General features: G+C 69.1%; 349 protein-coding genes and 1 riboswitch (2 of these 350 cut by a window edge). Of the genes, 194 read left to right on the forward strand and 155 right to left on the reverse strand.

Annotation, left to right across the window (positions count from 1 at the left end):
* Positions 1-191, reverse strand: the 5' end (the start) of a protein-coding gene (gene ppk1 / locus CMC5_RS09170; protein ID WP_245678371.1) for a polyphosphate kinase 1. Its footprint begins 2,005 nt before the window's first position; only the first 191 of its 2,196 coding nucleotides appear in the window; its start codon is at positions 189-191; its stop codon lies off the left edge, out of view.
* A 165-nt stretch (positions 192-356) separates the two neighbouring features.
* On the opposite strand from ppk1, the gene panC reads away from it, so the two are divergent.
* Genes panC through CMC5_RS09190 form a run of 4 tightly spaced genes read left to right on the forward strand, consistent with a single transcriptional unit; the run spans position 357 to position 4,233 of the window.
* Positions 357-1,256 carry a pantoate--beta-alanine ligase gene (gene panC / locus CMC5_RS09175; protein WP_050430042.1) on the forward strand — a complete coding sequence of 300 codons (900 nt, stop codon included), beginning with the start codon at positions 357-359 and terminating at the stop codon, positions 1,254-1,256.
* 10 nt (positions 1,257-1,266) lie between these two features.
* Positions 1,267-1,977, forward strand: coding sequence for a dTMP kinase (tmk, locus tag CMC5_RS09180; protein ID WP_063796247.1), 711 nt, complete (start codon positions 1,267-1,269; stop codon positions 1,975-1,977).
* 24 nt (positions 1,978-2,001) lie between these two features.
* A complete protein-coding gene (locus CMC5_RS09185; protein WP_050435807.1) occupies positions 2,002-3,543 on the forward strand; it encodes a cation:proton antiporter in 1,542 nt (513 codons plus the stop codon).
* 12 nt (positions 3,544-3,555) lie between these two features.
* Complete coding sequence (locus tag CMC5_RS09190) at positions 3,556-4,233, forward strand: potassium channel family protein (RefSeq protein WP_050430043.1); 678 nt, start codon at positions 3,556-3,558, stop codon at positions 4,231-4,233.
* Positions 4,234-4,284: 51 nt separating this feature from the next.
* Here CMC5_RS09190 and CMC5_RS09195 read toward each other — a convergent pair whose 3' ends face one another.
* Positions 4,285-4,716: a response regulator gene (locus CMC5_RS09195; RefSeq protein ID WP_050430044.1), complete on the reverse strand. Its 432-nt coding sequence runs from the start codon at positions 4,714-4,716 to the stop codon at positions 4,285-4,287.
* Between the two features lie 106 nt (positions 4,717-4,822).
* On the opposite strand from CMC5_RS09195, the gene CMC5_RS09200 reads away from it, so the two are divergent.
* The gene (locus CMC5_RS09200) at positions 4,823-5,257 is read left to right on the forward strand and encodes a hypothetical protein (RefSeq protein ID WP_156338383.1); all 435 of its coding nucleotides are present in this window, start codon (positions 4,823-4,825) and stop codon (positions 5,255-5,257) included.
* Here the strand turns inward: CMC5_RS09200 and CMC5_RS09205 are convergent.
* On the reverse strand, positions 5,240-7,483 hold the full coding sequence (locus CMC5_RS09205) for an ATP-binding protein (protein WP_050430046.1): 2,244 nt from the start codon (positions 7,481-7,483) through the stop codon (positions 5,240-5,242). The genes CMC5_RS09200 and CMC5_RS09205 overlap by 18 nt on opposite strands.
* Before the next feature lie 414 nt (positions 7,484-7,897).
* Positions 7,898-8,239: a hypothetical protein gene (locus CMC5_RS09210; protein ID WP_156338384.1), complete on the reverse strand. Its 342-nt coding sequence runs from the start codon at positions 8,237-8,239 to the stop codon at positions 7,898-7,900.
* Positions 8,240-9,287: 1,048 nt separating this feature from the next.
* Here CMC5_RS09210 and rpsL point away from each other — a divergent pair.
* From rpsL to rpsS, 9 genes are all read left to right on the forward strand, one after another.
* Positions 9,288-9,686 carry a 30S ribosomal protein S12 gene (rpsL, locus tag CMC5_RS09220; protein WP_050430049.1) on the forward strand — a complete coding sequence of 133 codons (399 nt, stop codon included), beginning with the start codon at positions 9,288-9,290 and terminating at the stop codon, positions 9,684-9,686.
* Between the two features lie 24 nt (positions 9,687-9,710).
* Entirely contained in the window at positions 9,711-10,181 is a 471-nt protein-coding gene (gene rpsG, locus CMC5_RS09225; protein ID WP_050430050.1) for a 30S ribosomal protein S7, read from the forward strand.
* A 319-nt stretch (positions 10,182-10,500) separates the two neighbouring features.
* Complete coding sequence (fusA, locus tag CMC5_RS09230) at positions 10,501-12,615, forward strand: elongation factor G (RefSeq protein WP_050430051.1); 2,115 nt, start codon at positions 10,501-10,503, stop codon at positions 12,613-12,615.
* Between the two features lie 9 nt (positions 12,616-12,624).
* Positions 12,625-13,815 (forward strand): elongation factor Tu, encoded by a 1,191-nt coding sequence (tuf, locus tag CMC5_RS09235; protein WP_050430052.1) that lies wholly within the window; start codon positions 12,625-12,627, stop codon positions 13,813-13,815.
* Between the two features lie 13 nt (positions 13,816-13,828).
* The gene (rpsJ, locus tag CMC5_RS09240) at positions 13,829-14,140 is read left to right on the forward strand and encodes a 30S ribosomal protein S10 (RefSeq protein ID WP_044250896.1); all 312 of its coding nucleotides are present in this window, start codon (positions 13,829-13,831) and stop codon (positions 14,138-14,140) included.
* A 40-nt stretch (positions 14,141-14,180) separates the two neighbouring features.
* Complete coding sequence (rplD, locus tag CMC5_RS09245) at positions 14,181-14,804, forward strand: 50S ribosomal protein L4 (protein ID WP_050430053.1); 624 nt, start codon at positions 14,181-14,183, stop codon at positions 14,802-14,804.
* 27 nt (positions 14,805-14,831) lie between these two features.
* Entirely contained in the window at positions 14,832-15,137 is a 306-nt protein-coding gene (locus CMC5_RS09250; protein ID WP_050430054.1) for a 50S ribosomal protein L23, read from the forward strand.
* A gap of 2 nt (positions 15,138-15,139) precedes the next feature.
* Positions 15,140-15,970 carry a 50S ribosomal protein L2 gene (gene rplB / locus CMC5_RS09255; protein ID WP_050430055.1) on the forward strand — a complete coding sequence of 277 codons (831 nt, stop codon included), beginning with the start codon at positions 15,140-15,142 and terminating at the stop codon, positions 15,968-15,970.
* A gap of 3 nt (positions 15,971-15,973) precedes the next feature.
* Positions 15,974-16,267 (forward strand): 30S ribosomal protein S19, encoded by a 294-nt coding sequence (rpsS, locus tag CMC5_RS09260; protein WP_050430056.1) that lies wholly within the window; start codon positions 15,974-15,976, stop codon positions 16,265-16,267.
* Between the two features lie 235 nt (positions 16,268-16,502).
* On the opposite strand, the gene CMC5_RS09265 is transcribed toward rpsS, so the two are convergent.
* Both CMC5_RS09265 and CMC5_RS09270 read right to left on the reverse strand, forming a co-directional pair.
* Complete coding sequence (locus tag CMC5_RS09265) at positions 16,503-17,480, reverse strand: tetratricopeptide repeat protein (protein WP_245678372.1); 978 nt, start codon at positions 17,478-17,480, stop codon at positions 16,503-16,505.
* A 42-nt stretch (positions 17,481-17,522) separates the two neighbouring features.
* A complete protein-coding gene (locus CMC5_RS09270) occupies positions 17,523-21,608 on the reverse strand; it encodes a protein kinase domain-containing protein (RefSeq protein WP_050430057.1) in 4,086 nt (1,361 codons plus the stop codon).
* A 374-nt stretch (positions 21,609-21,982) separates the two neighbouring features.
* On the opposite strand from CMC5_RS09270, the gene CMC5_RS09275 reads away from it, so the two are divergent.
* Complete coding sequence (locus CMC5_RS09275) at positions 21,983-23,077, forward strand: hypothetical protein (protein WP_156338385.1); 1,095 nt, start codon at positions 21,983-21,985, stop codon at positions 23,075-23,077.
* Between the two features lie 10 nt (positions 23,078-23,087).
* Entirely contained in the window at positions 23,088-24,605 is a 1,518-nt protein-coding gene (locus CMC5_RS09280; protein ID WP_050430059.1) for a YkgJ family cysteine cluster protein, read from the forward strand.
* 57 nt (positions 24,606-24,662) lie between these two features.
* Here the strand turns inward: CMC5_RS09280 and CMC5_RS09285 are convergent, their stop codons facing one another.
* The 5 genes from CMC5_RS09285 to CMC5_RS09305 all read right to left on the reverse strand — a co-directional run bounded on the left by CMC5_RS09285 (position 24,663) and on the right by CMC5_RS09305 (position 30,863).
* A complete protein-coding gene (locus CMC5_RS09285; protein ID WP_050430060.1) occupies positions 24,663-25,415 on the reverse strand; it encodes a hypothetical protein in 753 nt (250 codons plus the stop codon).
* A gap of 5 nt (positions 25,416-25,420) precedes the next feature.
* Positions 25,421-26,830 (reverse strand): serine/threonine-protein kinase, encoded by a 1,410-nt coding sequence (locus CMC5_RS09290; protein ID WP_050430061.1) that lies wholly within the window; start codon positions 26,828-26,830, stop codon positions 25,421-25,423.
* Between the two features lie 174 nt (positions 26,831-27,004).
* Positions 27,005-28,432 (reverse strand): GDSL-type esterase/lipase family protein, encoded by a 1,428-nt coding sequence (locus tag CMC5_RS09295; protein WP_245678373.1) that lies wholly within the window; start codon positions 28,430-28,432, stop codon positions 27,005-27,007.
* 471 nt (positions 28,433-28,903) lie between these two features.
* Positions 28,904-30,034, reverse strand: coding sequence for an SDR family oxidoreductase (locus CMC5_RS09300; RefSeq protein ID WP_050430062.1), 1,131 nt, complete (start codon positions 30,032-30,034; stop codon positions 28,904-28,906).
* Positions 30,035-30,458: 424 nt separating this feature from the next.
* Positions 30,459-30,863: a hypothetical protein gene (locus CMC5_RS09305; protein ID WP_218920245.1), complete on the reverse strand. Its 405-nt coding sequence runs from the start codon at positions 30,861-30,863 to the stop codon at positions 30,459-30,461.
* Positions 30,864-31,331: 468 nt separating this feature from the next.
* On the opposite strand from CMC5_RS09305, the gene CMC5_RS09310 reads away from it, so the two are divergent.
* The 6 genes from CMC5_RS09310 to CMC5_RS09345 are packed head-to-tail and all read left to right on the forward strand — an operon-like array spanning position 31,332 to position 38,112.
* Positions 31,332-31,703: a hypothetical protein gene (locus CMC5_RS09310; protein ID WP_050430064.1), complete on the forward strand. Its 372-nt coding sequence runs from the start codon at positions 31,332-31,334 to the stop codon at positions 31,701-31,703.
* Positions 31,700-32,146 carry a hypothetical protein gene (locus CMC5_RS09315; RefSeq protein ID WP_050430065.1) on the forward strand — a complete coding sequence of 149 codons (447 nt, stop codon included), beginning with the start codon at positions 31,700-31,702 and terminating at the stop codon, positions 32,144-32,146. Before CMC5_RS09310 ends, CMC5_RS09315 begins: the two co-directional genes overlap by 4 nt.
* A 10-nt stretch (positions 32,147-32,156) precedes the next feature.
* Complete coding sequence (locus CMC5_RS09320) at positions 32,157-33,197, forward strand: ParA family protein (protein WP_050430066.1); 1,041 nt, start codon at positions 32,157-32,159, stop codon at positions 33,195-33,197.
* Positions 33,194-35,215 (forward strand): hypothetical protein, encoded by a 2,022-nt coding sequence (locus CMC5_RS44155; RefSeq protein ID WP_156338387.1) that lies wholly within the window; start codon positions 33,194-33,196, stop codon positions 35,213-35,215. The genes CMC5_RS09320 and CMC5_RS44155 overlap by 4 nt, the downstream gene beginning before the upstream one ends.
* A complete protein-coding gene (locus tag CMC5_RS44160; RefSeq protein ID WP_156338388.1) occupies positions 35,212-37,161 on the forward strand; it encodes a hypothetical protein in 1,950 nt (649 codons plus the stop codon). Before CMC5_RS44155 ends, CMC5_RS44160 begins: the two co-directional genes overlap by 4 nt.
* Positions 37,162-37,218: 57 nt before the next feature.
* Positions 37,219-38,112, forward strand: coding sequence for an Fpg/Nei family DNA glycosylase (locus CMC5_RS09345; RefSeq protein ID WP_050430071.1), 894 nt, complete (start codon positions 37,219-37,221; stop codon positions 38,110-38,112).
* 3 nt (positions 38,113-38,115) lie between these two features.
* Here the strand turns inward: CMC5_RS09345 and CMC5_RS09350 are convergent, their stop codons facing one another.
* Both CMC5_RS09350 and CMC5_RS42240 read right to left on the reverse strand, forming a co-directional pair.
* A complete protein-coding gene (locus CMC5_RS09350; protein WP_050430072.1) occupies positions 38,116-38,958 on the reverse strand; it encodes a hypothetical protein in 843 nt (280 codons plus the stop codon).
* A complete protein-coding gene (locus CMC5_RS42240; RefSeq protein WP_050430073.1) occupies positions 38,948-40,135 on the reverse strand; it encodes an AAA family ATPase in 1,188 nt (395 codons plus the stop codon). Before CMC5_RS42240 ends, CMC5_RS09350 begins: the two co-directional genes overlap by 11 nt.
* A 149-nt stretch (positions 40,136-40,284) precedes the next feature.
* Between CMC5_RS42240 and CMC5_RS09360 the strand changes: the two genes are divergently transcribed.
* On the forward strand, positions 40,285-45,474 hold the full coding sequence (locus tag CMC5_RS09360) for an Lhr family helicase (RefSeq protein ID WP_082362343.1): 5,190 nt from the start codon (positions 40,285-40,287) through the stop codon (positions 45,472-45,474).
* Between the two features lie 51 nt (positions 45,475-45,525).
* On the opposite strand, the gene CMC5_RS09365 is transcribed toward CMC5_RS09360, so the two are convergent.
* The gene (locus CMC5_RS09365; protein WP_050430074.1) at positions 45,526-46,206 is read right to left on the reverse strand and encodes a TetR/AcrR family transcriptional regulator; all 681 of its coding nucleotides are present in this window, start codon (positions 46,204-46,206) and stop codon (positions 45,526-45,528) included.
* Positions 46,207-46,346: 140 nt separating this feature from the next.
* Between CMC5_RS09365 and CMC5_RS09370 the strand changes: the two genes are divergently transcribed.
* Entirely contained in the window at positions 46,347-47,096 is a 750-nt protein-coding gene (locus tag CMC5_RS09370; protein WP_050435810.1) for an SDR family oxidoreductase, read from the forward strand.
* Between the two features lie 24 nt (positions 47,097-47,120).
* On the opposite strand, the gene CMC5_RS09375 is transcribed toward CMC5_RS09370, so the two are convergent.
* Complete coding sequence (locus tag CMC5_RS09375) at positions 47,121-48,680, reverse strand: endonuclease NucS domain-containing protein (protein WP_050430075.1); 1,560 nt, start codon at positions 48,678-48,680, stop codon at positions 47,121-47,123.
* A 56-nt stretch (positions 48,681-48,736) separates the two neighbouring features.
* Positions 48,737-50,260, reverse strand: coding sequence for an alpha/beta hydrolase (locus tag CMC5_RS09380; RefSeq protein ID WP_050435811.1), 1,524 nt, complete (start codon positions 50,258-50,260; stop codon positions 48,737-48,739).
* 65 nt (positions 50,261-50,325) lie between these two features.
* On the opposite strand from CMC5_RS09380, the gene CMC5_RS09385 reads away from it, so the two are divergent.
* The 7 genes from CMC5_RS09385 (at position 50,326) to CMC5_RS48400 (ending at position 64,754) form a co-directional block, all read left to right on the forward strand.
* Positions 50,326-51,066 carry a dienelactone hydrolase family protein gene (locus CMC5_RS09385; RefSeq protein WP_063796523.1) on the forward strand — a complete coding sequence of 247 codons (741 nt, stop codon included), beginning with the start codon at positions 50,326-50,328 and terminating at the stop codon, positions 51,064-51,066.
* A gap of 303 nt (positions 51,067-51,369) precedes the next feature.
* The gene (locus tag CMC5_RS48920; RefSeq protein WP_425394827.1) at positions 51,370-52,002 is read left to right on the forward strand and encodes a hypothetical protein; all 633 of its coding nucleotides are present in this window, start codon (positions 51,370-51,372) and stop codon (positions 52,000-52,002) included.
* A gap of 52 nt (positions 52,003-52,054) precedes the next feature.
* Positions 52,055-54,880 carry a fused MFS/spermidine synthase gene (locus CMC5_RS09390; protein WP_050430077.1) on the forward strand — a complete coding sequence of 942 codons (2,826 nt, stop codon included), beginning with the start codon at positions 52,055-52,057 and terminating at the stop codon, positions 54,878-54,880.
* Positions 54,877-56,703, forward strand: coding sequence for a hypothetical protein (locus CMC5_RS09395; protein ID WP_156338389.1), 1,827 nt, complete (start codon positions 54,877-54,879; stop codon positions 56,701-56,703). Before CMC5_RS09390 ends, CMC5_RS09395 begins: the two co-directional genes overlap by 4 nt.
* 44 nt (positions 56,704-56,747) lie before the next feature.
* Positions 56,748-57,650 (forward strand): 3D domain-containing protein, encoded by a 903-nt coding sequence (locus CMC5_RS09400; protein ID WP_156338390.1) that lies wholly within the window; start codon positions 56,748-56,750, stop codon positions 57,648-57,650.
* A 280-nt stretch (positions 57,651-57,930) separates the two neighbouring features.
* The gene (locus CMC5_RS09405; protein WP_050430080.1) at positions 57,931-60,744 is read left to right on the forward strand and encodes a serine/threonine-protein kinase; all 2,814 of its coding nucleotides are present in this window, start codon (positions 57,931-57,933) and stop codon (positions 60,742-60,744) included.
* Positions 60,744-64,754: a DnaJ domain-containing protein gene (locus CMC5_RS48400; protein WP_050430081.1), complete on the forward strand. Its 4,011-nt coding sequence runs from the start codon at positions 60,744-60,746 to the stop codon at positions 64,752-64,754. The genes CMC5_RS09405 and CMC5_RS48400 overlap by 1 nt, the downstream gene beginning before the upstream one ends.
* 57 nt (positions 64,755-64,811) lie before the next feature.
* Here CMC5_RS48400 and CMC5_RS09415 read toward each other — a convergent pair whose 3' ends face one another.
* Positions 64,812-66,695 (reverse strand): S41 family peptidase, encoded by a 1,884-nt coding sequence (locus CMC5_RS09415; protein WP_245678375.1) that lies wholly within the window; start codon positions 66,693-66,695, stop codon positions 64,812-64,814.
* A gap of 414 nt (positions 66,696-67,109) precedes the next feature.
* On the opposite strand from CMC5_RS09415, the gene CMC5_RS09420 reads away from it, so the two are divergent.
* Complete coding sequence (locus CMC5_RS09420; RefSeq protein ID WP_050430082.1) at positions 67,110-67,937, forward strand: sigma-70 family RNA polymerase sigma factor; 828 nt, start codon at positions 67,110-67,112, stop codon at positions 67,935-67,937.
* Positions 67,938-67,974: 37 nt separating this feature from the next.
* Here the strand turns inward: CMC5_RS09420 and CMC5_RS09425 are convergent, their stop codons facing one another.
* A complete protein-coding gene (locus tag CMC5_RS09425; RefSeq protein ID WP_050430083.1) occupies positions 67,975-68,808 on the reverse strand; it encodes an MBL fold metallo-hydrolase in 834 nt (277 codons plus the stop codon).
* Between the two features lie 325 nt (positions 68,809-69,133).
* Between CMC5_RS09425 and CMC5_RS09430 the strand changes: the two genes are divergently transcribed.
* Together CMC5_RS09430 and CMC5_RS42250 are read left to right on the forward strand one after the other, a co-directional pair.
* Positions 69,134-69,679: a YdcF family protein gene (locus tag CMC5_RS09430; protein ID WP_050430084.1), complete on the forward strand. Its 546-nt coding sequence runs from the start codon at positions 69,134-69,136 to the stop codon at positions 69,677-69,679.
* Positions 69,679-71,991, forward strand: a complete 2,313-nt coding sequence (locus CMC5_RS42250; protein ID WP_050430085.1) for a peptidylprolyl isomerase — start codon at positions 69,679-69,681, stop codon at positions 71,989-71,991. Before CMC5_RS09430 ends, CMC5_RS42250 begins: the two co-directional genes overlap by 1 nt.
* A gap of 44 nt (positions 71,992-72,035) precedes the next feature.
* Here the strand turns inward: CMC5_RS42250 and CMC5_RS09440 are convergent, their stop codons facing one another.
* The 3 genes from CMC5_RS09440 to CMC5_RS09450 form a co-directional block, all read right to left on the reverse strand.
* Complete coding sequence (locus CMC5_RS09440) at positions 72,036-72,815, reverse strand: YdcF family protein (protein ID WP_050430086.1); 780 nt, start codon at positions 72,813-72,815, stop codon at positions 72,036-72,038.
* Between the two features lie 104 nt (positions 72,816-72,919).
* Positions 72,920-74,734 carry an MYXO-CTERM sorting domain-containing protein gene (locus tag CMC5_RS09445; RefSeq protein WP_245678376.1) on the reverse strand — a complete coding sequence of 605 codons (1,815 nt, stop codon included), beginning with the start codon at positions 74,732-74,734 and terminating at the stop codon, positions 72,920-72,922.
* A 106-nt stretch (positions 74,735-74,840) separates the two neighbouring features.
* Positions 74,841-76,196 (reverse strand): PQQ-dependent sugar dehydrogenase, encoded by a 1,356-nt coding sequence (locus CMC5_RS09450; RefSeq protein WP_245678377.1) that lies wholly within the window; start codon positions 76,194-76,196, stop codon positions 74,841-74,843.
* 135 nt (positions 76,197-76,331) lie between these two features.
* Here CMC5_RS09450 and CMC5_RS09455 point away from each other — a divergent pair, with 135 nt between their 5' ends.
* The 6 genes from CMC5_RS09455 (at position 76,332) to CMC5_RS09480 (ending at position 83,415) form a co-directional block, all read left to right on the forward strand.
* Positions 76,332-77,054 carry an EboA domain-containing protein gene (locus CMC5_RS09455; protein ID WP_169796489.1) on the forward strand — a complete coding sequence of 241 codons (723 nt, stop codon included), beginning with the start codon at positions 76,332-76,334 and terminating at the stop codon, positions 77,052-77,054.
* 45 nt (positions 77,055-77,099) lie between these two features.
* The gene (locus CMC5_RS09460; RefSeq protein WP_245678378.1) at positions 77,100-77,951 is read left to right on the forward strand and encodes a TatD family hydrolase; all 852 of its coding nucleotides are present in this window, start codon (positions 77,100-77,102) and stop codon (positions 77,949-77,951) included.
* 153 nt (positions 77,952-78,104) lie between these two features.
* The gene (locus CMC5_RS09465; protein ID WP_050430088.1) at positions 78,105-78,728 is read left to right on the forward strand and encodes a polysaccharide biosynthesis/export family protein; all 624 of its coding nucleotides are present in this window, start codon (positions 78,105-78,107) and stop codon (positions 78,726-78,728) included.
* A 2-nt stretch (positions 78,729-78,730) separates the two neighbouring features.
* Positions 78,731-80,212: an oligosaccharide flippase family protein gene (locus CMC5_RS09470; RefSeq protein WP_245678379.1), complete on the forward strand. Its 1,482-nt coding sequence runs from the start codon at positions 78,731-78,733 to the stop codon at positions 80,210-80,212.
* Positions 80,213-80,286: 74 nt separating this feature from the next.
* Positions 80,287-81,618, forward strand: a complete 1,332-nt coding sequence (locus tag CMC5_RS09475) for a nucleotide sugar dehydrogenase (RefSeq protein WP_082362349.1) — start codon at positions 80,287-80,289, stop codon at positions 81,616-81,618.
* Positions 81,619-81,714: 96 nt separating this feature from the next.
* Positions 81,715-83,415 carry a SpoIIE family protein phosphatase gene (locus CMC5_RS09480; protein ID WP_050430091.1) on the forward strand — a complete coding sequence of 567 codons (1,701 nt, stop codon included), beginning with the start codon at positions 81,715-81,717 and terminating at the stop codon, positions 83,413-83,415.
* Here CMC5_RS09480 and CMC5_RS09485 read toward each other — a convergent pair.
* From CMC5_RS09485 to CMC5_RS09510, 6 genes are all read right to left on the reverse strand, one after another.
* Positions 83,385-85,457 (reverse strand): glycoside hydrolase domain-containing protein, encoded by a 2,073-nt coding sequence (locus tag CMC5_RS09485; RefSeq protein WP_156338392.1) that lies wholly within the window; start codon positions 85,455-85,457, stop codon positions 83,385-83,387. The two genes, CMC5_RS09480 and CMC5_RS09485, sit on opposite strands and share 31 nt — an antisense overlap.
* A gap of 59 nt (positions 85,458-85,516) precedes the next feature.
* Positions 85,517-86,932: a hypothetical protein gene (locus CMC5_RS09490; protein WP_156338393.1), complete on the reverse strand. Its 1,416-nt coding sequence runs from the start codon at positions 86,930-86,932 to the stop codon at positions 85,517-85,519.
* A 34-nt stretch (positions 86,933-86,966) separates the two neighbouring features.
* Complete coding sequence (locus CMC5_RS09495) at positions 86,967-88,550, reverse strand: CpsD/CapB family tyrosine-protein kinase (RefSeq protein WP_063796525.1); 1,584 nt, start codon at positions 88,548-88,550, stop codon at positions 86,967-86,969.
* On the reverse strand, positions 88,543-90,126 hold the full coding sequence (locus CMC5_RS09500) for a GumC family protein (protein WP_050430095.1): 1,584 nt from the start codon (positions 90,124-90,126) through the stop codon (positions 88,543-88,545). Before CMC5_RS09500 ends, CMC5_RS09495 begins: the two co-directional genes overlap by 8 nt.
* A gap of 131 nt (positions 90,127-90,257) precedes the next feature.
* Positions 90,258-90,557: an STAS domain-containing protein gene (locus CMC5_RS09505; RefSeq protein ID WP_050430096.1), complete on the reverse strand. Its 300-nt coding sequence runs from the start codon at positions 90,555-90,557 to the stop codon at positions 90,258-90,260.
* A 63-nt stretch (positions 90,558-90,620) separates the two neighbouring features.
* Positions 90,621-91,289: an ATP-binding protein gene (locus tag CMC5_RS09510; protein ID WP_050430097.1), complete on the reverse strand. Its 669-nt coding sequence runs from the start codon at positions 91,287-91,289 to the stop codon at positions 90,621-90,623.
* A gap of 66 nt (positions 91,290-91,355) precedes the next feature.
* Between CMC5_RS09510 and CMC5_RS09515 the strand changes: the two genes are divergently transcribed.
* Positions 91,356-92,087: a sugar transferase gene (locus CMC5_RS09515; protein WP_050430098.1), complete on the forward strand. Its 732-nt coding sequence runs from the start codon at positions 91,356-91,358 to the stop codon at positions 92,085-92,087.
* 15 nt (positions 92,088-92,102) lie between these two features.
* Here CMC5_RS09515 and CMC5_RS09520 read toward each other — a convergent pair whose 3' ends face one another.
* Both CMC5_RS09520 and CMC5_RS09525 read right to left on the reverse strand, forming a co-directional pair.
* Positions 92,103-93,491, reverse strand: coding sequence for an O-antigen ligase family protein (locus CMC5_RS09520; protein ID WP_050435816.1), 1,389 nt, complete (start codon positions 93,489-93,491; stop codon positions 92,103-92,105).
* An 81-nt stretch (positions 93,492-93,572) separates the two neighbouring features.
* Positions 93,573-94,565 (reverse strand): SGNH/GDSL hydrolase family protein, encoded by a 993-nt coding sequence (locus CMC5_RS09525; protein ID WP_245678380.1) that lies wholly within the window; start codon positions 94,563-94,565, stop codon positions 93,573-93,575.
* A gap of 72 nt (positions 94,566-94,637) precedes the next feature.
* Here CMC5_RS09525 and galE point away from each other — a divergent pair, with 72 nt between their 5' ends.
* Together galE and CMC5_RS09535 are read left to right on the forward strand one after the other, a co-directional pair.
* The gene (gene galE / locus CMC5_RS09530) at positions 94,638-95,609 is read left to right on the forward strand and encodes a UDP-glucose 4-epimerase GalE (RefSeq protein ID WP_050430099.1); all 972 of its coding nucleotides are present in this window, start codon (positions 94,638-94,640) and stop codon (positions 95,607-95,609) included.
* 797 nt (positions 95,610-96,406) lie between these two features.
* Positions 96,407-97,621, forward strand: a complete 1,215-nt coding sequence (locus CMC5_RS09535; protein WP_169796491.1) for a vWA domain-containing protein — start codon at positions 96,407-96,409, stop codon at positions 97,619-97,621.
* 375 nt (positions 97,622-97,996) lie between these two features.
* Here CMC5_RS09535 and CMC5_RS42255 read toward each other — a convergent pair whose 3' ends face one another.
* Complete coding sequence (locus tag CMC5_RS42255; protein WP_156338394.1) at positions 97,997-98,575, reverse strand: chymotrypsin family serine protease; 579 nt, start codon at positions 98,573-98,575, stop codon at positions 97,997-97,999.
* Between the two features lie 568 nt (positions 98,576-99,143).
* Positions 99,144-101,639: a hypothetical protein gene (locus CMC5_RS09545; RefSeq protein WP_050430102.1), complete on the reverse strand. Its 2,496-nt coding sequence runs from the start codon at positions 101,637-101,639 to the stop codon at positions 99,144-99,146.
* A 161-nt stretch (positions 101,640-101,800) separates the two neighbouring features.
* On the opposite strand from CMC5_RS09545, the gene CMC5_RS09550 reads away from it, so the two are divergent.
* Positions 101,801-103,009: a glycosyltransferase gene (locus tag CMC5_RS09550; protein ID WP_063796248.1), complete on the forward strand. Its 1,209-nt coding sequence runs from the start codon at positions 101,801-101,803 to the stop codon at positions 103,007-103,009.
* 27 nt (positions 103,010-103,036) lie between these two features.
* Positions 103,037-103,411 (forward strand): hypothetical protein, encoded by a 375-nt coding sequence (locus CMC5_RS09555; protein WP_050430103.1) that lies wholly within the window; start codon positions 103,037-103,039, stop codon positions 103,409-103,411.
* 60 nt (positions 103,412-103,471) lie between these two features.
* On the opposite strand, the gene CMC5_RS44170 is transcribed toward CMC5_RS09555, so the two are convergent.
* From CMC5_RS44170 to CMC5_RS09570, 4 genes are all read right to left on the reverse strand, one after another.
* Positions 103,472-104,062: a hypothetical protein gene (locus CMC5_RS44170; protein WP_156338395.1), complete on the reverse strand. Its 591-nt coding sequence runs from the start codon at positions 104,060-104,062 to the stop codon at positions 103,472-103,474.
* A gap of 204 nt (positions 104,063-104,266) precedes the next feature.
* On the reverse strand, positions 104,267-104,857 hold the full coding sequence (locus CMC5_RS09560; RefSeq protein ID WP_050430104.1) for a hypothetical protein: 591 nt from the start codon (positions 104,855-104,857) through the stop codon (positions 104,267-104,269).
* A gap of 24 nt (positions 104,858-104,881) precedes the next feature.
* Positions 104,882-105,472, reverse strand: coding sequence for a hypothetical protein (locus CMC5_RS09565; RefSeq protein ID WP_050430105.1), 591 nt, complete (start codon positions 105,470-105,472; stop codon positions 104,882-104,884).
* Positions 105,473-105,545: 73 nt separating this feature from the next.
* On the reverse strand, positions 105,546-106,721 hold the full coding sequence (locus CMC5_RS09570; RefSeq protein WP_050430106.1) for a hypothetical protein: 1,176 nt from the start codon (positions 106,719-106,721) through the stop codon (positions 105,546-105,548).
* 302 nt (positions 106,722-107,023) lie between these two features.
* Here CMC5_RS09570 and CMC5_RS09575 point away from each other — a divergent pair, with 302 nt between their 5' ends.
* Both CMC5_RS09575 and CMC5_RS09580 read left to right on the forward strand, forming a co-directional pair.
* Positions 107,024-107,311 carry a hypothetical protein gene (locus tag CMC5_RS09575; protein WP_156338396.1) on the forward strand — a complete coding sequence of 96 codons (288 nt, stop codon included), beginning with the start codon at positions 107,024-107,026 and terminating at the stop codon, positions 107,309-107,311.
* A gap of 80 nt (positions 107,312-107,391) precedes the next feature.
* Complete coding sequence (locus CMC5_RS09580; protein WP_050430108.1) at positions 107,392-108,693, forward strand: Kelch repeat-containing protein; 1,302 nt, start codon at positions 107,392-107,394, stop codon at positions 108,691-108,693.
* Positions 108,694-108,791: 98 nt separating this feature from the next.
* Here the strand turns inward: CMC5_RS09580 and CMC5_RS42260 are convergent, their stop codons facing one another.
* Complete coding sequence (locus CMC5_RS42260) at positions 108,792-110,765, reverse strand: sigma-54-dependent Fis family transcriptional regulator (protein WP_082362351.1); 1,974 nt, start codon at positions 110,763-110,765, stop codon at positions 108,792-108,794.
* Between the two features lie 12 nt (positions 110,766-110,777).
* Positions 110,778-111,188, reverse strand: a complete 411-nt coding sequence (locus tag CMC5_RS09600; RefSeq protein ID WP_050430112.1) for a hypothetical protein — start codon at positions 111,186-111,188, stop codon at positions 110,778-110,780.
* A gap of 1,316 nt (positions 111,189-112,504) precedes the next feature.
* Between CMC5_RS09600 and CMC5_RS09605 the strand changes: the two genes are divergently transcribed.
* Together CMC5_RS09605 and CMC5_RS09610 are read left to right on the forward strand one after the other, a co-directional pair.
* Entirely contained in the window at positions 112,505-115,288 is a 2,784-nt protein-coding gene (locus CMC5_RS09605) for a hypothetical protein (protein ID WP_050430113.1), read from the forward strand.
* A gap of 12 nt (positions 115,289-115,300) precedes the next feature.
* Positions 115,301-116,146, forward strand: coding sequence for a mechanosensitive ion channel family protein (locus CMC5_RS09610; protein WP_050430114.1), 846 nt, complete (start codon positions 115,301-115,303; stop codon positions 116,144-116,146).
* A 42-nt stretch (positions 116,147-116,188) separates the two neighbouring features.
* On the opposite strand, the gene CMC5_RS09615 is transcribed toward CMC5_RS09610, so the two are convergent.
* Positions 116,189-120,394 (reverse strand): metallophosphoesterase, encoded by a 4,206-nt coding sequence (locus tag CMC5_RS09615; protein WP_169796492.1) that lies wholly within the window; start codon positions 120,392-120,394, stop codon positions 116,189-116,191.
* A gap of 245 nt (positions 120,395-120,639) precedes the next feature.
* Positions 120,640-120,851: riboswitch (cobalamin riboswitch) on the forward strand.
* Between the two features lie 476 nt (positions 120,852-121,327).
* Here CMC5_RS09615 and CMC5_RS09620 point away from each other — a divergent pair.
* The 11 genes from CMC5_RS09620 (at position 121,328) to CMC5_RS09670 (ending at position 134,031) form a co-directional block, all read left to right on the forward strand.
* Positions 121,328-122,674 (forward strand): aminotransferase family protein, encoded by a 1,347-nt coding sequence (locus CMC5_RS09620; protein ID WP_245678381.1) that lies wholly within the window; start codon positions 121,328-121,330, stop codon positions 122,672-122,674.
* A 61-nt stretch (positions 122,675-122,735) separates the two neighbouring features.
* On the forward strand, positions 122,736-124,295 hold the full coding sequence (locus CMC5_RS09625; protein WP_050435819.1) for an aldehyde dehydrogenase family protein: 1,560 nt from the start codon (positions 122,736-122,738) through the stop codon (positions 124,293-124,295).
* 12 nt (positions 124,296-124,307) lie between these two features.
* Complete coding sequence (locus CMC5_RS09630) at positions 124,308-125,648, forward strand: acetyl ornithine aminotransferase family protein (protein WP_050430117.1); 1,341 nt, start codon at positions 124,308-124,310, stop codon at positions 125,646-125,648.
* 7 nt (positions 125,649-125,655) lie between these two features.
* Entirely contained in the window at positions 125,656-126,564 is a 909-nt protein-coding gene (locus CMC5_RS09635) for a CoA transferase subunit A (RefSeq protein ID WP_050430118.1), read from the forward strand.
* Positions 126,554-127,327, forward strand: a complete 774-nt coding sequence (locus CMC5_RS09640; RefSeq protein WP_245678382.1) for a CoA-transferase subunit beta — start codon at positions 126,554-126,556, stop codon at positions 127,325-127,327. The genes CMC5_RS09635 and CMC5_RS09640 overlap by 11 nt, the downstream gene beginning before the upstream one ends.
* A gap of 66 nt (positions 127,328-127,393) precedes the next feature.
* Positions 127,394-127,708: a hypothetical protein gene (locus CMC5_RS09645; protein WP_050430120.1), complete on the forward strand. Its 315-nt coding sequence runs from the start codon at positions 127,394-127,396 to the stop codon at positions 127,706-127,708.
* A gap of 107 nt (positions 127,709-127,815) precedes the next feature.
* Complete coding sequence (locus tag CMC5_RS09650; RefSeq protein WP_050430121.1) at positions 127,816-129,732, forward strand: cytochrome c3 family protein; 1,917 nt, start codon at positions 127,816-127,818, stop codon at positions 129,730-129,732.
* A 100-nt stretch (positions 129,733-129,832) separates the two neighbouring features.
* The gene (locus CMC5_RS09655) at positions 129,833-130,609 is read left to right on the forward strand and encodes a crotonase/enoyl-CoA hydratase family protein (RefSeq protein WP_050430122.1); all 777 of its coding nucleotides are present in this window, start codon (positions 129,833-129,835) and stop codon (positions 130,607-130,609) included.
* Between the two features lie 408 nt (positions 130,610-131,017).
* Complete coding sequence (locus tag CMC5_RS09660; RefSeq protein ID WP_050435820.1) at positions 131,018-131,344, forward strand: 2Fe-2S iron-sulfur cluster-binding protein; 327 nt, start codon at positions 131,018-131,020, stop codon at positions 131,342-131,344.
* Positions 131,345-131,448: 104 nt separating this feature from the next.
* Positions 131,449-132,678: a cytochrome P450 gene (locus CMC5_RS09665; protein WP_050430123.1), complete on the forward strand. Its 1,230-nt coding sequence runs from the start codon at positions 131,449-131,451 to the stop codon at positions 132,676-132,678.
* Between the two features lie 105 nt (positions 132,679-132,783).
* A complete protein-coding gene (locus CMC5_RS09670) occupies positions 132,784-134,031 on the forward strand; it encodes an NAD(P)/FAD-dependent oxidoreductase (RefSeq protein ID WP_050430124.1) in 1,248 nt (415 codons plus the stop codon).
* Between the two features lie 274 nt (positions 134,032-134,305).
* Here CMC5_RS09670 and CMC5_RS09675 read toward each other — a convergent pair whose 3' ends face one another.
* Complete coding sequence (locus tag CMC5_RS09675) at positions 134,306-135,343, reverse strand: ROK family protein (RefSeq protein WP_050430125.1); 1,038 nt, start codon at positions 135,341-135,343, stop codon at positions 134,306-134,308.
* A 2-nt stretch (positions 135,344-135,345) separates the two neighbouring features.
* Entirely contained in the window at positions 135,346-137,820 is a 2,475-nt protein-coding gene (locus CMC5_RS09680; protein WP_050430126.1) for an ATP-dependent helicase, read from the reverse strand.
* 81 nt (positions 137,821-137,901) lie between these two features.
* Between CMC5_RS09680 and CMC5_RS09685 the strand changes: the two genes are divergently transcribed.
* The 5 genes from CMC5_RS09685 to CMC5_RS09705 all read left to right on the forward strand — a co-directional run bounded on the left by CMC5_RS09685 (position 137,902) and on the right by CMC5_RS09705 (position 143,954).
* Positions 137,902-140,211 carry a D-alanine--D-alanine ligase family protein gene (locus tag CMC5_RS09685; protein ID WP_050430127.1) on the forward strand — a complete coding sequence of 770 codons (2,310 nt, stop codon included), beginning with the start codon at positions 137,902-137,904 and terminating at the stop codon, positions 140,209-140,211.
* Entirely contained in the window at positions 140,208-141,365 is a 1,158-nt protein-coding gene (locus tag CMC5_RS09690; RefSeq protein ID WP_050430128.1) for a DmpA family aminopeptidase, read from the forward strand. Before CMC5_RS09685 ends, CMC5_RS09690 begins: the two co-directional genes overlap by 4 nt.
* A gap of 598 nt (positions 141,366-141,963) precedes the next feature.
* A complete protein-coding gene (locus CMC5_RS09695) occupies positions 141,964-142,869 on the forward strand; it encodes an NmrA/HSCARG family protein (protein WP_050430129.1) in 906 nt (301 codons plus the stop codon).
* 45 nt (positions 142,870-142,914) lie between these two features.
* On the forward strand, positions 142,915-143,502 hold the full coding sequence (locus tag CMC5_RS09700; protein ID WP_169796493.1) for a nuclear transport factor 2 family protein: 588 nt from the start codon (positions 142,915-142,917) through the stop codon (positions 143,500-143,502).
* Between the two features lie 74 nt (positions 143,503-143,576).
* Entirely contained in the window at positions 143,577-143,954 is a 378-nt protein-coding gene (locus CMC5_RS09705) for a hypothetical protein (protein WP_156338397.1), read from the forward strand.
* 54 nt (positions 143,955-144,008) lie between these two features.
* Here the strand turns inward: CMC5_RS09705 and CMC5_RS09710 are convergent, their stop codons facing one another.
* The 4 genes from CMC5_RS09710 to lon form a co-directional block, all read right to left on the reverse strand.
* Positions 144,009-144,599 carry a DUF2270 domain-containing protein gene (locus tag CMC5_RS09710; protein ID WP_169796494.1) on the reverse strand — a complete coding sequence of 197 codons (591 nt, stop codon included), beginning with the start codon at positions 144,597-144,599 and terminating at the stop codon, positions 144,009-144,011.
* Between the two features lie 24 nt (positions 144,600-144,623).
* The gene (locus CMC5_RS09715; protein WP_050430133.1) at positions 144,624-146,024 is read right to left on the reverse strand and encodes an FAD-dependent oxidoreductase; all 1,401 of its coding nucleotides are present in this window, start codon (positions 146,022-146,024) and stop codon (positions 144,624-144,626) included.
* A 156-nt stretch (positions 146,025-146,180) separates the two neighbouring features.
* Complete coding sequence (locus tag CMC5_RS09720) at positions 146,181-147,380, reverse strand: serine/threonine protein kinase (RefSeq protein ID WP_169796495.1); 1,200 nt, start codon at positions 147,378-147,380, stop codon at positions 146,181-146,183.
* 215 nt (positions 147,381-147,595) lie between these two features.
* A complete protein-coding gene (gene lon / locus CMC5_RS09725; RefSeq protein WP_050430135.1) occupies positions 147,596-150,019 on the reverse strand; it encodes an endopeptidase La in 2,424 nt (807 codons plus the stop codon).
* A gap of 185 nt (positions 150,020-150,204) precedes the next feature.
* Between lon and CMC5_RS09730 the strand changes: the two genes are divergently transcribed.
* On the forward strand, positions 150,205-151,107 hold the full coding sequence (locus CMC5_RS09730; protein WP_245678383.1) for an alpha/beta fold hydrolase: 903 nt from the start codon (positions 150,205-150,207) through the stop codon (positions 151,105-151,107).
* A 148-nt stretch (positions 151,108-151,255) separates the two neighbouring features.
* On the opposite strand, the gene typA is transcribed toward CMC5_RS09730, so the two are convergent.
* Positions 151,256-153,094, reverse strand: coding sequence for a translational GTPase TypA (gene typA, locus CMC5_RS09735; protein WP_050430137.1), 1,839 nt, complete (start codon positions 153,092-153,094; stop codon positions 151,256-151,258).
* A 97-nt stretch (positions 153,095-153,191) separates the two neighbouring features.
* Between typA and CMC5_RS09740 the strand changes: the two genes are divergently transcribed.
* Complete coding sequence (locus CMC5_RS09740; RefSeq protein WP_063796528.1) at positions 153,192-153,620, forward strand: hotdog fold thioesterase; 429 nt, start codon at positions 153,192-153,194, stop codon at positions 153,618-153,620.
* Positions 153,621-153,715: 95 nt separating this feature from the next.
* On the opposite strand, the gene CMC5_RS09745 is transcribed toward CMC5_RS09740, so the two are convergent.
* The 3 genes from CMC5_RS09745 to CMC5_RS09755 all read right to left on the reverse strand — a co-directional run bounded on the left by CMC5_RS09745 (position 153,716) and on the right by CMC5_RS09755 (position 156,962).
* Entirely contained in the window at positions 153,716-154,297 is a 582-nt protein-coding gene (locus CMC5_RS09745) for a type 1 glutamine amidotransferase domain-containing protein (RefSeq protein WP_050430139.1), read from the reverse strand.
* A gap of 105 nt (positions 154,298-154,402) precedes the next feature.
* Positions 154,403-155,194: a hypothetical protein gene (locus tag CMC5_RS09750; RefSeq protein WP_050430140.1), complete on the reverse strand. Its 792-nt coding sequence runs from the start codon at positions 155,192-155,194 to the stop codon at positions 154,403-154,405.
* 58 nt (positions 155,195-155,252) lie between these two features.
* Positions 155,253-156,962 (reverse strand): L,D-transpeptidase, encoded by a 1,710-nt coding sequence (locus CMC5_RS09755; protein ID WP_050430141.1) that lies wholly within the window; start codon positions 156,960-156,962, stop codon positions 155,253-155,255.
* Positions 156,963-157,080: 118 nt separating this feature from the next.
* On the opposite strand from CMC5_RS09755, the gene CMC5_RS09760 reads away from it, so the two are divergent.
* Complete coding sequence (locus CMC5_RS09760; protein ID WP_050430142.1) at positions 157,081-157,374, forward strand: hypothetical protein; 294 nt, start codon at positions 157,081-157,083, stop codon at positions 157,372-157,374.
* Positions 157,375-157,424: 50 nt separating this feature from the next.
* Positions 157,425-158,858: a S41 family peptidase gene (locus CMC5_RS09765; protein ID WP_050430143.1), complete on the forward strand. Its 1,434-nt coding sequence runs from the start codon at positions 157,425-157,427 to the stop codon at positions 158,856-158,858.
* Between the two features lie 23 nt (positions 158,859-158,881).
* Here the strand turns inward: CMC5_RS09765 and CMC5_RS46860 are convergent, their stop codons facing one another.
* A complete protein-coding gene (locus tag CMC5_RS46860) occupies positions 158,882-159,184 on the reverse strand; it encodes a hypothetical protein (RefSeq protein ID WP_156338399.1) in 303 nt (100 codons plus the stop codon).
* 668 nt (positions 159,185-159,852) lie between these two features.
* Between CMC5_RS46860 and CMC5_RS09775 the strand changes: the two genes are divergently transcribed.
* The 5 genes from CMC5_RS09775 (at position 159,853) to CMC5_RS09795 (ending at position 165,956) form a co-directional block, all read left to right on the forward strand.
* Positions 159,853-160,857, forward strand: coding sequence for a chorismate transformation FkbO/Hyg5 family protein (locus CMC5_RS09775; protein ID WP_050430145.1), 1,005 nt, complete (start codon positions 159,853-159,855; stop codon positions 160,855-160,857).
* A 122-nt stretch (positions 160,858-160,979) separates the two neighbouring features.
* Entirely contained in the window at positions 160,980-162,056 is a 1,077-nt protein-coding gene (locus CMC5_RS09780) for an oxygenase MpaB family protein (protein ID WP_050430146.1), read from the forward strand.
* A 347-nt stretch (positions 162,057-162,403) separates the two neighbouring features.
* Positions 162,404-163,483, forward strand: a complete 1,080-nt coding sequence (locus CMC5_RS09785; protein ID WP_050430147.1) for a polyprenyl synthetase family protein — start codon at positions 162,404-162,406, stop codon at positions 163,481-163,483.
* A 319-nt stretch (positions 163,484-163,802) separates the two neighbouring features.
* Positions 163,803-164,879 carry a polyprenyl synthetase family protein gene (locus CMC5_RS09790; protein ID WP_050430148.1) on the forward strand — a complete coding sequence of 359 codons (1,077 nt, stop codon included), beginning with the start codon at positions 163,803-163,805 and terminating at the stop codon, positions 164,877-164,879.
* A gap of 315 nt (positions 164,880-165,194) precedes the next feature.
* Positions 165,195-165,956 (forward strand): hypothetical protein, encoded by a 762-nt coding sequence (locus CMC5_RS09795; RefSeq protein ID WP_050430149.1) that lies wholly within the window; start codon positions 165,195-165,197, stop codon positions 165,954-165,956.
* On the opposite strand, the gene tnpC (CMC5_RS09800) is transcribed toward CMC5_RS09795, so the two are convergent.
* The 3 genes from tnpC (CMC5_RS09800) to CMC5_RS09810 are packed head-to-tail and all read right to left on the reverse strand — an operon-like array spanning position 165,851 to position 168,166.
* Positions 165,851-167,563, reverse strand: coding sequence for an IS66 family transposase (gene tnpC, locus CMC5_RS09800; RefSeq protein WP_050430150.1), 1,713 nt, complete (start codon positions 167,561-167,563; stop codon positions 165,851-165,853). The genes CMC5_RS09795 and tnpC (CMC5_RS09800) overlap by 106 nt on opposite strands.
* A gap of 46 nt (positions 167,564-167,609) precedes the next feature.
* Positions 167,610-167,933, reverse strand: coding sequence for an IS66 family insertion sequence element accessory protein TnpB (gene tnpB, locus CMC5_RS09805; protein WP_050430151.1), 324 nt, complete (start codon positions 167,931-167,933; stop codon positions 167,610-167,612).
* Positions 167,930-168,166 carry a hypothetical protein gene (locus CMC5_RS09810; RefSeq protein ID WP_050430152.1) on the reverse strand — a complete coding sequence of 79 codons (237 nt, stop codon included), beginning with the start codon at positions 168,164-168,166 and terminating at the stop codon, positions 167,930-167,932. The genes tnpB (CMC5_RS09805) and CMC5_RS09810 overlap by 4 nt, the downstream gene beginning before the upstream one ends.
* On the opposite strand from CMC5_RS09810, the gene CMC5_RS09815 reads away from it, so the two are divergent.
* Both CMC5_RS09815 and CMC5_RS09820 read left to right on the forward strand, forming a co-directional pair.
* Positions 168,165-169,244, forward strand: a complete 1,080-nt coding sequence (locus CMC5_RS09815; protein ID WP_156338400.1) for an IS1380 family transposase — start codon at positions 168,165-168,167, stop codon at positions 169,242-169,244. The two genes, CMC5_RS09810 and CMC5_RS09815, sit on opposite strands and share 2 nt — an antisense overlap.
* Positions 169,245-169,822: 578 nt before the next feature.
* Positions 169,823-171,034 carry a tetratricopeptide repeat protein gene (locus CMC5_RS09820; protein WP_050430153.1) on the forward strand — a complete coding sequence of 404 codons (1,212 nt, stop codon included), beginning with the start codon at positions 169,823-169,825 and terminating at the stop codon, positions 171,032-171,034.
* Between the two features lie 111 nt (positions 171,035-171,145).
* On the opposite strand, the gene CMC5_RS42265 is transcribed toward CMC5_RS09820, so the two are convergent.
* The 3 genes from CMC5_RS42265 to CMC5_RS09830 form a co-directional block, all read right to left on the reverse strand.
* Positions 171,146-172,438, reverse strand: coding sequence for an IS701 family transposase (locus tag CMC5_RS42265; RefSeq protein WP_156338401.1), 1,293 nt, complete (start codon positions 172,436-172,438; stop codon positions 171,146-171,148).
* An 84-nt stretch (positions 172,439-172,522) separates the two neighbouring features.
* The gene (locus CMC5_RS44180) at positions 172,523-173,554 is read right to left on the reverse strand and encodes a hypothetical protein (RefSeq protein WP_156338402.1); all 1,032 of its coding nucleotides are present in this window, start codon (positions 173,552-173,554) and stop codon (positions 172,523-172,525) included.
* Positions 173,551-174,120 (reverse strand): RNA polymerase sigma factor, encoded by a 570-nt coding sequence (locus CMC5_RS09830; RefSeq protein WP_050430155.1) that lies wholly within the window; start codon positions 174,118-174,120, stop codon positions 173,551-173,553. The genes CMC5_RS44180 and CMC5_RS09830 overlap by 4 nt, the downstream gene beginning before the upstream one ends.
* A 297-nt stretch (positions 174,121-174,417) precedes the next feature.
* Here CMC5_RS09830 and CMC5_RS09835 point away from each other — a divergent pair, with 297 nt between their 5' ends.
* Positions 174,418-175,287, forward strand: coding sequence for a vWA domain-containing protein (locus CMC5_RS09835; protein ID WP_156338403.1), 870 nt, complete (start codon positions 174,418-174,420; stop codon positions 175,285-175,287).
* Positions 175,288-176,354: 1,067 nt separating this feature from the next.
* Here CMC5_RS09835 and CMC5_RS09840 read toward each other — a convergent pair.
* Positions 176,355-176,864 carry a hypothetical protein gene (locus CMC5_RS09840; protein WP_050430157.1) on the reverse strand — a complete coding sequence of 170 codons (510 nt, stop codon included), beginning with the start codon at positions 176,862-176,864 and terminating at the stop codon, positions 176,355-176,357.
* Between the two features lie 314 nt (positions 176,865-177,178).
* Between CMC5_RS09840 and CMC5_RS44185 the strand changes: the two genes are divergently transcribed.
* The 3 genes from CMC5_RS44185 to CMC5_RS09855 all read left to right on the forward strand — a co-directional run bounded on the left by CMC5_RS44185 (position 177,179) and on the right by CMC5_RS09855 (position 179,560).
* On the forward strand, positions 177,179-177,595 hold the full coding sequence (locus CMC5_RS44185; protein WP_156338404.1) for a hypothetical protein: 417 nt from the start codon (positions 177,179-177,181) through the stop codon (positions 177,593-177,595).
* A 77-nt stretch (positions 177,596-177,672) separates the two neighbouring features.
* Positions 177,673-178,239 carry a hypothetical protein gene (locus CMC5_RS09850; protein WP_050430159.1) on the forward strand — a complete coding sequence of 189 codons (567 nt, stop codon included), beginning with the start codon at positions 177,673-177,675 and terminating at the stop codon, positions 178,237-178,239.
* 463 nt (positions 178,240-178,702) lie between these two features.
* The gene (locus CMC5_RS09855) at positions 178,703-179,560 is read left to right on the forward strand and encodes an alpha/beta fold hydrolase (RefSeq protein ID WP_050430160.1); all 858 of its coding nucleotides are present in this window, start codon (positions 178,703-178,705) and stop codon (positions 179,558-179,560) included.
* Here the strand turns inward: CMC5_RS09855 and CMC5_RS09860 are convergent.
* Complete coding sequence (locus tag CMC5_RS09860) at positions 179,499-180,206, reverse strand: Uma2 family endonuclease (protein WP_063796249.1); 708 nt, start codon at positions 180,204-180,206, stop codon at positions 179,499-179,501. The two genes, CMC5_RS09855 and CMC5_RS09860, sit on opposite strands and share 62 nt — an antisense overlap.
* A 93-nt stretch (positions 180,207-180,299) precedes the next feature.
* The gene (locus tag CMC5_RS09865; RefSeq protein WP_050430161.1) at positions 180,300-180,650 is read right to left on the reverse strand and encodes a hypothetical protein; all 351 of its coding nucleotides are present in this window, start codon (positions 180,648-180,650) and stop codon (positions 180,300-180,302) included.
* 148 nt (positions 180,651-180,798) lie between these two features.
* Here CMC5_RS09865 and CMC5_RS09870 point away from each other — a divergent pair, with 148 nt between their 5' ends.
* Positions 180,799-181,215 carry a hypothetical protein gene (locus tag CMC5_RS09870; RefSeq protein WP_050430162.1) on the forward strand — a complete coding sequence of 139 codons (417 nt, stop codon included), beginning with the start codon at positions 180,799-180,801 and terminating at the stop codon, positions 181,213-181,215.
* Positions 181,216-181,251: 36 nt separating this feature from the next.
* On the opposite strand, the gene CMC5_RS09875 is transcribed toward CMC5_RS09870, so the two are convergent.
* A complete protein-coding gene (locus CMC5_RS09875; RefSeq protein ID WP_050430163.1) occupies positions 181,252-182,808 on the reverse strand; it encodes a sensor histidine kinase in 1,557 nt (518 codons plus the stop codon).
* Positions 182,809-183,054: 246 nt separating this feature from the next.
* On the reverse strand, positions 183,055-184,848 hold the full coding sequence (locus tag CMC5_RS09880; RefSeq protein ID WP_050430164.1) for an ATP-binding protein: 1,794 nt from the start codon (positions 184,846-184,848) through the stop codon (positions 183,055-183,057).
* Between the two features lie 244 nt (positions 184,849-185,092).
* Between CMC5_RS09880 and CMC5_RS45725 the strand changes: the two genes are divergently transcribed.
* The 5 genes from CMC5_RS45725 to CMC5_RS09905 all read left to right on the forward strand — a co-directional run bounded on the left by CMC5_RS45725 (position 185,093) and on the right by CMC5_RS09905 (position 190,876).
* Positions 185,093-185,341 carry a hypothetical protein gene (locus tag CMC5_RS45725; RefSeq protein ID WP_050430165.1) on the forward strand — a complete coding sequence of 83 codons (249 nt, stop codon included), beginning with the start codon at positions 185,093-185,095 and terminating at the stop codon, positions 185,339-185,341.
* Positions 185,338-185,523, forward strand: coding sequence for a hypothetical protein (locus CMC5_RS09890; RefSeq protein ID WP_050430166.1), 186 nt, complete (start codon positions 185,338-185,340; stop codon positions 185,521-185,523). Before CMC5_RS45725 ends, CMC5_RS09890 begins: the two co-directional genes overlap by 4 nt.
* A 9-nt stretch (positions 185,524-185,532) precedes the next feature.
* Complete coding sequence (locus CMC5_RS09895) at positions 185,533-187,065, forward strand: hypothetical protein (RefSeq protein WP_156338405.1); 1,533 nt, start codon at positions 185,533-185,535, stop codon at positions 187,063-187,065.
* 83 nt (positions 187,066-187,148) lie between these two features.
* The gene (locus CMC5_RS09900; protein WP_156338406.1) at positions 187,149-189,044 is read left to right on the forward strand and encodes a hypothetical protein; all 1,896 of its coding nucleotides are present in this window, start codon (positions 187,149-187,151) and stop codon (positions 189,042-189,044) included.
* Between the two features lie 71 nt (positions 189,045-189,115).
* Entirely contained in the window at positions 189,116-190,876 is a 1,761-nt protein-coding gene (locus CMC5_RS09905) for an MFS transporter (protein ID WP_156338407.1), read from the forward strand.
* On the opposite strand, the gene CMC5_RS09910 is transcribed toward CMC5_RS09905, so the two are convergent.
* From CMC5_RS09910 to CMC5_RS09925, 4 genes are all read right to left on the reverse strand, one after another.
* Positions 190,830-191,675: an SDR family NAD(P)-dependent oxidoreductase gene (locus tag CMC5_RS09910; RefSeq protein WP_050430170.1), complete on the reverse strand. Its 846-nt coding sequence runs from the start codon at positions 191,673-191,675 to the stop codon at positions 190,830-190,832. The genes CMC5_RS09905 and CMC5_RS09910 overlap by 47 nt on opposite strands.
* 26 nt (positions 191,676-191,701) lie before the next feature.
* On the reverse strand, positions 191,702-193,333 hold the full coding sequence (locus tag CMC5_RS09915) for a DUF4832 domain-containing protein (RefSeq protein WP_156338408.1): 1,632 nt from the start codon (positions 193,331-193,333) through the stop codon (positions 191,702-191,704).
* A gap of 278 nt (positions 193,334-193,611) precedes the next feature.
* Positions 193,612-194,844 (reverse strand): DUF533 domain-containing protein, encoded by a 1,233-nt coding sequence (locus tag CMC5_RS48405; protein WP_050430172.1) that lies wholly within the window; start codon positions 194,842-194,844, stop codon positions 193,612-193,614.
* 74 nt (positions 194,845-194,918) lie between these two features.
* Positions 194,919-196,040 (reverse strand): Type 1 glutamine amidotransferase-like domain-containing protein, encoded by a 1,122-nt coding sequence (locus tag CMC5_RS09925; RefSeq protein WP_050430173.1) that lies wholly within the window; start codon positions 196,038-196,040, stop codon positions 194,919-194,921.
* A 244-nt stretch (positions 196,041-196,284) separates the two neighbouring features.
* Here CMC5_RS09925 and CMC5_RS09930 point away from each other — a divergent pair, with 244 nt between their 5' ends.
* The 5 genes from CMC5_RS09930 (at position 196,285) to CMC5_RS09950 (ending at position 204,444) form a co-directional block, all read left to right on the forward strand.
* Positions 196,285-196,932: a hypothetical protein gene (locus CMC5_RS09930; protein ID WP_050430174.1), complete on the forward strand. Its 648-nt coding sequence runs from the start codon at positions 196,285-196,287 to the stop codon at positions 196,930-196,932.
* Entirely contained in the window at positions 196,929-199,181 is a 2,253-nt protein-coding gene (locus CMC5_RS09935) for a sensor histidine kinase (protein ID WP_050430175.1), read from the forward strand. The genes CMC5_RS09930 and CMC5_RS09935 overlap by 4 nt, the downstream gene beginning before the upstream one ends.
* Before the next feature lie 199 nt (positions 199,182-199,380).
* A complete protein-coding gene (locus tag CMC5_RS09940) occupies positions 199,381-201,063 on the forward strand; it encodes a serine/threonine protein kinase (RefSeq protein WP_218920246.1) in 1,683 nt (560 codons plus the stop codon).
* Between the two features lie 577 nt (positions 201,064-201,640).
* Positions 201,641-204,097: a sodium-translocating pyrophosphatase gene (locus CMC5_RS09945; protein ID WP_082362360.1), complete on the forward strand. Its 2,457-nt coding sequence runs from the start codon at positions 201,641-201,643 to the stop codon at positions 204,095-204,097.
* A gap of 143 nt (positions 204,098-204,240) precedes the next feature.
* Entirely contained in the window at positions 204,241-204,444 is a 204-nt protein-coding gene (locus tag CMC5_RS09950) for a hypothetical protein (RefSeq protein ID WP_050430177.1), read from the forward strand.
* Between the two features lie 177 nt (positions 204,445-204,621).
* On the opposite strand, the gene CMC5_RS09955 is transcribed toward CMC5_RS09950, so the two are convergent.
* Complete coding sequence (locus CMC5_RS09955; RefSeq protein ID WP_050430178.1) at positions 204,622-206,391, reverse strand: CBS domain-containing protein; 1,770 nt, start codon at positions 206,389-206,391, stop codon at positions 204,622-204,624.
* A gap of 455 nt (positions 206,392-206,846) precedes the next feature.
* Here CMC5_RS09955 and CMC5_RS09960 point away from each other — a divergent pair, with 455 nt between their 5' ends.
* The 6 genes from CMC5_RS09960 (at position 206,847) to CMC5_RS09985 (ending at position 215,655) form a co-directional block, all read left to right on the forward strand.
* Positions 206,847-209,648 (forward strand): hypothetical protein, encoded by a 2,802-nt coding sequence (locus tag CMC5_RS09960; protein WP_050430179.1) that lies wholly within the window; start codon positions 206,847-206,849, stop codon positions 209,646-209,648.
* A 148-nt stretch (positions 209,649-209,796) separates the two neighbouring features.
* A complete protein-coding gene (locus CMC5_RS09965; RefSeq protein WP_050430180.1) occupies positions 209,797-210,108 on the forward strand; it encodes a hypothetical protein in 312 nt (103 codons plus the stop codon).
* Positions 210,096-210,479 carry a hypothetical protein gene (locus CMC5_RS09970; RefSeq protein WP_050430181.1) on the forward strand — a complete coding sequence of 128 codons (384 nt, stop codon included), beginning with the start codon at positions 210,096-210,098 and terminating at the stop codon, positions 210,477-210,479. The genes CMC5_RS09965 and CMC5_RS09970 overlap by 13 nt, the downstream gene beginning before the upstream one ends.
* Before the next feature lie 64 nt (positions 210,480-210,543).
* Positions 210,544-210,828 carry a hypothetical protein gene (locus tag CMC5_RS09975; RefSeq protein ID WP_050430182.1) on the forward strand — a complete coding sequence of 95 codons (285 nt, stop codon included), beginning with the start codon at positions 210,544-210,546 and terminating at the stop codon, positions 210,826-210,828.
* A gap of 135 nt (positions 210,829-210,963) precedes the next feature.
* Complete coding sequence (locus CMC5_RS09980) at positions 210,964-213,609, forward strand: dynamin family protein (RefSeq protein ID WP_050430183.1); 2,646 nt, start codon at positions 210,964-210,966, stop codon at positions 213,607-213,609.
* A gap of 3 nt (positions 213,610-213,612) precedes the next feature.
* Positions 213,613-215,655 carry a coiled-coil domain-containing protein gene (locus CMC5_RS09985; RefSeq protein WP_050430184.1) on the forward strand — a complete coding sequence of 681 codons (2,043 nt, stop codon included), beginning with the start codon at positions 213,613-213,615 and terminating at the stop codon, positions 215,653-215,655.
* 541 nt (positions 215,656-216,196) lie between these two features.
* Here CMC5_RS09985 and CMC5_RS09990 read toward each other — a convergent pair.
* From CMC5_RS09990 to CMC5_RS10010, 5 genes are all read right to left on the reverse strand, one after another.
* Positions 216,197-217,201 carry a metallophosphoesterase gene (locus tag CMC5_RS09990; protein WP_050430185.1) on the reverse strand — a complete coding sequence of 335 codons (1,005 nt, stop codon included), beginning with the start codon at positions 217,199-217,201 and terminating at the stop codon, positions 216,197-216,199.
* Positions 217,198-217,743, reverse strand: a complete 546-nt coding sequence (locus CMC5_RS09995) for a YkvA family protein (protein WP_050430186.1) — start codon at positions 217,741-217,743, stop codon at positions 217,198-217,200. Before CMC5_RS09995 ends, CMC5_RS09990 begins: the two co-directional genes overlap by 4 nt.
* A gap of 147 nt (positions 217,744-217,890) precedes the next feature.
* The gene (locus tag CMC5_RS10000; protein ID WP_082362362.1) at positions 217,891-218,967 is read right to left on the reverse strand and encodes a dipeptidase; all 1,077 of its coding nucleotides are present in this window, start codon (positions 218,965-218,967) and stop codon (positions 217,891-217,893) included.
* A complete protein-coding gene (locus CMC5_RS10005) occupies positions 218,964-220,241 on the reverse strand; it encodes a serine/threonine-protein kinase (RefSeq protein WP_050430187.1) in 1,278 nt (425 codons plus the stop codon). Before CMC5_RS10005 ends, CMC5_RS10000 begins: the two co-directional genes overlap by 4 nt.
* Positions 220,242-220,415: 174 nt before the next feature.
* A complete protein-coding gene (locus tag CMC5_RS10010; protein ID WP_050435824.1) occupies positions 220,416-222,926 on the reverse strand; it encodes a transglycosylase SLT domain-containing protein in 2,511 nt (836 codons plus the stop codon).
* A gap of 146 nt (positions 222,927-223,072) precedes the next feature.
* Here CMC5_RS10010 and CMC5_RS10015 point away from each other — a divergent pair, with 146 nt between their 5' ends.
* From CMC5_RS10015 to CMC5_RS10060, 9 genes are all read left to right on the forward strand, one after another.
* Positions 223,073-225,205, forward strand: coding sequence for a serine/threonine-protein kinase (locus CMC5_RS10015; RefSeq protein WP_050430188.1), 2,133 nt, complete (start codon positions 223,073-223,075; stop codon positions 225,203-225,205).
* A gap of 64 nt (positions 225,206-225,269) precedes the next feature.
* A complete protein-coding gene (locus CMC5_RS10020; protein WP_050430189.1) occupies positions 225,270-225,605 on the forward strand; it encodes a hypothetical protein in 336 nt (111 codons plus the stop codon).
* Entirely contained in the window at positions 225,602-226,495 is an 894-nt protein-coding gene (locus CMC5_RS10025) for a sigma-70 family RNA polymerase sigma factor (RefSeq protein ID WP_050430190.1), read from the forward strand. The genes CMC5_RS10020 and CMC5_RS10025 overlap by 4 nt, the downstream gene beginning before the upstream one ends.
* Before the next feature lie 1,147 nt (positions 226,496-227,642).
* Positions 227,643-228,830, forward strand: coding sequence for a hypothetical protein (locus CMC5_RS10035; protein ID WP_156338410.1), 1,188 nt, complete (start codon positions 227,643-227,645; stop codon positions 228,828-228,830).
* Between the two features lie 315 nt (positions 228,831-229,145).
* Positions 229,146-232,013: a type VI secretion system tip protein VgrG gene (gene vgrG, locus CMC5_RS10040; RefSeq protein ID WP_050430193.1), complete on the forward strand. Its 2,868-nt coding sequence runs from the start codon at positions 229,146-229,148 to the stop codon at positions 232,011-232,013.
* Between the two features lie 60 nt (positions 232,014-232,073).
* Complete coding sequence (locus CMC5_RS10045; protein ID WP_050430194.1) at positions 232,074-233,072, forward strand: type VI immunity family protein; 999 nt, start codon at positions 232,074-232,076, stop codon at positions 233,070-233,072.
* Positions 233,073-233,419: 347 nt separating this feature from the next.
* Positions 233,420-234,718, forward strand: coding sequence for a PGRS family protein (locus tag CMC5_RS46865; RefSeq protein ID WP_218920247.1), 1,299 nt, complete (start codon positions 233,420-233,422; stop codon positions 234,716-234,718).
* A 391-nt stretch (positions 234,719-235,109) separates the two neighbouring features.
* Positions 235,110-238,070: a type VI secretion system tip protein VgrG gene (vgrG, locus tag CMC5_RS10055; RefSeq protein WP_156338412.1), complete on the forward strand. Its 2,961-nt coding sequence runs from the start codon at positions 235,110-235,112 to the stop codon at positions 238,068-238,070.
* 58 nt (positions 238,071-238,128) lie between these two features.
* Complete coding sequence (locus CMC5_RS10060; protein ID WP_050430197.1) at positions 238,129-239,127, forward strand: type VI immunity family protein; 999 nt, start codon at positions 238,129-238,131, stop codon at positions 239,125-239,127.
* A 354-nt stretch (positions 239,128-239,481) separates the two neighbouring features.
* On the opposite strand, the gene CMC5_RS46870 is transcribed toward CMC5_RS10060, so the two are convergent.
* Positions 239,482-239,679 (reverse strand): hypothetical protein, encoded by a 198-nt coding sequence (locus CMC5_RS46870; protein ID WP_218920248.1) that lies wholly within the window; start codon positions 239,677-239,679, stop codon positions 239,482-239,484.
* A 212-nt stretch (positions 239,680-239,891) separates the two neighbouring features.
* Here CMC5_RS46870 and CMC5_RS46440 point away from each other — a divergent pair, with 212 nt between their 5' ends.
* The gene (locus CMC5_RS46440; protein WP_050430198.1) at positions 239,892-240,125 is read left to right on the forward strand and encodes a hypothetical protein; all 234 of its coding nucleotides are present in this window, start codon (positions 239,892-239,894) and stop codon (positions 240,123-240,125) included.
* A gap of 889 nt (positions 240,126-241,014) precedes the next feature.
* On the forward strand, positions 241,015-241,287 hold the full coding sequence (locus CMC5_RS10070; protein ID WP_156338413.1) for a hypothetical protein: 273 nt from the start codon (positions 241,015-241,017) through the stop codon (positions 241,285-241,287).
* A gap of 112 nt (positions 241,288-241,399) precedes the next feature.
* On the opposite strand, the gene CMC5_RS10075 is transcribed toward CMC5_RS10070, so the two are convergent.
* Both CMC5_RS10075 and CMC5_RS10080 read right to left on the reverse strand, forming a co-directional pair.
* The gene (locus CMC5_RS10075; RefSeq protein ID WP_050430200.1) at positions 241,400-243,118 is read right to left on the reverse strand and encodes a hypothetical protein; all 1,719 of its coding nucleotides are present in this window, start codon (positions 243,116-243,118) and stop codon (positions 241,400-241,402) included.
* A complete protein-coding gene (locus CMC5_RS10080; protein ID WP_156338414.1) occupies positions 243,111-243,452 on the reverse strand; it encodes a hypothetical protein in 342 nt (113 codons plus the stop codon). The genes CMC5_RS10075 and CMC5_RS10080 overlap by 8 nt, the downstream gene beginning before the upstream one ends.
* A gap of 225 nt (positions 243,453-243,677) precedes the next feature.
* Here CMC5_RS10080 and CMC5_RS10085 point away from each other — a divergent pair, with 225 nt between their 5' ends.
* The 5 genes from CMC5_RS10085 (at position 243,678) to CMC5_RS10105 (ending at position 248,228) form a co-directional block, all read left to right on the forward strand.
* Entirely contained in the window at positions 243,678-244,964 is a 1,287-nt protein-coding gene (locus CMC5_RS10085) for an ATP-binding protein (protein WP_050430202.1), read from the forward strand.
* Positions 244,961-245,632, forward strand: a complete 672-nt coding sequence (locus CMC5_RS10090; protein WP_245678384.1) for a response regulator transcription factor — start codon at positions 244,961-244,963, stop codon at positions 245,630-245,632. The genes CMC5_RS10085 and CMC5_RS10090 overlap by 4 nt, the downstream gene beginning before the upstream one ends.
* A 57-nt stretch (positions 245,633-245,689) precedes the next feature.
* Complete coding sequence (locus CMC5_RS10095) at positions 245,690-246,181, forward strand: c-type cytochrome (protein ID WP_050430203.1); 492 nt, start codon at positions 245,690-245,692, stop codon at positions 246,179-246,181.
* Positions 246,166-247,014, forward strand: coding sequence for a hypothetical protein (locus CMC5_RS10100; protein WP_050430204.1), 849 nt, complete (start codon positions 246,166-246,168; stop codon positions 247,012-247,014). Before CMC5_RS10095 ends, CMC5_RS10100 begins: the two co-directional genes overlap by 16 nt.
* Before the next feature lie 269 nt (positions 247,015-247,283).
* The gene (locus CMC5_RS10105; RefSeq protein WP_245678385.1) at positions 247,284-248,228 is read left to right on the forward strand and encodes an MbnP family copper-binding protein; all 945 of its coding nucleotides are present in this window, start codon (positions 247,284-247,286) and stop codon (positions 248,226-248,228) included.
* A gap of 69 nt (positions 248,229-248,297) precedes the next feature.
* Here the strand turns inward: CMC5_RS10105 and CMC5_RS10110 are convergent, their stop codons facing one another.
* Entirely contained in the window at positions 248,298-249,128 is an 831-nt protein-coding gene (locus CMC5_RS10110) for a glycerophosphodiester phosphodiesterase family protein (RefSeq protein ID WP_050430206.1), read from the reverse strand.
* Positions 249,129-249,244: 116 nt separating this feature from the next.
* Here CMC5_RS10110 and CMC5_RS10115 point away from each other — a divergent pair, with 116 nt between their 5' ends.
* The gene (locus CMC5_RS10115; RefSeq protein WP_050430207.1) at positions 249,245-250,000 is read left to right on the forward strand and encodes a metallophosphoesterase family protein; all 756 of its coding nucleotides are present in this window, start codon (positions 249,245-249,247) and stop codon (positions 249,998-250,000) included.
* Positions 250,001-250,075: 75 nt separating this feature from the next.
* Here the strand turns inward: CMC5_RS10115 and CMC5_RS44200 are convergent, their stop codons facing one another.
* Positions 250,076-251,128: a hypothetical protein gene (locus tag CMC5_RS44200; RefSeq protein WP_156338415.1), complete on the reverse strand. Its 1,053-nt coding sequence runs from the start codon at positions 251,126-251,128 to the stop codon at positions 250,076-250,078.
* A 107-nt stretch (positions 251,129-251,235) separates the two neighbouring features.
* Between CMC5_RS44200 and CMC5_RS10125 the strand changes: the two genes are divergently transcribed.
* Positions 251,236-251,874: a hypothetical protein gene (locus CMC5_RS10125; RefSeq protein WP_050430209.1), complete on the forward strand. Its 639-nt coding sequence runs from the start codon at positions 251,236-251,238 to the stop codon at positions 251,872-251,874.
* Between the two features lie 34 nt (positions 251,875-251,908).
* Here the strand turns inward: CMC5_RS10125 and CMC5_RS10130 are convergent, their stop codons facing one another.
* Genes CMC5_RS10130 through CMC5_RS10140 form a run of 3 tightly spaced genes read right to left on the reverse strand, consistent with a single transcriptional unit; the run spans position 251,909 to position 257,182 of the window.
* Complete coding sequence (locus CMC5_RS10130; RefSeq protein WP_156338416.1) at positions 251,909-253,105, reverse strand: formimidoylglutamate deiminase; 1,197 nt, start codon at positions 253,103-253,105, stop codon at positions 251,909-251,911.
* Between the two features lie 7 nt (positions 253,106-253,112).
* Complete coding sequence (locus CMC5_RS10135; RefSeq protein ID WP_245678386.1) at positions 253,113-255,128, reverse strand: sulfatase-like hydrolase/transferase; 2,016 nt, start codon at positions 255,126-255,128, stop codon at positions 253,113-253,115.
* Positions 255,125-257,182 (reverse strand): sulfatase-like hydrolase/transferase, encoded by a 2,058-nt coding sequence (locus CMC5_RS10140; RefSeq protein ID WP_082362363.1) that lies wholly within the window; start codon positions 257,180-257,182, stop codon positions 255,125-255,127. The genes CMC5_RS10135 and CMC5_RS10140 overlap by 4 nt, the downstream gene beginning before the upstream one ends.
* A gap of 550 nt (positions 257,183-257,732) precedes the next feature.
* On the opposite strand from CMC5_RS10140, the gene CMC5_RS10145 reads away from it, so the two are divergent.
* Both CMC5_RS10145 and CMC5_RS10150 read left to right on the forward strand, forming a co-directional pair.
* Positions 257,733-258,923 carry a DUF2786 domain-containing protein gene (locus tag CMC5_RS10145; protein ID WP_082363434.1) on the forward strand — a complete coding sequence of 397 codons (1,191 nt, stop codon included), beginning with the start codon at positions 257,733-257,735 and terminating at the stop codon, positions 258,921-258,923.
* A gap of 44 nt (positions 258,924-258,967) precedes the next feature.
* The gene (locus CMC5_RS10150) at positions 258,968-259,396 is read left to right on the forward strand and encodes a CBS domain-containing protein (protein ID WP_050430210.1); all 429 of its coding nucleotides are present in this window, start codon (positions 258,968-258,970) and stop codon (positions 259,394-259,396) included.
* Positions 259,397-259,432: 36 nt separating this feature from the next.
* Here CMC5_RS10150 and CMC5_RS10155 read toward each other — a convergent pair whose 3' ends face one another.
* Positions 259,433-260,467: a hypothetical protein gene (locus tag CMC5_RS10155; RefSeq protein ID WP_050430211.1), complete on the reverse strand. Its 1,035-nt coding sequence runs from the start codon at positions 260,465-260,467 to the stop codon at positions 259,433-259,435.
* 56 nt (positions 260,468-260,523) lie between these two features.
* Here CMC5_RS10155 and CMC5_RS44205 point away from each other — a divergent pair, with 56 nt between their 5' ends.
* The 3 genes from CMC5_RS44205 (at position 260,524) to CMC5_RS48410 (ending at position 263,673) form a co-directional block, all read left to right on the forward strand.
* Positions 260,524-261,732, forward strand: coding sequence for a hypothetical protein (locus tag CMC5_RS44205; protein ID WP_156338417.1), 1,209 nt, complete (start codon positions 260,524-260,526; stop codon positions 261,730-261,732).
* Positions 261,733-261,793: 61 nt separating this feature from the next.
* The gene (locus CMC5_RS10165) at positions 261,794-262,450 is read left to right on the forward strand and encodes an RNA polymerase sigma factor (protein ID WP_169796503.1); all 657 of its coding nucleotides are present in this window, start codon (positions 261,794-261,796) and stop codon (positions 262,448-262,450) included.
* Entirely contained in the window at positions 262,447-263,673 is a 1,227-nt protein-coding gene (locus CMC5_RS48410) for a hypothetical protein (RefSeq protein ID WP_050430214.1), read from the forward strand. The genes CMC5_RS10165 and CMC5_RS48410 overlap by 4 nt, the downstream gene beginning before the upstream one ends.
* 21 nt (positions 263,674-263,694) lie before the next feature.
* Here the strand turns inward: CMC5_RS48410 and CMC5_RS10175 are convergent, their stop codons facing one another.
* From CMC5_RS10175 to CMC5_RS10190, 4 genes are all read right to left on the reverse strand, one after another.
* On the reverse strand, positions 263,695-264,444 hold the full coding sequence (locus tag CMC5_RS10175; protein WP_050430215.1) for a hypothetical protein: 750 nt from the start codon (positions 264,442-264,444) through the stop codon (positions 263,695-263,697).
* A gap of 102 nt (positions 264,445-264,546) precedes the next feature.
* Positions 264,547-264,873, reverse strand: a complete 327-nt coding sequence (locus CMC5_RS10180) for a hypothetical protein (protein WP_156338418.1) — start codon at positions 264,871-264,873, stop codon at positions 264,547-264,549.
* Between the two features lie 217 nt (positions 264,874-265,090).
* The gene (locus CMC5_RS10185) at positions 265,091-265,543 is read right to left on the reverse strand and encodes a glycine zipper domain-containing protein (protein WP_218920249.1); all 453 of its coding nucleotides are present in this window, start codon (positions 265,541-265,543) and stop codon (positions 265,091-265,093) included.
* Between the two features lie 108 nt (positions 265,544-265,651).
* Complete coding sequence (locus tag CMC5_RS10190; RefSeq protein ID WP_050430218.1) at positions 265,652-267,019, reverse strand: metallophosphoesterase; 1,368 nt, start codon at positions 267,017-267,019, stop codon at positions 265,652-265,654.
* 295 nt (positions 267,020-267,314) lie between these two features.
* Between CMC5_RS10190 and CMC5_RS46445 the strand changes: the two genes are divergently transcribed.
* From CMC5_RS46445 to CMC5_RS10205, 3 genes are all read left to right on the forward strand, one after another.
* Positions 267,315-268,829, forward strand: coding sequence for a serine/threonine-protein kinase (locus tag CMC5_RS46445; protein WP_050430219.1), 1,515 nt, complete (start codon positions 267,315-267,317; stop codon positions 268,827-268,829).
* A 104-nt stretch (positions 268,830-268,933) separates the two neighbouring features.
* The gene (locus CMC5_RS10200) at positions 268,934-269,926 is read left to right on the forward strand and encodes a tetratricopeptide repeat protein (protein WP_050430220.1); all 993 of its coding nucleotides are present in this window, start codon (positions 268,934-268,936) and stop codon (positions 269,924-269,926) included.
* Positions 269,926-271,440, forward strand: a complete 1,515-nt coding sequence (locus CMC5_RS10205; RefSeq protein WP_050430221.1) for a hypothetical protein — start codon at positions 269,926-269,928, stop codon at positions 271,438-271,440. The genes CMC5_RS10200 and CMC5_RS10205 overlap by 1 nt, the downstream gene beginning before the upstream one ends.
* Before the next feature lie 83 nt (positions 271,441-271,523).
* On the opposite strand, the gene CMC5_RS10210 is transcribed toward CMC5_RS10205, so the two are convergent.
* From CMC5_RS10210 to CMC5_RS10235, 6 genes are all read right to left on the reverse strand, one after another.
* Positions 271,524-273,002: a DUF5924 family protein gene (locus CMC5_RS10210; RefSeq protein WP_082362368.1), complete on the reverse strand. Its 1,479-nt coding sequence runs from the start codon at positions 273,000-273,002 to the stop codon at positions 271,524-271,526.
* A 139-nt stretch (positions 273,003-273,141) separates the two neighbouring features.
* Entirely contained in the window at positions 273,142-274,041 is a 900-nt protein-coding gene (locus CMC5_RS10215; protein ID WP_050430222.1) for a hypothetical protein, read from the reverse strand.
* Positions 274,014-274,973, reverse strand: a complete 960-nt coding sequence (locus CMC5_RS10220) for a ferritin-like domain-containing protein (RefSeq protein ID WP_082362369.1) — start codon at positions 274,971-274,973, stop codon at positions 274,014-274,016. The genes CMC5_RS10215 and CMC5_RS10220 overlap by 28 nt, the downstream gene beginning before the upstream one ends.
* The gene (locus CMC5_RS10225) at positions 274,970-275,197 is read right to left on the reverse strand and encodes a hypothetical protein (protein WP_050430223.1); all 228 of its coding nucleotides are present in this window, start codon (positions 275,195-275,197) and stop codon (positions 274,970-274,972) included. The genes CMC5_RS10220 and CMC5_RS10225 overlap by 4 nt, the downstream gene beginning before the upstream one ends.
* The gene (locus CMC5_RS10230) at positions 275,197-275,601 is read right to left on the reverse strand and encodes a hypothetical protein (protein ID WP_050430224.1); all 405 of its coding nucleotides are present in this window, start codon (positions 275,599-275,601) and stop codon (positions 275,197-275,199) included. The genes CMC5_RS10225 and CMC5_RS10230 overlap by 1 nt, the downstream gene beginning before the upstream one ends.
* Positions 275,598-276,353 (reverse strand): hypothetical protein, encoded by a 756-nt coding sequence (locus tag CMC5_RS10235; protein ID WP_169796504.1) that lies wholly within the window; start codon positions 276,351-276,353, stop codon positions 275,598-275,600. The genes CMC5_RS10230 and CMC5_RS10235 overlap by 4 nt, the downstream gene beginning before the upstream one ends.
* A gap of 192 nt (positions 276,354-276,545) precedes the next feature.
* On the opposite strand from CMC5_RS10235, the gene CMC5_RS10240 reads away from it, so the two are divergent.
* The gene (locus tag CMC5_RS10240; RefSeq protein ID WP_245678387.1) at positions 276,546-277,850 is read left to right on the forward strand and encodes a glycosyltransferase; all 1,305 of its coding nucleotides are present in this window, start codon (positions 276,546-276,548) and stop codon (positions 277,848-277,850) included.
* A gap of 9 nt (positions 277,851-277,859) precedes the next feature.
* Positions 277,860-278,675 carry an alpha/beta fold hydrolase gene (locus CMC5_RS10245; RefSeq protein ID WP_063796250.1) on the forward strand — a complete coding sequence of 272 codons (816 nt, stop codon included), beginning with the start codon at positions 277,860-277,862 and terminating at the stop codon, positions 278,673-278,675.
* 2 nt (positions 278,676-278,677) lie between these two features.
* On the opposite strand, the gene CMC5_RS10250 is transcribed toward CMC5_RS10245, so the two are convergent.
* Together CMC5_RS10250 and CMC5_RS10255 are read right to left on the reverse strand one after the other, a co-directional pair.
* Positions 278,678-281,221: a tetratricopeptide repeat protein gene (locus CMC5_RS10250; RefSeq protein WP_245678388.1), complete on the reverse strand. Its 2,544-nt coding sequence runs from the start codon at positions 281,219-281,221 to the stop codon at positions 278,678-278,680.
* A 4-nt stretch (positions 281,222-281,225) separates the two neighbouring features.
* Positions 281,226-282,053, reverse strand: coding sequence for an SDR family oxidoreductase (locus CMC5_RS10255; protein WP_050430226.1), 828 nt, complete (start codon positions 282,051-282,053; stop codon positions 281,226-281,228).
* A gap of 340 nt (positions 282,054-282,393) precedes the next feature.
* On the opposite strand from CMC5_RS10255, the gene CMC5_RS10260 reads away from it, so the two are divergent.
* Both CMC5_RS10260 and CMC5_RS10265 read left to right on the forward strand, forming a co-directional pair.
* Positions 282,394-283,845 (forward strand): GuaB1 family IMP dehydrogenase-related protein, encoded by a 1,452-nt coding sequence (locus CMC5_RS10260; RefSeq protein ID WP_050435833.1) that lies wholly within the window; start codon positions 282,394-282,396, stop codon positions 283,843-283,845.
* A 252-nt stretch (positions 283,846-284,097) separates the two neighbouring features.
* Entirely contained in the window at positions 284,098-285,123 is a 1,026-nt protein-coding gene (locus CMC5_RS10265) for a hypothetical protein (RefSeq protein WP_050430227.1), read from the forward strand.
* 169 nt (positions 285,124-285,292) lie between these two features.
* Here CMC5_RS10265 and CMC5_RS10270 read toward each other — a convergent pair whose 3' ends face one another.
* Positions 285,293-287,080 carry a hypothetical protein gene (locus tag CMC5_RS10270; protein WP_050430228.1) on the reverse strand — a complete coding sequence of 596 codons (1,788 nt, stop codon included), beginning with the start codon at positions 287,078-287,080 and terminating at the stop codon, positions 285,293-285,295.
* 238 nt (positions 287,081-287,318) lie between these two features.
* The gene (locus CMC5_RS10275; RefSeq protein ID WP_050430229.1) at positions 287,319-288,308 is read right to left on the reverse strand and encodes a hypothetical protein; all 990 of its coding nucleotides are present in this window, start codon (positions 288,306-288,308) and stop codon (positions 287,319-287,321) included.
* 111 nt (positions 288,309-288,419) lie between these two features.
* Here CMC5_RS10275 and CMC5_RS44215 point away from each other — a divergent pair, with 111 nt between their 5' ends.
* Positions 288,420-288,644 carry a hypothetical protein gene (locus CMC5_RS44215; RefSeq protein WP_156338422.1) on the forward strand — a complete coding sequence of 75 codons (225 nt, stop codon included), beginning with the start codon at positions 288,420-288,422 and terminating at the stop codon, positions 288,642-288,644.
* A gap of 1,069 nt (positions 288,645-289,713) precedes the next feature.
* Here CMC5_RS44215 and CMC5_RS45735 read toward each other — a convergent pair.
* Complete coding sequence (locus tag CMC5_RS45735; protein ID WP_050430230.1) at positions 289,714-290,844, reverse strand: alpha/beta hydrolase family protein; 1,131 nt, start codon at positions 290,842-290,844, stop codon at positions 289,714-289,716.
* A 206-nt stretch (positions 290,845-291,050) separates the two neighbouring features.
* Here CMC5_RS45735 and CMC5_RS10285 point away from each other — a divergent pair, with 206 nt between their 5' ends.
* A complete protein-coding gene (locus tag CMC5_RS10285) occupies positions 291,051-292,637 on the forward strand; it encodes a serine hydrolase (RefSeq protein ID WP_050430231.1) in 1,587 nt (528 codons plus the stop codon).
* 416 nt (positions 292,638-293,053) lie between these two features.
* Here CMC5_RS10285 and CMC5_RS10290 read toward each other — a convergent pair whose 3' ends face one another.
* The 3 genes from CMC5_RS10290 to CMC5_RS44225 all read right to left on the reverse strand — a co-directional run bounded on the left by CMC5_RS10290 (position 293,054) and on the right by CMC5_RS44225 (position 298,660).
* Positions 293,054-294,676, reverse strand: coding sequence for a hypothetical protein (locus tag CMC5_RS10290; protein WP_050430232.1), 1,623 nt, complete (start codon positions 294,674-294,676; stop codon positions 293,054-293,056).
* 15 nt (positions 294,677-294,691) lie between these two features.
* Positions 294,692-298,186, reverse strand: a complete 3,495-nt coding sequence (locus tag CMC5_RS10295; RefSeq protein WP_156338423.1) for a hypothetical protein — start codon at positions 298,184-298,186, stop codon at positions 294,692-294,694.
* Between the two features lie 321 nt (positions 298,187-298,507).
* Entirely contained in the window at positions 298,508-298,660 is a 153-nt protein-coding gene (locus CMC5_RS44225) for a hypothetical protein (RefSeq protein ID WP_156338424.1), read from the reverse strand.
* A gap of 420 nt (positions 298,661-299,080) precedes the next feature.
* On the opposite strand from CMC5_RS44225, the gene CMC5_RS10305 reads away from it, so the two are divergent.
* Positions 299,081-299,722 carry a hypothetical protein gene (locus tag CMC5_RS10305; protein WP_156338425.1) on the forward strand — a complete coding sequence of 214 codons (642 nt, stop codon included), beginning with the start codon at positions 299,081-299,083 and terminating at the stop codon, positions 299,720-299,722.
* Between the two features lie 152 nt (positions 299,723-299,874).
* Positions 299,875-300,677, forward strand: a protein-coding gene (locus CMC5_RS42290) for an IS5 family transposase (RefSeq protein WP_156338426.1) whose coding sequence is annotated in 2 segments (ribosomal slippage) — positions 299,875-300,199 and positions 300,199-300,677 — 804 coding nt in all. Because the reading frame shifts where the segments join, the coding sequence is not laid out codon by codon here.
* A gap of 143 nt (positions 300,678-300,820) precedes the next feature.
* Here CMC5_RS42290 and CMC5_RS10310 read toward each other — a convergent pair.
* The 3 genes from CMC5_RS10310 to CMC5_RS10320 form a co-directional block, all read right to left on the reverse strand.
* Entirely contained in the window at positions 300,821-302,647 is a 1,827-nt protein-coding gene (locus CMC5_RS10310; protein WP_050430236.1) for a nitroreductase family protein, read from the reverse strand.
* A gap of 249 nt (positions 302,648-302,896) precedes the next feature.
* Positions 302,897-303,382, reverse strand: coding sequence for a hypothetical protein (locus CMC5_RS10315; RefSeq protein ID WP_050430237.1), 486 nt, complete (start codon positions 303,380-303,382; stop codon positions 302,897-302,899).
* A 40-nt stretch (positions 303,383-303,422) separates the two neighbouring features.
* On the reverse strand, positions 303,423-305,957 hold the full coding sequence (locus CMC5_RS10320; protein ID WP_156338427.1) for an FG-GAP repeat domain-containing protein: 2,535 nt from the start codon (positions 305,955-305,957) through the stop codon (positions 303,423-303,425).
* A gap of 196 nt (positions 305,958-306,153) precedes the next feature.
* Here CMC5_RS10320 and CMC5_RS10325 point away from each other — a divergent pair, with 196 nt between their 5' ends.
* The 4 genes from CMC5_RS10325 (at position 306,154) to CMC5_RS48415 (ending at position 310,133) form a co-directional block, all read left to right on the forward strand.
* The gene (locus CMC5_RS10325) at positions 306,154-306,873 is read left to right on the forward strand and encodes a ribonuclease HI (protein WP_245678390.1); all 720 of its coding nucleotides are present in this window, start codon (positions 306,154-306,156) and stop codon (positions 306,871-306,873) included.
* A gap of 107 nt (positions 306,874-306,980) precedes the next feature.
* Positions 306,981-308,612 (forward strand): 2,3-bisphosphoglycerate-independent phosphoglycerate mutase, encoded by a 1,632-nt coding sequence (gene gpmI, locus CMC5_RS10330; protein ID WP_050430239.1) that lies wholly within the window; start codon positions 306,981-306,983, stop codon positions 308,610-308,612.
* A gap of 7 nt (positions 308,613-308,619) precedes the next feature.
* On the forward strand, positions 308,620-310,005 hold the full coding sequence (locus CMC5_RS10335; RefSeq protein ID WP_050430240.1) for a serine/threonine protein kinase: 1,386 nt from the start codon (positions 308,620-308,622) through the stop codon (positions 310,003-310,005).
* A gap of 5 nt (positions 310,006-310,010) precedes the next feature.
* On the forward strand, positions 310,011-310,133 hold the full coding sequence (locus tag CMC5_RS48415; RefSeq protein WP_281180845.1) for a hypothetical protein: 123 nt from the start codon (positions 310,011-310,013) through the stop codon (positions 310,131-310,133).
* Here the strand turns inward: CMC5_RS48415 and CMC5_RS10340 are convergent.
* From CMC5_RS10340 to CMC5_RS10355, 4 genes are all read right to left on the reverse strand, one after another.
* Complete coding sequence (locus CMC5_RS10340) at positions 310,123-311,550, reverse strand: 1-acyl-sn-glycerol-3-phosphate acyltransferase (protein ID WP_050430241.1); 1,428 nt, start codon at positions 311,548-311,550, stop codon at positions 310,123-310,125. The two genes, CMC5_RS48415 and CMC5_RS10340, sit on opposite strands and share 11 nt — an antisense overlap.
* 14 nt (positions 311,551-311,564) lie before the next feature.
* Positions 311,565-313,430 (reverse strand): FAD-binding oxidoreductase, encoded by a 1,866-nt coding sequence (locus CMC5_RS10345; RefSeq protein WP_050430242.1) that lies wholly within the window; start codon positions 313,428-313,430, stop codon positions 311,565-311,567.
* Between the two features lie 295 nt (positions 313,431-313,725).
* Positions 313,726-314,085: a YkgJ family cysteine cluster protein gene (locus CMC5_RS10350; RefSeq protein ID WP_050430243.1), complete on the reverse strand. Its 360-nt coding sequence runs from the start codon at positions 314,083-314,085 to the stop codon at positions 313,726-313,728.
* An 11-nt stretch (positions 314,086-314,096) separates the two neighbouring features.
* The gene (locus CMC5_RS10355) at positions 314,097-315,113 is read right to left on the reverse strand and encodes a peptidylprolyl isomerase (protein ID WP_050430244.1); all 1,017 of its coding nucleotides are present in this window, start codon (positions 315,111-315,113) and stop codon (positions 314,097-314,099) included.
* A gap of 142 nt (positions 315,114-315,255) precedes the next feature.
* Between CMC5_RS10355 and icd the strand changes: the two genes are divergently transcribed.
* On the forward strand, positions 315,256-316,653 hold the full coding sequence (icd, locus tag CMC5_RS10360; RefSeq protein ID WP_050430245.1) for an NADP-dependent isocitrate dehydrogenase: 1,398 nt from the start codon (positions 315,256-315,258) through the stop codon (positions 316,651-316,653).
* Between the two features lie 71 nt (positions 316,654-316,724).
* Here the strand turns inward: icd and CMC5_RS10365 are convergent, their stop codons facing one another.
* Positions 316,725-317,765, reverse strand: coding sequence for a DUF4349 domain-containing protein (locus tag CMC5_RS10365; protein WP_050430246.1), 1,041 nt, complete (start codon positions 317,763-317,765; stop codon positions 316,725-316,727).
* A 119-nt stretch (positions 317,766-317,884) separates the two neighbouring features.
* On the opposite strand from CMC5_RS10365, the gene CMC5_RS10370 reads away from it, so the two are divergent.
* The 8 genes from CMC5_RS10370 to CMC5_RS10405 all read left to right on the forward strand — a co-directional run bounded on the left by CMC5_RS10370 (position 317,885) and on the right by CMC5_RS10405 (position 329,544).
* The gene (locus CMC5_RS10370; protein WP_050430247.1) at positions 317,885-318,316 is read left to right on the forward strand and encodes a VOC family protein; all 432 of its coding nucleotides are present in this window, start codon (positions 317,885-317,887) and stop codon (positions 318,314-318,316) included.
* Positions 318,317-318,340: 24 nt separating this feature from the next.
* Positions 318,341-318,901 (forward strand): Uma2 family endonuclease, encoded by a 561-nt coding sequence (locus CMC5_RS10375; protein WP_050430248.1) that lies wholly within the window; start codon positions 318,341-318,343, stop codon positions 318,899-318,901.
* Positions 318,902-319,480: 579 nt separating this feature from the next.
* Positions 319,481-320,473, forward strand: coding sequence for a hypothetical protein (locus CMC5_RS10380; RefSeq protein WP_156338428.1), 993 nt, complete (start codon positions 319,481-319,483; stop codon positions 320,471-320,473).
* 154 nt (positions 320,474-320,627) lie between these two features.
* On the forward strand, positions 320,628-325,601 hold the full coding sequence (locus CMC5_RS10385) for an RHS repeat-associated core domain-containing protein (RefSeq protein ID WP_050430250.1): 4,974 nt from the start codon (positions 320,628-320,630) through the stop codon (positions 325,599-325,601).
* Positions 325,602-325,781: 180 nt separating this feature from the next.
* Positions 325,782-326,216, forward strand: coding sequence for a SpoIIAA family protein (locus CMC5_RS10390; protein WP_156338429.1), 435 nt, complete (start codon positions 325,782-325,784; stop codon positions 326,214-326,216).
* Between the two features lie 132 nt (positions 326,217-326,348).
* A complete protein-coding gene (locus CMC5_RS10395; protein WP_050430252.1) occupies positions 326,349-326,780 on the forward strand; it encodes an STAS/SEC14 domain-containing protein in 432 nt (143 codons plus the stop codon).
* Positions 326,781-326,881: 101 nt separating this feature from the next.
* Positions 326,882-328,297 carry an ATP-binding protein gene (locus CMC5_RS10400; RefSeq protein WP_050430253.1) on the forward strand — a complete coding sequence of 472 codons (1,416 nt, stop codon included), beginning with the start codon at positions 326,882-326,884 and terminating at the stop codon, positions 328,295-328,297.
* A 155-nt stretch (positions 328,298-328,452) separates the two neighbouring features.
* Complete coding sequence (locus CMC5_RS10405; protein ID WP_425394831.1) at positions 328,453-329,544, forward strand: STAS domain-containing protein; 1,092 nt, start codon at positions 328,453-328,455, stop codon at positions 329,542-329,544.
* A gap of 22 nt (positions 329,545-329,566) precedes the next feature.
* Here the strand turns inward: CMC5_RS10405 and CMC5_RS47395 are convergent, their stop codons facing one another.
* Positions 329,567-329,881, reverse strand: coding sequence for a hypothetical protein (locus tag CMC5_RS47395; protein WP_063796532.1), 315 nt, complete (start codon positions 329,879-329,881; stop codon positions 329,567-329,569).
* Between the two features lie 709 nt (positions 329,882-330,590).
* Between CMC5_RS47395 and CMC5_RS10415 the strand changes: the two genes are divergently transcribed.
* The 11 genes from CMC5_RS10415 (at position 330,591) to CMC5_RS10465 (ending at position 341,422) form a co-directional block, all read left to right on the forward strand.
* Entirely contained in the window at positions 330,591-332,828 is a 2,238-nt protein-coding gene (locus CMC5_RS10415; RefSeq protein WP_050430256.1) for a serine/threonine protein kinase, read from the forward strand.
* Between the two features lie 16 nt (positions 332,829-332,844).
* The gene (locus CMC5_RS10420; protein ID WP_050430257.1) at positions 332,845-334,305 is read left to right on the forward strand and encodes a sensor histidine kinase; all 1,461 of its coding nucleotides are present in this window, start codon (positions 332,845-332,847) and stop codon (positions 334,303-334,305) included.
* A gap of 2 nt (positions 334,306-334,307) precedes the next feature.
* Positions 334,308-335,675: a sigma-54-dependent transcriptional regulator gene (locus tag CMC5_RS10425; RefSeq protein ID WP_050430258.1), complete on the forward strand. Its 1,368-nt coding sequence runs from the start codon at positions 334,308-334,310 to the stop codon at positions 335,673-335,675.
* A gap of 134 nt (positions 335,676-335,809) precedes the next feature.
* Complete coding sequence (locus tag CMC5_RS10430; RefSeq protein WP_050430259.1) at positions 335,810-336,316, forward strand: response regulator; 507 nt, start codon at positions 335,810-335,812, stop codon at positions 336,314-336,316.
* Positions 336,317-336,339: 23 nt separating this feature from the next.
* The gene (locus tag CMC5_RS10435) at positions 336,340-336,861 is read left to right on the forward strand and encodes an OmpA family protein (RefSeq protein ID WP_050430260.1); all 522 of its coding nucleotides are present in this window, start codon (positions 336,340-336,342) and stop codon (positions 336,859-336,861) included.
* Positions 336,862-337,160: 299 nt separating this feature from the next.
* Positions 337,161-337,754: a cytochrome P450 family protein gene (locus tag CMC5_RS10440; protein WP_050430261.1), complete on the forward strand. Its 594-nt coding sequence runs from the start codon at positions 337,161-337,163 to the stop codon at positions 337,752-337,754.
* A 55-nt stretch (positions 337,755-337,809) separates the two neighbouring features.
* Positions 337,810-338,169, forward strand: coding sequence for an IS66 family insertion sequence element accessory protein TnpA (tnpA, locus tag CMC5_RS49100; protein ID WP_050430262.1), 360 nt, complete (start codon positions 337,810-337,812; stop codon positions 338,167-338,169).
* Complete coding sequence (gene tnpB, locus CMC5_RS10450; RefSeq protein ID WP_050430263.1) at positions 338,163-338,537, forward strand: IS66 family insertion sequence element accessory protein TnpB; 375 nt, start codon at positions 338,163-338,165, stop codon at positions 338,535-338,537. The genes tnpA and tnpB (CMC5_RS10450) overlap by 7 nt, the downstream gene beginning before the upstream one ends.
* A gap of 5 nt (positions 338,538-338,542) precedes the next feature.
* Positions 338,543-340,249 (forward strand): IS66 family transposase, encoded by a 1,707-nt coding sequence (gene tnpC, locus CMC5_RS10455; protein WP_425394821.1) that lies wholly within the window; start codon positions 338,543-338,545, stop codon positions 340,247-340,249.
* A 143-nt stretch (positions 340,250-340,392) separates the two neighbouring features.
* Complete coding sequence (locus tag CMC5_RS10460; protein WP_050430265.1) at positions 340,393-341,136, forward strand: cytochrome P450; 744 nt, start codon at positions 340,393-340,395, stop codon at positions 341,134-341,136.
* Positions 341,137-341,218: 82 nt separating this feature from the next.
* On the forward strand, positions 341,219-341,422 hold the full coding sequence (locus CMC5_RS10465) for a hypothetical protein (protein WP_050430266.1): 204 nt from the start codon (positions 341,219-341,221) through the stop codon (positions 341,420-341,422).
* 9 nt (positions 341,423-341,431) lie between these two features.
* Here the strand turns inward: CMC5_RS10465 and CMC5_RS10470 are convergent, their stop codons facing one another.
* The gene (locus CMC5_RS10470; RefSeq protein WP_050430267.1) at positions 341,432-342,184 is read right to left on the reverse strand and encodes an SDR family oxidoreductase; all 753 of its coding nucleotides are present in this window, start codon (positions 342,182-342,184) and stop codon (positions 341,432-341,434) included.
* Between the two features lie 8 nt (positions 342,185-342,192).
* Positions 342,193-343,134 (reverse strand): malate dehydrogenase, encoded by a 942-nt coding sequence (mdh, locus tag CMC5_RS10475; protein WP_050430268.1) that lies wholly within the window; start codon positions 343,132-343,134, stop codon positions 342,193-342,195.
* Positions 343,135-343,217: 83 nt separating this feature from the next.
* Between mdh and CMC5_RS10480 the strand changes: the two genes are divergently transcribed.
* A complete protein-coding gene (locus CMC5_RS10480) occupies positions 343,218-344,207 on the forward strand; it encodes a phosphoribosylaminoimidazolesuccinocarboxamide synthase (protein WP_050430269.1) in 990 nt (329 codons plus the stop codon).
* The gene (gene purS / locus CMC5_RS10485; RefSeq protein WP_050430270.1) at positions 344,204-344,452 is read left to right on the forward strand and encodes a phosphoribosylformylglycinamidine synthase subunit PurS; all 249 of its coding nucleotides are present in this window, start codon (positions 344,204-344,206) and stop codon (positions 344,450-344,452) included. The genes CMC5_RS10480 and purS overlap by 4 nt, the downstream gene beginning before the upstream one ends.
* Positions 344,453-344,500: 48 nt before the next feature.
* Here purS and CMC5_RS10490 read toward each other — a convergent pair whose 3' ends face one another.
* The 3 genes from CMC5_RS10490 to CMC5_RS10500 all read right to left on the reverse strand — a co-directional run bounded on the left by CMC5_RS10490 (position 344,501) and on the right by CMC5_RS10500 (position 351,208).
* Positions 344,501-345,835 (reverse strand): dicarboxylate/amino acid:cation symporter, encoded by a 1,335-nt coding sequence (locus tag CMC5_RS10490; RefSeq protein WP_050430271.1) that lies wholly within the window; start codon positions 345,833-345,835, stop codon positions 344,501-344,503.
* Positions 345,836-345,933: 98 nt separating this feature from the next.
* Complete coding sequence (locus tag CMC5_RS10495) at positions 345,934-349,767, reverse strand: PAS domain S-box protein (protein ID WP_050430272.1); 3,834 nt, start codon at positions 349,765-349,767, stop codon at positions 345,934-345,936.
* Between the two features lie 13 nt (positions 349,768-349,780).
* Positions 349,781-351,208: a hypothetical protein gene (locus CMC5_RS10500; RefSeq protein ID WP_050435835.1), complete on the reverse strand. Its 1,428-nt coding sequence runs from the start codon at positions 351,206-351,208 to the stop codon at positions 349,781-349,783.
* 367 nt (positions 351,209-351,575) lie between these two features.
* Between CMC5_RS10500 and CMC5_RS45740 the strand changes: the two genes are divergently transcribed.
* Complete coding sequence (locus CMC5_RS45740; protein ID WP_218920250.1) at positions 351,576-351,863, forward strand: hypothetical protein; 288 nt, start codon at positions 351,576-351,578, stop codon at positions 351,861-351,863.
* Between the two features lie 256 nt (positions 351,864-352,119).
* Entirely contained in the window at positions 352,120-352,965 is an 846-nt protein-coding gene (locus CMC5_RS10515) for a hypothetical protein (RefSeq protein WP_050430275.1), read from the forward strand.
* 70 nt (positions 352,966-353,035) lie between these two features.
* On the opposite strand, the gene CMC5_RS10520 is transcribed toward CMC5_RS10515, so the two are convergent.
* The 3 genes from CMC5_RS10520 to CMC5_RS10530 form a co-directional block, all read right to left on the reverse strand.
* A complete protein-coding gene (locus CMC5_RS10520) occupies positions 353,036-353,515 on the reverse strand; it encodes a DUF3037 domain-containing protein (RefSeq protein ID WP_082362371.1) in 480 nt (159 codons plus the stop codon).
* Between the two features lie 4 nt (positions 353,516-353,519).
* On the reverse strand, positions 353,520-354,305 hold the full coding sequence (locus tag CMC5_RS10525; RefSeq protein ID WP_050435837.1) for a HipA family kinase: 786 nt from the start codon (positions 354,303-354,305) through the stop codon (positions 353,520-353,522).
* Positions 354,306-355,230: 925 nt separating this feature from the next.
* Entirely contained in the window at positions 355,231-356,145 is a 915-nt protein-coding gene (locus tag CMC5_RS10530) for a hypothetical protein (protein WP_050430276.1), read from the reverse strand.
* 148 nt (positions 356,146-356,293) lie between these two features.
* On the opposite strand from CMC5_RS10530, the gene CMC5_RS10535 reads away from it, so the two are divergent.
* From CMC5_RS10535 to CMC5_RS10545, 3 genes are all read left to right on the forward strand, one after another.
* On the forward strand, positions 356,294-357,382 hold the full coding sequence (locus tag CMC5_RS10535; protein ID WP_156338432.1) for a hypothetical protein: 1,089 nt from the start codon (positions 356,294-356,296) through the stop codon (positions 357,380-357,382).
* A 13-nt stretch (positions 357,383-357,395) separates the two neighbouring features.
* A complete protein-coding gene (locus tag CMC5_RS48420; protein ID WP_050430277.1) occupies positions 357,396-358,280 on the forward strand; it encodes a helix-turn-helix domain-containing protein in 885 nt (294 codons plus the stop codon).
* Between the two features lie 221 nt (positions 358,281-358,501).
* Positions 358,502-358,906: a VOC family protein gene (locus CMC5_RS10545; protein WP_050430278.1), complete on the forward strand. Its 405-nt coding sequence runs from the start codon at positions 358,502-358,504 to the stop codon at positions 358,904-358,906.
* 28 nt (positions 358,907-358,934) lie between these two features.
* On the opposite strand, the gene CMC5_RS10550 is transcribed toward CMC5_RS10545, so the two are convergent.
* The 4 genes from CMC5_RS10550 to CMC5_RS10565 all read right to left on the reverse strand — a co-directional run bounded on the left by CMC5_RS10550 (position 358,935) and on the right by CMC5_RS10565 (position 366,220).
* A complete protein-coding gene (locus CMC5_RS10550) occupies positions 358,935-360,155 on the reverse strand; it encodes an SMI1/KNR4 family protein (protein WP_156338433.1) in 1,221 nt (406 codons plus the stop codon).
* 14 nt (positions 360,156-360,169) lie between these two features.
* Positions 360,170-362,014 carry a hypothetical protein gene (locus CMC5_RS10555; RefSeq protein WP_050430280.1) on the reverse strand — a complete coding sequence of 615 codons (1,845 nt, stop codon included), beginning with the start codon at positions 362,012-362,014 and terminating at the stop codon, positions 360,170-360,172.
* 73 nt (positions 362,015-362,087) lie between these two features.
* Positions 362,088-364,094 (reverse strand): hypothetical protein, encoded by a 2,007-nt coding sequence (locus CMC5_RS10560; RefSeq protein WP_050430281.1) that lies wholly within the window; start codon positions 364,092-364,094, stop codon positions 362,088-362,090.
* 122 nt (positions 364,095-364,216) lie between these two features.
* A complete protein-coding gene (locus tag CMC5_RS10565) occupies positions 364,217-366,220 on the reverse strand; it encodes a hypothetical protein (protein WP_050430282.1) in 2,004 nt (667 codons plus the stop codon).
* A gap of 172 nt (positions 366,221-366,392) precedes the next feature.
* On the opposite strand from CMC5_RS10565, the gene CMC5_RS10570 reads away from it, so the two are divergent.
* Positions 366,393-369,077 carry a HEAT repeat domain-containing protein gene (locus CMC5_RS10570; RefSeq protein ID WP_050430283.1) on the forward strand — a complete coding sequence of 895 codons (2,685 nt, stop codon included), beginning with the start codon at positions 366,393-366,395 and terminating at the stop codon, positions 369,075-369,077.
* A gap of 13 nt (positions 369,078-369,090) precedes the next feature.
* On the opposite strand, the gene CMC5_RS10575 is transcribed toward CMC5_RS10570, so the two are convergent.
* Both CMC5_RS10575 and CMC5_RS10580 read right to left on the reverse strand, forming a co-directional pair.
* A complete protein-coding gene (locus CMC5_RS10575) occupies positions 369,091-369,924 on the reverse strand; it encodes a DUF4142 domain-containing protein (protein WP_082362372.1) in 834 nt (277 codons plus the stop codon).
* An 82-nt stretch (positions 369,925-370,006) separates the two neighbouring features.
* A complete protein-coding gene (locus CMC5_RS10580) occupies positions 370,007-370,717 on the reverse strand; it encodes an aspartate/glutamate racemase family protein (protein ID WP_050430285.1) in 711 nt (236 codons plus the stop codon).
* A gap of 153 nt (positions 370,718-370,870) precedes the next feature.
* Between CMC5_RS10580 and CMC5_RS10585 the strand changes: the two genes are divergently transcribed.
* The gene (locus CMC5_RS10585) at positions 370,871-371,305 is read left to right on the forward strand and encodes a hypothetical protein (protein WP_050430286.1); all 435 of its coding nucleotides are present in this window, start codon (positions 370,871-370,873) and stop codon (positions 371,303-371,305) included.
* Positions 371,306-371,308: 3 nt separating this feature from the next.
* Here CMC5_RS10585 and CMC5_RS10590 read toward each other — a convergent pair whose 3' ends face one another.
* The 8 genes from CMC5_RS10590 to CMC5_RS10625 all read right to left on the reverse strand — a co-directional run bounded on the left by CMC5_RS10590 (position 371,309) and on the right by CMC5_RS10625 (position 382,840).
* Complete coding sequence (locus CMC5_RS10590; protein ID WP_082362373.1) at positions 371,309-372,472, reverse strand: DUF2169 family type VI secretion system accessory protein; 1,164 nt, start codon at positions 372,470-372,472, stop codon at positions 371,309-371,311.
* A 23-nt stretch (positions 372,473-372,495) separates the two neighbouring features.
* The gene (locus tag CMC5_RS10595) at positions 372,496-373,419 is read right to left on the reverse strand and encodes a hypothetical protein (protein ID WP_050430288.1); all 924 of its coding nucleotides are present in this window, start codon (positions 373,417-373,419) and stop codon (positions 372,496-372,498) included.
* Positions 373,420-373,439: 20 nt separating this feature from the next.
* Entirely contained in the window at positions 373,440-374,408 is a 969-nt protein-coding gene (locus CMC5_RS10600) for a DUF2169 family type VI secretion system accessory protein (protein ID WP_082362374.1), read from the reverse strand.
* A 445-nt stretch (positions 374,409-374,853) separates the two neighbouring features.
* Entirely contained in the window at positions 374,854-376,293 is a 1,440-nt protein-coding gene (locus CMC5_RS10605; RefSeq protein ID WP_050430290.1) for a glycosyltransferase family 2 protein, read from the reverse strand.
* A gap of 649 nt (positions 376,294-376,942) precedes the next feature.
* Positions 376,943-378,106, reverse strand: a complete 1,164-nt coding sequence (locus CMC5_RS10610) for a hypothetical protein (protein ID WP_050430291.1) — start codon at positions 378,104-378,106, stop codon at positions 376,943-376,945.
* On the reverse strand, positions 378,103-379,878 hold the full coding sequence (locus CMC5_RS10615; RefSeq protein WP_082362375.1) for a 4Fe-4S binding protein: 1,776 nt from the start codon (positions 379,876-379,878) through the stop codon (positions 378,103-378,105). Before CMC5_RS10615 ends, CMC5_RS10610 begins: the two co-directional genes overlap by 4 nt.
* 3 nt (positions 379,879-379,881) lie before the next feature.
* Entirely contained in the window at positions 379,882-380,886 is a 1,005-nt protein-coding gene (locus CMC5_RS10620) for a DUF362 domain-containing protein (protein WP_050430292.1), read from the reverse strand.
* Positions 380,887-380,974: 88 nt separating this feature from the next.
* Positions 380,975-382,840, reverse strand: a complete 1,866-nt coding sequence (locus tag CMC5_RS10625) for a serine/threonine protein kinase (protein WP_050430293.1) — start codon at positions 382,838-382,840, stop codon at positions 380,975-380,977.
* 533 nt (positions 382,841-383,373) lie between these two features.
* Here CMC5_RS10625 and CMC5_RS10630 point away from each other — a divergent pair.
* The 12 genes from CMC5_RS10630 (at position 383,374) to CMC5_RS10685 (ending at position 392,578) form a co-directional block, all read left to right on the forward strand.
* Entirely contained in the window at positions 383,374-384,117 is a 744-nt protein-coding gene (locus CMC5_RS10630) for a hypothetical protein (protein WP_050430294.1), read from the forward strand.
* Positions 384,118-384,517: 400 nt separating this feature from the next.
* Complete coding sequence (locus CMC5_RS10635; RefSeq protein ID WP_050430295.1) at positions 384,518-384,931, forward strand: DUF4398 domain-containing protein; 414 nt, start codon at positions 384,518-384,520, stop codon at positions 384,929-384,931.
* On the forward strand, positions 384,928-385,407 hold the full coding sequence (locus CMC5_RS10640; RefSeq protein WP_050430296.1) for a DUF4398 domain-containing protein: 480 nt from the start codon (positions 384,928-384,930) through the stop codon (positions 385,405-385,407). The genes CMC5_RS10635 and CMC5_RS10640 overlap by 4 nt, the downstream gene beginning before the upstream one ends.
* Before the next feature lie 66 nt (positions 385,408-385,473).
* Positions 385,474-385,950 carry a universal stress protein gene (locus CMC5_RS10645; protein WP_245678391.1) on the forward strand — a complete coding sequence of 159 codons (477 nt, stop codon included), beginning with the start codon at positions 385,474-385,476 and terminating at the stop codon, positions 385,948-385,950.
* A gap of 55 nt (positions 385,951-386,005) precedes the next feature.
* The gene (locus tag CMC5_RS10650) at positions 386,006-386,563 is read left to right on the forward strand and encodes a CDP-alcohol phosphatidyltransferase family protein (protein WP_050430297.1); all 558 of its coding nucleotides are present in this window, start codon (positions 386,006-386,008) and stop codon (positions 386,561-386,563) included.
* 120 nt (positions 386,564-386,683) lie between these two features.
* Positions 386,684-387,541 carry a DUF4349 domain-containing protein gene (locus CMC5_RS10655; RefSeq protein WP_050430298.1) on the forward strand — a complete coding sequence of 286 codons (858 nt, stop codon included), beginning with the start codon at positions 386,684-386,686 and terminating at the stop codon, positions 387,539-387,541.
* A gap of 15 nt (positions 387,542-387,556) precedes the next feature.
* On the forward strand, positions 387,557-388,027 hold the full coding sequence (locus CMC5_RS10660; RefSeq protein WP_050430299.1) for a hypothetical protein: 471 nt from the start codon (positions 387,557-387,559) through the stop codon (positions 388,025-388,027).
* 54 nt (positions 388,028-388,081) lie between these two features.
* The gene (locus CMC5_RS10665; protein ID WP_050430300.1) at positions 388,082-388,753 is read left to right on the forward strand and encodes a hypothetical protein; all 672 of its coding nucleotides are present in this window, start codon (positions 388,082-388,084) and stop codon (positions 388,751-388,753) included.
* On the forward strand, positions 388,750-389,934 hold the full coding sequence (locus tag CMC5_RS10670) for an OmpA family protein (protein ID WP_050430301.1): 1,185 nt from the start codon (positions 388,750-388,752) through the stop codon (positions 389,932-389,934). Before CMC5_RS10665 ends, CMC5_RS10670 begins: the two co-directional genes overlap by 4 nt.
* A gap of 123 nt (positions 389,935-390,057) precedes the next feature.
* Positions 390,058-390,906 (forward strand): hypothetical protein, encoded by an 849-nt coding sequence (locus CMC5_RS10675; RefSeq protein ID WP_050430302.1) that lies wholly within the window; start codon positions 390,058-390,060, stop codon positions 390,904-390,906.
* A gap of 12 nt (positions 390,907-390,918) precedes the next feature.
* On the forward strand, positions 390,919-392,217 hold the full coding sequence (locus tag CMC5_RS10680; RefSeq protein ID WP_156338434.1) for a M28 family peptidase: 1,299 nt from the start codon (positions 390,919-390,921) through the stop codon (positions 392,215-392,217).
* A 151-nt stretch (positions 392,218-392,368) separates the two neighbouring features.
* A complete protein-coding gene (locus CMC5_RS10685; protein ID WP_245678392.1) occupies positions 392,369-392,578 on the forward strand; it encodes a NifU family protein in 210 nt (69 codons plus the stop codon).
* 110 nt (positions 392,579-392,688) lie between these two features.
* Here the strand turns inward: CMC5_RS10685 and CMC5_RS10690 are convergent, their stop codons facing one another.
* Positions 392,689-393,546, reverse strand: coding sequence for a hypothetical protein (locus CMC5_RS10690; protein WP_050430305.1), 858 nt, complete (start codon positions 393,544-393,546; stop codon positions 392,689-392,691).
* 140 nt (positions 393,547-393,686) lie between these two features.
* On the opposite strand from CMC5_RS10690, the gene CMC5_RS10695 reads away from it, so the two are divergent.
* The 3 genes from CMC5_RS10695 (at position 393,687) to CMC5_RS10705 (ending at position 396,736) form a co-directional block, all read left to right on the forward strand.
* On the forward strand, positions 393,687-394,271 hold the full coding sequence (locus CMC5_RS10695; protein ID WP_050430306.1) for a hypothetical protein: 585 nt from the start codon (positions 393,687-393,689) through the stop codon (positions 394,269-394,271).
* Positions 394,268-395,086 carry a type I methionyl aminopeptidase gene (map, locus tag CMC5_RS10700; RefSeq protein WP_050430307.1) on the forward strand — a complete coding sequence of 273 codons (819 nt, stop codon included), beginning with the start codon at positions 394,268-394,270 and terminating at the stop codon, positions 395,084-395,086. The genes CMC5_RS10695 and map overlap by 4 nt, the downstream gene beginning before the upstream one ends.
* A 129-nt stretch (positions 395,087-395,215) precedes the next feature.
* Positions 395,216-396,736, forward strand: coding sequence for an FAD-dependent thymidylate synthase (locus CMC5_RS10705; protein ID WP_050430308.1), 1,521 nt, complete (start codon positions 395,216-395,218; stop codon positions 396,734-396,736).
* Between the two features lie 34 nt (positions 396,737-396,770).
* Here CMC5_RS10705 and CMC5_RS10710 read toward each other — a convergent pair whose 3' ends face one another.
* The 5 genes from CMC5_RS10710 to CMC5_RS10730 all read right to left on the reverse strand — a co-directional run bounded on the left by CMC5_RS10710 (position 396,771) and on the right by CMC5_RS10730 (position 404,552).
* Complete coding sequence (locus CMC5_RS10710) at positions 396,771-398,930, reverse strand: hypothetical protein (RefSeq protein ID WP_050430309.1); 2,160 nt, start codon at positions 398,928-398,930, stop codon at positions 396,771-396,773.
* Positions 398,931-398,967: 37 nt separating this feature from the next.
* On the reverse strand, positions 398,968-399,642 hold the full coding sequence (locus CMC5_RS10715) for a hypothetical protein (protein ID WP_156338435.1): 675 nt from the start codon (positions 399,640-399,642) through the stop codon (positions 398,968-398,970).
* A 586-nt stretch (positions 399,643-400,228) separates the two neighbouring features.
* Positions 400,229-401,935 carry a DNA repair protein RecN gene (gene recN, locus CMC5_RS10720; protein WP_050430311.1) on the reverse strand — a complete coding sequence of 569 codons (1,707 nt, stop codon included), beginning with the start codon at positions 401,933-401,935 and terminating at the stop codon, positions 400,229-400,231.
* A gap of 35 nt (positions 401,936-401,970) precedes the next feature.
* Positions 401,971-403,374, reverse strand: coding sequence for a hypothetical protein (locus tag CMC5_RS10725; protein ID WP_050430312.1), 1,404 nt, complete (start codon positions 403,372-403,374; stop codon positions 401,971-401,973).
* Positions 403,375-403,757: 383 nt separating this feature from the next.
* Entirely contained in the window at positions 403,758-404,552 is a 795-nt protein-coding gene (locus CMC5_RS10730; protein WP_050430313.1) for a hypothetical protein, read from the reverse strand.
* 247 nt (positions 404,553-404,799) lie between these two features.
* On the opposite strand from CMC5_RS10730, the gene CMC5_RS10735 reads away from it, so the two are divergent.
* The gene (locus CMC5_RS10735) at positions 404,800-406,062 is read left to right on the forward strand and encodes a DUF3829 domain-containing protein (RefSeq protein WP_050430314.1); all 1,263 of its coding nucleotides are present in this window, start codon (positions 404,800-404,802) and stop codon (positions 406,060-406,062) included.
* Positions 406,063-406,171: 109 nt separating this feature from the next.
* On the opposite strand, the gene CMC5_RS10740 is transcribed toward CMC5_RS10735, so the two are convergent.
* The 9 genes from CMC5_RS10740 to CMC5_RS10780 all read right to left on the reverse strand — a co-directional run bounded on the left by CMC5_RS10740 (position 406,172) and on the right by CMC5_RS10780 (position 417,910).
* Positions 406,172-407,683, reverse strand: coding sequence for a glycogen synthase (locus CMC5_RS10740; RefSeq protein WP_050430315.1), 1,512 nt, complete (start codon positions 407,681-407,683; stop codon positions 406,172-406,174).
* A gap of 114 nt (positions 407,684-407,797) precedes the next feature.
* The gene (locus tag CMC5_RS10745; RefSeq protein ID WP_050430316.1) at positions 407,798-408,247 is read right to left on the reverse strand and encodes a hypothetical protein; all 450 of its coding nucleotides are present in this window, start codon (positions 408,245-408,247) and stop codon (positions 407,798-407,800) included.
* Between the two features lie 78 nt (positions 408,248-408,325).
* Positions 408,326-408,724 (reverse strand): nuclear transport factor 2-like protein, encoded by a 399-nt coding sequence (locus CMC5_RS10750; RefSeq protein WP_050430317.1) that lies wholly within the window; start codon positions 408,722-408,724, stop codon positions 408,326-408,328.
* Between the two features lie 153 nt (positions 408,725-408,877).
* Positions 408,878-410,011, reverse strand: a complete 1,134-nt coding sequence (locus CMC5_RS10755) for a lysylphosphatidylglycerol synthase transmembrane domain-containing protein (RefSeq protein ID WP_050430318.1) — start codon at positions 410,009-410,011, stop codon at positions 408,878-408,880.
* A 64-nt stretch (positions 410,012-410,075) separates the two neighbouring features.
* Positions 410,076-411,470, reverse strand: coding sequence for an MFS transporter (locus tag CMC5_RS10760; RefSeq protein ID WP_050430319.1), 1,395 nt, complete (start codon positions 411,468-411,470; stop codon positions 410,076-410,078).
* 15 nt (positions 411,471-411,485) lie between these two features.
* Positions 411,486-412,310 (reverse strand): PEP/pyruvate-binding domain-containing protein, encoded by an 825-nt coding sequence (locus tag CMC5_RS10765; protein WP_082362376.1) that lies wholly within the window; start codon positions 412,308-412,310, stop codon positions 411,486-411,488.
* The gene (locus CMC5_RS10770; protein WP_050430321.1) at positions 412,307-414,070 is read right to left on the reverse strand and encodes a PEP-utilizing enzyme; all 1,764 of its coding nucleotides are present in this window, start codon (positions 414,068-414,070) and stop codon (positions 412,307-412,309) included. The genes CMC5_RS10765 and CMC5_RS10770 overlap by 4 nt, the downstream gene beginning before the upstream one ends.
* Before the next feature lie 304 nt (positions 414,071-414,374).
* The gene (locus CMC5_RS10775; RefSeq protein ID WP_050430322.1) at positions 414,375-416,507 is read right to left on the reverse strand and encodes a sensor histidine kinase; all 2,133 of its coding nucleotides are present in this window, start codon (positions 416,505-416,507) and stop codon (positions 414,375-414,377) included.
* Positions 416,504-417,910: a sigma-54-dependent transcriptional regulator gene (locus tag CMC5_RS10780; RefSeq protein WP_082362377.1), complete on the reverse strand. Its 1,407-nt coding sequence runs from the start codon at positions 417,908-417,910 to the stop codon at positions 416,504-416,506. The genes CMC5_RS10775 and CMC5_RS10780 overlap by 4 nt, the downstream gene beginning before the upstream one ends.
* A 376-nt stretch (positions 417,911-418,286) precedes the next feature.
* On the opposite strand from CMC5_RS10780, the gene CMC5_RS10785 reads away from it, so the two are divergent.
* The gene (locus CMC5_RS10785) at positions 418,287-419,588 is read left to right on the forward strand and encodes a PAS domain S-box protein (RefSeq protein WP_050430324.1); all 1,302 of its coding nucleotides are present in this window, start codon (positions 418,287-418,289) and stop codon (positions 419,586-419,588) included.
* Here CMC5_RS10785 and CMC5_RS10790 read toward each other — a convergent pair.
* Positions 419,585-421,282, reverse strand: coding sequence for an ABC transporter permease (locus CMC5_RS10790; RefSeq protein WP_050430325.1), 1,698 nt, complete (start codon positions 421,280-421,282; stop codon positions 419,585-419,587). The two genes, CMC5_RS10785 and CMC5_RS10790, sit on opposite strands and share 4 nt — an antisense overlap.
* 103 nt (positions 421,283-421,385) lie before the next feature.
* Entirely contained in the window at positions 421,386-422,273 is an 888-nt protein-coding gene (locus CMC5_RS10795; RefSeq protein ID WP_156338436.1) for a hypothetical protein, read from the reverse strand.
* Between CMC5_RS10795 and CMC5_RS10800 the strand changes: the two genes are divergently transcribed.
* Both CMC5_RS10800 and CMC5_RS10805 read left to right on the forward strand, forming a co-directional pair.
* On the forward strand, positions 422,242-424,152 hold the full coding sequence (locus CMC5_RS10800; RefSeq protein WP_245678394.1) for a serine/threonine-protein kinase: 1,911 nt from the start codon (positions 422,242-422,244) through the stop codon (positions 424,150-424,152). The genes CMC5_RS10795 and CMC5_RS10800 overlap by 32 nt on opposite strands.
* Before the next feature lie 43 nt (positions 424,153-424,195).
* Positions 424,196-425,578, forward strand: coding sequence for a CCA tRNA nucleotidyltransferase (locus tag CMC5_RS10805; RefSeq protein ID WP_050430328.1), 1,383 nt, complete (start codon positions 424,196-424,198; stop codon positions 425,576-425,578).
* An 80-nt stretch (positions 425,579-425,658) separates the two neighbouring features.
* Here the strand turns inward: CMC5_RS10805 and CMC5_RS10810 are convergent, their stop codons facing one another.
* A complete protein-coding gene (locus tag CMC5_RS10810) occupies positions 425,659-426,798 on the reverse strand; it encodes a fibrinogen-like YCDxxxxGGGW domain-containing protein (protein ID WP_156338437.1) in 1,140 nt (379 codons plus the stop codon).
* A 563-nt stretch (positions 426,799-427,361) separates the two neighbouring features.
* Here CMC5_RS10810 and CMC5_RS10815 point away from each other — a divergent pair.
* Positions 427,362-428,513 (forward strand): hypothetical protein, encoded by a 1,152-nt coding sequence (locus CMC5_RS10815; protein ID WP_050430330.1) that lies wholly within the window; start codon positions 427,362-427,364, stop codon positions 428,511-428,513.
* 605 nt (positions 428,514-429,118) lie between these two features.
* Here the strand turns inward: CMC5_RS10815 and CMC5_RS10820 are convergent.
* A complete protein-coding gene (locus CMC5_RS10820) occupies positions 429,119-429,802 on the reverse strand; it encodes a DUF4336 domain-containing protein (RefSeq protein ID WP_050430331.1) in 684 nt (227 codons plus the stop codon).
* Positions 429,803-429,990: 188 nt separating this feature from the next.
* Between CMC5_RS10820 and CMC5_RS10825 the strand changes: the two genes are divergently transcribed.
* Genes CMC5_RS10825 through darG form a run of 3 tightly spaced genes read left to right on the forward strand, consistent with a single transcriptional unit; the run spans position 429,991 to position 434,382 of the window.
* The gene (locus CMC5_RS10825) at positions 429,991-432,516 is read left to right on the forward strand and encodes a M1 family metallopeptidase (RefSeq protein ID WP_156338438.1); all 2,526 of its coding nucleotides are present in this window, start codon (positions 429,991-429,993) and stop codon (positions 432,514-432,516) included.
* A gap of 57 nt (positions 432,517-432,573) precedes the next feature.
* Positions 432,574-433,200, forward strand: coding sequence for a type II toxin-antitoxin system toxin DNA ADP-ribosyl transferase DarT (darT, locus tag CMC5_RS10830; protein ID WP_050430333.1), 627 nt, complete (start codon positions 432,574-432,576; stop codon positions 433,198-433,200).
* Positions 433,201-433,209: 9 nt separating this feature from the next.
* A complete protein-coding gene (darG, locus tag CMC5_RS10835; protein WP_063796251.1) occupies positions 433,210-434,382 on the forward strand; it encodes a type II toxin-antitoxin system antitoxin DNA ADP-ribosyl glycohydrolase DarG in 1,173 nt (390 codons plus the stop codon).
* A gap of 97 nt (positions 434,383-434,479) precedes the next feature.
* Here darG and CMC5_RS10840 read toward each other — a convergent pair whose 3' ends face one another.
* From CMC5_RS10840 to CMC5_RS10850, 3 genes are all read right to left on the reverse strand, one after another.
* The gene (locus CMC5_RS10840) at positions 434,480-435,424 is read right to left on the reverse strand and encodes a PLP-dependent cysteine synthase family protein (protein WP_050430334.1); all 945 of its coding nucleotides are present in this window, start codon (positions 435,422-435,424) and stop codon (positions 434,480-434,482) included.
* 67 nt (positions 435,425-435,491) lie between these two features.
* Positions 435,492-436,922 (reverse strand): guanine deaminase, encoded by a 1,431-nt coding sequence (gene guaD / locus CMC5_RS10845; protein ID WP_082362379.1) that lies wholly within the window; start codon positions 436,920-436,922, stop codon positions 435,492-435,494.
* Positions 436,923-437,096: 174 nt separating this feature from the next.
* Complete coding sequence (locus CMC5_RS10850) at positions 437,097-437,711, reverse strand: hypothetical protein (RefSeq protein WP_156338439.1); 615 nt, start codon at positions 437,709-437,711, stop codon at positions 437,097-437,099.
* Between the two features lie 162 nt (positions 437,712-437,873).
* Here CMC5_RS10850 and CMC5_RS10855 point away from each other — a divergent pair, with 162 nt between their 5' ends.
* Positions 437,874-439,331, forward strand: coding sequence for an FAD-binding protein (locus CMC5_RS10855; protein ID WP_050430337.1), 1,458 nt, complete (start codon positions 437,874-437,876; stop codon positions 439,329-439,331).
* Positions 439,332-439,374: 43 nt separating this feature from the next.
* Here the strand turns inward: CMC5_RS10855 and CMC5_RS10860 are convergent, their stop codons facing one another.
* Entirely contained in the window at positions 439,375-440,403 is a 1,029-nt protein-coding gene (locus CMC5_RS10860; protein WP_050430338.1) for a saccharopine dehydrogenase NADP-binding domain-containing protein, read from the reverse strand.
* Between the two features lie 178 nt (positions 440,404-440,581).
* Between CMC5_RS10860 and CMC5_RS10865 the strand changes: the two genes are divergently transcribed.
* Positions 440,582-441,451 (forward strand): DUF3050 domain-containing protein, encoded by an 870-nt coding sequence (locus CMC5_RS10865; protein ID WP_050430339.1) that lies wholly within the window; start codon positions 440,582-440,584, stop codon positions 441,449-441,451.
* Positions 441,452-441,542: 91 nt separating this feature from the next.
* Here the strand turns inward: CMC5_RS10865 and CMC5_RS10870 are convergent, their stop codons facing one another.
* On the reverse strand, positions 441,543-443,438 hold the full coding sequence (locus CMC5_RS10870; RefSeq protein ID WP_050430340.1) for a D-arabinono-1,4-lactone oxidase: 1,896 nt from the start codon (positions 443,436-443,438) through the stop codon (positions 441,543-441,545).
* 510 nt (positions 443,439-443,948) lie between these two features.
* Positions 443,949-448,379 carry a tetratricopeptide repeat protein gene (locus CMC5_RS10875; RefSeq protein ID WP_050430341.1) on the reverse strand — a complete coding sequence of 1,477 codons (4,431 nt, stop codon included), beginning with the start codon at positions 448,377-448,379 and terminating at the stop codon, positions 443,949-443,951.
* A 280-nt stretch (positions 448,380-448,659) separates the two neighbouring features.
* Between CMC5_RS10875 and CMC5_RS10880 the strand changes: the two genes are divergently transcribed.
* The 5 genes from CMC5_RS10880 (at position 448,660) to CMC5_RS10900 (ending at position 460,536) form a co-directional block, all read left to right on the forward strand.
* Positions 448,660-449,220 carry a peptidylprolyl isomerase gene (locus CMC5_RS10880; RefSeq protein WP_169796508.1) on the forward strand — a complete coding sequence of 187 codons (561 nt, stop codon included), beginning with the start codon at positions 448,660-448,662 and terminating at the stop codon, positions 449,218-449,220.
* A gap of 122 nt (positions 449,221-449,342) precedes the next feature.
* Positions 449,343-449,639 carry a polyhydroxyalkanoic acid system family protein gene (locus CMC5_RS10885; RefSeq protein ID WP_050430343.1) on the forward strand — a complete coding sequence of 99 codons (297 nt, stop codon included), beginning with the start codon at positions 449,343-449,345 and terminating at the stop codon, positions 449,637-449,639.
* Between the two features lie 342 nt (positions 449,640-449,981).
* Complete coding sequence (locus CMC5_RS10890; RefSeq protein ID WP_156338440.1) at positions 449,982-454,703, forward strand: hypothetical protein; 4,722 nt, start codon at positions 449,982-449,984, stop codon at positions 454,701-454,703.
* Positions 454,700-460,120 (forward strand): tetratricopeptide repeat protein, encoded by a 5,421-nt coding sequence (locus CMC5_RS10895; protein ID WP_050430345.1) that lies wholly within the window; start codon positions 454,700-454,702, stop codon positions 460,118-460,120. The genes CMC5_RS10890 and CMC5_RS10895 overlap by 4 nt, the downstream gene beginning before the upstream one ends.
* A gap of 5 nt (positions 460,121-460,125) precedes the next feature.
* Complete coding sequence (locus tag CMC5_RS10900; protein ID WP_050430346.1) at positions 460,126-460,536, forward strand: YkgJ family cysteine cluster protein; 411 nt, start codon at positions 460,126-460,128, stop codon at positions 460,534-460,536.
* Positions 460,537-460,551: 15 nt separating this feature from the next.
* Here CMC5_RS10900 and CMC5_RS10905 read toward each other — a convergent pair whose 3' ends face one another.
* Together CMC5_RS10905 and CMC5_RS10910 are read right to left on the reverse strand one after the other, a co-directional pair.
* Positions 460,552-460,992, reverse strand: coding sequence for a hypothetical protein (locus tag CMC5_RS10905; RefSeq protein WP_050430347.1), 441 nt, complete (start codon positions 460,990-460,992; stop codon positions 460,552-460,554).
* 11 nt (positions 460,993-461,003) lie between these two features.
* A protein-coding gene (locus CMC5_RS10910) for an MlaE family ABC transporter permease (RefSeq protein ID WP_245678395.1) crosses the window boundary here: on the reverse strand, positions 461,004-461,373 show its 3' portion. 410 nt of this gene lie beyond the right edge of the window; only the last 370 of its 780 coding nucleotides appear in the window; its start codon lies beyond the right edge, outside the window; its stop codon occupies positions 461,004-461,006.

The raw sequence follows: 461,373 nt of genomic DNA on the forward strand, positions 1-461,373 counted from the left end.
TGCAGGCCTGCCACGCGGACCATGAAGAATTCGTCGATGTTGGAGAAGAAGATCCCCAAAAATTTCAGCCGCTCGAAGAGAGGGACATCCGGGGATCCTGCTTCGGCGAGCACCCGGCTGTTGAACTCCAGCCACGAGAGTTCGCGGTTCAGGTAGTGCGTCGGGTCCCCCTCGATCGGGACGAGTCCCACGTCCTCACCCGACGGTCGTGCGGCGGGGATGGTGCTTTCTGACGTGCCACCATTGCGGGCCGTGCGGCCGTCCTGAGTGGGGGACAGAGGCGCTTCAGCGGGGGTAGAGGGGAAATCTGCCATCGTCAGCGCTCGACTTTAGCGCAGGTCTGATAGGGTCCACCCATGGAGCTCTGGAGTAGCCCAGAAGATTTTCGTCGAGCGTGCGAGAACGTACGCGCGGGGGGTGGTCGGCTGGGCCTCGTCCCCACGATGGGAGCCCTCCATGCAGGTCATCAGGCGCTGATCCGAGAGGCCCGCAGACGCTCCAGCGTCGTGGCGGTCTCTGTTTTCGTCAACCCGACCCAGTTTGCCCCTGGCGAAGACTACGAGCGGTATCCACGTGCTCGTGAGCGGGACGTCGCCGCCTGCGAAGAGGCAGGGGCCTCGATCGTGTTCGCGCCCGACGCTGCTGCGATGTACCCGCCGGGCGACGAGACCCGCGTGCTGCCCGGCCCGACGGCGGCTCCCCTCTGCGGCGCACATCGCCCTGGCCATTTCGAGGGGGTGGCCACGATCGTCGCGAAGCTCCTCATTCTCGCGGGACCCTGCATCGCGGTCTTTGGAAGAAAAGATTACCAGCAGCTGACGGTCATCCGCCGGTTGGTCCTCGACCTTCTACTTCCGGTGGAGGTCGTGGGGATGCCGACGGTGCGTGAGCCGGATGGCCTTGCTTTGTCCTCTCGAAATGCCTATCTCTCACCCGCCGAGCGGGACCGCGCCGCTGAAATCCCGCGCGCCCTCGCAGACGCCGCTCATCTGTTCGCGCGTGGCGAGCGCAATGCAGGTGCGCTGGTCGCGTCCTGTCGCGACAGGGTCGCTCGGATTGCGGATCGTATCGACTATGTCGATGTCGCCGAGCCGGAGTCCCTCAGGGTGTTCGGATCGGAGGAGGACATCGGCGCTCGGGCAGTGCTCGCGGTGGCCTTGAAGATCGGGTCCACGCGGTTGATTGATAACCTGGTGCTGGGAGAAGATCCTCCGCCGATCACGGGGAGTGACGCACCCAGTCCAGCTGGAATGTGAGGGAGCAAGAATGGGCATACGGGACTCCAGCGCGCCTTCGGTCCGGGTGGCAGGTCAGGCGCCAGGGGGAAAGTTCATCGTCATCGAGGGGATCGACGGCTCGGGGACGACGACACAAGCCGAGAGGTATGCGGCACATCTCCGGTCACGTCGCCGCATGGTGCACGTCACCCGCGAGCCGAGCGGTGGACCGATCGGTGCGCAAATCCGGCAAGTACTGACCCAACGACTCACCCTGCCGACCACCAACCAGGCGCAGGTCATGGCCTTGCTCTTCGCAGCAGATCGCCTGGATCACGTCGCCGCGGAGATCACTCCCCTGCTCGAGGACGGCTATGTCGTCATCTCGGACCGCTACGATCTGTCGAGCCTCGCGTATCAGGTCACGTCGGCACAGGAGGAGAGCGAGGCGCTGGGGGGCCCACCCTCTTCGGGGACCATGCTGAGGTGGATCCGGGAGCTCAACCGGTACGCTCTCCGGCCGCACCTCACCCTCGTGCTCGATGTCGATCCAGAGGTCGCGGCGCAGCGGCGGAAGGGGCGCGGAGGGGCGCGTGAGCTTTACGACGACGCCGAGCTCCAGGCGCGCCTGGCGGGCGCTTATCGACGTGCAGAGGAACTCTTGCCCGGCGACCATGTCGTCCACATCGACGGCAATGGCGAACCTGACGAAATCGCACGAGCTATCGAAGCAGTACTACGGCCCCTCGTCGGGGCTTGAGGAGGGGTCGTGCATGGCATGGGCATGAGGGAGCGCCTCGAGAGCTTCTTGCTGGTGATTGCCGTCGGCGCGACCGTCGCCATCGGCGCCAAGCGGATCGGCATTCCGTACAATGTTGCGCTCGTCGTGGTCGGTCTGCTCCTCGTGGTGCTGGACGTCCTCCCGACCACACCCATGGATCCAGAGGTCATCCTGATCGGATTTCTTCCGGTCCTGGTATTCGAGAGCGCGCTGTTCGCGGATGCCGACGGCCTGCGCGCTGCGAGCCGACCCATCCTGGCGCTCGCGGTGCCCGGCGTGGCGATCTCGCTCCTCGCCACAGCCGCTGTCGCCACGTACGCGCTGGATCTGCCTTTCTCCGTCGCCCTGTTGCTCGGTGCCCTGCTCGCCATCACCGACACCGTGAGCGTGCTGCTGGCGTTCCGCAGCGTCCGCGTTCCGCATCGGCTCGCCGCGATCATGGAGGGCGAGAGCCTGTTCAACGACGGCACCGCCCTCGTGCTGGTGTCATTGACCTCCCGCGTCGTCCTCACGGGGGCGTTCTCGGCGCCCGAGACGGCAAAGGCGCTCGGTATGGCCATGCTCGGGGGGGTGGCCCTCGGTGTCTTGTTTGGTGTGATGGGGGCGAGTGTGCTCAGGCGCGCGCCGGATCACCTCACGGCCATCCTCGCTTCCACCATCCTCGTCTTCGCGACAGCCCTCATCTCCGAGCACGTCCACGCCTCTCCCGTCATCGCCGTGGTCGTCGCGGGCGTCATCGTAGGCCGCGCTGCGCGCAACGTCCTCGAACCTTCGCGTGTGCTCGCCCTGCAAGGCTTCTGGGAGACGGCAGGCTTCGGGCTCAACGTCCTCATCTTCTTGCTCGTCGGCCTCCAGATCCAGGTCTCGATGCTGATCGAGGAGGCCAGCTCCATCGCGCTGGCCCTCATCGCCCTGCACGCGGGGCGCGCGGTGGCAGTCTATGGCTGCTTCGGTCTGCTCCGGGCCGTCGCTCGCGAGCGCGTCCCGATGCGCTGGCAGCACGTCATGGTGATCGGCAACATCAAGGGGGCGCTGTCCATGGCGGCGGTGCTCAGCTTGCCAGCCAACACGCCTTACCGTGATCGTCTGATCACCATCGTCTTCGGCATCACCTTCGTCACCCTCATGACGCAGGCTCTTCCCTTCGAACGCCTCCTCCTGATGCTCAAGGTCGCATTCAGGGGCAACTCGGGTCGAGAAGGCATCAGCGAAGCCAAGGCGACATTGATCGCTGCGCGCAAAGGTCAGGCCGAGCTCGATGAGCTGCTCAGCTCCGGTCTCGTCTCACGGAAAGAGCACGCCGAGCGTCGCGCTGCCTTTCAGCTCCGCGTGATCAAGGCGGAAGAGCTGCTGCGCAGCCCGGAAGGCGAGGCGGCGCGCGATCACGTGGTCGACCTTTCGCTCCTGAACGCTCAGAAGGCTGCGCTCGTCGACGCCGCGCGCCGAGGTTTGATCGACGCGGATACCGCGAACTCACAGGTCAACGACATCGATCGGACCTTGATGAACATGATGCATCATGCACCTGAACCCAATGAACACTAGAGGGAGCCTCGAATGCGCGTCGTGATAGCGGGTGCAGGGCGCGCTGGTTTGAGCGTGGCCATTCACCTTCGTGAAATGGGTCACGACGTGACCGTCGTGGATCGCGATCCCACGCTCACGTCACGCGCTTTCGAGCAGCACGGCCTCATCGCGCTCGTCGGAGACGCGACCGATGCTCGCCTTCTGAAGGAGGCCGAGGTCTCGCGCGCGGATGTCGTCGCGGCGATGCTGCGTCGCGACTCGGACAACCTCGCTGTTGCGCTGCTCTCGCAGGCTGCAGGGGCGGGCCGGGTCATGGTGCGCATGAGAGACCCGGAGTATGGCCCGGTGTACGAGCGTGCCAAGATCGACCGCGTCTTCTCGGAGATGGACGTTTTCATCGGGGCGATGGGGACGGCGATCGAACATTCGGCGGTGCGTCACGCCCTCCTTCTCGGCAAAGGAGCTTCCGTCGCCTTCGAGATGGAGATCCCTCCCGACGCTGCCGTGGTGGGACAGACCGTGAGCGCGATCGCGGCGGATCCCGAGTTCCCGATCTCCTGTGTGTTTGCCGCCATGCACCTCCCGGACGGCACCGTCCAGGCGCCGCGGGGCTCTTCCATCGTCCAGTCCGGGATGCTCCTGCTCCTCGTCGCGGCGCGACACGAGCTGGGCCATGTGATCCCTTTCTTTTTGCGCAAAGGGTCCTGATTCATCCAGGAGGCCGCTGGCGCCGGGGGAGGAGCGTGTTGCTCCCGGGGCTCAGCGGTTCGGCTTGGCGTGTCGAAGCACGGCCTGGATGACGAGGGTCGGGTCGATCGGCTTGATGAGGTAGGCGAGGAACCCGGCAGCGAGCGCGCGCGAGCTGGCCATGGAGTCCGCGTACGCGGAGAGCGCAATGAAGGGCGCCTGGAGCCCGCGCCGGCGCGCCTCTTCGACGAGCCAGATGCCGTCGTGACCGGGCAGGCCGATGTCACTGATCACGACATCGAACTGGGTTCCGCCGAGCGCTTCGAGGGCCGTGACGCTGTCGAACGCGGTCTTCACGCGAGCACCATGCTCTTCCACCACCATGGCCAGCAGCTCGCTGCTGTCCGCGTCGTCCTCGACGATCAGTACAGCGAAACCCTCGAGCTGAGCCGCCCTGAGAGCGGGCGATGAGCCGGTCGGTTCATCCTGCGCGCGCTGGGACATACCTTGTCCTTAGCATCCGTTCCGGTCATTGCGATACGTCACTTGCTTGATAGGTTCTCTATCCAACCCAACGGCGCGGGACTGTGCGCCGCAGATGGAGGGCGCCTTGGAACGGTTCGTCGCCTTGCTCCATACACTGCTTCTCGGCGAGGCTGTCGTCGTCAACGGCATCCATGTACGGAGGGCCAGCTTGCTGGGGTTTCAGGTCGCTGGAGCGACTGGATTGCTGGAGGCGCGGGATGCCGCCCGCAGGATCGGCCGCCTGGCGAAGACCCGGCCGGTGCGCATCGCGCTCTGCAGTCGCTGTGGCGGCGACGGCCTGGGAAGGCGCGACCGCGGCTCCTGCGGTCTGTGCAAGGGGTCTGGTCTCCAGATCACCGAGCCTCCGCTGGGATGGCGTGACGCGATGAGCGCAGACCTGGCGGCGGGGGCGAGGCAAGCGCGGGCGGCCTTGGCGACCGTCCGCCACCCGAGGGCGAAGGCCAGCTTGCTCACGCTGCTGGGCCAGCTCGAGGCGGGGGCGCTACGGGATTCGGCCTGAGAGGCGGGCCACCACGGCGACGAGCTCTGCCGGGTCGATGGGCTTCGGGGCGTGGAGGTCGAAGCCCTCCAGGAGGGCACGGGTTCGATCCTGCGCCCTCGCGTGCGCCGTGAGCGCGACCGCCGGGGTGCGGCCGCCCTGCTCTGGTCGCAGCGTCCGGAGCTGGCGGATGAGCGCATAGCCATCGCGCCCCGGCATGGCGATGTCCGAGATGAGCACATTCGGCAGATCGCGCTCGACTCGCTCCAGGGCCTCTGCGGCGGTGAGCGCCGAGCTCACCTGAGCGCCGGCTTGCTCCAGCGTGGCGCTCAGGAGATCGAGGGCATCGGGAGAGTCATCGACGACGAGCACCCGCACCCCGGTCAGCCGCACGGCAGGAGCTCCTTCCGTATCGAGCGACGCCATGTCGTCGATCACGGCGCGAGCTGTCCGGCGCGGAGATCTCGAGACGGGCAACCTGACCAGGAACGTCGCTCCTTGGCCTTCGCCGTCGCTCTCGGCCGTCACCGTCCCGCCGTGGAGTTCGACGAGGTGCCGGGAGATGGCGAGCCCCAGGCCGAGGCCACTGATCTGGCGCCCACCAGCTCCCTCCGAGGGCCTGAAATGCTCAAAAATGTGCGGCAGGATCTCAGGCCGAATCCCCTGACCCGTGTCTCGGACCGTGAGTTCGATCCAGTCGCCGGCCTGCAACACCATCACCTGAACGCGCCCGCCCTCGAAGGTAAACTTGACCGCGTTCGAGATGAGGTTCCACAGGACCTGCTGAAGGCGCCCTGGGTCCCCCAGCACCGTGCCGAGGCTTGGTTCCACCGCGACGTCGATGGAGATGTCCTTGCTTGCCGCGGAACCTCGGATCGCTTCGATCGCCCCCTCGACGACCAGCGGAAGATCCACGGCGGTCGTCTCGATCTGGAGTTTGCCGCTGGCGATGCGGGCGATGTCGAGCAGATCCTCGATGAGCTGTGCCTGCGTCTTGGCATTCCGCTCCACGATCTCGAGCGCTCGGTTCTCCTTGTCCTGTGGCAATGCGGTCGTCCGCAGCACCCGGGTCCAGCCAAGGATGGCTGTGAGAGGGGTCCGCAGCTCGTGGGAGACGAGGGCGAGGAACTCGTCCTTCAGGCGGCTTCCTTCCTCGGCACGGGCACGCTCCCGCTGCGCAGCGCTGAAAAGGCGAGCACGATCGATGGCGAGAGCGGCGCGCTCTGCCACCTCCTGAGCAAGGAGAAGGTCGTCGGAGCCATATCCCTTCGACTCCCCGATCCTGCCGATCTCGATCGAACCGATCACGTGCCGCTGGACGCGGAGGGGAACGGTGATGACGGTGCTGGCGTCGAGCGCCGTGAGACGCGCGATGCGCCCCCCATCCTCGGCGCCCGCTTCGGAGATATGGGTCAAGATCTCAGGCTCGCCAGTGCGGAGTGTGGAGGCGTAGCCCGACCCTTGAGGTGCCGTGACGCTGCTCGTTGCAGCCCCGTACGCGGGATAGCGCGTATCGAGATCTTCCAGCAGATCTTTGTGGCCAGCCACCACATGCGCAGCGGCAATCAGCTCTACCCGTCCACCTTCATTCAGCAGGTGAACGACACAGAAGTCTGCAAACTCGGGCACGAGGAGCCGAGCGAGCGCGCGCGATGCTGCGCCCACATCGATGGGAGCCCACAGATCCGCGCTGGCTCGTCCCAGCAGCGCCACTGCACGCGGGCTCGACAGCTTGCACCCTGCGCCACCCACACCGGCGTCCTCGCTGCTCCCGTTTTCAGGCGTCGATTCCGAGGGGCCCCCCTCCTGCCCTACGCTGCGCTCACCCAGGCGGGCCGTGTCGATGATCGCGCAGCCGACCCCGATGACCTCGCCCCCGCTGTGCACCGGCAGGTAGCTGATGAGCAGATTTCCTGGCGCTGTGAAGTCCTGTGGAGCGCCCTTCGAGAGCCTCTCGTTCAGGATGGGCTCACCGGTTTGCAGCACGCGCCGGATGTGATCCGCAGTCACCGACCAGAGCGACGGTGCCACTTCGGCCATGGTGCGGCCGATGTGTTCGGTCGATGAGCCACCCGCCAGCTCCACCATCAGGTCGTTGACCGCGACCAAACGATGCTGGCCATCGAGGAGAGCCAGTCCGATGGGGGCGCGCCTGAAGATGACATCGAAGGGCCAGCTCTGGTCCGCATCGGAGCCGGTCGAGCGCATCACCACGCTCGGCTTCGCAGAGAACTCTTGGGTGTCCATCTAGCTGGGCGGCGTGCGCGTAGGGGCGTTCGCCGGACAGTCGCAGTGTTCCATGCAGTTTACTCCCCAACCATCAGGGAGAGCCGGGCCTGCGGTTGGGGGGCTGCCTGTTGATGTCGTGTGGGAACTCTAGCGTCGGGGGCAGAGCAGGGAAAAACGCCCTGCTCCTCCGCATGGTGTCTCCGGGCGCAGTGGTACCGTTGGGGGTCGAATTCCTCGCGCTGCCCGGTTCGCTTTGCTGGGGAAACGAGCGCTCTACGCGAACGCGGTCCGGTGGGCTCGCGTGTACGACGTCGCAGCACCTTCCGAGTGTCTCGGGCGCTTCACGAGCCAGCGGCGAAGTCCTGTGGTCCCCCGTCCAGCGAGGCTGCGACCGCCGCTGCACGAGAGGATGTGAGACCCACTCCGAGAGGCTCAGAACGTGAAGTGCGCTGAAACCGAGCTGCCGTTGAAGCTCACCATTCCCCTCGTGACGGGGGGATGAGGCGCGCTCGCCGGCCCCGAGGTGGTCTGCCCCTTCGAAGGGACGCGCTTCCCGCCAATCACCCACAGCGGGATCCCGACGGCCATGGCGGCGAGGCCGGTCCCCAGCGTGATCCAGCCGGCGGTCACGAGCCCCACGTCGTTCTCGTTCCGACACTGGTACATGGCTCCGTTGTATCCATTGTCGCAGTAAATCTCGTAGCGGCCGGTTCCGTACGACAGGAAGATGCCGCTGGTGACGAGGCCTGCGGCGCCCGCGAGGGTCAGCAACATCCCGCCCGCCATGAGGGAGGGGTCGTTTCTTTCCAGCTGCTGCGGGTCCGTGATGGCAGGGACGCGCGGGGGAAATGGCACATGGCGGGCATCGCCTGGCGCATGGACGGGCGGGGAGCCATACCCAGGGGCGTAGGGCGGATAGGCCGGCGGCATCGCCCCCCCGGGAGCATTCCGACCTGCAGGATCAGCAGGCCCGGTATACGAACCAGCCGTCGGCATGGCGGGCGGTGGTTGCGACGTCCACGAGGGAGATGGGGGGGGTTGCGGGGCCGACGAAGCCGCGGGGGGGGAGGAATCCGAGCGCGAGGGCTGGGCTGCCGAGGTGAGCGACAGCGTGAGGACACATACCGCCGAGGCGACCAAGGGGGCCGTCTTCAAGCCCGGAACGAGCGTCGCTTGGTGAGAGCCGCGAGGCACAGAGCGGGTGCGCGAGCGGAGCATGAGGTCCTCGTTCGTGAGAGTGCTGAGCGTCAGCGGACGGCCACGTGGCGCTGTGGGAGGGCTTTGCATCGAGGGGGCCTGCGAGCGGATGGGTGGCACCTCGAGCGCCTGGGCTGCGAGGTGGCGGTCTGCGACGTCCGCGCGGTCGCGCGGGGCGACGCTGGGACGTGTGAAGGGCTGGCCAAGGCGACGGCGCTCTTGGCCGTCAGGGGCATCCACAGGGGCGTCTACCCATCTTCGCCACCCTGCCCCCTCGACGACGCCCGTTCCGCGCTCCTCGTCGACACCCCGGGGGCTGGATCTGGGCGGGATCGTGGAGAGACGCGGGGCAGAGGCGAACCGCGGACATGAAGGTCCCCTCCCGACGCCGATGGGCGAGGCGACGGAGCATTGCCGCTGCCGCACGCGCCCGGTGCCGGGAGACTCTCTGCTCACAGTCCGACGGTAGCCAACGCTGTCGATCCCGCCAAGAGGGGCGAAATCGACGCACCGAATGCGTCGGTAGCCATGATCCGTGGGAGATGGACGCGACGCCTGCTTGACACCGTTGTCCGCCTGGGTATTCTCCGCGTCCCCGCTTCTACCCGGCGGACATTCACGCACTATGCCGACCATCAGCCAGCTCGTTCGTCTGGGCCGCGAGGCCACCCGGTACAAGACGGCGTCCCCCGCCCTCAAGTCGTGCCCTCAGCGGCGCGGTGTCTGTGTACGTGTGTACACCACTACGCCCAAGAAGCCGAACTCCGCGCTCCGCAAGGTGTGCCGTGTACGGCTCTCGAACCAGATGGAAGTGACGAGCTACATCCCTGGTGAAGGGCACAACCTGCAAGAGCACTCTGTCGTGCTCATCCGCGGTGGCCGTGTGAAGGACCTCCCGGGGGTTCGTTACCACGTGGTCCGCGGAACCCTCGACGCCTCCGGCGCCGCAGGCCCCAGCTCGACCAACAAGGCGACCCGAAACCGCAAGCGCTCGAAGTACGGCGTGAAGCGGCCGAAGCGCTGATCCGGAGCTCAGTAGAGGAATCCCATGCCCCGTCGTCGCGAAGTCCCGAAGCGGAAGATCATTCCGGACCCCAAGCACAAGGACAAGCTCGTCGCCAAGTTCACTAATTCCCTGATGTTCTCGGGGAAGAAGTCGACGGCGGAGGGCATCCTTTATGGTGCCTTCGATATCGTGCGTGATCGCTTCAAGGAAGAGCCCATCGAGATCTTCCGCAAGGCGCTCGACAACGTGAAGCCGAAGCTCGAGGTCAAGAGCCGTCGCGTCGGCGGTGCCACCTACCAGGTGCCCGTCGAAGTGCGCCCGGAGCGCCGTGTGGCTCTTGCCATGCGCTGGCTGGTGATGTACTCGCGCGGTCGTGGTGAGAAGACGATGCGTGAGCGTCTCGCTGCTGAGCTGGTCGATGCCGCTCAGAACCGCGGCAACGCGGTGAAGAAGCGCGACGATACGCACAAGATGGCCGAAGCGAACAAGGCGTTCGCTCACTACCGCTGGTAGTTCGGTCTCTTCCGGCGTTTCAGGTCACTTCCTCCCATCGGGCCATCCGCGACAACACGTCCAATAGCCGCAGGCTAGGAGAAGCGTAGAGAGAATGGCGCAGGCCACATAAGGATCGGGTTACGAGCAGGCTCCCCTCGGCATCAAGGGCACTCCATCCATGGAGTCCTGCCGAGCATGAGGAGCAGACAATCTGCCGCCGTACCCCGACACCCTCTCCAGGATCATGTGCTCGCCAATCGGAGGCGGGCCGGGCTGGAGAGGGTGTTTTGCATCCTGGCCTCGAAACCCCTCACGCCTGGAACCAGGGAGAGAACAAGTGGCTCGCGACTACAGCCTGGAGAGGACACGCAACATCGGGATCATGGCCCACATCGATGCGGGCAAGACCACGGTCACCGAGCGCATCCTCTATTACACGGGCGTCAACTACAAGCTGGGTGAGGTCCACGAAGGCGCAGCCACGATGGACTGGATGGTGCAGGAGCAGGAGCGCGGCATCACCATCACCTCGGCCGCGACCAACTGCTTCTGGACGCCTGGCAGCGGTCCTCAAAAAGGGATCTCTCACCGCATCAACATCATCGACACGCCCGGCCACGTCGACTTCACCATCGAGGTGGAGCGAAGCCTGCGCGTGCTCGATGGCGCTGTTGCCGTGTTCGATGGCGGAAACGGCGTCGAGCCGCAGAGCGAGACGGTATGGCGTCAGGCTGACAAGTATGGCGTTCCGCGGATGGCGTTCATCAACAAGATGGACAAGGTCGGTGCAGATTTCGACATGTGCGTCGACTCCATCCGCGAGCGGCTCGGCGCGAACCCCGTCGCCGTGCAGTACCCCGTGGGAGCCGAAGACTCGTTCCGCGGCGTGATCGACCTGATCAGCATGCGCGCCGCGATCTACGACGAGCAGACCAAAGGCAAAGACTTCAGCTGGGAGACGATCCCCAGCGACCTGCTGCCGCGGTGCACCGAGCTCCGTGAAAAGCTCATCGAGGCTTGTGCGGATGCGAGTGAGCAGGTGATGGAGAAGTTCATCGGTGGCGATCTCGACGGGATCACCGAGGATGAACTCCACGCGGCCATTCGTGCTGGGACCCTGGGCTTCAAGCTCGTCCCTGTTCTGTGCGGTTCCGCATTCCGGAACAAAGGTGTCCAGCAGCTGCTCGACGCGGTGACCAGCTACCTGCCCTCGCCTCTGGACATCCCTCCGGTGGAAGGAACGCTCCCGGACAAGAAGGACAAGGTCGTTGCCCGAAAGGCGAGCGACGAGGAGCCTTTCGCCGCCCTCGCCTTCAAGGTCATGAACGACCAGTTCGGAACGCTCACCTTCTTCCGTGTCTACTCGGGCACGACGAAGAGCGGCGCCAGCGTGATGAACTCCACGCGAGGACGTCGCGAGCGGTTCGGCCGCATCCTGCGCATGCACGCGAACAAGCGCGAAGAGATCGATATCTGCTACGCAGGGAACATCTACGCGGCGGTGGGGCTGCGCGACACCTACACGGGTGACACGCTCTGCGACGACAAGCACCAGATCGTGCTCGAGCGGATGGAGTTTCCCGATCCGGTCATCTCGATCGCCATCGAACCGAAGACCAAGGCCGATCTCGACAAGCTCTCCCTCAGCCTGCAGAAGCTGATGAATGAGGACCCGTCCTTCCGGACCTTCACGAACGAAGAGACGGGCCAGACGATCATCGCCGGCATGGGCGAGCTTCACCTGGAGATCATCGTCGACAGGCTGAAGCGCGAGTTCAAGGTCGACGCGAATGTCGGCCGGCCGCAGGTCGCCTACCGTGAGAGTGTCGTCGGCAGCGCGCGGAAGATCGAGGGGCGCTTCGTTCGTCAGAGCGGTGGCCATGGCCAGTACGGCCACGTGGTCATCGATCTGGAGCCCGCGGAGCGTGGTGAAGGCTTCGTCTTCGTCAACGACATCGCCGGGGGCGTGATCCCGAAGGAATTCATTCCCTCCATCGAGAAGGGCGTGCGCGACGCGATGGGGCGGGGTGTCCTCGCGGGTTATCCCATCGTGGACGTCAAAGTGCGCGTCTTCGATGGCAGCTTCCACGAGGTCGACTCTTCGGGCCCCGCCTTCGAGGTGGCCGGGTCGATCGCCTTCCAGGAGGCCTGCAAGGTGGCCCAGATCCAGCTCCTCGAGCCGATGATGGCCGTCGAGGTGGTCTGCCCCGAGAGTTACCTCGGGGATGTAATTGGCGACCTTCTGGCGCGCCGAGGCAAGGTGCTGGACATCGGCCAGCGCGGCACGGCTCGCGTGATCAAGGGCGAGGTTCCCCTCGCCGCGATGTTCGGCTACGCAACGGACGTCCGTTCAAAGACGCAGGGTCGAGCGACCCACACAATGCAGTTTTCTCATTACGCACCGGTACCGGTGACGATCCAGGATGAGATCGTCACCAAGCAGCGAGGGTAGAGACGCGCCATGGCCAAGGAGAAATTCAATCGTACGAAGCCCCACGTCAACGTGGGCACCATCGGTCACATCGACCACGGCAAGACCACCCTGACGGCTTCGATCGTCAAGGTGCAGTCGAAGCGCCAGATGGCCAAGGCGATCTCGTACGCCGACATCGCGAAGGGTGGAACGGTCCGTGACGACACGAAGACCGTCACGATCGCGGCGGCTCACGTCGAGTACGAGTCGCCGAACCGACACTACGCGCACGTCGACTGCCCCGGGCACGCCGACTACATCAAGAACATGATCACCGGCGCCGCGCAGATGGACGGCGCGATCCTGGTGGTCTCGGCGCTCGACAGCGTCATGCCGCAGACCCGTGAGCACGTGCTGCTCGCGCGTCAGGTCGGCCTGAACCACATCGTCGTGTTCCTCAACAAGTGTGACGCAGTGGACGACCCCGAGATGCTCGACCTCGTCGAGATGGAGGTCCGCGAGCTGCTGAACAAGTACAAGTTCGACGGCGACAACGCTCCCGTGATCCGCGGTGCGGCGCTTCCCGCGCTGCAGGGCGAGGCGAAGTGGGAGGAGAAGATCGGCGAGCTCCTCGCGGCGCTCGACAGCTACATCCCCGAGCCGCAGCGCGACATCGACAAGCCGTTCCTGATGGCAGTCGAGGACGTGTTCTCGATCAAGGGCCGCGGCACGGTTGCCACGGGTCGTATCGAGCGCGGCGTGGTCAAGGTCGGCGAGGAGGTCCAGATCATCGGCTTCCGCGACACCAAGAAGACCACGGTCACCGGCGTCGAGATGTTCCGGAAGCTGCTCGACCAGGGGCAGGCCGGCGACAACGTGGGCTGCCTGCTGCGTGGTGTCGAGAAGGAGGAGATCGAGCGCGGTCAGGTGCTCGCGAAGCCCGGCTCGATCACGCCGCACACCAAGTTCACGGGTGAGGTGTACGTGCTGAAGAAGGAGGAGGGCGGCCGTCACACGCCGTTCTTCACGAACTACCGGCCTCAGTTCTACATCCGCACGACCGACGTCACCGGGACGGTTCAGCTGCCCGAGGGCGTGAAGATGGTGATGCCGGGCGACAACATCACGATGACCATCGAGCTGATCGCTCCGGTCGCGCTGGAGGAGCAGATGCGCTTCGCCATCCGCGAGGGTGGGAAGACGGTCGGCGCCGGCGTGGTCACCAAGATCCTGGCGTGAAGGGACGCGCACCATGGCTGAGACGACCAAGATCCGCATTCGCCTGAAGGCGTTTGATCACCAGCTGCTCGACAAGTCGACCAGCGACATCGTGGAGACCGCAAAGCGCACCGGCGCTCGTGTGGCTGGGCCCATCCCCCTGCCGACCGAGATCCGCCGTTACACCGTGCTGCGTGGACCCCACGTCGACAAGAAGTCCCGCGAGCAGTTCGAGATCCGGACGCACAAGCGGCTCCTGGACATCATCGAGCCCACCCAGCAGACCCTGGACGCGCTGATGAAGCTCGACCTGTCGGCCGGCGTGGATGTTGAAATCAAGAGCTGAGGCCGCGGATCAAGACATCCATCGCCTGGAGACATGACCCATGAAAGTGACGGTCTACAACCTGAAGCGGGAGGCAGTCGGTGAACTCGACCTGTCCGACGACGTCTTCGGGACCGAGGTCAAAGAGCACCTCTTTTACGAGGTGGTGAAGGCTCAGCTCGCGTCGCGACGCGCTGGGACGAAGGCTACGAAGGAGCGCTCAGCGGTCGCTGGCTCTTCAAAGAAGCTGTATCGCCAGAAGGGCACGGGCCGCGCGCGGCAGGGGTCCATCCGCGCCCCCCACCACGCCGGTGGTGGCCACGCGCACGCCCTCACGCCGCAGGACTGGTCGTACCGGCCGCCGCGCAAGGTGCGCATCGGCGCGCTGAAGAGTGCCCTGTCGCTCTTCGCGAAGGAGAACCGGCTCATCGTTCTCGACACGCTGGATCTGCCGGAGATCAAGACGAAGGCGCTCGTCACCACGCTGGAGACGCTGCAGGTGGGCAAGAAGTCGCTGGTGGTGGACAGCCCCAGCAACGAGAAGCTCGTCAAGAGCATCCGCAACCTGGTCGAGCACCAGTTCCTGCCCCCCGAAGGGGTCAACGTTTACGACCTTCTTCGACACGATCACCTCGTCGTGTCGCGGGAAGCCGCCAAGGCCCTCGAGGCGCGCTGCCTCCGCTAGAGGCTCCGGAGGGGAAGGAGAGACTCCATGCAGCTCACGCCCGAGCAGATTATCCGCAGGCCTATCATCCTCACCGAGAAGTCGGCACGGCTTCGCGAAGGGGACAACAAGGTCATCTTCGAGGTTCGTCGCGAGGCGAACAAGATTCAGATCAAGGACGCGATCCAGACCCTCTTCAAGGTGGGTGTGCTCGACGTCAACACCATGGTCCTTCGTGGCAAGGACAAGCGCATGGGGCGCGGCTACGCCAAGCTGCGCAACTGGAAGAAGGCGATCGTCACGCTGAAGGCTGGCGACGAGATCCAGTTCTTCGACGAGGAGAAGGCTGAGTAGCCATGGGTATCAGAAACTTCAAGCCGACCTCGCCGGGACGGCGGTTCTACTCGGTCAGCGACTTCAAGGAGATCACGAAGTCGGAGCCCGAGCGATCGCTGGTCGAGAAGCAGAGCGCGACGGGCGGTCGTAACAACTACGGCCGCATCACCTCGCGCTTCCGTGGCGGTGGTCACAAGCAGCGCTACCGCGTCATCGACTTCCGTCGGGACAAGATCGGTATCCCCGCGAAGGTCGCGTCCGTGGAGTACGATCCCAACCGTACCGCCCGGATCGCGCTGCTTCACTACGCCGATGGCGAGAAGCGGTACATCCTCGCGCCGGATGGTCTCGTGGTCGGCTCGACCATCGTGTCCAGCCGGAACGCGGACATCAAGCCGGGCAATAGCCTGCCGCTTCGTTTCATCCCGCCGGGCACGGCGATCCACAACATCGAGATCAAGCTCGGTAAGGGTGGTCAGCTCGTTCGCTCTGCTGGTGTGAGCGCGCAGCTCATGGCGAAGGACGGCGACTACGCCCAGCTCCGCCTGCCCAGCGGCGAGATCCGGCGCGTTCGCCTCGACTGCCGCGCCACCATCGGCCAGGTGTCGAACGTCGATCACGCCAACATCAGCCTCGGCAAGGCGGGGCGTACCCGCTGGCTGGGCTGGCGTCCTCACAACCGCGGTGTGACGATGAACCCCGTCGATCACCCGATGGGTGGTGGTGAGGGGCGTACGAGCGGCGGCCGGCATCCGTGCTCGCCGTGGGGCCAGCTCTCCAAGGGGCTGAAGACGCGGAACAACAAGCGCACGGACAACATGATCGTTCGACGACGCGGGACCAAGGGTTGAGCCATGCCTAGGAGCATCAAGAAAGGGCCTTTCATCGACGGCCACCTGCTGGAGAAGGTGCAGGCGGCTCAGGCGACCGGAGCGAAGAAGGTCATCAAGACCTGGTCGCGCCGCTCGACCATCCTGCCCGAGGCTGTCGGGTTGACCTTTGCGGTCCACAACGGCCGCAAGTTCGTGCCGGTCTTCGTGACGGAGAACATGGTCGGTCACAAGTTCGGCGAGTTCGCGCCGACTCGTACCTTCCACGGTCACTCCGGGGACAAGAAGTCCAAGGTCGGCAAGCCGGGCGGTCGCTGAGAGAAGTCGTTCCAGGGTGAGCGGCGCATGGACGCTGCTCACCTTGGCGTCGACTCTCAGTTCCTGCAGGCTCGCTCATCGAGCTAGCGTTCAAGGGTCAGGCAATCGCCTGACCCTTGGCGTTTTGTGTTCGTGAGATGCGGGCGGCCCAGACCTTGCTCGCCGAACGACCAACCATTCACGGGTCAGGCGATCGCCTGACCCTTGGCGTTTTGTTCATGGACTACGGAACGACTCAGAAGGTGCCGCGCACCCCTGCGTAGCCAGGTCCGAGCAGAAGCTGAGGACGCCCCGCGCTGGTCTGCGCCGCATCGGACGCCTCACTCCCGGTGATGCTGAGAACGAACAACGTCGCGCCCGCGGCCAGACCCGCAGCGCCGACGATGAGCCCGATGTTCGCCAGCGTTTGTTGCGTCTTTCCGGCATCGACATCGGACTGACGGTTGGGTGGACACCGCCCTCCGCAGGTCTCGGACAGGTCTGCGTACGTGCTGCTCGCCATCAAGCCAGCCACGGTGAAGAGAGCGAGGCCCGCCACCCCGACCCCGCCGGCCGCGTATGCATACGGTCGGAGCGCGCGGCGGGACTCCGGCACCCGCGTCTCGATCACCACGCCTTGGTCCACAGGAGCGGCTGGCGCTGGATCCAGCGTGAGCTCCTTCTTCTCGCCTGCTGCGAGCGTGAATTCCTCTCGAAGAGGCGCGCCAGCCGTGGAACTCAGCTCCACATCGATGGGCCCTGGCACCGCCGGAAACGGCTGGCCCCAGCGCGCCCGCGGGACCTCTCGTCCCCCGATGAGCAGGCTCTTCGCCGCTTCCGGGCTGGCCACCGTCACCGTGACGAGAGCGACCTTGCCCGCGAGCTGATCGCGCTCGGCGACGGCGTATTCGAGCGTCTCCGCGTACTTCCCTTCACTCGCTCGGGCCGTCGCGTCCTCGATCACCCCGTCGTACTCCAAATACGCTTCCACGGGCTCATCCAGCGCGACGAGCGCCCTCGCGATCTGGAAGCGGGAGTTGGGGCTCGGGACCGACGCATAGGACGCGCGGAACTCGATGATCGCCTCGTTGTAACGCTTGGATTTGTAGAGCGTGACCCCCTTCTTCATCGACTCCTGAGCCTTCTTGATCGCGTCTGGAGTTGGTGACGCCGGAGCGGTCTGGCCGAAGGCTGGCGTGACGGTGAGGGAGGCGAGTGACAGCGAGGTCGCCACGCAGAACGGAACGGCTCGGATCCAGGAGGGGAAACGCACTGCTCAGATCTCCGTGGGATTGAAAGGTTTCCCCGACTTCTTGGTCGGGGTCTTGGTGGTCGTCGGCGCCTTGGTGGTCGTCGGCGCTTTGGTGGTCGTCGGCGTCTTGGCAGTCGCAGGCGCCTTGGTGGTCGTCGGCGCCTTGGCAGTCGCAGGCGCCTTTGCGGTCGTGGCTGCCTTGGTCGTTGGCGTGACCGCCTTGGTCACGGGAGCGGAGGTGGTGAGTTCCTTCGCTACCGCCTCTGCAGAAGGAGCCGGCTCGGCCGATGGCTTCTCTTCCTGGCTCGGTACGTCGACTGGCGGAGGCGGCTCGGAAGGGGGCGAAGCGACGGCTTCCGGGAGCTGCAGCGACGCCGGATCCTGCGCCACCGGCGGAGTCGCCGCTGCCGCAGCGCTCGTGCCCTCGGGTGATACGGTCCCGGTGGACTCCTTCCCTTTGCCCGCGAGGAGCGCGATCACAATCAGCCCGACCGCCACGGCGCCAGCGCCCGCCACCATGCGCTGCACCTTCTTGCGGCGGTCCTGCTCGGCGAGATAGCGCCCTGGCGTGGTGGTGTCGGAAGCCCCAGGAGCGACCTGAGCTCCTGCCGCTGGCGCCACGGGTTCTGCGACGACCTCGGCGATCGGTAGCGCAGGAGGCGGCGGAGGTGGCTGTGCGGAGGGCGCGATGACCAGCCTGGGAAGGTGCTCCGCGGGATCCTGGTTCGGCTCCTCTTCGAGAGCGATCTCCTCGTCGAGATCGGGGCTGCTGATGGCGTGAGCAGACGACGGACCGATCGCCGATGCCGCCGCCTGGGCAGCGCGCGGCGGGGCCGGGGTGCCCTCGGACGCCGCGCTCGTCATCGTGGGGATCGCGGGCACGGGTGAGGCCGCTGAAGGCCTCGAGTCCGTCCCCGCGGAGTCCACCTGGTAGATCGCGTCCCGCAGATCCTGCGCGCGCCTCCCCAGAACATCGCCGATGGCCTGACGAACGAAGTCCGCCACGTCTTCATCCGTCGTCGGCTGCCCGAGCTGGAGCGCCACCTGGTCGATCGCGCGCTGCATCTCGGCGCAGGTCGACCAGCGCATCGCGCGCTCCTTCTCCAGCGCCTTGAGGATGATCTTCTCGAACTCGGGATGAATCGCCTTGTTCAACTCGCTCGGAGGGATCGGATTCCGGAGCGCGATGTTCTCCACGGTCTGCATCTCCGTCTCTCCGCGGAACGGATGCAGGCCGGTGGCGAGCACGTACAGCAGCGCCCCGAGCGAGAAGATGTCGCTCCGGCGATCGAGCGGCAGCCCTCCGAGCTGCTCTGGCGACAGGTAGGGCGTCTTCCCCTTCACGATCCCGCCGGCGCGCGTGACGTGCAGCCGCCCCTTCGACTTCGCCACACCGAAATCCACGATCTTCACGAAGCCAGAGGCAGAGATGAGGACATTGGCCGGCGAGATGTCGCGATGGACGAGATCGAGCAGCGTCCCGTTGTCGTCGCGCAGCTCGTGCGCGTTCTGGAGACCCGCACAGACCTGCGACGCGAGGCGCAGCGCGATGCGCTGAGGCACCCCACCGAGCGACTTGGCCGCTTTCTGGAGCGTCCCCACCGTCTCCCCCTCCACCCACTCCATCACCAGGTAGAGGACGTCGCTCTCCTCGCCGAGATCGAGGATCTCCACGACGTTCGGGTGACGCACCCGCGCGGCCACCCTCGCCTCGTCGAGGAACATCGTCTGGAAGTCCGGATCATCGGACACGTCGGGCAACATCGTCTTGATGGCGACGATCTTCTGGAACCCGCGCGTCCCTTGCAGTCGAGCGGCCCACACCGCGGCCATGCCGCCCTTCGCGACAGGCATCAGGATCTCGTAGCGCCCGAGCGTGCTACCCGGCCCCAGCCGATCGACGGCGGACGCCGCGCGCCCACGCTGCCGCACGAAGTTGTTGGGGCCCGTGGGCGTGTGCTTCGTGACGCCTCCACCCGTGTTCGACGCTGGCGTGCGCTCCGCGCGTCCTGAGTCGGCGCCCGCGAGCGGCGCCATCGCGGTAGGGAAGTCGGACTGCAGCGGCTGTGGACGCGTGAGTGGCGCTTCCAGCTTCGGGGGCGGTGCAAACCCTGGTTTGATCTGCGCCGCCTTGGCCGTCGACAGGACGCCAGGTCGGATCGAACTCCTGGTGGCGGCCGGCTTGCTCCCCAGCGGCTTGCCTGTCGCAGGAGCCTTGGCGAGCTCTCCCGACTTGGCCGTGTTGGGCGGTGCGGACGTCGGGGCCTCTCCCTCTTTCCGTTCCCCCTCCGAGGAGGAGCCAGCGACTGCCGCGCTTGCGGTCGGAGCCGCGCGTCCGGCCACTGGAGCAGCCGGCGCCGCATCGATCGAGGGCGACGATGCGCGACCGGCGCCACCGATCGAAGGAGACGAGCCCCTTCCAGTGCCACCGAGCGAAGGCGACGACCCTCGCCCAGCGCCACCGAGCGAAGGAGACGAGCCCCTTCCAGTGCCACCGAGCGAAGGCGACGACCCTCGCCCAGTGCCGCCGATCGAAGGCGACGATCCTCTTCCAGCGCCGCCGATCGAAGGCGACGACGCCCGCCCCGCACCCGGGGGGCTCACGGGCACTTGAGGCGTCAGGGGGGCAGCCTCCTCCGAGAGCGCCTTCGCCACCACGGGCTTCCCCGCGGCACGCCCCGGCACTTTCGGGCCTGCGCCTCCCTCCGACGCTTCCGTTGCTCCCTCGGCCTGGTTTCCGGTCTTCACTTCCGAAGTCGACGTCGCTCTTGCGATCACGGCCGAGGTTTCCTCGGGCGTCCCGAAGGCGACCAGCGTACCCAGCCGCTGCCGCGCCGGCGCATCGTCCCCCCACCCTCCATCAAGGCCTTCTTCTCCAGCGGCCTTCGCCGAAGCGGCCTCCAGCGGGCCTGCGCTCGAAGCGTCACCGGCCCCTGCGCCCCCCTTGGGGGAAGGCGCCGTGATCGCCACCCGCGAGCCCACGCCACCGCGCGCCGTCCCCTCGGCCAGCGGGTTTGCCACGCCCATCAACGTCGCGCCGCGTCGGCGTGAGGCTGGCGCTCCACCGGCCCCCGCCGCTCCGCCCCGGCCCAGCAGGGCTGCGGCGATCATCGTCTTGCGCGCATCGATCGCCTTCCCCACCAGCTTCTCGAGCGACGCTGCCACATCCTTGGCGTCGGCGAGACGATCGCCTGCGGCTTCCTCGAGCGCCGCCAGCATCGCCTCCGCGCTCTCGAAGCGCCTGGCAGGATCTCGCTGCAGCGCCTTCTGGATCACGGCCTCCACCGCTTCCGGCACGTCGATCCCTTCCATGTCCGAAAGGGAAGGAATGGGCGTGGTGAGCACCTTCTGGATGATGGCCGCCTCGAGCTTGGACGCGAACAGCCGCTGCTTCGCGCACAGCTCCCACAGCATCACCCCGAGCGGGAACAGGTCCACCGCGGGCGTGAGCACGGCGTCGGTGTGCGAGGCCATCGCCTTCACCCGCTCCGGGGCGGCGTACGCCAGCCGCTCGTGGCTCTTGCTGCCCATCGGCACCAGCGGCGCCACGGCGCGGGCCACGCCGAAGCCGCCCACCCGCGTCAGACCATCCACACCGATCCGGATGTGCTGCGGGCTCAGCTCGCCGTGAATCAGCGGAGCCTCACCCCCGTGAGCTGCGCTCAGCGCGCGCAGCACGTCGACCGCGATGCGGAGCATCACGCCGAGGGGCACACCTTGCGCCGAGGCGACGGCGGCAGGCCCGCGCGCGGTCTCGTTGATTCCGGCGGCCGACATCACCGTCGTGAGCTGCTCGCCCTCGACGTAGGGCGACACCACGAACACCTCGCCCTCGACGACCCGAGCCTCGTCGATGGGTACGATGTTGGGCGCACGCAGCGCGCGCGCCGTCTCGGCCTCGCGGAGCACACCCTCTGCGATCTCGGGCTTCTTCGTGAGATGCCGGAAGAGACGGAAAACGGTGACGGGCTCTGGCGGAGAGCCGCCTCCGGCCGTGTCTGCCCGGGCGAGCCAGACCGAGCCTGCTCCGCCGCCGGAGAGCTCTTTGATCAGCTCATAATTGCCGAGGCGGGAGGGCGAACCCGCGCTGGGCGACCTTTCGAGCGCCATGGGACCGCGATGCTAGCAGGACGCCAGAAGATCAATCCAGCGCCACCCATCGGCAGAAACGCCATTTCTACCGCGGTGTTCCTCGTTGAACAGCGCCGCTGTTGCTGCTTGCGACTCCCGGCCTCATGGGGCCGGCTCCCTGTGGAGGGAGCGCGGCGCCGCTCGCCCTCGCGGGCCTCGCCCTCGTACGCACCGAGAGGCCCTTCGTGGGAGACCCCACCAGCGCCGCCCACTCCGGGCGCTTCTCTTGACGCCAGCGCTCCGACGGCCTGGGATGGATGCCGATGCGGCTGCAGGATCGTGAGCTTTCTTGTTCCGGCGCGGAGGATGCGCCTCGGTGTGACCTCGACAAGCGTGTCCGTCGCGGCGGCCGCGTGGGTCGCTTGGGCGTCGTGCTCGGCCTGGTGATGGGGCTCACGACCTCCGCGCTACTCGTCGCCATGGGCTGCGCGACGGGCGCGAACAACGCAGGTGTGGGCGGAGGCCCCGATGGCCTCGGCGGTGGCGGCGGCGCGGGACCGACGAGCGGACCAGGCGGAGGCGGCGTGGGCGGGATCCTCTTCGACGGAGGCTTCGAAGAGACCACCCCACCGCCGCCCCCTCCTCTCTACGCGCACGACAGAACGTCCCTCTTCCGTGGCGATCCAGGCATCGACCCGCTCACCCTCACCTATGTCGGCCTGTTCGACTGCGTCGGTGGCGCGGGCCAGGACGGCTCGATGACCGACCTCGCCGTCAGCGCCGAGGGCGAGATCTGGGGCATCAGCGTCAACCACGTCTACCGCCTCGACGTCCAGGGATCGCAGGTCCGCTGTGTGCAGACCATCCCGCTCAACAACCCCGGGAACATCCAGTTCTACGGCCTCGCCTTCGCCCCGAAGGGCGTCATCGATCCCAACCGCGAAGTGCTCGTCGCCGGCAACACGGCGGGTGAACTCTGGTCCGTCGACAGCACGGGCAGCCTCGCGCGCCGCGGCACCTTCGGTGTGGTCCCTCCCAACGACGGACGAGGCCACACCTACGCCAGCAACCACGTCGGAAAGCGCTGGGAACTCTCGGGTGATATCGCCTTCGCCGAGAACAACGGCAACCCGCTCGGCTTCGTCACCGTCCGCGACTGCCCCAACCCCCCCTCCACCACGGGCTGCAACACCGTGGACACCCTCCTCGAGATCGACATGCAGGCCCTCGCCACGGCGACGACGGGCTCCGTCATCAAGAGCACGCGCGGCCAGATCGTCAAGCGCGCGGGCTGCAACGACAGCATCTCCGGCGACTACGGCAACATGTACGGCATCGGCATCTTCGCCGACCGCGTCTACGGCCTGTCGCGCTACCCCCAGGACCAGGGCGGGAACCTCGTCGACATCAGCAACACCGACGGCTCCGCGTGTCTCATCCAGTCCTTCCAGCTCGCCTGGTACGGCGCAGGCATCAGCACGATCGTCCCCGTCCAGGCCCCCCAGTGAGCTTGCGCTCGTGACCTCCCTGCCGTCGCGCCCGCGGCTCGTCGACCACGCGCGCGCTCGCCGCCACCTCATGGACGGCGAGGAGCGGGTGATCCTGCACGATACCCGCACTGGCGGCCGCATCGTCCTCGACGCCAGGACGTGGGGATTGCTCGCCTGCGCCGACGGCACCCGCGACGTCGAAGGAATTCTCACCGCCGCTGCCCGTGAAGGAGCGCATGCGCGCATCCCGGCCCTCCGCGCCTTCCTGGAGCAACTCCACGCGGCCGGCTTGATCGATGAAGGAGCCGCCTCCACCGCTGGCGTCGCAGCCACCACGGCAAGCGCGGCGCAGGCCACCCCTCCCGCGCCTTCGAGCGCAGACGCGGACCCGCCTGCATCCTCCCCCACCTCTCCCGAGCGCCTCCTCGACGTCCTCCCCGACTTCACCCTCCACTGCGACGGCCGCGGCAGCTGTTGCCGCATCTACCCCACCATCCTCTTCGCCCCTGCGGAGACGGCCCGCGCGCGCGCCGCGCTCCCTCTCGTCCTCGACGCCGGCGATCAACCCGCACGTGCCTTCCTCCCCGAACAGGGCACCGGCCCTTGCGCCGCCTCGGCCGTCGCCCTCGACAACGGACGCTGCGTCTACCTCCAGGAAGACACCCGCTGCGGCATCCATACCGCTGCGGGCGCCACGGCCAAACCCTTCGGCTGCCGCCTCTACCCGGCCGCCCTCGTCGACGACGGCCAGCGCGTCCGCGTCTCCGTGCTCGTCGAGTGCTCCTGCGTCCTCGCCAGCGTCGACCAGCACGACGGCGCCCCCATCCTCCCTGGTGCTCCCAGGACCCGCGCCGACCTCGATCCCGCGCTCCACATCACCGAGCTTCCTCGCGCCCTGCCCATCACCACCGACGCCTCGGCACCTCGCGACGACGTCATCGCCTGGTCGCGCGCCCTCCTCGCCGCGCCTCCCCCTGCCGACGTCCCTGCGTCCCTCTGGGCGCTCGCCGCTGCCCTGGAGCGCTCCGGCCCCTGCCCCGACGCGGCCGTCCGCGCCCTCTCCGACGCCCCGCCGCTCACCCCTTCGCACCTCGCGCCCTGGATCGAAGCGCTCGCCGCCCGCGTCCACCGCCGCGCCTCCGAGGATGCTGCATTCCGCAGCCCCCACGATCTCGCCCAGCGCACCTTCGTCTGGCTCGCTGCCACCACCCGCGCGCTCCTCCTCCCCGATCTCGTGCACCTCATCCTCACCGCCGAGGCCCCTCCCGCCCGCCGCGCCGAGCGCTTCCATCTTCGCGCCGCCCTCCACGGCCACCAGTTCCTCGGCCCCGCGCCCCTCGCGCACCGCCTGCGCGACGCCGCCACCCGCCTCATCGTCGCGCGCGCCATGACGCTCGGCCTCGCCACCGTCGCTGGCGATCCCGATGCCGAGCCCCAGGACGACCCTGCGAGCGAGCACCCCCTCGCGCTCCTCGAAGCCGTCCTTCGCGGCCATGGCCTCGCGGCCTACGCCAGCGACGTCGACACCTGCCATCGCGAGGACTGACGCGCAGCCAGCTCACGCGCTCGGCGCCGCCTCACGATTCACGCGCAATCCCCGCGCTCACCGCGCGCTCACCCGAGCCCCGGCGACCTGCGATTGCGCTCGCCCGCGCCGTGGCCCCTGCTCTTCACGAGCCTCCTGCTGCGTGCGCGCTGTCGCCTGCGCATGTCCAGCCGCGCCCTGCACGCGCGCCGTCGCGTCGCCTTGTCCTGCCGTCTGAGGACGACCCTCTGCAGGATAGATCCGCAGCCGCACCTGCCGCGTCTGCCACTCCAGCGCCGACAGCGCCATCGCCGCCACGGGCGCACCATCGCGCAGCGCCACCACCAGATGCGGCCCGGGATCCACCCGGACCGGCTCCGTTGCGCTCACCCGGGCCTCATCGACCCGCAGCGTCACCCCCTCGGGCGCCCCTTCCAGGTGGACCACGATCCGCGGCATGCGCGCCTCCAGCGCGCGCAGCCGGCTCAAAGCCTCGCTCATCACCCCCTCGTCGCTTCCCTGAGCCGCCTCCCACGCCTTCCGGTAGAGACGCGCCGCCTCTTGCAAACGCCCGAGCTGCTCGTTGCACATCGCGAGGTGGAACGTCACCTGAGGCGTCGACCGAGCGCGCCCGATCTCCTCGAACCGCTCCAGCGCATCGGCCCACCGCCCGGCGGATGCGAGCCCGCGCGCCTCCGCGAACTTCAACCGCAGCGCCAGCGTATCCCGGCCCGTCACGGCAGACCCATCGGCCAGCGCCGCGGGCATGAACCACGTGAACACCAGCATGCCGGCAGCGAGTGCGCCGGCGAATCGGGGGGAGATCGTCATGTCCGTCAGAAACCTGGTCGCGTGATCGTGTGCAGCCGCTTCCGTCCTGTGGAGGGAGGCCGCCGCACCTCCTCGTCCCGAGCGCGCTCCTCGGGCTCTGCGGCCACCGCGTCCACGAACTCCAACGTCCCCTCGGCGTTCGCCGCGGCGCGCCCATCGGGCGCCACCACCGCATCCACCGCCCCCACCAGCGCAGCCGGCGCCGCAGCCAGCGTCTCCACACCGGCGATCGCCCCGCGGGCTGCGGCGGCGAGCCCCACGTGCAGCGCAGGCGCCTCGCGCAGCGTCGACGCTGCTGCCTCGCCCTGTCCCACGTGCATCACTGCCGCCACCATCGCCGCCGCTGCCGTCACCCCACCGCAGAAGCCCAGCGCCGGCCAGGCTCGCCCGACACTGCTCCCGGGTCCGAACATCGACCCGAACCCACCGATTCGCCCCCAGCTCATGCACCGCGAGCGTTGCATCTGCCGCATGGCCGCCCGGCCCACATCGAGCAGCGACGGTGACGGCGAGGGCGATGGCGACGGCGACGGCGTTCCCATCGCCATGGGAGGCTGCGGCATCGTGCTCGGCGCCCCCATCCCGTCATCCAGCGCCGACTCCAGATCCTCGCGCAGCGTCGCCGCGTCACGGTAGCGCCGCGTCCGATCCTTCTTCAGGCACCGCGCCACGATCGTTCGCAGCGCGATCGGCACCGTCGGCGGCAGCGGCTCCGGCTCGTCGTCCAGGATCCGCCAGAGCACGGCCAGGTGGCCCTCGGCCTTGAACGGCTGCCGCCCGCTCAGCGCCTCGTACAGGATCACCCCGATCGCCCAGAGATCCGCGCGCGCGTCGACGTGGCGCTCCCCGCGCGCCTGCTCGGGGCTCATGTACGACGGCGTCCCCAGGAGCTGCCCATCCACCGTGATCGTGTCGTATGAATCGGCCACCTGACTGATCCCGAAGTCCACGATCTTCGGCACCGTCCCTTGCCCGGGCACGTCGGCCAGGAAGATGTTCTCCGGCTTCATGTCCCGGTGGACCACCCCGGCCGCGTGCGCCGCCTCCAGACCTCGGCACACCTCGATCAGGATCGGCAGCACCTCGCTCGGCGCCATGGGCCGACCCGGCACCAGCCGATCGGCGAACGTACCGCCGCGCAGCAGCTCCATCGCCAGGAAGACGTAGCCCCCCTCGCGCAGCACCCCCGCGTCCACCACGCCCACGATGTTCCGGTGCTGGAACTTGCCGATGATCGCTGCCTCTCGGACGAAGCGCGCCACCACCTGCTCGTCCCTGCCGAGCGGAGAGAGCTTCAGCGCGACGTCACGGCCCAGGAGCTCGTGCCGAGCCCACCACACGCTGGCCATCCCGCCCGACCCGATCGGCCGGATGAGCCTGAAACGCCCGCCTGCTAGGTCGTCTTCCTGCAGCACTGCCCTCTCCTTCACGCGCTCTGGCCGCGTGAGGTGTGTTCACACAGCCGACTACCGGCGTGCGGCTAGAGCAGGATCGAGGCCAGTCTGGGCGTCACACATGTCCACAGCAACCTGTACGTCCGCACGCGCATCGTAGGGCGAGCGTGCAACGTCGGTACGCCGTGTGTCCGGTCACGGGCGATACCCGCGCAGCACGTCGTCCGCGAGCCTCGCCCCCAGGTCCAGGTAGCCGCGCCGGGTGAGGTGCACACCGTCCTTCGCAGCGCGCGCCGGCGTCTCACGCCCCCAGGCCGAGATCGAGCCCTTCCCGCCCATGATCTCGTACGTGTCCCAGAAGCCGCAGCCGTTCGCCTTCGCGGCGTCCCGGATGGCGTCCCGCACGAGGTGGGTGCGGTCTTGGGTGTCGTGCCGATCCGTCGGCGCCAGGGCCAGACAGTCGACCTCCGAGGTCACCCGACGGATCCGGGTCAGGAGCTCGGTCATCTGCCGACCATACCTGGACGGATCGGCAGCGAAGTCGCCGGCCTCGTTGGTCCCGTACTCCAGCACCACCAGCGTCGGGGACCGCCGCGCGAACTCCGCAGCCCAGCTCGCCTCGTTCCAGGCCAGCGGCGTCCCGAAGCGCGCACCGTTGATCCCCAGCGTGTCCAGCACCACCCCGGGGCGTGTTGCCGCGTCGGCTTCGATCACCGCACCGCAGAGTTCCGGCGCGCCCCCCGTGGGGGTCACGGTCAGGGTCGCCGACGCGTCTCCGAACAGCTCCAGGTGACGCACGGCGCCAGGCGGCAGGTCCGGCGTCGCCTTCACCACCACCGGCTCCGAGCCCGTCAGCGCCACCGTCACCTGATCATTTGGACCGTTGAGCCGGTAGCACACATCCCAGCGCAGCCGTCCCGTCAGCTTGGGCTCGGTCAGGCTGATCTGCGCCATCGAGGCGCCGTCGGGCACGAACAGGATCCCGCCGAGCCCGAACACCCCATCGCCCGTCACCACGGAGGTGGCCGGCCCCTTCGGCCGCAGCTTCCACTTCCCGCCCACCCCGTGCTTCACACCGTCGTGCCGGTAGGCCGTGTACCCGAGATGCACAAAGCCGGGCCCCGCGTACCCGAACCGCTTTTGCAGCGCCGACCGCAGCGCCCCACTCCAGAAGTCCGCGGCGCCGTGCGAGTCCCCGAGCCACATCAGCCGCACGTGATCGCGCCGGCGCCCCTTCTCCAGGTCGCGCAGCGCCGCGTAGAGCCGGCCGTACGGCGCGTCCCCCGGTCGCGGCGCCGAGGCGCCATCGATCGCCTCGTAGAAACCGTCGTCCCCGGGGGCAGGGACCGCGCCCTTCGACGCGCCCGAAGGCTCCCGCGGGTCGCCCGTCTCCGTGCGCGGCGTCGTGCCTCCCTGCGGTGAGGCCGTCAACGACACCAGCGCCACGGGGAGCGTCGCCGCGCCCGGCCTTCCAGGCGCTTCGGCGATCGGCGGAGGCGCGGCCTCGTTCCCCGTCACCTCGTCGGGGGTGTGCGGAGGGGCGCCGGCGTTCACCGCACCGCACCCGAGCGACGCGCCCCAGCCAGCACCACCGCATCCCAGCACCAGCGCACACACCAGCACGCCCCGAGATCGCCATCGCGCGCCGCCGCGCACGGAGGACCGTGGGAAGGCGGAGCGTGGGAAGGCGGGGGGCTCTCCTGCGTCCAAGGGATTTCCGTCCACCTTGACGTGGGCGGCGTCTGCCTTGGCACGAGCATCGTCTGCCTTGGCACGAGCATCGTCTGCCTTGGCACGAGCATCGTCTGCCTTGGCGCGAGCATCGTCTGCCTTGGCACGAGCATCGTCTGCCTTGGCACGAGCATCGTCTGCCTTGGCACGAGCATCGTCTGCCTTGGCACGAGCATCGTCTGCCTTGGCACGAGCATCGTCTGCCTTGGCACGAGCATCGTCTGCCTTGGCACGAGCGTCGCCTTCCTCGATGCGAGCATCGCCTGCCTCGACGTGAGCGTCGCCTGCCTTCCGCGTCACCTCGGGGAACTCACTCGTCACGCCTGCGCTCGCCTCATGTTCGCGTCCATCACCGTACGGCCCTCACGAGAGGGGATCTTCGACCTCGGCGGCGCGCTCCAGCTCGGCCTGACGCCGCGCCCTCTCTTCGCGCAGGTGCTTCTCCACGGCGTGCACCAGCGTCTCCACGTAGCTCTCGAACCGGGGACACTCGAGCCCTGTTCCCGAGAGGGCGTGCTCGGTGTTGCGCATGTCGTAGCGCACCGGGGTCATGAGCTGCTCCACGAACGCGCGCGGGCTTCGCGCGAACCTGTCGATCCCGGGGGCGCGCAGCATCGCCTTCGCCAGGTTCGAGGGGATGTGCCCCCGCGGCGCCCGGCGGCCACCCGCGTGCGCCAGCAGCTCGAACACCTGCCGTGCCGACAGCGGCTGCGGATCCGCGAGATGGAAGGTGTGCCCGGCGGCCTTCGCGCTCCGCCCGATCGTGCGCGACGCCTTCGCCACGAAGTCCAGCGGCACGACGTTCAGCGCCATGTCGCCCTTGCCCGGGAGGGGGAGCGCCAGGTCCGAGGGCGCCGCGAGCAACATCAGGATCAGCACGTAGATGCCGTCCAGCCGATCGACTTCGCCGGTCTCCGAGTCGCCGACGAGCGTCGTCGGTCGCACCACCGCGATCGGCACGTCGCGCATCGCCTGCCGCATCACGGCCTCGGCCTTCATCCGCGTCGCTTCCGTGGTCGAGCGGAACCCTTGACCGTGCTCCAGCTCGTCCTCGTAGACCACCCCGCGGCGGTCACCGGAGACGAACGCCGTCGAGTGATGCACCAGGCACGAGAGGCTGCTGCAAAGGCGCGCGACCTCGAGGACCTCCGCCGTTCCGAGCACGTTCAGCGCTTCCGCGGCTGCGGGGTCGAGGTCGACGTCGCTGGTGAACGCCATGTGATGGATCACGTCGACCTCGCGCGCGAGCATCCGGAGCTCCGCGCCAGAGAGGCCGAGATCCATCGAGGTCACGTCCCCTTCCAGGAAGACGACGCGCTCTCTGGCGCCCAGGGCCTCCACCTCCGCCGTCAGCGGCGCGATGAAGCGCGGCGCCACGAGCGCGTAGATCTGCGTCCGTGGCTCGGCCGAGAGCACGTGGTGGACCATCTTGCGCGCGTACAGGGACGGCAGCCCCGTGAGGAGCAGGACGCTGTCGTGACCAGGGGGCGCCATCGAAGGTGGCCGCAGGATAGCCCGAAGGCCGGCGCCCGGGGATGTACGTGGCCCGACGATCCGTCCACTTCGCACGCCGAGCGCGGCCCTTCAGAGGCAGCGCGGCCTGGCCCGAGGGAGGCGCGGTCTGGCTTCGAGGGCAGCGCGGCCTGGCCCGAGGGAGGCGCGGTCTGGCTTCGAGGGCAGCGCGGCCGGGTTTCGAGGCCAGCGCGGCCGGGTTTCGAGGGAGGCGCGGTCTGGCGTCGAGGCCAGCGCGGCCTGGTTTCGAGGGCGGATGGGGGGATTGCTGGTGGCGCGCGGGAAACTGCGGGTGGCGCGCAGGAAGGGGAGGGGAGCTGGGACGGCGGAGGAGCCCCGCGGATGGAGCTGGGCACACCGGGAAGCCTTGTGGGCCCCCGGACGCTTCATCCGCGGTGATCGCCGCTCAGGGCTCCGACGGCGGCTCGTCGTCGAGCGTGGCCTCGGTCGTGATCTCCCGGAGGTACGCCCGCCATGCCAGGAGCGCCCGCGCGCGCTTGCGTGCGGTCGACGGCGACAGGCCGGGATTCTCCGTGAGGGCCTCGGCCAGGCTGTCCAGCGTCGGGGGAACGACGTCGAGCAGCGAGGGCACGGTCTCCATCAGGACGCTGCCCTTGATGGCGCGCTGAAGCACCGCCGCCTCCTGGGGCGACCGTGCCGTCGTGCCGAGCAGCTCGTTGCCGAGCTTGGTCACCTTCCACTTCTCGTTCTGCTCGTCGACCAGGCCGATCACCCGCGCAGCGTGACGATGGTAGTCCACGTGACGGTCGGTCAGCTCGGCACGATCGGCGAGCTTGGTCTTGTCCTTCACGCCATCCTTGATGGCCTGGACAACAGCTCGCACTTTCTCGAGGGATCGTGCTTCCGGAACGTCGATGCTCTCCACAGTGGCCTCAGTGTTCTGAAGGATGGTTCGGCGAGAATAGGAATCGGAGGGGCGGTAAACTGTCAAGCTTCTGGCGCCGATCCACGGACAGGATTTGTCCGATTCCGTTTCTTGACATGCGTTGCCAGATCCGCCTGCCCCCACCCGCGACCCCTGGATCGGCCGCCGTTCGATGAGGCTGGATCCGTCGAGGGACGCGCTTACGGATGCCAGTCTATCGTCATCACGCCACGTCGCCATTCCTTCATCGGGATGGCACGTCTGCTGTCGCTCGCGTCGTGCTGTCCCGCCGAACTTGGTCATCGCGCTGGAGGGCTTCTAGGGTCTGGTACGGGAACCCGCGTCGGGAACATGATCGTTGCCGACTCAACCCAGACCTGAGGGGAGCTGGTCATGCCCATCCCGTGGACATCTGCCCAGAGGCAGACGGTCACGTCTGTCCTCTGCAAGTACCCTCCGAAGAGCGGTTGGTGCGTCGAAGCCACGCGCGAGATCTTACCCGTCGCGCGAGAGCACGACGTGAAGGCGGGTGCTGTTCGGATCGAGCCAGCCGGGCGCGCGCGCTTCGTCTCGCCCAAGGTTCCGCTCGACGGTGAATTCTGGTTCTTCCATGTGACGGCCGAGGCCGTCGCTCACTACGTCGATGTGCTGACGGGCTGCGATGGCACCTCGGTGGACGCCTACTTCAAGGCCCACTGGCAGGTCGAAGAGAGAGACGCATACCGTGTCTTCTCGGTCGATCTGGAGGAGAATGGTTGTCCATGAGCCTCCAGAGCATCATCGTCCGGTACGTCGACGAGCAGCTCGATGCGATCGAGAAACATCCTCGGATGTGGGGGCCTGATCTGTGCGTCGAGCTTCAGTACCTGCAGCTGCTGGAGTTCCGAGCCATCGCCCTCCGGCCGGCGCACGAGCTGTCGAACCCACGCGCGGTGCTCGATGCGTTCACGCGCTTCCTCGCCAGTGAGTTTTCCGGTGCGCCGCCGGTGCCCCTGAGCGCCTTGCTCGCCAAGGAGCACCGCGAGGGAGAGCTGGCGAAGCTTCTGCGCGCGTTTCGCGAGCAGCTCACGTCAGACATGGTGGCAGAGTCGGTGCCGCCTCCCTCCGGCATTCACCCGACCGCCGTCGCCGAGAGAAGACAGGCCCTCCCGGAACAGCAGCCCCTTCCGAGGCTGTCCAGACGACCGGTCCTCAGGAGCGCCGCGTAAAGAGCCGACCATGCTGCGCGTCACTTTCTACAGTTACAAAGGCGGCGTAGGGCGAACGCTCGCCTTGCTGAACGTCGCTGCGATCCTTGCTCGCCAAGGACGCAAGGTCGTGGCCGTCGACCTGGATCTGGAGGCACCTGGCTTCGGCCTCTCGTCGTTGACCCGGCGTCCCCAGGCAGAGCAACCGCGTGGCGTCTCGGATTTTCTGCTGGGGCGCCGGCTCGGGACCAACAAGGAGCTGGAAGCGTCTGCTTACGCCTATCCAGTTCTCTCATCGTACTGCCACGAGAACCTGTGGCTGATGCCCGCTGGGCAGCGAGCCAACGAGCTGGCTGACCTCATCCCGTCGCTTTACGACGACCTCGACGATCCGTCAGCGCGCCTGTTCGACTTGCTCGTGGCCGAGGTGCATCACGCGCTGAAGCCAGACTACCTGCTGTTCGACAGCCGAACCGGGACGGCAGACATCGCCGGCGTCTGCACCCTGGAGCTGCCGCAGGTGCTCGTCGCAGTGTGTGGCCTGAACGAGCAGAACGTGGAGGGCATGGCGAACATGCTGGAACAAACCCGGGACTTCCGGCAGCAAGCCAGCTTGCCCGAGGTCGCAACCCTGCTGGTCCTCAGCCCTGTGCCCGTCCTGCCCCAGGCATCCGGATCTGCGACAGTGAGCATGGCGAGGGATGCTGCGAAGAGCATCGTGGCTCGTCACGCATCGAACTATCTCCGCGGTGCTTCAGAGATGGCGTTCTCAGGGCTGCGATCTCCTGAGGAGCGGCTGCTGGCTGACCGTCTGGAGGACGTGCAGCGTCGCATCATGGCGCCCATCTACCAGGAGTTCGGCCCTGGGTTGGCCTCCTTTCCAAGCCTACGTCACCCGGATCTCCTGCACATCTTGAACTACGATCCGATGGTGCCACTCACGGGGGAGCTACAGGTCACGCGCAACTCTCATCTGGCATCAGGATATCGAGAGCTGGCCATGTCGCTGGCACGCGCGTCGACGCGCGACGCGGAGATGGTCCTGGTCGACTTTCCTCAGGATGGATTGTGAGCCACGACGACGCACACGGGTTCGGTGAGCGGATCGTTGCATTCCTTCGCGATGCGCTCACGGCGAGGGTGCCAGAAAGAGACAGACCACTGGGACACGCCATCCGATCAGAGATGGCTACTGCTGTTGGCGACATTCGGGAAGAGAGCGAATGGGAGGCGTGGAAGACCTCGCTGCTCTCGCCCATCGTGGCAGCGTTTAGCGACGTGCCGGAACGATGGGATGATGTGGTGGATCTGCTGGCGATCTACATCTTTCGTCGTGGGGTGAGCACGCACCAAACCGTTGAGAGCAAGCAGCCCAGCGCCGTGCATATGTCGCAGAGGACGGTCGGGCACGAGCTGATCAAACCGTTGCTTCTGGAGCTTCTACAATCAACTCCGGGGCATCGCGTTCGTTTTTTCGAGAAGACGGCCTCGTGGAACGTACTTCACGCACTTGCTGCGCTGCTGCCCGAACTCGACCTGGGGGACATCGAGCTTCTGAAGCTGATTCAGAATATCGTCGCAATTCCTGCCCACAACATAGGTCGCGGAGAACTCATTCAGGCCGTTTCTTCATGGATCACCAATCATCCCGAGACAGGTCAGCGGATCGTGGATGCATCGTTTGGCCGAGAGGAGTGGATAGATGGCCTCACCCCCTCGGCGCTGCTCATCCTCATCGAAGGGGTCTGCCGCGCTGACGCTTCGCGCCTGCCGTGGAGAGACGGCGTGATCCAGCGGCTGATGCAGGAGCCGGATGAGCGGCTCTGGGGCATCGTCGTGCGTCTCGCCTATTCGGCGTGGCCGACGCCAACGCCCATTCGAGTGCGCTTCGATGCTGTTGTCGAGGCGGTACGGCGACTGCGAACCGGCCCGATTGATGATGGGCTGTTGGCTGTTGCTCAGGGAGCCCGAGAGCATCCCAGCGAGGCCATCGCAACGGCCGCTGCGTTGCTGGACCTGGTTGGTCTACCCAGCCAATGGCCTTCAGCAGTCACGCAACGAAGGGCAACGCTCATCGCCAACATCGCCGAACAAGTGGCATCGGGTGCATGTCTGCACGCGCAGGGGGGTGGATGTTCACTTCCGGAGTTGACGCCTCTCTTGCCTGCCTTGCTCTCGATCGACCTCTCCGGGGCGCAGCAGGCACTCGATGGCCTGTTCGATACGCTCGTCCCACATCACTCCGACCTCGTGAAGACGCTGGTGGCGGCGTGGCTTGCTGCGCATCGACATACAGTTGTTAAGGAATCCTTCCCGTTCGAGGAGATCTTCCCCTGCCTTGCACACCAACTTGGGAAAGAAGGGATTACGCGCTGGCTTCTCGAATTCCTCGTGGCTCCCCATGGCAAGATCCGGGGAGCGGCTGCGTATCTCCTGGGTCTGCTTGGTGAAAAACGTATTCCTCCGGGCGCTCTCGATGGGCTCTCTGCTGCGCAGGTCGACGCGATGGCCCATGAACTCACCGGCGGCTGCAACGAACCGGACATCCTTGCGTTTTTGCTCGTTGAGATGGTTCTGGCCCGGTCAGACCGGCTCGATACGATTCATGACCTCCTGATGACGGACGTTGCCGAAGACTACCCGGGGGCGTGTCGTCGCGCGCTGGAAGCGTTGTTTGCGTCGGAACCGCATGATTGCAGCGTGCGAGAAAGACTCCGAAGCGTCGGAGATCGTCTCGATAAAGAAGATGCCGTTTATCAGCACGCGCGGAGTGCTCCCGAGGTCGTCGCGCTACGGCCTGCACGGCAAGCATGGGATGCTGTGCAGAACCGCATTTTTCAAGAAGCGGAACGCCACACACGATCGTCAGGACGATTTGTTCTTCAGCAACTCGTCGAGACGATGTCGATTGTGCGCGGTGAAGGAACGGCACCGGCTATGCCTGGTGCGGAGCCTACGATGTTCAGAAGCTACAGTCGGGGCTTCGTGCTTCCCAGACGCCAGGCGCTCGACCCCTTGTCTTTCCTTGGTCGTCGCGTGGAGCACCGTCAGAAGGCAGCCCTTCTCCTGGCTGGTCAGGACGACACATGAAGGATGTCCTCGACCGTTACATTCGTTCGCTGGCCGAGCAGGAGCTGGCCAAAGACGCGCCAGAGCGCCTCCAGGATCTCGGAACATTCGTCGTTTGGCTCTTGGAGCGACGTGGCTTCACCGTCCACCTGCGCTCGTTCAAGCATGAAGGAACGGAGCGGAGGAAGAGTTCAGGGCTGACCCAACACGGTGTCGACATCATCGCCTCGCGCCACCTCAAGAGTGGTCGTCGGTGTCTGTACCTCTTCGTTCTCAAGCAAGGGAACATCACCATTGAGGCGGCTGGCGAGTCCAGGAACTCCATCTTTCACGACATCGAACTGGCTTCTCTGCGCCCGTTTTCTTCGGACGGTTTGTTCGATCTAGGAGGGGGCAGTTTTGAATGCCGCAAAGTGGTTGCCGTACACAATGGCGACCTGGATGAACGAATTGTAGGAATTGTTGCTGATAAAAGGGCGTATCTTCGTAAACACCGACAGGTTGGCCTGTGGTGGTGGGATGCGTCGACCTTGGTGGACTACGCCCTGCGAGCGCCACGGGACGGCAGTGGCTCATCGCTGCGCAAGGCGGCAGACCCTTCTCTCTTTCCGCCAGGCATTCGGCCGTTCGCACGGGCTGCGCTCGACTCTCTCGTGTTGAACGATGGTCGGCGCTTCGACCTCCGAGCGGTGGACCGTTTGCTCGATGAGGTGCTGCCGGTTGGCCGACGCGCGCGGGACGAAGAGTCGGGCAATCGATTGGAGCCGGGGGAACCGGCGGAAGCCAGGGCACTTCGACGTCGCCTTGCTGAGCTCTCGTTGTTCGCTCGTATGGTGGAGGTCGAATGTCGAAGGTTGGCCGGTGGTGATGCTCTACCCACCTTCGACACCATCGAGCGTGTGCTTTGCCGCGGCATGGAGCACTTGCGTCGTATTCCGAGCGATCGATTCGCGGGGCACCGCGGTGCCATTCGAGCATCGATTCGAGGCCTGCTCGACCAGTACATCGCGAAAGGATGGCAGCTTCACGAGCGCCTGACCCCACTGCTCCATGCGGAGTATGGTCTGGCTCTCGGAAGCCCGAGCGAGCGTCTCGACTATCCGCTCCGTGTGCTCCGACTGAGCGGCTATCTGGCCGTGGCGGCACTCGCCTTGCTGGACCGGAAAGAGTCGCAGGGGGCGAGGCAACTGGCCGAGGCACTGGCGTCGCTGTGGAAGACCAACGAGGCCGCGTGCCTCGGGCCTATCACGGACGACCAGATCATCGAGATCTCGCTCGTCTTCGATCTCTGGCGCCGTTGTGGCATGTCGGATCTCGCGGCCAAGGTTGCGGAGTCTCTGGCGCTTCGCTGGCATTTGATGGTGGGACTCGGCTTTCCGCTTCCCGCCATCCGTCAGAGCGCCCGTGTGCCGCCAGATGAAGAGGACCTCCGCGTGCTCGCGGAAGCTCATCTCAGGGGTCGTGCAGGGGCTCCTCCATCGTTCGATGATAGTGCGAGCACGATTCTCCCTTTGGCCCTCTATCTCGCGTATCGCGGAGGGTGCTCGTTCGACCACCCTGCCTTCGACCAGGTTGCTCCGCCAGGCGTCCCACCTCGCGGAGCCTCCTCTGCAAGCACCGAGAACGGAGATAGGAATGCTGGCGAGAGGGCCTCCCCGTACTCGTCGTCGACCCACACGGTGTACCTGCAAGCATGGCAGCCTCCCGAGGACGCGGCCGACGAGTGGTATGTGCGGGAGATCGAACACCGTGGACTGGTGAAGGTCTTCGACAAGGTGAAGGCCTTCGACAAGGGACGAGGCCTGGAGAATTTGGCTCTGGCCTTCGAGGCGTTCAACCAGCCCCTTCCCCAGAGTCCCGCTGAAGCCTGGGGCTTTCGCGCCATCGACTGTATGGCGTGGAAGTGCTGGCGCACGCCACCCCCCATGGCCATCTTCTGCGAGCCGCGTTCCTCGTCGTCTACTTGAGGCTCTGCTCCCGCGCTCGGCTGTGGACCTCGACCTTCGAAGGCTCGCCGGCTTCTCATGCCCGAAGGAGACACCCTCTTCCGCATCGCTGCTGGCCTCGCGCCGGCCCTCACCGGCCAGCCCGTGCTCGCCCTGGTCTTGCCGAAGAGCTCCCAGCGCGTCGCTCACCTCGTCGGCCATCGCATCGAGCGCGTCGAGGCCCGGGGCAAGAACCTTCTGGTCTTCTTCGACGAGGGCAGCGTCCTGCACACGCACCTGCGCATGAGCGGCCTCTGGCACCTCTACCGCACCGAGGACCCGTGGCGACGGCCTCCAGAGCAAGCCACGGCCGTCATCGAGGTCCCCGGGTATCTGGCCGTCTGCTTCCGCGCCCCCGTCACCCGGTTGCTGCGCCAGAGCGACCTCGCGCGGGATCCCCAGCTCGCCGCGCTCGGTCCTGATCTGCTCGGCGAGACCTTCGACCTCGACGAGGCCCTGCGGCGCATCCAGGAGCAGCCGGACACGCCGCTCGGCGTGGCGATCATGGATCAGCGCGCCGTCGCGGGGATCGGCAACGTCTACAAGAGCGAGCTGCTCTTCCGTCAGCGGCTGGACCCCTTTGCGCCCGTGCGGTGCTATCCCGAAGAGGAGCTGCGCGCGCTGCTCGATCTCGCGCGCGCCATCCTCGTCGCGAACGTGCAGATGCCCTCGGGGCCGTGGCGCTACGAGAGCCCTGGGCAGTTCTACCGCTACACGCGCACGACGCGAGAAGGGCGCGTCCCTGGGCGGAAGGCGACCATGTACATCCAGCCGCTCGGAGGAGGCCGCCGTGCGGGGGCGCTCGCGGTGTACCGTCGGGCGCGGCAAGCTTGCTACGACTGCGGCACGCTCATCCGGATGAAGCGCCAGGGGGAGGCACAGCGGTCCACGTACTTCTGCCCGCAGTGCCAGCCTTCCCGGAGGGAGGCGTGAAGCTCAGGCGTGCGGCGGACCAGGGAGGAGCAAGGGGACCAGGCGCTTGCGGAGCTGATGCAGGAAATCCGTGAGATGCGACGCCTCTCCGCGGCGGCTCAGCAGCTCGAGGTTCGAGAGCAGTCGCTCGGAGAGAGCGGGAAGCTCGTCCAGGTCCGGGGGGCGGGAAGTGGCATCGCCGAACATCAGGAGCCGAAGCACCCGCTTGGCGTCTGTGGGCGCTTCGTTCGGGTGAGACGTCAGGCGGTGGGGCTCCTCGGTGGGAACGAAATTGAGCTTTCTGGCCGGGTCGCGCTTGAAGGCTTCGAGGCGTGCCTGCTCTCTGGGATCACGCGGCTCGAAGCCTGCGATGAACCAGGCCTCGGCTTCGGGGTGGGGCGTCGCGAGGAGAATGCACAGGGGAGGTGGGCTGGGCATGGCCGCTTCGAGTTCCGCGCGTCGTTCGGGATAGCCGTCGGTGTCCAGCGCGACGATCAGGACGTCTGGAGGTACTGGCTGCACCTCGAAGAGGAGCACGAGCCGACGCCAGCGCTGCGTCTCCGCGCCAGCAGGGCGTCCGTCTCGGAGCGCGTTCAGGCGCACGGGTCGCCCCTGGATGCGCAACGCCTGGAAGTCCTCGGTGATGTTCTGGAGCAGGTAGCAGCGCAGGTGTGCCGGGGTGCCCTCGTGGTCGCGCAGTCCGCAGAAGGCGAGCTGCTCGTCGAGGAGGTCCGTGAGCCAGTGGGCACCCCGCTCGCGGGCCTCTCGTTCCACGACGTTGCGGGTGAGATGCACGAGGAGGGACCGCTGTGCTTGATCCTCGCAAGCGAGGGCGACGCGAAGGGGGCCTCTCGGATCAGGCGCCACCTTGGTGGGGCTCCTTCACCCAGTCGTCGCCCACGGAGGCCCAGAACTCCCCTGTCCGCAGCATCTCGCGCCAGCGCTGGCTCTCGGGGTGCTCACTCAGGGGACGGCAGCGCGTGTGGCCCTGCTCGTCGAGGGCCATCACCCGGACCTCGTCGAGACCCACGTGATCGAGGAGGTAGGGCGAGTGGGTGGTGCAGATGATCTGCACCTCGGGTCTTTCGCGCTGGATGGCACGGAGACAGCGGACGAGATCGGCCTGGGCCTCCGGGTGGAGTGCTCGATCGATGTCGTCGGCGAGGACGACCTTCGGGCAACTGGGGTGTCGGAGGACCGCCAGCAGGCCCAGCGTGAGCACGGTCCCCTCGCTGAGCAGGTCGGCCGGGATCAGCCGTCCCGCGCCCATGTCCAGCGAGAAGCGATGCGCGGGGACATCGGTCTGATAGGGGCGGTTGACGGCCTGATCCCCGATGACGATGCGCTCGTAGCCCCTGAGCGCCACGGTCGTGGGGAAGGTTCGGATCCCGCGGACCTCTGGAACGACCGACTTCAGATCGCGTGTGATCGCGGCGAGGGTGTCTGGCTCGGCGCCTGCGAAATAGTTGAGTACCGACGCCAGCCCGGCACCGTTGCGTTCCAGGCGAGGCGCCTCCTGGTCCGAGATCGTGGGCATGATGGAGGGCTGGCTCATCGGCTCCGCATCGAGGCGGAGGAGCACCGCGGAGCCGAATCCGCGAACCTCGGCGCTGTCGAGAAAGGCTTGCCTGTGTTGACGATCATCACTGGGGAGGGTCAGCTCCCGAAGCGCAGGGGCCTTGGCGACCGATACGTCGAACCGGCAGTCGTCCTCGCCCCAGCCTCGATCGCTCTCCGGAAGGGACGCGACGACGCTGAGCGTGCACTCTTCCTGGTCTGTCAGAGCGAGGCGTACAGGCCCCCGGGTCGAGGCGGTGACGAACCGTCGCGGATGATTGGACTCGCGGAAGAGCAGACCGAGACGACCATCCAGCCGCTGTTCTTCTCCTGGCTGTCGAACGCCGACCAGCGAAGCGAGGTGGATTCCTTGAAGGACGCTGGTTTTACCGGCGCCGTTCTTCCCGACGAGGAGCGTGAAGGCGGAGAGGTCGACCTCGACCTGGGAGAGCGTCTTGAAGGATCCGAAGGAAGCTCGTTTGAGCATGGTTCAACCGGGCACAGGCGCATGGAGCGGGTGAACGGATTCAGGAAATTCGAGTTCCCTTCTCACGGCTCCGCTTCTCCGTCTGGGCGCCTCTGGAGAGTCCACCATGGCGGAGGGGGCCCCGTCGACCTACATCCAATCCTGTCTGCATGAGCAAGCGCCCGGCCGACCCCCTTCGTCGCTTCCACGAGCCCACCCGCGCCTGGTTCGACGCCGCCTTCCCTGAACCCACGGGGGCGCAGCGCAAGGGGTGGCCGCCGATCCTCGATGGCGCCTCCACGCTCCTCCTCGCGCCGACGGGATCGGGCAAGACCCTGGCCGCGTTTCTCACGGCCATCGACAAGCTCCTGTTCGCACCCGAGCCGCATCCGAGTGAGCGCTGCCGTGTTCTCTATGTCTCCCCCCTCAAGGCCCTCGCCGTCGACGTCGAGCGGAACCTGCGCGCGCCGCTCGCGGGCATCGCGGTCGCAGCGGATCGCCTGGGGGTGCCGCACCGCGCGCTCCAGGTGGGGTTGCGCTCGGGCGACACGGCGCCGGACGAGCGCGTCAAGCTCGCCAAGCGCCCGCCCGACATCCTGATCACCACCCCCGAGTCCCTCTACCTCCTGCTCACCTCGAACGCGCGCGAAGGCCTCCGCGCCGTCGAGACGGTGATCATCGACGAGATCCACGCCGTCGCCCCCACCAAGCGCGGCGCGCACCTCTTCCTCACGCTGGAGCGCCTGGAGGCGATGCGCGAGCCCGGGCGGCCCCTCCAGCGCATCGGCCTCTCCGCCACCCAGCGACCGCTCGAAGAGATCGCGCGCCTCCTCGGTGGAGGCGAGGTCGACCCGCAGGGAGTATGGAAGCCCCGCGAGGTCACCATCATCGATGCGAGCGCACCGAAGGCGCTGGAGATCTCGATCGAGGTCCCCGCCGAGGAGATGCCGGCGATGCTGGCGGGCACGGGCGCACCTGCTCCACGGCTGGATGACGTGCGTGCGCCGCGCGCCGTGCGGAGGGCGTCGTCGACCACCGAGGCGCGCACAGCCGAGCAGGGCTCCGTCACCAAGCGTGCTTCCACCAAGCGTGCTTCCACCGCACGACCGACGAAGGCGCGGTCCGCCAAGCGCACCGCCCTCCACGAGGCATCTGCGTCGGCACCGTCCTCTCCTGCGCTCTCGGAGCCTGGTCGCTCGAAGACGTCCACCCCTCCGTCCTTCGCGCCACCCGCTTCCCTCGCGTCGCCCCCGGCGCCTCCCATCCCCCCCCGCAACCCCTCCGTCTGGCCAGGCATTCACGCCCGCCTCGTCGAGCTGGTCCGTGCCCACCGCTCGACCATGATCTTCTCCAACAGCCGCCGCCTCGCCGAGCGCCTCGCGGCCGCGCTCAACGACCTCGCCGGCGACGTCATCGCCCGCGCCCACCACGGCTCCATCGCCCGTGAGCAGCGCCAGGCCATCGAGGAGCAGCTCAAGGAAGGCTCCCTCCCCTGCATCGTCGCCACCTCCTCCCTCGAGCTCGGCCTCGATCTCGGCGCCGTCGACCTCGTCATCCAGATCGAGGCGCCTCCCTCGGTCGCGGCGGGCCTCCAGCGCATCGGCCGCGCGGGCCACCACGTCGGCGGCACCTCGCAGGGCATCATCTTCCCCAAGCACCGCGGTGATCTCCTCTCGTGCGCCTCCGCCTCCGCCCTCATGCGCGAAGGCCGCGTCGAGCAGACCCGCTATCCCCGCAGCCCGCTCGACGTCCTCGCCCAGCAGATCGTCGCCATCACCGCCATGGATGCCATCCATGTCGACGCCCTCTTCGACCTCGTCCGCCGCGCGGCGCCCTTCGCCGAGCTACCGCGCTCCAGCTTCGAGGGCGTCCTCGACATGCTCAGCGGACGCTACCCCTCCGACGAGTTCGCCGAGCTACGCCCTCGCATCGTCTGGGATCGCGTCGGTGGCCTCGTCCGCGGTCGGGAAGGGGCCAAGCGCCTCGCCGTCGTCAACGCGGGCACCATCCCCGACCGTGGGCTCTACGGCGTCTTCCTCGCCACCGACGAGCCTGCGGGCAAGACCAGCCGTCGCGTCGGCGAGCTGGACGAGGAGATGGTCTTCGAGGCGCGGGAAGGCGAGGTCTTCCTCCTCGGTGCCTCCTCCTGGCGCATCACCGAGATCACCCACGACCGCGTCCTCGTCGTCCCCGCGCCGGGGGAGCCTGGCAAGATGCCCTTCTGGCGCGGGGATCAGGTGGGCCGCTCCGCCGAACTGGGGGCTGCCATCGGCGCGCTCACCCGCACCCTCGCGGGCCTGACCGAGCCCGAGGCCGAGGCCCTTCTCCGTGAACAGCATGGCCTCGACCCGCGCGCCGCCGAGCGCCTCATGCGCCACGTCCACGATCAAGCGGCGGCCACGGGGGACGTTCCCAGCGATCGCACGATCGTCGTCGAGCGCTTCCAGGATGAGATGGGGGACCTCCGCATCTGCATCCTCTCTCCCTTCGGCGGCCGCGTGCACGCGCCCCTCGCCACCTGCCTCATCGCCCGCGCGCGTTCGGAGCTGGGCCTCGACATCGAGGCCAACTGGACCGACGACGGCGTCGTCATCCGCCTCCCCGAAGCCAACGAGCCTCCGGATCCGCACCAGCTCCTCCCGCAGGCCGACGAGGTCGAGGATCTCCTCGTCCAGCACCTCGGCGGCACCGCGCTCTTCGCCTCCCGGTTCCGCGAGTGCGCGGGCCGCGCCCTGCTCCTCCCGCGCCGCATGCCCGGCAAGCGCGCCCCCCTCTGGCAGCAGCGCAAGCGCGCCGCCGATCTCCTCGCCGTCGCCGCGCGTTACGGCTCGTTCCCCATGCTCCTCGAGACGTACCGCGAGTGCTTGCGGGACGTGTTCGACCTCGGGGCCCTCCAGGATCTCTTGCGGGGCATCCAGAGCCGCAAGATCCGCCTCACCACCGTCGACACCCGCGTCCCGTCTCCCTTCGCCGCTTCGCTCCTGTTCTCGTACGTCGGCAACTTCATGTACGAGGGGGACCTTCCCCTCGCCGAGCGCCGCGCCCAGGCCCTCACCATCGACCAGAGCCGCCTCCGCGAGCTGCTCGGCGAGGCCGAGATGCGCGAGCTGCTCGACGCGGACGCCGTCGCCGCCATGGAGGCCACCCTCCAGCGCCTCGATGGCCGCTTTCCGCCGAAGCATGCCGACCAGATTCACGACCTGCTGCTCGCTCTCGGCGATCTCTCCCGCGACGAGCTCGCGCAGCGCTGCCGCCATCCCGACGAGGCGCTCGAAGCCGCTCGCGCGCGCGCCGACGCGTGGGTGGATGGCCTGCTGCGGGAGCGACGGATCATCGAGGTGCGCATCGGTGGGGTCCTGCGCATCGCCGCTGCCGAGGATGCCGGCCGCTTGCGGGACGCGCTCGGCGTCATGCCACCCCCTGGCCTCCCGGCGGCCTTCCTCGCCTCCGTGCCCGACGCCCTCCAGGATCTCGTCGCCCGCTACGCCCGCACCCACGCTCCCTTCCACGCCGAGGACGTCGCCCGGCGCTTCGATCTCGGCATCGGCCCCGTGCTCGGCGCGCTCGAACGCCTCATGGAGCGCGGCAAGGTCGTCGAAGGCGAGCTGTCTCCTGCCGGCCGAGGCCGTGAGCACTGCGACGCCGAGGTCCTCCGCATCCTCAAGCGCCGCTCCCTGTCGCGGCTCCGCGCCGAGGTCGAGCCGGTCGAGCCGGAGACCTACGCCCGCTTCCTCGGCGAGTGGCACAGCTTGAACCGACCTCGCCGCGGGCCCGAGGGACTGCTTGCGGTGATCGCGCAGCTCCAGGGTGCGCCGCTCCCCGCATCCGCGCTCTCGACGCAGATTCTGCCCGCCCGCGTCGAGGGCTACCGCCCGGGGGATCTCGATGCGCTCTGCGCCGCCGGGCTCGTGCTGTGGCGCGGTGTGGATCCCATCGGCGACACGGATGGCCGCATCGCGCTCTACCTGACCGAGGCCTACCCGTACCTCGCCCCGCCGGCGCAACGCGCGGAAGGGCCGCTCGCCGAGAAGGTGCGGGAGGCGCTCCGGCGTCGTGGTGCGGTGTTCTTCGCGGACCTCTCGCGCGAGACGGGCGCGTTCGGGGCCGATCTCTTGCGCGCCTTGTGGGACCTCGTGTGGGCGGGCGAGGCCACGAACGACACGCTCGCGCCGCTCAGGTCCCTGGGGCGCACCGAGAAGCGCGGGGGGCGCCGTGGGAGAGAGCGCTCCATGGGAGGCCTCGGGGGAAGCAGCTTCTTGCCTGGCGCGGCGCGCGGTGGCTTCGCGGTGGGGGGCTGGCGCGCGGGTCCGCCCGGGAGCGAGGGCCGCTGGTCCCTCTTGCCCGAGTTCGGCGGCGCCGTTGCGGTGAACGAGACCGAGCGCCGCACCGCCCTTGCGCGCGTGCTGCTCGAACGCCACGGCGTGCTCACCCGCGAGGCCGTGCAAGGCGAGGGCATCACGGGAGGCTTCTCTGCGGTCTACGACGTGCTGCGCGCGATGGAGGACGCCGGCAAGGTGCGCCGCGGCTACTTCGTCGCGGGTCTCGGCGCTGCTCAGTTTGCGCTGCCTGGCGCCGATGACCGCCTCCGCGCTTGCCGTGATGCGCCCGAGGGGAGCGAGGCCATCACGCGCGTGCTCGCGGCGACCGACCCTGCGAGCCCCTGGGGCGCCGCGGTCTCGTGGCCTGAAGCGGAGGCCTCGGTGCGACCGCAGCGCGCCGCGGGGGCCCTCGTCGTGCTCCGCGAAGGCCGGCTCATCGCGTGGGTCGGGCGCACCGAGCGCAGCCTGCTCACGTTCCTCCCCGACGCCGAGCCGGCGCGCGGGGAGACGATCCGCGCCATCGCGCAGGCCCTCGCGGCGCTGGTCGACGAGGGACGCCGACGCAGTGTTCTGCTCGCCACGGTGAACGGGGGGCCGGTGAGCGCGTCGCCGATCGCGGCTGCGCTCCAGGCGGCAGGGTTCTCTCCGATGTCGCAGGGCTACCTGAAGCGCGCGGGCGGGATGCCTCGCGGTGATGGTTACCGGGAGCGTGGTCTGATGCCGGGCGCACCCGTCGTGGGCTTTGGCGGCCCAGCGGGCAACGCGCGCGGGCAAGGGATGGTGCCAGCGCCGCGAGGGCAGGGGACGGTGCCAGCGCCGCGAGGGCAGGGGGGCCTGCCAGCGCCGCGAGGGCGGGGGAACGCGCCGGACTGGCTGCGACGTGCGGCGATGGGAGGAGGTCTCGCGGCTGCGGGATGGGAGCCGCCGCCGGGCGTGCAGCAAGAGCCGGAGGACGCGGTCGAGGGCGACGAGGAGAGCGACGACCTCGATGACGAGTTCGACGAGGGGGTCGGAGACGACGGGGACGAGGGAGAAGGCTGAGCGCGCTCAGGGCCGCACCTTCGGAGGGGCCCCGTGCGCTCGTGGGGCCGGTCAGCGCGCGCGGTTTCGCCCGCTGGGGGCAGGGCTCGACGCGCCGTAGCGCAACCCATCGATCAGCAGGTCGACCATGCGCCGGCTGTGGGCTGGCCCGACGTCCTTGTTGGAGGCGGAGAGGTTCGCCACGGCCCACAGCAGGTCGGACGACTGGATGTCGTCGCGGATCTGACCCGCGCTCACCGCGGCATCGAGCAGTGACTGGAGGGCGGGCTCGAGGTGCTCGCGGAAGTATGCTGGCAAAGCGTCGAACGCTGGGTCTCCCGAGTAGAGAGCCGCCGCGAGCCCGCGCTTGGTGGCGATGAAGGCGGTGTAGCGCCGGAGCCACCGCGCCAGCGCCTCGCCAGGCTCATGCTGGCGGGAGAGCGACGGGGCTGCCGCGGCGCAGGCGTCTACTTCGCGCCGGAACACCGCCGCCACCAGGTCGGAGCGCTGCGGAAAGTGACGGTAGACGGTCGCGATGCCGACGCCCGCTTCTGCCGCGATCGCGCGCACGGGCGCGTCCACACCGGACGTGGCGAAGACGGACTTGGCCGCCTCCAGCAGCGCGTCGAGGCTCCGCTGCGCGTCGGCGCGAACGGTGCGCGCCGCAGGAGCCTGCACTCCAGCCTTCTCTCCTCCCGCCGTTCGTCTCACGACTTCCTTCTTGCCTCGATCGCCGCTCACACGCACCGCCATTGACAGACGGAACATTGTTCCGTATCAACTCCTCAGGAAACGGATCATTGTTCCGTATTGATCCGGAACCGTTCCGCGTCGAGAGCGTAGGGCACGCCGACGTGCGGGTCACGCGCCAACATTTCTGGATGGAGGAAGCCATGCACGACAAGTCTGTCGCCCTGGTCACCGGGGCCAACAAGGGGATCGGCCTTCAGATCGCGAAGGATCTCGCTGCGCGCGGGCTCACCGTGCTCATCGGGTCCAGAGATCTGGAGCGTGGAGAGGTTGCCGCGAAGGCGGTCGGAGCGGGCGCTCGCGCGATCCAGCTCGACGTCACGGATCAGGCCTCGGTCAAGGCTGCGGCAGCCCGCATCCGGGACGAGCTGGGCCGGCTCGACGTGCTCGTCAACAACGCCGCGATCGCGCAGGCGGGAGCGTCAGGCCGGAGCTTCGAGGAGGTCATGGCGGCCAACAAGCCGAGCAAGACGTCGATCGACGAGCTGCGCGCGATCTTCGAGACGAACGTGTTCGGCGTCGTCGCGGTCACGCAAGCGCTGCTGCCGCTGCTTCGCGAGGCGCCGGCCGGCCGCATCGTCAACGTGTCGAGTTCCCTCGGCTCGCTGACGCTGAACGCGGACCCCGCCTCTCCGTACCGAGGGGCGTCCGGCAACTACAGCGCGTCGAAGACGGCCCTCAACGCGATCACCATCGCCCTCGCCCAGGAGCTCGCGTCGACCCCCATCAAGGTCAACGCAGCCTGCCCCGGCTTCACCGCGACGGACCTCAACAATTTCCGGGGAACCCGCACCGTCGAGCAGGGAGCACGCGAGGCCGTGCGTCTGGCACTGCTCGACGAGAACGGCCCCACGGGCACCTTCTCGGACGAAGACGGCAAGGTCCCCTGGTGAGGGGCGAACGAGCGCGCTGACCGTTCAGCAGCCGACGATGGACACGCGCTTGCCGCGGTGAGCGATCTCGCGCTGAAAGAGCCGCTCGCTCCAGGGGACCTCCTTGCGGAGGTCGAACATCACCAGGTGCCCCTCGTCGAGCCCGGCGTGATCGAGGTAGCGCGTCACCTGGTCGAGGGCGTCCAGCTCGGTCTCCGTATCGCGGCGGAGCTTCACCTCGATGGCGTGGCGCGCACGCTTCCAGGAAACGAGCAGATCCAGCGCCCCACGCCCGAGGCCGTACTCGCGCTCGATGCGCCCGCCGCCGTTCACGATGCGCTGCAGGAAGGCCATCAGCATCAGGTGCGGGCCAGACTCGCGGTAGCCGAACCCCTCGGCGGCGAGGTGGCCGTCCTTGCGCCAGAAGGCCTGGAAACCAGCGAGGAGCTTGGCCAGGTCGAGGTCCCCGTCGGCGCGTACGTACCAGGCTTGTTCCTCGGCCATGGAAACCTGCTGCACGTAGGTCAGCGCGCGGGGGATGACTTCCCGGTAGATGGCGTTGGCGATGGTCGGGGTGCCGGAGCGCAGCGAGATCAGCCCGAGCCCCAGCACATCGGCGAGATCGTCGTCGACAAGATCATCAGGGAGTCGCTCCCCGGCAATCATCGGATCGAGGATCCGGCGCAGGCGCGGTTCACGCAGCCGGGCCATGAGCGAGTCGATGTGCGACCGCCGCTCATGGATAATCGTCTCATTCGCTGCGTCGACGTGGGCTGCGGTGATTGTCGTCCCCCGCTCCTCCACATCCCAGCCTACGATCTGATCGGCCAGCGCATTCGTCAGCCACGGGTGCCCCTCGGCGAGGTTCCAGATGCGCTCTACCGCCTCCGGTGAGAACCGCTGCCCTGTCGCAGCCGTATGCTGATCGAGCAGCTCTGCGACCTCTGCCTCCGCGAACGAGCCGAGTGTCGTCGCCTCCGCGGTGATGTTGAACGGCGACGTGGTCCCGAGCCACGTCACCGTCCGCCGCTCCTCGCGGGTCATCACGTAGTCCCGCACCTGCCGCTGCCCGACCAGCGCCACGCTCGCCGGGAACGAGGCCCCGCTCCGCGCGATGTACCCCTGCCTGAGCTGCGTCAGGAACGACACCAGTGCTTCCCCCACGAGCCCGTCCACCTCGTCGAACAAAAGCACGAACGGCCGCACACCCCCCGCGGTGAGCCGGGTGAGGTACTCCAGCAGCGCGGTCGCCGGATCCTGGAGCAGCTCGTCGAACGACGCCCGGTCTGGCCGTGGAAGCTCGGGGAGCCGCAGCGCCAGCGCCCGGTCGATGTTGGTGAGGATCGTGCGCATCGCCCGCGCGACGTCGGGCTGCTCGCGGGCCGTCTCGATGTCGACCCAGAGCGCGTCGAAGCGACCCGTCTCGTTCAGGTGCCGCTCCAGCCACATGAGCGACGTCGTCTTGCCCGTCTGCCGGCCCGCATGGAGCGTGAAATATTTGTGGTCCTCGATGAGGCGCAGCACCCGCTTCAGCCGTCGCTCCGGAGGCAGCATGTAATGCTCACCCGGGATGCACGGTCCGGCGATGTTGAACGAGGGCCTCACCCGCCGGAGCCTAGCATCCCGTCTTCCTCGCCGTCGCTCCCGGGGTCGTCAGCCTCTCAAGGCCTCGCCTCCTTCCGTGCCGGCGGAGCGAAGGCGGGCACCGCGAACTCGGGCACGGGCAGCGACACCTCGGTGGGCAGCCCGCTCGTCTCGCCCGTCTTCAGGAACTCGTGGACCGCCAGCTTCGCGGCGGGCGCTTCCCGGAGCTGATAGAACGGCCCGTCGTGCCCGGCCCGGTGCACGAGGATGACGCGACCGTTCCGGAAGTACGGGAGCAGGCCCAGCGTGTTGTCGATCGGCGTCGACGTGTCCCAGTCGCCGTGCACGAACAGCGTCGGGATCGTGGTCTCCACCGGACGCCGCAGCGCATCGCCCATGTCCGGCGTCGGCCAGTCGGGCGCCGACGCGAGGTTCGCCTCGAAGTTCCAGGTGCCCAGCAGCGGGAGGGCAGGGTCGGTGCGCAGCAGGTGCTCGCGGGCGGCGGTCACCCCCAGGCTGCTGTCGATCAGCGGGCCGATCAGCGGCACCGGGTGCGGCCGACGCTCCTCCTGGACCTCGCGCGCCCAGCCTTCGTAGTGCTCGTGGTACAGCGACAGGATGAACGCTGGCCACTGCGCGCCCTCTTGCGTGTGCGAGAGCAGCGCGCGCTGGAGGTCCTCGGATCCCAAGGTCACGGTCTGCACCTCGCCCGCCTCGGACTGGACGCGCACCTCGACGGGACCTCGCGCGAAGCGCTGATGCAGGGCGCTCACCGCCCCCATGATCCCGCCTGGCGGAAGGTACGGCACGAGCTTCGGATCGCGGTCGGCGTCGTGTGCGATCCGTTGCAGCGCGGCGAACACCTGCGACGGCATGTCGTAACCACTGTCGAGCGGCTCGGTGGACGAGAGCACGGCGCGCGCGACGATCTCGGGGTAGAGCCGCATCACGGCCAGGCTCCACTGCGAACCGAAGCTGCCTCCGAACAGCGTGATCGTGTCGTAGCCGAGAGCGCGCCGCAGATCGTCCACGTCGGCGGCGCATGCGGCGATGGTGTAGCCAGCGAGGTCCTTGTCCGGGTGCGCGGCCACCGCGGCCCTGGCCTGTGCGCGCATGGCTTCGGCCTCGGCCTGCACCGAGGCCGGTCGGTCCAGAGGCCACGCGTCGGTCGTCCCTTCGAGCATCTCGCCGCGCCGGGTGTAGCCGCGCTGCTCGATCACGACGAGGTCACTGTTGGCGATGAAGGTCAGCCAGGACTTCAGCCGACCCCTGGAGGCGGCGTCCTCGCCCGTGAAGGCGCCGAGGACGCTGAGCCCCGGACCCCCCGGGAGCCAGAACACCGGCGGGGCTCCCGTGGGATGCCGGGCCTTGATGCGCGCGTAACCCACCCCGATCGATCGGCTCCCCGGCACCCGTCGGTTCTCCGGAACGTACAGCGTGCCGAGTTCATACGGGATCTCGGTGCCTTCGGCGTCGCGCACGGTGCCATGCTCACGGACCACCTCGCGGGAGGCGCGCGCACCGGACGGGAGAAGAGGGGCAGCGATGACGCATAGCAGCAGCAGCCAGCGCGACAGCGACCCGGGACCCGGTGACCTCATGGCGAGGTCGAGCATACGCCCAGACGAACTCCCCCAGCGCCATGCCGCTGGCATACCATCGGACCATGCAAGGAAACGTCATCGAGTTAACTACAGCTTCCGGTCCGATGCGCGCGTACGAGGTCGGTCCGCCTGGTGCTGGCGCGCGCGGTTCGCTCGTCTTTCTGATGGACGGTCTGGGCTTCCGCGACGTGCTGTTTCCCATGGCCGATCGCTTCGCCGCGGGGGGCTACCGGGTGATCGTGCCCGACCTCTTCCATCGCGTCGGCCCGAACGTGCACTTCGACGCGAAGGAGGTGTTCTCGTCGCCCGACAAGATCGCCGAGATGCGCAAGTTGCTCTCCAGGGTCGACACGCCCGGCGCGATGGAGGACTTCGCGACGTGTCTCGAGCGGCTATCGGCTTCGGCCGAAGGCTCAGGACCGATCGGCACCCTCGGCTATTGCATGGGTGGACGGTTCGCGTTCCTTGCCGCCTCCCACTTCCCCGACAGGGTTCGCGCCATCGCGTCGATCCACGGGGGGCACCTCGTCACCGCCGCACCGGACAGTGCGCATCTCGCTGCCGATCGGATCCGCGCGCCGCTGTACTTCGCGATCGCCGAGCAAGATGGCTCGTTCACACCCGAGAACGAGACGACGCTGCGCGAGACGCTCGAACGCTGTGGCGCGCGCTTCGAGATGGAGCACTACGCAGCCCGACACGCCTGGACGATGGCCGACGCGCCGGTGTACTCGCCCACGGAGGCCGAGCGGCACTTCGAGCGTGTGCTCGCGTTCTTCGACGCCTCGCTGCGGGAGGCGTGAACGCTCTCGGGGCTCCGTGGCGCGCGGCCCTGACTCCTCCCCGAGGTAGGCAGGGCCGCGATGCAGCGGAGCCCCGAGCCGCGCGTCGTTCGAGCACCTGCACAGAACGGTGAGCGCATCGCTCCGAGCGGTCGGAGACTGTTCGAGGAGCGGTCGGGGTGACGTGCGGAGCGCCACGTGTTCGAAGGTGTCTGACTCGTGAGTTGGGAGAACCGATTCGTGATCGGAGAGAACCGATCAGTGAGTCGGGAGAACCGATTCGTGATCGGAGAGAACTGAACAGTGAGTCGGGAGAACCGAACAGTGAGCCGGGAGAACCGATTCGTGATCGGAGAGAACCGAACAGTGAGTCGTGAGAACCGATTCGTGATCGGAGAGAACCGATCGGTGAGTCGGGAGAACCGATTCGTGATCGGAGAGAACCGATCGGTGAGTCGGGAGAACCGATCAGTGAGCCGGGAGAACCGATTCGTGATCGGAGAGAACCGATCAGTGAGCCGGGAGAACCGATTCGTGATCGGAGAGAACCGATCAGTGAGTCGGGAGAACCGATTCGTGATCGGAGAGAACCGATCAGTGAGTCGGGAGAACCGATTCGTGATCGGCGAAGACTGGTTCGTGAATGGCGATCGACGATCAGTGAACGGTGATCGACGATCAGTGAACGGTGATCGACGATCGTTGAACGGTGATCGACGATCGTTGAACGGTGATCGACGATCGTTGAACGGCGATCACCCCATTTGTGACGATGCTCGCTTTGCGTCGGCCGCTCTGCGGTGCTCCATCCCGGGAGAATGGCCCTCGTTTGCTGCGTGTCCTGGCGCGGGAACACGTTCGCCGAAGCGGTCTGTCCTTCTCTTGGGGGGTGGTTTCGCTCATGGCGAGCGAGGGCGGAGAATCTCCTACATCCACCCCAGCCGGTGCTCTTCCTGACTTGACCCAGCGTGGTAGCGTGCGCGGCAGGACAGCCTGGACGATGAGCTCTGTGCAACGAATCTCGGGAGGCCCGCGGCCGTATGCCCTGGCTGCGGTCGCCGTGCTGTTCTTTCTCTCCGGGGCGACGGCGCTGACCGCCGAGGTGGTGCTGAACAAGCTCCTCACCTACGTCTTCGGAGCGAGCCACCTGTCCACCTCGACGGTGCTCGCGGCGTACATGGGGGGCCTCTCGGCGGGGGCGTACCTGTTCGGCCGTCGCTCGGAGAAGCTGCGGCGGCCGGTGCTGGCGTATGCGGCGCTGGAGCTCGGGGTCGGCATCTTCTTCGTGCTGCTTCCGCTGCTCTTCGGGCCGTTCCAGCGGCTGGGGGTGGCGCTGGCGAGCCCGCTGTCCGGGTCGCCGGCGCTGCTGACGACGGTGCGGTTCGCGCTGTCCTTCGTGCTGGTCTTCGCACCGACGCTGATGATGGGCGGAACGCTGCCGACGATGATCGCGGCGTTCCGAGGCGAGCAGGCCTTCGGTCGGAGCTTGCCGATCCTCTACGCGATCAACACGCTCGGCGCGGCGACGGGGGTGCTGCTCGCGAGCTACGTGGTGATCCCGGGGCTCGGGCTGGATGGAGCGCTCTACGCTTGTGCGGGGGTGAACTTCGCCGTGAGCGCAGCGGGAGCGCTGCTGTCGCGGTGGTTCACGGCCTCCGAAGGGGTGGCGGCGTCACGCGAGGTCGCGGTGGTCGCGGCGTCGGCGGCATCAGGTGATGTCGCGGCGGTCGACGGGACGGCGGCGTCGGGTGATGTCGCGGCGGCAGAGGGGGCAGGGAAGGCAGCGGCGCTGGCGCGAGAGGCTGCGGAGTCGGCGCGGCGTGAGGCGGAGCCGGCGCGACGTGATGCGGAGGCGGCGCGGGAAGGTGCTGCGTCGGGAGGCGTGGGCGGCGGGCCTGCGTGGGAGCTGTCGCCGCGGGTGGCGATCGTGCTGGCGTTCTCGCAGGGGGCGATCGCGTTCGTGCTGGAGGTGGTGTGGTTCCATCTCATCGGGACGGTCATCGGCGTCACGACGTATGCGTTCGCGCTGATGCTGTTCTCGATCCTGCTCGGGATCGGGCTGGGGAGCTTGCTCTTGCCGGTGGTGCTGCGGGTGACGCGGCGGCCGCCGGCGGCGATCTTCACCTGGGCGATGCTGTTTGCGGCGCTCGGCGTGGCGGTGTCGTTGCGGGGCTGGGACGAGTTCGTGTGGGTCGTGGAGAAGACGCCGGAGCTGCGGCAGGCAGGGCACTTCTGGGGGCGGGAGCTGGTCCGGTTGTCGTTCTGTCTGGCGCTGCTGCTGCCGACGACGCTGGCGCTGGGGATGGCGTTGCCGGCGCTGGCGGCGGCGGCGTCGCGGATCGCCGGGGAGCATCCGGGGGCCTGGGTGGGGCGGCTGTTTGCGGCGAACACGCTGGGGACCATCACGGGGTCGCTGTCCTGTGGGTTCGTGCTCCTGGGGTGGCTGGGGTCGGAGCGGATCCTGCTTCTGGGGGCTGGGCTCGCGCTGCTCGTGGGGGCTGCGGCGCTCGTCGCGGGGCGGCGGGTGGCGGTGGCACCGAGTGCGGTGGAGCCGACCGCGGTGGAGCCGCGCGGAGGTCGGTCGAAGCTGGTGTCGGCAGCCGATGGGCTGTCGAGCGATGGGCTGCTGGTGGCGTCGTGGCGCGAGGTGGGGTTGCTCGCGGCCGGGGCGATGATCGTGGTCGGGCTCTCGATGCGCGGGTCGTGGGATGCGTACCGGCTGACGAGCGGGAGCCACTACTACTGGGAGCCGTACGAGAAGACGCCGGTCAGCGAGGTGATGTGGATGCGTGAGGACGCGCAGAGCGGGTTCATCACGATCATGAAGTCGCCGGACGGGCGGAAGACGATGCGCACGAACGGCAAGTACGAGGGGAACGACGCGCCGGCGGAGTTCCAGGATCTGTTCGCGCTGCTGGGAGGGCTGTACCTGAAGCAGCACGAGCGGGCGGTGCTCGTGGGGCTGGGGCCGGCGCGGACGCTGAACGTGATGCACGCGATGCCGTTCCGGCACATCGAGGCGGTGGAGTACAGCGAGGCGATCATCGCGGCGGCACGCGAGGGGTTCCCGGAGTTCTCGGCGGTGCCGTTCGGGGACACGGCGCGGGTGTCGGTCCACGGTGATGATGGGCGGAACCACATCCAGCTCTCGCAGCACGCGTACGACTACGTGGCGATCGCGATCTCGGGCGCGGCATTCGCTGGCGCAGGGAGCATCTACAGCCGGGACTTCTTCCAGGCGGTGCGCGGGCGGATGCGAGACGACGGGGTGTTCATGCTGTGGATCCAGGTGCACCACGTGTTCCCGCAGGATGTGCGGTCGGTGGTGTACACACTGCGGCAGGTGTTCCCGCACGTGCACTTCTACACGGACCCGTGGCAGACGCAGGGATTCTTGATGGCGTCGCCGTCGCCACTCACGGTGGATCCAGAGCGGGTGCGGTCGCTGGATGCGTCGCCGCAGATCCGGGCGGTGCTGGAGCAGCACCGGATGTCGTCGGCGCTCGATCTGGTGGAGCGGAGCGTCTTCACGACGGAGGAAGAGTTCGCGCGGTATCTGGCAGCGCCCGAGGTGGGGGCGGCGCCGGTGTTGCTCCGGGATCTGAATCCGGCGTTCGAGTATTCGACGCCGTACGCGCTGGCGGAGGCGATCGGAATGTTCGACTTCCAGCGGTTCTCGGACAAGAAGCTGCCGGTGTTTGCGCCGCCGTTGCCCGATAGCGAGCTGGCCCTGCTGGAGGCGCGGCGCTGGCTTGCCGTGGGAGACAAGGAACGGGCGGATGCTGCGCTCCGGCGTGCGCGGAAAGGTCAGGAGGCTGTATCGTCGCCTCCGTGAAGTTTTTTTCCGCATCCGTTCTCCGTCGTGTGCTCGTTGCTGCTGCGCTCTCCGTGGTGGTGGCTCCGGTGGGATGCTCGACGGCCGGAGGAGCCGCAGGTTGTTCGAAGGGGGAGGGGCCTTCGGAGGCGACGGGGAAGGGGGTGGATCTGAGCCCGGTCCCGGCGCCGGCTGGGCTGATCGCGGAGGCGTTCGTGGCGTCGCCGGAGTCGACGTGGGCAAAGGCGCGGACGGCGGTGGGAGGTCCAGCGCTGTTCCTGCCGGTGAACGTGGGGACGCTGGTGGCGAACGTGCTCGGGCTGCCGCCGACGGTGGCGTCGGAGATCGACGGGAATGTGCCGGTGGTGGGCGCCGTGGTGGACCGAGGGACCGCGCCGGCTCCAGGTGGGCTGGGGGTGGAGCATCAGGCACCGCGGGCGGTGGTGGGCGTCCACGTGAAGAGCGGGCCGCGCTTCGTCGATCAGCTCACGAAGGGGGAAGCGGCGCGGTATCAGGCGCGGGTCGATGAAGCGACGTCGATCACGGTGCTGGAGCCGAAGTCGGCTTCGCCAGCGGGGAGCGCGGCGTCCGAGGAGGGACCTGGGGGCGCTGGTGCGGGAGCGCTCGGGGTGCTCGGCAACTACTTGCTGGTGGCTCCGGCGGTCGCGGATCTGACGGCGGTGGGTCCGTACGTGGCGCGGACGCTGTCGCAGGGGGCGGCGCCGAAAGAGGATGTGGTGGTGGATGTGCCGCGAGCCGCGATCGGTGGGCCGATCCTCGGCGCGGTGCGCGAGGCGTGGGAGCGGGTGCGGCCGGCGCTGGAGGCGGGCCAGGCGTCGTCTCTGGCGGCGACGGGGACGCGGTGGATCTCGCTTCTGGGGGACATGGAGAAGGCGCGGGTGACGCTGGTGCTCGACGAGGCGGCGCACCTTCGGTTCGAGGCGACGCCACGCGCTGGGGATGGGCCGGCGAAGCAGGCGGTTGCAGAGGCGTCGGTGGGGGACGTGAAGCCGCTGCTGGAGCTGCCTGCGGATGTGCTGGGTGGGCTCTTGATGCGAGAGTCGGCGGCGGGGCGGCAAGCCAGCGTGGCGTCGCAGGTGGGGGCGATGGTGCGGTTGCTCGGGCGTGAGGAGCGCGAGGTGCCCGAGAAGGAGAAGGCGCAGATCACGTCGGCGTTGCAGTCGCTGGCGATCGCGCGTGGGGACTGGTTCGCGGCAGGGGTGCGGTGGGAGGGGATCGGGCCCACGGCGGTGGCGCGGGTGGCGGTCGCGGACGAGGGGAAGCTCGGCGGCGCGCTCGAGGAGTTCATGGATCTGACCAAGCTGCCGTCGATCAAGGCGTACCTGAAGGACGAGGGGCTGACGATGACGGTGGGCAAGCACGTGGTGGAGCGCCTGCCGGGAGAGGTGCGGCGCATCCGCTTCGGGCAAGAGAAGGAGGGGGCGAAGGCGGCCGCGAAGGCGAAGGAGCCGGAGCTCGCGGCGCTGCCGCGGAACATCAGCTTCCTCCACTTGCTCAAGGACGGGGCGCTGTTCGCGTCGGCGGGCTACGAGCCCGATGAGGGGATGCGGCAGATCGTGGCGGCGGCGTCTGGCCCGAACCTCGGCGGGGTGCCAGCGATGAAGGCGGGGCTCGACGCGCTGGGCTCGGAGGTGTCGTTCGCGCTGTTCCTGGATCCGCTGCGGCTCCTCGCGGTGCGCACGGGGAAGCCGGCGCCCGCAGAGTCGACGCCAGTGTTCGTGGCTGCGGGGGCATCGTCGGCCGGTGAGGGCTCGCTGTGGGGGCGGCTCGATGTGCCGACGGCGGTGCTGCGGGAGGTGGTGCGGCGCAGGGGCGGTCTGTGACACGCGCGGTGCTGCAAGCGTCGCTGCGAGGAGTGCTGCGAGGAGTGCTGCAACGAGCGCTCGGGGCGGCGCTGCGGGGAGCGCTCGGCGTGACGCTCGTCGGTGGGTGCGGGCTCCAGGGGGGCTCCGCGTGGATGGAAGAAGGAGAGGGGGCGGCTGCGCTGGCGCGTGGAGGAGAGGGCTGGGTGAAGGCGCCGCCGCCGCGCGCGCCTCGGCTGTCGTCGCAGGTCGAGGGGGGCAGGGGCGTCGACGGAGAAGGCCCGGAGGAGCTGGAGGGGGAGCGGCTGGTGCTGCGGGAGCACGGTACGGCCAGGGACGGTGGTCCAGGGGGGCGAGGGCGCGGGGAGCCCGGGGAGCGCGGGGACGGTGAGCCGGAAGAAGGGATTTTCCGGAACACCTACTACGACTTTCCGAGCGAGGGGGTGGGGGCGCGGGAGGCGACGCTGTTCGATGGGACCTGCGCTCCGCTCGCGGCGGTGACGCGCGCGTTCCATGACGCGGTGTGCGTGCAGGGGAGCGGGAAGCTGGCGTCGGGTGGGACGGTGAGCTTCGCGAAGCGGGGATGCGCTTGCGCCGACGTGTGCCCTCGGACGGGGCAGAAGATCTGCTACGAGCGGCTGGATCCGGCGCGCTTTCCGCATGGGCGGGGGGCGATGGGGACGGCGATCACGCCGCTGCGTACGGTGGCGGTGGACTCGGAGGTGATCCCGCTGGGGTCGCCGGTGTTCATCCCGGAGCTGGTGGGGCTGCCGTTCGCCGATGGCGCCAAGCACGATGGCTGCTTTCTGGCAGAGGATCGGGGGATCAAGGTGGTGGGGCGTCAGGTGGACGTGTTCACCGGGGATCCCGGGATGACGCAGCGCTGGAACACGCTGTTTCCCTCGAACCGAGGGGTCCACGTGGTGCCGCGCGACCCGCGGTGCGCGGGGCTGGGGCGTCGGAAGTGAGCGGGAACTGAGGGGCGGCCCGCGCGCGTTCGCGCCGGTGTGACCCGTGCGCTGCGGCGCCGGGCTGTGCCACGGCGCGGCGTTGTGCCACAGCGCGGCGTGAGGTGCGTTCCGCGTTGCGCAGCGCGTGCGAGGTAAGAGGTGCCACAGTCGACCGGGGGGCGGTCGGTCGGCGTACCTTCTTCGGCTTCCGCCTTAACGGATCATGGTGACGCGGTCTGCGGGTATCGATGTTGTCGCCCGGAGTCGTGTTACGCTGATAAGCCTTTCCGGTCTCCCGATGAGCTCGCCCCGCGGTGGTTTTCCAGATCCTGCACCGTCACAGCCGTCTCCCGCGGCGGGTGGGAATGCAGGCGACGAGAAGCAGCGCGCTCGTGCGCGCATCGGCCTGACGATCAAGGGGAAGTGGCGCCTGGACGCGCTGCTCGGCGTCGGCGGGATGGCGTCGGTCTACGCGGCGACCCACCGGAACGGGGCGCGGGTGGCGCTGAAGATCCTGCACGCGGAGTTCGGGCGGGATCCCGGGATCCGCGAGCGGTTCCTCAAGGAAGGGTACGTCGCGAACCGGATCGAGCACCCGGGGCGGGTGGCGATCATCGACGACGATGTCACCGAGCTGGACGAGCCGTTCCTGGTGATGGAGCTGCTCGAAGGCGAGACGGTGCAGCAGCTCTGGAAGCGCAACGCACGGAAGGTGCCGGTCGGTGAGGCGCTGTTCATCGCGAGCGAGATGCTCGACACGCTGGCGGAGTTCCACGCGCAGGGGATCGTCCACCGCGATCTGAAGCCGGCGAACATCTTCATCACGCGCGAGGGGGCGGTGAAGCTGCTCGACTTCGGCGTGGCGCGGGTGCGGGACGGGAGTGGGATGACCATGGCGGGGACGGCGCTGGGGACGCCGTCGTTCATGGCGCCGGAGCAGGCGATGGGGCGCATCGAGGAGATCGATGGGCGAGCGGACCTGTTCTCGGTGGGCGCGACGCTGTTCGCGATCCTCGGGGGGCAGCGGCTGCACCAGAGCCGCTCGGACAACGAGGCGTTCATCCTGGCTGCGACGAAACCGGCGCCGTCGCTGGCGCGGACGGCCCCGGAGCTGCCGCCGACGGTGATCTCGCTGGTGGACAAGGCCCTGGCGTTCCACGCGGCGCAGCGCTTCCAGTCGGCGGAGCAGATGCGCCACGAGGTGCAGCGCGTGATGAACGAGCTGGGTCTGGTGGGGTTCCACCAGGCCGAGTCGCAGAGCACGCGTCGTCCGCCGCCGCCGATGGACACGCCGACGCCGGTGGTGGAGCAGCGGGGCGTGCGGTCGGGCGAGGACGAGCCCGACGTGGGGGCAGATCACCCGGACGTGCAGCGGCTGGTGGAGCTGTTCCGTCGGCTGGAGCGGGTGCTGCCCTCGGTGCGTCACTACGGGTGGGGTCACCCGGACTCGGACAACAAGCTGCGCGTGACCTTCCAGGTGGTGGTGGACGCGCTGCGCGACGCGCCGGAGCACGTCTACTGGAAGCTGACGCCGTATGCGTTCGAGCACCGTGGCTGCACGGTGTGGGAGCCCGGGCATCCGCTGGATCTGGTGCCGTACAACCTGTTCGCGGCAGGGGTGCGGCGGCTGTCGCTGCACCCGGGGATCACCGAGGGGGAGCTGCGCTCGCTGGTGGAGGTGATGCTGCTCGATCCGCTGCGGGATCTGTTGCCGGAGGACGACATCGCGTCGGCGCTGTGGGAGCGGCGGCTGGAGCACATCCGGTACGACGTGGTGAGCGTGTTCGCGGAGGGGGACGCGGCCGAGCGGGAGCTGTTCTGGGAGGAAGCGGACGACCTCGAAGAGCTGGCGCGGCGCGCCGCCGCCGAGGAGAAGCAGAACCGCGCCGAGGCCGCGGCGATGGTCATCGACACGGATCGGGAGGCGCTGCGGGCAGCGCGGCAGGCGGCGAGTGCGCTGGCGCTCGATCCGGCGGCGCAGCGGGCGCTGGGGACGCAGCTCACGCAGAGTCCGGAGCGGTGGAGCGAGCGCTTCATCGACGTGACGGCGGACGCGTTCATCAACGCACGCCGCTACGGGGATCCCGAGCTGTTGATCGGTCCGATGGGTGCGTCGGCGCGGGATCAGATCCTGGGGCGGCGCTTCGATCTGCTCTTCGGGATGCTGGAGGCGGTGGGGCGCTCGCTCGCGACGCTGGCGCCGAAGGAGGCGCCCGCGCTGGTTCCGGAGCTGGCGCGGGGGATGTTCCCGCCGGAGACGCTGCGGCTCTTGATCCGGGAAGCGACGCGAGGGAGCGGGCCTGGTGGTGCGCCGGTGACGCCGCTGGATCTGGAGATCGTCGCGCGCGGCCTCGACGGGGTGCTGGAGCACCTGGGAGCGGAGCACATCCAGGTGACGGTGGAGCTGCTCCCGCAGGTGACGCACGAGGATCTGCGCGAGGTGCTGCTCAACTACCTGACCCGGGCGCTGCCAGGGCACGAGCCGCGGGTGGTGGACGCGGTGATGACGATGGATCTGGAGAACGCGCGGGCGATGCTCCGGATCTTCGCGGGCTCTCACACGCCGGGGGCGATCGAGGCGCTGCGGCGGCTGTCGGGGTGCGGGATCGCGGCGCTGCGGTGCGAGGCGATCGCGTACCTGGCGAGCTCGCCCGAGCAGCTCCGAGACGAGCTGATGCAGCTCGCGGAGACGGGGACGCCCGAGCTGCGGGTGGCGGCGCTGCGGACGCTGGCGTTCCACCAGATCCGTGCGGCGGGGCCGCTCCTGGTGCGGCGGATCCAGGATCCGGCGTTCCAGAAGCTCTTGCTGGACGAGCGGCGGGAGCTGCTCGCGGCGCTGTTCACGCTGAACCCGTCGCGCGGTGAGGGGGTGGCCGTGGAAGTGCTGAACCGGCACGGGCTGCTCGTCGACGAGGCGGTGGAGCAGACGCGCACGCTGGCGGCAGAGATGCTGGGGCGGGAATCGCGGTCGCAGCAGGCGCTCGATGCGGTGGTGGCGGCGGCGAAGCGGCGTCCGTGGAACAGCGGGGAGCTGCGTGAGGCGGCGACGGCCGCGGCGGAGGCCATCGCGGCGCGGCTGGGACAGCGGTTCGCTCCGAGCGGTGAGGGGTGATGGAGCAGTCGTCGGTCAACGTCATCAGCCAGAACGTCGGTGAGAACGTCCGCCGGGAGCAGGCACGGGACCTGGCGGCCGCGGTGGTCCAGGCGATCTTCCGGCTGGTGAAGGCGGCGACCCTGCACGCGGTCGACAACCAGGCGGTGGTGCGCCAGGTCGAGGAGACGGTCTCGGTCATCCACGATTTCGGGCACCGCACCGGCTACAACGTGTCGATCCTCTTCACACGGGGATCGGTGTTCGTGTCGGGGCAGCTCCTGAAGGCGAACCGCTCGGTGTACGAGGGGGCGCTGGAGCTCGCGGAGATCTTCGAGCGCTGCGGGTACTCGGAGCTGGGGGTGGCGCGGGACGTGCGCGCGTCCGATCTGACCACGTTCGCGACCGCGGCGGCAGAGTCGCTGCGGACGGGTCACCCGCTGTCGGAGCGGCCGGCGCCGCACGTGCGGCTGCGGGCGGTGGGGGACGCGGTGCTCCGGCGCGAGACGGCAGTCGACCACGTGGACGACGAGACCGAGGCGATCGTGCGGACGTACGCGACGGCCGTGGTCGTCATGCGTCGGTTCTTCGACGATCTGCGCCACGGTCGGTACGCGCTCCGGCAGTCGGTGAAGCGGATCGCGCAGCGGCTGGTGGATCTGTCGGCAGGGGAGACGCCGGCGTTCCTCGGGGTGACGGCGCTGCGCAACCAGAATTACGACGACGCGGGGCGGGCGGTGAACACCGCGATCCTGAGCCTGGCGATGACGCGTCAGATCACCACCGACGTGGCGCAGCTCGGGCGCGTGGGGATGGCGGGGCTCCTCTTCGACACGGCGCGAGCGCGGCTCTCGGGGATCACGAAGCGCGGGGGAGACGGGATCGTTCCGGAGCTGTCGGACCAGCAGGACGCGGACGTGCCGGCGGGGACGGCGGTGGTGCTGACCGCGCTGGGGCTGGTGAACGAGCCGTCCGTGATGCGCACGGTGATCGCGTACGAGGGGCACTGGGCGCGCCGTCAAGGGAGGCTCGGTCCGCTGTACCGCGGTCTGCGTCAGCCGATGCTGCAGGCGCGAATCATCGCGACGGCACGGGCCTTCAACGATCTGCTCACGCCGGCGCCGGGAGACGAGCCTCCGTCGGCGGACGAGGCGATCGCGACGCTGGGGAAGGGGGCGACGGATCCTGCGGATCGGGCGGTGCTCCGCCTGCTCGTCGGGGCGCTGGGCATCTTCCCGACGGGGACCCTGGTGGAGCTGTCTTCCGGGGAGGTGGCGCTGGTGGTGCAGACGCCGTCGCACCCGGCGCGCTACTCGCAGCCGCGGGTGCGGCTCGTGCTCGATGCGGCGGGAGGACCGATCCCGCGGACGACGGAGATCGATCTGGCGGCGCGGCCGAAGCTCGGGGAGCGGTCGCGCTACATCCGGCGGGTGGTGGCGACGAGCGACGATCCGGCGGCGGCCGCGATGCGAGCGCACGCCGCTTCCCAGGAGCCGTCGCCGGCGTCGGTGCGTGCCACGAAGACGACGTTGCCTCCGCCGCCACGACAGGCGGCGCACATGCCCCCGATCCCGCAAGACACAGGGGGAGCGCGCGTTTCTCGGCCGCCGACGCTGACGCCCCCTCCCGGGCGCTCGGAGTCGCCCACGGTGCGGCCCGGGCGCCGGGTCTCGGCGCAGCCGTCACCGCCGATCGCGATCCCTCCGGCGCCTCGGATCACGGAGCCCTTCGCGCCTGCGGCGTCGTTCGCTTCAGGGCGAGAGCGGGCCACGGCAGAGATCGTCGACACCTCCGGGCGGCACCTGTCGTTCGAGCTGGCGTCCGACGAGGTGGACGTCCACGCGCAGATCACGCGGTCGTCGTGGGACGACGTGTCCGAGGAGGTCGAGGCGCTCGAGGCGGTCGAGGAGATCGAGGTGCTGGAGGAGGAGCCGGCCGCGGCAGATCTCCCCGGGCTCCTCGCGTTGCCCAAGGAGGCGCCCACGGCCGAAGGGGGGCTCGGTCGGACGCCGCTGGTCCACCTGCTCGTCTACATGCTCGATCGCCGGCTGACGGGCACCACGTGCTTCGTGGACCCGGACGAGTTCGTGCACGGTGTGTACTTCGTCGACGGGATGCCCTCGAAGGTGTGGACGGGGACGATGGTCGCCCCGCTCGACCGGGTGATCCTGGATCTGGGGCTGCTCGACGAGAAGACGCTGCGCGACAGCCTGAAGGAGATCTCGCGGAAGCGGGTGCTCCACGGGCGACATCTGGTCCAGAAGGGGCTGATCGATCGGGACGGGTTGCTCACCGTCCTCAGGCATCAGCTCGTGCGCAAGCTGGTGGCGCTGTTCGATCTGCCGCCAGAGACGCACTACGCCTACTACGCCGACGTGAACCTGCTCGAGGGGTACGGTGGGCCCGAGCTGCTGGAGTGCGAGCCGCTGTCGGTGATCATGGCCGGGGTGCGGCTGCACGCGGACGATCCGATCGTGGACACGACGCTGGAGAGGATCGCGCACCGGCCGCTGGGGCTGCACGTGGACGCAGAGGTGCGACGCTTCCAGCTCCACCGGGACGAGGCGGCGGTGGTCGATCTCCTGCGCACGCGGAAGATGACGCTGGAGGAGCTGTCGTGCGCCGGGGTGGCGCAGGAGCGGGTGGTGCGGTTGACGATGTACGCGCTCGCGATCACCCGGCACCTGGATCTCGGGATCCCGGGTCGTGGGCCCGTGGGTCTCGGACGCGACAGGCCGGCGTCTCCGCTCGTCGAGGTGAGCGCAGGACAGCGGGGGTCGCGAGCGCCCGCGCCGCCGTCGAACGCCGGAACGCCGCTGCCGCGCACGACGCGGAGCCAGCTCGCCGAATCCGATCCTCCGCAAGGAGCCGGAGCCGGCGATGGGGGGCGTGTCCGCACGGGGCGCGATACGGTGGCACCTCCAAGGGGTCAGGCCGTGACGGTGATCACGGCGGGGGACGAGCCTCCGCCGAGCCGGCGGACTGGCAGCGCGCCGGCAGGGGATCCTCGCTCGGCGACGGAGGGGGTGGCCATGCCCCGCACGACGGATCTCCGTGGCCCGAACTCGACGAGGACGCTGACCTCCCCCGGGGTGCGTGCGGGTCGAGGGGCAGAGTCCACGCCGCCGCAAGCGCAGGTGATCGTGGCGCCGCCGTCGGAGCGGAGGGCGGCTCCGCTGTCGGAGCGAAAGGGCCCATCCCCTGCTGCGGCCGCAGCAGTGGCCTCACCGGACAGGGCGGCGGTCGATGCACGCGTCGCAGCACGCAAGGCCGAGATCGAGGCGCGCGCGGCGACCATCGAGACCGAAGATCTCTTCCAGGTGCTGGGTGTGACGCAAGAGGTGGCGCCGGAGCGGATCCGCACCTCTTACTTCGCGCTCGCGAAGCAGTGGCATCCCGACCGGCTGCCGGTCGAGCTGCAAGAGGTGAAGCCGCTCGTCTCCAAGGTGTTCGCCCGGATCAGCGAGGCGTACCAGACGCTGACGGATCCGGAGCGCCGGCGCGAGTATGTGGCGTCGCTGGCGGAGGGGGCACCCGAAGACGACGAGGAGAAGCTGGCGCGGGCCTTCGACGCTGCGCTGGAGTTCCAGAAGGCCGAAGTGCTCGTCAAGAAGCGCGATCTGGTGAACGCGGAGGTGCTCGTCAGGCGCGCCGTGGAAGCTGATCCCGACCAGCCGGAGTACGTGACGTTGCTGGCGTGGGTGCGGGCGTTGCGGCGGGGGGATCCGCCGCAGTTCCAGGAGGGGGCGCAGAGCCCTCATTTCGATGATCTGATCGAGCTGCTGGACGCGGTCGTGGCCAGAGAGCCGCGCTACGAGCGGGCGTTGTTCTACCGGGGTTCGCTGCTCAAGCGCACGGGTCATCTCGACCGGGCCGCTGCGGACTTCCGGCTGGCGGCGGAGATCAACCCGAAGAACCTGGATGCCGTCCGGGAGGTGCGTCTCCACGACATGCGGAAGCGCAGTGCGCCCGAGCCTGCGCCGACGGCGCCCGGGGGAAGCGGTTTGATCAACAAGATCTTCAAACGCTGACGCGACCCGGGGTCGCGCGGCGCCTCCGGGGGCGTGCAGGGGGCCGCGCTCGGCGCGTCAGCGGGCAGCGGCGCGGACGGTGCCGATCGCGCGCAGGGCGCGACAGACCACGTCGTCCGAGCAGGGTCCGACGCGGCCTCCGTGGGTGGGCCACGGGACTTCACGGACCCTGGCCGCGTCACGGACGTCGGGGCCCTGCCAGGGGTCGAGCGCGTGGGCGATGCGGTCTTCACGCTCCACGGCCACGGGCAAGGTGAGCGAGAGCTGGGGGAGGATGCCGGTCTTCTGGACGGGGGAGCCGTCCGGGAGCGCGTAGAGGAGCGTCGTGAGGCGCAGCACGCCGACATGCGCTTCGTCGTCGAGGTACTCCTGAGCGCAGCCCTTTCCGTACGTGCGATCGCCGACGACGATGCCGCGCCGGTAGCTGCCGAGCGCGCCGGCGATCATCTCGGCGGCACTCGCGGAGTCGCCGTCGACCAGCGCTGCCACGGGGCCCGCCCAGCCACGGGTGGTGGGGATGTCCGGCGCGCGCTCGACCTCGACGCCACCGTCACGGCGTCGCATGGGAAACAGGGTGACGCCCGGGAGGAAGTGGCCGATCGCGGCGATGGCGCCGTCGGTCGAGCCGCCGCCGTTGGCGCGCAGGTCGAGGACCACGCCGCGCAAGGGGCCGCTCTCTCTCGCGCGCAAGAGGACCCGGGAGAGGCGATCGCCGAGATCATCCGGCACGTCGGGGATGTGAATGACCGCGACCTCGCCGTCACCGTACCGGGTCCGGTGCATCGTCAGCTCGGAGGCGGTGGTGACGGGCGTGGGCACTTCGGGCTCGGGTTCGAGCGTCACCTCGATGGGAGCGGCGAGGCCTCGACGGAGAAGCGCGACCCGTGTGCGTCTGCCGGGCCTGAGATCGCCGAGGAGCGAGAGCTGCTCGGCCTGCTCCACGCTCATGCCGGCGAGGGGGACGTCCTCGATCCTCAGCACCACATCGCCGTCGATGAGGGGGGCGGATGCGCCGCTGTCGATGCGGACGCCGAGCGCGGTGCGGGTCATCTCCGCCCACATGCGTGAGGGAGGGCTGATCTCCAGCCCGAGATCGTAGATGGAGATCTCTTCTTCGATCGGCGCCCACGCGCCGTGGGCGTCGAGCTGCGGGACATAGGCCCGGAGCGCCGCCGCGAGCACTGCGTGAGACCATCCCTCGGGATCGAGGGGGGGAGAGATGCGCTCACGGGCGGCTTCCACGTACGGCGCGATCGATGGGCCGTACCGGGCGCTGAGGGCCCCTGCTTCGCGGCCCAGCTCTCGTGCCAAGTCGCGCGCACTTCGTGTCACGATGCCGTCTTCGAAGGGCGCTGCCGTCGCCAGGGTCCATGCCTGGGTCGGCGTGGTGGGAGGGCGTGCCTCGCCTTGGCGGATCCCTTCGTCGAAGAGGAGCGCGATCTGCTGGGACCAGCGCGCGAGTTCTGCGCCGAGTCGGCCGGCGGCGGCGCAGGGGCCGCTTCCGGCGGGGGCCTGGAGTTCGTCGAGGAGAGCCGCGGCCTCGCGGCGCAGCGCGGCCCCCGTGGGGGCGTCCGGCGCGACGGACCAGAGGCCGTGAGGGTCGAGCCAGTCCGAGGTGGCGTCGGCAAACTTTGCGGGGTGGATGGGGCGTGGGGGGGCCGCAAGCATTGCGCGGGCTTGCGCCACGACGAGGCGGGCCTGATCGCAGCCGAGGGCCGTCGGTGAGCCGGTCGGCAGTGTGAACCCGCGCTCGAGGGAGCCACCGTGGCAGTTCGCGCCATCGGTCTCTTCGTCGCCCGCTTCGAGGAGCTGCAGGACGGAGCGCGCGATGCCCTGGCGCGCTTCTTCGGGCGGCGTCGCGGGGGAGCGCCAGAGCAGCGCCGCCGCCAGGATTCCTCCTGCAACGCATGCGACCGACCTCGCCCGCTGACGATGCACCACGGCGCTCCCGATACCACGCCCCGTGCGAGGACCGCCATTCGGCGGCCTCGGTTCGCGTTCCGGTTCGCGTGTGGCTGTACCGCCAGGGGGACCCATTTCCCGCGTCGGGGGGTCCTCCTCAGGACGGTGGCCGTCGCCGTGGGGTGCCGTCTCCTGTCCGGGCGTGGATGCCCGGCCTGCCCAGTCGTTTTCCCGCAAAGCTTTCGCGTCCGTGCATCGATCCGAACACGTTGCGCATTCTCGCGCAAATTCCCTGTCGGGGAGGGCCTTCAGGCTCGGCATCACCCCTGCATCAGCGATCACCAAGGCCCACCGGATTTCTGGGAAGGGCCACGCGTCAGGTCAAGGGTCGGAGGGGGAGACCGAGTGACCGGCAGGTGGTCCGCTCCCTCCGGCAGGGCAAAGGAGATAGCGATGGGCAGCGCCGGAGATCGAGCGTCTTTTTCCATGTACCGCGCGGAGATGATGAGCCGTGAGCCCATCAGCGCGGAGGCCGAGCGCGATCTCGCGCAGCGCTGGAAACATGGTGAGCGCGACGCGGGAACGCGGCTGATAGAGGCTTGCTTGCCGTTCGTGGTCACGGTGGCGCTCGAGTACCGTCGGTGGGGGCTGCCGATGGAGGACATCGTTCAGGAAGGGAACATCGGGCTGCTCAAGGCCGCCGACCGCTTCGATCCGGAGCGCGGTTGCCGTCTGGCGACCTACGCGGCGTACTGGATCAGGGCGGAGATTCGCGAGTTCGTTGCGCGGAGTTACCGCATCGTCCGGCTGGGATCGTCGAAGGGCGAGCGACGGGCGCTCCGGGTGTACCGCAAGACCCTGGAGAGGGATCCGGAGGTGCTGGGCAAGCTGAGCGGGCTGAGCAAGGAGCGTGCAGAAGAGCTGCTGCCGCTGCTGAGCGCGCACGACATGAGCCTGGACAGAGCGCCCGGAGAGGAAGGGCTGACGCCGCTGGAGAGGCTGGTTTCGAACGACAGCGATCCCGAGGAGAAGACCTGCGCGGCGGATGAGCGGATGCGGCTTTCGCAAGCACTGGAGCAGGTGGTGAGCGAGCTCGGCCCACGCGAACAGAGCATCGTGCAGCAGCGCTGGCTCACGGAGGAGCCGGCGACCCTGGAGGCGCTCGGAACGTCGTTCGGCGTGAGCAAGGAGCGGGTGCGGCAGCTCGAGGAGCGGGCGAAGAAGCGGATGCGCGCGCGGATCGAGGAGATCTCGCGCGAGCCGCTCGCCGAGAGCGCCTGAACTGACCAGAGGCGCTCGGTGCGAGCGCCTCGGTCCGTCAAATCTCGATGATCATGCCTTCGCGGGCGGCGACGGTGTTCGGGAACAGCTCCTGAGCCCTGCGCTCTTTCTCGCGCACCATCGAGTCGGTCTGGTTCGGGTCGTGGTGGTGCAGGACGAGCTGCTTGACGCCCGCGGCGTGCGCGAGTTCGCACCCAGCGACGAACGTGGCGTGACCCCAGCCCGTCTTCGGGGTGCCACCCACCTCACCCGAGTACTCTTCGGGTGTGTACATGGCGTCGAAGATCAGCACGTCGGCGCCCATGGCCAGCCGCTTCAGCTTGGGGTCGACGATGGAGTAGTGCTCGGAGTCGGTGATGTACACGACGACCTTGCCGTCGTGCTCGACCCGGTAGGCGTAGACGCCGTTGGGGTGGTTCCCGCGAGCGTTCGTCACCCGGACGTCGTTGCGCGGGCCGATGGTGACGACCTCGCCTTCGTAGAGGTCGCGGAACGTCATCCCCGCGCCCATCTCGGTGAGGTGGACGGGGAAGCTCGGGTAATCCATCTGCCCGGCGAGCGTCTCTTCGAGGGTGCGTGAGACGTTGAGGCCGCCGTAGAGGTGGAACTTGTTGCCGCGAACGAACGCCGGGGTGAAGAACGGGAAGCCCTGGATGTGATCCCAGTGGACGTGGCTGAAGAACATCCACGCTTCGAGGGGCATCTCCTTGACCAGGTCCTGGCCGAGCAGGCGCAGCCCGGTGCCGCCGTCGAGGATGACGAGCGCGCCGCCCGCGCGGACCTCGTAGCAGCTGGTATTGCCGCCAAACTCGACCGTGTGTGGGCCAGGCGTGGGGATGCTACCGCGTACCCCCCACATCTTGATTTGCATCCTGCCTCGCTCGTTGGATCCCGCCCGCTCCAGGATAGAGCTATTAGATTCCGCGGGACGGCAACGTCAAGCGAGAGCGCGTTGCTGTCCGGACGGCGCCACGGCTGGATGCAGGGGCAGGCGGTTCCAGGAGATGGGGCCGGGCTGTCATGCGCCGGAGAAGCCGGGATCCGGCGTGACGGAAGCTCGGCGAGCGGGGGGCGCGAGGGGCCTGTTCGAGGGGGAAGATAGTGGTTGACATCACCTCGTGAGGGCGCGTGATGGGAGGACCGGCGGCGCTGCGGGGGTGTGCCCGGGGACGCGAGGGATGGGGTATCGTCCGGCCATGTCGCTGCGGGTCGACGCGATCGTGGTGCTGGGCTGCAAGATCCTCGTCTCGGGTCGACCGGCCGGCGCGGCCGCGCGGCGGGCTGCCACCGCGGCGCAGGCCTTTCGCGAGGGGGTCGCGCCGCGCGTGGTCGCCAGCGGTGGGCGGCGGTGGGGGGCTCAGATCGAGGCGCGCGCGCTGGCCGGGGCGCTGGAGGGGGCAGGCGTGCCGGCGGAGGTGATCGTTCAGGAGCTCTGGTCGATGACCACCTATGAGAACGCCATCTTCTGTGCGGCGCTGCTTTCGAGGCTGGCGGCGAGGCGCGTGGCGCTGGTGACGTGTCCCTGGCACATGGCGAGGGCGCTCTCGAATTTCCGTGCGGCGGGCATCGATGTCTGCGCGTTGCCGACGCCGTCGGTGCCTGCGATGCCGTCGACGCGGGTGGTCCGATGGGTCCACGAGACGGCGTCGGGTTGGCTCGATGCGAGGGCGATGCGGCAGCGGCGTGGGCTCCGCGAGAGCGCAGCCCGCCTGCGGGCGCTCTGGGGGAGCGAGGAGGCGTGATGCGGTCGCTGTGCCTTTTCGCCGGGGCTCTCGGGCTGCTGGCATGTTCGGAGCCGACGCCGGCGTCCCCCGGGGATCCCGCCGTGATCGGGAGCGCGACGGGCGCTGCGGGTTCGGCCGGACCCGTGCAGGGTGGGGCTGCACCGGACGGCGCCGCGCGGGCGGTGGCCTTGGTCGCTGCGGAGCACCGGCGCGCCGCGGCGGAGATCACGCCCGCCGATCAGAAGTCCCGTGACGTGACGGTGCGGCGGCTGGCAGCGCGTGCCCTGGCCCGTGTGGGGGGGGAGGGGGCACGCCAGGGGCTGCTGCGCGCGCTCTCCGACGAGGACGGGGAGGTGATCGGCTGGGCGGCGTACGGCCTGGGCTTCTCCTGCAAAGGGCACGAGGATGCGTCGGTGGCGGCACTGGCGGCGCGCGCTCTGTCTCTGGATGGTCGCGCGTTCGTCGGGGCGCGCATCGAGCCGCTGGGGGCCATCGCACGCGCGATCGGTCGCTGTGGGGCGGCCGTCTCCGAGCAGACGCTGGTGGCGTGGCTGGGAGGGTCGCGGGAGCGTGCGCTCCACGCTTCGTATGCGCTCGGGGATCTGGTGTCGGTGAAGTCGCGCCTGCGCGAGGAGACGCTGGTGACGTTGCTCAACGTGGCCGCGGGCAGCGCCGCCGCGTCGCCGCTTCCGGAGGCGCTCTATCCGCTCGGGCGACAGGAGCACCTGTCCCCCACCGTCCTCGAGCGGACGTACGAGGTGGCGTCGGCGCGCCTGGCCGAGGCTGGGGACGCGCGGGTCTTCGCGGTGCGTGCACTCGGACGCGCTGGTGGGATGGCGGCGGCGGGGCTGGGGCGTGTGCTGACCACGCCGTCGGTGTTCTCGGCATCGGAGCGTGCAGAGGCGGCACGCGCGCTGAAGCGGCTGGGGGTGATCGGGCAACGTGAGCTGGCGCAGGCGCTGCTGCTGCTCGCGCCGAAGATCGACGGGGAGGCGGCCGCGGGTCTCGGAGGAGACGAGGTGGGGCCGCTGCTCGTGGCGCTCGAATCCCTGAGCGAGCCTGGTGCGGCACGCAAGGTGCTCCGTGAGCTGGCTGGCTGGGCGCCGCCGACCGATGCGTCTCCGCTGATCTCGCGCCGGCTGTCGTGGGTGCGCTGCGCGGCAGCCGCGGTGGTCGCAGGCGCTGACGTGCGCGATCCGTTGCTCACCGCCTGCGACGTGACATCCGCTGGGGCGCCTGAAAAGCCGCGAGGCGACAGCGGAGCGCAAGCTGCCGCCGGGCCAGTTGCAGCCATCGGCGCGCGCGCGGTGATCCGTGTGCTCGACCGGGGTCCGATCACGGGAGCGCGGCTCTCGGTCTGGCGTGCGTACGCAGAGGGGGAGGACCGGCGGGCGCGCCAGGCCGCGCTGGAGTTGATCGCGTCACACACGGAGATCGCAGGGGCAGCAGACACGCTGGCCAAGGCACTCGGCTCCACGGAGGAAGGGATCGCTGCGGTGGCCGCCGAGGTCATCACCAAGCAGCCGCAGCGAGCCATCGAGACAGAGCGTCCCCAGCGCGGCAAGAAGCGTCGCGGCGCGCGAGAGGCCGCGGCGAACGGAGGGCGGCGAGCGGGTGACGACGCTGCGGCCATGGTGCCCTCGACCGCCGTGACGGGCGCGCTCACCGCAGCCCTGGAGCGCGCGGCCACGTCCAACCAGATCGAACTGATCGACGCGCTCATCGATGCTGCTGGCGCGCTGGGGCTGCAGGAGGCGGCACCCACCCTTCAGCTGCTCTGCCGCTCGGCCTACCCGACGACGCGAGGCCGCGCCGAGAAGGCGCTCACCTCGCTCGGTGGAAAAGGCGTCTCGTGCGCAGCGCCGGCTTCCAGCGACGCGCCTCCCGAGCTCGGCACGCTCGCGCGCACAGGCGTGACGCTCGCGCTGGAGACAGACGTCGGGGAGGCGACGCTCTCCCTGGATCCGTCGATCGCTCCGGTGGCCGTGACCCGGATCGTGGAGCTTTCGCGCGCAGGTTTCTACGATGGGATGATGGTGCACCGGGTCGTTCCGGGCTTCGTGACCCAGTTCGGTGCACCTCTCGGGGATGGTTACGGTGGACCCGCCGATCGGTTGCCTCTGCGCTGTGAGACGTCGCCCCTGCCGTTCGGGCCACTCCAGGTCGGCGTGGCGCTGTCAGGGCGTGACACGGGGTCGAGTCAGATCTTCGTGATGCATGCGCATGCGCCGCACCTGGAGGGGCAGTACGCATGGATCGGATCGGCGACCGGAGCCTGGTCGTCGTTCGTCGATGGCGACCGGATCCTGAAGGTCTCCGTGCGGGAGTGAGCGCGCGGCAGGCGACGTGAAGAGCGGGCTCCGAGGAGGGCCGGTCAGCGTTCGAGGCGGCCCAGCAACTCGTGGACGGCGCGCTGCGAGCGCCGCAGGGCGTTCGCCGATGGGATGAAGCCGTCCACCCTCCAGGGAGGTGGCGGGTCCAGGCGCACGGGGGCCATCACGAAGGGAACACCCGTGGCGGCGAAGTGCTGCGCCGAGCGAGGGGCATGGAGGGCGCTGGTGACCACCACGAGGAGCTTCACGCCGAGGTCCTGCGCCATGCGCGCCGAGAAGCGCGCGTTCTGCTTGGTGTCGAGTGCATCGCTCTCGAAGAGGATCCGGTTACGAGGTACGCCGAGCGTCTCCAGAAGGTCCGCCATGGCGTGGGTCAGCGCTTCCCGGGGACGATCGGCGTTGCGGCCGGTGAGGATGACCCAGCGGAAGCTGTGGGTCCGGTAGATGCGTGCCGCGCCCATGCACCGCTCGATGGCGGCGTCGGACAGGCGCTCCATGGGAGGGACGCCGTGCTCGTCCGCGTGGATGGAGGCGCTGAGCACCACGAGGGCGCGCTGGTCCGGCAAGGTGGAGGCGAGGTCGGGTCCGATGTCGCGGGGATGCTCGGAGACCGCACGGGTGAAGAGGCTGGCGATGACGGGCGTGGCGAGGAGCCAGAGGGCCACGGTACCTGCGAAGGCCGCCAGATGACCCAGCTGCACTCGACGCGTCGCGGACGGGCCGTGGTGGGCGCGGGCGTGCCAGAGACCCGCGAACACCAGGAGGAGCAGGAGGAAAACGGGATCGACGAGGCGAGAGATGGGGAAGCCGAGGCTCGCCATGGTCGCTGGTCTACTCCATCGACGGCTCGAAGCACGGCTTCATCGACAGCCGAAGACATGGTTCCGTGAGCGGATCGAGGGCGGTCGAGCCGCTCACGGGGTGTTCAGTGGCGTCGGCGGCGCCGTGAGGCAGCGAGGAGAGCGAGCCCGGTGAGGGTCGCCGCGGCCCAGGGGCCGGCATCCTCGGCGCCTGCGGCGCGGCACCCACAGCCCCCTTCGTCGCCGGAGCCGGGCGGGACAGGCGTGTCCCCGCTGCCCGCTTCGCCACCCGTGCCGCCCGCGCCACCCCCTCCAGGACCACTCGAGCCGCCCAGATCGACAGGGGACTCGGCTCGAGCGACGAGGATCGGGGGGGCCTCGCCGGTCGCCCGGTAGATGTCTTCGAGCTCCATCCCGCGATCGTCGGTCACGTTCTGGTCGCGCAGGAACTCGATGTAATGGCGGGTCATCGACTGGTAGTAGACGCGCGCCGAGAGCGTCTGCATGCCCGCTGCGTCTGCAGGAGCGGTGAGCGTGAAGGCCACTTCGTCGAAGTGGCGGTAGCCACCGTTGCCGTCGGAGAAGTCGATTTCCGAGGTGGGCAGGGTGGTCTCGGAGGCGACGAAGCCCTTCGGTGGGATGCGCGTGTCCGAGATGATCATGTCGTGGAGCGCGAGGTGCTCTTCGGCTTCACCGACCTCGAGGGCGGCGTTCCACTTGCCGTGCACGGCCTTGTAGACGTGCGTGGGCGGGTCTTCCACGATCTCGCCGGTCGCCTCGTCGTAGCCGCCGACCAGGGTGCGCTCGGCGCCGCTCGCGTCGACCAGCGCGACGGCGACCCACGCTCTGCGGCTCTCTGCGTAGCCGGTCGGGAACTTGTGCCCAGTGAGGTTCTCGACACGGACACGGACGGTGAAGGGTTGCCCGGGTGAGAGCTCGGCGGGGGCGTCCACGAGCGTCACGGCGGCGGCGCTCTGCAAGCTCTCCAGGGTCTTGGTGAGCGCGAGCTGGAAGGCTTGCTGGTTCGACGCGACATGCTCCGCGTTTGCGGGAGCGGCCATCACCGCCTGGATGCCCCAGTGGTTGCCGCCCACGATGACGTGGTCGCGCGGATCGGTCCGCAGGATGGGATCGAAGATGTTCACCACCGGCAGGTTGCCGCTCGCGCGCTTCATGTGGCAATCGATGCAGCTCGTCTGCTGCGCGTCGTTGGCGTAATCGCTTGCGGCCCACTCCTCGTAGGTCGTGTCGAGCGGGAACTCGATTGCCGTCGGGACTCCCTGGGCGTCACGCAGCATGATTTCAGGGTTGGTGACCTGATGGCACTGCCCGCAGAAGCGCGAGTCGGCGAGGTTGGGCTCCTGCATGGATCCATGGTTGGGCGAGCTGGAGTCGGCGTACGGGCCGCGCTTCGTGCCGCTGGGATCGTCCTCGTACAGGAGCTGCGCATTGCCCAGGTAGTAGGGGAAGTTCGGATCCTGAGGATCGGCGAGCGTGGTCGCGCGGTGGCAGGTGTCGCAGCCCACGCCCTGGGTGTCGATGAGCCCTTCGGCGGGAATGGGGTCGAAGCCGCTCCCGTCCGGAGGGGTGGCGTGCCCTCGTACGAAGGCCGTGGGGGAGTGGCAGCGAATGCAGAAGGTACCCATCCCCGGGAAATCCTGGTTGGCCACGGTGAGGGCTGCGAAGAAGACGGGGTCGCGCGCAGCGTTGCCCATCATCGTGCCTGCCCAGGTGTCGACGGGCATGTGCTCACGCCACTGCGGCGGCTGGTTGCCAGAGGTCTTGTGGCACGTGGCGCAGCGCTCCGCGGGGCTGAAATAGCCGCCGTTCGGTAGATCGCCGGGGTTCGTGCCTTGCAAATCCGCGAGTCCCGCCGCGGCGCTACCGCTGAGGGAGGTGAGCGCCAGCAGGATGCCGAAAGAAGCTCTGTTCGCGTGCATGACTTGCCTCACCACCGGCAGACGGGCTGCCGGTGGGCTCCAGCTCATTCGATGAAGGGATGCAAAGACATCGAGGACCCTCGCCCGGATCGGCGAGGGCTCATCGTCATTCTGGCTCGATACGGAAGATCGCGCCTGCCAGATCGACCACGTAGACCTCTCCGGCCGCGTCCTGGCCGAACGAGGACATGGCCTGCAGGGTGTTCCTGGACTCCAGGTCCGCGGTGAGATCCCCCTGGCTCACGAGCGTGCCGTCCTGCCACACCAGCGATTTGATCCAGTTTCGGCTGTAATCGCCGAAGAGATAAGTCCCTCGCAGTGCAGGAATCTTGCTCCCTCGGTAGACGAAACCACCATTGATGGACACGGCGTCGTCGGTCTGGTGGCTGAGCGCAACGACCGGCGGGGTCAGGCCATCGGTGGGGCAGTTCATGGACGGATTGAAGCAGGCGTCGCCTTCCCTGAGACGCCAGCCATAATTCTTGTGCCCCTGACCTGCGCGCTCGATGTTGATCTCTTCCCACCGGTCCTGACCAACATCGCCGATGTAGAGGTCCCCGTTGCAGGCATCGAAGCTCATGCGCCAGGGGTTCCGCAGGCCGTAATCCCAGATGAAGGGATCCCCTCCCGGCAGGTTGCCCTGGGGCGCCGTCTGCGGAGCATCGACGTCGATCCGCAAAATTTTCCCTTCGCGTCGAGCGAGGTTCTGGGCGTTGTTGTTCGGATCGCCACCACTCCCACCGTCACCGACGCCGATGTAGAGGAAGTTGTCGCTGCCGAACGCCAGAGCGCCGCCATTATGGTTGTAATAATGGGGGTGGTCCGGTCCGGGAGGAATCTCGAAAATCACCTGCCCAGAACTCTTGTCCGCAAGATCCGGGTTCGATTGCGAGCGATGGTACTCCGCGACGGCATAGATCAGGTCCTGGCCCTGAGTGTACGTGTAATAGACGAAGAATCGCCCATTGGCTGCGTAATTCGGGTGGAAGGCGAAGCCCAGCAGGCCATATTCGTCGCCGCCGCCGCCGGGGGGCCGGATGACGTCGTTGATGTCGAGGAATGGCTCGTCCTGGACCGTGCCACGGTCGATCAGCCGGATCCTGCCGCGCTGCTCGACCACGAAGAGGCGCTCCGGATCGGTGGGCTCGCTGGCCACGAAGATGGGGCGATCGAAGCCGTTCGCGACCACAGTGAGCTTGAGTGGAGGGAGGGCTCCGGTCGCCGGGTCACAGTCCACGAGGGATGACGTCCCTCCGCCATCTCCACCCGTACCCCCGGCACCTCCCGTGCCACCACCACCACCATCGCTGGTCGTCGTCGTGGTGCCTCCGCCGGGTCCTGTCGGACTCGTCGTGTTCGTCCCGCCATCGTCACCACCACAAGCGTTCAACGCCAGCGCGGCCCCGGCAGCGCCGAGCGCGATCCACGTCAAGCGCAAGAGAGAAAGCTTCGTCCCCATCATGAGCCAGAAGCCTACCCGATGACGCAACGTGCTGGTAAATACTTTCCAGGCTGTCGAGCCGCTGCTCGCTCAGCAAGATCACCAAAGATCATCGCTCAACGACGACGAGGGCCGCCGAACCAGGCAACGACAGCCATGCGCAACCACTCCCTTTTGCTCCTCGAGCTTCTATCCCGGCGCATTCCTCCTGGAGGCCGTCGCTGGCGCGAGCGCGTCGAGGTCATCACGGGGGTGCATCTCGCAGAGGGGCTGATCCCGACGTCGTTTCAGACGCTTCCGGAGTTCGATCACGAGGGGTTTCTGGCGGAGCTGGCTGGAGCATCCAGGTGGCTCGGGAAAGAGGCGATCCAGCTCACGATGGCCGAGCGCGGGGTGCTGCACAAGGCGGGGGTCACCTGGGACATCGATGGTTGGCCACTCGACCAGCTCGGCCGCGCAGCGATGCTCGCCGTCGTCTCTTCGCGGCTGGCCCCCTCCGAGATCGAGCGGTTGCTCGGTGACGTGCATCGTCAAGGAGAGACCCGGGAGCGGCAGGCCTTGCTTCGCGCGCTGCCTTTCCTCGTGATGCCCCAGCGGTTCGTCGCGCTCGCGGTCGATGCGTGTCGCAGCAACGAGCGACCCGTCTTCGAGGCCATTGCCTGCGAGAACCCGTATCCGGCGGAGAACTTCCAGGAGATTCAGTTCAATCAGCTGGTGCTCAAAGCGCTCGCCTTCGGCATCGCCCTCGAGCGCATCATCGGCCTGGAGCGCCGCCGCTCGGTGGAGCTGATGCGCATGGCCTCCGACTATGCCGGCGAACTCCGCGCATCGGGGCGAACCGTGCCGACCGACATGAACCTTCTCCTCGACGCTTCCTGAGGCAACGTCAGCGAGACCATGCGCATCTTCGAGCCCCACGTTCACATGTCCTTTCGGACCACGGACGACTACCAGGCGATGGAGGCCGCCGGCGTCTCCGTGGTCCTGGAGCCGTCGTCCTGGCTCGGTCAGCCTCGGATGCATGTGGGGAGCTTCGAGGACCATTTTGCGTCGCTGCTCGGGTGGGAGCGATACCGTGCGAGCCAGTTCGGGATCAGCCATCTGTGCGCACTGGCCTTGAATCCGCGAGAGGCGAACAACGGGCGCGTCGCACAAGGCGTCGTCGAGCTGCTCCCGCGCTATCTCCCCAAAGAGGGGGTGGTCGCGGTGGGGATGGTCGGCTTCGAGGACCTCTCGACGGACGAAGAGCACTATTTCGTTCGTCAGATCGAACTCGCCAGGGTGAACGAGCTGCCCCTCCTCGTCCATACGCCCCTTCGGGACAAGAAGCGCGCTACGGAGCGGAGCCTGGCCATTCTCCGCGAACACCGTTTTCCTGAGGAGTGGGTGCTCATCGAGGACGCCAGCGAGGAGACGCTGCCACTCGTTCTCGCCACGCGCTGCTGGGCCGGGTGTTTGCTGGGTGCCTCGACGGGCATGGGGGAAGAGCGCGTCGCCTCCGCCATCCGGCGTCATGGTCCGAACCGGATTCTCGTCAGCAGCGCTGCCGACTGGAGCGCGAGCGATCCCCTCCAGGTCCCGAAGCTGGCGGACCGAATGCGCGCCCAGGGGCTGGCCGAGGACGTGGTGCAGATGCTTCTGTGGGGCAATCCGATCGCCTTCTTCGCGCAGAGCGGGAAGCTGGATCCGGTCGAGCATGGCGAGGCGGCGCTCCTCGGCCAGCGGGGGGGCCACGCCGGGACGCTCGTGCGCGCCCCCAGCCCGCAGATCCGCTGAGCCGCGTGGGGGGGACCCGGACCTCGACGCGGAATGCGACGCCAACGGATGCCACGTGTTCGCCGTGGTCGACTCCGCCATCGCGCCAGCCTCCCCGGGCACATTCCCACTTGGCGGCAGGAGACCTTCCTGCGATGCTTGCATGGCTTCAGAATGGCTGAATTCGCCCTCTCTACCCGCCGCCTTCTCTCGATCGTGGCACCCCTGCTGGTCGCTCTCTCGGGTTGTGCACCCGTCTACGTGTACGACTCTGCCAACTACGCCAAGGAGTTCGATCCGAGAGCCCACGAGTACGTCATCGGGGTGGGCGACAGCCTTCAGATCAACGTGTGGCGCATGGCTGATCTGTCGAGCGGCGCGCTGGTACGCCCCGATGGCATCATCACCCTGCCGCTCGTCGGTGATGTCTTCGTCGCCGGGAGCACCCCGAGCCAGGTGCGCGCGGCGATCACCAAGCGTCTGTCGGAGTTCGTGAAGGACGAGACTGCCGTCGTCACCATCGCGGTGACCTCGGTGAACAGCTACCGCTTCGTGGTGAGCGGCAACGTGGCGCACGCGGGCATCTTCACGTCGACCTATTACGTCTCCGTCTCGGAGGCGCTGGCGATGGCCGGCGGGCCGAACCAGTTCGCCTCGACGGACCAGATCCTGCTCATCCGCATGGACGCGCCAGGGAAGTTCCGTCACATCCCGATCAACTACGACTCCATCGTTTCGCGCGAGCACCCGGAGCAAGACCTCGTGCTCAAGGCGGGTGACACGGTGTACGTTCCCTGATCGTGGCGAAACCGAGCGCGCTCGCTCAGAAGACGGTCATCGGCGCGATGTGGACCATCGCGACCGGCATCGGCGGCCGGGTGATGGGGCTGGCCGGCACGGTGCTCCTGACGCGCTATCTCGCGCCGGACATCATGGGCGCCGTCGGTGGTGCGCAGGCCGTGGCGTACACCGCGTACTTCGCCTCGGGGCTCGGGCTCGGGCAGTACCTCGTCTCTCACCCCGACGCGGACCGGCAGACCATCTTCAATGCGACCGTCTACTACCTGACGGCGTGCTTGTTCTCCGTGGGGATCGTGTTCCTGCTTCGGGAGCCCATCGCGCACTTCTTCGGCAAGCCTGCCCTCTTGCCGTACCTGTCGGGGTGCCTGGTCGCGGTCGTCATCGAGCGGCTCTCGTACATCCCCGACCGGCTGATGATCCGGGACATGCGGTTCAAGGAGGTGGCGGTCCGCAACTCGATCGGCGAGCTGACGTACACCGTGTCGTCGGTGGCGCTCGCGATCCGAGGCTGGGGCGGCAATGCCATCATCGCCGGCATGCTGCTGCGCGCGCTGGTGCGGGTGGTGATCACGCTCCCCGCCGTCGACCACCGTGAGTGGCTGACGATCAGCCCCTTCTCCAAAGAAAAGGCGAAACGGATGCTGTCCTTCGGCATCCCCATCAGCCTCGGTTCGCTGGCCAACTTCGGCTCCCAGCGCTGGGACAACCTGGTGATGCTGCGGCTCTTCGGCGAGCGCACTGGAGGGCTCTACAACCTGGCGTGGAACCTGGCAGACATCCCAGCGTCCCAGGTCGGGGAGCGCATCGGCGACGTGCTGGTGCCCTCGTTCGCCAAGCTCGAGCCGGAGCGGAGGCCTGCGGCGCTGATCCGCTCGATCACCCTGATGTCGCTCATCGTCTTCCCGCTGGCCGTCGGGCTCGGGGCGGTGGCACCGACGATCCTTCAAGACACCGTGTTCCTCCCGACCTGGTACGACACCGGCCCGCTCTTGATGGTGCTCTCCGCGCTGGGCGTGACCCGCCCGGTCGGCTGGGTGATCGCCTCGTACCTCCAGGTGCACGGGCGTACCCGCTCGATCATGATCCTGGAGTGGATGAAGGTCGGCGGGATCGTCGGCGGGGTCTGGGCCCTCGGGGTCCTGGGCGGGCCGCTCTGGGCGTGCGCCGGCGTGGGGCTGTCGTTCGGCATCCATGCCCTGGTGAGCATGGCGCTCGTGAACCATGTGAGTGGCGTGCGGTACCTCGACATGGCGCGTCCGCTGGCGCGTCCGCTGCTCGCGTGCGTTCCGATGGTCGCCGCGGTGCTCGCGACCAGGATGGGGATGTCTCGCTTCGGGGATCTCCCGCGTGGCGTCCGGCTGAGCACGGAGGTGATTGCTGGTGCTGCCGCATTCGTGCTGGCCGCGCTGGTGGTGGCGCCAGCGGTTTCGCGCGATTTCCTGGGGCTGATTCGCTCCGTCCTCCGTCGAGGGCGATCGTGATCATTCAGCGGTGAGCGGCAGCCGAACCGTTCGGCGTGTGATAGCGTGCCCGATAAATCACGGAGAAGATCGAGATGTCAGAAACGCAAACGGTGGTCGACGGGCTTCTCGGCAAGATCACCTCGCAGGGCGCCCTGGTGGGCATCATCGGGCTCGGCTATGTCGGCCTGCCTCTCGCTCTCGCCTTCATCGAGAAGGGCTTCCGGGTGCTCGGCTTCGACGTCGACCCGAGCAAGGTCGAGGCGCTGGCCGCAGGCGAGAGCTACATCAAGCACCTGGATCCGGCCCGCGTGCTGGCGGCAGCCAAGACGGGCCGCTTCCTCGCCACCACCGACTTCGGACGCCTCGACGAGCCCGACGCGATCCTGATCTGCGTTCCCACGCCGCTCACGCCGCAGCGCCAGCCCGACATGAGCTATGTCGAAGGCTCCGCGGAGAAGATCCGAGAGCGCCTCCGCAAGGGCCAGCTCGTCGTGCTGGAGTCGACGACCTACCCGGGCACGACCGACGAGCTGGTGTGCGGCATCCTGGAGAAGTCGGGGCTGCGTTCAGGGAAGGACTTCTTCCTGGCCTTCTCGCCGGAGCGTGAGGATCCCGGCAACCGAGATTACGGGACGACGACGATCCCCAAGGTGGTCGGCGGCGTCGACGCGCACTCGTTGACGCTCGCCAAGGCGCTCTACGATCAAGCGATTGCCCGCACGATCCCGGTCTCTTCGGCCCGCGCCGCCGAGGCTGCGAAGCTCACCGAGAACATCTTCCGCGCCGTGAACATCGCCCTCGTGAACGAGCTCAAGGTCGTCTACGACCGCATGGGCATCGACGTCTGGGAGGTGCTCGACGCCGCGTCCACCAAGCCGTTCGGCTTCATGCGGTTCAACCCCGGCCCGGGTTGGGGCGGTCACTGCATTCCGCTCGATCCCTTCTATCTCTCCTGGAAGGCCCGCGAGTACGGTGCCTCGACGGCGTTCATCGAGCTGGCTGGCGAGGTGAACGTGGAGATGCCGCACTACGTGGTGAACAAGCTACAGCTCGCCCTCAACGAGCGCGGCAAGCCGATCAAGGGCATGAAGGTCCTCGTCCTCGGCGTCGCCTACAAGAAGGACATCGACGATCCGCGCGAGAGCCCGGCCTTCGAGGTCTTCGAGTTGCTTCGCCAGCTGGGCGCGTCGCTGAGCTACCACGATCCCCACATCCCGCGGACGCCCTCGATGCGCTCCTGGCCTCACCTCCAGCCGATGGAGTCGCTGCCGCTCACGCCCGAGACCCTCGCCGCGCACGACGCGGTGGTGATCGTCACCGATCACTCGGTCGTCGATTATGGCCTCGTGCTCGAGCACGCCAGCCTCATCGTCGATACCCGAGGCGTCTTCCGTCAGGTGAACCCCAAGGTCGTCAAGGCCTAGATCGGCCCGTGGGAGGACGAATCCCGCCCTTCGGCGAGGCTCGCCTCCCTTCCCCATTGATGCGCGCGCGCCGGTTCGGTACCCAGAACAGGGACGATGCCGCCGCTCGATGACAGCCTGGTGCCCGCGCCATCCAGCTCGGAGTGGAAGGGGTACCTGGAGATCCGGCTGGGCGACGCGCCGCCGGTTCGGCGGCCTCTGTCGGAGTCCCACGTGGTCATCGGCCGCGCGCCTGGCGTGCAGCTGACCCTCGACCACTACACCGTCTCACGGCGACACGCGGAGCTGTTCTGCGACCCCTTCGGGCGCTGGTGGATCCGCGATCTCGGCAGCACCAACGGGACCCTCGTCAACGACGAGCGGATCAACGAGAAGGTCCTCAAGCCTGCCGACCGCATCGGCATCGGTGACTACACCATCGAGTTCCAGCTCCCGGTGCGCGCGCCGCGCCTGGGCATCGACAGCGGCGGGGTCCACTTCGAGGAAGACAAGCCCACCGCCATCCGCAAGCTCGGCGAGCTCGAGCCCCCGCGGATCGCGGCCAAGCACCTCTTCACCCTCATGGACCTCTCGCGCCGTTTGCTCGGCATCGAGGAACCGGCGGAGCGCTTCGACGCGCTCTGCCAGCTCATGGTGCGTGATGACTTCCATGGCAGCATGGCGCTCGCCCTCCGCCTCCGGGAGAACGGCGCGCTGACCATCCTCTCAGGCCCGCACCGTCCCTTCTACCTTCAGGGACTGCGGCGTGACGACGCGAGCGCGCCGCCCTACATCTCGCGCCGCGTGCTGGCGGCCGTGATGGAGACCCGCGAGCCCGTGCTGGCCGGTAACCTCGTGAGCGACAGCGCGACCGTGGAACTCACCATGTCGCGCGACGTGATGGCGCTCTGGGTGGTCTGCTGCCCGCTGCGCGTCGACGAGCAGATGATGAACCTGCTCTACGTCACGCTCCCTCCCGACTTCGGGAGCGTCGAGTGGCTCGGCCTCATCGCGCTCGCGGCGGAGGTGTTCCAGCAGGCCGAGTCGGCCTGGGAAGCGAGGCGCCACGCGCAGGAGCACGCCGCCATCGAGCGCGAGCTGCAGATGGCGCACCAGATCCAGCGCCAACTCGTCCCCAAGCGTCACGACTTCCGCGGCATCGACGTCTCCATTGGCTTCGAGCCCTGCCGCTGGGTCGGCGGTGACTACGTGGACATCGTCCCCATGCCCGACGGCCGCATTCTCCTCGCGGTCGCCGACGTCTGCGGCAAGGGCCTGCAGGCCGCGCTGGTCTGCTCCAGCGTTCACACCATGATCCGCGCCACGGTCGACTCCGGCGGTGGCGTCACCGGCATGATGGACAAGCTGAACGCCTACCTCTGCGAATACCTGCCAGAGAGCTCGTTCGTCACCATGGTGGTCATCGCCCTCGACCCGGCCACCGGGCGCATGGAGTGCGTGAACGCCGGACACCCGCCGGCCTTCGTGGCCAACGGCACCGCGACGCCGCGCCAGCTTCAGAACGCCGTGAACCCGGCGCTCGGCATGGGCCCGGTGCCCATGGAGGCCCACCCCAGCGTCCTCGCCCCGGGCGAGGTCCTCGTCATGTACACCGACGGCCTCACGGAGCTGCGCAACTCCTCCAAGCAGATGCTCGGAGAGCAGGCCCTCGGCGCCGGCTTTGCGCGGCTCTGCGCCGCCAGCACCGGCCGGCCCATCTCCGTCATCTCCGAGAAGCTCGCCCAGATGCTCGAAGAGTTCCGGGGAGATCAGCTCCCGGAAGACGATCAGGCCTTCCTGCTCGCCCGCCGCATCTGAGCGATCGCCAGCACGCCCGCAAGCACGGCCAGTGCCAGCACGACCCAGGGCCACCACCGCCGCTCCTGGACCGCCACCGCACCCGTGCGTGCCTCGCGAGCGTCCGCTGCCTCGGCGAGCACACGGCGGGCCGCCTCGGCCTCCAGGCGGGCTCCTGCCGGGATCAACGCTCGGAGTGCCTCGCGCGCCGCCGCGAACGCCGCGCCGTCTCGTGGCCACGCTGCTGGCCTCGCCGAGTCCGCATCCTGCAGGGCGACTGGAATCACCTTGGCCAGGATCGCGTCCACCTCCTCGGTGTGGCCCGCGCGCGCGAGCGCAGCGTACCCCGCGTCCTGGATCCCCCGCCGCAGCGCCTTCAGCCGCAGCGACGGCATCACCCCGGGCAGCCCCAGCGAGCCCGTCGCCTGGGCCCCCACCTGCGTCCCCGGGTAGAGCAGCATCCCATCCCCCAGGCACGCATCGCCGTCATCGTTGTGAAAGTTCTCCGGCTGAACGAACGGATCGATGGGCCCCTTCCCACCGCGATTCCCGTCGTGCCAGAACCCCACCTCCCACAGGAACCAGCGCCCCACCGGGTAGGAAGCGGCGATCCAGCCATTGGCCAGCAGGCTCGTGATCGGTGCATCGATCATGAACGTTCCAGCCTGGGGCAAGGCCCCGTTGTAGACCCACACCTCCTTCCCTAGAGCGCGTGCCGCCCGCGCCGTGCGCGCGTCGAACCGCTGCGCCGGCACCATCACCACGTCGACGTCCTGCCGGCTCGGATCGCGGCCACACGTGTGACCCACCCGAACCCGCCCCGCGATCTTCGAGCCCTGCAGCAGCTTCTTCCAGCCGGGTCCTCGCGGACTGTCGCACTGCTCGTCGATCGCGTAGACGAACACCTCGCGGATGGCCTCCGGGACCCGCTCCGCGAGCGCCTCCGCGCGCGCCAGTGTCTCGGCGTTCGGCTCCCCGAGATCGCCGTACGTACCCAGCGCGAGCACCGCCGGCGCCACGCCCACACCGGGCCCTCGGTAGCCGTGCGCTTCCGTGAACAGCGACCCATCCAGCGCGGCGCGCATCCGCTCGATCTCGTCCGGGCGCGTCAGTGGTGGCAGCGCGTCGACGTGGTGCTGGTGCAAGAGCTGCCACACCTGGGACTCGGACGCTGTCGCGCCCGCTGGCGTCCTGTCGCCGAGCCGATTGGCCATCTGGTAGGCGTCGTAATACGCGAACACGTTCACCGGTCGGTATGGCAGCACGGCGTCCGCCACCGTCAGCTGCACGTCGAGGCCACCCAGCGCGACGTCACCAGCGGTCGTCCGCACCTTGCCGGTGTACAGCCCTGCTGCGGCCTGCTCGGGCACCAGCACATCGACCCAGATCGCGCCGTTCTGCCGCGGGGCGATGGCGAGTGGCCAAGGAAAGGCTCGGCCTGGTGCGCCCTCGCCTCCGGCTCCCTGCCCCCGTCCCAGGCCTGCCGTGCGCGCGCTCAGGGGGATCAGCGCATCGGGGAGCCAGCCCGTCACGTCCGTGTCCGGAGGGCGCGCCCCGGGAGTCCAACCCAGCGACTCCGCAGGGTGCTGAGCGTTGCGCGAGCGCGCCTTGACCTCCACGTAGTGCTGCACGAACGTCTCCGGTTCGAGGCGACCCGGCGCTCCTCCTTCGTGACGGAGAGGCTCGATCGTCACCTCCACACCTTCCAGCGGCGCATCCTGGGCCGTCACCACCACCTGGAAGCCCACCACCTCGCCCCGGAGCGCGGCGATGCGGATCGGTTCTCCAGGCTGCCAGATCCAGTTCCCCTCGCCGCGCGACAGCGGGGAGCGCGCCTCGCCCCGAAGGATCCGCGCGCCTTCGCCCGCGGCCCACACCACCGCTTCGGTCTTTGCCAGCGGATCGCCCGCTTCTCCTCGCGCCGATGGGACCTCCGTGGTCGTCCCGGAGGACGCAGACGTCCTCGTGGGCGCCTCCTTCGGAGCGGTCCCCTCGTCTGCCGCCACCTCTCCCGCCAGACCAGCGCTCAGCAGCAGAAGCACCCCCGCTCCCATCCACCGCATCGGCCTCGTCCCCCCTGTTTTCGCCTCTTCGTCGTGCTCGCCTGGACCCGCTGGAGCGCTCACGGGGTGCCTCCAGCTGGTCGCCCCCGCTGCGGCCGCCCTTCGGACGGCTGCTGCTCCTCTTCCGATTCCGACGCTGGCGTCGGTGTGGGGCGCCTCCGCGCCTCACCTTGACCATCGCCGAACGGCTGGGTCATGGCGATCTGCGACTGCGCCTCCCGGTCCTGCGGAAACGTGAACGTGGCCGAGAGAAGGAGCGAGTTCCGAACGATCTGCGCGACCTCCGACACCTGGTTGATGTGCTGGTAACGGAGCGCCAGCCGGAGCTCGGGCACCGTCCGCACAGGCACCCACTGCAGCGACGCGTCCGCGAGCCAGATGGTGATCACGTTGCCCAGCTCCCCCTGCACGATGGGCAAGTTGCGCTGCAACCCCACCGACCCGACCGCGCTCAGGCGCGCCGCATGACTCAAGGGCACGGCCGCGCGCAGCGACACCTGATCGAGCAGCGAGAGCTGTCCCAGGTACACGTTGGGAGCCGCCGTGTGGGAGTACGCAGCCTCGGCTTGCACCTCGGCGCGTGTGTACCGCAGTGCGGCCAGACCCACGGGCTGCCACAGCTGCCCGTAGGGCGAGTTCAGGTCCGTCGCCTGACTCACGCCGAGATCCAGCTGATGAGAGAAGTAGCGCCCGTAGTCGTGGATCCAGCTCGCAGCGAGCGTCGTCACCAGCTGGTCGCGCCCCACGAAGCGCGGCTCCTCGCCTGCGGTGGCGACGTTGACGTTGTCGAAATGGGTGTAGGCGCTCCTGAGCAAGATCGCGCCCGTATCGTGGTTCCAGTAGCGATGCGCCGACAGCGTCCCCGTCCCCGTGTAGTTGCGCAGCGGGGTCTCGGTCTGGGGCGCGTAGACCATGAACGCCAGCGCCTCCGACAGCGAGAGGGTGGGGGACATCTGCTTCGTGAACCCCTGGTTCAGCGCGCCCTGGAGAAAGGGAATCCCCCCGCCGGGGAGCGCTTCGATGGGCGTCTGCCCCGATCCCTGATCGCGGATGAACGTGTTGAGCTGGCCCTGCGCGGCGACCGCACCGAAGCTCAGCTGCGTCGTCGGCGAGGTGATGACCCGACCCGCGTACGTCAGCGTGTTCGTGTACGAGTTCGCTTCCGAGTGCCGGAAGAACAGGTTGGCGATGAACGTGTAGCGGAGCGTCTGCGAGGTCCGCGGCGTGTCGTAGCGCGCCACCAGCCCAGGGCTGAGCACCCCGAACCCATCCGCCTCTCGGGCCAGCGCGGGCGCCGCCGGCTCACCCGGCTCGGGCTCCTCGCTCTCCGGCGTCGACAGGATGTTGTCGGTAACGCCGACCGAGGCCGTAGCGACCCCGTGGACGCGCAGGTTCTGCGCCGCTCCGCCACGGGCGACGAGGAGCGCACCCACCAGGGTGGCCACCTCGACCCACCGCGCACTGACCCGACGCATGGAGACGAACGGTATCACGGCTGCGCGACAGCCCTCAGCCCTCGAGGACGATCACCCCGAGGACCGGGGCCGGCTTGATCTGCGCGATCGCGTCTCGCAGGGGTCTGCGGGTCGACCGCTTCACGATGGTCGTGAAGATCACCCCGTGCACGACATCGCCGATGATCTGCATGTCCAGCGTGCCGAGCACCGCCGGCGTGTCCACGATGATGTACTCGTACCCCGTCCGCTTCAGGCCCTCCATGCCCTTGGCGAAGGCCACCGCGTCGAGCATCGGCGGGCGCTCTGCGCGAGGATCGACCGCCAGCATGTGGACCACGCCACCCCGGGTCGTCCCGCTTCCCGGCGCCTCGTCCGTCGGCTTGGTGGTCGTCTGCTCGACCACCACCCACGGCTCGTCCTCGTCCTTCCGGTGACGCCGGAGCTGCTCGGTGAAGCAGAGCTGTGGTTCGAACTTCATCGTCGCCGCCAGACCCGGGTTGCGGATGTTCGCCTCCACCAGCAGCACATTGCGCGGGCTCGATTCCGCCAGCGCCAGCGCCAGGTTGATCGCGCAGACCGTCTTCCCTTCCTGTGGCTTCGCGCTCGTGATCGCGATGATCCGCGCCGACCCGGCCGCGAGCTTGCGCCTCAGTGCGCGGAAGGAGTCGGCTCGCTTCCCGTACGGCTCGGAGATCATGACCAGGTTGGGATCGAGCCCCTCGGGGCGCTGCGCCGGGATCACGCTGAGCGCGCTCAGGTTCTTGATCCCGCTCGGCACCGCGAAGAGCGTCGTCGCCATCTCGTCGTACGAGGGCGGCGACGCATCGTGGTCCAGCCTCAGCGAGGGAGGGCTCTGCTGCGCGACCTCCCGCTGCGCTTGAAGGACGGGCGAGCCCGCGATCTCCATCGTGCTCGCGTCGGCCTCGTACGTGGTCCGAGGCTCCGGTCGCGGCATCCGCGGAGGTTGTGGGGGATCGATCAGCTCTCCCTCCAGCACCTCCGGCTCCGGACTGGGCTGCGCCACCCGCTCGAACTGGAGGGAGGGGACCCGTGGCCCCCCTGATGGCATCACGAAGGGCTGCTCGCTCGACGGCATCCCTCGCGAGGGCGTCGCAGGGCGCGGAGGCTGCGCTCCCGGTGACAGATCCGGGATCGCAGGCATTCCTTGAGCGCGCCCCTCGTAGCGCGGCACCGACGGTGGCGTGAACCGATTGACCTCGACGGTCCGCGCGTCCGGCTTCGACTCCTGCTGACCCGGACCCCACATCCCGAGATCGAGCACGGGCGCGGAGCCCCTCCGCTGTGCCGCCCGCGCCGCGTCGGCGTCGATGCTCCGCCCCGCGGTGAGCTGGGGCGACGAAGGCTGCCTGCCCGCGCCCGCGTGCGCCTCGGCGATCGCCTCCTCGGCATCGTTCGCCAGCCGCAGCACGCGCGCGATCATCTCCTCGCGCACGTCCTCGGGAGGCTCGATCGAGCGCCACTTCCCGACGATGGTCCGCAGCCGCCGCGCTTCGATCGCAAGCGCCCGCGCCCGGGGCGCGTGCTCCACACGTCCGAGAAAATCGATCACCTGATCGAGCGCTCTCTCCAGCGACGCCACGGGGGCGGGCTTGCCCGCCTCGATCGGCTCAGCCACGGAGCCTCCATCGCCGCCCTGGGGCGGCCGGTACCACACTGAGGACCGGCGCGAGTCCGAGGCGCTCGATGTCCTCCACGCCGTAGACACGATCATCGAGCACGATGCCGCGTGCCGCCGCGAGCGCGAGCCCCATCAAGAAAGACGCCGCCAGGCCGCCCAGCGCCATCATCGAGCGCGGTGGCGTCGAGGGCGAGGTCGGCTTGTACGCCGGATCGAGCACCATGATCTGCGCAGCGTAGCCGCCCTCCTCGGAGTTCGCCGTCATCTCTGCGCGGAACACCTTCTGCTCGAGATCTCCGAGCCGGATCCTTGCCCGGTTCTGATCGCGCGTCAGCCGGGACCACTCCGCCTCCACGTTGATGATCTGCTGCGCCGCGTCCGACGGATCCTGCCCCTGCTGCGCCTGCTGCGACTTCTTCCGCTGTGAGATCTCCCGCTCGAGCTGAGAGAGCTGCGCCTGCACCGCCGCCTTGTTCGTCGTGGCCTTCGCCGTCGCCGTTCCTGCAGCTGCTGGTGCCTCGGGAGGAGGCTCCGGCTGCCACGACGCGAGCGCTTGCTCCGCCCTGCGCGCCGCGGCCTCCGCCGTCGCCACCCGCGTGGAGGCGGTCCGCACATCGGGGTGCGAGTCCGTGAAGCGCGACTGCTTGTCTGCGAGATCTCGCCGCGCGGATGCGAGCTCCTGATCGGCCTGAGACTTCTGCTGCGTCAGCGCTGCCGGTGGTTGCGCCGCCGCGGCCGCGGGGCTCCCGGGCGCCGGCGCCGCGGGGTTGAGCTGGCTCCGGAGCCGCGGGATCTGCCGCTCCAGCGCCGCCAGCATCGGATCTCCCTCCGTCGCCCGCCGCTGCTCCGCGCGGATGGACGCACCGGACTGCACCCCGGTCGGCTGCACCGTCTCCTGTGCGAACTCCGGGTGCTGTGACAGGAACTGCGCCAGGTCCTTGTCTGCCTTCTCCAGCTCCTGCTCCGCCTGCTTCTGCTGTGCGATGAGGAACTCGGTGGTGATCTTCGCCTGCGACTGCTTCACCCGCGCCGTTTCCTCGACGAGCAGCTCTGCGAGCCGAGCGGTCACGATCTGCGCCTCGTCGCGCGTCATCCCCTCGAACGAGATGGCGAACGTATCGGGCGACTTCGCCCGGAAGGTGACCTTGCTGCGCAGCCGGTCCACCGCGTCCACGATCCCCCGCTTCTGGAGCACGTCGGGGTAGAGCTCGAACTCGGTGACGATCTTCTCCAGGTTCGAGCGCGCCAGCAGTGTCTCCTTGAGCCGTCCTGACAGGGTGCGCAGCGGATCGGGCCCGTCGGGCCCGAGTGCCGCGCGCACGCCTTCGCGGTAGAGGATCGTGGTCTCCGACCGATAGGCGGGCTGACGCGATTTCACGTACAGCGCCGTCATCCCGGCCCCGAGAACGGCGACGATCACCGCGATGTACCAGTGCGCCAGCGTCCGCCGGATCATCCCACCGATGCTCGGCGGTTGAGGGCCTGCGGCTTGCGGTGGTTCGGCTCCGAAGGCGAGGGGCCCCTCCGGCGCGGGGGGCGGGGGTGAGTGTCTCTTGAAGGTCTGGCTATCCATGTCCGGCTGCGCGGAAAGGGGTCGAGGGCATCGCGGCGCTGATCCTGCGCTGCTCCCGTCCGTTGGGAAGAGTTCCTCTGACTATCGTAGACGCCGGCCGTCGGGGCGCCAACCCGAGGAGAAAGTCGGCCTCAGGTGGGGAACACCCGATCGAGCCGGAGGAGACGGAAGATGGCGCGGGGCTGATCCCTCAACCCCACGATCCTCACCTTCCCATCGTTGGCGCGGACCCGCTTGAACAGCGAGACGATGACGCCAACCCCGGAGCTGTCGATGAGCCGCAGCCCGGACAGCTCGAGCGTGATGTCCTTGCGGTTCTCCGCCACGAGTTCGTCCACCAGCGTCCTGAACTCGGGCGCGGTCACCGCGTCGAGGGTCCCATCAATCTGCACGACGGTCACTTCACCATTGTCGGTCCGCTTGTAGCTCATTGATCCTGATGCCCCTGGCTGTGCGTTCTGGGCTTCCTGGGTCGTCCCTAGCTGATAACTGCCTCAGGCTGCTCCCGCCGTGGGAGCAGCACCCCGCGCGTTCATTGTGCCACCGCGCGGGCTTTCCCCCCCTTCACCCGCGGGGCTACCGCGAGGATCTCGGTGCTTCACGAGGCGGAGCACGTTCGGATTGCCCGGACGATAGTCCACTTCATCCATGAACGAGTTCATGATGAACAGCCCCATGCCCGACTCGGGGAGTGCCGTCATGTCGGGCGCCATCACTTGCCCGGGCTCGAAGCTGGAGCCCGTGTCCATGAGGCAGATCATGATTCCGCCCTCGTCAGACTCGATCTCGATGTCGACATGCCCGGGTATTCCCACGCGGTAGGCGTGGATGGCGATGTTGTTGAACGCCTCGCCGACCGCGGACAGCGTCTGCGCCTCGAACTCCTCGTCCGAGAGCGGCTCATCGGGATCGAAGGTCCCGAGATCTTCGACCGCGGCCAACCGCGTCGGCCCGCTCTCCGGCGCATCGTCCTCGCCGTCTTCGCCGAGCCCCTGCGCGAGCGCGTCGAACGGATCGGCCTCGATCGCTTTTCCCCCGGCGTCATCGCGTCCCGGAGACATCACCCCTGAACGCTGGGAAATCGCCATGCGGCAAGCGGCCGAGACCACGCGGAGGGCGAGGTGCCGATACGTCAGCGAGCCAGGCACGCGGAGTCGGATCACGCCTACACCTCCATCCAAGCTTGGACCCTACCACGGTACAGGAGAACTGAGCTACAAGGTAGACCTGTGAACCCCAGCGTTCGTGTAGCCAAGCGCGCCATCGACGTGCTCGGCTCAGCGGTCGGGATAGCGGTGACGCTCCCGCTCTATCCAGTCATCGCCGCCGCCATTTATGCCGAGTCGCCTGGCCCCATTTTTTACAAGCAGCGCCGCGCCGGCATGCTGATCGGGACGGAGGTGCGCGACGGGATCGCCTACCCACGGTTCGTCGAGTTCGAGATGCGCAAGTTCCGTTCCATGCGCGTCGATGCCGAGAAGTACACGGGCGCAGTCCTCGCGCAGGAGAACGACCCCCGGATCACCCGCGTGGGCCGCTTCCTGCGCAAGAGCCGCCTCGACGAGCTGCCCCAACTCCTCAACGTGCTCCTCGGCGAGATGAGCCTCGTCGGCCCGCGCCCCGAGCGCCCCGAGCTGCTGGTCAACCTCGCCATGGCCATCCCCTTCTTCGAGGAGCGCATGCGCGACGTGAAGCCTGGCATCACCGGCCTCGCCCAGGTCTCGCTCGGGTACACCGGACGCGCCGCGCCCGACAGCGAAGTCGCCGCCTTCGAGGGCACCTTGACCAACCCCTTCGAGCTCGACGAAGCCGAGGGCGCCGAGGCCGACGACATGCGCATGAAGCTGCTCTTCGACCTCGCCTACGCTGCCTCGCTCGAGAGCCTCCGGGCCTACTTGCCCCTCGAGCTGAAGATCATCTTTCGCACGCCGCTCGTCATGGTCCTCGGCCTCGGCCGCTGAACCACCTCACCGTCGTCACATCAGCCCCTTCGACTTCACGTAGCCGAAGATCGCCGTGACGAGCGCGAGCTCGATCCCGATGATCCGGAACACGTCCTTCCGGTCGAGCTGCACCTTGAACGTCGGATCCGCCCCTCGGATCGCGAAGTACAGCGCCGACGACAGCCCGAAGTAGATCCACAGCACGTAGTGGTACGTGAACGACAGGAAGAAGATCCCGACCAGCATCCCCGCGAACGACGCCATCAGCGCCGTCGCCCACGCCTTGATCGACGCCGCCGTCGGTCCCGGCACGTTCTCGTACCGCTTCAGCGCCGTCAGCGAGATCTTGAACGTCAGGTAGATCATCGACAGCCAGGCGAAGAACCCGAACGGCCCCAGCTCCGAAATCGCCAGCAAGTAGGCGTTGTGCGCCGTCAGCCAGAAGTGCTCGGTGAACTGCCTGAACCCGCACCCCGTCAGCGGGAACGCCCGCCAGATCATCAGCCCCTCGGCCAGGATCTCGCTCCGCTCGTTCGCGCTCTCCTCCGCTTCCTGGCTACCACGCCCGCCGAGCAGGATCAGCGGCAGCGCGCAGACCGCCCCGATGACGGCCCCTTTCAACCCGTACTTCTTGATGAAGTACACACCGAGCACCGTGGTGAACACGAGCTGCCCACCGCGCGACTGCGTCAGCACGATGCACGTGCCGATCATCAGGAGTGCGTACACGAGGATCAAGAGCCGCGAGAACGTCCGCTTCTGCTCGAAGAACGCGAACGCGAACGGCAGCGAGATCCCCGCCGTCAGCGCCAGCTCGTTCGGATCCTGGAGTACCCCGCGCCAGCGCACCCGCCCTGCTGTGATCGTCGTCGTCTGGAACAGCCCGATCCGCTCGCACAGGTACTCCGTTTCCGGATCCGCCGTCGGATCGTCGCGGCAGTCCCGGTAGCTATCGCACGAGCGCCCGTCCGGGATCCCCGTGTCCGCGCGCGCTCCCGGGATGGGCACCATCGCGATGCACTGGAACGACGAGAACCCCTGGTGCACCGCGACGGTGGCCACGAACAGCCCCATCGCCAGCACCGTCCCCGTGAGCTTCTGGAACCCCTTCAGCGACTCCGTCGAGTGTCCGACGACGAAGAACAGAATCCAGGTCACGCTGATGATCACAGCGTTCCCCGACAGCTCCGACGGGTTGAAGATCCCGAGCGTGAACAGGCTCCAGAACAGGATGAAGACCGACGCCTTCAGGTGTGGCGCCGCCTTCAGCCGCGCCTTCCCCATGCCGATCTCCGCCCCCATCCCGGCGAAGGCCATGCCCAGCCACAGGTAGAGGAACGGCAGCGTCGCCAGGCGTTCGTTGAACTCCTGCGGCCGACCGTAGATGAAGATGATGAGAAGGATGACCCCGGGGAGCGCCATGGTGGCTCTGCCACCGTACACCACCCGAGGGGCGCCCCGGCAGGGACGACCCTCCTCCGGCCCCCCGGATTCGTCGAAACGCTACGGAATGATCCCGGCGCGCCGCGCCGCCCGGTTCAGGAACGGCACGAACTCCACCGCTGCCCGCTCGTTCCCCTGGCTCGACGGGTGGTTGTCCGTGCCCCCTTCCGACCCGTACTGCGAGAAGTTCGACGAACCCCCGTCCGTGAGCACGTCGTAGAAGTCGAACACCACCACGTTCTTCTCCGGATAATCCTTGAGCCACCCCTCCGGCGACCGGATCCACCCGTTGAACTCCCGCGCCAGCGCCGCCTGATCCACCGCGATCTCCGCGTCCGTCGGCTTCCCCAGCGCCCGCTTGGCCAGGTGCTTCCACAGCCGCACCTTCGGGTTCTTCAGCACGTTCGCCGGCGCCGTCAGGTACACGAACAGCGTGTCCTTCTGCTTGGCGAACTCCGGCAAGAGCGCCTGGAACGACGCCTTCGCGTTCCACACCGTGAGATCCGGCCCGTCCGGGTTCCCTGGCGCATCCCCCATCGTCCGGAAGCGGTTGTTCGGGTAACACGACTTGAACATCACCACCCGGTTCTTCATCCCCTCCGGGAGCATCTCGTCGTGCATCGCCACCCGCAGGACCTGGTCCATCTGACCGCGGAACTTCGGCAACCAGTCGAAGAGATCGGTCTTGTCCCCCACCGCGCTCTTGTACGCCGCCTCGTGCACCTTGTAGCTCGCCGCCTCCAGCTTGCGGCGCAGCCCCCCGCCATTCGGGTGGTTCACGTAGATGTTCGTGTCCGGGATCAGCTCCTTCCCCGGCCCTGAATCGGTGAGGAGTTGCCCACCCACCGAGTGGTGGATGAACAGCAGATCCACCGGCTGCTCCGGGTTCGCATCCGAGAAGCTCGACAGATCCAGCGCCGGCGGCTTCGGAGGCGGCGGCGGTGCAGGAGGTGACGTCGTGGCCGGGGTCGCGGGCTGGATGGGAAGGAGCAATGCCCCGAACGCCAGCGCGAGCGCTCCTGCAGAAACGAGCAGCTTGTTTCTCTTCATCATCAGCATCGACGCTCCCCGTGCACGGACAGCGGAAGATAGCACACGGCCTCGGGCCTCGTGTAGCCTGGCCCCATGCCCTCCGTCACCCTGATCACCGGCGGTCTCGGCTTCGTCGGCTCGCATTTCGTGTGGGCTGCAGCGCGTGAAGGGCGCGATGTCGTCGTCCTCGACGACGGCTCGGCCGGCACGTCTCCCGAGCTCCCCGAAGGCGTCGAGGTGGTCCGCGGCGACATCGGCGATCGCGCGACCGTCGGCAGCCTCATCCGCCGACGTGGCGTCGACGCCATCGTCCACTTCGCCGGGAAGATCCAGGTCGGCGAGTCCGTCACCAACCCCGCGCTCTACTTCGACGTGAACGTGGTCCGTGCCCTCGCGCTCCTCGAAGAAGCGCGCGTCGCCGAGGTCCCGCGCATCCTGTTCTCCTCCACCGCAGCCGTCTACGGAGAGCCCGAAGCGGTCCCCATCCCCGAAGACGCACCGAAGCGCCCCGTGAACCCCTACGGCGCCTCGAAGCTCACCTTCGAGCACGCCCTCGAAGCCTACGGCCGCGCCTACGGCCTGCGCTGGGCAGCTCTGCGCTACTTCAACGCCGCCGGCGCCGACCCCAGTGGGAAGCTTCGCGAAGCGCACGATCCGGAGACGCACCTGATCCCGCTCATGCTCGACGCCGGCCTCGGTCGTCGTCCGCCCTTGACCCTGTTCGGGGAAGACTACCCGACCCGCGATGGCACCTGCGAACGCGACTACATCCACGTGGTGGATCTGGCGAGCGCGCATCTCAAGGCGCTCGATCGTCTTGCAGCAGGGCACGCGGTGGGGCCGCTGAACCTGGGGACGGGGCAGGGCAGCACCGTGCGTGAGATGGTCGATGAGGCGGAGCGGGTACTGGGTCGTGCGGTTCCACGGAGCGTGGGACCACGGCGGGCAGGCGACCCTTCCTCGCTGGTGGCGGATCCGCGGCGTGCAGAGGAAGTGCTCGGGTGGAAGGCGCAGCGGTCGGATCTGCCGACACTGCTGGAGGACGCGCTCCGGTCTCGCACATGAAGGGCAGCGTCGCGGAGAGCCTCTCCGACGCGACCCCGGGGGGGCGTGGAGAGCCTCTCCGACGCGGACACGGGCGGGCGCTGGGTGAGGTCAGGACACGGGGGGCGAGGGGCTTAGGGGAGGCGTCTCAGAAGCGCGTCTCACCTGCGGTCGGGCTGGCGCTGGGAGGGTATGGAGAGCCGCCCTGTGGCGGCCGCATGGGGCGTGGGGGGGACGGGGGGGCGGATGGCGCGCGGTTCGGTGCTCTGGCGCCCGCCCGTGTCCGCGTCGGAGAGGCTCTCCACGCCGTGGTTGGGGATTGCTGGCCGTGGTTGGGGGCTGCTTGGCGTGGTTGGGGGCTGCTTGGGGAGGACCGAGATCGGTCTGGTGAGGGCAGGCGTGGGACTGCGGAGACAAGAGGGGATGCCTCGATGCAGGTACGTCTGCGTGTTGGATGGCGGCTTTCGATGACCAGCCCTTCATCGGCGGCTTCCGGCGCTTGTTGGTTCAGAGGCGTCCGAGATCGATGAGCGACGGTCGGGCCGTCAGCAATGGGTCCTCGAGGGAGGACAGGCTCGTCGGTCGGGGCTGGAGCAATACGGTGGTGTCGTCGTGCGCGCGTGGATGGGGGTGGTGCATCGGTGATCCACCTCCTGGATAAGCTCGAATCCAGCTGCGTGGGCTTCGATTGGGTCGGCGTGCGAGGGAACGTGCTGAATTCGTGTGGCAGTCGTGCGGCGGCAGGCTGCTTTGCTGCGTGGCCTGCCTCCTGCAATGCGGCGCGCGGTCGCTTCACTTCCTCCCTGGAGCTTGCTGCCATGAACCGCTGCTCGAAGTTTCTCCGCCATGCCTGTTCCGGCTTCCTCGGCCTGCTCTCCATGGGAGCGGTCCTCGCCAGCACGGTCCAGGGCTGCACCTCGGAGATTGCTGCCTCGCCTTGCGAGACGACCTTCGCGGCGGAGTGCGGCAAGTCCTGCCTCGATGACAATGGGTGTGCGGCCGGGCTCCATTGCAGCGCCGGCGCTTGCACTGCCGAATGCACGGAGGGAGGAAGCGAATGCCAGGCAGGGATCACCTGCAGCCCTCGCGGCCGCTGCGGTGACGACCTCGGTGGCTCGGGCTTCGGAGATCCAGGTGGCCCTGGCGATCACTGCCCCAGCGTCAACGTCACCTTCGGTCAGGTGACGCCCACCGTCATGCTCCTCATCGACCAGTCGGGGAGCATGAACGACAACTTCGGCGGCGATGGCAGCCGCTGGAACGTGCTCTACGACGCCCTGATGAACACCCAGAACGGCGTCGTCTCCACCCTCTCCGACGAGATCCGCTTCGGCCTCGCCCTCTACACGAGCCGTGACGGCTTCCAGGGCGGCACCTGCCCCATGATCACCCAGGTCGACGCTGCCCTCGGCAACTACGAGTCGATCCGACAGCGCTACCAGAACGCCCGCCCCGACGACGAGACGCCGACCGGAGAGAGCATCGACAAGATCGTCGACTACCTGAAGACCGTCGACGAAGCAGGCCCCCGGATGATCCTCCTCGCCACGGACGGCATGCCCGACACCTGCGCCGTCCCCAACCCGCAGAATGGCGAACCCGAAGCCATCGCCGCTGCCCGGCGCGCTCATGGCGAAGGCATCAAGACCGTGGTCCTCAGCGTCGGCCCCGACGTGGCCCTCAATCACCTCCAGGACATGGCCAACGCCGGCGCTGGCATCCAGAACGGCCAGGCCAGCGCCCCCTACTACCAGGCCCTCAACCAGACCTCCTTGATCGACGCCTTCAAGCAGATCATCGGTGGCGTCCGTGCCTGCGTCTTCACCCTCGACGGCGTCGTCACCACCGACGACCCCGCCCAGGGAGAAGTCCTCCTCGACGGCGAGCGGCTCACCTACAACGATCCCGACGGCTGGCGCCTCAACAACGCCTCCGAGCTGGAGCTGGTCGGCAACGCATGCCGCCGCGTCCAGGAGGACGCCCAGTCCATCAAGATCACCTTCCCCTGCGGAACGGTGGAAGTGATTCAGTGATCATCGTGAGCCGTGCGTCATCTGCTGCGCAAGGATCCATGCGCGGCGGTAAAAGGAAGCTTTATTAAGGCATGGAGCTGCGTGTTAAGCGTAGGAGCCTGCGCTACGAAGGCGTGCCTGACGTGGCTTTGGTTGCATGCTAACATTTAGCCATGGCTAGTGTAGGTGCGGCGCGACAAGCCAAGGCAGTTTTGAAAGAGCAACTCGGTCAACCTTCATGGTTGCACGGTATCGGGATCTCAGGAGAAGCAGGCGAGTACTGCATCAAGGTGAACGTCGCGACGCTCAGCGAGGAGGTGCGGGCAGTCGTTCCATCCTTGGTGAATGGAGTTCCAGTTATATTGGATTCAGTAGGAACGATTCGGGCGCGTGTTCCTAAGTGAGAAGGAGTTCCGCGTTAAAGCTGTCAAGAACCGTTTGAATCGGGTTTGCATAGGTGATGCCCGTTCGGTCTGATCCCGCGAAGAGCAACCCAATCGCGTGATCATATTCATCCAAGATCAGTGATCCGGAATCTCCCCCTTTACTGAAGAAAAGCGTTGTTTGCGGCTGCGACTTGATTTCGATTTGACCATCGAAAGAGAGATTGTTCGGTTCGTCGTCATGGTCTGAATAATTGACGATTACGTTGTCGACGTCGAATGCACTTACGAACCCCTCCGTAAGGCCAGTGGTACGTCCAACTTTCCATGCGTACATTCCGAGTTCGACCTCATCGTTCACGCCCTCCAGATTGTAACCGCTGTACGTGATGTCGTAGTCAATCTCGCTATCCAGCGATGCCAAGGCGGCATCCACTTGGTTGTTCCGCGCCTCTAGCCTTTGGGAGTAACGCAGCCAGCCGATCTGATGGGCCTGCCGTCCGCCATCCAGGCGGCCTGGTTGTAGAACAGCGTCGTCACGCTTGCCTCGATTGGTGTCGGCTAGAACGTGGTTATTCGAGAGAATGTACACGTAGCCATCCGGTCTTGTTACAAATCCGCCAATGGTCCCTGCGCTGACACGATGATGCCCGACCGAGAGCCCTGGAACAATCGGCCGGGTAGCCGTCCGGAACGCGCTTCGTGTGGTTAGAGGTCTAGGCGCTCGGACACTGCCTACGTACTGAACATCGGCCTCGCCTCTTGACGCCTCCACTGCCCGTTCGGCCCAGTGCTTCGTTTCGGATGAGCGATCAAAGAGGCGAACGGCGAGTAAGTACCCAGCGCCACGTATCTTGCTGGGCGCGACACCGAGTGCGAACGCAGGTTTTGGTCGAGGGGCTGAAAGTAAGGCTCCGACCTCGTTAAGCTCTTGTCTCGCGAGCTTATGGGCAGCGCGGCCTATGCGGAAATTCTCAGAGAGTAATTCGCTCTTGAGCGAACGGACGCTGGCAAGTTTCATCTGCTCAGCGTACCAGACTTCCGTGTCCGCCGAATAACTCTGTCTGCTGAGGACGCTCGAAGCTGAAGAGCCAGAAGTCGTGGGGTGATAACCACGAATTCAAAGACCCTCCTGCCGGCCAAGTCATTTGAACTCGACCTCAGAACACCAGCACCCCGCCCTCATCCGCCACCGCATCCCCCCCGGGCTTCACGGTCACCTCTCCCCCCTGCTTCGCCACCGCGTACTTCCCCCCGGGCACCAGCCCCGTCACCACGTGCCGCTTCACGCTCGCCGGCACCCCGTAGCGCACCTCCGCCACCTCCCCGACATCCACCGGGAACATCACCACCGTCTCCTTCACCACTGCCCCGGCGAACGGCGTTCCCCCCTTCGACTTCACCACCGCCGTCGCGTCCACCGCCGCACCACCGCTCGCCCCCTGCAGCACATGCAGGAACCGCGCATCCAGCGGCATCGCCTTCGGCTCCACCTGCAGCGTGAACTTCATCGGCTCCTGCTGCGCCGCCTTCGTCTCCCAGTTCTTCGGGTCTTCCTTGTACTCGAACGCTTTGATCGCCGCCTGCTCCGGCAGCAGCGTGCTCACGTACAGCTTCTGCCCCTTCGCCGTCGTCACCGTCGACAGGTTCCCGGCCACCGCCGGCATCGTCGGCGTGTGCAGGAAGTACCGCTTGAAGCGCCCCTCCTTCCCCGTCTTCGCCCGGTCGTACATCACCAGGTGATCCGGCTTCAGCCACACCAGCGACCGACTCGCGTGCTGCACATCGTCGATCTTCTCGTACGTCGAGTTGTACAGCGCCGTCGCGTCCCCCAGCGTGTACACGTAGTCCCTCCCGAAGCTCTTCGCGAGCAGCTTCGGATCCTCCGTGTGCACCAGCCCCCACTGTGACCCTCGCCGCCACAGCCCCCCGCGGAACGGCTCATCGTGCCGCCGGTTCCGGTCGTTCTCGATCGCCAGCGTGTTGTGCTGATCCGACCCCACGAAGAACGCCCCGTAGCCCACCCGCTCCTTCGTCAGCCACTCCCCCCCGCGCCAGAACGTGAACGCCAGCCCGTCCCCGTGCTGGTGATCGATCTGCGCCCAGCCCACCTGGTACGTCAGCCACGCCGCGTTCGGATCCCACCCCGTCCGCGCGAAGATCTGCCCTCGCCCCGACCCGTAGTGCTCCAGCGGCATCTCCGGCCGCGGATCCTTCGGCGTCACCGCCGGATCCATCAGCAGGAAGTAGTTGATCGTGTGCCGCTTGTAGACCTCCCCGAACCGCGACCGCGCCCGCCGTGAGATCCCCGCCTCCCCCCCTGGCCCCGTGTGCGTCACCAGCCACCGCAGCGCATTCAACCGCGCCGCGTTCCCGCTGTTCTGCGCGTGAAGCGCCAGGGCCGTGAACGGATCGATGTGATCCCACAGCTCGTACCGCTCCCCGTCCCCCGTCCACGACGCCAGGTACGTCGGCCCCGCGCTCCCCTGCACCGGCGCTGGACTCAGACTGTGCACGTACGCCGGGATCACCTCGCTCCAGAACGGGTTCCCATCCAGGTGCACCTGCTGCCCCCACCGCGCCGGGTCTGCCTCTCCCGCCGTCTGGATCGCCAGCAACGTCTGACTCACGTACGCCAGCGTCGCCGGCCCGTACTGGAACCCCTCGGGCGGCGAACCCCCGCGCGCATCGTTCCGCAGCAGATGATCGGTCGCGTACAGCCACGCCCCCGCCACGTTCGCGAAGTAGTCCCGCAGCCGCGGATACTGCCCCGTGTGGTCCGGCGGATCATCCGCCGGATCGAACGCCAGCGACAGCAGCGTCAGGTTGCGCATGTGCGCCGTGTAGAAGTTGTTCGCCGCGTACCGCGGCTTCTTCAGCCCCTCGTTCGGCCTCCCCTGCAAGATCACCGGATCGTTCAGCTTCCCGATCGGCGTCGGGTGGTCGAAGCTCGTCGTCGACGAGTTGAGCTGATCGTCCGCCCACTTCAGGAACACCCGCCGCACCCGCGCCTTCTCCTCCGCGCTCAGGTACGGATAGATCCAGTCTGCCGTCAGCCCGAACGACTCCCCCGCCCAGCGCGACCGGTCCGTCGTCGAGAACCCCCGCCGCGCCAGCGGATCCTTGTCGGCAGCCGCGATCACCCGGTCCACGATCGTCAGCAGGATCTTCTTCGCCCGCGCCGCGTAGTCCTTCCGCTCTGCCTCCACCGGCGCCACCAGCGCCATGAACGCGAACAGCTCCGCGTACGACTCGCAGAACACCCGCTCGTACGTGCAGTCCCCCTCCGACGGGATCTTCCCACGATCCATCCCGAGCTTCGCCTCTGCGACCACGCTCATCAGGTCCCGGTAGATCGGGTTCGACTCCACCGCCCGCGCCCGCAGCCGCGGCAGCTCCTCGGCCCGGATCCACAGCCGCGGGTGCGTCGTCACCGGCGTCGTCGGCGGCGCAGGTGGCGCCTCGAACACCGGAGGCGGCACCACCGGCGGGGCTGCTGCCGTCTTCACCCCACCCTTCGTCGACTGCACCCCTTCGGCCGACGCCGGCCCGTTGGCCGACCCGGGGGGCCCTGGGGTCACCCTCGGCTCACAGGCCAGGGAAGCGAAGCTGGTCAGCGCGGCGACGACGGAAACGAACGAGGCTCGAACACGCACGGGCGAACTCCTTGGGGGGGAGAAGGGCCAAAGGTGCCAAAGGTGAGAGGTTACCCCCCCTCGACCCCTGGGGCCACGGATGACGCCGCGCGCCACGTGCTGTACCGTCGCGCCCCCCGCGGTGGCAGCCTCGTGCCGCCCTGGAAGGAAGGTGATCGACCGTGCGCGTGCTCCACGTCCTGCATACCTCGCTCCCGTACATCGCTGGCTACACCATCCGCAGCGACTACATCCTTCGCTCCCAGCGCGACCAGGGCATGCAACCCGCCGTCGTCACCTCTGCCCAGCAGATCGGCCAGGACGCGCCCCTCGACGTCGTGAGCGGCATCCCGCACTTCCGCACCCAGCCCCTCCAGGGCAAAAACCCCCCGCTCGTGCGCGAAGCCCGCCTCATGACCGCCCTCGAGCGCCGCATCGAGACCGCCATCGAGGAGTGGCAGCCCGACATCATCCACGCCCACTCCCCCATGCTCGTCGGCCTCCCGGCCCTCTACGCCGCGCGCCGCTACCACCTCCCGTTCGTCTACGAAGTCCGCGACCTCTGGGAGAACGCCTCCGTCGATCGCGGCAAGTTCAAGGAAGACTCCCTCCCGTACCGCGCCACCGCCGGCGCCGAGGACGTCGTCTTCAAGCGCGCCGACGCCACCATCACCATCTGCGAGGCCCTCCGCAACGTCCTCGCCCCCCGCGTCCGCGACCCGCAAGCCCTCCACGTCGTCGCCAACGGCGCCGACTCCGACAAGTTCGTCCCGCGCCCCGACTCCGAAGCCACCCGCGAGCGCTACGGCCTTCAGGGCAAGCGCATCATCGGCTACATCGGCACGTTCCAGCCCTACGAGGGCCTCGAACTCCTCATCGAAGCCATCGGCGAGATCTCCCGCGACATCCCCGACGCCCACCTCGTCATCACCGGCGCAGGCGGCCAGGAAGAACAGCTCAAGGCCTTCACCCGCGACCGCGGCCTCGGCAACCTCGTCACCTTCACCGGCCGCGTCCCGCACGACCAGGTCTACGACCTCTATTCCATCGCCAGCCTCATGGCCTACCCGCGCATCCGCACCCGCACCACCGAGATCACCACCCCCCTCAAGCCCCTCGAAGCCATGTCGATGGAGCGCCCCGTCATCGTCAGCGACGTCCCCGCCATGGGCGAGCTCGTCCGCGAAGGCGAGACCGGCTTCACCTTCCGCGCCGGCGACGTCCACGACCTCGCCCGCCGCTGCGTCGCCGTCCTCAAGGACCCGGACCACCTCGCCACCATCGGCCGCAACGCCCGCGCCTGGATCCTCCGCGAGCGCCACTGGCAGACCCTCCTCACCCAGTACGCTGGCATCTACGAACAGGCCATCGTGGCCTACCGCTCTCGCTAGCCCGATGCCGCCTGGAGGGGTCAGCGCGTGTTCCTGATCAAGGTCGACCGCATCCGTGCGCTCGTGCTCTGCACCCTCTGGGGCCGCATCGAGCTCGACGAGATGCGCCGCTTCGACACTGAATTCGGCGACGCGCTGACCTGCCTCCAGGGCCGCAACATCCGCATCAACGCCGACTTCCGCGGCCTCAAGCCCGTCGCCCCCCAGATCGCCGAGATCCTCCGCCGCCGCCAGGAGCACGCCCTCGACTGCGGCGCCACGAAGATCGCCGAGGTCGCCGACAGCGAAGTCCTCTCCCTCCAGCTCACCCGCATCGCCCGCGAGAGCGGCGCCGACCGCATCACCCGCCGCTTCCCCACCGACCTTGCCGCCCGCGTCTGGCTCCTCGACGACCAGGCCTGACCAAGCACCACCCATGCCCGGGTCACGGGCACCCTAGCGACGCATCGCCCAGCCCGCACATTATGGTAGCGCCCCTCCAAGGACAACGGCGATTCGATCCGACCGCTTTTGGCTTTCGAGCCGCTCGATGTGTCGATGCCTCGGATTGAAATCCATGGTCATCGAGATGTAGACGCCATGTTTTCGTCTTTCGACGAAAGCACCATCACCCGCTAGTGCGACAACTCTTTGGATCGTCTGGGCATCAATCGATGCCTCACTCAGAAAGAAGTCGCGAAAGGCCAAGCTTCTTGACCTCTTTCGGAGTTTGTCGGGTTCTTCCAGTGGATACTCTATCAGAATAGCACCATAGATGCAGGATATTCTGTCTGCTATGTCTACGAAGCGTTCGTATACACGTCGTCCAAGTCGCCTGACTCTTGGGGTCGTCTCTTGTTCTGAAACGCAGAAGATGTCGCCTTCAGTGCGCAGTACGATGCTGCGCTCGCGAGTCTTGAGCATTTCTGGTTTTTTGATCAACCCAATCAAATTGGGCACATAAAGTTCTTCTGGTAGTGCCCCCGTAGGGACATTGGGGACAAGCGCCTCTACGGCGGGCCTCACACCTGCAGTGCCTACGTAGAATGAAAAATCTAGAAAGGGAGCGTCCATGGGTGTCTCATCTCTTCAGCAATGAGAGAATGCGTGCGCCCCTGGAGGGACGCTTGGGACGAGCGCTTCTACGGCAGGTCTCACACCCGTAGCGCCTACATAGAACGAGAAATCTAGAAAGGGAGCGTCCATCGGTGTCTCACCTCGACATGGATGAAATGGGCGGCAGCCCCGGCACGTCAGCGCCGTGCTTCCGACGAGCCATCACGGCAGCGCCTTCCCGAGGACCATGGCGATCCTCATCGATCGTTCTTGCTGGTCGAGCTGCGCGACCTGGCGATGGCGCGGGTTGAGTTCCTTGTTCATCGAGATGTACACGCCGCGTCTTCGCTGCTCGACATACGCATCGTCGCCTGCCAGCGCGATGATCTGTTGCACCGTCCTCGACCCGAGCACCTCCTCGCTCACGAAGAAGTCGCGGAAGGCAAGGCTCCTCGGGTCCCGCTGGAGCTCCTCGGGGGTCTCCAGGGAGTATTCCACCAGAATGGCGCCGTAATAGCAGGAGATCGTGTCGACGATCTCCACGAACCGCTTGTAGACGATGCGCCCGAGTCGTCTGGGCTGCACCTTCTCCTCGCACGACGGAAAACAGAAGGCCTCCCCCTTCGTGCGCAGCACGACGAGGCGATCGTACACCGCGAGGATCTCTGGTCCCTTCATCACCCCGATCAGCTTGGGGGCATAGAGCTTCTCCGGTAGCTCCCCTGGAGGCACGTTGGGCACCAGCGCCTCGACGGCGGGCCTCTCCCCTGCCGCGCCCACGTAGAACGAGAACTCCAGAAACGGCGCGTGCATCGGTGCCTCATCTCGACGAGCCCATCACGGCAGCGCATTGCCGAGGACCTGGGCGATTCGCGAAGATCGTTGGTGCCAGTCGAGTTCATCGAGGTGGCGGTGGATCGGGTTGAGCTCATCGATCATCCAGACGTGGACGCCACGCCTTCGCATCTCGACGAAGGCCTCCTCGCCTGCCAGCGCGACGACATCGCGCACCATCGCAGCGTCGAGTGACTCCTCGCTCACGAAGAAGTCGCGGAATGCCAAGCTCCTCGGATCCCGCCGAATCTGTTCGGGGGTCTCCAGGGGGTACTCCACCAGAATGGCCCCATAGAAGCAGCGGATCGTGTCGGCGACCTCCACGAACCGCTCGTACACGCGACGCCCGAGCCGCTTGCGCCGTGACCGGTTGTCGGGAAGGTGGTTGCAAAAGACATCGCCTTCGGTGCGGAGCACGACGTGCTCATCGCAAATCTGGAGGACCTCCGCGCCCTCCATCAGTCCGATCAGGCCTGGTCGATGGATTTGCTCGGGGAGAGCCCCCAGCGGAAGTCCGGGGACCAGCGCCTCGATGGCAGGCCTCACCCCGCCGGCACCCACGTAGAACGAAAAGTCTAGAAACGGCGCGTCCATGACTCTCCCACGCTTCAGCGAACACGCATCGAGCACCAGCGCGCATCAATCCCGTCGGTGCGGCTCTCCGGGGTCAATCTGGCGGCACCACCGTATCCGGTGGCAGACCGCCTCGATCGGGCGGCGTCTGCTGCCCTCGCTCCGCATCCATGTTCGCCCGCATGGCGAGCTCGATCAGTGCCTCCGGCGTCAACCTCCCCAGCGCGGCGAGGATTTCTCCCCGGGTGTTCGGAGGAAGTCGAAGACGCCGCCTGGAAGTGGCTGCGTCACCGTGGCGCACATCGACCCCGAGGTGCTGATCGGCACCTGGTCTCGTGCCGATCGCGTCTGCGTCTCTCGGCTCGGATCCAACCTCTTCGGTGTCGCTCGGCTCGGCGAAGCTCACCTCGGCTGGGAGCCTCGCGGCGTCGCCCGGGCCAGCTTCACCCTTCGCTGACTCCTTCGCAGTTTCTGGCCTCTTCGTCTCACTCGCCCAGGGTTCGCCTCCGGCCGCATCCTTCGCAGCCGCAGCGGACCTCTTCGTCTCACTCGTCCAGGTTTCGTCTCCGGCCGCATCCTCCGCAGCCATGACGGGTCTCTTCACTTCACTCGTCTCGACGTCGACCTTTGCCGCTCCGCTCGCTGCGGCTTCGACCTTCCTCGCATCGAGCTTCTCCCCCCTGAACCGCTCACGCCCCAACACCTCGGCGCGGCTCTCCTCAGCCTCCGCCTGCGGCCTCCCATCCGTCTCTGCCTCGCCTCCCGCGACCCTCGGCGCCTCTCTCGCCAGCGCCGCAGCGGCTGCCTCTGCGGCCCGCTTGCGCCGCGTGTTCGCGCCGCGCAGCGAGATCTGGCTGTTGTAACGGATGGTATGCTCGAACAGCGCGAGGACCGACGGATCCTTTCGACGCGCCACGAGCCGCGCCATCGACGCGATGAGCCCGATGTCCGTCTCCCGCTCGTTCTCCAGCGCCGCCTCGGTCTCGGCCAGCACCTCGGCGAGCTTGTCCACGTGGTGCTTCGCCTTGCGCAGCTCCTCGAGCAGCGCCGTTCTCGTCGTGATGCGCATGTGGACCGGCGCGGCGACGCCGAGCGCGTCTCCCAGCAAGGGCACGGCGCGCGCAAGCTCGGTCTCGACCTCGGCGAACCCTTCCTGCTCCCGGCGCATGCCTCGGAGCGCACCCTTGTTGTGGTCGACGAGCACCCCCTCGAACTGCTGGAGGTCGATGGATAAGGGGCCGCAATACGGGACGGCAGGACGGATCGCCACGGAGACCTCGCTGATCGGGAGGGACCCCCGCAGCGGGGGGTCGGTTAGGTCATCGCGCGCGCCGACCGGGCGACCGGCGCACGCTTACGAGGTGACCACGACGTCGCCATCCGTCAAGTCGTCCAGGCAGATTTTTCGACCCTCGACGTGCACGGCGCGACGGGATGCCGAGGGGGTCTCCAGAGAGGTCGAGGTCGTGGGAGGCGGTCACGTGGTCGTGATGGAGGCATCACGACCACGGCTGGGGGCATCACGATCACGGCTGGGAGCACGTCGGTGCCGTTGCGGTGCGAGCCGCTGTCGTGAACCTCGATGCCGAGACCGTGGTCCGCGAGGACGGGGACGGAGACGGAGACACCGACGTCAGGATCCCAGGAATCGCGTTCGAGATCGGGGACATCGAGGTCGTCTCTCCGGCTCACGAGGACGTGGACCGTGAAACCGTGGGCGTGCCTGGCGACGACGCCCGCATGACCGGGGATGGCGCGATCGCCAGGAGCGGGGACGCCATCGGCATGGGCGGGGACGCCGGGGTGACCCGGGGTGACGACGTCGCAGGCCTCCTCGCGGTCCGGGGCTTCTCCTTGTGAGCGTCGGTACGTCGCCCTTAGCATGAGCCACGAGGCCGACAGCGCCTCGCGCAGACCCTGCCATCGCTCAGGAGGTGCCCATGTCACACGCCATTCGGTCGCTCTGCCCCTTGCTGATTGCCGGGCTGTCGCTCGGCTGCGTCATCGTCAAAGCCGATCCCTCGCCCCCCTCACCGCCCGAGGTGCCGGACACTGGCCCCACGGACCCTGGCCACGAGCCTCCCCTCGACCCGGAGGACGACCCTCCTCCCGAGCCACCTGGGGACTGTGACCCGTCGATCCCCTCGGGCTGGCGGAGCCTCTCCAGCTCGGCCTCGGCCGGGCTCACGCGCTGGCTGGACCGTCAGGACGCGATCTACGCCTGGACGGGGAGCGAGCTTCTCGTCCACACGGGCGTCGGGGGCGCGGTGTACGCCCCGGCCACGGACTCCTGGCGCCCGATGGCCAGCGTCGGGTCCCGCCTCGTCGGCGCGTGGGCCTGGTCGGGTGACGCGCTGTTCGTGAAGGGCGTGGACAACGACACCAACGCCCAGCGCTGGTTCGCCTACCACCCGGCCACGGACACCTGGGAGACCTTGCCGCCAGCGCCGCTGCTCGACTTCCGCGGTCACAGCGCGGTCTGGTCCACCACGACCCACGAGCTGCTCGTCTGGGGCGGCGTGGAGGAGCCGAACACCGTCGACGAGCCTTACATCACGTACGACGGCGGCGCGGCCTACGACCCGGCCACAGGCACGTGGCGCGTGCTCGCTCCGTCATCGCTCTCCGGGCGCGGGTTCCACGGTGCGATCTGGAACGGCGCGGCGATGATCGTGTACGGCGGCGCGGAAGGGGAGCTGCTGCCCCTCGGCGACGGCGCGGCCTACGATCCGGCGACCGATGCCTGGACCTCGATCGCGTCGCCCACCGCGACCTTGCCCCTGGCACCACGCGCCAGCGCGCGGACCTTCGTCGGGGGTCCCTCGGGGAGCGCGGCCATCTTCTGGGGAGGCAACGAGGGACCATGCTCCCACTGCATGCCCTTCGATCGCGTCGACGGAGGCGTCTACGACGCCGCCACGGATGCCTGGACCAAGATCCCTTCGCTGGAGACGTCGCCCCTCGGCAGCTCCGGGCTGCGCTATCAGCCCTCGGTCTGGGTGGGCGCAGGGCGCCTCTGGGTGCTGGGTGGCATCGGTGGCGACGAGGGACCCTGGGGACCGTTCGACAACGGGGTGGCGTACGATCTCGCCGCAGAGACCTGGTCCACGATCCCTGGTGGTCACGTGCTGGGGGCCCGGAGGGCTGCGTCCGTCGTCTGGACGGGCTGCGAGGCGATCTTCTACGGCGGCCTCGACGCGGACAGCGACTGGCTGACCGACGGCGCGATCTACCGGCCCTGAACCTGCCAGCCTCGAAATCTGTCGAACTTCCTTGCCGTGTCTGAAGCGCAGGTAAAGTTCAGGGTCACATAGAGCCCCATTAAGAGTGAATTTGCGGTTTAGTTATTGCCGGTCCAACGTTCCTCGATGTCGAGCCGTCGGAGGTGTGACGTGATGGTCTTCTGATCCATCTTCAGGAATCTAGCTGCCGAGGACTTGGATCGGAAATGGCTCAAGACTACCTCCCAATGCTCACGCGAATAATCGCGGGGTTTAGTTGGTAGGGCGTCTTGGTCGGCACTTTCGTTAGTCGTCCCCTCCTCCTGCAACTCAGTCGCACTGTCCGCTTCATCAAACGAGGGTTGCGTCTGCCCCAGGGCTTTGCGCATCTGTTCCAGAATGCTGCCTTTGCTTGAGAACGACCTCACCTTTTCGATAAGGTCCGGAAAGACCGAGACGGCAAGCGTGACCATGGGAATGAATCCTTGGAGGATCCGCATGAGATCTTGCTGCGCGAACACGGGGATCTCACGAATCTCACTGAGCAACTTGAACCAAGGGCTCTCTATGAGGTGTGTGCTCCTCGACAGCTCGATGAGTTCGAGGTCGACCGCTTCGCGTTTGGTGAGAGCCTTCTGTTGTGCCTCGACGAGGGCGCGAACGACTTCGTCAGGGAGCTGAGGTGCTGAACGGATTTGTCGCCATTCAGTTTCGATGGCGGTGAGCCGCCCCTGTTCGCGGGTTAGCTCCTGGTGGTGCTGAAGGTGCTGAACCACAGTCTTGTGATCTTCGGAAGCGTCAGGAATAGTCGCGAAGAAGTTGTGAAGGCCTGCAATGTCAGCTGCTGCCTCTGGAGCTTCCAACGCGTCCAGACTGCGGGCCACCTCCTTCACCCGCCAGGAAGCCAGTTCCGCAGTCAATCCCTGTCCGTCGGCTTCGTCGCAGAGGAAGCCTGGTGCCCGCTTGAAAAGCGGCTGCTCGAGATAAGGGCGCTGGAGATGAGGAGGGAGGTCTTCGAGCCGAACCGTGCTGCCGCCGGCGCTGCTCAACGCGAGGCGCAGGACTCCCACGAGTTCACGCAGATTGCCGGGCCACTGGTGGAGTGAGAGAGCTTCGGTGGCGCTGCGTGTGATGGGGGGCAAGGCCTTTTGGCCCAGCTTGTGAAGGAGTTCAGGGATCACGTCCGTGAATACGCCGCGTCTCTTTCGAAGAGGGGGCAGTCGTAGCCAACCGACGCGAATGCGGTGGAGAAGGTCGCGACGGAAAGCACCGCGCGCGATATCCTCGTCTAGGGTGTGCCAGGTGGCCGCAAGAATCCGAACTTGAATTTGTCTCTCCCGATTTTCTCCGACGCGCGACAGCTTTTGATCCTGCAGGAATCGAAGCAGTCGCACCTGCGCGGCGAGCGGCAGGTCGCCGATCTCATCGATGAGCAGCGTGCCGTGATCAGCCTCCTCCAGCCGGCCGGGTCTTTCGCTTTGAGCACCTGTGTATGCACCCCGCACGTGACCGAAGAGTTCGTCGTTGATGAGGTCTGGCGGCAGCCCCGACACCTGCACGACGTGGAAACCACCTTTGTTTTCCTGCTCTCGAACCCAGATGTCGTGTATCGCGCGCGCTACCAGCTCCTTTCCCGTGCCCGTCTCGCCCTCGATCAGAATGGGAATCGCAAGCCCTGCAGGCACCTCAGGTGTATTGCCCGTCGCGTAGTCGCGTGCCTTGGAGAGTTCGAGCAGCATCTCCAGATCGGTCGCGACGATGCCATCGAATGCGCGCTCCTCCGCCTTGCGCAGCCGGAGCCAGGCTCGGCAGCGGTCGAGGTGCTCGTCATCATGGCCGAGGGAAATGACGGATGGTTTTGCTGTTCTGGCATTGGCGATGAGCTCCGCCGCTGCTTCGATCTTCGATGCCGAGTCGAGCGCACGGCGGAGTTTGAGGCGCTTTTCTTCGTCGGACGAGAGACCGAAGAGTAGGGCGAGATCCCCAGCGGTGCCTCGACCGGCCCGCAGGCTACGTCGGAGGTGCCGTCGCACGTGAAGAACCACCTCGCTATGAAGCGGCTCTTTGGGCAGTCTCTCGTCGATCAGGATCATGCTGTCCTTTGGTCAGAGCGGCTGTACGAGGACCTCGGGGGTCTGGTCGAGGGCTAGGGTGGCGCGCACGCGCCATCCTACCTGGACACGGTTCACCCCTGCGAGCCCACCGATCAGTGCACCGAGAAGGGCAGCGACGCCCCCGAACTTCGGCACGTCGACGAGTGCTTCTACCGCGAGCCCGATAAACCCGCCCAGCGCCGCTCCTTCAGCAGCACCGAGGCCGCCGGCCAGGAAGAAGTCGCGGAGACGCGGATCCGTCTCGGGGTCGAACGCGAACCGAATGCCGGCAGTATCTACGAGTTCATGCATGACCCGGCGAAATGTCACGAGGTTCTGCAAGCCTCTCAGCGCGAATGCCTGCCGCTGCTGAAGAGCAAAGAGCAGTTGGCCGTCAGAGAGAATGATGGAGGACGTGTGCATGGAGCTTTCCTTTTCGAAGGACGCATCAGTGCGCCCTTCCCGCTTCACTGCATGCCGCATGCCACTTGTTTAACTGTTTGAAATCACTAATAATGACGCTGTTTATGTGAGTGGTGTCACGATCGGAGAACCGCCAATCACTGCCCTTCTCAAGCTGCTCTTGGACAGTTCCCGGGAAGCTTCCAGGGAGTTCCAGGGAACATGCGGAAACGTCTCCGCGAACGCGGTGGATAAGCGGTTGCCGGCAAGCTGGAGGCTTCGTCCAGTCATCACGCTCCCGGTGCCTGCTTGGTTCCTTGTGGGCGCACTCGGGTTGGTGAGCGTCCGATGTTGGGGAGGATAACGTGGCGTGTGAGTCGGGAGGTCAGGGCGACCTTTTGAAACTACCGGGTTGCTGCGGGCATGTCGGGCACCTCGTTGGACCTCGCTCGCGCAGCGCCGCGTGAGGCGGCGACGTGCACAAGGATCTCGTGACTGTGGTGCGCCGTTGTGGCGTGAGCCGTGTGCTCTGCCCCCAGCTCACGCTCCACTGAGGCTCCAATCCGACCGATCGCGCGCGTAGCAGAGCTGGGCCTGACATATCCAGGGAGGTGCAGTACGGCTACCACCGCAAGAACTGCTCCGGTGAAAAGACATCGAAGTGCACTGTGCGGAAGGGGTTGTCGTGATGCTCGACGGCTTCGGTAGCTACGAGGTCGCGCCTGCTTCGCCTGGTTGGCATGACGCCTTCGTCAACGGTCTAGAAGGAGATAGATGCTTGTGGCGGGCAGCATTGCACTTCATGCCACGCTGCCGTGCAGGCATGCTCGCGCTCACGGGCCGAAGCGTCTCCAAAAACTAGCCCTATCGCTGCGTCGGCACCTTTTCCGTCTCGATGGGTTGACATGGAACCCTGGCTGGACCGCTCTTGCGTTAGGGCGCGGCGGCCAGCCACCTCCTTGGTTTGCTTGCGATCCGCTTCACGAGTAACGGCGTGCCCCATTCATGTTGTGGCGGCCTCATGCGGGGGACCGCTGTGACGAGCTTTTCGTCGAGGTCAGGGCGTCTCGGACGCCGGGCGCGTCGCGTCGAGAGGCTGGGCGTCTCGGACGCCGGGCGCGTGGCATCGAGAGGCTGGGCGGCGGCTCGGGTCCGGCGACGACGTAGGCGCTGCGTGGGCGCTGCCTGGGCGCTGCGTGTGTGATGGACGTCGGGACGAGGACACGTCGGCGTATCAACCATCTCGAAATCAGCGGGAAGATCCTCTATGCGCGTAGGATGGACGTCGAGCGCAGTCCGCTCATCCCGCAACTCATCCGATGAAACGTCTTCAGAGAATGCGCCGAGGCGCGGGGTGGCGAGAGCCACGCGCCTTCGTGACGGTGGTCTTTGCTCTCGCGTCGTTCCTTTGTGCCTCGGCAGGCTGGGGCATCCCGAAAGCGGCGGCGCAGGATGCCGATCCCGCTGGTGCGGGCACGGCCGCCGCGGCCGCGCAGGGCACACCGCCGTCGCCTGCTGCCACGCCGCCCCCGGCTGCGCCCACGCCTGCGCCGGTCCCGACCGTCGAGGCTGCCCGGACCGCCGAGCCGGTCCCGGCCGTCGAGGCGGCTCGGACTGCCGAGCCGGTCCCGGTCGTCGCGCCGCCTGCGGCCTCACCGGAGCCCGTCGTCGAGGCGGTCAGGGCCGTCGAGCCGGCGCCCGCCAAGGCCGTCGAGCCGGCGCCCACGGTGGACCCTGCTGCCGCCGACCCCGCGTCCACTGCGGAGACCAGCCCGCCGGCCGACCCTGCGGCCCCGGCCGACTCTGCGGCCCCGGTCGACGAGGCCGCCGCGCAGGAGCGGCGCACCCGGGTCGAGGCGCTCGCTCAAGAGGCCAAGGACGTCGCGCACGGCAACGAGGCCGCCGACGCCCTCCTCCAGCGCGTCATGACCGAGCTGAGCGCGCTGCGCCCCCTGGTGGAGCGGGCGATCGCGGACGCGAACGCGGCGACGTCGGCGGACGCCCCGACGCCCGCCTGGGCGGTGGAGGTGCTCGCGGACGAGGAGACGCTCGACGCCACGCGCGTGCTGCTCCTCCACCGGCTCACCCACACGGGCCGCGACGCGGCGCTCGGCGTCGACCGGGCGGGCCTGGAGCAGCTCCGCGCCGAGGTGTGGCACATCGAGACGCGGGCGCGCTGGTCGTTCGCGCGCCGGGATGCCCTTCGCGGCGAGCTGTTCGAGGCGTTCGGCGACCCGTTCAACATCGCCGCCCTCTCGGTGCGCGGTGGCCTCGTGCTGGTCGTGCTGGTGCTGGCTGCGCTGGCCGCCTCGAAGCGCCAGCGCCTCCTCGACAGCGGCCGCAGCATCCTCCTCCGCGCCGTCCGCAGGCCGCGCCTCCAGCGCGTGGTCGAGCGGGTCCACGGCGTGGTCTCGGTGCTCTCCGGGCCGCTGCTCTTCCTGTTCCTGCTCTGGGGCTTCCACTGGGCGCTCGGCCCCACCGTCATGCACCTGCATGCGGTGGCGCTGATCTACGATCTCCTGGTCTGGTACGCGGTCTACCGGATCGTGATCGTGGCGCTGGAGCGGCTCGTCGCGGCGCGCGCGGGCTCGCCCTCCACGCTGTTCGGGCCGCCGCTCGGTGGCAAGATCCTCAGCGCGGTGCGCACCGTCGGCAGGTACGCGCTCTTCGTCGCCTTCGTTCGGATGATCGTCCAGTTCGTGGCCGGGCCGGGCTACCTCCACCACGCGGTGGGGCGCATCGCCTCGCTGGGTACGCTGGTGGTGATCTGGGTCCTGATGCGTCGCTTCCGCGACGACATCTGTGACGCCTACCTGCGCCGCCACGACACCGGCGCGCTCGCCAGCGCGGTGCGCGCGACACGGCACAAGTGGTACGGCTTCTTCGTCGCGCTCATCGCGTTCCTCTCGCTGGCGCTCGCGGCGCTGGGGCGCTGGCTCCGGAGCTTCCTGCTCGGTTTCGAGCAGTCGCACCGGTTGCTCGCGTTCCTCTTCCGGCGGCGCCTGGAGAAGCGCCTCGGGGCGAACGGGAACGATGCGTCGCTGTCGGACGACCCGGATCTGCCCGCCGAGCTGCTCGCGGATCTACCCGAGGTCCCCATCGAGGATCCGGCGAAGGGCCTCGACTACTACCCGGACCTGGACCGCTTCGAGGAGCTGCTCGCGGCGTGGAAGGACAGCCCGCGGATCGGCTCGCTCCTGCTCGTGGGCGGCGCGGGCTCGGGCAAGACGAGCTGGCTGCGCGCGGCGGAGCGCGCGGCGGGGGACATCCCCAGCCAGCGCATCGCGCTCAAGCAGCGGATGCTCACGCCGGAGGCCGTGGTCTCCACGCTGGGCGCCGCGCTGGCGGCACCACCGGAAGCGCTCGCCGACCCGCACGCGCTCGCGGCGTGGCTCCGCAAGCAGCCGCGTCGGCTGCTCATCCTCGACGATCTGGAACACCTCTTCCTGCGCGGCCTCGACACCTGGGGCGCCTGGGAGGCGTTCCTCGACATCGTCGAGTACTCGGCGCCGAGCATGTTCTGGCTCTGCGCGCTGGCCGAGCACCCGCACCGCTTCGTGCTCTTCGCCCGCGGTGAGATCCCCGTCTTCCGGGCGGTGGTGGAGCTGGAGCCGTGGCCCGAGGAGAAGCTCGGCGAGCTGCTCGGCGGGCGCGTCCGCGCGAGCGGCTACGAGCTGTCGTTCGACGACCTGATGACGGACGACGAGGACCCGGATCCCGCAGCCCAGGCGGCCGGCACCGAGCGGGACTTCCGCCGCCTCATCTGGGACTACGCGCAGGGGTGCCCGCGCGTCGCGCTCCACTACTGGCTGCGCTCGCTCCAGGTCGCCGGGGAACGCCGCCTGCGGGTGAAGCTCTTCCGCGGGCCCAGCGAGGACACGCTGGAGGACCTGGGCGAGGTCGAGCGGTTCGTGCTCGCCAGCGTGGTGTGGCACGACAGCCTGACCCCGCAGGAGGCGTCGCTCTCGCTCTCCTTCCCGCGCCTCCCTTGCGAGGACGCCCTCGCCAAGCTCCTGGAGCTGGGTGTCGTCGACGATCACGGCGGTCGCCACCGGGTCACCACCCCGTGGCAGAGCGCCGTCACCAGCTTTCTCCTGCGCAAGCACCTCATCCAGCCCTGACGAGACACGCCCATGGAAGCCGAAGACATCGAAGGCAGCGCGAAGCTGATCGAGACCATCCAGGCCGGTGGCGTGATCACCGGGCTCGTGATCCTGCTCATCACCTGGTTCCTCGTCCGGGTGGCCACCTCCGCGCTGGAGCGCACCGGCAGCCGGTTCGTGCACCGGCGCCTCCTGCTCCACCAGATCGCGACCCTGCTCCGGTTCGGGATGTACATCGGCGGCATCGTCGCCGCGATCGGCACCTCGCTGAACCTCTCCAAGGAGGTGGTCCTCGCCCTGACCGGCACCATCGCCGTCACCATCGGCTTCGCGCTGAAGGACCTGGCGTCGTCGATCCTCGCCGGCCTGACGTTGATCATCGACCGGCCGTTCCAGGTGGGCGACCGGGTGCAGTTCGAGGATCACTTCGGTGAGATCAAGGCGATCGGCCTGCGCTCGGTGCGTCTGCTGACCGAGGACGATCTGCTGGTGACGATCCCGAACAACAAGTTCCTCACCGAGGTGGTGGCGTCCGCGAACCAGGGGCGCCTCGACATGGTGGTGAAGCGCGAGTTCTGGGTCTCGCCCGAGCAAGACCTGGATCTCGTCAAGCGCGTGGTGGAGGAGTGCATCACCAGCAACCGCTACGTGTTCCTCGGGCAGCAGTGGAGCGTGCGGATGGAGCAGGTGATGTTCCCGTTCGGCGCTGCGGTGCGCCTGGAGGCCGAGGCGAGCATCCTCGACATGAAGTACAAGCAGGAATACGAGGGCGCGCTGACCGAGCGCGTGCTCGCCGCCTTCCGCGAGCGGAAGATCATGCTCGCCGGCCCCGCGTGGCCCGCGAAGGCGCCGGATTCGGTGCTGTCGCCGAGCTGAAGTCCCTGTCGTCTCCGAGCCGTCCGGGGGGGCGGCCTGGCGCTATCGCCAGCGCAGTCTGGGAATCGTGTGTTCTGCGTACGATTGCCCCTTCGGCACGTTCTCGGTGTCGGCCCTGAAGTCTCGGTTCTTGTCGGAGAAGCGGCGGGGGTAGATCCGTGCCCGGAGAAAGCCGTCCGCGCCATCGACGAGGGCGCCGAACGAGTACCCGTGCTCGGCATTCGCGTCGCCTCGTGCGGGATCGCCGTGCGTGGCGCCGGCAACGACGCGCACGATGCCGTTGCCGCCTCCTGCCCAGAGCCCCTCGCTGTCGTGTTCGTGAACATGCCCGGCGAGGTGGAGGTGGGCGACGCTCCGCAGCTCGCGGTCGACATCCCGCTGGTCCGCGAGCCATCCGGCGGTTGCAGGGTGATGAGAGAGCACGACGAGGAGTTCGTCGGCCTCTGACGGTGGCTCCGCCAGGGTCTCCGCGAGCTGTCGCCTGCCCATGCGGAGCTTGCCCTGATCCTGATTGTCGGCAGCGAGCAGGGCGGAGTTCAGGCCGATCAGGCGCACCCTCAGGCCGTCCCGCCCTTCCAGCGGCGTGTGCCACCAGAGGCGGGAGGACGCCGGGGTCGGAGCGCCCAGGCAAGCCGGCGAAAGGTCGCGGGCGAACGCGAAGTAGGCGCTCTGGCGCTGCGTGAGCTGTTCACGCTCCTGGGCCTCGTCGAGCGCCTCGTCGAGAGATTCCGAGCCCTCACGAAGGCTCGTGAGAAGCCGCCGGGTTGCGCGGTCCCGGTCGACCTGGCGATCGACATCGTGGTTTCCAGGCACCGCGAAGACGTGGCGGAGGTCCAGCCGGACGGCTCCTGCCAGGTCCTGCAGCCAGTCCTTGGCGCGTGCGTACTGCTCGGGCTGCGCGCTCCAGGCGATGTCGCCGGTCACGAAGATGGCGTCGATGCGCGGCAGCCCCAGCTCCCGGAAGGTTGCGGCATCTGCCTTCAGCTTGGCCAGAACCAGCTTCTGATCTGCGCGATGCGCGGCCGTGGGGTGTCCGAAGTGCACATCGGAGACGTGCAGCCAGGTGAGCAGCGGCTCTCTTTCGGTTCTCAAGGTGGGGGGGCTCGGAAGAGGCTCCGGCGCAGGGTGTGACGTCGGGGTGGTCGTGCGGGTGGAGACAGTTGCGCTGCTGGAGGCAGTTGCGCTGCTGGAGGGGGAGGCTTCGGAGGGCACGCGTTCGTGGCGCCGCAGGTCCAGGAGGTCTTCGAGGCCAGGTTCTCGGCCGTCGAGGAGCCGTCGCCAGGGGGAGCCTTCACCGTCCAGCCTGAGGCCCGTCATGAGGTGCGCGTACTGCGCATGGGCGAGGGCCAGGGCACCTTCGAGGCCGCGGAGGCTCCCTCGATGGCGCTGGAGATCCTCCGCGTGCTGCTGCCAGGACCAGGCGACGAGCTGCGCGTCGAGGGGATGGTGGCGCAACCAGGAGTCGGTCGTCTCATCGACGCTGAGCGCGTCGGATCGGCGAGCGGCCTGGTAGCGGACGAAGCAGACCAGGTGCTGACAGGCAGCGAGCTGCCCGAGAGAAGAGAAGAGCAGCGGAAGGGAGGACTGGCTTTCGAGGTGTGCGTGGAGAACGCCGTCACCCATGTCCGGAAGGAGCCAGATCCTGGGCAAGGAGAACGGGCGGAAGGGGGCCGGCGCTGCTGGGGAGACGTCGAGTTCGTCGCTCCAGGCAGGGCCGACGTGACGACCGACATGGCGCCCGAACTCCGCAAGGAGTTGAGTGCCGAAAGAATCGACGGTTGCCTGGTTTTCGTAGAGCTGGCAGAGCTTGCCGATCGATCCGCTGAACTCGTGGGTGAAGTGGCGGACGAAGCGGTGGGCGAGGTCGTGGGTCGCCGAGGTCGGCGGGGAGTTCTCGGCAGGCGCGTGGAGAACACGGGTCACACCCCAGCCTGCGAGAAAGCGCGCAGCCGCCTGTTCGACGGTGTCGGTGTTCTGAAGGCGCGTCACGAGACGCGCGGCGCCGAGAAGGGCGCAGTGGACCGTCGTGTCGAGCGGTCGGCGTGGGGTCCAGCCAGGTGGGGGTTCCATCGAGACGCCTCCGGCGAGAGGTACCGTCACCTTGCAGAGGCGGTGGAGCGTGTGCAGGCCGGTTGCCTGAGAGAAGTACTGGAGCAGCCCGCTGTCGGGATGCGTCGCAGCGAAGTTCAGCCGCGACGCCGCTTCGTCCCCCACCTTGCTCAGCATCCAGACGATGGCCGCCCGTACGGCCGCTGGGGCCGGGGACGGCCTCGCGCCAGTCGCCCAGGCGAGCGTCAGACGGTACAGGGCGGGGCCGTTCAGCGCGGCGAAGACGGCCGCCCAGACGTCGTCCGTCACCCCTTCGGAGAGGAGAGGCGCAAGCTCCGGCTCGTCGAGCAGCACCGCGAGGTGGGGCAGCAGCTCGGGAAGGTGGCGGTTCGCTCGGATGCGGTCCACGGCCTGCGTCGTGAGGCCCCAGAGCTTCATCTCCAGGTGGAGGCAAGCCACCGCGTCGGTGGCCGGGGCCTCTCGTTGCTTGTCGGCCAGCACCTCGGCGAGGGTCTTCGCGCCGACGTCGGAGAAGAGCTTCACCTCCTCCAGGGCGGTGAACCAGGCGCCGAAGAAGGCGGGATTCGCGGTCCAGAAGGTGACGGCGCGGTCGAGGATCTGGCGGCAGTCCCTCGCCGTGAACTCGAGGTCGTCGCGCAGCGCGCGGGTGAGCGTCAGCCAGCCTTCGGCGGCGTCTGTTTTCTCCAGCGACCGGAAGAGGGCAGAGACGATGGTGTCGAAGGCGGTGTCCCCTCCGCCGCCAGGTCGTCGTTGCACCACGTACAGCCGGAGGAGCAGCACCTCCTCCCAGGCCGGGTCGCCGAGGTGCTTCACGAAGAAGGCGGGGTTGTCGTGCTCCAGAGGAGCGCAGGTGAAGGCCCAGGCGGCGAGGTACTCCTGAAAGGAGAGGTGGAGGAACGAGAGCTTGCCGCCCCCACGTTCGAGCAGCAGCCCGGCGCGGTCGCCGATGAAGTCGAGGAACTGCCTCATCTCGTCGCGTGCGTCCGCGAGATCGAGGTGGGGTCGAGCGCGCTGGCTGCTCGCGAGGTGGCGCTGGGCGAGGCACTCCAGCGCCTCGTCGCGGTCGATGAGTCCCCGAGACGCGTCGTCGCGCAGCCTGGTGCGGGCCTTCCAGGGGTGGCTCTGGATGTGGAGGGCCAGGTGGGCCAGGTAGTCCTTCTGCCGATCCTGGTGCAGGCGCAGGTGCTCGAAGGGGTGTCGCTCGGCGTGGTCGGCGGGGCCGCGCTTGGCGTCGAGCCAGCTCCGGAGCAGCATCTCGATGCACTGCTCGTAAAGCCGGCCGCGATCCTGCGGGAGGTCGCCGACCACCTGGTGGATGAAGGCGATCACCGTGAGCAAGAGCGGGTTGCCCGCGAGGCGGCGCACGCCGGGCGTACGAAAGATGGCGCGGCGCAGTGACTCTCGTTGCTCGGTGCGCTGGCCGGGGGAGTCGGGGATCTGGATGCCGTACCAGCGCGCGAGGAAGTCCTCGATCTGGTCGTCCTGGAGCGAGGCGATGCGTACGTGCTCGAAGCGGTTCGAAGGGAGCGCGATGTCGGGCGTGTAGCCGTGGATGCGCGAGGTCACCCAGATGGGGGCGCGGGGATACTCGGTCTGGAAAGCGCGGATGTCCTGCGCGAGGCGGTCGCGGGCGGCGGTGCTGCCCACCTCGTCGAGCCCGTCGAGCAGCACGATGGCCTGCCCGAGCCGGAGCATGGCGTCGAAGTGCATGTCGTGTGCACCCGGGAGCGACAGGTCCGCCCTGGCGCTCCGGGCGAGATGGTCGATGAAGCGCAGGTCGGGGGTGTCGGTGCGGGCCATCGTGAGTTCGCGGAGCGAGATGAAGAGCGGAACCCGCGGCTCCAGCGCTGGCCGGGTCAGCGGGATGAGGCCTGCGCAGACCAGGCTCAGGTAAAGAAGCAGGGTGGTCTTGCCCATGCCTGGATCGCCGAGCACGACGACGCTGCGGTGCGTGCTGAGCAGCTCGTCGAGGCTCCGGTGACCGAGATGTCCGCTCTCGTGGACGAAGCGCAAGGGGACGAAGAGGTGATCGAGCTGGATGCCTCGAAGGTCCCGCTCGTGCAGGAGTTCGGGGGGGAGGCCCAGCAGCCGCACGTGCGCATGGCGGTCCGTCACGCGTTCGCGGTAGTCGGTGGTGAAGGTCCGCAGAGCGTCAGGAGGGACCTCGGGCGACCGCATGGGCGCCTGGCGCGCTGTCAGGAGGTCGGGAACCACCGAGGGGACATCGATGGCAGACGATGGTTCCGCGGAGGGTTCTCCTGCGACGGCCGTCTCCCCAGACTTCGTCGGCTTCTCCTCGTGCATGCAGACCAACCCCCGGTGATTCTCCACATTGCATGGCCTGCCCGATGAGCGTCAACGGCCGGGAGGCCCGGGCTCATCGCGTCGGGAACCTGTCGCTTGACAGGCGAAGGCTCCTGAGGGTACGGGATCGACGTGCTGGTGCCTGCGCCCGTGCGCAGGCTTAATAGGGAACCCGGTGTGAATCCGGGGCTGCCCGGCAGCGGTGAGTGAGAACGAAACCCGTCTGGTGCACTGGCTCCCCGAGGGAGCTGGGAAGCGGCGGGAAGTAGGAATCCGGCGTCATGCCGGAAGGCTCGCGAGTCCGAAGACCTGCCAGCATCCGTGCGCGAGAGACATTCGCGGGCGGTCCGGCCTGGAGCCTCTAGGGAAGGCGGCAAGGTTGAATGTCGAGGTCGATGCGGATTCGCGTGACCCCGGATTTCGAGCCTCCTCCTTGGTGATTCCAGGTCGTCCTCTTGGGCGATGAAGGATTCGGAGGTCGTTGGTTCCGGATGCCGTGATGCATCGATAGACGGTCGTCTTTCAGGGGTTCGAGCCCTGAAGGCGTGATGGGCATGGCCTGCGCGGGCTTGCGGGCGCTGCATTGCAGTGCTCCGTGGGGTCATTGCGTGGGACGCGATGGCCTTGGAATGGTCGTCGTGAATGCGCGGAGAATCGGCGGCATGGTCGCTCGGTGAGAGCGGGCGTGTGTCTCGGCAGGGCTGGCGCGCGCTCGCTCCAGAAGGGCGGACGTGTGCTTCGACGAGGCGGGTGCGTGTTCGCTCCGAGAGGGCGGACGTGTGCCCTGAGGTTGCGAGGTGATTGGCCGTGGAATCGGTTCGTTATCCGGAGGGGCATGTCCTCCTGCGCAATCTGGGCCGCACCTATCCGGTCGTCTCGCACGGGCAGGGGGTGTACCTGTTCGACCGGCAGGGGAAGCGTTACCTCGACGGGTCGGCGGGCGCGCTCGTCGCGAGCGTGGGGCACGGCAACCGGGAGGTGGCGGCGCGGGTGCACGAGCAGCTCGTGCAGGTGGCGTACGTCAACGGGACGCACTTCACCTCCGAGGTGACGGAGCAGCTCGCGGCGCGGCTGTGCGCGATGGCGCCGGCGGGGCTCGATCGGGCGGCGTTCCTCGGGTCGGGGTCGGAGGTGATCGAGGCGGCGATCAAGTTTGCGCGGCAGCTCTGGGTCGAGCGGGGGGAGCCGCAGCGGGCGAAGGTGATCGCGCGGATGCCGAGCTACCACGGCAACACGCTCTACGCGCTGTCGATGTCGGGGCGGCCGCACTACAAGCGGTTCTTCGGGCCGCTCCTGTCGGAGGTGGTGACGACGGCGGCGCCCTATCCGTATCGGTCGGGGCTCGACGACTACGAGCGCGAGGGGGCGGCGCACTATGCGCGGCTGCTGGAGGAGACGATCGTGCGCGAGGGGGCGGAGACGATCGCGGCGTTCATCGCGGAGCCGGTGATCGGGTCGTCGGCAGGGGCGGCGGTGCCTCCGCCCGGGTACTTCGAGCGGGTCGGGGAGATCTGTCGGCGGCACGGGATCTTGATGATCGCCGACGAGGTGATGTGCGGCTGCGGGCGCACGGGGCGGTTCTTCGCGAGTGAGCTTTTGGGGTTCTCGCCGGACCTTCTGGTGCTGGGGAAGGGGCTGAGCGGGGGGTACGTGCCGCTGAGCGCGCTGCTGGTGAAGCAAGCGCACCTGGAGGAGATGCGGCTGGGCTCCGGGGGGTTCATGCACGCGCAGACGTACCTGCAAGCGCCGGCGATGACGGCAGCGGGGGTGGCGGTGCTGGACTACTTCGAGCGGCACGACGTGGTGAACCACGCGGCGCGGATGGGGGAGCGGCTCCACCGGCGGCTGCGGGAGGTGGTGCTGCCCCTGCCGCACGTGGGCTCGGTGCAGGGGGTGGGGCTCATCGCGGGGGTGGAGCTGGTGGAGGACGAGGCGACGCGGAGGCCGTTCCCGCGGGCGCGGAAGGTGGTGGAGGGGCTCCTGGATCGGCTCTTCGAGGAGGGACTCATCCTGTGGCCGAACACGGGGCACGCGGATGGGACCGACGGAGACCTGGTGATGATCGGCCCGCCGCTGACCATCACCGAGGGCGAGGTGGACGAGCTGGTGGAGAAGCTCGCCCAGGGGATCACGCACTGCTTGGAGAGGCCATGACGGTGTGCATCACGGTTTCGGTTCGCGACGCTGGCAGGACGGCGCCGCGTACGGAGGGGTCATGACGTTTCGCATCACGTATTCGGTTCTCGACGCCGACATGACGGCGCTGCACGCGCAGTTCGACGAGGCGCTGGCAGCGGTGCGCCGTGGGCTTGGTGGGGTGTTCCCGTCGTGGATCGGGGGCAAGGCGTTCGAGAGCGGGGATCTGCTGGAGAGCCGCAATCCGGCGCGGCCCGGGGAGCTGCTCGCGCGCTTCCACCGCACGCCCGTGGGCGAGGTGGATCGGGTGATGCGGGTGGCGCGGGAGGCGCAGCGGGGCTGGGGCGCGACGCCCTGGCAGGAGCGGGCGCGGATCCTGCGGAAGGCGGCGGACCTGATCTCGGAGCGGCGGCTCTCGCTGTCGGCGATCATGGCGCTGGAGGTCGGGAAGAACCGGCTGGAGTCGCTGGGGGACGTGGAGGAGTCGGCGGACCTCTTGCGCTACTACGCGGGGCAGCTCGAAGAGGCGCAGGGGTTCGTGAAGCCGCTGGCGCGGCTGTCGCCGAACGAGGACACGCGGAGCGTGTTGCGGCCGTACGGGGTGTTCGTGGTGATCGCGCCGTTCAACTTCCCGCTGGCGCTGGCGGCGGGGATGAGCGCGGGGGCGCTCCTCGGCGGGAACGCGGTGGTGCTGAAGCCGAGCGAGGAGGCGCCGTGGTGCGCGGAGGGGCTGTTCCACGCGCTGAGGGACGCCGGGCTCCCCGACGGGGTGTTCCAGGTGGTGCACGGGGAAGGGGAGACGCTGGGGGCGGCGCTGGTGGCGCATCCCGGCGTGGACGGGGTGGCGTTCACGGGGAGCAAGAGCGTGGGGTACGCGATCCACGGGCAGCTCAACGCGACGCGCATCCGGCCGTGTTTCCTGGAGCTGGGCGGGAAGAACCCGGCGATCGTGTGCAAGGACGCGGACCTGGAGGCGGCGATCGAGGGGTGTTTCCGGTCGGCGTTCGGGCTCTCGGGGCAGAAGTGCAGCGCGCTGTCGCGGGTGTACGTGCACGAGTCGCTGAAGCAGGCGTTCCTCGCGGGGCTGTCGGAGAAGGCGCGGAGCGCGCGGGTGGGGGACCCGACGGAGGTGCCGACGTTCGTGGGGCCGGTGATCCAGCCGGCGTCCGTGGCGCGGTTCGAGCACGCGGCGGCGGAGGCGCGGCGGGATGGTGTGGTGCACGCGGGCGGGGAGCGGCTGCGGCTCGCGGGGGCGCTTTCGGACGGGTACTTCGTGGCGCCGACGGTGGTGGAGATCGCGCACGGGCACCGGCTGATGCGCGAGGAGCTGTTCCTGCCGTTCGTGGGGGTGACGGGGTTCGGCGCGCTGGAGGAGGCGCTGACCTTGGCGAACGACTGCGCGTACGGGCTGACGGCGGGGATCTTCAGCCGCAAGGACGCCGACGTGGCGTTCTTCCTGGAGCACGCGGAGGCGGGGGTGCTCTACGCGAACCGGCGCACGGGGGCGACGACGGGGGCGTGGCCCGGGGTGCAGGCGTTCTCTGGCTGGAAGGGGAGCGGTTCGACCGGCAAGGGGGGCTGCGGTCCCTACTACGTCGCCCAGTTCATGCGTGAGCAGTCCCAGACCCGGATGGGTTGATTCGAGGTTCCAATGAGCATGCTGTTTCCCGAAGTGCAGGTCGCGCCCCCTGGTCCCCGAGCGCGGGAGATCATCGCGCTGGACAGGCAGTACGCGTCACCGTCGTACATCAAGGAGTACCCGCTGGTGGTGGACCGGGGGGAAGGGCCCTGGGTGTACGACGTCGATGGCAACCGGTTCCTCGACTTCATGGCGGGCATCGCGGTGGCGTCGACGGGGCACGCGCATCCGCACGTGGTGAGCGCGATCAAGAGCGCGGCGGAGCGGTTCCTGCACATCTGCGGGACGGACTTCTATTACGACTCGTTCGCGCAGATCTGCGCGCGGCTGGCGAGCTACCTGCCGGCGATGGGGCCGAAGAAGGTGTTCCTGACCAACTCGGGGACCGAGGCGGTGGAGGGGGCGCTGAAGCTGGCGCGGCACCACACGCGGCGGCAGTACGTGGTGGCGTTCAAGGGCGGGTTCCACGGGCGCACGTACGGCGCGATCTCGCTGAACTCGTCGAAGGTGGCGCAGCGGGCGTTCTTCGGGCCGCTGTTGCCAGGGATCCTCCACATCCCGTACGCGAACCCGTACCGGAGCGAGGGGGGCGGGGACGAGGCGAGCCATCCGGCGCGGCTCCTCGAGAAGGAGTACTTCGTCAACCACGTGGACCCGCGGGAGGTGGCGGCGATCTTCGTGGAGCCGATCCTGGGCGAGGGGGGCTACGTGGTGCCGCCGGTCGGGTTCCTGGAGGAGCTGCGGCGGATCTGCGACGAGCACGGGATCCTGCTGGTGTTCGACGAGGTGCAGTCGGGCATCGGGCGGACGGGGAAGATGTTCGCGGCGGAGCACTTCGGGGTGATGCCGGACATCCTGCTGTCGGCGAAGGGGATCGCGTCCGGGATGCCGCTCGGGGCCATCGTGGCGAAGGAGAGCGTGATGAGCTGGCCGCGGGGGTCGCACGGGAGCACGTACGGGGGGAACCCGGTGTGCTGCGCGGCGGCGCTGGCGACGCTGGATGTGGTGGAGGGGCTGCTCGATCAGGTGCGGGAGACGGGGGACTATCTGCAAGCTGGGCTCAGGGCGCTGAAGGCGCGGCACCCGGTGATCGGGGACGTGCGCGGCGTGGGGTTGATGGTGGGGGCCGAGTTCGTCAAGCCAGGGACGCTGGAGCCGGCGAGCGCGTACGTGGGGGAGCTGGAGCAGCTCGCGTTCCAGAAGGGGGTGCTGCTGCTGTCGTGCGGGAAGTCGACGATCCGCTTCGCGCCGCCGCTGGTGGTGGGGAAGCACGAGGTGGATGTGCTGCTGGGGGTGCTGGAGGCGTGCCTGGTCGAGCTGGACGCGCGGCACTGGGCGGCGGGGAAAGTCTGAGGGCGCGATGGACAAGCTGTGCTCGATGCGGGAGGCGATCGCCTCGTCGGTCACGTCGGGGAGCTCGCTGGTCATCGATGGGTTCACCCACCTGATCTGCTTCGCGGCGGGGCACGAGATCATCCGGCAAGGGATCCGGGATCTCACGGCCATCCGGCTGACGCCGGACCTCGTGTACGACCAGCTCATCGAGGCGGGCTGCGTGAAGCGGCTGGTCTTCAGCTGGGCAGGGAATCCAGGGGTGGGGAGCTTGCACGCGCTGCGGCGGCGGAGCGAGGCGAGCTCGGCGCAGCGGCTGGAGCTGGAGGAGTACTCGCATTTCGGGCTCCTCTCGCGGTTCCTGGCGGCGAGCGCGGGGTTGCCGTTCTGGCCGCTCAACAACTACTTCGGGGGCGACATCGCGCAGGCGAATCCATCGATCCGGACGGTGGCGTGCCCGTACACGGGGAAGGTGCTGGCGACGGTGCCGGCGCTGCACCCGGACGTGGCGATCGTGCATTGCCAGCGCGCGGACCGGGAGGGGAACGCGCAGGTGTGGGGGCTGCTCGGGTCGCAGAAGGAGGTGGCCTTCGCGGCGCGGAAGGTGATCGTGGTGGCGGAGGAGATCGTGTCCACGGAGGCGATCCGGCGGGACCCGAACCGGACGCTTGTGCCAGGGATCATCGTGTCGCACGTCGTGCACGAGCCGTGGGGCTGTCACCCGAGCTTCGTGCAGGGGTTCCACGATCGGGACAACGATTTCTACGTGCAATGGGAAGAGATCTCCCGGAAGCCGGAGAGCTATCAGGCCTACCTGGACGAGTTCGTGTTCGGGGTCGAGGACCGGAAGGGCTACCTGAAGAAGCTCGGGTCGGGGGTGCTCGACAAGCTGCGGGCGAAGCCGCGTCCGTGTGAAGGGGTGGACTATGGCTACTGAAGCCGTCACGGCGCCGAGTGCGTCGGAGCGCATGGCCTTCCGCGCGGCGCAGGAGCTGCGGGACGGGGACGTGGTCTTCGTGGGGATCGGGCTGCCGAACCTGGCCTGCAACCTGGCCCGGGCGACGCACGCGCCTGGGCTGTTCATGATCTACGAGTCGGGTGCGGTGGGGGCGGTGCCGGAGCGGCTGCCGGTGTCGATCGGGGATCCGTCGCTGGTGACGGACTCGCTCGCGGTGGTGGGGCAGGCGGACGTGTTCCAGTGCTTGCTGCAAGGCGGGCGCATCGAAGTGGGGTTTCTGGGGGGCGCGCAGATCGATCGCTTCGGGAACATCAACACCACGGTGATCGGCGACTACGCGAACCCGAAGGTGCGGCTGCCAGGAAGCGGTGGGGCTTGCGAGATCGCGGTGCACGCGCGGCGGCTGCTGATCACGATGCGGATGAGCAAGCGGACGTTCGTGGAGCGGTGCGATTTCATCACCAGCCCTGGGCACCGGATGCACGGGAAGAGCCGGGCAGAGCTGGGCATGCCGGGCGGGGGGCCGACGTGCGTGATCACGGACCTCGGGGTGCTGACGTTCGACGAGACGGGCGAGGCGGTGCTGACCGAGATGTACCCGGGGGTGACGGCGGAACAGGTGCAGGCGGCGTGCGGGTGGCCGCTCCGAGTGGCGAGCGCGCTGAAGTCGTCGCCGTCGCCGGATCTGGCGACGCTGCGGTTGCTGCGGGAGCGGCTCGATCCGCAAGGGCTCTACCTGTAGGGCGGGTGATGGAGAGGGTGGCGGCCGGCCTGTGGGGCGTGGGTCGACCTGCCTGAGGAGAGTCTCTTGGCTGCGACGCTGCGTATCTACTTCGAGCAGGAGCTTCGAGGGCGTGGGTGGGTGTACCGGGTCGAGCACGCGGACGGGCGTGACGAGTCGGGGCCGCTGACGTCGCTGGAGGTGCGGGAAAGCGTGCTGAAGCGGTGGGGGGAGCACCTGCTGGGGCTGCCCTGGGTGGAGCTGCCGACGTTCGGGGGCGTGCGGCCACGCGCCACGCAGCGGGTGTGGAGCTGGGACGAGGCGCGGCTCCTGGTCGGGGAGAGCGCGTGCGAGGTGGCGCTGGTGCGGCGAGAGGACGTGACGGACGCGCGCGGTCGGTAGCCGGCAAGGTCGCGAGGAAGCTCAGAGCCAGGGGGAGCGCGAGGGCCGCGGGCAGCGTAAGGCCGCGAGGGTTGACACCAGGGCGACGGCCGGCCGACCTTCGTCGGATGTCGGGTCGTGCTCCGCGTCTGCTCTCCGCCCTGCGGCGCCTGGATTCGGGGTGGCTGGTGGCGAGCTTGCTCGCGGTCGCAGGCTGCGCAGGGGCACTCAGCGGTGTGGCGCCGGAGAAGGGGAGGGCTTCCGGGGCGCAGGCCGGGGGTGGGCAGGAGCGGACGGCTGCGAGCAACGTGTTGCGCCAGGATTACGCGGGGTCAGCGGCATGCGTGGACTGCCACGGGGACGTGGCGAAGGCGTGGCGTGACTCGCCGATGCACCGGATGACGCGGCTGGCGGAGCCGGGGGCGATCCGGGCGCCGTTCGACGGGAGGAAGTTCCACTTCAAGTCGGACGTGGCGTCGATGGAGACGCACGAGGATCGCCGGTACATGCGCATCGCGCGGGCGGGTCGGCCGGAGAAGCTGTTCAAGATCACGAAGGTGATCGGGGGGCGGTTCCGAGAGGATTACGTGGGGGTGGAGGTGACGGGGACCGGGGCGCAGGACCGGACGGTGTCCGATCCGCGGGCGGAGCCGGTGATGCCGGTGTCGTGGCTGCTGTTCTCGAACCAGTGGCGGTACAAGGGGTACTCGGTGATGGTGCCGGAGCGGGAGGGGCTCCGGCCTGGGATGTCGTGGCGGCAGACGTGCATCTATTGCCACAACACGGCGCCGTATTTCGCGAGCCTCTACGATGATCTGCTGGACGGGCGGAAGCCGTACCAGGGGTCGGTGACGGACCGGCTGCTGCCGCTGTCGCGGCAGTGGAAGCTGGAGGTGACCGACGAGGCAGGGCTACGGCGGGCGCTGGAGGAGGAGATCGGGCACGTGTCGGACCGGTCGCCGCGCACGGCGGAGGGGTCGCTGGGCGAGGTGATCGAGCAGGCGATCAAGGCGTCGCTGAAGCACGTGGATCAGCGGGATCTGGTGGAGGTGGGGATCGGGTGCGAGTCGTGCCACAACGGGAGCAAGGAGCACGCGGCGTCGCAGGCGACGCTGCCGACGTTCGAGGTGAAGAGCACGCTATTCGAGGTGAAGCTGCCCGCGAAGGAGGTGCCGAGCCGGGCCTCGGCCATCAACCGGGTCTGCTCGCGCTGCCATAGTGTGTTGCTATCGGCATACGAGCCCACGTGGGAGGGGGGAAGCCGCAATGGGAATGCGGGCGGGAGCTCGATCAACTCGGGAGAAGGGCGCGATTTTCTGCTGGGCGGATGCGCGAATGCGATGAGCTGCGTGGATTGCCACGATCCGCACGCGGCCGACGAGAAGAGCAAGATGGAGCGGCTGGGGACGGTGGCGGGGAACGGGACGTGCGTGCGGTGCCACGGGGAGATCGGGAAGGACGCGGCCTCGGTGCAGGCACACACGCACCACGCGGCGGAGGGGGCCGGGAGCGCGTGCGTGGCGTGCCACATGCCGCGGAAGAACATGGCGCTCGACTACAGCCTGACGCGCTACCACCGGATCGGGTCGCCGACGGACGAGGAGCGGGTGGAGCGAGACCGGCCGCTGGAATGCGCGCTCTGCCACGTGGACAAGTCGGTGGCGGAGCTGTCGGGGACGATGGAGGGGTGGTGGGGGAAGAAGTACGACCGGAAGGCGCTGGAGAAGCTCTACGGGAAGGACCTGGGGGTGAAGGCGATGGAGGCGACGCTGGCGTGGGGGCTGCCGCACGAGCAGGTGGTGGCCGCGGCGGCGATGCTGGAGGCGTCCGGGAAGGCAGCGCTGCCGCGGATGGTGCCGATGCTGGCGCATCCGTACCCGCTGGCGCGGTACTTCGTGGGGCACGCGATGGAGAAGGTGGCGGGGGTGCCGCTGGGGATCGATCTGGACGGGGAGATGGGGACGATCGCGGCGGAGGCGAGGCGCTGGGTGAACGCGCAGGGGGCCGGCGGGAGCGGCGGGCGGAAGGCGCCGGCTCAGCCCTGAACGGTCGCGGGCTCGGGGGTGGAGCGGGCGCGGGCTCGGCATCGAGAGCGCGGGGGTGGTGGCTGGTCGCGCTGGTGGGGCTGCGTGTACCTTGTCGGGGATGGAACGAATCACCGTCGAGCGACAGGGGCACGTGATCCGCATCGGCCTGAACCGGCCGGAGAAGCGCAATGCGTTCGATCTGACGATGCTCGACGAGCTGTCTGCGGCCTACACGGAGTACGAGGACGACGCCGACCTGCGCTGCGGGGTGCTGTTCGCGAGCGGGGATCACTTCACGGCAGGGCTGGACCTGGCCGAGGTGGGGCCGGCGGTGGCATCGGGCAGGACGCTGTTTCCGGTGGACCGGGTGGATCCGCTGGGGCTGGGGCCGCGGCGGCTGACGAAGCCGATGGTGGTCGCAGTGCAGGGCTGGTGTCTGACGATCGGGGTGGAGCTGATGCTGGCCGCCGACATCCGGGTGGCTGCGGAGGACACGAGGCTGTCTCAGCTCGAGGTGAAGCGGGGAATCTTCCCGTTCGGTGGGGCGACGCTGCGGTTCCCGGCGCTGTCGGGCTGGGGGAACGCGATGCGGTGGATGCTGACGGGTGACGCGCTGGACGCGGCGGAGGCGTACCGGATCGGGCTGGTGCAAGAGGTGGCGCCGGTGGGCGAGGTGCTCGCGCGGGCGACGGCGCTGGCGCAGCGGGTGGCACTGCAGGCGCCGCTGGCGGTGCAGGTGACGATGGCGTCGGCGCGGGCGGCGCTGACCGAGGGGGTGGAGGCGGAGTCGCTGCGGCTGACGGAGCGGGCGCGAGGGCTGATGGCCACGGAGGACGCAGCCGAGGGGATGCGGTCGTTCGTGGAGCGGAGGAACGGGGACTTCAAGGGGCGCTGAGCTGGCGGGGAGGGGGCTGCGCGTGGCGTGCGGAGTGGCTGAGCGCCGCGTGTCGGCGTGGTCGGCCAGGCGCCGTGCGTCCTCGTGTCTCGCCTGGTCGAGCGTTCTGCATGGCGTGTCCGGTGGGCTCGGCGCTGCGTGTCCTGCGCTGCGAGTCCGGCGTTTCTGGACTACGTGATCACCGCTGCGTGTCTGGCGCCGCGTGTCCGGCGCTGCGAGTCCGGCGGTCCGGCGGTGCGTGTCCGGGGCGGCGTTTCTCGTTGGGGTCGTTTTCGACGGGTCCGAGACCTCTCGTCCATGTCCGCGTCGTCCGGATGTGTCGTCGCTGGGGAAACAGCGAAAAGACGACGTGAGCCGGGGCAGGGGCATCGATCCCATGCAGCAGGCCGGCGCATGGAGGAGGGGATCATGCCCAGGATCAAGTTCGTCATGTCGAGTGGGGCGGAGCACGAGGTCGAGGCGCAGGAGGGCACGTCGGTCATGCAGGCGGCGATGGACCACTTGGTGCCAGGGATGCTGGCTGAGTGCGGTGGTTACACGAACTGCGCGACGTGCCACGCCTACGTGGACGAGGCGTTCGTGGCGAAGATCCCGGAACCCTCGGAGGAGGAGCGGGTCATGCTCGATTGTGCCTTCCACGTGCGGCCGAATAGCCGGCTTGCGTGCCAGGTGCAGGTGACCCCGGCGCTCGAGGGGCTGGTGGTCCATTTGCCCGTCTCGCAGACGGAAGGGTGACGGGCGCCGTCGGAAGACGGGTGTCCGGAGAGTGACGGGCGGCGTCGAGGGACGAGCGTCCGGATTCGGTGTGAGACGACGAGGACAGGGGGAATTTCGACGCCATGAACAATGAGCTGGAGTCAGAGCGGGGCGTTCCGGCCCACGTGCCGGTGGATCTGGTGGTGGATCTCGACGTGTTCCACCCGGCAGGGATGGAAGACGATCTGCACCTCGCGTGGCGAAAGGTGCAGGTGTCGGGGCCGGACATCTTCTGGACGCCGCGCAATGGTGGGCACTGGGTGGCGACCCGCGCCGAGGACATCGTGGTGATCCAGACCGATCATGAGCGGTTCTCGCACAGGGATGTGTCCATCCCGACGGCGCGGCCGAAAGGGGCGCCGACGGCGCTGCCCGTGGAGCTGGATCCGCCGCAGCACGGGGCCTACCGGGGGCTGATCTCGCCGGCGTTCTCGATCCGCGCGGTGGGGGCGATGGAGGCGAAGATCCGCGAGGTGACGGTGGCGCTCGTCGAGGCCATCGCGCCGCGGGGTGAGTGCGAGTTCGTCGGCGATTTCGCGAAGGAGCTCCCGGTGGTGGTGTTCCTCGATCTGGTCGACTTGCCGCGGGCGGACCGGGAGACGCTGCTGCCGTGGGCCGAGGATCTGATCCGGCCGAAGAGCGCCGAGACGGCGGGGCTCGCGTACCAGAACCTGGCGAGGTACGTCGCCGGCTGGGTGGCGCAGCGGACGGAGCGGCCTGGCAACGATCTGATCAGCCACATCGCAGGGTCGCGGGTGCACGGGCGCCCGATCACGCAGGACGAGGCGATCCGCCTGTGCATGCTGGTGCTGGTCGGCGGGCTGGACACGGTGGCGTCGATGCTGGGGTTCGTGGCGCGGTTCATGGCGCAGCACCCGGTGCACCGGCGGCAGCTCGCGGAGGACCCGACACTCCTGCCGCAGGCGGTCGAGGAGCTGATCCGGCGTCACGGGCTGGTGAACACGACGCGCACGATCACCCACGACTTCGTGTTCAAGGGGGTGCAGCTCAAGGAGGGGGAGCGGATCCTCGTGCCGAATCACCTGGCGGGGCTGGACGAGCGCACGGTGGAGGCGCCGCTGACGGTCGATTTCCTGCGGCCGAAGCCGGCGCCCCACGCGGCGTTCGGCAATGGGCCGCACCGCTGTCCCGGGTCGACGCTGGCCAGGACCGAGCTGCGGATCTTCCTGGAGGAGTGGCTGAAGCGGATCCCGGAGTTCGGGATCAAGCCGGGGACGAAGCCGGTGTTCGCTTCGGGTGCAGTGAACACGGTGCACGAGCTGCACCTGGGCTGGACACCTGCCCGGGGCTGAGCACCGCGCAAGCGAGCTTGATGGCGCGCCCAGGGGATCCGCGCGCCGGAACAAACAGGCGCTTGCGGACGACGGTGGTGCTATCGAGGCCCTGGAGCAGAAGTGATGAACGTGGAAGAGACGGTGGTCATCGTGGGGGCAGGGCAGGCTGGCGGCGAGGTGGCGACCTCGCTCCGGCAGCAAGGCTACGAGGGGCGCGTCGTGCTCGTGGGGGACGAGGCGCACCCGCCCTACCAGAGGCCACCTCTCTCGAAAGGGTTTCTGCTGGGCAAGGTGCAGCTCGCGCAGCTCTACCTGAAGCCCGAGGCGACGTACGAGCGGTTCAACATCGCGCTCAAGCTCGGGACGCGGGTGACGGCCGTCGAGCGGGAGGCGCGCGAGGTGGTGCTCCACGATGGGAGCCGGCTCGCCTACGACAAGCTGGTGCTCGCGACCGGAGGTAGGGCGCGGATGCTGGAGCTGCCGGGCGTGGACCCGTACAAGCTCGGGAACCTGTTCTACCTGCGGTCGATCCCCGATGTGGAGGGGATGCGGTCGCACTTCGTGGCGGGCAAGCACCTGGTGCTCATCGGGGCGGGGTATGTCGGGCTGGAGGTGGCCGCAGCGGCGGTGCAGCTCGGGGTGCAGGTGACGGTGATCGACGTGGCCCCGCGGGTGCTGTCGCGGGTGACGGGGCCCGAGGTGTCGGGGTTCATCGAGGGGGTGCACCGGGATCGCGGGGTGACGTTCCGGATGCCGGCAACGGTGAAGGGCGTGACGCTGGACGAGGCGGGTGAGGCGGTGCGCGAGGTGGTGGTGGAACAGGACGGGGTGGAGGAGCGGATCGCCGCCGACGTGGTGCTGGTGGGCATCGGGCTGGTGCCGAACACGGAGCTGGCCGAGGCAGCGGGGCTCGCGGTGGACGATGGGATCGTGGTGGACGCGCTGGCGCAGACGTCCGACCCGAGGGTGCTGGCGGTGGGGGACTGCGCGAACCAGCCGAGCGCGTACGCGGGGCGAAGGATCCGGCTGGAGTCGGTGCCGAACGCGATGGAGCACGCGCGGGTGGCCGCGGCGACGGTGCTCGGGAAGGCGGCGCCGACGCCGGCGGTGCCGTGGTTCTGGTCGGAGCAGTACGGGATGCGGTTGCAGCTCGTGGGGCTGTCGACGGGGTACGATCGGTGCGTGGTGCGCGGCTCGATGGAGAACCGGGCGTTCTCGGCGTTCTACCTGGCAGACGGGCACCTGATCGCGGCGGACGTGGTGGGGCGGCCGGCGGATTTCGTGGCGGCGAAGAAGCTGGTCGCGGCGAAGGCGGTGCTGGATCCGGCGGCACTCGCAGACGAGAACGTGGCGCTGGCGACGCTGGGATGACGACGGCATCGCCGGGGTGAGGGCGGCGACGATGGGGTGAGGGGCGTCGCTGCGTCGAGGTGACGGGGGGCGTCGATGCGCTCGGAAGGGGGCGTTGTCGCGTCGAGGTAACGGGCCACGTCGCGAGTGGAGATCGCAAGTTGGTGCTGCTGTTTCACCCAGCAGGGCATCTGTGAACGATGTCGCCGCTGTCGATAACCTGCGCGATATGTGACCCGCGCGTCATGGGCGTCTTTCCGACGGAGCATGGTCCCAGACCGTCCGGAATCGATGCTCAGCGTGGGCTTGGGTCGCGTGACGAGGGGGGGCTGGAGCAGGCGTCCGCTTTCGCTGCGCCGAGCAGGGCGGCGCCGATGACGCCTGCGGAGTCGCCGAGGGCGTTGCGGAGGATGGGGGTCGAAAGCTCGTCGTTGAAGACGTACCGGGCGACCCGCGCGCGGCCCTCGTCATAGAGGAGGTCGAGCTGGCTCACGCCTCCGCCGAGGACGACGGCGCTGGGGTCGAGGATGTCGATGAGGTTGGCGAGGCCGCGGCCGTAGGCGTCGAGGAAGGTGTCGAGGGCGGCCTGGGCGTGGGGGTCGTGGTCTCTGCGGGCGGCGATCTCGTCGAGGTGGCGTGCGGTGCCGGCACGCTGGGCGTAGTCGGCCTCGACGGCGGGGCCGCTGATGTACTGCTCCAGGCAGCCACGCTGGCCACAGTAGCAAGGGGCGCCGCGGTCGGCGTAGACGCCATGATGACCCCACTCGCCAGCGATGCCCTGGGGGCCTGGCCAGGGGCGGCCGTGGAGGACGAGGCCACCGCCGACGCCCGTACCCATGATGACGCCGAAGACGACGCCGTCGCGGTAGGGGGCGGCGGCGCCGAGGAAGGCCTCGGCGAGGGCGAAGCAGTTGGCGTCGTTGTCGAAGGCGGTGGGGCGACGGAGGCGGGCTTCGAGGTCGGTGCGGAAGGGGCGGCCGTTCAGGCAGACGGTGTTGGCGTTCTTGATCAGGCCAGCGCGGGTGATGCTCCCGGGCATGCCGACGCCGAGGGGTGTGTGGCGCAGGTCGAGGCCCAGCTCGGCAGCGAACGACTCGATGAGGGTGGCGGTCTCTTCGAGGACGGCGTCGTAGCCGCGCTCGCGGTGGGTGGGGATGCGGCGGCGGGCGACGACGTCGGGTACGGCGGTGCTCGCGCTGGAGGTGCTGCTCGCGGAGGCACTCGGGCCGGCGGGGTGGGGTCCGGAGGCGTGCAGCCGCGCATCGAGCTTCAGCGCTGCGATCTCGATCTTGGTGCCGCCGAGGTCGACGCCGATGGTGATCCCCCCCGTCATGCTCATCTCCCTTCGAGCGGTTTCAGGAACCGGACCATGATGCGCTTGGTCCCCCAGCCGGAGAAGGTGACGCTCGCGATGGGGTCGGGGCCGGGGTCGATGCTGTTCACGGTACCCAGGCCGAAGCGGTCGTGCTGGACGCGGGAGCCGCGGCGCAAGGAGATGGCCTCGCCGTCGCTCTCGACATCGGGCTCGCGTTCCACGAAGCGTTCGCCAGGGGCGGCGGTGGCTGACGGGGTCGGTGGGCGCACGGGGAGGTTACGGAGGGCGGCCGGGGGGCTGGCGCTGCCGGCGGAGCCCATGGCGCCTTGCTGGGGGTGACGCCAGGCGAGGCGGGGTCCGTCGTCGAAGCGTGCGCCTGCGGAGCGGTCGCGATCGCCACGGCCACCGCCGAAGCGGCCTGCACCTTGCGACATGCCGAAGCCGCCCGAGCCTTCGGGACGGCGGGCCATGAGCTGGCTCGCGGGGGTGAGCACGCCGCGGACCGCGGAAGCGGGCATGTCCTTGAGGAAGCGGCTCGGGGCGTTGTAGCGGGTCTGGCCGAAGATGGCGCGGCGGGAGGCGTGGGTGATCCAGAGCTTCTCGCGGGCGCGGGTGACGGCCACGTAGGCGAGGCGGCGCTCTTCTTCGACGTCGTCGTTGCGTGAGGGCTCCATGCTGCGGAAGGGGAAGAGATCTTCTTCCATGCCGGTGAGGAAGACGGCATGGAACTCCAGGCCCTTGGCGGCGTGGATGGTCATCATCGCGACCTTGGGGACGTCTTCCAGGGTGTCGGCGTCGGAGGTCAGGCTGACGCGCTCCAGGTAGCCGGTGAGGAGGGCGGGCTCGCCGGCGGCCTTCATCTCTTCCTCGTAGTCGAGGATGGACTGGAGCAGCTCGTGGAGGTTCTGGAGGCGCGCGTCGGCTTCGGCGTTGTCCTCTTCCTTGAGGAGCCGGGCGTAGCCGGTGCGCTCGAGGATCTCTTCGGCGAGCTGGCTCGGGGAGGCCTCGCGGGCCATCTCGCGCAGCTTTTCCATCATGTCGCGGAAGGCGAGGAGGTTCTTCCGGATCTGCGGGGTGACGCTGGGCTTGTTCCCGGTGTGGGCGTCCTGGATGGCGCCTTCGGCGAGGGGCTGGATGGCGTCGTAGAGGGAGACCTGGAGGTTGTCGGCGACCTGGATCAGCCGGTCGATGGTGGTCGCGCCGATCTTGCGGGGCGGGACGTTGATGATGCGGTGGAGGTCGACGTCCGTCCTCGGGTTGACCACGACGCGCAGGTACGAGAGCAGGTTCTTGATCTCGGCGCGTTCGAAGAAGCGGGTGCCGCCGATGATCTGGTAGGGGATGCGCTCGGAGCGGAGCACCTCTTCGAGGACGCGCGACTGGGCGTGGACACGGTAGAAGACGGCGATCTCGCGCGGAGAGACGCCCTGCTCGGTGAGCTCGCGGATGCGCGCGGCGACCCACGCCGCCTCGTCGTGCTCGCTGTCGGCGGCGACCACCTGGACTGGATCGCCAGGGCGGTTCGAGGTCCACAGCTCCTTGGGCTCGCGGTCCTTGGCGTGGCGGATGACACCGAGGGCGGCCTGGACGACGTTGCCGACCGAGCGGTAGTTCTGCTCCAGCTTGATGACGTTCGCCGTGGGGAAGTCACGGCGGAAGCCGCGGATGACGCGGACGTCGGCCCCGCGCCAGCGGTAGATGCTCTGGTCGTCGTCGCCGACCACGCACAGGTTGTCGTGCTTCTGGCAGAGGGCGCGGACGAGGCGGTACTGGACGTGGTTCACGTCCTGGAACTCGTCGACCAGCACGTAACGGAAGCGGCTCCGGAGGTCCTCGCCGGCGAGGCTCTCCGGGTCCTCGACGAGGCGGAGCACGGCGAGGAGGAGGTCGTCGAAGTCGACGGCGCTGGCCGTCTTGAGGTGACGCTCGTAGGCGCGGTAGCAGCGCGTCACCGCATCGTCGAAGTAGCTGTCGGAGTCGATGTCGTCGGGGCTGCGCCCCTCTTGCTTGTAGGCGTGGATGCGCGAGAGGACCTGGCGCGGCGGGTAGCGGCGGTCGTCGAGATCGAGCTCCTTGAGGACGCGGGCCACGACGGCGCGCTGGTCCGCGTCATCGTAGATGACGAAGCCACGATCCAGCCCCGCGGCCTCGTGGTGCTTCCGGAGCAAGCGGACGCAGACGGAATGGAACGTGCCCACCCAGAGGTCCCGGACGATCTCGGGGCCCACCAGGCGTTCGAGGCGGAGCTTCATCTCGCCGGCGGCCTTGTTGGTGAAGGTCACCGCAAGGATACGGTACGGCGGTACGTGATGGCCGGCGAGCAGGTTGGCGATGCGGTAGACGATGACCCGTGTCTTGCCGCTGCCCGCGCCCGCGAAGATGAGGAGCGGCCCGTCGACGTGTGTGACCGCGTCCGCCTGGGGGCCGTTCAGCTCTTCGTTCATCACCACGCGAGGATCCTGCGTGGTGTCTCCGTGCTCGTACTGCTCCGCCACGGGCTGTCGCTAGCACGGCCTGCGCTGCGAGGGGAGCGGGCTTGACGCGCCGTCGTCACCCGCACACATCCGAGGGAGACAATGCGCATTGCTCTGACCCACAACCTGAAGATCACTGGCTCTCCCGAGGAGGCAGAGTTCGATAGTCCGGAGACGATCAACGCGATCTCCGCGGCGCTCGAGCGGGCCGGGCACGAGGTGGAGCGCATCGAGGTGAGCGGGCCGGCGTCGCGTGTCATCGCGCGGCTCGAGGCGCTCCAGCCGGACCTGATCTTCAACACCGCCGAGGGGCACAAGGGCAAGACGCGCGAGGCGTTCTATCCGTCGCTGTTCGACGAGATGGGCATCCCGTACACCGGCTCCGACGCCTACGCGCACGCGATCGCGCTGGACAAAGCGCTGACGAAGCGGGTGCTGGCGTCGTACGCGGTGCCCACGCCGCGCGCCCGGCTGATCCGGCGCGCGAGCCTGGAGAGCGGCGCGCTCGACGATGTCGTGTTCCCGGTGATCGTGAAGCCGAACTTCGAGGGGTCGTCGAAGGGGATCTCCAGCGCCTGGAGCGTGTGCGAGGACGCGCACGAGCTGGCCGAGGTCATCGATCGGCTGCTGCCCCGCTTCGAGGCGGGGTTGCTCATCGAGCGCTACCTGCGCGGGTTCGACGTGGGCTGCTCCTTCGTGGATGGACTGGGAGAGGACGGCATTCTCGATCCGGTCGAGTACTGCATCGACCCTGCGGTGGCCGGTCCTTACAACGTCTACGACTACTACCTCAAGAACGCGCGCACCGAGCATGTCGCCTTCCGGATGGCGCAGCTTCCTTCCACGGTCGCGCAGAGAATTCGTGCGCTCACCGGCCGCATCGTGCGCGCCCTGGACCTGAAGGACCACGTCCGCTGCGAATTCCGGATCACGCCCTCGTCCCTGGGAGACCGGGATCACGAGGTGCATTTCTTGGAGGTGGACGGGCTGCCCTCGCTGGAGCCGGGGCAGCCGGTGTTCGTCTCCTCGTCGCAGAAGGGGGTCGACTTCGACGGGGTGATTCTGGCCGTGGTGCGCAGCGCTTGCCGGCGCCGTGGGCTCATGCACCTGCTGGACGGGGCGCCGCGCAAGTCCCCTCGCGGGGCGCTGCGGGTGGGCTTCGCCTACAACATGCGCCGGGCCGAGGCCGCGGAGACGGACGCGGAGGCCGAGTTCGACTCGCCGAAGACCATCCAGGCGATCGCCGAGGCCATCGAGAGCTACGGCCACACGGTGGTCCCTCTGGAGGCGACGCCAGACCTGCCCCGACGCATCGCAGACGCCTCGCCCGACGTGGTCTTCAACATCGCCGAGGGCATCCGGGGGCGCGGCCGTGAGGCCCAGGTGCCGGCGCTCTGCGAGCTGCTCGGCGTTCCCTACAGCGGCTCGGACGCGACGACGCTCTCGCTCTGCCTGGACAAGGGCCTCACCAAGCAGATCTTGCGGTCCGCCGGTATCGACACGGCGGAGTGGCAGGTGCTCTCGACCGGCCGCGAGAAGATGAAGGCGTTCCGTTACCCCGTCATCGTGAAGCCGAATGCCGAGGGGACGTCGAAGGGCATCACCTCGTCGTCGGTGGTGCACGACGAGGCCTCGGCGCGGACGGCGGCGCGGCAGCTCATCGAGCGGTACCACCAGCCCGCTTTGATCGAAGAGTACATCCCGGGCCGGGAGTTCACCGTGGGCTTGCTCGGCGAGCGACGCCCCAAGGTGCTGCCGCCCATGGAGGTGGTCTTCAATGGATCCCCTTCTCACCCCGTCTACGGCTTCGAAGAGAAGCTGCTGGGGGCCACGGCGGTGAGCTTCGAGTGCCCCGCGAAGCTTTCCGCGCCCGAACAGAAGCGCATCGAGAAGGTTGCACGTGATACCTTCATGGCGCTCGACTGTCGGGACGTGGCGCGCGTCGATCTGCGCATGACGAAGGACGGCAAGGTGTACGTGATCGAGATCAATCCGTTGCCAGGGCTGACGCCGGACTTCAGCGATCTGTGTACGATCGCGCGGGTCGCGGGCATGGATTTCCGATCGTTGATCGGAGAGATCATGTCCGGCTGCTTGAAGCGGCAGCGTGAGGGGCGTGAAGGTCGCGCGCCGGAGCCGAACGCGAAGCCTTCGACCCTCCCCGCAGCGCAGGTGGCGCAGGGGGGGCAGGTGAACGCAGTGCAGGGCGTCGACCGGTCTGCGACATCGGCAGCGCCAGCCGTGACACCCGCGGCGCTCGCCGTGACACCCGCGGCGCTCGCCGTGACACCTGCGGCGCCTGCCGTGATGGCGTCGCCCCCGGCGCCAACCATCGCCCCCGCGCCCAGCGCGCCGTCCGACAAACCCGCTGGAGGGCAGCCGCCGGGTCCTCGAGGAGTGAACGGCGCATGAGCGGGGGAACCCCGCGCAAGCCCCGGTTGCGTGAGCTGGGCGTCTCGATTGGCCGCTTCCCGGTCGGTCAGCACAACGCGATCACCGACGTCGACGGTGTGCGCGTGAACCACGTCACCCTCGTCGAGGGGAGCGGCAAGCTCGTCCCCGGGGTCGGGCCCGTGCGCACGGGGGTGACCGCGGTCATGCCGGCCCACGGCGATCCCTTCCTCGATCGCGTGTTCGCCGCGAGCTACGTGCTCAACGGGGCAGGGGAGGTGACGGGCCTGTCGCAGATCGAGGAGTGGGGTCTCTGCGAGACGCCGATCTTGCTCTGCAGCACACTGTGTGTGGGGCGGGTGGCCGACTCGACCGTCGCCTGGCTCTCGCAGCAGCACCCGATGATCGGCCAGGAATACGACGTGGTGATCCCCGTCGTGGCCGAGTGCGACGACAGCTACATGAACGACGCCGTGGGCCGCCACGTCACGCCGGCCGATGTGGCCGAGGCGCTCGACGGTGTGCGGGCCGGGCCGGTCGAGGAAGGATGCGTCGGGGCGGGGACCGGGATGCAGACCTTCCACTTCGCAGGCGGCATCGGCACCTCCAGCCGGATCATCGACCTCGCGGGCGTCTCGTACACGGTGGGCTCGCTCGTGCTCTCCAACTTCGGCGTGCGAGACTTGCTGCGCATCGACGGCGTTCCGATCGGGCGGATGATCGCCGACCGCTTCGCCCACGTCCCGCAGCGGGCCCCCGCCGGCTCGATCATCGTGCTGGTGGCGACCGACGTGCCGATGACCCACCGGCAGCTCGGCAGGCTGTCACGCCGCGCCGCCCTGGCGATCGGCAGGACCGGCGGCTATGCGGCGCACAACTCGGGCGAGATCATCCTCTCCTGGAGCACCGCCAACCGCATTCCCCGCCTTTCCGAGCACGGGCGCCACGTGGTCGAACTCATTCTCGACACCACGATCGACCCGCTCTACGAAGCGACGGTCGACGTCGTGGAGGAGGCCATCCTCAACGCCATCTGCGCCGGCGTCGACATGGTCGGTCACAGCGGCCATCGCGCTCCGGCGCTCCCCAGCGACCTCGTGGCGGAGCTGTTGCGGCGTCACCGCATTCCACATGCATCGGATCCTGGAAGATCCCACGGCGGGTCAGCTCAATAGAACTGGAAATCGTGGCGCTCTCGTGGCGCTCAGGGGCGCGGTGTGAGCAGGTTGCACATTGCGTGTGGGATCCCCTGAGGGGCGCTTACAGCTTCAATCGCCGATTGCAGCAGGACCTCTTCCGGATGCGATGGTTTCTTTGCCACGGACGAAGCTGCCTTCCATGTGGTCAGAGGAGCGCGCGTGGAAGCGAATGGCAGTGCTGAACTCACGCACGTGCGAGACGCTGGGATCGGGCTGTGTGCAGCCTTGACCGCGTCCGAATGCATCTCCTATATCCAGAACTGGGACGCTCTGCATCGACGTCTCATGCATTGACTTCGCTGGGAGACAGCTGGTGACTGGGGGGTGAGCCGGCTCGTGGGGACAAGTGCCAGCGACTTGGGGGGGGAGCTGGCACGGTGGAGAGTGCGCTGGTGACCGGGGGGTGAGCTGGCGTCTGGAGGGAATTCCGACGGAGGGGAGGGGCCGTCGGGGGATCGCGAGACCGGGCGAGGTGCGCGGGGTGCGCGCTGCCGGGTCGGGCGGGCGAGCTGCTGCCGGGACGGCGGACGCGAAGGTGCACGGCGGAGGTCGTGATGCGTGTACCGTGCCGTCAATGACTCAGAGCGAGCGAGAGATCCTGGTGACGGGTGCGACAGGCGCCCAGGGAGGCGCCGTGGTGCGCCACTTGTTGCAGCGTGGGTATCGTGTCCGCGCGCTGTGTCGTGACCCGCAGAAGCCTGCGGCGAAGGCGCTGTCCGAGGCTGGCGTGCGGGTGCTCCAGGGCGACTTCGACGATGCGGCGTCGCTCGCCGAGGCGACGCGCGGCGTGTACGGCGTCTTCGGTGTCCAGAATTTCTGGGACGGGTTCCCTGGGCCCTGCATCGGCCTCGAGCACGAGGTGCGGCAAGGGAAGGCGCTGCTCGACGCGGCGAAGGCTGCGGATGTCCGGCATTTCGTGCAGGCGTCGGCCGGTGGCGCGGCCGCGACGCCGTGCATCCCCAGCACCGAGTCCAAGCGCCGGATCGAGCTGCACGCGAAGGCCATCGGCATTCCGTGGACGTTCGTGCGTTCGGTGTTCTTCATGGACAACCTCGTCCATCCGGCCTGGGGCTTCATGCAGCCCATCCTGGAGGGGCGCCTGGAACTCTCGCTCGCGCCGGAGACGCGGTTGCAGGTGATCGCGGTCGACGACATCGGACACTTCGTGGGCATGGCCTTCGATCGTCCCCGGGAGTTCGTCGGCTCGGCCTTCGATCTCGCCGGTGACGAACTCTCCATGCTGGAGATGGCAGCGGTCTTCTCGCGGGTGATGGGGAAGGAGATCCGCTTCACCGGGAGTCTCGCGGGGCTCGAGCGGGTCAAGGCGTTCAGTGAGGAGCTGGCCTCGGTGTTCCGGTGGGCGCACGAAGTGGGCTTCGGCGCGTTCATTCCGGGGCTGCGGGCGCTCCACCCGGGGCTGTCGACGCTGGAGGCCTTCCTGCGCCGTGCCGGCTGGGAGGGCCGCGGTGGGCGTGCTTGACAGGCTGGTGCGGGTTTGGTTCGTACGGGCCTCATGAAACGCTGGATGCGTCTCAGTGGCCTCGCGTGGGCCCTCGCCTGCGGGCTCTCGGCGTGTACCGCCTCCTCCACGCACATGTCGGGGCCGTGCCCGCCCGAAGCGCAGCCGGCCCCCGGGGCGTCAGGAGCCATCGAGAATGCGGCCACCGCGAAAGGCGCCGCGGCGAGCGAGGGAACGGCGGACACCGCGGCCATCGAGGCGGAGCTGGAAGCCCTCCACCGGCGGCTGGTCGCAGCGTACGCCAGCAACGACGTGGCCACCCTGGAGCAGCTCGTCGCGCCCGACCACATCCACAACAATGTGTTCGGCATGCTCCAGGACAAGGAGGCGCTGCTCGGCGACATCCGCTCGGGGACGCTCAGGTTCCAGTCCTACGACATCACCTCGTCGCGCTGGTTCATCGAAGGTGACCTGGCGATCGTCACGGGGACGCTGAGCGCCGTCGCCGAGCGCGCTGGCAAGCCTGTCCCGGTCAAGGCGTTCCGGTTCACGCGGATCTTCCGGAAGCGCGATGGGGCGTGGCTGGAGTTTCTGTTCCACAACACCATGATCGTGACGCCCCCTGGAGCGCCACCTGCCCCTGGAGCCCGGTGATGCGAGCGGCTGGACGACGATGGATGCCCGGTCGAGGGGGTTCTTGGCGCGTCGCGAGCGCCGTGCAGCGTGGCGTGTCCGTGCTCGGCGTGTCCCTGCTCGGCGCAGCGCTGCTCTGGGGCTGCGGGGGAGGGAACGCGTCAGGGCCCCCGGTCAGCGCCGCCGAGTACCAGGGGAGCGAGGCGCTCAATCCGAAGCTGCCCGACGGGAGCGTGGTCTACCTGAGCTACGACGCGCACCATCCGGAGTGCTTCGTCTTCGTGGGCGACGCTCCTGTGGGAGGCACCGAGGCGAAGGGGGAGCGGAAGACGGAAGACGTCGCTTGTCCCGACGCGGCCCTGCCTTTGAAGGCCTGCCCTGCGGGGCTCGTGTACCGCTCGACGTCGCAGGCCGACTGCATCTGCGTCCCGGCGGGCGGCGACGAGGCCCACCGCATCACCTGCCCGCACTGATGCCCATCCCGGCGGGGGGGCACTTCCTCGTCGTGTCGGTCGGCCTTCTGGCGCTCACTCCTCCTCGGGGAGTCGGTACAGCGTCGAGACGACGACGAGCGCCCCCAGCAGCGCGGCCGCGCCTCCCAGGATCCATGTCCCTGACACCGGGCCCACCGCGGCCGTGATCGCAGCGTCCCCCTGGCTCGGCCAGAGCTTCAGCGCCCAGCCGAGGTACACGGCCAGCAGCAGCCACAGGTAGTTGCGCCGCAGCCGCACCGAGGCCGCCTGGATCAGCCCCAGCGGCGCGCGCGGCGTCCTCAAGCTCGTCCACAGCGCGTCCTGCCAGCCCTCCTGCGCGTCCTTGCCGAGCACCGCCCCGTAGAAGCCCGTCTCCAGAAGCCGCACGCGCATGCGGCTGAGCTCGTAGAAGCGGAAGCGGCGGGACTCCATCCAGAGAAAGATCAGATCGAGGAGCAGCACGAGCGGGAACACCCCGTGCGGCACCCGATCCTGCCCCAGCGCGAACGTGGTGAGCGCGGCCGAGGTGCCGACCGCCCAGTTCGTGGTGGTGTCCAGCCGCCCCCGGTAGGCCACCATCCGGCCCAGCTCGCCCCGGTAGAGGTGAGCCAGCGCCGTCGGGATGTCCTTGGGGTGGAGTTCCATGCCGTCGGGCATCTTCGTGTGGCCTCAGGCCCCGAAGGCATGCGGGTGGTCGAGGCCCAGCTGACGGCGCAGCACTGCGATCGCCACCCGCGGGTGAAACAGCGCGAGCGGCCCGGCGAGCATGTGCTGCACGCGGCAGAACCGCGCCGTCACCTCGGGGTCGTAGCCGCAGAGCCCATGCACGTGTCGAGCGTACCAGTTGAGCAGCGTCTGCGAGCGCGAGCGCTCTCCTTCGACCTCCGGGAACCGCAGATCCTCGCCGGTCGCGATGCGCCACGGCGCCTCGACCACCTCGGCGACGCGGGACTGGAATCGCCGCGTGAGCCCGCACAACTCTTCGCCCGGACGCGTGTGCCGCGCGCGGCGCTGCTCGTGCAGGCAGCGATCGAGCGTCAGCGCGGAGAGGGCGCCGGTGGTCATGCCCTGACCATAGACCGGGTTGATGCTGCAGAGCGCGTCGCCCAGCACCGCCAGCCCCTCGGGCAAGCGCGCCAGCCGGTCGTAACGTCGCCAGACATGGGACGGGAACCTGTGGCTGGCGATGTCGGTCAGCGGCTCGGCGCCGCGGATCGCCTGGTACAGCTCATCCGAGGCCAGCCCGCGCGCGAACTCCAGGAACCCGCGCTCGTCGGCGGGGGGATAGTCCTTGAGCAGGCCGATCAGCGTCACCATCCAGCGGCCCCCCTCGATGGGCGAGATGACGCCGGCGCGGTGGCCTGGCTCGGTGCCCAGCATGTACAGCGCCCTCCAGGAGCCTGGTGCTGGCTCGGGTCGCCGGTAGATGCGGCTCGCGTAGCCCACGTGGACCCGCACCGAGGCCTCCTCGGGCGCCGCGTAGCCGAGCGTCTCGAGCCAGGTCGGCATGCGGGAGCCACGCCCGCTCGTGTCGACCACCAGCTCGGCCGGGATCAGCTCGTCGGCGAGCCCCCCTTCGACCCGCACCCCGGTGATGCGCCGGCCTGACGGATCCGTCGCGAGACCGGTCGCGCGCAGCCCGTCGCGCAGGCGCACCCCGTCGAGCGCGAGCGCGCGTCGCCGGACCACCGCCTCCAGCAGCGCGCGGCTCTGGAACGAGCAGCGCAGCCCTCGGGGGAAACAGACCTTCCAGGTCCCGAACGACTGCCAGCGCATGTCCGTCCCGAAGTCGATGCGCTCGGCCCCGGCGGCGGCGAGCTCGTCGCCGACCCCCGGGAACAGCTCGCCCAGCACATCGAGCCCGCGTGCGAGGAGCACGTGGACATGCCGCGCCTGCGGCACGCCCTTGCGCGGCGCGGGTTCCGTGGAGATCACGTCGCGCTCGATGATCGTCACCCTCTCGAAGTGATCGGAGAGCACGCGCGCCGCGAGCAGCCCGGCCATGCTGCCGCCGATGACGACGGCATGCCGGCCCAGAAGAGGATCCTTGTTGCGGACAGATCGAGCCATGATCCAACCCCAGCGCACCCGGAGAGTCCGGGACGCAGGGCTTGGTATGACACACGCTCCGTGCCCTGCCGGTCGCGCTCGGCGAGCCGGGCGGAGTCACCCGGCGCGCGTGCTTTCGATGCCGGAGTCGGCGCCGCAGCTACGTCAGGCTCACCCCTAGCGCAGCCAGCGCGAGAACCACCCCGTGGAGCGCGACGCGTCCGTATTGTCGGGCATCGACTCGGGGCCTTCCAGCTCGTCCGCCAGACCACCCAGCTCCAGAGGCTCGTCGATCGAAGGGCTCTGGCTGCCGTGCGGCTCACCGAAGACGCTCAGGTTCAGGCTGATGACACCCGGGTCGATCCCCTCGCCGTCGCTCTCTTCCTTCGCCAGCGATTTGAACTCGAGCAGCGTCAGATCGATCATCTCGGCGATCTTCTGCGTCGGATCGATGTGGTGCGCTGGCGTTCCCATGGCGCTGCGCACGAGCCCGGCGACATCGTCCTCGTTGACGGGACGACCCATCCCGTAGAGCAAGCGAACGAGATCCCGCCCCAGCTCGCGCGCCGTACCGTAGCGCTGAGTAGGGTCCTTCGCGAGCGCCTTGCCGAGAAGCTGATCCAGCTCCGGGGGCACCTCCGGGTTGATCTTCGACAGGGGCGGTATCACGGCATCTCGCACCAGCCGCACGGTCGCGAAGTCGGTGTCGCCCTGGAACAGGCGGCGCCCCGCGAGCAGCTCCCACAGCATGATGCCGACGGCGAAAATATCGACCCGATGATCGACGCCCGACTCCAGCACCGTCTCAGGCGCGAGGTAGCCGAACTTCCCCTTGATGATGCCCGGGTCGCTCCGCGCGAGCTGGCTGGTCGCCTTGGCCAGCCCGAAATCCACGATTTTCACCTCACCATGCTTGGTGATCAGGATGTTCGCCGGCGTGATGTCACGGTGGACGATCTGGAGCGGCGTGCCATCCGGCGTGGAGACCTCATGCGCGTAAGCCAGCCCCTGACAGATCTTTGCGCAAATGAACGTCGCCACTTCGACGGGGATCGTCCGACCGATCTTCTTCCGGTGCTCGTTCACGTTCCGGAGATCGGCCCCGTCGACGTACTCCATGACGATGAAGTACGCGCCGTCGCCGACGCCGATGTCGAAGACGGAGACGACGTTCGAGTGCGAGAGCTGAGCCGACAGCCGCGCCTCGTCCAGGAACATCGCGACGAACTGGTCCTTCTTGCTCAGGTGAGGGAGCACGCGCTTGATCGCGACGCGCTTCTTGAACCCCTCGATCCCTGCGCTCTCGGCCACGAACACCTCGGCCATACCGCCCGAGGCAAGTCGCTTGATGACCCGGTATCGTTGCTGCTCCGCCATCTCGTGCGCCTGCTCTCCTGCGGCACTCCCGCGCCGCTGCTGCTCGACAGGCACAGTGTAGCGGTTCGGGTGGCGCGGGCGAAAGGCACACGGGCTCTTCTCCCCGGTCCGGCCTGGCATTCTCTGGCATGCCCGGAGAGTGGCATCGTGTGCTTTGTGATGTGAATGACTCTGTAAAATGGGTCCTCCAACGGACCCGGGGGGAGACCAGCCTCCTAGGAGGCCCGCGCGTAGGTCCGAGAGGTCTCTTCTCCCTCATCGGTCTCGGCGCGAAGAGGCCGAGCACGGAGGCAGAGCGCGATGGCCTGATCCAGGTGCTCGACCAGGTGAAACTGGAGCGAGCTGCGCACATCCACCGGCAGATCGTCGAGGTCCGCTTCGTTCTCCGCGGGGAGGATGATCTCGGGGATCCCTGCCCGGTGCGCGCCGAGCACCTTCTCCTTGATCCCGCCGATGGGCAGCACCGTCCCACGCAGGGTGATCTCGCCGGTCATGGCCACGTCGCTGCGCACCGGGCGCCCGGACAGCGCGCTCACCAGCGCGACCGCGATGGGCACGCCAGCCGAGGGCCCGTCCTTGGGGACTGCCCCCGCGGGGACGTGCAGGTGGACGTCATGCCCCTGGAGCCGACGCGCGGGGATGCCCAGCCCGCCCGCGTGCGCTCGTGCATAGGACAGGGCAGCGCGGCCGCTCTCTTTCATCACGTCGCCGAGCTGACCCGTGAGGATGAACTCGCCCTTCCCGGGCATCACCGTGGCCTCCACGTGCATGATGTCGCCGCCCATGGGCGTGTAGTACATCCCGGTCACCACCCCGGCGGCGTCGCGCAGGAGCCGCCGCTCCGGCCGCACCAGCGACCTGCCGAGCAGCTCCCGCACCGACAGGGCCGACAGGATCTCCGCCCGCTCGATCTCGTTCGTCGCGATCCGACGCGCAGCCTTGCGCGCCAGCGCCCCGATCGAGCGCTCGAGCTGTCGCACCCCCGCCTCGCGCGTGTACGACGTGATCAGCTCCCGCAGCGCCGGGTCGGCCACCGCGAGCTGACCCTCCCGCAGCCCGTTCTCGTCGAGCTGCCTCGGCAGCAGGTACCGGCGTGCGATCTCGTGCTTCTCCACCTCGGTGTAGCCAGCGAACGCGATCGTCTCCATCCGGTCGAACAGGGGCCCCGGGATGCCGTCGCGCAGGTTGGCCGTGCAGATGAACAGCACCTCCGACAGGTCGAAGGGCAGCCCCAGGTAGTGATCCACGAACCCATGGTTCTGCGCCGGGTCCAGCACCTCGAGCAGCGCCGAGGCCGGGTCGCCCTGGTACGAGACCCCCAGCTTGTCGATCTCGTCGAGCACCACGACGGGGTTCTTCGACCCCACCCGCTTCATCCCTTGCAGGATCCTCCCTGGCAGCGCGCCGACGTACGTGCGCCGGTGGCCGCGGATGTCCGCCTCGTCCCGCGCGCCACCGAGCGCCACGCGCACGTACTTGCGCCCGAGGGCGTGCGCGATCGACTCCGCGATCGACGTCTTGCCCGTACCAGGAGGGCCCAGGAAGAGCAGGATCGGCCCGCGCGAGATCGCCCGGCTCCGCGCATCGCCTTCGGGCGTCTGATCGGCCCGGAGCTTGCGCACCGCCAGGAACTCCAGCACCCGGTCCTTCACGTCCCCGAGCGCGTAGTGCTCCTCGTCCAGGATGCGCCGCGCCTCGTCCAGGTCCACGTGGTCCGGCGTGCGCTCGTTCCAGGGCAGGTCGGCCACCCACTCCAGCCAGCTCATGAGCTGCTGCGCCTCGGGGGACGTCTCGCGCCCCATGCGCTTCAGCCGGTTCAGCTCGCGGCGCACCTCGCGCGCCGTCTCCTCGGGCAGACCGGCTTTCTCCAGCTTCTGCTCCAGCCGCTCGGCACTGACCTCCTCGTCCGACTCGCCCAGCTCCTTCTGGATCGCCCGGAGCTGCTCGCGCAGGTACATCTCCCGCTGCCGCTCTCCCAGCTCCTCCTCGACGCTGGTCCGGATGCGCTCCTGCGCCTCTGCGATCTCGATCTGGTGGTGCAGGTGCTCGTTGAGGCGCTCCAGCCGCTGATCGTTCGAGAGGGTCTCCAGGAGCGCCTGCTTCTCGGCGGTCTCCAGGTCCAGGTAGAAGGCGACGTGGTTCACCAGCTCCTTGCCGTCATGGAGGGTGCTGACGAACTGCCTCAGCACGTCCTCCGGCGCGCCGCGCCGCCGACCGTAGACCACGGCCTGGTCGCGGACCTCCCGGGTGAGCGCCTCCTCGTTTGCGGCGGCGTCGATCATCGGGGGCAGGTCGGCCAGCTCGACCGTGACCGCCCGCATGACCCCGCTCACCTCGGTGTATTGCAGCGCGGTCGCCCGCGTCTCGCAGGACAGGATGATCTGGAGGCCCGCGCCGAAGCGCTGCACCTGGGTGATCCGCGCGACGACCCCCACGTGATAGAGGCCCTCCGTGGTCGGCTCCTCCGCGGCGTCGCGCTGGGCGACCGCGAAGAGCCGCTTCTCTTCGCCTTCGGCGCGGAGTGCGGCCTCCACGGCCCGCAGGGTCTTCAGGCGACCCACCGTGATCGGGGTGGCGATGCCGGGATACAGAACGGTGTCGCGCAAGGCGAGAACGGGGAGCGATCGGCGCTCGGGCATGCGCGAGGTATTTGCGAGGCCCGTGCCAGAAAACAGGGGCGCACGCGACACGTCCGAGGCTCTCTCGGGGCCACGCCCCAGACGCACGAAATCCCGGGAGGACGGCCTGTTCTGGTGGTAGGGTCGGCGGCTCCATGCGCGCAGACTCCTTTACTTTCCAGGCAGATGACGGCGCAGAACTCTTCGTGCGCCGCTGGGTCCCCGACGAGGGCATCGCCCGCCGTGGTGTGGTGCACATCGTCCATGGGATGGCCGAGCACGGTGGTCGCTATGCACGCTTCGCCGAGGCGCTGACCGCTGCGGGCTGGGTGGTGTATGCGGGTGACGTCCGTGGCCACGGCCGCACCGCGCGCACCGACGACGAGCTCGGAATCTTCGCGCCCGAGGGCGGCTTCCACCGGGTCGTCCGCGATCAGGAGCAGCTCCTCCGCCACGAGCAAGAGGAGAACCCTGGCCTGCCGCTGGTGATCTTCGGGCACAGCATGGGTTCCTTCATTGCTCAGCGCGCCCTCATGGAACGCAGCATCGACGTGCGGGGGGCTGTGCTCTCCGGTAGCAGCGGCAAGCCGAGCCCCCTCGCCCTGGTGGCCCAGACCATCGCCAAGCTCGAGCACAAGCGCCTCGGCTCGCGTGGCCGCAGCCCCCTCCTGCTCAAGATGATCTTCGGGACCTTCAACGCGGCGTTCAAGCCCAACCGCACGGGCTTCGACTGGCTCACCACGGTCGCCGCCGAGGTCGACACCTACGCGGCCGACAACCGCTGCGGTTTCACCCCAACGGCGAGCCTGTGGCTCGACGTGATGGGTGGCACGGACGAGATCACCCGACCGGAAATGCAGGCGCGGCTCCCCGCGGAACTCCCGATGTACCTGTTCGCCGGCAGCGAAGACCCCCTGAGCGACGGCGCCAAGGGCGTCCTCCAGCTCGCGCGGTCCCTCCGCAAGGCCGGCCTCCGGCACGTGGAGCTGCGCATCTACCCCGGGGGGCGCCACGAGATGCTCAACGAGGCGAACCATCCCGAGGTCACGCGCGAGATCCTGGCCTGGCTCGACGCCAAGGTGCCCGCCTCGCAGCCCCAGGTGAGCTGAGCGTCACCGCGTCTCGCCGAGCATCACCCCTCGTCGCCGAACGTCCAGGCAACCGTCTGGGCGGTGCTGGCATCAACAAAAGAAGAAGGCCGCCAGTGAACCCGGCGGCCTTGCACGCGTGGGCTGCTCGCGGCAGCCCCTCGGGGGATCAGGTCACGGCCTGCGCCTGCTCGATGGCGTCCTCGCGCCGATCGCGCTTGTTGCACTCCAGCACGCGCTTGCGCACCCGCACCGCCTCCGGCGTCACCTCGACCAGCTCGTCGGCGTCGATCCACTCCATCGCCGTCTCGATGGTCAGCACCTTCGGCGGCGCGAGCAGGACGTTCTCGTCCTTGCCGTGGTTGCGCACGTTGGAGAGCTTCTTCTCCTTGATCACGTTGCAGTCCGTGTCGTTGGCGCGGTTGTGCTCGCCCACGATCATCCCCTCGTAGACCTCCACGCCCGGCAAGAGGAAGAACTGCCCGCGCGGCTGCAGGTGGTGCAGCGCGTACGGCGTCGCCACGCCCATCCGGTCGGCGACGATCGCTCCCGTCGGCCGCCGCATCATCGGTCCGCCCCAGGGGGCCCACCCGTCGAACATGGTGTTCAAGAGCCCTGTCCCACGGGTCGAGGTCAGGAACTCGCCCCGGAAGCCGATCAGCCCCCGCGACGGCACCTTGAACTCCAGGCGCGCCCGGCCGAAGCCCGGGTTGGTCATCTTCACCATCCGGCCGCGCCGCGTGCTCAGCCGCTCGGTCACCACGCCGACGAAGGTCTCCGGCACGTCGACCACGACCAGCTCCACCGGCTCCATGGTCTCCCCGTTCACCTCGCGGGTGACCACCTCGGGGTTGGAGAGCTGCACCTCGTAGCCTTCGCGGCGCATCGTCTCCACCAGGATCGCGAGCTGCAGCTCGCCGCGCCCCAGCACGAGGAACGTGTCGGGCGACTCGGTGGGTTCCACCCGGATGGCCAGGTTGCGCATCGCCTCCCGCTCCAGCCGGTCCTTCAGGTGGCGGCTGGTCAGGAACTTCGACTGCTTGCTCTTCCCGGCGAACGGCGAGGTGTTCACCCCGATACGCATCTTGATCGTCGGCTCTTCCACCACGATCCGCGGCAGCGCCTCCGGTGCCGAGGCCACGGTGATCGTGTCACCGATCGTCGCCGCCTCCAGCCCCGCGACCGCCACCACCTCACCGGCCGACGCCTGGGTCACCGACACCCGCTTCAGCCCCTCGAAGGCGTAAAGCATCTTCACGTTGCCGCGCGTCTGCCCCGTCTCACCGAGGACCACGACCTCCTCCGAGGCCCGCACCGTCCCGCGCACCACCCGCCCCACGGCGAGTTTGCCGACGTAGTCGTCGTGCGCGGTGTTGCAGACGATGATCTGCAGCGGCCCTTCCGGATCGCCCGCGGGCGCCGGCACCTTCGCCAGGATGGTCTCGAACAGCGGCACGAGGTCCTTCGCCTCGTCCGTCAGCTCCTTCTTGGCCTGGCCCAGCTTGCCGATCGCGTACAGCGTCGGGAAGTCGAGCTGCGTGTCCGTCGCCTCCAGGTCGCAGAACAGATCGAATACCTCGGACAGCACCTCGTGGGGCCGCGCGTCGGAGCGATCGATCTTGTTCACCACGAGGAGCACCGGGAACCGCCGCTCCAGGCACTTCGACAGCACGAACCGCGTCTGAGGCAGCGGCCCCTCGGCCGCGTCCACCAGCAGGATGGCCCCGTCGGCCATCATCAGCGTGCGCTCCACCTCGCCGCCGAAGTCGGCGTGGCCTGGCGTGTCCACGATGTTGATCTTGACGCCTTTGTAGCGGACGCTCGTGTTCTTCGCGAGGATGGTGATCCCGCGTTCACGCTCGAGGTCGTTGGAGTCCATGACCCGCTCGACGAGCTCTTCATTTTCGCGGAAGGCGCCTGCCTGCCGGAGCATGTGATCGACGAGTGTGGTCTTACCGTGGTCGACGTGGGCCACGATGGCGATGTTGCGGAGCTGGTTCTGAGCCATACGGCGGGCATGCCCCTACCATGCTGTTTCGCTGAGCGCGAGGGGTGCGGCGGCCGACGATGGCCTCGAATGCCGATTCGCTGGTATGGGGGACCGCATGGACCTCGCGCTTCTCAAGGTGGTGGTCGAGCAGAAGATCCCCTTCAACCACTTCATGGGCGTCCAGGCCGTCTCGATCGAGCATGGCCGCGTCCGCCTGGAACTCCCCTTCCGAGAAGAGCTGCTCGGTGACTGGGTCCGCAAGGCGATCCACGGCGGCGTCATCAGCATGCTCGCCGACGTCGCGGGAGGCTTCGCCATCTGGTCGACCCTCGACGACCCCACCGCCCGGGTCTCCACCATCGACCTGCGCGTCGACTACCTGCGCCCCGGCAAGCCCGAGCGCCTCGTCGCCGAGGGCATCATCGTGCGCGTCGGCGGCCGCGTCGGCGTCTCCGACATTCGCCTCTTCCACCCCGACGCCGAGGACCAGCTCGTCGCCACCGGCAAGGGCGTCTACGCCATCAAGGTGCCAAAATCCCACTGAGAGTGAAGCGGCGCGCAGAGGCGCCACGGATGCTGCCGTGAGGCATCGCCCGTCGCGCGCTCACGCCGCCGCTTCGAGACGCTCCAGCCATCGGCTCAGGCAGCGCGTCGCCTTCCGAGGTGCGGCCCCTCGGCGATCTCCTCGATCATCTTCCGGTTGAACGCTGGCAGATCGTCCGGCTTCCGGCTGGTCACCAGCCCCATGTCCGTGACCACCTCCTCGTCCACCCAGTTCGCCCCCGCGTTGATCAGGTCCGTCTTGATCGACTCGTAGGACGTAAGCTTCTTCCCCTTCACCACGCCCGCATCGATCAGCGTCCACGGCCCGTGACAGATGGCCGCCACCGGCTTGCCCGCGTCGAAGAACGCCCGCACGAAGGCCACGGCCTCCCGGTTCGCCCGCAGGTGGTCCGGGTTCATCACCCCGCCGGGCAGCACCAGTGCGTCGAAGTCCTCGGCCCGCGCCTCGTCGAGCTGCACATCGACCGGGAACTCATCGCCCCACTCCGTGTGCTTCCAGCCCTTCACCTTGCCCTCTTGCGGCGACACGATCACCGGCTTCGCCCCCGCCTGCTCCAGCGCCTTCATCGGTTCGGTCAGCTCGACCTGCTCGAACCCATCGTCGACCAGCAGGGCCACCCGCTTGCCGTGAATGTCTCGCTTGTTCTCTCGCTGCATCGACTCGTACCTCCGCCCTGGCCGAGTGCAGCGCGCATGCCACTCCTCATCCTCTGGCGGGCTCGCGTCTCGTTGGCCGGCTCGGACCGGCGCTGCCGAGTGCTCTCACTCCCGACCGCTGCTGCGGCTTCCCCCGGCCGCGTCGAGCCGGCACGCGATCGCGAGCGACAGCGCCACTTCCTCCAGGGAGAGCACTTGCTGCTCGATCCCGCCTGGAGGCGCGCAGTCCACGATGTGCAGCGGCACCGTCCCCCCCTGCGCGACCTCCGCGAACGCGCGCACCCGCCGCACCCACCGCTCCGTCAGCGCCGCCCGGTGGGCCTCCGCCTCCTTCACCACCGGCCGCGGCACCTCGAAGCTCGCCCCCTTGCGCCCATCGTCCGTCGACGCCTTCTGAAGCTCCCGCGTCACCTGCGTGAGTGCCGCAAGCAGCCGAGCGCGCGCCCAGTAGTCGAGCGACGCGGCGAGCGGGACCTCGATCGTCCCGTCGACCGTCACCGACACCTCCCCCTTCTTGTCTCCCTCCGCCTTGCCCGGCGCGTACGGCGCCGACGCCACCCCACACATCCGCACCGTCGCCGCACCCCCCGTCGCCTCCTCGACCCGCTTCTCCACCTCGCTGACTGCCGCCTGCGCCGCCGCGACGGCCCGCTGCGCGTCCGCCGCCGTCTCGCGCAGTGCGAACCCCAGCTCCAGCGCATCCGGCCGCACCACCAGATCCGACTTCATCGCCCCCCGCTGCGGCACCGAAGGAGACGCCGCGATCGACGAGACACTCGCCCCGCTCGCGTAAGGCGACAGGGGAGGAGCCGAGGACGCCTCGTACGTGGTGGCCCCGGCACCACAGCCCGTTGCGGCCAGGGTGGAGAACGCGAGAACGAGCAGGGCAGCGCGCATGGCCGAGAGGCTACTCCCTCCGTGCCTTCGGGTCAGCCGCGCCCCGCGCCCGGACCCCTCAGCGGTGCACCACGATGGCCGTCGTCGGCCCGTTCTCCTTCGTCGCCCCCGCCCCCGTCACCCCCTGCCACCCCTCCGGCACCTGCGGATCGCTCCACCCGAACAGCCACTCCGCATCGATCGGCGACACATTCACGCACCCCGCGCTCGTCGGCTCCCCGAACCGCTCGTGCCAGTACGCCGCGTGCAGCGCGAAGGGCGGGTTGAAGTACTGCGTGTGCGGCACATCCGCGATCCAGAAGCTCCGGTTCTCCCCCTTCTCCGGCGACATCGTTGCCGCCCGATCCTTGAACGTCACGTAGAACGTCCCTCGCGGCGTCGTGCTGTCCTTCACCGGATCCCGCCCCGGCACCGACACCCCGCCCGCGCCGGGCGACATCAGCGTCGCGAACACCGGCGTATTCCCCACGTAGGCCGTCAGCGTCCCCTGCGTCACGCGCACGTGGATCCACTTCTGCCCCTCGGCGACGCCCCCGGGCAGCTTCTCCCGCGCCTCCACCACCGTTGCGTCGTCCTCGGCCACGAACAGCGCCGCGCCTCCCGCGTCCCGCTCCCGCGTCTCCAGGAACACCCGCCCCCCGCGCTCCACCCGCTGCCCCGTGAGCTGCACGAAGGTCCGCACCTCGAACGATCCCCCCGCCGCCTCGAGCCCACCCCCTGCCGTCGCGCGCCATCGCGGCCGCGCCTCCTTCCGGAACCATGCGATCGGCAGCTTCACCTCACCCCCCAGCCGCACCCCCTGGAACGTGCTCGGCTTGAACGGCCGCACCCGATCCGCAGGCACCAGCGTGTTGTCCGCCGACATCAACCATGCCCGTCCCTCGGCCTCGAACACCCGCGTGAACGACACCATCGAACCCAGCGGAATGTCCTGCCGCACCAGCCCCATCCGATCGCTCAGCCCTTGCCCTCCCGAGAGGAACTCCGGCAGCCCGTCCGTCGCCGGGATCGGCTCCACCACCGCCAGCGCCTCGTGCCCGCTCAGCGTCTTCGGCAGCGGCCGGAACGACCCCACCTTCCCGAACTTCGCCTCGAACCGCGCCTGCTCCGCGCGCGAAGGGATCCGGTTGTACATCGGCGCCCCGTTCGACAGCGCATAGCGGTACGGGAATGCCCCCACCTTCCCCTGCGTCGCCTCCGCGATCGCCACGCTCCGCGACGCAGGCGCGAGCGTCACCGTCCGGTCGACGCAGACGTACCCCCGCGGCTCCACCGGCAGATACCCCCCAGGGCACCCCTGTCCCCGCACCGCCTCCGTGCTCCGCAGCGCCACCGAGCCCCCGTTGCGCACGTAGCCCAGGTACTTGTCCCCGCGCGCCGGCGTCGGCCAGATCCACGTCACGTACCCCTGGCTGGTCAGCCTCGGCCTGTCGTCGACTGGCGCCGCGGCGGGCGTCCCCGTGCTGGCCTCGCGCTCCTCCGAGCGCGGCGTCGCCTGGTGCCCAGCCGACGTCGCCTCATCGCCAGTGCGCTCTGCCGCTCCTCCAGCACCACCGCCGACGTCGCTGGAGCGCTCACCTGCCTGGGACGAGGACGCCACCGCGCCGCGAACCCCTTCCACCGCCGCCCCCTCTGTGGCTCCCGCGGGTTCGACCTTGGCCACTCTCGCCGTGCGCGGCGCCACGGCCCCCCCTTCTCCCTCCAGCGCAGAGCCACAGGCGAACGCAGGCACGAAAGGAAGCAGCACCACCACGGATCGCAACGACATCGGCTTCGACTTCCGGTCGTACCCGATCCCGCCGTCCCCGCCAACGCGGACCCGATCCCTGCGCCCTCGCCAACGTGGACCCTTGCATCCGGCCTGGAGCGCGGCCCAGGGTCTCACCATGCAGCGCCGCTTCAACACGGCTGGACCCTGCATCGCCGACCGGCACGACATGATCCCTGCCGAGCGCCGCCTGCCCGAGGCGCCCGCCCTCATCGAGCAGATGGGCTACTTCGCCATCCACGCTCCCCCTCGGACGGGCAAGACCACGGCACTCCGCGCGCTTGCCGAGGCGCTGACCAGCTCGGGGCGGTACGCCGCCGTCGCCTTCTCATACGAGAGCGGTGCGCCCTATGGAGACGACATCGCCCTTGCGCATGGCGCCCTCCTGACGAGCCTCCGCCTCCGCGCCTGAGGCCGCCCTCGCAGGTCGCCCCTCCGAGACGTTTGACCTAGGCTGCCCGCGTGCGTTCCCCCTGGCTCACCGCCACCACCCTGTTCGTCGCGCTCCTGCCTGCGGGATGCGGCGCCTCTTCTGCGCCGCGCCCCTCCAGCGATGTCCCTGCCGACGATGTCCGCGCCGTCGCGAGCTTCCTCGGGGACGTGCACCCCGCACCGTACCGCTACGTCGACCCTGCCACGCTCTCGCAGCGCGTCGACAGCGAGGTCGCGCGCCTCGACGCGCTCCAGGAACCGACCGAATTCGACGTGGGCCTCGCCATCCACCGCGTGCTCGCCTCGGTGGGCGACGGTCACCTCGCGGTCGCCATGCCCTCGTTCCAGCCCACCGCGGGTGTCACGCTCTCGCTCGTCCCGATCATGCCCATCCGCATCGGCGCCCGCGTGCTGGTGGATGCCACGACCCAGGATCTCCCCGCGGGCACGGAGCTGCTCGCCATCGACGGCGTCCCCATCGACGACGTCTACCAGACCCTCGCCCCCCTCGTGCTCGTCGACGGCGCGCGCGACGAGCTGCGCCGCGCGGGCCTCGAACGCGGCTTCGCGCGCTACTACCCGCTCGCGTTCGGCATGCGTGACCGCTACGTCCTCCGCATCCAGGAGCCAGGCGCCGACCCGCGTGATCTCACGCTCGATGGCCTCGACCGTGACGCCCTCGGCGCGCTCGTGGCGAACCGCCGCTCGAATGCGCTGCGCGGCGGTCCCCCGCTCTCGCCGCCCTGGCCCACCGCGACCCGCCACGACGATGCCGTCATCCTGCGGCTCGCTGGCTTCGGCATCCTCGACGAGGCCGAATACACGCGGCGCACCGACGCCCTCTTCGCCGAGCTGTCGGGCGACGAGACGCTCGTGCTGGACCTCCGTGGCAACGAGGGCGGCCTCCGCACGAACGGCATCGCCGTCCTGAACCACGTGCTCGCGTCCCCCTACGCCCAGTGGCAGCGCATGGACACGCGCATCCGCCAGATGCCCGACGCCTGGCGTTCGGCCGTGACCTTCCCCTTCGTCCCCGAGAGCGCGCTCACCTCGTACTTCCCCGACGACGCCCTCGTCCGCGAGGGCGACCCGCTGGCCGCGCGCATGCGCCCGCACGGCGCTGGCCACCGCGGCCGGGTCCTCGCGTTCATCGACGGCGCCACGAACTCGGCGGCGGTCGAAGCCCTCGTCGCCCTCCGCGCAGCGCGGCCCGATGCGCTCCTCGTCGGCACCGAGACGGGAGGCGAATGTGGACGCCACATCGGCGAGCTGCCCGTGCAGTTCAGCACGCCAGAGCGCGGCTTCGGCGTGCTCGTCTCCCTGATCGCCCTCACCCACGTCCCGGTCAAGGGCTGCGAGCCGGGTCGAGGCTTCGTCCCCGATGCGGAGATCGCGCTCGACGAAGCCGCATTCCTCTCGGGACGCGACCCCTACCTCGACGCACTGACCGCGCTTTCTCGCTGAGCACCGTCACCGTCCGCACGCATTTACTTCGGCAGCAGCAACGGCAGCTCTGCACCCCCCTGGCGCTCGGCGGTGGCGCAGGCTTCCACATCGACGGTCACCTTCGGTCCCATGTCCCAGTGCCCGACCAGGGAGCGCAGCTCCTCGGCGTGCACACGACAGACGCGCTCCTCGATGCGCTCGGCACCGCCACGCCGATCCGAGACCAGCGCGAGGAACGCATACAGATCATCGCCGCTCGGCGTCAGGTACTCCCATGCCTCGGCCTCTGGCGTGACGAGCTGCACGAGCACGCCGCCGTCACCATCCGCCTCCGTGGCGCGCACCTCCACCCGAGGGTAGACGCGGGAGCGTGGCGCGGTCGCAGCCGCCGAAGGACCGGACCCTCCTGCGAGGGCGGCGGAATTCGGCGCAGCGCTGGATGCGGGTCGCTGCGGGCGCGCGGCTGGATCGGGACGGGAGCCCCCAGCACAGGCGGCGGAAGCGAGCATCGCGACTGCGATCACGGATCGTGCAAAGACAGGCTGGCGAAGCATCGTCGGCGCGCAACGTACGACAACCCCTTGCCCTCGCCCAGCCAGGCCTGACGGAAGCGCTGTCGGCCCACGGCACATCGACGCCTCCCACGGTCTATCGACGCCCCTCATCGCGTCCTCGTCGATTGCGTCCCACCCCCTCCCGAGGCACCTGCCATCGCGTCGACGGCCCCCACCGCGGCCCAGGCCATCGAGGGGACAACCCCCCACTCCTGGCTCGCGACGACGACCGTGGTAGATTGCCCGGCCATGACGCCGCCATAACGCGTCGTTATGATCAGGACCGCGCGCAGCCTGCACCGTCCGCCCCCTCCACCTGCGCGCGCATGCTCCTGGCGCGCCCATGCGCCCAGCACTTCCGGACGTGGATGCGCCTGGAGCGCACCCATCCCGGATGCCCCGCTGGCGCGCCAGGGCAGCCGCCCCGAGCGCGCACCCATCGAGGAGACCGCGACCGAATGACGCTCCAACCCGTCCACTGCGCATCCCTGAACGCCACCCGCCTCCGCGCCATCCCCGCCCGCGACACCGACCTCGAGATCCTCCTCGCCCTGCACGAAGGCCACATCCTCCGCCCCACCCAGTTCCTTGCGCCTGGCACCCCCGTCCGCCCTGGCATGGAGCCCGTCCACATCGCCCCCCTCGGCGACCGACACCACGAGCTGCTCGTCACCGACACCCCCGTCCGCAGCGATCACCTCGAAGGCGTCGAGGTCCGCTTCGCCGCCGACCTCTGCTACTTCGAGGTCCAGCGCGACGACGCCGCCGACTTCGCCACCACCGCCGAGGCCGTGTACGCCCACGTTTTCCGCGTCACCCGCCACCTCCCCGACCACCGCCTCCTCCGCCTCTGGAACTACCTCCCCAGCATCCTCCGCGGCGACGACGAAGAAGAGCGCTACCGCCGTTTCAACGTCGGCCGCTTTGCTGCCTGGAGCCAGCTCGGCCCCTGCGACGCGCATGGCGACCCCATCTACCCTGCCGCCACCGCCATCGGCGCTTACGGCGGCCCCCTCATCGTCCAGGTCTTGCTCACCCGCCAGACCGTCGACCACGTACAGAACTACCGCCAGCGCCCCCCCATGGCCTACTCCAGCAAGTACGGCCACCGCGCCCCTGGATTCGCCCGCGGCACCCTCCGCCGCGCCGACCGCTTCATCGAGCTGCTCGTCTCCGGCACCGCCAGCATCGTCGGCGAAGAGACCCGCCACGACCGCATGCGCGACCAGTCCGAAGAGACCCTGCGCAACCTCCGCGCCCTCCTCTCCCGCGAAAACCTCGGCGACACCGCCTTCGACCTCGGCCGCTTCCACTCCGTACGCGCTTACGTGAAGCACCCCGAAGACCTGCCCGAAGCCCAGCGCGCCCTCGAACGCCACATCCCCCCCGAGCACATCATCTACCTCTGGGACGACATCTGCCGCCCTGGCCTCCTCCTCGAAGTCGAAGGCATCGCCGCCTGAGCCTCGAACCCCTCTCGCCCGCGCTCACCTCCCGACCGACATCGCTGCCCGACACGCCGAAGCCGTCCCCACCGCGCTTTCCGCTACCCCCTCCTGAGGCGTGCCCGGCATCCTTCTCGGCCATGCACCCCAGCAAGCCCAAGCGACAACCCCTCACCCCCGAGGTGCGCGCCGAGCTGGCCGCCGACACTGCGCGCCTCGAAGCCTGCTTCGAGCATGCTCGCGCTCACGCCTGCGGCGACGTCGAAGGCCTCTTCGGCCCGGGCTCCATGATGTGGCGCGTCTTCCGCGAGAGCATCAGCTTCAGCGCCGGCATCGAGGCCCTGCTCCTTCAGATCGCCCTCCCGGCCGTTGGCGCCGGCGTCGCCCAGAACAGCAACTTCCGCAGCGACGTCATCGGCCGCGCCCGCCGCACCTTCGCCTCCCTCGCCGCCTGGGTCTTCGGCGATCTCCCGACCGCCCTCACCATGAGCTTCAAGATCCACAAGCTCCACGCCCGCGTCCGCGGCACCATCCCTGCCGACATCAGCCCTCGCCTCGCGGGCACCCCGTACCGCGCCAACGACCCCCCGCTCCTCTTCTGGGTCCACGCCACCATCATCGACGGCTCCGCGCGGGCCTACGAACGCTTCGTCGAGCCCCTCTCCCGCGTCGAGCTGGAGCGCTACCACCGCGAAGCCAACCTCCTCGCCATCGTCATGGGCGTCCCCCCCGACCAGGTCCCGCCCACCTGGGCCGACTTCCAGGCCTACATGCAGTGCATGCTCCACGGCGACGCCCTCGACGTCGGCCCCACCACCCGCGAGATCGCCCACACCCTCTTCAACAACTCCCTCACCCGCGGCCCCCTCGACGAAGCCCTCACCATCGGCCTCCTCCCCGAGCACCTCCGCGCCGCCTTCGACCTCCCCTGGGGCCCCACCTGGCAGCGCGCCAGCGACGCCCTCTTCGCCTCCTTGCGCGTCGGCCGCCAGGTCCTCCCCGACCTCCTCCGCTACCTCCCCGGCTACCACCAGGCGCGCCTGCGCGTCGCGCTCGCCGAGGGCAAACCCTTGCCCTGGGACTCCCGCCTCATCAACCGCATCGATCACGTCGTCGACCTGCCCCTCAGCCTGAAACCGCTCCCCATCCCCGACATCGTGGAAGAGAGCACCTCCGCCGCCGACGTGCGTGAGCGCATTTCGTCGTCCAATGCCTGACCCTCCAGCGTCTCCGAGCGCATTCAGCGTCTTCACGCGCCGATGGCCCACGTGCTGATTTCGATGCGCCGAGAGGAGGCGACGTCGGGTGGAGTGGTTACTCTTTTCCTGGAGCGCCTCTCGAAACCGACCGTCGCCAGCCAGCAGGGCCGCCTCGCGCCCTGCATCGCTCGGCACCCAGCGTGCAACGTCACGACCTCGCCTGCGCCGCGGCGCACCCGCGCCTCGGCGTGAGCGCGTCCCTCTGGACGGCGCGGTCCGGTCTCGTCGAGCCCTCCCGGCAATCGTCTGTGCCGGACCCTTACCGCGTTCAACGCCGCGACCGGAGCATGATGAAGCAACCCGACATGCCTCTCTCGAAGCCCGCCGCAGCCCCGCTGGATCTCCGAGGGATCCGACAGGCCGTCGAGGCCACCCTCCACCGGTTCCTGGACCACAAGGCCCACGGCCCGCACGGCCCGCACCTCACCCCCTTGCTCCAGGTGCTCCGCCACTTCCTGGAGGGCGGCGGCAAGCGCGTACGGCCCCTCTACTGCTGTCTCGGATGGCACACCGTCACCGACGCGGCCCCCAGCGACGAGGTCCTCCGCGCCGCCGCCGGCCTCGAACTCTTCCACACCTTCGCCCTGCTCCACGACGACGTGATCGACGCCTCCCCCACCCGCCACGGCCGACCCACCGCGCACCGCATGTTCGCCACGCAGAGCCGGACCCTCCGCGCCTTGTGGTTCGGCGACAGCGCCGCCATCCTCCTCGGCGACCTGTGCGAAGCCTGGTCCGCCGAGCTGCTCGGAAGCCTAGGCCACCCTGCCGCGCGCAAACCCGTGGACCTCATGCGCAGCGAGATGACCATCGGCCAGTACCTCGACCTGTGCGCCGCGGGCGGCGTGATCGGCTCCCTCGACGACGCCCTGACCGTGATCCACTACAAGACCACGAAGTACACCGTGGAGCGCCCCTTGCAGATCGGCGCCGCCCTGGCCTCTGCTTCCCCCGCCGTGATGGAGGCCTGCTCTGCCTACGCGCGTCCCCTCGGCGAAGCCTTCCAGCTCTACGACGACCTGGAAGACGTGCTCCCGACCAGCGCGCACGCTGCCTCCTCCGGCAACGACCTGCGCGAGGGCAAGCACACCGTCGTCCTCGCCCTGGCCTACCGCCACGCCTCGCCCGCCCAGGCCGCACAGCTCGACGATCTCGTGGGCGACGCTTACCTCGACGGCGAGCGCCTCGCCCGGGCGCGCGCCTTGATCGACGCGACCGGCGCCACCGAGATCGTCCGGCGCATGGTGATGGAACGCCGGCGACAGGCCCTCCACGCCGTGGAGAGGGCCCCCTTCCGCCCCGCCGCCAAGCAAGCGCTCATCCAGCTGACCGAGCTCGCGCTGCCTGGCGTCTCGGCGTGGGAAGCCACCGCTTCCGGCAACTGACACGAGGCGCCGCTCGAGCGCCTCGTCGACCCTTCTGCTTCCAGCGCGTGCGCGTGCGAGCCCCGTGTTCCAGCGCATGCGCGCGCGAGCCCCGTGTTCCAGCGCATGCGAGGTCCTGGACGCCTGGCGTCTCCTGCCTGGCGACCACCCGGCCCGCCTGCACCTCGCCTCTCCGTGGTGACTTTCCCTCTGGCGACGACACCGCCTGGCGACGACCTCGCCAGCGACCTCTTCACGCGACTGCATCGACCACGACGCCTCTGGCAACGACCCCGGAGGCCGACCTGACGAAACCCTACCGACGACCCTGGAGGCCGACATGACGCCCCGACCCGACGCGACCGAGCTGGATCTCCGCGCCCTGCGCACCGCCGTCGAGCGCACCCTCGCCCGCTTCCTGGAAGACAAGGCCCGAGGCCCCCTCGGCCCCCACATCGCCAAGCTGATCCCCGTGCTGCATCACTTCCTCGACGGCGGCGGCAAGCGCGTGCGCCCCCTCTACTGTTGCCTGGGCTGGCACACCCTCGACGACGCGCCCCCCACCGACGACGTCCTCCGCGCCGCCGCGGGCATCGAGCTCTTCCACACCTTCGCCCTCATCCAGGACGACGTGATGGACCGCGCCGACACCCGCCACGGCCGCCCCACCGCCCATCGCCTCCTCGCCGCCCAGGGCCCTCGCAGCCGCGCGCCCTGGTTCGGCGAGAGCGTCGCCATCCTCCTCGGTGACCTGTGCGAAGCCTGGTCCGCCGAGCTGCTCGGCGGCCTCGGCCACCCCATCGCCCGCAGGCCCGTGGACCTCATGCGCAGCGAGACCATCGTCGGCCAGTACCTCGACCTCTGCGCCTCCGGCCGCGACCCTGGCAGCGTGAACAGCGCCTTCACCGTGATCCACTACAAGACCACGAAGTACACCGTGGAGCGCCCCCTGCAGATCGGCGCCGCCCTGGCCGGCGCGGAGCCTGCCTTGATGGACACCTACGCCGCCTACGCCCAGCCCCTCGGCGAAGCCTTCCAGGTCTACAACGACCTCGAGGACGTGCTCCCCGACAGCACCAAGCCCGACACCGGCGGCAGCGATCTGCGCGAAGGCAAGCACACCGTCGTCCTCGCCTTGGCCCTCCGCAGCGCCAACGTCGCCCAGGCCGAGCTGCTCGACCACCTCGTCGGAGACCCCCACCTCGACGCCATCGAACTCGCCCAGGTCCGCGCCTTGATCGCCGCCACCGGCGCCGTCGACCAGGCCAAGCGCCTCGTGCTGGAGCGCCGTCGGCAGGCCCTGCGCGTCCTGGAAGCCGCCCCCTTCCGCCCTGCCGCCAAGCGCGCCCTCGACCGCCTCACCGCCATCGCCATGCCCCGCGCTGCCCGCTGGGAGGCCGAGCTGGACCTGGGCTGACGAGCGGGGAGGGATGGGGCGCCGACGTGCATCGCCGCGGGCTCGGCGCCCAGGTCATGTTCATGTACACCCTGCCCTTCTCCAGCGCATCCAGCATCTAATCCAGCTGTCTCCGCTTGGTCTCCTCGCGCTTCGCCCGCGCAATCCAGCTCAAGTCAACGTTCTGCCTGAACCCTAATGGCTTGATGTGGGTAGGGTGCAGATCTCGAACTGAGCGACAGGCAAAGCCGAACGTGCATCTGTAAGGGGTGACGAGGTGACACAGAGTTGATAGCAGAAGAGAAACTGTCAGAGTTGGCTGGAATATAATTTGGTATGAGAATCGTGCAGCCAGCCAATGACGTGACGCCGAATGACCAGACGAAGGTGCCCTCAGAAGCGCAGGCCCTCTTCGAGCAACTGCTCGTCGAACAGAGCCGGCGCAGTGGTCCAGTCGACAACTTTGGAGAGTTTGAGCGGGAGCTTCACGCTCGGATGGCCGAGATCGAACTGAAGCTGCTCGCGGAGGAACTACAGCGACAAGACGTGGACGTCACGATGGTGCAGCTCGAAGGCGTCGCATACCGCCGCGTGCTCCGCTGCACCGAGACGTACCTATCGGCGGCAGGGCCGGTGCAGGTGGAGCGAACGCTTTACGCCAACCGAGCAGAGTCCGAACGCGCCGTCTGCCCCATGGAATTGCGGGCAGGGATCGTCGAGGGCCACTGGACTCCAGTGACAGCGGAGCAGGCGATGTGGATGGTGTCTCATCTGACACCGCAGGAGAGCGCCCAGCTCTGCACCAAGCTGGGCCGCATGCAACCAAGCAAGAGCAGCTTGGATCGATTGCTGAAGCAGCTGAGCGGACGATGGGAAGAGCAGCGTCAGGACTTCGAGTCGCAGCTTCGCGGTAACCGCTGCACGGACCCCACCTTCAGCATCCCCTGGGATGTGTTAGGCGGGCCGTTTCTCGGCGCCACGGCGTGGCGACCTCAAGCGCCGGGGGGGATGCGGATGACGCCGACAGGCGCTGCGAGCTGGTCGGCGTCGAGCCGTGCCCTGGTAGCGGCCCAGTTCTTTGGCGCCAGCTCGATGTAGCGCTCCTTGGGCCAGTAGGGCAGCAGGCGCAGGATGTCGTTGAGGAATGCGAGCGGGTCGAGACGGTGCAGGCGACACGAGGCGACGAGCGTGAAGATCGCCGCCGCGCTCTCGGCGTGGGTATCGCTGCCGTAGAAGAGCCAGTTCTTGCGGCCGACGACGATGGTCCTCAGGGCGCGCTCGCTGCGGGAGTTGTCGAGGGGCAAGCGGCCATCGGTCAGGACGCGACGCAGCTCGTGCTCCTGGTTGTGCGCGTAGCCGAGCGCCTTCGCGGCGAGGGAGCGGCCTGCTTCGCTTGCGCGGGCGACGCTCACCCACGTGAAGAAGTCATCGAGCAGCGGGGCCAGGTGGGTGGCCCTGCGGCGCTTACGCTCGCTTGGAGGCAGCTTCGACCAGGAAGCGTCGAGCGCATAGAGCTCCCGGATGCGCCGCAGCCCCTCCACGGCGCCCTGGTGCTTGGTGACCGCGGCGTCGAAGAAGTAGCGGCGGCAATGGGCCCAGCAGCCGACGAGCTTGAGCGTGCCTTCGGTGGTCTCCTCGAATCGCCCGGGTGGGCCTCGGTCGAGGATGTCGTAAACGCTGCTCGCGTCGCTCTGGAGCAGCCCGGAGAAGCCGCGGAAGAGGCTCTGGACCGACGCCGAGGAATGCGAGTCGGTGTCGTGGTAGAGGACGTGGTCGCAATCGGCGACGATGGTGAAGAAGTGCCCTTTCTTGCAGGCTTGCCTGCGGCCGTCGGAGCCGGGCTCGGGCTGGATGGCGGCTCCGGTCGCGTCTGTGGACAGCACGTGGCAGTTGGCCCGCGCGTCCTCGAACATCGCGTGCACGACCGTGGCCCCGAGCGTCCCGCCGAGGTCCTCGAGGTAGCGGCACATCGTCCCGCGATCGAGCGAGGCTTCCTCGGTCTGGAGGAGCTGCTCGAGGCGGTAGCACGGCACGCCCAGCATGAATTTCTCGATGGCGAGCCACGCGAACACCGAGGTGTGGCAGAGCGCGCGCGGGAACAGCCGCGGCGGCAGCTCCGCGCTGAGCACGGTGTCGGTCCCGGCGAGCGCAATCTCGTAGCGCGCGATGCGCTTCTCGAGCACGCGGAAGCTGCCTGGAATGCGGAGCAGCTCGAAGACGGGCTCGTAGCCGATCAGCCGCCCCTTCTTCGCGAGCTCGGGGTCGTCGATGTCCACGGTGATGCGCGGCAGCTGCGAGGCCGCCAAGTTGCGTCGCCCCTTCGGCTTCGGGCGTGCCTTCTTCTCTTCCTTGTCGCGGCCCCTCTTCGCGCCGTCGTCATCGCCGCCCGTCGCGCCCCCAGGCGTCAGCTCCTGCTCGAGCTTCTTCTGCAGCGCGGTATTCTCGCGGAACAGCCCCTCGAGCAGCAGCTGAAACTCCGACGTGTTGGTGCGCTCCGACTTCGTGCCGAACAGACGACGCTTGAGCTGCTCATTCTCCGCGATCTGATTCGCAAGCGTCGTCTTGAGCGCCTGCTCTGTCCCCTCGAGGGACCGAATCAGCTCGCGCAGCGAGGCGATCGCGTCATCGCGCTGAAGGAGCTGCTCCCGCAGCTCCCGCAGCTTCTCTGTACCCATGCTCTCACGCGCCGCGCTCTTCTCGCTCATCCTCGCATCTTGGACGCGCGATACGCACGCGACAGCTCACGGTGTTTCAATGAATCGGCATACCCGACAGGCCCGCGAACAGCGCCTCGAACGCCGCCTCGCTGACCACCACGCTCTGCTCACCTGGCCGCGTCGGCGTCGGCAGCTCGAACAGACCTCGCTCGAGCCGCTTGTAGCAGAGCACGACGCCCGTGCCGTCCCACGTGAGCACCTTCACGCTCTGACGACGCTTGCCGAAGAACACGAACAGCGCCCGCGAGCGGGGCTCGCGCTTCATCCGCTCACGTACCAGCGTCCCCAGGCGCTCGAACCCGAACCGCATGTCCACCGGCTCGAGCGCGACGAAGATCTCCACGCCGTGCGGGATCATGTCGACACCCCCGCCGACAGCGCCGCCACCACCGTGCGAAGCAGCTCGGCGTCGAACGTCGTCGTGACCCGGATCCGCGCTGCGCCCACCTCGACGACGAGCTCACGGTCTCGTGCTGGCGCCGCGACCACCAGCCGAACCAGCCCCGGCGCTCCGCTCCACGTCCCTTCGGCCGCCGCCCAATTCCGCAGAGACGTCTCGGTGTACCCGCGTCTCGCCGCGTAGCGCGTCATGCTTTCCCCGCTCGCCGACCCGCTGTTCGTCCACCTCTGTGGCGGCGTGCTTCCGTGCCTGGAGACGGTGTACACCGACCTCCGTCGCTTCGATGACACCTGCAACGCTCGACTCGAAGCCATGGTAGCTCAGCACGGCCTCGCCGAGTTGACGCGGCCTCGCGTGGTGCATCTGGACATCGACACCACGGTGATGCCGCTGTTCGGTGACCACGAAGGTGCGTTGCTTGGCCCGAATCCGCATTACCGGGGTCGACCGAGCTATCACCCGATCCTGGCGCGCATCGCCGAGACCGACACCTGTGTCGGAGCGCAACTGCGTCCGGGCAACACCGGCTTTGGCAGCGCAGAAGCGCCGCTGATCGCGGCATGGATCGATAGGACCCGCGCTCACGTAGGGCCGGACTGCTTGATGTACGTGCGCATCGACAGCGCCGGCGACTGCACCGAGGTGATGGACACCATCGCGCAACACGGCGCCTTCTTTCTCACCAAGGCGCGCATGGGTCCTGCGCTCTGCGGCGTGGTGGCAGTCGCCGAGGGCTGGGAGACCTTCGACTGGGATGCCGACAAGCGCCCGTTGCGCCAGACGGCCGTCATTGATTTCGCGCGAGACGACTGGCGCGAGCGACAGCTCGCCGTGCGCGTCGTGGCGATCCGTGTTCATGAGCGGGAGTGTGGCAAGCAGCTCTTTCTCTGGGATGACAACGAGTTCACCGTGCAAGTCTTCCTGACCAACGACATGGTCAGCTCGCCAGAGGACCTCGCCCAGAAGTACAACGACCGGGCTGGCATCGAGCCGTTGATCGCGGAGTTCAAGTCGGCCTGGGGCATCGGCAAGGCGCCCAGCGAGCGGTTCGAGGCCAACCAGGCGTCGCTGTTGCTCAAGCTGCTCGCGCACAGCCTGCTGCGCCGCAACGTCACTAAGCAGTTCGCGCATCTGCCCGAGCTGCGCTCCTGGCGAGCGCCCTGGTTGCAGCGCATCTTGCTCCGCATTCCTGGTCGGCTCATTCGCTCCGGCCGAAGCGTGATCGTGCGCTTGCCACCTCGGCCCGCGTTCATGCCGCTGCTGAACTGAGCGTCATGCCAGCTTCGTGCGTGGTGGGCGTAAGGGGGCGGTGTCTGTCGCGCTCGGCTCGATGGGTTATCCGTCATGCAAGGGTCGGGGTTTTCACCAGGTGCCAGCAGGCGCTGCCGCTCGCTATCGCTGTCGCCTAAAATCGACGTTGAGTTCTCTCCCGGCTGCTGAGATCGAGGTGAACCACGGTGAGCCCAACTTAGGGCTCACCCGGGCAATGTCACCGGTCGTCTGAATCAGAGCTGCTCGTTCCGCTTCCCTCAGCCCCTCGGCCCTACGCTGGAGTCAGACTTCTGGAACGGGAACTAGAGTAGAATACGTCTCTCCCTATGTATTCGAAAACGAGCTTGGCTTCACTCATTGCTCTGAGCGCCCTCGGAACCTCCTCCGCGTGCGGCGGAGGCAACGTCGCTTCTGAGCTTGCGAGTTATCCTAAGTACCCGAACAAAGAGCCCAAATGCGGTACTACAAAACTCCAGGCGCGCCCGTTGATCGCAGAGTGGCCCTCCTCGGATCGCGCCGCGCTCGAAGGACGCATCAAACAGGGCCTCGTTCCGGTCCGCTACGTTGGATGCGACATGGAAGTCCTCACCACGTGCAAGGTGCCGGCGGAATATTCGTATACCGGTATCACCCCTAAGAACGACCTCGTGGTCATTCACAATGCCGACGAACTCTACGCGAACATCCCAGTCTACGCTGCCAAGTTTGAAGGCCAGCTCAAAAAGGCTGGCTCGCTCGAAATTGCCATGACTATCATCGGTCGCTACGAATCAAACCGACCGAAGATCAGCGCAGACGAACTCCAGGGCGAGTGCGCTGACACCACTCACGTCATCACCGCCCTCACTGTGGGCGCGTTCCGGTTCTCTGCGGGCGCCAGTGCTGCGGTGGGGGCCGGCGCGGGCGTGAGTGTGGGCGGCCTAGGCTTGGGTGGCAAGAGCGCATCGAACAACGAGACCCTGAACACCGACGGCGATAGCAAGGCATGCGCGAAGGCTACCGCCGACGATAAGGCTCCGCCGTACGGCTGTGGCGCCCTGCTTCGGGTGGAACTTGTCCCCCTCGGCGAGGCGCGTCAGAAGGCGCCCACCTGCCCAAGCGGTACAAAGTGGGACGGCTCTCAGTGCCTTGCGACTGTGACCACGGCAAGCGCTGCCTGCGTGGGCGGAACCATTCTTGAGGCCGGCAAGGGCTGCGTCCCTCCGGTCTCTGGCCAGAACTTCCGCTCGGCCTTGCCTGTGGAGGCCAAGTCTGTATTCACCGGCCTGTGCCTTGACGCCGCGGCCTGCGCCGAAGCGTGCGACAGAGGCCAGCCGTCCGCCTGTTCCTCTGCCGGCCCTATGTACGAATGGGGCGTGGGGGTTTTCCAGGATGTGAACCGCGCAGTGGACCTCTACTCTAAGGCGTGCAGAGGAGGGGAGTGGGGGGCGTGCGCGCGACTCGGCGAACTCTCCTTCTATGGTCTAAGTGGTGTGCCTAAGGACGCCGGGTTGGCGGTGACGTTTTTTCGGCTTGCGTGTGATCGGGGGGATCCCTCGGGCTGCGTGGGCCTAGGAACGGCATCCACGCTCGGTACGGGCATCGACCGGGACTCTGCGGCGGCGGCCCAGTACTTCGAGAGGGCATGCAACACGAAGACGACGCTCGGCTGCGTCGGTCTCGGCATGCTCTATATGTACGGGGACGGTGTACCTAAGGATGCCGCGCGAGCGGAATCACTTTTCAAGCAGGCTTGTGATGCGGGTTTTCGTCCCGCCTGTCAGCTTCAGAAGGAGACGGCGCCCTAATATTACAGTTGTACCTACGCAGACCGTGCTCCTCGGCGTCGATAATGGCAGCGGCGGGCTATCGCTTGATGGTGGCGGCGCCACCACGACCATCGCAGCACGGCGTCTGGTTCAGGAGGCGCGTTCCAATGGAGCCACCAGAGCAGACGTCGGACCTCGGGGACCGTCAACGGGAGCAGCGGAGCGTCGTGAGCGTGTGAAGCGGACTTTTTTCTTCTCGGCGCTTCGGCGTCTGCAGCGGCTCGCGGGACCGTCAGGTAAGGCATGGGCCCAAAGCGCCAAGGTGACGTGGCGATACCATCCGGTCCAACTGCGCACTTCGTAGTGATCGAGACCGACATCGCCTTTGGCGCTTTCAAAGCTCTCCTCGATGGTCCAACGGCTGCCGGCCGCACAGGCGAGCGCTCTGAGTAGGATTGGGGCGATTGCTCCTACCACGTAGTAAGTAACATCCGACGGATCCGTGACGCTGCGACGGAACAGGATGCCGCATTGCCAAGACTTGGGCTCCGGCCCTTCACAACAAGCGTACGCCCAGTCGTACCATCGTGGTTCCTTGGAACCATTGCCAGCGCTGAGACGGTGCCATTCCTTGGCAGGAATTTGGTCAACCAGCTCGCTGAGCTTGAGCCGTCGAAAGTCCCTCCAGATGCGATGCTGACTGGACACTGCAAGCACGTACGGTTGCCGGCGCTCTTCCAGCCACCGTCGTACCTTGCTGTCTTGACCGTAGACCTCGTCTCCGACGACCCAGGCAGCGGTTACCCCAGCGTCCAGCGCTCGTTTGAGCATCTGCAAGGCCAGTTGCGGCTTGGTCGCGAAGGTCGCATCCGCAGGGATCCCGGCGCGCTCGCATCGACCGCGGTCGTCGAGCCACGACGCAGGTAGATACAGAGCGCGATTGATGAAGGTATGACCGTGCGGTGTGGCGTAAGCGAGGAAGACACCAACCTGGGAGTTTTCGATACGCCCCGCCATACCGCTGTACTGGCGTTGTACGCCCGCCGAGTGCGTGCCCTTCTTGAGGAATCCCGTCTCGTCGATCACAAGCATACCGCTTGGATCGCCGAGATGATCGACGACATAGCCACGTAGATCGTCTCGGACCGCATCCGCATCCCAACGCGCTCGACCCAGCAGGTGCTGCAATGCATAGGGTATCTGGTCGCCGACGACCTCCGCGAGCTGCCAGCCATTCTTTCTGTCCACCGGGCTGAGCAAGCCTTTGAGGTAAGCACCAGTGTGCGTCCGCACATCAGAACGCGAGAAATGTACGCCCACGCGCTCGAGCAGCTGTGACCAAGCGCCGTCCCAGACCGTGGTCAAGGCCGTCTGTACGTGCAGTAGGGTGGCGTCCGGGCAACCCCGCGTGTCATTCGATGCCTTCGAGGGATGGGTGATCATGCATGATTACCGCCAAGAGCCAACTGCAACTGTAGTAATAGGCACTCTTAAGGCTCACCCGGGCGACGTCACTGGCAGCCTGAATCAGTACCGGAACGTCTGTGAGAGTGCGGGAGAGTTCCCCGAGAAAGGCGCAATGCGGGCAGAGCGGAACAGCTTCATGAGGCACTCTCCTGACTCACTGGCGCTGTCGGGAGGAATATCGAGTGAAATGCTCAGGATGCTGCCCGTTCGAGCAAAGGTCACGTACACTGTTCCGGTACGTTTTGCACTTCCCCTGCCGCAAGAAGCTGTTTTCGCTGCGAGCGTGCGGAGGACATCTTGTGCAGAAATCGAATCGAAAGAACGATAACCTTCCTCGGAGCCCAAGCGGTCGAAGATCGAGTGCGGTGCCGCCGATGAGCCAGTAGCATTTGCCTCGGTGCCTTCTTTCGAGCTTGGGACTTTCTTGGGGATGCGTGAACCGAAGCCATGGCTCGCCATCGGTTTCGAGGTGAAGGCGCCAGTATCTTGTTTTGGTATGGTCTCCGCTGTGGCTGGAGCCTGGGTCGCAATGAATTCCAATGGATCCTCCTGGTCGATGGACGTCGACGTGGCGGACGATGTTTCCTGGTGCTGAATCTCCTTGGCGGCGTGGTGTTCCACAGCGGCATAGAGCAACCCCAGCGACAGAACTGCTACGCTTCCCTGGACGAGTCGCTGTGCGGTCAGAGCGCGTCGAGCCTGCGTCGCCTTCGCGATGGCGCTCCCGGAGGCGAAGGCGTCGGTTCTGGACGCACCCTCTGTTCCATTCGTGGGTTGTGCATCTCCATTCGTGGGTTGTGCATCTCCATTCGTGGGTTGTGCATCTCCATTCGTGGGTTGTGCATCGACCGACTTGGTCTCCAGACGATCGATCTCCTGGATGACCCGCCCCTGCCATCCCGCCATTGGTCGGACCTCCTGGACATTGGCCGCCAGCAGGGACACGAGCCGGTCATGATTTTCGCTTGCTCGCTGGCACGACGAGCACGCGTGCAGGTGCGCGCGCAGGTAGTCGAGGAGTGGTTGCGGCAGCTCCCGCTGCACCAAACCCTCCTTATCGAACAGGTCGCAGCCACAGTCCTCGCGGCTCATCGCAGGACCCCTTTGCCTTCGAGGCACTTCCTCAAGACGGGCATCGACCGGGCGACCCGCATCTTCAACGTCGCCGAGCGCTCGCCACAGATCCGGCTCATCTCCTCGTAGGAAAAGCCCTCCTGGAAGCGGAGGATGACGGCCATCCGAACCGGATAGCTCAGCTCATCAAGGCACTCCGCAAGTTTCGCCGTGGCGAAGTCACGCATGATGCATTCCTCGGCTGAAGGTCGCTCGTCGGCCTCCTCCGGAACGTACCCCTGTGTTCTGAACCGTTTGTCATGACGACGATTCGTTTTGAGCGCATCCAGGCAACGGTTGTGCGCGATCGCATAGAGCCAGGCGCGAAATGTCGTCCCCTCGAACGACTCCAGTCCCTGGTACGCCTGCAAGAATACCGTCTGGTGTACGTCGTCCGCCAGGGGCCTGCTGCCCATGATGCTGTAGCAGTAGCGGTAAAGCTGAACTCCATACGCGGCCATGAGGGTGTCGAGCGCGAGCTTTCGCTCGCCGCGCTGTAATGCTTCCAGCGCCCTGACATCGTGAGCATCGGCCGGTGCGGTCACTGGAGCGTTTGCCCTGATCGGATGGGTTGGATTGCTTCGCACGTGCACCATTGGCCATTCTGGAGCGACGCTGCAGCCTCGAGGTAACAGCGGGCCGTACGATTGTTGCTAACCCTTTGAAACCCATCGACTAAATTCTTCTCTTCACTTCCCCTGTTCTCCTCGAAGGCGATGAGCGCTCGATGCGTGTGAGCCTGGCTAGCTGCTTGCCGTGCTGGCGAGTCGTGGCTGGGTTCATGGTTTCTTTTCTTGCAACTCAGGGCTCATTTGCATCGAACGTTGTTCAAGGAGTACCGCATGCGGGGGACTGCAGTCTTCTTTTTCAGTGGTCTGATCGCGCTGGTCTGTGGATGCGTCGTGAACGCAGACGACGGCATCATTGGTGACGACGGCGTCGAGAGCGAGGTGCTCGAGGTCGCGCAACCCGTCACGGCCCTCAAGGGAATCATTCTCATCGATCGGACCGGCTCCATGCTGACGACTCGCAGCACGGGTCGCAGCCGGTGTCGTGACGCGAGAACCATGGCGCAGACGAAGGTCACCGAGTTTTTCTCGAAGTACGACGGTGGTGGACTGGCCATCTGGACGTTCAATGGCGCGGGGGTGACGAAGCTGACCAACGGTTACGTGGGCGCGGCAGAAGCGTCGGCAGCCATCGACGCGCTCTCTCCAGATGGGTGTACTGGAGGTACGCCACTCGCGGATGCCATCTGCGCTGCGGCTGATGAACTGAATGACCTGAAAGGCCCACCCACGACCCCGAACCTCCTGACCATCCTGACCGATGGCGCGGACAACATGAGCACGGGCCCGTGCAGAGGGGTCGCTTCGGGGGGGATCTCGAATCCGCTTTCGTGGCAGTTCAAGGCGCGCAGCAGAATCAGTCCGTACTTCCCCCACGTTCAGGTCAATGCGCAGTTCTGGACTGGCAATCAGTTTATCAACCTGAGGTCCCCGACCGGCCCCTCGGTGCCGCAGGCGTCGTCCTCGCTGCTGCCGATGGCGCCCCCCACCTGCACGACGCTGGAGCAGTGCGAGAGCGAGTTCTTCCTCGCGCTCACCTCCGATACGGGTGGCACCTACGACAGGGTGCAGGACAACAACGTGGCGTTCCCCTGCAGCTATGGAGCGTGCCCGACGCCTCAGTTCGAGACCATCGACTGGTAGCGCTCCCGCGTCGTCGCCCCTCCAGCTCCCCTGCTGACCACGAGCGCACCCGTCGCGCTTCCGAGGCTGGCGCGACGGCCTCGAGGAGCTGCTCCTGCACGCTCTCGTCGTCGCTGCTGAGCAGAACGATCTCTCGGCGCCAGCGTGGACCGAGCGCATAGACCTCGGCTGTCGCGGTCGCGGGATGACCCCGAAGGCTCCGACCGCATCGACGCTCCACCGAGCACCCCTCCCGGCGGATGCGACGCCATCGACCTGCCGACGCACCCTCCTCCCGGCGGAAACGCCCGCATCGACGCTCCACCAACCCACCCGCCCGAGGGCGCCTACCGTCCCGACGTTCCACCAAGCCCTCACCCCGAAGGCAGCGCCCCCATCGACATCCCACCACGCTCCCAACCCGAGGGCAGCGCCCGCACCGACGTTCCACCGCAGGCCCACCCCGAAGGCATCGCCCGCATCGACCCGTCTCCAACCCCCCAACCCGCGAGATGCGCCCTCCTCGACACCTCGCCGCCCTCTCCAGCCCTCCTCCGCCCCCCCGCCTGACCTCCCGCCAGCCCCTCTCACCCACCTTCTCCCACCAAACGCGAAAATCCTTCCCCACCCCGAGAACAAACCTACGCGCCCCTCGTCGAACACGAGAACGCGGCGTGTCTGCGCCCGGTCCTCTCCTCCGCCTGGAGCCGCCCCGAGGGCGACCTCCTGGCTGGAGACCCCTCTCGACGACCCACCCCGAGGAACGCCATGCAGCTCCCCCCCAGGACGGCCTCCAGCCAGGTCCACCTCGCGCATGCGACGCACTTCGACGCCACCGAGGAGGCCTGGCGCACGGCCGAGATCCTCGACCCGGCGCAGGGCGTCCTCCTCCAGGAGGCCGCGGCGCCGCTCAGGGCCCAGGCCAGCGCACTCTCGGCACGGCTCGCGGCCCGGGTGCAGGCCGAGGCAGCGACGCGCCTGGCGCGGGTGAGGTTCCGGACGCGGGATCACGTGCTCGGCCAGCGGCTCATGGCGTGCAGTGACGGCCTCCTCAACGGCCCGGCGCAGCGGAGCCGCGACGACGCGCTCTACCGCACGGTGATGCTCGGGCGCTCGGCCAGCTCGATCAAGAAGGCGAAGCCGCGTGAGGAGCCCGAGCTCGTCCTCCGCGTGCGCGCGCAGCTCGCCGTGGCGCCGGAGTTCCCGGGGAAGGAGCGCCTCCTCGCCGACCTCGACGACGCGGTGGCGCGGAGCCTCGACGCCCGCGCGGCGCTCGACGCTGCCTTGAAGGCCGAGCACCTCGCGGCCGACGCGGAGATGACGGCGCGGAGCGACCTGCGCCACGCCCTCGAACAGGCGCACGGCAGGTTGCGCGCGGCGTTTCCAGGGCAGCGTGACTTCGTGGAGTCGTTCTTCGTGCGCCGGAGCAAGAAGAAGCCGGCGAGTGAGGGGACGACGGCTGCTCCGACGGGTGGGGACAGTGGAGGGGAGCGCGAGGGGCCGAAGCCCGGCTCGACGGGCGGGGATGTCGGAGGCAAGAGCGAGGGCGCGACGCTCGGCTCGACGGGCGGGGATGTCGGAGGCAAGAGCGAGGGCACGACGCTCGGCTCGCGGGGTGGGGACGATGGAGGCGAGCGCGAGAGCCTGCTCCGTCCATCCCGAGGGGCTGTCCGCGCGGTCTCGCGGTGCAGACTGGCGCGTGACGGGGACGGTGTTCGCGCGCTCTCGCGGTACGAGCCGGGTCGCCACGGGAGGGGTGGCTCATCGCCCTCGCGCTGGGCTCGCATGGGGCTGCGTCGACGTGTGCGCCGCGCCGTGCGCGCTTCACGAGCATGTCGTGATGTGCGATTGGATCTCAGCATCGGGGGAGCTTCTCGTCTTCGGCGCTCGACCCTCGCCACCGGAGGTTTCCATGCCTGGCCGTTTCTCTTTCTGCGTCATGTTCGCGCTGGTGCTCGCAATGCCCGGGTTCTCGGCGTGCAGCCGCGAGTCCGCGACGCCCGACGGCGAGGTGGATGGGATGCGCAGCCGTACGGTGCAGGTGCGCGCCGGCGCCGAGCTGGTCGCCGAGCTGTTCTTCGAGGAGAACAAGCTCCAGCGTGTCGAGTTCAAGACGAAAGATCAGGCCCTGCGGGACAAGTTCCAGGCGAGGCTGGATACCATTCTCGAGAAGGCGCAGCGGGAAGGGCTCCACATGGACTTCCACGAGATGTGGCCGGGAGGGGTGCGCGCCTGGCTCGTCACGCGGCCCAAGCCGGGTGAGGAGTACTTCACCAAGGGCATCCTCTGGCATCTGGGCGACGACACGTTCACCGTCAGCGCGAAGTGATGTCGTGAGACGCGGTCTTTTGCTGGCCTCGAAGACGCTCCGTTTCCGGTGTCTGACGTCAGTGCTCGGAGGTTCTCGTGGCTGGTCGCTCCTGGTCTCACGTCGTGCTCACGCTGCTGTTCGCTGCGTCCTCGGTGTCGTTGATGGCTTGCAGCCGCTCCGAACCGTCGGCCGGCGACTCGGATCCGGCTGCCATGGACCCGAAGCCGGGTGGGAGCGACCTGAAGCCGGCTGGCAGTGACCCGAAGCCGGCTGGCAGTGACCCGAAGCCGGCTGGCAGTGACCCGAAGTCGGCTGGGAGCGATCCGAAGCCATCGGCCGGCGGCCTGGATCCGGAACGCAGCGCCACCTTGCAGGCAAGCGTCCGCGCCGAGGTGGTCGCAGAGCTGGTCTTCGAGGAGAACAAGCTCCTGCGCGTCGACTACGAGACGCAGGATCAGGCGCTGCGGGACAGATTCCAGGCGAGGCTGGATACCGTGCTGGGGAAGGCGCAGCGAGAAGGGCTCCACATGGACTTCCACCAGACGCTTCCGGACGGGGCCCGCGGCTGGTTCCTCGCGCGGCCCAAGCCGGGGGAGGCGCACTTCACCAAGGCCATGCTCTGGCATCTGGGCGACGACACGTTCACCGTCCGCAGGAAGTGATGCCACTCGTTCCCGGGGTCGCGCCTCGCGGCCTGAGCTCGGTGAGGGCCACGGGCCGCCTCGGGGCCCGAGCGACGAGGGGGTGACCAGCGCCCTCTGCTCGACGGCGCGCTCGGTGAGGGGGCGCGAGCGGGGAGGGGGCACGAGCGGGGATCGCACTGCGCGGGGGTGAGCACGCCATGGGGCGCTCGCGATGTCTCCTCGTCATCCCGCAGGTCAGCGATTTGGCCGGTTGGACAGATTATCAATCGGGTGGACAAGTCGCGCGCGCTGCCGCATGCTTGGACTCGTCGACGGCTCGGGGGTCCCCGCGTGCTGGCGGCGCGCACCGTCACGTGCGCGTCGTCGATGCGGCGTCCGCGTCGTCTGATCACACGGATCGAGATTCGCTTCGGGTGGTGGCGTCGCTTGCGCGCGGCGCGCGGCCGAGCAGCGTCGCGACCATCCCTTTCACGAGGTGCCCATGTCGAAAGTCGTCTTGCTTGCGCTCACGGTCGCGGCGTCGTCGCTGCTCGGTTGCACGATCGAGGACGCCACCGAGCCGGATCCCTCCGCCGGTCCGAGCGAACCCGCGGATCGCACGTTCTCGGCGAGCGATGGCGTCACGCTGCATTACGTGGAGTATCCAGGTCCTGGCTCGCCCGTCATGCTGCTGCACGGTTTCCTGGGCTCGGCGCAAGGGAACTGGATTGCGCCCGGGATTTCCGCCGCCATTGCCGCGCGCCATCGGGTGGTGCTGCTCGATCAGCGGGGGCATGGCGAAAGCGACAAGCCCGAGGACGCTTCGGCGTACGGCGAGCGCATGCTGACGGACGTGATCGAGCTGCTCGACCACCTCGACATCCCTCGGGCTCACCTCGGCGGTTATTCGATGGGCGGCGCCATGACGCTCGGGTTGATGCGGCTATCGCCGGAGCGGTTCATCACGGCGACCGTCGGTGCCATGGGGCTGGAGGAGACGGAGGAGAGCTTCCGCACCGCCGCCGAAGCGATGGATCCGCAGGGGACCGATCCCGACGAGGAGAAGATCCTCGAGATGGCCGGCGCGGGCGAGCCGCCGGATCCGCTCGTCGTGGAGGCCATCGTGAAGGGGCACGGCACGTGGTGGCCTCCGGCCGTCGAGCTGCGCGCGATCGCGTTCCCGGTCCTCTCGATCATCGGCGAGTTCGACGAGCCCTACTCCACCACCTCGCGGCTGCGGCGAGAGCTGCCGAACCTGAAGACCGTGATCGTACCCGGCCGAACGCACCTGACGACGATCATCGACCCGATGCTCCGCGATGGCATCGCGTCCTTCGTCGACGCCCACGACGAGCCCTAGCGCAATCGGCTCGACGCGCCTCGTCCACGAGCGGCCGAGACCCTGGTTCATGCTCGTCGGCGCCGAACAGCAGGTCGATGGGAAGCTCGATGGCCTCGAAGGGCGCTGCGTGGACGCGCTCGCCGCGTGATGCGCTGAGGACGAGCGTGTAGCCGTCCTCGATCCAGCGGTACACCTGCAGTGTCTCGTCCCTCGGATCGAGGAGCCAGTAGTAGGGAACCTGGGCCCGGTGGTGCCCCCACATCTTCTTCACGGTGTCGGTCGCGGCGTTGGATGGCGAGATGATCTCGCAGAGCCAATCGGGGCGCGTGGCGATGGGCACCGTGGTGGGCAGACTCGTCAGTCGCTCGCGGCGCCAGCCAGCGAGGTCGGGTCGGTAGACCTGTCCAGGACCGAGTTCGATGAGCACCTCGGTCGCGAACCACCAGCCGCCCGGCCGTTCGGGAGGGCCGCCGGGGGGACGCCGCCCGAAGGGACCGACCAGGGTGGCGCCGAGGTTGAGTTGAATGCCACCATGGCCGCCTGACGCTGCCTCCTTGGGGATGAGCTGACCGTCGATGATCTCGTGGCGCTGCTCCTCGGGCAGCGCGAGAAGCTGGGCCACCGTGGCGGGCTCCCCAGGAGGTTCACGGGCAGGGCGGCTCATCCCCTCACCTTGGCGACTCCAGTTGTCTCCAGGAAGCGAAGCGTCCCACGGGGCCGTGTCCGGGCCGAGCGCGGACAGGGCGGAACACCAGGCCTACTCGAGTTCACGCTCTTCGCGCGTGCAGCGATCCAGGAATGCTCGATCGGCTTCGGAGAGCTCCAGCCTCTTGAAGCCTGGCCATCGAGGGATCTCACGCAGCGCGTCTTGCCATGCGTTCTGAAGCGCCGCGGCATCGGGGCCCCAGTGCGCTGGCGGGACATGACGGTGCATGAGCCCTCGAATGAACCATAAAATGCAGAGCAGATCGTAGGCCGCTTCGGAGACGGCCGTGGGCTCCTCATCCGGCCAGACGAGGTGACTTTTCACGAGTTCATAGGATGGCTCGGACGCGGGGTCGTATTCGAGTCGTTCGATTTTCTCTCGGTCCAGTTCAGAGAATCGCATCGCTTCGCCCTCACGATCGGGTCGTCGCTGGCGTGGACTGCCGGAAGCGTTGCCAGCTTGCGGCGATGCGCGTGCAGGCGGCTGGTGGCGGCCTGGAACGCTCTCTCGTAGTCTCGGCTCCCCACTCTCCAGCTCGATGGAGTCTCGCATGGTTCAGCTTCCCGGACGCATCCTTCGAGGTGCGTTGCTCCTCCTCGCGCTCTCTTCCACGGCCTGTAATCGATCGACGCCGGCTGGTGACGACATGGACACAGCGCGGAACTGGGCGCTCCAGGTGAGCGTCCGCGCCGAGGTGGTCGCCGAGCTGATCTTCGAGGAGAACAAGCTCGCCCGCGTCGAGTACAAGTCGCAAGATCCAGCGCTGCGCGACGGCTTCCAGACGCGGCTGGATTCCGTCATGGAGGAGGCGCGACGAGAGGGCCTCGCCATCAAGTTTCACCTGCCTGACGGGAACGGGGAGCATGGCGGGCTGTATGGCGCGCAGCCCAGGCCCGGTGAGCCCTTCTTCACCCAGGCGATGCGTGAGCACCTGGGCGACGGCACGTTCTCCATCCGGGTGAAGTGAGGTCTCTTCGCGGGGGGGAGGCCCCGATGCGCTCGCTCAGAGCACGGCGAAGGTCACCGAGGCGGTGGGGACGGGGGATCGCGGCGCGAGGTGGAGTTCGCGCTGGAGCTGCACGGTGAAGGTGGTCCCGGCGGCGTCGGAGTGGACGCCGATGGTGCCGCCGTGGCCCTTCACGATCTGGTCGACGATGTAGAGGCCGAGGCCGACGCTGCGTGTGGCGGAGAGTTCGCGGTTCACGCCGCGTTTGAACGGCTCGAAGAGGCTCGGGCGGAGTTCGTCGGGGATGGGGCCGTTGCGGTTCAGGTTGTGGATGCGCAGCGCGATCAAATCGTCGTCGGCGTGGGTTTCGGCGGTGATCGTCGAGTCGCCTGGGCTGTGGATGATGGCGTTGGAGAGCAGGTTGGAGATGACCTGGGCGATGCGCTCGGGGTCGCAGGCGACGGTGTCGTTGCCCTCGCAGTTCAGGACGATGCGGCGGTCGGGGTGGGCGGTCTGGATCTCCTCGACGCCTTGACGGAGCAGGTCGTGCAGCAGGGTGGGGCGCGGGTGGATCAGGAGGCCGCCGCCAGCGCGCGCCTGGCTGAAGTCGAGCAGGTCGTAGATCAGGCGGTGGGAGCGCTGGATGCTCGAGCGAATGCGGGTCGCCGCGCGCAGCACGTCAGGATTGCCGGGGGCGAGCCTGGTGAGCAGGGTCGCGTCCATGTTGATGGCGTGGAGCGGGTTGCGCAGGTCGTGGCTCACGATGGCGAGCAGCTCCTGGGAGAGGGTGGCGGCGCGGGTGGCCTCGTCGACGAGCTGCTGGCGCTCGCTGGCGTCGCGCAGGGCCGTGTCGAGGTTGGCCCGCAGGCTGGTGAGGACCTCCTGGAGGCGGCGCGCAGCGAGTTCCGCGAGGCGAGGGTGCTCTTCGTCGCGCTCGTGGGCGGTCTGCGCGAAGTGGTCGTACTGGGCGCTCAGCCAGTCGGGCTGGGGGAGGCGCAGGAGATCGGCGCCCGGTGGCGCGTGGGCCATGAGGGGGTCGATGTTGCCGAGGTAGCGCTGGTCCAGCTCGTAGGACACCTCGGGGTGCGCGGTGACCCATTCGTGGCAGGAGCGGTTGTAGGCGACGAAGAGAAGGAGCCAGTCGTAGTCGGGCCGCGTGATCACCTGGCGGAGGAGGGGCCGCGCGACCTCGGCGGCGGGGCCGCCCAGGTAGACGGCGCAGCAGAGGGTGTGGATCGCCTGCTCTTGCGGCTCGCTCAGCGCGGCGATCGTGGACGGGGGCATGCCCTGGAGCTGCGTCATGGCGTCGCGGAGGGCCGTGTCGTCGGGGATCGGGGACTGCAGGAAGCCGAAGATGTCGCGGCTGGTGACCCCGAGCGGGACGAGGGTGCAGGCGTGGCAGATCAAGCAGTACTTGATGCTGCAGTAGCGTCCGAGGAGGGCGCCCACCTTCTCCTTGAAGACGGGAGGTAAGGGGTTGTCGAGGTAGGCATCGACGGTGGTCCGCCACAGCCCGGCGAGGAGCTGTGGGTCGTGCTTTGCGGCCACGAAGAATGGTGGAATGAAACCGAGTCGCCGCTCGATCGCGTCGAGCGTGGGATCCTGCGCGGTCATCGTCGTCTCCCCCTGACAGCCGGCGGGAACGGCTGCTCTCGAAGAGCGTAGCAGTTCCTTTGACGGTCGATCAGCTCCGATCGAGGGCGTGTCGTGGCGTGGTCTGCGTGGCGTGGTGCGCCGTGGCGTGGTCCGAGGGGGGGGGCTTGCCGTTGAGGGCGCGTGGGGCCGCATGGGGACGGATCGCGGGGGAGCGAAGGCGGGAGGCGCGGTCGCGATCGAGGGGCTGCACCCGGGCGGAGACGGCTATCTGGGAAGCGTGATCACGAGCTCTGCCCACTGGCCGAGTTCGGTTTCCATGCGCATCGTGCCCCGATGGCCTCGCACGACGATGTCGTGGCTCAGCGAGAGGCCGAGGCCGATGCCCTGGCCGGGTGGCTTGGTGGTGAAGAAGGGCTCGAAGAGGTGGGCGGTGGCCTCGTCGGGGATGCCGGTGCCGTTGTCGCGGATGCGCACCTCGACGTGATCGCCGCAGTGGGTGGTGCAGATGCGCAGCTCCGGCGTGTAGCCGTTGCCTCGCTCGCGCTTCTTGTTGCGCATGGCGCAGAGGGCGTTGTCGACGACGTTCAGAAAGACGCGCTCCATCTCCAGGGTCGCCATCTCCAGGGGGCCGATGGTGCGGTCGTAGTCCTCGATGAGGTTCACCTCGAAGTCGTCTCCTTGCGCGCCGTCGAGGGCGAGGCGCAGGCCTTCGCGGACGACGCGGTGGAGGTCGGTGATCTCACGGGTCCCGACGGGGCGTCGCGCGTGCTGGAGCATGCTCTGGACGATGGCGTCGGCGCGCCGGCAGTGGTGGGTGATGCGCTCGGAGTTGTTCCGGACCTGGTCGAACGTCTCGAGGACGGGGAGCAGGGCCTCGCCGTCGCACGCGGGCACTCTTTCGCGCAGGCTGTTGCTCAGCTCGGTGATGAGGTCGGCGGACAGGGCGGCGAAGTTGTTGATGAAGCTCAGCGGGTTGCGGATCTCGTGCGCGATGCCGGCGATCAGGGTGGTGAACGTGGCGAGCTTGGCGTCCAGGCCGCGCTGCATGCGCTCGGTGACGTCGCGCTCGAGGCGCTGGTACAGGGTGGCGTTCTCGATGGCGACGGCGGCGTGGCTGGCGAGGCACACGAGGAAGTCGAGGTCCTCGGCGGCGAGCGGGGCGCAGGCGCTGCGCTGCTCGACGTAGAGCAGGGCGAGCAGGTCGTCCCTGGGCTGGAGGGGGACACCGACCACCGTGCGGGCGAAAGAGCCCCCTCCGGCCGGGAGCGCGCAGGGAGGGACGACGAAGCGCGCTGCCACGCGGTTGTGGAGGACGAAGTCGACGATGGGCTGGTGGATGTGGAGCGGCTCGTCCGGCTCGGTGCAGCGGCTCGCGACGGCGCGTGGGGTGAGCGCGCCGGTCCTGTCGTCCGCGACGAGGAGGGCCGCGGTGTCCACGGAGACGGTCTGCAAGGCGATGGCGAGGGTCTTCCGGAGCAGGGTGTCGACGTCGTCGGTGACGGGGAGCCAGCGGGGCAGCTCGGTGAGGGCGCGGCGTCGCGCGGTGCGTCCGGCCACGGTGTCTTCGCCGACGTGCTCGGAGGCGTGCGCGGCGCGGTGGAGGGGCGTGCGCACCAGCGGGCGGATCGTCTGGGGTCGCAGCGGGATCGCAGCAGAAGACGCAGGGCGGCGAGGCGCGGTGGCGGTGTCGCCCGGGGGCAACGGCGCTGTGTCGCCCGGCGTGGGAGGCGTGTCGTCGTGGCCGCCGATCGCGTCGCTCGGGGCGAGGGTCACGTCGTCCGTGAAGAGGAGGTCGATGGTGCCCACGGTGAGGGTGTCGCCTCGGTGGAGCTCCCGGCGCTGGACCTGGATGCCGTTCACGAACGTGGCGTTCCGGGTCTCGACGTCGACGACGAAGTACTTTCCGTCGGAGGGTTCGAGCCGGGCCTCGGTGGGAGAGAGGCTCGCGTGAGGGATGCGGATGGTCTGGTCGTCCGCTCGACCGATGGTGGCGATGGTGTCACCGAGCAAGAACGCTTCCTCGTCGGGCTCACCAGGGTTGTAAATGAGCGTCGGCACGGTGCGCTCCTCACGGTAACGCTGCGGTGAGCGCCGAGGTCGGGCGGCGCCGCGCTGGTCGAAGAAAGAAACTGAAATAAACCCGCATGTTGGACCAGGCGAGAGCGTACCAGAAGGAATCCTCGTCACACAGGACAGCCAGAGCGAGCGTTCGTTCATGGAAACTTCCTGAACGCACCGCTTCGGAGACGGGTCGCGACAGCAGCGATCGCAGCGCGTCGTCTCCCGAAATCCGAGACGTGGGATGCTGATGGCGATCTCGGCGCTGACCACGGCGCGCCTCGGTGCTGTGGGCGCGGAAGTGGACCTGCGCCGCGTCGCGGGCGGGGGGATCATGCTGGCGTTGCTGCTCGGAGGGGCGTTGCTGTGGCGACTACCGACGCTGCGGCGCTGGATGCACGGGGCCGAGGAGTCTGCGGCTGCGCATCCCGAGGCCGGCATCGGCTACCGGGGGGCATGGGCGCGGGAGGATGCGAGGGCGGGAGGTGGATGATCCACGGGGCCCTGTGGGCGTTCGGTGGCCTCGTGGTGACGGTGGTGTCGGTGCTGAGCGCGGAGGGGGGCGGGCGCTACATCCATGGCCTACGGGGCGACGATCCATGGGGTGGTGACGCTCCTGCGCGGCCTCGTCGGGTGGTCGAAGCTGCGGCCCTGACGCCGTGGGGGGGCGGGTAAGCTGTGCGCGTGAGCGCACGCGACGACGGCTTCGAGCCGCAACCTGCTGGTCTCTGGCTGCTCCTGCTCTTGCAGATCGGGCTCGTGCTCGTCTGGGTCGGCGTCGAGGTGGCGATGCTGGCGCAGAGGGAGATGTACCGGCACATCCTGGTGAGCGACGTGCGCGTGATCGAGACCGCGCGGCTCCTGTTCGGGTGCACCGCCTCGCTGATCGGCGGGGTCCTTGCGGATCGGGTGATGAGCCCGCTCAAGGTGCTGATTGCAGGGCTGATGCTGGCGTTGCTCGGGACGGGCACGATGTTCCTGAGCGGGCGGAGCCCGGCGCTGCTGGTGGGCGGGATGGTCGTGGCCACCGTGGGGAGCTGGCTCGCCCAGCCCTGTCTGCTGGCGCAGCTCGGCGAGCTGTACCGGCAGGGGGATCCGCGACGTGACAGCGGCTTCACCTGGCTGGAGGTCGCGGTTCACGGGGCGCGGGTCATCGGGTTCCCCGTGCTCTTCCTGACGAGCGGCGGGGTCGAGGCGACCGAGGGGGGGCTCGCCGTCGTGGTGGTGCTGCTGCTCCTGTTGCTGATCGCCGTGGCGGTCGGCCATCGGGCGCTGCCGGCGGTGGGGTACGTGGCGGGTGACGAGGACGCGCCGCGCGCGCAGCTCGGGCGCCGGGATGGGCTCCAGGTCGGGGCCTGCGTGGTCGTGGTGGGTCTCGCCACGCTGGGGCTCGGGCTGCTGCTCGTCGCCGCCAGGGTCCTCGACCTGTCCGCAGAGGGGTCGGTCCGCACCATGCGACCCCTGATGCTGGTGTTCACGATCGTGCTGGGGGTGGTGATCGTGGTGAGCGGGAGGCCGACGCGCGCAGCGGCGGGGAGGCCGCTCCAGCGGGTGGAGGGAGAGCGGCTCCTGGTGCTGCTCCCGCTCCTGCTGGTGGTGCTGGTCAGCGTCGTCGAGAGCCAGGCCCGCAGCGCGTGGGAAGGAGCGCTGCTGACGTCGGGCTCCACGATGGCGCAGTTCTCGACGGTGAGTTCGGCGGTGTGGCTCGGCGCGGGCGTGGCGCTGGCGCTTCTGTGGCGGCGGCTGGATGGCTCGTCGCGCCGGCCATCCGGGGTGGTGAAGATGGCCCTCGGGGCGCTCTGCGTCGGGCTCGCGGCGGCCGTGTTCGTCGGTGTCGGGGCGCCCGGTGGCGAGGGGGCGGTGGGTATCGCGACGGTGAGCGCCGCGCTCGGCGCGGTGGGGTTGATGCTCGTCCTGCCGATCGGTCGGGCGATGGTGACGAAGCTCGCGCCTCCGCGCCAGCTGGCGACGTGTCTTGGCGCCTGGGGGACGTTGCCGCTCGTGGTCTCGGCGCTGATGACGGTGCACCTCGACGGTGTGGCCGCGATGGTGGACGCGCGCCGCGCCGTGGGTGGGCGATTCGCGCTGGCGTTGCTGGTCGGCGGGGTGGCGTTGCTGAGGGGGTTGCCCGTCCTGCGGCGCGGGATGCACGGGGCCGAGGAGCCTCCGGCAGCGCGCGAGACGGGCTTCGTGTACCGGGGTAACCTGGGCGCATGAGCGTGCGTGGCGGCGTGTCGAAGGCTCCGCCTTCCGGATTCGGGCTGCTCTTACTTCTGCAGGTCGCGCTGAACTTCGCGTTGATGGGCGTCGCGCTGGTGGTGTCCACGGAGGTGGATCCCTATGCGCCGAAGGCGCTCGGGACGGTGATGTACCTGGTCTACCTTCTGCCGCTCCTCGGCGCTCTTCTCGCCGATCGGGTGTCGAGCCCGCGCGTGATCTCGGTGGCGGGCATGGTGGTGGCGATGGTGGGCGCAGGCATGCTGCTCCTGCACGCTCCGTGGGCGCTCGTGACGGGGTTGCTGCTGTGCACGGGGGGCATGGCGAGCACTGTGCCTCTCCTGGCCGTGCAGCTCGGAGGGCTGTACAGGCAGGGCGACCGGCGGCGTGACAGCGGGTTCACCTGGTTCATGGTGGTAGGGGGGGCCGCTACAGCGGCTGGAGATGCCTTTTTTCCGGGCATCTGGAGCACGAAGGGGCAAGGCATCCTCGCCGCGCTGGTGCTGCTCGGTGCGGTCGTGAGCGCCGTGCGCCGTCAGCACGAGCTGCCGGCCGAAGGGTACGTGGCTGGCGACGTCGAGGCGCCTCGCGCGCGGCTGACACGGCGGGATGCGCTCCGGGTGGGGGCGAGCGTTCTTGCGATCGGCACGCTGGCAGGGGGCGCTGCGTGGCTCGTGCTGTCGGCCCGCACGGCGTCCATGCTCGTGGAGCACGAGGGGCTCGTGCTCGGGGCGGGCGCCGTGGTGGTGCTGCTCGTCGCAGGGTGGCTCCTGCGTCGCCGGCCCGAGGAGCGTCCGCTCGACGCGGTGGCCTGGCAGCGCCTGGGGGTGCTGGGGCTCCTGTGGGGAGCCTCGTTGCTCTGCGCGCTGTGGTCGCAGATCGAGCCATGGTGGCTCCCCAGCTTGCCCGTCACGCTCCAGGCCTCGGAGCTTCTCTTCTCCGGTTGGTTCGAGGTGGGCTCGATCGTGGTCAGCGTGTTGCTCGCGTGGGGATGGCTGCGGCTGGATGGCGCGGGAAGGAGGAGGTCCGGGGCTGCGAAGCTGGCTGTCGGGGTGCTGCTCTCTGCGGTCGGTGCCGTGGTGTTCCTCAGCATCGAGGGGCACGGGCCGGAAGTGGCCGAGCAACTCGCGGTCGTGAGCTCGGTGCTGGGGAAGGGGGGAAAGCTGCTCGTTGTTCCCATCGGGTGGGCGATGGTGACGAAGCTCGCCCCCGCACGCCATGCAGGCGTGTGCATGGCTCTCTGGATGGCAGGGCCTCGCCTGCTGGCGAAGAGCGGGATGCACGTTCCCGAGGCGTGGGCGTCGCTGCTCCAGCCGGGGTGGGGTTTCCCTGCCTGGACCGTGGTGGCGATGCTGCTCTGGGGGGCCGGGTTGCTGCTGGCCCTGCCGACGCTGAAGCGCTGGATGCGTGGCGCCGAGAAGCCGGTGGTGGTGCGCGGCGAGGTCGGCGCCGGCGTCGGCTACCGGAGCGATGGAAGGCTGGAGATCGGGAGGGCGAGGGCGCAGGCATCGAGCGGCGCCTTGGCGCTCGTGGGTCCGGTGGCGGGTGTGGAGACGCCTGAGCGAGCCGAGAGCGCGCGAGAGAGGGACGCGAGGGAGCCTGGAGAAGCGGAGCGCGAGCGCGAGCGCGTGCGGGTGAGGAGGAAAAAGCGGAAGAAGGCGGGGAGCGCTGAGGCGGAGGAGCGCGAGGCGAGGACCGAGGTCGAGAGCGACGAGGAGACCGTCGTCGGTGACGTCGATGCTGACGCGAAGGAAGAAGAGGAGGAGCAGCGGCTGTACGACGCCGAGATGGCGCGGCGGCGGAAGATCTACGGCGGGTTGCTGTGGGCCCTCGGTGGCTTCGTGGCGACGCTGGTGACGACGATAAGGACGAAGGAGGGTCCGCCCATCATCATTGCCTACGGCGCCATCCTGTACGGCGTGGTGACGTTCGTGCGTGGGCTTCTGACGCCGTCACCTCGGTGGCCTCGAGCGGAGTGACCGATGACTCTCGCCGCTCCGCGAAGAAGGAACGGGCGAAGCGGCGAGGGCTCTCTGATAGCTTCCCAGTCATGAGCGAGCGAGGGGGGAGTGGCGTGCAGCAGCCTTCCGGTTTCGGTGCGCTCCTGTGCTTGCAAGCCGGCCTGGTGTTCGGGTGGAGCGCGATCTTCCTCGGCATGGGGCACGCCGCGGCGGAAGTGCTGGCGATGGAAGCGCACGAGAGCCTCGCGTTTCGGATCGTACTGGTGATCGGTTGCGTCGGGGCGTCCTTGCTCGGCGGGCTTCTCGCGGATCGGCGGATGGGTCCGCGGAACGTGATGCTCTCGGGCATGGCCCTGGCCACGCTCGGTGGGGGGGCGATCCTCGTGGACGAGCCGAGCGCCCTCCTGGCAGGCGCGCTGCTGCTCGCGGTGGGAGCGAGCCTGAGCCAGCCGTGCTTGCTGGTGCAGCTCGGGAACCTGTACGGACCTTCGGACCCGCGGCGTGACAGCGGGTTCGGCTGGGTCTTCGTGGCGGAGCGCGCTGGTCTGTACGTGGCGCTCTTCGTGAGCCGGGGGGGGCGGGCCGGCCTCGATGCGGCAGCGCTGGCGATGATGGCCGTCACGACCGTCGCGTTCGGGGCACCGCAGCTGTTCCCGGCCGAGGACTACACGCCGGGGCAGCCAGACGCCCCACGCGCGGAACTCTCGCGTCGTGATGTGCGAGCGGTCGTGACGTGTGTGGTGGCGCTCGGGGGGACGGCGCTCGGCGGCATGCTGCTGGTGGAGGCGCTGGGTGGTGTCACGTGGCTCGTGCAGCGCGGTCCGCTCGCGTTGTTGGCCCTCCTGTGGGTGGGGTTGCTGTTCGGGGCGTGGCGCTTGCCTCGCGTTTCGGAGGCACAACCGCTCGGTCGTGTCGAAAGGCAGCGCCTGATGGTGCTGGCGGCGCTGTGCGGTGCGGCGGCGCTGTGCGTGCTGGCCGTCAAGGTGCGCTGCGGATGGGAAGAAGCGGAGCTTCTGGCAGACGCTCGGAAGACAGAGGTGGGCCGGGTCGTGATCGCCCTGGTGGGGCTCACGCTCGGAGGGATGCTCGTGCGGTCGTGGCAGCGGAGCAGGGACGTGTCGCGCGTGCGGTCGGGGGTGGCGAAGGTGGCGGTCGGGGTGCTGGTCGTCGCGATCGGGACGGCGCCGCTCCTCGGGATCGATGCGCCTGCAGGTGAGCGGGTGGGCATTCTGGTCATGATGAGCGGACTGGTCGGGGCGGTGGGGGAGCTGCTGGTGTCGTCGATCGGTCGAGCGATGGTGACGAAGCTCGCGCCCGTACGTTGCATGACGGTGTGCATGGCCGTCTTCGGGGCGGCGCCGATGCTGCTGTCGTCGGTGAGTCCGCTGGGCGGGGTGGGGGTGAGCGAGGCGGGCACGGCGTCGATCCTGGTCGGGCTGCTGCTCGGTGGCGGGGCGTTGCTGCTGGGGTTGCCCACGCTGACGCGCTGGATGCACGGGGCAGAGGAGCCCGCGGGGATGCGGAAGGCGGGGTTCGTCTACCGAGGGGATGGGCGGCACGTCGTGGCTTCGGGAGGCGAGGGGACGCTCGGCCTTCCGGGCGACGTCGCGGGCCAGAAGGCGAGGGCGGAGGAGCCTACCAGGCGCGTCAAGGACCCTCGGGAGACCGAGGCCGCGCGGTGCCGGTGGATGATGGTGCGCGGTGTTGTTTACACGCTGGGAGGCTTCGCGCTGACGGCGGAGATGATCCGGTCCGCGAACTGGCATTTCGCGGTGGTGCTCGTGCCGGTGTTCCTCGGTTCGTTCACGTTCCTGCGCGGGTTTGCGGGCTGGGTGATGATCCGGTCGTGAGCGTGGCCGTCGCGTCACGCACGGCGCGGACGGTGGCCTCGTCGCGGGTATTCGAGGGCCAGGGGCGCTCGTCTTCTTCGATGAGCCAGCGCGCGGTGCCCGGCGGCGACCAGCGAGGGCGATCGAGGATGCGCACGAGGCGGGCGGCGCAGGCCTCGGGCGACTCCCAGGCGCGCTTGACGAGGGAGAGGAGCCACCCGATGGGGCCCTTGCGTGCGCCGAGGTCGGTGCGCACGACGCCAGGGTGGAGGACGAGGACGTCGAGGTCGGGGTGGCGCTCGGCGAGGTCGCGCTGGGCGATGGCGAAGCAGAGCTTGGTGTTGGCGTAGGTGCGCATGGCGGAGAAATCGTCGCCGCGCGGGGTGCGCTCCTCGTCGAAGCGGCCGAGGGCGATGAGGCCGGCGCTGACGACGAGGAGGCGGCGGAGGCGCCCTGCTTGGAGGAGGGGTCGCTGCATCAGGAGGGGGCCGAGGTGGTTGACCACGAAGGCGGCCTCGAGGCCGTCGGCGGTGAGCGTGCGCTGCGAAGGCCAGAGGCCTGCGTTGTGGACGAGGGTGGCGCCTTCTTCGACGACGCCGAGGAGGTGCTCGGAGAGGGCGCGGGCGCCGTCGAGGGAGCCGAGGTCGCCAGGCACGGCGACGGCGTTGCCACCCCGCGCGACGATCGTGGCGACGAGGTCGTCGAGGCGTTGCTGATCGCGGGCGACGAGGACGAGGCGGGTGTCCCGCTTCTCCGCAAGGGCGAGCGCGAGGGCGTGGCCGATGCCTCGGGTGGCGCCCGTGAGGACGAGATCCGGCATGCGGTCGAGTGTAGCGGAGCCCGGGCTCACTCGACGATCAGGGATCCCAGGTTGTACCAGCCGTCGGACTCGCGTCCCTCGATGGCGAGGCGGATCGCGGGCTCACGGCTGCGCGGGTCGAGCAGCGCGAGTCGGAGCGTCACGGGGCCATGCGGCAGGACGCGAGGGAGCCGGAGGGCGCCCTCCCAGACGGAGTCGCCTGGCAGGAGGTCGCGCACGTCGAGAGGAAGCTCGAGGACGACGGGCGCCTGCGCGCTGATCTGCGAGCGGAGCTGGAGGGCCACGATGTAAGGGCGGTAGACGGGCGCGACGCCGACGTTCTGCCACCAGAGCGAGAGCTGCATCGACGCGCCCGCCTTGATCTTCCGGGGGTGCTCCAGGCGGCGGAGGACGAGGCGGTAGCCGAGGCGCCGGATGAAGGCGTCGAACCGGGCCCGCCACGCCGAAGGGATGGCAGACGACTTCAGGTTGATGGTGGAGGCGTGCCAGGCGAGGGCCTGGTCGAGGATGTATTCGATGTCCCAGCCCGCCGCGATCCAGTCGCCGGTGACGCTGCACGTCTCGAGCGAGACGGGGCTGCGCCGCCAGGCGTTGCGCATGGGCGGGCGCGAGAGCAGCATCGGGTACGAGTCGAGCATGTGCGACCAGCCGACGTTGGGCTCCGATGAGCGCATGTCACCCCAGCAGTCGAGCCGCCAGCCAGCGCCGCGGGCGACGGCGTAGTCGACGACGCGTGGCTGGTCGTTGATGAGCAGCGGGGTGCGGGTGAAGGCCTTGAAGTACAGGTCGACGAGTTCGCGCTCGCGCTGGAGAGAGGGGAGCGCGTCGCTCCAGCCTTCGCCGTAAGGACCATGGGTGGCGATGTCGACGCTGTCGAGGTCGGGGTGACCGTCGTAGCGTGCGCCCGCAGCGGTCACGAGATCGCCCCAGTGCTTCAGGTAACGAGGGTCGTCGACGTCCGGCTCCCAGACGGTGTTGCTGCGCGGATCGTCCGCGGGGTCGACGCGGCGCGCGCCGGAGTTCTGGTACCAGGTCGGCAAGGGATGCTCGTGGTCGTACGGCATCAGGCGAAGGGCGAGGGTCTGGCCATGGCGCCGGGCTTCGCCGAGGGCGGTGTCGATGATGTCCCACCGCACGTGGCCTTTTTCGGGCTCGATCGTGGCCCAGTGCCAGCGCAGGTAGGCGACGGTGCTGTCCGGGTAATCGGGCCGGGTGGGCGCGTCGGGGAGTGGCTGGGTGGGGCCGGCCTCGGACCAGTTGTGGCCCGTGAGGCCAGGGTTCAGCGTCTGTCCGCGGTAGCGCTGGAAGGTCTGGACGCCGATGCCCGGGTTGTCGAGGTGGCCATGGATCTCGCGCGGGCGCACCACGACGGTGGGGCTCGTGGGTGACGGCGGCTTGCCGAAGGTCCAGGGAGATCGGACGAGCGGGGTGGGATCCGCGGGCTGTGGAGCAATGTGGAGAAGCGAGGGCGCGGGCGTGGGGGCTGGTGGCGTGAGGGGTGGGGGCGACGAGGAGGCGAGGGGGGCCGACGAGAGCGGGGAGTCCAGCGGCAAGGGCGAAGCCGAGGAGTCCGAGGTGCACTGACAGCCGGTGGCGAGCGCGAGCAGGGAGAGGGCGTGGGTGAGGGCTCGGGGAGACAGGATCGATCGTGCGAGCACCCGTGAGCCTCCAGCAGCTCGGTCTCGTAAAGGAGCGCGGCGCAGCGAGCGCAGGCGCTGCACCAGGGTCGAGGGGTCGGGTGGTCGCATCGCGGTGAGGTATGACACCCGGGCGACGAGACCAGCCACCGCGGCAAGGCATGACGAGGCGGCAATCCAGGGATGGATCGCGCGGAGGACAGAAGGGCTCGAGAGCGCGTCGGCGCTGTCGCAAACGAACGAGAGGCCGATGGGACGAGCGGGACGGCGGCGTGTGTTGGGGGCGGGGGAGGGGCCGTTCAGGTCGGCGCGGTGAGGCCGAGCTGCGCGTGCAGGCGTGTGACGTCGTCGGGGCGGAGGCCGAGCATGCCTGGCAGGGCGCGGAGATAGGCGTGCTCGGCCTCGGTGTCGGCCTCGATGGCCAGGAGGGAGACGAGGTAGAACTGCTCGGCCATGTCCCTGGAGCGGAGCTGGCCGAGCAGCGCGTACGGAGGCCAGGGGGTGTCGATCTCGCGGGCGAGGGCTTCACGCTCCTCGGCGGGGAGGCCCGAGGCGGTGACGCGGTCGAGGATGCCAGCGCGTTCGGTGGGGTCGATGTGGCCGTCGACGTTGGCCGCAGCGATCATGGCGCGGACGAGGAGGAGGGCGTCGGCCTGAGGATCGGCGCTGCCGCTCTGAGGGGCAGGAGCGGTCTGCGGTGCGTGCTGGGCGTGGGCCGCGTGCGGCGACGCTGGTGGTGCGTGCTGCGCGTGCTGCGCGTGCTGCGCGTACTGCGCGTGAGGTGCATGAGCCGCGTTCGGGGGGATGGGCGGCGCTCCAGGTGGTGGTGTCCAGGCGCCTGGAGGTGGCGCATCAGTGCGTGGTGGTCCAGCTGGCGGGAAGGGGGCTGGCGTCGACGCGGCGGGAAGAGGGGCTCCCCAGGTGGAAGGATCGTTCTGGTATGCGGATGGGGCCGCGCCTCCACCGGGGGCGGTGGGCGCAGGTGAGCCCATGAGTCCTGCGACGAAGCCTCCGACGCCACCTGCGGAGGCCTGAGCTGGAGGCGAGCCCCATCCGCCAGGAGCAGGGTTCGGCGGTGAGCCCCACCCACCTGCTGCGGAACTGGGAAGCGGTCCCCATCCACCCGCTGCGGGGTTTGGCGAAGGCCCCCATCCGCCAGCAGCAGTGTTGTGCGGAGCGCCGAAGCCTCCGGCAGCAGGGTTGTGCGAAGCGCCCCACCCACCAGGCGCGGCGTTGTGCGGAGGCCCGAACGCACCCGCGTGCGCCGGAGCTCCGCCTTGAAGCCCGGGCGCGTCGGGGGTCTTGAAGTGGCGGTACGCGGTGTACGCGAGGCCTCCGGCCGCAGCGAGGCCTGCGGCGCCGACGAGCACTTTGCCAGCCGTGGCAACGCCGCCGAGGAGGCTGTCTTCGCCGACGATGTGGTTCACGGCGCGGCGTCGCATCCGGCGCATGCCCCGCCGGTAGTTGCGGCCGGCTTCGCTGTCGACGCCGTCGAAGAGGAGGGCGCCGAGGACCTGCTGGGCGTTGAACATGCGCCATGGTCGCGGCGCGGCGAGGGGCCTGCAAGCGTCTCCCGTCGTGACGATGTGAGAGGAGACGGCGCGTTTCAGCCGAACGGGACGTCTTCTCCCGCGTGGTAGCGGTGCTTGGTCCCGTCGGGTCCGAACCCGTACACGGCGTCGTCCACGCCGACGCTCGTGGCGCGGCGAGGTGAGAGTTCCAGGTGGAGGTACGAGCGCTGGTTCAGGCCGATGCAGGCTTGATGGCGGAAGCGGCGGGCGAGGTAGGCGAGGTTGTCCGGATCGTCGGTCTGGATGCGCTCCATGCAGTGCGGGAAGAGCTGGAGGTCGCGGACGAGGCCGAGGCCGCGGTCGTAGAGCTGGAAGTCGCGTGGGGTCTCGGCAAAGTCGTCGTAGACGATGACGCGCTCGCAGAGGGACATGGCGCCCGCAGACATGGCGACGATCTGGGCGCCGCGGCGGAGCGCCTCGGCGAGGGGTTCGCGCAGGCGGAAGAAGCGGAGGCCGTCGAGCAAGAGGTCCAGCCGGCCGCCGAAGAGGAGGAGGGTGCTGGCCTCGAGGATGCGCTGCTCCAGGCGCTCTCGCGTGGCGCGCCAGCCTGGGTGGTAGGCGGCGCCAGAGGCGTCGAAGGCGCGGTGCTCGATCTCTGTGAGGAGGTGGAAGAGGTGGTCGTCGTTCGCCTCCAGGGTGGAGAGGGCCTGGCGAAGCTGCTGCGCGAGGGCGTGCCGTTCGAGGGGGTGGGAGCCGCCGGTCGGGCCATCGCGGGAGAGGAGGCGGGGGACGGTGAGGTCGGGGTCGAGCTGTTTGGCGTCCCGGAGGGCGCGGCGGAAGAGCGCGAGGAGGTGGGCGTTGTGCTCGAGGTAGAAGCGCCGCGCGGTCTGCTCCGCCTTGCGCAGCGCGGACCACGCCTCGGAGAGCTCGGGGGCGCGGCGGCAGAGATCGTTCAGCTCGGCGAGGAGCGATAGGTTGACGTGCGCGCGGTCGTAGCCGGCCTCCCACGCGGAAGGGAGGCCGAGCTGGTTCAAGGCACGCTTGACGTGCCCTTCGTCATGCTCGTTCTCCGCCCATCCCGCTGTGACGAGGAGGACCCTGCGGGACGCGGCGACCTCGGGGTCTGCATGCCGGGACCCGAGAAGGAGAGGGGCCGCGGTCTGGATCAGGTGTTCCTCGGACTCGGCGTTGCCGTTCAGCAGGAGCGCGCCTCGCATGGCTCCATCGTAGTCCCGCGCATCCAGCGTCAGGGGGCCATCTGCCCCCCCCGCTCCCTCGGGTCATGCGGCGGGACTGGCGTTCGGGGCCTCGGGTCCAGGGATGCCATGGGCATCGACGAGAGGGGCCCGTCCTCGGGACCACCGCGGGGAGCTACGTGCGGGCCTGTAAGGTCTGCCAAGTCTTTCCGTTGATCGGCCACGCGCCCTGAGCTTCCATGGCGCTGCGCTGCTCGAGGGGTCCATGCTCAACCGCCTATCTTCCGTGCTCGTGCTGCTGGTCTCGGTCGTGCTCACGGCGTGTCTGACCGGCTGCGGACCGCGGCTGGTGCCGTTCACTCATGAGCTGCGGATGCAGCACGGGCTGACGGCCAAGGATCTGAAGAACCTCCAGTTCTACGTGTCGCACGAGATCACGCTCCGGCGGGAGGTGGAGTCCGGCGGATCGCAGGTGACACCAGGGCACAAGCTGCTGCTGGTGTCGGGCAAGACCATCGAGGAGGTGGTGATCAAGAAGCACACGCCCGGGGTGGCCACCCAGATCACGAACAGCACCGTCTCGGTGAGCTTCGAGCCTGGGTTCTCGATGCTGTTCGCGGCGTCGCCGGAGCCCGGGATGGCGGAATCGATCGCGCAGGCGTTCGCGACGGCGCCCGACCCGTTCCCGGGGAACCATCCGGAGTCCGCGCCGCTGCCCGAGCCCATCGGGGGGGCCGCTTCGGGGAGCTACTGGCTCGCCTCGTCGCAGGGGCGGAACGTGCCGTACCAGGGGCGCGCGTTCGAAGCGATCGGCGAGAGCTTGCGGGCACACCTGCTCGTCGACGCGGAGTCGCTGGAGGAAGAAGTCGAGAGCCGCACGGTGCTCCCAGGGGTCCGCCTCCAGGGCCAGTGACGCTCGCCTCGCTCTTCGCCAACCCGCGGCTGCGCGCGGAGCTGCTCGCCGCCGGGTGGGAGCTGTTCTCCGCGCTGCTCTTCGTTTCCGCCGTCGTCCCCGCCGCCTTCACCACGCCCTGGCCTGCAGTCCTGTTCCTCGGGTCGATGGCGGTCTCCGGTGCGCTCATCGGTCAGCTCTCGCGGCATGGGGCTCGGGGGTTCGCCGTGGCCGGCGCCATCCGGGTGGTGGCGTGGCCCCTCTCGTCCACCCCGCTGCTCGCGCGGGCCGGGACGTCGGGCGCGCCTTCCCAGATGGGGCTCTTGATCGCGGCGCTGGCGTTCGGGCTGATGGCAGGGGCGGTGCGCCGGACGATCTACCGGTGGCTCCTGCTGACGTCGTCGACCTCAGCGACGGCGCCGTCGGCCGCGGAGCTGCGCGAGCAGCTCGCGGGGCGCGCGATGACGCTGGGCATCGTGGGCGGCCAGGTGATGCTGGTGTTCGTCGTGGCGGTGCTGCGCACGGGGAGCCAGGTGGTGTTCAACGCCTGGGTCGAGGTGGTGCCGCTCCTGGCGCTGCTGGGAACCCTCGGGTTCACGATCGCGCTGAGGCCAGCGACGGCCGCGATCTCGCGGGCGCTGGTGAGCGGCGAGGACCTGGAGGGCGGGCTCGCGCAAGCAGAGCGGCTGCCGGACGTGCTGGCGCGCCTGAACTTCGGGCTGTGGCTGGTGTGCATCTCGGTGGGGGTGATCTACGTGCGGCCCGGGCCCTGGAGCCCGGGGGACGCGCTGATCCAGCTCGTGTTCGGGGCGCTGTTCGCGGTGGGGGTGTCCTTCTGCCAGCGAAGCTGGCACCGGGCGGCGGTCGCGCCGGTGATCGCGGCGCTCCGTGAGCAGCTCGGCCTGAGCGAGGGGGCGGCGCGAGAGCACCCGGGGGGGCCGCCGCTCCGGGTGGGCCAGCAGCTCCTGCGAGATTTCGGTCTGCCGCTCCTGTTCACGGGGCTCCTGTCGTTGCTCGCCACGGTCGGCCTGTACCGGACGCTGGCGAACGACGTGGATTTCGACGAGGCGGTGGGCGCGATGTCGGCGCTGTTCGCGTCGTTCTCGCTGCTCGTCCTCGCCGCGCTGGGGGTGGTGGCGCACGCGGCCGGTGAGTTGTCGCGGCCCCTGTCGCGGCTCGCGCGCGCCGCCGACGTGGTGGCGCGCGGCAAGCTCGACGAGGCCGTGCCCCAGCTGAACGGGCCCGCCGAGATGGTGGTGCTCGGCGAGAGTGTGGAGCGGATGCGGCAAGCGCTGTCGCGGACCATCGGTGAGCTGGAGGCGGAGCGCGCGGGTCTGGAGGAGAACGTGGCGGTGCGCACCGCGGAGCTGTCGCGGGCGCTGGAGGAGCTGAAGCGGACGCAGTCGGCGCTGATCCAGGGGGAGCGGCTGGCGACGCTGGGTGAGCTGGCGGCGGGCCTGGCGCACGAGATCTACAACCCGCTGAATGCGATCCAGGGGGCCGCCGAGCCGCTGACGAAGATCGCCGCGGAGCTGTCGTCGATGGACCGGGCGTGGCAGGAGGCCGCGGGGGAGCTCTCGCCAGCACGGCGGGAGTCGCTCGCGCAGGAGCGGCGCGCCCTGGAGGTGGACGCGGCGCTCGCCGACCTGAGCGAGATCTCGATGCTGGTGGGGCGCGCCGTGGAGCGCGCGGTGCGCATCGTGACCAACCTGAAGAACTTCGCGCGCGCGCCGGGGGACGCGGTGCCCGCGGATCTGCACGCAGGGGTGGAGGAGACGCTGCTCTTGCTCGGTCCGTGGCTGCGGCGAGCGGAGATCGAGGTGGTGCGTCAGTACGGAGAGCTACCGCCGGTGGTCTGCCGGGTGAGCGAGATCCATCAGGTGTTCATGAACCTGCTGGTGAACGCCATCCAGGCAATCGAATCGGGACGAGGGGGGTCACGAACGATTCGCATCGGGACGTGGCAGGAGGGGGACGGGGTGGCGATCGAGGTGGGCGACAGTGGGCCGGGGATCCCGGCGGAGTTCGCGAGTCGGGTCTTCGATCCCTTCTTCACGACCAAGCCGCGCGAGCAGGGTACCGGGCTGGGCCTCTCCATCTCGACGGAGATCGTGCGCCGCCACGGGGGGCGGCTGACCCTGGAGGAGAACCTGGACGGCGCGGTGGGGGCCCGGTTCATCTGCCGGTTGCCAGTCAACGTGGGGAAGGGCACTCCCGGGGGGCGAGATATGGAGAGTGGTCCGCTTCCCTTGCGCCTTCACTCTTCGTAGACCGGCCGAAACAAACCGGATAGCCTCAGCCCTGACGAACCGATAAAGCCGAGTTTCAAAGCGTAACAAGCGTCCCGATGTCGCGCAGCGCAAGAGGCCCCGCGGAATGGTGCTCGCGGGAGCGCTGGGGAGAACACGAGAAGCCATGGAGCAGCGCGCGATCCGACCGGCAGGTCCCAAGGCCTCCAATGTGGATCCGATGATTGGGAAGGTCGTCGCCGGCCGATACCGCCTTGAAGCGCGGGTCGGTGAAGGCGGCATGGGTGTGGTTTACAGGGCCCGGCACGTGCTCATCGAGCGCGTGGTGGCGCTGAAGCTCATACGGCCAGACCTGCGCGGAGAGACGCATCTCCGGGCATGGATGCTGCGTGAGGCGCGCGCCGCGAACCGGGTCGACCACGCCCACATCATCGATATCCACGATATCGGTGAGACCGAGGAGGGTGAACTTTACCTGGTGATGGAGTTCCTGGTGGGCACGCCGCTCTCCGCGGAACTCGCGCGCGGGCCGACGCCGATCGCCCGGGCGGTGGACATCCTGGAGCAGATGTGCGCAGCGCTGGCCCGCGCCCACGACCTGGGTGTCGTGCACCGCGACCTGAAGAGCGACAACATCCTGCTCACGCAGCGCGGCGGTCGAAAGGATTTCGTGAAGATCCTCGACTTCGGCCTCGCAGCGATCGCCAGGGACCCCCGGCTGGCGCCGAAGGGGGCGGTCTTCGGGACGCCCGAGTACATGTCGCCGGAGCAGGCGCGTGGTGAGGAAGCGGGTCCTCAGTCGGACCTGTACGCTCTCGGCGTGCTCTTCTTCGAGATGTTGACCGGGCAGCTCCCGTTCCGATCGAACGATCGGGACACGCTGCTCGAGATGCAGCGCACGCATCCACCGCCTCGGCCGCGCTCGATCCGACCGGACGCGCACGCGCAAGGTGAGCTGATCTGCCTGCGCCTTTTGGAGAAGGACGTCCGGAAGCGCTACCGCGACGCGCATCATCTCCAGGAAGAGCTGAAGGCGCTGCAGCGCAGCCTGCCCACCCAGGCCTGGGAAATCGAAGGGGGAGACGCGATGGCGATGCCGCCGCCGCCTCCTCCTCCTCCCCAGAGCCCGGCCGTGATCGAGTGGGCCAGCCGCGCGGCACTCTTCGCGCGGATGGTGTCGCGCGCCTACCCGTCGGGGCAGACGCCGCCGGACGTGCAAGGGGCGCTGACGCAGATGTGGGATCTCGCCAAGCGCGCCAACGGGCTCGAAGGCGAGGTGGCGAGCCTGACGCGGAAGGTCGATGCGCTGGAGCGCCGCGGCCGGGCACTGCGCGCAGAGATCGGTCGAAAGGTCGAGGAGCTGGCGCATGAGGAGTCGCGCGTGATGCGCGAGGCCGCCGCCGACGCCGAGGACGTGGAGAAGGTCCGCGGCGAGCTGGCGATCGCGGAGAAGCAGGCGCTCTCCGCGCGCCAGATCGCCGAAGCGGCAGCGCGGCAGGGGACGCACGAGCCGCTCGTGTACGAGCGCGCCGGCGCTGCTGGCGCAATCGCGCAAGCGAAGCGGGAACAGCTCGGGCGCTACGAGCAGAAGAAGAACATGCGCGAAGCCACGGCCCGGGATCTGAGGCGTCAGATCGAGGAGCTTCGTGCGCAGCTCGCGCGCTACGCCGAGGCCCTGGAAGAGGACCTGGCTCAAGGCAGGGAGCGGGTGGCGGTGCGGACGCGGGAAGGCGTGCACTTCGAGCGTTCGTTCACCGAGGTCTCGAACATCCTCCTCGGTCACCTGCGCAACCGGCCCGAGTGCCGCGATCTGGTAAACGAGCTGCTCGCCTCGTCCAACAGCAGCCCGCACGGCGACGTGCCCCCCGAGCAGCGCCTCTCCGGGCGACTCAACCCCTCCTGAACCCACAGCGGGGACAGGCGTGCCCCGTCGGCGTGACCCCGCCCCTCGAGCTTGCCGACCGACCCTCGGGGGGGCCGGCAGCTCGCACGCTTCCGGCAGCCAGCAACCTTCTGGCAGTCCGCGACCTGTCGACGGACCGAAAGCTCGGCAACGGGCCGGAAACCCAGCGACGGGCGGGGAGCCCAGCACCCGACCGGTAACCCGGTGTCGGACCCAGCCGCCAAGCGTCGGACCGGTGATTCTGCGTGGGTCGCGTCACCTGATCGCTGCCGCCTTCGGAGCCGGGTCTCGCTAGCTGCCGCACGACCTAAGCATTTGAATCTACGGCTGAGCCTAACTCTCGACGGCCTGACAGCGGCATGGTAGCTAGCGCACGCCCTGGGGGCCGTGGGCTGCACAAGCCGAGGGTTGCCAGGGGCGAGGCTGTGCTGAAGCGTCGGCGTTAGAGTTTCCCCTTTCGCAGACGGCCAACCCCTCGCATCACGCGGCATGGCGAAGTCGGCCAGCCGCCTGGGATGTCGGCGGCGGGGACCGCGCGGGCGCTCCCCGTCCTTGTTGGATGGAGGCACACCGTCTCATGGTTGTTGTACCCTCATTGCGTGGAGCGCAGCGCCGTCAGTGGCTCGCTCCCGCGCTGGCCGTACTCGCGGCCTTCGTGTTTTTCCTCAGCGGCAAGGTGGCGCTGGCGAGCGAGGCCGATCTGGTTCTGCCGGATCTCAGCTCGCAGAGCTTCGCCGGTATCGATGGTCGTACCCTGCTCTTCGGGGGCATGGGCGTCTGCGCGCTCGGGTTCATCTTCGGGATCAGCATCTACATGCAGCTCAACAAGCTGCCTGTGCACCGCTCGATGCGGGAGATCTCGGAGCTGATCTACGAGACCTGCAAGACCTACCTGCTGACGCAGGTGAAGTTCATCCTCGTCCTCGAGCTGCTGATCGGGGCGATCATCGCCTTCTACTTCGGCGTTCTCCGGCACATGGAGGCTGGCAAGGTCGTCATCGTCCTCCTGGCCAGCCTCGTCGGCATCGCAGGGAGCTGCGGGGTCGCCTGGTTCGGGATGCGCATCAACACGTTCGCAAACTCCCGGACGGCCTTCGCCGCCCTGAAGGGCAAGCCCTTCCCGGCCTACGCCATCCCGCTCAAGGCCGGGATGAGCATCGGGGCCGTGCTGATCAGCACCGAGCTGCTGATCATGCTGATGATCCTTCTCTTCATCCCCGCCGACTACGCCGGTCCGTGTTTCATCGGCTTCGCCATCGGCGAGTCGCTGGGCGCGTCGGCGCTCCGCATCGCGGGCGGTATCTTCACCAAGATCGCGGACATCGGCTCCGATCTGATGAAGATCGTCTTCAACATCAAGGAAGACGACGCGCGTAACCCGGGCGTCATCGCGGACTGCACCGGCGACAACGCGGGCGACTCGGTCGGACCCAGCGCCGACGGCTTCGAGACCTACGGCGTCACCGGCGTCGCGCTCATCACCTTCATCCTCCTCGCCGTCCCCGATCCGCGGGTGCAGGTCCAGCTCCTGGTCTGGATCTTCGTCATGCGCATCGTGATGGTCGTGGCGAGCATCGCCTCGTACTGGATCAACGAGACGATGGCGAAGGCGTCCTACGCCGACGCCGACAAGATGAACTTCGAGGCGCCCCTCACCCGCCTGGTGTGGATCACCTCGATCGTGTCGGTCGGTCTCACCTACGCCGTCTCGATGGTGATGATCCCCGCCCTCGGCGGCGACAGCTCGCTCTGGTGGAAGCTCAGCACCATCATCACCTGCGGCACGCTGGCCGGCGCGATCATCCCCGAGCTGATCAAGGTCTTCACGTCGACCGAGTCGCGGCACGTCCGCGAGGTGGTGACGGCCTCCCGCGAGGGTGGCGCTTCGCTGAACGTGCTGTCCGGTCTCACGGCCGGTAACTTCAGCGCCTACTGGATGGGCATCGTGCTCGTCGTCCTCATGGGCATCTCGTACCAGGTCGCCGGCATGGGCCTGGAGGCGCTGATGAAGGCCGAGAGCGTGTTCGCATTCGGCCTGGTGGCGTTCGGCTTCCTCGGCATGGGGCCGGTCACCATCGCGGTCGACTCGTACGGTCCGGTGACGGACAACGCGCAGTCGGTCTACGAGCTCAGCCTCATCGAGCAGGTGCCCGACGTCGAGAACGAGATCAAGAAGGAGTTCGGCTTCACCCCGGCGTTCGAGAAGGCGAAGCACTTCCTCGAGGAGAACGACGGCGCGGGCAACACCTTCAAGGCGACGGCGAAGCCGGTGCTCATCGGCACCGCGGTCGTCGGCGCGACCACCCTGATCTTCTCGATCATCGTGGTGCTCACCGACAAGCTGACGACGAACCTCGACAAGCTGTCGATGCTGCACCCGCCCTTCCTGCTCGGGCTGCTCACCGGCGGCGCGATCATCTACTGGTTCACCGGCGCCTCGACGCAGGCGGTGTCCACGGGTGCGTACCGCGCGGTGGAGTTCATCAAGGCGAACATCAAGCTCGATGGCGTGGAGAAGGCCTCCATCGCCGACAGCAAGAAGGTCGTCGAGATCTGCACGCTCTATGCTCAGCGGGGGATGATCAACATCTTCCTCGGCGTGTTCTTCTCGACGCTGGCGTTCGCCTGCCTCGAGCCGTTCTTCTTCATCGGCTACCTGATCAGCATCGCCATGTTCGGGTTGTACCAGGCGATCTTCATGGCCAATGCCGGCGGCGCCTGGGACAACGCGAAGAAGCTGGTCGAGGTCGAGCTGAAGGAGAAGGGAACCGAGCTGCACGCGGCCACCGTCGTGGGTGACACCGTGGGCGACCCCTTCAAGGACACGTCGTCCGTCGCGATGAACCCCGTCATCAAGTTCACCACGCTCTTCGGCCTGCTGGCCGTGGAGCTGGCGATCGAGATCGACAAGACCACGAGCACCGTGCTCGCAGCGGTGTTCTTCGTGCTCTCGGCGGTGTTCGTGTACCGGTCCTTCTACTCGATGCGAATCACGTCGGGCGAGAAGCCGGAGGCCGGCAAGGCCGTCGCCTGATCGTCTGATCGGCATCGTCTGATCGCCGCAATCCGGCGAGCTTGGACGCCCATCCGGAAAGCCATGAAGGCACGGGTGGGCGTTCGTTTTTTGCGTTCGGGGAGAGCTGCTCCAATCTGCCCCGGAGGCTATAGTCCTCACCGATGCGCGCCCTATGCCCTGCCTGCGGCTTTCACCACGAGGTGATCCGGGTTCTGGAAGACGGTCACAGCAACGAGCGTCGCGAGGTGTATCAGGTCGCTCCGCTGGAGACGTGCGATCGGGCATGGCTTTCCGACAAGGAGATCCTGGAGGCCCACGCGCGATTCGGCGAAGACGCGATCATCTCGGACGACGACTCCGATTGAGGCGCAGGTTCGCTGACCGGAACAGCCCCACGCTGGCTGGAGCGTGGCGTTGCTGGCTCGTCGGGTGAGGTGCGTGGAGCGTGGAGCGTGGCGTGAGGGTCCAGACGAGCGTACGCCCGGTCGAAGGCCGCGCTGACGCAGGCCCCGGACCGGGCGCTCACAGGACGTCGACAGCGATCAGGAGGCGTTGCGACCCTGAGAGGCCTGCGCCATCGGCGGCTTGCCAGGCATCGAGGACTCGCTCGTGCCCCGCTGCGTCTCCTGGCCACGGGACTCCATGGAGGTCTCGTTGCGCTTGACGCGGATCTCGTTGCGCACCTCGTTCACGCCGGAGATCGCCTCGGCGAGCTGCTCGATGAGATGCTTGTGGCGCCGCTCGGCGACCGTGCCCGAGAGCGACACCTCGCCGCTCTGCACCTTCACCTCGACGTCGCTGGAGTCGATGATCGGGTGGACCGTGAGCCGATCACAGATCTCCTCGCGAATCCGATCGTCCGAGCGCTTGTAGCCCTTGGGGCCGCGCTTCATGCCCTGCTGCATGCCGAAGCCGCCATTGCCCATGCCGCCCTGGAAGCGACCCTGGTACTCGCTTCCGGGCTGACCCATGGAGCCCATGCGCTCGTGCTCCCATCCCATGTGGCCGATGGGACCCATGTGGCCCATGTGGCCCATGCGGCCCTGCTGATCCCAGCCCATGGAGCCCATGGAGCCCATGCGTTCGCGTTCCCAACCCATCGGGCCCATCCCGCCTTCGGAGCGCCCCTGATGCTCCCAGCCTTGATGGCCCATGTGGCCCTCGTGCTCCCAGCCTTGATGGCCCATGTGACCCATGCCGCCGCCACCTGGTTCGTAGGAGCGACCTTCGCCGCCATAGCCACGCTCGCCATAGCCACGCTCGTTGCCGTACATCCGAGACTCCTGGCCACCGTAGCCACGGCCCATCATGCCTTCGCCGTACATGGGTCTTCGTTCGTGCTCCTCGTCCCAGGCACGCCCGCCGCGGTATCCCATGCGGCCCTCGTCGTGGTGACCGCGCCGCGACTCCCAGCCGTGCTCGCCGCCGAAGCTGCGCTGGTGTCCCTGCTCGAAGCCACGCTGGCCGCGCCCGAAGCCGCCTTGCTCGAAGCCGCGCTGCTGGCCGTAGGGCCCAGGCTCACCGTGGCCGCGCAGGTGACGATCGTAGTCGCGGCTGTACGACACGCGCTGTAGCTCATCGTAATCGCGCCCGGTGCCACGCTCGTGCTCGCGCCCTCCACGAGGGGAGTCCATGTCCCGATCGCCGTACCCGCGATGCTGGCTCGTCTCGTAGTCACGGCCCCCCATGCCACCGCGCCGCTCGTCCTCCCGGCCCCGCCAAGATCGCTCGTCGTGACGCCCCATCCCGTACCGATCCGCCATGGTGCCTTCTCCTCGGTTGTCGCTGGACACTCCGCGCCCCCGCCGCTCGGCGGGGTCGACGTCTTCTGTTCGATGCTCGTGACGCGGGCGCTCCTGCTCCGGTTCGTGGTGCAGGTGCTTCTCCGCCGTCTCACGAGGGTGCGCCGCGATCGCGACGATGCGCGCGGCGTGCTCGCCCTTCTGCGCCTGGGCTGCCAGGTCCGCCACGGTCACGATGCCGACGAGCCGCCGCTCCGCGTCCACGATCGGCAGCCGCCGCACGCGGCGCGACTCCATCATGCGGATGGCCTCGTCGACGTGCTGCTCCTCGTGCCCCACGAGCAGTTCACGGCTCGCGAGCTGGCCCACGGTCGCCCTGGGCATGTCGTAGCCCGCGGAGACGCCTCGGACGACGATGTCGCGGTCCGTCAGCATGCCGATGAGCCGCCCGTCTTCGCATACGGGGAGTGCCCCTACATCGAGGCGCTTCATCCGCTGCGCTGCCTCCTCGACGGTGGTGTCGGGACTGACCCACTCCACCTTCGTCGCCATGACCTCACGCAACCGCATGAACCTTCCCTCCTTGCTTCGTCGCGAGCGATCCGCGCAGACGGCGAGCCGCGCCGCTCGTTCGCCCTTACGTGGGCTCATCCGTAGAACGGAATCCGGGAGAGCTCTCTCGGAGTGATCGCTGTTTCGCTGTCATGATCCCCCGGTAAAAAGGTGTCCGGAGCGCATGGAGGCCGCCGTGGTGTGCGGCGCTCGCATGGCGACGCGCGCGATGCCGCGGTGCCCGCCTCGGCGAGAAGGTTGTGTCCATGCACGAGGAAGAACGGCGCTCGGGCCGTAGGCGCCGTCCGAGACGCGCACGACTGGTGTTTCGACCCCAACTGGGCGATACACGAAGGGCTCTGCAACGCCGTCCGGTGAGCCCCCACGTCGCCATGGATACCCCTCAGCCCTCCTCCTCCGCCGCTGCACCGTCGCCCTCTCGCATCGTGCGCCCGCGCCTCCGGGTGGATGAGATGGCGATCCTCCTTCGACGGACCGCGCCGAGCGGCGTCCGGATGGAGCTACGTCCCGCGCGTCAAGTCACCGCGGCGCAGGAGATCGTCCTCCCCGCCTTCGATGGCTGGGTCGCAGGCGGCGAGCTGCTGGTTCGCTGCGCTGGGGTCTGCGAGGAGCCCTTCAGCGCGGCGCTGGAACTCGATGGTGTCCGGCTGAGCGAGTCCGTGGCGGCCTCGCTGTCCGAAGGGACGCAGAGCGCCGCCGAGCCCGGGCGACGCTCGTTCTCGCTCGAGCTTGCCGTGCCTCTATCGCTTCTGGATCGCGGTCCTGGAGGCGCGCGAACGCTGTCGCTCCTCGTGCGGCACCCGGCGCGCAGCGTGCCGATCGCGCACCTGCGCCTGCCTGCCCTCGCGGCGCCGGGGCCGATGGTCTCGTCGCTCGACCTCCTGGACGTGACGGATGCGCTGCTCGTGGATGCGCCGGAGCGGCGGCTGTTCGATCTCCAGAACCCCGAAGAGGGGCTCTGGGTAGGGACGGGGCGTGTGCGCTTGCGGCTGCTCGCGGCGTGGTCGGAGGCCTCTCCGTCGCACTACTCGCTGGATGGGCGCCCCACGCAGGTGACACACAGGTTTCTCCGGCAGGGGGACGCGACCGACGTGGTGGTCGAAGACCCCGGGCGCCGCGGCGTGCTCGCAGGTCGGTACACGACGACGGAGCTGTCGCTCGACACCTCGAACCCCGACCTGGGACCGATCCCGGAGGAGGGGCGGGATGTGCCGCTCGACGTCGTCGCCCAGCACGCCCTCACGTTCACCGAGCCCGCGGCGCGTCCGGGTGGGCAGCCGCAGCAGCACGCGGTCGTGTGCGCGTGGTCCGCAGAGCTGCCGGTGCGGCTGCGGGACCCGCGGCCGCTGCTGCGCACGTTCCAGCGCCTCTCCGCAGTGGGGATCGACTTCGGGACGACCGCGACCGTGGCCGCGCTGTACCAGAAGGGCTACCGCTCCCTGCTGCGGCTCGGGACGTCGAGCGCGGGGACGGCGAAGCCTGCCGAGAACCCGGCCTACCTGCTGATCGAGGACCACGAGCGGCTCTGGTCGGAGATGGCGCGCGTTCAGACGCCCCCTGAGGGGGGGGCGCCGCTGCGCTTTCCCGACCTCGTGCGGGTCGTGCGTGGCAGCCACGCGGCGTACGAGGCGCTGGCGCATTTCCCCAGCGCCGTGGTCGGTGAGCTGAAGGGGCTCCCCGAGCGCGTGATCGGTCTGGATCAGTCACCGCAGCTCCGGGATCGCGAGCGCCAGCGCGACTTCCTGCTCGACGAGGTGCGGGTCCGGGCGCTGGTCCGCGCTTACGCTTACCTGCTCGGACGCGCCATCAACCGGCCAGGTCAGGACGTGTACCTCCAGTACCGGCTCACCCACCCGGCGAAGTTCGACGAGCGTGCGCGCGCCATTCTGGAGGAAGAGATCCGCCAGGGCCTCCTGCTCAGCATCCCGGAGGGGATTCCCGCCGAGGAGGTGAGCGTCTCGATGAGCGCCAGCGAGCCCGAGGCCTTCGCGGCCGAGGTCTGCCCCGAGCTGGCCGCCCACCCGGCGCTCGAGCCGCTGATCGAGCGCTTCGGCGAGCTGCGGTTCGCCGTATTCGACTTCGGCGGTGGCACACTGGACATCGCCTGCGGTCGCTTCCGCCCCGCCACGTCCGAGGAGCAGGAGCAGCACGGCACCTCCACGGTGATCGAGACCTTGCAGACGGGGGGAGACGATCATCTCGGCGGCGACTACCTGACCCATGAGTTGACGTGGCTCTCGCATCAGAGCGACGTCGCGCTGCGGGAGATGGAGCAGAAGGAGGTGCCGATGATGCGGCCCCAGACCGTCCCGCCCAACAACCTGGCCAACAAGCCGCACCTGTACAAGCGGAGCCTCGCCGCGCGGCAGAACCGCTACCGCTTCGAGCGAGAGCTGAACCTCGAACAGGTGAAGTTCGGCCCCGACATGGCCCCGAGCAAGGCGCCCGGCCTCGTCGCGGCGAGGCTCGACGGCAGCGAGGTCGCGGTGGAGTCGTTCGGCGGCGCGCTGGAGCCGCTCACGGCGGAGCTGCGCGACCACCTGCGCGCCCGGATTCGCGAGGGCGTGAAGCTCATGAAGAACATGCTGGCCATCGCCCCGTTCGGCGCGGTGGACGGGGGGTCATCGGGGCGTGGTGACTTCCTCGATCAGGGCGTGGTGATCCTGCTCGCCGGCAACTCGTCGCGCAGCCGCTACGTGGAGCGCGCGCTCGCCGACGAGCTGGGGATCGCCGACCTCAAGGTGTGGCGGCCCGAGTCGAACGAGCCGTTCTCCCAGGTGGTGCTCTACGAGACGCAGCCACGTACGGAGCGAGGGGTGTCCATCGTGGGCGTGACGCCGAAGACGGCGGTCTCTCTGGGCGCCCTTAAGATCGCCAACCACGAGGTGCTGCTGGTGCGGCGGAGCCAGGGTTTCAGTTACTTCCTCGGCGATCTGCGAGGGTTTCCGCCCAAGTTCAAGGCCATCGTGCCGATGGGGACGAAGGTCAGCGATCCCTCGGTGCTGGGAGAGCACTACATCGATTTCGGACGCTGGGACGCGAAGACCCCGCTGCGGGCGGCGAAGGAGTACGAGCCGAACCGGATGACGTCCAGCGATCCGAGGTTGCTCATGGTCCCCACGGGGCTCCCTCCGGGCGCGGTGGGCCGGCTCTACGTGTGCGTGGCATCGCCCGACGAGGTGGTGCTGCACCTGGAGCGCGAGGGGCAGGAGCCCGCGCGCAGCCTGGTGAGCCTCGCGAAGCTGACGCGGTGAGGGGGACCTGAGCGACCAGCGACGCGGGTGACCACCGGGTAGCGCGATGTCGCAGGTCTGCTCGGCGGGAAGATTTCGTGCTAACTCCCGATCGCGTGACGTGTACCTTGGTAAACCAAGGTTCAGTAGGGTTCGGAGGACTACACGGATGAAGCTCCTGGGACTGAAGCTGGGCTCCCTCGCGTTGCTGCTCGTCTCGACGGGGGTCGGGTGCGGCAGGGGGTACAGCGCCTTCTGCGAGGAAATGATGGACTGCCAGCGCGGGAATGACGCGGACATCGAGGCCTGCATCATCGAGCTGGAGCGGCAGGAGGAGATCGCATCCATCTATGGCTGCGACGATGACTGGGACCGAGCTTTCACCTGCGTGGAAGAAGAGTCCCACTGCCGAGCACGTGTCTACACGCACGACGCTCGCTGCAACCGAGACCTGACGGACGTGAACCTGTGCGTGAACTGAAGCGCGGAGAGACGGTGATGAACAAGCTCAAGGCACTGCTTCTCATGACCATGCTGGGCACGCTCCCGGCAGCCTGTGGTGGGGCCGCTGCGTCTTACTGCGATCTCGTCTGCGACTGTTCGGGCTGCAACGACAACCAGTACGACGAGTGTCTCACGAACACGCAGGCCGCGCTCGACAAGGCCGCGATCTACGACTGTGGCGACGAGTGGGACGATCTCGAAGAGTGTGTCTTCGACGAGTACTCCTGCCGTCGAGGCGATTTCTCTCTGGCGGTCTGCTTTCGGGAGCTTGCCGAGGCCGAGGTCTGTGTCCACGATCGCTCGGACGGTATGGCAAGGCTCTTCTCGGAGTACCCGATCGGCTTCTGATTTGCTTCTCGTCGATCGCGCGGCCGCTTGCCAGAGGCGCGAGGCGGTGACTAGACTGCCCCCCATGGCGGTCCAGTCGTCCGGTGAGTTCGAGATCATCATGAACAACATCGTCATGAGGCTCGATCGCCGTCTGAGCGAGCAACCGAACAACACGTTGCTGGTCCGATCCAAGGGCGTGATGACCGAGTCCATCCAGTGGGCCAGGCAGGGGAAGAAGATCACGCCCGCGCAGCTCAAGTCGTTCACGGATGCGTGCGATCAGATCCGGGACAGCTTCCGCTCCGACACGCCTCTCAGCGACAAGCTCTTCGACCTGCTCGATTTTCTGGAGTACCGCCTGGGCTGAAGTCGGCTCCGTCGCCTCGTTCCCGGTGACGGCGCGGTTCGACTGAATCGCTCCGGCTCGGCAGTCCGGGACGGTGTACTTGGGTCTTCCCGCTTCGGCGTCTCGCGCGTTACCGTGCCCGCGAGGTAAGCCGGCATGTGGAGCCCCGAGAGCCGCAAGCAGAAGGCCGCAGAACTGCGGGCCATCGCTGACAAGATTCTCCGCTATCGCCAGCTCTGCGACAGGTTCGCGAGCTATTTCCCCCCCGAGAGTGACAACGGTCGTCTGCTGCAGCAGCTGCGCGGCAAGCTGGAAAACCTCCGCGGGCGAGCACTCGACCGGGAGAAGCGGCTCGCGAAGGGTGTGGTGAAGATCGGGGTCGTGGGGCTGGAGAAGCAGGGCAAGAGCGCCTTCCTCTCCGCCTGGCTGAAGAGCGAGAAGCTCCTGCCCAGCGAGGCCGAGCGCTGCACCTGGAGCACGACGGTCGTCGAGCCGGGCGAAGAAGGCGAGTTCTCGGCAATCGTCACGTACTACCCCGAGGACGAGTTCAAGGCGCGCATCCAGAGCTACTTCGATGCGCTGGAGCCAGGGAGTGTGGAGCGCTGGCAGGGGCTCTCTCAGGCCGAGATCCAGCGGCTGAAGGGGGCCTTCCGCGAGCGTGAGGGCTACGACGTCGACGATCCGGATCGCGCCGGGCGCCGCGAGCAGGCCGCCCTCTCGGAGCTGACCGAGATCGCCGCCACGCTGGGAGAGATCAAGGCGCGGCTGAACCGCGCGCCGACCAAGATCACTGCATCGACCATCGACGAGCTGGCGGAGCAGATCCGGCCGTACATCGCGCTGAAGGACACGCGGAATGGCAACCGGCCCTATCCCGGCGTGCGCGCGGTGAAGCTGGTGACGGTGACCATCCCGGTGGAAGGCGCGATGCCCGGGGTGGTCCTGATGGATCTGCCGGGCATCGACGCCCCGAGCGACAAGGCACGCCGTGACACGGAGGAGGCGCTGACCCACGAGGTGGACGTGACCATCTTCGTGAAGGACGTGACGCGCCCTTCGCTGGTGCGCACCGAGCTGGATCTCCTGCGCACTGCCCAGTCCGCCGACCGGAGCATCTCGCTCAAGGACCGGATGTTCGTCGTGCTCACCAAGGTGGATCTGTTCGATCACCCCGATGAGAATGGCAACTGGCACTGGGCGCTGGCGGCCCGAAACTTCAAGGAGCAGGGGGTCGACCGCGTGTTCCCCTACTCGAAGGTATGGGTCCACCAGGGCGTGAGCGCAGAGCACCCGGTGGCGCGCCAGGTGATGGACTTCTTCAGCGCGACGCGGCCCGTGAACGGACTGGATCAGCTCAAGGCGGCCATCGAGCGCTACCTGTCCAGCGACGTCGAGGCGCTGGATCGCAAGGTGATGGGTCAGGTCGCGACCGAGTTCAGCGAGATGGAGGCGCAGCTCCGTGGCGCGCTGGTGAGCGTGAAGGACGGCCTCAGCGATCGGGAGTTCGAGCGGCGCTCGGAGCAGACCTTCGATCAGCTCTGGGAGCACGTCCAGGCCGGTGAAGACCCGGTGGGCCTGCTGCCGGAGATCCGACAGCGCCTGAGCGCCTTCATGGATCACGAGATGAGCGAGCCCGAGCGACTCGCCCGCGCCGCGCGCGCGGATGCGCGCATCCAGCAGATCCGCGAGGACCTGTTGCGGCGGCTGACGCCCGCGGAGGCCGAGGCGAAGCGGCGGCAGATGCCGAGTCCGGGCCTGATGAACGAGACCGCCGTCGAGATCGAGATGCGCAAGCAGATGCGCGAGCGCGTGGCCGCCAGGATCGCCGGCCTGGGCGAGGACTTCCGGAACACCGCGCGCGAGAGCGTCGAGAAGATGCTGCGCGAGATGTTCGTGAGCTCGTCCTACGACAGCGGGCGCCTGGATGTGCTCCTGCCCTCGGGGAACCTGCTGATCTCGCGCATCGACGCGCTGGGTCGGGCCGGGCACGTGTCCGAGAGCGTGGTGCGCTACCAGAACAACGAGATGGCGAAGGCCGATGTGGCCTTCGAGGTGCTGTCTCGCTACTTCGCCCGGCAAATCGTGGACATCCTCGATGCCACCGACGCCGGAGACCGGGATCTGCGCGAGCGGGAGATGCGCGGTCTGGAGCAGTTCTTCGGGATGACCATCGCCGACAAGGCGCAAGGCAGCGGCTCCGCGGTGGCGACGGCCCAGAGCAACGCGGCAGCGGCACCAGGCGCTGCTGGCAACCCGGGCATGCTGGGGCAAGTGAAAGCGAAGCTCGGATTCGGCGAGGAGAAGCAGGAGGCCCAGGGCTTCGGCTTCCCGACCGGCGGTCCGGCCATCGCGACTCCGAGGCCCGCGGCACCTGGCCAGGCGACCGCTGCCCCCAGCGCGCCCGGCGTGTCCGCCGCGCCTCCGCTCGCCGCCCCCGTGAATCCGGCAGCAGCACTGCGCGACTGGTCCAAGATGCTCGCTCGGGTGCGGGTCGACGTGGAGCGGATCTGCGACTTCCTGGAAGCGCTCGCGAAGCACCCCCGAGGGCTCCAGAAGTACCACGAGGAGGCTGTGCGCACCGTGCATGACTCGTGGCTGGACCGCGAGGGGGAGCAGTCCCTGCGGCGCTGGGTGCGGAGCGAGTGCACGCGGATCTGGCCGCACCGCTTCGCCGCCCTCGAAGCAGAGAAGGAGCGCGCCCGCGCCGACATCGACGCCCTCGAGGAGCTGTTCGGCGGCGCGCGCCTCGGCGCCTCCCCTGTCGCTCAGACCCAGGGCGTGCCCGCCCACGCGGGAGCATGACGCGTGACGTCGCCGCTCTCCTCGTCCGCCTACGAGCTGACCGCCCTCGCCAGCTATGTGCGGTTCTATCTGGCGGTGAGCCAGAAGATCCTCGCCGCATGGCGAAAGCTCGGCGACGCGCGCGCGGCCATGCAGGTCGCACTGGCACCCTTTGGCGAGCCGCTGTCACCCCTCGAGAGTCAGGCCCTCGCCGAAGCGGCAGAAGCTCCTCCTGACGCCTCTTCCTCGGACGCGCTCCCGGGGACCGAGGGCGCCCCCCTCCCGTACGCACCGGCTGCGCTGGGAGAGCTGTGGCAACCCGAAGACCCCGAGCGCCTGACGGGCCTGACCGACATCTACGAGGTCGTGGGCAGGTTCAGCTTTCAGGGCGTCGACAACGAGAACCTGTCGCGGGTGCAGTCGCTCGTCTCTGCCGCCCGCAACGAGATCGTCCTTCTGCGCGCCCGGCTCGCCGACCTGGCGAGGCTGCCCGAGCTGTCCCAGACCACTGCGACCCGCCTCGGCGAGGCCGAAGCGAGCGCCTCCGAAGCGGCGCAGCGCGAGCGCCTCACCACCTTCGGCCCGCTCGCCGAGATGGTCGTCCTGCGTGCGCGTCAGACCAGCGAAGCCGTGCGCGCCGTCCACTTGCCCGATCTGGGCCACGCCGAGAGCGCCGCCGAGGACTACCGCCGCTACGTCGCGAAGGTCGATCAGGTCTACCAGACCTGCCTCCCCTTCCTCCGCAAGGCCATCGAGGTGCTCTACGAGTTCGTGAGCGCCGAGGTGCCCTCTTCCTGGCCCGAGCGTCTGCCCCTCGTCCCCGAGATCCCCGCCGAGCTTCTTTCTCTCCCCCCCGCCGACGCCCCCGAGCTGGGTCAAGCCGAGGCGCTGCTGCGCTCCCTGGCGGAAGAAGAGCGGGCCCTCGGCCGCGCTCAGACCGAAATCGCCGCCGTCCTGACCCGCGTGGAAGCCGAGATCGCCGCCGCCCTGTCGCGCGACGTGGACACCGAAGCCGAGATCCAGGTGGCCGCCACCGCCCTCGACCACACCGTCGCCGAGGAACAAGCCGCCGCCCTGGAAGGTGCCATCGCCGGCTACGAGCGCCAGAAGGCCGATCGCGTCCACAGCAGCGGCGAGGTGTGGCAACGCCACCGCCGTGTGGAGGCGTCGATCACGACCCTCGAAGAAGAGCTGAAAGGCCGCGCCCAGGAGATCAACGAGGTGCAGGAAGACCTGACCTCGACCCAGAAGAGCGAGCCCGTGCTCTTCGGCAAGGACGAGTGGCGCGCCCGCGTGGCCTCCCTGGAAGCCCGCGTCGCAGAGCTGCGCGGCATCTACAGCCAGCGTCAGAGCATGCTGAACCAGCTCAAGATCGATCTGTCCGCCATCTCGGTGCAGGTGCAGACCGAGAGCGCGCAGATGGCCCTCGTCGAGCGGACCCTCTCCGACGTGCGCGCCAAGCTGGAAGCCCAGCAAGCCACCCTCGCCGAACTCGCCGCCCGCCTGGGCGCCGCCCGTCCCCCTCGCGGCACGACCCCCGTCGACGCCCAGCGCGCCCTCGAAGAGCGGAAGCAGGTGCGCCGCGACCTCGCCGAGCGCGTGGAGCGTCTGCGCGGCGAGAGCCGCCGCCAGAAAGAAGAGAACGTCCGCCTTCTGACCCGCCTCAAGCAGATCGAGCAGGAGCGACAGCACGCCCAAGCCCGTCTGCAGAGCGCTCAGGTCGCCGCGACCCAGGGCCGAGAAGCCGCGCTGCAACGCCTCGCCACCGAGCGGCGCACGGCAGCGCAGCAGCACGTGAGCGAGGTGCTGGGGAGCCTGGAGAAGGCCCTGGGCGGCGTCGAGCCAGCCTTCATCGCTCCTGCCCGCGCGGCCTTGCTGACCCCAGCCGAGACGGGTCCAGCGACCTCCCAGGTCGTCCGCGAGCACGGCGAGAAGGTGGCACCGATCGTCGAGACGCTGCTGCACGAGCTGGATCCAGAGCTGTTGGCCCAGGAGGCTGCGCTGTCACAGATCCAGCGAGAGTTCTGCGACATGGCCGTCGGCGCCTGCAAAGCTGCCTGGGGTTGAGGGCTCCTCGGTCCGTTCGAGGTTCTGCGGGGCCCAGCGCAGCGTGAACGAGGGGGCGCTCGGGGGGGACGGGGCTCGGGTCCTCCCGCCGATTCGCACCTGGTAGGGGGCTCGACTCGGCGGGGAGGTGGGAGGCAAGACCGTGAGGGGTGGGTGATCTGAGGGCCGGTGCTCAGAGTCGGCGGGGCCCCCCCGAACCCCGTCCCCCCCGAGCGCCCCCTCGTCCACGCAGCTTCCCCTCAGAACTCGACGTCCTCGCCACTGAAGGGCCGGGCTTTCCGGGCGTCCAACCTGACGACCGACAGAGCCTCGCCGGATGTGGACGAACAACCATCCACGCTGGCTAAACAGGCGCCGAGCGGGGTGTATCGCTCTGCGGCGTGGGGGGCCCCGTGCGCCGGAGCGCCGGCCCGCAGGTCACCCACCCCTCACAGTCTTGGCTCTTCTCTTCCAGTCACGTCGAGCCTTCTACAAGGCGCGACTCGCACGGGGGAACCACGCCGCAGAGCGATACACCCCGCTCGGTGCCCCTTGGGAGGCGTCAGGGGGACTTGATCGGGGTGACCGTCTCGCCGGCGATCTCGAGGACGGCGGGACGACCGCCGTAGTAGGCCGACATGCCCACGTCGACGCGCCACACGCGCCCATCGCAACCAGGGGCGATGCCCTCCTTGTGGACCGTGTGACCGATGACCATCCGCTTGGCGCCGAGGCCCTCGAGGGCGCGACCGAGCACTTCGCAGTCGTCGGGGCCGAGGTCCTTGCCGCCGTAGCGACGGGTCCACACGGGGCCGTCTTCGGCGAGCACGGCAGCGGGAGGGGAGGCGGATTGACCTTCGAGCCAGGCGGAGGTCTCGCGGTTCATCTTGCCGATGCCGTAGCGAACGTGGGCGGGGAGCACGCCAGCGTGGACGAAGACGGTGTCTCCGACCATCAGGATGACCTTGCGATCGGCGATTTTCCGGGCGTAAGGGCCGCCTGGCATGAAGGCGGCGGCGCGGGCGCGGGCCATGGGGGGCATCATGGAGAGGCGCGGGTGCGACAGGTCGAGGCCGCCGATCCCCTCGAAGTCACGGAAGGCGCCTTCGGTGACGTAGCGCAGGTCGCCCTGTGCGTTCATCAGCTCGTGGTTGCCGTTCAGTGCGTGAACGGCGCCGCCGGCGGCGCGGGCTTCTTCGGCGAGGCGCTCGAACAGATCGAGGATTGCGCGGTCGTGATCGCCGCGATCGACCTGATCGCCGTTCTGCACGAGGGTGAGGGTGCCGCCGATCCAGTGATCCTTGTCGTCGATGGCGCCTGCCAGGCGAAGGGCGGCGCGGGTCGCGGCCAGGTCGCCGTGGAGATCGCCGAGGGCGATCAGGCGGGGGACTGCGGGGAGAGCGAAGGCGCTGCGGTCTTCGGCCGGTGGGGGAGCGGCGGAGGCGGACGACGCTGGTTGCGGGGTGACGCTCGGCTTGGGGGAGGCCGCGGGCGCGCGCCGATCGCTGTCGCAGCCCAGCAAGGCCAGCGCACAGAGCAGGGAAAGGCGTGCTGCGGTGCGGATCAAGACGGGAGCTTCGCGGAGAGGAAGGCGGTGAGCTTGATCAGGTTCTTCTCGTCGCGCCCGAAGGACGGAGCCGCGTAGCTCAGCGACCAGCCGTGGACTTCGTGCAGAAAACTCGACCGGATGGTCTCGTCGCTCAGGATCTCGTCGACGGTGCGGCCGCGGGCGGCGCTCCGGCCCAGGCTCTTCACGTAGTTCACGAGCCGCGGGTAATCCTTGCCGAGCAGCTCGGCGATCAGCTTGGTGTCGCCGGAGAGGCGGGACAGCACGGCGGCGCGTTGACCCGCTTCGGGGCTCGCCTCGAGGGAGAGGGAGGCCGCGACCCGCAGCACGAAGGCGTCGTCGAGGAAGCCGAGGTCTTCGATGCCGTCGGGGATGAGGTCCAGGGACTTGAAGAGGTAATTCAGGCTGCCGGCGACGTGGCGGCGTGCTGGCTCGGCGACCTCTGCGCTGGAGAGCAGCTCGCCGAGTTCCAGGGCATCGGAGGCGAGGGTGCGGAGCCAGTCAGGGAACGTGTCGAGGCAGCGCGTCTGGAACTCGGTCATGGGAATCTCCTGCGGGACGGCGAAGACTAGTCGCACCCGAGCGGCCGCGTCCAGCGAGGGCCGGCTGGGCTGCCCTCCCAGGCGCCCGCTTCGGCGCCGAAGGAGCCTGCTTCAGGGCGGGAGCCTGCTTCAGGGCGGGATTCTGCTTCAGGGGGAGGGGACCTGGGTCGCAGGAGACGTCGTGGGGGAGTGGGCTGGACGCCAGCCGAGCACCCGCAGCGCGTTGAGCGAGAAGATCTTGAGCACGTCCTCGCGAGGCATCCCGCGGGCGCGCAGCTTTCTGGCGAGCGCGGGCAGCGCGGCGGCGTCTTCGAGGCCGGAGGGGACGGTGATCCCGCCATCGTAATCCGAGCCGATGGCCACGTGATCGAGGCCGGCGACCTTCACCATGTGGTCGAGCTGTTTCACCACGTCGTCGAGCGTCGCCTCGCGCTCACCCGTGACGAAGAAGGCGTGGAAGTTCAGGCCGGTGACACCGCCGCTGCGCGCGATCTCGCGGAGCTGCTCGTCGGTCAGGTTGCGCGGATGGGCGGCCACCGCGCGCGCGTTCGAGTGCGTGGCCACGAGGGGGGCGCCGTGTGCGCGGGCGATGGGGACGAGATCGGCGAATGCGGCGTCCGACAGGTGCGAGACGTCGATCAAGGCGCCGTGTGCATAGACCCGCTCGCAGAACTGCTTGCCGAGCTCGGTCAGGCCGTGGCTCACGCGCTTGCCCGTGGCTGCAGCGGAGAGCCGCGTGTTGCTCGCGTGGGCCGGGCTGATGAGGCGCACCCCGCGGTCGATGAAGCGATCGATCTGGGTGATGTCGTCGGCGAAGGCGCCGGCGCCCTCGATGGACAGGAACGTGCTGACCCGGCCCGGGACGGCCTGGCGGGCGTCGAGGGGCAAGAAGGCCGGGGTCTCGCGGACGATGGCCTCGATGGTCGCGAGGATGGCGTCGGCGTCCTCGATGATCGGCCCCGTGGGGCGGGCCTTGTCGGGGATGTAGATCGGCAGGATGATCCCGCCGTAGCCGCCGGCCTTCAGCGTCTTCGGGGTGGCGTGACCCACGGGCAAGCCGGGCGCGCGGCCCTTGAAGTGGACCTGGTACGGGATGTCCACGTGCAGATCGACCACCAGGATCGGGGGCTCGGCCTCTCCGGCCGCACCACCACCGGGCGACACGACGCCCACCGCGAGCAGCGCGACCAGGGCCGCGCCAGCCCGCGTCCCCCGGCGGCTCATCCTGCCACCAGTGCCCCGAGCAAGAAGCCCAGGCCCAGGCCGGCGACTCCCACGACGATCACCACCCACAAGGGAAACCCGGCCGTGGGCTGCGCGCTCGTCGGGCTGATGACCTGCACGACGGGCGGCGCCATCGAGTACCCGTGCGCGCCGGGTGCCATCTGCCCGCTCACGTGCGTCGGTACCGGACCTGCGCCGCTCGGCAGCGTGACCACCGGCTGCGGCGGGACGTAGCTGGGCTGGGCGAGGCCAGGCACGACGGCGGTGGGCGCCACCGACGAGTACCGCTGAGCGTGCGCCTGGACGTGAGCCTGAGCGTGCGCCGCTGCTGGCGACTGCATCGGGATCGGCATCGACGGCCCGCGGTCGAGGGGTGGCGGCGCCATGCTTGCCGGGCGGACCATGGCCAGCAGCGCTTGCGCCATCTCCTCGGCGGACTGGAAGCGTTGCGACGCCTCCTTGGCCAGCGCACGCCGGAAGAAGGGCGCCCAGGCCGACAGATGCGGCGCCACCTGCTCGATGGGGCGCGCATCGTTCGTGAGCACCACCGTGAGCCGCCCGAATTCATTGTCCGCGGGGTACGGCGTCTGGCAGGTGAGCATCTCGTACAGGATGATCCCCATCGACCAGAGATCGCTGCGCGCATCGACGCCCTTCGAGTTCTTGATCTGCTCGGGGCTCATGTAGCCCGGCGTGCCCAGCAGCACGCCCGTCCGCGTCTTCGAGCCCATGCCGCCCGCCGCGTCCATCACCTTCGCGATCCCGAAGTCGAGGACCTTCGCGTGGAGGTTGCCGTGGGGATCGCGGACGAGGAACAGGTTGTCGGGCTTCAGATCGCGGTGAACGATCCCGCGGGCGTGGGCCATCGCGAGCGCCTGGAGCACCTCGACCACGAGCGCCACGGTCTGCTGCGGGGCCATCGGCGTGCCCTGCTCCAGGTACGCACCGAGCGAGGCCCCCTGCAGCAGCTCCATCACCAGGTAGGGCGTCCCGTCCTCCGCGCGCGCGGCCTCCTGTGCGGCGGCGATGTTCGGGTGGGAGAGCGCCTGCATCGCCTGGGCTTCCGTGAAGAAGCGCTGCAGGATCTGCTCGTCCTCCGAGAACTCGGGGTGCAGGATCTTGATGGCGCGCTTGCCCTCGCCCCGAACACCGTCGGCCTCGTAGACCGCGCCCATCCCGCCCTCGCCGACCAGGCGCGCGAGCCGCCAGCGGCTGTTGAGGACAGCGCCTACGAGCTGTTGTGCGGGGCTCGTCGGGTTGAACACGCGGCGCACTGTATCAAAGCTCGTCGAGGCGCACCTAGAGGATCACCTGGAGCCCCCTGGCCGCGACTCGGTGCGGCGAGAGGTGAGCGCCGAGACGAGGTTGCTGGGGGGCTGGGTGACGATCTCGGGGTGACCCGACGGTCGCGTATGTCCGGAGGCTTCGTGAATGGGGCCGCCGCGAAGCTACGGCATCGCGCTGGCCACTGCGGACCGTGCGGTCGGGCTCGCGGGCAGCGGGATGCGCAGCGCCTCCCCGGCTTGGTCGCGCGCGTAGAGGTGTTCGTAGGCCGCCATGCTGGTGATGACCCGCTTCGTGTAGAGGCGCGTCTCCTCGTAAGGGATGCGCTCCACCCACAGATCGAAGCTCTGATCGGGGCGCTCCGCGATCCAGCGCTTCGGTGCACCACCGCCGGCGTTGTAGCCGGGGATCGCGAGCAGCGGGTTGTCGGAGAACTGGTTGCGCAGCACCGACAGGTACTTGCAGCCGAGCGCGATGTTCACCTCCGGGCGCTTCAGCGCCTCCGCGTCGTAGGGCAGCCCCAGCGACTTCGCCATGCTCTTCGCTGTGGGAACGATGAGCTGCATCAGCCCGTAAGCCGAGGCGCTGGAGGCCGCCCGCGGATCGAAGGCCGACTCCTCGCGCATGATGGCGTGTGCCAGCGCCTCGGGGATCCCGAAGCGCTGCGCCTCGGTCGTCACGGCGCTCGCGAAGGGACGCGGGAACGCGAGCTCCCACGCCGAGCGCCAAGCCCCGGTCGGGTAGTGGTCGAGCCACTCCCCGATCTCCACGCGGCCAGGGCGCGGACCATTCATCGCCGAGCGCAGGATCCCGTGTGCCTCCACCGAACCTCCGGACGCAGCGAGGAGGTAGGCCGACGCCCAGAGCAGCTCGGGCGCGGCGGTGCGTGCGCTCAGCCCGAGCATGTCCAGCTCCCCGCGCGCCAGCTTGAGCTCCCCCTGCTGGGACAGCGCCACCGCGCGCGCGAACGCCGGTTCGGCAAAGGCCGTGCTGCGCGGCACCAGCGAAGGCCCGACGTCCCGCTCGTCGCGCGCCAGCGCCTCGGTGAGCGCCTCGTTCGCCGCGTTCGCGTCCAGCTCGCTCAGGCGCGCGTGGGCGAGCGCCATGTAAAAGGTGAGCGGATACTCGCGGATCACCTGCGTGTAGAGCGCGACAGCGCCCGCCCGATCCCCCAGCTCGTTCCGCGTGCGGGCGAGGTAGTACGGCAGCCGCCCTGCCGCGTGGTAGGCCCGCTCCCGGGGAAAGCGCTCCAGCGCCTTGCGCAGCGGGATCATCGCCGGTGCCCACTCCGCGCGCTCCATGTGCATCAGCGCGAGCTCGAAGAGCCCATCGGCCACCATGTCCCCCTCGGGGTAGGCGTCGGCCATGGTGAGGATCATCTGCGCGAACTTCGCCTCGTCGCCGCTCTCCTTCGCCGTGCGCGCCCCGTGGTAGCGCGCATCGTCTGCCAGCCGATGCCGCGGATGATCCTGCTCCAGCAGCGCGAAGCGCCGCAGCGCCTCCTGCTGGTTCCCCCCGCGCATCGCCGCCCGCCCAGCGCGGTACAGCAGCTCCGGCGCGCCGGGCTGCCCTGCGCACCGCTCGATCGCCACCCCGTACGCCTCCGACGCCTCGGCCTTGCGCTTCAGCAGCTCCAGCGCTTGCGCTCGCGCATCGGTCCCCGCGCACGCCACCTCCGAAGGCCCGCTCGCCAGCGCCGACCCGGGCGCCGAGAGCGCCTTGAGCAGCGCATCCGCCGTGGCGAGCGCCTCCTTGCCGCGCCTCGCGCCGGCCAGCGCCTTCGCGCGAGTGGCCAGTGCATCGAGACCTGGCGTCTCCAGCGGGCGTCGCTTGGGGAAGGGCAGGCTCGACAGCGCCTGCGTCTCGATCTCCTTCGCCTCGCCCGCCCCCGCCCCGCCCGGAGCCTCGTCGAGCACGCGCCGCGCGAGCCGCGCCGCCTCTTCGGCGTGCGCCTCGCTCGGATGCGCCAGCAGCGCCCGCGCGAACCGCAGCGTGGTCTGGATCCAGCCCGGCGGCCGCGGAGAGCGCGCGAGGTGCGACCGCCACGTGGTCGCCGCCTTCTCGATGTCGCCCTTCTGCGCGAGCGCCGCGGCCACCGTGGTCTCCAGATCCCGCTCGATCGCGAGCCCAGGCGGCACCAGCGCCGCCTGTCCCAGCGCCGCCTCCGCCTCGCCCGCGCGACCGAGCAGTGTGGCAGCCTGATAGCGTGCGTACCCCGCGAGCGTTCCCTGGAGTGCTGCGTCCGCCGAGGCCTGATACGCCTTCGCCGCGCCGAGCGGATCCCCCGCGAGCGCCCGCAGTCGCCCGAGCTGGAACAGCCACGTCGTCAGCTCCTCGGCCGGAGGCAGCGGGACTGCCGTGACCTTCGCCGTGAGTTCTTTCGCCGCCTCGACGTACGCCCCGCGCTCCACCGCCGCCTGCACAGCGCTCAGCCGCGGGTCCGCGAGGACCTGACTGATCTGCGACGGATCGAACCCGGGCGCCTCGCCTGCCGTTCCAGGGACGATGGGGTTGGGCGGCGGCGCCGGCGTCATCGGCGCGCCGGCCGCGAGTTCCGTGGCCTTGGCAGACGGGGCGTTCGCGCTCGGTCCGACATGCGTGTGCGCACACCCGATGCCGACCGTGGCGACGAGGGCCATCACGGCAGTGCGGGAGCGGACGTTCAGGCGGATCATGCGGCGGAGGATACCCTGGATTCGTAGGAGCTCTAGCTTTTGCCTGAAGAACGCGGGACCGAGCGGGTTCATGCCCGACATCCCCTGAATCCGGGGCAGTTTTCTCCAGGCGCACCGACTCATCCCTGGAGGGTCGAGACGCGAGCATGCAAGAGCCCGGTGCAGCGGACCGGAGAGCGGACGATGACGCGAAGATCACGGCAACGGCGTGCGAGACACCAGCAGCGCACGAGACGGCCTTAGCGACCGCTGGTTCTACCCTGCCGGCGAGTACGGAAGCGCCGCCGATCAGCGCTGGACCGCGCAGCACATCGCCGATCCGCCCGCTCATCCCGAGTGAGCGCCCACCCCCGGAGCCTCCCGCTTCGGCCGACGACCGCGTCTTCCAGGTCGGCGACACCTTCCACCAGCTCGACATCGTGCGCTTCCTCGCCGCTGGTTACTCGGGACAGGTCTACGAGTGCCGCCACCGCGTCAGCGGCCAGCGCTGTGCCATCAAGGTCATGCATCTCGCCGACCGGCAGAACGCCCGGAAGCTCGAGCGCAGCCTCGCCGAGGCCGAAGGCACCTACGGCTTGAAGCACGCCAACGTCGTGGAGGTGCTCGACATCGGCTGCGAGCCCACCGGGATGACCTGGATCCTCATGGAGTTCCTCGACGGCTGCACGCTCGCCGATCTCCTCACGCGCCAGGGCCGACTCTCACCGCTCTTCGCCCTGTGGGTGGTCACCGAGGCGGCCTGGGGCCTCGATGCGGCCCACGAGAACCAGATCATCCACCGCGACGTGAAGCCGGAGAACCTGTTCTTCACCCGCCTCCACGAGGTCAAGGTGATCGACTTCTCGATCGCCAAGGTCGTCCCCTACGAGATGCGCACGACGGAGCCCAACGTGCGCCTCGGGACTGCGGCGTACATGTCCCCCGAGCACCTGTTCGGGAGCGAGGCTGACGCTCGTTTCGACGTCTATGCCCTGGGCCTCGTGTTGTGGGAGCTGCTCGTCGGCGATCACCCCTTCAGGGACGCGCTCCACGACCAGCGACGCTTGACCCTCTGCCAGTTCAACGCCTACCCGGCGCCGCTCGTCGAGCGGCTCGGCCTCCCCCCGTACCTGGACGCCCTCATCCGCCGCGCGACCGCCAAGAATCCCGACGATCGCTTCCTGACCATGAGCGACTTCGCTCAGGCCCTCCTGTCGACCGCTGCGCGGCTCCGGGACGACGTCGCTGCAGGGAGGCTGCACCTCGACGCGCGGCCGGGGGAGCCCTCGATCCCCGAGAGCGGGCGCGCGCGGAGCGTTTACCGACCTCCCGTGACGGGGCCCGCCCTCGAAGTCCCCGGACAGGTGCCCTCGGCCAAGGTCCTCGTCGCTGCATCCCCTCGTCCCGTGGGACCTCGGGGCACCGCTCCCCTCTGCGTCGAAGCGGTACGCGAGGCGGTGCAGGCGCCCTGGTACGCGGACTCCCGGCACGGAGGCCCGTCACCGCCGCGGACCGTGAAGACCCCTCGCAAGCCCGCCGTGGTGACCGAGCTCTTCGCGCCCTCACCTGCCCAGACCGAGCCGCCTCTCTTCACCGACGCCACCCGCCCGGGATGGGCCACCCGCACGACCTCCCCCGTCCTCCGCCAGCCCCGCGCGTCCTCGACGCCTCCGAGCCAGCTCCCACCGCTCGACGGCGCGTCCCTCACGCCCCCTCGCCCCCGCCGCCTGCCGCGCATGACATCGACCGTGCTCACGCTCGTCTCCTCCGCGCTCGTGAGCGGCGCCGTCGCCCGCTGGACCTCGCCCCTGCCGGACCCGAGCGCGCTCCCGGGCGCGCCTCCTGCCCAGCATCCAGCGAACACCGCCGCGACGACCGACCTCCCGCTTCCTGTGGCAACCCACCCTGCCTCGCTGGAGGACCTCGCCGACCTCCCAGCACGCCTCGACGTCCTCGACCTTCCCGACACGCTGGCTCCGCTCCACGAGCCCGCTCCACGCGACCCCGCCCCTGCTCCCATCACGCCAGCGAGCGCCCCCACTCCGAGCCCGACCCCGACCTCTCCGCGCCACCGCGTGACCCCCGCTGCCTCCTCGGCTCCCCGCCCGCCCTCACCGCGTGGATCCGAAAGCTCCCCCAGTCCCACCCGCCTCCCCACGACCCGGCCACCCACCTCTCGCCCGACGGCGCAGCCCAGATCGCCGGCTCCAGCGGCCATGCCCACGCCGACGCCGCCCACCGCGGAGCCGCGTCCACCGCCCTCACCCGCCCCCTCGAAGAGACCGGAACGACCGTTTTGACGACCCGACCCCTGGCGCACGCCGCCCGCATCGTCCGAGCGGCGCCGAAGAGCGAGCGAACACCATGACCGACGACCCGAAGAGACCCGAGCCCCAGCTCCCCAGACCCGAAGACGCCCCCCTCGACCCCCTCCTGCAGCGGGTGATCGCGCAGGCCCTCGCGCCTTACGAGCGCCACGCGTCCCCGGCGCTCCTGCAGGAGATGCGCGCCCTGCTCGAAGACTACCTGGTGACGCACCCCTATCCGGCGGGCCTCTACCGACAGCTCCGCGCTCGCGCGCCCGTGAACGAGAGCAGCGAAGTCCCGCGCGCCTGGCCCGAACCCACCGAAGCCCCGCCCACGGCAGGCGACGACGCCGAGACCGGCGCAGCCCGCAGCGGAAGGCGGTCGGGGCGATGAGCGAGGCGAGTACATCCATCCACCGTCTCCTCACCCCCGCCCAGCAGCACCTGATCGAGCGCAGCCTCCCGCTCGTGCGACGGCGCGCGCAGCACTGGGCGAAGCGCTACGACGGGCTCCTCACCCGCGACGACGCCGAGAGCGCAGGGAGGCTCGGCCTCATGGAGGCGGTGCATCGCTACGATCCCCGGCGCGACGACGTCCTCGAAGGCTTCATCCTGCGCTGGGTCGACGGCCGCATCCTGGATCTCATCCAGGACGAGAGCGCCGCCCGCCGCCTCACCCGAGCGCTCTACTGCGCTGCAGGCGCGCTCGGGAGCACCTACCCCTGCGACTACGACATCATGAACGAGGACGAGGCCTCTCTCCTCGAACGCCTCTCCCGCTTCGCGCAGGACCTCGCGGTGGTCGCCTTCCTGGGAGGCGTGGCCTCCGACACCCAGGACCTCGCGACGCCGAGCGGGAGTGGACGCGAACCGACCGAAGCCTCCGTCGTCGAGGCCATGACGGCGCTCGAAGCCGCGCTCACGGTGCTCGACCGCGAGGAGCGCGGCGTCGTGCGTGCCCTCTACGTCGACGGCACCTCGATGGAGGAGGCCGCGGCGGCGCTGGGCCTGACCTTCAAGCAAGTCCGCCTCCGCAAGGGCCGCGCGTTGAAGAAGCTGCGCGCAGCTCTGGAACGCAGCGGTGTGCGGGTCGCTCCACCACCCGTCGATGTCCTCGGTGCCCGTCCTGCGCTGGCGGGCCTCACGAGCGCCCCGGACCCAGATGACCGAGCTGCGGCGCGGCGCCAAGCGAGACCTGCGAGCACGGCGGGGACGGCGAGCGTCGAGCGTACCGAGCGTACCGAGCACACCGAACGGAGGCCGAAGCGGGGGGCTGGGCGATGAGCGACGAGACCGGCCGGGAGCCGGCGGATACCCCAGAAGCGCACGGCGTGCTCCGCTCCGACGGAGAAGACGCCGTGCGAGGCTATGCCGAGGGCTCCATCGCGCCACGTCCGCTCGCGCCCACCCTGGAGATGGAGCGCGTCCGCATCGTGGAAGGCGCGCTTCTCATCGACCCCTCCCCGTGCGTGTGCCCTCCCCCTGACGCGCGCAAACCCACGGGCCCGCGCAACCCGGACCAGAAGCACCTGCCACAGACGCCGGAGCTGGGGGTCGCGCTCCCCGAGCGCCTTCCCCTGACGAAGAAGCAACCCCTCGTCATCGACGGCGACGTCCTGCGCGAGTGGCACGACGCCTGGGAGGAGCAGAAAGCTGGAGAGCACAGGCCTCAGGACGGGCCCTCATCGCCTCTCGCCTCATCCCCGCGCGCATGCACCTCGGACCCGCGCACCTCAGACCGTACGCTGACCCCAGACGCCCAGACGCCGACCTCTGGAGCCCCGAGCCCCCTCGCATCGACGACGGAAGAGCCCCGATCGCGACGACGCCGGCGCAGGTTCGGCGTCCTTCTCCTGCTCGGAGGCGCGCTGAGCCTTGCAGCCATCGCCTTCTGGGGTCGCGCGCAGAGACCGACCTCCACGCCTCTCTCCGAGAACCCTGGCGAGGAAGGGGGGCCTGGCGAGGAAGAGGGGCCTGGCGGGGAACCACGCTCCCCTGCGAATGGCAGCGAGCGGCGAGCGCCCCGAGACCCCCTCCTCGCCTCCTCCTCCCCGGCGCGAGGACCATCGCCTCGCGATGTCTCACCCGCCACGACACTGCTGGAGCTTCCCGTTGCACCGAGCACCGCCACGCCGAGCCCCTCCGGCTCTCTTGCGGCGCGACCTTTCTCCGCATCGCCGAACATTGCTCGGTCGTCGGCTCTGTCGCCATCGCGCGTCCCTGCCCAGTCGCCGAGCGCTTCCTCGCCGACCGTCGCGGGGGCGGCCAGCGTGCCATCACCCTCGCCGACGCCGCCTCATGTTCCCACGTCACGCGGGGTGATCCCGTCAGCGCCAGCGACGTCTGGACCCCGAGCACCACAGACCTTGGATTCCTACGACCGACCGAACTACGACTGAGACCCGACGACACAGGAGGAACGAGGATGGCGATGATGCGGCGCTGGACACGGCCTGGCAGGACGACGCTGACGGCCTGGATGCTCCTGGGACTCGTCGCTGCCGCGCCGCACGTCGCGTGGGCCCAGGGCGCTCCCCCTGGACGGCCTGCTCCCACTTCGCAGCCACCGCCCGCTTCACAGCCACCACCCGCCGCATCGACGACGCCCTCCACCGGCGCGCCCTCCACCGGCGCTCCCTCCACCGGCACCTCGCCCACCCCGGGTGCGCAGGCCGCGCGGCACTACCAGGACGGGAACACCGCCTTCGCCCAGAAGCGGTGGGCCGACGCCGAGAGCGCCTACCGCAAAGCCTGGGCCCTCTCGAAGACCTTCGACGTCGCTGCCAACCTCGGCGAGGTCCTGCTGAAGCTCGACCGCGTCCCCGAAGCCGCCATGATGCTCGCCTTCAGCCTGCGCACCGCGCCCCCTTCGGCGAAGCCAGCGCAGCTCGAGCGCACCCAGCACTTCCTGAGCGAAGCGCGCAAGAAGGTGGGCACCCTGCACCTCCAGCTCGGCACCGAGGGCGCCGAAGTCCTCGTCGACGGCACCCCCTTCACCCCCGACGACCTCCCGCACGACGTCTTCGTTTCCCCCGGCGCCCATGACGTGATCGCCCGCAAAGCTGGCCACTGCGAGCTCAAGGAGACCGTGGTCGTCGCCCCTGGCGCTGCGCAGACCGTGGCCCTCACCTTGACCCCGCTGTCCCCTGAGCCTCCGCGCGCTTCGCCGTCCGATCCCACCCACGCCGGTGCCACGAACGCGGACCCTCGCATGCCGCCGCCTGCCCACCGCAGCCTCGTCCCCGCCTTCCTCCTGGGCGGTGCCAGCGTCGTGAGCCTCGGCCTCGGCCTCGGCTTCACCATCGCCTCGAACAACGCGAGCGCCGACGCCAACGCCCAGCGTGCGTCCATTGAAGGTGAAGGTGGCCAGTGCGTGTCCCCAGGCGATTTCGCTGCCCCATGCGACATCCTCTCCTCCACCGTCAACCGGCTCGACACCCACGCCAACGGCGCGCGCGTTGCGTTCGTCGCGAGCGGCGTCGTCGCGCTCGGAGCAGGTGCCTACCTGCTCTGGCCCATGCTACGTGGCCGCAACGGAGAGACATCCACGACCAGCATCACCTGGGCACCCCTGCTCAGCCCCGGCGAGGCGGGCGCCATCGTGCGCGGCACCTGGTGATCCTCCCGGATGCAGTGAACGGTGCGCGTGAGAAAGCGCCGAGGATTCCCGCTTCCGAGGGCAAGCCAGCGATGCAGGACGGACTCCTCTTCAGGGCGAGCGAATGCCGACGCTCGGACCGCTCGCCCTCGGAGCCTCGCGTCCTGACGTGATGATCCGCGCATCGCACGGCCCCGTGCCGTGCCCACCCGACTCCACCTGTCACCCGACAGGTCCTGGAGGGAGGACCTCGTGTACCCGACATCCCAGGAGCAAACCCCCGGCGCAGCTTGCGCGACCTCCCTCTCTGGAACCACCGTACCTTCGAGCGGCTGGATGCAGGCTGTGCTCGACCTTGCGCATGGCGCCCAGCTCGATGTCCATCGCTTCACGGTGACGGAAGCGCTCTCCACACCCTTCCGCATCGACCTCCTCGCTTGCACACCCGATGCGACGCTCGATCTCGGCACCCTCGTGGGCGGAGCCGCCTCCCTGCGCGTCACCCTGACGCATCGCTCGGGTCGGGTGAACACGCGGCGGTGGACTGGATTCTGCCAGCAAGCACGCCTCGCCCGCGCCGTATCGCTCGCCGAAGGAGAAATGGCCCTCTCCACCTACGCGCTCACCCTTTTCCCGGACCTCACGCGCCTCGCACGACGCACCGACTACCGCGTCTACCAGCACCGGAGCCTGCCAGACATCGTGCGTGACATCCTCGCTCGCTGGCGCATCGACACCCGCTGGCACATCGACCCGACCACGCACCCGAGCATCCCGCACAAGGTTCAGTACGAAGAAACGGATCTCGCCTTCATCACGCGCCTCCTGGAAGAAGCGGGCATCGCCACCTGCTTCCTCGATGACGAAGCCGATGGATCGACACTTCTGCTCAGCGACACCCTTCACCTCGCCGGTCCACGGCGTGACGAACCCCTCGTCTACCTCCCTGGCGCGAACGACCTCGGCGACGCCGACATCGTCACCGACCTGACCCTCGACGAGACCCAGCCGCTCCCGCGCCTGACCCTCCGCGACCACGACTTCTCCCGCCCGGCCTGGCCTCTCACCACCGCCGCGTGCGCTCAGCCCTCGGAACACAATCCCCTCGAAGAGCGCTTCACCTACCGCCCTGGGGCCTTCCTCGTCGACACCCAGCCCGAAGCCAGCGCGGCCGACGGCATCGACGCTCGCCTTCGCGGCAGCCCTGCACCGAGCAGCAACTCCGCCTCTCATGCACCTCGACCCGAGCGTCACGACGAACGCTACGGCGCTCGCCTCGCCGAGCGCGCCCTGCACGCTGCCCGTACCGGTCACTGCACCCTCGGCTTCTCGACGAACACCCTCGACCTCGCGCCTGGCACCACCTTCACCCTCACCGGCCATCCCCGCCCCGACATCACCCGTGCCGCTGGCTGGCTCGTCACCACCCGGACCGTCGACATGGACTCCGATGGAAGCTGGACCCTCCACGGCACCGCCGTCCCCGCCGACCAGCCGTACCGACCCCCGCAGCGCACCCCCAAGCCGCGTATTCCTGGAGTGCAGAGCGCGCACGTCATCGGCCCGAAGGGCCAGGAGATCCACACTGACGCCCACGGGCGAGTGCAAGTCGTCTTCCCCTGGCAGCGCGAGCTCCCCTGCCAACCCGACCCCGGCGTCCCTCGTAGCGCCACGTCCTCCTTCGCCGCTTCTCCTCCCCCTGTCGCTTCTTCTTCGTCCCCCACTCAACTCCCCTCCTGCTGGCTGCGCGTGAGCCAGGGCTGGGCTGGCGCGGCGCATGGCCTCTTCGCGCTCCCTCGTGTGGGCCAGGAAGTCCTCGTCGCCTTCCTCGACGGCGACCCCGACCAACCCATCATCGTCGGCCGCGTCGCCAACGCCTTGAACCCCATCCCTCCTCATCTCCCCGAGCAAAAGACCCACACGGTCTGGCGCAGCGCCTCCTCCCCGGGAGGCGCGACCTTCAATGAGATCCGCTTCGACGACACGGCCCGCAACGAGACGCTCTCCCTGCACGCTGGCCGCGACCTCCGTGCTCAGATCACCCTCGACGAGACCCACAGGATTGGCCGCCACCGCGTCACCCTCGTCGGCGGAGGCGACAGCGCCCGCATCGAAGGCCGCGCCGTCCGCTACCTCGGCGACGACGCGCACGTCACGGTCGCCGGCGAGGCCCGCCTTCGCGTCGGTGCAACCCTATCCCTCACCGTCGAAGGCGACCAGCTTGCCCGCATCGACGGCCGCGCCGCCCTTGAAGCGGACGTGATCCACCTGCGTGCAGGCGGCGCCCTCGTCCTCGAAGGCGCGGACATCACCCTGCGCGGTCCTGGCGGCTTCGTGCGCATCGACGGAGGTGGCGTGACCATCGATGGAGGTGCTGTGCGGATCCAGCAAGGCGGCGCTCCCGGTCGCGGTGAAGGCGCCGACCCAGCATTGCCCGTCGTCCCTCTGCGAGGCGACGCCGAGCGTCCCCCTCCGCGTCGCCTGCCACTCTTCTTCGAATTTCCTGCCGTGCCCAAGGGCCAGTGGCCCGGCCGAGGCGAGTCGCTGACGCCCGACGACCACTTCCTCTGCTCGATCATCTGCTGGTGCTCGGACACGCCGCTGCCGCAGAGCTGCGTGACCCGCAAGCTGCGCGAGCTGGATCGGGCCTCGGGCGGAACCAGCAGGTACAAGGCCGAAGTCCGCTACGACATGACGCAGACGCCACCCGTGCCGATCATGAGCAAGCGCGAACCCTGGCGCCCCACGACCGGCAACCCGAAAGGCTGCCGTTCGCCGGACGTGGTGATCGTCAAGGACCCGAGCAAGCCCCCCACGCAGGACAACCTGGAGGAGGTCGTCGAGATCAAGTTCGGCAAGGATGCGCTGGATTGGAAGCAGAGGAAAGCCTACGAGCAAATCGCTGGTGATGGCGTTCTGTTTCGTGTGCTCAGTCCAGGCGAGTGTGGGTGTCCGGAGCCCAGGAACAAGGCACCTCAACCTGTCGACGACGAAAATCCGCAAGAGGAGGCGATGAGGGTGCTGCTCTTGATGTTGGCAGCCATCGCGTTGGTGCTTGATGATGTCCTGCCGGGTGGCCAGGCGGATGATGTTCTGCTTCCGCCGGTGCTCGCGCGACTTGCGGCTGGCTTGGCGAAGATGCGTCCAATGCTTCAGGAGCTGTTGACACCACCCACGCCGCTTCCTCCCCGGTTGGGGAAGTGAGCGCGTGAAGGCTGGCACTGTGCTTCCAGCGATGCTGGACGCGAAGGGAAGGTGAGACCGATGTTCGAGCGGAACGAGATGCCGGAGGAAATGAGCAAGCTACTCGCAATGTTCGATGACGACCTGACCGCACGCAATCCCGGTGGTGAAGCGATGCTTGCGGTCGGCCTGCTTGCGGCGGTCTACTTCGCGGAGCCATGGAGGCGAGAAGTCCGTGAAATCGTCGCGCAGTTTGCTGAAGACTACATCACCCGGTGGGCGTCCGAGCTGTGTTGGGCACTGAACCCTCAAAGCCTGAGCATGGATCCATTCGTTGCTGCCGAAGGAGTGAAACCGACGACGTTTTCTTCATTGGCCGATGAGGATGACGCTTTCTCGATCGCTGCCTCGGGTGCAAGCGACCCCTATGGTGCAAGTGCTGTTCACATTGGTGCTTTCGCTCCTGCACTCGTACGCCGCGATGAGCTCGGTTTCATTCGATTCGGGTGCCCGCTCGTGCCGTCCGCAAGAAGCCGATTTCACCTGCCGGATGTGCTCCTCGAACTCTGCAAGAAACTCAGGCCGGTGAGCGGTTACGCCGGGATGGGCATGTTCACATCCCTCGATTCCGCCTCGTCGCAACGGTGGGAGGGGCCTCTGTATGAGCTGGCGCAGCGCTTTCCTGGGCTGGAGATGGAGTACTCCATCTCGCATTCGATCTACCTGGCAGAGGGGCGTGACGGCAAAGGCGGGATCAAAGGCGTCAACTGGCTCACGGCCATTTCCGACGTCTGGCTCGACGAGCTGGGCGGCGCCGCAGCGGTCGCGGCCGACCTCCGGGATCTCGACCCACGCTACATCCTGCACCGATACGACGGTGGCCTCCTCATTCAAGCTGGTGACCGTCCCGCGCTCGGTGACACCGAACGGGATGCTTGGCCCGACCTCTACGTCAAGCTCGCCAGATACCTGAAGCCGATCCGCATCACCAGGCACAGCGCATTCGGTAGCGGTGGGCGCGGCTGGGCGTTCGGCCCTCAGGAGGTGCGAGCCTGGTTGGCGCGCTTCGATGATCGGTAGAACGGAGGTAGGCTCGTGACCGTGGTCGATCGGCACGAGATGCTCGCGTGCGGCACGAGGGCGGACAAGGGAGAGCGAAGTCGATGAGAGCAAAGCGCTGGGCGGCTGGGGGACTGCTGATGCTGGCGGCCGTTGGAGGGTGGACGGCTGGGTGCAGCAACGAAGCCGGCGACTGCGAGCGGTCGTTGACCTGCTCGCACTACGCTCCTGGTGAGGGTGGCGGAGGCGGAACGCCAGGAGCGTGTGTGCCGAGCGAACAAGTCGCGGGAGCGAGCGTGGCGAATGGCTGCGGTGTGTTCGTGTCGGCGACTGGCAAGGAAGGTGCTCCTGGCACAAAGGAGGCGCCGGTGAAGTCACTGGTCGAAGCCATCACAAGGGCGCGTGAGGGTGGGACCGGTCGGGTCTATGCGTGCGCCGAGGACTTCGAGGAGGCGGTGGAGCTGCCCGGAGGCGTGACGCTGTACGGCGGGCTGGACTGCGCGGCTGGGTGGGGCTGGGTCGGAGCCGAGAAGAAGACACGCGTCACGGCAGGCGCTGGCGAGATCCCGTTGAAGGTGCGGGGCGGTGAGGGGACGGCGCGGGTGGAAGACGTGGAGGTGGAAGCGGCAGGGATCGATGGGGCAGCGCAGCCGGAGCTGCGGGGGGCGTCCTCGATTGCGGCACTGGTGGAAGGATTGCCACTGGAACTGGTGAGAACCGCGCTGGTGGCTGGGGATGGCGGAGAGGGGGAGGCGGGGGCGGCGCATGCCGGGGCGGCGCAGGCGGGGGAGGATGGGAATGATGGGGGCGAGGCGTGCTCGGGCGCGATCGTGATTCCTGGCATCGAGAAGGTAAATGACTGTGGCACCCCGGAAGATACAACAGACGATTCCAAAGGAGGCACTGGCGGGATCGGTCAGGTGAGTGGTGGAGGCCCAGGTGGGCCTGGAACACCATCGAGCGCATCGAACGCGGGTGTCGGAGAAGATTCAGCCGTCTGCACCAATGGCACCCCCGGTGACGATGGCACGCCCGGCGACCCCGGTCCCGGCGCCGCAGGTCCAGGCACCCTCAGCCCGACGGGCTACACCGGTCCGACCGCAGGGGATGGTGGCAAAGGCAAGCCTGGCCAAGGTGGCGGTGGCGGCGGTGGCGCGAAAGGCGGCTCCGGAGCTGGACGTTGTACCGACCCCGCCTCGGCGGCAGGCGCCAGTGGCGGTAGCGGAGCCAGCGGCGGTTGTGGTGGTCAGGGCGGTCGTGGCGGTCGTGCCGGCGGGGCCAGCATCGCCTTGCTCAGCCTCGATGCGCAGCTCTCCTTCGAAGGCGTCGTGCTTCGAACCGGACGTGGCGGCGCTGGCGGCGCTGGCGGTCCTGGTCAGCTCGGTGGTGGTGGCGGCGCGCAAGGAGGCACAGGAGGCGTTGTTCCCGCGGGCCTCAACCTGCTCAACGCCGGTTGCTCGGGCGGACGCGCTGGAACAGGGGGCGACGGCGGTCCTGGTGGTGGTGGCCTCGGCGGCCATGCCCTTGGCATCGCCTTCCAGGGGGCTGCTCCGCCCACCGAAGGCCTCCAGATGGACGTCGGCGAACCCGGCCCCGGCGGCGCGGGTGCCGATCCCGACCATGATGGCGCACCGGGAATCAAGGCCGACGTGCAGGCATTCCCCTGACCCTCATCGTCGCTCGGCGCGACGCCGCCAAGCACGAACGCCGCTCCTCTCGCGCATCGACCATCGCCACCATGTCCCGCGCGCGACGCCGCGTATGCCTCGTCGAACGGAACTCGGGATCTACCGTGCGGCGTGGCGAGCTGCCACGACGACGCTGCGTATTGGACTGAGCGCGTAAGACGAAGCCACGCGAGCCTATCGCTGAACAGCGCTTTCGAGGGCAAGGCAGCGACCCAGCACGGACTCCTGTTCAGGGCGAGCGAGCGCCGACGCCCGGACGGATCGCCCTCGGATCCTCGCGTCCCGACGTGACGACCCGCGCATCGCACGGCCTCATGCCGTGCCGACCTGGCTTCACCTGTCTCCCGGCAGGTCGTGAAGGGAGGCTCTCGTGTACGCGACATCCCAGGAGCAACCCCCCGGCGCAGCGCCCGCGAGCACCCTGCCTGGAGCCACCGTGCCTTCGAGCGGCTGGATGCAGGCCGTGCTCGACCTCGCGCATGGCGTCCAGGCCGACGTTCACCGCCTCACGGTGACGGAAGCCCTCTCCACGCCATTCACCATCGACATCCTCGCCCGCACGCCGGACGCGACACTCGACCTCGGCACCCTCGTGGGCGGCGCCGCCTCCCTGCGCGTCACGCTCACCCATCGCTCTGGCCGGGTGCAGACGCGGCGGTGGACTGGACTCTGCCAGCGCGCGCGTCTCCTCCGCGGCGTGGAGCTCGCCGAAGGAGAGACAGCCATCTCCACCTATGCCCTGACCCTCGTCCCCGCACTCACGCGCCTCGCCCAGCGCACCGACTACCGCGCCTACCAGCACCAGCGCCTGCCAGACATCGTGCGCGACCTCCTCGCTCGCTGGGGCATCGACACCCGCTGGCACATCGACCCGCCCGCGCATCCGAGCGTTCCAACCAAGGTCCAGTACGAAGAGACGGATCTCGCCTTCATCACGCGCTTGCTGGAGGAAGCGGGCATCGCCACCTGCTTCCTCGATGACGACGCCGAAGGCTCGACCCTTCTACTCAGCGACGCCCTTCACGTCGCTGGTCCGCGGCGTGACGAACCTCTCCTCTACCTACCCGGCGCGAACGACCTCGCCGATGGCGACGTCGTCACTGACCTGACCCTCGACGAGACCCAGCCGCTCCCACGCCTGGTCATCCGCGACCACGATTTCTCCCGCCCCACCTGGCCGCTCACTGCCAGCGCCGCGTGCGCTCCGCCCTCCGCGCCCGACGCCCTCGAAGAGCACTTCACCTACCGCCCTGGCGCCTTCCTCGTGGACACCCAGGACGAGGTCAGCGCGGCGGATGGGGTCGACGCTCGCCTCTGCGGCAGCCCTGCACCGAGCAGCAACCCCGCCTCTCCTGCATCTCGACCCGAGCGTCACGACGAACGTTACGGTGCCCTCCTCGCCGAGCGCGTCCTGCACGCCGCCCGCATCGGCCACCGCACCCTCGGCTTCTCCACGAACAGCCTCGACCTCGCGCCCGGCACCACCCTCACCATCACCGGCCATCCCCGCGCCGACATCACCCGTGCCGCCGGCTGGCTCGTCACCACCCGGACCCTCGAAATCCACCCCGACGGAGGCTGGCTGGTCTCTGGCACGGCTGTCCCCGCCGACCAACCCTACCGACCACCGCAGCGCACCCCCAAGCCGCGCAGCCATGGCGTGCAGAGCGCGCTCGTCGTCGGCCCGAAAGGCCAGGAGATCCACACCGACGCCCACGGGCGAGTGCAGGTCGTCTTCCCCTGGCAGCGCGAGCTCCCCTGTAACGATGACACCGGCGCCTCTCGTAGCGGCACATCCTCCTTCGCCGCTTCCCCTTTCCCCATCGATTCTTCTCCTTCCCCCGCTCAACCCCCCTCCTGCTGGCTGCGCGTCAGCCAGGGCTGGGCTGGCGCGGCGCATGGCCTCGTCGCGCTCCCTCGCGTGGGCCAGGAAGTGCTCGTCGCCTTCCTCGACGGCGATCCTGACCAACCCATTGTCGTCGGCCGCGTCGCCAACGCCTTGAACCCCCTCCCTGCTCATCTGCCCGAGCAAAAGACCCACACGGTCTGGCGCAGCGCCTCCTCCCCGGGAGGCGCGACCTTCAATGAGATCCGCTTCGACGACACGGCCCGCAACGAGACGCTCTCCCTGCACGCTGGCCGCGACCTCCGTGCTCAGATCACCCTCGACGAGACCCACAGGATTGGCCGCCACCGCGTCACCCTCATCGGCGGCGGTGACAGTGCCCGCATCGAAGGCCGAGCCGTCCGCTACCTCGGCGACGACGCGCACGTCACGGTCGCTGGCGAGGCCCGCCTTCGCGTCGGCGGAGCGCTGTCCCTCACCGTCGAAGGCGACCAGTTTGCCCGCATCGACGGCCGCGCCGCCTTCGAAGCGGACGTGATCCACCTGCGTGCAGACGGCGCCCTCGTCCTCGAAGGAGCCGACATCACCCTGCGCGGTCCAGGTGGCTTCGTGCGCATCGACGGCGGCGGCGTGACCATCGACGGCGGTGCCGTGCGCATCCAGCAAGGCGGCGCTCCCGGTCGCGGTGAAGGCGCTGAACCAGCGCTACCTGTCATCCCTCTGCGAGGCGACGCCGAGCGTCCCCCTCCGCGTCGCCTGCCGCTCTTCTTCGAGTTCCCTGCCGTGCCCAAGGGCCAGTGGCCTGGTCGAGGCGAGTCGCTGACGCCCGACGACCACTTCCTCTGCTCGATCATCTGCTGGTGCTCGGACACGCCGCTGCCGCAGAGCTGCGTGACCCGCAAGCTGCGCGAGCTGGATCGCGCGTCGGGTGGCACGAGCCGGTACAAGGCCGAAGTCCGCTACGACATGACCCAGACGCCACCCGTGCCGATCATGAGCAAGCGCGAACCCTGGCGTCCCACGACCGGCAACCCGAAAGGCTGCCGCTCGCCGGACGTGGTGATCGTCAAGGACCCGAGCAAGCCCCCCACGCAGGACAACCTGGAGGAGGTCGTCGAGATCAAGTTCGGCAAGGACGCGCTCGGGGATGAGCAACGCAAGGAGTACAGAAGGATTGCTGGCAGCGACGTTCTGTTTCGCGTGCTCAGTCCAGATGACTGTGGATGTCCTCAGCCGCGGAAAGAGGAGCCGCGGCCGGTTGAGGAAGAGAACCCGCACGGGGAGGCCAGGATGGTGCTGCTGATGCTGCTGGCAGCCATCGCCTTGGTGCTTGATGATGCCCTGCCGGGGGGCCAGGCCGACGATGTCCTGCTACCGCCCGTGCTCGCGCGGCTCGCCGCTGGTCTGGCGAAGTTGCGTCCGGTCATCCAGGCATGGTTGACGCCGCCGGCGCCACCGCTACCGCTACCCACGCTGAATGAATGAAGGCCGCCTTGTTGACGTCGCCCATCTCTGAGAACAGCCAGATGAGAAGGAGAGACCGATGTTCCAGCGAAGCACGATGCCCGAGGAGATGAACGAACTGCTCGCCATGTTCGACGATCACCTCGTCGCGCGTGATGAATCCGGACGCGAGATGCTGGCCGTTGGCCTGTTCGCGACGGTTTACTTCAAGGAACCATGGAAACGCGAAGTGCGCGAAATCATCGCCGGCTTTGCCGAAAACTACATGAGGCGGTGGGCATCGCAGCTGCGCTGGGCCTTGAACCCGAAGACAGATTGCATGCAGCCTTTTGCCCATACCGAGGGCGCGCGACCGACGCAGTTTGCCGTGATCGACGATGAAGAATCAGCACTCTCCATCATGGGGTATGGCGCGACCTATGCGCGTGGCGCGAGTGCATTCCACGTGCATGCCCTCGCGGACGCCTCGACATCGCCAGATGCGCTGGGATTTCTTCGTTTCGGTTATCCCCTCGTCCCCGTGCCGGGAGTCCGGTTCGACTTGCCCGATGTTCTTCTGAAGCTGTGCCGGAAGCTGAAGCCCGTGAGCGGGTACGCTGGTGTCGGGGTGATTCCCTGTCCCGACCGAGGCGATGCGCAACGCTGGGAGGGCATCCTGGTTGACCTGGCGCAGCGCTTTCCGGGCCTCGAGATGGAATACCCTGTCGAGCATTCGATCTACCTGGCAGAGGGGCGTGACGGCAAAGGCGGGATCAAAGGCGTCAACTGGCTCACGGCCATTTCCGACGTCTGGCTCGACGAGCTGGGCGGCGCCGCAGCGGTCGCGGCCGACCTCCGGGATCTCGACCCGCGCTACATCCTGCACCGATACGACGGTGGCCTCCTCATTCAAGCTGGTGATCGTCCCGCGCTCGGTGACACCGAACGGGATGCTTGGCCCGACCTCTACGTCAAGCTCGCCAGATACCTGAAGCCGATCCGCATCACCAGGCACAGCGCGTTCGGTAGCGGTGGGCGCGGCTGGGCGTTCGGCCCTCAGGAGGTGCGAGCCTGGTTGGCGCGCTTCGATGAACGGTAGAACGGAGGTAGGCTCGTGACCGTGGTCGGTCGGCACGAGATGCTCGCGTACGGCACGAGGGGCGGACGAGGGAGAGCGAAGTCGATGAGAGCGAAGCGCTGAGCGGCTGGGGGACTGCTGATGCTGGCGGCCGTCGGAGGATGGACGGCTGGGTGCAGCAACGAAGCCGGCGACTGCGAGCGGTCGTTGACCTGCCCGCACTACGCTCCTGGTGAGGGTGGCGGAGGCGGAACGCCAGGAGCGTGTGTGCCGAGCGAACAAGTCGCGGGAGCGAGCGTGGCGAATGGCTGCGGTGTGTTCGTGTCGGCGACTGGCAAGGAAGGTGCTCCTGGCACAAAGGAGGCGCTGGTGAAGTCACTGGTCGAAGCCATCACAAGGGCGCGTGAGGGTGGGACCGGTCGGGTCTATGCGTGCGCCGAGGACTTCGAGGAAGCGGCGGAGCTGCGGGGGGCGTCGTCGATTGCGGTGCTGGTGGAAGGATTGCCACTGGAACTGGTGAGAACCGTGCTGGTAGCTGGGGATGGCGGAGAAGGGGAGGCGGGAGCGGCGCATGCCGGGGCGGCGCAGGCGGGGGAGGATGGGAACGATGGGGGCGAGGCGTGCTCGGGAGCCGCGGTCTTTGGTGGCTTTGAGAAGGTAAATGACTGTGGCACCCCGGAAGACACAACAGACGATTCCAAAGGAGGCACTGGCGGACTTGGGCAAGCAAGCCGTGGTGTCGACGGCAGCAATGGCACCCCTGTGGGCACGCCGAACCGCGGGCGGTGTACCTGCTCCACGCCGGTTGCTCGGGTGGACGTGGCGGTCCCGGTGGCAACGGCGGTCCTGGTGGTGGTGGCCTTGGCGGCCATGCCCTCGGCATCGCCTTCCAGGGCACCGCCCCTCCCACCGAAGGCCTCCAGATGGACGTCGGCGAGCCCGGCCCCGGCGGCGTGGGTGCCGCTCCCGACCAGGATGGCGCGCCTGGCGTGAAGGCCGACGTCCAGGCGTTTCCCTGAGCCCCGATGCCTGCTCCTCGGAGCGTCATGCCTGCCCGACCCCGTCGAGGAGGCTTGCCGGGGGCCCTCGGGGAGCCCTCTCCTCGCCACCTCGATGCAGCCCCTCGCCACCTCGACGCGCCCTGTCTGGCCCGGCTCGAACCTGGCACAGGCCACAAACCCCGTCCGCCAGAGCACCTGGGCAGCCCAGGTGTTCACCCGATCGCGGTGGGATGGTGACCTGGGCAGCCCAGGTGTTCATCCGATCGCGGTGGGATGGTGACCTGGGCAGCCCAGGTGTTCATCCGATCGCGGTGGGATGGTGACCTGGGCAGCCCAGGCGTGCATCCGATCGCGGTGGGATGGTGACCTGGGCAGCCCAGGCGTGCATCCGACCGGCATGGGGGTGACCTTGGCAGCCCAGGTGGTCATCCGATCGCGGTAGGAAGGTGACCTGGGCTGCCCAGGTCACGCCGCCACCGCGCCGACCCCACACCCGGGACGGACTGACCCTCCCTTGGACGGCCCCGGACAGCGCTCACGCCCCCTGGCCCCCGGACGGCCCGCGCCCTGCGACCCGGGCGTCGTCCTCCCCCCTGTCATCCGCCCTGGCCCTGTCATCCGCCCTGGCTCCAGCCATCGGGTGTGCGCGCGTCGGGGGCGTATCGCTCTGCACAGCTGGCTCACGCCCCGAGGTTCATGGGCTGCCTGTCAAGACCACCTGCCAGCGCACTTTCGATCTTTCCGTCGAGACACGTGAACTTCGCTCGACGTCGGAGCTTTCGTACCGCGCACGTGATGCAGATTGCCGTGTGTCACAATCTGAGGCTGCGTGTGAGAAATCGAGGGTCGGAGCCGGGAACTATATGAGTAGGGATGCGTGCTGTGCGCGTCCCGGAGAGAGGCTCCGATGGCTCGTCGATGCTTCAAGAAATTCGTCTGTCGTCCCTTGAGCGCAGATGCGGCGGCCTGGGAAGCGCGCATGGTGCAGGCGCTGGGGCTCGAGGATGTGCCCTGGGATCCGGGTGAGGTCTGCGCGGTGTGCGCCAAGCATCATCGCGCCCGGGACGAGGGACGACCACCGGCGTGGAGCCTGCGCGGGCTCCGCATCCTCCGCGACGGTTCGGGGGAGATCCTGCGCGTGGCGGTCGTGGTGGCCATGATGATGCTTCTGGTGCGCTGACGACGTTGCGAACGCGCTGGTCGCGTGAGCCGTCACGAACATGCTGGTCGGCTGGAGGACCCACATCATCCTTGAGGTGGTGCTCCACCATGTGCCGACCGCCGTCGTGGCGTCATTTGTTGGGCGGAGGTGTGCAGCAGTCGGCTTCCCTGCCCAGGATGGCAAGGGCGACGTCGAGCTTGTCGTTTTCACGGGACCGGTAGTGCTCGCCGAGCCGGGTGAAGTAAGCCTCACTCTTGCCGTCGGGGTCCTGGATGAACGTGCTGATGGCCTTCCATGGTGGCTCCTGGATGTCGGGTGCCAGCACGGTGCGGACCTGTTGGGCCGCGTTCTTTGCCCGGTTCCTCATTTCGTCGTCATTGGCCGACAGGGAGGGGTACACCATCTGGTTCATGCTGGCGTGGAGGTAGGGCTTCCCGAGGTAAATCGCCTGATTGGCCGTGTTCTGTCCTTCGAAGACGCTGGGGAGGCTGGCCTGCTCGAACAGATGCTGAAACAGCTCCGGTGGAAGCGGGCCCAGCTGGACGACCAGGACCCCCGAATCCTGGCTTGCGAGCCAGTCCAGGTCCTTCTGGAGATCCACCTCGCCGATCTCGGGACGGGTCTCATTGCTGGGGCGGTCTCCTGAGGGGGCTGGCTCCAGCGTGACCAGCTTGATTCGTTGCTCTGCTTCCAGCGCGTTCAGGTCTGTTCGTCGCTGCTGGTGACTTTCGTAATCCACCGTTCGATGATTGCTCAGCCGGTGAATTCTTTCCGTTTCGCTCTCGTCGCCGTGGATGAGCCGATCGACCTGGGTGAGATCCTTTCGTTGCAGATCGCCCGTGTTTACCAGGACGGCATGGCGTGGCAGGCGTGAGGTGTTCTCGCTTTGGAGTGCACCGAGCGTTCCCACCGTGACGTTGAAGAGCACGTCCTGGGGAGGCCGCAGCATGGTTTTGCCCGACTGGATGCCATAGAGTGGCGCCAGGCCGAGCGTCTCCTTTTGGTTCTCCTCGATCAGGCGTCGAAGGATTGCGGCCTTCTTCGCGAGGTCGCCCCCCTTCTCGTAGTCTTCCCACCGCGGAGGCGGCCTTGCGGGAAGCCGATAGGGAAGCTCGGCGAGCTTCTCATGCGCCTCCACGGCATCGTCGTCCATGCGGATGGATTTGAGCTCGGTGGGCTCGAACTGAATCTCATTCCTCTTCTCCCATCGATAGGGCTGGAGACGCAGAAACTTCCTGGTGCGGAGTTTTTTTGCGAGGTTCTCGTCCTCGTCAGCGGCGCCAGAGAACCCGAACTCGACCGGGGGCCAATCGTCGGTCTTTCCATCCCTGAAAGGCTTCAGCTCCAAGGTGGCGTCGTTGAGCTTCAGAGGGGGCTTCTTGAAGTCGACCTCCGGGAACAACGCCTCGAGCTTCGGGAGCGTCTTTTCTTTGTACTCTTCATCGTAAGCGATCTCGATCGTTCCCTTGTAAGCATAGCCGTGCTGATCCGCTGGCGCTGCGAGCCGTCGGAGCAGGTTCACGGAGGATGCTTGGTGTCCCCGTCCATCGGCGCTGTCGACGAACACGCGGATCGCTGAATGTTTGCCGTTGTTCAGGCATTGCTTGAAGGCTTCCCGGCCTTCGCGGATTTCCGCGTCGTTGAACCAGGATTTTCGTAAGACGCCCAGGCGGACACAGATCTCCTTGAACTGCCCGACGACCCCCGACTTCGATTCACTCCTGATGAACAGCGTGCCGAGTCCTGCCAGGGCGGTTGCGGCCAGTGCCGGGACGACGACGGGAGCGATGGCGCCCAGCGTGCTCCCCCCTGCGGTTGCGCCGTCGTCGTGAAGATTGTCTTCAGGCATGGGCCCCTCTCAATGCCAGACCCCGGAGGTGGGCGCGGGTGCGGGAGGCGAGCCGCGCAATTCGCTGGGCGGGATCGGTGAGTGTCGGATCCCCGAGCAACCTGGCGGCCCAGGGGAATGCTTCGTCGGTGTCGAAGTCCGCGCCGAGCACGAAGGCAAGTCCGATGTACTGGGTCACGTGTACCTGGAGGGTGAATCCGTGCAGTGCGGCCCGCTGCCGCGCGAGTCGGACCAGCGCACGTGTCACCAGGTCTCCGCGCATGGCGAAGAGATCTGGGAAAGAAACCTGGAGATCGTCGACGACTTCGTTCTCGAAGCGAGTCTCGGCGATCATGGATAACGTGTGAAGCTGCGCCGCTTCGATCCGCATACATCCTCCCTGTGGATGCGGGTCATCCTGGACGCGCATGGCACTGCTGGCCAGGGCTTTGAGAGTTCGCGTTCGGCGTTGGGCCCGTCGCTGGTGGTCGCTCCGTGCTGGGTCGTGTGGGCGTGGCAGCAAGGGCCGGCGCGTGCGCGCGCTTGACGCGACGACGACGGCCCGCCAGATCGGGGTCCCATGCAGCGTGACCTCGAACCTCAGGTGAGCTTCCCGTGGCTCATCCGGCTGCGCTGGCTGGCGCTGTGCGGCCAGCTCGCCGCAGTCCTGATCGCCCGTTACGGCTTCGGAGAGGAGCTGTCCTGGACCTGGCTCGGCTCGCTCATCGCCCTCTCGGGCGCGTCGAACGCCCTCCTGACGGTGTGGGTGCGCAAGAACCCCGAGAGCCGCTCGGCGGCGATGGTGCTCGGGGGCGCGCTGAGCCTGGACACGCTGGTGCTGTCCGGGCTCCTGGCCGCCTCGGGCGGCGCGACGAACCCGTTCAGCGTGCTGTACCTGGTGCACATCACCATGGCCGCCGTGGTGCTCGGGGCGCGCTGGACGACGCTGGTCGCGATCCTCGCCATCACCTGCTACGCGGCGCTGTTCTTCCTGCCGTCCCAGGGCGGCGGGCACCACCATCACCACCACGCCATGGGCAGCGGGGACCGCTTCAGCAACCACCTGTACGGGATGTGGCTGGCCTTCACGCTGGCCGCGGGGCTCGTGGCGTACTTCGTGCGGAAGATCGCGGTGACGATCGCGCTGCAACGGGAGCAGATCGCCAGCCTCCGGGAGGGGGCCGCTCGTCACGCGCGGCTGGCCTCGCTGACGACGCTGGCGGCCGGCGCGGCGCACGAGCTGGGCACCCCGCTCGGGACCATCTCGGTGGCGGCGCACGAGATGGAGCTGTCGCTGGCGAAGCTGAAAGGCGCAGAGGAGATCCACGAGGACGCGCGGCTCATCCTCGGGGAGGTCGAGCGGTGCCAGGACATCTTGCGGCGGATGGGGGCGCGCGCGACGAGCGACGCGAGCCGGGGGGTGGTGGGCGTCGACGAGCTGGAGGTGCTGCTGCGTGCGCGGGTGGAGCCGCAGCGGAGCGAGCAGGTGCGGGTCGAGGCCTCGGCGGCGCTGGGCGAGGTGAAGCTGCCCCGCGAGGAGACGCTGCAGTCCCTGGCGGCGCTGGTGAAGAACGCGCTCGACGCGGGGCCGGAGGGGGCGCCGGTGCTGGTGCGCGTGGACGGCGAGGGAGAGAGCTTGAGGGTGTGCGTGGAGGACCGGGGGCCGGGCATGGCCGACGACGTGCTGGAGAAGGCTGGGGAGCCGTTCTTCACGACGAAGGAGCCAGGGCGAGGGCTGGGGCTCGGGCTGTTCCTCGTGCGCGCGTTCGCCGAGAGCCACGGGGGCTCGCTGAGGCTGGAGTCGAAGCAGGAGGGGGGCATTCGTGCAACGCTGCGGCTCCCCAGGAAGGGGCTGGTGGCGACATGAGCATGGGAGCAGGCGTGAGCACGGGAGCAGGCGCGAGCGCTGGCGGAGACATGAGCGCTGGAGCCGGAGCGGGCGCGAACACTGGAGCGGGCGCGAACACTGGAGCGGGCGACGAGGCGCAGGAGGGGGGCGACGTGGAGGTGCTGCGGTTCCTGGTCGTCGACGATGACGAGCGGTTCCGGGAGCGGCTGGCCAAGGCGTTCCGGCAGCGTGGGTTCGAGGTGGTCACCGCGGACGGGCACGAGTCCGCGATGGCGCGAGCGAGCGAGGGGCGCGTGGATCGCGTGGTCGTGGACCTGCGCATGCCAGGGCAGAATGGCCTCGCGGTCGTGCGCGATCTGCTCGCTGCGTCGCCGGATGCGGAGGTCGTGGTGCTCACGGGCTACGGGAGCATCGCGACGGCCGTGGAGGCGATGCGGCTCGGCGCGAAGGACTACCTGACCAAGCCCGCGGACGCCGACCGGATCCTGGCGGCCTTCGAGAGCGAGTCGACCGTGGAGCCCGAGCCGCTGAGCTTCGATGTCCCCTCGCTGGCACGGCTGGAGTGGGAGCACATCGAGCGCGTGCTGCAAGAGTGCGGCGGCAACGTGTCCAAGGCGGCGCGGGTGCTCGGCATTCACCGACGGACCTTGCAGTACAAGCTGGCGAAGTTTCCCGCGAACCGCTGACCGGGACGGTGAGCGCGCGCCCCTCGCTCCGGGGTGCGAAAATTTACCGCATCTCCCGTGGCGCTCGCGGAGGCGGGTGCGAAAATTCGCCGCATCCTCGGTGTGGAGGTGCGGCGATACAGCTCCGCCGCGATGAAAGCGATCCATCCATGGGGGGGGCTCGTGGTCAGTGCGCTGTGTGCTGCCCTGTTCGTGGCGTGTGGTGACGGCGATGGGCCCGAGGAGCAGCCTCCTCCGGTGTTTTCGTCGGGGTCGACCTGCCCACCGGACTCCACGCTGACCTGGGAGAGCTTCGGTCAGGGCTTCATGGAGACCTACTGCATGAGCTGCCACAGCAGCAGCCTCTCGGGTTCGGCCCGGAAGGGAGCCCCGGTCGAGCACGACTACGACACGCTGGAGGCCAGCCGCGAGGCCGGCGCCGAGCACATCGACAGGACCACGGCCGCAGGGCCTGCGCGGGTGAACCGGCGCATGCCGCCCGTGTACCCGGAACCTTCGGAAGACGAGCGGCGAATGCTCGGGGAGTGGCTCGCATGCGGCATGCCGTGATCGCGATCGTGCTGCTGTCGCTGGGCGGGTCGAAGGCGGCGCGCGCGCAGCACTGTCACCCGCCGCCGCCGCTCGCGCCGCGCTCGCTGGGCTTGCGGGTGGGGCTCGGGGCCGAGGCGGCGACGTACAAGACCGCGCGCCACGCCGGTGAGTACCAGGGCGCCTCGCTGAACGTGGGCTGGGAGCACCGCTGGGTGATGCTCCGGGCGGCGCTGCCGGTCTACCGGCTGGTCCGCGACGGGGAGACGCTCACCGGCCTCGGTGACGTGCTGGTCGACGCGCGGGTGCCCTTCGCACGCACGGAAGGGGACACGCTGGTGGGCGGCTTCCGGATGGCGGCGACCCTGCCCAGCGGCAGCGCAGCGCGCGACCTGGGGATGGGGCACGTGATGGTGATGCCGGGTTTCTTCGTGGGGTGGCAGGCGCACGGGGCGTTCGTGCAGACGCAGCTCGCGTACGGGCGCGCGCTGGCGAAGGGCGGGCACGGGGCCCACGGCGGCGGGCAGGGGGATCACGGGGATGGGCACGGCGATCACGGCACGGGGGACACCACCCACGCGGGTGGCCCGATGCCGATCGTGAACCCGATGAACAGCTCCGAGGTCGAGGCCGCCGTGACCGTGGGCTATCTGCTGCACGAGCACCTGCGCGTGCGTGGCGGCATGTACGGCGCGATCCCGGTGGCGGCGGAGGGCGGCGCGTCCCGAGGGGCGGTGATGCTCGGTGGCGATCTGCTGTTCGGTCCCGTGGACCTCGGTGTGGAGGGGCATCTGCCGGTCGCGGGGGACCCGTTCCTCGCCAAGGCGATGGTGACGGCTGGCGTTCGGTTCTGAAATGAGGGGCGTCCAGACCTGTGCGTGAAGACGCCGAGGGCTGGGCGCGTGAATTGGTGTCGAAATCGTCGAGACGGCAGGGATGCCGTGCTGGGAGGCGCGTCGGCGAGGGCGAGAGGATCGGGGTCAGGGCTGCGCCTGCGAAAATTCACCGCATTCACACGGCCGCGCTGCGGCGTCATGAATGCTCAATCATTGCATCATTCATCCGGAGACGTTCGATGAGGAATGACTGGGTCCTGGGTCTATCGCTTGGTGTCTGTCTGGGGATGAGCGCGTCCCTGTCCGTCGGCTGCGGGGGGGACGACGATGGCGGATCGAGCGACACGACGACGACGACGAGCTCCGGCGAGGGGGGCGCTGGTGGAACGGGTGGAACGGGTGGCGTGGGGGGAACCGGAGGCACGGGCGGTTCGGGGGGGGATGGCGCCGGCGGAGGTGGCACGCAGCAGGTGGAGCTGCGGTTCGATGGGCGCGTCGGCGACGAGGCCTTCGACTGCTCGGCGACCTACACCGGGCTCGGGACGACGGCGAGCGAGGTGCGCTTCACCGATTTCCGGCTGTACATCCACGACGTGCGGCTGATCTCGGCCGAGAGCGGGGACGAGGTGCGGCTGGAGCTGGAGCAGGACGGGCTCTGGCAGTACCAGGACCTGGTGCTGCTCGATTTCGAGAACCGCACCGGGGCTTGCACCAACGGGACGACGGACACGAACGGCGTCGTTCGAGGAACGGCGCCGGCAGGGAGCTACGATGGCGTGGTGTTCAAGCTCGGCGTTCCGGCTGCGCTGAACCATGGCGATGCTGCAGCGGCACCCTCGCCCCTGAACCTGACCGCGATGTTCTGGAACTGGCAGGGCGGCTACAAGTTCGTCCGTGTCGACAGCGTGCCGACCGGCGCTCCGACGGCGTTCAACCTGCACCTCGGGAGCACGAACTGCGTGGGGGACCCCGCCGCAGGGGAGTCGGTGACCTGCGAGCGCCCGAACGTGATCGAGGTGACGCTGCGTGGCTTCGACCCGCTGAATGCCCCCGTATTCGTGGACTATGCGGGCGTGATCGAGGCGAACGATCTCTCGACGAACGCCGGTGGCGCGCCCGGGTGCATGTCGGGGATCCAGGATCCTGAGTGTGCGCCCATCTTCGAGCGCCTGGGGCTCGACATCGCGCAGGGGACATTCCTGCCCACGCAGCAGTTCTTCCGGGTGGAGTGAGGCGGGAGCGCGCGCTCTTCCTCGCGCAGCCGTTCTTCCGGCCGGCGTGGAGCGAGAGCGCGGGCTTCGTCAGGGGGTCGACGGCGGGCGGAGACCGAGGCGCTGGAGGACGGCGTAGATGCGACCCGGGTGATCGCTCATGAGGCCATCGACGCCGAGGGCGAGGAGCGCTTCGGCTTCGGCCTCGTCGTTGATGGTCCACACGTGGACCTCGACGCCGAGGCCGTGAGCGCGGCTCACGAAATCGGCCGTGACGATGGGCATCCCCTGGTACGAGGGCGGGACCTGGAGCGCAAAGCCCGGGAAGCGCTCGGGGGCCGCACCTTCCGTGGAGCCAGGCTGCGCGCCGGCCATGCCGGCCGTCATGAACGCGAAGACCTCTTCCGCCGCGAAGCCGGTGAGGACATCGGGGGCCTCGGCGCGGATGCGGCGGAGCAGGTCGAGCGCTTCGGCGGCGAGCAGGGTGCGCGGGCGGGCCTGGAACTGGTCGAGCGCGGCGAGGGTGCCGGTGATGGCCGCCGCGTCGTTCGGCTTGATCTCGATGTTCAGCGGGATGTCCGGGAAGCGCTCCAGGACCTCGAGGAGGCGGGGGATGCGGAAGCCCTGGCCACGGAAGGGGGTCGACCCGTCCGGTCGGGTGAACTGGTAGCCCGCGTCGAGCCGAGAGAGCTCGGCGAAGCTGCGGAGGGCGAGGGGACCCGTCGCGTCGGTGGTGCGATCGAGGGTGGGATCGTGGAAGACGACGATCTCGCCGTCGGCGGTGAGGTGGACGTCCAGCTCCAGGCGATCGGCGCCCGCGGCGAGGGCGGCCTCGAAGGCAGGCAGGGTGTTCTCCGGGAGCTCTCCACTTTCGCCGCGATGGCCGAAGAGGCGAGGACGAGGTCCGTCGACGTACCGCATGGGGCGACGCTAGGGCGCCTGGCGGGCACGTGTCCAGCGTGGGCTCGGCCAGCGCGGCGTGCTGCGGGCACGTGTCCTGCTTGCGCTTCGCGGCGAGGCGGGTGAGTCTTGCCGGGATGTCGGGGCGCACGTTCGCGATCGGCGACATCCACGGTGACGTGCTGGCGCTGAGGAAACTCCTCGGCAGGCTGCCACCGCTCGGAGCCGCAGACACGCTGGTGTTCCTGGGGGACTACGTGAACCGAGGGCCTCACTCGGCCGAGGTGGTCCAGCTCCTCCGCGCGCTCCCGAGGCTCACACCGGCGCGGGTGGTGACGTTGCGGGGGAACCACGAGGACGCGTGGCTCGAGATCATCGACCATGGCTGGCCCGAGTTCGTACTGCCGCGGCGATACGGCTGCCTGGAGTCGCTCCGTTCGTTCGAGGGGAGGCCGGTGCCGCAGCCCGAAGAGATGCCGGACGAGCGAGAGCTGTCACGGCTGATGCGTGGGGCCTTCTTCCCGCGGGACGTCGTCGGGTGGATGCGCGCGCTGCCCTACTTCCACGAGGACGCGCACGCGATCTACGTCCACGCGGGGTTACCGCTGGGCCCCTCGGGGTTCTTGCATCCGGCGCAGGTGGACGCGCCACCACGCGCCCTCCTGTGGCTCCGTGACCAGACGTTCTTCCGTGAGTACCGGGGCAAGCTCGTGGTCTTCGGCCACACCTCGACCGAGCTGCTGCCGCCCGAACTGTCGTCGTACACGCCGGAGGATCCCGCGGATCTGTGGGCAGGTCCCTGCACGGTCGGGCTCGACACGCGCTGCGGTCGGGGTGGGTTTCTGACGGCGCTGGAGCTGCCGGCACGGCTGGTCTACGAGTCGCGCGGCTGAGGGGCGGCTCGTGCGGTCGAGGGCGGTGCCCTTGGCTCGGCGGGGCGGCGGGGGCGCGTGCCCCTGCCGTGTGGATCAGAAAACGAAGTGGCCGCGCTCGAACTTCAGGCCCGTCGAGCGCTGCGTGGTGGGGACGATCTCGATGCTGGTGCTGTTCGTCACGGCGAGCACGATGCCGGTCGCGAGGACCGCAGCGCCTGCGCCCAGCGTGATGAAGCCGCCCGTCGTGAGGGCCTCATTGCGGCCTTCGACGATCCTGCCATTGCTCAGCCGGCTGTCGCTGCCTCCGTAGCCGTAGGCGAGCATGATGCCGCCGCCTGCCATGGCGACGCCGCCGAGGGCGCTGGCGAGGTAGCCGATCTGGCGCGCGGCCATGCTGCCGCCGTCCACGCGGACGGTGACGTCGTCCTGGTAGTCCTCCAAGCCGAAGCCGCGCGAAGGGATCATCCCCGGCGCGCCAACGAAGAAGCTCTGCCCCTTCTTGCCTTCGACGACGCGGTTGCAAGGCGCCTCGCAGGCCGTCCGGACGAGGAGGGCCTCGCCTTCTCGGTCGGAGATCACGCCGTCGATGCGCAGCAAGCGGACGCCAGGGCGGTCGGCGTCGATGTGCACACGCGGCGTCCCCTTCTTCACCGGAGGCGGCGCAGGCGGCGTGGGAGGCGTGGGCATCGGCGCAGGGGGCGGACCGGGAGGGCCGGGCGGGTGAGGCGACGGCGGGCCGGGTGGCGCGGGGGGCGCCGGCGGCGTGGGGTTCGGCGTGGACGGTCCAGGGGGCGTCGGCGGTGTGGGCTTCGGCGTGGACGGCCCAGGGGGCGTCGGCGGCGTGGGCTTGGAGGGATCGGGCGCCGGTGCAGGGCCTGGCGTCGGTGCCGGGACCGGCGGTGTGGGAGGCGTCGGCGGCGTCGGTGTGGGCGCTGGCGTCGGTGCGGGAGGAGCTGGCGGCGCCGAAGGGATCGGCGGCGTCGGGGGCTTCGACGGCGTGGGAGGAGACGGAGGTGCGGGGGGGGGAGGTGAGGGCGCTTGCTCCGGTGATGCGAGCCCGGGTGAAGGGGTCTGGGCGAGGGTCGGCTGGGCCAGGATCACCGATCCCAGGACGAGCAGGGTGGAGGGCAAACGCGGGGGACGCATGGATCTTCGGGATACTGGACACGGGCACCACGGGCAAGCGGGGGAACCGTGGTCGGGCAGGTTCGCCTGCGGCTGCTCGAGGCCCAGGCAGACCCTACACTTCCTGGATGGGTCGCCATCTCCCGACCGGGCCTTACCGCGAGGCCCTCTCGCTCCCCCGCCACGGGGATCGCAGGATCTGGAGCGCCGTCGAGCGTGACCTGGATCCGGGTGAGCAGCTCCTCTGGGCCGGCAAGCCCAGGCAGGGGCTGCGATTGTCGTCGGCTGACGCCTACTTGCTCCCGTTCGGGCTCGTGTGCAGCGCGTTCGCGCTCATCTGGGAGGCGATGCTGGTCCTGTTCCATGGGCCGCTCTGGTTCCACGTGGTGGGGGTGACGAGCGGGCTCCTCGCCTTCCACCTCGTGGTCGGGCGTTACCTCGTGGATGCGCTGCGGAGGGCGCGGACGCTTTACGCGCTGACCGATCGGCGTGCGCTGATCCTGGAGAGCGCGGGGGCGCAGGTGACGTCGATCGAGCTGGGTACGCCGATGCCGATCGCGCTGCGCGAGGAGCTGTGGGCCCGAGGGACGATCTCGTTCGGGGTGGAAGAGGGGGAGGCCGGCGCGCCGAGCTGGCCCGGGATGCGCGGGCTGGATCCGCCGAGCTTCGTGGGCATCCGTGACGCGCGGGTGGTCTTCGACATGCTGTGGGAGGTGCGCCGCAAGCGGCTGGATACGCCGCGGAGTCCGCGCCGGCTGAGCCGGTGACGGGACCGCCCTGTGCGCTCAGCGCGTGATCGGGTCAGCGCCCGACGAGCGCCGGGCTTCCGCTGAACACGATGGCGTCGAGCAGGCGCTCCTCGCGCACCAGGGCGAGCTGAGGTGCCGTGCGGTCGAGGGTGATCGTTCCCCCAGCGTCCGCGAATCCGCAGGCTTCGGCGCCGAGCTGCGATCCGATGTGCCACAGCGCTCCGGCTGGTGACCATACTTCGCCCTCGAGTCCTTCGCTCGCTCTTCCCTCATTCTCCCCGCGCTCGCCGTGCCCCGCACTCGGTGCTCGCAGTGTCACCCGCCGCCCCGTGCGCAAGCGCTCGCCCAGCTCCACCGCGCGCATGTCTTCGAAGGGATCGGTCATCACATGGCTGTCCACGCCCGTGCAGAGGCGCACGCCCGCTGCCCGGAGGGCCGTCACGTCAGGCAAGCCGTCGCCGAGATCCCGCTCGGTCGTCGGGCACAGGCAGGCGAAGGACCCCGCCTGTCCGAGCAGGGCAGGCTCGTGCGGGGCGAGGTGCGTGGCGTGCACGGCGACGAAGCGAGGGGACAGCACGCCCCGCTCGGCGAGCAACTCCACCGGCCTCCGGCCCGTCTCTGCGAGGCAGGCGGTGATCTCGGCCGGCTGCTCGGCGACGTGCATGTGGAGGGGAAGCCCGTGTCGGCCCGCGTAGGCCGCGATCTCGGGGAGCCAGTCCGGGGGCACGGCGCGCACGCTGTGGGGGGCCACGCCGATCACCACGTCCTCGGCGCCCGCGTAGCGCGCGCGGAGGGCCTCCACGTCGGCGATTGCCGCCTCCAGGGTGGGATCGCAGAACCGTCGCTGCGCGCCCTCGGGAGCCCTCCCGGCGCCCGCCCGCGCATAGATGACCCGCAGGAGAGCGATGCGGATCCCGGCGTCACGTGCGGCCTGGATCACGGCGTCGGCGAGCACCGTGCGGTCGGCGTACGGCGTGCCTCCGGGCTGGTGGTGCACGTAGTGGAACTCCCCGACGGTCCGCACGCCGGCGTCGCGCAGCTCGCGGTAGGCCACGAGGGAGATCTCGTGGATCGACTCCGGCGTCAGCCCGTCGGCGAGGGCGTACATCGCCGTTCGCCAGGACCAGAAGTCGTCCTTGTCGTCCGCTCCGGGGCGCTGGGCTTCGCCGCGCATCCCCCGCTGGAAGGCGTGCGAGTGCGCGCTCGCCAGGGCGGGCAAGGTCACACCGCGCTCGGTCGTTCGGATCATGCTCGTCTCACTTTCCCCAGTTCACCACCGGCCGCCCGGGAGGGGTCACCACCGGCATCTCGTGGAACAGCGCTCGCGCCAGATCGGGCAGCGGCGCGCAGGCCGACTCGCCCAGGTTCACGACCTCGTCCGGGTCGTTCAGCACGTTGAAGCAGTGGAACTCGCCGTCCCACTCGCGCGCCTCGATCTTCATCGGGCCCTGCATCATGCCCCAGTTCCTGAACTCGCACTCCCAGACCCAGGTGCAGTTGGTGAGCGGCATCGGCCCCACCGTGCGCGCGGGCCGCGTCACGGGCAACCCGGGCATCCGGGCGCGGAAGGGGGCGAACGCCGGGTCGTCCCACACGCCGAGCAGATCGAGCAGCGTGGTCGCCAGGTCGAGGTGCCACACGAAGTCCGTCCTGGCGCTGCGGAGGCTCGCCTCTTCGTCGGGGGAGAGCGTGCCCTCGGGTGCATCGACCCAGGTGGGCACGCGGATCTCCTCCTCGTAGAGTGAGCTGGTGTGCCCGAGCTGCCAGTGCTCGCGGAACGACTCGCCGTGGTCGGAGGTGTAGACGATCACCGTGCGCTTGCCCGCGTCCGTCGCGCGGAGGTGATCGACGAGGCGCCCCACCGCCAGGTCCGAGAGGTACACGACGTTCCGGTAGTGGTTGCGGAAGCGCTCGTTCTTCTCCGGCGCCTTGTTCATCTCGCTGGGCTGGAACGGGGAATGCGCAGGATCGGCCACGTAGGGGTAGTGGATGTTCGAGTAGTGCGCGACGGCGAGGAAGGGCTCACGCAGCTCGCCGATCTCCTGGATTGCGCGGTCGGTGAGCAGGCGATCGTATGCGCCGTAGTCCAGGTCGGCGCGGGGATCGAGGTTGGCTGCCGCGGCCCGGTGGGAGACGGGGATGTCCTGGAGGTACAGGCGCATGTTGCCGAACTCGATGTGCTGGCTGGTCCAGTAGGCGGTGTCCCAGCCGGCAGCGTGGGCGTACTCCCAGAGGAGCGGCGCGGTGTGGAGCGTGTCGAAGCGCTCGGTGGGGGAGACGCCGCTCCAGAGGTTCGAGATGGAGATGGCCGTGGTCGAGGCGTGCGCGCGGGCCTGGAGCAGCGGCAAGCGATCGGGCATGGCGCGGTGGGTGAATGGCGTGGCTTGGTCGCAGGGCAGCTCGGGGTCCACGCACGTGACGTCGAAGCGCTGGCTCTCCTGGAGGATGAGGAGCACGTTGCGGGGGCGCGCGGGGCGGGCCGAGAGGGGCGGCACCTTCTCCGGGCGGCGGCGCTGGACGCGGCGGTCCGGGGAGTCGTTGGTGATGCCGAGCTGCTCCTTCGTCGTGGCCACGAGGCCGTGGACGTAGATCTGGTCGGGCATCGACGACTGCCAGAGGCGGTAGCTGACGGGGATCACGGCGATGCCCCAGAAGGCGAGGGGCGTCAGCGCGGTGCTCACCGCCCACGCGGCGAAGCCGGGCTGCACCCAGCGACGCGCGAGCCGTAGCGCGACGAGGGCGAGGCCCAGCGCGAGGGCGAGGTGAAGGAGCACGGCGGGGCGAGAGAGGGGCAGCGTGCAGACCAGCGACCAGGGGAGGGACGCGGAGTGGATCTGCGAGTCGCGGGAGCAGTAGAGGTTGTAGAAGCCGTGGTAGCCGGCCTGCACGCCCATGGAGAGGGTGAAGAGCAGGACGAAGAGGGCGCCGAGCGGGTGGCGCGCCGCGGTGAGCGCCCGCCGGATGCGCGCGCCGAGCAGGGGGCGCTTCGTGGGCGTCGGGGGCTTCGTGGACGTCGAGCGCGGAGAGCCCGTGAGCGCTGCCTCTCCTTCGGGCTCTGCGCGGGGAGAGGCGGCGTGGAGCAAGAGCGCCCAGAAGAGCAGCGAACCCACGGCGGAGGCGGCGTAGCCGAGGGCGTGCGGGCGATCGAAGGTCACGATCTGACCCCACCTTCGCACCACGTCCGAGACGAGGACGAACAAGCCCGGTGCCAGCAGGATCGCGATGCCCGGGAGACGGCGCCGACCCACGGACGGGTCGCTCGGGGACTTCACGGGGGGAGGTGGCCCTTGCGCCTGCCGCTCGGCTCCGCGGGGCGAGGTGGCTGCACCTCGGGGTCCCGCCCGTCGCCCTGGAGCGCGGTCGGGGGCAGCGGCTTCTTCTGGAGTGCCGCCGCGCCAGGGTCTCGCGGCATCGGCAGCGCGGCTTCGCTGCCGGGCGGACCCCCGAAGATGCCGTTGGCGAGCGTCGTGAGATCACCGCACGCTTCCGGACCCAGATCGCGCTCCTCGCGCGGATCGTCGAGCACGTCGTAGCAGTGCCAGGTGCGATCCCACTCGCGCGCTTCCAGCTTGCGCGAGCCGCGCATCATGCCCCAGTTGCGGAACGCGCAGCCCCAGATGCCCGTGCAGTTGGTGAGCGTCACCGTGGCCGGACCGCCCAGGGGTCGGAGCAGGCTGCGGCCGATCATCGCCTCGCGGTAGTCCGCGAGCGCGGGCTCGTCCCAGAGGCCGAGCAGATCGAGCACCGTCGGGGTCACGTCGGTGTGGAACACCAGCTCGTCACGCGCCGTCCGGAGCGAGCGCGCCTCGTCCGCGCGCAAGGTCCCCTCGGGGGCATCGATCCACGCGGGCACCCGGATCTCCTCGTCGAGCACCGCGCCCGTGTGGCCGAGCTGGCCATGCTCGCGGAACGCCTCGCCGTGATCCGAGGTGAAGACGATGACCGTGCGGTCACCGAACGGCGCGCTCCGCACCGACTCGATCAGCGAGGCGATGGCCTTGTCCTGCCGGTGCACGGCGTTCAGGTAGAGGTTCCGGTAGCCCTCGTTGTCCTGGGGCGCCTTGCTGGTGGTCGAGGGCTGGAAGGGGGCGTCCGCCGGGTCCTCCAGGTACGGCACGTGGGTGTTGCCGAAGTGCGCGACCGCGAAGAACGGCTCGTGCAGGCGCGGCAGTTCCGCGGCCACCCGGTCGACGAGCAGCCGGTCATCGGCGCCGAGATCGATGTCCGCCACCGGGTCCAGCTCCGTCGCGCCGCACTGGTGCGAGGTCGGCAGGTCCTGCACATAGAGCCGCGAGTTCGCGAACATCATGTGGTGGCTCGTCCAGTACGCGGCGTCGAACCCGGCGCTCCGCGCATAGTCGAAGAGCAGCGGGTAGCCGTGGAGGTCCTCGCGCGAAGCCACGGGCTGGAGCCCGGACCAGAGCACCGCGAGGCCAATCGCCGTCGTGGAGGCGTTCGAGCGCATCTGCGTCAGCGGCAGGCGATGGGGTAGTGCCGCGTCCACCTGCGGCGTGGCGCGGCATCCAGCGAGATCCGCGCCGTTCGCGCCGGGCTTTTGCAGCGCGGCGTGGCCTGCGTCTCCACCCGGTGTGGAGCAGGCCACGTCGGCGCGCACGCTCTCGGTCAGGATGAACAGCACGTTCCGCGGCGCAGCCTGGCGCGGCGTGGTGACCGGCAGCGCGGGGGGCGTCCGCAACCCTGGCCGGATCTGGGCCGAGGAGCCGACGCCGGCCATCTCCTTCATCAGCCCGCCGACCGCGTGGAAGTAGATCACGTCGGGCGTGGACGCCTGCACCTTGCGGTAGGAGCAGGGCACGAAGAACACCGCCACCGCCGCGACCAGCGCGCCGACGCCAGCGACACGCGTCGTCGTCGTGCCGCGGGGGCGCACCACGCGGCGCCCCGCCCAGAGCAGCACGGCCGCGGCCGTCGCTGGCAGCAACATCGACTGGAGGAAGTTCTTCCCGTCGGCTTCGAGCTGACTGAACAAGCTCTCGGCGAGCGAGGTGCCGAACAAGGTGGCGTCCAGGTTCAGGTAGGTCGCGTATTGCCGGTGGAAATAGAGCTGCCCGCCCACCGCCAGCGCCGCGAAACCGATGAACAGCCCACCGGCCGCCCAGCGCAGCACCCCCCGCCGACTCGACGCGGCATAGAGCAAGAGCCCCCACAGCACCGCGCTCTCGATCACCGCCCCGACGTAGCTCGCCACGTGGATCCCACCGAGCTCCAGCAGCCGGTCGGCGCGCAGGTGCGCGTCGAGCGCCACCACCAGCAGGGCCGGAAGCAGCAACACCACCACCGCGAGCACCCGGCGAGCGCGCGCCATCCCCCGAAGGCGTGCCGCCGTCCTTCCGCCCGGACCACTCCGGGGAGCGGAGGGGGGCGGATCGTCCGGTGGTTGCGAGGTGGGTACGTCGGTTCGCACGTCGGGGGCGCAAGCCTAGCCAGGATTCTCCCTCTCTGGAACCTGGCCGTCACCCGCCTGTCACCGATGCCCTGAAGAGCTTCTCCTGCACCGGCCCTGATCGACCGCCTTCCAGCCCGTGACCTTGGGGTCGAACGGGTCCCGTCGGTACGGCAGAGGCGCATCGTCACGGCAGAGGCGCATCGCCTTGGGCACCCCGCTGTGTGCCGTGGTGGAATCCATCCACCGTGTCAGCCATCCACCGTCGGCAAAGACGAGCACGCTCTTCGGCGTCGATGGGTCCGTTTCTCTGGCCGACAAATCCTTCGACGGGTCGAGTTGGCCTGCGCTAGGACCCGGGAGTCCCATGCCCCAGCAGCTCTCGCTCCCTCTCGCCGCCGCGACGCCCGGGCCTGTGGAACCACTTGCCAGGTCGGCCGACGCACCGCCTGCACCGGCGCCTTCTCCCTCGATGACTGCAGCACCCTCACCAGAACGCGCGACCTCGACGGCCACGGCGCCCTCACCGCCTCCGGCCTCCGCGTCGGAAGGCCCCGCTGCCGAGCGCCCCTCTCCGCCCGATACCGCGGACGTTGCGAAGCTCTCCGCCGAGCTCGAGGCTGCCCTCTTGCGCGAGCTGCTCGAGACCTACCACGCGCTCAACTACAGCCACTTCCGCCGCAAGCTCCAGCCTGCGGTGATCGCCCTCTCGGACACCGCAGGTCGGCTCGGCCGCTGGGTGGCGGACGCGCGCTTGATCGAGATCGGCCGGCGCCTGGTGCTGGAGCAGCCCTGGGGCGTGGTGGTCGAGGTGCTCAAGCACGAGATGGCGCACCAGTACGTCTACGAGGTGCTGAAGGTCACCCACGAGACCGCGCATGGTCCCAGGTTCCGCGAGGTCTGCGAGACGCTCGGCATCGACGCCGTGGCCGCGGGCATGCCCACCGCCGTCTCGACCCCGGAGGAGAACCGCGTCCTCGAACGCATCTCGCGGCTCATGGCGCTCGCCGAGAGCGCGAACGTCCACGAGGCCGAGGCGGCCATGGCCGCAGCGCAGCGGCTGATGCTCAAGTACAACCTCGACCTCGCCCAGACGCGCGCCGTGCGTCGCTACGGCTTCCGTCACGTCGGCAAACCGACCGGCCGGGTGACCGAGAGCGAGCGGATCGTGGGCGGCATCCTCGTGAAGCACTTCTTCGTCGAGGCGATCTGGACGCCGATGTACCTGCCGCTGGAGGGCAAGCGCGGCAGCGTCCTGGAGATCTGCGGGACCACGGCGAACCTGGAGATGGCGGCTTACGTCCATGCCTTCCTGCACCACACGGCCGAGCAGCTCTGGCTCGCGCACAAGCGGGCGAACGGGATCCAGGCGAACCGGGATCGCCGCACGTTCACGGCCGGGGTGATGCTCGGCTTCCTGGAGAAGCTGAACGCCGAGCGGAAGCGCGAGATCGAGAAGGGCCTGGTCTGGGTCCAGGATGCCGACCTGTCCGACTACTACCGGGCGCGCTACCCGCGGGTGCACCACGTGCGCCACAGTGGCAACCAGCGCACCGAGGCCCACGCCCACGGGCGCGCGGCGGGGCGGCAGATCGAGCTGCGGCGTCCCCTGGAAGGCGAGGGGCGGCGGGGGAGCATGCTCCTGCCCCCGAAGCGCGGCTGAGGAGGCGGCGTGAGGCGCGGCCGAGCCGTGCGATACTCGGCGGCATGTCCCTGAGCCGCTTCGAACGAGGGGCCATCGTGGCCGAGCTGACGGATGACGTCGTCTCCGTGGCCCGCCGGATGCGCGACTTCCACGTCGGCTGCGTGGTGGTGGTGCGCGAGGAGCGCGTCATCGGCATCGTCACCGATCGGGACCTGGTGCTGCGGGTGATGGCCGAGGGGCTCGACCCTTCCCGGACGTGCATGGAGGACGTGGTGACCTACCACCCTGCCACGCTGGCCCGGGAGGACAGCATCGAGACGGCGCTGGTGATGATGCGAGAGCGGTGCGTGCGGCGGCTGCCCATCGTGGACGCCGCCGGCAAGGTGACGGGGATCGTGACCGCCGACGACCTCATCTCGCTGCTCTCGCAGGAGCTCGCCGATCTGGGGGCGGGCATCCGCGAGAACGTGGACGCGACCGAGAGCCGGTGACGATCGAGGGGGTGGCGTCGGGCGCCGAGGCAGGGGTCAGGGGCAGCGCGACACCTGGATGTCTTGCTCCAGCGCGTCGGAGAAGTTCCACACGTCGGCGAACCGGACGACGAGCTGCTGGTTGTCGATGCTCACCACCTCGACCGTCCCTTCCATGAACGAGCCACCACCGCCCGAGCAGACGCCGGGCGCGCCACCGGGGGACTGCTCGCTGAAGTGCGCGGTGAGGTTGGGATCGGACAGCGAGTACACACCGGGCGTCTGGTAAGCGAGCGGCAAGCCGACGCTCACGCGCCATTCCTTCAACAGGCACTGCTCGTCGCCGCCGTAAGGATCGGCGCAGGTGGCGCCGTTCGTCCCGATGAGCACGAAGAGCGTGTCGGGATCGAGGCCGCCGCCGCCCGTGGTGGTGCTTCCACTGCTGCTGCTGCCGCCGCCGTTGAAGGGAGGGAACTGGTCTCCGCGCAGGGCGAGCGCTTCCATGAGACGTTCAGGGAGCGGCTCGGTGGGATTCGATGCGCAGCGGGCGACCTGGTAGTCCCCGTCCAGGATGCCGAAGGTCGGATCCGACGTCCCGCTCACCCGCACATGGATGATGTCGTCGTCGACGCTCAGGACCTCGATCGTTCCCGTGAGCCCGGAGCCTCCGCCGCCCATGCAGGTGTTCGTGTTCGGATCGGCTTGCTCCATCGAGACGAAGGCCTGGAGCTGCGGATCCAGCAGATCGTAGATCCCCGGGGTCTGGTAGGCGACGGGGAGCTGGAAGTGGAGCAGCCAGCCAGTGTCGCAGCCCGGGCCTCCCAGCGCGTAGGGGTTGCCGCACGACGCGCCCAGCGAGCTGATGAAAACGAAGAGCGTCTCCGGATCGCCGACGACCGGGCCGCTGCCCGTGCCGGTGCTCCCCACGCTGGTGGTGGTGCTCTCCCCGGAGCCGGGCAGCTCGTGGGGAAGGAGCGCGACACCGCTCGGGAAGACGTCACCTGGCGTGTTGCCTCCGGTGCCGCCCCCTTCGCCGTGCGCACCCCCGATCACGGTGGGCTCGAGACATGCGGAGGCGAACAGCGACAGCACGGCACTTACGGTAAGAAGATGCTTCCAAGAACCCGATCGGCTTAGCATGCCCCTTCATGGCCGGTGGCCCCGAGGGGCTTCACGAAATGTGCAGCGCCTTGGCGAAAAAGTTCTCCGGCCTCCCTGATGTGCGTCGCGCCCTGGTCCCAGGGATCCTCGCCCTGGCCTCCTCCTTCCTCTGGAGCAGCAGCGCCGCCGCGGACGACGCCACGCGACCCCTGGAGGCGGCCATCCAGCTCGGCTCCAGCCCTTGCCTCGAAGCGAGGAGGCTCGCCGAGCACATCGGCTTCTGGCTGAAGAAGGAGGCGCTCGACGCGCGGCTCGCCATCGTGGTGAGCGACACCTCCGAAGGCGTCCGTTTCGTCGTACGCCGTGACGGCGTCGTGATCGGCCAGCGCACGCTCGAGATCCTCGACGCCGCCTGCGCGGATCTGCACGCCGCGGTCGGTCTGGGGATCGCCAGCGCCATCGACGCGACCCTCCTGGAAGATCTCGGCATCGGCCGCAGCGACCCCCGAGGGGCCTCCTCGGGTCCACTCCTCCCGGGCGGACCAGGAGCCCCAGGTGCGACCTCTCCCATGATGCCTGGCGGGCCGGGTGGACCTGGTTCCCCTCCGCTGGCGGGCGCCCCTTGGTCCGTGCAGCCTCTCGGGGCGCTGCCACCCGTCTGGGGTCCACGAAGCGGCCCTGGCGGCATGGGGCCCAGCTTTCTGCCAGGGGATGTCCCAGGCCGAGGTCAGCCCTCTCCCTTCTCGTTCGGCATCACTCTGGAAGGAGGCGTGCTCGTCAACGTCCTGCCGAGCCTCACCTACGGCATCTCCCCCTCGGCCGAGCTCGCGCTCTCGCGCCGCTTCGAGCTGCGCGCAGGGGTGCTCGTGTCCGGGACTGGCTCGGCGGAACTGCTGGGGGGCACCGCGACCGCCGATCTCATCGCTGGGCGGCTCGACTTCTGCGCGGCCGGTCGACCGAAACCCCTCCTTCGCCTCCGCGCATGCGCCGGCATGCTCGCGGGCGCCGTGAACGCCCGGGGAGGCACCGTGCCCGACCCCCGCACCGCGGTGTCCCCCTGGATCTCTCCGGCCGTGCGTGTCGACGGGACCTGGTGGCTCATGCGCCCCCTGGGCCTCCTGGTCAGTGTGGATGGCTTCTTCCCGGGCCTCCGGCCCGAGCTCCAGATCCTCGACCCTGCGGGGGGGGTGGTCGCCGCGCGCCGCTTCCCTCTGGCCGGCATCGGGGTGAACCTGGGGCCGGCGCTCGCGTTCTGAGGCGCCCGGACCGGGGCCAGCGGGCGCCTCCAGAAAAAAACGCCCAGGAGCATCGATCGACGTGAAGGAAACCGGACGCTCCGGCCATGCAGGGGTCGTGCAGCCGGAGGCATCTCCCCGACCCCCTTCACCGAGCGCGACCCCGCCGTCGCCTGGTCGGGTGAGGGCCGACGCCCTGTTCCGGGCGCACGCGGCGTTCGTCGCGGCCTTCGTGGTGCGGCTCGGCGTGTCGAAGGCCGAGGTCGACGATGTGGTCCAGGAGGTCTTTCTCACCGTGCACCGACGGGGCGGCTTCGAGGAGGGGGGAGCCAAGCCGACGACCTGGCTCGCGGAGATCGCCCTCCGCGTCGTGTCGACCCACAAGCGCACCGAACGCCGCCGGCGGGTGGTCCCTGACGAGGCCGCGCTCGACCGCGCCGTGGCGACCTCGCAGTCTCCCCACGAGATCGCCGAGCATCGCGACGCACTGTCGCGGGTGCAGCGCGCGCTGGACAGCGTCGACGTGGACCGGCGGGCGGTGTTCATCCTCTACGAGATGATGGGCGAGTCGTGCGACGACATCGCCCAGGGGCTCGGCATCCCGATCGGCACGGTGCATTCACGCTTGTTCGCCGCACGCCGTGCGTTTCAGAAGGCCCACGAGCGCCTGGTACGAAGCCCATCGATGGTCGAACGTCCCCCTGCTGGCGCAGGTGCGGGAGCAGGAGGTGAGCTGTGAGCGAGTTTCCGACGCGCCTCTGGGATGACGACGACGCGCCCGACGCGCTGCGCGCCGACCTGCGCGCTGCCCTGCCGAGCACGGGCGAGTACGACGTGGCCGCGGGGCTCGCGCGCTTCGAGGCTCTCCTTGCGGATGGCGCTGGAGATCTCGACGAGGGGCCTGACGGAAATGGAGACAGTGCTGGCGGGGGAGAGCGCGCCGGTGGTGACAGCGCTGGCGGGGGAGAGGTGCCGAAGGCAGCTTCCGACCTGGGGATGGATCCGGCCAGCGTCGCGAGCGCAGGGACAGGCGGCGCTACCGCTGGCGGCGCTACCGCTGGCGGCGCTACCGCTGGCGGCGCTACCGCTGGCGGCGCTACCGCTGGCGGCGCTACCGCTGGCGGCGCTACCGCTGGCGGCGCTACCGCTGGCGGCGCTACCGCTGGTGGAGGCGCCCTCGCTGGAGGAGCGGAAGTCGCGGGGCTCGCAGGGAGTGCCGCGATCCCTGGACTGGCCACCAGTGGGAGCCTGTTCGGCGCGAAGCTCATCGTCGGCCTGGCGGTGATCGGGGCGCTCGGTACGGGCATCGCCTTGCGTGTGAGTTCCCCTGGCGGGTCGCTGACAGGGCAGGTGAGCGCGTCTCAGCACCTGGAGGCCGCGAGCGAACGCGTCGCCCACCTGCCCCCCTCGCTGGCGGAGCCCGAGGGGCCAACGACACCTGGAGCGCCCTCGCCGGAGGTGCGACCGTCCTCGTCGAGCCAGCGAGAGGGAGCCGCGAAGAACGCGCTCCAGCCACCGTCCAGCCCGACGCCCGATCCGGCGCGACGTCCTGTCGAAGCGTCCTCACCCGTCTCGGCTCATGGCGCCCCGACCGATCCCGCGCGCATCCCCACGGGCTCCGCGGGCGCTGACTCCGCGGACGGCACGCGGCCCGCCGACGCCGCTGCGAGCGCTCCTGCAGAGACCGAAGCCTCCCGTCTCCGCGAGGAGATGGAGCATCTCGCCTCCACCCGAAAACTCTCCGGTTCCGATCCGGCCCGCGCGGCCGCCATGGCCCTCGAAGGCCATGGCCGCTTCCGGAAGGGGGTTTTCTGGCAGGAGCGCGAGGTCGTTCTGATCCAGGCGCTCGCGGCGAGCGGGCAGCGCGCCGAAGCGAAGACGCGGGGCGACGCCTTCCTCGCGCGGCATCCCGAGAGCCCCTTCACGGAGACCCTGCGGCGCACCCTGGGGCTCTCCCCCTGACGCCCACCGCGCGGCCGTACGTCAGCTCTGCACGCGCACCCGCACGATGGGCCGCCCCCGGGGCGGGATGGGCAGCGTGCGGAAGTCTTCGAACCGTGACAGGTGCCTCTGCACCCATCTCCCCATCGGGTTCTCGGCCACCGACAGCGTGATGGTCCCGTCGGTCGAGGCTGCGGCTTGCGGCTTCCTCGTTGCAGCGCTCCTCGTCAGCGTATCCGGGCTGGAGTTGAAGAAGAGCGCGAGCACGGCCGGCGTGTCGCGGATCCAGATTCCGTCCGTCAGCTCGAAGTAGTTCGTGGCCTGCTCGCTCATCAGCCGAGCGACCATCTCGATGGCGCTCTGCGCCTCCAGCCGCATGCACTGGAGCCGCGTCGGCGACGCCATCGGATCCATCTGGGCCGCCACGTCGTCGTGGATGCTGCCCCAGCCGATGCCGTTCCCGACCGAGGCGCCGACCAGGCGGTGGGCGTGGTACTGCACCCAGTCGCTGTGACGCCCCAGCTTGTTCTCTTCGTACTCCCACGCGATCGCCCCCGCGACGGCGCGGGCGTCGATGTTGCGCTCGAGGCACGTCTTCTTGATGTGCTCCTTGAAGCGCTCGAGCATCTCGGAGAGCGACGTCGTCATGGGGGACGTCGACAGATCGCATGACCTCGACCGGCCCGAGACCTGATCGGTGAACCGCTGCACGCTCTGCTCCGGTGTGGTCCCGAAGTCCCTCTGCCAGGCCCAGCGGAACAGGGACTCGAAGGTCCATCCGTGCTGATTCATGAGGGGAGTATCGTGATCACCACCGCCCCCTGTCCACCCACCGCGACCCGTCGAGATGCGTTCCGGAGTCAGGGTGAACTTGCAGCCGAGCGGTGCAGAACGTCACGCAGCGTGCTCGTCACCGTCCCGGTCCTCGTCGGGCTTGCTCTCCACCTCGATGCTCGCCCCGACGAAGCCACCCAGGATGGCGCCCGCGAGCATCCCGGGAGGGCCTGCGAGCGTGCCGAGTGCCGCGCCCGCGACCGCGCCTGCGACCGCCTCCGAGATGCCGTGGGGCACCTTCGGTCGGTGCGCGTCGTCCACGTCGTCCGGAGCGGCCTCTTCAGGCTCGATCGGATGAGGTTCGAGGGGCTCGCGCGCCGGGCGCCCCCAGCTCGAGTCCACCTGGGAGATCCGATCACCGAGTCCGTCGGGAGCGTCGAGGGCCATTCTTTCCTCGTCGAGCAAGTGCGGTGCCATGTCGATGTGTCGGTGGGTCACCGCGCCGTGCGCGGGCGCGGCGAGCGAGCTGGGTGCAGGGCGCACACGCCGCGCTGGGCGACATCGGCCTCGTGGTGCCCGCAGTCGTCGAGGTGTTGATGCGCGCGCGCGAGGATCGGATGCGGCCGAGCATGGTCCTGCGCGCGCGATGGCGGTGGGGGCAGGATCAGGCAGCGTCGACGTTCTGGATCGGCCCTCCACTGGGCTCGACGGGCGTCATGGTCCCTCCCGTCAGCGTCACCGTGGCCGCGTTGTAGGCGGCGACGACGGGGGACGTCTGGTTGGCCGGCGCTTCACCGATGTGCCCGTCGAGCACGCCGATGTCCATGTCCAGCTCGGCTTCATGCTGGGCGGCCCGAGCGCGGTCCCGATCGAGCATCACCTCGGCGGCCGCGCCGACGAGACCGCCCACCATGGCGCCCACCGCGATGCCTGGAGGACCGATCATCGCGCCCAGCGCAGCGCCCGCAGCAGCACCCGTCAGCACCTCCATCAGCGCGGCCGGAGCGCTCGGGGTGTGGTGAATCTGCACCGGACGATGTGCCTCGTCAGGGGCGTCGGGCGCGCGCACCGTCTCGTGCGGCGCTTGGTCGGAGAGCCCTGAGGTCGTCGGGGTCATGTTGCCGTGCATGCCTCTGCAGAAGGCAACGAAGGTGCCACCCCGCCCGTCATGTCCCTGCGAGCGAGGCGTGGCGCGTGGACGCTTTGTGCGCGTTGCGCTGGCGGATCAGGCCGAGACGAGGACGATGCGCGTCAGTTCCGGGGGCGCCGCGACGCGCGCTGGCGGCCCGGCGACACCGAAGCCGCGGTTGACGTAGAGCCTCGACGCACCGCGCTGGTACAGCCCCTCCACGTAACCATACGGCAGCACCCAGGAACCAGGATGCACCAGCGGGTTCACCTGGCCTCCGTGGGTGTGACCGCTGAGCTGGAGGGCGATCTCGCCCGCAGCCTCCGGGAAGAACACCGGGTTGTGACAGAGCAGGATGCGCGCGAGATCCGGCGGCACGTCGGCGAGGGCGCGTGCGAGATCCGGACCGCCACCGGGCACCCGCCGCCGCGCCCACACGTCGTCGACACCGAGCAGGGCGAACGAGCCGCCTCGGTCTCCGATGACCTGGCCGCGGTTGCGCAGCACCGATGCGCCACCTCGCTCCAGCGCGTCGATCACGCGGTCGAGGCCGGTGAAGTGATCGTGGTTGCCCGGGATCGCCGTGACGCCTCCGCGCGTGAGCGGACCGAGCCGTCGCGCCAGGTGTCCGAGAAGATCGGCATAGGCAGGATCGTGGTCGACCAGATCCCCGGTGAGCACCACGAGATCACCGCGCGCCTTGCGCACCAGCTCCTCGGCCACGGCGATCTCGCGCTCGCCGATGTAGAGGCCGAAGTGGATGTCGGAGAGCTGGAGGATGCTGAACCCATCGAGGCTGCGTGGCAGGCCCGGGATGGGGACGGCGACCTCCTCGGTGACGTAGTCGTAGCGACCGAAGAACGCGCCGTAGAACGAGGTCCCACCGCCCGCGAGGAGCGCCGCGCCGACGGCCCCTTGCGAGAGGAAATCGCGGCGCGGCATGACGCCCGGCGAGGGCGCGTCCCCGACCGTGACGGGAGCTTTCAGGACGGGCTCGGCCGACGCTGGCGTCGTTGCGGGGGTCGACGCCACCGGGCTGGCGCCCGCGTCGGGTGCCGTCACCTCGGGCAGTTCGCGCGGAAGCTCGGCGGCCTCGCCCGTCGACGCATCCGCCAGCTCGCCTGTGCGTGCTGCGCTGGTGCGCTGCAGCGCTTTGCGGCCGAGCCGGACGACGAGGAGCAAGAGATCGGCGATGGCGAGACACACCGCGCTGATCAAGAGCGAGAGCGTCAGCAGGAAGCCCACCGACGAGAGCCCGCGTGCCGCCGAGGCGGGGAACAGACCGCGCGCGAGCCGGCCGAGGGGGAGCGCGAGGATGCACGCTGCGAGCGCGACGCCGAGGATCGTGCGCGCCCGGGGGCTCAGACGAAACGCGCTGGCCGTGCGTCGCTGCACGTAGAAAGCGAGCCCGAGCGCGGCCGTGGTCAGCAGGGTGACGAAGACGGAGAACTGGATCGACTGCATGGCAAAGGCGCCTTCGGGGCGTTGCCACCACCCTACCACGCAGGGCGCGAAGAGCCGGTCGAACGGCCCGCCACCGCGGCAGACCGACACTTCTTCACAGAGGAGGCCGTCGATGCCCGGCGGCCCTCCCCGGAGGCCCAGGTGGCCTCCGCGTGGGGCTGGGGGGCCCTCCGGAACGCCTGCACGGGCGCGAAATCCGGCCTCCTGGTGGCCCCTGACGGCGACGCCTTCCGGCCCCTCCGGCTTTCGTCTACGCTCCGAGCGTCCGCGTCGCTTCCCGAACGCTCTCCCACCCATGTCGGCCCCCGATCCAATTCTTCTCCGCGCACGTGGGCGCGTCGGGCGCATCCTCAAGGGCAAGTACCGCCTGGATGGGCTGGTGGGCATCGGCGGCATGGCCGCCGTCTACGTCGCCACGCACCGGAACGGCAACCGGGTGGCGATCAAGATGCTCCACGCGGAGATGTCCGCGGTTTCGGAGATCCGCGCGCGTTTCCTGACCGAGGGCTACGTCGCCAACAAGGTGAACCACCCCGGGGTGGTCGCCGTGACCGACGACGAGCTGGCCGAGGACGGCTCGGTGTTCCTCGTGATGGAGCTGCTCGAGGGCGAAACCGTCGGCGCGAGAGCGAGGCGCTTCGGGGGCAGGATGCCCGTCGGCGAGGTGCTGGCCATGACCGACCAGCTTCTCGACGTGCTCATCGCCGCGCACGCTGCGGGCATCGTCCACCGCGATCTGAAGCCCGACAACGTGTTCATCACCACCTCCGGCGTGGTGAAGGTCCTCGACTTCGGCATCGCTCGCGTCGTCCAGCAAGACAGCCACACCACCCAGGCCGGCGTCGCCATGGGAACGCCGGCCTTCCTGGCACCGGAACAAGCGCGTGGGCGGTGGGACATCGTCGACGCCCTCACCGATCAGTGGGCCGTGGGCGCGACGCTGTTCGCGCTCCTCGCAGGCCACGAGGTGCACCGCGCGGAGACGCCGAACGAGGTGCTGCTCCTCGCGATGACGCAGCCGGCGCCTCCGCTCGCGACCCTCGCCGTGGTGCCTCCCCTGGTGGCGGCCCTGGTCGATCGCGCGCTCGCCTTCGAGCGCACCAGCCGCTTCCCGGACATCCGCGCCTTGCAGCGAGCCGTGCGCGCCGCGGCCGTGTCCACCGGCGACGCGATCCCGAACCTCGCCACCTCCAGCGTGAGCTGGCCCATGCCCGTGACCGTGGGGAAGCCCTTCACACCGACCGAGCAAGAGGTGGCGATGCGGACCCATCTCCCCGTGGTCACGGAAGGGCTCGACGGTGGGCGTCGCACCGGACACACGCTGCGGAACGCGCTGCTCGCCGCGGCGGTGCTGATCCCCGCGGCCGCACTGATCGGCGCAGGCGTGTACTGGGCAGCGACGCGGGATCTCCAGCAAGGCGCCCAGGTGCCCCGGGAGGCGACCCCTGCAGCGCAAGCGATCCAGCCCGGTGGAGACACCGCATCCCCCACCGAAGCCCAGCCCTCCACGGCGCCTCCTGCTCCCATCCCCACCGCGCTCTCCTCGGTCCTCGCGGACGAGCTGCCTCCGCGAGAGACCCCTCCTGCCGCTGGAGCCGATGTGGACGAGGCCTCGCTGACGAAACCTTCGCCCGCCGACCTGGTCCAGAGCGCCCCCTCGGTGCACGTGAACAACGCCACGATCGCGCCGTCGACTGCCGCTGCGCCAGCGCGGATCGCGCCATCGCCTGCAGCAGCGCAGCCGACCGGCGCCTCCACGGCCCGCCGACGCCCATCGAAGAAGGGCCCGGACCTCAGCTCACAGTACTGAAGCGGTCCGCCGCGGCGAGGGCCTCGGCCTCGGCTCACCGCACCGATCACTGCACCGAAGCGGTTCCCTCCGCGGGTGCGGTTGCGTTATCTCTGGCTCTGCCCATGGTCGATCGCAACTGGGTCTGGACGGGCATCTTCCTCCTCTCGTTTCCGGTGCAGTTCGCTCTGGTACCGACCGCCAGCGCGGCTCCTCCCCCGAAACCCGACGCCCGCGCCGCGGCCCTCTTCCGCGAAGGCCGCGTGGCCATGGCGCGTGAAGACTACGCGACCGCCTGTCCACGCTTCGAGGAGAGCGCCCGCATCGAGCCCGCGCCGGGCACCTTGCTCAACCTCGGCCTCTGCCAGGAGAAGGTCGGCCAGCTCGCGCACGCACTGCACAGCTTCACCACCGCGATCGACAAGCTACCTCCGCACGACGAGCGCATCCTCTTCGCCAGGGAGCGCGTCGCTGCCATCCTGCCGCAGGTGGCGCGCCTGACGGTGGTGCTGCCGCGCACCGCGCCCCCGGACGTCCGCGTCCTCCGCGATGGGCAGGAGGTGCCTCCCGAAGAGCTCGGCGTCGAGGTACCCATCGACGCTGGCAGGCACCAGATCGAGCTGGAGCTTCCGGGCGAGCCGACCCTCCGCCGCAGCATCCTCCTCGCCCCGGGCGAGTCGCGCACGGTGTCCCTGGACGAGGTCGAGCAGAAGACGCAGGCGACTGTCGAGGTGAAGCCGTCGTCCGCCTGGCCGTCGCGCGCCACGGTGGGCTACGTCGTGGGTGGCGTGGGTGCTGCGAGCCTGACGACGAGCTTGATCACGGGCGCGCTGGTGCTCGGCAAGAAGTCGATCGTCGACGAGGAGTGCAACGAGAGCACCTGCAGGAGCCAGAAGGGCATCGACGCCGCCAGCGCGGGGAGCACCCTGTCGACCGTCAGCACGGTGACGTTCGTCGCTGGCCTGCTCGGCGTCGGAGCTGGCGTCTACCTGGTGCTGACGGACGAGGGCTCCTCCTCGGATGGCGCGACGAGCGGCGCGGGCGCCTCGTCGGCGACGATGTTCGGTCCCACGTTTCTCCCAGGCGGTGCGGCTCTGTCCGTGTGGAGGCAGTTCTGATGAGCATGCGTCATCTCGTCTCGTGCGTGGCGCTCGTCACTGGCCTTGGCCTCCTGCATGCGGTCGGCGGCTGCGCCGTCGTCGTCGGCGCCGACTTCGGAGATCGGACGCTGGGTGAAGGATCGGACGGTGTCGATCCTCCGGACGGCACCCCTTCGTGCGATGCCCCTTGCCCCGGCGCACCGAGCCGAGCCCTCTGGTTCGGCAACAAAGCGACTCAGGACGAGGTGCGCGTCACCGTGGGCCCGTCCGGTGAGGTCTACGTCGCGCTCGATGCTTCCGGCCAGATGGCCTACGGCGACACGACGCTGGGCGAAACCAACCGGCGTCAGACCCACCTCTTCCAGCTCGACACCTCGCTGGAACACCAGTGGGCGATCGGGATCGGCGGGGGCATCGACCACCGCCTCGCCGACATGGCCCTTCACCCGACGGACGGGATCGTCCTCGCCGGCAACTTCAAGTGGGACGTCGACATCGGCGGGAAGGTGATCTCGAGCGGCGATTGGGTGTACTGGGAAGGGTTCGTCGCGAGGGTCGATGCCAGCGGCAACCCCATCTGGGCCGTACCCCTCAGCGGAGCTGGTGAAAGTGTCGCCCACAGCGTCGCCGTCGCACCCGATGGCACCATCGTCCTGGTGGGGTGGTTCCGGGGTCGACTCGACGCTGGAGCGGGTCTCGACTCGTCGGATGCCAGACGCCTCTTCGTCGTGAAATTCGGTCAAGACGGGGACGTGCGCTGGAGCAAGCGCTTCTCCGTGAGCCCCTCGCACTCGGTCGGCGTGGACGTGGGCCCAGAAGGTGAAATCGCGATCGCTGGCACCTTCAACGGCTCGTTCGACATCGATGACGACGAGCAGCCTCCTCTCGACAGCATGGCCGATCCGAACGGCTACGTGTTCGTGCTGGATCCCGAGGGGAATTTCCGGTGGGCGCAGACCCAGCGGAGCAACTCCGTCGTCTTCCCCATCGACGTCCTCGTCGAGTCCGACGAGCGTGTCCTCGTGACGGGATACTTCCTGGGCAAGGACGTGCCGTTCGGCGACGCCGCTCATCCCCTGACGCTCACGGCGAAGGGGCAGGACGCCTTCCTCGCAGCGTACGATCTCGAGGACGGTACACCCCAGTGGGCGAGAGCCTACGGCGGCGAGGCCGACGACATCGGCTTCCGGCTGGAGTCCGATGGCGCGGGCCACGTCCTCTGGTGCGGTGCTCACCGGAGTTCCATGGACCTGACCGAGGACGGCGGCCCACGCTTGGAGCAAGGCGAGGGGCGAGAAGCCTTCGTCTTCAAGTTCACGCCGTCGAGCGATGATGGGCCGGGGCCGTTGCGCTGGGCGTCGTCGATCGGTGGGCCTGGTGATCAGTCCGCGCTCGACGTCGCAGGCGGGCCGGGGACGCCGATCTACGCGGTCGGCCCGACCAACCACCCCTTCACGCTGAAGGGGACCGACGCCGCGATCTCCGTGGAGGACAACGGCTGGGACGTGTGGCTCGTCTCGTTCGTGCCCTGACGTCTGCGCCGCATGCCTCGACCTCTTGCGGGAGCAGCGGCCGGTCCGCGGCCGGCCCAGGTCTTCGCCTCCTGACCCGCTGGCTACTCCGTCACGTCGAACGACACCCGCCCCACGAGCTGCCCGTCCTCCGTCTCCACATCGACCGCCCAGTGCCCCTTGAGCCGCTCCGGTAGCTGCCGCCCGGTGAGCGACGACTGGAGCCGCACCGTCGCCTCCGGCCCCTGCACCGCCGAGGTCTCCTCCGGCGCGCGGTAGATCTCCTCCCCGTTCAGCCGCCACACGTGGTGCAGCTTGTCCCCCTTGCCTCCCGGCATCGCCACGTCCGTGACCGCCAGGAGCTTCTCGATCACCGACGCATGCAGCGTCTTCACCTCCATCGCGAGCCGCCCATCCGGCAGCGTCAGCGGCCCGACCGCCGCCGACGACAGGTGCATCGGCACCGGCGGGATGATCGCGCGCGTCCCGTACGCGAGCCCCGTCCCGCCCACGAGCGCCGTCAGCAGCAGCGCCACCCCACCCGGACTTCGCAGCGCTCCGAGCGGCAGGTGCAGCATCGTGAACCCGAGCACCGCGATGCCCGCCGCCCACAGCAGCGTGAACAGCGTGCGCGTGTTCGGCAAGAGCGCCGGGATCACCAGGTTCAGGCACGCGAACAGCGTCACCCCGTAGAAGATCGACGCCAGGATCTTCCACCGCATCAGCACACGATCGAAGACCAGATCCAGCGTCGAGAGCACCGCACACCCACCGAGCAGCAGCACGAACCAGCGGTTCGGCGCATCCAGCGTCGCGCTCTTCCAGTAGAACGGCAGCAGGAAGAACAGCATGCCCTGGTAGAGGTTCTTCAGGACATAGGTCATCACCAGGAACCGCAGCCGCGCCGTGCGCCACGCCGTTGCGAAGTCCTGCCGCGCACCCGAGCCGAAGAGCCGGAAGAACAGCACCACCACCAGCCACGCGATGCCCACGGTGACTGCCAGCCACCGCGCCCGCTCGAAGCCCTTCTGTGCGTAGCTCACCACGAACGCGCCGAGCCCCAGCGCGTACGCCGTGTGCAGCCACCACAGCTTGTTGGCGTGCTTCTTCAGCAGCCACTGCGCGTTCGCCTTGAAGCCCTTGGGCGCATCCTCGTCGTCTTCGTCGACGACCGGCTGGCTGTTCGGATGCGACCCCTGCGGCATCCGGGGCGACGCCATGCGCGTCGGATCGTCATGGAAATCCTGCCGCGACCCGGCCCGGGGCGGCATGTACCGCGTGGGATCCTCCTGGCCGTCACGGTTGCCCGGCATGAGCTGGGTGGGGTCGTCATGTCCCACGTCCGGCGCCGGCCGGGGCGCCGCGCTGCCCGGGTCGAGGGGACCAGGAGCGCGCTGGAGGTCGGCCTCGGTGCTCGCGTGGCTGTTCGGATCCGGGGCCGGCAACGAAGGATCGCTGGCCTGAGGACGGCGGAGGGCCTGCCGGATCGCGGCGGGATCGGCGAGTTCCCCGTCGGGCTGGTAGACGACGGTCGGGGGATCCCACGACGACTGGGCGCGGCGGCGCGGCTCGTGCTCGCTCATGCGGAAGCGGCAGCGTAGCCCATCCGGCCGGTGGCGTTCCCACTCTGCTGGGATTCTCGCCGGCCGAGCTGGCGCGGTCGACGCTGGACCCCCCGCAGGACCGGATTCCACGGCCCTCCGCAGCGCTCCCGCTGCCCCCTCAGGGAAGGTCGAGATCCGGGCGCCGGGGCGACATGCCCGTGGCCCAGCCCATGGTGTAGCGGGCGTTGATCTCGCAGCGGGGATTGAAGTGGAAGTGCTGATCCCCATCGCGCCAGCGAAACGCATCGATGCCGAACGGGCCGAAGTACCCCGCGGCCGCGAGGGCCTGGCCGGTGTCGTGCAGCGCCTGGTGGAGGGCGGTGGCCTCGGCAGGCGCCAGGTCACCGGGAGAGGCGCGCTCGGTCGAGAGCCAGGTGCCTCGCTCGTCGCAGCGCTGGAGACAGGCGACGCCGACGACCAGCTCCCCCGCCGCGGTCAGATGCCCGTGCTGACTGAAGTCGCCGCAGCGATCGACCCAGGGTTCGACCTGGAGCCCCTGACCGTGCCGCTCCAGGGACGCGATGACCCAGGCCCGCGTCGGCGCATCGATCGGCCCCGTAGGGATGCGCAGTCGGCCACGCCCGGCGAAACCGAAGGAGCGCTTGAGAAGCCAGAGCGCGGTGGGCGAGGGGAGGGCGACGGCCTGCGCGACCTCGTCGACGGTGGTGGCGAAGCATGCGCCCGGCAGCATCTGACCGAGTTCCGCGCAGAAACGGCGGTGGTTGACGCGGCGGAGGACATCGAGCGGCGGCGCGGGCGGCGGGGTGGCGCCCGCCTCGCGGAGGAGCCGGAGGGCGCGAGGCGTGGGACACCAGGCGCGGCCCGGCAGCGCCGAGACGAGACGGTGGCGTGCCCCATCGGGCCAGAGCAAATGATCGTCGGGCCCGAGGAGCGGGCCGATGCGCTCGGCGAGGGGACGCAGCCTGGCGCTCACCGAGGCGCTGGGCGTGTAGCCGGCAGGCCGCGCGAGTTCCTCGTCGGCGTCGAGGTTCAGGAGCCAGGCGCGGGGGGTGACCATGCGGCGAGCGCGTCGATGAACGCCTCCGAGAAGCCAGCGCGGGCGCGATCGGCCCGGTTCAGCGGCGCGCCGCGCATCACCAGGGGCGTGAGGGGATAGGGGAGATGACGGCTCCACGTGGTGAAGTCGTCCAAGGCTTCGTCAGCGCCGCCAACGCCGGAGCCCGCGTCGGAGCCCACCTGCGTGAAGCGCTGGAACCAGTGCACCGCGAAGTGGACGTGCGGGATCTCCTCGGCGCAGACCTTGGCCTGGAGCGCAGCGCCCACCTCGTCACCGATGGCGCGGAAGCGCTCGGCGAAACGCGCCGCGTGATCGAGGTTCCCCCCTTCGAGGCCCATGCCGAGCGTCGCCGTGAAGGCTGCCGGGGTCGTCGCCGACGGGACCCGCTGCCAGAACCAGTCGCGCACAGGGAAGTCGCCGAACCCGTAGCCGAGCGTCGCGAGGTAGTCGGCATACATCGTCATGTGCCGCAGCTCGTCGCCCGCGATGTGCAGCAAGCCCCGGCGGAAGGCGCGCGGCGTGTCGGGGAACGCGAGGAGCGCCCAGCACATCAGCTCCGCGGCTTGCAGCTCGTGGTGCAGGAAGGTGTGGATGAGCTGCGCCCGACGCGCGGGCGTCCGGAGCGCCTCGGGCCCGGGACTCTTGGGGGCGCGCGCCGTGATCTGGAGCGCAGCGGGCCGGCCCGGTCGCGTGAGGCGTCTCGGGGGCGGCGACTCCTCCCAGGTCCCGGGGAGTGCCGGAGGTCGCTGCTTGTACTCGAGATCGGTGGTGAGCACGTAGTCCCAGGCCCAGCGCTCCACGGTGCCCACGGGCGGCGCCTCGCTGGCCGGCACGTCGCACGCAGACCCCTCGCTGGCCAGCAGCTCGCGCACAGGCCCCTCACGGGCCGGCGGTTCGCTCGCGGAGGGCTCGCCCGCAGAACGCTCGCTCATCCGCCGTATCCGCGTGCCGCACCGAGGCGCTGGAGGATGCGCTGGAGTTCGTCGACGCTCATGTCCATGCGCTCGACGACGCGCCCGTACAGCATCGCCGTGGGCACGTTCCGACCTCGCCGCTCCACTTGCAGCTCGGCGAGCGTGTACAGCACCACGCGCTCGGCCCGGGTGAGGCCATCGCGCACGTCAGGGATGGTGTCGAGGGAAGAACGGCGGCTCATCAGGGGGATTGCTGGGGCGAGACGGTGACGGGGATGCTCACCAGACCCGACCGCCCGGCGATGCTCACGCCCATCCTGCCCGATCCGACATCCTCGGCAAGCAGCACGAAGCTCCTCGGCTCGGTGCTCGTCTCGTCGTCGTTCTCGCGCTCGAGGACCCGGACCAGAGGAAAGGCGTCGAGCAGGAGCCTACCGTCGAGCTCCTCGTCATCGGCCAGCGCGGTGACGGTCACGGCGATGGCCGTCCCGTGGACCATCGAAAGCCCCTCCTGGCTGAAGGTGGCCTCGAAGGGAGGCGGGGCGTCGAACTCCACCTCGAGGGTGTCGAAATCAGGCACACACCCGACGACCGAGAACCCAGCGAGCGCGACGACCGCCGCCTGGAAGAGCTTGCCTTGGCTCACGGGTCACCTCCACCGACCAGCACGGTCGTCTCCAGGGCGCCGACGGTCGCCGTGATCGGGCCGGTGCCGTTGATCTGCACCTCGACCACGTTGTCCGAGGGCGCGGAGAGGAAGGCGACCACGTCGGGATCGCCGCGCCACGTCACGGGCAGCGCCCCGGCGAGGATTCGCCCGTCCTCGGTCGCGGGCACCACGCGCAGGAACGTCCTGCCGGTCAGGCCCGTCGGCGCATCCACCTCCAGCTCCACATCGAGACCGCCGACGTTTGCCGAGACCCCGCCCTGGATCCGCTCCGGCAGGTTGGTGTTGGTCTCGGTCTGCGACACACGGATCGTCTTCGCCTCCTCGAACCGGACGTGGACGAGATCCATCGCCGTGTTGCCATCCATCGCCACGAGCGCCGCGACCCCGGGCGCCATCGCCTGGAAGACCGTCTCCTCGGACGTCACGAAGTCGTTCGCCGTGTCGATCGTGTACGGCCCGACGTCGTACGTATCGTTGCTCTCGAAGTCGATCGAGAACCGTCCCCCCACGGCCACGGGAGGGAACGCCCCCGTCGCGACGTCGATGTCACCGCGCGTCGCCTTGTCGTCGCACTGCGCGTCCGAGTCCCCTGCGCACAGGTAATAGAAGACGCCGTTGCCCAGCTCTCCGGCGATCCCCTGGCGCCCGTCTCCTTCCGAGCAGCCAGCCACCAACGGCAGCAACAGCAGCAAGGGTGAAAGGCGCGCTCGTCTCGACAGGCGTCTCATGCAACGACCTCGTGGGCGCTGTCGTCACGCCTCGAGGGAGACGTCGACGTTGCCGTGGAAAGGATTGACTCCACCCTAGGAGGACTGCCGATGGAGGGTCAACAGCCCGGGGCGTCTGCCTCGTGCTGGAATGCCTCCATGGACGCGACCTGCTGGGCGTCGCGCCGGATCCAGGGCATAACATCTGCGCCAGTGCGTCCCTTTCTCCTCATCTCCCCGGGCTTCGCGCCCCAGGCCGCCGTCGGCGTCTACCGCTGGGTCAAGATCGCGCGCCACCTCCCGCGCCTCGGCTGGCGACCCATCGTCCTCGCGGCCACCTTCCCCGAGGACCCGCGCGACCCTGCCTTGCTCGATGCGCTCCCGCCCGAGGTCGAGATCGTCGAGGACTACCTCTCTCCCCGCCTGCTCGCGCTGCGTGGCCACCGCGAACCCCCCGCGAGCGGCACGCTGCCGGAGCGCCAGCTCGGCGGCCACCGCCCCTTCCGTCACCTCGGTGACCGCTGCGTCCCTCACGCGCTCCACGCATCCACCGCCGCCGTGGAACTCGCCCGACGCGTCGGCGCCGAAGCCGTCGTCGTCAACGCCGGCCCCTTCTCCGCCATCCCCGTCGGCCTGCGCGTCAAGGAGGCCCTCGGCCTCCCGCTCGTCCTCGACTTCCGCGACCCCTGGAGCCTCCACGAGAGCGGCGACGACCCCACGCTCCCCCTCGCCGACCGCGCCCGCCGCGCCGTCGTGGCCCGGCTCGAACGCCGCTACCTGCGCCGCGCCGACCACCTCGTTCTCAACACCCGCCGCACCTTCGACGCCTACCGCGCCCGCTACCCGGACCTCGGCGACCGCTTCTCCTTCGTGCGCAACTGCTTCGACCTCGACCTCTACACCCCCGCCCCCACCGCGCCGCCCCCACCGCCGGATGCGCCTTCCGCCCCGGCCCGCCCCTTGACCCTCGTCCACCTCGGCGCCTTGCGCCCCGACACCGCGATCGACGACCTCGCCACCGCGCTCCGCCGCCTCATCGACACCGAGCGCCTCGCCCCCGGCGAGATCGTCCTGCGCCAGATCGGCCGCATGTCCACCGTGGAGCGCGACCTCTTCGACTCCCTGGGCCTCTCCCCCTTCGTCGAGATCGTCCCCCCCATCCCGCAAGGCGACGTGCTGACCGCGCTCCGGAGCGCGCACCTCCTCGTTGCGAAGATCACCGCTCAGATCACCCTGCGCATGAACTCCAAGCTCTACGACTACCTCGCCTCGGGCATGCCCATCCTGAGCATCGCCGCGAACCCCGAAGTCGACGAACTGCTCACCCATCGCCCCGACCACGCCCGCGTCCAGCCCGGTGACATCGACGGCATCACCCGCGTCCTCGCCGACCACCTCGCCCGTCACCGCGCCACCCGCGCCCTCCCCGAGCCCGCGCCCGCCCCCGAAGAGCACAGCGCCGCCGCGGCTGCCAAGCGGATGGCCGCCATCCTGGAGCGCGTGACCCCCGCCCGCTGAAGGACCCCCATGACCGACCCCACCCCCCTCCAGCTCTCCCGCATCGACCGCGGCCACGGCACCCCCGTCCTCCTCGTCCACAGCAGCGGCATGTCCTCGCGCCAGTGGACCCGCCTCGTCGACCGCCTCGCCGACCACCACCGCGCCATCGCGCCGGACCTCCTCGGCTACGGCAAGAACCCCCCCTGGCCTGCCGACCAGCCCTTCGACCTCCGCCTCGACCGCGACGCCATCGCTGCCCTCGCCACCGAGCTGGGCGGCCCCGTGCACCTCGTCGGCCATTCCTACGGCGCCCTCATCGCCCTCCTCGTCGCCATGGAGACCCAGGTCCCCGTGCGCTCCCTCTCCCTCTTCGAACCCGTCGCCTTCGGCATCCTCCACGCCACGGCCGACCAGGCCGGCCTCGCCGACCTCGACACCGCCCAGTCCCCCGCCTTCCTCGACGAGACCACCGGCGGCGACGAAGCCTGGCTCAACGCCTTCATCGACTACTGGAGCGGCCCTGGCGCCTGGAACGCCCTCCCCGCCACCGCCCGCAACGAGTTCCTCCGCGTCGGCCGCAAAGCCTTCCTGGAGGTCCGCTCCCTCATGCACCTCCGCGCGCCCCTCGACGCCTTTCGCGCCATCCGCACGCCCACCCTGCTCCTCACCGGCTCCGCCTCCACCGTCGCTGCCCGCCGCGTCGCCGTGCAGCTCGCCGAGCACCTCCCCGCCGCCGAACTCCAGATCCTCGACGACGTCGGCCACATGGGCCCGCTCACCCACGCCGACCTCGTGAACGCCCGCATCCGCGCGCACATCGAGCGCGTCGAAGCTGCCGGCTGACCCTACTCCTTCGGCCCCTCGTTGTACCCCCGCGGCCGGTACTTCGGATCCACCCCGTTGTTCTTCTCGGCGCCCTCCAGCGTGTCGGGCCCGAGGTACGCGATCCACGTCCCCGGGAACTTCTCGGCCATCTCCCGCAGCTCCTCCTCGTGCGCTGCGAGCTGCTTCTGATCGTGCAAGCACTGAAGCGCCAGCGCGATCAAGTTCACCTCGTTCGGCCCGAGTTCGAAGCCCTCCTTGTAGTAAGGCCACGCCTCCTCGGCCTTCCCCATCCGGCAGAGCGTATCGCCCGTGTACACGTGTGCCATCGGCCACTTCGGCGCCAGCTCCAGCGCCTTCTTGCTCGACTCCAGCCGCGCCGGCAGATCGCTGCGCGCCCCCTTCATCACCGAGTAGTTCAGGTGCGCCTTCGCGCTGTTCGGCACCGCCTTGCGCGTCGCGTCCCAGAACGCCAGATCGCTCCGGTAGTCCATCGCGTGCCGGTACGCCTGCACGCACTGAAGCCCCAGGAACAGCGCGAGCAGCCCTGGCACCACCCACCCGCGCCGCAGCGACAGCGGCGCGAACGGCCACCCCGGCCACCCCGCTCCCCGTGCGAACGGCCCTGCGACCGCCTGATCGAACCAGCTCCACAGCACCGCCAGCACCAGCGACGTCCCGATCACCGGGAAGTACCAGAACCGCTCCGCGCGCACCGTCGGCAGCACCACCGGGATGTTGGAGTGCGGGAAGAAGCTCACCACGATCCACACCAGCCCCACGGCCACCGTCGCCGCGCCCGCGTAGCCCAGCGGCCGCGGCACCCCCCCCTGATCGGGTGACGGCCGCCGCGCCGTCGACTCCACCAAAAGCCCCACCCCCAGCGACAGTGGCGCCACGAACGGCAGCCACCGCAGCACCAGCGGCAGTGAAGGGAACAGCCCCTTCCCGGACGACCGCGCGAGCACCGCCTCGATGGCCCCGAGCGCCACCGCGATCATCACCAGCGTCACCCCGGCCGTGACCCGCACGAGCCGCCACTTCCCCCAGCCCTCCACCGGCACCTCGGCGCCAGCAGGGAGCCCCTCGATTACCGCCTTGCGCGCCGCGCGCTCCCGCAGCATCGCCCGGATCCAGAGCACCAGCGCCGCCACCGGAGGCAGCACCGCCAGAAGCCCCCCGGCCACGCTTCCCGGGAACACCAGCCGATCCGGCGCCGGCTCCTGCGGGAACGAGTAGTCCCCGCTCAGCGCGTGCGGGAACAGCACCTGCACGAACCCGCGCCAGTACACGCGCAGCGCCCCCGCGATCCGGTGCGCCGTGTCGGTCGCAGCGAGCGGATTGTTCAGCGGATCCTTCGGCAGCGGTGCCTGGTGGAACCACAGCAACGTCGCCCGCATCGCCCGCTGTGCCAGCGACGCCCCCTCCGGCAGCGCCTCCGAAAGCTCCGACGGCGTCAGCGACGGGAACCAGCGCCGACGCAGCTCCACGTAGAGCACGAACGCCGCCCCCGCCCCGAGGAAGCTCAGCCCCGCCCGCACCCAGCGCGCCGGCCGCGTCGGGTGCGTGAGTGGCGCCGTCGCCAGCGCCGCCAGCGGGATCAACGGCACGCACACCAGCGCGCTCTCCTTCGAGAACAACCCGAACAGCACCGCCAGGAACACCCCGAACGGCATCGCCCACCCGGGCAGCGCCAGCGCCAGCAGCGCCAGCAGCGCCCCCAGCCCTCCCAGCACGTCGGCGATCCCCACGATCCCGCTCACCGCCTCGGTCAGCACCGCGCAGCTCACGAACAGCGCCCCGGCCAGGTACGCGAGCCCGCGCCGCCGCGTCCACTGGAACGCCACGCACGTGAGCAGCGCCCCGTTCACCGCGTGCAGCAGCACGTTGTAGAAGTGGTGCAGGAACGGGCTCTTCGACAGGCTCCACATCGCCCGCCACACGAAGTTCGGCAGCGGCCGGTACGAGCCCACCGTCCGGTCGGGCGGCAGCCCCCAGAAATCCCGGCGGATCGCGTCCACGTAGCGCAGATCCCCCGTCGCGTTCACGTACGGGTTCGCGAGCAGCGCCTCCTGCTCGTCGAAGATGTAGTTCGTGTCCGGCGCGCGCGTGAACAGCAGGATGGCCAGCAGCGCCAGCGGTGCCAGCGCAGCGAGGAACGACGGATCGAGATCGAGGAAGTAACCCCGCACCGCGAGCAGCACCCGCTCCAGGCGCGAGGGCGCCATCGGCAGCGGCGCGTAGGCTGCCTGGAGGAGCTGCGCGTCGTGCACCGACCCACCGGGCGGCGCGTGCCCACCGTACCCGGGGTCCATCGACGGGAAGCCCCCGAACGCTCCCGCCTCGACCGGGTTCGACGGCGGAGGGAACGAAGGGATCGACGCACGCTCCTCGCGCATCAGCGTATCGAGCGACGGCGGACGAGGCGGCGGCGCGTGCTCCCCCCCGATCAGCGCATCGAGCGATGGCGGGTACGAGGCCCTCTCCTGCGGCGCGTGCTCCTCCGCTGGCGGAGACGTGCCGTGGAGAAGCTCCTGCTGCTCTTCGTCCTTCGGCGTCTCCGCCACCTGCCTAGCCCTTTGCCTCCGGCTGCGGTTCCGGCTCCGGGATCGGCCACAGCTCGCCCCAGAGCGGCTGCCCTCCGTCGATGCCCCACACCGCGCCGGTCACGAAATCGTTCTGCGTGCTGGAGAGGAACACGATGACCCGCGCCACCTCCTCCGGCGTCCCCAGCCGCTTCAGCGGCGTCGCCTTGCGCGTCACCTCCAGCAGCTCCTCGCCGTACTGCGCCGTCCCGCTGGAGCGGATGTTGTTCCCCGGTGCCACCGCGTTCACCCGGATCCCGTGCGCCGCCCACTCGATCGCCAGCGACCGGGTCAGGTTCTCCACCCCCGCGCGCGCCGCCCCCGTGTGCGACATCCCCGGGAACCCCCGGACCACCATCGCCGTCACGTTCACGATCCGACCCCGCTTCGCCGGGATCATCGCCCGCGTCGCCACCTCGCGGGTCATGAAGAACGTCCCGTTCAGGTTGTTGCGGATCACCGCCTCCCACCCCCGGGGCGACAGCGTCTCCGCCGGACTCGGGAACTGCCCGCCCGCGTTGTTCACGAGCACGTCGATGCGACCGAAGCGCTCGATCACCTGCCCCACGAACGCCGCCACCTGATCTGGCTCCCGGATGTCGCACGTCCCGCCGAACAGCCGCTCCGAGGGGACCCCATCCGCCGCGAGCGCGGCGAGCCCAGCCTCGATTTTCTCCATCTTTCGCCCGCAGATGGCCACGCTCGCCCCCAGGGCCGTCAGCTCCCGCGCCGTCGCGAGCCCGATCCCGCTGCCGCCGCCCGTCACGAGCGCCACCTGATGGGCAAAGAGTCCAGCCGCGAACATGCTCTGCATCGGTCGTCTCCCGGGCCTTCGGCCCCGAGGGCCCGCGGGCATGCGGTTCCTGGGCGCCGGACGGCCGTTTACAACGACCCACGCTTCGGCGCCAGCGGCGGCGCCCCCGTGCATCGACGCGACGCCGCGGGGCGGTGGTGGCATCCCCGCAGGCAGTGCACCAGTGCACCACGCGCTGGCCCCTTCGTCGATCAGGCCCCCCCCGAGATGAACCGCCGCACGCTTCGTCTACACTGAGCCTTGCGCGTCCCGTTTTCCCGGCGGCCGCGTGCTCGCATCGAACCCGACGCTGAACCCACCGGAGGCCCGCCGCCGCGCGGCGCCTCTCCCCGGAGCCCTCATGCGCTACCTGCACCCTGAGCGAGACGAGTCCCTGGAGCTGGCCCTCGAAGACGTCTTCATCACCCCTGGCTACTTCGCCGGCGGCTCCCGCTTCGAGGTCGACCTCCGCCCCGCCGATTTCCCTGGCGGCTCCCACCCCATCGTCAGCGCCAACATGAACGCCGTCACCGGCAAGCGCATGGCCGAGACCATGGCCCGCTACGGCGGCCTCGGCGTCCTCCCCCAGGACATGGCCCTCGACACCGTCGACCGCATCGTCCGCCACATCAAGCAAGCCGACCCCCGCTACGACACGGCGCTCTCCGTCTCTCCCCGCGCCACCCTCCGTGACGTGCTGGGCATCATCCGCAAGCGCCCCCACGACATGGTCGTCGTCGTCGACGACGAGCGCCGCCCCCTCGGCATCGTCACCCACGCCGACCTGCGCGACCGCGACCAGTACACCCCCGCCGGCGCCCTCATGTCCCCGCGCGTCGTCACCATCCCCATCGGCACCCCCAACCGCGACGCCTTCCTGCTCATGGAAGAGACCCGCGTGAAGGCCGTCCCCGTGATCGACGCCGACGGCCGCCTGCACGGCGTCCTCACCCGCGACGACGCCGTGCGCCTCGAGCTTCTCCGCCCCACCCTCGACCCGCAGAACGAGCTCATGGTCGCCGCCGCCGTCGGCATCTCCGCCCAGGCCGGCGCCGCCGCCGCCCGCCTCCTGGAGATCGGCGTCTCCGCCCTCGTCCTCGACACCGCCCACGGCCACCAGCGCCGCATGCTCGAAGCCCTCCGCGCCGTCCGCAAGGTCATCGGCGACCGCAACGTCCCCCTCGTCGCTGGCAACGTCTGCACCGCCGAGGGCACCATCGCCCTCATCGAAGCCGGCGCCGACGTCGTCAAGGTCAACGTCGGCCCGGGCGCCATGTGCACCACCCGCATGCAGACCGGCGCGGGTCGCCCCACCTTCACGTCCGCCGTCGTCTGCGCCCGCGAAGCCCGCCGCCGCGGCAAGCACATCTGGGCCGACGGCGGCGTCCGCTACCCCCGCGACGTCGCCCTCTACCTCGCCGCCGGCGCCTCCCGCGTCATGGTCGGCACCGCCCTCGCAGGCACCTTCGAGAGCCCTGGCGACGTCAAAGAAGACCGCGACGGCCACCTCTACAAAGAGAACTACGGCATGGCCAGCGCCCGCGCCGTCAGCGACCGCACCGCCGACCTCGACCCCTTCGAGCGCGCCAAGAAAGGCTTCTTCCGCGAAGGCATCTCCACCTCCCGCATCTACATCCCGGAGGGCCGCGAGAGCGTCGGCGCCCTCCTCGTCGAGATGATCACCGGCGTCCAGTCGTCCTGCACCTACGCCGGCGCCGCCACCCTCGAAGAGCTGCACGACAAGGCCGTCATCGGCGTGCAGACCCTCTCCGGCTACAGCGAAGGCAAGCCCCACGGCGCCGAACGCCGCTGATCTCCCTCCCCTCGGCTTCTCCGTTCCCCTCGCCGAGATCTACGCCCAGGCCGACACCCTCCCGCCCGACGACACGGACGTCGACGGAGCCCGCCGCTCACCCGCCCCGCCGTGAAGCCCCTCTCCCCGAGCAAGCCCCTCTCCCCGAGCAAGCCCCTCTCCCCCGAGCAAGCCCCCCCGAAACGCCCCTGGTTCTCGTCCAGCCTCCAGCGCACTCGTCCTCTCCAGCGCACTCGTCCTAAAGTCGCCGCCATGGCGACAGAGCGATCCTTCTCGTTGCTCGACCGCGTCACGCGATCCCGCGACGCCCTCCAGTCCGCAGACCCCCCGCGGAGCACCGACGTCGTGTGCAAGGTCGTCTTCGCCGACGACGAGGTGTGGCTCGTGCTCCCGATCGTGCGTGAGATCATCGCCCTCGACGCCACCGACCTTTCCCTGCGACGCGCCATCACCACGCTGCCGAGCCACGCAGGAAGCCAGCCCGATCTCTGGACTTTGGCGGTCGCTGGTTCCTCCGTGGTCGTGACGGCCTTCTACCCGACCAGCCACACCGAAGACGCCACCAGCGGCCTCATCGTCCTCGATCGCGCCTCCGGCGCCGTGCGCTTCCTCGTGGAGCCCGAAGCCTTCCCCATGGAGTGGGCGCTCAGCCCCTCGGGCGACACCTTGGTCGTCGCCGTGCCGGACGAGGGCGGCGAGGGCCCCGTGCTCGCGCGCGTGTACTCGACCCTGGAGAAGACCCGCCCCACGCGCTTCACGATCCGGACCGGCGAAGACCCCTTCCTCTCCGCCGTCGCCATCGACGCCAGCGGCGAAAAGACCGCCTTCGCCATCGACGATCACCTCGTCGAGTTCGAGCAGAAGAAGCGCCACCGCAAGCGCGACCTCCAGGAAACCGTGGGCACACTCCTCTTCTCCGCGCACTCACCCCGGCTCTTCGGCATCGAGCAGGGAGAGCGCGGCGCCCTCTGCATCCTGCACCCCCCGAGCCCCCCTTTGCCGGCCACCCGCGCGCTCCTCCAGGCGCAAGCACCGATCGCATTCCTGTCCCTCTCGGCCGACGAGGAGACCTCACTGTGGCTCGGCACCGACACCGAGGGCGCGCGCCGCTTGTTCGCGCTGTCGACGGACGACGGCACGACCCGCGTCGCAGAGAATCTCGACATCGAGCCCAACGCTCTCGTCGCCGTCGACGCGGCGCACACACGGATCGCCCGCGTGCTGAACGATCGCCTCACGATCGCCCCCCTTCAGCCGGTCTGGAGACCACTCGTCTAGGAGTGCCCCCCGCCGTCGGAGCAGTTCCCGCCGTCAGCCCGCCCCCCGCCGTCGGAGCACTTCTCGACGTCAGCTCGCATCGAGGTGCTCTCGTCAGCGAGGAGCCTGACGGCAAGGAGCCCCCGACCTACGCCGGAGGCTCTCGCGTCGACGTGCTCGCGCCCCCCGCTCAGAAATCGATCTCGGCCGGATCGATCGGATCGCCCACCGGATCCGTGCTCACCGTCCCGCTGTCCGGCGGCGGCGCCCCCAGCGTCACCCAGGTGACCAGGTGCCCGAACGCCTTCTGCACGTACCCCTGCATCGGCGTCAGCAGCTCACCGGCGCCCTCCTCGCCGGCCGTGCCATCGAAGTCGTAGTCGAGCTTCCCGTCCGCGTGCCGGTCCGTGTGCGTCCCGTTCTGGATGACGTACAGCCGGTGATGCGCCTCGTTGCCTGCGGCCACCACCGCCTCCCGGTACGCCTGCGCGTGCCCGACCAGCCCCAGGAACCCATCCCGGTCCCCGTGCAGCGTCATCATCCGCGCCGAGATCTCCCCCGTCGTCGCGTTCCGCAGCGCGTAGTCCACGCTCTCCGGCGTCCATCCCCCGTCCACCGCCGACGCCAGCCACCCGTACAGCGGCGGCTCCTGCCCTGGCTGCGACGGATACGCCGAGTACCCCGCGCTCTGCGCCGCCGTGTGCCCCATCAGCTCCGCGCGGAACGTGTACCCCGTGATGTTGTAGTACCCCGTCCCCTCGAACATCGGCGCCACCGATTTGAACGCATCGAACAGCGTGTTGTACGCCCCCCAGATCACCGACGACTCCGCCGTGAACCCGGCGGCCAGCATCTCCGGGTGCGCGGCCGAGAACGGCGGCGTCTCCGCGAACGCGCTCGGCGTCGTCACCGTCTGCGGATCGTGGGCCCACTTCATCGCCAGCGCTGCCCGGTCCAGGCTCGCCACGAGCTGGTTGCCCGCTGCGAACTCCGCCGGCGACACCGTCCCATCCCCGTTGGTGTCCAGCTCCGCCGCGCGCGGCCAGTACACCCCGGACCAGTCGAGCCCCCCGTGGAACACCCGCGCCTCGCCCCCTGCGACCCGCGCGTGATCGATCTCCATCCCGCGCCGCACCTGGAAGCCCCCGTTCGACAGCCCCACCGCGAGCACCCGCTGCACCGGCTGATGCGTCGCCGCCTCCAGCCGCCCGCGCGCCCACACCCCCAGGTCGACCAGCATGTCTCCCCAGTGCTGCGTCGTGTGCGTCCCCTCCAGCAGCGACGCCTCCCCGTTCGGCGTCCCCTTGTCCCCGCTGATGAACGCGAACCCTTGCTTCAGCAGCCACGAAGCAAAGATCACGTCATTGCTGAACTCATTGCGCGTCCCCGGCGTCCCCGCCACCACCAGGTGACCGTTCCATGCCGTCGGCAGTTTCAGCACCACCCGCTGCTTCCGCGTCACCCCGTTCTCCACGGTCACCAGCGTGCCCGTCACCTCCGTGCCCGGCACCTGCACGTCCGCCATGCCGTCGAGCGTCCCGAGGACCTTCGCCTCGTACTTCTCGCTCGCGAGCCCCAGCGCCGACGCCTGGAGCCGCGTGACCTTCATCTTCTCCAGCTCGGAGAGCGCCATGAACTCCGGGCTGTCCGTGGCCATCTTCCAGTACGTGAGGTGCGCGAGCCCCCCATCGCCCGCCCAGTCTTCCGGGCCCTCGCCCACGTAGTCCTGACGCGCGCCCTCTTCGAGCCCCTCCATCAGGAGATCGAGCTCCCACGCCTGCGCGCCACCGCCATTCCCTCCAGCGCCACCGCTCCCACCGGGACCACCGCCCGGCCCTCCAGGCCCCGTGGTGGTGGTCGTCGTGCTGCTGCTGCCCGGGCCCAGATCCTCGCCATCGTCACCATCGCACGCGGGCAGCGTGGTGACCGTGAGCAGGGCGCCGAGGAGAGAAGGGAGGACGAAGAAAGAATGCTTCATGGGCTGCTCCGTTTCGGGGGCCAAGCTGGCTCCCTGGGGCAGCAACTAACAGCGCGAGCCCGAGGCGTCACCGCCTGCGCAGATCCCCGGCGGCCGGGGCGTGCCGGATCGAGCGCCAGAACCGGTGGGGCGGGCATGATGGAGGTGGTGGGGCGGGCGCGATGGCCTCGGCCGAGGCACGAAAGCTCAGCCGTGCGTGGAGGGCGCGCTTCGGCGACCTCGACCGAGGCGAGGTGGATCAGGTGGCCGAGAGCGCCGTGCTGGGTCCGGTGACCTCAGCCTCCTGCGGGCGCTCCTTGGCGCACGCCTGCGCGACGGTGACCTGCGCCCCGGGCTCGCTCGCGGCCCTGGCGTGAGGCTCGCGCTGCAGGACGGCCGCCTTGCTGGCGTCGCTGCCGTTCTGCTGCGCGACCGCGGTCTTTGGCGCCTCCGCAGTCTTCTGAGCCACCGCGGTCCCCTGCGCTGCCGCTGCGCCCTGACCCGTCACCTCGGGACAGCGGTTCTCCGCGTCATTCCCGCTGGACGGCTTGTCGGCCGGGCTGGGCACCTTCCTCGTGCGATACGAGGCGCGCTGCTGTTCGAGCTGCGCGTGGTAGGTCCCGAGCAGCTCCTGCTGAATTGCGGCGTCCTTCTCGTAATCGAGCACCACCTGTGCCGTGAAGAGGCGCATGGCCTCGTTCCACACACCGCTGGCTTCCTCCACGCCTGCGCGCGCCGAGCCGGCCTCTTTCCCGAGCATGCGACCGTAAAGAGCGATGTGCTCGAGCAGGTGCGCGCTCAGGTCCTGCATCCCCTGTACCGCGATGGCGTCGACCACCTCGGGCTCGTGAAGGGCCCCCCGCAAGGCGACGAGCTCACCCCACTGAAGATCCATCGAGGCCCTGATGTAGGCCGTGCCTTTGGGGAAGAGACGGGTGCGCAGCATGCGGAATCGCCCCAGGGCCTCGCGCTGTGGCGCTCCGAGGGGAACCACGCTGTCTTTGAGCACCTGCTCCCCTTTCTCCAGGTGGGCCCGGAACGAGGTGACCACGGTATCGGTGGCTTGATCCACCCGCTGCGGTGAAATGCCGATGAAGAACCGGAGCCGCTCGCTCGCGTCGACGAGCGCTTCGGCGCGGAGCTGGGTGCTGCTCAGCAGCGGGTTTGGGCGGTTGACGTTGAGGGCGTTCGAGACGGCGTTTCCGACGACGAGCTTGCGCGGGTTGTCCAGCGTTGAGGTGGTAAACACGAGATCCTCCTTGCGTGCGTTGGTTGATGAAGCGTCATGACGTGATCGGGGATCAGACGCGCTTTTCTGGTTCACCAGAAAAATGCGGCCCGACGGGTGTAGCGAGCCCCAATGCATCCGCAACAAGAAAAATGTCGAAATCGCCATTTCAATGACCTGCGTCGCGACATCACGATCGCGATGATGCTGTCACTGGAAGCGGCGGGTGCAGGTCGGGCGCGTGTCGTGGCGACGCCGCGCAGGAGGACGACGCATTCTGGTTCGGGAGCGCAGGATTTCGACGTCTTCATGGGAGACATCGAGGCGCTGGAGCGCAGGATTTCGACGTCTTCATGAGCCGAAGCCGAGGAGACGCTGCGCAGGACCTTTCTGCCGACCGACGAACGATCGACATGTCAAACCGCTCCAATGGATGAAAATCAAACGACAATGCGGCACGGAAGAGAGACGGTCGTTCGGCGAATGCAACGGCCATACCGAGTCGCTGCGTGACGCTGTCGTGCGGGCGCGATGGTGGGCGGAGGAATGATGCGTGCAATGGCCATACCGGTATACGTCGACGTGAAGTGAACGAAGGACGAGGAGGCTGCGGCGGGAGGAGGGGGTGGCAGGAGGATGCGAAAGCAATCGCTATGCCTGGTGCGGTCCGAGGCCTGGCCAGCACGGTGCATGAAGACCGTGGCCTGGCGCGTGTGGAAACCCAGGCGGGGAAAACGCAGCAGGCCGCGTCCTGCACGCTGCCCTGATTTCGGGACCGCTTCTTGCGATGCGGAGGGCCTTTGCGCGGAGAGGGGAGACGGCAGCGAGTGCCGTTCGGAGAAGGGGGCGACGGCAGTGGGTGCCGTTCGGAGAAGCGGGAGACGGTAGCGGGTGCCGTTCGGAGAAGCGGGCGACGGTAGCGAGTGCCGCTCGGAGAAGGGGGCGACGGTAGCGGGTGCCGTTCGGAGAAGGGGGAGACGGTAGCGGGTGCCGTTCGGAGAAGGGGGAGACGGTAGCGGGTGCCGTTCGGAGAAGCGGGAGACGGTAGCGGGTGCCGTTCGGAGAAGCGGGAGACGGTAGCGGGTGCCGTTCGGAGAAGCGGGAGACGGTAGCGGGTGCCGTTCAGAGAAGGGGGCGACGGCAGTGGGTGCCGTTCAGAGAAGGGGGAGACGGCAGTGGGTGCCGTTCAGAGAAGGGGGAGACGGTAGCGGGTGCCGTTCAGAGAAGGGGGCGACGGCAACGGGTGCCGTTCGGAGAAGGGGGCGACGGCAGCAGATGCCGTTCGGAGAAGCGGGAGACGGCAGCGAGTGCCGTTCAGAGAAGGGGGCGACGGCAGCGGGGGCCGTTCGGAGAAGTAGGGAGACGGGTTGAGAGGTCGTGAGGGGAAGGGAGCTTCAGCTCCCCATCGCGGCTCCAGCCCTTGGCGTCAGCAGCCGGGGGCGTTGGGGCAGTCGCCGGTGCGGATGGTGGAGCTGCCGGTGCCGATGCCGCACCAGGTGGGCAGCTCGGGCGGGATGCCGGCGGAGGTGTAGGGGGACTCGCCGGGGTTCAGCCAGTAGGGGTGGTCGAGCGCGAACTGCCAGAGGGGGCCGTAGGTGGAGACGCCGGAGGGGGCGTCGATGGGGGGCTCGGCGTGCTGGCAGTTGTGGACGCACTCCAGGAAGAAGTGGCCGTCGGCGGTGAGGGCGGTCTCCAGGTTGCGGGAGGTGTCCTGGAAGTTGATGACGATGCAGGTGTCCTGCGGGCCGCCCCAGAGCACCATCGCGGGCATCTTGTGGGCCGGAGGGGTCCACGGCTTGATGAAACCGCCGACGCCGCCGGACAGGGACAGGATCGACGACAGGTACTGCCCTCGGCCGCCGGCGAGCTGGCCGGTGAACAGGGCGCCTGCGCTCACGCCGGCGCTGGAGACGCACTCCTTGTTCACGTTGAACTGCTCGGAGACGCAGGAGAGCATGTCGTCGAAGAAGACGAACTCCTCCTCCATGCGGGCGCTGGTCGCCGTGGTCTCGAAGGGCCACTTGAAGAGGATGTCGTCCTTCGACTCGGGGATGACGGCGATGAACCGCTGCTGGTTCACGGCGTCCTGGACCTCGCCGCGCGTGAAGAAGCCCTCGGCGCTGCCGCCGAGCCAGTGCCAGAGGAAGATGACGGGGAGGGACTCGGAAGGCTCGATCTCGTCGGGCAGGACGAGGAGGAACGAGCGCTGGTTGCCGCTGCTGGCGAAGGTGTTCGCGCCCGCGGTGAAGGCGGGGCAGGTGCCGCCGCTGTAGGCGGGGGGCGGTGGGGCGAGTGTGGCGCCAGGCGGGGGTTCGGCGCTGCAGCTCGCGCCGATGCCGCCGGTGGAGCCGCCCGAGCCACCCGAGCCTCCAGCGCCGCCGTCACCGCCCGTGCCGCTGCCGCCGTCGCCACCCGTACCGCCTTGGCCTCCCGATCCAGGAGGACTCGTGGTGCCGCTGCTCTCGGACGATCCCCCGGGCTCATCGCCACCGCCGCACCCGAGGGCCGCGATGAGCGTCAGCCCGAAGAGCCCCGCCAAGATCGCGCTCTGCGTCATCCCTGCTCTCCGCCTTTCCCGGCCTTGCGCCGCGCTCACGAGGAGAGGACTGCCGTCCCGTCGCGTCAAGGGAAGCGCGCACACGTGGCGTCGTTGTGTCGGGGGAAGCGCGCACACGGAGCGTCGTCACGTCGCGGCGTCGTTGTGTCGAGGGAGGCGCGCGCTCGGATTGACGTGTCCTTTGCACGGGATACGGTGAACTCAGGATGCTCGTACCCGGGCCGGAGGGGGGGACGCTCCGTGGCGGAGCGACGTGGAGCAGGCGGCGGCTGCTCGGGCTCGCGGGCGCCTCGGTGCTCGTCGCAGTGGGGGCCTTCGGGCTGACCCGCGCGCCTTCGGGCTGCGCGCCGCGGGATCCGCTGGCGGGGCTCGACGAGGACGTGAACGAGGCCATGGCCGCGTGGGAGGTGCCGGGCCTCGCGCTGGCGGTGGTGAAGGACGACGTGGTGGTGCTCGCGCGCGGTTACGGCGTGCGCGAGCGTGGCAAGCCGGAGCGGGTCGACGAGCGCACGTTGTTCTCGGTCGCGTCGTGCACCAAGGCCTTCACCGCGGCGGCGCTGGGGACGCTCGTCGACGAGGGCAAGCTGTCCTGGGACGAGCCGGTCGCGAAGCACCTGCCCGAGCTGGTGATGCACGACCCGTACGTCACGGCGCACCTCACCGCGCGCGACCTGCTCACGCACCGCTCGGGGCTGCCGCCTTACGCGGCGGATCACCTCTGGCAAGGCTCGTCGTTCGGTCGAGACGAGGTGCTGCGGCGTCTGCGTCACCAGAAGCCCAGGGGCGAGTTCCGGGTCGACTACGGCTACTCCAACGTGATGTACATCGCCGCGGGGCAGCTCGTGGCTGCGGTGGCGGGCAAGGGCTGGGACGACGTGGTGCGGGAGCGGCTGCTCCAGCCGCTGGGGATGCAGGAGAGCACGACGCGCGCGACCGCGCAGGCCGCTGCGGGGAACCGGGCGTCGGCGCACATGACGATCGAGGGGGAGGTGCAGTCGCTGCCGTCACCCGCGCTCGACAACGTGGCGGCGGCCGCAGGGCTTTGGTCGAGCGCGACGGAGATGGCGTCCTGGCTCCGCTTGCACCTCGGGCGGGGCACATTCGAGGGGAAGGAAGTCCTGAGCCCCGCGGTGGCGCGGGAGATGATCACGCCCCAGCGGGTGCTGTCGGTGTCGGAAGAGGACGAGGCGCTGGAGGGCACGCACTTCGCGGCCTACGGGCTGGGCTTCAGCCTCTACGACTACAAGGGGCGGAAGGTCGTGCGTCACTCGGGCGAGATGGACGGGATGCGCTCGCTCGTGGCGATGATCCCCGAGGAGCGGCTCGGCATCGTGGTGCTGACCAACCTGACGCCGCACGGTCTCACGGACGCCCTCGTCTACCGGATCGTCGACGGCTACCTGGGTGCCCCCGAGCGCGACTGGAGCGGCGAGCTGCTCGCCCGGCACAAGGAGAAGGAAGCGCGGAAGAAGACGCGCGAGGCGGCCGAGGAGAAGGGACACGACGCGAACAAGAAGCCCACGCTGGCGCTGGAGCGCTACACGGGAACCTTCGAGGACGCGCTGTCCGGCCCTGTGGAAGTGAAGCTGGAAGGCGAGCGCCTGCTGTTCGCGTACAACGCGAAGTACGTGGCGGAGCTTGCGCCCTGGGAGGGCGATACGTTCTGGGCCACGTGGCGGGATCCCTTCGTCGCGACGTGGGCCGGGAAGAAGGTCACGTTCGCGGTCGATGCGTCGGGCGCGGCGCGCTCGGTGCGGGTGACGTTCGACAACGAGGTGGTGTTCTCACGGTGAAGGCGGGGGCACTCGGTGGTGCGTGCAGTGCGTGCAGTGCGTGCGGTGCGTGCAGTGCGTGCGGTGCGTGCAGTGCGTGCAGTGCGTGCAGTGCGTGCGGAACAGCGATGTCGGGCGTCCGGGGACATGGATCGCTGAGAGGTCGTTCATAACGCGGCGGTTATATAGAGCCGCGGTTAGCTAGACCAATCGTGAGAGCCGTCGTCTTTACCTCGGCCGAGTCCAGCCCCTTACCGTCGTCCTCCGTGGACGTGAACAAGACAGAAGCGCGCGTCCCGCTTATCCACGATCTTGCGTCCCATCACGAGCGACCGTGGGGGCACGGGCGAGCGACATCATCCAGGCTATGCTGATGGGTCACGGCAAAAATCGCGAGTGCGAGGATTCCTACGCGTGTATCGCACGGCTACCGCATGTCATGCAGGGCCGAGTTTCTCGAGGACAAGCGAGATCAGCTCGGCCTTCGACATACTCCGATCCTTCGGCCACAGCTCCCGTGCGAGCCGGAGCGCCGCGCCAACGCGTGGGCCCGGAGTAAGGCCCCTTGCGATGAAGTCGCTACCGTTAACCGGAGCCATGTCGGCGATCTTGATGAGCCATACCTCGGCCAGCCGGCGAGCGGCCGACTCGATGGCGTCCTTGCTGGGGGCCGTCTTCCGCAGCGCCTCTCCCATTTCCTGAAGATGACTCCGGAGGAATGCGCCCGCATCCGTCGCAAGCCCGAGATCCTCAGCAGCTGCCTGCACGATCTGGCGCCAGCGCCACTCCGGCAGTCGGCCCGACTCCTTGTCTAGCTCACGCGCAACGTGCTCACGGTTCGGTGCGTCGAGGGCTCGGCGCGCAATGTGCGTCATTCGTCGGGTGACATCCTGCCAGGAGTCCAAGAAGCTTGCGGAGAGCGCACGCCAATGCTCGCGTCCCGGATCATCCGCCTCGCAGCGGTCTCGGAACCAGGCGATCACCGTGTTGTACGTGAGGCGGTTCTTGTCGGAGCTAAGGTCAAGGCCGTGCTGGAAATACGTCCGGAGGGCACGCAGATCGCGGAAGAAGCCCGGTTCGCGGTCGAACCGCAGAAGACCATCGTCGCCGACAATTAGCTCGGAAAGCCTGAAGACCACAGGAGCAGCTGCATCGAAGTACTGACACGCTGCATACGACACTGCCGTCACGAACCAGCTTCGAGGATCGTGGGACGCGAAAGGTGCGATGGCGTCCTGTACCGGCGAGAAGAGCGGCTCGTTGCGCCAGTCGGCGTAAGCGCGATCCGTCTCGGCGATGTCTGCCTTTATCATTTCAAACTTCGCGGCGAGCGACGTTTTTGACCGAATCGGTCGCGGAAAGGAGTGGACGCGAGGGAATGAGCTAAATGTGCTCGGCGGCACACTTGCGCCCGCGGCTGACTCCGCGACAACAGCACAGTGCTCGACCCAGCGCTGCAGCTCTGTTCGACTCGCCGGATCCCGTTCGATAAGCAGCTCAGCGACGTCCGCCGGGGCGGGATCGGGCCACGCTTCTCGGACAAGGTCGTGCGCTAGCGCCACTCTCACCGCGCGTGAAGTGTTCCGGAACTCCGGGACCTCGATCGACGAGCATCCAGCCGCTGGCTTGACCAGGTCAGGCAACGCCGACACCGTGCGCCGGTGGATGGGTGCGACGACGGCGCGGCGCCATCCGGCGCTGAGCGCCTCAAGGCCCGACTTCCACGGACGGAGGAGTTCGTGGTGCAGGAGCGCGCCACCGTAGAGGAACACCGCCTCGCTATCACCGAGGGTCGTGAGCGCGCCAAGTTCGTCCGCGGTTCCCACGAGGTCGGTCCACACCATCGCGGGATCAGTCTCTTCGACGCGCAGCTCAAGCACCCGGCGCCGGGGGCGCGCTTGACGATAGCATTGCAGCAGGATGTCGCCCTCATTGGAGTGATCAACGACGATCCACAGCATCTGCGGAGCCTCGATCGCACGGTCGAGCGCTGCGTAGAAGGTGCGAACGAACCACTCCTCTTCGAGCGCAGAAACGGGGATGGCGAGCGTTGCCGGCATCGTACGCCTCGCTTCCTAGCGATCGTTGACCCGCGATAGCGGGTCCGCGTAAAGGCCGCGGAACGTCATGGCAAGATGGAATGGCCCGACGCTGCTTCCGACGCGAGGCTCCTGGCGCCCGTGCTCCTGCGGTATGAACGTGATGTTCTGCCGCAGCGCGTCGCACCACACGAGGAGGGCGCTGCTGGTTCGCTTGCCCTGGTAGACCGCAGTGTAGGGGATTGGCTTGCCGGCCTCGTCGGCGTGAAGGAAGAGGGCCTTCGATCGGCGCGAGCCACCCAGCGCCTCCCGGTCGAGGTCGCGCAGGAGGTCGACGCTCTCCGGGATCCGCCGGAGATGGAGGAGCGCCGCCGCCCTTAGGAATCGAAGCATCCCGCTATCAGGCTCGAAGGCGAGCCTCGCGGAGACGAGCCGCTCGAGCCGCGCCCAGCCGGCACTCCCGAACGATGGCGTCAGCCGCTGGTGTGGAAAGAATCGAGGGTGGCCGGTCTGCGCTTTCCACCATGCCCGCAGATAAAAGGTCGCGACGCGCGGATCCGTAGTGAGCTTGTCCTCGCAATGTTTCTCGAGGTGCTTGCAAGCCGCCGCGGCGTCGTCTTGGGCGAGCATTCCGCGCGCGAGCAGAAGGTCCGCCGCCGTGGAGCCCTTGGCGCGCAGCCGCGCGACGAGCTGAGCGAACTCCGCCTGATTGCCCAGAGCCTCGGCAAAAGCCGCCGAGCGGTCGTCGCGCCTCTGGTCCTGCGACTCGGTAAGGTCCAACGCGGCGTAGCGATCGACCATCTCGGACCACTCGGCGAGGCACTCGAGCCTCCCTTCCTCCGACGGAAAGCCGAGCTGGAAGCGCTCGCCCAGGATCCAGCACGCCGCGTCCACGGAGGCAACGTTGTCGTCGCTCAGCGCGAGAGCCTTTCGCCATGCCTCGCTGGCGGCTCGGATTAGCTGGCCGGCCTGAGTCTGGATTCCCTGTTTCGCGTGTTCCGGCTTGGGTAGGCAGCGAACGAGACTGCCCAACATGGTCCCAAGGACGCATGCGCGTTCCGTCTCAAGCGTTGCCAGGAGCCGGCGAGCACCCGCCTTTGGACGATGACCCTCGCGTTCACGAAGGCTGTCGAAGGTCTTTCGGAGCCCGAACTCGGCATCCTGGAGACGGGACATGACACCATCGAGTTCGGCCCCGGCCGTCTGCGGTTGCAGCCCCCGTTGACCGACGTGGATCCACTCGCGTACGGCATTGGCCTCGATGAGGCTCAATCGCGGCGAGACGTTTCCCTTCTTGCGGAGCTCGCTGACCAGTCTTGCCATCTCATCGTACTGCGTCGGCTGCCTCGTGTCGCGACGTCCCTGTGGCCCTAGTGCGTGCAGCATTGCGCAGAGGAAGTCGAGTTCGGGCGAATTGTCGTTTTGGAGGTCGCGCAGCTCAAGATGGTTGGCGACCTGCCTCAGTATGCTCATCTGAGAAGCGGGCTCCTGGAGGTACCGTCCAACCCAAATCTCGGCTTCGGTTGAGCTGCGCGCCGAGAGGGCGTAGAGTTCCGGAGTCACTTCTCGTTCGTCGAGGAAACCGGCGGTAAACGCCCCGCGATACAGGCGAAGGTTCGAGTTGAGAATGCGCAAGGCGATCGTCTGCGGCATGAGCGAACCAACGTACGTGGCCAGCATGACCGCGTTCAGAAGCTGATCGGTCGCGGCCTTCATCTGCGCAGTCTCGGCCGGCGTTCCGGTCGAGGTTGAAGACCGAAGCTCGTCAAGTTTGGCTCCGAGGGCTTCACGGAGCTTCTGTGCGAGCAGCTTTTCGTTACCCGCTTTGGCATCGGCCTGGCTCAGCTCTCGAACATGCTTCTCGAGGAACGCGGCACCCTTCGCACATTCCTTGAGGAACTGCTCCCGCAGGGGTGTGCGTGCCTCAGGTAGAATGCGGTAGAGGGCGGCGAAGAGATGATTCGCGCCCGCGCTCGCCAGCGTCTTCACGACGTCTGGGACTGAAGGGACGAACCTCTCCAAATGGCGCACTAGCGCATTGCTCTCCGTAGGGGTGAGCGCGACGTTGACGTCTACGTACGTCGTCCTCACCGCGCGGGATGCGCGATCGCGTCCCTTGGGCTTCGCGATGGTGTGGCTTACTGCTGTCTGGAACGTGTAGGAGGTTCCAATGATGACGCACTTCGTGAGACGTGCCGCGAACGTTTCCGAGTAGTCGCGGTACTCGACCTCGTCGAGCAGGCCGTCGAAGAAGACGAATACGGGTGCCTCGGAGCAGCTCCCGATCCGCCTTGCGAAGGTCTCCAGGCGCGTGACGTCGAGTCGCAGGGTTGTCGGTGGGACATAGACTACCGGGAATCCCATGCGGCGCAGTTCGACGGCCGCGACGGAGAGCACCACTGACTTTCCTGCGCCGCTCTGGCCTCGCACGAGCACGAGGTTCTCCTGCGGCGCAGATCCCTTCGCCACGTCGAGGCAACGTCCGATCAAGGTGTCGACGGCGGGTCGCCGAAAGGCGAGTTCTCGGACGTAACGAATGTTGTGGCGCCCCGGCCCGCGAGCGAGGAGCTCGCGGAAGAGCTGGTAGCGGTCCTGAGGCTCCGACGGAAATGGCAGCGAGAGATCGATCTCGCTGAAGAGCATCTGCCCCATCTCGAGATCACGCCATTCAAGCGCATCGAAGGTCGCACTCTTTAGCTGCTCTTGCGACGCCAGCGTCTTGGCGGACGCTGGAAAGCGCTCCGCGAGGACCGGAACAGTCACCACGTCGGGTGTAACGTGGGCCAGGGCCTCCGTGGGCATCTCGCCGTCGCTGAGGAGGTGGAGAACGAGGGACTCGAGCGTCTCCGGGTAGGTTTTCACGCGGCCGTCTTCGAGCAGGCCGGAGAAGTCGTCGTCCTGCTCCAGCTCCGTACGTGCGGCGGCGTCGAGCCCAAAGATGTGGACTTGCCCTTCCGCTACAGGGGCGAGGTGCGGAGCGAGATCTCTGGGGCGGAGCCAATCCTCTTTGGGGCTCCAATAGTCGACGAAGAGCACGCCGTGCGGTCCGACGACCTCGGGCAGTTTGCCAAGCATGCGCTGTGCAGTCCCGCGTCGTTCGAGGAGGGCCTTGCGATCGGCGGGCGGCACCTCGGCGACCATCTCGCGGTCGACGGTACCGAAAAGCCGGATGAGGCGCAGGCTCACGTCTGACGCACCGCCAGAGAACTCCGGCGTCGCCACCTGCGTGACGAGCCGGCGCGACGGGATTCTGAGCGCACGCTCAGTCGTCGAGTCGAACCCGCTCGTCAGCACGGCCCCCCAGGCGAGCTCGAGGACGCGTTGCGTGCTCTCGGGAATGGCCGTTGCATCCCCAACGTTACGGGCTTCCTTTGCCCGCTCCGCGACCGATCGATTGTCGGCGAGCCACCGGTCGCGCAGCGAGGGGAGCTCGTTCGGTGGATGCGTGAAGAGGCTTTGCCCGATCAGGAGAACCGGTCTGCGACTGCGGAGTAGGCGCACCATCTGCATGCGTGTGGACGATTCCGTCATGGGACCTCGACAGAATAATCTAACTGAGTGTGGATGACGTCATACAGTGGAAGGTGTCACCGTCGCGAGTCCCTTGAGAGAAGTGCCGGCGACCGTAGAACGAAACACCGTCGTAGACTCGGACTGGCGTCGGTAACCGCTGCCCTGAAAACCGGGCAGCGGGGCAGGGCGGCGAGCGCGAACCGTGCTGCGACCCAAGCTCCGCAGACGACGGTGATTGAGATGGTCTCTCGACCTCCGAGACCTCTCGCAGTTCCCGAATGTCCACCTGGTTCGGCTAAAAGGCCGAGAGCCGCCGCTGGGCGTGTTGCTGAGAATAAGTCAGCGGGCCGCGGTGGTTCTCGCAGCCTCTCCGACCAGTGAGGCGACCGCCTTCCGGATCATGGCCGTTCGCCTCTTGAGCCCGAGCCGCTTCCACGTCTCGTCGAGGGCCGCGACGTCGGCGGCGCTCATGCGGAGCGGCAAGACTTTCACGTCGATGCTGCCGGGGAGTCGGCCGCTCGATCGGCCCGACGCGGACGCGGCCCTTCTGGGCCTAGGGTAGTTCACATCCCGAAACGCCCAACTTCGACATCAGAGGCCTCGAAACAGCCGAGAAACGGGAGGCTGGAATCTCGCTTCGAGGACTTTTTGCGATGAGAACCAGGTACTTAGCGCACGAACTTCGGTGCGGGGCTGGCCCTCCAGCGCTACCAGCGCAACGACGCGGTGGCCCGAGTCTATGGGCGCGATGCCCTCAAGCGTTGGGTCCCCGGCGCTCAGCTCATGGCGCTCGCCCTCGAACAGGATGGCCCCGCGCTCACGCTACGGGTACGCGCCCGCGAGACGACAACGGTGACAGACGTGTCAATCGGGCGGTGATCTTCGGAACCGGTTCCGGTAGAGTGGTCGACGATGTCTGCGCTCAGTTCATTGTCGTGGGAGGACACTCGGGAGCGCTACGATGAACGAATCGACGTTCATGAGGAGCTTCTGCGCCTTCACGATCAGGGGCCAAGCGATGACTTCTCGCAGTTGCTCGTCGGGCTGTCGAACCCGGCCGGGAACTACAGCGCTGCGGAGCATCATCTGGGTCCGAAAATCCTCGGTTCGAACAGCAATGTGAATCGCCGACTGCACGACTTGGCCGGCAAGTTTCGTACGCTGACCCAACCTCGAACGGTTCCGCAGCTCATTCGCGCGGCCGGCCTCTCGTACCTGGCGATCGGAGTGGGGTCGGAGGCTTCGTGCTTGATGAACCCGCGCATCTGCTGGGTCGCAAACACGCGAAGCATCTGGACCCACCTCGTGATCAAGCACGCGGACAACTTCGCCGAGGCGGACGAGGAACTGCGGCTCTATCGGGACAATGACACCTCGTCGGAGATGGCCTACAGAATTTGGGCTCATATCCATGGGCTCCTCGACACGAGCATGACACGAGTGTCCAAGGAAGGCGTCCGACTGGCTCAAGAGGAAAGAGTGGAGCCGGGACAGCTCGCCTTTCTTTGGGCGGACGCGATAGCGAGCGCCCTATACGCCGAGCACCACGGCTAAGACGTGCCCAATAAGGCTGTCGCCAGGGCTTTGCCTCCGCGAGGCATCTTGCCGCGGCCACGCTACCGGAGTTCGTCGCCTAGAGACCCGACCAGTTAGAGTGCCTAACAGAACCCGTGGCGCGCTAGCGAAGCGCGGCTACGGTTGGGGCCATGGGCAAGCAGTTGGTGCCTGACGAACTCTGGCAAAGAATCGCTCCTCTCATCCCGGCTGATCCTTCCAGGCCTCGTGGCGGGCGGCCTCGTGTTCCAGCGCGGAACGCACTCGCCGGTATCATCTTCGTGTTGAGGACGGGTATCCCTTGGGAACTTCTGCCTCAAGAGATGGGCTGTGGCAGTGGGATGACCTGCTGGCGTCGCTTGAGAGACTGGAACGAAGCAGGGGTCTGGCCGCAACTCCATCAAGCTCTGTTGGATGAGTTGGGTCGTGCCGATCGAATCTCGTGGAACCGGGCAGCTCTGGACAGCGCGAGCGTACCCGCAAAAAGGGGGGCGCGGAGATTGGACCGAACCCGACCGACCGCGGCAAAGCAGGCAGCAAACACCACATTCTTGTCGATGCGTCAGGGGTCCCACTCGCGGTCGAATTGACTGGCGCCAATGTCCACGATTCGATCCCATTCGAGCGCCTCCTAGACAAGGTGTCTCCCATCCGTCGGCCGCGTGGACGACCCCGCAAGCGTCCCTCCAAACTCCACGCTGACAAGGCCTACGACCACCGGCGATGCCGCCAAGCGTGTCGGCGTCGAGGCATCCGTGCCCGGATTGCGCGTCGAGGGATCGAGTCCTCCCAAAGGCTTGGACGTCATCGGTGGGTGGTGGAACGCACCCTCGCTTGGCTTCACCGCTTCCGACGCTTGGTGATCAGGTACGAGCGTCGGGCGGATATCCACCGTGCTTTCTTGATGTTGGGCGTAGCGCTGCTCTGCTTCAGATTCGTGTCCCGGTTCTGTTAGGCACTCTTAGACTATATTGAGCGGCGGTCATACAGCGCGACGCTCATGCACCGTGGCCGTGCAGTGCGTCAACGCATTGGCTCGATGAAACACGGTCGCTGTCTGGGCATGCGAGCGTCGAGGTTTCGCATGGGCTCGGCACATCAGCCGTTGCGCGTTCCGAGGTGGGCGTAGGGCGGCAATGTGGAGATGCGCAGGTCGTCGACCGGGCCGCCGACGGTGAAGTGGTAGAGGCTCTGGAATGTGTCTTCCTGGAGGCCACAGATCTCGTGGAAGACATCGTCGAAGTAGCAGCCGATGCCGGTAGCGCGAATGGGGGGCGTGGGCGGAGGCCAGGCGCGCGTGGGCTCGGTCTCGAGGTCGCGAGACGCTGAAGGATCACGGGATGCTGAAGGCTCGCGAGATGCTGGGTCCTTGTCGCGGTCGAGGTGCGGGGTGAGCGCTTCGGCTTCGAGGTAGAGGACCTGGCCGAGGAGTCCCGCTTCCCAGAAGAGGCGTCGGTACATCCAGGCGCCTTCGCGGCGGATCGGCGCGCCGAAGTCGGCGAGCATGCCGAGGCTGAAGGCGCCGTCGGCCGCGATGTTCTGGTGGCAGCTCACGATCTGGCTGGTGTCGCGGAGGTCGGCGTCGGCGAGGAGGTAGAAGGGGAGGTGCTCGGGGCAGCCGGCGGGGCGCTCCCAGGCGAACTCGGGGTGCATGGCGGCGCGGAGGCGGTCGTGGGCGTCCGGTGAGCGCACGAGGATGTAGAGGCCAGGCGCGAGACCGTCGACGCGGTGGACGAAGAGGACGGGGTGGATGCGCGGGGGCATGGGCCATGCGTCCCAGGGAGCGACGCCCGGCCGCGGGAGGAGTCGGTCGAGGATGGCGTAGAGGTCGGTGGCAGCAATGCGCGTTTTGCCGTCCATGGAGACGGCGCTGCGGCGGGTGGTGATGAGCGTCGCGGCCAGCGATGCGCGCGTGGATGCAAGCAGTGGGGGAAGGGGAGGCTCGGGAGAGGGCTGTGCAGCAGAGGGCTGTGCAGCGGCGGAGGGCTGCGCTTGCTGTGCGGCCATGCGGCTTGCGGGGCGGGCTGTCGCGCTGGCGACTTCTTCGATGACCTCCCACCGGGTGTGATCGCTGCTCAGCGGGTTGGGTCGGCCGGTCCAGGTGGCGCGCTGGAGGGCGCTGAGGGCGCCGTCGATGCCCTCGGTGAAGCGGGGGATGGCATCGGGCGCGATGGGGCCCGGCGCGAGGAGGAGCAAGGTGTCGGGGTGCTCGCGGTCGAGGGGGTCGAGGTCGGTGGCGTCGTCGTCGCGGTCGAGGCCGAGCAAGGTGGCGAGGCGGGTGTCGCCGAGGTCGTCGACGACGCGCGCGGACCAGCCGAGGGTGGCAGCGGCGTACCGGATCGCGGCGATGGCGTGGCCGGCGTCGTGCTGGCAGTAGCGGAACGCGCGCTCGCCGTACTTCCAGGCCTCGCGCCAGTGGATGGAGGCGAGGCCGATGAGCACGCCTCCCTCGGGGAGCAGGGCGGCGAAGGTGTGGGCGGTGGTGTCGTCGAAGGTGGCGCGGCGTTCGAGGGCGTGGTCGTGGCTGACGTAGTGGTAGACGCCTGCGGGGAGCGCGGGCGTGCTCGGGGCGATGAGGTAGCCCTCGGTGGGGTGGAGGTTGCCGCTGGAGGGGTTGCAGCGCAGCGCCCAGCGCGAGGGGCCGGAGCGCTTCCAGGCGGAGAGGCCGAGGGCGAGCTGGAAGAGGGCGGCGAGGGTGTCGAGATCAGGGGACGCGGGCGGGATGGCGCCGGGCGTGTAGAGGTCGTCGTAGCGGGCGGTGAGGCGGGCCGCGACGAGGGGGAGCTCGACGCGAGGCGCGCCCTCGTAGCGGCGGAACGGGTCGGGCTGGGTGTCCCAGTCGAGGTAGCCGAGGGAGCGCGCGTAGCGGCGGAGGTGATGCTTCGTCTGCTCGTGGTAGGCGAGCGCCCGCGCGACAGGGTGCATGCGGGGCTCGTAGTGCAGGGCGCCGGCGACGACAAACAGGCGAGCGTCGGCGAGGGAGGAGAGCGCGCGTGCGCCGTCGGCGAGGGAGGAGAGCGCGCGTGCGCCGTCGAGAAGGGAGGAGAGGCCGCGTGCGCTGGCGATGAGGGAGGAGAGGTCGCGTGCGCCGTCGAGAAGGGAGGCGCTGGCGATGAGGGAGGAGAGGTCGCGTGCGCCGTCGAGGAGGGTCGACGACGGCGCACGGTGGAGCGGTCAGGGGCCGGTGCCGACGGTCGTCGTGACGGTGGAGCTGCCCGAGCCGCCCGTGCCGCCCTGGTCACGGGGCCATGGTGCGGGGCAGCAGGATCGGGAGCAGGAGGGGCCGTCGGGCTGGTCGCAGGAGCAGTACACGGTGCCGTCGTACTTGCAGTCGCACGTCGCGCCGTTGCACTCCACCTCGTAGGTGTGCGCGCCGGTGTCGTCGCACATCATCATGCAGGTGAAGCCGCCGCTTCCGTTCGACGCGGCGCTGCCGCCGCACAGGTTGGGATCGAGGGGGCCGCCCTGAGGCGCGGGGACGCCGCAGGTCAGGCCGCCGCTCGAATCCCCGCCGGCGCCGCCCGTGCCTCCGTTGCCTTCGGAGGTGCCGCCCGCCGAGCCGCCCTCGCCGGCGCCGCCGGTGGTGGTGGTCCCGCTGCAGGCGACGATGATGCCGGCGAGGAGCAGGCCGCCGAGGTTCCAGAGTGTCTCTCGTTGCATGGGTGGGGTCTTCCTCGGCGGGCTCGTCGGGGGGGTGGGGTCACTGGGGCGGGGTGCAGAACACGCCGCGCAGCAGGCCCTCGTTGTTGCCGGGTTTGCACTCGGCGTACGCGCCGTCGTCGTTGGGGATGACGGTCACGTCGACGGCGGCGCCTTGCGAGGTCGGCGCGGTGGCCCAGACGCAGCTCACGGTCTCGCACTCGCCGGGGGCGAGGGCCTTGCTGGTGGCCGTGGCGCAGACGTTGGTGCCGCCGGCGTAGAAGCCGACGCTGAGGCCGGTGCCGATGCTGTCGGCGCCACGGTTGCAGATGGGGGCGCGCATGGTCGCGCCGGTGCCGCCGCAGCTCACGCTGATGGAGGCGCCGGCGGTGGCGTCGCCCGTGGCCGTGCCGTTCTGGTTGCCGGGCACGTTCTGGCGGAAGTTGTTCAAGGCGGGGACGGTCCAGTTCTGCACCCACTGGCTCGTCCGGGGGATGGTGCCGTCCTCGTTCACGTGGGTGACGGCGTAGGCGTGCTGGTTCCAGATGGTCCTGGAGCGCACCCACTTGTCGTTGGCGTCGGAGTAGACGCGGATGCCGGAGACGCCGGTGGGATGCGCGGCGCGGCAGGTGTTGCCGGAGCCAGGCGTCCCGGCGGGCGGCGGTGCGCAGCGGTAGCCCTCGGCGAGGCAAGCGGCGTCGTTCATGGCGCCGCAGCACTGGCCGTCGGCGGTGCAGCGGCAGAGGCCGTTGTCGCAGACGCCGGACACGCAGTCGGTGCTCTGCTCGCAGCGGAGGCCGGGGAACTGCACGTCGACGCCGTTCGCGTCGAGCATGTTGCACGCGACGCCGGCACCGCCCTGGGAGCAGGCCTTGTTCGAGGGGACGACGAGGTCGGCGCGGAAGTTGCCGTCGACGTCGGCGATGATCGGGTTCTCGTTCCAGGTGCACGACGAGCGGTACTGGCTGAAGAGCACGTCGCCGGTCTGGCCGTTGTAGACGCGGGTGAAGCACTCGTCGCCGTAGACGACCTCGCTCACGCCGTCGGCCTCGAAGTCGAAGACGCTGGAGCCGGTGACGTTGGACGAGATGTCCTGGGTCTGGCGCGACCAGGCGATGTAGCCGTTGGTCGGGCAGACGCCGCCGGGCGCGAAGTCGCAAGGGCCGGCGGAGCAGGTGCCGTTCGGCCGCGGGTTGGGGCCGCAGTCGATGTCGTAGATGGTGTAGTAGGCCTGTCCGGCGACCGCGACCTCGGGCAAGCCGTCGCCGTCGAAGTCCGAGATGGTGGGCGGGCCGCCGCCGCCAGCGCCAGGCACCGCGGTGGGGGGCTGGGCATAGACGCCGTCGCGCGCGTAGACGGTGACGGTGTGGCTGCCGGAGACGGAGCGCACCACGACGATCTCGGGCGAGTTCGCGGGGATGCCGGCGCCGCCGTACGCGCCGAAGTCGGCGAGGGCGACGTGGCCGGGCACGGCCGGGTTCGCGCCGGGGAAGTAGCTCTCCATCACCCAGCCGGTGGGGGTCCACTCCCAGATGAAGTCGCCGTTCGTGGTCTCGATGGCGGGGTCGTCGTCGAGGTTGGCGACGATGGGGAACATGCCCTGCGAGTAGTTCAGGTAGCCCGGGGGGTTGCCGGTGATGAACGCGCCGGTGGCGCTGAAGACGGCGCCTTCGCGGAGGACCTCGGGGATGCCGTCGTCGTCGAGGTCGTGGATGGCGGGACCCGACCAGCCGTACGTGCAGCGGCGGTTGGCGGTGTTGCAGGGGGTCCAGTTCACGCCGCCCGGGTAGGGGGACTTCCAGAGGAGCTGCCAGTTGCCGGCCTTGCGCGTGAAGGCCAGCATGGACCCGTCGGCGCCGTAAGCGACGATCTCCGCGCTGCCGTCGCCGTCGAGATCGCCGGCGGCGAGCGAGGCCGAGGAGACGATCCAGTCGATGGTGCCGTCGCCGTCGAGATCGGTGCCGCCGAGGTTGGCTTCGAGGGTGCAGTTGGTGCCGCGCAGGACGCGGATCACGCCGAGGTCCTCGGTGTAGCCGTTGTTGACCGTCGCGGTGAACGTCGCGGCGATGCTGGGCGGGCCCGAGTCGGCGGGGACGTTGAAGTTGACGACGATCGGGGTGCCTTGCACGTCGACGTGGCCAGGGAAGGCGTCACCGTCCGGCGCGGCGCTGAACTCGCACTTCATCTTCGGCGAGAAGATGCCGGGCGCGATCACGTTGATGCACTGGTCGTCGTTCGACGGCATCGCGCCTTCCCAGGGCAAGCAGCCCTCGGCGGCGACGCAGTAGGTGTCGTTCGAGCAGTCGTTGTCGTTGGTACACGGGGTGAGCGGTACGCAGGTGCCGTGCGAGCAGATGTTCCCCTGCTCGCAGGGCTCGGTGCACTCCACCTGGGGCGTGTTGCCGCCACCAGGGCCGACGGGGAAGAGGCCGCCTCCTTCGCCGCCGCTCCCGTCTCCGCCCACGCCTCCGGCGCCTCCGGTGTTGGCGGGGTTCTGGCCATCGTCGCTGCCGCAGCCGCAGCCAGGCATGGTGGCCATCGAGCCCAGCGTCACCGCACCGAGCAGGATCAACCAGTGATGTCGTCGCCTACCCATCGGCGAAGCTCCTTCGAGAAGGTGAGGGGTCGAGTCGAGCGACCCGGGTCACGGGTGGGGAGAAAGGAAGCAGACACTGTGCCTCAACCGCAGGACAGGCGAAAGGGGCGGTTGCGATCGGCGCCTCTTCCCGCTGGTGGTCATTTCATGCCAGGGTGCGCGCGTGCCCTGGGTTCGTGCGCGTCTTCGTGGTCAGGTGGTTTACGCTCGTTCCGACGCCGCTGGCGCGCTGCACGCCGAGAATGGGCGGGTGGAGATCCGCTACAAGCCGAACGACGGGCGTCGTTACGAGGCGCGTCCGGACAACCTGGAAGTCGTCGCTGGGGCGCCACTCCCCGACGATACCTGCGGTCCCGCAGAGGCGGTGCGCAAGGCCGAGAAGGGGGCTGCCGCAGAGGCGGGCGGTGGGACGGCGACCGGACGCACAGGCTCCGCGCGTCGTGGCGCGAGCGGAGGCGTGTCGTCTGCGCCCATTCCGGAAGGGGCGGTCACCGCGTACGCGGACGGCGCCTGCTCGGGAAACCCCGGGCCTGCGGGCCTGGGCGTGACGATGAAGGATGGCGACCGCACCGTCGAACTGAGCGAATACCTCGGCGTGGGGACGAACAACATCGCCGAGCTGACGGCCATCCTGCGTGTTCTCCAGGAAGTGACGGACGCGGCCCGGGGGATGGTGATCTATACGGACAGCCAGTACTCCATCGGCGTGCTCCAGAAAGGCTGGAAGGCCAAGGCGAACGTGGAGCTGGTGGACGAGCTGCGGCGCACGCTGAAAACGCGGACGAACACGCAGATCCGCTATGTGCCTGGTCACTCGGGTCACGCTGGCAACGAGCGCGCCGACGAGCTGGCGCGCGAGGCGGTTCGTACCCGCAAATCACGCCGTTTCGAGCAGCCCCCTCCCGCCGCCCAGTGAGCTGAAGTGCGGATCTCTCGGTCGGGCCGTGGCGCTCCGCGGGGGGTCACCAGCGACGGGCTTCGCGGCGCGTCACCAGCGGCGCGCTTCGGTGTAGATTGCGCCGCATGAGCGAAGCCGCGCCGCCTCTCGGAGCAAGACGACGACCTCTCGTGCTCTGTGTCCTCGATGGGCTCGGTGAGCGCTCCGAGACCGAGGGCAACGCGGTGGCGCGCGCGCAGACTCCCCGGCTGACGGCGCTCGCGGAGGCGTATCCGCGGACGACGCTCGCGGCGAGCGGCGTGGACGTGGGGCTGCCGGAGGGGCTCACGGGGTGCAGCGCGTCCGGGCATCTGAACCTGGGCGCTGGTCGGGTGCCGCGCTCCGAGCGCTCGCGCATCGACGAGGCGCTGGCTGCGGAGAAGCTGGCGACCAACGAGGTCCTCGCGCACACGTTCACCATCGCCAAGGAGATCCTGAACAGCAGGCTGCACCTGTTCTGTCTCGTGTCGGGTTCGGACGTGCACGCGTCGCGTGCGCACCTGCACGAGGTGATCCGGATGGCGCAGTTCTTCGAGGTCCAGGTGGTGCTGCACGTGTTCCTCGACGGCCGTCAGCCGTCGCCGCGCAGCGCCTGGGAGCTTCTGGAGCCGATCGAGGACATGCTGAAGGGGACGGGGGTCATCGGTACGCTGTCGGGGCGGTACTACGCGATGGATCGCGACGGGCGCTGGGATCGCGCGAGGAAGGCGTACGAGGCGATCGTGCGCGGGCCTGCGGAGCGGTCCGCTTCCGTCTTCGAGGCGCTGCAAGAGGCGTACGCCATGGGGCTCACGGAGGAGCGCATCGAGCCGGTGCGCATCGGGGACTACGAGGGGATGCAGGGCAGCTTCATGGCGGACTTCTCGTCGAAGACGCCGAGCTGGGAGTGGTTCGGTGAGGAGGTGGGGCTGTCACTCAACGTGCGCGCGGATCGGCTGCGTCAGCTCTCGGCGATGTTCGTGCGTCGGAACGTCCCCGAGGAGGTGCTGGAGTGGCTGAGCGATCGGGGCAGGGCGATGTACGCGTTCCAGGAGCACTGCTTCAGGACGCTGACGGAGCACGATCCGGCGCTGCAGCTCCCGACGGCGTTTCCGAGGGAGCACGTGACGGAGTCGCTCGGTGAGGTGATCGCGGCGGCGGGGCTCAAGCAGCTCCGGTGTGGAGAGTCGGAGAAGGCGGCGCACGTGACGTGGATGTTCAGCGGTGGGCGCGAGACGCCGTTCGAGGGGGAGGAGCGGCGGATCCTGCCTTCGCCCCGGGACGTGGCGAGCCACGTGGAGCGTCCGGAGATGAACGCCACGGCGGTGGCGGCGGAGACGGCCGCTGCGGTGAAGAGCGGTGCGTACGACTTCATCCTGGTCAACTTCGCGAACCCGGACGTGCTCGGTCACACCGGCAACCTCGACGTGGCCACGCGCGCGGTGGAGGCGGTGGACGCGGCCGTGGGGGTGATCGCGGACGCGGTGCTCGCGGGGGACGGGGTGCTGATGGTGACGTCGGCGCACGGGAACTGCGAGGAGATGCTGGACGAGGAGGGGAGGCCCCACGCGGATCACACGAGGAACCCGGTGCCGTTCCACTACGTGAGCGCAAGCGAGCCGGGGATCGGGCTGCGGTCGGGGGGGCGTCTGGAAGACGTCGCGCCGACGCTGCTGGAGCTTCTGGGACTGCCACAGCCTGCGGTGATGACGGGGCGCTCGCTCCGCGTCCGCGTGTAGACGGCTCGTGACGGACGAGAGACGGCTGGGCCCGTACCGGCTCCGAAGCGAGGTCGCGACAGGCGCGTTCACCGTGACCTTCCGCGCCGAGCACGTGGAGCTGGGGCGCGAGGTGCAGATCAAGACGCTGAAGGCGTCCGTGGCGCGGGGTGGGCCGCTCGCTGCGGGGCTGGAGCGTGAGGCGAAGATCCTGGGTCGGCTCGACCATCCCGGGATCGTGACCATCCAGGATGTGCTGCGCGAGGAGGGGGGCCTCGGGCTGGTGCTGGAGCCGGTCGCGGGGCCGACGCTCGCGGCGGTGCTGGGGCGGGTGAAGCGGCTGGGGCCGGACGAGGCGGCGGCCATCGCGGCGCAGCTCGCGCGCGCGGTGGGGCACCTGCATCAGCGGGGGGTCGTTCACTGCGGGCTCGCGCCGGAGATCGTGGCGGTGACGCCGGCGGGCGGGGTGAAGATCCTCGACCTGTCGACGGCGCGGGAGCCGGGGCGGGGGGGTGAAGAAGAGCCATTCGAGGCGCTGGAGCTGGCGCGCCCGGATCTGATGGCGCCGGAGCAGATCCTGGGGGAGCGGCCGCAGCCGGCGGTGGACGTGTTCGCGCTCGGCGTGCTGCTGCACCAGATGATCGCGGGGGAAGGTCCGTTCGGGCCCGCGCAGGCGGAGGGGCGGAGCGCGGCGCACCGGGTCCGGAGGGAGCCTCCGCGCCCGCTGCGCGCGGTGGTGCCCGAGGTCTCGCGCGGTCTGGAGCTGCTGGTGCTGCGGTGCCTGGAGAAGGAGCCGGACCAGCGCTACGCGAACGGGAATGCGGTGGTCGCGGCGCTCGAAGAGATCCTCGCGGAGCGCGGGTTCGCGCCGGGGGCAGAGTCGGCGCTCGTCGCGAAGGCGCTCTCGGGGGCGAAGCTGGAGGGGCTCGGTGGGGGGGCCACACAGCGAGGTGGAGCGAAGCCCGCGCTCGAGCCAGCGCGGCTCCCGGTGCCCGTGCCGCGGGCTCCGCTCATCGTCGAGGCGCGGCCGCTGCTGGTGGTGTTCGCGCTCATCGTGGTGGGGGGGGCCGCCATCGAGCTGGGGCTGCGGGATCACGATGAGCCGGACGCGCCCGGGCTTGCGGAGGCTGCGGATCGGGCGACGGGGCCGCGGGGGTACCTGCGGGTGCTGGCCAAGCCGTGGGCGGAGGTCTTCCTCGATGGGGACCTGGTCGACGTGACGCCCATCGCGCGATCGATCCCCGTGCTGCCGGGGCGGCACTACGTGACGTTCCGCCACCCGAACGCGCCCGAGGACAAGCGGGAGGTGGTCATCGCGGCGGGGCAGACGGTGCTGCTCGACGTCACGCTGAAGATCGACCGCGCCATGCCGGACGCCGGTGTGGATGCCGGGGCGCAAGACGACTCGCCCTGAGGGGGGTGGAGGGCTGGCCGGCGTGCCGTGACGCGCCCGAGGGCGAGGGAGGGGCGCTGGGGGCGCTGGCAGTGCTGGCGGTGCTGGGAGCGCTGGGGGTGCTGGAGGCGCTGGCGCTCAGGCCATGACGCGCGGTGCTTCCGCGGGGATGCCGGTGAGCGCCCAGGCGTCGGCGCAGGTCTGTGCGCGGAAGGTCTCCAGCTCCTCGGGGGAAGGGCCCCAGGTGTAGCGGCCGGCTTCGTAGCCGTCGCGCAGGATGCCGCGGTCGGCGAGGGCGAGGTAGGCGTCGGTGATGGTCGGCAGGTGCGCGCTCGGGTAAGCGCCCACGAGGGCCTGGGGGCCGGCGTAGTCCAGGGAGCGGCCGGGAGTCCCGAGGCGCTGTGCGACGAGCGCGTAGTCGAGCGCGATGGGGCCGAACAGCGCCGAGACGACCTGCTTCACGCGCGGATCGGCGACGTCTTCGGGAGGGGTGGCGCGGCTGTACCAGCCGTGGCGCGTGGTGTGATCCCGCACGACCAGGCTGTGGGGGAGCAGGGCGCGGGCGTCGTCGTGGAACCAGTGCATCCACTGGTTGCGCAGGGACTGCTGGAAGGCTGGCGACGAGACGGTGGGCACGGCGAGGTCGCTGTCCAGCACGCGGCCGCCGCGGCGCCGGATGGCGTCGGCGAGCCAGGCTTCGTCGACGCCGGGCAGCGCGGCGTTCTCCAGGAAGGTCCGCAGGTGGAAGCTCGTCGCGGCGGTGTGACGGAGCTGCTCGGACACGATGGACTTCGCGAGGCCGCGCACGTCGCTCGAGGTGTCGAGCGGGAGGGGTTCGCCGCAGGCGAGGTGGATGCGGCCGAGCTGCACCTCGTCCCGCGCCATCTGCGAGAGCCACCGGAGGATCGCGGTCAGGGACATCCGGGAGCGCCTGCCGCCGGACAGTTCGCGTTCGAACGAGCTCTCCTCGGGCACGCGGTCGTAGGAGATGGCGATGGGGAGGACGACGAACTTCCGCCCCGTCGCCTGGAGCGCGCGCAAGAGGCCGCGGCGGGGGACGAGCGCCTGGCGGGAGCGGCTGCGCTGGCCTTCGATGAAGAACATCACCGAGGCCTCGCGCGCGACGAGCCGGCGCAGGGCGTCGCTGACCTCGTGGACCTCCTTGCCCACGCCCCGGCGCACGTAGAACGCCTGCGAGCGCTGCAAGAGGCGCCCCACGAGGGGGATGCGGGAGAACTCCTCGGCGGCGGCGATGTGGGGCACGGGGATCTCCAGCTCGGGGTGCTGGAAGCACAGGTAGCTCGACAGGAGGAAGTCGAAGTAGCTGCGGTGCGACGGCGCGAGGATGAACAGGGCGTCGTCGGGCATCGACGCGGCGGCCCTGCGGAACGAGGGGCGGTCGAAGGTGACCGCCGTCGTGCAGCGCCGCAGCGTCTTGCGCAGCCCGTACCCCAGCGTCCGGATCGCCCAGTTGCCGTGGGGTTTGTCGAGCGACCACATGAGGTCCAGGCGACCGTCGTCGTGGACCCGTCCCGCGAGCCTCTCCTCCGTTGCTTGCCCGTGCATCGTGCCCTCCGTGATCAGCCTTCGCCGCGCTCGATCTGGATCTGCCCGAGCACGCCGTGGTTCGCGGCCCCGAAGAGGTTCTCGGGATCCACGGCCTGCTTCACCTGCTTCGCGAACTCGCGCGAGCCCTCGGAGTAGATCTCCTTCACGAAGTCCTGCCGGATCTTGCCCACGCCGTGGTGGTGCGAGAGCGAGCCTCCGGACGCGAGGATCTCTTCGCGGGCGGCGTGCTCCATCTCGCTGTAGTGGCGCACGGGGTCGTCGACGCCCTTCGCGTAGAAGCCCATGTAGAAGTAGATGCACACGCCGGTCGGGTAGACCTGGGTGATGCGGCCGGTGAAGAACGGCTTGCCGGGCAGGCGGCGCTGCTCGTGCTCGCGCAGGACGCGGCGGTGGACGCGATCGTACAGCTCCAGCGCGCGGCTCCAGGGCACGCTGGTCTCGAAGCTCTCGGCGATCGCCCAGTGCTCGAAGGTGAGGTCGCGGATGTAGGCGATGCCGAAGGTGAGCTGGTAGCCGCGCTCGCCGTTGGTGGCGCCGGCCTTCATGCCGCCGTGGCGCTCGGCGATGCGGTAGAGGGTCGACTCCTGGAAGTCGACTTCCTCCTTCGTCCCTTCGAAGACGATGGTGGCGACGACCATGCGGTTGGGGTCGTAGCCCTTCACCTTGGTGACGACGAGCTTCTCGGCGGTGCTCTTCACCTTCGCGAGGACGCCGGCCGCCTTGGGCTTCAGCGCTTGCCCGAAGTGGAACTGGGTGTTGTCCATGACGCGGACGCTGGACGGCACCGCGCCCGACTGCTGGAGGTCGTAGAGGAAGGCGAGGCCTCGCTCGAGGTCGGGGAGGAGGACGCTGCCGTACCGCTGCACCTCGGGGACGGGGAAGAGCTTCACGACGGCGGTGGTGACGATGCCGTAGTTGCCCTCGCTGCCGAACATGAAGTTCTTCGGGTTCGAGCCGACGCTCTCGCGGGGGGCGACCTGGGGGCGCTCGACGACGCCGCGGGCGGTGACGACCTGCATGTCGAGGACGAGGTCCTCGATGTTGCCGTAGCGGTTCTTCTTCATGCCGCTGGCATTCGTGGCGATCCAGCCGCCGAGCGTGGAGAACTCCAGGCTGTCGGGCTCGTGGCCCATGGTCATGCCGTGCTTGGCCAGCTCGGCGACGATGTGCCGGCCGGTGGCGCCCGCCTCGATGCAGGCCATGCGGTTCACGGTGTCGATCCAGAGGACCTTGTTCATGCGGCGCATGTCGACGGCGATGACGACGCGCTGCTCGTCGATCGAGAGGCGGAGGGCGTCGGTCACGTTCGTGCCGCCGCCGAAGGGGATGAGGCAGGCGCCGTGCTTCTTCGCCACGTCGGTCAGCTTCACGACCTCGTCGTGCGAGAGGGGGAAGACGACGAGGTCCGGCACGCGGTCGAGGTGCTCGTAACGGATGGCCCAGATCTCCGCGCCGGTGTGGCCGTGGCCGCGGCGGAGGCGCACCAGGTCGTCGGTCGAGACCTGGTCTTCGTCGAGGAAGGTGCGCAGCTCGTCGATGAGCGCGGTGGCTTCGCGCGCTGCGGGCACGGCCGGCGGGTAGTGCGGCTCGTTGCGGTTGCCGTAGGACAGGGGCGCGGAGAGGATCCCCGAGATCCACGGGAGCAGGGAGGGCAGCTCCACGTTGCTGATGTTGTAGCGATCCCCGGTCAGGACGACGCTGCCGTTCGGCTTCACGACGAAGCGGGTGTCGGCGAAGCCCCAGCCGTCCTTGCTCTCGTCGTCCAGGGGAAGGGCGGCGGGGGGCGGCGTGATGCGGGTGACGGGCGCCCTCGACCCGCGGGGCGGGAGGTTGGCGGAAGCGGGAGGGGGTGCTGCGTCGCGTTTTCCGTGAGCCATCGCGGGGGAGCCTCTCGACCGAGAGTCACCCCGATGGCCCGGGTCGAGACCGGCCACCGGGGGACAGGCTAGGGCGGGCGACACACCCACCGCCATGGACCTGTCAGGTGGCGGTCGGGACCGTAACACGAATCCGGAAGGTGGTAACACCGGGTGCCATGGTCACAGACGACGCCCTGTTACCACTGCTGACCGCCGAACGTCGACCGCTGCACGCACGCTCGCGTGCGGTGCGAAGGCGCGTCGACAGCCGCGAAAGCAAGGCGACGGCGTCGTTGCGGGTTGCCGCGCTGCGTCAGTCGGCCTTGCCCTGCCGCAGCCGTTCCAGGGCGATCAGCGGGCGCTGACGCTTCTCGTGCAGCTCGCCCCGGCACGCACCGCTGCCTCGATCCAGGGCGCGACAGCAGTCGGGCCGCGCCTCGTAGATCGAGCAGAGGAACCGGCCTTCCTGTGGATCCAGCTTCAGCGCGGAGCAGTGCCCCTCGTCGAGGCGCATGTAGCAGCGGTTGCCGATGAAGTGGGTCAGCGCTCGCGCGCGGTCGTCCATCCGGTCGTGATCCACGCCGAAGACGCGGATGTACTCGGGGAGTGTCGAGAAGCAGCACGCCCCGCAGAACGTGCAGTCTTCGGGGACGACCACGTCGTCGGGACGCATGGGCTTGCGGATCAGAGGCGAACGTCGAGGTGGGACCGGCGCTTGAGCCCGTCGAGCCATCGCCGGCGCGCCTTCATCATGGTCTCTTGCTGGATGCGCTGGAGGAGTTCGTTCTGCGCGGCCTCGATGGTCGTGTAGCGCGAGGGCTGGCGGCTCAGGAGCTTCAAGATCACGATGCCGTCGCCCGCGCGGCGCGGTGCAGCCACCTGACCCGGCTCCAGCGTCATCAGCGCGCTCTCCAGGGCGGCATCCATGACCGGGCGTCGATTGCTCGTCGCCGCTTCGCTGCCGCGTGGCGCACGGATGCCGAGGTCGCCGCCGGCCTCGCGCGTCGCGGTGTCGTCGGAGAACTGTCGGGCCAGCGCCGCGAAGTCTTCGCCCCGCTTGATCCGTTCGGCGAGGGAGCGCGCGAGCGCCATGCGCTCTTCGACGGCGTCGGGGCTGGAGCCCGGGTAGACGCGGAGCACGATCCAGGCGGGGTGGTACTCGCGACGCCGCATCTCGGCCTTCACGACGCGATCGAACGCAGAGGAGAGATCCTGGTCGGTGACGCGCATCCGGTTCTTGGTCCGGAGCTGGAGCATCTTGCCTTCGAGGATCTGTCGGCGCAGCTCGTCGCGGTACTCTTGCTCGGTGAGGCCGGACGACTCGGCGGCGAGCTTCACGATGCCGGCGGGGGTGGTGCCCTGCGAGACGGCGAGGTTGCGGATTGCGTTCTCCAGCTCTTCCGAGGTGACGGAGATGTTGGCTTTCTCCGCCGCCTGGGTGATGAGTTCGTCCTCGATCATCTTTTCCATGAGATCGCGGAAGATCTGCGATTCAGCCGCGGCTTGCTGCGCGCCCGGTGGCACCCGCTGATGCACCTGGATGAGGAACGGGCGCGCGCGGCGCCGCAGCTCCGAGAGCAAGATCGGCCGATCGCCCACGACCGCGACGATGCGCTCGACCACGATGGCGTCTGCGATCGTGGCGCCGGACAGCGAAGCGAGGAGCAATCCAGCGACGGCGAGGTGACGGAGACGGCGCATCCAGACCGCTGCCTACCACATGGATCCGGCTGGATCCAGACATCGAGCATGCCTGGCGCACGCACGCGCGGCCCACGCTGGACGGCTGGCGGGGCGTTCTGGCCGTTGCGGCAGCAAGGTCGGCGCGCTAAGCGCCCGCGGTATGTCCACCACCTTCCCCGAGCCCACCCACGGGCAAGCCATCACCATGTCGAGCACCGGCGCCCTCAATGTGCCGGATCAACCCATTCTCCCCTTCATCGAGGGTGACGGGACCGGACCTGACATCTGGCGCGCGAGCGTCCGCGTGTTCGACGCTGCGGTCGAGAAGGCGTACGGCGGCAAGCGGAAGATCGCTTGGTACGAGGTGTTCGCGGGCGAGAAGGCCTACAACACCTTCGGCACCTGGCTCCCGGACGGGACGGTGGAGGCCTACCGGAAGTACCTCGTCGGCATCAAGGGGCCGCTCACGACGCCGATCGGCAAGGGCATCCGGTCGCTGAACGTCGCGCTGCGCCAGCTCCTCGACCTCTACGTCTGCCTGCGCCCGGTGCGCTGGTACAAGGGGGTGCCCTCGCCGGTGCGTGACCCCGGCTCGGTCGACATGGTGATCTTCCGCGAGAACACGGAAGACATCTACGCCGGCATCGAGTGGGAGGCGGAGAGCCCCCAGGCGAAGAAGGTCATCGACTTCCTCCAGAAGGAGATGGGGGTGAAGAACATCCGCTTCCCCGGGACGAGCGGCATCGGCGTCAAGCCCGTCAGCAGCGAGGGCACCGAGCGCCTCGTGCGCGCCGCCATCGAGTACGCCCTGCGCTTCGACCGCAAGAGCGTGAACCTCGTCCACAAGGGCAACATCATGAAGTTCACCGAGGGCGCGTTCAAGAGCTGGGGCTACGCCCTCGCGCAGCGCGACTTCCGTGAGAAGGTCGTCACCGAGCGCGAGTCGTGGATCCTCGGCAACAAGGAGAAGAACCCCGACCTCACCGTGGAGCAGAACGCGCGCGAGATCGAGCCGGGCTACGACATGGCGCCCCCGGAGATGCAGGCGGAGTTCCGCGCCGAGGTCGAGGAGGCGCTGAAGCTCTGGTCGACGCACGGCGGCGGGAAGTGGAAGAAGCTGCTCCGCATCAAGGACTCGATCGCGGACATCACGCTGCAGCAGGTGCTCACCCGCCCGAAGGAGTTCGACGTCATCGCGACGCTGAACCTGAACGGCGACTACCTGTCCGACGCGCTCGCGGCGCAGATCGGCGGCATCGGCATCGCCCCCGGCGGCAACATCAACTACGTGTCCGGTCACGCGATCTTCGAGGCGACCCACGGCACGGCGCCGAAGTACGCGAACCTCGACAAGGTGAACCCGGGCTCGGTGATCCTGTCGGGCGAGATGATGCTCCGGCACCTCGGCTGGGTCGAGGCGGCGGACCTCATCAACAAGGGCATGGACGGCGCGATCGGCGCGAAGACCGTGACCTACGACTTCGCCCGCCTCATGGAAGGCGCAACCGAGGTCAAGTGCTCGGAGTTCGGCGACGCGATCATCAAGCACATGGGCTGAGTCCCACGCGCAGCGCGAGGGGCGTCGTCGCCCACTCGCGCTGCGGCCCCCCTGTCGCGCATCACGTCACATCACAGTCTGAGAAGGCGGCCCAGTCCCAGCGCGCCGAGCCACGGGACAGGGAGCGTCACCTTGCTCTGCACCTTCTCCTGGGCGCGCGCGAGCACGTGGACGGTGATCGTCGAGAACGCGGCGCGGTCGCGGAGGAGCTTCATCTTTCCCTCGATGCGCTCGATCTCGCCGACGACGCGGTAGAGCTCCCGCTCGATCTCCACGGCCTCCTCGACGTTCTTCGCCTTCGGGAGGAGCAGCTCCAGTCGGGCGCGAATCGCGCGCAGGTTCTTCAGCCGGATCTCGAGATCGAGGAACGCTTCGGTCACGTCTTCCACGGAGATGTCGCGCCGCTGGATCTCGCCGAGGCGGCTCACCCGATCCAGCGCTTCTTCGTACCGAGCCACCGGGATGCGCACGGTGATCGATGCGTCGGTGCGCACGGAGAGGAATCCGCCGAACTCGCGGGTCATGGCTTCGATGGCGGTGAACGCCTCCGTCGGGTTCTCGACGAGGACCCACAGGCCAGCGACGTAGACGAGCATCGGGCGTCGGGGCTGCGCGACCTCACCGGGGGCCTGCTGTCCTGGGGTCGGCGTCACCGTGGGAGATGCGGTCGTCGGTGAGGTGTCCGGGGCTCCTGGCGTGCTGGAGGGAGACGTGCCGGAGGGAGACGTGCTGGGGGGAGGGGGCGCTTCCTTCTTGACCTGCGGCGATACGTTCGGCACCGCCCTCGGCCCTCCGGTGCTCTGCGGGCTCTTCGGCGGAGCCAGCCCCATCGCCGGCCCTGATGGGGCTTCGGCCTGCCGCTCTTCCCGATCGTGGGAAGAACTCTCGGACGCGATGGAGACGACGGCGCCAGGCTCCATGATGAAGTTCTCGATCCGCGCGTCATCGTCGGCTGGCGGCGCTGGCGGCGCCGACGGTCCGTAGTTCGCGCCGTACCCCGAGACATCCTGCGGTGCCGGAGAGCTCGCGGCCTCGCCTGCGTAGTACGCCGACCCGCAGCCGGCGAGGACGAGCGCGCCGAGGAGGGCACTCAGGAAGGGATGGATGCGCATGCGAACCTCCACGGTGCCGAGTCTACAACCTCGCCATGGCCGGGAAGGGGTTTTCGCGCGCCGGCATCCCTGCTCTAGGATGCACCCCCAGTGCTCGCGATCCATCGAGAGGCTGCACCATGACGACGACCCCGAGGCCCCCGTTTCACCTCGCGTTCCCCGTGACCGCGCTGGAGACCACCCGCCACTTCTACCGGGACGTGCTCGGGTGCGCGCTGGGGCGCGAGAGCGACCGGTGGATCGACTTCGACTTCTTCGGCCACCAGATCACCGCGCACCTGGTCGAGCAGGCCGATGCCAGCGTTGCCACCAATCCCGTCGACGGGGACGACATCCCCGTGCGCCACTTCGGCGCCGTCTTGCCCTGGGACGACTGGCACGCCCTGCGGGACCGCTTGCGGGAGGCCGGCGTCCGCTTCCTCGTGGAGCCCCACGTTCGCTTTCCCGGTGAGGTCGGCGAGCAAGCCACGATGTTCATCAAGGACCCCAGCGGCAATGCGCTGGAGTTCAAGTCGTTCAAGGACCTGGCCAGCCTCTTCGCTCGCACCTGATCTGCTCGAAAGGACCGACCCGACATGCCCGACTCCGTGCGCCGTGCGACCTACCAGGATCTTCTCGACGTTCCGCACCATCACTGTGCCGAGATCCTCAAGGGCGTTCTCCACACGAACCCGCGCCCTGCGCTTCCCTACCGGAATGCGGCCTCCGTGCTCGCGGGGGAGCTGTACCTGCCGTTCCGCAGGGGGCTGGGGGGTCCAGGCAAGTGGGCCTTGCTGGACGAGCCCGAGCTGCATCTCGGCCCCGACATCGTGGTCCCCGACATCGCCGGTTTTCGCCGCGAGAAGATGCCGCGCATCGCGATGAAGGATGCGGCGATCTTCAACACGCCCGACTGGGTGTGCGAGGTGCTGTCGCCTGCGACCGAGGCCATCGATCGGTCGGACAAGATGGACATCTACGCGCGGGAAGGGGTGGGTCATCTCTGGCTGCTCGACCCTCGGACGCAGACGCTCGAGGTGTACCGGAACGACGCGGGTCTCTGGGCTCGTGTGGGGGCATGGAGGGGGTCGGCGACGGTGCAGGTGGAGCCGTTCGAGGCTGCGGAGATCGAGCTGGGCGTGCTCTGGGAGGATTGAGGCTCGATGCCCCGACGGCATCGTGCCTGCAGGGGGGCCCCCTCTTGTGGCCCGGCGCCACCACGTCCCTACCCCGCCTCGGCGCTGCGTCCGTTTCCGTGACGGGACGTGGCTCGCCACGAGGGGCTCTCGAGCGAGGAAAGCGCGTCGCCGCGGGGTGTCGGAGAGGGGTTGCGTCCCGTCACGAAGCGCTCGCGTCCTGTGAGGACACGGCGTCGTACCGGGCATTGTGAGCGGGGGAGGGGCCAGCTCGTCCGGTCAGGCCGTATCTCCGTAGAAATAGTGGGGACCACGCAGTTGGACGCCATCGGCGTTGCAAGCTGCCGATGCGAATCGTCCAGGCATGCTCTCTGCTAGCGGGCTCCCCTATGACCGCGTTACGAGCCAGAGGGCTGCGGGCTCGGCGTGTGCACGGCTCTTGGTTGCCGAGGGCATTGCGCTTCGGGATGAGGTCGTCGTCAGCGCGGTAGCTGTCTGACACACGGCCCGAATCGCAGCAAAACGACATCTCGACGCCATGCGCCCACGGCGCCCCTGCCGCGCGTGTTCACCCGACTGGCTCATGAAGGAACCAAGATCATGTCCATTACCGTCAGCAGATTCGAAATCTCGGCCAACTCGAACCGATTCTACGCCAATGGCAATCAGCAGAGCCACGTGAATGTCAGCGTGATGAAGATGGAGGACAGGGGGACCGGTGTGCCCGTCAAGGTGTCTCTGAGCGACACGGAGCGCGAATCGATCACGGTGGTCGCCTTCTCGTCCAATCTGAACCAGACCACCTTGCCCGATGGATGGAGCGTCGACAAGACGCGAAATCAGTACGAGCTGGGAGGCGTCACCAGCTTTGCGGCCGAAGAGCGTACTGGTGGGGAGGTGGAGGCCGAAGCCCGTGGAGCGGAGGCCAGAAACGACGTCCCTGATGTCTTCTCTCGCTTCGTGCGCTCACATCGGACAGGGACTGAGCGGCTGATGGCGCGTATGCGGCTCGACGACGGCCGTGTTCTCACGACGAACATGTCGTTCGAAGGCCACAACTTCACCAGCAGCGTCACTCTGGAAGCCGTGCGTCCGCCCTCCGTCGAGATCTCGGAGCTGGTCACCACGCCCATCGAGACGCTTTACGATCGGACGATGAGCAACCTGAATCCTACATGGCGGCAGCGAGTTTTTGCTCATCGTTGGGCCATGCCAGCGCGGGTGAGGGTCAAGCAGATCCTCGTGGACCCCACCAATGCGCGACATTTCTACGAGCTTGGCCGGCAGGATAACAGCAACCCCAGCCGCCGAGTGCTCACGCGTGGGCGAGTCTTCGGTCCAGGCAGGTGGCCAGTGAGAACGAATGACGCCATGAGTGGGGGCTGCGTCGAGCCTTTCGATTACACGATGACGCTGGCGGAGAACCAGTGGGGCGCCACCCGGCTCGTCGTCAATGGTTGCACCTGGACCTCCGGTGACGACTGGGCGGATCCTGCAAGGATCACTGTCACCGACGTGTACGGGAATACGTATCGCTACCGGATCCAGGCGACGAACGATCTGGGTGACGAGATCGAGATCATCCCTGGCTGAGCGCTCCGTTCCTGGAGTCTCGGTGCACTGACCCTCCCCGCCAGGCGCGCTCTCCGCGCTTCGCCGATCCCCTGGCGAGCGCCCGCGCGCGCTTCCCCTTCGTATCCGTTGCCCCACTTCCAGGCGATTGCGCCGCATTGCAGAGGAAACGACCATGCACGAATCCATTCACTCCAATGCATTCAACTTCAGCTCGTACATCTCCGGAGGCGTCGACCCGAGGACGGGCCAGTATACGGCGTCGATCCACCTCGCCCAGCTCCGCCCTCCCAACCTCGATGAGCTGAGCCGTGACCTCACCCTCGGCTTCTCGGCGCTCAGCCCGACGAACCGCGGCTTCGGCGTGGGATGGTCCCTGAACCTGACGACCCTCGATCTGGACCGGGGGATGAACATCCTGACCTTCTCCGATGGGCGGAGCTTCAGGGGCAATGCGCTGCCCCAGGCTGGTCAAGATCTCACCTTCAGGGATCAAAAGCTCAAGGACTTCAGGGTGAGGGTGATCGATGCGAACACCTTCGACGTCATCCACAAGGACGGGCTCGTCGAGCGACTCGTCGCCCGTCCCGGTGATCCGGTCGCAAGGCTGGCTTTCCTGCGGTTTCCCAGTGGTGAGACGTTTCAGTTCCATCACGAGCAAATGGTGGATGGCGTCCCCTACCTGACGCGGGTCGTCCTCGTCCAGACCGGGCAGAGCCACCTGACCATCACCTATCAAGCCGGCAATGCCGTTCTCGTCGAGTTCCCCGTCGATCACGGTCGGACCGCGAGGATCCTGCTGCGTTACCAGAACAACCTGCTGACCACCGTGACCCTCCCGTACGATGCGGCCGATCCGGTCGGGGATGTCAGCGCATTGCCCAGTTACGCTTTCTCCTACATGAACCTCGGTCCTTCCTTCCGCGGCATCGAGCGGCTGAGGAGCCCGGCAGGATCGGTCGATACCGTCCAGTATTTGCAGGATGGCCTCCGATTGAACGGGGGCGGCTTCGTCCCCTGCGTGATGTCACACGCCGTGCTCCCGGGTCGCGGGCAACCGACCATCACCAAGACCTATCAGTTCAGCCAGGATCGCAACTTCCTCGGCTACGAGTCCGGTAGCCCCGTGTTCGTGGAAGGTGAGGACAACCTCTACCTGGTGCGCGGTGATTACAGCTACGAGAGCACCGAGAATGTTCTCGATGGTACGGCGGTGCTGTCGTCCACGGTGCGCACCTTCAACAAGTTCCACCTCCTGACGCGGGAGGCGAAGGTTCAGCAGGGCACCCGGACCACGACGACCATCACGTACAATGACAAGCCGTCGCTCGCTTTCGAGCAGCAACCGGCGAACCTCCAGCAGCCACGTCGCATCGTCACGCGCTACGAGCACGTGCAGTCGCCGGCCAGCGGGCGAGACGAGATCGTGGAGACCGAGACCGACGATTACGGAAATACGCTGAGCACCGTCGACGCGACCGGGGTCAGGACGTCCTACGATTACTTTCCGGCGGCCGGTACCGCAGGGCAATGCCCGGCCGATCCCTTCGGCTTCGTCCGCTACGTCAAGCGCATCACCAGCACGCCTGCTCCGAGCGCCTCGGGCGACGCCACTGCCCGGACCACCGACTACAGCTATGCGCAGACGTCGACCCTCGGTGGGCTCCCGGCGCCCTACTTCGTCACCAAGGCCACGGAGCGTCTCTCCAGCGGTCAGACGAGGACCTTCGCTTACAACGACACCCCTGCCAGCGCGAATACCCATGGCTTGCTGAGAGAGTCGAGCGTCAGTCTCGGTGGTAGCACCACGGTGATCTTCTTCGCGTATGCCGTGCAGGGGGGGGCCACGACGACGACCACCACCACCACTGGCTTCGACGGTGTCCGCGCGAGCACGAGCGTCACCTTCTCCCGCATCACCAGCCGGCGCTGGCGAGAGACCGACGTGAATGGGGTGACGACGGCCTCCACCTACGATGCTCTGGGGCGGCTGGTCGAGCAGGTGATGTCACCCGAGACTGCGAACGAGGTGAGGCGCCGCTACGAGTACCGCTATCCCGCGGCCGGCGAGGCGAACGGGTGGCCGATGCTCGTGGAGACCGATACCCAGGGGGTGGGGACGCGGGTTCATTACGATGGCCTCGGGCGTGTCTGCTCTGTCGAAGCGCAGGACGACGACCGCGATCTCCCGACGGGGAGCGCGGCCTATCAAGGGACGTTTCGCCAGACGTTGGAGAACTCCTACGACGTTCTCGGTCAGGTGATTGCGGAGAAGCGCCATGACTGGTGGTGGAATGCGCAGCAGACGTCGCGGCTCGCGACGCCGACCAGCCAGGTGACCCGCTTCGCCTACGACGGCTGGGGGTCGCTGAACCGCACCACGTTTGCCGATGGTCGCGTGCTGCTGTCCGGTCATGACCCGGTGACCCGGACGATGCGCCGCGGCCTCGAAGGTGAGGGCATGACGGTGACCACGTTCGACGCCTTCGACAACCCCTCGACCGTGACCCTGGTTCACGCGGACGGGCGGGTCGCTGCGACGACGCGCCATCAGTACGATGGGTTCGGGCGGAAGGTCGCCGAGGAGGACCCGCTCGGCAACATGACGAGGTATTCCTACGACGCTTTCGACCGTGAGGTCGGGCGGGTGCTGCCCGATGGGACCCGGGTGCAGTCGCAGTACGCTGCGTTCAGCGCCAGCGCGCTCTCGACCGGGGTCTCGGTCGACGGTACGAGCTTCGGGTCCCGCACCTATGACGGCCTGTCCCGGGTGACCTCGGAGAGCGTCGGTGGGCGCACGACCCGCTATGGCTATGGAGAGCGCGGCGACAAACCCTCCCAGATCATCACCCCCAGCGTCACGCTACAGCTCCAGTATGCCGCCCACCTGGGGGGGCGACTCGTTTCCCTCGATGGCGGTGGTGACCGCATCACCTACCAGTACAGCCCCAGGACGGCGGCGCTTGCTCAGGGGGAGAGCGGCGGCGCGACGCAGGATCTGCGCTACTTCGCGTCGGGCTTGATGCGCAGTGCGACGGACGTGATCCAGGGGGGCGCCCAGCAGAATGCGGCAGCCTCGCGCTACGCCTACAGCATGTCGGGTCTCCTCCAGACCTTCACCGACGGTTTCGGAAATCCGCACACCAGCGCCTACGACGCTCACGGCCGCCTCGAGCAATGCCAGAACGGAACTCGCGTGGCCACGTATGCGTACGACCGTGCCGGGAGGGTATCGATGCTTCGCGTCGAAGACACGGCCATGCGCTCCAGCCTGGTCACCTCCATGACCTACGACGACTTCGGCCGTGAGACCCGGCGCGCCATCATCGCCACCCCCGCCCAGCCGGAGCAGGTGATTGCGACGACCTATGTCGCCACGGGACAGATAGGCCGACGTGTCACCACCGTGGGGGGAGAGCTGTGGCGCGACGAGGTGTTCAGCTACGACAGCCGGCGGCGTCTGCAGCGGTATCAGTGCGACGGGAGCCAGCCCCCGAGGGACGCCAGCGGTCGTGCCGTGCGTGAGCAGGTCTTCTCCTTCGACCGCTGGAGCAACATCACGCGGCTCGAGAGCTCCGACGGTAGCGGTGTGGAGACGACGAACTACACCTATGGGCCTCGGGATCCGACCCAGCTCACGCGCATCGAGACCCATGGCAAGGAGTCGATCCTCGATTATGACGAGGCCGGGAACCTCGTTCGTGACGAGCGCGGACAGCGGCTCGTTTACGACGGTCGTGGTCGGTTGGTGCAGGTGCTCGACGCGGACCAGCGTGTGTTGAGCCAGTACCACTACGACTCCATGGGCAGGCTCGCCGCCCAGACCTTGCCCGATGGTGTCGACGCCTTCAGGTCCTTCCAGGGAGAGAGCATCGTCGGGCAGACCATCGGTGGTCGCCGGCTTTCGTTCTTGACCGCGGAGGGAAACACGCTGGCGCAAGGCGATGAACAGGGCGGCTCCTCGCGCAGTCACCTCTTCGCCACGGATGGCCAGAACAGCACGCTGACCTCTCTGGATGCCCAGCAAGGGCAGTCCGAGCATTTTCGCTACACGGCCTATGGCGAGCGCAGCACCTCGGGTCCGGGGGAGATCCTTCTCGGCTTCAACGGTGAGTTCCGGGACCCGGTCACCGGCTGGTATTTCCTGGGCAACGGCTACCGCGTCTACAACCCGACCCTCATGCGCTTCCACAGCCCGGATGGGTGGAGTCCGTTCGGACAGGGGGGCGTGAATCCCTACGTCTACTGTGGCAATGATCCGATCAATCGGTTCGATCCCACGGGGCACCTCAGCACCTCGGCGTGGGTGAACATCGGCATCGGCATTGCGAGCATCCTTTTCGGCGTATTCACTCTCGGCGCTGGGGCTGCCGTTGGTATGGGCGTGATCGCTGGCACTGGTGTCATTGGCGCGCTGGCCACCACGAGTGCCCTGTCGGTCACGGCAGCGGTGGTGGGGGTCGCGTCGAGCGCCGTCGGGATTGCCGCGTCGGCCCTCGAAGACAACCAGAAGGCGTCCGGGATCCTCAACTGGGTCGCGACTGGCCTCGGTATTGCGAGCGGCGTCGTCGGCATCACTGCAGCCGTCCGCTCCGCCGCCTCCACAGCCTCTGCGGGCGCAGCCACGGCCAGGGCGGTCAAGAACGAGGTGGCCGGGATCAGCGAGAGTCTACTGGCTGAGACCATCCCGAAATTCGCCCGTGCCGACGCCATCGCGCTCGGCTTCTCGGTGGCCGCGGACGGCCTCGGGCTCGCCTCTGCGGGCGTCGGTGTGGCGGCGACCGTCACCGCCAACCACGGAGACACGAGGACCGCCAGCATCCTGGGCTGGGTCTCGCTGGGCCTGGGTGCCACCAGCCTCGCCACGGGCTTCGCCGGAGCAGGGCACAGCGCTCACGGTGCTCTGAGTGCGCCGAGCAGCGCGTCGAGCTCCGGGAGCAGCGGTACCTCGACGGCGTCCCGCTCGGGCGGTAGCGCTGGTGGCGAGAGCCCCCTTCGCGCATCGCGCCTGCTGGGCGAGCGAGCCACCTTCCGGCTGAACTCGGATCGCATCAACAACGTCTACAACAACCTGCCCGTCCCCGGTCCGAGCGGCATCTTCAGCGTCGCGGAGTTCGATGCACAGAGCATCTTCATCACGCGGCTCTGAGCCAGGTGCCTCCGAATGCGGGGCTGCGCCAGGTTCCTGACCCCCGGCTCCTCCGGGGGCCATGCGCGGCCCACCTGCACGGATGATCGCTGCGAACCCCAGAATTTCGGTAGGTCGAGGCAAGCTGGCTGTTGCCCCACCTCGGTGATCGCGCCACACAGAATCCTGTGAGGTCCTACCGTGAGTGACCCTTCCTACGGCCGACACACACTCACCTTCCATGAGCCAGGCGTGGTCGACATGGTCGTGCGAGGTGACCTATCCGGGGACGAGATGCGCCAGTTCCTGGAGACGGTGGCGCGTTTCTCTCGGGGGCGCCCTCATCTCCTCGGCATTGCCGATCTCGGCGAGGGCGGCAGCGTGAGCATCGAGGCGAGGAAGATCGCGGCAGACTTCACCCCCCGCATCCCGTTCAGGGTGCTGGCGTACTATCGCGCGAGCTTCCAGATGCGCCTCACGACGAAGCTCACGCTGGTCGCATCCCAGTTGATGTCGCTGGGTGGCGGAGCACCGACTGGCTGTGAGATCCGCTTCTTCACGACGGAGTCCGAGGCGCGCGCATGGATCGACGAGCGCCTCCGCGTGTTGTACCCCGCCTTCGTCTCCTCCTCCTGAGAAGGCCTTGCTCACTCCCGGGGCGCGTTGCCTCACCACCGCAATGATCGATCGAAGAGGATCGTCGTCTCGGTGGTGGCGGTCATGCGACGAATCGGGCATGCTCGATGGTAGGTCCCGACCAGGGTCAGCATGATCGAGGACAGCTTCGGGAAGCACCATCTCCGGTACACCGCACCTGCACTCATCGAGTTCACGGTGCGCGGTCCAATTTCCGAGCAGGATGCCGTCGGAATCACCGGCTTCATCACGGAGCACACGCGGACGCAGCCCGATGTGCTGGTGCTCGTCGACGTGACCGAGATGGGCTCGATGAGCCCCGGTGCCAGGAAGCTGGCCGCCGTCTCGGCGGAGCAGGTGGCCTATCGGGTGCTGGCGTTCCACGGGGCGAGTTTTCAAACGAGACTGCTGGTCACGTTGACCATTGGCGCGATGCGGTTGCTGTCGGATTCGAACCACGAGGTGCGCTTCTTCAAGTCGCCCACCGAGGCGCGCACCTGGATCGAGGCGCGTCACCACGCGCTCTACGCGGCTGTCCCCACGCGTCGCAGCGGTACCTTCTAGCGCTGTAGTTGCCGGAGTGTTGTGCGGCGCGTATTGTCGCCTCCCATGCTTGGATCAGCTGCGGACATGTCGAAGCATGTGGCTGCCGCTTCGGGGGGTTGATGCCCGACGCGAGCACGCTACCCCTCGCGCTCTTCGAAGCTGCACGGACCATCTCCTCCGAGCTCGTGCCGGAGCGGCTGCGCGCGCTGCTGACGCGGATCCTCGTCCAGCATGCTGGCGCGGAGCGCGGGGTGCTGCTCGCGGCGGGGGACGATCAGGGCGACCTGCTGTCCTTCGTCATCGCGGAGGGAGCTTCGGCGCGGCGCGGTGGCGCGAGCCCCAGGGGCCTCGTCGCGCTCACCGAGCGCAGGGGGCAATGGGTGGTGTTCGCAGACGCGGTGCGCGAGCAAGCCTTCGCGCTGGATCCTTATTTCTCCGAGCATCCTGCGCGATCGGTGCTGTGCATGCCGCTGGAGTACGGCGGCCAGGTGAGGGCGGTGATCTACCTGGAGCACACGCAGGCCGAGGGGGTGTTCTCGTCCGAGCGGATCGATGCGCTGTCCGTGCTCTGCGCTCAAGGGGCGCTCGCGCTGCATAACGCGGCGCGCTACGACGACCTGGGTCGCAGCGCGATGGTGCGTGCGCGCGAGCTGGAAGAGGTCCACGGGCGGCTGGTGGACATGGCCCACCGTGAGGGCATGGCCGAGGTGGCGACCGTGGTGCTGCACAATGTGGGGAATGCGCTGACGGGTGTGAACCTCGCCGCCCAGCTGCTGGCCGATCGCATCGATCTGATGCCGGTCGACCGCCTCCAGAAGAGCGTGGAGCTGATGACGGAGAACGGGCGCGACCTCGGGCGCTTCTTCCAGGACGATGAACGAGGGCGGCTGCTGCTCACGTTCCTTCCCAAGCTGGCCGATCGGCTCGGGCGCGACCGCGCGGAGCTGCTCGGGGGCGTGGAGACGCTGCTCGGCAACGTGGAGCAGATCAACGCCATCGTCGCAGCTCAGCAGACCTACGCGCACAGCCCCCGCATGGTGGAGGAGGTGGAGCTGAACGAGCTGGTGGAGGAGGCCTTGCGGATGCACGGCGCTGCGCTCCAGCGGCACGGGATCGAGGTCTCGCGCGCCATCTCGCGGGTGCCCGCGGCGCCGCTGGAGCGCCATCGCGTGCTGCAGATCCTGGTGAATCTGGTGAGCAACGCCAAGGACGCGCTGGTAAACTCGAAGGCAGAGCCGCGGCGCATCCGGGTCGCGGCCTCTCTCTGTGGTCCGGACCGGGCGCGCGTCGTCGTCGAGGACAACGGCATCGGGCTGGAGCGAGAGACGATGAGCCAGGTGTTCCAGCTCGGGTACTCGACGAAGGCGGGGAGTCGAGGCCTCGGGCTGCACTGGGCAGAGGGCGCGGCGAGTGCGATGGGAGGATCGTTGTCGGTACGGAGTGATGGTGCAGGGCAGGGGGCGACCTTCACGCTGGAGCTTCCGGTGTCGCTCGGTGGGGAGCAGGAGCACGGGACGGCGGAGCGCGTCGGATGAGCGCCCTGGAGGAACGGAACCGCCGCGTCCTGGTGATCGACGACAACGTGGAGATCCATCGCTACCTGCGGGAGATCCTCGAAGGCGGCGCCGAGGACGCCGAGTTCGACGCGATGGATGCGGCGCTCTTCGGCACGGGGGCCGGGCCGATCGCGATGCGCTTCGACGTGACGAGCGTCTACCGCGGCGAGGACGGAATCGAGGCCGCGCGGCGCGCCCGCGAAGAGGGGGCGCCCTTCTCTCTGGCCTTCGTGGACGTGCGGATGCCAGCGGGCATCGACGGTGTCGAGACGCTGGAGCGGATCTGGGGCGAGGATCCCGAGATGCAGGCCGTGATCTGCACGGCCCACGCCGAGGTTTCGTGGAACCGCATCCTGGCGCGCCTCGGCGCTCCGCAGCGCTTCCTGGTGCTGAAGAAGCCCTTCGACGCGGTCGAGGTGCGGCAGATGGCCTGCGCGCTGACGGAGAAATGGTTGCAGGAGGCGAACCTGCGTCAGGGGGAGGCGAGGACGCGGGCGATGCTGATCGCGGTCCCCGACGCGATGCTGCGCGTGTCGACCGAGGGCCGCTGCGAAGATCTGAGGGCCGTCGGGGCGCCGCAGCTCGAGCTGGACGACATGCTCCCCGGGCAGGCGGCGGTCGCCGCACGCGAGGCGGTCGCGTCGGTGCTCGCCGGGGGGCCGACGGAGGTGTTCGAGGTCGAGCGCGAGGATCTGGGGCGGCTGTACGAAGCGCGCGTGGCCCGCGCTGGAGAGGGCGACGCGCTGTTGCTGCTGCGCGATGTGACGGACCGGCGCCGCGCCGAGCTGGCGGCCGCGCAGCGGCAGCTCCACGAAGAGACGATCGCCGCCCAGGCCGAGATGATGCTGGCGCTCTCGACTCCGCTCTTGCCCATCCACGAGGACGTGGTGGTGATGCCCCTCGTCGGCGCGCTCGACTCCCGCCGCGTGGAGAAGGTGCGGGAGGTGCTGATCCAGGGGGTGGCCGATCGCGGCGTGTCCATCGCGATCCTCGACATGACGGGCGTCCCCTCTCTCGACGCGGAGCTCGTGGACGAGATCGTCGCCACTGCGCGCGCCATTCGGCTCCTGGGGGCCGAGAGCGTCTTGACCGGGCTGGGGAGCGGCGTGGCGCGCACCCTCGTCGAGCAAGGTGCAGACCTGGGAGGGATCCGCATTCACCGGGATCTGGGGGCGGGCGTTGCGTATGCGTTGCGGGCGCGGGGCGGTCGGGCCGCGCGGAGCTGAAGAAGTACGTGGCTTGCTTCTGTCAGCGTTCGAGGCGCTGGCGGATGCGAGCACGGGTGGGCTCGGAGAGGGTGCGTAGGTAGGCCTCGGAGAGCCCGCGGAGGGCTTCGTCCGGGAGCGCCAGAAGGGCTTGCTCGGGGTCGAGGCCGGCGAGGCGTTGCTCGGGGTCGAGGCCGGCGAGGCGTTGTTCGGGGTCGAGGCCGGCGAGGCGTTGTTCGGGGGTCAGGTTCCGCATGAGCTTCTCGGCAGGTACGGCTTCCAGAATTTGCTCGGGGGTCAGCGTCCCCAGCAGCTTCCGGATCACCTCCTGATAGTCCTCCATCTCGTGCAGCGACATGCCTACCTCCTCGGAGCCAACGAGCTGTGCCCAGAATTGCCGTCCCTGTCGCGTGCGCTGCGGTTGGTGCGCGAACGCTGCGCGAAGATCCGACCGATGTGGAAGGCGGCTGGTCCGGTCGATGCGGAAAAGGTGGATGTAGCTCCATAGGCGGTCAAGGTCGTCTGTTTTGTAAGGACGCCCGATGGTCTTGAATTCGATGACGGTCGCCAGTGACGGACGTGGCCAGAGCCCTCGCAATGTCTTGCCTGCCTCTCCGTGCGGCGCGACCTCCCGCCGACGTAGCAGCAGGTAGTCCATGCGCAGCGGCTCCGCGGAGAGCTGAACCTCGTCGCGGATCTCGAAGGAGGAGGGACCGAATGCGCGCAGGTGGGCGCTGAAGAGGCAATGCCACGCCGTCCGTCGTGCAGCCATGTGCGGCGATTTGTGGCGAAATGGGTGAGGTGACAAGGTGAATCGTTGCAGCAGGAGTGCATTAAATGGGCACGAATCCGATGCCTTGCAGGTAATGCGTGGTGTTCGGTCGGTAGAGGCGATGGCACCGCCATGGTTCAGCGGGACCTGGCGCGGGCACCGCGAGCTCGGCGTGCGACCTCTCTGATCGTGGCGCACGCAGTGGAGGAGGCGCTCTCCTGAATCGGTGGTAGTGAGCTGGGACGCTGGTGCGCCTGGCTGGGCGAGTCGGCCGCGCTTGGGATATGGTTCCGCCGTGATCACGATCCTTCGCGATGACGAGGCCCTGGATGAACTGCTCGGGTCCAGCCTGACGAGCGGCGCCGCGCCCGATGTGCGCTACCAGATCATGCGCCGGGCCGGCGTGGGGACCATGTTCGCCTCGTTCTACGCGCTCCGGATCGCGCCCGAGGGCGAGAGCCCCGTCGTGGTGAAGATTCTCCGCCCCTCGTTCTCCCGTCAGCTGGGCGCCACGGCGGAGGTGGTGGTCCGCAAGGAGGCCGAGTCGCTCCGGCGCCTGAACGAGCGGGTGCCGCCCACCCCGTTCGTCGTGCGGCTCATCGACACGGGCCTGGTGGAGCTGCAGCGCGGGATGCGCATGCAGACCTTGCCCTGGATCACCATCGAGTACGTCCACGGGGGGACGCAAGGGACGACGCTCCAGGAGCGCGTCGAGAGCACCATCGAGGCGACCGGGACCGCGTTCGACCCGGGGCGCGCGATGCGGGCGGTGGAATGCATGGCCGCTGGCCTCACCGCCGTCCACGAGGTGGGGGTGATCCACCGTGATCTCACCCCGGAGCGCATCCTCTGCTGCGGCGCTGGTGTGGACGAGGTTTTCAAGATCAGCGAGTTCGGCCTGGCGCGGCCGAAGGGGGTCAAGGAAACGCTGGGGATCGGGGCCATCGAGATGGAGGGGGTCCGGCCCATGGAGCTGCTCTCCGGCTCGAGCGAGCTGGGCCCCTGGACCGACCTGTTCGGCTTCGCGGGGGTCGTCTACTTCCTGCTCACGGGCGAGCCCCTCTTTCCGCAACGGCGCGCCGCCGAGGTGCTGGCCGCGGTCACCTCGCGGACGCGCCGCAGCGTGCTGGAGGGGCGCTGGCTCCATCCTGCGCTCCGCGCGCAGGAGTCGGCGTGCAAGTCCATCGACCTCGCTCTCCGCTGGGCCACGGCCCCGACGCCCGACGAGCGGCTGCAGGAGGCCGAGAGCCTGGCGGCGATGCTGGTGCCTTACCTCAAGCCCGTCGCCTCGGTCCCGCTGCTCAGCGCGGCGACCCCCAGCGTCTCGGCGCCGCCGCTGCCTTCGCAGCGCCCGCCGGCCGCGCCTCAGGCCATGGATCTCGGCTCCGCGCGCCCTGGCCCATCCTGGATGCGGCAGACCATCCAGGTGCGGCGCACCTCGACCGCGGCCCCTCCGGTGGTCGTCCCGGCGCCCGCACCGCTCCCGGCCGACACCGAGGACTTCGCGGAGCGCATGACCATCCCCTCCATGCCCCCGCTCCTGGCGCCGCTCACCCCGGCCTTCCAGGGCTTCCAGGGCATGCCGGCGGGCCCTCCCGCCGGCGCGCTCCCACCGGGGGGCACGTTCACGGGCAGCGAGGTGTGGCGCTGGAGCGTCTTGAACCAGCGCAGCATCGAGGGGGTCGTGCGCAGCGTGGGGTGGGACGGCTACGGCCGCTGCCTGGCCGCGACGAGCGAGGGCCTGCTCTTCTGGAACGGGACGAGCTGGTCGATCGCCGAGGCCGCGCAGCTCCCGGCGGCGCGAGGCATCCGCTTCGTCCAGCGGGTCGCCGCTGGACGCTGGTTGGTCGGCGGTGACGGCGCGACCCTCGCCACCTACACCACGGGCGGCGTGGCCAACGTCACGCACCGCGCCGGCGCCACCGAGCACTACCTCGCGCTCAGCGGCGATGACGAGGACATCGGCGTGCTCGCCTCCGCCGCTCCTGGGGCTCCCATCATGCTCCAGACCTTCATCGGCAAGCGCTGGATGCGGGCGTACGAGATCGCCGGCATGGCCCACCTGTCGGGCCTGGCGCGCATCGGCGACGATCAGTGGCTGGTGGTGGGCCGCGGCCAGCACGGCCTCGGGGTGGTCGCGCGTTACGTCCCGCTGGAGTGGTTCCTGGAGTACCTCCCGGTCCCCGAGGTGCGCGCCTTCCTCGCTGGCGCCGCGACGCCGGACCTGGGCCTCGGTCTGGTGACGGGCGTGGATGGAACGGCCATCTGGTACCACGAGGGGCACATCACCACGGAGACCGTGGACGCGCGCTTCGATCTCTCGGCGGTCGCCCTTTCCCCCGACGGGACCGCCTGGGCCGCGTCGGCCCGGCGCATCTGGTGTCGAACCCCGGCGCCTCCCGGGGAGGGCGTGTGGACGTGCGTCTGGAAGGACGACAGCGCCGTCGCGCCCATCGTCTCGCTGTTCGTGGACTCCGGCGTCGCCCTCGTGGTGACGGCCGACGGCGGCGTGCTGGAGGGGCGCGCCGCCTGAGCCTGGACGACATCTCATGAAGCTCACCCGGAAGCTCGTCGTGATGCTCTTCCTGGGGGTCTTCGTCGTGCTGGCCGTGCACTCCTATGTGCGCATCCGCCGTGAACTCGGCCTCTTCGAGATCGACATGCAGCGCGACGCCCACATCATCGGGCGCGTCCTCTCCGAGGCTGCGTACGAGGTCTGGCTCTCCGACGGCCGCGAGCGCGCGCTTCAGCTCATCGCCGACGCCAACGACCGCGAGGACCACGTCGCCATCCGCTACATCGCGCTCCCCCTCCAGAGCGCTGCGGAGCCGCCCCTCGTCCCCGTCGAGGCCCTCGAACCCGTGCTGCGCGGCGAGAAGGTGGTCCTCAAGGCGACCCCTCCGGACGCGCCCGAGATGCTGGTGACCTACGTTCCGCTCCTCGCGGAGGGGGAGCTGGGGGCCCTGGAGCTTGCGGAGTCCCTCGCCGGAGAGCAGCGCTACATCCAGCGCACCATCCGCAACACGGCGCTCGCCACCGCCGCGGTCGCCCTCTTCTGTGGCCTCCTGGCCACCGTGGTCGGCGTCTGGCTGGTCGGGCGGCCGATGCAGCACCTCATCCGTCAGGCGCGCCGCGTCGGCGGCGGCGACCTGCGCGTCGACCCTCCGGTCGCCCAGGACGACGAGATCGGTGAGCTGTCCCGGGAAATGAACGCCATGTGCGTGCGCCTCGCCGCCGCCCAGGAGCGCATCCTCGCCGAGACCACCGCCCGCCTCACCGCCATCGACCAGCTCCGCCACGCCGATCGCCTCGTCACCGTCGGCAAGCTCGCCTCCGGCGTCGCCCACGAGCTGGGGGCGCCTCTCCAGGTCGTCACCGGGCGCGCCAGGATGATCTGCGACGACGACATGCCGCACGCCGAGGCCGAGGCCAACGCCTTGATCATCGTCGAGCAAGGCAACCGCATGGCCGAGATCATCCGGCAGCTCCTCGACTTCGCACGCCGCCGTGGTGCCGACAAAGCGCCCGTCGGCGTGCGGCGGCTGCTCGGCAGGACCTGCGATATGCTCGGTCCCCTGGCGGAGAAGCAGGGCGTGGACATCGACCTCGAAGCAGCCGAAGGCGAAGGCGACATCGTCCTCGATGTCGACGAAGCGCAGCTCGGGCAGGCGCTCACCAACCTGGTGATGAACGCCATCCAGGCCCTCCCCGAGGGCGGGCACATCCGCACGGGGGTCCGACGCGAGTGCGCGCGCCCCCCGGCGGACGTGGGCGGCGACGAGGCGGAGCACGTGTGCATCTACGTCGAGGATGAAGGAGAGGGGATGACGGCCGAGACCCTGGAGCACATCTTCGAGCCCTTCTTCACCACCAAGCAGGTGGGGGAGGGGACGGGCCTCGGCCTCTCCGTCGCCTGGGGCATCGTGCGTGAACACGACGGCTGGATCGACGTCCAGAGCACCGAGGGGCAAGGCAGCAAGTTCTCCATCTACCTCCCGGCGGTCGGGTGAGCATGTCGGGCCGGGTCCTCATCGTCGACGACGAGCGGAGCGTGGGGGAGCTGCTCGAATCTGGTCTGAAGAAGCGCGGCTTCCAGGTGAAGAGCTGCACCTCCGGCGACGCGGCCCTGGCGTTGCTCGCCGAGGAAGAGTTCGATGCGGTGGTCACCGACCTCCGCATGAAGGGCATGGACGGCCTCTCCCTCTGCGAGCGCATCGTCGCCAACCGCCCCGACGTCCCCGTCCTGGTGATCACCGCCTTCGGAAGCCTGGAGTCGGCCATCGCCGCCATCCGGGCCGGCGCCTACGACTTCCTGACCAAGCCCTTCGAGCTGGAGGTCCTCCGGCTCGCCCTCGTCCGCGCCATCCGCCACCGCGCCCTCCGCGAGGAGGTGAAGCGTCTCCGCCAGGCCGCGGCAGCCTCGCAAGGCTACGGCGAAATGCTCGGGGCGAGCGCGCCCATGCGCAAGGTCTACGACCTCATCGACCGCGTGGCCGAGGTCGACACCTCGGTGCTCGTCACCGGCGAGAGCGGTACCGGCAAGGAGCTGGTCGCGCGCGCCCTCCACCGTCGCAGTCCGCGACGCGACGGTCCCTTCATCGCCGTCAACTGCGCCGCCGTCCCCGAGCCCCTGCTGGAGAGCGAGCTGTTCGGCCACGCCAAAGGCGCCTTCACCGACGCCAAGGGCGCCCGCCAGGGCCTCTTCTTCCAGGCCAGCGGCGGCACCCTCTTCCTCGACGAGATCGGCGACATGCCCCTGGGCCTCCAGCCCAAGCTCCTCCGCGCCCTCCAGGAGCGCCGCGCGAGGCCGCTCGGCGCCACCGAGGAGCGCCCCTTCGACATCCGCGTCGTCGCCGCGACGAACAGCGACATCGAGGCCGCCGTCGAGGAGCGCCGGTTCCGCGAGGACCTCTACTACCGCATCAACGTCGTCCACGTGGAGCTGCCGCCCCTGCGCTCCCGGGGCAGCGACGTGCTCCTCATGGCACAGCACTTCGTCGAGCGCTTCGCCGCCTCCACCGGCCACCGGGTCACCGGGCTGTCCGCGCCGGCCGCCGAGAAGCTCCTCTCCTACAGCTGGCCGGGCAACGTGCGCGAGCTGTCGAACTGCATCGAGCGCGCCGTGGCGCTCGCGCGCTACGAGCAGATCGCCGTCGAGGACCTTCCCCAGAAGATCCAGCGCTACCAGATCCGCGACCTCGTTCCCGTCACCGAGGACCCGGCGGAGCTCTTGCCGATGGACGAGGTCGAGCGTCGGTACATCGCGCGCGTTCTGGAGGCCGTGCAGGGAAACAAGACGATCGCGGCCAAGGTCCTCGGCTTCGACCGCGCCACGCTCTACCGAAAGCTCGCGCGTTACGGCGACCCGACCGCCGGCTGAGCCGCACCGCGCTCGTTGCACAATGCGACGGCCGTCGCGAATCACGGCGACCCGAGCGGACGTCGACCGTCACGCGGTACGACGTTGCGGCTTGAACCTGCGCGCGCTCCCTGATTTCGAACGCGGCACGCTCCGTGCTCTTCGTCTCGGCCATGAGCGCGAGCACCCCGCACGACCTGGAACCCGCCGCGTGCGTCCAGGATCCGGCGCCGGGACAGCGCCAGCGGAACCGAAACCAGAGCCAGCGCGCCCATGTGCTCCTGGCCGAGGAAGACAGCGAAGTACTCCGGCTGCTCTCCTATGCCCTCCGGCGTGACGGTCACGCCGTCACCGAGGTCCGCAGCGGCGAAGCGCTGCTCCGGCACCTCGCGTCCACGGTCGCCGACAGCCTCATGTTCGAGCCGCCGGACGTGATCGTCTCCGGCGTGCAGCTCCCCGGCTTCAGCGAGAGCGACGTGCTCGAGGGCCTCCTGAGCGTCGGCGGCTCGCTGCCCATCATCTACATCACCGCGTTCAACGACCGCGAACTCCAGGCCAAGGCCCGCGAGCTCGGCGCCATCGCGGTGTTCCGCAAGCCTTTCGATCTCGACGACCTGCGCACGGTGGTTCTCAACCTGGCGCGCCTTCAACGTGATTTTTGACTGACGAGGATGAGGAGATTTCGATGAACAAGGTGTTCCCGCTTCTGACCGCGTTCCTGATGGCTGCTGGCATGATGGGCTGCGCTTCCGAGCCGACGCCCAAGCCGAACACGGCCAACGACAGCGCCCTGCAGGGTCCCAATGGCGCGGGCAACGGCGCTCAGAACAAGGGTGAGGGCTCCGTGCAGGTCGACGACCGCATCGCCAAGGCCTGCTCGCTGCCCACCGCCTACTTCGCGTTCGACTCGTCGCGGCTCGACAAGGGCTCGCAGCCGACCCTCGACGCCATCGCCACCTGCTTCTCCTCCGGCCCGCTCAAGGGCCGCGGCATGATGATCGTCGGTCACGCGGACCCGCGCGGGGAGCTCGAGTACAACTTCGCGCTCGGCCACAAGCGCGCCAGCTCCGTCGCCCAGTACATCCAGCGGCGTGGCGTCAGCGCTGGCAAGATCGGCACCTCCTCCAAGGGAGAGCTCGACGCGACCGGCGACGACGAGTCCGGCTGGGCCAAGGATCGCCGCGTCCAGGTCCTCCTCGTCGACTGAGCGCGCCGCCTCCGTTCCAGGCCATCGCTCCGTAGCGACACGGGCCTCCTGCCGCCGGCATGCCCTCAGCGATACGGGCCACCTGTCGCCGGCATGCCCTCAGCGACACGGGCCTCCTGTCGCCGGCATGCCCTCAGCGACACGGACCTCCTGGATCTGCCATCACCGGCATGTCCCAACCGTGCTTGGCCTCGATCCCGCCACGACCTTCTTGCTTGGCCTCGAACGCTGAGCCATGACTCCACCCGGGGGCTCGTTGCACCCTGGGGGAGGGGATCGATGGCCCGGAGCTCGGCGACATGCCGGCGCTGATGGCGCCCGACGCGCGGGAGCGCGCCGCGGAAGCGATTTGTGAAGCGACCATCTCGCTTCCCACACGGCGGACCTGCCCGCTGTCCCCACCACCGGAATTTCAGGTGCTGCGCGCAGAGCACCCCGTGGCGCGGCTGGCTTTTCCGGACGGACCGCCGGGATGGCTGGTCACACGCTACGAGGACGTACGCGCGTGCCTCGCCGACCCGCGCTTGAGCTCGAAGCGTACGCACCTGAATGCTCACCTCCGGGAAAGCTTGATCTCGCAGGAGGAGATGGCCGTACTCCGGCCCCCCAACCTCCTCGACACCGATCCGCCGGAGCACAAGCGCCTCCGCCGTCCCCTCGCGGGCCAGTTCGGCATGCGCCAGGTGCGGGCGCTGGAGCCGCTCATCGAGCGGCTGGTCGACGAGCGCCTCGACGCCATGGAGGCTGCCTCGGAGCGGCGCGCGGAACTCGTGCTGGCGCTCGCCCTCCCCGTGCCGCTGCTGGTGATCTGCCGGCTGCTCGGGATCCCGTACGAAGACCAGGCCTTCTTCCGCCGCGTCTCCAGCGTATCCGTCCGGTCACCGCCATCGTGATCAGCCGAGTGCGGGCGGGTAACTCCAGAGGCCATCGAAGGCACTGGAGGTTGAGATGGCGACGCGAGCGGAGTGGAGCGAGAGGGTAGAGCGGTGGAAGCAGAGCGGCTTGAGCGCGAAGGCGTTTGCCGGGTTGGAGGGCTTGAAGGTCCAGTCGTTGTACTGGTGGACGTCGAGACTCCGTACGTCCTCTGGAGCGGCGCTTCAGAGTACTCCGCCGAGGTTTCTTCCGGTCCGAGTCGTCAAGTCCCCGCAGGCTCATCCGGCGCGCGTAGGGGTGGCGCCGTCGCCTGCCATCGCAGCCGGCATCGAGCTGGCGCTCCCCAATGGGTGCATCGTGCGGGTGCAGGAGGACTTCGATGCGACGACGCTTGCGCGGCTGCTCCGCGTGGCTGGAGGGACTGGCGCATGCTGATGCTGCCGCCGTCGGTGCGAGTCTACGTCGCGGCGGAGCCTACGGATCTTCGCAAAGGCTTTGATGGCCTGTCGGCGCAGGTGATGCAGCGATTCGGCACCGACCCCCTGAGTGGCCATCTGTTCGTCTTCCTCAACCGCAGGGCGGACCAGGTGCGCATCCTGTTCTGGGATCGCACCGGCTACTGCATCGTGTCCAAGCGGCTCGCTCAAGGGCGATTCCACCTCACCCACGCCGTGAGCGCAGGGCGGACGCATGTCGAGATGGATGCCGCCGAGCTTGCGCTGATGCTCGAAGGCCTCGACCTGTCGGGTGCGACGAGGAAAAAGCGCTGGAGGTTGCCTTCGCCCGGCAAACTCGCGGCGTAAATTGAATGCCTTGTGCTGTGGCGCGCGGTGAATACACCGCTCGATACGTGGCCCGCTCTTCTTCTGCTGTCGTCAAGGCTCCCGTCGACCTCGTGCAGGTTCGGCGCCAGCTGACCCAGCTCGCGGACCGAGGATGCGTCACGGAGCTCATCGAGCACGTGCTCGGATGGCTCACGCAGCTGACCGACGCACACCATGCTCTCACGCTGCGCCTCCAGACCGCACTGCGAGCCTTGTACGGTCGCAAGAGCCAGAAGGTCAGCTCGCAGCAGCTCTCGCTCTGGCTGACCACGCTGCTCGACGCCGACGAGGCCCCTGCTTCTCAGCTCCCTGAAGCTCCGCCCGATGATGCTCCGCCCGAGAAGGGGGAGCAGGCAGCTCCCCCTGCCGACCCACCGAAGCCACCGAAGCGTGCAGAGCGTGCGCCGCTGCCAGCGCATCTCGAGCGCCATCGGGAGCGCTTGACGGTGCCCGCCTCGGAGCGCGTCTGCGGTCAATGCGGTCGAGACAAGGCCTGCATTGGCTACCGGACCAGCGAGGTGCTCGACTTCATTCCTGCGCGTTTCATCGTCGTCGAGCAGCAACGAGAGAAGCTCGCTTGCCCACGCTGTCCCGAGCAGGGCGTCTCCACCGCTCCGCCCGACAAGGTCATGGACCGCGGTCGTCCCGGTCCTGGCCTGCTCGCCAAGCTCGTCGTCGACAAGTTCGAGGACTCGATGCCCCTGTATCGGCAGGCCCAGGCGTGTGCGCGCTCGGGCGTCGTCCTGTCGTCCTCCACGCTCGGAGACTGGACCGCGTTCACCCTCGACCTGCTCGCGCCCATCGCGGCGCGCATCACCGAGCGGGTCCTCGCCGAGCCTTATCTGCGCACCGACGATACCGGCATTCCCGTCCAGGACCGCAAGCATCCTCGGCGCCTCAAACGCGGTCACCTGTGGGTCTTCGTCGGCGACCACCTCGCTTCCTTTCTCTATGCGCCCGACTGGAAGGCCAAGCACCCAGCGGCCCTGCTTCAGCCCTTTCAGGGCTTTCTTCAGGGCGATGGCTACGCTGGCTACAATGCCATGCTGCGCCAATCCACTCACTCCGCGCCGAGTCTGTCCGAGGAGCGTCGGCTCGGATGCGGCATGCACATCCGCGCCAAATTCGAGAAGGCTGCCAAGCTCGGCGATCTCAGCGCCGCCATCGCTCTCGGCTACTTCAAGGGCATCTATCTTGTCGAGGCCGAGTGCAAGGCGCGCGGTTTCTCTCCAGAGCAGCGGCACGCTTATCGACAAGCCCACGCGATGCCCCTGGTCGATGCACTCTTTCAGTGGGTGCGCGAGACCCACAAGACGCTCGTGCCGAAGACGCCTCTGTATGAGGCGACCTTCTATGCGAAAGGTCAGGAGGCCGCCTGGCGACGGTGCTTCTCCGACGGGCGCTTCGAAATCGACAATGGCGAGGCGGAGCGGCAGCTGCGCAAGATCGCTGTCGGTCGCAAGAACTTCCTTTTCGCCGGCTCCGACAAGGGCGCTGAACGTCTCGCCATCGGCTTCACGCTTTTCCGCTCGTGCAGCCTGCAAGGGGTCAACCCTCTCCTCTGGGCCACCGATGTCATCACCAAGCTGCAACGCGGCTGGCCACGCTCGAGGCTCGACGAGCTACTCCCCGACGCTTGGTCCAAGGCGCACACCAGCGACGCAACGGCTGTAGGCGTCGCCGCCTCGTAGCCGCATCCGCATTCCTGCTCGACGTCGGATGAAGGCTCCCGAGGTTGGCTTGCGGGCGTTCCACGCTCCCGTCTGCCTTGCGCCAGCATGCGCCCAGGAGAGCTTGCACCTCGCTCTTCCCACGCCTCAACCCTCTTCTGGGCATGCCCTGGGCCGGACGCTTACTCTCCAGCGATCTCCTGCGCCTCGACATCCGCCGTGACGACCTGCTCGCCAGCAAGCTGGCGCTGCGGGACTACCTGCGCACCCTGGTGCAGGCGAAGCGGGCCAACCCCGGAGACGACCTGCTCAGCGGGCTCTCGAAGGCCCAGACGGAGGGCGAGCCCCTCAGCGACGACGAGATCGCCTCGATCGGTCAGCTCCTGCTGATCGCCGGGCACGAGACCACGACGAACATGATCGGCCTGGGCACGCTCACCCTCCTGCGCATGCCCGGCGTCTGGGCCGAGCTCTGCGCTCACCCGGAGCGCATCGACGCCGCCGTGGAGGAGCTGCTGCGTTACCTCACCGTCCCCCAGTTCGGCCTGCTCCGGGTGGCGACGGCGCCGCTCACCGTGGGAGGACAGCCGATCGCTGCGGGGGAGCAGGTGGTCCTGCACCTGGCGTCGGCGAACCGCGACGCGATCCAGTTCGCGCAGCCCGACCACTTCCAGCTCGACCGGGCCAGAAACCAGCACGTGGCGTTCGGCCACGGCATCCATCAGTGCATCGGCCAGCTGCTCGCCCGCGTGGAGATGCGGATCATCCTGTCGAAGCTCCTCGCGCGGTTCCCCGATCTGCGGCTGCTCCACCCGGACGCGCCGCCGTCGTTCCGGGAAAACTCGGTGATCTACGGCGTGAATGAGCTTCAGGTCACCTGGGGCGCGCGCCCGCCCGCCGCGCGCTGACGGACGCGACGGCCCGCCCCGCGCCGGGCATCGGGTTCCTCCCGGGTTCTCGGTGTTCTGGCTGGGTTCTACACTGAACGCCGTGAGCCACCCCTACCGCACCCCGCCCCGGGAACCACCGGCCCGCCAGACCGACCCGAACCGGCTCCGTGTCGCCACCTTCGCGTTCGGCTTCCTGTGCGTCATCGCCGGCGCAGCGTTCTCGGGTGTGGACCGGGCGAAATGCGCCCTCCTCGGCACCCTGGGCGGCGTCGTCGCGATGATCTCGCGACCTCAGGTCTGCTGAACGCGCCGCCTACACCAGCGACTCCCCGCCATCCACGGCGAGGATCTGCCCGGTGATGAAGTCGTTCTCCGCGAGGAACACCACCGCGCGTGCCACGTCCTCGGGACGCCCGATGCGGCCCAGCGGTATCCGCGACAGCGCGCGCGCCCGCTCGGCATCGTCCGTTCCTTCGGGCAGCAGCACCGCGCCTGGCGCAACCCCGTTCACCCGCACCTCGGGCGCGAGCGCCAGCGACAGGCCACGCACCACCTGGGCGAGCGCCGCCTTCGACACCGAGTACGGCACGTACTCGCGCCACGGCCGCTCCGCACTCAAGCACACCAGCGCGACCACACTCCCGCGCGCCTCTCGCAGCGCCTCTCGCAGCGCGAGCGACAGCAGGTAAGGCGCCTCCGCGTTGAGTTTCAGCGCCCGGTCCCACGGCTCGGCCGAGAGCGCGGCAGGATCGATCCGCTCGTAGTTCGCCGCGTTGTGGACCAGCAGATCCAGCTTCCCCGACGTCCACGCCAGCGCCTCGTCCGCGAGCCGCTGGATTCCCGCTCGATCGCCGAGGTCGGCCTGGATGGCCGTGGCGCGCCGACCGAGCCGTCGCGCCTCCTCGACCACGGCCAAGGCCCCGCTCTCGCTGTGCGCGTAGTGGACGATCACGTCCGCGCCTGCTGCGGCGACGGCGCGGACGATCGACGCGCCCACCCGGACGCCGCCGCCCGTGATCAGCGCCGTCCGACGCCGATCCGGGCTGGAGAGGGGGACCTCGGTCACGCCTTGGCTCAGGCCGAGGCCTTCACCACGTCGGTGATGCCCTGCACGCTCTTCGCGCTCTTGGCGAGCATCTCTTTCTCGTCCGCGGACAGGTCGAGCTCCACGATCTTCTCGACGCCACCGCCGCCGATGACCACGGGCACGCCCATGTAGAGGTCGTTGTAGCCGTACTCGCCGGTCAGGTACACGGCCGACGCCAGCAAGCGCTTCTGGTCGAGCAGGTAGCTCTCGGCCATCGCCACCGCCGCCGAGGCCGGCGCGTAGTACGCGCTCGTCCCCATCAGCCCGACGATCTCGCCGCCGCCCTTGCGGGTGCGCTCGATGATCGCGTCGAGCTTCTCCTTGCCGATGAACTTCGAGATGTTCACGCCGTTGATCGTGGTCGCGCTGAGCACCGGCACCATGTCGTCGCCGTGGCCGCCGAGCACCATCGCCCGCACGTCCTTCACCGACACGCCCGCCTCACGCGCGAGGAAGAGCTGGAAGCGCGCGCTGTCGAGCACGCCGGCCATGCCCACCACCTTCTCGCGGGGGGCGCCCGTGCGGCGCTTGTACTCGTAAACCATCGCGTCGAGCGGGTTCGAGATGACGATCACGAATGCGTCCGGGCAGTGCTCCTTGGCGCCGTCCGCCACGCTGCGGATGATCGGCAGGTTCGTCGCCACCAGATCATCGCGGCTCTGACCCGGCTTGCGCGGGATGCCGGCGGTGACGATGATGACGTCCGCGCCTGCACAGTCCTTCCAGTCGGAGCTGCCGGTGATGCTCGCGTCGTAGCCGAGGATCGCGCTGTTCTGCTCCAGATCGAGGGCCTTGCCCTTGGCGAAGTTCGTCTTCGAGGGGATGTCGAAAAGGACGACGTCTCCGAGCTGCTTGCGCGCGATGAGTGCCGCGAGCTCTCCGCCGATGTTGCCTGCGCCGATCAGGGCGATCTTCTTCCGCTTGCTCATGGCCGGCCCCTTTACCACCCCGCTGCCCGGAGACCAACCACGGCCCTTGCCTGTCGACGCACTCCCGGCTAAGCCGCCCTTCGATGGTCCCTGAAGAGACGCTTCGGCTCGCGCTCGGCAGGACGCTCGAGCACACCTCATTTCCCTGGCTCGGCGAGCGGTACGAAGGGAAGGTGAGGGACTGCTACACCACCGCGGACGGCCGACGTTACCTGGTGGTCACCGACCGGGTGAGCGCCTTCGATCGCGTGCTCGGGACGCTCCCCCTCAAGGGCCAGATCTTGAACGGCCTCGCCGCCTTCTGGTTCGAGCGCACCCGGGACGTCGCCCCCAGCCACCTGATCTCCCGCCCTGATCCCTCCGTGATGGAGGCCATCGAGTGCACTCCCTTGCCCGTGGAGATGGTCGTCCGCGCCTACCTCACCGGCGTCACCTCCACCAGCATCTGGACCCACTACGCCGCGGGCGCGCGCAAATTCTGCGGCCACCTCCTTCCTGACGGCTTGCGCAAGAACGAGCCGCTGCCCACCCCCATCCTCACGCCGAGCACCAAGGCGGCGAAGGGTGGCCACGACATCTCCGTCTCCCGCGCCGAGCTGCTCGCCCAGACGGATCTCTCCGAGCGCGACTTCGACGAAGCCGAGGCCATGGTCATGTCGCTCTTCGCCGAAGGCTCGCGCTGGTGTGCCGAGCGCGGGCTGATCCTCGCCGACACCAAGTACGAGCTGGGCCGCGACCGCGACGGCAAGCTCCGCGTCATCGACGAGATCCACACCCCCGACTCCTCCCGCTTCTGGTTCGCCGAGACCTACGCCGAGCGCCTCGCGCGCGGTGAGGAGCCCGAGTCCTTCGACAAGGAGTACGTCCGGCGCTGGCTCGCCGCGCAGGGCTTCCAGGGCGACGGCCCCATCCCCGAGATCCCCGACGCGATCCGCATCGAGGCCTCGCGCCGCTACATCGTCGCCTACGAGAGAATCACCGGGGACACCTTCGTCCCCGACCTGGAAGACCCGGTCGCGCGGATCCGCCGCGCGCTCGGGCCCGCCGATCAGCAAGGAGTCCCACGCCCGTGAAAGCCATCGTCCGAGTCCGGTTGAAGCGAGACGTGCTGGACCCTCAGGGGGACGCCGTGAAGCGCGCCCTGGACCACCTGGGTTTCGAGGGCGTGAAGGGCGTCCGCGTCGGCAAGCTCATCGAGCTGGAGCTCGATCCCGCGCTCGCCACCGCGCCCGATCTGGAGCAACGCCTCCGCGTCATGGCCGACGAGATGCTCGCGAACACCGTGGTCGAGGACTACGAGGTCGAACTCGTCTCCTGAGCGCGGCGCGTGACCCGGCGCTCCTCGATCCCAGTGCCCTGACGACCATCACCCCACGGGCTGCTCCGCGACTTCGCCCTCGGCCTTTCCCGGGTGATCCAGCTCGCGCCGCAGCCGCTCCAGATCCAGCGCCCCCTCCCACTTCGACACCACGATCGTCGCCACCCCGTTCCCCACCAGGTTGGTGAGCGCTCGCCCCTCCGACATGAACCGGTCCACCCCCAGAATGAGCGCGATGCTCGCCACCGGGATGTGCCCCACCGAGGCCAGCGTCGCCGCCAGCACGATGAACCCCGACCCCGTCACCGCGGCGGCCCCCTTCGACGTGAGCAGCAGGACGCCGATGAGCCCCAGCTCCTGCCCCAGCGACAGCGGCGTGTTCGTCGCCTGCGCCAGGAACACCGCCGCCAGCGTCAGGTAGATGCACGTCCCGTCGAGGTTGAACGAGTAGCCCGTGGGGATGACCAGCCCCACCACCGACCGGTGGCACCCGAGCCGCTCCATCTTCGCCAGCATCCGCGGCAGCGCCGCCTCCGACGACGACGTCCCCAGCACGATGAGCAGCTCTTCCCGGATGTACCGCACGAACTTCAGGATGCTGAACCCGGCGAGCCACGCGATGATCCCCAGCACCGCGAACACGAACAGCAGGCACGTCGCGTAGAAGCAGAGCATCAGCTTCACCAGCGACGCGAGCGTCGCGATCCCGAATTTGCCGATGGTGAACGCCATCGCCCCGAACGCGCCGATCGGCGCCGCCCGCATCAGGATCGCCACGACCTTGAACAGCACCGCCGAGCTCGCGTCGACGAGCGCGATCAGCGGCTTCCCTCGCTCACCCACCCCGTGCAGCGCGAAGGCGGCCAGGATCGCCAGCAGCAGCACCTGCAGGATCTCCCCCTCTGCGAAGGCCCCGACCACCGTATCCGGGATGACGTGCAGCACGAAGTCGACCGCGCTCTGCTCCTTCGCCTGGCGGATGTACCCGGACACCGACGACGCATCGATGTGCGCCGCGTCCACGTTCATCCCCGCCCCCGGCTTCGCCAGGTTCGTGGTCACGAGGCCGATCACCAGCGCGATCGTCGTCAGCGCCTCGAAGTACAGGAGTGCCTTCAGCCCGACCCGCCCCACCTTCTTCAGATCGCTCATCCCGGCGATCCCCTGCACCACCGTGCAGAAGATGATCGGCGCGATGATCATCTTCACCAGCTTGATGAACCCATCCCCGAGGGGCTTCAGCTTCGTCCCGAACTCCGGGAACAGCGTCCCCACCCCGATGCCGAGCGCGATCGCGCACAGCACCTGAACGTAGAGGTTGCCGTACCAGCGCGGCTTCGCGTCGGGCCTCCCGGCGTTCGCCGGCGTCTCGGGGCTGCTCATGGGTGGGCTGATTCGACGTGCAGGGTAGTGGGATCGTCCGGCCGTGGGCTAGAGGAGGCGAAGCGCTTCGAGGGGGTGACGCGCTTCGAGGGGGCGGTTCATCGCTCGCGTGGCGCGAGGCTGGCGATCACGGCCACCAGCTCGGCCGGATCGATCGGCTTCGGCACGTGCATGTTGAACCCTGCGCGCAGCGCCCGCGTCCGGTCCTCGCTCCGGGCGTGCGCGGTGAGCGCCACCGCCAGGGTCCGGCTCCCCTGCTCCTGCCGCAGCCGTCGCACCTTCCGGATCAGGCTGTAGCCGTCCTCGCCGGGCATGGCGATGTCGGCGAGGAGCAGATCGGGCCGCATCCGCCCCACCGCCTCCAGCGCCTCGGCCGCGCTCGCCGCCGCCACCACCGTCGCCCCGCACCGCTCCAGCATGGTCACCAGCAGCTCCCGCGCGTCGGGTTCGTCGTCCACCACGAGGATCCGCATCCCCCGGATCTCCGGCGGACAATCCCCCTCGTGTCCCTCCAGCCCCGAGGGCGGCACCGACCCTCGCTCCGGCGGCTGCTCGCGCGTCTTCACGCAGGGCAAGCGCACCGAGAACCTCGCCCCCATCCCCTCGCCGGCGCTCTCGGCGTGGATCGTCCCCCCGTGCAGCTCCACCAGGCTCTTCACGATCGCCAGCCCCAGCCCCAGCCCCCCGTGCGACCGGGTGATGCTGTCCTCGGCCTGTCGGAACCGATCGAACACGTGAGGCAGGAAGTCCGGCGCGATCCCCTGGCCCGTGTCCTCGATCTCCAGCGCCACGGTGCCCTCGTCGCGCACCATCCGGACCATCACCGTGCCCCCTTGCGGCGTGAACTTGATCGCGTTGCTGAGCAGGTTCCAGATCACCTGCTGCAGCCGCGCCGCGTCCCCCAGCACAGTCATCGCGCCGTGCCCGAGCGACGTCTGCAAGGTGAGGTGTTTCGCCTCCGCGCCCGGCCGCACCGTCTCCAGCGCCGTCTCCAGCACCCCGATCAGATCGAGGGGGTGCACCTCGATCCGCAGCTTCCCGCTCATGATCCGGGAGATGTCGAGCAGATCCTCGACGAGCTGTGCCTGCGCCTTCGCGTTGCGCTCCACCGTCTCCAGTGCCCGCGCGTGCCGCTCTGGCGGCAGATGTCCCGCGCGCAGCATCCGCGTCCAGCCCATGATCGCGTTCAGCGGCGTGCGCAGCTCGTGGCTCACCGTCGCCAGGAAGTGATCCTTCAGCTCGTTGGCCTCTTCGGCCGCCGCCCGCGCCCGCTTCTCTCGCGCCAGCAGCTCGCCGCGCTCCGACTCCAGCCGCTTCTGCTCGCGCAGATCCCGCGCCACGATGGCCACCGCCCGCGTCGCCCCGCCCTCGCCGCGGATGGCGAGCGTCGTCTGGTGCACCGGGATGACCTCCCCGGTCTTCACGTTGCGCACCGTCAGCTCCCCTTCCCAGACCGCGCCGTCGAGCACCGCCGGCAGCATCTCGTCGAGCGCCCGGTGCAGACTCTCCGGCCCGATGCAGTCGACCAGCGTCCGCGCCCGCGCCTCGCTTCGCCCGGCGAGCCCCAGCAGCCTGCACCCCGCCGAGTTCAGGTACAGCACCTGACCCTGGGGTGTCGCGAAGCCGATGACGTCCTTGCTCGTCTCCACCAGCTCCTCGAACAGCGCCCGCGCTGCCTCGGCTTCCTTCCGCGCCGTGATGTCCTCCACGATGGCGATGAAGTGATCCGGTTCGCCCGTCGCGCGCCGCACCAGCGAGGTCGAGACGGTCGCCCACACCGGCCGCCCATCCTTGCGGACATAGCGCTTCTCCAGCGTCGCCGCCTTCACCTCACCCGAGAGGAGCTGCTCCATGCTCAGGTTGCTCAGCGCCAGATCGTCCGGGTGGGTCAGCTCCCGGAAATCCTTCGTGCTCAGCTCCTCCGTCGAGTAGCCGAGGATGTCCGCGAATTTCTGGTTGGCGAGCACCATCCGCCCGTCCGGCGCCGTCAGCGACACCCCCACCGCCGCCTGCTCGAACGTCGCCCGGAAGCGCTCTTCCGACTGCCGGGCCTCCTCGTCCAGCATCTCCATCCGCTGGCGCGCGAGCACCCGCTCGGTCACGTCGAAGGAGACGTGGATGATCGCCTCCACCTCGCCCGCCGCGTTGCGCATCGGCTGGTCGACGAAGTCGACGTACACCCCCTCCATCCGTCCGTCTCCCTCGCGGTCGATCAGCACGTACTGCTCGATGCCGACCTTCGCCTGACCCGTCTGGTAGGCCTCGTCCATCAGCGCGACGTAGCCCTGCTCCACCAGCTCGGGCATCGCCTCGCTGAGCGGCTTGCCGATGCGGTCCAGGGGCCCGCAGATCCGATCCATCCGCGGGTTGTTCAGCTCCACGATGTGCGTCGGCCCGCGCAGGATGGCGATCGCCACCGGCGCCTGCCGGAACAGCTCGTAGAGCCGCGCCCGCTGCCCCTCCACCTCGCGGAAGAGCCGCGCGTTCTCCATGGCGAGCGCCGCCCGCTCGGCCACATCCTCCAGCAGCGCGAGATCGTCGGGCGAGTACGCGCGCGCCGGGTCGACCGTGAACAGCGTGATGAACCCCAGCGGCCGCCCCCGCACGCACAGCGGCTGGAACACGGCTGCCAGCACCGGGATCTCCCGCACCGCCATGACGTACGGATCGTCGGGAGCGAGGCCGGACAGGACCTCGGCCGTGAAGTCGTCGAAGCTCCGGGCGCGGCCGCTCTGGAGCTGGGCGAGCATCAGGTCCCGCACCCGCTCCGGCAAAGGCGTGCGGCACGTCTGATCCAGCCGCGCGCCGATCTCCTCGTTCACCGCCGCGCTGATCTTCCGGTCGAACGCACCGTCGACGCCCACCATGTTCACCGTGCAGCCGTCCCCCAGCGTCGCGATCAGCAGCCGCGCCAGCTCCTTCAGGTGCTCCTCGTCGTCGAGCGAGCTGCCCATGATGGCGCTCACCTGCGCGAGCAGCGCGATGCGCTCCCGCGACGACTCGGCCACCCGCTGCGCCGACTGCGCCTCCGCGAGCAGCCGCGCGCGCTCCGCGTCGGCCGCCCTCTCCGCGGTCACGTCCCGGAACACCAGCACCACCCCCGTCGCCCTCCCCGCATCGTCCACGATCGGCGCCGCGCTGTCGTCGACGGCGATCTCCCCGCCCCCCCGGCGGAGCAAGAGCGCGTGGCTGCCGAGCCCCACCGCATGCCCCTCGCGCAGCGCCCGTCCCGTCGGGTTCTCCACCGGCTCCCGCGTCTGCTCGTCCACCAGCCGGAACACCGCCTCGACCGGCTGCCCCAGCGCCTCTTCCCGGGACCACCCCGTGAGCGCGCTCGCCACCGGGTTCAGCAGCGAGATCCGCCCCCGCTCGTCGGTCGAGAGCACCGCGTCCCCGATGCTCTTCAGCGTCGTCGACAGCCGCCGCTCGTTCTCCCGCAGCACGTCTTGCACCCGCCGCTCCTCCGCCAGCGCCGCCCGATCCATCTGCGACGCCAGCGTCGTCGACGCCTCGTCCAGCGCAGCGTGCACCAGCGCCGACGCGGCCCCCGTCAGCGGCCAGCCCTCTCCGAGGCACAGCGCCCCGATCTCCGCGCGCAGGTACGAGAGTTCCCGCAGCGCCGTCGCCAGGCTGTACCGCTCCTGATGCCGCTGATCGGCATGCTGGAACGGCGTCTCCTCCTGCCCCAGGCTCCTGCCGAGCGACTCGGCGCGATCCGTCTCGACAGGGCAGGCGTCGAGCAGCGCGCCGAGCCGATCGATCAGCGCCGGGATGTGATCGAGCAGCGCCGGCTCGCTCAGCCGGTTCGCCTCGGGCACCTCGGGCGCCTCCAGCACCCGCCGCTTCCACGCCTCCAGCAGCGCCGCCTTGCGCTCACGCAAGAGCGCCGCGAAGCGGCGTGGACTCGGCTCTGGCGCGGGCGACTCGGCCATGGCGACCTGCCGCTCAGTTCCTCACGAGGCCGGTGAACAACCCCAGGCACATCTCGTCGAGCGAGCCCTCGCCCAGCACGACGTCCCGCGGCCCCGGGAGGTGCTCCTCCAGGAGCGCCCGCTTCACGAACGGATTGTCGATGCTGTTGTCGTACGTGCACTGCAAGGTCACGCGATCCCCCGTCTGCAACGTCGGGAGCGCGTCGAGCGGCGCGTCCACGGCGTAGGTCTGCTGCCAGTCGAAGCTCCACCGCGGCGCCCCCACCAGGCACTCGGCCGCTGGATCCGCGCCTCGCGGTCCCGGCCGCTCCACCTCGATCCGGATGTCCGTCCCCACATAGTGCATGTGCGGCATCACGCTGTGGACCTTGAACCCCTCCCGCAGCGACTCCCCCATGAACTCCTCGGGCACGCGCATGCGGATCGTCTCCGTGTGCCCCTTCGCGCCCGCGGGCACGAGGAACTCCGGCTCCCCCCGATCCCCTGGCCCGGGCTGGAGCCCATCCCCGTCCGGCCGCTGCCTCGTCTGGTTCCCCAGCGCGAAGAAGATCGCCCGGTACTCCGGCGTCTCCTTCAGGAACTGCAACTCCACCCGCGTCCGATCCGGCGCAGCCACCGCGCCGGCCGGGTGGTAGTGCACCTGCGTCACCAGCCGCGCCCCGGCCGGCAGCAAGTACCCCGAGCCGGGCGGATACTGGCTGGGCCGACCCCCAGGCACCCACGTCCCCAGCACCCGCACCCCCTCGAACTGCGGCCCTGCCTGGCAGTCGTAGCTCCCATCGGGACCCGCCAGCGCCTCGCTCGCCCCGCGCCCATCGACGAAGACCACCACGTGGTGGACCACCTTCGCGTTCCCGGGCACGACGTTCAGCCCACCGACCCAGACATCCTCCTCGAGCCCTGGATCCATCACGAAGCAGCGCAGTTGATCCGCGTCCCCGCGCGCCACGAACGGCGCCGCCGGCTCCACGACGGCGCTCACCTCCGACAGCCCACCGCGCGCGACGCCCTCTGGAGCTGGTGCGCTCGCCACCTCCCCCTCCGGTGCTCCCGCCTCCTCCCACGCCCTCAACGTCGCGAGTTCCGCATCCGTGAGCCGGTTGTCGTCTTTCCAGCCGAAGCGCGGCGAGCAAGCCTCGGTCTCCCACGCCCCCCACGGCGGCATCGACCGATCCTCGGTCCGCGCCACCACGAGGCGAGCGACCGCCTTCACGTCCTCGTAGCGGGAGAGGCTGAACGGCGCGATCTCCCCGGGCGCATGACAGCTCTGGCAGCGCGCGCGCAGGATCGGCGCCACGTCCCGGTGGAACGTCGGCATCGCGGCGGCCTCTCCCGCAGGTGCGGGCCCATCGACGTCGCCGAGCCCGCTCGCACACCCTGTGACGAGAACGGCCGAAGCGAGCGCGAGCCCGCGGATCCACGGCGTGATGAGCGTGCTCAAGGGACGACCTCCTTGCATTCCGAACCTCGGTGCAGGCCAGTGTTCGTTGGATGTCGGAGCATGCTCGCGGGCTTCTCACGTCCGCGAGCGAATGCCCGAGCCTCTCTGCCCGTACAGCCGTTCAGCCGTGCACCCGCGCGAGCGAGCGTCACCCTCGCGTGTCGAGCGCCCGTTTGTGGCGTCGAGCGCTTGCTTCGGGGCATCGAGTGCTCGCTTCGTGGCGTCGAGTGCTTGTTTCGTGGCATCGAGTGCTCGCTTCGTGGCATCGAGCGTCCGTCTCGGAGCGTCACCGGACTGCAGCGTCATGTCGCCGAGCAGCTAAGGGGGCTCTACGCCCCCCGAGGCAGGAGCCCCTCTGGGAGGATCTGTGCATGCCGATGCCGTCGGCGCTCGAAGTCTGGTGACCCCACTCGAAGGCTGTTTGGCCGCACTCGAAGACTGCGTGACCGCACTCGAAGGCTGCATGGCCGCGCTCGAAGTCCAGGAGGTGACGTCTCGAGACGTCGGTGCGTACTGTCCCGATGCGCACGCGCTCGGCGCTGCGATCTCGCTGTCGTCCACGAGGAGCGCGCGCCACGACGGGATGACGGGGACGCTCTCCTCCGCTGGTCCGTGCTGGGCCGAGCGCACCTCCTGGAGTTCACGCACTTCGTGAAGTCCCGTGGCGCCTCTTCGTGAAGTCCCGTGGCCTCATGGAAGCCCGCCCGGCGCCTGTCGCGATGCTGCTGGATGCATGGATGCGTGTACGGGTTGGAGGCCCCCCCGTACCAAGAATCCTGTGGATCGGCTCGGCCTCACTGTGCCACGGTGGCGGCGCTACCGTGCTTTCCGGTCGAAACGAATCGATGCCTGGTATTGACCGGGCCGGAGAGCGGCCTGATGGTCGCGTTTCCACTTTGCGGAGGATGGTCATGAACCTGTCTCGAGGCGCCCTCGTCGCCACCATGGTCCTGGGCTTGGTCGCGTGCCGGAACAACACCGAAGACGACGCGCCGCCCATCGCCCCGCCGCCCGTCGCCACGCCCACGCCGGAGCCCACGCCCGCGCCGACCCAGACGACGGAGATGCAGATCGAGGGGGCCAACACCAACTCGAAGATCGAGAGCCGCGTGAAGGCGGAGCTCGACGGACGCGCCGACGGCGCCACCGGCTCGGCCCTCGCCGTCACCGGCGCGCAGGCCACCATGCAGGTGCCGAGCGGCTGGCAGACCACGAAGGGCGCGGTCAACATCAGCGGTCCCGCGGACAAGAAGGCCCAGATCGGCGCCGTCTCGTTCACCACCGCCGAGGGCCCGAACGCCAAGCTCTCGACCGTCACCGAGGCGCTCGGCTTCAGCGGCTGTGAGTGGGCCTCGACCGAGTCGATCTCCCTCGGCAAGAGCAAGCTACCCGCCATCGCCGCCGACGGCGTGTGCACGCGCTCTGGCGCGCAGGTCCGCACCGCCTACGTGGCGCCCCAGGCCGAAGGCCTGCTCGTGATGGGCGGCTGGGAGCCCTCGGGCGACAGCGCTGGCGTCTTCAGCTCCATGCGCTCGATCTCCAAGGCGGGCGGCGGCACTGGCGGCGGCGACGGCATCAGCGCTTGCTGCGCCGCGCTCCAGCAGAACTCCGCCTCGGCCCCGCCCGAGCAGAAGGGCTTCTACATCTCCGCCGCAGCCGCCTGCAACGCCCTGCGGAACGACCCCAACGCCCGCGCGGCGCTCGGCCAGGTCCGCGCCATGCTCGCCAGCGCGAACGTCCCCTCCTCCTGCCGCTGATCACCCACCCGGGCAGCCGCTGCGCCATCGCGGAGGACGCCTCCTCCAGCGACGGCGCAGCCCTCCTCGATCACCCCGGACGCGAGATCTTCACCCGCACCAGCCGGTCCAGCAGCCGCTCCAGCGCTTGAGCTGGCGCGGTGCAGAGCCCCGTGTGCGGACGCGATGGCTGCACGATGGTGCTCGTCGGCGACACCATCCACCCGAACCGCTCCACCTTCGGCAGCTGCGCCACGGCACCCCCGCACGCCTCTCCTGCCGCCACTGCTTCGAGGAACGCCAGGTGATGTCGCACGGCCTCCAGATCCAGGTCCGGCGCCAGCGCGAGCAGCCGCCCCTCGTCGGGCTCCAGCCGCAGCCCGAGGAAGTCGTGCTCCCGGCAGAACACCACCACCCCCACGTTGATCCGCTCGCCTCGCTCCACGCGCGGCACGACGCGGATCACCGCGCTCTCGAACGAGCAGAACGCCTGCCGTGCGCCTCCCTCCGGCCCTCCATCCAGCGCGCCATCCAGCGGTTCCCCGTCCTCCGGCGCTGCGCCTCGGTGCATCGAACTAGCGTCTGGCCTGCGCACGGATCGCCTCCTCCACGAACCGACGCGGCGACTCCAGCCGCCGCTCCAGGTAGCCTGCATACCCCGCCCGCCGCGCCGCTGCGCGCTCGGACGTCTCCGCTCCTTCCAGCCAGGCGTCCGGGATCATCGCCACGATCGCCTCGATGCGCTCCTTCGTGAGCCGCGGCGCGAGCATCGCATCCGCAGCCGCCAGATCCCCGGCGTACGGCAGCAGCACGTGCTGCTTGATGAACGCCGACGGATCGAGCGCGTCCTCCCGCGGATCCACCTCGTCGGTCCAGGCGTGGTGCACGTAGAGCGCCGCCCCGTGGTCGATCAACCAGAGCTGCTTGTGCCACAGGAGCAAGTTCGGGTTCCGGACCGTCCGATCCACGTTGCTCACGAACGCATCGAACCACACCACCGCCGCCGCCAGCGCCGGATCCAGCTTCGCCCCGGCGAGCGCCTGGTACGGCAGCGCGCCGGGCAAGAAGTCGAGCGCGAGGTTCAGCCCCGTGCTCGCCGAGAGCAGATCGGCGATGTCCGGATCCGGCTCCGCGTCGCCGAACCGCGCATCGAGCGTCATGAACACCAGCTCCGGCACCGGCAGCGCCAGCGCCCGCGCCAGCTCCCCGGCGACCAGCTCCGCGATCAACGCCTTCGGCCCTTGCCCGGCGCCGCGGAACTTCAGCACGTACATCCCGTCGTCATCGCCTTCCACGAGCGCCGGCAGCGAGCCTCCCTCCCGCAGCGGCGTCACGTAGCGGGTCGTCTGCACCGTGCGGATCATGGGGAGCACCCCTTGCGTCCTCGGCCTCGCCGGCCCGCGGGGTGCGCCCCCCGCGAGACCCGCACCCAGGTCGCGTCGATGGATCGAGGCTTCACCCGCAAAGCAAGCCCCCCCCGCCCCCGGAGGTCAAGGCCGCGCGCGTCGTCGCGGCGAAGACCAGACGTCCAGTCCACAGCGCCGGCCTGCGACCATGAACGCCGGCGCCATCCCGGCGAAACAGCGCGGCGCCTCTGCTGCGGCCGGCGCCACGCCAGAGGGGCGCGGTGTCACGGTGGGGGCCGCAAGCACGAGAGACATCAGGTCGGACCAGTCCCCGGGCTCGATACCGCACCAGCAAAGGGAGCAGGGAACGGTCCCCGGGCTCGATACTGCACCAGCAAAGGGAGCAGGGAACGGTCCCCGGGCTCGATACTGCACCAGCAAAGGGAGCAGGGAACGGTCCCCGGGCTCGATACTGCACCAGCAAAGGGAGCAGGGAACGGTCCCTGGGCTCGATACTGCACCAGCAAAGGAGGTAGGGAACGGTCCCCGGGCTCGATACTGCACCAGCAAAGGGAGCAGGGAACGGTCCCTGGGCTCGATACCGCACCAGCAAAGGAAGCAGGGAACGGTCCCTGGGCTCGATACCGCACCAGCAAAGGAAGCAGGGAACGGTCCCTGGGCTCGGTACTGGTTTTGGTCGGATGGTCTGGACGTTCTGGAACTGGATGCCAGCTTGGGTCTTCACGGGATTCCCCGGGTTCAGCCGCGCGTCGCCATCCCTCGTGCCCCTGGATTCTGTGAGCACCGGCGCATGGGCTGGATGCCGCACATGAGGTTTCGTGGTCCCAACGACCTCGGGCCTCGCCCGGAGGCGTCGTGAAGGTGACGCGGTGATGGCGGTGATGCCCGAAGGTGATGGGAGGGCGACGCCGTGGGGCGCTCAGCGGTCGGCGTCGAGCTGGCGGGCTTCTTCGGGGTCGGCGCCGAGGGAGGTGAGCGCCTGGGTGAGCTTCGAGCGCTGGATCGACACCACGGTGGGCATGCCGCCGGAGATGCCGAATTTCTCCAGGAAGTTGATGCCGCTGTCGAAGCGGGCGGCGAAGGTCACGCTCTCGCCGTCGGCGACGGCGGAGATGCGGGCGCGCTCCTGGCCCATGAGCAGGAGCAAGGTCTTGTCGTAGGAGCCGCCGCGCTTCGTGGCGTCGACGAAGAGGATGCCGGGCTCGATGCGGCGGTAGCGCTGGGCGATGCGGCGGGCTTCGGCTTCGAGGGGGGCGAGTTCGGCGCCGGCCGCGTCGATGATCGACCAGAGCGAGGGGTCGGCGAGGCCTGCGGCGAGGTGGCGGACGACGATGCCGAAGAGGCCGTAGTCGCGCGGGCGAGCGCGAAGCGCGCGATCGATGCGCGTGGCGATGGGGCCAGGGGTGCCGGTGCGTGTGTCGATGGCGCGTGCGTCGGCGTCGCAGCCTTCGTAGGGCTCGATGCCCGCGCGGATCCACTTGGCGCCCGAGGCGAGGCCGTCGAAGTCGTTGTGCAGCACGAGCGTGTCGACGCGGCCGGCGCGGGCGACGACCTCGGGGGTGACCAGCTCGGGGCAGGCCGGGTGCTGGGCCTTGGTGGTGAGGGTGAAGCGCGGATCGCCGGCGTAGCGGGCGTGGTGAGCGCTGTCGTGGTGGTCGACCCAGGCGACCAGGCGCGGGCCCAGGCCCTTGATGAAGGGGAGCGTCACCGCCTCGAAGCCCTTGCCCCCGGCCTCGGAGGCGAAGGCGATGTCGAGGACTGCCACGTTGCCGCGGACCTCCTGCGGGCGAGGGAGTTTGCGCGGGGAGGCGAAGGCGAGTTCGAGATCGGGCATGGACGAAGCTCTCTTATCACCCTGGCGCGCGGACGCTGCGGTTTCACGCGAGGGAGGACATCCGCTAAGCTCGGTGGACCATCGAAGAGCAGGAGAACGCGAGATGGTGGCCAGCCGTACGGCCAGAGCACCAGAGAAGGAGGTAGCCATGCGACGGACGCTTTTCGCAGCAGGGGTGGGCTTTGGCCTGGCAGGGATCGGGGGCCTCGCCGCCCATGACGCGCAGGAGGCGCTCGCGCAGGTGCCGCCGACCACCGCGCAGCCGGCGTCGCCCTCGACACCCGCGGCGGCGCAGCCAGCGTCGTCCGTGCTGGCCGTGTCGGGGTGCAAGCTGAAGGGGACTCAGGCGGGGCGAAAGGGGCAGCAGCTCTTCGATGCGGCCATGGGCGGGCGCGCGATCGCGACGCTCACGGGCGCACTCGTGCCGATGACCTTGAGCGAGATCCCGGTGGATCCGGCGCAGGCGCGGGCACGGCTCAGCACCTCGGCGGGGAGCCCGTCGCTGCGCCTCGATGCGTACGTGCCCGTGTCGGAGGTGACGGTGTTCACGATGCGCGATCTGTCGGTGGTGCCGTCGCACGTGTGGGCCACGAGCGGGCACAAGGTGAAGATCGTGTCCGCCTCGGCGGACGCGCTGCGCGCGGAGCTGACCATCGGCGGGACGGAGAACCAGAAGGTGCCGGTGTCGGGGTCGTGCGACGCATTCTCGCTCCAGCCCGGGAAGGCGACGCCGATGGAGGTGCCCGGGAACGCGCGGGGCTACATGACCAAGAGGAGCACCCTCGACCTGTACGATCGGGCCAACGGGTCGGTGGTCTTCTCGCTGAAGATGATCGAGGGCAGCGGGCAGCTCTTCTGGAGCACGGAGTCGAAGGCGGGGTTCGTCCACGTGCAGTCGCGGAGCGACATCAGCGTGGATGGATGGGCGCGCTGGGGGGATCTGGAGGCGCTGAAGAAGGGGGAGCTGCGCGATCAGTATGTGCCGCCGACCACGGCGCTCGCCGGGGCGAAGCTCGCGCTGGAGAACTCGCCGCCGGTGGTGAAGGCGACGAAGGAGATCCCGGTGCGGGCGCGGCGCGACGAGAAAGAGAAGCCGATCGGCGTGATCGAGGCCGGTGCGGAGCTGTACATGATGGAGACCATCGCCGGGTGGACCAACGTGCTGCCGGTGTCGCTGGGGATGACGCCGCCGGAGGACGGTGGGTTCTGGATTCCGTCGAGCGAGGCGCCGAAGTAAGCCTCTTCGTTGCATGGCGTCCGGCTCGAAGCGCCCCGAAGAAGGGCCGATCACGACGCACCACGACGCGCCTTATGGGCGGTTCACGGAGTGCTCGTGGCGGCCAGCGGGGCTCGCTCCCTGGGTGGAGGCGTTCTGGTACTCCGAGGGGCTGCTCACGAACCTGCGCGAGCGGCTCTTGCCGAACGGGTCGCTGGAGCTGGTGCTCAACCTGGGTGCGCAGATCCGCATGGTGGAGGGGGTGGGCGCCGAGGATCTCTCGGGAGGGGCGTTCTCGGGGATGCTGCTGCGCGCGGCGGTGCTGGAGCAGCCGCCGGTACACCGGGTGGTCGCGGTGCGCTTGCGGCCTGCCGGGGCGTACGCGCTGCTGGGGATGCCGCTGGTCGAGGTGCTGGGGCAGTTCGTGCGGCTGGAGGATCTGCTCGGTCGAGTGACGTCGGAGCTGCTGGAGCGGTGCGCGGTGACGCGGTCGCCCGAGGCGTGCCTGCGGGTGCTGGCGCGGTGGGTGAGCGAGCGGCTGGTGCGCGCAGCGGGCTTCGATCCGGCGATCGCGTTCGTGGCGTCGGGGATCGAGCGGAGCGGAGGCGAGGCGGCGATCGCGGGGCTGGCGGAGCGGGCAGGGCTGTCGAAGGGGCGGCTGGCGACGCTGTTCCGGGACCAGGTGGGGACGACGCCGAAACGGTACGCGCGCGTGGTGCGCTTCCGGCGGGCGCTCGATCTGCTGGACGCAGGGGCGCCGTCGCTGGCGGAGGTGGCGCTCGGAGCGGGGTACTACGATCAGCCGCACATGAACGCGGACTTCCGTGAGCTGAGCGGGATGTCGCCGCGGGTGCTGGTGACGTCGCGTTACCCGAGCGGGACGAGCGTGCTCGATCCTTCGGGGGCCGAGGGGGGCTGAAGGGGATGCGGGGCACGGGGCGCGGGCCGGAAGAGACCCCGGGTGACTTTTTTCCAAGACCATGGCGTGGGGGACGCCTAGATGTCGTCGGGTCGGGCGGGCGTACCTGGCGGAGTCCGGTGGACTCGGTCGGGAGGCCGCGCCGTGAGCGCTCGACGCGCGGCGGGCGAGACTCGACGCTGGATCCGAGAAGCAACGCAGTGACTGGAAGGAGTCTGGAGATGGCGGTCCACTACATTCCCCCGAAGTACCAGGCGGCGGTTCCGTACCTCATCGTCGAGGGGGCCGACGCGCTGATCGCGTTTCTGAAAGAGGTGTTCGGTGCGGAGCTGATGGAGCGCCATGCGAACGAGGCGGGCAAGGTGATGAACGCCTCCGTGCGCCTCGACGACACGGTGATCGAGGTGGCGGACGGCAACGCGACGTGGAAGCCGGGGGCGTCGGCGCTGCACGTCTACGTGTCCGATGTGGACGCGGTCTACGAGCGCGCGCTGGCCGCAGGGGCGACGTCGACGGGGAAGCCCGAGGTGAAGCCGTACGGAGAGCGCGGCGCCGGGGTGCAGGATCGGTGGGGCAACCACTGGTTCATCGCGACGTACCTGGGGCAGAACGCGCCGCAGACGTGAGGGCGTGAGCGGCGCGGGGGGGGGCGCGTCACTTCCGGCAGAGGGTCTCGCCCGTGTACTCCAGTCGCCCCTGCATCATCTCCTCGTGGTACTCGTCGAGGAAGGTGTCGAAGTCGTCGGCCCTCGGGCCGACGGGGCCGCTGTGCATCTCCCAGCAGATGATCTGCCCTCGGCTCCCCTCGGGCTCTGGATCGACATCCACACAGAAGAGATTCCCGCCGCCATCCTCGGCGAAGGGGATCCAGCCCCGATGCCACCAGGTCCACTTCACCTTGTCGTCGTCCCTGTCGAGTTCGTGCGGGGTGGCATCGGCGAAGGTGCCTTTCTGCCGGAGTTCTTCCAGGCCTTCCCACCGATCGATGATCTCGGCGATGGACAGGCCCGTGTACTCGTAGAACCACGCGCGGTCCGCCGACGTCGCGCCGCCTTTTCCGAAGAGGAGCAGGTGCGCCCGGAAATCCGGGGGTAGGGACGCGCCGAGCCTGGCTTCGAGGGCCTCGATGTCCTGGGGGGAGGCGGAAGCCGCCCTGGCGATCCGCGCCTCGTAGGTGGGGGCGTGCTTCGTGAGCCACTGCCGGATGCGCGCCCAGAAGGCCTGCACGCGGAGCAGGGCGGCCTCGTCGAGGGTGGGGCTGCCGTGCGCGAGGAGGCGCGCTTTCACCTCGTCCGGGGCGTGGCGCTCGGCGAGGTCGATGGCGTAGATGCCGCGCGGTGAAGGGCGCTTCGGATCGGCGCCCCGCGCGACGAGCGCATCGATGATGTCGACGAGGCCTGGCTCCTCGAAGCTCGCTGCGTAGTGGAGCGGGCTCCATCCATTGCCGGACGGGGTGTTGGGATCGACGCCGGCCGCGAGCAGCGCCTCGATGACCTGCAGGGAGGGCTCCATGACGAGGTTGACGTCGAGCGCGCGGGTCAGGTGGGTGTGCTCGTCTTCGCCGAAGCGCAGGTGGACGTCGGCCCCGGCTGCGACGAGGCGGGCGATGAGGTCGACGTGGCCTTCGGCAGCAGCCGACGCGAGCGGGGGCTCGTCGAGGCCGTCGAGTGCGTCGACTTCTGCGCCGGCGTCGAGCAGCGCCGAGACGGTCGCGAGGTCACCTTCGCTACAGGCGACCGAGAGGACAGGCTCGCCGTCCTCCGTCCGTGTGTCCGGATCCGCGCCCGCCTTCAGGAGCTTCGTGACGGTTGAGGTCTCGCCGTCGGTCACGGCGTCGATGAGCTGCGAAGCCTGCTGCGAGGTGGGGGGGGTCATCTCGGTTCGCAACTCTAGCGCTCGGTAGCGCTCGGCGGGGTGTCTGCGTCCGTCTCACCGAGGTCGCTGGTCTGACCGAGCTGGGAGAACGCGGTGAGGACCTGCGGGGCGACCGCGTCGAGCCAGCGCCGGTACTCGGGCAGGTCGCGCAGCTCGGTCTGGAGGCGGGCGATCTCGTTTGCGCCAACCGCATCGGGGTGCGCAGCAGCTCGGCCGAGTTCCGCCAGCAGCTCGTCGCGGGGGGAGAGGGGCAGGTTGCCGATCCGTTCGGCGAGTGCGGCCACGGCGGCGAGGTCGCCGCGGCCGCCAGCGAGGGTGAGATCGAGGCGCAAGCGTGTGGCGTTCAGGTAGGCGTAGAGGGGGAACTGCTCGGCGAGGAGCTGGTACTCGGCTTCGGCGTCCTCGACCCGGCCGGTGATGGCGAGGAGCGAGGCGCGCTCGGCGAGGATGCCCGGGAAGAGGAGGTCGGAGGCGAGCTCACGGTAGAGGGGCGACGTGAGCTTGCTCAGGGCCGCGTCGCAGTGGCGCAGGGCCGCGGGGAAGTCGGCGCGTCGGTCATGCCATCCAGCGAGCGTGAGGTGCGCCTGGGCGGCGAAGAGGAGGGCGCGGGTGTCGCTGATGCGGGTCAGCTCGGCGATGGCGGCGGACTCTTCACCGCGCGCGAGGGCGCCGAGGGTCGTGGCGATGGAGGCGTCGGCGTACCGCCGCTTCTGGACGAGGAAGAAGCCGATGAGCGTCAGGAACACGGCGATGGGGAAGACGTAGAAGAGGACGATGGATCCGAGCTGCGCGAGGGGCGCTGTCGCGGTCGGTGCGGGGGTAGGGTTCGCATCGAAGGGGTCGAGGGCCAGCGTGAGCGCGATGAGGGGGAGCGCGATGACGGTGATCCAGATCCACTGCTGGCTGCGGGGGGTCTTCGTTCGTTCCTCGGCGGCGGCGCGGGCGGTGGGGTCGACCCGCGGGGTCGCTGGCGTTCGCGTGGAGGTGGAGGGGCCAGGCGCGCGGGGGCCGTCGTCGGTGCGTCGCGCGGCCTCGGGCACGAAGGGGGCAGCGCCAGGGGCGAGCTGGGTGAGCCAGTCGGCGTTCGGCGGCTCGTCGCTGGGGGGCTGCTCGGCGGTCTCGCGGTAGATGCTCGTCGTCCGGGCCTTCAGCATGCGCAGGTAGCCGCGGACGATGGCGCGCTCGCGTGGATGGGTGTGTTCGAGGAGCAGTGTGCGTCGCGCTTGCAGGTGCGTCGCGAGCGCGGTGCGGTCGCCTGCGCGCTCGAGGGAGATGGCGGTGGCCAGCTCGGCGCGCGCGAGGGCTTCGGGGGTCGCGTGGGCGTTGCCGAGGACGGCCTCGGTGTCACGGCGCGCGCCGTCGTCATCACCGGTGGAGGCCCGGAGCAGGGCGCGGAGGCCCTGGGCGATGGAGACGTGGGGTTGCTCGTCGTGGCTGTTGCGGCCGAGGGGTTGGGAGAGCGCGCCGTCCGCGTGGCGCAGGCCGTCCTTCAGCGCTCCCTGCCGCAGGGCGAGGACGGTACGGTGGATGTCGAGGAGGCGCAGGAAGGCCGGGAGCCGTGTGGTGGTCTCGGTGTGATCGAGCAGCTCCTTCGCGTCGGCGAAGCGTCCGTCGAACAGGAGGCCGACGGCGCGGTTGAGCAGGTGCTGGGTCGCGTTGCGAGCGCGTCGCCGCAGGTTGGCGAAGGTGAGGAAGCCGCCGAGAACGAAGAGCGCCATGCAGAGCGTCGGGACGCCGATGAGGGCGTAGATGCCCACGCCCACGAGCATGGCGACGATCCCGATGCGGGCGTCGCGCGTCGTTTTCCGGTGGGCGGGATGCGGGGGGATCCCGAGACGGGCGATGAGGGGCTCGGCCATGATGCTGGGGCGAGGGTAGGGCCGTCCGTCGTAAAACGCAGCAGCTGGCGTGGGATGCCCGTGTTCCCCCGCGCTACGTTTCGGGGGACGCGCGTGGGCGAGGGGGCGTGAGCGTGGCCAGGGCCGCATCGCGTTCTGCTTCTGCGCTCGCCTCGGCTTCGAGTTCGGCGTCTCGGGTCGCGTCGGCGTCCGTCTTCGCGTGGGGTGCGTCGAGGGGCTCGGTCCGCGTGCCCGGGGTGATCGGGCAGATGAGGTCCACGGGGTCGGGGGCCTGCTCCTCGGTGCGGGCGAAGGCGGCGAGTACCGTCGGGGCCACCTGGTGCAGCCAGCGATGGGCGCGTGGGTCGTCGCGCAGCTCGGCTTCGAGGCGATCGAACTCGATGGCGCCGGCGGCTCTCGGGTCCGCGGCGGCCCGACCGAGGGCAGTGAGCAGCTCGTCCCGGGGGGAGAGGGGGAGTTCTCCAGCCTGCTCGGCGAGCTCTGCGACCCGCGTGAGGTCGCTTTGGCTGGCAGCGAGCGTGAGGTCGACGCGGAGGCGGGCGGCGTCGAGGCCGGCGTGGGCGGGGTAGTTCTCGGTGACGAGGGCGATCTCGGCGGCGGCGTCGGTGTCGCGGCCGGTCGCGGCAAAGAGGAAGGCGCGCTCCGCCAGGATGGAGGGCACGAGCTGGTCGGAAGCCAGGGCGCGTGAGGAGGGGGTGTCGAGGCGGGCGAGGGCCTCCTCGCAGTGCTGGAGCGCGGTGGCGAGGTCGGCGCGGCGCTCGGCCGCGGTGGCGAGCGCGAGGTGCGCCGAGGCGGCGAGGGTACGGCTGCGCGCGTGTCCGAGCCGGGTCAGCGCGGCGAGGGCGCGCTCCTCGTCGCCACGGGCGAGGGCGCTCGAGGCCTCGAGGAAGCGGCGGTGCTGCCGCCGGGTGTGGTGAGCGATCGAGGCGACGGTGGTGGCGAAGAGGCCGACCCAGAGCGCGCCGAGCATGTCGAGGTGGGTGGTGGAGATGCCGTCGCCTGTGGCGAGGCGCTCCACGAGCGCAGGGAACACCCTGGGCGCGATGACGTGCCAGGTGGTGAGAACGACGGTGACGAAGATGGTCAGCGCGGCCAGGGTCTGGCGCAGGGGGTGTGACGAGGACAGCTTCGCTCTGGCCTCGGCCGTGGCGCGCGCGAGTGGATCCGGGGCAGGAGGGCGACGCGGGTCATGGTCTCTCCGGGCCGGTGCGGGCCGCGCCGGGTCGTCGCTCACGCGAGCGCGCTGGGCGTGGACGAAGGCGGCGGCGCCGGGGGCGAGGCGGGCGACCCAGGCGTCGAGCGTGGGTTCGTCTCCAGGCATCTTCTCTGCGGCCTCCCGGTAGACGCTGGTGGCGCGAGCTTTCAGCATGCGCTGGTACGCGCGGACGATGGCCCGCTCGCGGAGATGAGGCGTCTCCAGCAACAGCGCGCGCTTCTCCCGCAAGTGGCGAGCGAGGGCGGCGCGGTCGTCAGCGCGTTCGAGGAGGATGGCGTGCGCCAGCTCGGCACGGGAGAGCGCTTCGAGCGGCGCAACCGGGCAGCGGCGGACCTCGTCAATGTCGGCGCGCGCTCCCTCGCGATCCGCCATGGAGGCGCGGACGAGCGCACGGAGCGCATACCCGGAGGCGAGGGTGACCTGATCGTCGTCCCGGGACACGCGGCTCAGCGGGCGCTGGATGCCCCGGTCCGCATGGAGACGGGCGTCCTCCAGCGCGCCTTTGCGGAGGGCGATGGTGGCGCGGTGCAGGTCGACGGCGCGCAGGTAGAGAGGGGTCCGGGTGCTCGCCTCGGCAAGGTCGAGCAGCTCCTGCGCTTCACCGAGGTGTCCAGCGAACAGGAGGTTCTCCGCCCGGTGGAGCATCTGGACGGTGGGGCCGTGGGCGCGCCTCATGGCGCCGAGGCCGAGGAGGGCGACGCCGATGGCGCAGAGGGTGGCGCCAAGCAGGGCCGCGGCATCGATCAAGCAGAGCAGCAGGATGCCGTAGGCGAAGAGGATGGCACCGATCCCCATCTTCAACGTCGCGCCGCGACGGGTCGCGTGATCGGTGACGCCGAAGCGGGCAGGGATCTCGCGGGCCATGAGGGGTACGTGCGAAGGTCAGGGGGTCGCAAGGGGACACGGAACCCCGAGCAGACCGTACTGTGAGCTTGTTTTTGAGGTGGGAGAAGGCGAGCGCGACCTTCTGCACGCCAAAACCAGGCTCAGGTGTCCATGACGTCGGGGCTTCGCGCGTTCGCTGCGGTCCGGGCCGCGGCTTCTGCCTCGACCTCTGCCTCGGCTTCCGTGATGGCTGCGGCGTCTGCGTGGGTGACCGGGCATCGGGCCGTGCGGAACGCACCCGAGTTTTCCTCGGCGCTTTGCTCGCCGGCCTGGATGAAGGCGGTGAGCAGGGCAGGGGCGACCTTCTGCAGCCACTCGTGGATCACCGGATCGTCGTTCAGTTCGGCTTCGAGACGGGCCCGCTCGCCGGGGCCCATGGCGTGGGGTCGTGCGGCGGCATGTCCGAGCGAGGCGAGCAGATCGTCGAACACGGGGAGAACGCGGCCGCCTGTCTGCTGGCTGAGTGCCGCGAGCCGCTCCAGGTCGCCGCGGGAGGCGGCGAGGACGAGGGCGAGCTGGAATCGCGAGGCGTCGAGGCTGGAGTACGTCGGGTGGTTGGCGGCGAGGAAGGCGAACTCGGCCCTGGCGTCGGCATGGCGTCCGGTGGCAGCGAAGAGAAGCGCGCGCTTCGCCACGAGGGAGGGCAAGAGCTGGTCGGAGCTCAGGGCGCGGAGCCTCGGGGAATCGAGCCTGTGAAGGGCTTCGTTGCAGTGGCGCAAGGCCGTGTCGAAATCGGCACGGCGGTCGGCCACGATGGCGAGTGTGAAATGGGTCGAGGCAGCCAGGATGGGGTCGCTGACCTGGTGCATGAGGGAGGTCAACGCTGCGAGGCCGCGCTCTTCCTCGCCTCGGTCGAAGAGCAAGACGGCGTCGGCGATGCGTTTTTTCTGGAGGTACATGCCCAGAAACCACCAGGCGACCCACGAGATCATGAGGAGGAGGAGGGTGGGGAGGATGTGCTTGAAGAAGGTGTGCGTCGAGAGGACGACGCTTTGGACCCACGTTCCCAGTGCCGGGAGGGTCGCGGGCGAAAGAAGGTGGATGCCCAAGGGGACGGCGGCGACGACCGCCGAGCCTGTGAGGAGGGAGCGCAGCAAGCGAGGCGATGGGCGCGTGATCCTGGCCTCGATCGGGGCGCGGGTGAAGGGTTCGGTACCCTCCCGGGCGGGCTGGTCGACGCTGGAGGGCGAGGGCTCGAACGAGAGCGGCGCGTCGATGTCGGCGTTCGATGCGCCGGTCGGGTGGGCGCCAGGTGTGAGGAAGGCGGCCGCACTCGGGGAGAGCTGACGGATCCAGCCATCACCTTCGGGGGCCGCAGCAAAAGACATCTCCGGGATCTGACGGTAGATGCTGGCGGACTTGACCTGGGTCATCCGCTGGTAAGCGCGGACGAGGGCCCGCTCGTCGAGATGCGGGATCTGCAAGAGGAGGGAACGCTTCTCTCGCAGGTGACGCTTGAGCGCTTCGTGGTCGCCTGTGCGCTCGATCAGCACGGCGCGCGCGAGTTCGGCACGCCCCCGTGCTTCTTCCGTGACCATGTCGCTCTGATGCACGGCTTCGATGTCGGCGAGGACGTCGGCAGGCGCAGCGGTGGGGGCACTCAGCAGGGCGCGAAGGGAGAGGGCGGACGTGATGGAGAGCTGATTCTCGGCGCGGCTCCCCCATCCCGGGGGCCGTTCGATCACGCGGGTCGTGTGCCGCAGCGCTTCCTTCACGCGCCCTCGACGCAAGGCGATGTTCGCGCGGTTCAGAGCGATTGCCAGGAAATGGGTCGTTCTGACGGCGCGGGTCTCGGCGTAGTCGAGATGCTCTTCCGCCTCGGCGAAGCGGCGTGCGTACATCAGGCTCTCGGCCTTGTTGATCGGCTGGACCGCGGAGCTGTCGAAGAGCTGGAGCGTTGCGGCGGCGAGGTACATCGCGCCCCGTACGCTCATGATCAGGCCGAGGAAGAGCATCGGGAGCGATGTCTCCCGGGCGAACAGGCACGTTAAAAGCAATGCGATCCCGACCACCAGGATGAGGGCGCCTGAGGCCATCGAGAGCGCTGCGTTGCGGTGCTTCGCGTGCTCGATGGTTCCGGAAAGCACAGGGGCCTCGCGTGCCATGGGGGATCCAGGGTCGAGCGTAGGAGATGTCCAGGAGCCAGGGAATCAGAACCGTCCCGCCCAGGGGCTCCGCGCGGGGCGTCGTTCGGTCGGGGTGGCTCCGCGGCGCCCTGCTCGGGTGGGGTGTCCGATCCGGCTGGTCACCGCGTGCCGAAAAACTACCCTGGCGCCCATGACGTCGAGGTCTCGCTCGTTCACCGCGCTTCTCGCTGGCGCATTCTTCGTGGGGATCGGTGCGCCCGTCGCCGCAGCGGCCGAGGCCCAGGCACTTCTGGTGCCCGCAGGTGCAGGTCAGCAAGCGCTGGCACTTCAGGGGGGAGGTGGCGGGCTCGTGGGGCGCGTGTGCAGCGCGGCGCCTTGTGCGGCGGAGGGCGGTGAGGCGCTCACCGTCCCCCCAGAGGTGCGTGGTCGGCTGGGCAGCGCGCGGATGCGGTCGGTGCGGCTCGAAGGGGGCAAGCAGCTCGCGCGGATCGACGTGCCTGGTGAAATCGGCGCCTGGACCGCGCTCGTGGCGGCGCCACTCGCCGGGAAAGGGCGGGCGCCACTGGTGCTCTGGAGCGGATGGACCGACGTGCAGCGGGGTGAGCACGGCGAGGAGCAAAGCCAGGTGGTGATCGAGGAGCCCGCCGAGAAGGGCATCCGGGTGATCGTGGGGCAGCGCCGCGCGGACGTGACGCTGTGCGGGCGGCCGACGGTGGTGGCGGCGCGGGCGGTCGATCCTGCAACGATGACGCTCGCCCGGGGCGCGACCGTGCAGAACCTGAGCGCCGAGGAGCGCGCCCGTGCCGTGAAGCTCCCCGCAGTGCGTGGTGACGCGCCGTACGCTGCGCCAGGCTTCCAGGCGCTGCGGCCGACGGCAGCGTCGAGCGCGCTGGGCAAGCGCATCGCCGAGATCGCGGACGGGGATCCAGCGACGTCGTGGGCCGAGGCCAAGGCAGGGATCGGGCGAGGGGAGTTCATCGCGTTCTCGGCGCCGAGCGAGGTGGCGCTGAAGGGGCTGGAGCTGCGGTTCCGGCCGTCGAGCGCTGGTGGGGTGGGTGCTCCTGGAGTGAATGCGGCAGGGGCAGGGGGCGCGGGAGCCGCCGGTGCGGGAGCCGCCGGCGTCGCAGGAACGAGCGCGGCAGGTGGGGCAAGCCCGAAGTCCGTGACGGTGAGCCCCGATGCCACGGCGCCGCGGACCCTCTACGTGGCGACGACGGAGCGGTTGTACGCCGTCTCGGTGCCCGCGGACGCCTGGAGTGCAGACGGCGCTGGCTTCGAGGTGACCTTCCCCGAGGAGGTGCAGACCTCGTGCGTGGCCCTGGTCATCGAGGACGCTGCGGTGCCGCGGGGGGTGAAGAATCCGGAGGTGACGCTCAGCGAGGTGACGGCGCGGACCGCGTTCGACGGGATGGCGCCCGAGGCGCTGGTCGGCGCGCTCGCGGGCGGTGGGGAGCGCGCTCGTGCGGCGGCGGCGGTGCTCGCACGGAGCGGTCCGGCGTCGGTTCGAGCCGCCATGGAGGGGTACGAGCGTCTGGACCAGCAAGGGCGGCTCCTGGCGATGGGCGTGGTCGACGGGTCGTCCTGCGCCGTGCACGCGGAGTTCTTCGCCGAGCGGCTCGCATCCGCTGCCGAAACCGAGGCGGCTGCGAAGAAGCAGCGACGGTCGGAGCGGGCGCTCATGCCCGAGGGGCCGGATCCCGAGGCGCACCACGCGCGGGATCGCATTCGCCGCTGTGGTCGTGGCGCGGCGCCGGCGCTGGCGAAGATCCTGGCGCGGAAGCCCGGGCTCGCGGTGCTGTCCGTCGTGGCGCGAGAACTCGCCGTGGCGGCGCCTGATGCGGCCGTGCCGGTGCTTCTCGACGCGATGGTCGATGCCAGCGCCGCGACCCGTAGCGAGCTACGCGCTGCACTCTCGATGGCCGCGCAGAGCAGCCGGGCCCGCCTCGCGTTCGAGCTGGAGCTGTCGCCCGAGGAAGGCAGCGAGCCCGGGGCCCCGCGGCCCGAAGGGGTGCGCATCGATCTGCTGCGCTCGGTGGGGCCGGCGCTTTCACGGCTGAAGGGCAGCGATGCGGCGTTCCGGCAGCTCGCCGTGAAAGGGGCGTCGTTCCGCACCCGCTACCTTCTGCTCTCGCCGGCGGCGGAGCTGGCCAGAGGAGGAGATGCCGGGGCGACCGCGTGGCTCCGCAATGCGCTGCGCAGCGATGCGGATCCCCACATCAGGGCGCGCGCGGCCGAGGTCGCGGCGCAGGTGCCCGCCCTCGCTTCCGATCTCCTTGCGGCCGTGGCCGACCCGGTAGTCCGAGTGCGCGAGGCGGCCGTCGGGTCGCTGGGCGAGGTGATCGGCGCAGGAGCGCAAGCGCCACGTGGGACCGAGGCGGCGCTCGCGCTGCGGCTCGGCGCGGATCCCTGGACGTTCGTGCGATCCAAGGCGGCGAGCGCGCTCGCGTCGCTTCCGCCTGGCGGCGCGAGCGTGGACCGGGCACTGGCAAAGGCCGTCTCCGATCTGTCGCCCGAGGTGCGGGGCAAGGCGCTCGACGCGCTGGGGGCGCGGCAGGCGCTCGATCACCGCGAGGTGGTGCGGGCACGGGCCGAGGAGCCAGAGGAACTGACCGAGGTGAGGGCGCGCGCGCTCCTGGCTCTCGGTGTGATGTGTGACCGGAGCGCGGTGGATCTCTGGACGACGCTCGCGCAGCGGGCGCGGGCGCCGGGTGGAGAGCGTGACGAGCGGCTGGGGCAGGCGTCGATCGCCGCCCTCGGCTATGTCCACCCGCCCGACCTGGCGAAGCGCCTGGCGCCACTCCTGGAGAAAGGCGTCCCGCGCGCGACGCAGGAGACGGCACGCGCGGCGCTGGAGGGCAAGGGGCGCTGCCGCTGACGGGCGCTGGGCTTCAGCGCCTGGGAAGCGGTCGACCGTCCTGCGAGGGGTACTCACCCTTGATGCCGTAGCGGCTCCCCTGGCGAGGGCCGACTTCCATGTCGTTGCCCTCGCCGGGCAGCGCCGAGCGCACGGCGGGATCCGGGCTGTCGACCGCAGGGATCTCGTCCCGCCGCGAGGGCATCTCGATGGGGACCGCGGTCATCACCCCGGCTCGGAGAGGGTGCCCTCCGCAGGCGATGGGCGTGATGCGCATGGCGTCGTCGCGCGCCACCTGCGCCTGCGACATCACGTCGGAGAAGAAGTAGTCCAGGTCGGGGTCTCGCGAGACGCGCTGACCCTCGACGGCGATGCGCTCGATCAGCACCTGCCTCGTGGGCTGGCCCGCCATGAACGCGGCGTCGAGGGCCGAGCCCGACAGGGAGCGGAGCACGCGGAGATCCTCCTGGTTCGCGAGGGCCAGGGCGGTGATCTGCGCGTCGGAACGGCTCATGCTGCCGACGTCGATGTGCTTGTCTCGGGAAAGCTCGTGCACCTTGGCGAGATTGCGCCGGTGCGTGGCGAGGAGCTTGCCCGCGAAGGCCTGGACCGCCGGCGAGGCGGCATGCCGCTGGGCGAAGGCGCAGCGATCGATGCCCGCCTGGGCGATGACGGCGGTGGCCGCCAGGAGCCGTGCGGTGGCGCTCGCCTCGTCCTCCATGACCGTCCCGAAGACCATCACACCGCCGGGCTGTCCCTGCCCTGGTGCCACGGGCTGGGGCTTCTCGGCGGCGATGACATCGCCGCGGTTGCCTGGGTCGCACCCCGCGAGCAATGCGAGCGCAGCCAGCATCCAGACTCGTCGCATGATGGCCTCCTGGTGAGTGATTCCGGCTGGAATCGCTTGCGATGATTGTGCCGGAGACGGTGCGCGCGGGTGGGCCTGGCAGTCATCCAGGTGGAGTCGGGGCCCCTTGCATGGCGCGCTGCAGCGCCGCTCGCGCGAGCAAGCGCGTGGAGTCGAGCGTCGGCAGCGGGGAGCGGTCGTCGTCGAGGAGCAGCGGGATCTCGGTGCAACCGAGGACGGCGGCGTCACAGCCTTCACCCTTCATCCGGCCGATGATCCGCTGGAAGGTGGCGACAGCCTCCGGCGTGAAGACGCCCTGCACCAGCTCGCCCAGGATGATGCGGTTGATCTCTTCTCGCTCGGCCGCGTCCGGGCGCGTCCAGGAGAGTCCGCGCGCTGCGAATTTTTCCGGATAAATCTCGCTCTCGACCAGCCAGCGGGTCCCGGTCAGCGCCAGGTGCCGGAACCCGCGCTCGACGGCCCGGGCGGCGACGACCTCGGCGATGTGCAGCCAGGGCAAGGGCGATTGCGCTTCGATGAAGGGGAGCGCCTGGTGAATGGTGTTGTCCGGGCAAATCAGGAAATCAGCGCCGGTGCGCGCGAGCTTGTTCGCCGAGGAGAGCATCAGCGCGCCGACGCCTCGCCAGTCGTCGCGGTCGATGCACTGCATGTAGTCGGAGAGCGGATGCGTGTGCAGCGAGACCTCGGGGTGGCCATGGGGGCCGAGGAACTGCGCGCCTTCCACGCAAAGGGTCCGGTAGCAGAGCGCGGCGCCTTCGGCGGAGCAGGCGACGATGCCGATGTGCTGGGGCATGAGCGGGTTCTAGGACGCGCGGCCTCGTGAGGGGAGAGGAACGAGGGGCTGCCCGAGGCGAACCACCGCGGACCCGGGGACTTCGTACGCCGTGGAGGGGGGGCCACGCGCCGTGACGCGGACCGAGGACGCTCGTACACTGGCCCTCCGCACATGACGCTCCCGAGGCAAGGTCGACGTCGGGTCCAGGTCGGTGACACCGCGTTCTTCTGGACCATCCGCAAGAAGCCAACCCGCGCACAGGCGCTCGCACTGCGTCCAATGCACCTCGCGGTCCAGGCAATCGCCGAGGGGCCGACGCGGGTGCTCATCGTCGACCTGGGCGTCACCCGTCCCGACAACGGGATCACCCCTCACGGCACGGGCATCACCCCCGCCCTCGTTCGCCACATGATCTGGTGTGCCCTCGCCGCCGGCTGGGAGCCACGGGGTGCGGGGCTGCCGTTTGCGTTCGAGTACCGCGTGATCATGGACTCCGTGGGCACCATCGCGAGGAGCAACGCACCCGAGAAGCGTGATGCGCCACCCGCCAGAGGCGCGAGGACGGCAGGCAACGGCCCACGCGGTCGGACGCGTCCGCGCGTGTGAGGGTCACCATTCCACGAGAAGAGGCATCCGCGTCAGCTCTTCCGGGTAGTACGGACGCCGGGCTGGCGCGCTGCCCCGCCAGACGACGCTCAGCAAGGACCGGTCCGGCTCGATGAGGATCGATTGCAAGACCGGGGTGGTCTCGTTCAGTCGGCCCTCGCGGCCGTCGGTGCAGATGCGGCGTGGTCTGCCCGGAAGGTGGATGGACCACTCCGGCTTCGTGGGATGCACGTGGGTCAAGGTGATGATCTCTTTCCCGGAGAGGGATGGGAGCTGAAGGTCGAGTGGCGCCCCGTTCTGCACGCGGAGCAGGTGCTCGTACGCGAGGGCCATGGGGTGAGGGGCGTCGAGGACCTCTTGCGGCATGTCGCCACGCACGACCTCGGGGATGGGAGCGTCGACGCGCTCGTGGATCTGGCGGATGCCGCCGAAGGCGGCGCGAGGGAACCAGCCCCAGTGGACCCAGCCGAAGGCCTGAGGGATCGGCATGTAGATCCATCGCTCGGGTGAGCCGACCACCAGCCGCTCCGGGGTGAGCGGGTCCCGGGGGTCTTCGAGGTTGGGTAGCGCGCACCGCTCGAGGGCGTTCTTCGTCGCCTCGACGACGTAGCCCTTGCCACAGGGATTCCGGGGGTAGAGGTAGGGGCTCTGGTTCTCCGCGCGGAGATGCGTGCCGACCAGGTAGGGGGCGAGGGGAGCATGGGGGTTGCCCTGCCGGGCCTCCGTGGCGTGATCGCGACCGCCATAGGCGTGAACGAACGAGAGCGGCATCCGGTCGAAGGGCTCCGGGGGCGAGATGATGACCTTCTTCGTGGCATCGAGGGCGCATCGGCGGTTCCCGACGACCATGATCGATTTGACGTGCGCGCCGATTCGCACGGACGCCACGAGGCTTTGCGCTGCGCCTCGTGCGTACGCATGCCCGTGGACGATCACGTCGGTCCGCGGCTTGAGGGGGATCAGGTCGGCGTCGTGCAGCAGAAGGTTCGGGTCCTGCTCGCTCGTGACGAGGTCGCGGGTGAGCGGGAGCTGTTCCTCCGCCACGACGGCGACGCCCGCGTCGTCGATGCGGTACGTCCGCTTGGCGACCACGGACAGGACGTAGCGCTGGTCGTCCTGGGCCGAGAGCTGGGCCACGCAAGCGTCAGGGGCAGTGATCGGCGGCATGGATCGTCACGCTCCAGGTCGGGTCACGAAACGGGTACGGGGACGGGGACCGGCAGCGGCGTCCAGGGGAACGGAGGAAGGAGCGCGGTGTTGTCGAAGTAGTCGCCCGCGCTGATGTTGTCGTCGACGAAGCCGCCCACGCCGTCGGCGAAGCTCGAGATCGGGTTTCCGCCACCCGTGAGCCAGTCGTAGGGCGTACCGATGTCTTTGAGTGGAGCGATCTCACCCAGGCCGGGCACATCGAGGCCACCCGACGCGCTCGAACCCATCGGCGAGCCGAAGAACCACCCCGCCGTCGCTTCGGTCGCGGCTCGCACGGACGGCGCCTGCTTGCTCAGGACGGCTGCGACGACGGCCGTCGGCAGGCCGAGCCTGGGCGGCAAGACGCCGACGAGGCCCGACAGGATCTTCGAGCCCCCGAAGGAGATGAACTTGCCGATTCCCCAGGTGACGACGCCGGTCAGGAGCATCGAGAGGAGGCCGGCGATGAGGTCGCCCAGCGTCAGGCCCGCCACCACCGTGTTGTCGGCCTGAACGACGCCGGTGGGCAAGGGGATGGTTCCGCAGTCGAGCTGCGGGTTGACGTTGAGCATGAGCGCCACCGCGATGGGGCCCTTGTCGGTCACGACGCTCGCCACGCCGAAGTGGCCCTGGGACGAGCTCAGGAGCGTGTAGAGGAGCATCCACACGATGTGATCCAGGGCGGGGAAGGTCACGTGCGGGATGAGGGCGCCGATGTCGAAGACCTTCGAGATCACGTTGCCGCCAGGTGTCTGGACGGTCGTCGCCTCCTTCGACGAGGCGCCAGTCCAGGGGCCCCAGCGCACGCGCGCGACGACCACGTGAGGCGCATAAGGGATCATCGGCGCGAAGATGAGGGCGGGAAACCCCTGGTGGAGGTCCAGCCCGTACATCCAGTGGTTGTTGGCGATGACGCAGCAGATCATGTGCAAGCCGCTCGCGGGGGTTATCGTGGGGTGGAGAGTTCGACGAGCTCGCAGCGCCGGGCCTGGAGCGGTTGGATGACGTACCGGAAGGGATACCGGTAGGCGATGAACACCCGTCGGGCGTCGACCTCGATGCCCACCTGATCGATGGCGAGGGGCATCTCGTGCGCTTCACTTCCGAAGCGGAGCCGCGCGGCGAACGCATGGGTGGGCAGCGTGAAGTTCAGGGGGCCGCGTTCCGAGACGCCCGTCACGCTCACCGCCTCACCCGCCGCGATGCCTTGCGCGATCATGGGCGGGAAGGCGGCGTTGAAGAACCTCGGCGTCACCTTCGGCTTGCCCTCGGGTGTCCTGACGAGGCCATGCTTCGCGCGCAGGGGCGACTCGGGCGGGTAAGGGACGAGCCCTGCGGGGAGCGGGTGATCGTCCCAGCGGGTCACGAGCTGATCGGGCTCCTCCACGCAGGGCAAGGGCCTGTCGATCGCGTTCGCTTCCTCGACATGGAAGCCCATCCCTTCCGGGTTCTCCTGGTAGGGGATGTCGAGCTCGTCCCACGTGTCCTTCCCTCCGTAGGCGTACTGCAGGGTCAAAGGCAGCGACGTGAACGGTCGGGGCGATGTCGGTACCAGCTCGCCCAGGCGGCGATGCCACACGCGCGGGCCGAAGACGCGAACGGTGCGGTGGAAGCTGGCGCCGATCGTCAGCACGACCGCCATGCTGGTGGCAGGCTTGCTCCCGGGTGGAATGGCGCGCCCGAACAGGAAGACGTCGGCGCCTTCCTTGTAGAAGATGTGGTCGCCATCCATGACGCCCTGTGGACCCGGCCAGGGGGCGCTGGAAACGATCCAGGGCTGCTCCTCGCTCGGGACGAGACGCTCATTGCGAAGGTCGTACGTCACACGGACGAGCAAGGAGGCGGCGATGCGATCTTCGCCGTACAGCATCCTTGCGAGGCCCGCGGGGTAACGGGTGAGGTTCGTGAGTTCCATGGAGGGACCATGAGGGCGGGGCCGCGCGGGGGCGGCTTCGGCAGCTGGCGCAGCGGGAGAGGAGGGGCGCGCGCTCTGGCGGGGGCATGCTCCGGCGATCGCTCGGACCGACGCTGCTGGCAGCACGTACAGACGCCATGATCCCGCCCTCCTTCAACGCAAGCACGCCGTCCTTGCGCCGACCTCCCGAAGCTACTGCACACGCAGGGAACGGTACAAGGGGCGCCACTGCGCTTCGAGGTGCCCATGACGCCATGCCGAGGTCGTACGAGGTCACACCATCCAGTCGATGGACCAACAGGCGTCTCGCGCTGGAACCAGTCGGATTTCGCGGTCCATCATGGCCGATCACGGACCCACAAAAGAGCAACTCAGCGCTCGGGGTGGGCGCTGAGTCGCAAGTAAGTCCGTTGTAGGGGGATGGCCGCTCAGGGCCGGGACAGGCTCACATCTCGGCGAAGCTGGCGAGCTGCGCGCGCTGCCGTGCGGGGACGGGAAGCGGGAGCGGGGTGGTGCCGGAGTTGAGCGCGCGGGTCATCCAGTTGCCGTTGTGGGGGGTGAGGACGGCCCAGGGGCTGATCCAGGAGAGCGCGAAGGTCGACCAGAAGCCGTACATCAGCATCCAGGGCGCGACGCCCGGGCCGCGCAGGATGCGGCAGCCGAGGCCAGGGACGATGGCGGTGAGCATCGTGCCGACGAAGAGGGCGATCATCGTGGCCAGCGGCGAGGTGAAGAGCGCGACCACGAGGCCCGCGGTGCCGAACATGCTGAGCAGGATGGCGAAGGCACCCTGGAGGGCCAGCAGGCGGAGGCCGAGCATGCCGGTGGGGCGGAGGGGCTGGAAGGCGAAGGTGAGGAGGGCCAGCGACTCGCGGACGTTGCTGCGGCCCCAGCGGAGGAGCATGCGGCTCAGCGCGCGGTAGTTGCTGGGGACCTTGGTCTCGACGATGGCGTCCACCTGGAACACGACGTTGAAGCCGGCGCGGAGGATCAGGTTGGTGAGCGCGCGGTCCTCGCCGATGTTGGCGGGGCGGCCCATGAAGGTCTGGTCGCGCCACTCTTCGAGGACGGTGCGCACGAGGTCGGCGCGGTAGGCGGCGGCGGCGCCCGGGGTGCAGAGCACGGCACCGAGCACGCTCTGGCCAGCGCGGATCAGCTCGAAGGAGTAGGTGAACGAGGCGTCGAGGATGCGGGCGATGGTGCCTTCCTGGCGCGCCATGACCCGGATGTTGCCGGCGACGGCGCCGACGCAGGGGTCGGCCACGAACGGGGCGACCATGTGCTGCAGGGTGTCTGGGTTCACCTCGGAGTCGCTGTCGATGGTGACGACGATCTGGCCGCGGGCGCGGGCGAAGCCGGCCGCGAGGGCGTGGCGCTTGCCGCGGTTCTCGGGCTGCCGCACGATCTCGATGACCGAGCCCAGCTCACGCTTGGCGCGGAGCATCCAGGCCCAGGTGTCGTCCTGGCTGCCGTCGTCGACGGCGATGATCTGGAGGCGGTCGGCCGGGTAGTCGCTGCGCGAGAGGCACACGAGGGTGTCGAGCACCTGGCGGCCTTCGTTGAAGGCGGGCACCACCACGGTGAGCATGGGGAGGTGCTTCTCGGCGGGGAGCGGGACCGGCTGGTAGCGCGCGGCGAGGACGATGCGCCAGATGGTGAACGCGAGCGCCGCCGCGACGAGGCCGATCGCGGAGGCAGAGACGCCGTCGGCCAGCGAGACGTCGGCCCGGCCGAGCGCGAAGCGCTGCACGGGATACCAGGCGACGAGCGAGACCGCCGCGACCGCGATGGAAGCAGGCACCAGGGCGCGGAGCGAGCGGTAACGCTGGGATGCGTGGATCTCGAGGTTCGGGGTGCTGCTGGTCGACGTCGATCTCACGTTCATCCGTCCCTTTCTTGGCGGCCTGTGTCGTCTTCGGCGGTCAGAGCCGCTTCGCTCGACGCGAGGCCCGCGTTCGGAGGCGAGGCCGTCGTACAGCGCGGGGCTGCGTCGTCCGGCCTTGGCCGCGCGGAGGTCTGAGCAATGGCCATGCCCACCTGTTTCCTCCGGGAAATCGCAGGGGTAGGGGCTTCGGGAGGCCCGGATCAGGGAAATCTTCCCTGCCGGGGGGCCGACGGGCCTCGACGGGCAGGGCAACTTGCCCGCGGGGGCCCGAACCCTCCCGTTCGGAGGGGCCGGGGGGCGGGGAAGGTCAGACTTTCGTGACGTTCATCACCACGAGCGACGGAGGAGGTTCGTGGGGAGCGTCCGTGGTCCGCCCGGATCTGCAGGCTGTCCAGACCAAGGCGCAGTCACGGAAGGGCTTCGAGGGGGAGCGTCTGTCGAGCAGCACTTCGCCGAGCGGTAGAAGTGCCCTGATGGGGGCGTGAAGGGTCGCGCTGCCGCTGGGTGGCGTGGGTGATGCGCTCGACCAGGGGAAGAACAGTCCGTTCTGAATGGCTGACGTGAGGTCCTGGATGGGGACGAGGAGACGGGGAGTTTTCTCCGTCAGATCATCCTCGGGGACGGGCGCCCATGAAGGCGGGCGGGGGAGTCAGCGGCGGGGGGCGGAGTAGAGGTCTCTGACGCCGCTCATGTCCTCGGTGGCGAAGTAGAGCGAGCAGAAATCAGGGGAGAGGGAAGGCGTCCGCACGGGCGCGGTGATGGAGAAGTCGTCGATGGCGATCTCCTTGGCCTCCCCGGTGGGCTCTCCGTTGAGTTCATTGAGCTGCACGTAAAAGGCGCGCAGCCCCTTGCTGTCTTCATTGCAGGCAGCGGGGTAGTTCGCCTGGAACAGCAGGTACTTGCCGTCCGGCGTGACCCAGGGAGCGATGTCGGTGTTCTGGACGAGGCTGACGGTGCAGCCTCCCGGCACGATCAGCCTGTCGTCGACCGGGACCGGGACCGTGCTGCCCGCCGTCTGGGTCACGAACCTGTAGGCGCCAGCTCCGCCGGTGCGGCGCATGAACCAGTACCGGGGTGGGCTCTGGGTGTAAGCGACCGCAAGCGAGAAGGAGTCGTCCGCAGCCTGGTTCACGCCAGGGAGGTTTGCCCTGGTGTCGCTTCCCGAGGTCGCCATGTAGATCTGCCGCCGGCCGCTGGCCATGCCGGTGAAGAGGATCGGCTCGGACAGGCCCACGCTCGGGATCGTTGCGCCAGGGGGGAGCTGGATGGGTGCCAGCTCCTGGCCGGTGGTGTTCACGGCGTTCCCCGGGACGAGGACGCCCTGGTCCCAGCCGCCGTCGTTCCGGAGCGCGGTGATGATGTCGGTTCCCATGCCCCCGACATTGGCGTTGAAGATCAGCTCTTCGATCCCGTCGCCTCGGAGGCGGGCTCTGGGCGAGATGCGGGAGCCCCCGACGCTCTGGATGCCCATCAGGGAGGGCTCGCCGAAGCGCAGGTCTCCGAGGTCGGCGCACGAGGTGCACCGCGTGGTGCTGGCGGAGCAGTACTCCCCGGGCTCGCATGCCTGCGGCGCACCGACGGTGCACGGGACGGTCACCCCTCCCTCTCCACCCGTGCCGCCTCCACCTTCGGCGAAGCCACCGTTTCCACCACCGCCGGTGTTGTTGCCGCCGCCGGTGAGGGTGCTCGTGCTCGTGGAGGTGCTGCCTCCCGTCCCCGGGCTCGCGGTGAAGGGATCGCCGCAAGCGATGCCCCCGACCGCGAGCAGCGCCACGAGGCCCGTCGCAAAGCTAGGCGTATTCTCGAAGCTCATGACTTCTGATTGTAGTCCGTGTCTTCTAGAAGGATCACGTTCGTCTTGGAGCGGGTCTCGCCCACGCTGGTGACGTACACCGCCGGTTTGTCTTGCACAGGGCACACCTTCTCGCAGGCGCCACAGCCGATGCAGAGCGAGGGATCGACCCTGGGGCGCTGCACCTTGACCTGCACCAGGCGGTCTTCGTGGGCCTGGGCGGGAGCGTGGGGACCGGTTTCTGCGGGCTGGGCATCGTTCGGCGCCTCGGGGACGCGCTTGGGAACCTCGACTTCTTCGACCCATATCGCCTTGGGGGAGGTCGGGCAGAATTCTTCGCAGACGATGCAGGGGATGCTCATCGACCAGGGCAGGCATCGCCCGAGATCGTAGAAGGCGGTCCCGATGGAGATGGGCTTCTGGCCGACCCCCATCTTCTGCTCCTCGGTGATCTTCTGGATCGCGCCGGTGGGGCAGACCTGGCCGCAGAGCACGCAGGAGTGTTCGCAGTAGCCGATGCGCGGGATGAGGATCGGGGTCCAGACGCCCTCGACGCCGGCCTCGAAGAAGGCGGGATGCAGGGCGTTGTTGGGGCAGACCTTCATGCACTCGGCGCAGCGGATGCAGCGCTCGAGGAACTCTTTCTCGGCGACGGAGCCCGGGGGCCGGATGACCTTCGGGTCGTAGTTGGCGTCGATGACGTCGGCGATGCGCGCGACGGGGATCAGGGCGGCACCCGCGGCGGCGCTGGCGATGGCGGTGCGCCTGCCGGTGTCCGGTACGAGCGAGGCGCTCTTGCGGTTCGGCAGGAACCTGAACTTGATCACGTCCTCCGGGCAGGCGTTCTCGCAGTTCAGGCACATGTGGCACTCGTCCTGGCGCCACTTGACGCCCCCCTGGGGGGAGTCGGCGCCCTGGCAGTGGACGAGGCACAGGTTGCAGTCCGTGCACTTCGCGTGGTCCTTCTCCATGCCGAAGAGGGCGAAGCGCGCGAACACGCCGAGGAAGGCGCCGAGGGGGCAGAGGACGCGGCACCAGAACCGGGGGATGAAGCGGTTCATGAAAAGGACCGCGACGAGCAGCGCGCCGATGAGCCAGGTCTGGTGGAAGTAGAACTGCTTGGTCTGCCACACGCTGGTGGCGAGGAAATCCTGCGCGTGGTCGGAGACGAACTGGACCTGCCGCACGCCGGTGGCGTTCGCCGCGCCGTTGGCGAAGCCGGCGATGTACTGCGCGGCGGGGATGACGGCGAGGCCGATGGCCCTGACGGCGATGCAGATGGGGTCGAACAGGCCGCCGATGACGCTGCCAGCGAGGCTCGCGGCGAGGGAGGCGTAGAGGATGTAGTACTTCACCCGCTGCCGGCTCGGGTGGGTCTTGTTCGACTCGACGCGCTTCGAGCCCTTGCCGTAGCGGGAGGGGAACAGCCAGCCGGAGATGTGGTGCAAGGTCCCGAAGGGGCAGATCCACCCGCAGAACACGCGGCCGAAGACGAGCGTGAGCGCGAGGATGCCGAGGGACCAGAGCAGGCCGCGGTAGACGGTGTGCGTCGAGAGCAGCGTCATGGCGCCGACGAAGGGGTCGGCGAGGAGGAAGCCTTCGACGGGGAGCGGGAGGCGGACGCGCGCGTCGGCCGACGCGAACGAGCCGCGAAAGGCGGTCTGGAACAGGAGGTAGAAGAAGAGCGCGAGGCTGGCACCCTGGACGACGCGCCTCACCCAGACGAGGACCTGGATCGTCTTGCGCGCAGGGAGGCCAGAGCCGGGGCGGGCTTTGCGTTTCCTCGCGGCCATCCGTCAGACCTCGGCGATGCGCAGGTTTTGCCAGTGCATGGTGCCGAGGCCGCGCTGATGCGCCATGCGGATGTACGGGATCTCGTCCGCTTTGCGGCCGACGAGCTGGCACCCGTAGGCATCACCGGCGACCTGGTCGGTGGTGGCGATGACGGTGTGCATGTCCCTGGCGTCGGCGACGTTGCCGCCCTGGGGGCCGTTGCGCAGGAGGACGCGCACGGCGTCGATGATGGTGAGGGTGGGCTGGAGGAAGGTGGCGAGGTCGGCGATGGAGACGTCGATGTTCTGGTGCAGGCGGTTGCGACGACCCCCCAGCAGGCCGTACCAGTTCTTCATCGCGCCGGTGTACTTCGACAGGTTGTGGTGCTTGGCGACGGGGACGTTGATGACCTTGTCGGCGTTGACGAGCGGCGTGTAGACGGGCCAGTCGTCGAGCACTTCGCCTTTGAGGCGCATCTGTCGGAAGCGGTGATCGCTGGGGATGATGACGTCGGCGCCGACCTCGTAGGCGGCGTTCCAGATGCCGGAGCGCTGGAAGCAGCGGTTCGGCTCGTTGCATGAGGCGTCGGTGACGATGACGCGCTTGGCGCCGGCGTCGAAAGCGAGCCTGACGACCTCGGCCACGACCTTGGGGTTGGTGTTCGCGGCGTGGATGGGGGTGCGATCCCAGCCGATGTTCGGCTTGACCACGACGATGTCGCCCCGGGAGATGAAGCGCTTCATGCCGCCGATTGCGTCCACGGCCTTGCGCACGAGTGTCGCCGGATCGAGCGGCGTGGGTTGGGGCGCGGCCGGGTCCAGTGTCGGGAGGCCGCGGGCGACGACGAGCTGCGGGAGGGAAGGGGGCGCGTCGCGCAGGCGGTAGTCGCGCACCTGGGGGCCATCCACCGAGAGGCTGCTGGTTCCTCCTTGATCCCAGCGGACGCGCGCCAGAGCTGCCGCGCTGCCGAGGACGAGGCCCGCGGCGCCGAGGCGGCGGATCATGTCGCGGCGGGAGAGGTCACCCATGGCCTGTCCATGGTTAGCTGCTCGGACCAGTCATCACAAGCCGCTGCGTCCGCAGCGCGGCTTCAGTTCGGGGCGTTCGCGCTCGTGATCAGGGTGGGTCCGCTTGCTTCGTGACGTCGATGGCCGCGCCCGGAGGTGCGCTCTGAGAGGACGGTCGAGGTGCGGCCTGCGTCGACGGTTGAGGCGCGACCTGAGGCGGTGGTTCGGGAAGGGGCGGAGAGGGAGGGGACGGGATCGGCAGCGGCTCCGGAGGGACTGCAGAGGCCGAGCTCGAAGGCGTCGGAGCGGGATCAGGGAGGGGATCGAGAGAAGGATGAAAGACGGGAGACAGCGTCGGTGGGGCCGATGCTTTGTAGCGCTCGCGCTCGGCCTCGCAGCTCGTCCGCTCGGCTTCGCAGGTGCGCCTCTCCTCGGCGATCGAGGCGAGCTTCGCCGCGCGGTCCTCGGCCTGATCACGGGCGATGTCGCGCTCGAGGACGAGCAAGGAGCGCTCTCGTTCCCACAGACCTTCCAGCCGCTCCTGCTCGTCGAGGGCGCTGGCGGCGTCTGCCGTGGCCTCGTCCTCGCACGCCTTGAGCCGCGTGGCGTGGGCCGCCTGGAGGTTGTTGATCTCGCGCGCGTGGTCGGCCGCCGACGCGCTCCCGCTCCGCTCGACGGCCAGGATCGCCTGTTTCAGCTCGGCGCGATCGTGCTCGCGGGCTTGCTGGCAGTCGGTGTTGCGTTGCTCCGAGAGGCGGTGGGAAGCGACGCACGTGTCCAGCTTGCTGAAGGACTCTTCCCCCTGGCGTCTCGCGCGCTCCAGCTCGTTGGCGACCCGCAGCGTCTCTCGTTTCGAAAAGATGAGGAGCGCTCCAGCGACGGCGACGAGCAAGAGGCCAGCGGCAGCGATCCGCAGGCGGTGGAGCGCCGCGCGCTGACGGGCGATGCGTTCCTCTTCTTTGCGGGCTTTCTCGCGCTCGGGTTCGAGCAGGACCTCGAGTTCTTCGGCCATCTGCGCCATGGAAGGGCGCTGGGTCGCATCGAGGGCGAGCCAGCGCTGGAGTGACGCTTCGAGGAGATCGCGAGGCGCACCGACGACCTCGGGGAGCGTGCCGCTGGCGAGTGGTGTCGTCGCGCGGGCCGCCTGGGCTGCTTCGAGTTCGTCGCGGGTGCGCGCGCGTTCGCCTGGAAAGCGCTCGCCGCCGACCAGGGCGACGAGGAGGGTCGCGGCCAGGCAGTAGGTGTCCATTTTCTCGTCGAGGTGGACGGCGCCCGGGTAGGCGTTGAGCGCGCCGAGCTGCTCGGGCGAAGCGAAGAGCGCGGTGCCGGCGCAGAAGGTGGCTTCCCGCTCGGCCGCGACGCCGAGATCGAGCAAGACCGGGTGGACCCTGCCGCCGAAGCGGGCGAGGTAGATGTTGTCGGGTTTGACGTCCTGGTGGCGGAGGCCTGCGGCGTGGAGCGCCTCCAGCCCGCGCGCGACCGGCACGAAGACGTCGTAGGCCTCGCGCAAGCCGAGCGGCCCTCGGGCGAGTCGCTCCTCCAGCGTCTCGCCGTCGTACACGGACATGGTGAGCCACACGTAGTCGGCCGTCATGCCGTGGTCCTTGAGCTGGACGACGTTCGGGTGACCGATGGTCGCGAGCATCACCAGCTCTCGCTCGACGTTCCGTGTGGCGTAGTGGGAGCGAGGGAGCAGCTTCAGGGCGACCTGGTGCTCGGGGACGTCGATGCGCTGAGCGACGTACACCTTGCCGAACATGCCCTGGCCGAGCAGCCTGACGAGCCGGTAGAGGCCGCCGACGATCTGCCCCGACTCGGGGAGGATGGAGGGGCCGCGGGGGGACGAGCCTGGATCCGACGTACGCACCGAGACGGCTGCCGAGCCGCTCTCGGTGATGCTGCCTTCTCCCGAGGCGTGCTGGGTGACCGCGAAGGCTTGGATCGTGGTCGTGCGGAAGGTGGCGTCGAGCGGCATACCAGGCGAGGCTCTCAACAGTCCCAGCGGGCGATGCCTTCCCCGGCTGGTCACGGCAGAGGAAAGCGGGAGACTCGTCGGCGTGCCGGCCCGCACCGCTAGCCTACTGGAGTCCGGCGCGGAGGAGAAAGAACCGGCAAGAGGTCGCGGAGAACCAGCGGGCTCGGCCTGGGGGCATGAGCGGCGCCAGGAACCAGTTGCGCCGAACCGAGCGGTGTGTCTGCCAGCGTGCCAGAGGCCGCGACGAGGGAGATGCGCCTGGAGGCCTCTCTTCGCGTGCAGGGCCGTGGGCTCGACCTGCAGCGAGGTGGAGGGGGAGGCCTGCAACGAGGGGGAAGGGGAGGCGCTGCTGGACTGCTGGGAGCTCTCGATTGTGGCGTGAGCCGAGACTCGACCATTGCGAGGTGCGTTCGCTCCGGACAGTCACCGTATTGAACATGACGGAATCGCCGTGGCGCACGCATCGTGAGGGCGGTCGAGTCGCCTGCGTGTGACGTGGTCGCGCGCTACGCTCGGATCCAGGAGGCGAATTGATGTCGCTGCAAGACCTGCTCCTGCTCATTCACGTCGATCCCTCGGTCGTCCCCTGTTATCGAACCGCATTGAGCGCGCTCTCGTCGAATTGGGAGATCCGGCCCATTTTTGCTGGCGCATTCTCCTCGGCTTACGTGCAGCTGGCTTCCAGTCTCCGCAGCCCCGGAGGACACCTCCTCGAACCGCTCCTCTCGTATTGCGGTGCGAGCCCGTGCGAGAGCTATCGGCGGATCGTCGCAGTGAGCTTCTCGGCAGGGTACGCGCTGGTGCGTGAGATTCTGAGCGGCCCGGACGCGCGTCAGCTCGCGGGGTGGATCGCGCTCGACAGCGGCCACGCTGCACTGACCACGGAGAGAATGCCCCTGGATGTGCACATGGATCCCTTCGTCCGGCTCGCGCGGCGTGCGCTCGCGGGAGAGGCCTTGCTCTGGTTCGGTCACAGCGATGTGAAGACCCCGCAGCAAGGGCCAGGGGCGTTCGCCTCGACCACCCAGTTCGGGCTGGAGCTACTGCGTCTCCTCAAGGCGGAGCCGACCGAGCAACCGACCCGCTTCGTCTCGCCGCTGCTCGTGGTGAAGGGGCATGATCTTCGGCAGGATGATCGTGCCGAGCACATCGCCGCGTTGCGTGAGTGGGGCCCGGCGTTCACCACGAGCGCGCTCGCCGCGCTGGATGGTGTGGCGCCTCTCGAGGTGGCGCGTGGGACGGCGCAGATCGAAGGAGGAGACGGACCGATTCTCTGAGCTTCTGTGCGGTCACCCCCACCCTTCGTGTCTCTTCGGCAGCCGGTGCGTCTCGGCTGCCGAAAAGTTGTGGAAGTGATCGGCATGGAGTGAAGTGGGCCCGCCGCGAGCTGGAGCGCTTCACAGAACGCTGTGATGAGGTGCCGTGTCGGTCTCGCCTGGCTGTCCGTACGCTCTCTGCACGCGACGAGCCGAGGTCGAGTCACGGGCTGAGGGGGGATCCGTCGCTCGGAGGTCGCCTCGCAGCGGTGTTCTCTTCAGCGTTGCAGCAGGGCCTTCTGCAGCGGCGTCTGGCCATCCACGTTCGGTTGAGGCTCGCCGTCCTGGCTCGTTTTCTGCCTGTAACTTGCCGCGATGGGATCATCGGTAGCAATGCTCCGGGCCTGACTCTGGAGGATGGATGCGGACTTGCTCGTCACCCCTCGTTCGGCTCACCGCCGCGCTCGCTCTCCTGACCTCGCTCGGAGGGTGCCTCGCCACCCAGAGCGGGGTGGCTCTGCCGGAGATCAGCAAGGCCCGTGAGGCCCTGCGCGAGGCAGAGGAGGCGGGGGCCGCCGATGAGCCTTCGGCGCAGATCTATGTGGCCCTCGCGCAGGAGCACCTCCAGCGCGCCTCGGGTCGGCTGGCCCAGGGGGATCGGGATGGCGCGGTAGGGTTGGCCCGGCGGGCGGAGGCGGATGCGGAGGTCGCGCTGCTCACGGTGCGTGACGCCAGCCTGCGCGACGCCGTGCAGCGGACGGTGGGCGATACGAGCTTGCTGTCCGATCAGGCGGCGAAGATCGATCTCGCCGCGCGGAAGGGAGCTGAGCGATGAGGTGGACGCTGCTTCTCTGTGCTGTCGCGCCGGTGGTCGTGGGCTGCGCAGGTCGGCTCGAGGCGGTCGGTAGCGACGGGACGTCGGTGGAACGCGCACGCGCGCTCATGGAGCAGGCCTGGACCGAGCCGATGGCCATGGAGGCCTCTGCCGCGCTGGAAGAGGCGAACCGCGCTCTCGAACATGCGGAGCGGGAGACCCGCACCCGGCCCGGAAGCCGAGCGGCCGCCGACGCCATCTACCTCGCCGAGAGGATGGCAGAGCGTGCGCGGCTCGAGGCCCGGTGCGCGGCGGCGAGGGAGGCGCTCGACGCGGCACGGCTCCGGTATGCGCAGGCGACTCGGTCCCTGGAAGAGGCGCGCTCCAGGTTGCCGCGGGGAAACGACATGGCCCTCCCCAAGGTCAGAGCAAATACGCCCTGGCCGATGAACGCCCACGAGCGGGAGATGTACACGGACGTCTCGGAAGAGCCCTGAACTTCATGGGCGGAGATTTTGCCCGCTTTTCGTGTTTCGATCCGAGATGCTCCTGGACGACTTGACGTGACGTCCTCCAAGGACGAGGTGAGCGTGATGGCAGAAGCGACACAGCAGGTGATCTTGGTACCGGTGGACTTCGAGTCTGCCTCGTTGAAGGCGATCGAGAAGGCCAAGGAGCTCGCGGCAAGGACGGGCGCCGAGGTGGTGCTGATGCATGTCTACCAGCTCCCGGTGTATACCTACCCGGGCCTGGAGCCGACGCTGATGCCAGGGTTCCACACGGAGGTGTCGGTCGCGGCGGCGCGCGCGCTGGAGCAGCTCGCAGCGCAGTCGGGGGGGCTTCGCAGCGTCCTCCGCGAGGGGGATCCGGCGAGCGAGATCCTGGCGACGGCCGAGGAGGTCAAGCCGACGCTCATCGTGATGGGGACCCACGGGCGAAAAGGCATGGCGCACATGTTCCTCGGCAGTGTGGCCGAGAAGGTGATCCGCAAGGCCGATGCGCCCGTGCTCACGGTGCGCACGCCCGAGTCCAACCCCTGAGAGATTCCCCCACGGGGCGTGGCTCTGCGAAGGGCCTCGCCCATGGCAGTTCCGCATGGCCGAGATCACCCCGCGCGATCTGCTGCTCCTGCCCAACCTGATCAGCTACACCCGGCTGCCGCTCGGGATCCTGTTTCCCTTCGTCGCGGATCGACCCCTTCCGGCGCTGGCCGTGCTGGCCGCTGCCGGGTTCTCGGACATGCTCGATGGCTGGGTCGCGCGGAGTTCTCGGCACGCGACCGCGACGGGGGCCGTGATCGATCCGCTCTGTGACAAGGCCTTCGCGCTGGCCGTGATGCTGACGCTGGTGGTGCAGGGTCGGATCCCGGGGTGGGGGGTCGTGGCGCTGCTCACGCGGGAGATCTTGCAGCTGCCGCTGGTGCTCTGGATCGGGCTCTCGCCTCGGTTCCGGGGAGCGAGGCTCTCGGTCGCCCGGGCGAACATCCCCGGGAAGGCGGCCACGGTGGTGCAGTTCGCAGCGGTGCTGGCCGCTCTCATCTGGCCGGCGGCGCTGTCGGCCACGCTGTGGGCGGCGGGAGTCGCCGGCGTGGTGTCGGGGCTGTCGTACTGGAATCGGCAGATCCGCCACATGCAGGGACAGCGGGAAGCCTGAACGACCCCTCGCCCGAAGCCTGGGTGATCCCTCATGCGAGGAGGACACGGAGCAGGGCGAACGGGTGTAAGGTGACGCCGGCAGGAACAGTTCTGGGGAGCGTTCCGACGCCGAGGGTGCATGCAGAACCTTGTCTTTCCCTGGGCCATGTTCATGGGTGTGGCCGCGCTCGGGTGCGGAGGTGGCGGATACGACGCGACCTCTCGGCCGCCGATGCTCGTTCGAGGGCCGTCGCTCGTCGCGGAGAGCGCTCCCGCCATGGCCGACGGCCTGGAGGAGGTCGGCGCCGTGCCGGCCATGGATGACGAGCGTGCGGAGACCTGGAGCGCATCGCGCGCGCTGGCGAAGGAGGCGCCGCCGCCTCCGGCAGGATCGGCGGCTGGCTCGTCAGGAGGGGGCGGAGCGGCGACGGGCGCGAAGGTCTCTCAGGCGGTGGAAGCACGGGCACCGCTGCTCGTGTACACCGCGCGGATGTTGATGGCCGCGTTCGACATGGCGGCCTCGCTGAACCGGGTCGAGGCGATGGCTGTCGAGCTGGGGGGCTTCATGTCGAAGCGCACCGACTTGGAGATCACCGTCCGCGTCCCTGCCGCGGCCTTCGACACGGCCGTCCGTCGGCTGGAGGCGATGGGCGACGTGCTGAAGCGGGACGTGAAGGTGGAGGATGTGACCGAGGAGTTCCTCGATCTGGAGGTGCGTCTCCGCAACGCGCGGGCGGTCCGGGATCGGGTGGAGAAGCTGCTCGACAAGGCGTCGAACGTCGAGGAGTCGCTGCTGCTGGAGAAGGAACTCGGTCGCGTGTCGGGTGACATCGAGCGGCTGGAGGGACGGCTGAAGGTCATGCGCGACAAGGCGTCGTTTTCCACGATCACCGTGCTCTTTCAGTCGCGACCCAAAGAGACCATCGATCCGGGGGGAGCCCGCCTTCCCATCCCCTGGCTGCACGCGCTGGGTCTCTCGAGGCTGCTCAACCTGTAGGCGAGGCACTGGAACATGCTTTCTGTGAAGATGATGGGCTGGCTTGCCGTGGTCGCCGGGGTCGTGACGGGCTGTGGCGCTCCGTTCGTTGCAGCGACGCCGACGGGATTCGTCGAGCTGGAGGACCGCTACGGCAGCAACGAGCATCGCGCGACCACCGCCGAGGGGGTGGTGCTCGGCGTCCGGGCGCAGGACAACGAGCCCCGAGGTGACCTCGCCTTCTGGTCGAAGGTGCTCGAGAACCGGATGCGGGAGACTGGCGGCTACGCTCTGCTGGGGAAGTCGGACGTGAAGTGCCAGAGCGGGTTGCCAGGGGTGCAGTTTCGGTTCGGGCACGATGAGGGGAAGACGCCGCACCTCTATTACCTGACGGTGTTCGTCGACAAAAAGCACGTCTACCTGCTGGAAGCGGGCGGGCCGAAGGCCGAGGTGGAGCGGCTGCAGGCGCGCATCGACTGGTCGGTGCAGAACTTTCTCCCCAAATGACGCCAGGGCACGGCGCGGCTTGCCCGCGCTTGCCCCCTTTGCTACCTGGCTTGCGTGCTGTTTCGCGTGCTGTTTCGCGTGCTGTGCTCGCCCTGGTTTGCCTCGGTCGCGCTGGGCGCGACCCTGATCTTCGTCCCCGCGGAAGGGCAAGCCCACGGAGGGGACGAGCGCCCATTGACGCACGTTCCACCGGCCCCGCGGGGGTCGGACGGAGCGAAGGCGGAGCAGGTGCTCCAGGAGATCGGCCGCCAGCCCGCAGAGGTGCAGCGCATGGTGGCAGAGCCTGTCGAGCAGGCGCGGCGTGCACTCGTTCGGGCGCAGGGGACACTGGACGCGCACGATCCGGCGCATGCGCACAAGCTGTACGGGGTGTCGCTGGAGTGGGCCGAGACGGCGCGGGCCCTGCTGCGTGCCGCGGACACGGAGAAGAAGACTCAGGAGACGGCGAAGAAGGCGCGCGAGGTTGCGGCGCAGCTGGAGCGCGCGCGGACGCTCCTCGCCGAGACGCAGGCGCGTCTGGCGCGTGCGGAGGCTGAACTTTCGCGGGTGGAGGCGGAAGGCCGAGAGGCGGCCCGAGCCGCCGCTGCCGCGGAGGAGGCCCGGGTCGCGGGGGGTCGAAAGGGGGCGACGCCTCCGAGCGCGGGCGGTGGGGGCAAAGGCAGCTCGACGAGCAAGGGAGGCGGTCAGGTCTCCGGCAGCTCCGCGACGAAGAAGGGCGGAAAATGAAGAGCCAGGTTGCCCACGCGGTGGTCGTGGCGATGCTGATGGCGGCCTGCGCGCCCATCCCTCCCCCGTCGGTACTCGGAGAGGTCGATGCGGTGCGACAGGGCGCCGCGGCGCAGGACGCGAAGAAGTATGCGCCGGGAGCCTTCGCGCACGCGGAGAAGCTCCGCGAGGAGGCTCGGGTTGCGTTCGAGCAGGGCGATCGCGCCGGGGCCCAGATGCTGGGGGAGCGGGCGCTTGCCGCGTTCTCGCACGCCCACGTTCTTTCCCGGGTGGCTCACGCCGAGGAGGCAGGCGCCGAAGCGAGCAAGCTGCTGGAAGCCGCGGGCAAGGAGCTTTCGCAGATCGAGGCCGAGCAGGCGCGCGTGGCCGCGGAGCTCGACGCGATCGACATGAAGCACAAGGTGGCGCGCGAGGCGCAGCCGATCGCTCCGTCTGGCAAGGCGGATCCCGAGCGAGAGAAGGCGCGTCTGGCTGCGGCGCGGGCGCTGGTGTTGCAGGCGCGGACGCTCTGCGCGGCGGCTCGGCTCCTGGGAGATGGCGAGGCCGGGGGAGCGACGGCGCCTGCTGCCGACGTGCAGGCCACAGGGACGGCGGGCGCGACACCTTCTCTCGCGGCGCGGCTGGACGAGGCGAGCGCCGGCGTCGACAAGCTCGACGCCGCGCTCTCGGGCTCTCCCGCGGTCGTTCCCATCGACGAGGCGTCACGGGTGCGGGCGCGGTGTCTGGACGTGCTCACCGCGCGGCGGCGGGCGGCCACGCCGGTCACGAAGGCGCCGGGACGCGGGGATGAGCTGCTGTCGGCCATCGCGGCTGCGGGAGGCTGGGCACCGTCACGCGACGATCGAGGGGTCGTCGTCACCCTGCGGGGGCTCTTCGGCAACGGAGGCACGCTCACCCCTGCTGGCGAAAAGCAATTGCAGGAGCTGGCGCGGTTTGCGGTGGCCTACCCCGACTTCCCCATTGCAGCGGTGCTGCACGCGGACAAGGAGCCGACTTCGCAGGAGCAGGCGGCCTGGAAGTCCCGCGCCGAGAAGGTCGTCACCGTGCTCCGCGCGGCCCGCGTCCAGCGGGTCGAGACGGTGCTCGCAGGGGCGCGCTCCCCGCTCGCCGATCCGCGAGGACCAGCGCGTGGGCGGAACGCGCGGCTGGAGTTCGTGTTCGTCAGCCCGCAAATTCTCTGACGCCCGATGCCGACGATGACAGGAACCTCCACCGCTCTCCGAGCGTCTCAGGACACCATGAAGTCGACCCATCACCTGCTTTCGTCGTGCCGAGCTGGGAGACGCGGCGCCTCCTGGAGCGCCATGAGTGTGCTGCTGCTCGCAGCCTCCCTGTGTGTGTCGTTCACCCTCGGCTGCAAGGATCAGGGGAAGGCGTCGCAGAAATACGCCGCTGACCTGGCGGCGAAGCTCGCGCCCGTCCTCAAGACGGACGTAGAGCAGGTGCGGCGTGGCCTGCCGAATGGCGCCAAGAAGGTGGGCGAGATGGTCGACACGGACCCCGGGGCCGATCTCGTCGCGCTGCGCAAGGCCCTCGAGGTAGGGCGCGCGTCGGACAAGGACCTGCTGGTCTCCAAGGTGACCTTTTTCTCGTTCGCCGATCCGACGGGCGTCGTCCTGCGCAGCGAGGGAGACCCGGACATGCTGGCCAACCGATCGGTGCTGGCCACCTTCCCGGACCTGAAGAAGGCCTCCGATCCCACGAGCGGTACCGTCGAGGTGTTCGGCCACATGCAAGAGATGCGCGGTGTGCGCAACGGCCAGGACGAGCAGTGGGTGCTCGCCCATCCGATCAAAGCACCCGACAACCAGGTGAAGGGGATGCTGGTGACCGGGTGGTCCCTGCGCGCCTACTCCTACCGCTTGCAGACCGCAGCCAAGCAAGAGATGACCGAGGTGGCGAAGCGCGACTCGTTGAAGATGACGCCGCTCCTGTACACCTTCGTCTTCAAGGGCTCCAAGGCGTACGCAGAGGCGGTGACCCCGGATGTCAACGTCGAGGCGATCGAGAAGCTGGATCCGGTGGCCAAGACCGAGGCGGGGCCGTGGAGTGGTTCGGTGGAACTCACGGGCCGGATCTACGGGGTGGCCATCGAGCGTGTGCCCGAACTGGCACCGGATGCGGGCGTGGCCGTGCTGGTGTCGCCGATCTGAGCGCGCGTTTCGGTGGGTGACGCTCAGCCTTCTGCCGATGAGCGCAGCGCGCGGCATCGTCGCCGCCGTCGTCGTGGGATCGGGCTTGTCGTCGCGGCGGTGTCGCTGCTGGTCGTGCTGGATCAGCTGGGCGCGCGGCGGCTGTCGGGTGCAGACTTTCCTCCGCGAGATCCGCTGTCGCCCGTGATGCGGGAGCAAGTCGAGCAGCTCGCGTCGCCTGCGTGGAAAGGGCGGAAGCCCGGGACACGAGAAAACGAAGAGGCCGCGCGCTACCTCGGCCAGCAGCTCGAAGCGTCAGGGGTGGAGCCGTTGCCCTCCGTGGGGAGCTACTTCATGCCCATCCCAGGCCTCCGCGGCGGTGGGCGGGTCGGCGACAACGTCGTGGGGTGGATCCCCGGGACAGACCCCGAAGCCCGTGAAGCGCTACTCGTCGGGGCGCACTTCGATCACCTCGGCGAGACGGAGGACGGCCTGGTGCTCGGCGCCGACGACAACGCGGCAGCGATCGCGGTGTTGCTCGCGGCAGCGCCTCTGGTGCGTGCGAAGCAGCTCGAGCGCCCCGTCTTTTTCACGTTCTTCAACACCGAGGAGGCTCCCTACTTCGGGCTCCCCACCCAGGGGTCGGTTCGTTTCGCCACCGCGCCACCGCGTGAGCTGGGCGCAGTGTCCGCCATCCGGCTGGCGGTCGTCCTCGATCTGGTCGGTGGCGTGGTGTGGCGCGCTTCGGCCGACACCCTGTTTGCCTGCGGGGCCGAGAAGACTTCAGGGCTCGGGGCGATGGTGGATTCGGTGCAGGAGCAGGGCCTGGCGGTGCGGCGCATGGGGATCCACCTGGTGGAGAACCTGCCCGGGTACCGGCCTCAGCCCGTCTCGGACTACGATGTATTTCGCGACAAAGAGGTCCCCTTCCTCTTTCTGTCCAGTGGCCGCACGCCGCGTTACCATAAGCCCTCCGATCTGCCGGACACGCTTCACTACGACCGCATGGCGCGCTCCGCCCGCTGGATCGCGGCGCTGCTTGCAGCGGTGGACGGCGCGGAGGCGCCGCTTCGATTCGATCCTGCTGGCGAGGACCTGCCTGCTGATGCCGACACCATGCGCTGGGCCATGACTGCCGCCGCGACGCCCTGGCGATCCATCCCCGGGACAGGGCCGCTCTCCGCTGTGCGGTTGCTGGGGGATCGGGCGCGTGTGGAGGCGCTGTCGGCCCCAGGACACGCCTACACCCCGGAAGATGTCCTCGCGCTGGAGCGAGCCAGCTTCCGGCTACAGTGTCTGCTCTACAGCTTCCCCGTATGTTTCACCTTCTGAACGACCCGCGCCCCTGTGTCTCTCCGTTCCGTGAGGACCTGGAGCCGTGCTAACCTGGCTCGCGCGCTGGCATCGTCGCCGGTCGCTACCGACCATGCCTGCCTCGATCGATCAGCTTTTGAAGGTTTGCCGTGAGGTTCTCGCACCACTGGTGAAAGCCGATGGGGGCGAGCTGTACGTCGTGGCCGTGGAGCCCGACCACCTGACCCTCCACCTGGCGGGTTCCTACTCGGGTTGTCCCGGCGTCACGCTCACGACCCGTGGCGTGATCGAGCCTGCGGTGCTGGCGGTCGCCCCATCGGCCAAGGTCGTGGTGACCAGCGGCGCCAGGGTGCCCGAGGGAGCTTCGCTGGTCTCCTGAGCCACGGCGCGGCGCTCGCGCCACCGCGCGGCGTGCTGCATGCGAAACAGGCCTGGGGAGACTCGGGGCCTCTCGGGTTTTGCAGCCCGGAGGCCCTGGCGAGCCGAAGGCTACTTCTTTTTTTCGTCCTGCTTGGGATCCGGCGGAGCGCCGTCTTTGCGGACGGCGGCGGCGACGGCAGGATCGATCCCATTGTCGTCAGCCGGCTTGTTCGGGCGCAGGGCGTCGAGGTTTCCGAGGGTCACGTTGTCCTCGAGGATGATCGCGAGCGCCGTGTCGTGCCGCTGGACCGCTCGGAGGTGCGTCGAAGCATCCTTCCAGTCGACCTCGGTGGAGTAGCGGCCGTTGTCGAAGTCCGCCGGCAGCACCCGACCTGCGATGCCAAAGGTGTTTGCGAGCTTCGATACCGCCTCGGCGTAGTCCTTGCCCGCCTTGCTCCCCTCACCCAGGGTGCGCTCGTCGATGATCTTCCAGAGCCGATCCTGGATGAAGAAGAAGTGGGTCTTCGCCTTCCCTCGCTCGTAGGTGAGCATCGCCTCCTTGTTGTTGTAGGTGTACTCGCCCTTGAGCGGCGTCGAGTCGATGCCGGTGGGTGTCGCGCCGAAGTCGACCCGGCTCTGCTTGAACTCGATCTTCTCCTGCTGAACCTGCTGCTCGAGCTTGGTCAGGTTCGGTCCCCCCGGCGTCTTGCGAAAGTCCTCCGCGTGGGACTCGTCGATCACCTTGTCGATGACGCTGGCGACCTGAGCCGGCGTCATGCCCCAGCTCAGCGTCTTCGCCTTCTTGTCCTGAGCGCGGGGGATGAGAGCGATGCTCAACTTCGTCGTCGGAGGCGTGGCTGCGATGGCAGGAGCGGCTGGCGCCTTGCTGCTCTTCTTGCCCTGGGCCTCGACGATCGTGGTGCTCGTGACTGCCCCCAGTCCCAATCCGAGAGCCAGCGCTGCTCCGAGGAGCCTCTTCGCTTTCATCTACTTCCTCCGGCCCCTGAGGGCCTTTCAAGCTCTGAACTCAATCCTCTGGCCGCGGCAAACGGCTCCATGAAGGTATCATCGCGCGCCCCGCCCTGACAAACCATGGGCAACGTGCTACCGACCCCCCGCTGGACCTCATGCGACGCGCGCTCCTGCTCTCCGGTGTCCTCGCCGTTGCCGTCGCCATGATGGGTGGCGCCGGCTGTGGCGCCACCAGGGAGCCGGCGACACAGCGCGATGAAGGCAGGGCCTCCCTGGCCGTCTATGACAGCCGAGCCAGGGAGGTCTTCGATGACAACATCGAGCCCGCAGCCGTGGGGCTCACGCTCGAGAACCCCTCACCCCGAGGGGACAAGCTGCTCCGGGAGCGCGCGTTGACGGCCGATGTCGTGGCGCGGGTACGGATCAACACCGTCACCGTCGACTCCGTGGGAGATGAGAGCACCTACCACCTGGCGATACAGATCGGCTATCCTCCCCTCGCCTCCCCCAGGGTGGCGGATCGAGCGTTCGAGCTAACCATCCGACCCACGAGCCCCGCTTACGGCATCGCCAGAGCCTTCGATGCGCGGCTCCAGGGTCTCACCTTCATCGGGTTCATTCGTTATTTCTCCGAGGAGACGGGAGAGCCAGTGATTCACTGGCATCTGTCACCCGACACAGCCGAAGTCGCCGCCGTCGTGCGGGAGGCTGTCGCGCTGGGGGAGTTTTCTGCACCGTGAGCAACGTCAGCATCAAGACGGTCAAAGAGGTGGATGGGCTCCGCGTCGCGGGCCAGATGGCGGCGGAGACGCTCCTCGCTGTGGGCGACATGCTCCGCCCTGGCATCACCACCGAGGACATCAACCAGTTCGTCCATCAGGACACGCTGCGGCGAGGCGGCGTCCCGGCGCCGCTCAACTATCACGGCTTCCCCAAGAGCGTCTGCACCTCGATCAACGAGGTGGTGTGCCATGGCATCCCGGGCGAGCAGGTGCTGGAGCCGGGCGACATCATCAACGTCGACGTCACCACCATCTTCAACGGGTTCTACGGCGACACGTCGGCGACCTTCTACATCGGCGAGCCGTCGCCCGAGGCCAAGCATGTGACCGAGGTGTCCCGGCGCAGCCTCGCGCTCGGGATCGCTCAGGTGCGGGACGGCGCGCGGCTCGGTGACATCGGGGCGGCCATCCAGGAGTTCGCGGAGGGGCAGGGGTGCTCGGTGGTACGAGCCTTCGTCGGGCACGGGATTGGCCGGCGGTTCCACGAGCCGCCGCAGGTGTCGCATGTGGGAACCCGGAACTCGGGCCTGCGCCTCCGTGCAGGGATGGTCTTCACCATCGAGCCGATGATCAACATCGGGACCCACGAGGTCGAGGTGCTCGAGGACAAATGGACGGCCGTGACCGCCGACGGCTCCCTGTCGGCGCAGTTCGAGCATACCCTCGTCGTCACCAAGTCGGGGTGCGAGGTGTTGACGCGTCGCTCCCGATCGCTCGAAAGAAGTGAGATCTTCCCCGATCCGTTCGAGCTACAGGCGGCTCTGGCCATCTGAGGCATTTCATGGACGGGCGGTGCCCTCTCGCAGGGGACCGCGCCGACCTCTCCGTCCGACCGCGACGCGCGGTGCGTCACCTGCTTACATCCCCTCGACCGCAGGCGCACGCGAGGGTAAAGCGGGCGCATGGCTCTGGATGACGCCGAGCGCAGCCGGATCGCGCCCTATGTATCGAGCTTGACCGATGACGTGTTCGCTCTTTCGGGATTGCCGGAAGAGGTCATCGCCGTGCTGTTCGCATACTACTCGCGCAGTCGTGAGGATCTTCGGACCAACCTGGCCAAGCTCCTGGGCGACCAGGATCTCGACGTGGTCGATGCGCCACGTCACGCGTTCGGGCTCGCCTCCGAGAAGGCGCGGGCGTTTCACGAGAAGTGGGTGGTCGGGTACGGCCACGCATCCGTCGCCGAGCACGCGGTGGTGCATCTGGCGATCGAGAACGTGAGCATCATCGCGTCGAAGGCGATCGAGGATCTCCGCCTCGCTTCGTATACCGAGAAGAGCACGCGCTACGTGGTGTTCGACCAGTCGTCCTTCGTGGACCTGCCCGAGCTCCCCGAGGCTGCGCGCGAGCGCTACCAGGCGGCCTGCCGTCGCCTCTTCAGTACGTACATGACCCTCATGCCGAAGGTCTCGGAGGCGCTCCAGCGGCGCTTCCCGAAGGCAGAGGGATCGTCGGAGGGCGCTTACGCGGCCGCGATTCGCTCCCAGGCCTGCGATCTCCTCCGAGGCCTTCTGCCAGCGGGGACACGCACGAACCTCGGGCTCACGGCGAACGCGCGGACCCTGGAGATGCTCATCAGCAAGTTGCTCTCCAGCCCGCTGGCAGAGGTCCGTCGGATCGGTGGAGAGATGCGCACCGCCGCGCTCACGGTGGCCCCCACGCTCGTGAAGTATGCGGCCTCGAGTGAGCAGCGACAGGCCCTGCCCGATACCGTGGCCGGCGCGCTTCGTCGCGTCTACACGCCACCCGAGGAGGGACTCAGCGCCACCATGGTGGTCAGTCAGCCGGTGCGGCTCGTGCGCCACGACAAGGATGCGCTGGAGCGCATCGCGCTCGCCCTAGTGTACGAGTCGAGCCAGCCAGGGTTGCACGCCTTCGGGGTCATGGAGGCGCTCCGGAACTCGTCGCAGGCCGAGCTTGCGTCCCTCGTTGCCTCCTCGTGCGCGCGGCGTGGGCCGTACGAGGCCCCGCCGCGTGGCTTCGAGGCGTCGACGATGACGTTCGAGCTGATGCTGGACTTCGGAGCGTGGCGCGATCTACAGCGTCACCGGATGCTCACCCCGGCGGTGCAGCGTCTGAGCTGCCGCCTGGGCTTCGAGACTCCTCTGGAACTCGGCGAGCTGGGGTGCGGAGAGCCGTTCCACATCGCCTTGCTGACGGCGCAGGATGCATGGGAGGAGCTGGAGAAGACGCATCCTCTCGAGGCTCAATACGCGGTGCCTCTGGGCTACCGGATCCGAGCACTCTGGACGCTGAACCTCCGGGAGCTGTTTCACATCATCGAGCTGCGCTCCGCGAAGCAGGGTCACACGAGCTACCGGCGCATCGCCCAGGGGTTGTACCGGACGGCGGTCTCGGTCCACCCGTGGCTCAAGGATCTCATTCGCGTCGACCTGAACGACTACGCGCTGGCGCGTAGCTGACCGTCGTGCCAGCGAGGGGACGCGCGAGAAGAGGCTAGCCGCGGCGCTCGACCAGATCTGGGCCCCACGCCTCCTCCAGAGCGGGGCGTGACCAGCGCGCGCCGCTCTCGGGGACGTCGTCTCGAGGAGCGTCCGATCGATCTGCCGCCATCGGCGCCTCTCTCCTCCTGGATGCCTCCGACGGGGGAAGAGGCGACCGCACATCGGGGAAGGGAGACTGTGCCTCCGCGCTTCGTGGGACGTCGACGTGCCGGGAACAGGTGGCTCGCAGGGGAAGGGGTTCGCTCGTGTCCAGGCGCAGCAAGTGGGCCGAGCCGTCCTTGAGGGAGACGAGCAGATGACCCGCTGCAGTCCCATGAGGGACTGGAGAGGTCACGGACCTGGTGACCTCGATCCGTGCGATCTCGGCGCTTCCGAGCGAGATGGCTGCACAGGGTTGGAGGCGGTGTGCGGCGGTGTCTGTTCTGCGGCAGGCCTTGAGCGCGTTCGCGTCCCATAGCGTCACCAGACCGCTCGCGCTTCCCAGGAGTACGTGTCGCCTGCCCTCGAGATCGGCGGTCGCTGCGCACACGGTCTGGGTGCCGAAGGAGGGCAGGCGCAGGAGCCGACCCGCCTCCGCATCGTAAAGGGCCGTGGTCTCCGGGCTTGTGACCAGCAGGGCAGAGGAGAGCCGTCGATCGAGTGCCGCGACGGCGAGGCGGCTCCCGTCCATGTCCATCGCGCCCAGCCGCTCGATGGTTCCGCGGCCTCGCAGGGCACGGCTCGGGAGCTTCACCAGCTCACCACCTGCCGTGAGACCGAGCAACCCGCCCGCCACGGGGAGGAGGGCCCGGATGAAGCTACGCGCAGGCACCAGGAGACGTCGGATCCAGGTACCGCTCCGCGCGAACCGCACGACGAACACGGAGCGACGTCGCGTCGCCGCGACGATGCCGCGCGCGGCGCGCACTCCCCAGGCGGCGATGGCCGTGATCTCGTCGAGGGCGCTGCCGTGCTCGTGCTGACCCCCCGGTTCTTCGGGGCGGAGTGCGCGTGCCGCTCCGGCGCGCGTCCACCATCCCTCCAGGTGGACGCGCCAGACCTCCTCGGTACACCCGGAGACGTCCGCCATGCAGTGGAGTACGCCATGTCCCGTACCCATCAGCAGAAACGAGCCGCCGCCCGGGTATTCGGGGTGGATGTGACCGATCGCGCTGACCCCACCGGAGAGCCGCGCCTCGGTGACCTGCGTCGAGAGAGACTCCCCGGGCCGGAGGCGAGAGACGCCGCCCTCTGGTTGCGCGAGATAGAAGGCGCCGCACGCATCACAGGCGCAGATCACGCGCGGGGAGACGCCGAGAAGTTCGTTTCCCGTGGGGGAGAGGCGTGGCGCTCCCGGCGTGGTGCGTGCAGGGGAAGGCGAGGGAGGGCGAGCGGGGAGGGCGAGTGACCAGTCGCGGTGGATGGCTGCGGTCCCGCGTCGGGCTGCCATCCACCGCCGGGCCGCTTCGCTGACACGTTCACCTCTGCGTCCGATCAGCCGCTCGAGCGTCTGTGCGAAGCCCCCGTCGAGCGCCGCCCGTGCCTCGACCTGCTCCCCTCCGCGACCACGGCGCAGATAAGCGTCGAGGGACGCCCACGTCAGCCTCACGGCCGAGCGCGTCTTGCGCTGCCCCTTCCCGCGGCGAGGCCGAAGTCCCGCTCGCGCCAGCCAGGCGGCAGGGTCTCTGGCGTCGATGGGCTGGACCTCCAGCGCCTCCACGGCGTCGCCATGGTGCCGCTCCGAGAGCGCGTCGTCGAAGCGCCATACGGCATGCGAGAGTGCGCTCCAGGCTGGCAGGTCCACCGGCTCGAACGTCCGCGCAAGGCATACCCAGCGGACGGCGACCCGCACCGACTCGAGGAAATCTCGCAAACGCAGCGGTGAGCGTTGATCGCACCGCATCGCGTCCAGCTCCCCGGCGACGGCGCGGGCGGCGAGGGCTCCGACGAGCAGCGCGAGGTGCTCGCGCGCGATCACGCGCCGGTAGTGGCGGACGAAGGCCGGAATGCGCTCTCCACATCGCAGCCGCTCACCCAGGAGGAGCATGAGCCTGGCCGCCAGCGTCACGTCGAACCGACCGACCCGGCGAAGCCTCTTCCGCAGCGCGTGACAGCGCGCGACGAGCTCGATGGCGCGGCCGCTGGGCGTCTGAGCGCCTTGGCGCGATATCATGGCCGATGTCCTCCCATGCGGCGTCCCTGGAGTTCAATCACGGCGCATAGAGCACGGCGAGGAAGGCCTCCAGACGCTCTTCCAGCTCGGGTGAATGAGGCGGACCCTTGGTGATGGCATCGAGCTGATCGTCGGGCAGAGGAGGACGCTCCCGGTATCGCTCCGCCGCCTGAGCGACCCGCTTGAACACGGCCCGGACCTGCGCCGGAGCCGCGTGGCGCTCGAGCAGCTCCGCCCAGGCATGCAGTGTCGCGGGGGACGAACGGGAGCAGGCCATCTTCAGCACCCTGGTCCAGGAGAGCTCCGATGGGTCGCGAGGGATCGGCGCGAACTGCAGACCGAGCGCCTCTGCCTGCCCTTTGAGGTCGTCTGGACCGAAGGGGTGCCAGCCAGCCCGATCGAGCGCCTCGGCGAAGTCACGCCACGCCCGCCGCATCGCCCGGAGCGCGCGCCGCGAGGCGAGCCGGGCGTTGTCCGCATGGGCGAGCTGGCGCTCGAAGGTCTCGTTGGCCGCGTCGCTGATCCAGGCGTCGATGAACCGCCTGGCCACCTCGACGTGCTCCGGGTCCACGCCGATGCCCAGCTCGGAGGCGCGGCGCAGGAGCCCTTCCGGATCGCGGCGGGACGGCTGGATGCCCAGCTTTTTCCGGGCGCGACCGAGGCTTTTCTCGATCGTGTTCTGCTTGGCCTTGAACACGTACATCTGGAGCACGGGAAGCTTCCTCATCTCCTCCGCGGAGAGGGCTCGCATCAACAGGATTGTGCCGCTGAGGACCCTCAACGACTCGAGCTCCCGGTCCATCGGTCGCTTCAACGTTTGCTGGCTGCCACGCGCGCGTTGCCCCGCTGCCGGAGGGTGAACCTCACGGGCAGTCCCCATGCCCCCGAAGGAGCTGGACGACGGCGGAGGCGGGATCGTGCTCATTGCGCTTCTCGAGGAAAAGTCCCCAAGGCGCCTACAATGCGTTGAGAGATCTGGAAACAGACATCCGGTCTGGCCTGATGTCAGATCCCAATTCCACCACCCCGCGGCTGTGGCCTGACGCTGCGCATCGAGCGCGTTACTCCTGGCCAAACTGCCTGATTTCAGGGCTTCATGCGCTCCGGGACCGAACTTTGGGGCGCTGGCACGTTGACGCGTCGGACTCCCAGATGACGCCCCGAGACAACAGTTTTCCGCAGAGAGCCGAGGAAGACGCGCAGCCCTGGCCACCAGGAGAGCCCCGTCGTCCTGGAGAGTGAGACTGCCCTTCAGACCGGTGACGTGAAGGAGCGCCAGCGCGCTCCCCTGACGAGCGCTAGAGCGCTCCCCCTGCAGCTTCGATCAGCTCCGTCGCAGCCTTCAGCGCCGAGGGCGTCACCTTGGCGCCGGAGAGCATCCGCGCCACCTCGGCGGCCCTCTCCTTCTTGCCCACCCGGACCACCGTGCTCCGGGTGACCCCGCCGGCGTCGCTCTTGGACACCACGAAGTGCGCGCCTGCGAACGCAGCGATTGGCGCCAGATGGGTGATGCACAGCACCTGATGATGACGGGCCACGTCGGCGATCGCCCTCCCGATCTTGTCGGCCACGGCGCCGCCGACCCCGCTGTCGACTTCGTCGAACACGTAGAGCCCGGCTGGGCCGCACTCGGCGAGCACGCGCTTCAAGGCGAGGAGCGCGCGGGAGAGCTCGCCACCCGACGCGATCCGGCGCAGGGGACGCGGCTCGATCCCCTTGTTGGGGGAGATCAGGAACTCCACCCGGTCGATGCCCTCCTGGCTGAGGCGCGCTCCATCGATCGCGAGCTCTGCGCGCTCTCCAGCGAGAGGAGCCACATCGACCACGACGCGCGCCCCTCCCATCCCCAGCTCCGAGAGTTCCGTGGAGATGGCCGCGCCGAGCTTCTCACCCGCCTTGCGTCGTTTCACGGAAAGCTTGCGCGCGCGCTCGCCAGCGACGGCGAGCAGCTCGGCCCGACGCCGCTCCAGGTCCGCGACCCGGCTCTCCACCCCCGAGAGGCGCGAGAGTTCGTCCGCAATGCGCGCACGCGCAGCGAGCACGTCGTCCAGCGTCGGCCCGTGCTGCCGCAGCAGGCCCTCCAGCCGGTACAGCCGGTCCTCCACTTCGGCGAGCCGCGACGGATCCGCCTCTGCACGCTCGGCGTAGCGACCGATTTCGCGGGCGGCATCGCGAAGCTCGTCCCAGCAGGCATCGAGGGCACGTGCGACGGGCGTGAGGGCTGCGTCCAGATCGGCGGCCCCACGCAGCTCCGAAGCGAGGCGCGCCAGCTCATCGCAGAGCGCATCCTCGCCCTGGTCGAGACGCGCCGCGGCCCGCTGGGTGATCTCGTGCAACCGCCCAGCGTGGCGGAGGCGGCTCCGCTCGGCCGCGAGCTCCGCCAGCTCTCCCGAGCGGGGCGCGAGTGCGTCGATGGCCTGGAGCTGGAAGCTGAGGAACGCCTCACGCTCCCCGCGCCCTCGCTCGAGCTGCCTGGAAGCATGGAGTTCTGCGGTGATCTCCTGGAGCCGCTGCACGTCGGCCGCGAGCTCACTGCGCGCCGGCAGCAATCGCGCGAAGCGATCCAGGTATCCCAGGTGCGTCGACGGATCCGTCAGCGCCACGCTCTCGTGCTGCGAGGCGATGTCGGCGAGATCAGGGGCGAGGGCGGCGAGCTCCGTCGCCGTGCAGAGGCGACCGTTGAGGTAGGCACGCGAGCGACCACTCGCCTGCACGACGCGGCGGATCACCAGCTCGCCACTCGCGGTGGAGACGCCCGCGGCCTCGAGGGCTGCCGTGATGCGCTCGGCGCCACCAACGTCGAAGAGCGCCTCGACCTCTGCCTCGTCGGCGCCTGGTCGGACCTGCTCGGCGCTGGCGCGACCACCGAGCACGAGCGACAAGGCGCCCACCACGATCGACTTGCCGGCACCAGTCTCACCGGTGAGGACGTTGAACCCAGGCTCGAGCCGGAGCTCGAGCGCATCCATCAAGATCAGATTCTTTACGCGGAGCGCAACCAGCACGGGGCCGCGAGCATAGGCAGCTTCTGTGCGTCCTGTCAGCGGATGTTGACCTGCTTGGACACGGCGACCGGGCCGCCGCTGAAGGGAGGGACCCGCGCGCCCCGGAACACCGTGGCGATGCAGCCACCGGTGGGGGTCCCGACGAAGGGACCGCTCTCCACCCTGGCCGAGGTCACCCGTCCGGACGGCGCGAAGGTCACGGACACCTTGGCGCCACCGGCGTCACCCTGCTTGCAGCTCATCGCTGCGCTCGCCGCGGCGCCGTTGAGCGCGGCGATGGCCGCGGATCGGTTGAAGTCACCTGCTCCTGCGGGAGCCGCTTCCGGAGCCGCTGTGGGCGTCGCTGCTGCCTTCGTCGTCTTGGCGGCGGGCTGCGCCACGGCAGCGCGATCACGGGCAGCGGTCTCACGGCGTGGCTCCGTCGGACTCGAGCTGGATGCGCCGACCAGGGCCTGGGCCGACGCCGCCGATGCCGCGACCGACGCCATCGCGGCGGCGTCTGGGGAAAGTTCCTGCGCCGTCGGGCTGCCAGGGAGAGGGGAGCTGGGAGGAGCTTCAGGCGCCCCGGTCGTGGTCGCCCCGAGCATTGCAAGATGGCCGTCTTCTTTGCCGGGTTGAGTATCCCCGCCCCCCGAGGCCAGCATGAAGGCCGCTACCATCCCGGCGACGGCGAGCGCAGCCAGCGCGCCCAGGAGCAGACCCCGACGCTGCGGCCGATGCGCGAGCGGGGGGGTCGACGCCGTGCCCGGTGCGAACATGAGCGGCGTCGGACCCAGGGCTGGAGCTGGACCTGCAGTCGGCGGAGGGGGCGGGATGGCGGGCGGTGCCCCTGCGGGGTGAACTGGCGGGGGTGCCAGGGCTTGAGGCGGCATCGGCGTGACGAGCGCAGAGCTCGAGCTGAACAGCCCGCCGCTCAGGTTGAGGAGTACATCCTCGTCCGCTCGCATCGGCCGGCGACGCGTGGGCTCCGAGCGCGGAGCGCCCGAAAGGCGGCGCAGATCCGACAGCCCCGACTCGACACCCCGATCGAAGTCGACCGAGATCTCCTCTTCGCCTCCCGCCAGTCGAGGCGGTGGAACCGAATCGACGCGGAAGATCGAGCGATCGACGAGCCCTTCGGTGTCACGCGTCGGGCGCGCACCGTCTGCGGCAGCCGGCGCGGAGGAGGTCGTGCGCGGCTCACCCGACGTCGACGGAAAGGGCTGACGGGGTTTGGGAGGCGGTGGTGGAAACGGGGGCGCAGACGACGAGGACACGATCTTCTCTCCGGGCGGCGCGGCGCGGCCCTCGATGTTTCCGGGATCCAGAGGAGGGGGCTCGATGCCTGGAGAGAGGATCATCTCCAGGTCCCGCAGCGAGATCACTTCCGCAGATTCGGGCGGCGGAGGCTCCGCGGCATCGAGCAGCGTGACGGACTCCGACAGTGCAGCTGATACCACAAGCGGCGCTCGACGCGCCTCGGCGAGGGTTGATTCGGGCGCTTTGGGCCGCGCGGATCGCTTCGTCGGCGGCGATGGGTCTCCGGAGGGGGGCGGCGGTGGGTCGACCGTCGATGCCCCGGACACTTGCTCTGTGACGGATGCGGTCTGTCGGCTCTTTGCCTTGCACGATTTGCAGACAAACGGCAGCGCCGGGCGCATCTCTCGCCCGGCGCCGATCTCCACGTAAGCACCGCAAATCGAGCAGGCCAGCTGCATGCCTGCCAGACAAGATCACCCACCTCGCGTGGTCGCGCAACGTCGAATGGTCCTGCTCCATTCGACCCCTCGCGCGACCTCTGCGGCCGGTGGTGAGCGTCGCCGCGGCGTCCCTCTGGACGCCGTCAGTCTCGCGGCGTCGCCTCCTGCCCACCCCCCCTCACCCAGTTCTCCTCGAGCCAGTCGAGCGCGACTGGCGCAGAGCGCAGGGCAGAGTCCACGGCGCGTGCCGCGGCATCGGACTCCAGCGATCCGCCTCCGGCGCGCGCATGAAGGATCCACGTCGACAGCTCGTAGTGGTGCAAGAGCGGCGCAAACCGGTGCCCCTTCAACCTTTCGAGCACCGCCGCGGCGCTCTCGATCGAGCTGCACCGCACCAGCTCCACGCCAGCGTCGAACAGCAGAGACCGGAGATCCTCGAACGCCTGATCGGGATCCTTGGCCACCTCGGCGAGCAAGGCCTCGAAGCCCTCGTCCGTGAGTCCTGCCGCTTCGGCCGCTTCTGCCATCGCGGGGACTTGCGACTCCAGGAACTCGGAGTCGGGTGACCGTCCGAGCAGACGCCCCACCAGGTAGAGATCGAACGCGCTGGCGATGGCCTCGGCGAGCAGCATGCCCTCTACTGCTGGCTTCGGTCGGTCGAGCCCGAGAGGACGGGACGCGAGGTGGTGCCACGCCACATGCGTCACCACATCAGCCGGGACATGATCTCCCGTCAGCAAGTCGCCCCCCTCGCTCGGACTCCAGAAGGTCAGGTTCAGGAACAGCACCTCGTCCCAGCTCGCGCCACCTTCGGGCACCAGAAAGCGGTAGCCATCGCGGCGGAGTGCGGCCTTCAGCTCGGCGTACAGACCGACGTGCCGGAGCGAGCGCTCGTCATCGATGGTGAGTTCATCCAGAGGCAAACTTCGGATCTTCACCGGAGCGCCTCTAGCCTCGCCGTGGACCGGGGGCCAGATCACCCCAGCAGGACGGAACAACTGCCTTGTGTCGAACGTTGGGGGGGGACGAATCGGGCTCTGACCCCACCCTGGGCGGGTGGAGCCTGAGATCCGGAGGGCGGACGGCCGGGTTGCATGCTGCCGCGGCTCGGGCATGATGCGCCCCATTCAGCTCTTGGCAGCCGAAGGGGCAGGAGGCCACTTCGTGCTGAGGAGGCACCTTGCAATGAAACCCGTCCGGTCGCTCTTGTCGATTGCCCTCGTCCTCGTCACCTCCGGTGTTGCCGGCTGTAAAGAGGATCCGCCTCCTGCGAAGCAGGAGCCGGTGGCAGCCGACTCTGCCAGCGCCAAGGGCAAGCCGAACATGCGTCCTCCGGTCGCACCTCTCGCGAAGGTCGACCCCCAGACCATGAAAGAATACCGTGTCGATGTTTGCTACTTCGGCACCCTCACGCTGAAACAAGCCCGCGACGCCTATCTGGCCAGCCTCGGCAAGGACGAGCCCAGCGAGAAAAAGATCCCGAACTTCGGGAATCCTGCGGCCAAGGCCGACGGCAGGCCCACCCCCGAAGGAAAGCTCGCGCCGCCCGGGAAGCTCGACCTCCGGAGCGCAGCGAAGGGGGCCACCACGGGCGCACCCGACGCGAAGGAAGGGCCGGGGCGTGAGCCTCGAGGGCTGGATGGCGCCCGCAAGCCGGGTGAAGGTCGGCCGCCGTTCAACTTCGTCGGCAGGGCGCCCCACGAGCGCAACGCGCGGGCGTGCACCGTGGCCGCTGGTCTGAAGGAGCCTGCGTTCCCCGAGGTCGACGCTGCCCTCGCGGCCTTCGCGCCCTACGCGGTCGAGCTCGCCAAGAACATCGCCTCGGCCCAGAACTACTACCAGCGCGAGGAGTACAAGAAAGACGGCTTCGAGAAGGGGAAAGAGCTCCACAAGAAGCTGATCGCCGACTTCGGGAAGCTCGACGAGCTGCACAGCCAGCTCGGCGTGGCCGTCGCAGCCCACCGCGAGAAGAGCGCCCCCGACGCCTCCAAGTGGGAAGAGGGGCAGAAGGTCGCCATGGACGCCTTCAGCAACGCCCGCGCCGTCATGCTGGGGCTGATCGGAACCAAGGTCGACGTCGAGGCCCACAAGGCTGCGGTCAAGAAGCTCGAAGACGCGGCGGCTGCGCTCAAGACCTTCGGCGAGAGCCACCAGGCCGACCCCTGGCCGAAGATCCTGACGCCTGCGCTGGAGGGCATGCTCCGGACGCTGAAGGACGCCGAGCCCAAGCTCACGGAGAAGGGGATCGAGCCGGAGACGTTCCTCCCGGTGATCACCTCGTTCACCGCCGTCATCGAAGCGAAGCACCGCGCCTTGTCGCGTGCGCTCATCGCGCAGGGGCAGACGCAGCCGAGACCCATGATGCCGCACCAGCCGGGCGCCATCCCTCACATGCCTGGCGCGCCCGAGGCCCCGGAAGCGCCGCCCGCCGAGCCCGAGACGAAGTGACCGCCGCCGCGAGGGGATGACGGCTCATGTCCCCTCGCGTTCCTCCCCCGTCAGACACCCGTTTCCGTGAACCGCCGGGTCGGTGACCCACCTGCGGGTGCCCCTGCTCTCAGGTGATGGTGCCGCGGCGCCGCGCTACCGCCAGACGGTACAGCGCCTCGTACTGCCGCGAGGCATGCCCCCAGCCCATCTGCTTGTGCATCGCCCGGAGTTGCATCGCCCGGAAGTGATCGGGTCGCGTCCGGTACGTGTGCACGGCCCACGCCACCGTCTGGGCCAGGGCGCTGGGCGAGAGCTCGTCGAATTTGAACCCCGTCAGGTTCGTGTCGACGGTGTCGTCCAGTCCACCGACCGCCCGCACGACGGGCAGCGTCCCGTAGCGCTGGCTGTAGAGCTGGTTCAAACCGCAAGGCTCGTAACGTGACGGCATCATGAACAGGTCGGCGCCCGCTTCGATGCGGTGGGCCAGGCCTTCGTTCATCCCGATGTGCGCTCGGAACCTGTCTCCTGATGCGCTCAGCCGTCGGAACAGAGCTTCTGCCCACCCCTCGCCTGCGCCAAGCACCACCACCTGCACGTCGTGCGACAGGATCTGCGGAAGCGCACCAGCGATCACGTCGATCCCCTTCTGGTGCGCAAGGCGACTGACCACCCCGATCAGAGGGACGTCGGCGCGCTCCGGCAAACCCATCTCCCGCTGGAGGGCCGCCTTGCTGAGTGCCTTGCCCGAGAGATCGTCTGCAGAAAAATGCGCTGGGAGGTGCGGATCCGTCGCTGGGTTCCACGCCGCGTCATCGATCCCGTTCAGGATGCCCATGACGTCGCCTCCCCTCGCGCGCAGCACCCAGTCGAGCCCCTCGCCTCCCTCCGACGTCTTGATCTCCTGCGCATAGCGAGGCGACACCGTCGAGATCAACGTGGCGTGGTGCAGTCCGCCCTTCAGCAGATTCAGCCGGTGATGAGCCGAGAGCCCGCCCTTGCGGTACACGTCCCAGCCGAGCCCGGTGAGTGGGAACAGGTGCTCGTCGAACCACCCCTGATACCCCATGTTGTGGATCGTCAGCACCGAGGCGGCCTGCCCGAGCTGCGAGTCCTTCTCCAGTGTGTTCAGGTACACGGGGAGCAGCGACGTCTGCCAGTCGTGGACGTGGATCACATCGGGCCAGAACGACAGCGCGCGGCAGAGCGAGAGCGCACCTCGCGAGAGCAGCGTGTACCGCTGCAGGTTGTCACCGAACTCTCCGTGTGTGTCTCCGTAGACCCCGTCGCGGTCGAAGAACCCCCCGTGTTCCAGCAGGTACACCCGGGGCGCGAGCAGCGCGGCCGAGTCCTCTGCTCCACCGCGCGGCGCGAGACGGGCTTCCCACACGGCCGTCCACACGTCGTGCCCTCCGAGAGGGACACCGAGCGGCGCCTCGTGCCTCCGCACCCCTGGTCGCAGCGCGCCGTGCGCGTCGACGAGGTGGGAGATGGCCGAATCGTAGCGCGGCATCACGATCCGCACGTCGTGTCCGCGTGCGGCGAGCGCGAGGGGCAGGGCCCCCGCCACGTCGGCGAGGCCGCCCGTCTTGGCGAAGGGCACGCACTCGGAGACTGCGAAGAGGACCTTCAAACGAGGCATGATGGTGTCATTCGAGGGCGCGACCTGGGCGTCACCCGGCCACGCGGCTCCCCGTAGTACCAGCTTCCAGGCGGCTCGTGACCTCCCTATCGACCTCGCGGTCGAGGGGGCGGATCAGTCCGCTGCGGACCCGTCCGGGCCTGCATCGGGGACAGGCGCGGGAGCGGGGGGAGCCTCTCGTCGTGGCGGCTCACCATGCTCCGTCGAGAGCTTCTTCACCAGACCGTCCAGGATCATCTGCTCGTGGTACTGCGGCATCGACGGGAGCTGCACCGCGACATGGACTCCGCGCTTCGCGCCCACGATCTCGATGGAGCCCTGCGACACCCGCTTGCCGCTCTCCGGGCTCGTGTACTCGAAGAGGATGTAGCCGTGCTCGACGTCCTTCTCGGTGACCTTCATCCCGAGATCCACGCGGACGAGGCGGAGCGCCGTGCCGAACGTCTGCTCGTACGTGTACGGGGAGTCGTATGCGGCACCTGCGTTCGCCTCCGCGGTGACGAGCCCCACGGCGGTGACGCCGAGGGCCAGGGCGAGCACGGCGACGGAAGCGAGGCGGCGCATGCCGCGGGGGTTACCTGGCGCGGGGGTCGAGGGCCAAGTTTTTGGTCGTGAGCGCGCCGTAGCGGCGTGACGGCTGGCTCAGCTTTTCGGAGGAATGAGGGTGCCGGCGAAGGAGACCACGACCCAGCCTCGCTCGCGCTTGTGACAGATGAAGGTGAAGGCGGCGGTATAGGCCATCACCTCGCTCCTGCCGTCAGGGTGGTGGAGCGTCGCGCTCCCTCGGTACACACCGTTGCCGATAGAGATGTCTCCGTAGACCCGCTCCTTCCAGCTCAGATGCTCGAATTCGATGCTGTCCGTGACCGCGCGGACGCGATCCATGTACTCGTATTTTCCGAGGAGGTTGCCCACCGGGTCCTGCATCACCGCTTCGTCGCTGAGGACGCGATCGAACCAGTCCATGTCGTGTTTCTCGGCCCTCACCAGCCATTGCTGCCAGATCTCGTGAGGGGTCTTCGGTTCTGTCATCGTGGACATGAAGGGACTCTTTCTCGTGCGGCGCGGCTGGTCGGCCCAGGCGGTGCACCAGCTCCCGGGCACGGGCGGTTGGGGGTGTGGATCGGACGGTGATGCATCGCTCCGATTTCGCGCTGCCTCAACCGTCGGATGACGCTCGACTCGTGCTGCGCTTCAGCGCTCGCGTGCCGTCGTGCTTCCAGCGTGTCCGCTGCTCGGGACGAGCACGTCGGGCTCGGGCGCGGATGCCCTCCCTTCGGCGGTGAGGAGCAGGCCAAGGATGGCGGCGGCGATGTGCCAGCCCACCTGCGTCGTGTAGAGCAGGAACACGAAGGCTGCCCCGGGGCCCTTGATCAGCGGCTCCGGGAAGAAGATGGCCAGGGCCATGTACCCCGAGAGCTGGAAGGCTCCGAAATAGCCAGGCCCTGCTGGCACGAGAATTCCGATGCCGATGCACCCCACCACGACGCAGGCGTGGGTCAGGCTGAAGCCAGGGAGGCCTGCGCCCCATCCGAGGAGCCACACGCCGGTGGCGTTGATGCCCCAGTAGAGCGCCGTCTCGACGAGGAACGGCGCGAGACGTCGGGCAGAAGGGAGAAAGCGCAGGCCGTCGGCGACGCGCTCGACGATGCTGGCGAGGCGCTCGGCGAGGGAGATGGAGACGAGACCGACGAGGGCACGGGTGGCACGTCGCGCGAAGTCACGGTGCCAGAAGAAGATCGCCATGAGGGCGAAGCAGACGGCGAACAGCGCCAGCACCCCGTAGGCAGCTTGCGGGACGGCGGAGGCGGGGACGGCCAGCTCGCCGACATGATCGGGGAGCGGAGAGAGCGGCGTGGAGAGCTGGAGCGCGACGAAGAGAAGAAGGCTGATGACGAGGCCGTCGAGGATGCGCTCTGCGCCGACGGTTCCCGTGGCCTCCCAGAGGCGGATCGAACTGCGGCGCGTGATGAGGTAGGGGCGAACCACCTCGCCCGTGCGGAGTGGCGAGAGCAGGATGGCGGCGAACGCGATCCACGAGACGGCGATCGTGTTGCGGAGGGACACCTCGCCGAGCGGGCGGAGGAGATGCCGCCAGCGGGCCGCGCGAAACACGTGAAGGAGGATGAGCGAGGCGACGTAGGCCCAGACCGTCCAGGGACGCAGAGAGGCAAACGCCTCCGCGGGGGGCAAGATCGGTAGGCCACCACGGGCGAGCAGCCAGGCGAGGCCCGAGCCCAGCAAGAGGGAGGCTGCGATCTTGAAGGCGTGGCGCTGGAGAAAGCCGCGAGGGGGGGCAGACAGAGGATCCGCGGCAGGCGAGGTCACAGGCCGGGACTAGCACAGCGGCGGCACGAGATGCGATGTCGGGAAGGGGTGAGCGTGACGCGGGTCAGGAGGTGGCGCTCTTCGCGGCGGGGACCTGCGAGCCAGCCCGACCAGGCAGGAGGCGGGCACAGCCGGTCGCGAGCAGGAGCGCCACGCAGAAGACCATCATGGCGGTCGCGTGTTCGCCGTGCACCAGCTCGGGCGCGCGCGACTCGCTGAGCACCAGACCCAGCACGCTGACGCCACCCACGCCCCCGATGTAGCGCATCGTGGTGGTGACGCCGGCGGCCATGCCACTCTTTTCGCGTGGCACGTCGCTCATGGCGGCCGCCTGCGAGGGCGCGGAGCTCAGGCCGAGGCCTGCGCCGAGCAGCGCCAGTGCGGGGACGGCATCGGTCAACGTCGCGAGGGGGCGCACGAGGAGCAGCACCATCCCGGACACGGCGATCAGGCTGCCGCTCGTGGCCACCGCGCGCTCGCCGAAGCGCTCGGACAGCCGGCCGGCGAGCGGAGAGGCGATCACCATCGCCACCATCATCGCCACGAGGGTGTTGCCGACGTCCTGCTTCCCCAGCGTGAACAGCCGCCCCGCGACCTGGGGTAGCTCGAACATGACGGAGTACATGCCGAGGTTCTGCAAGGCGATGAGCAAGCTCCCTCCAACGAAGGCGCGCTGCCGGAAGAGGGAAAAATCGATGACCGGGTCGGCGACACGCCGCTCCCAGAGCGCGAAGGGGATGAACCCGAGCAGCCCCAGCGCGGCAGCCCAGCGGAGGTGCGCGTTCTCGAGCCCCAGCACGATGCCGATCAGGGAGAGACCCAGCAGCACCGAGCCGACCACGTCGAAGGGGCGCGGGGGCGCCGCGGGGGACTGTGCCTGGGCGGCAGGCGCAGGGCTGCCCTTCGTGTGCGCGAGCAGCGCGGAGAGGAGCAGCACCGGGACGTTGGCCAGGAAGATCGACGTCCACCCGAAGTGCGCCACGAGCAGGCCGCCGATCTTCGGACCCAGCGCCGCCGACAGACCCATCAAGGCCCCGAAGGCCCCGAAGGCGCGAGGCCGCATCGCCGGTGGAAGCTCGGTGCGCAGCAGCGCCATCGCGCTCGGGCCGAGCACGGCGCCCCCGGCGGCCATGGTGATGCGCGCCGTGGTGAGCACGGACAGCGTGGGCATCAGGTAGGCCACGGCGGCGCCCAGCGCGAACGTGAACTGCCCCAGCGCGAGCGCGCGACGGTGCCCCAGCCGATCGCCGAGCTTTCCGCCAGGACTCTGCAGCACGATGTTCGTCAGCAGGTAGCTCGTCACCAACCCCTGCCGGAGCGCCGCCGAATCCGCCGGGAGTGCCTGCGCCATCTCTGGCAGGGCCACGGCGATCATGGTGGAGTTGAGCGGGGCGAGCGCGGCAGAGAGGGCGACGGCGGCCAGGAGCCGCACGGGCAGGGTGGGTGCTTCTCGGGTCACGGTGGTGAGGTGCTCTCAGCCGCGGGTGATCGCCCGTCGCTGGAGCAGGTACAGCCTGTCTCCCTCGAAGGCCCACTCCAGATCCTGCGCCCCCCCGAACGCGCTCTCGCACGCCGTGGCCAGCGCATCGAGCTGCGCGAGCCGCGCGTCGTCGAGGCAGAGAGCGGAGACGCGATGCGGCTCCACGTCGACCTCCTTCGTGCCACCGGCCTCGGCCCAGAGGATGGCGAGGTCCTTGTCGCCAGCCCTGCGCTCCAGCACCAGCCCCCCGCGGGCGACGCGGTAGTAGTCGGGCGTCACCAGCCCGGCCACCACCGCCTCACCCAGACCCCAGGTGGCCTCGATCACCCGCTCGTCGGCACCCGTCGTCGGATGCCGCGTGAAGAGGACCCCGGCGCAGTCCGCCGGGACCAGGCGCTGGATGACGATGCCCATGCGCGGCTCTGGCGGCAGACCGAGCTTGAGCCGGTAAGCGCGCGCCGACGCGGTGCGTCCCGAGCCATGCACCTTCCGGATGGCATCGAGCAGCGCGGCCTGCGTGCGCACGTTCAGCTCCGTCGCGTGCTGCCCGGCGAAGCTCGCGTCTGCCGCATCCTCCCCGACGCCCGACGATCGAACGGCCACCGGGCCTGCCAGCCCCGAGAATGCATCGACTACGCGACCGATGGCGCCCTCCTTCCCAGCCACGACCTCGTCGACGAAGTCGGAAGAGAGTGCCCAGGCCGGCGGCACGGGCAGGCCACTCCGATGCGCCTGCCCGAGCTGCACGGCCTTGCCTCCGAACTCGATCTCGCGCTCGGCGTGCTCGACCCGCGCCAGCACTGGTTGAACTGCGCTCATGGCGACACCTCCTGCGGTGCGCGCGCCTCTGCCGCTGGACGGGGTGCTGCGGGGGCGGACAGGACCGTCACCTCCCCGGTCGCGCCGTCCACGCGCACCCGCGCTCCATCGGGGATGGTCACGGTCGCGACCTTGGTCGCGACGATGCCCGGAATCCCGTACTCGCGGGCCACGATCGCCGCGTGGGAGAGCTGACCTCCTCGGTCCGTCACGATCGCGCCCAGCAGCGGCAGCACCACGTTGAAGTAGGCCGACGTCGCGCGCGTGATCAGCACGTCCCCCTTCTGCAGCCGGTCGAAATCGACCGGATCGATCACCACCCGCGCAGTCCCCTCGTAGACCCCGGTGTTGATGGACAGCCCCTGGACGACCGTCCTGGGAGACGACGGCTCCGGCGTCGCCGGGACCTCGAGCTCCGTCATCATGTCCTCCTGCACCGCGTTCATCGCGCGCGCCACGCGCTGCATCGTCGCCGGCAGGACATCGAGGGGAGGGTGCGGCCCAGGCGGCGCGTTCAGCCAGGGGGGGGCCTCCGCGAGGGTCATGTTCATGCGCCAGAGCCGGTGCTTCTCGATCTCGGTGATCGACGGGCCGCTGCGGCCACGCAGCAGATCGATCATCTCCTCGATCTGGAGATCGACCACGTGCTCTGCGTCCTCGAGCTTCCCGGCGGCTACGAGCCGACGACCCACTTCCAGCACCGCCCGCCGCGCGAGCCCCGTCCCCACGCTGTCCGAGTACAGCCCGCGCTCGTCGCGCAGCCGGTTCACCGCCCGCGCCTCTTCGAGCAGCGCGTCGAAATCTCCGCGAAGCCCGAACGGCACGCGCTGCCGCAGCGCAGCCTGCTTCTCGCCGAGATCGTCCAGCGACCGCTCCTGCGTGTCGCCGCTCACCGCCACCCGGATGGCGCGCACCAGCATCTCCGGCAGCTCGCCGATGGTCTTGTCGGGCACGTCGTACCCGATCGAGCGATGGCGCACGACGTCGAGGTAGGCGCGCGCAGCTGGCCCGACCTCACCGGGCAGCGCCATCAGGGCGTCGAGCGCCGCCTGCGGAGCGCCCTCGCGCTCCAGCACCTTGCGCCCCTCCTCGCTGGCGCGGAGCGCCTTCACGAGCACGTCGAGTTCTGCCGCTGCGATGCCCTTGGCCACCGGCGTCGATCCCCGGAGCAGCTCCAGCGCCTCGCCGGAGGACGCCCCCGTCCACGCGCAGACGTTCGCCAGGTAGTCGCCGACCGGAAGGACGGAGGGGACGCTGTAGCGATGGTGCATGACGATCATGGCCTCCATGTGGGCCTGGGCGCGACGCAGATGGGTGATCAGCCCCTCCGTGTCCAGCGTCTGCGGATCCTCGGCTTGCAAGGCCTCGTGCTGCGCGACGCACTGCGGCTGGTCGACGTGATCCCACCGATCCAGATCGATGCGCCACTGCTTGATCGCGAAGGCGTGCGCGCACTTTGCCGCGCTCGCGCGCATCGCGGGCAGCAGGCGAACCACGAGCCACACCAGCGCCTTCGGCGGCGGCCCGGGCAGCCAGCTCATCGAGCCCCCGCCCGTGCGCTGCATGTAGACGAAGCCGTTCACCATGCCGGGAATGAAGGGCACCTGGATCCCGTAGGGGTCCACGCTCTCGCGGAAGCCCTGGGGAAACGCGCGGACCAGGAGCTGCTGCGAGAAGCGCGTGATCGGGCGCGAGAAGTGGCTCGTCTCCAGCTCCCACGGACCCGGCGCAGGCGCCTCGAACTTCACGTCGGCGAACAACGGTTGATGCTCCCTGTCCAAGGCCCGCGCCCTCCTTCCGCCCTCTCCCAGCGCCACCGCGTGCGAGCTGCTCGGCTCGGGACGACCCCGCGGGATGGAGCGGGCTCGTCGCGGTCAAATTGCAACGAAACGTTGCGATTCTGTAACAGAGCCGTAACAACGGCGCCTCGTCAAAAAGCAACGTCAGCGTTGCTTTCATCCGACAAGGGCGCACAGCCGTGTACCCGCATCCGTGTGCAACGGACCGAAACCACGGCGCTTCTTGCGAGGGTCGGGCGCACCGACCGAACCGTGGACGACGGGGTCAGGGGCGCTTGCGGAGGTCGATGCGCTTGAGGGCGTCCAGCTCCGCGCGCGCTCGGTCGGCTTCTTCTTGGAGTTTCTCCAGCCGCCCTCGCATCAGCGCCAGCTCACCGAGCAGCTTGCCTCGCTCGTCGCGGGCCTCCTCGAGCCGCAGCTCGATGTCGGCGATCTCGTACCAGAGCTCGTCCCCGCGGAGCGCGAGGGACTGCAGCTCCGCCTGGAGGCCCTCGCGCCGACTCTCTTCTTCCCTCAGCGCCTGACCCGAGCGGGCTCGGGCGTCGAGCTGATCGACGATCAGCCGACCCTGCCGCGCCCAGTGGCTCGTCGGATGGGCAGCCGAGAGGGCCTCGACGGCGCTGCGCACGCGCCCCTGCTCGTCGGTGGGATCGTCGACGAGCAACACCATGATGCGTCCGAACGCCGCGTGCGCGCGCTCTTCGGGGAAACGCGCCCGGGCTGCGTCGCGCTCGTACTCCGCGCCTGCCCCGGTGAAGTCGCCGCGCGCGAAGAGTGCGTCGCCTGGGAGGGACGCGCGGGGAACGATGGGGACCTCGGCGCAGCCCGTCGCACCGAGCGTGCCGAGGCCGACGACGACGAGCGCCAGGGCCGTGGTGAGCGAGGGCAGGAGCCGCGGCGGCGCGGTGCTGCCCTTGCGGTGGAGCGGGAGCACGACGGTGAACTCGGCGCCGCCGCCCGTCGGGGAGAAGGCCCCGATCCAGCCCCGGTGCGCCGAGACGATGTCCCGACAGATCGCGAGACCGAGCCCGACGCCGGAGCCCGAGCCGCGTGCCGCGTTCCTGCCGCGCGAGAAGCGGTCGAAGATGCGGCGACCCTCGTCCTCGGCGAAGCCTGGCCCCGTGTCGCGCACGCGGATGCGGGCGACGCGACCCCGCGGCCGGCTGTCGTCCGGACCGAGGAGATCCGTGTCGATCTCGCTGGCGTCCACGGTGTCGACGTACACGTCGAGCGAGCCGCCGCGCGGCGTCACCTTGAGCGCGTTGTCGACGAGGTTCTGCACCACCTGGGCGATCCGATCGGCGTCGCAGAGGACGGGGATGGGGTCGTCCTGGGTGGCGATCGCGAGGTGGATCCCCAGGTTGAGCGAGCGGGCCTCGAGCACGTCGGCCGCCCCCCGGACCACGGCGCAGAGATCGTGGGCCGAGTACACGTAACGGAGACCGGCCGCGTGCGCAGAGGCGTCGAGCAGATCGGAGATCATCGCCTCCAGACGTCGTGCCGAGGAGAGCTGGAGATCGAGCATGCGGCGCTGTCGCTCGTCGAGGGGACCGACCACCTCGTCGAGCAGGAGCTGGTTCGTCTCGATCATTGCCACGATCGGCGTCTTCAGCTCGTGCGAGATGTGCGAGACGAAGGCGGACTTGAGCCGCTCGAGCTGCTCCAGCTCGTCGACCATGGCATTGAAGGAGCCGGCGAGCTGCGCCAGCTCGTCGCGCGACCGCACGTCGAGGCGCACCGAGAAGTCACCCGCGGAGACGGCGCGCGTGCCGGCGACCAGCGCGCGCAGCGGGCGGCTGATGGAGCGCAGCATGAATGCGAGGACGGTGAGGCTGCCCAGCAGCGCCACGACCGCGGCGGCGAACGACAGGTTCGCGGCCTCCTCGCTGCGCGCGAGCGCTGCGGCGGAGCGCTGTGCCATGGAGCGTCGAGAGCTGCGGGACAGCTCCGTGGTGGCTTGACGGACGGCGTCGAGCGACGCCTCCAGAGCGTCCACGCGATCCGCGGTTCCGGTCATGTGGTGGAGCCGCTCGACGCCGAAATCGTCCAGGTGCTGCTTGAAGGCCGCGTGCAGCCCTGCGGCGGCGACCCGCTCGGTAGCGTCCAGGGGCAGGTTGCGGAGCGCGGCGAGCTCCCGGGAGAGCGCCGTCTCCAGCTCGAGCACGCGTTCGGCGTACCCGGGATCGCGGCTGACCAGGTACTTGCTCGCGGAGGACTCGAGCGGATCGAGGAGGCGCCGCGCCTCTGCTGCGCGATCGGTTGCGGCGACCTGGACCTCGACGGTCTCCACGTTGAGCCTCGCCAGCTCGTCCACGCGCGCCACGAGCCAGAGCGTGACGCCGACGAGTGCGACGAGCGCGACGCTGACGCCGATCGTGATGCGCCCGACGACGGTCATACCCCGAAGGTCTTGAGCTTGTTGCGCAGCGTCTTCACGTCGATGCCGAGACGGCGCGCCGCCTCGGCCTTGTTGTTGCCAGCACGCCGCAGCGTCTCCAGGATCAGGATGCGCTCGGCCTCCGCGCTCGTGACGCCCTCCGGCAGGACGATCCCCGTCGGTGGTGCCGGCTTCTGCGGCTCGGGCTCTCCGAAGGGGAGGTGCCGCGCCGAGATCACGCCCTCGCGAGCGAACACCACCGCCCGCTCGACGAGGTTTCGCAGCTCGCGGACGTTCCCCGGGAAATCGTGGGCCGAGAGCGCCGCCAGCGCGTCGTCGGACAGGCCGGTGACCCGCGCGTTGTGGCGCTGGTTGGAGAGGCCGATGAAGTGCCTCGCGATGACGGGGATGTCCTCTCGCCGCTGTCGGAGCGGATCCACGTTCACGCGCAGCACGTCGAGGCGAAACAGCAGATCCGCCCGCAGGTGCCGCTCCTCCACCGCTTGCATCGGATCGCGGTTGCTCGCGGCGATGACGCGGACATCGAAGCGCAGCTCGCGCGTGCTTCCCACGGGGCGCACGACGCCGTCCTCCAAAACACGCAGGAGCTTCGCCTGCAGCCCGATCGGCATCTCGGTGATCTCGTCGAGGAACAGCGTGCCCCCGTGGGCGAGCTGGAACATCCCCACCCCGGCGTCGGTGGCGCCCGTGAACGCGCCCTTCGTGTGACCGAGCAGCAAGGAATCGGTGAGCCCCTCCGGGATCGCCGCCGCGTTCACCGGGACGAACGGCCCTTTCCGCCTTGGCCCCAGGTCGTGGATCGTGCGGGCGACCAGCTCCTTGCCCGTCCCGCTCTCGCCGATGATCAGCGCCGTCGCGTCACTCTCGGCCACGCGCCGGATCAGCTCCCACAGATGGCGCTGCGAGGCCGAAGCACCCACCAGCGGACCGAGGCGATCCGTCCCTCGCAGGTCGACCGGCTCGCCCGCCGCGGGCGCCTCCGCCCGGGTGCGCTCGTCTCGCTCGCGCGCGAGCAGATCCAGCCGCTCCCGCAGGGCCGTGTAGTCGAGCGGCTTCGTCAGGAAGTCTGCGGCACCGCGCCGCATCGCCTCGACCGCCGTGCCGATGGAGCCGTACGCCGTGATGAGGAGCACCACCCGATCCGGACGCTCGACCTTCAGCGTATGGAGCAGCTCCACACCGCCCAGGTCGGGCAGGACCACGTCCGAGATGACCACCTCGGCGTCGAACACCGCCACGGCCGCCCTGGCCGCAGCGCCGCTGTCCGCCGTGCGCACCTCGTGACCCCACTGCGAGAGGCGCGCATGCAAGACCTCTCGCATCGCGGGCTCGTCATCGACCACCAGGATTCGCAGTGCCGCCATTGAAATTAGAGGAGGGCCGACCTTAGCACGCTGCGCCATGAGTGCCTGTCGGGCAGATTTCCCTGCTTGGCCCTGCGCCGCCCCCTTACGGCAGGGAATTCTTCCCTGATGGGGGCCTGAAAATGTGGGCAGAAGTCCGCATCGACGCCGCACCACCAGGGCACTCGTGCCCGCCCGCTCCAACCTTTGGGGGCGCTGCGTCACCCGAGCGGCCTCGCCTCCCACCTGGAACTCGCAGGGATCGCTCTGTCCAGGTCACCGGCACGCCTACCCTCGATCCTCCGCGTCCCTATAAAGGGACGGCTCCATGGAGGAACAGCCTTCGAGGCCTCCGTGGGCTCCCGATTCGTGCTGGCCGTGTGCTCGCGCCATGGCTCCGCGCGCTGGCATGCGACACGCCACGAGAGGAAGTCCGGTGCTGAGTATCGAACAGGAGAAAATTCAGGCGCTCGAAGCGGAGAACGAGAGGCTCCGGGCGCGGATCGAGGAGCTGGAGCACCAGCTCCGTGGGGACCCCGGCTCCGAGGGGCCGGCGTCCCACAAGGTGGAGGGCGTCTCCTACGAGACCATCTTCAACGCCCTGCCCGTGCCCTTCGCCATCTACCGCGCCGACGGCGTGGTCGTCGCCTTCAACGACGTGAACTGCCGTCGCTTCGGCGTCTCTCGGGATCAGGTCGTGGGCAAGATGAACGTCTTCGACAGGAAGTCGCTCGCCGAGAGCGGCTACCTCGACGCGCTGGGGCGAGCGCTCGCTGGCGAGGTCGTGCGGCTCGCCCCGACCCTGCTCCAGAACCCTACCTCCGGGCGACGTTTCTGGATCGAATCGACCCTGGCGCCCATCCCGGACGACTCCGGCGTGAAACTCGCTGCGGCGATCACCTTCGACATCACCGAGCAGAAGGAAGCCGAGGAGGCGCAGCGCCGGAAGGCTGCGCTGATGGAGGCCGTCCTCCTGAGCGCCCCGTTCCCCCTGGTCGTGCGCGACCTCGAAGGGCGCCACATCTTCGCGAACGACCAGATCGAGGAGATCGTGGACCGGACGCCGGACGAGCTACTCGGAACGACGGTGCTCGACGTGGTCGGCCCCGAACTCGCGGACATGCTCCTCGAGACGGACGCCGCATGCCTTGCTTCCGGAAAATCCTCCACCGTCGAGCACCGCGTGACGCTCCAGGACGGGGAACACACCCTGCTCTACACGACGTTCCCCCTCCACGACACCACGTTCGGCCCCATGGGCGTCTGCGCCACCGCCATCGACATCACCGCGCGCGTGGCCGCCGAAGAGAAGACCCGACAGCTCCAGGAAGAGATGCTCCAGATCCACCAGGAGACGCTGCGCACCGTCTCCACACCGCTGATCCCCATCGCCCGCGGTGTCGTGGTGATGCCCCTCGTCGGGGAGATGACGAGAGAGCGCGCCTCTCAGGCGATCGAGACGCTTCTCGATGGCATCGCCACGCAGCAGGCCAGGATCGCCATCCTGGACGTCACAGGCGTCCCGCAGGCTGGAACGGAAGTGACCGACGCCCTCCTCAAGGCCGCCCGGAGCGCCAAGCTCCTCGGCGCCGAGGTCTTGCTCACCGGGATCCGCCCCAGCGTGGCGCAGGCGCTGGTCGAGCTGGGCGCGGATCTCACCGACGTGATCACGCAGGGGACGCTGGCGCAGGGCATCGCCTATGCGCTCGACAAGCGCCCTGCGCGGCGAGCTGGCTAGCGGTCGCGGAAGCCCTCGGCAGGGCTCAAGCGGGCGGCGTAGGTGCTCGGGATGATGGTGGCGAGCAGGCAGATCGCGATGGCCGTGCCGCCGGTGATCAGGAACTCGGTCCAGCGCACCTGCACCGGCAGGTGGGAGATGAAGTACACCTTCGGATCCAGCGGGAAGCCATAGACCAGGAGTCCCTTGCACACCGCGAACCCGAGCAGCAAGCCGAAGGTCGTCCCTGCGAAGCCGATGATGCCGCCCTGGTAGACGAAGATCCGCAGGATCGCCGAGTTGGTCGCACCCATCGCCTTCAGGACGGCGATCTCCTTTTTCTTGTCGAGCACCACCATGATCAGCGTGGCGACCACGGTGAACGCCGCGACCACGATGATGAGCGCGAGCACGGCGCTCATCCCGATCTGCTGGATGCGCAGCGCAGCGAAGAGCCCTCGGTTCAGCTCCTCCCAGTCCATCGTGTGGTACAGCCCGCTGCCCAGCGTCCGCGCGACCTCCTTCGCGATCGCGGGCGCCGCGTCGATGTCGTCCACCCGCATCTCGACGCCGGTCACCGTGTCTCCCTGCCCGTAGAAGGCCTGCGCCTCGTACAGGTCGGTGTAGACCAGCTTGGAGTCGTACTGATCGAAGCCGGCCTCGAAGATGGCGATCACCCGGAAGTGCTTGGCGATGGCCGGCTTGATCGCGCCATCCGCGGTGAACGAGAACCCGATGGTCGGCGAGGTGACCATCACACACTTGCCAATGTCGAGATCGAGGTTCTTCGCCAGCGACGAGCCGATCACGATGCCGGGCATCTTCGCGACGGACTCCGGATTCGCGCAGAGATCAGGGTCGACCTCCGCCGGGATCGCGTCGTCCTCCGGCAGGACGCTCTTGTACCCGCCCTCGGGCTCCACGTTGCCCACTGGACCTGCGGCGAACCTCTCTTCGGCTGCCTCGTCGTCCTCGGCCGCCTCCGCCGCGGGCGCCTCGTCCGGCTGGCTCGGCGCCGCCGCCGCCTTGCGCTCGTCCTCGCGGATGCGCTGCTCCATGGCGTGCAAAAGGCCCAGATCCCGACCGTGCTCGTCCGTGGGGTCGAGCAGCGGGTTGGCGAGGCGGCCCGACTTGCCAGGGGCGTCCGGAGCCGTCGTCCCCGGCAGGGGGATCGGTGGGGCGCCCCCCGGCGGTGCCTCGTCGAGCGTGGGCACCGGCGGCAGCGCGGGCGCAGCGCGCTCCGGCGGCTTCGCCCCAGGCAGCCGCAGCGCCGACAGATCGCCGCCCGGCAGGATGTACCGGGGGAGGTCGAGCACCGCCACTGGCCCATTCGGACCTGCACCCACACCGAGGCTCGTACTCGGCTCCACGCCCTTCAGCAGGACGCCGGTCGCCGTCGCGTCGCCGTGCGTCAGCATCATCGGGTTGATGCTGAAAGGCGCGACGCCCACCACACCCGGGACCTTCTCTACCTGCTCCATGATCGAGCGGTACTCCCGGAAGTCCGTCGAATACTTGAGCACGAGGACGTGCGCGTTGACGCCCAGCACCTTGTCCCGGAACTCCGCCTGGAAGCCACCGGTCACGCTCATCACCGTCGCGAGCGCCGCGACGCCCAGCGACACGCCCAGAATGGCGAAGACGGTACTGATGGAGATGAAGGCGCGCTTCCTGGAGCCCATGTAGCGCAGCGCGACTTCTAGGGGGTAGCTCATCGTCGTTGGTCGCCTCCCTAGCAGAGCGGCCGCCGTGGAGCACGCACGCAGAGCGCATCTTCCGAGCTGACGAGCCGCCGCTTCTCGCGCGCCGTCACGCCTGCTAGCATCCAGACCTCAGTGCTGAGGGGCTGCTGCGAGCGCCCATGACCCGTGGAACGACGGAAGCGATGAGCGCCCCCGAGAACGAGCATCCCCCCGCCCGCAAGCCCGCCGCGGCTCCGGACACCGCCGGGGCGGCCTCGCCGACGCCTCCCCGAGTCGCCTCGAAGCCCGAGCCTCCGCCGCCGCTTCGCTCGGCGGCACGTGCCTCTTCCGCGGGCAAGCCGCCCCCGGCAGCAGGCAAGCCTGCGCCGCCACCGCCGCCTCCAGCGGGCAAGGCCACACCCGCGAAATCCTCGGCCTCTGCGAGCCAGTCGGCGCCACTCGCGCCAGCCGCCGGGAAACCATCGGCCGCAGCGAGCCAGTCGGCACCATTCGTGGCGAAGCCCGCGCCCGCCGCCGGGAAGCCGTCGGCTGCAGCGAGCCAGTCGGCGCCGCTCGCGCCCGCTGCTGGAAAACCATCGGCCGCAGCGAGCCAGTCGGCACCGTTCGTGGCGAAGCCTGCGCCCCCCGCCGGGAAACCATCGGCCGCAGCGAGCCAGTCGGCGCCACTCGCCTCTGCGAGCCAGTCGGCGCCGCTCGCGCCCGCTGCTGGAAAACCATCGGCCGCAGCGAGCCAGTCGGCGCCGTTCGTGGCGAAGCCCGCGCCCCCCGCCGGGAAACCGTCGGCCGCAGCGAGCCAGTCGGCTCCTCTGGGCTCTGCGAGCCAGTCCGCGGCGCTCGTGGAGAAGCCCGCTTCGGCAGCTGGCAAGCCCGGCCCCATCCCGCCGCCACCTCCCCCGCCCCAGAGAATCTCCGCTGCGGGGAAGCCGCCGGCGCTGGGCAAGGCGTCGCCAGCGCTCGGCGTCCCGCCGCCCGTGCCTGGAGCACCGCCGCCTGCGCCAGGCAAGTCACCGCCTGCGCCGCGCGCCGCGATGGCGAGCTACCCGGGCGTGCGCTCGCCCCTCGGCAGTGATCCCGGCGCCCGCGCCGCGATGGGCAGCAACCCGGGCATCCCGCGTCCACCGACCGGGAGTCATCCCGGCGTCCCGCGCGCCGCGATGGGCAGCAGCCCGGGCATCCCTCGCCCCGGCAGCGATCCCGGCGCGCCGCGCGCCCCGATGGCGAGCAGCCCGGGCATCCCGCGACCGGGCGTGGAGAGCGAGTCGGACGAGTACCACCTCGGCAACCGCGCCGACGCCGTGACGATCATGGGCCCGCCGCCCGAGCCGGAGCCCTCGATCGAGATCCCGCCGCCCGCGGAGCTCGACGACCAGCGCCAGCCTGGCGCGCGCGACCCGTACATCGGCACGACCTTCGACCACCGCTACAAGATCGAGCGCCTGCTCGGCGAAGGTGGGATGGGCTTCGTCTACCTCGCGCGCCACAAGGTCATCGACAAGAAGGTCGCCGTGAAGGTCCTCCGCGCCGAGCTGGCGCGCGACGAAGAGATCTTCGAGCGCTTCGTCCAGGAGGCGCGCGCCGCGTCGAGCGTCGGCAACCCGCACATCGTCGACGTCTCCGACTTTGGCGATCTCCCGGACGGCTCCAAGTACTTCGTCATGGAGTACCTCGAAGGCCTGAGCCTCTCGCAGATCATCGACGGCACCGGCGAGATCGAGATCGACCTGATCTACAAGGTCGGCCTGCAGATGGCGGACGGCCTCGCCGCGGCGCACAGCGGCGGCATCGTCCACCGCGATCTCAAGCCCGACAACGTCTACATCGTCCCTCGCGGCAAGGACCCGCAGTTCGTCAAGATCCTCGACTTCGGCATCGCCAAGGTGACGACCGACGCCGAGAGCCGCCTCACGCGCGCGGGCGCGGTGTTCGGAACGCCGCACTACATGTCGCCCGAGCAGGCTGCCGGCGCCCCCATCGATCAGCGGACCGACATCTACTCGATGGGCGTGATGCTCTACGAGCTCGCGAGCCGCCAGCTCCCGTTCACCGCCGACAACTTCATGGGGATCCTCACGCAGCACATGTACAAGGCGCCGGTCGCGCCGCGCGCGCTGCTTTCGGGCCCCGGGCAGACCTGCCCCCCTTCGCTCGAGGCGATCATCCTCAAGTGCCTCTCGAAGAAGCCCGAGTCGCGCTACCAGAGCATGGCCGAGCTGCGCGAGGACATCGAGGCCGCGCGCGCCGGCAGCGTACCCAAGGCCGTCCCCGAGATGATGGCCCGTTCGGGCGGCTTCAACGTCCCGCAGGACTACTTCAAGCCCAAGACCGCGCCGCCGACCGACGCACCTCCGCCCTCCGTCGCCGCCCCGAACCGCTTCCCGCGCTGGGCCTGGATTGCGGCCGTCGCCGCCGTGCTCGGCGTCGGTGCGGCAGTCGCTGCCTCCCTCGGCGGCACCCAGGCCGCGGGTGGCGCCGATCTCCCGGCCGCTCCGCCGCCCGAGAAGACCACCGTCGCCACGCTTCCCTCGGCGCCCGAGCCACAGCCCACGATCGAGCCGAGCCCGACCAGTGACAGCGTGCAGATCTCCCCCGTCACGCGGGTCACCGTCGCCCTCAACGCCACCCCGAAGTCGGCGGTCGCCTACGTCGCGGGGGTCGCGTACCAGCTCCCCACGCGCATCGAGGTCCAGGAGGGCAAGCCCATCACCGTGGAGGTCCGCGCCGAAGGCTACGTCTCCCAGATGATCCAGCTCGACGGCGTCGAGACCAAGCGCACCGTGAAGCTCACCAAGGAAGCCGCCAAGCCGGCGAGCAGCCGCGGGTCCAGCCCTCCCAGCATCGACCCTTCCCTCCGGGACCCCTGGGCACCGCCGAAGCCGCGCTGACGCCCCGGCACCCGCTGACGCCCAACCGTGCTACGCCGGGCGTGTGTCGGACATCGCGCACCTGATCGACCTCGTCCCCCCTGACGTGCTCGGCATCTGCCGCCGCCTGCGCGAGCAAGGCAAGCGCGGCTGGATCGTCGGTGGCTGCGTCCGTGACCTCCTCCGGGGCAAGCCCGCGAAGGACTGGGACGTCGCCACGGACGCCAGACCCGAGGAGACCGCGCGGTACTTCCGCAAGGTCATCCCGACGGGCATCCAGCACGGCACCGTCACCGTGGTCATCAAGGGCGTCCACTACGAGGTCACCACCCTCCGCGGCGAAGGCGCCTACAGCGACGGCCGCCGGCCCGACACCGTCGAGTTCGTGGACGACATCACCGCCGACCTCGCGCGCCGCGACTTCACCTTCAACGCCATCGCCATCGACCCCGTCGACGGCCACCTCATCGACCCCTTCGGCGGCCGCGGCGATCTCGAAGCCCGCACCCTCCGCGCCGTCGGCAAGCCCGACGAGCGCTTCGCCGAAGACGGCCTCCGCGTCCTCCGCGGCGCCCGGTTCTCGGCCACTCTGGAGTGCGTCATCGACCCCGAGACCGAGCGCGCCATGGGCACCGCCCGCTCCCTCGACACCTTCCGCCGCGTCAGCCAGGAGCGGGTCCGCGAGGAGTGGCTCAAGGCCATGAACGCGCCTCGCCCGAGCGTCGCCTTCGAGGCCATGCGGCGCACCGGCATTCTCGCAATCACCAGCCCCGAGCTCATCGAGTCCGTCGGCTGCGCGCAGAACCGCTACCACGCCTACGACGTCTGGGGTCACGCCATGGCCTGCCTCGACGCCTGCCGCGCCGAGCCCATCCTGCGCATGGCCGCCCTTCTCCACGACGTGGGCAAGCCCCGGACGCGCGCCTTCTCGGACAAGACGCAGGACTACACCTTCTATGACCACGAGCGCGTCGGCGCCGAGATGGTCGAGCCCTTCCTCACCCGCCTTCGCTTCTCGAACGAGCAGCGCGCCCGCATCGTCGCGCTCGTGCGGCACCACCTCATCTGTTACTCCGACGACTGGAGCGATGCCGCCGTGCGCCGCTGGCTGCGCCGCGTGACCCCTGGCCTCGCGCCCGAGCTCTACGAGATCGGCACGGCCGACGCCCTCGGCAAGGGTCTCGATGCGACCGAGAGCCTCGCCTCCATCGAGCGTCTCCGCGCGCGCGCCGAGGCCGTCATGAAGGCGGGGGCCGCCATGTCGACCCGCGACCTCGCGCTGAACGGCGGCGCCTTGATGAAGGCCCTGGGCATCAAACCGGGCCCCATCGTCGGGCAGCTCCTCGACCACCTCGTCGAGGTGGTCACCGACGACCCCGAGGCGAACACCCCCGATCGCCTCCTCGACGCAGCCCGTCAGCGACTCGCCGAGCCAGCCGCTTCCTGAGCCCCTCCAGCCAGCGGCAGGCACGCGTCTGTCGCCGAGCTACCGTCTGGCGTGCGCGATCGCCCCGGATGCGGCGCGGCTCAGCGCACGAGCCAGAGCCGGTACGTCGAGTTGTTGTCCTTGTAGAACGAGTCGTGAACCCACGAGATCCCGGCCTCGTCCCAGTAGCAGCCGTCGTTCTCGAACTTCGGCCACACCGGCCCCTTCTTGATCTCGTGGCAGCCCGCGCCCATCGGCGTGTCCGAGTCCTCCACGTTGAACGACAGCCGCAGCGTCCCGCAGTTGTTCGCCTCCAGCGGGATGTTCGTCGCGGCGACCGGGTACGAATAGGTCGAGTGCTCTTCCACCTGGAGCGGCACCCAGTTCTTCATGCCCGCCGGGTACCACGCGCTCACGTTCGACTGCACCGCGCTCGAGATCAGGTACGAGGCGTACTGTCCCTCCGAGTCGACGAACAGGAACTCCCGGAACGGCACCACCGCGTAGGCATCCGACTTGTGATCGGCGAACGTGAAGCTCTCCACGTCACCGGCCGTGTCGGCCGCCTTGAACCGCTCCTCGTTGCACGCGCCGACCTGGTTCGCGTTCCCGCACGCCAGGTAGCAGGACGTATCGCTGAAGTAGCTCCGGTCGGCGACGCTCGCGACCAGCGTCCAGCCCCCGCCCTCCAGCTCCATCTCGCAGTAGGCGGCGAAGGGCTCCACCGGGCCGCTCCCGTCCGGATCGAGCAAGAACACGCCGCTCGGTGTGCCCGCCGGCAGGTCCGTACACCGCCGGTATGCGCAGTCCTCGTTCACCTGCCCATCGCAGTCGTCGTCCTCGGGCGTGTCGCAGTTCTCCTCGATGGGCGTCACCTCGCCCACGCAGGCGCCGTAGCTCGCGCCGCTCGCATCGCACGCTTGCGCGCCGCCCTTGCACGCCCCCACGCCCTGGGTCCCTTCGGGCCCCGTGTAACAGAGCTGCGCCTCGCCGGGCGTGCACACGCTCGCCGCGCACGCCCCCGCGATGCAGGCCTCCCCGTCGTCACACGCGACCCCGCACGCCCCGCAGTGATCCGGGTTGCCCTGGGGGTCGACACAGCCGTCCCCGCACCGTGTGAGCCCACCTTCACAGGGAACCGCGGAGGTCACGGCCCCGTCGCCACACCCTTGCGCTGCGACAGCGAGGAGCGACGTCACGAAGCCAGCGAGGAGCAAGGAGCGCAAGGTAGGGGGTGCCATGGCCGGTTCCAGCCATGGTACCACCTCGGGCGACGGCTGCCTCCGTGACGGCACACGATCGGCGCGCGATCGACCCGCCCCTCGGCCTTTCCAGCCCCAGCGCCCACCCAGCTCGGCCCCGGAGGCCCCTGGACCCCCGGAGACCACCGTCACCCTCGCTTCGCGGTCCGCGATGGCGGCTCGTGACGCGAGCGCCCCCCGTCCTCCGCAGGCCGCAGCGGCTTCGTCGCGCCAGCCGTGCTTCGACGCTGCTCGCCCCGCGTCGCCGCTTCTCCGCGCCTGCTTCGTTCCCTGAGGTTTCTCGCTCCGCGCCGCTTCCTCGTTCCCCACCGCTTCCTCGTTCCGCGTGGGCCGGTCGCCCAGGGCGCTCACCGACGTGCGGATCGAGAAAGCCGCCCCACATCGCTCGGGGCGCATCGACCGGTGCACGCAGCACATCGCGCCGTTCGAGGCAGCACCCGTCACGCCACGACCCGACCTCACGAGCGACCATGACGCTTTAGCGCGTCGCTTCGTGCGTTGTTCGTTGGAGCCCAACGCAAAGCACATGCTAGTTTCCGCACGTGGACTGGCGCACGCTGCCTTCCGACCCGCTGCGCGGGCCCTCGAAGCGCGCCGCGGCGAACTCTCTCCAGCTCGCCGCGCTGGCCGTGCTCGCAGCCCTCGGCGTGCTCCTGCTGGTGACGAAGGTGGCCGCTCCCGTCCCCCCGCTGGCTGCGTCCCTCACCAACGGCTCCTTGCCGAGCGCGGGGGCCGAGGCCTCGACGAGGCCTGCCCAGATCACCTCGCTCCTCCCCGACGCCATGGCGAAGCTCGCGCGTCGCGCGCTGCCCTCTTCGCCCTCCCAGGCCATCGCGGTGGTGAGCGCTCCACCGGCCGCACCACGTGCCGACGCTCAGCTCCGGCGTGAAGGGCGCGACTTCCTCGGCGGCGGCTTCCTGAGCTTGCCACCCGCGTTCGCCTCGGCGGACGGCGCCTACGACCTCGCCGTGCATTTCCACGGCAACACCGGCCTCGTCGAGGAGAGCTACGTCGCGAGCGGCCTGAACGCCGCAGTGCTGGTGCTCAACGTCGACGGCTTCGGCTCCGGCGTTTACGAGTCCCGCTTCTACCACCCTGCCGTCTTGACCAAGCTGCTGGGCGAAGTGCAGCAAGCGCTCGTCGCTCGTGGTCTTCAGGGCGCGCGGCTCCATCGGCTGGCGCTTTCAGCGTGGAGTGCAGGGTACGGCGCGGTGCTCCGCGCCCTCGCCGATCCCACGCTGGCGGAGCAGGTGAACGCGGTGCTCCTGCTCGATGGCCTGCACTGCGGTTACGACGACCATCGCGCGCCCGCCGTGGAGCGCCTCGCCGCCCTCCAGGCGTACGCCGAGCGTGCGAAGGCGGGGGAGCGCTTGCTGGTGATGACCCACTCCGAGATCCAGCCCGTCGGCGACTACGCAGGGACGCACGAGACGATCGACGCCTTGCTCGGCGTGCTGCGTGTCCGCCGCACGTCCCTCGCTGACGCCCCGCGGCTGCCGGCGCTCGCTTCGCTGCGGGGCATCCTGCCAGCGCACCAGATCAAGCCGCTGGACCCGCTGACCCAGGCGCGCGTCGGTGGGCTGGTGGTGCGTGGCTACGACGGCAGCCGTGAACCCCACCACGCCATGCACCTCGCGCAGATGTCGGTGATCGCGCTGCCCGAGCTGGTGGCTGCCTGGTCGACGTCGAACTGAGCCGAGCGGCGCAGCCCTCGGCTCCGTCACGAGGCAAGGCGGTCGCGGGCGCTTCGAGAGCGCGGCGTGGCCTCCGTGGAGGCGTTCTCCGGCCGGCGTGAGGCGGCGTTCGGGCGCCTGAGAGGCGCGCGCGGGTGATTCGAAGGTGGTGCGCGGGGGCGCCGAAGGAAGTGCACGGGGGCGCCGAAGGAAGTGCACGGGGCGCTGAAAGAAGGCGCGGGTGGGCCGAAGGAAGGCGCGGGTGGGCCGAAGGAAGTGTGCGGGTCGCTCGAAGGAAGTGTGCGGGAGCGCCGAAGGAAGTGTGCGGGAGCGCCGAAGGAAGTGTGCGGGAGCGCCGAAGGAAGTGTGCGGGAGCGCCGAAGGAAGTGCGCGGGAGCGCCGAAGGAAGTGTGCGGGTGGCTCGAAGGAAGTGCACGGGAGCGCCGAAGGAAGGCGCGGGTGGGCCGAAGGAAGGCGCGGGTGGGCTGTGGGAACTACACAGGCACGTCGCGTGCATGGAGGTGAAATGCCGTTCACGTTGGAATTGGGAGCAGGAACTCGGCGCTTCGGCTCCCTCGCGCGATGGCGGGCTGCTGCTTTGCACGCTCGTGCAGCCCGTCGACGGGTCAGCTGTCGAGGAACTTGTACGACGCTTCGATCACGTCGTGGGCGTCTCGCTCGACGGGCACCCCGTGGGCGAGGATCACGCGATCGAAGTCCAGCGCGAGGAGGCGGTTCATGCTCGCGCGGGCCGCCTTGTGATCACGGTAGGCGAGGCGGAGGATGCGGCTCCAGCCTGGCTTGCCGTAGACGCCGTTGACCTTGAGGTAGATGCGCGTCAGCAGGTGATCGCAGTCGGGGAAGTTCTCGAGCAGGTCCGAGCTCACCAGCGTCTTCGTCGCCTTGTGGACGAGCACCGTCTCGTGGAAGAGGGTGCCGTCGATCGTGACGGGCTGGAGCTCGCTGGCGAACGGGAGATCGGCGTTCTCGTTCAGGTAGGTGTCCAGGCGGAGGTCGGGGCGCTTCTTCTTCAGCGCTTCCGGTCCGTAGACGCGCGCCTCGGGCCAGTGGTCGCGTGCGGAGCCGACGTACAGGTGGTGGAAGGTGTTCGGCGCGATGATGTGGCGCACGGGGCCGATGGCCTCGATCTCCTTCGCGAGCGTGTCGTCGATGACCACGGGCGAGTGAAGGACGACGCTGCCGTCATCGAGGCGGATCACGGTCATGCGGGTGCCGAGCTGCAAGCCCAGCATCTTGAGCGGGGCAGCGAGGAGCCAGAGGCCGGGTCCGAAGGGAGTGAGCTGAGCCATGCGGGGATGGGAGCGCCCGTGACGTGAGCGGTCAAGCCCGTTGCCGTGTGTACGTCGTGCCCGGGGCGGCTTCGCGCCTTTCGATGGCGTGACCGGGAAGTGCGGTGTGCGCGTGGTAGGCTTCGGGCGGGGGAACGTTGCGCCGTCGATGCCGGAGCGCCGGTGACGCGTGACGTGGGGGGGTGGACATGAGCAAGCGCGCTGGGGTTCCTTCGTTGCTGCGCGTCCTGAAGGTGTCGATCGGGATCGCGTGCGGTGGGCTCGTGGGGTGTGGAGGGGAGGAGACGCTGGAGGGGCCTCCCGGCCTCGCGGTGAGCCGGGCGTACGACGTGGTGTCCTACAACCTGCGTGGGGAGTTCGACTGGGAGCGAGGGCGCCTCGTGGCGACGGTGGGGATCTCGCTCGTGTCGCTCGAGCCCGAGGCGACGCGGATCGCGCTGGACAGCATGGTGGCCGAGGTGAAGTCGGTCCTCGATGCCGAGGGGGAGGCGCTCTCGTTCACCGTCGACGAGGACGAGGGGGAGCTCGTCGTGGAGCTTCCGGCGGGGCGCCCAGGGGGCGGTGGGGCGCCGCTCGCGCTGGAGATCGCGTATGAGGCGGCATCGGGGGGATCGCTCAGCGGTGTGCCGCCACGTCGGGGTGATCCGATCGGCAAGCGCGCTCTCTACACGCTCTCGGAGCCGCTGGGCGCGTCGAGCTGGATGCCTTGCCACAACCAGCCCGGTGACAGGGCGCTGTTCGCGGTGACGATGCACATGGCGGCGTCGGAGCGGATGATCGCCAACGGCGCGCTGACCATGGACGAGCCCGAAGGGGAGGGCGGGCGCCGGATGCAGTACGTGACGGAGGAGTCGCTGCCGACGTACCTGATGGCGTTCGCGATCAGCGAGTTCGAGGTGGAGACGACGATGCACGGGGCGCTCCCCGTCTCGGTATGGCACCGCGCCGACGTCCCCGGGGATCACCTGGGCGTGCTCGAAGAGACGCGGCGGCAGATCGCGCTGTTCGAGTCGCTGCTGGGGGTGCCGTACCCGTACGAGAAGTACGCGCTGGTGATGCTGCCGGACTACAGCGGCGGTGTGGAGCACGCGAGCGTGTCGTTCGTCGGGGAGGTGGCGTCAGGGCAGCCTTCGTTGCTGCTCGACGTGACGCTGGCGTCACACGAGCTGGGGCACCAGTGGTTCGGGGATCTGGTGACGATCGCGAGCTGGGACGATCTGTGGATCAAGGAGGGGCTCGCGACGCTGCTCAGCGTGGAGGCGCTGCGCTTCCACGAGGACCTGAGCGCGTCGGGGACGCTGTTCGGCGACACCCTGTACGTGGCGTCGGGGGACGCGGTTCGCGATGTGTCGCTTGCGCCTCAGGACAAGTACACGTCAGGGCCCTACGCGCGCGCGGCGTGGGTGTTCGCGCAGGTGCGCGAGGTGCTGGGCGAGGGCGCGTTCTGGGCGACGCTGCGGCAGATCCTGGAGGAGAAGCGGCACGGGGTGGTGAGCACGGAGGATGTCTTCGCGGCGTTCGGTCTGCCGCTCGGGGACGAGGCCGCGGCGCGGATGCGGCGGGCCGTGGACGCGCGGGCACTGCCGACCCTCGAGCTGCGCGAGGCGGAGGGGGGCGGGCTGGTCTGCACGCTGCGGGATCCGGAGGCGGTGCTGATCGCGCCGATCGAGCTGTCGTGGCACCGGGAGGACGGGTCGGCGGAGCTGGAAGTGCTCGCGCCCGGCGTACCGGTCACGCTGCGGCGCCACAGTCCGGGGGATTTTCTGGTCGTCGATCCGGGCGACGTTCACCCGAGCGTCCTGGGGTTCCTGGCCGATGACGAGAGCTACCTGCTCTACTTCGAGGCGCTGGTGGCGCTGCTGATGCCCGCCTCGCCCGGGCGGACGGCGGAGTTTCTCGCGCTGCCCGGGGTGCACCAGGTCGCCGCGATGCGCGTGGTCGGGCTGCCGCCGGTGCTGCCGGACGGGTTCGATGGTTTCAAGGCGTCGCTGCACGCGGAGAGCGCGCGGGCAGCGTCGATCGAGGCAGCGTGCGGAAGCGCGAGTGTGGAGGTGGACCCGGCGCTGCAAGCGGCGTGGGGGGACACGCTGCGCGCGGCGCTGACGGGGCAGCGGCACACGATGGGGCTGGATTACGTGTCGAGCTTCGCGGCGTGTGATGGGCTGGCGCCTTCGCGAACGCTGTTCGCGGCAGAGTGGTCCGCGCTGGAGCGAGGGCTCGGCGCCGGGGAGGTGTCGGTGATGGAGCTGGCGTTCCTCTCGAAGTTCGCGCTGCCGCTGGACGATGCGCTGGCCGCGTGGGGCGCGGTGGCGCTGGAGGGGTACTCGGTGCGGGTGCGGGCGATGGCGTCGGCGCAGCTCGCGAACTACGCGGCGCGGCTCGCCGAGGGGGAGGTGGGGGAGCGCGCGGTCTACCGGTCGGTGGTCGCGTCGCTCCTGGTGAGCGAGGCGAGCGAGGTGCTCCGGCACGCCCTCCGCGCGGTGCCGTACGTGCGCGGCGCGTCGAAGGAGGACGACGCGGCGCTGCTCGGGGGGCTGCGCGATGTGCTGGGCTCGGCGACGGCGAGGAAGGTGCACACGCAGGCGGTGTGCGCGGCGCACGGGCTGCTGTCGGCGGACGAGGCGGGGTGGAAGGCGTTCGTCGAGAGCCTGGCGGGAGCGCGGCTCGCGCAAGGGGTGCGGGCGCTGCTGGACGATCCGGGGCGGTGCGGGTAGCGGGAGGCGCCTGAGCTTGCCCTGCTGGCCATCGAGGGGGATGGTGGCCAGTGGGTCATGGATCGGCACATTTACCATTTCACTTGTACCGACAACCTCGTCGGGATTGTCGCGCGTGGGCTGGAATGCTCGAAGCTCCTCCATGCCCGCGAAGCGACGTTCACCAACATCTCATTCCCTGATGTCCAGGCATTACGCGCAACGAAGCGCGTCATGACACCATCTGGCGGAACGTTGCACGATTATGTGCCGTTCTACTTCGCGCCCCGATCGCCCATGCTCTACACGATCAAGCGCGGCAACGTGGGCGCCTTCCGCAACCGATCTCAGGAGGAACTCGTCTATCTGGTCACGACCGCCCACACGATTCGTGAGGCTGGGATACCCTTCGCGTTCACCGATCGACACGCGGTACACGTCCTGGCGAATTACCATGCGAACCTCGCCCACTTGGACAAGATCGACTGGCCGTTGATGTCCGCCACGATGTGGTCTGACACGAAGGAAGACCCGAGCCGGATGGCGCGACGCATGGCGGAGTTTCTGGTGTACGGCAGGGTTCCGTGGTCTCTGATCACGGAGGTCGTCACGATGACGCCACAGGCCGCGCGACGGGTCGCGTCGATCGTCCACGGAGGGCCGGTCGAAAAGAGGGTCTCGGTGAAGCCTGGGTGGTACTATTGAGCCGTACCGATGATCGAAAGCGCACGAGGCAACCTGCTGGCAGCGAGTGCCGACGCTCTGGTCAACACGGTCAACTGTGTCGGTGTGATGGGCAAGGGCATCGCGCTCCAGTTCAAGCAAGCTTTCCCCGATAATTTCGCGGTTTACGCGCGCGCTTGCGCGGCCCGAGAGCTGCGCCCGGGCAGGATGCTGGTCGTCCCGGCAGTCGGGGCCACGCGGACGAAGTTCATCGTCAACTTTCCCACCAAGGATCACTGGAAGGGCAAGTCGAAGATCGCGGACATTCGCGCGGGGCTCGAGGCGCTCGTCGAGGACGTGCGTCGGCTCGGCATCAGGTCCATCGCCATGCCGCCCCTTGGGTGCGGCAATGGTGGCCTGGAGTGGGCGGAGGTGAGGCCGCTCATCGAGAAGGCGTTCGATGAGCTGCCCGATGTGCGGGTCATCCTCTTCGAGCCGCAGGCTCCTCCAGCCCTCGATGCGAAGCGCCGCGACACGATGCGGCCTGCGATGACGCACGAGATTGCGTTGCTTCTGGCTGCCATCGACAAGTACCTCGACCTGATCGACGTGGGGACTTCGCCGGAGCTCGTCGAGCTCGTGCTTCAGAAGCTGGCGTACTTCGTCCAGGAGGGCGGTCCGCCACTCGGTCTCCATTTCGTGAAGCACAGGTATGGTCCGTATGCACATGAGCTGAGGGACACGCTGCGACGTCTCGACGGTTGCTTCATCCATGGCCTTGGTGAGGGGACACAGAGTTCCAACCTGTCGCTCGACGAGGCGGGGGCCAGGGAGGCGTGGCAAATCATCGAGCGCGATGTGAATGCGACCGCCGCGGTGGCGCGGGTGCAGCGCCTGATCGAAGGGCTGCACGACCCGTATGGACTGGAGCTGCTCGCGACGGTCCACTGGGTGGTGACCCGCGAAGGAAGCCGCGATGCCGACGAGGCCGTCGCTGCGGTCCAGGGGTGGAGCGAGCACCATCGCGCGCGCTTCTCCGAGGCCCATCTCCGCGTCGTCTGGCAGCGCCTCGGAGATGCCGGGTGGTTCGAGGCGGCGACTCCGGCGAACAGGGCAGCGAAGGCCATCGCTGGGGATCGCGATGGCCGCCCGCGTTCGTCTGGGCGTGCGCGGTCGCCTGCCGTGGCGTTTGCCTCGGCTGCCGTCGTGACCAAGCGCTCCTGACCACGGCCCCGCGACTTGACCCGCTGGGGCGACGAGCAGGGATGATCCGGGGGCGAGCGTGCTCGCGCAGGAGGGCGGTGCGCGGTGCGCCGTGCGGCTAGCGGTTGGTGGCGGTGCGCAGGTCGCGGAAGAGGTCGGTGGAGAAGTAGCGTTCCATGCGGTCGCAGAGGACGGTGGCGACGTCGTGGCCCGGGCCGAGGCGGCGGGCGAGGTGGCGGGCGGCGGCGAAGTTCAGGCCGCTGGAGGGGCCGACGCCGAAGCCGCGGGCGGTGAGCTCGCGGGTGGCGCGGATGGCCTCGGCGTCGGTGACGCGGATGTCCTCGATGGGGCCGAGCAAGGGGTCGTCGAGGAGGCGGGAGAGGCCGTCGACGACGCCCGGGATGCCGCCGCAGATCTCGGGCTCGCCTTCGAAGCAGACGCCACGCTCGGGGCGGGGTCTTCCGAGGGCGACGGGGTGGCCCGCCTCGCGCAAGGCGCGGGCGATGCCAGCGAGGGTGCCGCCGGTGCCGACGCCGGCGACGAAGCCGTGGATGGTGGTGCCGACCTGCGCGATGAGCTCGGGCCCGGTGTGGCGCTGGTGGGCGAGGGCGTTCAAGGGGTTCTCGAACTGGCGCGGGAGGAAGACGCGCGGATCCTCGGCGGCCATGCGGCGGGTCGCCTCGATGGCGCCGAGCACGCCGGCCTCGGCGGGCGTGAGGACGACCTCGCCGCCGTAGCGGCGGATGATGAGCACGCGCTCGTCGCTGACGCCCCCGGGCATGACGGCGCGGAAGCGGACGCCGAGCATGGCGCAGGCGCTGGCGAACGCGATGGAGGTGGAGCCGCTCGAGGCCTCGACGACGAGGCTGTCGTCGTGGAGGGCGCCGGTCTCGACGGCGTGGCCGAGGACGAAGCTGGCGACACGGTCCTTGGTGGAACCGCTCGGGAGCAGGTGCTCCAGCTTGACCCACAGGGTGCAGCCGGTCTCCTCGTCGGCGATGGGGACGGTGGGGGTGCTGGCCGTGACGCGGGCCAGCCAGGCCTTCATGGCGCGGCGTTGCATCGAGACATCTCCCTCCCCCCGTTCGGGTGGGCCGAGGATACCGCAATCGCGCGGCGTTCGCAGGCGCTCAGGGGATGGGGTGGACCTGAGCGCCGCGGACGTAGACGCGCAGGACGCGGGATTCTTCGCTGGCGAAGGCGAGCTGCGCGAGGATCTCGGCCTCGGTGGTGATGTGATCGGGGCAGCGGACGGCGAGGAAGTCGGCCTCTTTGCCAGCTTCCAGGGTGCCGATGTGGTCGGCGAGATCGAGGGCCTCGGCGCCGCCGAGGGTGGCGAGCGTGAAGAGTTCGGCCGGCGAGAGGCGGTTGCCCAGGCAGAGGGCGTTGTCGAAGGCGTGGGACATGGCGCGGCGCATGTCGAAGCTGCGGCCGGCGCCGATGTCGCTGCCGAGCGCGACGGGGATGCCGCGGCGGCGAGGCTCGTCGAGGGCCATGCGTCCGCTGCCGAGGAAGAAGTTGGAGTCGGGGCAGTGCGCGACGCGGGCGCCCGCCTCGGCGATGCGATCCCACTCGCGGTCGCTCAGGTGGATGGCGTGCGCGAAGAGGGTGCGCGGGCCGAGGAGGCCGAGGCGGTCGTAGATGTCGAGGTAGTCGGTGCCCCAGGGGCAAGCGCGCAGGGCGGCTTCGGCCTCCGCGGGTTGCTCGGCGATGTGCGTCTGGATGAAGAGCTGGTGCTCGTCGGCGAGGTCTGCGGCGGCTTCGAGGAGCGCGCGTGAGCAGCTCGGGGCGAAGCGGGGGGTGATGACGAAGCGGAGGCGGCCTTCGTCCTTGCCGTGCCACTTCTGGATGAGGTCGCGCATGGCAGGGACGGCCTCTCGGTGGCCGAGGCGGAGCGCCTCGGGGCAGTTCTGGTCCATGAGGGTGAGGCCGGCGACGCCGCGGAGGCCGGTGCGGTGCAGGGCGTCGAAGAGCTGGTCGGTGGCCGTCGGGTGCGCGCTGGAGAAGGCGACGGAGGTGGTGGTGCCGGCGAGGAGCAGGCGGCGGATGAAGTCGTCGGCGACGGCGGCGGCGTATGCGGGGTCGTGGAAGCGGGCTTCTTCGGGGAAGACGCTGCGGTCGAGCCACTCGAGCAAGGGGCCGCTCGCGCTGCCGGTGATGCGGGTCTGCGGGAAGTGGAGGTGGGCGTCGACGAAGCCAGGGATGAGCACCGCCGGGCGCAGGTCGAGGATCGGGCCGCGGAAGGAGGTGAGCGCTGCGGGTTCCGCCGAGACGATGTGGCCTTCGGGCGCGACGAGCAGGATGGCGTCGTCGATGTAGCGAAGGCGCGCGCGTTCGGCAGGGCGCGGTGGAAGGGTGCTCGGCCTCGCAGGCGGGCGTGACACCGGCGGGCGTGATGCCGGCGGGCGTGATGCCGGCGGGCGTGATGCCGGCGGGGGCGACGAGGCGCCTGCGCGTGCGACGCGTGCGGGCCCGGGAAACGCGGCCTGTACCGGGGTGAGCAGGCGGCCGCGGTAGGCGCGCGTGCCGAGGGGGAGGACGGGAGGTGCGGACCTGATCATGCCGGCAGCGAGGGGTGAGGCAGAGCGGCCGGTCGAGGCGGTGACATCGCGGGGGATGATACGCCGGAGCCGCGGCGGGGTCGACGGCGTCCGGGGGCCTCACGGCCGCGATGTGCGGTGCTGACGTCGGCGGGGGAAGAGGTCGAGGTGTCGGCGGGGAAAGGGGCCGAGATGTCAGCGGATGGCGACGTCGCTGCGGCGGGTCCAGCCCATGACGACCCCCTCGGCGCTGCTGCGGAGGACCATCACCCAGTCGCCGACCGACTTCATGACCATCAGCTGGTCGCCGGCTTCGGCCGTGCCGACGGTGGTGGCGTCACTGCTGGGGTCGGCGAAGAGCCGGAAGCGCCGCCGCGCGAGCGCCATGGTCAGCGGGCTGTCGGTGTCGCGATCGGCGTCCTGCGGTCGACCCCAGCTCGGTGGCTCGAGTTCTTCCTGGTCCTCTTCGGGCGCGAAGAGGCTGCGGCGGGGGGGGGCGGGCAGGGGGCGTCGCCGCGTGTCGCGGTCGAGGAGAGGGAGGCGCTCGGCGCGCATGACCGGGGGCACCTGCGGGCCGATGCCGGAGAGGCGGAGGACGGCCGGCAGGGCTGCCGAGAAGAGGACGGCGGCGGTGGCGAAGAGGAGCAGGAAGGTGACGCGGTCGGTCCAGCGCGGGGGACGCTCGTCGATGGTGAGCGGCGCCGTGCTGGGTGTGGCGCTGGCCCGAGGGGGCCTCTCGACCTCGGGGAGGGCCGGTGCGCTGACCTGCGAGGCAGGCTCGGGTGAGGCGCCCTGGGGCGTCGAGGACATCGGGTCGAGCATACGATGGGCCCCCCTCAGGGTCGACGGAGGACAACGGCCGGCCTCGTTCGGCGGTGACGGAACCCGTGGATCCGCTACGATCGATCGCTCGTGCGTGGCGCTCTCCTCCCGACGGAGAGGCCTGTCCTCGCCGCTCGTGGAGGAAGCCCCATGACCACCGTCGCCCGTCGAACGTTCCTGCAAGGCTCGCTGGCCACCGCAGTGGTCGGCTTCGATCCCGGCCAGGAGAGCTGGTCCAGCGTCCCTGGTGGCGCGAACCTGATCCCGATCCCACCGCTCGACGGTCAGCTCCTGATGAACCCGGCGGTGCTGGCCGCCGCGGCCGAGGACTTCGGGCGCATCATCCAGCGCACGCCGAGCGCGGTCCTCGTGCCTGGATCGGTCCGGGACATCGTGAAGCTGGTCCTCTTCGCGCGGGCGCACGGGATCAAGGTCGCGGCCGCGCGCGGCCTGGGCGAGAGCCACAGCACGGCGGGACAAGCGCAGGTCGCGGCCGGGGTGGTGATCGACATGTCGATGCTCGCCACCATCCACGAGATCAACGCGGGCGATGCGCTCGTCGACGCCGGGGTCCGCTGGATCGACCTGCTCGAGGAGACGTTACCGCTCGGCAAGAGCCCGCCGCTGCTCACCGACTTCATCGAGCTCAGCGTCGGCGGCACGCTCGCGGTGGGGGGGATCGGCGGCCAGGCCTTCCGCCACGGCCTTCTGGTCGACAATGTCCTCGAACTCCAGGTGGTCACCGGCAACGGGGCGCTGCTCACCTGCTCTCCCACGCAGAACCCGGTGCTCTGGAACGCGGTGCGCGCGGGCCTCGGTCAGTTCGGGATCATCGTCCGCGCGCGCGTCCGTCTGGCCTCCGTGAAGCCCCGCGTCCGGGTCTACACCGCGACGTACACCGACCTCGCCACCCTCACCGCCGATCAGGAGATGCTCATCGACGACGGTCGCTTCGACTACGTGGAGGGCTTCGCCTCCGCCGACGAGAGCGGTGGCTGGATCTACCGGCTGGAAGCCGCGAGTTACCACGATCCGGGCAACCCGCCGGCCGACACGATCAAGCTGGCGGGTTTGCAGTTCGATCCCGGAACGAGTGAGGCCACCGAGCAGAGCTTCTTCGACTTCGCCAACCGGATCGCGCCCACGGTCACCCTCTTGAAGGAGCTGGGCGTCTGGCAGCTCCCGCATCCCTGGCTGAACCTGTTCCTTCCGGGTCCGCAGGCGGCGTCGTTCATCCAGGGGGTGCTCGACACGATCACCGTGGACGACACGGGGCAAGGGCCCATCGTGTTCTACCCCTTCAAGCGTGCGCGGCTGACCGCGCCGTTCGCCAGGGTCCCCGCGACGCCGAACGTGTTCATCTTCTCCATCCTTCGCAACGCCATCCCCGGGACCCCGGAGAACGTGGCTGCGCTCATCGATCAGAACCGGCAGTTCTACGAGGACGCCCGCGCCATCGGCGGCAAGCGCTACCCGATCGACTCGGTGCCCATGAGCCGCGGGGACTGGGAAGAGCAGTTCCGGCCCCTCTTCTCGCAGTTCTCTCTGGCGAAGCTTCTCTTCGATCCGCTCAACGTGCTCGCGCCCGGGCAGAAGATCTTCACCTGACGTCGGGCGCGCGGTGCGCGGAGCGCGGTGGGCGCCGTTCGCTTCACGCGACGCGCTCGCCTTCGAGCCAGGTCGTCCCACCGGCAGCGGTGAGCGTCTCGCGGAGATCCGCCAGCGTGAAGAGCCGTTCGATGTGGTGGACGCCCGGCCGGCGTACCCGAGGCAAGGCGTCGACGACGTGCGCCGCGACGTGCGCGGTGACGAGGCCTTCGTTTCGCCCGAAGAAGCCGGCGCGCCGTGACGTGGTGTGCTGTCGTGACGAGCCGTGCACCTCGACGGCGACGGCGCATCGGTCGGAGCCGAGCCGCAGCCCAGGCATCGCTGCAAACGCCGAGGTGGCGAAGTTGCGCACGGCCTGAGGGCGCAGGAGGGAGCGAGAGCGCACGAGGGCGCGGGTCCAGAACGCCGACTCGATGGAGAGGAGGGTCTCGGCCTTCTGCAGGCCGAGGGTGCGCTGGACGACGTGCTGGTCGGCGAAGTCGAAGGGGCACGCGGGGGTCGTCGTCGCTTCGAGGCCGAAGCGGGCCTCCCGGAGGGGTCGTGCGGAGGCCCGGGCGAGCTCATCGAGCATCCACGCGATCGCGGCGCGCCCGTGCGTGTCGCCCAGGCCGAGGTGGATCGCGATCTGGGCTTCCCGTGCTTGCTCGAAGGAGGCGGCCGCTTCGCGGACGAGGAGGTTCGTGAGTCCAGGGGCGAGGCCCACGGAGAGGACGGCCGTCGCTCCGGTCCGCTCGGCGAGGTCTCCAAGCGTCTCGACGCGGCGAAAGAAGCGATCACTCGCGGTGATGTCGATGTAGTCGAGGCCGCGCTCCAGCACCCGCCGTGCGAACGCCTCGTCGGGCTGGTCGATGCAGACCAGTACCCGGCTCGCACCCTCGAGGGCCGCGTCCCAGGTTTCGGGGCGTGCCACGTCGATGTGGGCTGAAGCGCCGCCGAGGGCGGCCCCGGTATGCTCCGCGCGGGCTCGATCCCGGCCAGCCACCGCGACGGCGTGGCCGCGACGCACCAGCTCGGCGGCGACGAGCGAGCCCACGTGGCCATAGCCACCCACGATCAGGAGATGCTGTGTCATGCGTCGGGTACCAGAGGGGCGGTGGGGATGACGTCGACGTCGGTCGCGGTGTCGACGTCGAGGTGATGCCACCGGACGTGCGCCTCGTCGAGGAGGCGGCGCGTCGAGGACGGGTCACGTCGCGCGGACCACACGGGGCGGCAGGGCCAGCGGTCGAGGGGATGCTACAAGTCCGGGGATGATGAGCACCGAGTTGATGGAGCCGGCGTCGTCGATCGGGCTCCTGCGCGACGTGGAGGCGCAACGGGTCGCGGCGTTGACGGCGCAGGTGGCGAAGCACCCGGTGTTCGGACGGATGGCGTCGATCGCCGACGTGCGGATCTTCATGGAGCACCACGTCTGGGCGGTGTGGGACTTCATGTCACTGTTGAAGTCGGTGCAGGAGGCGATCGCGCCAACGCGGGTGCCCTGGATCCCGGCCGAGGACACGGAGGCAGCGCGGCTGGTGAACGAGATCGTGACGGGCGAGGAATGCGACGAGGCGCCCGGTGGGCGGCTGGCAAGTCACTTCGAGGTCTACGTGGCGGCGATGCGTCGGGCTGGCGCGGACGTGGCGCCGATCGAGCGCTTCGTGGCCGCGCTGCGGCGGGGCGTGAGCTGGGCCTCGTCGCTGGCGGGAGCGGGGGCGCCCGCGGCGTCGCGCGCGTTCGTGGAGACGACGATGGAGGTGTGCGCGGGGCCGGTGCACGGTCGAGTCGCGGCGCTGACGCTGGGGCGAGAGGACATCATCCCGGCGATGTTCTCGCGGCTGGTGAGGGGGATCGTGGGGGATCGCACGGGAGAGCTGTCGGATCTCGTCTGGTATCTGGACCGGCACGTGGAGGTGGACGGGTCGCGCCACGGGCCGATGACGCTGCGGTTGTTCGAGCGGATCTGTGCGCGCGACGAGGCGACGCGGCGGGAGAGCCTGGGGGTGGCGGAGCGGGTGCTCGCGCAGCGTCTCGCGCTGTGGAATGCGGTGGAGAGTGCGGTGGATGCTCGCTCCGCGGAAGGGAAGCGAGGGCGCCTGGAGGGCGGCGCGCGGGAGGCGCCGTCGCGGCGGCTGTGAGGTGCCGGCGCGGCGGCTGTGAGGTGCCGGCGCGGCGGCTGTGAGGTGCCGGCGCGGCGCGCGGGAGGTGGCGTGAGGTGGGGAGCGTCGCTCAGGGGGCGGAGGGTTTCTCGATGCCGAAATGCTCGCGCCAGTAGTCGCTGACGAAGATCTGGGCGGGATCGAGCTGCGCACGGAGCTGGAGGAAGCGTTCGAGCATGGGGAAGCCCTGCTTGTAGTAAGCGAGCCAGTCCGCGGAGGGGGGGGGGAGGTCCTTGCCCCAGTGGGGCTTGAAGGTGAAGGGCTTCAGGAGTTCCCAGAACGGGGGATAGAAGGTCTTCGTGGGATCGGCGGCGTTGAGCTCGAACCAGAAGACGTCGACGCGGTAGACGTCGGCGCCGTAGGAGGGGCTCATCCAGAAGGGGCTGTTCTTGGCGGCGTACAGCTCGCAGGAGAACGTGCCGGTGCGCTCGAAGGACACGGTGGCGTCGCCTCCACCTTCGTAGAAGGTCTTGAGGGTCTGCATGACCTCGGTGGCGCGATCGATGGGGATCCACAGCTCGGTGAAGGCGGTGGGCCAGAGCTGGTCGTCCATCTGGTTGTCCATCGGGAGGCCGCAGAGCCAGGTGTCCTGGAACTGCTGCGGGGCGTCGACGGGTTCGAGGGGGACGAAGATGGCGAGGAGGCCAGGGAGGATGCCAGGGAGGACCGTCTGGAAGTAGCTGGCGAACTGCTGCGCCTGGGGGGTGGAAAGGGCGTTGTCGAGAAGGAGCTTGATGGCGAGGGTGATGAGGCCAGCGAGCCAGTCGGGAAGGCTGTCTTCGTTCGCGAGGGTGGGGGCCTTGATCGCGGTCGCGAGCTGGGTGGCCCGGGTGTGGATGTCGGAGCCGGGGGTGAGCCCCGGGTGGGCGCGCAGGCCCTGGAGGATGGCCTTCTGGAGGAACGCGAGGACCTCGTCGACGGAGCGTGCGCGGCGGTCGCGGCTCGAAGGGAGCGGGGTGCAGACGTTGCTGTCGTTCTGTCCGCTGAGGGTGCCGTCGAGGTGGCGGTACCAGTTGTCGAGCTTGGGGGGGACGGCGGCGATGTCGTCGAGGTTGCCGATGAGGGTGTAGAAGAGGGAGCCGGCGAGGGCGTTGATCTGCGGGGTGGTGCCCAGCTCTTCGTAAGGCTTGGGGACGAAGCCGGGGGCGGGTTCGAGGCGCTCGCACTGCCAGACCTGGATGCGCTCGAAGCTCCGCTGGGGCCACCACATGAGGCGGGTGTACTGGGTCTGCTGGAGGTAGCTCTCGAGCGAGGGCTGGTCGGGTCGATCGCCGAAGAGGTCGATGGGGGCGTCGCTGGTGGCGGTGGTGGTCTGGGTGCCCTTGATGTTGTAGGCGGGGCCGGCGCGGAGCCAGACCTTGGAGATGACGCCGAGGAGGCCGAGGGAGATGCCGGCGGCGAAGAAGAGGTCGCGCGCCCTGGGATCTTCGGCGTCGCGGGAGACGTCGTGGAGCTCGCCTGTGCCGTCGATGAAGCGGATGCGCACGATGTCGTCGTAGACCGAGTACTGGGTGGAGCCGCCGGAAGAGCCGGTGGAGAAGAAGCCGGAGACGGTCTGGTGGCTGATGCCGCCGAGGTCGCTGAGGGCGTATTTGTTGCCGTCGACGCCGGTCTGGAGGAGGTAGTTGAGGCTGTTCTCCCAGGTGGAGGTGCCGGTGGGGTCGTAGGGGTTCTTGCCGAGGTTGCAGCCCGCTTCGACCTCGACGAGGGCGTGGGTGGGGTCGTTGGCGTCCGGGGTGATCGTCACCTGCCGGTACTTGTCCAGCATGATGGTGATGGTGTCGGCCGGCGGGGCGCCTTGTCCGTCGAAGCCGGTGGTGTAGATGGCCTGGATGACGGAGTGCTGCGAGCCACGGACGCGGAGGGGGATCCGCTTGTCGTAAGCGTGGGCGACGAGGGACTGGAGCTGCTCCTCGGTCGCGGGATGGTAGTAGCCGTCCGAGCCTTTCGAGATGATGTTGGTCACCAGGTCTTCTCCTCGTGCGTCGCCGTCGTGGCGATGGGTAGGCCCCGGGGGGCGCTGCGCCGGTCGCCGTTCGCAATGAACGTGCCGGGCGGAGGGGTGAAGGCCATGTGAAGGGCGGATGGTCCGCCCGGGAGATGGACCGCGCGTTCCGGGAGGGTGAAACGGCGTCCGCGCGCGCTGGGTGAGCGGCGGATGTGGCGAGAATGTCGTCGGGTGTCGCCGAGATGACGCCGGGATGCAGGGGTTCGAGCGGGGGGAGTGGCCAGCCTCTGGGTGGTCGCTTGGCCGACCACCAGGGGTTGGCGTGATGCGCGGCGCGTGGCGAGGGGTGAGGTCTGCTTCCCGTGGAGACGCAGCGACGGAGAGGGATGAGCGCAAGGGACGCGGGATGCGCCGAAAGCCGCGGGAAACAGGAGGGGATGAGGCTGCGTCTCGGAGAGACGCAAGGCGGGAGGTGGAAAGACGCAGGACGACGCGGGGGAGACGTCGGCCTGCGTCAGGGGTGGAGGGTCAGGGCGTGCGCGGGGCGCCGAGGGCGGTGAGGGCTTGCTGGGCGTCGGTGCGGTAGGCGTTGTCGCGTGGCGCGAGTTCCAGGAAGCGCTGGTAGCTGCGGATGGCTTTCTCCTTGTTGCCGCTGGAGCGCATGGACTCGGCGAGGAGGAAGTGGGCGTCGAAGAGCCACGGCGGCTTGGAGTTCTCGGAGGCCTCGGTGAGGGTGACGGCCTGGTCCATCTCGGTCGCGGCGCCAGCGCGGTTGCCGCGGGACGCGTAGATCTTGCCGAGGCGGTAGTGCCACTCGGGGTTCTTGTCGTTGCCGGCAAGGGCCTTGCGCCAGGACTCTTCGGCCATGGGCCAGTTGCTCTGGTCCTGGTAGCAGAGGGCCATGGTCGCGTAGGCCTCGTAGCGGGACGGGCGCTTTTCGAGGGCGATCTGCAGCTCCTTGAGGGCGTCGAGGGTGGCGCCTTGCTTCTGCAGGAGGACGCCGCGCTGCCAGTAGGCGTCGGCCAGCTCTTGATCGAGTTCGAGGGCGCGCTTCAGGGCCTGGGTTGCGCGGCCGGGCTGTCCTGCGTCGTTCGCCGCCCAGCCGACGTAGAGCTGGTACTCGGCTCGGTTGCCGTCGATCTCGGAGGCGCGCTCGAGGAAGCGCATGGCCTCGGCGAGGTTCTGGCCTCGGCCGAGGAGGGCGCGGCCGAGGAAGTGGTTGGCTTCGCTGGAGTTGGGGCGGCTCTTCAAGACCTCGCGGAGGATGGCCTCGGCCTTGTCGGGGTAGCCGGCCATGACCTGCGCCGAGCCGACGCGAAGCTTGAGGTCGATGTCGTCGGGCGCCTTGCGGAGGGCGTCGGCGTACATCTCGAGGGCGCGCTCGCTCTGGCCGGTCTCCTCGAAGAGGAGGCCGCGCTCGAGGGCGAGGCCGGGGTAGTCCTTGTCGGCGGCGGCGACCTGGTCGAAGGTCTTGGAGGCGTCGTCGAAGGCGCGGAGCCGCCGGAGGGTGACGCCGAGCTTGAAGCGGGTGCCGAGGTCCTCTTCCTTGTTGAGGGCGAGTTCGAGTTCGCGGCGGGCTTCTTCGTAGCGGCCGGTCTGCAAGGCGACCTCGCCCTTGGCGCGGTGCAGGGCGGGGAGGTCGGGGAACTTGTCGGTGGCCTCGGCGAGCTTCGACGCGGCCTCCTCGCTGCGACCGAGGCCGCTGAGGAGGGAGGCGAGGGCGACGTAGGCGTCGACGATCTCGGGGCGGTTCTCCGGGATCTTGACGGCGTCGAGGAAGGCCTGCTCGGCCTCCTTCTTGTTGCCGAGGGCGAGTTCGGCGCGACCGAGCCAGTAGTTGACGAGCGGGTCGTTGGGGCGGCTCTCGCGGAGCTGCTTGAGGGCGTCCTTGGCCTCCTTCATGCGCTCCTGGGCGAGCCAGGTCTTGGCGGCGCCGATCTTGGCGAGGACGTTGTCGTTCTCGGCGCGGCTGGCGGCCTCGAAGCGGGCGAGGGCCTCGGAGAAGCGGCCCGAGCGGAAGAACAGCTCGCCATTGCCGATGAGGGCACGGACGGCCTGCGGGTCGATTTTGAGGGCGGCGGCGAAGGCTTGCTCCGCTGCGGTCATGCGGGATCGGGCGAGGTGGAGGTTGCCGATCTCGGTGTAGGTGTCGACCAGCTCCGGGTCGGCGGCGGCGCCGCGGATCTCGGGGTCGTCGGTGATCTTGGTCAGAAGATCGAGGGCCTCTTGCTCGCGGTTGCTGTCGCGGAGGAGGGTGGCGAGGAGGAGGCGGCTGCCGACGTGGGCCGGGGAGATTTCGAACGCGGACCTGGCGCTGGCCTCGGCGGAGGCGGTGTCGCCCGCGGCACGCTGGGCGCGGGCGAGGCCATGGAGGGTGCGCGCGCTCTTGTGGAGCTGGGTGGCGCGTTTCCAGGCCTCGACGGCCCTGGGGGCGTCGGCCGCGGCGAGTTCGATCTCGCCCGTGAGCACGGCGACGTCGATGTCCTCGGGGAGGCGGCTCTGGAGGGCTTGCGCAGAGAGGCGCGCCTTCGGGAGCTGTCCCGCGAGCAGATCCTGGGCAGCCTCGGCCAGGGTGGTGAGATCAGATGGGCGTGAGCGGGCGTGATCGAGCATCTCCTTGCCGTAGGCCTCCTCCACGGAGCGGCGGCCGAAGCGCTGACCACGGGTGAAGGCGATGTACGCCGCGTAGGCTGCCGTGGGGCGGTGACGGGGGACGCCGCGCTGCGCCGATTTGGTGTCGGCGAGGAGCTTGTTCACCGAGGCGACGGTGTCGAGGCCCAGCTCGCTGCGGGCGCGGGTGCGTAGCTCGTCGAGGGCCTCTCCGTGGCGTGAGGCGTTGAGGCGATCGCTGATGAAGTTGATGCCGAAGGGGCCGATGTCGGGGGCGAGCGAGAGGGAGCCTCCGGCCACGCTGACGACCGCGAGGGTCGCGATGAGGTAGCGGCGGATCTTGGGTCGTTTGGTGGGCTCCTGCGTGGTCACCGAGCTCTTGCGCTCGGTGAGCGGAGAGTCTCCGGTGAGATCCGCTTCCTCGCCGGCGCCGGTGAGATCGACCTCGTCGCCGACGCTGGGGTGCGGCTCGCCCAGCTCGATGGAGCCGTCGTCCCCGAAGTCCTGGAAGTTGGAGGAGCGATCGGAGGGGTCGTAGGCGGCGCCCGGGTTGATGCCCGTCTGCGAGAAGCGGGAGGGGGCCTCTTCGAGGGCGAGTTCCTCGCCGAGATCGGCTTCGAGTTCGGTGGGGGCCGATCGGCCGAGCTTCGCGGGCTGCGCGGACGGCACGGGCTCGGGGCTCGACTGCCGGGGATGCGAGGGGTGCGAGGGGTGCGAGGGGTGCGAGGCGCGTGGCGAGGGGGCGCCGCCCAGGATCTCCGGGGCGGAGGCGCGCGGGTTGGACGGGGGGGCCGGAGGCGCAGGGGCGTTGGGGGGCAGGGGCCGGGGGCCGGACGTCTGGAAGGCCGAGCCGACGCGCGAGTCGTCGTATCCGGGAGGCGCTTCGTCGAACAGCTCGGCGCCGACCACGACGCCGGCGCCAGCGCTGCCGGAGGAGGGGACACCCGAGATGGGGCCAGGGGAGCTGCCGAGCGGTGCGCGTGGGCTTCTCGGGTCCAGCCGATCCGGGAGCCCGGGTGAAGCGGGGACCGGGAGGCCAGCGCCGCGGCCAGCGCCGCTGCTCGGGAGGCCGACGCCGCTGGCCGGGACGGGGAGCCCGGCGCCGCTGGCGCGTGAGGGCAGGCTGGCGGCGACGCTCGGGAGTCCGTGGTCGCGGGCAGGTGAGGGCAGGGCGAGTTCTTCTTCGGGATCGAGCGGCAGGTCGAGTTCGCCGAAGCCGTGGGAGAGGGTGGCGTTGCCCTGGCGTGACGAGGGGAGATCGAGCTCGCCCGTGTCGTCGGTGTTCGCTTCGACGAAGCCTTCGTCGAGATCTCCGAAGGCCATGGTGCGGCTGCGGCCCGGGGAGGCTGTCTCCGCGGGGCGCGGGGCCGAGAGGCCGTCGGCGAGATCGAGGTGCCCGAAGGAGGCGGTGCGGCCTCGAGGGGGCGGGAGAGGCCGGTGCGGTGGAGAGGGAGCTTCGTCGAGGTCGGAGGGACCGAAGGCGACGGTGCGGCCGCGGCGCGAGGGGGGTTCGATGGGCGCCGGCTCGGGGTCGCTCATCACGGAGCCGAAGTCGGTCTCATCCATGCCGAGATCGGCGTCGCCGAAGGCCATGGTGCGTCCGCGGCCCGTGGGCTGGGCCGGGGCCGGGGCTTCGGGGAGATCGATGGCGTCGAGCTGGCCGAAGGAGACGGTGCGGCGTCCACGCCCTGGTGCCGCGGGGGCCGGCTCCGGATGCGCCATCGGAGCGGGCGCAGGAGGCGGGGCCGGCGCGCGGGGCCGGGCGGGTGAGGGGAGGTCGGCGCTGTCGCTGGGACCTGGTTCCCCCGTCAGGATGGGGGGAGCACCCCCGCGCTCGTCGTCGGCGCGGTGCGCCGCAGGGCTCGCGCGAACCGTGCGCGCGTTCGCTCGGGGTGGCGCAGGGGGAGGTGCCTTGGGGGCCGCAGGGGCGGCTCGGGGGGCTGAGCCTCGAACGATGGGCAGGTCGTCTTCACCGAAGTCGGCCTCGAAACCGCTCGCGTCGTCGGGAGCGGGGAGGTCGACCTGGAGATCGATTTCTCCGAAGCCACGGCGCGGCGGCGCTGCCTTCGGAGGAAGGGGAGCCTGGGCTTGCGAGAACTCCGCACCTCGAGCCGGCGGTGCTGCCGCTCCAGGGCGGGGCGCTGCCGGACGTTTCGGGGCGACGGCGGGCAGGTCCGCCTCGTCGCCTGCCGGCGGAGCTGGTTGTGGCGCGGCGCTGGCGCCCGGCTTCTTCACAAGGAGGCTCTTGCCGCACTTGGGGCAGCGCATCTTGAGCCCCGCGGGGGGGATGCGCCGCTCGTCCACCTGGTACGGGGATTGGCACCCGTCGCACTCGACCTTAACGACCATGATGTTTCAAGTTGGGCGCTGAACCCGCTCTCCTTACTAGCAGGGGTTAGGGCGGGAGAGATCGTTTCCGACCAGAGGATGGTAAGCGAGGTCCCTGCGGATGAGCCGAACCGAGCGGCGCGTGGTCGGTGTCTGGATGGCAAAAGTGGCCGTCGTACGCCGCTGAAACGCGGAAGATCGGAAGGGGTGGGGTCGACATGGGTCGCTAGGACCTCGCCCGTCGTCCCGGAACTGTGCTAACGCGCTGCCGCCTATGCAGCGGCAGCGGTGGATGGCGCTCGTGTTCGCGCTCCTGTTGGCCGGAGCCGTGGGGCTCTTGGTCTACAGTGCTCGCCCGAAGGTCCAGGAGGAACTCCTCGGGCAGCCGGATGCCGGCGCACCTGTGGTGAGCGACGCCGGGGTCGACGACGATGGCGGCGCTGGCGGGTCTGGTGGCGGAAGTGGTGAGCAGCCCACGACGCCCGGGGGAGAGATCGGGTCAGACGCCGGGACGCTGCTGCTGTCCGGGGAGACGGCGCCGGCGCTGCCCTCGGATGCGCCCAAGCGGGTGCGCTTCGGGGTGATCCTGGTGCAGTACCGGGGCGCACAGGGCGCGCTGCCCACCACCCGGTCCCGGGAGGCCGCCCTCGAACTGGCCCGGACGCTGGCGGCGGAGGCCAAGCAGGACTTCAAGGCGACCGTGGCCAAGGGTGACAAGGGTTCCACGGAAGACCTGGGCTTGATGCCCCGCGGGATCCTGGAGCCGGCACCGGAATACGAGCTGTTCAGTCTCCCGAAGGGAGGCGTGAGCGGGCCCGTCGATACGCCGCGCGGGTATTGGATCATCCGCAGGATCGACTAAAGAGGGAGCACCCGGGCGCTCGCGGCCGCAATCACGCGGCCATCTCGCGCCATGGCCACGCTCGCGGCGTGTGGTCAGCTCACCCAGCAACCGAGCCGCGACAAGACAGGAGTGAGGTCCGCATGGCGACGATCGACATCCGCCGGCAGCACACGTTGAGCAAGGACGACGCGAAGGCGCGCGCCGAGCAGCTGATCCGGGGCATGGAAGAGAAGCTCGGGATTCGCTGGAAATGGGCCGGCGAGAACATCGAGTTCGAAGCACCCGAAGGTGCCGCGAAGGGCGCCAAGGGCAAGGTGACGCTCAGCGCCTCGGAGATCCGGGTGGAGATCGACCTGCCGTTCCTGCTGCGGCCCATGAAGGGCATGGTCGAGTCGAAGGTCAACGAGAGGCTCGACAAACTCATCGTCAAGTCCTAGCTCCGGGCCTCGCTGTCCCGACCGCCTCCGACATCCGCTGCTTCGTCACGCGGACCGGAGGGGGCCCTCACCACGTCTGCACCCGTCCTGGCCAGAGGTGCGCCGTCCTGACGCGGAGCGCAGGAGAGGTGTCGTCGTCCGTTGCTCGGACCACCGAGCGCGCGCGGCCCTCATGTGCCCCGCGCTCCCCGACATGCCCCGCTCGAAAATCAGCCTGCGCTTTACTCGACGCGCTCCGGTTCGATACTCTCCGCCCGCGCCATACGGCGCGCACCACGGGTCCCGTACGGAGGCGTGTCGAGCGAGATGACGGTTCAGGCACCTCAGGGTCAGGTAGAGAGCATGACGGCCCTGATAGCGCACCTCCGCGCGGAGCAGGCCGAGCAGCAGGACAGACAACTGCAGGCTTTGCTGCTGCACGAGCTGGGGGCGCTCGAGGAAGCGCAGAGCGAGGAGCCGGCTGCGGCGAGGGACTATCTGGCGGCGTTCAACGCCGATCCGCAGTTCCGCGAGCCGCTGGAGGCGCTCGTCCGGATCCTCACGCGGCGGAAGTCGATCAAGAACCTGGGCAAGCTGCTCGATGCGCTGACGCGTGCGGCAGGGACGCCGGAGGAGAAGACGCGGGCCTTCTGGGAGCGTGCGGCCTATCTGCAGGATCACGAGAAGAGCCTGCCGGCGGCGAAGGAAGCGCTCGAAGAGGCGGTGCTGGCGAACCCCGAGGACGCCACGGCCTGGCTGGAGCTGGAGCTGATCGCCGCCAAGGAGGGCGACGTCGCGAACCGGATGCGCGCGATCGAGGCGCGCGCGGAGCTCGCGACCGACGCGACGTGGAAGGCGCTGCTGTTCATCGAGCTCGCCGACCTCTCCGCAGCGAACGGGAGCGCGGAGCGGGCCTACGAGCTGCTCGACGCGGCCGCGGCGCTGGAGGGGAGGGCGCGGTTCCAGACGCAGCTCGCGCTCGAAGCGGTCGCGCGCCGTGAGGACAACCTCGAGGTGCTGGCGCGCGCGCTGGAGGGGCAGGCAGAGCTCATCGCCGAGGCGCTGGACGACGAGACGAGCGGTGATGCGATTGGCGTGCCCCGCTACATGCGTCGGCCCGAGTACGCAGCGGATGCCTGGCTGCGCTCGGCGGAGATTTTGCGGCGTACGGGTGGAAGCTACGCCTCGCTGATCGAGCGGGCGGCAGAGCGGCTGCCGGAATCGCCGCTCATCGCCAGGCTGCGGCTGGCGGCGCTCGAGGCGTCCGGAGAGGCGGAGCAGGCCGCAGAGCTCGCGAAGCGTGAGCTGGAGCGTGGCATCGATGGCCCCGGCGCGGCGTCGCTGTGGATGCGGGTGGCCGAGGCGGCCGCCGTCGGGGGGGATCGCGATGGCGCGTTCGCCGCCCTGCGCAGTGCGCTGACGGCCGATCCGCAGTGCATCCCGGCGCGTGCGCTGGAGATCGATCTGCTCGGTGATGGGCAAGATCCGGCGGCGCTCGCGCAGTCGCTGGAGGCGATGGCCGCGACGTTCGAGAGCGGTGAGGCGCGAGGGCGCACGCTGACGACCGCCGCGTATGTGTGGTCGGTGCGTGCTGGCGATACGGCGGCCGCCCGCGCCGCGCTGGCGCGCGCTGGTGAGGCCGGGCTGGAGCGGGGCACGCTGGCGCGCATCGCGCGTTCGCTCGCGGCCCTGCGCGGCGACACGGCGTGGTACGACGAGGCGACGCGCGACCTGCTTTCGGCGGGACCGGAGGCCGGGGAAGACGCGAGCCTGTGGTTCGAGATCGGGCAAAGCCGGCTCGCGAGCGGTGATGCGGACGGCGCGGTCGAGGCGTTCAAGAAGCTCGCGTCGGCAGGCGCCGAGGGAGAAGAGATCCTCGGGCCCAGCGCCTGGCTGGGTCGGGTGCTCACGGCTTACGGTGTGGAGCTGGTGCGCGCCGCGCCGGAAGGCGAAGCCTCGGCGGTGAAGCGCGCGCCGGAGCCCATCGAGGCGCTGGCGCAGGTGGAGAGCGAGGAGGCCGCGCGAGGTCTGTGGCTCGTCTCCGCGCTGCGGAGCGCGCGCCGTGGGGATCTGGATCGGGCGTGCGAGCGGCTTCGTTCGTTGTTCGAGGCCTCGGCCGAGGACGAGGTGGTGGCGGTATTCCTGGCGGAGCTGGAGCGCCGGCAGGGGCGCACCGCCGAGGCCGCGGCGACGCTGGCGGCCTGCGCCGCGGCGACCGACGACGAGGATCTGTCGGCGGCGCTGCACATCGAAGCGGGGATCCTGCTGTGGCGTGGCGGGGAGCGGAAGCGCGCGATCGAGGAGCTGGAGGCCGCGCGGGGCAAGGCGCCGCGTGCCGGCGCTGCGCTGCTCTCCTGGGCCCTGCGCGGTGACGAGCCGGACACGCTGGATGGGCGACGGCGGGCACTGGAGGTCGCGGCCGAGGCCGGCGAAGACGCGACGGCGATCGCGCTGGAGCGGTTCGGGCTGGAGGTCAGCGGCGGCGGCGAGGCTGATGATGCACTCGCTGCGCTGGAAACCGTCGAAGCGGAGGGGACGGGCGATCTTGCGGTGGCGGCGGCGCTGGGGCGGGTCTTGTGGCCACCGGCGACGGAGCGGCGGGATCTCGTGGACCGTGCCCTCGATCAGCTGGAGGCGTGTGGAGACAGCGCGGCGGCGATCGCGCGTGCCGAGCGGTTCCGGCTGACGGTGGCCGTGGACCAGGATCGGGCGCTCGCCGTGGAGCGCGCGGCGGCGTGGGTCGACGCGGATCCGAAGCTGTACGCGGCTCTGGAGTGGCTTGGCGCAGCGCTCGGCGCAGAGGACCGTGAGGCGGAGATCGCGGCTCGCCGAGCCGCAGCGGAGCACTTCCAGGGGGAGGCACGCGCCGCGATGGAGGCGTCTGCTGCGGTGGTCGCCATGATCGATCAGCCGCACGAGCCGCAGCCGTTCGTCCGGGGGAACTCGGCACCTGCACAGCTCGTGAACCTGGAGCTCGCGCTGCCTGGAAGCGATCCGCGGCGCCGGGCCGCGGCCCTGCTGGGGCTGTCGGATGCGCTGGGGGTCGAGGCGCAGCTCGATGGGATCGCCCTTGCGGCGTGGTCCGATCTCGCCGCAGGAGAGCACGACCGGGCGCTGACGTCGTTCAAGACCGTCGTCGAGCACCGGCCCGAAGACGTCGCCGCCTGGGAAGGTGTGCGCACGGCGTCGGAGATCCTCGGTGACGCGGTGGGGACGGCACTGGCGAGCGCTCAGCTCGGCGCGCACTGCAAGGACGACGCACGGGGTGGTCGGTTCTGGGAGCAAGCGGGCACGATCCTGCTGGAGAAGACGAGCGCCCACGACGACGCCGAGATCGCCTTCGCGCGTGCCTTCGATCGCGATCCGCGTCGCTCGATCGCGTTCGACAAGCTGTTCCGCCGGGTGCGTGCCCGCAACGAGGACGATCGGCTGCTCGACATCATCGAGCGCCGGCTCGGGGTGGCGGACGACGATCTGGAGATCGGGAAGCTGTTCTGGGAGCGCGCTCGCGTGCTCCGGAAGAAGGGCAACCTGGACGAGGCGCTGGCCGCGCTCGAGAACGTGACGATGCTCGAGCCCGATCACATCGGCGCGCTGGCGCTGTCGGCGGACATTGCGAAGGCGCGCGGTGACCTCGGTCAGGCGGCCTCCTTCTACGCCGAGCTGTCGCGGGTGCAGAAGGCGCCCGGCGATCAGCGGCTGATGTCCGGTGTCACCGCGGTGGACCTGTTCGAGAAGAACGAGGAGCACAAGCGGGCGCTGGAGGTGCTGGTGGAGCTGCACAAGGCGGGGCTCTCGACGCGGCCGGTGCGGGAGCGCCTGGTGCGTGTCGCGGCGCGGGTGGGCTCCTGGGAGGATGCGGTCCGGCTGCTCGAAGAGTTGATGGTCGAGCGCGACACGCGCGAGGGGCGCATCGAAGCGGCGAGGCTGGCGATGGCCATCTACCGCGACAAGATCCGCGATCCGAAGCGCGCGCAGCGATCGGTCGAGAAGCTGCTCGACGAGTCCCCCGATGACGGCGAGGCCGTGGATCTGGTGCTGACGACGAGCTTCGATCAGGGCTTCCGGACGAAGATGCTGGCGCGGGCCAAGTCGACGTTGATCCAGGCGCTCGCCGCCGACCCGTGCGACGCGAATCGGGTCGAGCTGCTCGCGAAGATCGCCGGGGCTGGCCAGGACGCGGCCCTCCGGCAGGCGACGCTGGGCGCGCTGGTGGCGCTCGGACGAGACGACAAGGATGTGTCCGCCGAGCTGAAGCGGATCGACTCGCGGGTGGCGTCGCGACCGCAGATTGCGCTCGACGCCCAGGCGATGTCGGAGATCGCCGATGCCCAGGATACGGGTCCCATCGCGGAGCTGTTCGCGCTGATGTCGGAGACCATCAGCATGGCGCTCGGGCCTTCACTGGTGTCCCTCGGCGTCACGAAGAAGGACCGCATCGATCCCCGAGGTGGGCATCCGCTCCGGGTCGCCGTGGCCGAGTGGGTCGGGGCACTCGGGTTCGAGGGGGACTTCGATCTGTACGTGGGGGGCCCGAACCCGCACGCGGTGACGGGCGTGTCCGGAGAGCAGCCGGCGATCGTGGTGGGGAGCAGCATCAGCGCACCACTCGACGCGGCGGCGCGCTCGGCGGTGGCGCGCGAGGCTTTCGCGCTGCGACGTGGGATCACCTCGCTGCGCACCCGCGACGACAACACGGTCGCCTCGCTGGTGATTGCTGCCTGCAACGAGGCAGGCGTGAGCGTTCCGGCTCCGCCCTACGCCGTGTATGGTGAGGTCTCTCGGTCGATTCATCGCGAGATGTCGCGGAAGATCCGCAAGGCGATCCCCGATGTCTGCCAGCGCATCCAGGCCAGCAACCAGGATGCGCGGAAGTGGGCGGCGGCCGCGAGGAGGAGCATCGATCGCATGTCCGTGATCGCTGCGGGGGATGCCTCGCTGGTGCTGTCCGATGTCCTGAATACTCCCCGCGACCAGCTCGACGGGGTGATCCGCGAGAGCGAGCGGGCACGTCGCCTGCTCGCATTTGTCCTTTCGCCCAGCTACCTCGAGCTCCGGAAGAAGCTCGGGATGGGGGTCCGGTGAGCAACGATTCGCACTCGAGGTTTCAGGACGGGGGCGACGAGGACGCGCAGCAGGAGGGTACGGGCGAGAAGGCTACCGTGCCGCCTCCGCCGATGTACGGTCCTGCCGTGTCGGAGTCCGACGTCGAAGAGGCCACTCTCCTGGCGAAGATCCCGGAAGAGCTGATCCACTCGATCCGGGAAGACGCCGAGGGGCGGCCGAGCATCGGCGGTCTGAAGCAGCTCTTCTCGCGTGAGCCGGCTCCACGCATTCCCGAGCATCAGCCCTCCGAAGGAGGTGATGCGCTGCTCGACATGCTGTTCGACGAGCCTGCCGTGATCGAGCCGGAGCCCGATGACGGTGTGGTGACGTCAGCGCCGGTCTTGCGGGGTGGTGCACGGATGCCTCCGCCTCCTCGGCCGCCGCGGTTGCAGGTGCCGCCGCCTCCTCCCATGGAGGAGCCCGCGGAGGATCTGCTGTCGCTCGAGGAGCCCGAGCCGGAAGGGTTGCCGCTGGAGGCTGGGGACCGACAGACGCCGGTGCCCGATGGTGGTGACGCCGAGGGGTCGATCGATCTCGCGCCTCCCTCCTTCGAGGAGGAAGCTGCGGCTGAGGAGCTGCCGGAAGAGGACCTCTCGCCGCCGGTCGTGGAGCGCGTGAGCGAGCCCCTCGTGGCGAGCGCAGGGATCGCCTTCGAGGACAGCAGCGCCGTCGTCGCCGTGAGCGAGGACGACGCACTCTTCCAGCTCGATCCCGACGCGGCGTCGCCCGAGGTGGAGGCGCTTCCCGCGCTTCTCCCGTCGATCCCGCCGCCGTCGGCCGCGTTCGACAACGAGCAAGACGCCAGCGCCGTGCTGGTGCAGTCGCAGCAGCGAGACGCCTGGGCTGCGCGTGCGGAGTGGCTCCGCGCAGAGGCCGAGGCACTCGACGACAAGGCGGCGCGTGCGCGCGCGTTGCTGCCGGTCGCCGAGATGTATGCGATGGCTGGCGAGGAGGGGCTCGCGCGGCAGATCGCGACCGAGGCGAGGGAGCTCGCGCCTGGCTCGATCACCGCACACCGGCTGGTGCGTGGGTTGCTCATGCGGGAGGGTGATCACGCGACGGTGATCGAGGCGCTCGACGCCGAGACGCGCGCGCTGCCGACACCTGCTGCCCGCTGCCACAATGCGATGCTCGGCGCGGAACTCTCGCGCCTGGTGGTGGGCGACACCGAGATGGCGCAGAAGCGTCTGGAGCTGGGGCTCCGTGCGAACTCGCAGGATCCGCGGGGACACGTGCAGCGTTTCTGCGAAGCGCTGGCTTCGGAGGGCGATCCCTCGGCGCCCCCTGCCTTGAACAAATTCAGGGTGCCGGACGCGCCCGAGCTCGCGCCGCTCGCCGCTGCCTACACGCAGGTGGCTGCCCACCGTGGTGGGACGCTGCGTGGGCGCGCGCGCCCCGAGACCGGGTACGAGGCGCTGCTTCGCGCGCGTGCTTCGCTCGAGACGGGGGACCTGGCTGGCGCGATCGCGTCGTTCGAGTCGCTCGGTGGGACGTCGCTCGCTCAGGGGGCGGGATGGCTGCTGGCCTCCCTGGCGGCGCCGCGCAAAGCGACGCGAGCGGCTTCGGCGGACGCGCTGCGGGGCGTCGTCGACGGGACACACGGCGATCTGGCGCGTCGCGCGCTGGCGGCGCGGGCCATCGAGCTCGGAGACGCGGCGGCCGCGCGCGCGGCGACCTCGGGTGAGGGAGAGGCCTTCTCGGGGGCGGCGCGGGTCGCGCTTGCTGCGCTCACCGGGGGAACCCGTGACGAGGTAGACCCGTGGATCTCGGGGCTCCTGGAGGAGCCCGAGCACGTGGTCCTCGGCGCGGCGGCGAGCGCCGCCCTCAGCGAGCCTGGTGCTGGCGCAACGAGCAGCGCGGTGCATTCCGCCGGGTTGCTCCGTGCGCGGGTCGGGGCGAGCCTCGGCCGGGCGCTGGCGCGGGACGCGGTGGGGGCGGAAGGGAGCCTCGATGCGAACGAGGTGTTCGCGCAGGCCGTCGGGGCCTACGCGGATCTCGCAGCAGAGAATTCGATCTCTCGGGCCCTCACCCTGGAAGTCGATCTGGAAGCCCGCAGGGCCGACAGCGTGGCTCAAGCCGTCGTGGCGCAGCGAGAGAGCGAGGGGGATCGAGACGCCGCGCTCGCCGCTGCGTTGCTCGATCAGATCGCTGGAGAGCCGGAGCGTGCCCGCGCCGCGCTGGACCGCGCGCGTGCGGCCGAGCCGCAGCACGAAGGTGCCGCCCGTGCCCGCGCCGCGGTGGAGACGGGCGTGGAGGCAGCGCAGATCCTGGTGGAGCACGCCGGGTCTCTGGAGCCGGGCCCGAGAGCGGCGGCGCTGCTGACCGAGGCCGCGATCCGGCTGCTCGATGGAGGCGCCGAGCCAGAGGAGGCAGAGCGGCTGCTCCAGCGTGCTGCGGAGGCCGATCCGAAGCAGCCGATGTCGATGTACATCGGGGAGCGGAGTGCGCGGACGCGCGTCGACCGTGACGCGCTGATCGAGTGGCTTCGGCTGCGCCGTGAGGCGGCGGGCGACCCGCTCGAGCGTGCACACGACATCGTGAGAGAAGCGCTGCTCGTGGCGGAGTCAGAGCCCTCGACGGCCTCGGCGCTCCTCGAGCAAGCGCTGGCCGTGCGCCCGCAGGACAGCGGGCTGCGGGATCTGTTCGAACGGCTCGCGCCGGAGCCGCCCCCCGATCGCGCTGCCTGGCGCGCGGAGCGTGCTGCCGAAGCCAAGGGGGCGGAGGCGGCTCGCCTCGCGCTGGAGGCGACGCTGGAGTACGAGCGGGCGGGGGACATGGAGCGCGCCGCGGAGTGCGCAAAGCAGGCCATCGCGGCTGGCGAGGAGCAGCTCGCGCCAATCGCGTTGAACCGCGCAGGGCGCGCTGGCCACGGCGCTGGGGAGCTCATCGAGCAGCTGATCACACGCGCGAAGGAGGCGACCGATGCCGTTGAGCGGCGGGAGCTCTACGAGCGCCTCGCCGAGCTGGACGAGATCGGTCGCAGCGGCTGGTTCGCCTCGGTCCTCGCGGAGGCCCCCGATCACCTGCCGACGCTGCGTCGGCGGGCGGCAGCGCTGATCTCGGAGGGGCTGGACGACGAACTCGAGCCCACCCTGATCGCCGTCGCACGGGCTCTCGAGGGCAGCCCAGAGGCGCCCGTGGGCGGCTCGGAGGCGATCGCGCACGCCATGGTGTCCGCTCGGTTGCGGCTCCGGGCGTTGCCTTGGGAGGAGACGCTAGAGCCCGTCGAGCTGGCCTACCGAAACCAGCCTCGAGGCGTCTGGGCGCTTCGACAGATGGCTGCGCACGCGCGCGTCAAAGAGGACCACAGGCTGGCGATTGAGGCGGATCGTCAGCTCATCGAGCGGACCGACAGGCCTTCCGAGGCGGCGGCGCTGTCCGTGCGGACGGCCAAAGAGGCCTCCATCGCTGGATCGGTCGAGGACACGGTCGCGTTCTTCCAGCATGCCATCACGGTGGTCCCGGGCTACCTGTATGCGCACCTCGAACTGGCGAGTGCGCTCGAGCGAGGTGGGGACATGGCGAGCGCCGCTGCTGCCCTGGAGGCCGCCGCGGAGGTGTCCGTCACGACGGAGCTGCGGGCCCACGCCTTGTATCGGGCTGCTGTGCTCTGGCTGGATGAAGTCAAGGATACGGGGCGCGCCCGGCAGGTGTTCGAGGCGGTGGCCGCCATCGATCCTTCCTACAGCGATGTCTTCCAGCGGCTTCAGACCATCTACATCGCCGAAGGGGCGAGAGCAGAGCTCGCAGCCTTGCTGGAGCGTCGACTCGAAGCAGTCACCGATCCTGCAGAGCGCGTGGAGATGGAAGTGCTCCGCGGGCGGGCGCTGGCCGATGTGGGCGACGCGGCCGCGGCCAAGGGAGCCCTCGCGGCTGCCCTGGAGGCCAACCCGGATCACGTGGAAGCGCTCAGCGCCTTCGCCGACGTCAGCGCGAGCGAAGGGGACTGGAGCGGGGCAGAGCAGGCCTGGATCCGGCTGGCTCGGTTGATCCCGGATCAGACCAAGCAGATCGCCATCTATCTGCGACTGGGTGAGCTGTACGACGAGCACCTGCCCAACCAGGAGCGCGCGGAGCTCGCCTACCAGGAAATCCTGAAGCGCTCTCCCACCGACGCGAGCGCGCGCGAGCGGTTGGTCGCGCTGTACAAGCGCTCTGGAGACAGCGCGCGGGCGATCGAGCAGCAGAACATCCTCATCGAGGCTGCGGCGACGCCGGAGGAGAAGTGCCAGCGCACGGCGGAACTCGCCGAGATCTACGAGGCCGCCGGCGACACGAAGAAGGCCGAGACGACACTGCTCGGCGCGCGCAAGGCGTGGCCGAAGGACGAGCACGCGATCGGAGCGTTGGCGCGCTTCTACTTGCGGAACGATCAGGGAGCAGCAGCGAACGTTCTCCTCGATCGTGCGCTGGCGGATGCTCGTCGTGCGCTCAACACGGGCCGCTTCGAGCCCTACCTGTTCTCGACGGTCGCGACGGTGGCCGAGCTGCGGGGCCGTGGAGGCGCCGCGAAGGTCGCCAGGGCCACGGTGAGTGCGCTCGAGGGGCAGGTGACCGGGGGCATGGAAGGGGCCGGGCTGGCCGCCGTGGATACCTCTTTGGACGAGCTGATCGCGCCCGAGGTCATGACGCCGGCTTTCCGCGAGCTGCTCGCACGGTCCTCGCCGCTTCTGGATCGAGCCGTTCCTTTCGATCTCGACTCGATCCGCGCGGTCCCGCTTCCCTCCCAGCACGCGGAGCTGGTGGAGACGGCACAGGCGCTCGGCGATGCCTATGGGCTCTCGGGTCTCCAGGTCTACGTGACGCCGGCGCTGGGCTCCGTGTGCATCCCGGCGTCGTCGGAGCCGCCGGTCATCGTGCTCGGTCAGGCGCTGGTCGCATCGCCGCGCGAGGACGTCCGGACCTTCCTCATCCACCGGGCCCTGAAGATCTTGCAGACGCGCGGCTCGGCGTTCTCCAGGACGGCACCCATCGACCTCTGGCCCATGTTCGCGGCCTTCCTGAAGGCCCTCAACCCGAGCTGGACGCCGCAGGGCGTGGACGCCAGCAGGCTCACCGAGTGGTACAGCAAGGTGACCCGGGCGATGGGAGCGGATGCCGATCCTCAGCTGGCCGTGCTCGCCGCCGATATCGTGGGTTCGATCGGCAACCGCGCCTCCACGTTGAACACGGCGATCAACAGCTGGGGAAATCGTGCGGCACTCCTGGCCAGCGGTGACCTGAATGTGGCATTCACCGCCATCGCCTGGTCCGGGGGACATACGAACGCTCCGCCCGCGGAGGGCAAGGAGCGCATCACCTGGATCGGGCGCAATGCCGAGGCGCGTGACCTGATCGTATTCTCGGTGAGCGATTCCTTTGCAGACGCGCGGGATCGTCTGGGTCTGAGCAGCTAGTATCGATGACGACGACCACGAAGCCTCGCATTCATTACGACTGCACCAAATGTCCGGCCTTCTGCTGCTCGATCTACGAGCGCGTGGTGGTGAATCAGCGCGACATCAATCGCCTGGCGCGCCACTTCGAGCTGACCATCGAAGAGGCAGAGCGCCGGTTCACCAAGCGCAACGGTGACGAGCGGATTCTGCGCCGGCAGAAGGACACGCTGCTCGGACAGACGTGCAAATTCCTCAACCTCGAGACGCGCGGGTGCTCGATCTACCACGCACGACCGCAGATCTGTCGCGAGTACCCGGGGCGCTCACGCTGCGGGTACTACGACATCCTGCAGTTCGAGCGGGAGACGCAGGAGGATGACACCGTGCTCCCCCTCATTCAGCTGCGGTTTCTCAAGCCCAAGCGCGAAGCCTGAGAGCCGAGAGGCGCGCTAAGGGCCTGCGTCGGACGGGGGGGGCTTGTCCAGCGCCGTGAGGACGCTCGGGCACACGACGGGGACCTCCCGTGCTCGGTGTTCGGGTGACTCACGGAAGCAGATCTTGCCAGCAAGGCGAATACGTTCGCCTCTGGCGAGGGTGCTCTCGTCGGGGCATGGGGTCTCGGTGACCGCCGAGCGGGTGCCGTCCTCGGCCGTGTAGAGCACGCAGCTCGTGCCCTCTCTGGCGAAATAGTGCCTGCGCGCAGGTCGTCGAGCAGCACGCGCCGTGCCTCCCGTGGACGTGGCGGGTTGGGGCTGTGGTGGTTCGCCGACCGCGCTCCCCGGGGGAAGGGCAGCCGGCGCTTCGTTGGCGTCGCTGCGCGCGAGATCCTGACAGCTCGCGACGAGGAGCAGGCTGATGGTGAGACCGCGTCGCCTGCTCGCCCAGCACATCTCGGGAGCCCCTACTTCTGGGGGAAGAAGAGGATGAACAGCTTGGTGAGGAAGAGGTCCGAGATCAGGATGGCGATGGAGGTCGCGACGACGGCCCGGGTCGTCGCGAGACCGACGCCCTCGGTGCCCCCTCGGGTGATCAGCCCGAAATGACAGCCGACCAGCGCGATGATCGCCCCGAAGAACGGCGTCTTCAGGATGCCGCTGAAGAAGTCGCCGAACGTCACGGACTCGAGCGCCGTCGCGAGGAAGAACCCGGCGGGGATGCCGAACTCCGTCGAGCAAACGAACATCGCTCCCATGAAGCCGAGCACCAGCGCGAAAGCGCCCAGCACCGGCATGATCACCAGACACGCGAGGAGGCGTGGCAGCACCAGCTTC

It is taken from the genome of Chondromyces crocatus (assembly GCF_001189295.1).
Classification (GTDB): Bacteria; Myxococcota_A; Polyangia; order Polyangiales; family Polyangiaceae; genus Chondromyces; species Chondromyces crocatus.

Bases quoted from the DNA above. Each gene is read 5' to 3' on its own strand.
- panC (WP_050430042.1), top strand. From the start codon at position 357: ATGGAGCTCTGGAGTAGCCCAGAAGATTTTCGTCGAGCGTGCGAGAAC.
- tmk (WP_063796247.1), top strand. From the start codon at position 1,267: ATGGGCATACGGGACTCCAGCGCGCCTTCGGTCCGGGTGGCAGGTCAG.
- CMC5_RS09185 (WP_050435807.1), top strand. From the start codon at position 2,002: ATGAGGGAGCGCCTCGAGAGCTTCTTGCTGGTGATTGCCGTCGGCGCG.
- CMC5_RS09190 (WP_050430043.1), top strand. From the start codon at position 3,556: ATGCGCGTCGTGATAGCGGGTGCAGGGCGCGCTGGTTTGAGCGTGGCC.
- CMC5_RS09195 (WP_050430044.1), bottom strand. From the start codon at position 4,716: ATGTCCCAGCGCGCGCAGGATGAACCGACCGGCTCATCGCCCGCTCTC.
- CMC5_RS09205 (WP_050430046.1), bottom strand. From the start codon at position 7,483: ATGGACACCCAAGAGTTCTCTGCGAAGCCGAGCGTGGTGATGCGCTCG.
- CMC5_RS09210 (WP_156338384.1), bottom strand. From the start codon at position 8,239: ATGTTGCTGACCCTCGCGGGCGCCGCAGGCCTCGTCACCAGCGGCATC.
- rpsL (WP_050430049.1), top strand. From the start codon at position 9,288: ATGCCGACCATCAGCCAGCTCGTTCGTCTGGGCCGCGAGGCCACCCGG.
- rpsG (WP_050430050.1), top strand. From the start codon at position 9,711: ATGCCCCGTCGTCGCGAAGTCCCGAAGCGGAAGATCATTCCGGACCCC.
- tuf (WP_050430052.1), top strand. From the start codon at position 12,625: ATGGCCAAGGAGAAATTCAATCGTACGAAGCCCCACGTCAACGTGGGC.
- rpsJ (WP_044250896.1), top strand. From the start codon at position 13,829: ATGGCTGAGACGACCAAGATCCGCATTCGCCTGAAGGCGTTTGATCAC.
- rplD (WP_050430053.1), top strand. From the start codon at position 14,181: ATGAAAGTGACGGTCTACAACCTGAAGCGGGAGGCAGTCGGTGAACTC.
- CMC5_RS09250 (WP_050430054.1), top strand. From the start codon at position 14,832: ATGCAGCTCACGCCCGAGCAGATTATCCGCAGGCCTATCATCCTCACC.
- rplB (WP_050430055.1), top strand. From the start codon at position 15,140: ATGGGTATCAGAAACTTCAAGCCGACCTCGCCGGGACGGCGGTTCTAC.
- rpsS (WP_050430056.1), top strand. From the start codon at position 15,974: ATGCCTAGGAGCATCAAGAAAGGGCCTTTCATCGACGGCCACCTGCTG.
- CMC5_RS09270 (WP_050430057.1), bottom strand. From the start codon at position 21,608: ATGGCGCTCGAAAGGTCGCCCAGCGCGGGTTCGCCCTCCCGCCTCGGC.
- CMC5_RS09285 (WP_050430060.1), bottom strand. From the start codon at position 25,415: ATGACGATCTCCCCCCGATTCGCCGGCGCACTCGCTGCCGGCATGCTG.
- CMC5_RS09300 (WP_050430062.1), bottom strand. From the start codon at position 30,034: ATGGCGCCCCCTGGTCACGACAGCGTCCTGCTCCTCACGGGGCTGCCG.
- CMC5_RS09310 (WP_050430064.1), top strand. From the start codon at position 31,332: ATGCCCATCCCGTGGACATCTGCCCAGAGGCAGACGGTCACGTCTGTC.
- CMC5_RS09315 (WP_050430065.1), top strand. From the start codon at position 31,700: ATGAGCCTCCAGAGCATCATCGTCCGGTACGTCGACGAGCAGCTCGAT.
- CMC5_RS09320 (WP_050430066.1), top strand. From the start codon at position 32,157: ATGCTGCGCGTCACTTTCTACAGTTACAAAGGCGGCGTAGGGCGAACG.
- CMC5_RS44160 (WP_156338388.1), top strand. From the start codon at position 35,212: ATGAAGGATGTCCTCGACCGTTACATTCGTTCGCTGGCCGAGCAGGAG.
- CMC5_RS09345 (WP_050430071.1), top strand. From the start codon at position 37,219: ATGCCCGAAGGAGACACCCTCTTCCGCATCGCTGCTGGCCTCGCGCCG.
- CMC5_RS42240 (WP_050430073.1), bottom strand. From the start codon at position 40,135: ATGCTCAAACGAGCTTCCTTCGGATCCTTCAAGACGCTCTCCCAGGTC.
- CMC5_RS09360 (WP_082362343.1), top strand. From the start codon at position 40,285: ATGAGCAAGCGCCCGGCCGACCCCCTTCGTCGCTTCCACGAGCCCACC.
- CMC5_RS09365 (WP_050430074.1), bottom strand. From the start codon at position 46,206: ATGGCGGTGCGTGTGAGCGGCGATCGAGGCAAGAAGGAAGTCGTGAGA.
- CMC5_RS09370 (WP_050435810.1), top strand. From the start codon at position 46,347: ATGCACGACAAGTCTGTCGCCCTGGTCACCGGGGCCAACAAGGGGATC.
- CMC5_RS09380 (WP_050435811.1), bottom strand. From the start codon at position 50,260: ATGAGGTCACCGGGTCCCGGGTCGCTGTCGCGCTGGCTGCTGCTGCTA.
- CMC5_RS09385 (WP_063796523.1), top strand. From the start codon at position 50,326: ATGCAAGGAAACGTCATCGAGTTAACTACAGCTTCCGGTCCGATGCGC.
- CMC5_RS09405 (WP_050430080.1), top strand. From the start codon at position 57,931: ATGAGCTCGCCCCGCGGTGGTTTTCCAGATCCTGCACCGTCACAGCCG.
- CMC5_RS48400 (WP_050430081.1), top strand. From the start codon at position 60,744: ATGGAGCAGTCGTCGGTCAACGTCATCAGCCAGAACGTCGGTGAGAAC.
- CMC5_RS09420 (WP_050430082.1), top strand. From the start codon at position 67,110: ATGGGCAGCGCCGGAGATCGAGCGTCTTTTTCCATGTACCGCGCGGAG.
- CMC5_RS09425 (WP_050430083.1), bottom strand. From the start codon at position 68,808: ATGCAAATCAAGATGTGGGGGGTACGCGGTAGCATCCCCACGCCTGGC.
- CMC5_RS09430 (WP_050430084.1), top strand. From the start codon at position 69,134: ATGTCGCTGCGGGTCGACGCGATCGTGGTGCTGGGCTGCAAGATCCTC.
- CMC5_RS42250 (WP_050430085.1), top strand. From the start codon at position 69,679: ATGCGGTCGCTGTGCCTTTTCGCCGGGGCTCTCGGGCTGCTGGCATGT.
- CMC5_RS09440 (WP_050430086.1), bottom strand. From the start codon at position 72,815: ATGGCGAGCCTCGGCTTCCCCATCTCTCGCCTCGTCGATCCCGTTTTC.
- CMC5_RS09445 (WP_245678376.1), bottom strand. From the start codon at position 74,734: ATGCACGCGAACAGAGCTTCTTTCGGCATCCTGCTGGCGCTCACCTCC.
- CMC5_RS09450 (WP_245678377.1), bottom strand. From the start codon at position 76,196: ATGATGGGGACGAAGCTTTCTCTCTTGCGCTTGACGTGGATCGCGCTC.
- CMC5_RS09455 (WP_169796489.1), top strand. From the start codon at position 76,332: ATGCGCAACCACTCCCTTTTGCTCCTCGAGCTTCTATCCCGGCGCATT.
- CMC5_RS09460 (WP_245678378.1), top strand. From the start codon at position 77,100: ATGTCCTTTCGGACCACGGACGACTACCAGGCGATGGAGGCCGCCGGC.
- CMC5_RS09465 (WP_050430088.1), top strand. From the start codon at position 78,105: ATGGCTGAATTCGCCCTCTCTACCCGCCGCCTTCTCTCGATCGTGGCA.
- CMC5_RS09475 (WP_082362349.1), top strand. From the start codon at position 80,287: ATGTCAGAAACGCAAACGGTGGTCGACGGGCTTCTCGGCAAGATCACC.
- CMC5_RS09480 (WP_050430091.1), top strand. From the start codon at position 81,715: ATGCCGCCGCTCGATGACAGCCTGGTGCCCGCGCCATCCAGCTCGGAG.
- CMC5_RS09485 (WP_156338392.1), bottom strand. From the start codon at position 85,457: ATGCGGTGGATGGGAGCGGGGGTGCTTCTGCTGCTGAGCGCTGGTCTG.
- CMC5_RS09490 (WP_156338393.1), bottom strand. From the start codon at position 86,932: ATGCGTCGGGTCAGTGCGCGGTGGGTCGAGGTGGCCACCCTGGTGGGT.
- CMC5_RS09500 (WP_050430095.1), bottom strand. From the start codon at position 90,126: ATGGATAGCCAGACCTTCAAGAGACACTCACCCCCGCCCCCCGCGCCG.
- CMC5_RS09505 (WP_050430096.1), bottom strand. From the start codon at position 90,557: ATGAGCTACAAGCGGACCGACAATGGTGAAGTGACCGTCGTGCAGATT.
- CMC5_RS09520 (WP_050435816.1), bottom strand. From the start codon at position 93,491: ATGGCGCTCCCCGGGGTCATCCTTCTCATCATCTTCATCTACGGTCGG.
- CMC5_RS09525 (WP_245678380.1), bottom strand. From the start codon at position 94,565: ATGATGAAGAGAAACAAGCTGCTCGTTTCTGCAGGAGCGCTCGCGCTG.
- galE (WP_050430099.1), top strand. From the start codon at position 94,638: ATGCCCTCCGTCACCCTGATCACCGGCGGTCTCGGCTTCGTCGGCTCG.
- CMC5_RS09535 (WP_169796491.1), top strand. From the start codon at position 96,407: ATGAACCGCTGCTCGAAGTTTCTCCGCCATGCCTGTTCCGGCTTCCTC.
- CMC5_RS44170 (WP_156338395.1), bottom strand. From the start codon at position 104,062: ATGGACGCTCCCTTTCTAGATTTTTCATTCTACGTAGGCACTGCAGGT.
- CMC5_RS09560 (WP_050430104.1), bottom strand. From the start codon at position 104,857: ATGCACGCGCCGTTTCTGGAGTTCTCGTTCTACGTGGGCGCGGCAGGG.
- CMC5_RS09565 (WP_050430105.1), bottom strand. From the start codon at position 105,472: ATGGACGCGCCGTTTCTAGACTTTTCGTTCTACGTGGGTGCCGGCGGG.
- CMC5_RS09580 (WP_050430108.1), top strand. From the start codon at position 107,392: ATGTCACACGCCATTCGGTCGCTCTGCCCCTTGCTGATTGCCGGGCTG.
- CMC5_RS42260 (WP_082362351.1), bottom strand. From the start codon at position 110,765: ATGATCCTGATCGACGAGAGACTGCCCAAAGAGCCGCTTCATAGCGAG.
- CMC5_RS09600 (WP_050430112.1), bottom strand. From the start codon at position 111,188: ATGCACACGTCCTCCATCATTCTCTCTGACGGCCAACTGCTCTTTGCT.
- CMC5_RS09605 (WP_050430113.1), top strand. From the start codon at position 112,505: ATGCGCCGAGGCGCGGGGTGGCGAGAGCCACGCGCCTTCGTGACGGTG.
- CMC5_RS09610 (WP_050430114.1), top strand. From the start codon at position 115,301: ATGGAAGCCGAAGACATCGAAGGCAGCGCGAAGCTGATCGAGACCATC.
- CMC5_RS09615 (WP_169796492.1), bottom strand. From the start codon at position 120,394: ATGCGGTCGCCCGAGGTCCCTCCTGACGCTCTGCGGACCTTCACCACC.
- CMC5_RS09625 (WP_050435819.1), top strand. From the start codon at position 122,736: ATGACGTTTCGCATCACGTATTCGGTTCTCGACGCCGACATGACGGCG.
- CMC5_RS09630 (WP_050430117.1), top strand. From the start codon at position 124,308: ATGAGCATGCTGTTTCCCGAAGTGCAGGTCGCGCCCCCTGGTCCCCGA.
- CMC5_RS09635 (WP_050430118.1), top strand. From the start codon at position 125,656: ATGGACAAGCTGTGCTCGATGCGGGAGGCGATCGCCTCGTCGGTCACG.
- CMC5_RS09640 (WP_245678382.1), top strand. From the start codon at position 126,554: ATGGCTACTGAAGCCGTCACGGCGCCGAGTGCGTCGGAGCGCATGGCC.
- CMC5_RS09650 (WP_050430121.1), top strand. From the start codon at position 127,816: ATGTCGGGTCGTGCTCCGCGTCTGCTCTCCGCCCTGCGGCGCCTGGAT.
- CMC5_RS09655 (WP_050430122.1), top strand. From the start codon at position 129,833: ATGGAACGAATCACCGTCGAGCGACAGGGGCACGTGATCCGCATCGGC.
- CMC5_RS09660 (WP_050435820.1), top strand. From the start codon at position 131,018: ATGCCCAGGATCAAGTTCGTCATGTCGAGTGGGGCGGAGCACGAGGTC.
- CMC5_RS09665 (WP_050430123.1), top strand. From the start codon at position 131,449: ATGAACAATGAGCTGGAGTCAGAGCGGGGCGTTCCGGCCCACGTGCCG.
- CMC5_RS09670 (WP_050430124.1), top strand. From the start codon at position 132,784: ATGAACGTGGAAGAGACGGTGGTCATCGTGGGGGCAGGGCAGGCTGGC.
- CMC5_RS09675 (WP_050430125.1), bottom strand. From the start codon at position 135,343: ATGACGGGGGGGATCACCATCGGCGTCGACCTCGGCGGCACCAAGATC.
- CMC5_RS09685 (WP_050430127.1), top strand. From the start codon at position 137,902: ATGCGCATTGCTCTGACCCACAACCTGAAGATCACTGGCTCTCCCGAG.
- CMC5_RS09690 (WP_050430128.1), top strand. From the start codon at position 140,208: ATGAGCGGGGGAACCCCGCGCAAGCCCCGGTTGCGTGAGCTGGGCGTC.
- CMC5_RS09695 (WP_050430129.1), top strand. From the start codon at position 141,964: ATGACTCAGAGCGAGCGAGAGATCCTGGTGACGGGTGCGACAGGCGCC.
- CMC5_RS09700 (WP_169796493.1), top strand. From the start codon at position 142,915: ATGCGTCTCAGTGGCCTCGCGTGGGCCCTCGCCTGCGGGCTCTCGGCG.
- CMC5_RS09710 (WP_169796494.1), bottom strand. From the start codon at position 144,599: ATGGAACTCCACCCCAAGGACATCCCGACGGCGCTGGCTCACCTCTAC.
- CMC5_RS09715 (WP_050430133.1), bottom strand. From the start codon at position 146,024: ATGGCTCGATCTGTCCGCAACAAGGATCCTCTTCTGGGCCGGCATGCC.
- CMC5_RS09720 (WP_169796495.1), bottom strand. From the start codon at position 147,380: ATGGCGGAGCAGCAACGATACCGGGTCATCAAGCGACTTGCCTCGGGC.
- lon (WP_050430135.1), bottom strand. From the start codon at position 150,019: ATGCCCGAGCGCCGATCGCTCCCCGTTCTCGCCTTGCGCGACACCGTT.
- typA (WP_050430137.1), bottom strand. From the start codon at position 153,094: ATGGCTCAGAACCAGCTCCGCAACATCGCCATCGTGGCCCACGTCGAC.
- CMC5_RS09740 (WP_063796528.1), top strand. From the start codon at position 153,192: ATGGACCTCGCGCTTCTCAAGGTGGTGGTCGAGCAGAAGATCCCCTTC.
- CMC5_RS09745 (WP_050430139.1), bottom strand. From the start codon at position 154,297: ATGCAGCGAGAGAACAAGCGAGACATTCACGGCAAGCGGGTGGCCCTG.
- CMC5_RS09750 (WP_050430140.1), bottom strand. From the start codon at position 155,194: ATGCGCGCTGCCCTGCTCGTTCTCGCGTTCTCCACCCTGGCCGCAACG.
- CMC5_RS09755 (WP_050430141.1), bottom strand. From the start codon at position 156,962: ATGTCGTTGCGATCCGTGGTGGTGCTGCTTCCTTTCGTGCCTGCGTTC.
- CMC5_RS09760 (WP_050430142.1), top strand. From the start codon at position 157,081: ATGCAGCGCCGCTTCAACACGGCTGGACCCTGCATCGCCGACCGGCAC.
- CMC5_RS09775 (WP_050430145.1), top strand. From the start codon at position 159,853: ATGACGCTCCAACCCGTCCACTGCGCATCCCTGAACGCCACCCGCCTC.
- CMC5_RS09780 (WP_050430146.1), top strand. From the start codon at position 160,980: ATGCACCCCAGCAAGCCCAAGCGACAACCCCTCACCCCCGAGGTGCGC.
- CMC5_RS09785 (WP_050430147.1), top strand. From the start codon at position 162,404: ATGCCTCTCTCGAAGCCCGCCGCAGCCCCGCTGGATCTCCGAGGGATC.
- CMC5_RS09790 (WP_050430148.1), top strand. From the start codon at position 163,803: ATGACGCCCCGACCCGACGCGACCGAGCTGGATCTCCGCGCCCTGCGC.
- CMC5_RS09795 (WP_050430149.1), top strand. From the start codon at position 165,195: ATGAGAATCGTGCAGCCAGCCAATGACGTGACGCCGAATGACCAGACG.
- tnpC (WP_050430150.1), bottom strand. From the start codon at position 167,563: ATGAGCGAGAAGAGCGCGGCGCGTGAGAGCATGGGTACAGAGAAGCTG.
- tnpB (WP_050430151.1), bottom strand. From the start codon at position 167,933: ATGATCCCGCACGGCGTGGAGATCTTCGTCGCGCTCGAGCCGGTGGAC.
- CMC5_RS09815 (WP_156338400.1), top strand. From the start codon at position 168,165: ATGCTTTCCCCGCTCGCCGACCCGCTGTTCGTCCACCTCTGTGGCGGC.
- CMC5_RS09810 (WP_050430152.1), bottom strand. From the start codon at position 168,166: ATGACGCGCTACGCGGCGAGACGCGGGTACACCGAGACGTCTCTGCGG.
- CMC5_RS09820 (WP_050430153.1), top strand. From the start codon at position 169,823: ATGGAAGTCCTCACCACGTGCAAGGTGCCGGCGGAATATTCGTATACC.
- CMC5_RS42265 (WP_156338401.1), bottom strand. From the start codon at position 172,438: ATGATCACCCATCCCTCGAAGGCATCGAATGACACGCGGGGTTGCCCG.
- CMC5_RS44180 (WP_156338402.1), bottom strand. From the start codon at position 173,554: ATGAGCCGCGAGGACTGTGGCTGCGACCTGTTCGATAAGGAGGGTTTG.
- CMC5_RS09835 (WP_156338403.1), top strand. From the start codon at position 174,418: ATGCGGGGGACTGCAGTCTTCTTTTTCAGTGGTCTGATCGCGCTGGTC.
- CMC5_RS44185 (WP_156338404.1), top strand. From the start codon at position 177,179: ATGCCTGGCCGTTTCTCTTTCTGCGTCATGTTCGCGCTGGTGCTCGCA.
- CMC5_RS09855 (WP_050430160.1), top strand. From the start codon at position 178,703: ATGTCGAAAGTCGTCTTGCTTGCGCTCACGGTCGCGGCGTCGTCGCTG.
- CMC5_RS09860 (WP_063796249.1), bottom strand. From the start codon at position 180,206: ATGAGCCGCCCTGCCCGTGAACCTCCTGGGGAGCCCGCCACGGTGGCC.
- CMC5_RS09865 (WP_050430161.1), bottom strand. From the start codon at position 180,650: ATGCGATTCTCTGAACTGGACCGAGAGAAAATCGAACGACTCGAATAC.
- CMC5_RS09870 (WP_050430162.1), top strand. From the start codon at position 180,799: ATGGTTCAGCTTCCCGGACGCATCCTTCGAGGTGCGTTGCTCCTCCTC.
- CMC5_RS09875 (WP_050430163.1), bottom strand. From the start codon at position 182,808: ATGACCGCGCAGGATCCCACGCTCGACGCGATCGAGCGGCGACTCGGT.
- CMC5_RS45725 (WP_050430165.1), top strand. From the start codon at position 185,093: ATGCTGATGGCGATCTCGGCGCTGACCACGGCGCGCCTCGGTGCTGTG.
- CMC5_RS09890 (WP_050430166.1), top strand. From the start codon at position 185,338: ATGATCCACGGGGCCCTGTGGGCGTTCGGTGGCCTCGTGGTGACGGTG.
- CMC5_RS09900 (WP_156338406.1), top strand. From the start codon at position 187,149: ATGGGCGTCGCGCTGGTGGTGTCCACGGAGGTGGATCCCTATGCGCCG.
- CMC5_RS09905 (WP_156338407.1), top strand. From the start codon at position 189,116: ATGAGCGAGCGAGGGGGGAGTGGCGTGCAGCAGCCTTCCGGTTTCGGT.
- CMC5_RS09910 (WP_050430170.1), bottom strand. From the start codon at position 191,675: ATGCCGGATCTCGTCCTCACGGGCGCCACCCGAGGCATCGGCCACGCC.
- CMC5_RS48405 (WP_050430172.1), bottom strand. From the start codon at position 194,844: ATGTTCAACGCCCAGCAGGTCCTCGGCGCCCTCCTCTTCGACGGCGTC.
- CMC5_RS09925 (WP_050430173.1), bottom strand. From the start codon at position 196,040: ATGCGAGGCGCGCTCCTGCTGAACGGCAACGCCGAGTCCGAGGAACAC.
- CMC5_RS09930 (WP_050430174.1), top strand. From the start codon at position 196,285: ATGCTCAACCGCCTATCTTCCGTGCTCGTGCTGCTGGTCTCGGTCGTG.
- CMC5_RS09940 (WP_218920246.1), top strand. From the start codon at position 199,381: ATGATTGGGAAGGTCGTCGCCGGCCGATACCGCCTTGAAGCGCGGGTC.
- CMC5_RS09945 (WP_082362360.1), top strand. From the start codon at position 201,641: ATGGTTGTTGTACCCTCATTGCGTGGAGCGCAGCGCCGTCAGTGGCTC.
- CMC5_RS09950 (WP_050430177.1), top strand. From the start codon at position 204,241: ATGCGCGCCCTATGCCCTGCCTGCGGCTTTCACCACGAGGTGATCCGG.
- CMC5_RS09955 (WP_050430178.1), bottom strand. From the start codon at position 206,391: ATGCGGTTGCGTGAGGTCATGGCGACGAAGGTGGAGTGGGTCAGTCCC.
- CMC5_RS09960 (WP_050430179.1), top strand. From the start codon at position 206,847: ATGGCGATCCTCCTTCGACGGACCGCGCCGAGCGGCGTCCGGATGGAG.
- CMC5_RS09965 (WP_050430180.1), top strand. From the start codon at position 209,797: ATGAAGCTCCTGGGACTGAAGCTGGGCTCCCTCGCGTTGCTGCTCGTC.
- CMC5_RS09975 (WP_050430182.1), top strand. From the start codon at position 210,544: ATGGCGGTCCAGTCGTCCGGTGAGTTCGAGATCATCATGAACAACATC.
- CMC5_RS09980 (WP_050430183.1), top strand. From the start codon at position 210,964: ATGTGGAGCCCCGAGAGCCGCAAGCAGAAGGCCGCAGAACTGCGGGCC.
- CMC5_RS09995 (WP_050430186.1), bottom strand. From the start codon at position 217,743: ATGACCGAGTTCCAGACGCGCTGCCTCGACACGTTCCCTGACTGGCTC.
- CMC5_RS10000 (WP_082362362.1), bottom strand. From the start codon at position 218,967: ATGAGCCGCCGGGGGACGCGGGCTGGCGCGGCCCTGGTCGCGCTGCTC.
- CMC5_RS10010 (WP_050435824.1), bottom strand. From the start codon at position 222,926: ATGATCCGCCTGAACGTCCGCTCCCGCACTGCCGTGATGGCCCTCGTC.
- CMC5_RS10015 (WP_050430188.1), top strand. From the start codon at position 223,073: ATGCAAGAGCCCGGTGCAGCGGACCGGAGAGCGGACGATGACGCGAAG.
- CMC5_RS10020 (WP_050430189.1), top strand. From the start codon at position 225,270: ATGACCGACGACCCGAAGAGACCCGAGCCCCAGCTCCCCAGACCCGAA.
- CMC5_RS10025 (WP_050430190.1), top strand. From the start codon at position 225,602: ATGAGCGAGGCGAGTACATCCATCCACCGTCTCCTCACCCCCGCCCAG.
- CMC5_RS10035 (WP_156338410.1), top strand. From the start codon at position 227,643: ATGATGCGGCGCTGGACACGGCCTGGCAGGACGACGCTGACGGCCTGG.
- vgrG (WP_050430193.1), top strand. From the start codon at position 229,146: ATGCAGGCTGTGCTCGACCTTGCGCATGGCGCCCAGCTCGATGTCCAT.
- CMC5_RS10045 (WP_050430194.1), top strand. From the start codon at position 232,074: ATGTTCGAGCGGAACGAGATGCCGGAGGAAATGAGCAAGCTACTCGCA.
- CMC5_RS10060 (WP_050430197.1), top strand. From the start codon at position 238,129: ATGTTCCAGCGAAGCACGATGCCCGAGGAGATGAACGAACTGCTCGCC.
- CMC5_RS46870 (WP_218920248.1), bottom strand. From the start codon at position 239,679: ATGCGCCGCTCCCGCCTCCCCTTCTCCGCCATCCCCAGCTACCAGCAC.
- CMC5_RS10070 (WP_156338413.1), top strand. From the start codon at position 241,015: ATGGCTCGTCGATGCTTCAAGAAATTCGTCTGTCGTCCCTTGAGCGCA.
- CMC5_RS10075 (WP_050430200.1), bottom strand. From the start codon at position 243,118: ATGCCTGAAGACAATCTTCACGACGACGGCGCAACCGCAGGGGGGAGC.
- CMC5_RS10080 (WP_156338414.1), bottom strand. From the start codon at position 243,452: ATGATCGCCGAGACTCGCTTCGAGAACGAAGTCGTCGACGATCTCCAG.
- CMC5_RS10085 (WP_050430202.1), top strand. From the start codon at position 243,678: ATGCAGCGTGACCTCGAACCTCAGGTGAGCTTCCCGTGGCTCATCCGG.
- CMC5_RS10090 (WP_245678384.1), top strand. From the start codon at position 244,961: ATGAGCATGGGAGCAGGCGTGAGCACGGGAGCAGGCGCGAGCGCTGGC.
- CMC5_RS10100 (WP_050430204.1), top strand. From the start codon at position 246,166: ATGCGGCATGCCGTGATCGCGATCGTGCTGCTGTCGCTGGGCGGGTCG.
- CMC5_RS10105 (WP_245678385.1), top strand. From the start codon at position 247,284: ATGAGCGCGTCCCTGTCCGTCGGCTGCGGGGGGGACGACGATGGCGGA.
- CMC5_RS10110 (WP_050430206.1), bottom strand. From the start codon at position 249,128: ATGCGGTACGTCGACGGACCTCGTCCTCGCCTCTTCGGCCATCGCGGC.
- CMC5_RS10115 (WP_050430207.1), top strand. From the start codon at position 249,245: ATGTCGGGGCGCACGTTCGCGATCGGCGACATCCACGGTGACGTGCTG.
- CMC5_RS44200 (WP_156338415.1), bottom strand. From the start codon at position 251,128: ATGCGTCCCCCGCGTTTGCCCTCCACCCTGCTCGTCCTGGGATCGGTG.
- CMC5_RS10125 (WP_050430209.1), top strand. From the start codon at position 251,236: ATGGGTCGCCATCTCCCGACCGGGCCTTACCGCGAGGCCCTCTCGCTC.
- CMC5_RS10130 (WP_156338416.1), bottom strand. From the start codon at position 253,105: ATGATCCGAACGACCGAGCGCGGTGTGACCTTGCCCGCCCTGGCGAGC.
- CMC5_RS10140 (WP_082362363.1), bottom strand. From the start codon at position 257,182: ATGGCGCGCGCTCGCCGGGTGCTCGCGGTGGTGGTGTTGCTGCTTCCG.
- CMC5_RS10145 (WP_082363434.1), top strand. From the start codon at position 257,733: ATGACTGCAGCACCCTCACCAGAACGCGCGACCTCGACGGCCACGGCG.
- CMC5_RS10150 (WP_050430210.1), top strand. From the start codon at position 258,968: ATGTCCCTGAGCCGCTTCGAACGAGGGGCCATCGTGGCCGAGCTGACG.
- CMC5_RS44205 (WP_156338417.1), top strand. From the start codon at position 260,524: ATGGCCGGTGGCCCCGAGGGGCTTCACGAAATGTGCAGCGCCTTGGCG.
- CMC5_RS10175 (WP_050430215.1), bottom strand. From the start codon at position 264,444: ATGAATCAGCACGGATGGACCTTCGAGTCCCTGTTCCGCTGGGCCTGG.
- CMC5_RS10180 (WP_156338418.1), bottom strand. From the start codon at position 264,873: ATGGCCCTCGACGCTCCCGACGGACTCGGTGATCGGATCTCCCAGGTG.
- CMC5_RS10185 (WP_218920249.1), bottom strand. From the start codon at position 265,543: ATGACCCCGACGACCTCAGGGCTCTCCGACCAAGCGCCGCACGAGACG.
- CMC5_RS10190 (WP_050430218.1), bottom strand. From the start codon at position 267,019: ATGCAGTCGATCCAGTTCTCCGTCTTCGTCACCCTGCTGACCACGGCC.
- CMC5_RS46445 (WP_050430219.1), top strand. From the start codon at position 267,315: ATGTCGGCCCCCGATCCAATTCTTCTCCGCGCACGTGGGCGCGTCGGG.
- CMC5_RS10200 (WP_050430220.1), top strand. From the start codon at position 268,934: ATGGTCGATCGCAACTGGGTCTGGACGGGCATCTTCCTCCTCTCGTTT.
- CMC5_RS10205 (WP_050430221.1), top strand. From the start codon at position 269,926: ATGAGCATGCGTCATCTCGTCTCGTGCGTGGCGCTCGTCACTGGCCTT.
- CMC5_RS10210 (WP_082362368.1), bottom strand. From the start codon at position 273,002: ATGAGCGAGCACGAGCCGCGCCGCCGCGCCCAGTCGTCGTGGGATCCC.
- CMC5_RS10215 (WP_050430222.1), bottom strand. From the start codon at position 274,041: ATGGTCACCCCCCGCGCCTGGCTCCTGAACCTCGACGCCGACGAGGAA.
- CMC5_RS10220 (WP_082362369.1), bottom strand. From the start codon at position 274,973: ATGAGCGAGCGTTCTGCGGGCGAGCCCTCCGCGAGCGAACCGCCGGCC.
- CMC5_RS10225 (WP_050430223.1), bottom strand. From the start codon at position 275,197: ATGAGCCGCCGTTCTTCCCTCGACACCATCCCTGACGTGCGCGATGGC.
- CMC5_RS10235 (WP_169796504.1), bottom strand. From the start codon at position 276,353: ATGAGACGCCTGTCGAGACGAGCGCGCCTTTCACCCTTGCTGCTGTTG.
- CMC5_RS10245 (WP_063796250.1), top strand. From the start codon at position 277,860: ATGACCGACCCCACCCCCCTCCAGCTCTCCCGCATCGACCGCGGCCAC.
- CMC5_RS10255 (WP_050430226.1), bottom strand. From the start codon at position 282,053: ATGCAGAGCATGTTCGCGGCTGGACTCTTTGCCCATCAGGTGGCGCTC.
- CMC5_RS10260 (WP_050435833.1), top strand. From the start codon at position 282,394: ATGCGCTACCTGCACCCTGAGCGAGACGAGTCCCTGGAGCTGGCCCTC.
- CMC5_RS10265 (WP_050430227.1), top strand. From the start codon at position 284,098: ATGGCGACAGAGCGATCCTTCTCGTTGCTCGACCGCGTCACGCGATCC.
- CMC5_RS10270 (WP_050430228.1), bottom strand. From the start codon at position 287,080: ATGAAGCATTCTTTCTTCGTCCTCCCTTCTCTCCTCGGCGCCCTGCTC.
- CMC5_RS44215 (WP_156338422.1), top strand. From the start codon at position 288,420: ATGCATCCGCAACAAGAAAAATGTCGAAATCGCCATTTCAATGACCTG.
- CMC5_RS45735 (WP_050430230.1), bottom strand. From the start codon at position 290,844: ATGACGCAGAGCGCGATCTTGGCGGGGCTCTTCGGGCTGACGCTCATC.
- CMC5_RS10285 (WP_050430231.1), top strand. From the start codon at position 291,051: ATGCTCGTACCCGGGCCGGAGGGGGGGACGCTCCGTGGCGGAGCGACG.
- CMC5_RS10290 (WP_050430232.1), bottom strand. From the start codon at position 294,676: ATGCCGGCAACGCTCGCCATCCCCGTTTCTGCGCTCGAAGAGGAGTGG.
- CMC5_RS10295 (WP_156338423.1), bottom strand. From the start codon at position 298,186: ATGACGGAATCGTCCACACGCATGCAGATGGTGCGCCTACTCCGCAGT.
- CMC5_RS10305 (WP_156338425.1), top strand. From the start codon at position 299,081: ATGTCTGCGCTCAGTTCATTGTCGTGGGAGGACACTCGGGAGCGCTAC.
- CMC5_RS10310 (WP_050430236.1), bottom strand. From the start codon at position 302,647: ATGCACCCTGTCGCGCGGGCGCTCGCCTACCACGAGCAGACGAAGCAT.
- CMC5_RS10315 (WP_050430237.1), bottom strand. From the start codon at position 303,382: ATGCAACGAGAGACACTCTGGAACCTCGGCGGCCTGCTCCTCGCCGGC.
- CMC5_RS10320 (WP_156338427.1), bottom strand. From the start codon at position 305,957: ATGGGTAGGCGACGACATCACTGGTTGATCCTGCTCGGTGCGGTGACG.
- gpmI (WP_050430239.1), top strand. From the start codon at position 306,981: ATGAGCGAAGCCGCGCCGCCTCTCGGAGCAAGACGACGACCTCTCGTG.
- CMC5_RS10340 (WP_050430241.1), bottom strand. From the start codon at position 311,550: ATGCACGGGCAAGCAACGGAGGAGAGGCTCGCGGGACGGGTCCACGAC.
- CMC5_RS10345 (WP_050430242.1), bottom strand. From the start codon at position 313,430: ATGGCTCACGGAAAACGCGACGCAGCACCCCCTCCCGCTTCCGCCAAC.
- CMC5_RS10350 (WP_050430243.1), bottom strand. From the start codon at position 314,085: ATGCGTCCCGACGACGTGGTCGTCCCCGAAGACTGCACGTTCTGCGGG.
- CMC5_RS10355 (WP_050430244.1), bottom strand. From the start codon at position 315,113: ATGCGCCGTCTCCGTCACCTCGCCGTCGCTGGATTGCTCCTCGCTTCG.
- icd (WP_050430245.1), top strand. From the start codon at position 315,256: ATGTCCACCACCTTCCCCGAGCCCACCCACGGGCAAGCCATCACCATG.
- CMC5_RS10365 (WP_050430246.1), bottom strand. From the start codon at position 317,765: ATGCGCATCCATCCCTTCCTGAGTGCCCTCCTCGGCGCGCTCGTCCTC.
- CMC5_RS10370 (WP_050430247.1), top strand. From the start codon at position 317,885: ATGACGACGACCCCGAGGCCCCCGTTTCACCTCGCGTTCCCCGTGACC.
- CMC5_RS10375 (WP_050430248.1), top strand. From the start codon at position 318,341: ATGCCCGACTCCGTGCGCCGTGCGACCTACCAGGATCTTCTCGACGTT.
- CMC5_RS10380 (WP_156338428.1), top strand. From the start codon at position 319,481: ATGTCCATTACCGTCAGCAGATTCGAAATCTCGGCCAACTCGAACCGA.
- CMC5_RS10385 (WP_050430250.1), top strand. From the start codon at position 320,628: ATGCACGAATCCATTCACTCCAATGCATTCAACTTCAGCTCGTACATC.
- CMC5_RS10395 (WP_050430252.1), top strand. From the start codon at position 326,349: ATGATCGAGGACAGCTTCGGGAAGCACCATCTCCGGTACACCGCACCT.
- CMC5_RS10400 (WP_050430253.1), top strand. From the start codon at position 326,882: ATGCCCGACGCGAGCACGCTACCCCTCGCGCTCTTCGAAGCTGCACGG.
- CMC5_RS10405 (WP_425394831.1), top strand. From the start codon at position 328,453: ATGCGCTTCGACGTGACGAGCGTCTACCGCGGCGAGGACGGAATCGAG.
- CMC5_RS47395 (WP_063796532.1), bottom strand. From the start codon at position 329,881: ATGTCGCTGCACGAGATGGAGGACTATCAGGAGGTGATCCGGAAGCTG.
- CMC5_RS10420 (WP_050430257.1), top strand. From the start codon at position 332,845: ATGAAGCTCACCCGGAAGCTCGTCGTGATGCTCTTCCTGGGGGTCTTC.
- CMC5_RS10425 (WP_050430258.1), top strand. From the start codon at position 334,308: ATGTCGGGCCGGGTCCTCATCGTCGACGACGAGCGGAGCGTGGGGGAG.
- CMC5_RS10435 (WP_050430260.1), top strand. From the start codon at position 336,340: ATGAACAAGGTGTTCCCGCTTCTGACCGCGTTCCTGATGGCTGCTGGC.
- CMC5_RS10440 (WP_050430261.1), top strand. From the start codon at position 337,161: ATGCCGGCGCTGATGGCGCCCGACGCGCGGGAGCGCGCCGCGGAAGCG.
- tnpA (WP_050430262.1), top strand. From the start codon at position 337,810: ATGGCGACGCGAGCGGAGTGGAGCGAGAGGGTAGAGCGGTGGAAGCAG.
- tnpB (WP_050430263.1), top strand. From the start codon at position 338,163: ATGCTGATGCTGCCGCCGTCGGTGCGAGTCTACGTCGCGGCGGAGCCT.
- tnpC (WP_425394821.1), top strand. From the start codon at position 338,543: ATGCCTTGTGCTGTGGCGCGCGGTGAATACACCGCTCGATACGTGGCC.
- CMC5_RS10460 (WP_050430265.1), top strand. From the start codon at position 340,393: ATGCCCTGGGCCGGACGCTTACTCTCCAGCGATCTCCTGCGCCTCGAC.
- mdh (WP_050430268.1), bottom strand. From the start codon at position 343,134: ATGAGCAAGCGGAAGAAGATCGCCCTGATCGGCGCAGGCAACATCGGC.
- CMC5_RS10480 (WP_050430269.1), top strand. From the start codon at position 343,218: ATGGTCCCTGAAGAGACGCTTCGGCTCGCGCTCGGCAGGACGCTCGAG.
- CMC5_RS10490 (WP_050430271.1), bottom strand. From the start codon at position 345,835: ATGAGCAGCCCCGAGACGCCGGCGAACGCCGGGAGGCCCGACGCGAAG.
- CMC5_RS10495 (WP_050430272.1), bottom strand. From the start codon at position 349,767: ATGGCCGAGTCGCCCGCGCCAGAGCCGAGTCCACGCCGCTTCGCGGCG.
- CMC5_RS10515 (WP_050430275.1), top strand. From the start codon at position 352,120: ATGAACCTGTCTCGAGGCGCCCTCGTCGCCACCATGGTCCTGGGCTTG.
- CMC5_RS10520 (WP_082362371.1), bottom strand. From the start codon at position 353,515: ATGCACCGAGGCGCAGCGCCGGAGGACGGGGAACCGCTGGATGGCGCG.
- CMC5_RS10530 (WP_050430276.1), bottom strand. From the start codon at position 356,145: ATGCCCGATCTCGAACTCGCCTTCGCCTCCCCGCGCAAACTCCCTCGC.
- CMC5_RS10535 (WP_156338432.1), top strand. From the start codon at position 356,294: ATGCGACGGACGCTTTTCGCAGCAGGGGTGGGCTTTGGCCTGGCAGGG.
- CMC5_RS48420 (WP_050430277.1), top strand. From the start codon at position 357,396: ATGGCGTCCGGCTCGAAGCGCCCCGAAGAAGGGCCGATCACGACGCAC.
- CMC5_RS10545 (WP_050430278.1), top strand. From the start codon at position 358,502: ATGGCGGTCCACTACATTCCCCCGAAGTACCAGGCGGCGGTTCCGTAC.
- CMC5_RS10550 (WP_156338433.1), bottom strand. From the start codon at position 360,155: ATGACCCCCCCCACCTCGCAGCAGGCTTCGCAGCTCATCGACGCCGTG.
- CMC5_RS10555 (WP_050430280.1), bottom strand. From the start codon at position 362,014: ATGGCCGAGCCCCTCATCGCCCGTCTCGGGATCCCCCCGCATCCCGCC.
- CMC5_RS10560 (WP_050430281.1), bottom strand. From the start codon at position 364,094: ATGGCCCGCGAGATCCCTGCCCGCTTCGGCGTCACCGATCACGCGACC.
- CMC5_RS10565 (WP_050430282.1), bottom strand. From the start codon at position 366,220: ATGGCACGCGAGGCCCCTGTGCTTTCCGGAACCATCGAGCACGCGAAG.
- CMC5_RS10570 (WP_050430283.1), top strand. From the start codon at position 366,393: ATGACGTCGAGGTCTCGCTCGTTCACCGCGCTTCTCGCTGGCGCATTC.
- CMC5_RS10575 (WP_082362372.1), bottom strand. From the start codon at position 369,924: ATGCGACGAGTCTGGATGCTGGCTGCGCTCGCATTGCTCGCGGGGTGC.
- CMC5_RS10580 (WP_050430285.1), bottom strand. From the start codon at position 370,717: ATGCCCCAGCACATCGGCATCGTCGCCTGCTCCGCCGAAGGCGCCGCG.
- CMC5_RS10585 (WP_050430286.1), top strand. From the start codon at position 370,871: ATGACGCTCCCGAGGCAAGGTCGACGTCGGGTCCAGGTCGGTGACACC.
- CMC5_RS10590 (WP_082362373.1), bottom strand. From the start codon at position 372,472: ATGCCGCCGATCACTGCCCCTGACGCTTGCGTGGCCCAGCTCTCGGCC.
- CMC5_RS10595 (WP_050430288.1), bottom strand. From the start codon at position 373,419: ATGATCTGCTGCGTCATCGCCAACAACCACTGGATGTACGGGCTGGAC.
- CMC5_RS10600 (WP_082362374.1), bottom strand. From the start codon at position 374,408: ATGGAACTCACGAACCTCACCCGTTACCCCGCGGGCCTCGCAAGGATG.
- CMC5_RS10605 (WP_050430290.1), bottom strand. From the start codon at position 376,293: ATGAACGTGAGATCGACGTCGACCAGCAGCACCCCGAACCTCGAGATC.
- CMC5_RS10610 (WP_050430291.1), bottom strand. From the start codon at position 378,106: ATGAGCTTCGAGAATACGCCTAGCTTTGCGACGGGCCTCGTGGCGCTG.
- CMC5_RS10615 (WP_082362375.1), bottom strand. From the start codon at position 379,878: ATGGCCGCGAGGAAACGCAAAGCCCGCCCCGGCTCTGGCCTCCCTGCG.
- CMC5_RS10620 (WP_050430292.1), bottom strand. From the start codon at position 380,886: ATGGGTGACCTCTCCCGCCGCGACATGATCCGCCGCCTCGGCGCCGCG.
- CMC5_RS10625 (WP_050430293.1), bottom strand. From the start codon at position 382,840: ATGCCGCTCGACGCCACCTTCCGCACGACCACGATCCAAGCCTTCGCG.
- CMC5_RS10630 (WP_050430294.1), top strand. From the start codon at position 383,374: ATGTCGCTGCAAGACCTGCTCCTGCTCATTCACGTCGATCCCTCGGTC.
- CMC5_RS10635 (WP_050430295.1), top strand. From the start codon at position 384,518: ATGCGGACTTGCTCGTCACCCCTCGTTCGGCTCACCGCCGCGCTCGCT.
- CMC5_RS10640 (WP_050430296.1), top strand. From the start codon at position 384,928: ATGAGGTGGACGCTGCTTCTCTGTGCTGTCGCGCCGGTGGTCGTGGGC.
- CMC5_RS10650 (WP_050430297.1), top strand. From the start codon at position 386,006: ATGGCCGAGATCACCCCGCGCGATCTGCTGCTCCTGCCCAACCTGATC.
- CMC5_RS10655 (WP_050430298.1), top strand. From the start codon at position 386,684: ATGCAGAACCTTGTCTTTCCCTGGGCCATGTTCATGGGTGTGGCCGCG.
- CMC5_RS10660 (WP_050430299.1), top strand. From the start codon at position 387,557: ATGCTTTCTGTGAAGATGATGGGCTGGCTTGCCGTGGTCGCCGGGGTC.
- CMC5_RS10670 (WP_050430301.1), top strand. From the start codon at position 388,750: ATGAAGAGCCAGGTTGCCCACGCGGTGGTCGTGGCGATGCTGATGGCG.
- CMC5_RS10675 (WP_050430302.1), top strand. From the start codon at position 390,058: ATGAGTGTGCTGCTGCTCGCAGCCTCCCTGTGTGTGTCGTTCACCCTC.
- CMC5_RS10690 (WP_050430305.1), bottom strand. From the start codon at position 393,546: ATGAAAGCGAAGAGGCTCCTCGGAGCAGCGCTGGCTCTCGGATTGGGA.
- CMC5_RS10695 (WP_050430306.1), top strand. From the start codon at position 393,687: ATGCGACGCGCGCTCCTGCTCTCCGGTGTCCTCGCCGTTGCCGTCGCC.
- CMC5_RS10705 (WP_050430308.1), top strand. From the start codon at position 395,216: ATGGCTCTGGATGACGCCGAGCGCAGCCGGATCGCGCCCTATGTATCG.
- CMC5_RS10710 (WP_050430309.1), bottom strand. From the start codon at position 398,930: ATGATATCGCGCCAAGGCGCTCAGACGCCCAGCGGCCGCGCCATCGAG.
- CMC5_RS10735 (WP_050430314.1), top strand. From the start codon at position 404,800: ATGAAACCCGTCCGGTCGCTCTTGTCGATTGCCCTCGTCCTCGTCACC.
- CMC5_RS10740 (WP_050430315.1), bottom strand. From the start codon at position 407,683: ATGCCTCGTTTGAAGGTCCTCTTCGCAGTCTCCGAGTGCGTGCCCTTC.
- CMC5_RS10745 (WP_050430316.1), bottom strand. From the start codon at position 408,247: ATGCGCCGCCTCGCTTCCGTCGCCGTGCTCGCCCTGGCCCTCGGCGTC.
- CMC5_RS10750 (WP_050430317.1), bottom strand. From the start codon at position 408,724: ATGTCCACGATGACAGAACCGAAGACCCCTCACGAGATCTGGCAGCAA.
- CMC5_RS10765 (WP_082362376.1), bottom strand. From the start codon at position 412,310: ATGAGCGCAGTTCAACCAGTGCTGGCGCGGGTCGAGCACGCCGAGCGC.
- CMC5_RS10775 (WP_050430322.1), bottom strand. From the start codon at position 416,507: ATGACCGTCGTCGGGCGCATCACGATCGGCGTCAGCGTCGCGCTCGTC.
- CMC5_RS10780 (WP_082362377.1), bottom strand. From the start codon at position 417,910: ATGGCGCAGCGTGCTAAGGTCGGCCCTCCTCTAATTTCAATGGCGGCA.
- CMC5_RS10790 (WP_050430325.1), bottom strand. From the start codon at position 421,282: ATGAGCTACCCCCTAGAAGTCGCGCTGCGCTACATGGGCTCCAGGAAG.
- CMC5_RS10810 (WP_156338437.1), bottom strand. From the start codon at position 426,798: ATGGCACCCCCTACCTTGCGCTCCTTGCTCCTCGCTGGCTTCGTGACG.
- CMC5_RS10820 (WP_050430331.1), bottom strand. From the start codon at position 429,802: ATGGCTCAGCTCACTCCCTTCGGACCCGGCCTCTGGCTCCTCGCTGCC.
- CMC5_RS10825 (WP_156338438.1), top strand. From the start codon at position 429,991: ATGAGCAAGCGCGCTGGGGTTCCTTCGTTGCTGCGCGTCCTGAAGGTG.
- darT (WP_050430333.1), top strand. From the start codon at position 432,574: ATGGATCGGCACATTTACCATTTCACTTGTACCGACAACCTCGTCGGG.
- darG (WP_063796251.1), top strand. From the start codon at position 433,210: ATGATCGAAAGCGCACGAGGCAACCTGCTGGCAGCGAGTGCCGACGCT.
- CMC5_RS10840 (WP_050430334.1), bottom strand. From the start codon at position 435,424: ATGCAACGCCGCGCCATGAAGGCCTGGCTGGCCCGCGTCACGGCCAGC.
- guaD (WP_082362379.1), bottom strand. From the start codon at position 436,922: ATGATCAGGTCCGCACCTCCCGTCCTCCCCCTCGGCACGCGCGCCTAC.
- CMC5_RS10850 (WP_156338439.1), bottom strand. From the start codon at position 437,711: ATGTCCTCGACGCCCCAGGGCGCCTCACCCGAGCCTGCCTCGCAGGTC.
- CMC5_RS10855 (WP_050430337.1), top strand. From the start codon at position 437,874: ATGACCACCGTCGCCCGTCGAACGTTCCTGCAAGGCTCGCTGGCCACC.
- CMC5_RS10860 (WP_050430338.1), bottom strand. From the start codon at position 440,403: ATGACACAGCATCTCCTGATCGTGGGTGGCTATGGCCACGTGGGCTCG.
- CMC5_RS10865 (WP_050430339.1), top strand. From the start codon at position 440,582: ATGATGAGCACCGAGTTGATGGAGCCGGCGTCGTCGATCGGGCTCCTG.
- CMC5_RS10875 (WP_050430341.1), bottom strand. From the start codon at position 448,379: ATGGTCGTTAAGGTCGAGTGCGACGGGTGCCAATCCCCGTACCAGGTG.
- CMC5_RS10885 (WP_050430343.1), top strand. From the start codon at position 449,343: ATGGCGACGATCGACATCCGCCGGCAGCACACGTTGAGCAAGGACGAC.
- CMC5_RS10890 (WP_156338440.1), top strand. From the start codon at position 449,982: ATGACGGCCCTGATAGCGCACCTCCGCGCGGAGCAGGCCGAGCAGCAG.
- CMC5_RS10900 (WP_050430346.1), top strand. From the start codon at position 460,126: ATGACGACGACCACGAAGCCTCGCATTCATTACGACTGCACCAAATGT.
- CMC5_RS10905 (WP_050430347.1), bottom strand. From the start codon at position 460,992: ATGTGCTGGGCGAGCAGGCGACGCGGTCTCACCATCAGCCTGCTCCTC.